We start from the raw sequence: 461,373 nt of genomic DNA on the forward strand, positions 1-461,373 counted from the left end.
ATCACCCGCACCGAACCCGAGCCGGTCCCCGGAGTCCCCGGCCGTCCGCGCCAGTTCGCCGGACTCGCCGTCGGCCCGGACGGGGCCCTGCTCCTCTCGGCCAACGGGGAGGGGAGTGTGCTGCGGTTGGCCTCACCCGCCGGATGAGCCGAGGGGCCCGGGAGCCCGGCGGCCGGTGTCGGCCGGGTCGTTGTCGGTCGGCTCGGTGTCGGCCAGGCCGGTGACCCGCAGGGTGATGTTCAGCCGACCGGACGTCAGCCCGGTGGCCGGATCGCCGGTCCCGGGCAGGATCCTGGGCACGGCGTGGTAGGCGTAGCGGGAGGGACCTCCGAAGACGAACAGATCGCCGGAGGCGAGTTCGAGATCGGTGTACGGCTTGGTGCGGGTCTCGGTGTTGCCGAAGCGGAAGACGCAGCTGTCGCCGATGGTGAGCGAGACCACCGGGGCGGACGACCTCTCGTCCTTGTCCTGGTGCATGCCGAGCTTCGCCTGCGCGTCGTAGAAGTTGATCAGCGCGGTGTCGGGGGTGTACCCGTCACCTGCCGTCTCGTCCTGGTACGCGTCGGCCAGGGCGCGACGGCCCAGCTCGACCAGCCAGTCCGGGAACGCGGCGACCCGGGCGCCGTTCACATCGTCGGCGGTGCGGGTGTACGCGTAGGGCTGCCAGTGCCAGCCGACGCACACCGTCCGCACCGACATGACGCCCCCGCGCGGCAGCCGCGTGTGCCGGATCGGGACGGGGCCGGTGGCCCAGCCCCGGCAGGCGGTGACCAGCTTCCGCTGCTGTCCGAGGGTGAGCCAGCCCGGCACATGGACGGCGCCGGGGGCCACCTCGAGCCGTGGGCGGGGGATCAGGGCGTTCATACGGGGGCTCCGCGAGTGCTCAGGCGGACTGGAGGGCGCCTTCGTGGACCAGGAGGCGCTCCTTGCGCTCCAGTCCGCCCGCGTAGCCGGTCAGCGCGCCACTGGCGCCGATGACACGGTGGCAGGGCCGTACGATCAGCAGCGGATTGCGGCCGATCGCGGTGCCGACGGAGCGGACCGCCGTGCGCGGCGCGCCGATCTGCCGGGCGATGTCGCCGTAGCTGACGGTCGTGCCGTACGGAATGGTCTCCAGCGCCTCCCAGACCCTGCGCTGGAAGTCCGTGCCGCCCACCACGCACTCGATGTGGAAGCGGGTGCGCTCGCCGTCGAAGTAGGCGCGCAGCTGGGAGACGATCTCGGTGAACGCCCCGGCGTCCTCGCGCCAGCCGTCCTGGACGACGGCTCCGCCCTTCTGGCCGGGCACGGACAGGGAAACGAGCGCGGTGCCCCCCGGCGCGGTGGCGGACCGCTCGCCCACCAGCAGCAGCCGGCCGAGCGGGCTGTCGATCGTCGTGTGGACCGTCATGGCGGGTCCCTCTCTTCTCGCCGTTCTGTGGTGCGCGGCTCCCAGCATGCGTCGTCCGGGGACGGAAAGCTGGCGGGATTCGGACATGGCGTTTCCCTGCCCGGCACCAGCCTACGCGGGCACGAGGCCGGCCGATCCGCGTACGCCCGTACGGCTCCGGACTCCGGGCTGGTCGCGGGGAGAGCCGGACCTCGGGAAGCCGGGTTCCGCGTCCGCCCGGCCACGGGCACAATGAGGCGGTTGGACCAACTGACGTCCATGTCAAGGAGGTTCGGGTGAGAACAGCACGCCGCTCCGGGAGACGTCGCCGGCTGATCGCCGCGCTGTCCGGTCTGTTCGTCACGGTCGCCCTCGCATCAGTCGGCACGAGCGCGGCCGCTTCCTCCGCGCCCACCGCCCCGTCCGGGCCCGGCGCCGCCCCGGCCGCTTCAGCCGCCTCGGCCGTGGAGTCCCTGGGTATCCCGGGCACCGCCTGGACCGTGGACGAGCGCACCGGAACGCTGCGGGTCGTCGTCGGTTCCACGGTCCGGGGAGCCGATCTGGCCAGGCTCGACCGTACCGCCGGGCGTTTCGGCGGCGCCGTCACCGTCGAGCGGCTCGGCGGTCCGCTGCGGACCCTCCTCTCGGGCGGGGACGGGGTCTACTCCGCGGGTCTGCGTTGTTCCGTGGGGGTCAATGTGCAGAGCGGGGCCTCGTACTACTTCATCACGGCCGGCCACTGCACCGATGGCAGCTCCACCTGGTACACCGGCTCCGGCCTGACCACCCCGGTCGGCCCGACCACCGGCACCAGCTTCCCGGGCGACGACTACGGCATCGTCCGGTACACCAACACGGCCGTTCCGCACCCCGGCACCGCGGGCACCGTCGACCTCACCGGAACCGCCACCGCCTACGTCGGCCAGCAGGTCTGCCGCCGCGGGGCCACGACCGGTGTCCAGTGCGGACAGGTCACCGCGCTCAACGCGACCGTCAACTACGGCGGCGGTGACATCGTGTACGGCCTGATCCAGACCAACATCTGTGCCGAGCCGGGCGACAGCGGAGGTCCGCTCTACGCGGACGGCAAGATCATCGGCATTCTCTCGGGCGGCTCCGGGGACTGCGCCTCGGGCGGCACCACCTTCTACCAGCCGATCCAGGAGGTGCTGAGCGCCTACGGCCTCACCGTCTACTGACACCGTCCGACGGCGGGCACGGCCACATCCCGCCGGCGGTCCCGGCCCCCGGCGGGATGTGACCGTGCGGGTCGGCGGGATGTGGCCGTGCCGCCGACGGGGCGTGGCCGTGCGCGACCGCCGTCACAGGCCGTGGCGACGGTCGCCCAGCACCGCCTCGCAGACCCGCGACTCCGCCGCGGCGGAGAACGCGAGGTCGCCGCGGGCTCGGGCGGCGACGGCCTGCCGGGTCTCCTCGGCGATCAGGTCGGCGTTGATATGGGCGGCCGCGGTCGCGCCCGCGGCCGCGGCCGCACCGACCTGGGCGGCCGGATCGGTGACATTGCCCGCGACCCACACCCCCGGCACGTCGGTGCGGCCGGTCGCGTCGGACGGGATGTGCTCACCGGCGCCACTCGGATGCTCCACCGGCCGCAGCCCGAGCGCCGTCAGGAAGCCGGTGCGCGCCACCATCCGGGGCGCGACGGCCAGGGCCTCCCGTTCCACCACGGTGCCGTCGCTCAACCGCAGACCGGTGAGGCGGTCCCCGACCACCTCCAGGGACGCCACCTCGCCGTCCACCACGCGGATGCCACGGGCGGCCAGCTGCTCCGCCTCCTCACCGGACGGCGACGGCATGGTGTGCGAGAAGAACGTGATGTCGTCGCTCCACTGACGGAACAGCAGCGCCTGGTGCACCGACATCGGCCCGCTCGCCAGCACCCCGATGGCCTGGTCACGGACCTCCCAGCCGTGGCAGTACGGACAGTGCAGCACATCCCGGCCCCACCGGGACCGCAGCCCCGCGACGTCCGGCAGCTCGTCGACCAGTCCGGTGGCCAGCAGCAGCCGGCGCGCCCGGACGGCCCGGCCGTCGGTCAGGGTCACCCGGAACCCGGTCTCCTCGCGGATCACCTCACCGACCTCGCCGGACACCACCTGACCGCCATAGCCGCGGACCTCGGCCCGGCCCCGCTCCACCAGCTCGGCCGGCCGCATCCCGTCCCGGGCCAGCAGTCCGTGCACCCCCGAAGCCGGGGCGTTGCGCGGGTTTCCCGCGTCGATCACCACCACCGACCGCCGCGCCCGGGTCAGCATCAGCGCCCCGCTCAGTCCCGCGGCACCACCGCCGATCACCACCACGTCATAGCCGTTCTTCAGCTCGTCGATCACCTCGACCACCTCCACGGCAACCATGCGAGCCTGCCGCGCGAAAGCGCGAAGCGTGTTGCCGGTACGGCAAAAAATCACCTGGTGGTGCTGTTGAACAGCGAACGCGACCAGACGTAGCCGATCACGGTGATGCCCACGCACCAGGCGAGCGAGACCCAGCCGCTGGAGCCGATCTCCGAACCGGTGAGCAGCCCGCGCAGCGTCTCGGTCATCGGCGTGAACGGCTGGTTCTGGGCGAACCAGCGCAGGCCCGGGGCCATCGAGTCGGCCGGCACGAACGCCGAGCCGAGGAACGGCAGGAACTGGATGAGCAGCGGCTTGTTGCTCGCGGACTCGACCGTCTTGGAGATCAGGCCGAGGGCCGCCGACAGCCAGGCCACGGCGAACGCGATGGCCGCGATCAGCCCGGCCGCCGCCAGCCACTCGAGGGGGTCGGCGTCCGGCCGGAAGCCGAGCGCGAGTGCCGCCCCCACCACCAGGACCAGGCTCACCACCGTGGTGATGACACTGCCGATGACATGGCCCGTCATGAACGACGAGCGTGTGATGTTCATGGTGCGGAAGCGGTTGATGATGCCCTCGGTCATGTCCTGGCAGACCGCGATCGAGGTGGACATGGCCCCGGCCGCCACGCCCATGATGATGACGCCGGGCGTCAGATACTCCAGATACGCGTCCCGGCCGCCGCCCAGGCCGGCGCCGATCGAGTCCCCGAAGGCGTACACGAACAGCAGCAGCATCAGGATGGGCATCATGGCCGGGCCCAGGGACACGGCGGGATAGCGCAGGGCGTGCTTCAGGTTGCGCCGCAGCATCGTCTTCGAGTCGTGCACGGCGTGGGCGAGGGTGCTCATCGCGGGGTCTCCTTGGTGTGAAGGGCGGTGCCGGTGCTGCCGTCGCCGGTCAGGGCGAGGAACACGTCGTCCAGGTCGGGGGTGTGCACGGAGAAGGCGGCGGCCCGGCTGCCGGCGGCGTCGAGCCGGCCGAGCAGGGCGCGCAGCGCGTCGACGCCGGCGTCGCCCGCCACGCGCAGGGCGAGGTTCTCGTCGTCGCGGGCCGCGCCGGGGAAGGCGTCGGCCGCGCGCTCGAACTCGGCGATGTCGTCGAAGCGCAGCCGTACATGGCTGCCGGGGATCCGCGCCTTGAGTTCGTCGGCGGTGCCCTCGGCGACGATCCGGCCGCCGTCGAGCACGGCGATCCGGTCGGCCAACTGGTCGGCCTCTTCCAGGTACTGGGTGGTGAGGAAGACGGTGACACCGCCCGCGACCAGTGAGCGAACCGTCTCCCACATGGTGCGGCGGCTGCGCGGGTCGAGCCCGGTCGTCGGCTCGTCCAGGAAGATCACCTTCGGGTCGCCGACCAGTGTCATGGCGATGTCGAGCCGGCGCCGCATACCGCCGGAGAAGGTCGCGGCCCGCTGGTGCGCGACGTCCGCGATGCCGAACCGCTCCAGCAACTCCTGTGCGCGGGAGCGCCCTTCCCGCTTGCCGAGGCGCAGCAGATCGGCCATCAGGAGCAGGTTCTCCTCGGCGGTGAGCAGGTCGTCGAGCGCGGCGAACTGCCCGGTGACGCCGATCGCGGCGCGCACCCCGTCCGGGGAGGTGGCGACGTCGTGGCCCGCGACCTGGGCCTGTCCGCCGTCGGCGGCGATGAGCGTGGACAGGATCCGCACGGTGGTGGTCTTGCCGGCGCCGTTCGGCCCGAGCAGCGCGAACACGGACCCGGCCGGGATGCGCAGATCGATGCCGTCGAGCACGGTCTTGTCGCCGTAGGACTTGCGCAGATCGGCAGTGGAGACGGCGGGGGCGGCGGCCGCGTTGATGGATGTGGGCATGACAGATGAACGCATGGAGCCCTCCCGTTGAAGGCTGAAGGGGCGTGTGGAGTGGGGTGGCGTGGGCGAGCCGGCGGGATCGGCGCTCAGGGCCGGGCGCGGCGCACGTCGATGTTGCCCCAGCGGGTCCGGGCGCGGACCGTGACGGTGTCCTCGGTCTCCGCCGGGGGTGCGGTGTCGGCGAGGGAGTTGCGCACCTGCCCGCGCTCGGAGGCGGCGTCGAGCCAGGCGGCGGTGCCCTCGCGGATGCCGACCTCGATCGCGCCGTAGGAGGTCTCCAGTTGGACCGTGCCGCAGGCGACGTCGGCGACCCGAAGGGCGCCGTGGGCAGTGGTCGCGGTCACCGAGCTCTCGGCGCGCTCGATGTCGATGTCGCCATGGGCGCCGCTCACCCGCAGGTCGCCGGTCGCGGCGGCGACGGCCGTGTTGCCGTGCGAGTTCTTCAGGACGGCGGGGCCGTCGACGACGCCGAGGCGCAGGCTGCCGAAGCTGGTGGTGACCTCCGCCGTGCCCTCGATCCGGTCGACGGTGATCGAGCTGTGGGCGGCGGTCAGCCGGAGCGGCCCGGTCGTGTCGAGGCGGACGTCACCGGACGAGGTCTTCATCCGGACCTCGCCGAGCCGGCCCTCGCCGAGCACCTGGACCACGGAGCCGGTCATGTCGACGCGCGAGTCCGTGGGCAGGTCGACCGTCACATCGACGGCGCCGGAGGGCCCGACGAGGCGGCGCAGCTTCGTCCTGACGGTCAGGACGCCACTCGCGTACGAGACCTCGGTCTGCTCGGCGGCCCGTACGTCCTTGTCCCGCTTCGGGTCGCGGGGCCGCACCTCGACCACCGTGTCCAGGCGGTCGCTCGCGGTGAAGCGGAGCGAACCGGCGTCCACGCGGGCGGTGACCGAAATCGGTTCGGGAGTGTCGAAAGAAGGCATGGCTGTACCGTCCTCATGGGTCCTTGGGGCGTCCCCGCTGGTGGGACGTGGTGTGGGTGAAGTGCCGTTCTCTTGTGGCGCGGGCGCGGACGCGGTCAGCGCACCCAGCCCGTGAAGCTCTGTCCGACGGTGCGGGTCCTCTCCGTCGTCGTACGCGGCCGCGTGCCACCGTCGACCGCGGCCGACACGGCCCGCACCAGCCACGCGTTGACCGACAGGCCCTCGCGGCTCGCGGCCTCCTCGGCGCGCGCCTTGAGGTGGGCCGGCAGCCGCAGATTGACGCGGGCGGTGCCACCCTCGTCGCCTTCGGCGGGCACCTGGGCCTTGGGCGGTTCGACGGGCGCGGCGGCCGCTTCGGCGGGGCCGCCGTCGGCGGGCGGCGGCGTCACCACGAAGTCGGGGTCGAGTCCGCGCAGCCGTACGTCGACCGAGCCGGGGGCGAGTTCGCGGGTGATCTCGTCCATAGCGGCGGAGAGCACGTTGAGCATGGTCAGACGGGTCGCCGACTCCAGAGGAGCGGTGAGCCGCTCGGCCAGCTCGCGGGCGTCTTCCCCGCCGGCTTCGGCGGCCACCGCCAGTTCGCGGCGAAGGTTGTCGACATACGGGGTGAGGTCCATGACGCCATGATGGCACCACAATGGCGCCACTCGCAAGTCCGAGTGGCGTCTTGCTGGCAGTGGGCGTGGGTGATTGTCGCCCTGACCCGCTCTGACCTGCGGAAATGTGGAGAGGTCAACCTGGGGCAGGGTGGCGCCAGGTGTGCCCATGCGCCTTCGAGGGCGCGAGATGGTGCCAGCGCGGCACCGTATGGCGCCAAACGGTGCCACCCGGTGCCCGTGGTGCTGCCGCGCACGGTCCCGGCCCGTGGGCCAGGGCCTGCCACACTGGGCACCCAGGGGACATGAGCGGTGCGACGGCGGTGGCCATGCGGAGCCGGTTCCCGCGCGCCCGGTATGGGCGGCCGGGGCTCTCCGCCGTCCTGTTGACCCTCACACCGTGTCAGGCGCTGAACTCGGAGACACCATGTTCACCATCGGAGACTTCGCCCGGCACGGCCGTGTCTCGGTCCGGATGCTGCGTCACTACGACGCCACCGGACTGCTGCGCCCGGCCCATGTCGACCCCGCCACCGGCTACCGGTACTACTCGGCCGCCCAGCTCAGCCGCCTGAACCGGGTCATCGCGCTCAAAGAGCTCGGCTTCACCCTCCAGCAGGTGCGGGCCATCGTGGACGAGAAGGTCGGCACCGAGGAGCTGCGCGGCATGCTCCGGTTGCGGCGGGCCGAGCTGGCGGCCGCGGCGGCCGCCGCGGCGGCACGGCTGGTACAGGTCGAGGCGAGGCTCCGGTCGATCGAGAGCGAGGGACACATGCCCACGAACGACGTCGTCATCAAGAAGGTCCCGGCGGTGCGGGTGGCGGAGCTCACCGCGACCGCCGCCAGTTTCGAACCCCAGGAGATCGGCCCGGTCATCTCCCCCCTCTACGACGAGCTGTTCCGGCGCCTCGACGCGGCGGGCATCACCCCGACGGGCCCCGGTGTCGCCTATTACGAGGACGCCCCGGACGGCGGCGGCGCCATCACCGTCCACGCCGCCGTCCAGGTCTCCGCCCCGCTCCGGGAAGGAGACGACATCCGGGTCCTCGACCTGCCGCCGGTCGAGCGGGCCGCGACCATCGTCCACCGCGGCCCGATGGACACCGTGGTGCCCACGGCCCAGGCCCTGGCCCGCTGGATCGACGGCAACGGCTACCGGTCGGCCGGCTATCCCCGGGAGATCAGCCTGGAGTGCCCCGAGGACCGCGAGGAGTGGGTGACGGAACTCCAGGCACCGGTGGTCGAGGTCTGACCGCCGGCCCATGACCCGACGGCGGCCGCTCGCCGGACCCGGCGAGCGGCCGCCCCCGTGTCGTCGCGCTGCCGGTACGCCTCCCGGCTGACGCTTCCCGCCCGAACGGTTTCTCTAGAATCGATCTCATGTCTGATCTGGTGACTGATGAGCTGATTGAGCTGCAAAAATCCTCCGATGCCGAGCATCAGCGGCTCTCCGGACTGGACGGCGATGAGCGCCAGGCCCAGTGGGAGCGATGGCGGGTGGCGGCGGAGCGGGCGCAGGCGGCGGTGACGGAGCACGCCGCGTCCGCCGGGCTGAGCAGATTCGAGGTGGAGCGGGCGGTGAAGAAGGCCGTAAGACATCCGGAGGACCCGGCCGCGGCCTAGCACTCCGGATGGCGCTACGCCCCCAGGAGGGCGATGCCGTCGTCGTCGGCGTGCAGGATGTCGCCGGGGCGGAAGGTGACCCCGCCGAAGGTGACGGGGACGTCGACGGCTCCGGCGCCGTCCTTGGCGCTCTTGCGGGGGATGGTGCCCAGGGCCTTGATGCCGAGCCGGAGACCGGCGAGGGCGACGCTGTCGCGGACCGCGCCGTGGAGGACGAGCCCGGCCCAGCCGTTGTCCTGGGCGGCGCCGGCGATGAGGTCGCCGACCAGCGCGGTGCGCAGGGAGCCGCCCCCGTCCACGACGGGGACGCCTCCGTCGCCCGGGGTGCGCAGCAGGTCGCGCAGCAGGCCGTTGTCCTCGTGGCAGGAGACGGTGCGGACGGGCCCGGCGAAGCCGCGATGGCCGCCGAACTGGCGGAACTGGAGGTCGCAGACGCGCAGATCGGCGCCGTACTGGTCGACGAGGTCGGCGGTGGGGAGGGGGGTGACGGTCTCGGGCATGGTGGGACTCCTTCGCTGGGGCTGCCGCGCTCCTGTGTCATCCGGCCGTCAGGGGGACGGGGGCGCGAGCGCGGCGGCCTGTTCGGGGGTGAGGGGGCGGGTGGTGTGTCCTCGCAGGAGGAGGTGGAGTCTGGCGGTTTCCTCGAGTTCCTCGATCGCGTCGGCGGCTTGTTCCAGGGTGGCGCCGGCGATGACGGGACCGTGGTTGGCGAGGAGGACGGCGTGGTGGGTGCGGGCCGTCCGCTCGGCGAGCGGTTCCAGGCCGCTGTCGCCGGGGGCGTGGTAGGGGAGCAGCGGAAGGGTTCCGACGCGCATGGCGTAGTACGCGGTCAGCGGCGGCAGGACGTCGTCGGGGTTCACGTCGGCCAGGCAGGAGACGGCGGCGGCGTGGGTGGAGTGCAGGTGCACGACCGCGTGGGCGGTGGGCCGGGCCCGGTAGAAGGCGGCGTGCAGGAACGCCTCCTTGGTGGGCCGGGGACCGTCGAGGTGCGTGCCGTTCAGGTCGGTGCGGGAGAGTTCGGCTTCCTCGACGGTGCCGAGGCTGGAACCGGTGGGGGTGAGCAGGAGGCTGCCGTCGGCGAGGCGGACGGAGAGGTTGCCGGTGGAGCCGTGCGTCAGGCCGCGGCCGAACAGGGAGCGGGCGGTGCGTACGATCAGCGCGCGGGCCGCCGATGCGTCCGGGTAGGTGGTCACGTGGCCTCCTCGGCCGTGCTGGGCAGGGCGCGGGTGAACAGGTCGGGGGCGCCGAAGTTGCCGGACTTGAGCATCAGGGCGAGGTCACCGGCCTCGGTGGTGGCGTAGGTCCAGGGCACGCCGGGGTCGGCCTCGGCACCGACCAGGACGGCGCGGACGCCGAGGGCCGTGGTGACGGCGCCCGAGGTCTCCCCGCCCGCGACGAGGAGTCGGCGTACGCCGCGCTCGACGAGGTGCGAGGCGAGGGTGCCGAGCAGCTCCTCCACCTGCGCGGCGGCCTCGGCGACCCCCAACTGGGCCTGTACGGCGGCGAGTTCCTCCGGCGACGCGGAGGCATAGATCAGCACGGGCAGGTCGGGATCCTGCTCGTCGTACCAGGCCAGTGCCTCGCCGGTGACGTCGCGGCCGGTGGCGGCGGCGAGGACGTCGAGGTGGCGGGAGGGCAGGCCGGCGGCGTAGAACTGGGCGATCTGCTCCAGGGTGCGAGCGGAACAGCTGCCGGCCAGGACGGCGGCGCGGCCCGCGCGGGGCAGTGGTTCGGCGGCGGCCGGTCCGGTGCCGGGGTAGGCGTGGCCGAGCCCTTCGGCCAGGCCCGCTGCCCCGGCGACGACCGGCAGTTCGAGCGCGGCGGCACCCAGCACGGCGAGGTCGTCGTCGGTCAGGGCGTCGGCGATGACGTGCCGGACGCCGGCGTGCCGGTGTGCCACCAGCGCCTCGCGCACGGCCTCGACCCCCTCCCGCACGGTGACCCAGTCGATCAGGGCCACCGCATGGCGGGTCTGCGCGGACAGCAGGCGCACCAGGGCGGAGTCCGTCATGGGGTTGAGGGGGTGGTGGCGCAGCGGCGAGTCGGACAGCAACTGGTCGTGGACGAACAGATGCCCCTGGTAGACGGTGCGGCCGTTGGGCGGGGAGGCCGGACAGTGCAGGGTGACGCTCGACCCGGCGGTCTCCATGAGGGCGTCGGTGACCGGGCCGATGTTGCCCTTGGGGGTGGAGTCGAAGGTGGAGCAGTACTTGACGTAGATCTGTGCCGCGCCCTTGGTCCACAGCCAGCGCTGGGCGGCGAGGGAGTCGGCGACGGCCTCGTCGGCGGGTGTGGAGCGGGACTTGAGGGCGATGACGGCGGCGTCGCAGTCATCGGGCAGCGCGATGGTGGTGTCCGGGGTGCCGAAGACCAGGGCGGTGCGCAGGCCGGCCCGCCGGAAGGCGGCGGCGACGTCGGTGCCGCCGGTGAAGTCGTCGGCTATGCAGCCGATGCGCAGGGTCATGGTCGGGGATCTTCTCCTCGGGCGTGCGGGGGAGCGTGCGGTCCGGGGCGGGCGGCGGAGTCGGCCCGCCCCGGAGCGGGTGGGTCAGTTCTGGCCGGCGCCGGCGGTGATGGCCTTGATGACGGCGGCGGTGAACTCGGTGGTGGAGGCGGAGCCGCCGAGGTCGCGGGTGGAGGTGCCGGAGGCGATGGCGGCGGCCACGCCGCTCTCGATGAGCCTGGCGACGGTGGCGAGCCTCTCGTCACCGTGCTGGGCGGCGAGCCACTCGAAGAGCATCGCGCCGGAGAGGATCATGGCGACCGGGTTGGCGATGTTCTGCCCGGCGATGTCGGGGGCGGAGCCGTGGGACGCCTGGGCCATGGCGGTGGTCGCGGAGGCGTTGATGGAGGGGGCGGTGCCGAGCGAGCCGGAGATCTCGCCGGCCAGGTCGGAGAGGATGTCGCCGAACATGTTCTCGGTGACGATGACGTCGAAGTCCTGGGCACGGCGCACCAGGTGGACGGTCATGGCGTCGATGTGGAAGTCGTCGACCGCCACGTCCGGGTAGTCCTCGGCGACTTCCTGGCAGACGGTGCGGAACAGGCCGGTGGTGAGCTTGAGGACGTTGGCCTTGTGGACGATGGTGAGCTTCTTGCGGCGGGAGCGGGCCAGGTCGAAGGCGACGCGGGCGACCCGCTCGGTGGCCTCGCGGGTGATGATGCCCATCATGATCGCCGTATCGCGGGTGGGCATGAACTCGCCGGTGCCGGCGAAGGTGTTGCGGTCGGCGTAGAAGCCCTCGGTGTTCTCCCGGACGATGACGAGGTCGGCGTTGCCGCAGACGGCCTCGGCACCGGGGAAGCTCTTGGCGGGGCGGATGTTGGCGAAGAGCTGGAAGTGCTTGCGCAGGGTGCCCGACGGATTGAGCGCGGACTTGTGCGGCTCGGGGTAGGACACGGAGTCGTGCGGGCCGAGGTACCAGCCGTCCAGACCGGCCAGGGCGTCCTTGGTCTCCTCGGGGACCGGGGTGCCGTGGGTCTCGATGGCGGTGGCGGCGAGCGGCAGGGTCACCCAGTCGACGGAGACGCCGGCGACCTGGGCGGCGGCGGTGGCGATCTCCACGGAGGACGGGACGATCTCGGGGCCGATGCCGTCGCCTTCGAGGACGCCGAGGCGGTAGGTCGTGGTGCTCATGGTGCGGGTTCCTCTCAGAACAGGGTGGTGGGCGGTCGGGAGGGACGGATCAGGACAGCGCGGCCGCGGCATCGGCCAGCGCGGTCCAGGAGCGGGCGGCGGCCCTGGGACTGTCGCCGTCCTGGGTGTGCTCCAAGGTCAGCCAGCCGGTGAAACCGCCGGTGCGCAGCGCGTTCAGCAGGGCCGGGAGCCGGGGGTCGCGGAGGGTCAGGGGGCCCCGCGTCGAGGGCGCCGCGAGCTGGAGGCAGCCGGTGACGGGGGCGTGCTCGGCGACGGCCCGGACGGTATCGACGCCTTCGGCGTCGAGATGGTGGGTGTCCAGCACCAGCCCGGCCGGGGCGTCGAACGAGCCGATGACGGCGAGGGCCTCGTCGGGGGTGTGCCACAGCGAGGTGTTGGCGCGCGACTGGGGCTCCAGCAGCAGCCGGCTGCCGCGGGCGGCGGCCTCCTCGGCCAGCTGCGCCACGGCGCGTTCGGCCCAGGTGCGCTGCGTGTCCGCCAGTCCCGGCAGGAAGGTGCCGCGGGTCTGGCCGAGGGTGACCGGCACCCCGAGTTCCCCGGCGAGGCGGGCCGCGCCCAGCAGACGGTGCAGGGCGTGCCGGCGTACGTCCGGCGACGGGTCGGTCAGCGTCAGCCGGTCCTGGGCCGCGACCGGTCCGGTGCCGATGCCCAGGACCGTCAGACCGGCCGTCTCGGCGGTCCGGGCCAGGGCGTGGGCATCGCGTGCGGTGGTGTCACGGACCTGCACCTCCACTCCGTCATAGCCGAGTTCGGCCAGCCGGCGGACCGCTTCGGCCAGGGGCGCGCCGAATCCGAGCGGCATGGGCGCGGCGCAGTCGTCGCCGGAGACGGTGTAGGCCAGGGGCCAGGGCAGCCGCGCCGTCACGGTGCGACCGCCGCGGTGGTGGCCGGCCGTCCCGCGCCGGAGGTGAGCAGGCCGCGCAGTTCCCGGGCGGCGGCGCCCGCACCGTCCAGCACCGGCACGCCCACCAGGTCGGCGAGCGCGTCGCGCACCGGGGTCAGTGAGTACTGCGCCAGGAGCACCGCGTCGGCGTCCGAGCCCCCGGCCGCGTCCAGGGCGTTCGCCAGGTGGCGGGCGGTGGACTCGGCGTCGGCGGCGACGGCCGCCTCCTCGCTCAGCGCGGTCACGAGGTCGACCGGGCGGTCCGGGCGGGCCACCGGGATCAGCGCTTCGAGCTGGGCCACGGCGGCCGGGACGGCGGGCGGGGTGGAGGCGACGACGGCGATGCGCCGGTACGGACCGGCCAGGGCGGCCTTGAACATCGCCTCGTCGGACTTCAGGACGGGCACGTTCCACAGCGCGCGGGCGGTGTCCACGACCTCCCCGTAGGAGGAGCAGGTCAGCAACAGGCCCTGGGCGCCGCCGTCCATCACGTGCCCGATCAGGCGGAGCATGCGCCGGCGCAGCGCGTCGGTGAGGCCGCCGGCCTCGCGGGCCTCGTCCAGCAGGCGGTCGTCCAACACGTTCCACACGGTGGCCTGCGGGAACTCCCGTGTGAACGCCTCCTGGGCGATGCGGGTCGCGGCGGGCACGGCGTGGATCATGGCGACCAGGGGATGGGGTTCGATCACCGGGTTCTTTCCTCTTCCGGTAGGCGGGGACCGGGAAGGGTCCCGACCGCGGGCCCGCTCCGGCCGGCGCGGTGACGCGCCGCGAAAGCACGGGGGAGAAGGCCCGAGGTGGGGGGCGGCAACGTTCGCTGTGGTGCCGTGCCGCCACTGTAGAAGCATCCGGTTAACCGGTCAACCAGATGCGGCGAGGCTGGAAGTATCGCGTTTCCGGCCGTCCGTCCCCGGTGAGGGTTCCGCGTTTTAGGCGGTGAATCCCTCACGTCGGTATTGACGTGATGGCTGGATTCTAGTTACCTACCGGCAATCCGGTTAACCGGTCTGCCGGAAGCTCGGCGAGCCGCCCTCCCTTCCCGTACCGCCGCCGGAAGCCCCAGCCCGACCAGCGCACCCCCGACATCGGAAGCGGGCCACTGCCCGCCGCGACCGTGCGCCCGCCCGGACCGCCGTACAGAAAGCCGCACGACCGTGGCGGCCCCTCCGCCCTGCCCCTAGGAGCAACGATGCTCGCCGTCCTCGGCTTCGCCACCCTGGGCAGCTTCATGCTGCTCGTGATGCGGAAACACCTCTCCGCGTTCACCGCCATCATGCTGACCCCGATCGCAGCCGCCCTGATCGCGGGCAAGGGCGCCAAGCTCGGCGACATGATCATGAACGGTCTGGACACCGTCGCACCCACCGCGGCGCTGCTGCTGTTCGCCGTCCTCTACTTCGGCCTGATGATGGAGTGCAAGCTCTTCGAGCCCGTCTGCCAGGCCATCGTCCGTGCCTCCAAGGGCGATCCGGTCCGCATCTGCGTCGGTACCGCGGTCCTGGCCCTGTGCGTCGCGCTGGACGGTGACGGCACCACCAGCTACATGATCGTCTGCTCCGCGTTCCTGCCCATCTACCGGCGCCTGGGGATGAACCCCCTCATCCTCGCCACCCTCTCCGCGATGGCGCTGGGCACGATCTCCGGCACCACCCCCTGGGGCGGAGCCGCCACCCGCGGCATCAGCGTGCTGCACCTGAGCGCCACCGAGTACTTCGTCCACATGATCGCCCCCATGGCGCTCACCAGCCTGGCCATCATGGCCGCCGCCTACTGGCTCGGCCTGCGCGAGCGGCACAAGATCGACGCCGAGAAGCTCGCCGCCTACCGGCTCGACATCGCCTCGGGAGAAGCCTTCGAGCCGGTGCGGGCGGACTGGCGGATGTGGTGCAACGCCGCCCTCACCGTGCTGCTGATGGTGCTGCTCGTCCTGGAGGTCGCCGATCTCCTGGTGCTGTTCATGGTCGCGTTCGTCATCGCCCTGCTCATCAACATCCGCACCATCGGCGACCAGCAGGAACTCATCAAGCGTCAGGCCGCCAACGCCGTCCCCGTGATGATCCTCGTCCTGGCCGCCGGTGTGTTCACCGGCATCATGACCGACTCCGGCATGATCAAGGCCATGGCGGATGCCGCCCTGGCCGTCGTCCCCGACTCCATGGGCAACCTCATCCCGCTGTTCACCGCCGTCCTCGCCCTGCCGCTCGGCTTCTTCATGTCCAACGACGGCTACTGGTTCGGCGTCGTCCCCGTTCTCGCCGAATCCGCCGCCCACTACGGCATCGACGCCAACGAAATCGCCAGGGCCGGCGCCATCGGCCAGATCCTCCACATGATGGGCCCCACCAGCGCACCCCTGTGGGTCCTGCTCGGACTCGTCAAGGCCGAGCTCGGCGACTTCCAGAAGCACGCCCTGCGCTGGGGCGTCCCCGTCTCCCTCGCCTACATCGGCTTCGCCGTCCTCACCGGGGCCACCACCGTCACCTGAGCCGGACGGCGAGACGGCCGGCACGGGCGCGTGGCCGCGTCGACCGCGACCCCGTACCCCTCCCGGCCCGCGGGAGTACCATCCCCACGATGAGTGCTCCCGCGAACCGCCCCGGTGCCGTGCCCACACGGCCCCCGGTGAGGCGTGGCCGGCGCCCGTTCGAGGAGGTGCGGCAGGCCGTGTTGCGGGCGGCGGCCCAGACGCTGTTCGAGGCCGGGATCGCCGGCTTCACCATCGAGTGCGTCGCCCGCCGCGCCGGGGTCAGCCGGGTCACCGTCCACAAGCACTGGCCCTCGCGCGGCGCGCTCGCCCTCGACGCCTTCACGGACACCTTCCACAACGACCTCGCCCTCCACGACACCGGCGACGTCCGCCGCGACCTGCATGAGGTCCTCGGGACCTTCGCCCGGCTCCTGGCGAGCAAGCCGGCCGGTCCCGCCTTCGCGCAACTGCTGGGCGCCGCACAGATCGACGCCGACCTCGCCGAGGCGATCCGGGAACGCTACTTCGCGCCCCGTCGCCACGCCGTCCTGGGCATCTTGAACGCCGCGAGGGAACGCGGCGAGATCCCCGCCGACATCGACGTGACGGTCATGGTCGACATGATGTGGGGCGCCTGTTACAACCGTCTTCTCATGCCCGGACTCACCGGCACGCTCACCGAGGACTTCGCCCGGTCCGTCGTCGACGTGGCCCTCGCGGGAGCCGGCGCCTCACCCCGCGCCTAGCGGCATCACACACCCGCACGGACCGGGCTCCGCCGCTGCCCCGGGGCCGCCCCCTTCCGCCGGCCTGGCACCGCAGAAGCCGTTATCTGTTCACGGTGTACATTTACGAGGCGGCCAGGAGCACACGGAATGGAGCGACGGCGGAGATGGCGGAAACGACGACAGAGGCTGTGAACCCTGGCGCGACAAGGAGCCGACGACGTCATGCCTACGGCTTCGCCCTCTCGGCCGTGACCTTGGTGACGCTGACCGCGACGGTCGCCGCGCCCTCGCCGGTCTACCCGCTCTACCAGGCCGAATGGTCACTGGGGCCGGGCGTGCTGAGCCTGATGTTCGCGATATACGTCGTAGGCCTGCTGATCGTCCTCATCACGGCCGGGTCGCTGTCGGACCACACCGGTCGCCGGCCGGTGATACTCGCTGCCGCGCTGCTCGCGCTGATAGCCCTCGTGATCCTCGTCCTCGCCGGAGGCGTCGGCGCGGTGCTGGTGGCGCGGACCCTCCAAGGGGCGGCGATGGCGCTCGGGATCGGTGCCCTCGGCGCCGCCCTGCTGGACTTCGCCCCGCCCCATGGCGGCCGGCTCGCCGCTACGTTGAACGGCGCGCTGCCGCCGGTCGGCCTGGCGGTGGGATCGCTGCTGGGCGGTGTGTTCGTCCAGTTCGAGCCGGACCCCACCCGGCTCGTCTTCGTGGTGCTGTCGGTCGCGGTCATCGTGCTCGGCGTGCTGGCCTTCTTCCTCCCGGAGCGCCACCCCCGCCGCCCCGGTGCGCTGGCCTCCCTGCGGCCCACCCTCAGTCTCCCGGCCCCGGTGCGTCCAGTGTTCTTCGCCGTGCTCGGCTGCATGCTCGCCTCCTGGGCACTCGCCGGCCTCTATCTCGGCATGGGCGCCACCCTCGTGCGAGGGATCTTCGACGCCCCACAGGCGGTCGTCGGCGGCCTGGCGATCGCCTGCGTCACCGGGGTCGGCGCCCTCACCGGCATGGCCGGGCAGCGCCTGGACGCCCGGCATGTCATGATCACGGGTGCCATCGCACTCGTCATCGGCCCCCTGCTCATCCTCGCCGCCGTCCAGACCGGGCAGCTCTGGCTCATGTTCCTCGGCAACATCGTCGGCGGGATCGGTTTCGGCGGCGGTTTTCAAGGCGGGCTGCGGCTCATCCTCGCCGAAGCGCCGGAAGCCGACCGGGCCGGGCTGCTGTCGACCGTCTATCTGATCAGTTATTTCGCCTTCGGCGCGCCGTGCCTTCTCGCCGGGCTGCTCACCCCCACGCTCGGCCTGCGCACCGTCGTCATCGGCTACAGCGTCTTCGTCTCGCTCCTCTCCGCCGTCGCCCTCACGCTGCAACTCGCTCGTCGTGGTACCCGCACCGTCGAGATCGAAGCCGTGCGGGACGAGTTCGCCCGATCGTGAAATCCTCTCGAAGACTCCTGAGAATTCCGCCGGTTCCGGCCCCGGAAGCGGGTATCGCCGACGCATGTAAAACAAGTGGTAGTTGAGCACTCCGCTATGCCAAGTGCGGGTAAAATATCCTGGCGTACAGATTGTTTTTGGCCAACAATCCATCTATCAGGAGCCTCGCCTATCCCTTCGGCTTTAGTGATTTCTCTAAAACGTTCGACTTAAGATCGACGTAGCGTCTGATGCCGAAGTCCGTGGAGGGCTGCAAGTGATATCGACAGATTCCGCATACGCGCGGGTTCAGCCCGGGAAACCCGCCTGATCGGCCCCTGTGGGCTCTGCTGCAGCACCGCCGACCCCTGGGTCACGCAAGCCCGCTTACCGACGCCCCGACTCTCGTCCGCGGCGAGCGATTTTGTCTTGATGGCGCTCCGATAGGGGATTCAGGTGATGCTCGAAAGGCGGCAGGACCGGCGACTCCGTGCGATGCCGAAACCCAGGACCGATGTCCGATTCAACGTTCTCGGCCCGCTCCAGGTGGTCAGGGACGGTGCCATACTGCCGATGGGCGGCCCCAAGAAGCGCGCGGTTCTGGGCTACCTGCTGGTGCATGCGAACGACGTGGTCGCCACCAGTCAGATGATCAAAGTGATCTGGCCCCAGGGAGCCCCCTCGACCGCGCGCAAGATGCTCCAGAACACCGTGTCGTGGTTCCGGAGCGTGCTCGCCGAACACGACCTCGCCCCGTCCTGCGCGTTGTTGACCCACTCACCCGGTTACCTTCTGCGGGTCGACGAGAGCATGGTCGACCTGCTCCGTTACGAACGACTGACCCGGGCCGGCCGCCAGGCGCTGGCCGACGGCCGGCGCGCCGAGGCCACCCGGACCCTGCGTGAGGCGCTCGACCTGTGGCGGGGCCCGGTGCTGGAGGACCTGACCGACACCGGCATCACCTGGCCCCGGCTGGCCGCCCTCCAGGAGGAACGGCTGACCACCCTGGAGGACTACCTGGAGGCGGAGATCGCCGCCGGCCGCCACCACCAGCACGTGGCGGAGCTCGACCAGTTGGTCACCGCGGAGCCGCACCGGGAGCGCGCCTGCCGGCTGTTGATGATCGCGCTGTACCGCTGCGGCAGACAGGTCGACGCGCTGCGCGCCTACCACCGGACCCGCAAGGTACTGATGGACGACCTCGCCCTGGAACCCACCCGGGAGCTGCGCGAGCTGGAGTCCCGCATCCTCGCCCAGGACGTGTCCCTGCGCCCGGCCACCGAACCCGAGCTGCGGCTGACCCTCCCCGGCGCCGCGCACGCCCGCCCGGCACCGGCCGTCGAGGCCGTCCCGGACCGGGAGCCGACCGCCCACCGGGCCGGGGCCGAAGAGGCCGCGCCGTCCCCCAGACCGGCCGCCTCGACCGGGGAGCGCAAGCTCGTCTCCATCCTCACCACCTCGTTCGACCTCGGCCCCGAAGTGGACCCGGAGGACGTGGACGACCTGCTCGCCGACCTGGCCGCCGCGGTCCGCACCGAGGTGGAGACCGCCGGGGGCACCGTCGTGTGCTGCACCGGCTCCGCGGTCCAGGCGGTGTTCGGCGTCCCGCGCACCGGTGAACACGACATGCTGGCCGCGGTCCGCACCGGGCTGGCGGTACGCGACCGCTTCGCCGCCCGGGAGGACGCCGGCCCCCGGCCGGCCACCGTGCGCCTGTCGGTCAACACCGAAGAGGTCCTGATCAAGACGCACGGCGCGGCGCCGGAGGTGGTGAGCCCGGCGATCGACATCTGCCTGCGCCGGGTCTGGTCGCTGCCGCCGGACTCGGTGTGGATCTGCGAGGCGACCCGGCGCAGTGGGGGCGCCGACCTCATCCACGACCTCGCCCCGTACTCCTCGCCGGCCGGCCCGCCGCTGTGGCACGCGACCGGGCTGCGCGGCGACCCCCCGTGCCCCGTCGACATCCCGCGGCCGCCGCTGGTCGACCGGGACCACGATCTGATGATCCTCCAGGAGCACTTCGACCAGGTGGTGCGGCGTGGGCGCGGGCGGATCCTGACCCTGGTCGGCGAGGCGGGCATGGGCAAGAGCCGTCTGGTGCTGGAGCTCGCCCGGCTGATCCGGCGCGGCCCCGACCGGGCCCGGGTGCTGCGGACCGGCACGGTGCACGGCCTGCGGACCGCCACCGCCGACCCGCTCGCCGGACTGGTCGCCTCCTGGGCCGGGCTGGCCCACGGCTGCACGCCCGAGGAGGCCGAGGCCAAGGTGACCGCCGCGGTGAGCGCGCTGCTCGGCGAGGAACCGGCGGCCCGGTCGCTGACCCGCGACCTGCTCCCGCTGTTCGCCCCGGGCGGCCGGGCACGCGGCGGGCCGGACACCGGCGTACTGCACGCCGCCGTCGTCGACCTGCTCGTCCGGATCGCCGGGGAACTCCCGGTGGTGCTGGTGGTGGAGGACCTGCACGCGGCCGACGACGACCTGTCGCGGTTCCTCGGCCTGCTCGCCGGGCGGGTCGCCGCCATCCCGCTGCTGTTGATCTCCACGGCCCGGCCGCAGCTCGCCCGCCGTCTGTGCTCCCAGGCATCCACCACCATCACGCTGGACCGGCTGACCGACGACGCGGTCCGGGAGCTGTGGGGGTCGGTGCTGCGGCGCGAGGACGGCGGCGACGGCGCCGGGCTGACCCCGGAGCTGTTCGACCGGATCGGCGGCAACCCCATGTTCGCCATCGAGTTCGCCCGGCAGCGGCTGCACGAGCCGGACGGTGCTCCGGAGGGCCGGCTGCCGGCCCGGATCTACCGGGTGGTCGCCGCCACCCTCGACCGCCTCGCGCCGGATGAGAAGGAGATCCTGAAGGAGGCCACGCTGGTGTCCGGGCCCATCGTGCCGGACACCGTGGCCGCGCTGGGCTGCCACACCGTGGAGGTGGTACGGGGCTGCCTGGACGACCTGACCCGGCGGGACCTGCTGGTGCGCGACCGCGACGGCACGGGCTACGCCTTCGCGCACCCGGTGATCCGGGACGTGGCGCACGCCCAGTTACCGAAGGCCACCCGGTCCTGCGCCGACCGCCGGGCCGAGGCGCTGCGGGTCGGCTGACGGCGGCGCTTCCGGGGCCGGCCGCGCCGCCGGGGCCGGCCCCGGCCACCGGCGACCGCCGGCCGTCCCCGGCCACTGGCGGTCGTCCGGGTCTGTCCCCGGCCACCGCCGGTCGGCCCCGAGGCCGGCCCCGGCCACCGGCGGTCGTTGCCGTACCCGTGGGCCCACCGCCGGGTGGGTCCGGCCGGCCGCGGCGGCCGCGTCTAGTCGACGAGCACCTTGACCGGGTCGCAGGACGCCCAGCACTCGGTGATCAGACCGTTCTCCACCTTGAGGATCTCGGTCAGCACCCGGGTGAACGTGGCACCCTCCGGCCCGATTTCGCCCGCGCCCGGACCCAGCTTGCCGATCACGCTCCAGTGCGTGGTGATGTACTCGTCCGTGATGATCGGCCCGACCAGGGTGGTGAATTTCGCCTCTTGGAAGATCGCGTTCACCGCCACCACCCACCTACGGACCGACTGCGCGTCGTTGATCGCGCTGAGGTCGCGGTCGGACTCCAGGCACAGCTTGAACCCGGGCGCGATGATCTCGTCGGTCAGATCCAGCTGGTTGTACCAGAGGTTGGTCCACTTCTCCCACAGGGACAGGTGCGTGGCGGTCATACGGGTCCTCCCGAGAGTGATCGTTGCGGCGTCGCGGACAGCAGCCCGCGACGCAGGTCGCCCACCAGCTCCGCCACCGACACACGGTCCGCGGCGGATCCGAAGACGTAGAAGTCCGGCCGCACCATCAGCGCGACCGCCGAGGACTCGGCCAGGAACGGCAGGTACACCCCGTCGTCGTCGGCCACCTCGCCCTCGCCCACCGGTGCCCCGGCCGGCACCACCCGCACCAGGCGGGTCCCGATGCCGGCCAGGAACTCCCGGTCGGCCTCGTCCAGCAGCGCCGCCGGGTCCTGCCCGGTCAGGAACACGAAGCCGCGTCCGGCCACGTCGTCGAAGCGTCCGGTGCCGGCGGTGCCGGTCACCCGGCCCTGCGGCATGTACGCGCCCGCGCCGGGGCCCGCCCCGGACAGCAGCCCCTCGGTCAGCGGCACCCCGCTGAGCTGTGGCGGCTCCTCGGCCTCCGGGTCGGCCGCCCGCGCCAGCAGCATGCTGTCGCGCACCGCGGCCGCGGCCGGGTCCAGCTCGCACACCATCTTGCCCAGCTCGATCGCGTAGCCGATGAAGTGCCGTAGGTGGCCGGTGCGTTCGACCGCGTAGCTGTCCAGCAGCGCCGGGTCGGCGCGGCCGCGCAGCACCAGGTCCAGCTTCCAGGCCAGGTTGGCCGCGTCCCGGACGCCGGCGCACATGCCCTGGCCGGCGAACGGGGGCATCAGATGCGCGGCGTCCCCGGCCAGCAGGATCCGGCCGCGCCGCCACTGGTCCACCCACTGCGCGCGGAAGGTATACACCGAGTGCCGGTGCATGGTGGCGTTGTCCGGGGTGACGCCGTGCGGTTCCAGCAGCCGCCAGGCGGTCTCCGGCCGGTTCAGCTCCTCGACGCTCTCGCCCGGCAGCCGCATGAATTCCCAGCGACGGTGTTCCAGACCGCCGGAGACCACCGTGGTCGGCCGGGCCGGGTCGCAGATCTGGAGGTTGTTCGGCCGGAACTCGCGCGGCTCGTCCAGCACCAGGTCGCAGAGCAGCCAGTCGTAGAAGAACCCCAGGTCGGTCACGGTGGACCGGATGGCATGGCGCACCACGCTGTGCGCGCCGTCGCAGCCCACCACCCAGGAGGCGGTGAACCGGCGCCGGCCCGCACCGACCTCCACGTGATCGTCCCGCTCGACGCAGCCGGTCACCTCCACGCCGCGCAGCAGCCGCAGGTTCGGCAGCCGCTCGGCCCTCTCCTGCAACACTCGCTCCAGCGCCGGCTGGTGGAAGACCACCGACCTCGGCCAGCCGGCCGACCCGGGCGGGTCGCCGGCCAGCTCCAGGCGCATCAGCACCTGGCCGTCGGCGGTGTGGAACTCGTAGTCGACCGCCGGGTCCCCGACCTCGTGCAGCCGGTCCCCGATCCCGGCGGCCGCCAGATACCGCGCGGTCTCCCCGTCGAAGTGCACCGCCCGCGGGAACGGGTACGGCCGCTCGTAGCGCTCCAGCACGGTCACCCGCCAGCCCTGCTGGGCCAGCAGTATCGCGGTCAGCCGGCCGACCGGCCCCCAGCCGACCACCAGCACGTCGCAGTCGGTGGTCACCGGAACGCCTCGATGTGGTCGGCGGCCCACTCCCGGTACGACCGCGGCGGCCGGCCCAGGACTTCCGCCACCGCCCCGTCGACCCGCACCAGGCTCTCGTCGGTGTTGCGCAGCATGGTCAGCATCGCGTCGGCGACCGCCGGCGGGTAGTGCAGCCGCTCCACCATCGCCGCCCGAGCCACCGCCTCCGGGAGTTCCTCGAACGCCACCGGCTCGCCGAGCAGGCCGGACAGCACGGCCACCTGCTCGGCGACCGTGATCACCTCGCCGCCGGTCAGCGTGTGCACCCGGGACCGGTGCGGGGCCGGGTCCGCCAGCACCCGGGCGGCCACCGCGCCCACGTCCCGGGGATCCACCGCCGAACTGCGGAAGTCCCTGCCGAAGGCCCGCACCACCCGCTCGGCGCGCACCGACGGTGCCCACGGCAGCGTGTTGGACATGAACGTGCCGCCGCGCAGCACCGTCCAGTCCAGGCCGGAGCCCTGGACCGCCGCCTCCGCCGCCAGGTTCGCCTGCTTGATGGCGCTGTCCCGCGCGCTGCCGGCCCGGATCGAGGACAGCAGCACCACATGCCGCACGCCCGCGTCGCGCACCGCGTCCACGATCGGCCCGGCCTGCGGTATCCCGGGCAGCACCAGGAGCAGGAACGCCCGGTCCACGCCGTCCAGCGCGGGACCCAGCGAGCCGGGGTCCGTCAGATCGCCGGTGACGACATCCACCGCCGTGGCCCAGCGCCGGGCGCCCTCGGGGTTCCGGGTGAGCACCCGGACCTTCTCTCCACGTTCCAGCAGCCGGTCGACGACCTCGCCGCCCACGGCCCCGGTAGCACCGGTCACCAAGATCACGGGATCCAGCCTCCTGTCAGAAAATGGCGTCGATCAGCTCGGACGCCTGCTCTACGGTCAACCTCGGGTCGCACAGCGACAGGTAGCGCTCGGTCAGCGCGTGCTCCTCCTCCGGGCGGCCGACGCACTCGGTCACCCGCTCCGCGGCCACCTCCAGGTGCAGCCCGCCCACATGCCGGCCGGCCCGCTCCACCACCCGGCGGAACTCCCGGCCCTCCGCGATCAGATCGGCCAGATACCGCGTCTTCAGCCCGCTCGCCGCCCGCCGGGTGTTGCCGTGCATCGGATCGCTCAGCCACACCACCGGGTGGCCGGCCGACACCACCGCCCGCACCAGCGGCGGCAGCGCCTCCGCGACCGCGTCCCGGCCCATCCGGAAGATCAATGTCAGCCGCCCCGGGACCCGGTCCGGGTCGAGCGCCGCGCACAGCCGCAGCAGCGTCTCCGGGTCGGTCGACGGGCCGATCTTGCAGCCCACCGGGTTGCGCACGGCGGCCAGCAGCGCCACATGCGCGTGGTCCAGCTGCCGGGTGCGCTCGCCGATCCACGGGAAGTGCGTGGAGCCCAGCAGCGATCGGCCGGCCGCCGGGTCATGCCGCACCAGACCGGCTTCGTAGTCCAGCACCAGCGCCTCATGGCTGCTCCACGGCCCCAGCCGCCCGCCGTCCGCCGCCTGGAGGCGCTGGGCGCGCAGGTCCCGCAGGATCTCCTCGCTCGCCTGGTACGCCCAGACCATCCGGCGCGGATCGGGCCGCCGGGCGAGCTCCGAGACCGTCTCCAGATTGACCATGTGCCCGCGGAAGACCGGTAGCGTCACCCCGTCGACCGTCTCGACCGGCGCCGACCGCGGCTTGGCGTACTGCCCGGCGATCCGCCCGATCCGCAGCACCGGCTGGCCGGTCCGCACCGCCATCCGGCCGGCCAGCTCCTCGATCGCCGCCACCTTCGCCGCGGTGTGCCCGGCACCCGACTCATAGAAGCTCTCCGCGCAGTCGCCCGCCTGCACCAGCCGGGCCTGGCCCCGCGCCACTTTCGCCAGGCCCCAGCCCAGGGCGGCCACCTCGGTGTGCGTCACCAGCGGCGCGGCGCCGCGCAGCCAGCCGAGCGCGGCGGCGTGCGCGGGGTGCGCGTCCCACTCCGGCTGCTGCGCGGCCGGCAGCGACTCCCACGCCGACGGCAGCGGTGCGCCCATCATGCGGACGTCGCGATGTCGTGGTGGAGCAGCGCGGGCAGCTCCTCGCGGTGCTTCACGCCCAGCTTCCGGTACACCTTCGTCAGATGCTGCTCGACCGTGCTCTCGGTGACGAACAGCTTCTCCGCGATGGCCCGGTTGGTGTAGCCGGCCGAGGCCAGCGTCGCCACCCGGCGCTCGGCCCGGCTGAGGAAGGTCAGCGCGGTGTCCTCCAACGCACCCGGCCCGTCCACCTCGTGCTCGGCCATGCCCGGGAACAGCTCCCGGCACAGCGGCTCGGCCTGGCAGCTGCGCGCCACGTGCCAGGCCCGGCGGGCCGTCTGCCGGGCCCGCCGTTGCTCGCCGGACGTGTGGTGCGCGTGGCTGAGGTCGGCCAGCGCCCGCGCCAGTTCGTAACGGTCCCCGGCGCCCTCCAGGATCTCCACCGCGTCCCCCAGCAGATCGGTGCGCTGCCGCTGGCTCCCGCACGCCGCGAGCAGCCGGAGCGCCTGCCCCCGCACCCGGCCGAAGTCGGTCCCCACCCAGGCCAGCTGTTCGTTCAGCAGCCGTCTGGCTTGCTCCCGGTTGCCTTGCCGCAGCCAGGTCTCGGCCGCGCCGGTGCGCCACGGCACCAGGCCCGGGGTGTCCAGCGCCCAGGAGCGCATCAGCTCGCCGCAGGCGAAGAAGTCGGCCAGGGCGGCGGCGTGGTTGTCGCATACGAGGTGGTAGTGGCCGCGCGCGTACAGGTAGTGCAGCCCGTACCGGCTCTCGAACATCGACGCCGGGACCGGCACCCGCAGATACTCGGCGGCCGTTCGCAGCTGCCCCCTCCGGGTGGCGGCCAGGATCAGCGAACTCAGCGGCAGGCCGGCGGCCGTGCCCCAGGCCGGCGCGGACACCTCCTCCAGCGCGGCCCGCGCCCGTTCGGTGGCCGCCGTCAGGTCACCGCGCCGGACCGCGATCTCCGCCGACACCGCGGCCAGCTCGGCCCGGGACATCGGCACCCGCGCGGTCCACGGATCCCGGCGCCACGCCTCGCACCAGCGGGCCGCCCGCTCCGTCCGGTCGGCGTACACCTCCGGCATCAGGCACAGCAGCGCGGACTCCCCGGTCCACACCGTGCCCCGCTGCACGCTGGCCTTGTGCAGCAACTGCTCGGCCCGTTCGGTGGCCTCCTCGTACCGCCCGTGGATCAGCACATCCGCCAGCACCGCGGAGAACCGCTGCCACGGCGCGGACCGGTCCGCCGGCCCCTCGGCCGCCGGCCGGCCCCGCAGCACCGGCCGGCGCCGCCGGGCCGGCCGCGGGTGGGTGCACATCAGCCACAGCTCGAACGCGCGCAGCCGGGCACCGGTGTCGGCCGCCTCGTCGGCCGGCGCGGCCCGCAGCCCCTCGATGAGCGTGGTGGCCTCCTCACAGTGGCCCTGCCACAGCAGTTGCCGGCACACCTCGATGGTGTCGCCGGCCGTCAGCAGACCGGCCCGTGCGTCCCCGACCAGCGGCTCCAGGTGCCGGGCCGCGGCGCGGGGGTCGCAGCGCCACTCCACCTGGGCCAGCCGGGCGCGGATCGCGGCCCGCTCCCGGCCGTCCCCGGCGCTGCGCAGCGCCTGCTCCAGGCAGTTCACGGCCACCTCGAACCGCTGCTCCAACAGATGGCTCTCGGCCGCGTCCAGCAGTACCCGGGTGGCCGGGATCCCGTCGGCGCCCTCGCCCGCGATGATGTGCGCGGCGACCGCGGTGGCCGGCTCGCCCCGTTCCTGTAACAGCCGGGCCGCGGCGCGGTGCAGCGCCACACGCTGTGGCGGCGACAGGTCATCGAGCACCCCGGCCCGGCCGTTGGGGTGCGCGAAATCCCCGTCGGTGAGCAGCCCGCCCGCCTCGAAGGCCCGGACGGTGTCGGCGACCACGTCCACGTTCACCCCGACCAGCCGGCTCAGCAACGCCTCCGAGGTGTACTCGCCCAGCACCGCAAGGCCCCGGACCACGGCCAGCCCGGCCGGCCCGGCGCGCCGCAGACTGGTCAGCAGCGCCTGCCGGTACGAGTGGCCGGCCATGTTCCGGCCGGTCCGCCAGTCGTCCAACAGGGCGCGCAGCAGCAGCGGGTTGCCGCCGCTGGCACGGAAGAACGCCGGCGCCAGCCGGTGCGCGGCCGACCGCCCGAGATGCCGGCCGATCAGCTCGGCGGCGCCCCGCTGCGACAGCCGGTCGACCGGGATCAGAGCGCTGTGCGGGTACCGCAACAGCTCGGTCCTGGCCGCCGCGAAGCCCGGGTGCGGGCCGACGTCGCTGGCCAGCACCACCAGCACGGGGGCCGGCCCGATCCGCCGGGCCAGCCACAGCAGCCACAGCACCGACTCCGGGTCGGCGTGCTGCACGTCGTCCACCGTGATCAGCGCCGGTGAACGGTTCACCAGGGCGAGCAGTTCCCTGCACAGCCCATGCAGCACCTGGGCGGCCAGCCGCTCGGTCGCCCCGGTATCGGGGGTGGACGCGAGCCTGTCGATCAGTTCCGCGGCCCGAGCCCGGAACGCCGCCGGCAGTGCGGGCGCCAGGAGCAGCTGGCTCACCACACCCAGCGGGAGCGCGCGCTCGGCCGGCGAACAGATCGCGTGCAGCCGCAGCAACTCCCCGTCGGCCCCGGGCCCGCCGTCCGCTGGTGTGCCGTCGCAGGGCGCGTCCGTACCGGGGCCGCCGGTGCGGTGCGGGCGTGCGCCGTCGGCGGACTGGGCGAACGAGTGCAGCAACTCCGTCTTGCCGGTCGCCGCCGCCCCCTCCACGAGGGCGATACTTCCCGTCCCCGACCTGGCCTGATGCAACAGCGTGGCGAGGCGGGACAGCTGCTCGTTCCTCTCCACCAATCTGGTCAAAGGTTCCTCCAGCGATCGAGCGTGTCCCCCCGTGCTGACCGAGTCCTTCCGGCGGCGCCGATGCTAGGTCTGGGCCGCGGCGGCGTTCCAGTGACGGAATTCCACCGGCCGTTCCACACGCCGGTCACCACCCGTCAGACAGCCGACCGGCCGACCACCCGTCGGGCGAGGTCAGGAGGGGGAAAGGCGGCGTGCGGCCGGGATGCCGCCGCCACCTCGTCAGCCCAGCTTCTCCAGCCACCCCAGCAGCGCCTCCGCGGTGTCCGCCACCTCGTCGGTCAGCACCGTGAAGTGATCGCCCGCCACCTCGATCAGGTCGTGCGGCAGCGGCCACGACGCCTGCCAGCCGTCCTGTCCGGCCATCTCCGGCGTGGGGCGGCCGGCCCGCAGGAACAGCGTCGGCGTGGTGACCGCGTGCGGTGTCCAGCCGGCGAACATCCGCAGGTAGGCACCCATCGCCAGCAGCGCGGCGTCGTCCGGCGCGCCCTCCTCCACCGCGGCCCGCGCGGGCAGCCCGAGCAGCCACTCCTGGGCCCGCGCGGCGCCGTCCAGCGGATAGGTGTCGATCAGTACCAGCCCCCGCGGCCCGCGGCCCAGCCGCTCCAGCTCGCCCGTGACGGCGTGCGCCACGGTGCCGCCCAGGGACCGGCCCACCAGCACGTACGGCTCGTCGCCGACGTGGTCGAGTACGGCCCGCGCGTGCATGCCGACCAGCGTCTCACGGTCCTCCGGTACGGCCTGACCGGTGCCGAAGCCGGGGTAGGGCAGCACCGCGCCGTCCAGGACCCCCTCCAGCCGACGGCCCAACGCGTCGTACTCGTGCGGGGTGGCCGCCGGAGTCACCGCCGGCACGCAGACCACCCTCGGCCGCCGCGGACCGGTCGACAGCGTCACCGGCCGCACGGCGTGCTCCGCGCTGTCGCGGCCCGAGAAGGTCGGCACCGACCAGGACGCACCGACCAGCATCTGGGTCGCCGCCTCGATCCGACCGTCCCGGTACAGCCGCTCGTACAGCGTGGCCACCGTGTAGGCCGACGACCGCGGTGAACGCCCGGCCGCCAGCCGCTCCCGCACGTGGTCGGCGAGCGCGGTGGCCGTCGGGTGGTCGAACACCACGGTCGCGGACAGCCGCAGCCCGGTGGCGGACGCCAGCCGGTTCCGCAGCTCGACCGCGGTCAGCGAGTCGAAGCCGAACTCCCGGAAGTCCCGCTCGGGATCGACCGCGCCGGCGTCGCCGTGCCCCAGCACCTCGGCGACCTGCTCGCACACCAGCTCCAGCGCCGACCCGGGGTCGACCACGGGCGGCGCCGCGATCGCGGCGCGCCGGGCGGTCGGCCGGGGCCGTCGGACCAGGTCCCGCAGCGCCTCCGGCACCGACTCCAGCCGGCCCAGTGTCCCGACGTCCAGCTTCACCGGCACCAGCACCGCCTCACCGGAGCCGACCGCCGCGTCGAAGAGCGCCAGCCCTTCGGCGTCCGACAGCGGCCGGAGCCCGTTGCGGGTCAGCCGGTCGTGGTCGGCTTGGGTGAGGTGGCGGGTCATGCCGGTGGTGCGGTCCCAGGCGCCCCAGGCGAGCGAGGTACCGGGCAGGCCGTGGCGGCGACGATGGGTGATCAGGGCGTCGAGAAAGGCGTTGGCGGCGGCGTAGTTGGCCTGGCCGGCGCTGCCGAGGGTGCCGGCGATCGACGAGAAGACCACGAAGAGGGTCAGGCCGTGATCGCGGGTGAGTTCGTGCAACCACCAGGCGGCGTCGGCTTTGGGTGCGAACGTGGTGGTCAGCGCGTCGGGGTCGAGGCGGTCGAGGGTGGTGTCGGCGAGGGCGCCGGCGGTGTGGATGATGCCGGTGAGGGGGCCGATGTCGTCGATGAGTGTGGCGAGGGCGGTGCGGTTGGTGAGGTCGCAGGAGCGGACGCGGACGTGGGCGCCGAGGTCGGTGAGTTCGGTGGTGAGTTCGGTGGTGCCGTCCGCGTCGGGTCCTTGGCGGCTGGCCAGGACCAGGTCGCGGACGCCGTGTTCGGCGACCAGGTGACGGGCGACCAGTGAGCCCAGTCCGCCGGTGCCGCCGGTGATCAGCACGGGGCCCGAGGAGAGGTCGGGCCGTTCGTCGGGGGACGCCCCGGCGTCCACCGGCCCGCGTGTCAGTCGGGGGAGGGTGATGGCGCCGTCGCGGATGCGGGCCTGGGGTTCGCCGGAGGCGATGACGGCGGGCAGGGCCTTGTGGGAGGCGGGGTGGTGGTCGGTGTCGATGAGGATGATGCGGTTGGGGTGTTCGGTTTGGGCGGTGCGGAGTAGTCCCCAGACGGCTGCGCCGGCGAGGTCGTCGTGGGTGGCTTCGACGACGAGGGGGGTGGTGGTGTTCTGGGCCAGGTGGTGTTGGACGTGGGCCAGGGTTTCGGTGGTGATGCGGTGGGTGTCGGCCAGGACGTCGTCGCCGACCGTCGGCACCGCGTACCGCTCGAACTCCGGGGCGACCTCGGGGCCGGTGAGCGGCGCGGGACGCCAGGCCAGTCGGTAGAGGTGCCGGCTGGACGGGGCGGTGGGGGCGGCGTGGCGCCGGGTGGCGAGGTGGTCGATGGTGATGACGGGCTGGCCGGTGGTGTCGGTGGCCAGCAGGCGGATGGCGCCGGTGTCGTCGATGTCCAGTCGGACTCGCAGGTGGGTGGCGCCGGTGGCGTGGACGGTGACACCGGAGAAGGAGAACGGCAGGTGGACGTCGCCGTCCTCGTCTTGTGCGGCGATCACCGCGGCGGGGTGGAGGGCGGCGTCGAGGAGTGCGGGGTGTAGGGGGTGGCCGGTGGTGGTGCCTGCGGTGGTGGGGAGTTGGATGTCGGCGTAGAGGGTGTTGTGGTGGTGGTGGAGGGTGCGGAGTCCTTGGAAGGCGGGGCCGTAGTGGAGTCCGGTGTTGGCGAGTTGTTGGTAGGCGTTGGTGAGGTCGATGGGGTGGGCGTCGGCTGGTGGTCGGGTGTCGTGTGGTGTGGGTGTGGGGGTGGGTGGGGTGTGGCGGCTGAGGGTGCCGGTGGCGTGGCGGGTCCAGGTGCCGTTGGTGTGGCGGCTGTGGAGGGCGAGGGGGCGGTGGCCGGTGGTGGTTTCGGGGCCTACGGTGATTTGGATGGGGGTGGGGTGGGTGAGGGTGAGGGGGGTGTGGATGACGAGTTCGTCGAGGGTGGTGTGGTCGGTTTCGTCGCCGGCTTGGATGGCCATGTCGAGGAGTGCTGTGCCGGGGACGATGACGGTGTTGCCGACTGTGTGGTCGGTGAGCCAGGGGTGGGTGGTGGTGGAGAGTCGGCCGGTGAGGATGAGTTCGCCGGTGTCGGCCACGGTGGTCATGGCGCCCAGGAGGGGGTGGTTCGTTGTGTCCAGGCCGGCTCCGGTCACCTCGGTGCCCCCGCCGGCGGCATCGTGCAGCCAGAAGTCCCGCCGTTGGAAGGGGTACGTCGGCAGGGATGTATGCCTCCCGGCCGGGGTGAGGGCCCGCCAGTCCACCGGGTGGCCCACGCTGAACACCTTGCCCAACGCGCTGAGCACGCTGTGGACTTCGTTGTGGTTGCGGCGGGTGGTGGGGATGAGGTGGGTGGTGGTGGGGAGGGTGGTGCGGGCGAGGGTGGTGAGGGTGGCGTCGGGGCCGATTTCGAGGTAGGTGGTGATGCCGTGGTGGTGGTGGAGGTGGTGGAGGGTGTCGGTGTAGCGGACGGGTGCGGTGATGTGGTGGGTCCAGTGGGTGGTGTCGGGGTGGGTGGGTGTTGCGGTGAGCATGCTGATGAGGGGGGTGTGTGGGGGGTGGTGGGTGAGGGTGTTGAGGGTGGTGGTGAAGGGGGTGAGGATGGGTTGCATGAGGGGGGAGTGGAAGGCGTGGCTGACGTTGAGCCAGTTGGTTTTGACGTTGAGTTGGGTGGCGATGTGGTGGAGGGTGGTGTGGTCGCCGGAGAGGACGGTGGTGTGGGGGCCGTTGATGGCGGCGATGGAGATGGTGTTTTTGTGGGCGGTGAGGTGGGGTTGGAGGGTGTGGGGGTCGGTGGCGATGGCGAGCATGGCGCCGCCGGGTGGGAGGTTTTGCATGAGGGTGGCGCGTGTGGTGATGAGGTGGATGGCGTCGGGGAGGGTGAGGGCGCCGGTGATGTGGGCGGCGGTGATTTCTCCGAGGGAGTGGCCGCATACGGCGTCGGGTTGGAGGCCCCAGGTTTGCCAGAGTCGGTAGAGGGCGGTTTCGAAGGCGAAGATGGCGATTTGTGCGTGGTCGGTGCGGTGGAGTGTGTCGGCTTGGTCGGGGTTGAACATGACGTCGCGTAGTTCGGGGCCGGTGAGTTCGAGGATGTCGTCGAGTGCTTCGGCGAAGGCGGGGAAGTGTTCGTAGAGTTGTCGTCCCATGCCGGGGCGTTGGGAGCCCTGTCCGGTGAACATCACCGCCAGCGGCCCGCGCCGGGGCGGGGTCGGCCGCATGGCGCGGAGCGCGGCGACGAACTCCTCACGGGTCTCCCCGACGACCACCGCGCGGTGCGGGAGGGTGGCGCGGGTGGTGTTGAGGGTGTGTGCGACGTCGCCGAGCGGCGCGTCGTCCTCCGCGACATGCGTGGCGAGCCGTCCGGCCAGGGCGGTCAGCGCGGGCTCGGTGTGCGCGGACAGCACCCAGGGCACCGGCCCGGCCGACGGCGCCTCCGGCACGTCGGGCTCCGGCGTGGCCGGGGCCTGTTCGAGGACCACATGCGCGTTGGTGCCGCTGATGCCGAACGAGGAGACCGCGGCGCGGCGGGGGCGCTGATCGGTGCTCGGCCAGTCCCGGGCCTCGGACAACAGCCGGACCTCGCCCTGCGACCAGTCGACATTCGGCGTCGGCTCGCTGATGTGCAGCGTCTTCGGCATCACACCGTGCCGCATGGCCAGCACCGTCTTGATGACGCCGGCCACCCCGGCGGCCGCCTGCGTATGGCCGATGTTGGACTTCAGCGACCCGAGGTACACCGGCAGCTCCCGGTGCTGCCCGTAGGTGGCGATCAGGGCCTGGGCCTCGATCGGATCGCCGAGCATGGTGCCGGTGCCGTGCGCCTCCACCACATCCACGTCGCTCGCGGTCAGCCGGGCGTCGGCGAGCGCGTCGCGGATCACGCGCTGCTGGGAGGGGCCGTTGGGGGCGGTGAGGCCGTTGGAGGCGCCGTCCTGGTTGACGGCGGTGCCGCGTACCACCGCCAGCACCGGGTGGCCGAGCCGCTGGGCGTCCGACAGCCGCTCCACCAGCAGCAGCCCGACGCCCTCGCTGAGCACGGTGCCGTCCGCGGCCGCGTCGAAGGCCTTGCACCGCGCGTCGGCGGCCAGCCCCCGCTGCCGGCTGAACTCCACGTACGGGTGCGGGACGGACATCACCGTGACGCCGCCGGCGACCGCGAGCGAGCACTCGCCGGAGCGCAGCGCCCGCACGGCGAGGTGCAGGGCGACCAGGGAGGAGGAGCAGGCGGTGTCCAGGGAGACGGCCGGTCCTTCGAAGCCGAAGGTGTACGAGACCCGGCCGGACGCCACGCTGGACGCGCTGCCGTTGCCGAGGTAGCCCTCCAACTCGGCGGGGAAGCCACGCAGACGGGTCACGTAGTCCTGGTACATGATGCCGGTGAACACGCCGGTGCGGCTGCCGCGCAGTGAGGTGGGGTCGATACCGGCGCGTTCCAGGACCTCCCAGGTGGCCTCCAGCAGCAGCCGCTGTTGCGGGTCCATGGCCAGCGCCTCACGCGGCGAGATGCCGAACGGGTCCGGGTCGAACGCGCCGGCCCGGTCCAGGAAGCCGCCCTCGCGGACGTACGTGGTGCCCGGGTGGTCCGGGTCCGGGTCGTACAGGCTGTCCAGGTCCCAGCCGCGGTCGGTGGGGAACGGCGAGACCGCGTCCCCTCCCGAGGCCACCAGCTCCCACAGCGACTCCGGCGAGTCGACGCCGCCGGGCAGCCGGCAGGCCATCCCCACGATGGCAACCGGCTCGGCCGCCCCCTCCTGGAGCGAGGCGTTCTCCCGGCGCAGCCGGGCGTTCTCCTTGGCCGACACGCGCAGCGCCTCGACAAGCTGTTCATTGGTCATCGTCGTACCCCTCAGGCTCCGGTTCCGTCCATCACGTGCCGGATCAGCGCCTCGGTGTCCATGGCGTCGATCAGGTCGTCCTCGTCGTGCTCGGCCGTGTCCGGTGCCTGCGCCGGGTCAGGACCGGCCAGCTTCAGCAGCGCCTCCAGCACGCCGGCGTCGCGGAACCGGGCGACCGGCACCTGCGCCAGGACCCGGCGCAGCTCCCGCTCGTCCGGGTCGTCGTCGGGTCCGGCGGCCGTCGGGGCGGGCGAGACCTGGTCCAGCAGGTACCGCGTGACAGCGCCGGCCGCCGGGTAGTCGAAGACGAGCGTGGCGGGCAGCCGGAGCCCGGTCATCGCCGACAGCCGGTTGCGGAACTCCACGGCGGTCAGGGAGTCGAAGCCGAGACTCTTGAACGCCTGGTCCGGCTCGATGGCGCCGGGGTCCGGATGCCCGAGCACCTGGGCGACCTGCTCGATCACCGACGCCAGCACCGACCGCTCCCGGCCCTCCGGGGCCAGCGCCGCGATCCGTTCCGTCCACGGTTCGGCCCCGTCGGCGCCCGCCCCGGCGGCCTGCCGGCGTGGCGCGCGCACCAGCCCACGCAGCAGGACCGGCACCGCGCCGGAGCGGCCGATGGCGGGCAGATCGAACGTGGCCGTCACCACCTGCCCGACGTCCGCGGCCAGCGCGCCGTCGAAGAGCTCCAGCCCCTGCTCATCGGTGAGCGACCGCAGACCCGCACGGGCCAGCCGGTCGTGGTCCGCGCGGGTGAGGTGGCGGGTCATACCGCTGGCGCGTTCCCACGAACCCCAGGCCAGCGAGGTGCCGGGCAGGCCCAGACCGCGGCGGTGGGTGACCAGGCCGTCGAGGAACCCGTTGGCCGCCGCGTAGTTGGCCTGGCCGGCGCTGCCGAGCACGCCGGCCAGCGAGGAGAAGACCACGAAGAGGGTCAGGTCCTGGTCGCGGGTGAGTTCGTGCAACCACCAGGCGGCGTCGGCTTTGGGTGCGAAGGTGGTGGTCAGTGCGTCGGCGTCGAGGTGGTCGAGGGTGGTGTCGGCGAGGGCTCCGGCGGTGTGGATGATGCCGGTGAGGGGGCCGATGTCGTCGATGAGTGTGGCGAGGGCGGTGCGGTCGGTGAGGTCGCAGGAGCGGACGCGGACGCGGGCGCCGTGGTGTTGGAGTTCGGTGGTGAGTTCGGTGGCGCCGTCCGCGTCGGGTCCTTGGCGGCTGGCCAGGACCAGGTCGCGGGCGCCGTGTTCGGTGACGAGATGGCGGGCGATGAGGGAGCCGAGGCTCCCGGTGCCGCCGGTGATCAGCACGGTTCCTTCGCCGATCGTCACCGGCTCGGTGGGAGCGACCACGGTCAGCCGGGGGACGGTGATGGCGCCGTCGCGGATACGGGCCTGGGGTTCGCCGGAGGCGATCAGGGTGGGGAGGGCCTTGTGGGAGGCGGGGTGGTGGTCGGTGTCGATGAGGATGATGCGGTTGGGGTGTTCGGTTTGGGCGGTGCGGAGTAGTCCCCAGACGGCTGCGCCGGCGAGGTCGTCGTGGGTGGCTTCGACGACGAGGGGGGTGGTGGTGTCGTGGGCCAGGTGGTGTTGGACGTGGGCCAGGGTCTCTGCGGTGATGCGGTGGGTGTCGGCCAGGACGTCGTCCCCGACCGTCGGTACGGTGTACCGCTCGAACTCCACGGCGCCACCGGACCCGCCCGCACCGGTCCAGGCGGTCCACTCCGGCCGGTACAGCGGCCCGGAGCGCGCACTCGCCGAACGCAACTGCTCGGGGCTGATCACCCGGCTCGCCAGGGACTCGACCGTCACCACCGGCTGGCCGGCCGGGTCGAACGCCCGCAGGCTCGCGGAGCCCGACGCGTCCCATTCCAGCTCGACCCGGAGGCGGGGGGCGCCGGTGGCGTGGATCCGCACGCCGGTCCAGGCGAAGGGCAGCCGGATCTCGTCCCCGTCGGAGACCGCGACCAGCGCGTGCAGGGCCGCGTCGAACAGCGCGGGGTGGATGCCGTAGCCGTCGGTGTCGCCGGCGTCCTCGGGGAGGTGGACGTCGGCGAGGAGTCGGTTGTCTTGGCGCCAGAGGGCTTGGAGGCCCTGGAAGGCGGGGCCGTATTCCAGTCCGGTGGTGGCGAGGTGGTGGTATGCCCCGTCCAGGTCGATGGGTTCGGCGTTGGTGGGGGGCCAGGTGGCTTCGGGGGTGGGGGGTGTGGTGTGGGTGCGGGTGAGGGTGCCGGTGGCGTGGGCGGTCCAGGGGGCGTCCGGGCTGGTGCGGGTGTGGATGGTGAGGGTGCGGGTGGTGGTGTCGTCCGGTGGGTTGATGGTGATCTGGATGGTGGTGGGGTGGGTGAGGGTGATGGGGGTGTGGATGATGAGTTCGTCGAGGGTGGTGTGGTGGGTGTGGTCGCCGGCGTGGAGGGCCATGTCGACCAGTGCGGTGCCGGGGAGGAGTGGGATGCCGTTGACGGCGTGGTCGGCGGTCCAGGGGTGGTGGGCCGGGTTGAGATGCCCGGTGAGGATGGTGGCCCCGGTTTCCGCGAGCGTGGTGGTCGCGGAGACGAGCGGATGCGGGGTCGGGACGAGTCCGAGCTGGGTGGCGTCCTGGGGGCCGGCCACGGTTTTGTCGTTGAGCCAGTAGCGGGTGTGTTGGAAGGGGTAGGTGGGGAGGGGGATGGTGGTGGCTGGTGGGATGAGGGTGTGCCAGGTGATGGGGTGGCCGTGGGTGTGGGCGTGGCCGAGTGCGGTGAGGAAGGCGTGGGTGTCGTCTTGGTTGTTGTGGAGGGTGTGGATGGTGGTGGTGTTGGGGTTGGTTTCTTGGATGCTGGGGGTGAGGGTTGGGTGGGGGCTGGTTTCGATGTAGGTGGTGTAGCCGTTGTGGGTGAGGTGTTCGATGGCGGGTTGGAAGAGGACGGGTTGGCGGAGGTTGCGGTACCAGTAGTCGGCGTTGAGGGTGGGGGTGGTGATCCAGGTGTTGTCGGTGGTGGAGTAGAGGGGGGTGGTGGGTGTTTGGGGGGTGATGGGGGCGAGGATTTCTTTCAGTTGGTGGTGGAGTTGGTCGATGTGGCCGGAGTGGCCGGCGAAGTCGACGCTGGGGAGTTGCCAGCGCATGATGTGGTGGTGGGCGAGTTGTTTGGTGAGGTGGTTGATGGCTTGGGGGTCGCCGGTGATGGTGGTGTTGTTGGGTGCGTTGTGGGCGGCGATCCAGATGCGGGTGTTCCAGTGGTCGGGGTTGGTGATGTTGCGGATTTTTTCGGGTGGTGCGAGGACGCTGATCATGGTGCCGTGGCCGGTGAGGGGGAGGAGTGCTTTGCTGCGGAGGGTGGTGATGCGGGCGGCGTCTTGGAGGGTGAGGGCTCCGGCGGTGTAGGCGGCGGCGATTTCGCCTTGGGAGTGGCCGATGATGGCGTCGGGGGTGAGGCCGTGGTGTTGCCAGAGGGTGGCGAGGGCGACCATGGTGGTGAAGAGGACGGGTTGGATGACATCGACGCGGTTCCAGGTGGGGGCGTGGGGTTGTTGGGTGAGGATGTCGGTGACGGACCAGTCGATGTGTTCGGAGAGGGCGGTGTCGATTTCGTGGATGGTGTCGCGGTAGAGGGGTGAGGTTTCCCAGAGGCGTTGTCCCATGCCGATCCATTGGGAGCCTTGGCCGGGGAAGACGAGGACGGTTTTTCCGCCGTCGGGGGTGTGTCCGGTGAGGTTGTCGAGTGCGGTGTCGAATTCTTCGCGGGTGGAGCCGACGAGGACGGCGCGGTGGGGGAGTGTGGTGGAGCGCTGGGTGATGAGGGTGTGTGCGATGTCGTGGACCGTGCCGGTGGTTTCCGTCACCAGTTGACGGGCCAGGTCTTTGAGTGCGGCCTCGTTCTGCGCGGAGAGCACCCACGGCACCGGACCGGAGGGCACGGACTGCTCCGGGGTGTCCTCCGCCGTCTCGTCGGGCTCCGCCTCGGGTGCCTGCTCCAAGACCACGTGCGCGTTCGTCCCGCTCGCGCCGAATGACGAGACCCCCGCGCGCCGGGGACGTTCGTCCGAGCCCGGCCAGTCCCGGGGCTGGGCCAGGAGTTCGACGGCGCCCGCTGACCAGTCGACCTCCGGAGTCGGCTCGTCGATGTGCAGGCTCTTGGGCATCACGCCGTGGCGCATGGCCATGACGGTTTTGATGACGCCGGCCACCCCGGCGGCGGCCTGGGTGTGCCCGATGTTCGACTTCAGCGAGCCCATCCACACCGGCTGGTCGCGGTCCTGCCCGTAGGCGGCGATGATCGCCTGGGCCTCGATCGGATCGCCGAGTTTGGTGCCGGTGCCGTGGGCTTCGATGAGGTCGATGTCGGTCGGGGTGAGGTGGGCGTTGGTGAGGGCGTCGCGGATGACGCGTTGTTGGGAGGGGCCGTTGGGGGCGGTGAGGCCGTTGGAGGCGCCGTCCTGGTTGACGGCGGTGCCGCGTACTACCGCCAGTATCGGGTGGCCGAGGCGTTGTGCGTCGGAGAGTCGTTCGATGAGGAGGACTCCGGCGCCTTCGGACCAGGCGGCGCCGTCGGCGGTGGCGGCGAAGGATTTGCAGCGTCCGTCGGGGGAGAGGCCGCGTTGGCGGCTGAACTCGATGTAGGAGGAGGGGGAGGCCATGACGGTGACGCCGCCGGCGACGGCGAGGGTGCATTCGCCGGCGCGCAGGGCCTGGACGGCGAGGTGCAGGGCGACCAGGGAGGAGGAGCAGGCGGTGTCGACCGACACCGACGGGCCCTCGAACCCGAACGTGTACGACACCCGGCCGGAGACGACGCTGCCCGATCCCCCGTTGCTGGTGTACCCCTCCAGCTCGGACGGGAAGTGCCGCAGGCGGGAGATGTAGTCGTGGTACATGACGCCGGCGAAGACGCCGGTGCGGCTGCCGCGGAGTGAGGTGGGGGCGATGCCGGCGCGTTCCAGGACCTCCCAGGTGGTCTCCAGCAGCAGCCGCTGCTGCGGGTCCATGGTCAGCGCTTCGCGGGGGGAGATGCCGAACAGGGCGGCGTCGAAGTCGCCCGCGTCGTAGAGGAAGCCGCCTTCGCGGACGTAGGAGGTGCCGGGGTGGTCCGGGTCGGGGTGGTAGAGGTGATCCAGGTCCCAGCCACGATCGGTCGGGAACGGCGAGATCGCGTCCGTGCCCGACGCGACCAGGTCCCACAGCTCCTCGGGCGAGGTGACGCCGCCGGGGTAGCGGCAGGCCATGCCGACGATCGCGATCGGCTCGCTGTCCGTGGCCGACACCGGTGTCACCCACGGGTCCGGTACCGCCGGCGTGGCCTGGCCGGAGAGCCGTTCGGCCAGCAGCCCGGCGACCGCGGCGGTGGTCGGGTAGTCGAAGATCAGGGTTGCCGGGAGGCGCAGTCCGGTCGCGGCGGTCAGCTGGTTGCGCAGCTCGACGGCGGTCAGCGAGTCGAAGCCCAGCTCGTTGAAGGCCTGGTCGACGGCGATCCGGCGGGCGTCGCTGTGCCCCAACACCGAGGCCACCCGACCGCGTACCAGCTTGACCATGGCGTTCACCCGGTCCTGCGGGGCCATCGCCGCGACCTGGTCGGCCAACGAGGCGTCGCCCGCGTTGCCCGCCTGCCGCCGACCGCGCCGGACGACCAGGCCCCGCAGCACCTCCGGCACCGCCTCGGCCCGGCCGAGCGCGGCCAGGTCCAGCCTCGCCGCGACCACCGGGCCGGCCCCGGCGGCCAGGGCCGCGTCGAACAGGGCGGTTCCCTCGGTGTCCGACAGTGGGCGCAGTCCGGCGCGGGCTTGCCGGTTCCGGTCGGTCGCGCTGAGGCTCCGGGTCAGTCCGCCGACCCGCTGCCAGGATCCCCAGGCGAGTGAGGTGCCTGGCAGGCCCTGGCGGTGGCGGTGGGTGGCCAGGGCGTCGAGGAAGCTGTTGGCGGCGGCGTAGTTGGCCTGCCCGGGTGAGCCCAGGACGCCGGCGACGGAGGAGAAGAGGGCGAAGAGGGTGAGGGGGTGGTCCTGGGTGAGTTCGTGGAGCCACCAGGCGGGGTCGGCTTTGGGCGCGAAGGTGGTGGTCAGTGCGTCGGCGTCCAGGTGGTCGATGGTGGTGTCGGCCAAGGCCCCGGCGGTGTGGATGACCCCGGTGAGGGGGCCGATGTCGTCGATGAGTGTGGCGAGGGCGGTGCGGTCGGTGAGGTCGCAGGAGCGGACGCGGACGCGGGCGCCGAGGTCGGTGAGTTCGGTGGTGAGTTCGGTGGCGCCGTCCGCGTCGGGTCCCTGGCGGCTGGCCAACACCAGTTCGCGGGCGCCGTGTTCGGCCACGAGGTGGCGGGCGACGAGGGAGCCGAGGCTGCCGGTGCCGCCGGTGATGAGGATCGTTCCGTCGCCGATCGTGACCGGTTCGGTGTCCGCGGCCAGGCGTGCGAGCCGGGGGAGGGTGACCGCGCCGTCGCGGATGCGGGCCTGGGGCTCGCCGGAGGCGACCAGGGCGGGCAGGATCTCTCGGGAGGCGGGGTGGTCGTCGGTGTCCACCAGCACGATGCGGCCCGGGTGTTCGGTCTGGGCGGTGCGGAGCAGCCCCCAGACGGCCGCGCCGGCGAGGTCGTCGTAGGGCGCTTGGACGACGAGCGGGGCGGTGGTCCCGGTCAGGTGCCGCTGGACGTGTGCGAGTGCGTCGGTGGTGGCTCGGTGGGTGTCGGCCACGACGTCATCACCGGCCGGCTCCACCACATACCGCTCGAAGACCGGCACGGTCGTCGGCGTCGCCGGAGTGTGGGAGACCCACTCCAGGGCGTACAGGCCGTTCGGACCCGAGCCGGCCCGCCGCAGCTGGTCGGCGGTGACCGGCCGGGTGACCAGCGCGTCGACGGTGACGACCGGCCGGCCGGTGGTGTCGGTGGCCAGGAGGCGGACGGCGCCCGTGTCGTCGGTGTCCAGCCGGACCCGCAGCCTCGTCGCGCCGGTGGCGTGCACCGCGACGCCGGTCCAGGCGAACGGCAGCCTGATCTCGGACAGCTCGGCCGTGCCGGCGACCGCGTGCAACGCCGCGTCGAACAGCGCCGGGTGCACCGCGTAGCCGTCGGCGTCCCCGGCCGCGTCGGGCAGGGTGACGTCCGCGTACAGGCTGCCGTCCTGCCGCCAGAGCGCCTCCAGTCCCTGGAAGGCGGCCCCGTAGACCAGCCCGCCGTCCGCCAACCGCTCGTACAGCCCGGTCAGATCGACCGCCTCCGCCCCGGCGGGCGGCCAGCTCCGTGGTGGAACGTGCGCCTCCGCCTCCTGGGCGAGGGTGCCCACCGCGTGCTCGACCCAGTCGCCGTCGTCCCGCCGGGCGTGCACGGACACCGGGCGGCGCCCGTCCGCCTCCGCCGGTCCCACACTGACCTGCACGGCGGCGGCCCGGTCGAGCACCAGCGGGGTCTGCACGACCAGCTCGTCCAGGACACCGCAGCCGACCTCGTCGCCAGCCCGGATCGCCATGTCGACCAGCGCGGTGCCCGGCAGGACGACCGTGCCGGCGACCGCGTGGTCGGCCAGCCACGGCATCGAGGCCACCGACAGCCGGCCCGACAGCACGACCGCGCCGCTGCCGGCGATCGTGGTCACCGCGCCCAGCAGCGCGTACCGCGTCGGCAGCAGCCCCAGACCGGTGGCGTCGCCGGCCGAGCCGGACCCGCGCTCCAGCCAGTACCGGTCCCGCTGGAACGGGTAGGTCGGCAGGTCCACCCGCCGGCCCTCCCCGACCACCGCGTCCCAGTCCACCCGGGCGCCCCCGATGTGGAGCTCGCGCGCCGCGGCGAGCAGCGCCGCCACGTCGTGGTGGTCACGCCGCAGCGTCCCGGTGACGACCGCTTCCGGGCAGCTCTCCCGCATGCTCGTGGTGAGCACCGGATGCGGGCTGACCTCGACGAACACATCGAAGCCGGCCTCGGAGAGCCGGCCCACCGCGTCATGGAACCACACTGTCTGGCGCAGGTTCCGGTACCAGTAGCCGGCGTCCATCGAGGCGGTGTCGATCCAGTCCCGCTCCACGGTGGAGAACAGCGGCACCGGCGACGTCACCGGCCGGACGTCCGCCAGCGTCCGGGCCAGCTCCTCCTCGATCCGCTCCACCTGCGCCGAGTGCGACGCGTAGTCCACCGCGACTCGCCGCGCGCGGTCCTCGGTGGCCAGCAGCTCCTCCAGCGCGGCCACCTGACCGGACACCACCACTGCCTCCGGCCCGTTCACCACCGCGACCGACAGCCGGCCCTCCCACTGGCGCAGCAGGTCCTCCACGTATGCCACCGACCGCTGGACGACGACCATGCCGCCCTCTCCGGCCAGCGCGGTCAGCGCCCTGCTGCGCAGCGCGACCACCCGGGCCGCGTCGCGCAACGACAGCCCGCCCGCCACGTACGCGGCGGCGATCTCGCCCTGCGAGTGCCCCACCACGGCGGCGGGCTCCACGCCGTAGGACCGCCACACCTCGGCCAGCGCCACCATCACCGTGAACAGCACCGGCTGGACCACATCCACCCGGTCCAGGTCCGGTGTCCCCGGCTCGCCGGCCAGCACGGCCGCGGCCGACCACTCCACGAACTCGGCCAGCGCGCGGTCGGTGCGCAGCACGCTGTCACGGAACACGGCGGAGCTCTCCCACAGCCGTCGGCCCATACCGATCCACTGCGAACCCTGACCGGGAAAGACGAGGGCCACCTTCGACGCCCTGCCGGACCCGCAGGTCAGCGCGTCGAGTTCGGCGGCGAAGTCCTCCCGCGTCGCCCCGATCATGACCGCCCGGCAGGGCAGCGCGGCGCGACCGCGCAGCAGCGAGTGGGCCACGTCCGCCACGTGTCCCTCGCTCCGTGTCACCAGCCGCCGCGCCAGCTCCCGCAGGGCGGGTTCGGTGTGTGCGGAGAGTATCCAGGGCACGGGTCCGGTCGGGGGTGTGTGTGAGGTGTCGGGTTCTGGTGTGGTGGGTTCTGGTGTGGTGGGGGCTTGTTCGAGGATGACGTGGGCGTTGGTGCCGCTGACGCCGAAGGAGGAGATGCCTGCGCGGCGGGGGTGGTGGTCGGTGGTGGGCCAGTCGCGGGGTTCGGTGAGGAGTTCGACGGTGCCGGCGGTCCAGTCGACTTCGGGGGTCGGTTCGTCGATGTGCAGGGTTTTGGGCATCACGCCGTGGCGCATGGCCATGACGGTTTTGATGATGCCAGCCACTCCTGCGGCGGCTTGGGTGTGGCCGATGTTGGATTTCAGGGAGCCCATCCACAGCGGTTGGTCGCGGTGTTGTCCGTAGGTGGCGATGAGGGCTTGGGCTTCGATCGGGTCGCCGAGTTTGGTGCCGGTGCCGTGGGCTTCGATGAGGTCGATGTCGGTGGGGGTGAGGTGGGCGTTGGTGAGGGCGTCGCGGATGACGCGTTGTTGGGAGGGGCCGTTGGGGGCGGTGAGGCCGTTGGAGGCGCCGTCCTGGTTGACGGCGGTGCCGCGTACCACGGCGAGTATCGGGTGGCCGAGGCGTTGTGCGTCGGAGAGTCGTTCGATGAGGAGGAGGCCGATGCCTTCGGCCATGCCGAAGCCGTTGGCGTTGGCGGCGAAGGCTTTGCAGCGGCCGTCGTCGGCGAGGCCGCGTTGTCGGCTGAACTCGATGAACGGTGCCACCGATGCCAGGACGGTGACGCCGCCGGTGACGGCGAGGGTGCACTCGCCGGAGCGCAGTGCCTGGACGGCGAGGTGCAGGGCGACCAGGGAGGAGGAGCAGGCGGTGTCCAGGGAGACGGCCGGGCCCTCGAAGCCGAAGGTGTACGAGACCCGGCCCGAGGCCACGCTCGCCGCGCTGCCGTTGCCCAGATAGCCCTCCAACTGGTCCGTGTCGTCGGCCGACCAGTCGGCGTAGTCATTGTGGATCACTCCGGTGAACACGCCGGTACGGCTGCCGCGCAGGGTCTCCGGGTCGATGCCGGCGCGTTCCAGGACCTCCCAGGTGGCCTCCAGCAGCAGCCGCTGCTGCGGGTCCATGGCCAGCGCCTCACGTGGCGAGATGCCGAAGAACGCGGGGTCGAACCCGGCCGCGTCGTCCAGGAAGCCGCCCTCCCGGGCGTACGTCGTGCCCGGGTGGTCGGGGTCCGGATCGTAGACGCCTTCCAGGTCCCAGCCCCGGTCGGTGGGGAACGCGGAGACGCCGTCGCGACCGGCGGCGACCAGCTCCCACAGCGACTCCGGCGAGTCGACGCCGCCCGGCAGCCGGCACGCCATGCTCACGATCGCGATCGGCTCGCGGTCCCTGGCTTCCAGCTCATGGATCTGCTGCCGGGCGTCACGCAGGTCGGCGGCGGCCTTCTTGAGGTAGTGCAGAAACTCGTCTTCGTTCGCCATCGGTGCTCAGCTCCATACGTGAACCGGAAGGACGGGGACCGCGCGGACGCTCTTCGGGGCGGTCCGTCGAAGATCAGTGGGACGTGTCCTGACCCGCTTTGCCATCGAGGAAGTCGAAGATCTCCCGGGCGCTCGCCGCGTCGAGGTCCAGTGCGGTGTCGGTGGCCGGCCGGGTGGTGTCCAGCGTCGACATCCACTGCTTCAGCCGCGCCACCACGGCCGGTCGCCGCTCCTCGTCCTCGGCCAGCGCACGCAGCGTCACCTCGATGCCGTCCAGATCGGCCAGTGAGGGCCCGGTGTCGGCCGGGACCAACCGCGCCACCAGGTGATCGGCCAGCGCGTTCGGCGTGGGGTGGTCGAAGACGAGGGTGGCGGGCAGCCGCAGCCCGGTGGCGGCGGTGACGCGGTTGCGGAACTCGACGGCGGTGAGCGAGTCGAAGCCACCGTCCTTGAACGCCTGGGTCGGACTGACGTGCTCGGCGTCCGCGTGGCCGAGCACGGTGGCCGCCTGCGCCCGCACCAACTGGAGGACGGCCGCCCGACGCTCCTCGGGCGCCAGCGCGGCGACACGGTCGGCCCAGGTGCCGTCCTGGGCGGCCGCCTGGCCGGCGGTGGGCCGGGCGGCGCGGACCAGCGCGCGGAGCACCGGCGGCACGCTGCCGGAACGCCCGACGGTAGGCAGGTGGAGCTTGACCGGTGCGACGGTGCCGAGTCCGTGGCCGAGGGCGGTGTCGAACAGTGCGGTGCCTTCGTCGTCGGTGAGTCCGTGGATTCCGGCGCGGGTCATGCGGTCGTGGTCGGCCTGGGTGAGGTGGGCGGTCATGCCGCCTTCCCGCTGCCACCAGCCCCAGGCGAGCGAGGTGCCCGGCAGGCCCTGGCGGCGGCGGTGGGTGACCAGGGCGTCGAGGAAGCTGTTCGCGGCGGCGTAGTTGGCCTGCCCGGGGCTGCCCAGCACCGCGGCCGAGGAGGAGAAGACGACGAACAGGGCGAGATCCTGGTCGCGGGTGAGTTCGTGCAACCACCAGGCGGCGTCGGCCTTGGGTGCGAAGGTGGTGGTCAGGGCGTCGGGGTCGAGGTGGTCGATGGTGGTGTCGGCGAGGGCTCCGGCGGTGTGGACGATGCCGGTGAGGGGGCCGATGTCGTCGATGAGTGCGGCGAGGGCGGTGCGGTCGGTGAGGTCGCAGGAGCGGACGCGGACGCGGGCGCCGTGCTGTTCGAGTGCGGTGGTGAGTTCGGTGGCGCCGTCCGCGTCGGGTCCTTGGCGGCTGGTGAGGACGAGGTCGCGGACGCCGTGTTCGGTGACGAGGTGGCGGGCGATGAGGGAGCCGAGGCTGCCGGTGCCGCCGGTGATGAGGACGGTTCCGTCGGGGGTGTGCGGGATGGTGAGGACGACCTTGCCGACGTGGTGGGCCTGGGCCATGAACCGGAAGGCGTCCACCGCCTCCCGCACGTCCCAGCACCGCACCGGCGGCAAGCGCAGCGCGCCGCTGCCGAACAGCTCCACCAACTCGGTCAGCATGGCCGCGATCCGGTCGGCGCCGGCATCCCGTGCCAGATCGAACGCCTGGTACGTGACCCCCTCGGGCAGGTCCGCGGGGTCGCGGAGGTCGGTTTTGCCCATTTCGATGAAGCGTCCGCCTGGGGTGAGGAGGCGGAGGGAGGCGTCGATGAGGTCGTCGGTGAGGGAGTTGAGGATGACGTGGATGCCGTGGTCGTGGGTGGTGGTGCGGAAGGTGTTTTCGAAGTCGTGGGTGCGGGAGGTGGCGATGTGGTCGTCGTCGAGGCCCATGGCGCGTAGGTGGGGCCATTTGGCGGGGCTGGCGGTGGCGAAGACTTCGGCGCCGAGGTGTTGGGCGAGTTGGATGGCGGCGGTGCCGACGCCGCCGGTGCCGGCGTGGATCAGGACGCGTTCGCCGGGTTTGAGGGCGGCCAGGTCGTGCAGGGCGTAGTAGGCGGTGAGGAAGACGATGGGGAATGCGGCGGCTTGGGTGTGGGACCAGCCTGTTGGTGTGGGGGTCATCATGCGCCGGTCGGCTATCGCGGTGTTCGTGAGTGCGTTGGGGAAGAGTCCGGTGACGTGGTCGCCGGGGGTGAGGTCGGTGATGTCGGGGCCGACGTCGAGGACGATGCCGGCGGCTTCGCTGCCCATGGTGGCCTGGCCGGGGTACATGCCCAGGGCGATCAGCACGTCGCGGAAGTTCAGACCGGCGGCTCGTACCGCGATCCGTACTTCTCCTGGCAGCAGGTTCCGGGTGGGGGTGTCGGTCGGGAGCAGTGTGAGGTTTTCCAGTGTGCCGTGTTCGCTGGTGTCCAGGTGCCAGGCGTCGGTGTCGGCTGGTGGTGTGAGTGCTTCCGTCGCTGCTGTGGTGGTCAGTCGGGGGACGGTGACGGTGCCGTCGATGATGCGGGCCTGGGGTTCGCCGGAGGCTACGAGGGCGGGCAGGATCTCGCGGGAGGCGGGGTGGTGGTCGGTGTCGATGAGGATGATGCGGTTGGGGTGTTCGGTTTGGGCGGTGCGGAGTAGTCCCCAGACGGCTGCGCCGGCGAGGTCGTCGTGGGTGGCTTCGACGACGAGGGGGGTGGTGGTGTTCTGGGCCAGGTGGTGTTGGACGCGGGCCAGCGCCTCGGTGGTGATGCGGTGGGTGTCGGCGACCACGTCGTCGCCGACCGTCGGGACCACGTACCGCTCGAAGTCCACCGTGGTTGCGGTGCCGCCGCTGGACCACGGGAGCCAGTCCAGCGCGTACAGGTCGTCGGCCCCGCGAGGGCGGGCGCGCAACTGGGCAGGGTCGATCGGCCGCGTGGTGAGCGAGTCGACGGTGACGACCGGCTGACCGCTGGTGTCGGTGGCCGACAGGGACACCGCGCCGGTGTCGTCCGTCTCCAGTGTGACCCGGAGGTGGGTGGCGCCGGTGGCGTGGAGGGTGACGCCGGTCCAGGCGAAGGGCAGCCGGATCTCGTCTCCGTCGGAGTCCGCGACCAGCGCGTGGAGGGCGGCGTCGAGGAGTGCGGGGTGGATGCCGTAGCCGTCGGTGTCGCCGGCGTGGTCGGGGAGGTGGACGTCGGCGAGGAGTCGGCCGTCTTGGCGCCAGAGGGCTTGGAGGCCCTGGAAGGCGGGGCCGTATTCCAGTCCGGTGGTGGCGAGGTGGTGGTAGGTGTCGTGCAGGGGGATGGGTTCGGCGTTGGTGGGAGGCCAGGTTTCCGGGGTGCGGGGGGTGTGCCGGCGTTGGGCGAGGGCGCCTGTGGCGTGGTGGATCCAGGGCTGGTCGGGGTCGGTGCGGGTGTGGATGGTGAGGGTGCGGGTGGTGGTGTCGTCCGGTGGGTTGATGGTGATCTGGATGGTGGTGGGGTGGGTGAGGGTGATGGGGGTGTGGATGATGAGTTCGTCGAGGGTGGTGTGGTGGGTGTGGTCGCCGGCGTGGAGGGCCATGTCGACCAGTGCGGTGCCGGGGAGGAGTGGGGTGCCGTTGACGGCGTGGTCGGCGAGCCAACCGTGCTGGGTGGGGCTGAGCCGACCGGTGAGGACGGTCTCGCCGGAGTGGGCGAGGGTGGTGGCGGCGCCGAGGAGCGGGTGGTCGGTCCGGCTGAGTCCGGCGCTTTCCACGTCGGCGTCAGCGGTTTTGTCGTTGAGCCAGTAGCGGGTGTGTTGGAAGGGGTAGGTGGGGAGGGGGATGGTGGTGGCTGGTGGGATGAGGGTGTGCCAGGTGATGGGGTGGCCGTGGGTGTGGGCGTGGCCGAGTGCGGTGAGGAAGGCGTGGGTGTCGTCTTGGTTGTTGCGGAGGGTGTGGATGGTGGTGGTGTTGGGGTTGGTTTCTTGGATGCTGGGGGTGAGGGTTGGGTGGGGGCTGGTTTCGATGTAGGTGGTGTAGCCGTTGTGGGTGAGGTGTTCGATGGCGGGTTGGAAGAGGACGGGTTGGCGGAGGTTGCGGTACCAGTAGTCGGCGTTGAGGGTGGGGGTGGTGATCCAGGTGTTGTCGGTGGTGGAGTAGAGGGGTGTGGTGGGTGTTTGGGGGGTGATGGGGGCGAGGATTTCTTTCAGTTGGTGGTGGAGTTGGTCGATGTGGCCGGAGTGGCCGGCGAAGTCGACGCTGGGGAGTTGCCAGCGCATGATGTGGTGGTGGGCGAGTTGTTTGGTGAGGTGGTTGATGGCTTGGGGGTCGCCGGTGATGGTGGTGTTGTTGGGTGCGTTGTGGGCGGCGATCCAGATGCGGGTGTTCCAGTGGTCGGGGTTGGTGATGTTGCGGATTTTTTCGGGTGGTGCGAGGACGCTGATCATGGTGCCGTGGCCGGTGAGGGGGAGGAGTGCTTTGCTGCGGAGGGTGGTGATGCGGGCGGCGTCTTGGAGGGTGAGGGCTCCGGCGGTGTAGGCGGCGGCGATTTCGCCTTGGGAGTGGCCGATGATGGCGTCGGGGGTGAGGCCGTGGTGTTGCCAGAGGGTGGCGAGGGCGACCATGGTGGTGAAGAGGACGGGTTGGATGACATCGACGCGGTTCCAGGTGGGGGCGTGGGGTTGTTGGGTGAGGATGTCGGTGACGGACCAGTCGATGTGTTCGGAGAGGGCGGTGTCGATTTCGTGGATGGTGTCGCGGTAGAGGGGTGAGGTTTCCCAGAGGCGTTGTCCCATGCCGATCCATTGGGAGCCTTGGCCGGGGAAGACGAGGACGGTTTTTCCGCCGTCGGGGGTGTGTCCGGTGAGGTTGTCGAGTGCGGTGTCGAATTCTTCGCGGGTGGAGCCGACGAGGACGGCGCGGTGGGGGAGTGTGGTGGAGCGCTGGGTGATGAGGGTGTGTGCGATGTCGTGGACCGTGCCGGTGGTTTCCGTCACCAGTTGACGGGCCAGGTCTTTGAGTGCGGCCTCGTTCTGCGCGGAGAGCACCCACGGCACCGGACCGGACGGTTCCAGCACAAGCCCGGCGGGCTCGGGAGGCTCGGTGGGCTCCGCCGGTTCGGGTGCGGGCGGCGCCTGTTCGAGGATGACATGCGCGTTGGTGCCGCTCACGCCGAACGACGACACCCCCGCGCGCCGGGGACGTTCCTCCGAGCCCGGCCAGCTCCGGGCCTGGGCCAGGAGTTCGACGGCGCCCGCTGACCAGTCGACCTCCGGAGTCGGCTCGTCGATGTGCAGGCTCTTGGGCATCACCCCGTGCCGCATGGCCATGACGGTCTTGATGACGCCGGCGACCCCGGCGGCGGCCTGGGTGTGCCCGATGTTCGACTTCAGCGACCCGAGCCACACCGGCCGGTCACGGTCCTGCCCGTACGTCGCCAGCACCGCCTGCGCCTCGATCGGATCGCCCAGCTTGGTGCCGGTGCCATGCGCCTCCACCACGTCCACGTCGGCCGCCATCAGTCGGGCGTCGGCGAGCGCGGCCCTGATGACCCGCTGCTGCGCGGGGCCGTTCGGCGCGGTGAGGCCGTTCGACGCGCCGTCCTGGTTGACGGCGGTGCCGCGTACCACGGCCTGCACGGGGTGGCCGAGCCGCTGGGCGTCGGACAGCCGCTCGACCAGCAGCAGGCCGACACCCTCGCTGAGTCCGGTGCCGTCGGCCGACGTGGAGAACGCCTTGCAGCGGCCGTCCCTGGCGAGCCCGCGCTGCCGGCTCAGCTCGGAAAAGATCCGCGGCGTGGCGAACACGGTCACCCCGCCGGCGACCGCCAGCGGGCACTCGCCGGCCCGCAGCGCCCGTACCGCCAGGTGCAACGCGGTCAGCGACGAGGAGCAGGCGGTGTCGACCGACATCGCCGGCCCCTCGAACCCGAACGTGTACGACACCCGCCCGGACGCGACACTCGCCGCCTCCCCGTTGCCCGTGTAGCTCTCCAGCTCGCCGGGGATCCGCCGCACCCGCGTCGTATAGCTGTTGGCCATCAGACCGGTGAACACGCCGGTGCGGCTGCCGCGGAGTGAGGCCGGGTCGATGCCGGCGCGTTCCAGCACCTCCCACGTGGTCTCCAGCAGCAGTCGCTGCTGCGGGTCCATGGCCAGTGCCTCGCGCGGCGAGATGCCGAAGAACGCCGGGTCGAACCCGGTGGCGTCCTTCAGGAAGCCACCCTCGCGCATGTACGAGGTGCCCTCCTGGGCCGGGTCGGAGCCGAAGAAGCCCTCCAGATCCCAGCCTCGGTCGTCCGGGAAGCCGGAGATGGCGTCGGTGCCGGACGCCACCAGCTCCCACAATGCCTCCGGTGAGGTCACGCCGCCGGGGAAGCGGCAGGCCATGCCGATGATCGCGATCGGCTCGGCGGACGCGGACTCGACCTCGGCGAGCCGCTCACGGGTCCGGTAGAGATCCGCCGTGACCCGCTTCAGGTAGTCGGCCAGGGTCTTCGAATCAGCCATGCGGTATCAACCTTTGAGGATGAGGGCGAGCCGAGCGGTCAGTTGGAGGCACGGCCGAATTCCTTGTCGATGAAGCTGAGCAGCTCCGATTCGGAGGCGTCCGCCAACCTGTCGAGGACCTGGTCGCCGCCCGCCGCGGCGGCCGGCGCCGTGGACGGCGCGTCGAGCCGGGCCAGGATGGAGCGCAACCGGACGGCGATCGCGGTGCCTGTCTCGTCGTCCGGCCGGTTGTCGAACAACTGCCGTTCGAAACGCTCCAGCTCGCGCAGCATCTCCGGGGACGACGACCCGCCGTCGTCCAGCGGCCCGAGCTGGGCGAGCAGGTGACCGGTGAGGGCGTCCGGCGTGGGGTGGTCGAAGACCAGAGTGGCGGGCAGCCGCAGCCCGGTGGCGGTGGTGATCCGGTTGCGGAACTCGACGGCGGTGAGCGAGTCGAAACCGGTGTCCTTGAACGCCTGGCTGGGGTTGATCCGGTCGGCGTCGCTGTGCCCGAGGACCCGCGCCGCCTGCTGGCGGACCAGGTCCAGCACCGCCCGGTCCCGCTCCTCCGGCGCCAGCGCGGAGATACGGTCCGCCCAGTTCTCGGCGGGGGCGGTCGCCTCGCGGGCGGCAGGCCGAACGGCGTGGACCAGCCCACGGAGCACGGCGGGCACCGTGTCGGTCCGATTGAGGGTGGGCAGGTGGAGCTTGACCGGTGCGACGGTGCCGAGTCCGTGGCCGAGGGCGGTGTCGAACAGTGCGGTGCCTTCGTCGTCGGTGAGTCCGTGGATTCCGGCGCGGGTCATGCGGTCGTGGTCGGCCTGGGTGAGGTGGGCGGTCATGCCGCCTTCCCGCTGCCACCAGCCCCAGGCGAGCGAGGTGCCCGGCAGGCCCTGGCGGCGGCGGTGGGTGACCAGGGCGTCGAGGAAGCTGTTCGCGGCGGCGTAGTTGGCCTGCCCCGCGTTGCCGAGCACACCGGCGACCGACGAGAAGACGACGAACAGTGCCAGGTCGTGGCTCCGGGTGAGTTCGTGCAACCACCAGGCGGCGTCGGCCTTGGGCGCGAAGGTGGTGGTCAGTGCGTCGGGGTCGAGGCGGTCGATGGTGGTGTCGGCCAGAGTCCCGGCGGTGTGGATGACGCCGGTGAGGGGGCCGATGTCGTCGATGAGTGCGGCGAGGGCGGTGCGGTCGGTGAGGTCGCAGGAGCGGACGCGGACGCGGGCGCCGTGCTGTTCGAGTGCGGTGGTGAGTTCGGTGGCGCCGTCCGCGTCGGGTCCTTGGCGGCTGGTGAGGACGAGGTCGCGTACGCCGTGTTCGGTGACGAGGTGGCGGGCGATGAGGGAGCCGAGGCTTCCGGTGCCGCCGGTGATGAGGACGGTTCCGTCGGGGGTGTGCGGGATGGTGAGGACGACCTTGCCGACGTGGTGGGCCTGGGCCATGAACCGGAAGGCGTCCACCGCCTCCCGCACGTCCCAGCACCGCACCGGAAGGCTCCGCAGCGCTCCCCGCTCGAACAACCCGGTCAGCTCCACCAGCATCGCGCCGATGCGGTCCGGACCCGCGTCGTCGGCGATGTCGAACGCGCGGTACGTCACGCCCGGATGCGCCCGTGCCACTTCCGCGGGGTCGCGGAGGTCGGTTTTGCCCATTTCGATGAAGCGTCCGCCTGGGGTGAGGAGGCGGAGGGAGGCGTCGATGAGGTCGTCGGTGAGGGAGTTGAGGATGACGTGGATGCCGTGGCCGTGGGTGGTGGTGCGGAAGGTGTTTTCGAAGTCGAGGGTGCGGGAGGTGGCGATGTGGTCGTCGTCGAGGCCCATGGCGCGTAGGTGGGGCCATTTGGCGGGGCTGGCGGTGGCGAAGACTTCGGCGCCGAGGTGTTGGGCGAGTTGGATGGCGGCGGTGCCGACGCCGCCGGTGCCGGCGTGGATCAGGACGCGTTCGCCGGGTTTGAGGGCGGCCAGGTCGTGCAGGGCGTAGTAGGCGGTGAGGAAGACGATGGGGAATGCGGCGGCTTGGGTGTGGGACCAGCCTGCTGGTATGGGGGTCACCATGCGCCGGTCGGCTATCGCGGTGTTCGTGAGTGCGTTGGGGAAGAGTCCGGTGACGCGGTCGCCGGGGGTGAGGTCGGTGATGTCGGGGCCGACGTCGAGGACGATGCCGGCGGCTTCGCTGCCCATGGTGGCCTCGCCGGGGTACATGCCCAGGGCGATCAGCACGTCGCGGAAGTTCAGCCCGGCGGCTCGTACCGCGATCCGTACTTCTCCTGGCAGCAGGTTCCGGGTGGGGGTGTCGGTCGGGATCAGTGTGAGGTTCTCCAGTGTGCCGTGTTCGCTGGTGTCCAGGTGCCAGGCGTCGGTGTCGGCTGGTGGTGTGAGTGCTTCCGTCGCGGCTGTGGTGGTCAGTCGGGGGACGGTGACGGTGCCGTCGATGATGCGGGCCTGGGGTTCGCCGGAGGCTACGAGGGCGGGCAGGATCTCGCGGGAGGCGGGGTGGTGGTCGGTGTCGATGAGCACGATGCGGTTGGGGTGTTCGGTTTGGGCGGTGCGGAGTAGTCCCCAGACGGCTGCGCCGGCGAGGTCGTCGTGGCTGGCTTCGACGACGAGGGGGGTGGTGGTGTTCTGGGCCAGGTGGTGTTGGACGCGGGCCAGCGCCTCGGTGGTGATGCGGTGGGTGTCGGCGACCACGTCGTCCCCGACCGTCGGCACCACGTACCGCTCGAACTCCGGGCCGGTCGCGGAAACGGCCGGGGTGTACGGGACCCAGCCCAGACCGTACAGGTCGTCCGTCCCGGGCCGGGTACCACGGAGATGCTCAACGGCGAGCGGCCGGGTGACCAGCGAGTCGATGGTGATGACGGGCTGACCGGTGGTGTCGGTGGCCAGCAGGCGGATGGCGCCGGTGTCGTCGATGTCCAGTCGGACTCGCAGGTGGGTGGCGCCGGTGGCGTGGACGGTCACGCCGGTCCAGGAGAACGGCAGGCGGGGGATGCCGTCGTCCGTGGTGCTGAGGGCGGCGGGGTGGAGGGCGGCGTCGAGGAGTGCGGGGTGTAGGGGGTGGCCGGTGGTGGTGCCTGCGGCGGTGGGCAGTTCGATGTCGGCGTAGAGGGTGTTGTGGTGGTGGTGGAGGGTGCGGAGTCCTTGGAAGGCGGGGCCGTAGTGGAGTCCGGTGTCGGCGAGTTGTTGGTAGGCGTTGGTGAGGTCGATGGGGTGGGCGTCGGCTGGTGGTCGGGTGTCGTGTGGTGTGGGTGTGGGGGTGGGTGGGGTGTGGCGGCTGAGGGTGCCGGTGGCGTGGCGGGTCCAGGTGCCGTTGGTGTGGCGGCTGTGGAGGGTGAGGGGGCGGTGGCCGGTGGTGGTTTCGGGGCCTACGGTGATTTGGATGGGGGTGGGGTGGGTGAGGGTGATGGGGGTGTGGATGACGAGTTCGTCGAGGGTGGTGTGGTCGGTTTCGTCGCCGGCTTGGATGGCCATGTCGAGGAGTGCTGTGCCGGGGACGATGACGGTGTTGCCGACTGTGTGGTCGGTGAGCCAGGGGTGGGTGGTGGTGGAGAGTCGGCCGGTGAGGATGAGTTCGCCGGTGTCGGCCACGGTGGTCATGGCGCCCAGGAGGGGGTGGTTCGTTGTGTCCAGGCCGGCTCCGGTCACCTCGGTGCCCCCGACGGCGGCATCGTGCAGCCAGAACCGTTCGCGCTGGAACGGGTAGGTCGGCAGCTCCACGCGTCGGCCCCGGGGGACCACGGCGGACCAGTCGAGCTCCACACCGCTGGCGTGGAGCTGCCCGGCGGCGGTGAGCACGCTGTGGACTTCGTTGTGGTTGCGGCGGGTGGTGGGGATGAGGTGGGTGGTGGTGGGGAGGGTGGTGCGGGCGAGGGTGGTGAGGGTGGCGTCGGGGCCGATTTCGAGGTAGGTGGTGATGCGGTGGTGGTGGTGGAGGTGGTGGAGGGTGTCGGTGTAGCGGACGGGTGCGGTGATGTGGTGGGTCCAGTGGGTGGTGTCGGGGTGGGTGGGTGTTGCGGTGAGCATGCTGATGAGGGGTGTGTGTGGGGGGTGGTGGGTGAGGGTGTTGAGGGTGGTGGTGAAGGGGGTGAGGATGGGTTGCATGAGGGGGGAGTGGAAGGCGTGGCTGACGTTGAGCCAGTTGGTTTTGACGTTGAGTTGGGTGGCGATGTGGTGGAGGGTGGTGTGGTCGCCGGAGAGGACGGTGGTGTGGGGGCCGTTGATGGCGGCGATGGAGATGGTGTTTTTGTGGGCGGTGAGGTGGGGTTGGAGGGTGTGGGGGTCGGTGGCGATGGCGAGCATGGCGCCGCCGGGTGGGAGGTTTTGCATGAGGGTGGCGCGTGTGGTGATGAGGTGGATGGCGTCGGGGAGGGTGAGGGCGCCGGTGATGTGGGCGGCGGTGATTTCTCCGAGGGAGTGGCCGCAGACGGCGTCGGGTTGGAGGCCCCAGGTTTGCCAGAGTCGGTAGAGGGCGGTTTCGAAGGCGAAGAGGGCGATTTGTGCGTGGTCGGTGCGGTGGAGTGTGTCGGCTTGGTCGGGGTTGAACATGACGTCGCGTAGTTCGGGGCCGGTGAGTTCGAGGATGTCGTCCAGTGCTTCGGCGAAGGCGGGGAAGTGTTCGTAGAGTTGTCGGCCCATGCCGGGGCGTTGGGAGCCCTGTCCGGTGAACATCACCGCCAGCGGCCCGCCGTCCCCGGTGCCCGGCGTCAGGTCGGCCAGCCCGGCTGTGAAGTCCTGCACCGTCTCCCCGACGACCACCGCGCGGTGCGGCAGGACCGCCCGGGTGGTGATGAGTGAGTGCGCCACATCATGGACGGACACCTCCTCGCCCTCGACCAGCGCCGCCAGCCGCTGTGCCGACTCCCGCAGGGCGGGTTCGGTGTGTGCGGAGAGTATCCAGGGCACGGGTCCGGTCGGGGGTGTGTGTGAGGTGTCGGGTTCTGGTGTGGTGGGTTCTGGTGTGGTGGGGGCTTGTTCGAGGATGACGTGGGCGTTGGTGCCGCTGACGCCGAAGGAGGAGATGCCTGCGCGGCGGGGGTGGTGGTCGGTGGTGGGCCAGTCGCGGGGTTCGGTGAGGAGTTCGACGGTGCCGGCGGTCCAGTCGACTTCGGGGGTCGGTTCGTCGATGTGCAGGGTTTTGGGCATCACGCCGTGGCGCATGGCCATGACGGTTTTGATGATGCCAGCCACTCCTGCGGCGGCTTGGGTGTGGCCGATGTTGGATTTCAGGGAGCCCATCCACAGCGGTTGGTCGCGGTGTTGTCCGTAGGTGGCGATGAGGGCTTGGGCTTCGATCGGGTCGCCGAGTTTGGTGCCGGTGCCGTGGGCTTCGATGAGGTCGACGTCGGTGGGGGTGAGGTGGGCGTTGGTGAGGGCGTCGCGGATGACGCGTTGTTGGGAGGGGCCGTTGGGGGCGGTGAGGCCGTTGGAGGCGCCGTCCTGGTTGACGGCGGTGCCGCGTACCACGGCGAGTATCGGGTGGCCGAGGCGTTGTGCGTCGGAGAGTCGTTCGATGAGGAGGAGGCCGATGCCTTCGGCCATGCCGAAGCCGTTGGCGTTGGCGGCGAAGGCTTTGCAGCGGCCGTCGTCGGCGAGGCCGCGTTGTCGGCTGAACTCGATGAACGGTGTCACCGATCCCAGGACGGTGACGCCGCCGGTGACGGCGAGGGTGCACTCCCCGGAGCGCAGTGCCTGGACCGCGAGGTGCAGGGCGACCAGGGAGGAGGAGCAGGCGGTGTCCAGGGAGACGGCCGGGCCCTCGAAGCCGAAGGTGTACGAGACCCGGCCCGAGGCCACGCTCGCCGCGCTGCCGTTGGCCACGTAGCCTTCGAGCTCGGCCGGCGCGCTGCCTCGCAGGGCGACGTAATTGCTGGCCATGATGCCGGTGAAGACGCCGGTGCGGCTGCCGCGCAGTGAGGTGGGGTCGATACCGGCGCGTTCCAGAAGCTCCCAAGTGGCCTCCAGCAGCAGCCGCTGCTGCGGGTCCATGGCCAGCGCCTCACGCGGGGAGATGCCGAACGCGTCCGGGTCGAAGTCGCCGGCGCTGTCCAGGAAGCCACCGTGGCGGGTGTAGGTGGTGCCGGGGTGGTCCGGGTCGGGGTCGTACAGGCTGTCCAGGTCCCAGCCACGGTCGGTGGGGAATGTGGTGATGGCGTCGCCGCCGGTGCTGATCAGGCGCCACAGGTCCTCGGGGGAGTCGACGCCGCCGGGCAGCCGGCAGGCCATCCCCACGATCGCGATCGGCTCCGCGTCTCCGGCCACGGCGGCCCTCGGCCGGGCGGTGTCCGCTGCCGAGCCGAGCAGCAGACCGGCCGCCGCCGCGCAGGTGGGGTAGTCGAAGATCAGTGTGGCCGGCAGCCGCAGTCCCGTCGCCGCCGACAGCCGGTTGCGGAACTCCACGGCGGTCAGGGAGTCGAACCCGAGGTCCTTGAAGACCTGACGCGCTCCGATCGCGGTGGCGTCGGCATGCCCGAGTACGGCCGCGGCCTGCTCCCGGACCATGTCGACGGCCACCCGCTCTCGCTCCTGCCGCGTCATCCCGGCCAGCCGGTCGCGCCAGGTCCCGGCGGCCTCGTCGCTGCTCGCGGTCGCCCGGGGCCTGCGCACCAGGCCGCGCAACACGGTCGGTGTCACCGGTGCGGCGCGGAGCGCCACCAGGTCGAACGCGGCCGTGACCACGCTCCCGGCGTCCGTGGCCAGCGCGGCGTCGAACAGGGCCAGCCCCTCGGTGTCGGCCAGCGGCCGGAGCCCGTCGCGGGCCAGTCGGTCGTGGTCCGCGCGAGTGAGGTGGCGGGTCAGACCGGTGGTGCGTTCCCACGAGCCCCAGGCCAGAGAGGTACCGGGGAGACCGTGGCGGCGACGGTGGGTGATCAGACCGTCGAGGAAGCTGTTGGCGGCGGCGTAGTTGGCCTGCCCCGCGTTGCCGAGCACACCGGCGACCGACGAGAAGACCACGAACATGGCCAAGCCGTGATCCAAGGTCAGCTCGTGCAACCACCAGGCGGCGTCGGCCTTCGGTGCGAACGTGGTGGCCAGCGCGTCGGCGTCCAGGCGGTCGACGGTGGCGTCGGCCAGCACCCCGGCCGTGTGCACCACGCCCGTCAGCGGACCGACCTCGTTGACGAGTGTGGCGAGGGCGGTGCGGTCGGTGAGGTCGCAGGAGCGGACGCGGACGTGGGCGCCGAGGTCGGTGAGTTCGGTGGTGAGTTCGGTGGCGCCGTCCGCGTCGGGTCCTTGGCGGCTGGCCAGGACCAGGTCGCGGACGCCGTGTTCGGCGACCAGGTGACGGGCGACCAGTGAGCCCAGACCGCCGGTGCCGCCGGTGATCAGCACGGGGCCCGAGGAGAGGTCGGGGCGCTCGTCGGGGGACGCCCCGGCGTCCACCGGCCCGCGTGTCAGCCGGGGGAGGGTGATGGCGCCGTCGCGGATGCGGGCCTGGGGTTCGCCGGAGGCGATCAGGGTGGGGAGTGCCTTGTGGGAGGCGGGGTGGTGGTCGGTGTCGACCAGCACGATGCGGTCGGGGTGTTCGGTTTGGGCGGTGCGGAGCAGTCCCCAGACGGCTGCGCCGGCGAGGTCGTCGTGGGTGGCTTCGACGACGAGGGGGGTGGTGGTGTCGTGGGCCAGGTGGTGTTGGACGTGGGCCAGGGTTTCGGTGGTGATGCGGTGGGTGTCGGCGACCACGTCGTCGCCGACCGTCGGCACCACGTACCGCTCGAACTCCGCCGTGACGGCGCTCGCGTCCAGCGGGCGGGCGACCCATGCCAGGTCGTAGAGCTGGTGGGCGCCGGTGCTCCCGGCACGGAGCTGGTCCGCATCCACCGGCCGTGTCACCAGAGAGTCGATCGAGACGACGGGCTGTCCCGTGGTGTCCCGCGCCAACAACCGGATCGCGCCGTCGTCGTCGATGTCCAGCTCGACCCGCAGCCTGGTCGCTCCGGTGGCGTGGAGGGTGACGCCGGTCCAGGCGAAGGGGAGTCGGGTGTCGGTGTGGTTCTGCGCGACGGTGGCGGCGTGGAGGGCGGCGTCGAGGAGTGCGGGGTGGATGCCGTAGCCGTCGGTGTCGCCGGCGTTGTCGGTGAGGTGGACGTCGGCGAGGAGTCGGTTGTCTTGGCGCCAGAGGGCTTGGAGGCCTTGGAAGGCGGGGCCGTATTCCAGTCCGGTGGTGGCGAGGTGGTGGTATGTCCCGTCCAGGTCGATGGGTTCGGCGTTGGTGGGGGGCCAGGTGGTGTGGGGGGTGGGGGGTGTGGTGTGGGTGCGGGTGAGGGTGCCGGTGGCGTGTTGGGTCCAGGGTTGGTCGGGGTCGGTGCGGGTGTGGATGGTGAGCGTGTGGGTGTTGTCGTTGTGGGTGGGGGTGGTGGTGATCTGGATGGTGGTGGGGTGGGTGAGGGTGATGGGGGTGTGGATGATGAGTTCGTCGAGGGTGGTGTGGTGGGTGTGGTCGCCGGCGTGGAGGGCCATGTCGACCAGTGCGGTGCCGGGGAGGAGTGGGGTGCCGTTGACGGCGTGGTCGGCGGTCCAGGGGTGGTGGGCCGGGTCGAGGTGCCCGGTGAAGATGGTGGCGCCGGTGTCGGCGACCGTTGTGGTGGCGCCGAGCAGTGCGTGGTCGGCCTGGCTCAGACCGGCGCTTTCCACCTGTGCGTCAGCGGTTTTGTCGTTGAGCCAGTAGCGGGTGTGTTGGAAGGGGTAGGTGGGGAGGGGGATGGTGGTGGCTGGTGGGATGAGGGTGTGCCAGGTGATGGGGTGGCCGTGGGTGTGGGCGTGGCCGAGTGCGGTGAGGAAGGCGTGGGTGTCGTCTTGGTTGTTGTGGAGGGTGTGGATGGTGGTGGTGTTGGGGTTGGTTTCTTGGATGCTGGGGGTGAGGGTTGGGTGGGGGCTGGTTTCGATGTAGGTGGTGTAGCCGTTGTGGGTGAGGTGTTCGATGGCGGGTTGGAAGAGGACGGGTTGGCGGAGGTTGCGGTACCAGTAGTCGGCGTTGAGGGTGGGGGTGGTGATCCAGGTGTTGTCGGTGGTGGAGTAGAGGGGTGTGGTGGGTGTTTGGGGGGTGATGGGGGCGAGGATTTCTTGGAGTTGGTGGTGGAGTTGGTCGATGTGGCCGGAGTGGCCGGCGAAGTCGACGCTGGGGAGTTGCCAGCGCATGATGTGGTGGTGGGCGAGTTGTTTGGTGAGGTGGTTGATGGCTTGGGGGTCGCCGGTGATGGTGGTGTTGTTGGGTGCGTTGTGGGCGGCGATCCAGATGCGGGTGTTCCAGTGGTCGGGGTTGGTGATGTTGCGGATTTTTTCGGGTGGTGCGAGGACGCTGATCATGGTGCCGTGGCCGGTGAGGGGGAGGAGTGCTTTGCTGCGGAGGGTGGTGATGCGGGCGGCGTCTTGGAGGGTGAGGGCTCCGGCGGTGTAGGCGGCGGCGATTTCGCCTTGGGAGTGGCCGATGATGGCGTCGGGGGTGAGGCCGTGGTGTTTCCAGAGGGTGGCGAGGGCGACCATGGTGGTGAAGAGGACGGGTTGGATGACGTCGACGCGGTTCCAGGTGGGGGCGTGGGGTTGTTGGGTGAGGATGTCGGTGACGGACCAGTCGATGTGTTCGGAGAGGGCGGTGTCGATTTCGTGGATGGTGTCGCGGTAGAGGGGTGAGGTTTCCCAGAGGCGTTGTCCCATGCCGATCCATTGGGAGCCTTGGCCGGGGAAGACGAGGACGGTTTTCCCGCCGTCGGGAGTGTGTCCGGTGATCTGTTCCAGGGCGGTGGCGAATTCTTCGCGAGTGGAGCCGACGACCACGGCACGGTGCGGCAGCCCGGCCCGCGTGCTGATCAATGAATGGGCGATGTCCCGCACCGAGCCGTCCACGGTGGCCAGTTGACGCGCCAGGTCTTTGAGTGCGGCCTCGTTGTGCGCGGAGAGCACCCACGGCACCGGACCGGACGGTTCCAGCACAAGTTCGGCGGGCTCGGAAGGCCCGGCGGGCTCGGTGGGCTCCGCCGGTTCGGGTACGGGCGGCGCCTGTTCGAGGATGACATGCGCGTTGGTGCCGCTCACGCCGAACGACGACACCCCCGCGCGCCGGGGACGTTCCTCCGAGCCCGGCCAGTCCCGGGCCTGGGCCAGCAGTTCGACGGCACCCGCCGACCAGTCGACCTCCGGAGTCGGCTCGTCGATGTGCAGGCTCTTGGGCATCATCCCGTGCCGCATCGACAGGACCGCCTTCATCACACCGGCGACCCCGGCGGCGGCCTGGGTGTGGCCGATGTTCGACTTCAGCGACCCGAGCCACACCGGCCGGTCACGGTCCTGCCCGTACGTCGCCAGCACCGCCTGCGCTTCGATCGGGTCGCCGAGTTTGGTGCCGGTGCCGTGGGCTTCGATGAGGTCGATGTCGGTGGGGGTGAGGTGGGCGTTGGTGAGGGCGTCGCGGATGACGCGTTGTTGGGAGGGGCCGTTGGGGGCGGTGAGGCCGTTGGAGGCGCCGTCCTGGTTGACGGCGGTGCCGCGTACCACGGCGAGTATCGGGTGGCCGAGGCGTTGGGCGTCGGAGAGTCGTTCGATGAGGAGGACTCCGGCGCCTTCGGACCAGGCGGCGCCGTCGGCGGTGGCGGCGAAGGATTTGCAGCGTCCGTCGGGGGAGAGGCCGCGTTGGCGGCTGAACTCGATGTAGGAGGAGGGGGAGGCCATGACGGTGACGCCGCCGGCGACGGCGAGGGTGCATTCGCCGGAGCGCAGTGCCTGGACCGCCAGGTGCAGGGCGACCAGGGAGGAGGAGCAGGCGGTGTCGACCGACACGGACGGTCCCTCGAACCCGAACGTGTACGACACCCGGCCCGACACCACGCTCCCCGAGCCACCACTGCTCAGGTAGCCCTCCAGCTCCGGCGGCACGGTCCGCAGGCGCGAGATGTAGTCGTGGTACATGACGCCGGCGAAGACGCCGGTGCGGCTGCCGCGGAGTGAGGTGGGGGCGATGCCGGCGCGTTCCAGGACCTCCCAGGTGGTCTCCAGCAGCAGCCGCTGCTGCGGGTCCATGGCCAGTGCCTCGCGGGGGGAGATGCCGAACAGGGCGGCGTCGAAGTCGCCCGCGTCGTGCAGGAAGCCGCCTTCGCGGATGTAGGAGGTGCCGGGGTGGTCCGGGTCGGGGTGGTAGAGGTGATCCAGGTCCCAGCCACGATCGGTCGGGAAGCCGGAGATGGCGTCGCCCCCGGAGGACAACAGGTCCCACAGCCCCTCGGGCGAGGTCACGCCGCCCGGCAGCCGGCAGGCCATGCCGACGATCGCGATCGGCTCACCGGATGGAGCGGCGGCGTCCGCGGGCTCCGTGTCGGGGCCCGCCGCGGACGCGTCGCCGAACAGGCGGCCGTTGAGGTAGGCCGCCAACGCGTCGGGGTTGGGGTAGTCGAAGGCGAGCGTGGCGGGCAGCGCCAGCCCGGTCGCCGCCGTCAGCCGACCGCGCAGCTCCACGGCGCTGGTCGACGTCATGCCGATGTCGCGGAACGACTGCCGGCCGTGCACCGGCCGGCCGCCGGTGATCACGCCGACCTCGGACAGCACCAGGTCGAGCAGGGCCCGGTCGCGCTCCGCCTCGGGGAGCCGGGCCAGCCGCCCGGCGGCGCCGGTGTCCACGGCCGATGCGGCCAGCTCGTGCCGCATCGCCAGCACCGACGCGTCGTCCACCGTGGTCGCCGCGTCGAACAGGGCGAGCCTCTCCCGGGGCGTCAGCTCCTCGCGCGGCCCCCAGCCGAGGGCCAGTGCGGGCAGTCCCCGGGCGTGCCGACGGTTGGCCACCGCCTGGAAGACCGCGTGCGCCGGACCGTTGTCGATCGGTGCGGACAGCACGAACAGCGACGGGGGCGCCTCCCGGGTGAGCTCGTCCAGGGCCAGCGCGTCCTGGAGCGGGCCGAGTTCGACCTCGCCGGCGAGCGTGGTCGGCAGCGTCTCGGGACCGGCCACCTGGAGCACGGCCGTGATCGGCGGCCCGGCCGCCCGGAACGCCGCCGCCAGCGATGCCCGGTCGCCGGGCTCGCGGACCAACTGGGTCACGGTCGCGCCCAGTTCGGTCAGACGGGCGGCCAAGTCCGGTACGGCCGTGCGGGCGAGCAGCCGCACATGCCGTACGCCGTACGCGGCGACCAGGTGCCCGGCGAGCTCGGCGGCCTGCTCCTGGTCCGCGCCGGAGACCAGCACGGTGCCGTCCGGGTCCGGCCGGCTCACCCGCTGCCCGCTCCCCGCACGGGCCAGCCGGGGAACCAGCACCTCGCCGCCGCGTACCAGCGCCCGCGGCTGCCCGGACACCAGGGCGGCCGACACGGCGGCGGTCGCCTCGCCGCCGTCGGCGTCCACCAGCACCAGCGCGTCGTCCGGCACGTCCGCCCGCATGGACTCCACCAGTCCCCAGGCCGCGGCCTGCGCCGGGTCGCGGTCCACGCCGTGGGTCAGCACGGCGACCCGGCCGGACTGGTCGGCCAGCCCGGCCCGCACCGCGCGCAGCACGTCGTCCAGGGAGCCGGACGGGCAGTCCACGACCGCCGCCCCGGGCGCGTCGGGGTCCGCCGGCGCGTCGGGCAATGCTGGGCGGCGCGGCAGGGTCGGCGCGTTGGACACTGCCGGGTGGTTCGGCAGAGTCGGCGCGTTGGACACTGCCAGCCGGTCCGGCAGAGTCGGCGCGTCGGGCAGGTCCGGGGCCCCGGGGCGGGTGGGGGTCTCCGGCAGGTCCGGGACGCCGAGCGGCTCGGCAGCGTTCCGCAGGCTCGGCGCGTCCGTCGGTTTGGCGGTGTTCCGCGGGCTCGGCGCGTCCGTCGGTTTGGCGGTGTTCCGCGGGCTCGGCGCGTCCGTCGGTTTGGCGGTGTTCCGCGGGCTCGGCGCGTCCGTCGGTTTGGCGGTGTTCCGCGGGCTCGGCGCGTCCGTCGGTTTGGCGGTGTTCCGCGGGCTCGGCGCGTCCGTCGGCTCGGTGGCGTCCCGTAGGCCCGGCGCGTCCGTCGGCGCGGTCGAGTCCGGGCCCTCCGAGAGGGCCGGCGTGTCCGGGTCCTCCGAGAGGGCCGGCGTGTCCGGTCCGTCCGCTGGGGCTGGACGGCCGTCGGTGAGCGGCGTGTCGCCGTCCGCGGGCGCCACGCCGCCCTCGGACCGGTGCGCGGAGCCCGCCTGGCCGCCGTCGCCCGGTCCGGTGTCCGTCGACAGCGGCGTCCACTCCACGCGGAACAGCGACTCGAACGACCCGGCGCTCACCGCCCGCAGCCGGGCCGGGCTCTGCTCCAGCGCGTGCCGCTTGATCTTCCCGGACCCGGTGCGCGGTATCGAACCGATCTCGTACAGCTCCTCCGGCACCTTGAAGTACGCCAGGTGCTCGCGGCAGGCGGCGAACACCTGGTCCGGGTCGAAGCCGTCCGCGGCCGGTACGAGGTAGGCGACCGGCACCTCACCGAGGGCGGGGCGGGCCGAGCCGACGACCGCCGCGTCGGCCACGCCCGGTACGCGCAGCAGCACCTGCTCCACCTCGGTCGGGTGGATGTTCTCCCCGCTGCGGATGATCAGCTCGCTGAGCCGGCCGGTGATGGTGTGGTAGCCGAGGTCGTCGCGGCGGCCGAGGTCGCCGGTGCGGTACCAGCCGCGGGGCAGCGCCGCCTCGGTCGCCTCCGGCTGGTTGTAGTAGCCGACCATCAGGCTGGGCCCGCCGACCCAGATCTCGCCCTCCTCGCCGGTCTCGACGTTCTCGTGGGTCTCCGGGTCGACGATCCGTACGGTCAGGCCGGGCACCGGCAGTCCGCAGGAGCCCTCGACCTGGGTTCCGTTCGGCCAGTTGGCGGTGATCAGGCCGCATGTCTCGGTGCTGCCGTAGCAGTCGAGCAGCGGTACGCCGAAGGTTTCCTGGAACTCCGCGCGCAGCGTCGCGGTGCTGATCGCGCCGGCCGACAGGCACACCCGCAGGTTCGGCAGCGACAGGTCGCCGTCCCGGGCGGCGTCCAGCAGGTAGTGGTACATGGTCGGCACACCGGCCAGGAAGGTGAACTCCTCGGTGCGCAGCGTGCGCAGCAGCTCCTCGGCGTCGAACGCCTCGGTGATCCGCGCGGTCGCGCCGACCGCGGTCACGCTGAGCACGCAGTAGATGTGCGCCAGGCTGTGGAACAGCGGCACCGGCCACAGCACCCGGTCGCTCTCGGAGAGCCCCAGCACACCGGCGGACGAGGCGGCCACCGACCACAGGCAGCTGCGCTGGGTGGACAGCACGCCCTTGGGGCGGCCGGTGGTGCCGGAGGTGTAGAGCATCCAGGCGATGTCGTCCAGCCCGAGGTCGTCGCGGGCGGGCTGCTGCGGTTCGGTCTCGGCGAGCGCCTCGAACGACACCGCGCCGCTCTCCTCGTCACCGGTCACCACCACGGTCAGGTGCGGCCGTTCGGCCTGGAGCCGGCGCACCTGGGGCAGCCGGGTGTGGTCGGTGACGATGACCCGGGCCGCGCTGTCGTCGAGCAGGTAGGCGAGCTCGGCGCTGGAGGAGTGCGGATTGACGGGCACGCCGATCGCGCCGGCGCGCACGATGGCCAGGTAGCTCTCGATGGTCTCGACGCAGTTGCCCAGGTAGATGGCGGCCCGGTCACCGGGCATCAGCCGCAGCTGCGCGAGGTGTCCGGCCAGCCGGCGGGTGCGGGCCTCCAGCTGGGCGTAGCTGACGCCGCGCCTGGAGTCGGCGAACGCGGTCTGGGTTCCCCTGCGGGCCGCGTGCGCCTTCAGCAGTTCGGGCAACGGCCGGATCAGCTCGCGACGGAGCATGCCACCACACCTCTCGGTCGTACCGGTCGTCCCGGTCGGCCGGCGCTCCGCTGACGGTGCCCGCCGACCGGCGGACGTCAATCCCCGGCTTATTCCAAAGGCCGTGTCCGTAAAAGCGGCTAGCAGTCGGCACATTAACCAAGCGGAGGTCCGGAGCACCCCCCTAGCCGCCCCCTAGTGGTCACTATTTTCTTGTACTCACTGGTCGCCACCGCGGCCCGGTCGGGGCGCAGTGTAGCTTTTTTGACGGGCCGCAAGAATGGCTCCGGCACATCGATTCCGGAGCCAAGAGAGAGCAACCCACCAGAGAGAATGCGGAGCCACATTGAATTCGTCATCGCTTGGCCGGAATGGGTTGACGTCGTACTTCGCAAGCGGGCGCACCAGGGGAGTACCCCCGGCCGGAAGAAAGATCCTCGGTATCGTCAACTACACGTCCGCGTGCGAATATCCCACCCTTGACCACGGCTATCCCGAACTCGACATCAACATGGTCGCCCCGACCGCGGAGCCCTTCGCCGAGGTGTGGGTGACGGACACCGAGGCGGAGCACGGCGAACGCGACGGAATCACCTACGCGCACGACGGCGAGTACTTCTTCTGCGCCGGTCGGGTCCCGCCCGCCGGGCGGTACACGGAAGCCACCAGAGCGGCGTACGTCACCATGTTCGAGCTGCTGGAGGCATTCGGCTACTCCAGTGTGTTCCGCATGTGGAACTTCATCGGTGACATCAACCGCGACAACGCGGAGGGCATGGAGGTCTACCGCGACTTCTGCCGCGGCCGGGCCGAGGCGTTCGAGCAGTGCCGGCTGGAGTTCGATCAGTTCCCGGCGGCCACCGGGATCGGCTCCCGGGGCGGTGGCATAGCCTTCTACCTGCTGGCCTGCCGGTCCGGCGGGCATGTGCACATCGAGAACCCCCGGCAGGTGCCGGCCTACCACTACCCGAAGCGGTACGGTCCGCGTGCGCCGCGCTTCGCCCGCGCCACCTACCTGCCGTTCAGGGCCGCGGACCGGGCCGGCGGCCAGGTCTTCGTGTCCGGCACCGCCAGCGTGCTCGGCCACGAGACGGCGCACGAGGGCGACCTGGTCAAGCAGTGCCGACTGGCGCTGGAGAACATCGAACTCGTCATCAGCGGCGGGAACCTGGCCGCGCACGGCATCTCCGCCGGCCACGGGCTGACGGCGCTGCGCAACATCAAGGTGTACGTCCGCAGGTCCGAGGACGTGCCCGCGGTGCGCGAGATCTGCCAGGAGGTGTTCTCACCGGACGCCGACGTCGTGTATCTGACGGTGGACGTCTGCCGCTCCGACCTGCTGGTGGAAATCGAGGGTGTGGTCATGTAGCACGATCCGGTGCCCCGGCCTCGGCCGGGGCACCGCACGTCCCGGCGACGGAGGATTTCAGGCGGCGGCGGTGCCCAGCGTCACCTTGCGCAGTGTTTCCGCGGTCTGGCGGGCCGTCTCCAGCACGCCCGCGTCGGTCTCCGCGAGCAGCCCCTCGACCTCGGTGATGCGCTGCGCGGAACGCTCCGACAACACCACCGAGACGGTGTAGCGGAAACGCCCCTCGGGGTCCTGGTCGAGTTCGTTGATGACCGCGGTGAAACGCGGGTCGTCCAGCACCTCGAAGTCGATGCGCCACCGGTCGCGGCGCGGCGTGACGCGTTCCCGCACGATGTCCTTGCCGAAGAAGACCGCCTCCCGCAGGAATCCGTCGGGGTACCGCTCGACGATGCGGCACTCACTGATCTGCGCCACGTAGTCGACCGGGTATTCCGCCTTGCGGAGGAGGGTCTCCCACAGCGCGTCGTAGCTGATCCCGTCCTGGCTGTCCGTGCTGATCCCGTCCTGGCTGTCCGTGGTGGAATCGTTGATCAGGGCGGAATGGGAAATGATGATGGCCACGTCTTCTCGCTCTCAGCGGGTGCGGCGCCCTACCCGGTTCGGCCGCACGGTCTTCGGCTGACGGCTCGGCAGCCGCGAGCGTAGGGCGGTCCCGGACGCGCCGGGAATTCTGAGTTTTCCACCATCCGTCCATCAGATGGTAATTTCTTGTCCCACAACCCCCCGGTGACCGGCATTTCCGCAGCTCAGCGCCGTTTTGTTGGCCTTGACCAAGATGAGCGGATGATGGGAATGTATGCGCCGTACTCGGTGCCCTGACCCGGAGGAACAGATGAGGCCGCCACGGCTTAACCCGAAATTATCAGTCAGCGTGATGTTCACCGTCTCCATGTTCGTACGCATGCTGGACATGACGATCGTGACGGTGGCACTGCCGGCGATCAGCCGGGACTACCACGTCGACACGGTCAGCGCCAGTGCCGTCGTGGTCAGTTACCTGTTGGGCCTGGTCATCGGCATCCCCGCGGCGAGCTGGTGCGGTGACCGGTGGGGCACCAAGCGGGTCTTCGTGATGGGGCTCGTCGTCTTCACGCTCGCCTCCGCCGCCTGCGGGGTGTCCCAGAACCTGCCGGCGCTGACGGTCTTCCGGCTGCTCCAGGGCCTCAGCGGCGGCCTGTTCGGGCCGGTGGTGATGGCGATGCTGATGCGCACCTTCCCGCCGGAGGAGCGGATCAAGGCCAGCCGGGTCATGACCATCCCGATCGCCGCCGCCCCGCTGATCGGATCGGTGCTCGGCGGGTTCATCGCCGACTCCCTCTCCTGGCGCTGGATCTTCTACATCAACCTGCCCATCGGTGTCGCCGCGACCCTGTTCGCCGTGTGGTTCCTGGACGACGACGGCCAGCGGGCGCGCAACCCGTTCGACGTCCTCGGCTTCCTCTACGCGGCCGGCGGACTCACCCTGCTGATGTACGGACTGAACAAGAGCGTCGACGACGGCTGGACCTCGGCTCTGGTGCTCGGCTGCGTCATCGGCGGCGCGGTGCTGCTGGGACTGCTGTGCTTCACCGAACTGCGGGCCGCGCACCCCCTGCTGGACCTGCGGGTCTTCGGCAACCACATCTTCCGGATCAGCTCCGGCATCATCTTGATGATCACCGCGTTCAACGCCGCGTACAACTTCGTGTTCCCGCTGCTGTACCAGAACGTGTTCGACCGCTCGGCCCTGCGGGTCGGCATCGACATCGGCCCCGCCGCCGTCGGGGCCATCGCCGGGGCGCAGGTCGCGGTGAAGATGTACCACCGGCTCGGTCCGCGCAGGCACCTGCTGGTGTCGCTGACCGCCTCGTTCGTGGGCCTGGCGCTGATGGCGTTGATCGACGGCGGCACCCAGCGGTGGCTGGTGTGGCTGATCATGCTCTACACCGGCGCGGTCAGCGCCATCGCGTACAACGCCGCGCAGACCATGTCGTTCGCCACCCTGACACCGACCCAGGTCGGGGTCGCCTCCTCGCTGTTCAGCACGGCCACCCAGACCGGCGCCGCGCTCGGCGTCAGCCTGCTCAGCACCATCCTGGCCGGCCTGGGCACCACCACCGGCTCCGGCGCACCGGACCTGTCCACGTACCAGCTGGGCTTCGTCGTCACCAGCGGACTCGCGATCGTGGCGCTGCTGCTGACGCTGCGGGTCCGCGACAGCGAGGCGGCCGGCACGCTGGCGCCGCAGCCGGCGAAGGAGGCGGTGCCCGACGTGAATCCGGCCCCCTAAACCCCCCTAGAAACGACTCCGGTCCCGCTGCGCCGCGGCGTGCTCTCCCACCATGGGGGCCATGGCGAACCAAGTGAGCACGTCTGCGGAGCTGCTGGACTACGTCACCTCGGTCTCGCTGCGTGACGACGAGATCCTGCGCGGCCTCCGCGAGGAGACCGTCGGCCTGCCGGGCGGCACCACGCTTCCGGTGGCCGCGGAGGAGGGCCAGCTGCTGGCGCTGCTGGTCTCGCTCACGCAGGCGAGGACGGTCCTGGAGATCGGCACCTACACCGGCTACAGCACGCTGTGCATGGCGCGTGCGTTGCCGCTCGACGGCCGGATCGTGACGTGTGACGTCACCGACAAGTGGCCGTCCGTCGGCCGCGAGTACTGGAAGCGCGCGGGCGTCGCCGACCGCATCGACGTACGCGTCGGCCGGGCCACCGAAACCCTGGACGCGCTGCTCGCCGACACCGGGTTCGGGCCGGACTCCTTCGACTTGGTCTTCGTCGACGCCGACAAGGCGAACTACCCGGCCTACTACGAGCAGGCGCTGCGGCTGGTGCGGCCGGGCGGACTCGTGGTCATCGACAATACGCTCTTCTTCGGCCGGGTCGTCGACCCCGCCGCGCAGGACCCCGACACCGTCGCGGTGCGGGAGCTGAACGCCAAGCTGTTCACCGACGACCGCGTCGAGCTGTCGCTGCTGCCGGTCGCCGACGGCATCACGCTGGTGCGCCGGACCACTGATTGATCCCGCCGCCTCACGCTGGTCCGCCGCCTCACGCTGGTCCGCCGGATCACTGCTTGATCCCACGGCTTGATCCCGCCGCACCGCGCTGGTGCGCCGGACCGTTCGCCTGATCCACCGCACCACCCCATGCCCCTCGCCGGCACGCCCTGCCGCCCGGCCGCACCGCGCCGGTGGCCGTGGCGGCTCGGCCCCCCCGCCGCCCGGCCGGCCCACCGCCGGGCCGCGGGTCCACGGAAGTGAACGTTCGGGAGGACACGTGACGTCAGCAGCTCATGAGCCGCAGGATCGGGCGCTGGTGGTGCTCGGCGCCGGTGTGATGGGCGTCGGCATCACCACACTGGCGCTCGCCCACGGCGTGCCGGTCACCCTGGTGGACACCGCGGAGGGCGTGCTGCCGGTGGCCCGCGGCCGGATCCGGGAGGGCCTGCGGATGGCGCAGCTGATGGGTGCGCTGCCCGAGGGCGTCACCACCGGCGAGCTGACCGAGGCCACCGCCCCGGCCGAGGTGGACTGGGCGGCCGGCCCGGTCGCGGTGATCGAGGCCATCACCGAGGACGCCGAGCTGAAGGCCAAGGTGCTGGCCGAGGTGGCCCCGGCGGTCGCGCCCGGCACCCCGCTGATCTCCAACACCTCCTCGATCCCGATCGACGAACTGGCGGGCGCGATCGGCCGGCCCGAGGACCTGCTCGGCACCCACTTCATGAACCCGTCGTACCTGATCCCGACGGTCGAGCTGATCCGCGGCCCGCGCACCGGCGAGACCGCGCTGGGTGCCACCCGGGAGCTGCTGGGCCGGCTGCGGCGCAAGGTCATCCTGGTGAACGACGCCCCCGGCTTCGTCACCAGCCGGGTGCTGCACCCGATGATCAACGACGCGGCGCGGGTGGTGGAGGAGGGCACGGCCTCCGTCGAGGACGTCGACGCGCTGATGCAGGGCTGCCTGGGACATCCCACCGGCCCGCTGCGCACGGCCGACCTGATCGGCATCGACAACCTCGTCGACTCGCTGTGGGTGCTGTACCGGCGCACCGGCGACGAGGGCTGCCGACCGTGCGAACTGCTGCTGTCCAAGGTCCGCGACGGACACCACGGCCGTAAGAGCGGCCGTGGCTTCTACACCTACGAAAGGGCGATGTGATGGGTACCAGCACGGAGAACGCGTCCGTCGAGCAGCAGCTGCTGTCCTTCCTGGAGGAGCGGACCAAGACCCCGTGGACGCCCGACCGCGACCTGTTCGCCGACGGCGGCCTGTCCTCCCTCTTCGCCATGGAGCTGGTCGTCCACCTGGAGTCGACCTTCGACGTCACGGTGGCCGGCCCGGACCTCCAGCTGACCAACTTCCGCACCGTCAACGCGATGGTCGCGATGGTCGACCGGTTGCGGCAGGCCGACGGTGAATGACCGCGAGGCCCTGGTCAGCGAGCTGGTGGGGGACCGCGCCGACGCCTGGGACCTGGCCGGTCTGATCCCCACCGAGCTGCTGCGGAAGCTCGGCGAGGCCGGGTTGCTGTGTGGCGAGGTCCCCCGGGAGCACGGCGGGCTCGGGCTGAGCAGCCTGGACAACGGCCGGTTCACCGCGCACGTCGGCAGCCTGTGCAGCTCGCTGCGGTCCGTCATGACCTCCCAGGGCATGGCCGCCTGGACCATCCAACGGCTGGGCAGCGCCCGGCAGCGCGCCGAGCATCTGCCGCGCCTGACCTCCGGCACGCTGGCCGCGGTCGGCTTCAGCGAGCCCCAGGCGGGCAGCGACCTCTCGGCGATCACCACCGAGATCCGCCCGGACGGCGACGATGTGGTGGTCGACGGCCGCAAGGTCTGGGTCACCGCCGCGCACTACGCCGACCTGCTGGTCGTCTTCGGCCGATACGGCGACGGCGCCGCGGCGGTGCTGGTGCCTGCCGACGCCCCCGGTGTCACCGTCGAGCGGGTAGCCGACCCGATGGGCTGCCGGGCCGCCGGGCACGCCGGCATCCGGCTCGACTCGGTGCGGCTGCCGCGCGGCCACGTCCTCGGCGGTGCCGGCGCGGCGCTGACCATGCTGGTCACCGCCGCGCTGTCGTACGGCCGGATGTCGGTGGCCTGGGGCTGCGTGGGCATCCTGCGGGCCTGCCTGGCGGTGGCGTCCCGGCACGCGAAGTCCCGCGCGCAGTTCGGCCGGCCGCTGGCGGAGCACCAGCTGATCGCCGGTCACCTGGCCGACCTGCTGGTGGCCGAGCAGACCGCCACCCGGGTGTGCGAGCACGCCAGCCGCTGCTGGGACAACGGGTCCTCGGACATGGTGACGGCGGCGGTGCTGGCCAAGCACGTCGGTGCCACCCAGGCGGCGACCGCCGCGGCCGCCGCCGTGCAGATCCTCGCGTCGGCGGGCGCGTCGGACGGACACGTGGCGGCCCGTGCGTACCGGGACGCCAAGTTGATGGAAATCATCGAGGGCAGCAACGAGCTGTGCCGGCTGATGCTGGCCCAGCACGCGCTGTCGGTCGCGGGCTGAGAGGGGAACACGGTGGACGGGCAGGTCACCATCGTCAAGTGCGTGGTGTGGGACCTCGACAACACGCTGTGGAAGGGGACGCTGCTGGAGGACGGCGAGGTCGGGCTCTTCGACGGACTGCGCGAGGTCATCGAGGAACTGGACCGCAGGGGCATCCTCCAGTCGATCGCCAGCAAGAACGACCACGACCACGCCTGGGCCAGACTGGAGGCGCTGGGGGTGGCCGAGTACTTCCTGCTGCCCAGGATCGGCTGGGGGCCGAAGTCCGGCTCCGTCCGGGAGATCGCCGAACGGCTCAACTTCGCGCACCACACCATCGCGTTCATCGACGACCAGCCCGCCGAGCGGGCCGAGGTCACCTACCACCTGCCCGATGTGCGCACCTACGACGCCGGGCAGGCGCTCTCCCTGCCCGACCTGCCGGAGTTCTCCCCGCCCGCCTCCACCGTGGACTCCCGCCGTCGCCGGGAGATGTACCGTGCCGGCTTCGCGCGGGACGCGGCGCGCACCGAGTACGCCGGGCCGGACGAGGACTTCCTGCGCTCACTGCGACTCACCATGACCATCGGCAAGGCCGGGGACGAGGAGCTGACCCGGGTCGAGGAACTGACCCTGCGCACCAGCCAGATGAACGCCACCGGTGTGCACTACTCGGACGCGGCGCTGCGCGGCCTGCTCGCCGACCCGGCCCATGAGGTGCTGGTGGTCACCATGTCCGACCGGTTCGGCACACATGGCGCCGTCGGCATCGTACTGCTGGAAAAGCTGGCCGAGGTCTGGCACCTGAAGCTGCTGGCGACCTCCTGCCGGGTGGTCAGCTGGGGCGCCGGCGCCACCATCCTGAACTGGCTGTGCGACCAGGCGGCCGGCAGCGGCGTGCACCTGGTCGCCGACTTCCGCCGCACCGACCGCAACCGGATGATGGAGATCGCCTACCGGTTCGCCGGCTTCTCCGACCAGGACTGCGCCTGCCGGTCCGCCATCACCCACGCCCCGGAGCTCGAGGGCACCGAACGCCTCCACCTGGAGCCGTCCCGGCAGCCCGCGTCGTCGACGGTGACGGTGATCGCCAAGGACATCGAGGGGCGGTGACGGCGGCTTCCCCCCCGGCCCTTCGCCGTGAGCTTCTGGGCGCTGACCCGCCGGTCCGGCGACCCCCTGGTGTGGCAGATCTGTGCCGTGCTCTGCCCGATCCTGTGCGTGGTGCTCGCCGTGATGTACGCGGCGCCGTCCGACCCCGGCGCGGAAGCGACGACGCCGCGGCTCCTGATGCGCGGCGAGCACGCGGCCGTGCTGCTCGGAGCCACCGTCATCGGGCCGCTCGCGGGACTCGGTGTCGGTGTCACCAACGACGGCACCGTGTTCCGCCCCCGTGAGATGATCGGGCGCGCCGAGCACGGGGCGCCGGCCGGGTCGGGCCCCGGGGTGTTCGACTTCCGCGCCCGTCCAGGTAAGGGAACAGCACGATGGTGAACGACGACGACCTGGCACTCGACGACCCGGTGGGTCAGTCACTGGGCGGCCGGCACGCACATCTCGCCCGACGACTCGGCCGGGCCGCCACCTATGTCGCGGACGTGGCAACCTTCTCCGCGGTATCCACCGGCCCGGACGCGGGGGAGTGGGCCGACTTGGCCGGGCTGCTCGGTCCTGGCGCACTCGCCGACATGTTCAGCTGCCCGGCCGTCCCGCCCCCGGACTGGGAGCCGGTGTTCAGTCTCGAGGGCCGTCAACTGATCTGGCCCGGCAGGGGCCGGCCCGGCCATCCGCGTGCCGAACCCGACTCCCACGTGCTCGAACTGGGCGCGGACAGCACGCCCGAGATGCTCGACCTGGTCGCGCGGACCCAGCCGGGGCCGTTCTGGCCCCGCACCCACGAACTCGGCACCTACCTCGGTATCCGGGTCAACGGCACCTTGGTGGCGATGGCGGGGGAGCGCCTGCGGCCGCCAGGCTGGACCGAGATCAGCGCCGTCTGCACCGCTCCCGAGGCACGCGGGCGAGGCCACGCTGCCCGTCTGGTCAGTGCGCTCGCCGCGCGCATCGTGGCGCGCGGCGAACGCCCCTTCCTGCATGTGGCGGAGACGAACACGGGCGCGATCGCACTGTACGAGCGACTCGGTTTCAAGACCCGCAAGCAGGTGACCTTCCGAGGTTTCCGTACCCCCTGCACCAGGAACCAGCAGCAGCCCACCGGTGAGGGCCATACAGGGCAGTGATAGGGGCATTCGGCCCTGCCCCCTACCGGCTTCCGGACCGGCTCTCTACATTGGCGGCGGTGCGCTGCCGCCAGCCGCGCCACCCGGACGTTCGGGAACCGGTGAGACGCGGCTGGTGAGACGCCGCTCGTGAGACGCCGCCGGTGGGACGCCGCCCGTCAGCGGCGCTCGTCGCAGCACGGCTTCGTCAGCACCCTCATGGCCTCGTCCCTCACCGGTCAACTCAAAGAGGAGTCATGTACGAACTGGAAGCGCTGCTGCGTGAGTACGACCGCGCCCGCGGCTACACCGACGAGCTGTGGAAGGACCTGACCCCGGACGAGGTGGTCTGGCGTCCGCGGGAGGATTTCAGCGCCATCGGATGGCACCTCGGCCACCAGGCCCATGTCGCCCACTTCATGATCCGCAATCTCACCGCGGCCGAGCCCAGTCCTGACCCAGCCCTCGACGCACTGCTGGACTCGGCGTTGCCGGAGCGGTTCCGGGGTGCCCTCCCGACAGTGCGACGGCTCACCGCCTTCCGGGAAACCGTCGCCGAGCGGGTGCACGCCCGCATCGGTGACATCGCGGCCGGAAAGGTGAGTGCCCCCACTCAGATGACCATCGTGGCCACACATCTGCTGACCGCTCTGATCAACCACGAGTACCAGCACGACCAGTGGATCGGCGAGGTCCGTGCCGAGCACCTCGGGCACGCACTGCCCACCGACCCCGAATCCGACCACGTCCGCCGTATCGACGGCTACCTTGTCCTGCACCCCTACGCGTGACGCGCGAAGTGCGAGCGGCCTGCCGTGACGGAATCCCCGCCCGGACGTGACCGGTCGCGGACGATTCACACGGCCGTGCCGCCGTGCACCGGCCACAGACGAAGCAGTCCGCCGAACGGATCGCTGTCCACCACTCGTACTCCCAGCACAAGGTTGCCTTCATGCCGTCCTCTTCGTCCCCCGCCACTCACGTCCGCCGCCGCGGCCGCACGCTCGCCGCGGTGGCGGCCGGGCTGACCGCCGTCGGTGCGGTGGTCCTCGCTTTCACGCTCGACGCCGGACCGTCCGGCGGTGCGTCCCACAACTCGCCCGTGGCCGGGACGAGTACGCCCGACGCCCGCTCCGGCGCTCTGCTCGCGCTGGCCCGCCGGGACGCGGACGATCCGCTGGCCTTGGGGAGGGCCGACGCCCCCGTCGTCATGATTGAGTACTCGGACTTCCAGTGTCCCTACTGCGGCAAGTTCGCCCGGGGAACCGAACCGGAGCTGGTGCGCTCCTACGTCGACAAGGGACTGCTGCGCATCGAGTGGCGCAACTTCCCCATCTTCGGTGCGGAGTCGGAGCAGGCCGCCCGCGCGGCCTGGGCCGCCGGTCAGCAGGGCAGGTTCTGGGAGTTTCACGACGAGGCGTACCGCACGACACACAAGAAGAACACGGGCGCTTTCTCCGCCGGCAAACTGACCGACATGGCGCGGGCCGCCGGCGTGGCAGACATCGGCGAGTTCCGTGCGGACATGGCATCCGACAAGGCGGACACGGCGATCCGGAGGGACCGGGAAGAGGGCTATGACCTCGGCGTCACCAGCACACCCGCATTCCTGGTCAATGACGTACCCGTGCTCGGTGCCCAGCCGGCCGACACCTTCAAGCAGGTCATCGAGGCCGCGGCAAAGGCCGCACGGTGACGCGCGACGCGAGCCTCCTGGCCGCTTTCCTCGGCGGACTCCTGGCCCTGCTCAGCCCGTGCAGTGCCCTGCTGCTACCGGCCTTCTTCGCCTACTCCTTCACCACCACGACGAGACTGCTGCTGCGCACCGTGCTGTTCTACCTCGGGCTGTGCACCACCCTGGTGCCGCTCGGCGTCGCTGGATCGTTCGCCAGCCGTCTCTTCTACAGCCACCGGGAGCTCCTGGTCACCGTCGGCGGCTGGACCGTGATCGCCCTGGGAGCCGCGCAGGTTCTCGGACTCGGGTTCGGCGTGCGCCGGCTGCAGGAAGCCGCCGGTGCACGCCGGTCCGGATCGGCCGTCTCCGTCTTCGTCCTCGGCACGGTCTACGGCCTGGCGGGCTTCTGCGCCGGCCCCATCCTCGGCTCCATCCTCACCCTCGCGGCCCTCGGCGGCCGGCCCGCACACGGGGGCCTGCTGCTGGCGGTGTACGCGCTCGGCATGGCGGTGCCGCTGTTCGCCCTGTCCCTGCTCTGGGACCGCTTCGACCTCGGCCGCAAGCGCTGGCTTCGGGGCCGCACCCTGCGCCTGGGGCCTTTGTCCTGGCACACCACGTCCCTGGCCGGCGGCACTCTGTTCATCCTGCTCGGAGTGGTCTTCCTGGTCTTCGACGGCACCGCCGCGCTCCCCTCACCGGTCAGCGTCGAGACGGAAGCGGGGCTGGAGGAACACCTGGCGCACATCGGCAGCGCGGTGCCCGACCGGATTCTCCTGCTCGTCCTCGCCGCGGCGGCGGCGCTCACCGCCGTAGTCCTGCTGGTACGCCGGGAGGCGCCACGGGCGAAACCCCGCCCCGAGGAGCCGTCCCGGCACGGCTCCTGACGACAGCGGGGCAGTTCCGCACCACGTGCTCGTCGTAGCCGTTGCTCGCGGTGCCCGTCGCCGGCCTGTCGGTTCCGCGTCCGTTCGGCTTTTACGACGCGACCGCCCGTGGCACCTCCTCGCTTCACCCGCTCAGTTGATATCTCCAGGAGTGCCCTCACATGAGCACAGAGCACGATGTAAGCGCGAACGCGACGTCATGGCAGACGGAATCACCGGTGCGCTCCGTGCAGAAGCGCACGGTCCGGGTCCTGGCCGCAGCACAGATCGTCGGCGGGGTCGGGGTGGGCGTCTCGGTGTCGATCGGCTCCTTGTTGGCCGAGTCGGTGGCTCAGAGCGAGACCTACGCCGGACTGGCTCGTACGGCCACGACGGCGGGCGCCGCCGCGGTCGGTGTGCCTCTTGCCCTCCTCGCGCAGCGGCGTGGCCGCCGGACCTCCCTGAGCACCGGATGGCTCGTGGCCGCCGTCGGCGGGATCCTGCTCGTAGGGTCGGCGGTGAGCCGGTCGATACCGCTGCTCATAGCGGGCATGCTGCTGTTCGGCATCGGCAGCGCGACGAACCAGCAGAGCCGCTACGCGGCCGCCGACCTGGCCGCGCCGCACCGCCGGGCCCAGGATCTGTCCCTCGTCGTGTGGTCCACGACCATCGGTTCGGTGATCGGGCCGAACCTCGCCGATCCCGGTGCCGCCGTGGCGTCGGCCCTCCACCTGCCTCGACTGGCCGGCGCGTTCGTCCTGGCCACCGTCTGCATGGCGCTGGCATCAGCCCTGTTGTGGGGCCTGCTGCGCCCCGACCCGCTCGTATTGTCCCGCCAGTACCAGGCCGCCGAAGGACTACCGGAAAGCGGCACGGGCACCTCGCAGACCGGCACGCTGCGCGCGGGCCTGCGCCACCTTCGCCACGCCCCGCGGGCGGCCTTCGCGTGCGTGACCATCGTCGTGGCCCACACGATCATGGCAGCGGTCATGACGATGACCCCCGTCAGCATGTCCCAGCACGGCGCGGGTCTCACCATCGTCGGCGTCACCATCAGCGGACACCTGCTGGGCATGTACGCGTTCTCGCCGCTGGTCGGCTGGCTCTCCGACCGGATCGGCCATCTGTCGACCGTGGTGGCCGGTCAGGCCGTTTTCCTCGGGTCCGCCGTGCTGTCGGGGATGGGCGGCGACTCGGTCGGCATGGTGATGGCAGGGCTGTTCCTCCTGGGGCTGGGCTGGTCGTTCAGCCTGGTGGCCGGCTCGGCCATGCTCAGCGACACCACTCCCGCGGCGCTGCGGCCTGGAGTGCAGGGCACCACGGACACCGCGATGAACGTCGTCGCGGCAGTGGGCGCCGGACTGGCCGGGCCCCTCATGGGCTGGATCGGCTTCGGCGGGCTGAACGCCGCCGCCGGAGCCCTGGTCCTGCCGGTGCTCGCCTTCTGGGCCTTCCTCGTCCGCGCACGGTGAGGGGCCCCCGAACGGTCGCCTGCCACTGACTGTCGCCCCGCTCCGGACCACTGCCCCCGCACCCGCCGGCGGTCTCAGCCGGCCGTGACGCCGCTGCTGTTCGCCACCGGGGACAGGATGGCGCGCGCCGCTCGCTCTCCGGAGAGCAGGGCTCCCTCGATGTGTCCGGCGTGGCCGGTGGCCGTCTCGGTGGAGGCCCAGTGAAGCCGGCCGCCGAGCGCCGGCCGCAGCACGGTTACTTCCTGAGCGGGCAGCGGCGAATGTTATAAGTGTGGGTGATGAGGAGGTCACCGAGCAGGCCCACCGTAAACACCGGCCGGCACGGGCGGTAGGCGATGCCGGCGAATAGAGTGATAAGCCATGGCTATGACGGAACGACTGAACGTCGAGGGACTGCGCTATGCGCGGGCGGTCGCCGAGACGAAATCTTTCAGCGCCGCGGCCCGAGCATACGGCGTCACTCAGCCGGCTTTGTCCAACGGGATCGCGAAACTCGAGGAGCGGCTGGGGGAGAAGCTCTTCGACCGATCGCCGCGCGGTGTGACGCAGACGGCGTTCGGCACCCGCATTCTGCCCCTCATCGACCGTGCCGTGGCCGCGCTCGACGCCGTCGCGGCGGAGGCCAGGCGGCTGACCGAACCGGGTGAGCAGAAGATCCGCATGGGGGTCTCGCCGCTGATCGGCGCGCATCTGGTGGCGCGGGCGTTCAGCGCGGTCTGCGACCTGCCGACACCACGCGACCTCGTCCTGCGCGAGGCGAACATGCAGGACCTGCGTGACGGTCTGCGGGCCGGGCAGCTCGACATCATCCTCATCCCGGCCGTGACGGCGATGCCACGCTTCGAGCACCGGATCATCGACGTCGAACCCATCGTCGTCGTCGGCACCGCCGCCGGGGACGATGCCACCCTCGAACTCGCCGAAGCCGCAGACGAACAGTTCATCCTCGTGCCGGACGCGTGCGGACTCACGACATTCACCACCCAGCTTTTCCATTCACACGAAGTTCCCTTGCGCGCGTATCCGGGGGAAGCGGCCAGCTACCGGGTGCTGGAGGAATGGGCCGGTCTGGGGCTGGGCTCGGCAATCATTCCCCGGTCCAGGCTCACGTCCCCCGATGTTCCCCACCGCCCGCTGCTGAACGACGGCCGCGAGGTGCAGATCTCCTTCGAAGCCGTATGGAACCCGGACTCCGCGCTGTGCGCGGACCTCACCCTTCTCGCGCAGGCACTCGGCGCGGCTCGCTAGGTATACGCAATGCTTATGAAGTGATTCAGTAGGCGCCCCTACCGGATCTTCAGGCTTACGCCTAACTTCGCGGTTGTGCTGCGGGGGTGCCGCAGCGCATTCGACGAACCGGAAAGAAGATGTCGAAGGAGTGCAGTGTGAGTGGTGTGCGCGTCGCCCCGTGGCAAAACGACAGTTTTCCCTCTCCGCCCTCCGAATTGCTTGCGGGTATGCAGGCTCGTCGGCCCAACGGCGAGCTGATCGGCATTGATCGGGTGCTGCTGAGGAGCTTTCCCCTCGCAACAGGCTGGAACGAGCTACTGGGCCGGGTTCGCGCCGATTTCAGCCTGGAGCTGGAGTACCGCGAACTGATCATGCTGCGGGTGGCCGTGCTGAACCATGCCGACTTCGAATGGGGTGTGCATTACCCGGCGTACTTGCAGGCGGGTGGCACCGAGGAAAAGTGCCTCGCCCTTAAGGAGCAAAGCGTGAGCGGCGGCGTTTTCGGCGAAGAGGAGCGCGCCCTGATCACGCTCACCGACCAGTCCACGAAACAGGTTGAGGTGAATGCTGACGTCATCGAGGAACTGAAGAACCTGTTCGGTGAGACCAAAACAGTGGAAGCGGTTGCCACGGTCGCGGCCTACAACATGGTCTCTCGCTTCCTGGTGGCGCTGGCCATCTGACGTGGCGGCCCGGCGACCCGGAGCCGCCGCCGGGCGGGTGGGGGATGCGGCAGGCGGGCAGGTCAGGTGTCGGCACCGACCTTGGGGGTGTCGGCGCTCTTCGACGGCGGTTCGGGGGCGGCGCCGGAGTGGAGGACGGAGCGGGCCCGGTCGGCGTCGAAGTCGTTCTCCCATGTGCCGATCACGATGGTGGCGACGGCGTTGCCCAGGACGTTGATGAAGACGCGGCCCTCGTTGAGGATGCGGTCGACGCCGACGATCAGGGAGAGGGCGGCCAGGGGGATGTGGCCGACCGCGGTGACGGTGCTGGCGAGCACGATGAACGCGCCGCCGGCGATGCCCGCGGTGCCCTTGCTGGTGAGCATCATGACGCCCACCATCACCAACTGCTGCTGCCAGGAGAGGTCGATGCCCACGGCCTGGGCCAGGAACAGGGAGGCCATCGTGAGGTAGACCGCGGAGCCGTCCAGGTTGAAGGAGAACCCGGAGGGGATGACGATGCCGACCACGGGACGGCCGATGCCGAGGATCTCCAGCTTGCGCACCAGCTGCGGCAGGACGGCCTCGCTCGAACAGGTGCTCAGCGCGACGAGCAGCTCGGCCTTCAAGAACCGCATGAGGCCGAACAGGCTCAGACGGCAGGCGCGCATGATGGCCCCGAGCACGACCAGCACGTACAGGACGCAGGTCGCGGTGAACAGGACGATCAGGTAGGCGAGTTGTTTCAGGCTTTCCGCGCCGTAGGTGGCGACGACCGTGGCCAGCGCGCCGAACGTGCCCAGCGGTGCCAGGCGCATCACCCAGCCCACGATGCGGAACACGACGTCCGACAGGGCCCGGATGCCGCGGGTCAGCGGAGCGGCGTCCTCGCCGGCCATGTTCAGTGCCACGCCGAAGACGATCGAGACCATGAGCGCGGCCAGGATCGCGTCCCCGGTGATCGCGCCCAGCAGCGAGGAGGGAATCAGGGAGGAGACGAACCCGGTGAAGGTGGCGTGCTCGGTGGCGGTCTCGGGCACGTCGTCCGCGTTCAGCGTCGAGGGATCCACGTTCAGACCGGACCCGGGCTGGAAGATGTTGGCGACCACCAGTCCGATCAGCATCGACACCAGCGACAGCACCAGGAAGTAGCCGATCGCCTTCACCCCGATCCGGCCCGCCTTGCGCAGGTTGTCCATGGAGGCGATGCCGGTGGTCACCACGCAGAAGACGACCGGGACCACGATCATCTTGACCAGAGCGATGAACCAGTCGTTGAGCGGCTTCAAATCCTCACCGAACCCCGGGGCGAGGACGCCGACCACGATCCCGAGGACCGCGGCCAGCACGACCTGGAACCACAGCTCACGTAGCAGACGGTTCAGCCGCGACCGCTGCGGGCGGCCGACGGCAGTGGTGGCGCGTGTCATCGTTGGTGCTCCCTTGCACGACGATCGTGTGTATCCCGGTCCCGATGGACGCGGCTGCGCCGGCGGCAGGGGCCCCACGGCCGAGTGGGGCCCGCCTGCCGCGGTGCCGGTTCAGCTGTGCAGGTCGCGCAGCACCTTGTAGAAGGCGGCCTTGCCCTCGAAGCCGATGCCGGGGATGTCGGTCAGGCCGACCCGGCTTTTGTTGACGACGGCGTCGTCGGCGAAGCCGCCGGTGGGCTGGAACTCGCCCGGGTAGGACTCGTTGCCGCCGAGCTTGAGGGCGGCGGCGATGTGCAGGGAGAACTGGTGTCCGCCGTGCGGGACGCAGCGCCGGGAGGACCAGCCGTGCTGCCGGAGCATGTCCTGGACGCGCAGGTACTCCGTCAGGCCGTAGGAGAGGGCGGGGTCGACCTGGATGGTGTCGCGGTCGGGGCGCAGCCCGCCGTAGCGGATCAGGTTGCGGGCGTCCTGGAGGGAGAAGAGGTTCTCGCCGGTGGCGATGGGTCCGGCGTAGTGCTCGGCGACGGTGGCGTTGAGCTGGTAGTCCAGCGGATCGCCGATCTCCTCGTACCAGAACAGGCCGTAGGGCTCGATGGCCCGCCCGTACTCCAGCGCCGTGGCGAGGTCGAAGCGGCCGTTGACGTCGACGGCCAGCCGGGAGCCGTCGCCGTCCAGCACGTCGATGACGGCCTCGATGCGGCGCAGGTCCTCGGCCAGGTCGGCGCCGCCGATCTTCATCTTGACCACGTCGTAGCCCTGGTCGAGGAAGCCGCGCATCTCGTCCTGTAGATCGGCGAGGGTCTTGCCCGGCGCGTAGTAGCCGCCGGCGGCGTAGACGAACACCGAGTCGTCGGGCTCTCCGTCGCCGTAGCGCTCGGAGAGGTACCGGTACAGCGGCTTGCCCTCGATCTTGGACGCGAGATCGAACAGTGCCATGTCCACCACGCCGACCGCGACCGAGCGCTCGCCGTGTCCGCCGGGCTTCTCGTTGCGCATCATGATGTCCCACGCCTTGGCGGGATCCAGGCGGCCCCGCTCGTCCAGGAGGCTGCCGGGCTCCGCTCCCATCAGCCGCGGCAGAATGCGCCGGCGCAGGATCTCACCGGCGCTGTAGCGCCCGTTGGAGTTGAAGCCGTAGCCCACGACCGGCTTGCCGTCGCGGATGACGTCGCTCTCGATGGCGACGATCGAGCAGTCCATGGAGCTGAAGTCGATCCAGGCGTTGCGGATCGAGGAGCTGATCGGGACGGTGCCCTCGTAGACGTTGGTGATCTGCACGCGACGGCCTTTCTCATATCTTATAAGTTGCGTCGGTGTTAGGCTGAGGCGTCCTGATGGGGACTGTCAAGGGGTGCGAGGACCCGGAAAGGATGCACTGGGGGCGATGCCAGGTACGAACACCTTCCTCAGCAAGAGCGATCTCGCCTACGCGGAACTCCGCGGCCGGATCCTCACCGGTGCCCTCCCCGCCGGCTCACGGCTCGCGCAGTACGACCTCGCCGAGTCCCTCAATATGAGCATCACGCCCTTGCGCGAGGCGATCCGCCGCCTCAGCAGCGAGGGACTGGTCACCGTGGAGACCCACCGCGACGTGCGTGTCTCCCCCATGAGTTCGCACGAGGCCCGGCAGCTGTTCGAGGTGCGTCTGTCCCTGGACCCCACCGCCGCGGAACTCGCCGCCACCCGGCGCACCGCGGCTGACATCACCACCATGCGAGCCGCGGTCGACAGGCTGCTCCCCGTCACACGTCAGTGGGGCGAGGAGGCGCTCACCGCGCACCGCGCCTTCCACCAGGCGCTGTACCGGGCCTCGCACAACGATGTCCTCATCCGGCTCCTCGACGACCTGTGGGACAAGTCCGACCGCTACCGCCGCCTCGGACTCGAACTCCCACCCGGCGACGAACCCCGCACCCGGGACCTGCGAGAGCATCGCCAACTCGTCGACCTCATCGAGGAGGGGCGGCCCGCCGAAGCCGCCCGGCTGATGCGCGACCACATCACCAACAGCCTCACCGCCACCGCCATCAGCGCCCTCGAGGACCGTGAAGGCGCCCGTACGGTGTGAGACGCGGGAGAGTTGAGCAGCGCGTCGACCGGACGCAGGATGACGGGGGGCTGGCAGCGGCTTCATCCGGTGGGCTATGTTGTGCTGCTATGACGACCGGGACGGCATTGCGCCACACACGGATTGGTGACCCGGTGCTCTTCTGAGCGCCGTACGGGCCGGTGCCGGCCCGCTGTTGGACCGAGGACCTGGTGCTGCTGCGCGGGCTCCACCTCCGTCGTGTTGATCACAGGCTCGACACATCAACCACGACAGGAGAGTTCATGCCCACCAAGATGTTGCAGATTCCCACCGCGGACGGCCAGGCCGACGCGTTCGCGGCCTTCCCCGACGGTGGCGGGCGGCACCCGGGGGTGCTGATGTACGCGGATGGCTTCGGTATCCGGCCCGTGCTGCGGGAGATGGCCCGCGAACTCGCCGAGCACGGGTACTTCGTGCTCGTCCCCAACCTCTTCTACCGGCACGGCCCGGCACCGGTGATCGAACTTCCCGAGTACATCGGAGAAGAAGTCCGGCCCGCGGTCTTCGCCCAGCTGATGCCCTTGATCGAGGCGCATACCGCCGAACGTGTCCTGAGCGACGCCGACGCCTACCTCAGGTTCCTCACCACCCAGCCCGAGGTCGGCGCCGGACCGGTCGCGGTGACCGGCTACTGCATAGGCGGCCTCCTGGCCATGCGCACCGCCGCGGCCCACCCCGGCCAGGTGGCCTCCGTCGCCGCATTCCACGGACCCGTGGATGTCGATGGACCTGACCTCTTCTCCAAGCTCACCGCCGAGATCCACCTGGGCCACGCCGAAGGCGACATGACACCTGAAGCCCTCGGCGAGCTCAACCAGGCCCTGGACGCCGCAGGTGTCAGCTACACCTCGGAGATCTACCCCGGCACCATCCACGGCTTCACCATGTCCGACACCGACGCCTTCGACCCCGCCGCACTCCAGCGCCACTGGGACCGCCTGCTGCCCCTTCTCCGCCGCACCCTGGCCAACGGCTGAGGCGCCGGCCCGGAAACCGGCGCACGGTCCCCGGCACCCTGTGGGTTCTCCAGGCCCACCTCGGCATCGGCAAACCCCATGTCACCGCCCGGATGGACGACCGGCGGGGTGTTCGCCACCGCGAGCGGACTACCTGGCCGCCTCCGGATCCGCCGACCGCGTGTCTCCCATCTCCACGCGGAAGGGGTATGTCCCGGCTGCGGTGAACGCGTCGTGGATCGGCATGAGGAGTGAGGTGAGACGACGGACGTTCGCGTCGCCGATCGGCGTCCACAGCGCGGCGCAGTGCGCGTCGGTCTCTGCCTCGATCTGCTCGCGCGCCGCGACGCCGGCATCGGTCGCGGTGCCGTCGGCGTTGAGCCAGCCGCGTGCGACGAGGCGTGACGTCGCCGCGGCCACCTCCTCGTCGCTCCACAGCCGGGTGGCACGTGCGATCGCTTCCGGGAAGTGGCCGGTCGCGGTTTGCAGAACGTTGCCGTCGCACGGCCCGATGTCGTTGGCGGCGAGCACGGTGACATGCGCGTCGCCGCGCCACTCGCGCACCACCGTGATCTGCTGCCATAGCGCGACGAGCGGATCGGAGGGGAGGGGGACCGAGACGTTGGCGGCGGCCATCGGCTTTCCGGCGTAGTCGGCGCTCGCGACGACCGGGTCGATCAGCGATCGTGCCTCCGCGATCTGATCGGCCGTGAGGTCTACGTCGACGCGACGCAACGCACGGTCGGCGGCCGCGAAGCGAGCGGCCTGCCACTGTTGCGGCGTTGCGGTATCCCACACGCCTGCCATGGCCCGCACCGACCGCGGGCTGAAGCTGTAGAAGGCCGCGAGCGTGACCTGCCAGGGAACTGCGCCCATCGGGGCCGCCCGGAACGCGAAGTACGCCGGACCGTACTCGGTCACGCCGAGCTTCCCGGCCTCTTCCGGTGCCTCGGGGATGAAGTAGATGAACAGGTGGGTCGCGTTGATGGTGAGGCTGACCTCGCGAACGGCGTTCAGGTCCATATTGGCACGACCAAAGGTGCTGGTGAGATGCATCGCAGGGTGTCTCCTGGCACGTCGTAGGATCAACGTCGGGTGAGGGGTGGCGCAAGGGTGAGCGGCTCCGGCGCGGTGATCCGTGCGGAGATCGCGCCGAGTTCTTGTACGTCGATCCGGACCGTGTCTCCCGGTGCCAGGTAGGGGCGGTGGTCGGACAACTCCTGGATGCAGCCGGTGCCCACGGGGCCGCTGGCGAGGATGTCACCGGCTCGCAGCGTGGTGCCGCGCGACGCGTGCGCCAGCATCTCGCCGAACGACCAGTGGATCTCGTCCCAGCTGCCGCCGCCGTAATGCTCGTCGTTGACGTACCCGTCCATCCGCAGCGCATAGCCCTTGCCCGAGCGGTAGGGCTCCAGCTCGTCGGGGGTGACGAGGAACGGGCCGAGGCTGGTCGATGCGTCCTTGCTCTTGGACGGGCCGTACACGAACCCCATCTCGCTTGCGGAGATATCGCGTGCGCTCCAGTCGCAGTAGACCAGGTAGCCCGCGATGTGCTTCTCCGCCGTGGCGGCGTCGAGGTTCGAACAGTCCCCGGCGACCACCGCGGCGACCTCGACCTCGTAGTCCCAGTCCTGCGCGCCCGGGGCGATGGGGATCTCGTCGTGCGGTCCCTTGATCGCCGCCGGGTTGGAGAAGAAGAAGAGCGGATACTCGTACCAGACCGGGCTGACCGTACCGTCGCCGACGGCTGCCTTACCCGCGTTGCTGATGTGGCGCTCGAACGCGGCGAAGTCCCGGACCGCCGGGGGTACCGGTATCGGCGCCAGCAGGTGGGCCGTGGCCAGCTCCACGATCTCGGTCGGTTCCCTGGTGGCGGCGGCCTCCAGCCCGCCTTCGGCGCGCAGCAGCTCCAGCAGGTCCGTACCCAGGGCGTGAATGGTGTTGTCGTGTACCACGCCGCAGCGTGTGGAGCCGTCCGCGGAGCGGTAGCTGACCCATCTCATCGGGCAAGCACCTCCCGGGTGTAGTCGTGGAACCGCCGTGCGCTGATCACGACCGTCTTCATGCGCCCACCGTCCGCGCGAACGCAACGATCTCCTCGACGAAAAGCTCCGGCTCCTCCAGAGCGGCGAAGTGGCCGCCCGCGGGGATGTCGTCGTTGAAGTAGCGCAGGTCGTGGTAGGCGCGCTCGGCCCAGATGCGCGGGGTGCGCGTCAGTTCGTCCGGGAAGACGCTGACACCGACGGGAAGGTCCAGCTCGGTCGGAGCGAGCGGCTGCCGGGCGTACTCCCAGTACAGGCGGGCGGAGGAAGCACCGGTACCGGTGAACCAGTAGAGGGAGATGTGGTCGAGGATCTCGTCGCGGGTGAGGGCGTCGGGCCGGGTCCAGTCGAGGAACTTCTCGTAGATCCACGCGGCCTGCCCGGCCGGGGAGTCGGTCAGGGCGTAGCCGATGGTCTGCGGCCGGGTGCGCTGTACGACGTGGTATCCGGAATGGACGGCGAAGAAGCGGCTGCCCTGTTCGAGCGCGGCCTTCTCCTCGGGGGTCGGATCGTCGCCGACCGGCGGTGCGGCGAGGAACTCGGGGAAGTTGACGTGGATCGCGCGCAGACCCGCCGGGCGCTGCGCCCCCATGCGGGTCGCGACGACCCCGCCCCAGTCGCCGCCCTGGGCCAGGTAGGAGTCGTAGCCGAGGCGCTGCATGAGTACGCCGTACGCGCGGGCGATCCGGTCCGGGTTCCAGCCGGTGGAAGTGGGCTGGTCGGAGAAGCCGTAGCCGGGCATCGAGGGGATGACGAGGTGGAAGCCGCGCTCGGTGAGCGGGCCGACGGTCTTGAGGAACTCCAGGAACGAGCCCGGCCACCCGTGCAGCAGCAACAGGGGAGTGGCGGCGGGGCGGGGCGAGCGCACGTGCAGGAAGTGGATGCCGAGACCGTCGAGGGTGGTACGGAACTGGCCCAGCTCGTTGAGCTGCCGCTCGAGCTTGCGCCAGTCGTAGCCGGAGGCCCAGTAGTCCAGCAGTTCCTGGAGCCGCTCCCGCTGCACTCCCTGGCTGCTGTCGGGTGTTGTCTCCCGGCCGGCCAGGCGTACCCGGCGGAGTCGGTCCTTCAGATCCTCCAGGGCACTGTCCGGAATGTCGATGCGAAACGGTGTCACGCTGTTCGATGTCACGATCACCACGGTGCGGCCGCGATGCGTCCCCGGTCCAATGATTGTTCCGTAAAACGTCATACGAAGCTTGTATAACGCCAGCTAGGATGGGTCGGTGTCCGATCCCTTCCCCGCGCCCGTGGACCTCGACCTGCGGCTGGTGCAGTGCTTCACGGTGGTCGCCGAGCACCAGCATTTCGGCCGTGCCGCCGAGGCGCTGCACACCACCCAGCCGTCACTGAGCCGGCAGATCCGCCGTCTCGAACAGCAAGTGGGCGCCCGCCTGCTCGACCGCACCACGCACGGCACCCGGCTCAGCGAGGCCGGCGAGATCTTCCTGCCCCAGGCCAAGGAGCTGCTGCGCGCCGCGGTCGAGGCGATGGCCCGCACCCGCGCCGCGGCCCGGCCCAGCAGCGTCACCATCGGCTACACCAAGGGGCTGATCATCACTCCGGCCGTGCGCGCCCTGCGCGACCGCCATCCCGATGCCGAGGTCCACACCCGCCTGCTCGCCTGGAACGACTCACGCGGCGCGTTGCTGGAGCACCGCGCCGACGCGGTGGTGACGCGGCTGCCGTTCCCCACCGACCAGCTACGCGTCACCGTCCTCTACGACGAGCCGCGCGTGCTGGTCGTGCCGCGAGACCATCGTCTGGCCGGCAAGGAGTGGGTCACCCTCGACGACATCGCCGACGAGCCGATCCCCCACGTACGCCAGTCCGACCCGTTGCTGAACGCCTACTGGCGGCTCGACCCCCGGCCCGACGGTCGGCCCGCGCCCGACGGCCCGCTGGTCGAAGCCCTCGAGGACAAACACGAACTCATCGCCGCCGGGCGGGCGGTGGCCATCGGGCCGCCCCTCGACTACGCGACCGGCCTGCATCCCAGCCTCACCACCGTCCCGTTGCACGGGGTCGAACCCAGCCAGGTCGTGCTCGCCACCCGCACCGGCGACCGCAGCCGCCTGGTCACCGCTTTCCGCAAGCATGCCGAAACTCTGCTCACCGGAGACCACCGGGCTGGACTGGATCGCCCGGCAGGTGGGGCGCGGGGCCGCCGCGGGTGAAGCGGCGCAGGACCTGCTCGGCCTCGGCGGCACCCAGGCGCGGGGCTGGTGTCAGAGCAATGCCTCCGCGGTGATCGGCAGTTCGCGGACGCGGCGGCCGGTGGCGTTGAAGACCGCGTTGGCGATGGCGGGCGCCACACCGGTGATCACCAGCTCGGCGAGGCCCTTGACCCCGAGCGGATCGGCGTCGTAGTCCTCACTGTCGAGGTAGACGGCTGTGAGGTCGGGGACGTCGGCGTTGACCGGGACGAGGTAGTCGGCCAGGTTGGCGTTGACGATCCGGCCGTCGCGGTGGTCGGTGACGGTGTGCTCCAGCAGGGCCGCACCGATGCCGCCCACCATGCCGCCGATCGCCTGGCTCTCCGCCAGCTTGGGACTGATGATCCGCCCCGCGTCGTACACGGAGAGCATCCTCCGCACCCGCACCAGGCCCAGCGCCAGCACATGCACGACGAACGGCAACCGGGCGGACGCGGGCGCCCCCTCGTCTTCGGCGTGTGTCGAAGCAGGACCGCGCAGGGCTTGTCGACAGGTGCTCACTTCTCCGTCTCCGGTGGGTGGGGGATCGGGCTCGGTCCCCCAGGAAACCGTCTACGGCGCACGGGAGGGAGGTCGAGTTAAGGGGGGTACAAGCTCGACCTCCCTGTCCGCCGGCAGATGACTACGGTGGACCGCATGGATGAGCGATCGGACAACCGCGCCGAGATCCGTGACTTCCTCGCCGGCCGCCGGGCCAGGATCACCCCGGAACAGGTCGGGCTGCCCACCAGCGGCAGGCGCCGCGTCCCGGGGCTACGGCGCGAGGAGGTCGCCGTCCTCGCCGGGGTCAGCACGGACTGGTACACACGGCTGGAGAAGGGCCACATCAGCGGCGTGTCCGTGGACGTCCTCGGCGCCGTCGCCCGCGCCCTGGACCTGGACGAGGACGAACGCACCTACCTGTTCGACCTGGCCCACGCGGCCCGGCCCGACCGCCGCGCCCCCGCCCGGCGCAAGAACGCCGAGGTCCCGTCCAGCGTCCAGTGGATGCTGGACTCCATCACCCTGTCGGCCGCCTTCGTGGCCAACGGCCGCCTGGACGTCGTCGCCACCAACGCACTGGCCCGTGCCCTGCACGCGCCCATGTTCGACAGCCCCACCACCGCCGAACACGGCCACGCCAACTTCGCCCGCTACCACTTCCTCGACCCCGGCGCCCAGCACTTCTTCGTCGACCACGACGCCGCCTGCGCCACCACCGTCGCCCTGCTGAGGGCGGAGGCCGGTCGCGACCCCTCCGACCGGGAGTTGCGCGCCCTCATCGGCGAACTGTCGACGCTCAGCCCCGAGTTCCGCACCCTGTGGGCCGCCCACAACGTGCGCATCCGCCACGATGGCGCCAAACGGCTGCGCCACCCCGAAGCCGGCCGCCTGGAACTGGCCTACCAGTCCATGGAGCTGCCCATGCCCCGCCGGGCCGGCTATGTGCTCACCCTCTACACCGCGGAACCGGACACCCCCTCCGAAGAGCGCCTGCGGCTCCTGGCCAGCTGGGCGGCCACCCCTTCACGGTCCGCACAGGGGCTGTCACAATAATTAATAATTAATGCCCGGCGCTATCATGGGGCCGCGTTCGCACGCTGCGGCGCCTCACCCCGCGCGCCCCGGGCGCGCCCGATGTCAAGGAGATGGCGGCATGGCGGCCTACAGTGCCCGAGGCGTCCATGGACAGGTGGTCCAGTCGCTCGGAGCGCGCATCGTGGGCGGCGCCATGCCCGAGGGCAGCACGCTGGATGTGCGGGCCCTGGGGGAGGAGCTCGACGTCAGCCTGACCGTCATGCGCGAGTCGCTGAAGGTCCTGGCCGGCAAGGGACTCATCGACGCGCGGCAGAAGCGGGGCACGTTCGTCAGGGAGCGCAGGCACTGGAACCTGCTCGACGCGGACGTCATCCGCTGGCGCGTCGACGGGGGCGCCGGCGAGGAGCTGATGCGGGACCTCGCGGACGTCCGCTCCATCATCGAGCCCGCGGCCGCGCGCCGCGCCGCCCTGCACCGGACGGACGCCGATCTCGGCACCCTGGAGGCGGCGCTCGAGGCCATGGGACGGGCCCGGGTGGACTCGGCCGAGGCCGACGCCGCCGAGGCCGACGCGGCCTTCCATCGCGCTCTTCTGGCGGCCACCGGCAACGAGATGCTGGCCCGGATGGACCTGCTGCTCGAACCCGGCCTGCGGGAGCGTGACCGCCTCGTCCACGCGCATGCCTCCGTCGATGACCCCGTGCCCAGTCACCGTGCCGTCTTCGACGCCGTACGCGACCGAGACCCGGTCCGGGCCGAACTCGCCATGCTCGACCTGCTGGCGAAGGCTGTCGAGGACCTGGGCCGGCTCGCCGGGCCCACGGCCGCTCCGGCGGGGCGCGGGTCCTCCGGCGAGGCCCGCTGATCCGGCGATCGCCGTGCGGCCGGTCTCCTGTGATCGGCGCCTCAGTCGGGTGCCTTGGCATCACCCAATAATTCATATTTAATGATGTCGCTGGGTCGGCCGCGTTCCGTCGGCCGATCCCGCCCACCCGTTCGCGCCGCAGCCTTCGGAGCCGCCCATGCCCTCCTCGTATCCGCAGCCTCCCGGGACAGCGCCTCGTTTCGACGGACGGGTCGCCGTGGTCACGGGAGCGGCCGGCGGAATCGGTGCCGCGATCGCTCGGCGGCTCGCGGACGAGGGAGCCCGCGTCCTCGTCGCCGACATCGACACCGCCGAAGGGGAACGCACGGCCCGTGCCATCCGGGACACCGGCGAAGAGGCCCTCTTCCACCCGACCGACGTGAGTGACGAGGAGTCCTGGGCCTCGGCACTGGAAACCGCGCACCGCGCGTACGGCCCGGTCTCGGCCCTCGTCCAAGGCGCCTACGCCGTGCGCGTAGCCCCCGCCCACGACACGACGCTCGACCAGTGGAACCAGCAGCTCGGCGTCACGCTCACCGGCGCCTTCCTCGGCTTCCGGGCCTGCCTGGACGATCTGCGCGCCACCCGCGGCAGCGCCGTCCTGATCTCCTCGGTCCACGCCCTCGTCGGACTGCCGGGCCGCCCCGCCTACGCCTCCGCCAAGGCCGGACTCACCGGCCTGGCCCGCCAGTTGGCCGTCGAGTACGGGCCCGACGTACGGGTCAACTCCCTGCTGCCCGGACCCGTGCTCACCCGCGCCTGGGACGGCATCGGCGAGGAGGACCGGCGGCGCAGCGCGGAGCAGACCGTGGCCGGCCGGCTCGGCAGCCCCGAGGAGGTCGCCGGGGCCACCGCCTTTCTGCTGAGCGACGACGCCTCCTTCATCACCGGCAGCTCGCTGGTCGTCGACGGTGGTTGGAGCGCCTACAAGACCTCTTCCTGAAGCGCGCCCGCCCCGCGGGGGACGCCCGTGCCCGGCACCCCGACCGGCCGGCGGTGCCCGGCCGTACCAAGGAGAAGCATGAAGATCACCCGCGTCGAGACCTTCGCCGTGCCGCCCCGCTGGCTGCTGTGCCGCGTCGAGACGGACGACGGCGTCGTCGGCTGGGGCGAGCCCATGGTCGAGGGTCGCGCGGCCACCGTCCGCACCGCCGTGCACGAACTGGCCGAACTCCTCGTCGGGCGGGACCCGCTGCGGATCGAGGACCACTGGCAGACCATGACCAAGGGCTCGTTCTACCGTGGCGGCCCGGTCCTCTCCAGCGCGGTCGCCGGGCTGGACCAGGCACTCTGGGACATCGCCGGCAAGGTCTACGGCGCCCCCGTGTACCAGCTGCTCGGCGGTCCGGTACGGGACCGGGTGCGGGCCTACACCTGGGTCGGCGGTGACGAGCCCACGCAGATCGCCGAGGCCGTGCGGGAACAGGTGGAGGCCGGATTCACCGCCGTCAAGATGAACGCCAGTGGGCGGATGAACCGGCTGGCGACCACCCGTGACATCGATGAGGTCGTCTCCCGTGCCGCCGCCGCGCGCGAGGCGCTCGGTGACGACCGGGACTTCGCCGTCGACTTCCACGGCCGGTTCACGGTCGCCAACGCCATCAAGGTGCTCCCGCACCTGGCCCCTTTCAACCCGCTCTTCGTCGAGGAGCCCCTGCTTCCCGAGTACACCCACCGGCTGCGCGACCTGGTCGCGGCGTCCCCGGTGCCGCTGGCCACCGGAGAACGCCTGTACTCGCGTACCGATGTGCTCCCCGCCCTCACCGCCGGGGTGGCGGTCGTCCAGCCCGACCTGTCCCACGCGGGCGGCATATCCGAGGTGCGCAGGATCGCCGCGCTCGCCGAGACCTTCGACGTACTCCTCGCGCCGCACTGCCCGCTGGGGCCCGTATCGCTCGCCGCCAGCCTCCAGGTCGCCTTCACCACGCCGAACTTCCTCATCCAGGAGCAGAGCATAGGCATCCACTACAACGTGGGCGCCGGTCCGCTGGACTACCTGGTCGACACCACGCCGCTGCGCTTCCACGACGGCCACCTGCCGCGGACGGCGGCCCCTGGCCTCGGCATCGACGTGGACGAGAAGGCGGTCCGCGCCGCCGACAACACCGTCGCCGACTGGCACAACCCGCTGTGGCGGCACACCGACGGCTCCTTCGCCGAGTGGTGACCCCCGCCCGTCCCCGACCTTCCTGGACCTCAACGTGAACCGCCCGCACACCGTGAACGCCGACACCTTCCCCGCCGTGCTGCGGCGCACCCGGCTGGCCGCCATCGTGCGCGGCTCGGACGCCGATGCCGCGCTGCGCACGGTCCTGGCCCTGCTGGACGAGGGCGTGGCCCTCGTCGAGGTCTCCCTCAACACCGCCGACGCCCTCGGCGTCATCCGCCGCGCCGTCGCCGAGGCCGGCCCCTCGGCCCTCATCGGAGCCGGCACCGTGCTGACCGAGGACGACGTCGCCCGTGCCCGGGAAGCGGGCGCGAGCTGGATCGTGACCCCCGCGCTCACGGAATCCGTGGCGGCCTCGGTCCGCGCCGGACTGCCGGTCCTGGCCGGCGCCCTCACTCCGACCGAGGCCGTAGCCGCCCGGCGGGCCGGGGCCGACGCCGTCAAGCTGTTCCCCGCCTCGATCGGCGGCCCCGGCTACCTGAAGGCCCTGCACGACCCCTTCCCCGACCTGCCCTTCGTGCCGGTCGGCGGCGTGGACCTCACCAGCGCCGAGCGGTACCTCGCGTACGGCGCCGTCGCGGTCGGTGTCGGCTCGCCCGTGGTGGGCGACGCCGCGCACGGCGGTGACCTTGAGGCCCTGCGCGCACGCGCCCGCCGCTTCGTCACGCTCTGCGCCCACGACGCCCACCAGGGGGAGGCGTGACCACCACCCCGGACAACGCGCCCGTCGACGTGCTCACGTTCGGCGAGACCATGCTCGCCGCGCAGCTGCCCGGACCGCTCGCCGTCGGCGCCGAGGCCCGGACCACCATCGCCGGCGCCGAGTCCAACGTGGCCATCGGCCTGGCCCGGCTGGGCCACCGGGCCGCCTGGGCGGGCCTGGTCGGTGACGACGAGCCCGGCCGCCTGATCCTGCGCACGCTGCGCGGCGAAGGCGTCGACACGACCCACGCCGGGGCCCGTCCCGAAGCCCCCACCGGCGGCATGCTCCGCGAGCGGCGCGTCGCCGACCTGGTGCGCGTCCACTACTGGCGCAGCCACTCGGCCGCCTCGCTGCTCGCCCCCGCCGACCTCGCGCCCGCCCTGGACGCCGGCGCCCGCGTCCTGCACCTGACCGGCGTCACCTGCGCACTCGGCCCCGGCCCGCTGAAAGCGGTGCGCGAGGCCGCCGCCCACGCGCACGCCCACGGCTGGACCGTCGCCCTGGACGTCAACCACCGGCAGCGGCTCTGGACGGTCGAGGAGGCGGGCAGGGCGCTGCTCCCGCTGCTGCCGCACATCACCGTCCTGATCGCCTCGGACGACGAACTGCCCGTGGTGACCCACGCCCTCGCCGACCGGCCCGAGGGGGAGGAACGGGCCGTCGGCGCGCTGCTGGACGCCGGAATACGCGACGTGGTCGTCAAGCGCGGGGGAGCGGGGGCCGCCTTCCGTGACCGGGACGGCTCCCGGCACGCCGTGCCCGCCCTGCACGTGCCCGTACGGGACACGGTGGGGGCGGGTGACGCGTTCTGCGCCGGTTATCTCTCCGGGCTGCTCGACGGACTGCCACCGGAGCAACGCCTCGCCCGCGCCAACACGCTCGGGGCCTTCGCCGTCGCCTCGGACGGCGACTGGGAGGGGCTGCCCCGCCGCGACGAACTGCCCCTGCTCGCCGCGGCCCCGGGGACCACGATCCGCTGACCGCCGCCCACGACCACCGGGAGCGCCTCACCATGACCGACCTGACGCCCATGGAGCCATCGGACCGCCTGGAACTCGGCGAGGGCATCCGCTGGGCCGACGGCAGGCTCGTCCTCGTCGACATCCTCACCGGCCGTCTCATGACACCCCGCCAGGACGGCACCGGCCCGCTGCGGACCCTCGCCCGGCTGGACGTCCCCCTGGGCGCGGTCGCCCCGGTCGCCGGCCGGCCCGGCGCCTGGATCGCGGCCGCCGGCACCGGCGTCTGCCTGCTGCGTCCCGGCACCGCTCCCAAGTGGCCGGCCACCCCCGAGCGGGACGCGCCGACACGCATGCGCATGAACGACGGCTGCGCCGACCCGTATGGCCGGTTCTGGGCCGGGAGCATGGCGTGTGACGGGACACCGGACGCGGGTTCCCTGTACCGGGTCGGCCCCGATGGCACGGTCACGCGCGTCCTCGGTGGCATCACCATCCCCAACGGCCCCGCCTTCGACCGCGACGGCACCACGATGTACCTCGCGGACAGCGCCCGCGGTCTCGTACGGCGCTACCCGGTGGACCCGCGCGACGGCGACCTCGGAGCGGGCGAGGAGTTCGTCCGGGTCGAGGACGGCAGCCCCGACGGCATGACCGTGGACGCCGAAGGCGCCCTGTGGACGGCGGTCTGGGGCGCCGGCGAGGTCCGCCGTTATCTGCCCGACGGCACACTGGGGACCGTGCTGCGCCTGCCGGTGGCCCAGCCCGCGGGGATCTGCCTGGGCGGCGACGACGGACGCACCCTCTACGTCACCACGGCCCGCGTGGGACTCCCCGCGCCCGGACCGCTCGACGGCGCGGTGTTCCGGGGCCGGGTCGGCGTGCCCGGTCCGCCGGCGGCCGCCTACGGGCCCCCGGCCATCTGACCGCCGTACGCCCGCACATCTGTGCCCGGCACCATGGCGGACCCATGGTGCCGGGCACAGATGTGCGGGGCCGGTCAGCCGGCCGCCACCGCGACCGATCCCAGGACGTCCCGCGCGCAGCACACGTCCAGGCGCACACCATCGGGGTCGGCCGGCACCCGGGCGTCCAGGACCAGGGGCACGCCCGCCGCACAGGTGCCCAGTTCACGCCGCCGGCGCACATGGCCGGCCGCGTCCCGCAGCAGCAGGACCGCCGGACCGCTGCCCGACGGTACGCACACCCCCGTCACCCTCCCCTCGGCGCACGTCAGTGGCTCGCTCCACCAGGCGTGCCGGCCCACCGAGGTCACCGCGCCGAGACGGGGGCCCAGCGCCATCGTGCCGTCCAGGTGGGCCGAGTCCCCGGGAGCCAGCTCCCGGTAGGGGCCGAGCGCCTCGCATTCCACCACCCGGTGGCTCGGCCGCAGACCGCCGAGGTGCTCCAGCGGCGCCCGTAGCGGATGCTCCATCCAGACCTCGGCCCGCGAACCGCCGTCCGGGTACGGGGCGGTGGGGTCGACGGGGAAGCGGTAGGTCCAGGTACCGGCCGGGCCCACGTGGGCGATCCACCCGGCCGCGTCGGGGAAGCCGACCTTGCCGACGACGTCCTGTGCCGGGACGTGCAGGAGGTCGCCGTGGCGCTCGACGCGCGGCCGTCCGGTGCCCGCGACCAGGTCCACGGTGTCCGGCGCGCCCGATCCGGCCGTCCCCAGCCAGACACCGTCGCCCGGCCGCCGCGCGGGGTGGCCCGGCAACTGGGTGACGTTCCACAGGGCCCAGCGGACGGTCCTCGCCGAGACGTTCCGCGCGGTCAGCCGTACGGCGACGTCGCACCGGCCGGACACCATGGAGATCCGGCGGATCAGCCGCAGCCCGGTGCGCGGGTCGTCGCCGCTGGTGAGGGTGGCGTCGGCGCGTGAGCCGTCGTCCGCCACGGTCACATCGCACGCGTACGCCCCCGAGTCCAGGACAGGGTCCGGCGGGCCCGCCCATTCCCCGGGTCCCGACCAGCCCTGCGGGGCCGGCCACGTCTTGTCCCCGCCCCAGTTGCGCCAGGCGGACATCGGGCCGTCGTGCGGGCCGACGGCCCGCGGGTCACGGGCGTTGAGCGCGTCGTCGAGGAGGTCCGGGTTCCGGTGCAGGAACTCCCGCCCGTCACGGACCGCCGACAGGATGCGGCCGCCCAGCGCCGGCGCGAGGACCAGGCGGATCAGGCCGTTGTCCACGTCCACGACCTCGTGCCCGGCGCGGGCCCGGCGGACGACGCGGACCCGGCCTGCGTCGGCGCGGTGTGCGGGTGTGCTGCTCACAGACGTGCTCCTCGGGGAAACGGAACCGGACGGCAGGGGGAATCCACTGCCGTCCGGTCGGTGCGGGCAGGGGGAGAGGCGGTCCGGCGCGCGGGGTCGGTCCTCGAAGACGGTCGGTCCTGGAAGACGGTCGGTCCTGGAAGACGGTCAGTCCTCGAAGACGAGGCAGACCTTGCCCGCGGCGCGGCCCGCCGCGGCCTGGTAGGCGCCTTCCGCCTCGGCGAGCGGGAAGCGGTCGCTGACCAGGCGCTCGGGGTGCAGTCCCTGCCGGGCCAGCAGCTCGGCCAGCCGGGTCATGCCCTGGACGGAGGTGACCCAGGAGCCGGAGATCAGCACCTGCTTGTGGAGGACGTCGTCCGAGACGTCCAGGGTCATCTGCCCGCCCTCGCCGACGAGGGCGAGCCGGCCGCGCACCCGCAGGGCCTTCAGGGCGAGAGAGCGGGCCGCGGGGTGGCCGGAGCAGTCCACGGCCGCCTCCACACCGGCGCCGCCCGTCAGCTCCAGGACCCGGTCCAGTGGCGCGGCGGAGGAGTCGAGCACCTCGTCGAACAGCCCGAGGGAGCGGGCCCACGCCATCCGCTCGGGGACGACCTCGGCGCCGTACACGGTCCGCACGCCGAAGGCCCGCGCGACCAGCGCGGCGGCGGCGCCCACCGGGCCGAGCCCGGTCACCAGCAGCCGGTCCGCGCCGCTCAGCGCGATCCGGGAGAGCGCCTCGTAGACCGTGCCGATGCCGCAGGCGATGAACGCGCCGTCGACGTACGTCAGCGGCTCGGGCAGCGGCACGCAGGTGTTCTCATCGGCCAGGAGGTAGGGGGCGTGACCGCCGTCGCGCTGCCATCCGTAGGCGGCGCGGGACTCGGAGGTACAGCCGATGAAGTAGCCGCGGGCGCACTCGTCACACTGGCCGCAGCCGGAGATGTGGTAGACGGCCACGCGGTCACCGGGCTTGAGCCGCTTGCAGCCGGGACCGACCTCGATCACCTCGCCGGCCGGTTCGTGGCCGGCCACGACGTTGTCGTACCGGGCACCGCCCTCGCCGATATGACCGTTGTAGATGTAGTGGATGTCGCTTCCGCAGATCCCCGAGGCCCGGGTGCGCAGGACGACCTGGCCGTGGCCGGCCCGGGGGCGGGGCGTCTCGCGCAGGTCGACGGTGCCGTCGCCGGGCAGGAAGGCGCCGGTCATCGTGGCGGTGCTGGTGTGTGTGCTCATGATGTTCCTCGTTGTTCCGTACTGCGTGCGGGCGGGCCGCCGGGGGACCGGGCGGGGTCAGGACGACTGGAGGTCCTTGTGCGCGGCGGGGGCCACGGGGACGGCGCCACGGGCGCGGCGCGCACCCGGGTCCTCGGGCACGTCCAGGTAGCGCCAGGTGAGCAGGGCACCGGCCAGGTACATGCAGATGTAGACGATGACGACGCCGGTGTGGCCCACGAGCGGGTCGACGACGGAGTACGTCAGCGGCCCGACGAAGGTGGAGAGCCCGGCGGCGAGGCTGTAGATGCCCATGGCGTTGCCCTTGTCCTCCTCGGGCACCAGGGACGGCAGCAGCGCGGACAGCGGGATGTATCCGGCGAGCATAATGCCGTAGACGACCGTGGCCAGCAGCGCCACCGCGTAGTTGCCCGGCGCCAGTTGGGGCACCCAGTAGACGAGCGCCACGCCGAGCGCGCAGCCGACGCCGCCGGCCCAGGCGATGGTGTCGCGCCAGCCCAGCCGGTCGCTGAGCCGGCCGAAGAAGGGATCGGCGAGGATGCCGATGACGCCCATGAAGGTGACCAGTGCCAGGTACTTCGACTCGCTGATGCCGATGTCGTCGGTGAAGAACGACGGCAGGAAGACGAAGAACCCGAAGTAGGGCGTCGTGTTGATCATCCGGACCAGCGCGGCGATCCCGGTGCGCGGGTGGCGCTTCAGCACGCTGACACCGCGGAGCAGTTCGGACCGCGGGGAGAAGTCCGGGGCCGTGGTGTCGACCATGGGCCGTGCGCCGCGGGCCTCCCGCACGGCGAAGGAGCCGATCGCCGCGCCGACCACGACCAGCGCCAGGGAGAGCCAGAAGGTGGAGTAGGCACCGACCAGCGGAATGCTGACGGCGGCGATGGCGGAACCGATGGTCGGCAGACCCGCGCTGTAGGCGAACCAGAACCATCCCGCGGCGGACCCGCGCAGCTCCTTGCGGGCGGTGAGCTGGATCCACAGCAGGAACGCGTAGGCGAACAGCGGATAGGCGATGCCACGCAGGCCGTAGAAGACGTAGACGAGCACCTGGTGGTGGCTGGGGAGCGCCGCGGTGAGGAAGAGGACCTCGAACACGATCCAGAGGGCGGCGCCGATCCGCATCACGCGGCGCGGTCCCCACAGGTTGGACAGGGCGCCGGAGAGCCAGGAGCCGATCGCGACGAAGGCGCCGTAGACGCTGATGACCAGACCCGCGCCGGACGAGGTGAAGCCGGTGTCGCGCAGGTACGGCTCCAGGTAGTTGGACTCGACACCGTCACCGATCATGAAGATCAGGACCGCGACGTATCCCCACATCAGGGGGCGGGGGATGCCTATGCGTTCCACCCAGGGCAGCGCGCTGCGCGGCACCGTCGGCGCGCCGGGGGCTGTGCTCATCGAAGTTCCTTCCTGGGGCCCGGGACAGGCCGGGGACGTAGCCGGAAGCGGCAAGCGCAGCCATTAAATATGAATTAATGTGGGCTTTCAATGGTGGTGCCGGTCACATGGCGCGAAGCGGTCTGCCGGTGGGGGAACGACGAGCGGGCACCGGGCGCCGCGGGGGCGCCCGGTGCCCGCAGGGGCTCCGACCGTGCCGGTCAGGAGAAGGGGAGGACGAGGGCTCCCCAGGCGACGACCGGACCGATCGCGACGATGCCGCCGGTGTAGCCGATGACCTGCCGGTAGAAGCGGCGGGTGTCGACTCCGCGGGCGTTGCCGAGGACGAGGGCGCCGTTGGTGGAGAACGGGGAGGTGTCGACGATCGTGGTGGACACCGCCAGGGCGGCGACCAGTCCGGCGGCGCTGAGGTGGCTGGAGAGCAACAGCGGCGCCGCGAGGGGGATGATCGCGGTGAGGATCGCCGTGGAGGAGGCGAAGGCCGAGGTGATGGCCACGGTGAAACACAACACCAGGGCGACGATGAGCGGGGCGCCCAAGTTCGCGGCGTGTTCGGAGACGGACTCGATGATGCCGGCCTTCTCCAGCATCGCGATGTAGGTCATCATGCCCGCCACCAGCAGCAGCGTGGACCAGCTGATGCCGTCCACGGCCTTCTCCTGCCGTTTCATGTCCACCAGCGCCAGCACCGCGCCGGCCACCAGGGCCAGGAAGCCGATCTCCAGGTGGAAGCCGAGCGCACCGATCACCAGCGCGAGCAGACAGACGAGGGTGAGCCACTGCCGCCAGTCGAGCCTGCCGGACGCGACGGGTGCCTCCCCGTCGGTCTCCTCCTGCGCGTTCTCGGCAAAGGGGGCGGGGCGCTTGGCGAGGAACACGTACGTGAGGGCGGACAGCAGCAGGTTGATCGCGAAGCTGGCGGCGAAGAGGGTCGCGGGCGCGACGTGCAGCCTGGTGTCGTCGACGAGACCGAGGACCAGGGCACCGGAGACGGCGAGCGGGGAGAACGCGCCCGCGTGCCCGCCGCTGATCACCATCATCCCGGCCACCAGCGGATTGATCTTGTACCGGTAGGCGAAGTTCATCGCGATCGGCACCAGGAGGGCGACGGCCGCCGGGGTGAAGGTGCCGAACGCCGTGAGCGTCGCGGCGACCAGGAAGAGGACCCAGGGGATCAGCGCCACCTTGCCGCGCACCAGCCGTACGCCGGCGGCGACGAGCCAGTCGATGGTGCCGTTGCGGCGGGCGACGGAGAACAGGTAGGTGACGCCGACGATGGTCACGAAGAGGTCCACCGGGAAACCCTCGAAGATCTCGTCCTCGGTGAGGCCGAGCGAGGCGGTGCCGACGGCGAAGGTGGCGACGAAGGCCAGGATGCCCAGGTTGATCGGCAGGATGGTGCCGACCACGAACATCACCAGCAGCGCGCCTATGGAGATCACTTCAGCAGACATCATTGTCCTTGGTGCGGTGGGGACGGGGGTGCGCGCTCCCGAAGGCGCGAGGTTAACCCGGGGACGGGGGTCATCGACAGGTTCTGGGGAGGGGTGACGGTCGTTCCGGTTCAGGCCGCCTGTGCCCGGCCAGTCCGGGGTACGTAGATCCGGGCGTCGGCGAGCAGACGTGCGGCCCGCTGCACGGTGACCCGGCCCGGCAGGCCGTCCCGCAGGTCCGAGCAGCGGACCGCGACCACGCCCGCGGGGGTGCCCAGGCGCAGCCAGTCGCCGGTCGGTCCGCCCGCGGCCCGGAAGACCACGGAGTCCTCCAGCAGGCCCGCGGTCGCGACGGCGACGGCGGAGGTCAGACCGATGGCGGGGTGGGGGGCGTTCATGGTGAGCATGCGCACCGAGACGTCGTAGTCCTCGGCGGCGACGGCCTCACCGAGCGTCGTCGTATAGGGGACCGGCTCGCCGACCAGGCCGACCTTGGGCACCGCGTCGCCCGGTGCCTGCCCCGGTTCGAGCAGTCCCATCAGCGGCGCGGCGGTGTGCCGGACGGTGCGCAGCCAAGGGGTGTGCGTACGCATCTGCTCCAGCGTCTCGGAACCGGTGCGGGCGGCACTGCGGGCGTCCACCAGGACGACCGGGGCACCGGCGTCCACCATGCTCACCAGCACCGGGTCCGCGGTGCCGACCTTCAGTTCCTGTGCGGCCTGCCCGGTGGGCAGAAGGTGGCCGGTGGTGCGGCCGGCCGGGTCGAGGAAGGTGAGGCCGACCGCGACCCCGCCGGCCCGGGTGCCCGGCACCGTCTGCTCGCCGAAGTCGTGCACGAGGCCACCGGTGGTGTCCACGAGCCCTTCGAGCACCGCGCCGGTGTTGATGTTGCGCATCGTCACCCGGGTGCGGTCGCCGGTGATCGGCACCAGGCCCTTCGCGACCGCGTACAGGGCGACGCCGGTGGCGCAGTTGCCGCAGTTGCTCGTCCACTCGACCGTCCCGGTCCCGATGCCGACCTGGGCGAACAGGTAGTCGATATCCGTACCGGGCTCGGGGGAAGCGCTCACGACCGCCGCTTTGGAGGTGGTGGGGGTGGCTCCGCCGACACCGTCGAGTTCCACCGGATCGGTGGAGCCGTAGGCGGCTACCAGCAGCTTTTCCAGCTCGCCACGCTCGGCGGGGACATGGACCTGGTGAAACAGCCAGCACTTGCTGGTGCCGCCGCGGACCAGCGTCGCGGGAGTGTGCACGTCGGGGGCTCTTTCTCGATCAATCAAGGGAAGGACCGGGAACGGTTACGGGCGCATTGCCGACTCATGAACCGTTCCGGCGAACGCGAAGACCTTCGCAGAGGCGTGCGTTCGGCACAATGGCAGATCGCTTCACCATGGTTTAGCTCAGCTAAACTCGGGCGCCATGTTGAACGTGCGCCGTATGCTCCTGCTCACCGAGGCCGCCGAGCGCGGCTCGCTCACCGCCGCGGCGGAGGCGATGGGCATGACCACCTCGGCCGCCTCGCAGCAGATGTCGCTGCTGGAGCGGGAGGCCGGGCAGCCCCTGATCGAGCGGCTGCCCCGTGGTGTCCGCCCCACCCCGGCCGGTGCCGCGCTGGCGGAGCGCGGTCAGACGATCCGCCGCGAACTGCGCGCCGCCCAGGCGGATCTGGAGTCGTTCGCCGACCTCGACCAGGGCACACTGCGGCTCGGTTCGTTCCCCACCGCGAGCGCCTCACTCCTGCCGCTGGCGCTCACCCGCTTCCGCCGCCGCCACTCCGGAGTCCGTATCGAAGTGCGCGCCGGGGTCCGCGCCGAACTGTGCGAGATGCTGCACACCGGTGAGGTGGAGCAGGCCCTGCTGTGGGACTACAGCTGGAGCCGCCTCGACGACCCCGCCCTGACGCTCACCCACCTCCTCGACGACCCCACGGTGCTGGTGGTCCCCGCGGACTCGCCCCTGCGCGCCCATGCTTCCGTGCGGCTGAGCGACCTCGCCGACCAGGAATGGATCATCCGCGCCGACAACCACCCCGTGGCCGACGTGCTGCGCCGCAGCTGCCGCCAGGCCGGCTACGAACCGCGCATCGCCTACGCCTCGCACGACTACCAGGAGGCGCAGGCCATGGTGGCCGCCGGGCTCGGCATCGCGCTGGCGCCCCGTCTCGCCCTCACCAGCCGCCGCAGCGACGTACGCCTCCTTCCCTTCGCCTCCGACGTGCCCGCCCCCACCCGCCGCGTCCTGCTCGCCCGCGCCCAGACCCGACCCGCCACCCCGCCCGCGGAAGCGATGGCCCGGGTCCTGGACACGGTGGCGCACCGGTTCGCGGCTTCCGGCCTGCACCGGACTCAGCTGGGAGCTGTCCGACGGGGCTGACCGGACCGCGCCGGAACGACAGTCCGGAGACGAGGGAGGCCGGTACCGACAGGGAGTAGGTGATGGTGTTCTCGGCCTCGACGAAGGTCGGTGCGGGAGCACACTATGAGCCGGCTCCCGTTCACCCCGCCATGAACCACCTCCCGATGACCTGTGAAGACGGACCCTAGAAGAGGAAGACGCCTTTGCCACCGCGCTGGTGGTCGAACGTGGCGTACGCGTCCTCGGCCTCGTCGAGCCGCCACTGGTCGGTGAACAGGTCGGAGACCGGGAGCTCGTGCCGGGCGGCGAAGTCCACGCAACGCGAGAGTTCAGGGATGGACAGAGTCCACGACGTCATGATGGTTGCCTGCGTGGGGAGGAGCCGCGTCACGTCAACCTTGAAGCTCCCACCGCCGAGTCCGACGAAGCAGGCCCGGCCCCAAGTGGCAAGGGACGACAGAGCATCGGCAGCACCCTGTTCGCTGCCCGATGTCTCCAGCACGTGGGAGGCCCCAAGACCGTCGGTAAGATCTCGGATCGTTTCGTCGACCGGGGTGGTTCGCGGATTGACAACGTCCGCCGCGCCGAAGTGACGGGCCATGTCCAGGCGGGAGTCTTCGACGTCCACAGCGATGACCCTGGCACCGAGGGCACTGGCGATCATGGTCGCTGACAGACCGACGGGGCCCTGGCCGAACACCGCGAGGTTCGAACCGGACAGGTCCCCGAGCCTGCGCAGGGCGCCCCATGCAGTCCCGGTGCCGCACCCGAGCGCCGCGCCCGCATCGAACGTCAGAGAGTCCGGGAGCCTGACGAGGGTGACGGCTGGTACCAGCATGTACGACGCGTGCGACCCGTGTGCGTCGGCGCCGTATCGCACCGTGCCGTTCCGACACAGTTGGAACCAGCCCGACCGGCACTGATCGCAGACAGTGCAGCCGGCGTAGTGGTGAACCGTCACCCGGTCACCCACACGCCAGAGTCGAGCACTCACCCCCGGCCCTACTGCCGCGACGATGCCGGAGGGTTCGTGGCCGACGATGCACGAAGGCGGGGTGGCCGACCGGTATTGGTGGAGATCGCTTCCGCACAGTCCGGATGCCATGACCTGGATGACGACCTCGCCGGGACCCGGTGTCGGGTCGGGGAAGTGGCCCAATGCGAGAGTGCGGTCTCCCAGGAAAGTGAGTCCCTGCATTGATCTGCCTTTCCGGGCAACGCCTTGGCCACCCGTGGTGTGCGCCGCGGTGGTGCGGCTTCGAATCGCGGAGGAAGGCGAGCGACGTCGAGGGCGTCGTCAGTCGGACCCCACATCGCTGAGGTCGCGCCCCTTGGGCTCCTCGAGCCCAAGCACGCAGAGCAGGCTGATGACACTGAGGACGGAGACCAGAACTCCGTACATGCTCGCGCCGTACGACGCCGTGATCGACGCGGCGAACAGCGGTGGGACAGCGCCTCCGAGGATTCCGGCGAAGTTGTAGCAGAAGCCGGCCGCGCTGTAGCGGTAGCGGGTGAGGAACAGCTCCGAGAGAAACGCTCCCAGCGGTCCGGTCGCTGTCCCGGTGATGAACATCGTGCCGCACATTGCCACGACCAGGCCTGAAAGAGACCCGTTGCGCATGAACAGGAACAGGACCAGAGGAAACACCACCGCGGCGACTGCGGCAGTCAGCATGAGGCGCCGCCGCCCGAAGCGGTCCGCCAGAGCTCCGGTGAGGAAGATGCCAGCCGTGTAGAAGACGGTTGCGACCAGCGCGACCAGCAGAGCCGTGGACCGCGCGATGCCGAGATCCGACGTGGCGTAGTTCGTGAGGAAGGTGATGCCCAGGTAGTACGAGGCGTAGACCATGAGCATCATCCCGGATGCCAGAACGATCTGACGCGGCTGTGCCCGCACGGCGTCGAGGATGGGGACACGTGTGACGCCGTGCTTGGCGACCTCGGCTCTGAAAACCGGGGTCTCCTCGATCGTGAGCCGGGCCCACAACCCCACACCGACCAGGACGATGCTCGCCAGGAACGGCAAGCGCCATCCCCAACTCAGATAGCTCTCGTCGCTCATGCCCAGGCTCCCGCCCACGATCAGAGCGCTGCTGAGGACGGCGCCGAAGCCGCCTCCCAGAGAGGCGGACATAGCCCAGAATCCCCTTCGTTCGGTAGGCGCGTACTCGGCCGTGGTGAGGATCGCTCCGGCCCACTCGCCTCCCACGGCCAGGCCTTGGGCGAAGCGCAGGGCCACGAGGAGGATCGGGGCGGCGACACCGATCTGCGACGCGGGCGGGATGCATCCTACGAGCACCGTCGAGACGCCCATGATCACGAGCGTCGTGAGCAGGGTGCCCTTTCGTCCCAGACGATCACCGAAGTGTCCGAAGACGATGCTGCCGATCGGGCGGGCGACGAAGACAACACCAAAGGTGGCGAGGGAAGCGGTGAGTCCGGCAGCGCTCCCCAGGGCGGGGAAGAAGATCTCCGGAAAGACGAGGACCGAGGCGAAGGCGAACAGTCCGAAGTCGGCCAGTTCGATGGTGGTCCCCACGCAACTGGCGATCGCCAGCTTGCGCATGGAGACGTTCGACGTGGCGGGGGGAGGTGGCGCGGAGACGACTTGTGCCCTGCTCTCGGGCTGCGGTGCCCGGTTTGCGGTCATTTTTTGTGACTCCCGTCGAGGGTGGTCAGTCGCGGCGTCACGGTAGGCGGCCAGGTTTCATGAAGTCAATTGTCATGCAACAGCGGATCAAAAAAAGGTGCTATCGATAGGTAAACATCTGACAGATGCGAGTGAGGCCCTGCCGCTCGGGCTGTGGGGGTGGGCGGGGTGGCGAGCGGAAGTGGGGGAGTCGCGGCGATCGAGGTCCGAAGAGCGTGTGTGGGTCAGGGCCGTGTGCGAGGGTTACCGAACAAGAAGCTGTCAGACAATTGACTGCTTGCTGAGGCCGGGCTATGTTCGCTGTGGGGATGGCAGTTGCCGGGCGCCCCACTGGGGCGACCTCAATGCCGTGAACGAGTACACAAAGGTGAAGACTGCCTGGATCGAAACGGGCGCAACACCACGGAGATCCATCCTGCCCGGGGGCTGAGGGAAGCGGGAACCTCGCTGGAGTAAGCGGACCTCTTCCGGACGGACGAACGGACCCCGGTAGGTCATGACATGAACGAGGTGTTTCTGGTGGCAGGAAAAGTTGGATTCATCGGTGTCGGTGCCATGGGATCGGCCATCGCGTCCCGGCTCGTGAAGTCACAAGAGCTTTTGGTGAACGATCGCAGGGAAGAAGCAGCGGCAGAACTCGTCAGCCAGGGAGCGACTTTCGTCACGGCTGAAGAGATAGCTCGGCAGTGCAAGCGCGTCTTCATATCCCTGCCCGGCCCGGCGCAGGTGACCGAACTACTCCTCGGAACTGAGGGCATAGCCAAGCACTTCACGCCGGGCACCGTAGTGATCGACACGACCACGGGAACCCCGATGGCGGACAGCGGAATCGTCGACGCTTTGACCGAACGAGGGGTCGACTTCGTCGATGCCCCGATCGGTGGGGGCGTCCGGCGCGCCAGGGCCGGCACCGCCACGCTCATGGTCGGTGGCTCTGAGACAGCATTCGCCAAGGTCAGCGAACTACTGCTGCATGTCACCTCCGATGTCTATCACGTCGGTCCTGTCGGTACGGGGCACGCGATGAAGCTGGTGAACAACCTGATCAACAGCTGCAATCGGTTCGCGGCCCTCGAAGCGATCCGCCTGGGTGAAGCCTGCGGAATCGATCAGAACACGGTGGTCGACATTCTCAACAAGTCGACGGGCCGGAACTATGCGACCGAGTATACGTTTCCGCAGCTCCTCAGCGGCGATTCCTACAAACCACAGGGCTTCACCCTCGAGCTCATGCGTAAGGATATCCGCCTGGCCAATGAGCTGGCGGAGAGTCTGGAGCACAGCACCCCCATCGGTCACCTGGTGGAGAGGTTCACCGAGGAGGCGATCGAGCGCTTCGGCCGTGACGCGGATCAGAGCCAGCTCATGGCCGAGTGGTACCTGAACCGCTCTGAGTAGGTCAGCCACGCAACGACGAGACCGCAGCCCGGTGCGCCGACGCGTCGGCTGTGAGCACGAGAAAAGGGACGTCCAGTGAGCTTGAGGATCGTTGTCACCGTGAAGTACGTGCCGGATGCCACGGGCGACCGGCATTTCGCCGATGACCTGACGTTGGACCGCGACGATGTCGATGGTCTGCTGTCGGAGCTCGACGAGTACGCGGTGGAGCAGGCGCTGCAGATCTCGGAGAACTCCGACGACGACGTGGAGATCACCGTGTTGACGGTGGGTCCGGAGGACGCCAGGGACGCGTTGCGCAAGGCGCTGTCGATGGGTGCGGACAAGGCGATTCACGTCGAGGACGACGACCTGCACGGAACCGATGCGATCGGCACCTCGCTGGCGCTGGCGAAGGCGATCGAGAAGGCCGGCTACGACCTGGTGATCTCCGGCATGGCCTCCACCGACGGCGCGGCGGGGATTGTGCCCGCGCTGGTGGCCGAGCGGCTGGGCGTGCCGCAGGTGACGCTGCTGTCGGAGGTCGCGGTCGCCGACGGCAAGGTCACCGGCCGCCGTGACGGCGACACCGCCTCGGAGCAGCTCGAAGCGCAGCTTCCTGCGGTGGTGTCGGTGACGGACCAGTCCGGTGAGGCGCGCTACCCCTCCTTCAAGGGGATCATGGCGGCGAAGAAGAAGCCGGTGGAGTCTTGGGACCTGGACGACCTGGACATCGAGGCCGAGCAGGTGGGCCTGGCGGGGGCCTGGACGAAGGTCGCCTCGGCCGATGAGCGCCCGGCGCGGACGGCGGGCACGATCGTCAAGGACGAGGGCGAGGGCGCCAAGCAGCTCGCCGAGTTCCTCGCGGGACAGAAGTTCATCTGCACTTCCCACGTCCCGGTTCCCCGCCCGAATTCTCTGTGATTGCAGGAGATCGTAGTCCCATGGCTGAAGTCCTGATCTTTGTCGACCACGTGGACGGTGCTGTCCGCAAGCCCACCCTGGAGCTTTTGACGCTGGCCCGCCGCATCGGCGACCCAGTCGCCGTCGCGTTGGGCAACGGTGCCGCCGACACGCAGGCCGCCCTCGCCGAGCACGGCGCAGTCAAGGTCCTCACGCACGAGGCTGCCGAGTACGCCGACTACCTGGTCGTGCCGAAGGTGGACGCGCTGCAGGCCGCCTACGAGGCGGTCTCCCCGGCCGCCGTGCTGGTGCCGTCCTCGGCGGAGGGCAAGGAGATCGCGGCACGTCTGGCGCTGCGCATCAAGTCCGGTGTGATCACCGACGCCGTCGACTTGGAGGTCGCTGACGGCACTCTGGTGGCGACGCAGTCGGTGTTCGCCGCCTCGTACACCACCAAGTCCACGGTGATGACGGGCACGCCGGTCATCACCGTCAAGCCCAACTCGGCGGCCGTGGAGTCGGCCCCGGCCGCCGGCGCGGTCGAGGCCCTCACCGTCAGCTTCTCCGAGCAGGCGACGGGTACGAAGGTCACCTCGCGCACGCCGCGTGAGTCGACGGGCCGTCCGGACCTGACCGAGGCCGCGATCGTGGTCTCCGGCGGCCGCGGCGTCAACGGCGCCGACAACTTTGCGATCATCGAGGCCCTCGCCGACTCCCTCGGCGCGGCCGTCGGCGCCTCCCGCGCCGCCGTGGACGCCGGTTGGTACCCGCACTCCAACCAGGTCGGCCAGACCGGCAAGTCCGTGTCCCCGCAGCTGTACATCGCCTCCGGCATCTCCGGCGCGATCCAGCACCGCGCCGGTATGCAGACCTCGAAGACGATCGTCGCGATCAACAAGGACGCCGAAGCGCCCATCTTCGACCTGGTCGACTACGGGATCGTCGGCGACCTCTTCGACGTCGTCCCGGCGCTGACCGATGAGGTCAAGGCCCGCAAGGGCTGAATCGGCACAGGAGAGACGGAAGGCACAAGCATGCAACTCGCCGCGGTCATCGTGTCGCTGGCCCTGATCGTGGTCGGCGTCGCACTGTTCGGCCGCGCGATCGTGCAGATCGTCCGCTTCATGCGGCGCGGCCAGTCGGTACCCGCCGGTCTCCGGACCAACGACCCCGCGCAGCGCACCGTGACGGTGGTCAAGGAATTCCTCGGCCACACCCGCATGAACAAGTGGGGCATCGTCGGCGCGGCGCACTGGTTCGTCGCGATGGGCTTCTTCTCGCTGCTGCTGACGATCGTCAACGCCATCGGGCAGCTCTTCAAGGCCGACTGGCTGCTGCCGGTCATCGGCGAATGGGCGCCGTACAACATCTTCGTCGAGTTCATCGGCACCATGACGATCCTCGGCATCGTGACTCTGATCATCATCCGGCAGCTGAACCGGCCGGGCGGCGCGGGCCGCAAGTCCCGCTTCGCGGGCTCCAACTTCGGCCAGGCGTACTTCGTCGAGGCCGTCATCCTCATCGTCGGCGTCTGCATCTTCATGCTGCACGCGCTGGAGGGCGCCCAGCACCATGTGGCCGGATACGAGGCCTCGTTCTTCATCTCGTATCCGGTGATCTCGTGGCTGGAGGGGATGGACGTCTCGACGCTCCAGAACCTCACCTACTTCTTCGCAGGACTGAAGATCGCGACGTCCTTCATCTGGATGATCACGGTCAGCACCAACCTCGACATGAGCATCGCCTGGCACCGCTTCCTCGCCTTCCCCAACATCTGGTTCAAGCGCAACGCGGACGGCGAGGTCGCGCTCGGCGCCCTCCAGCCGATGGTGAGCGACGGCAAGCCGATCGACTTCGAGGACCCGGGCGAGGACGACCAGTTCGGCGTCTCGCAGATCGAGCACTTCTCCTGGAAGGGCATCCTCGACTTCTCCACCTGCACCGAATGCGGCCGCTGCCAGTCGCAGTGCCCCGCCTGGAACACCGGCAAGCCGCTCTCCCCCAAGCTGTTGATCATGGCGCTGCGCGACCACAGCCACGCCAAGGCCCCCTATCTGCTGGCCGGCGGCGGCAAGACGATGGAGGGCGAGGAGAAGGCGAGCGAGGAGCAGCTGGCCCAGGTGCCCGCGGCGGCGCTGGCCGAGGCCGAGCGGCCGCTGATCGGCACCCTCGAGGCCGCGTCCGACAGCGGCTTCGCCGCGGGCGGCGTCATCGACCCGGACGTGCTGTGGTCCTGCACCACCTGCGGCGCCTGCGTGGAGCAGTGCCCGGTGGACATCGAGCACGTCGACCACATCGTGGACATGCGCCGCTACCAGGTGATGATCGAGTCCAGCTTCCCCAGCGAGGCGGGCACGATGCTGAAGAACCTGGAGAAGAAGGGCAACCCCTGGGGCCTGGCCAAGAAGCAGCGGCTGGCGTGGACCAAGGAGCTTGCAGCGGACACAGGCTTCGAGGTGCCGGTCGTCGGCAAGGACATCGAGGACCTCACCGAGGTCGACTACCTGTACTGGGTCGGCTGCGCGGGCGCCCTGGAGGACCGGGCCAAGAAGACCACCAAGGCCTTCGCGGAGCTGCTGCACATCGCCGGCGTCAAGTTCGCGATCATGGGCGGCGACGAGAAGTGCACCGGTGACTCCCCTCGCCGCCTGGGCAACGAGTTCCTCTTCCAGCAGCTGGGCGCGGAGAACGTCGCGAGCCTGAACGCGGCCTTCGGGGAAGACGACGAGGACGAGGCGACCAAGAAGCCGAAGTCCAAGAAGAAGATCGTCGCGACCTGCCCGCACTGCTTCAACACGATCGCCAACGAGTACCCGCAGCTGGGCGGCGAGTACGAGGTCATCCACCACACCCAGCTGCTCCAGCACCTCATCGACGAGGGCAAGCTGATCCCGGTCACCCCGGTCGAGGGCCTGATCACCTACCACGACCCGTGCTACCTGGGCCGCCACAACAAGGTCTACACGCCGCCGCGCGAGATCATCGCCAAGGTGCCGGGACTGCGGAACGAGGAGATGCACCGCCACAAGGAGCGCGGCTTCTGCTGCGGCGCGGGCGGCGCCCGGATGTGGATGGAGGAGCGGATCGGCAAGCGCATCAACGACGAGCGCGTCGACGAGGCGCTGTCCCTCAACCCGGACATCGTCTCCACCGCCTGCCCGTTCTGCCTGGTCATGCTCACCGACTCGGTCAACGGCAAGAAGAACGACGGCAAGGTCAGCGAGAACGTCCAGGTCGTTGACGTGGCCCAGCTCCTTCTCGACTCCGTCAAGACGCCCGTCGACCCGGCGGACGAGGCGGAGAGCGAGGACGCGCCAGAGCCGGAGCCGGTGAACTAGCCCGGCCCCGACTTCTCTTGGGGGCCTGGTCGAGGACAACCAGATGCTCCGGTAGGAATCGGGCTATCGTTCCGCGACCATGACCTTGTAGTCGGCGATGGCCGTGCCGGAGACGTTCCGGCACGGCCATGCCGAGCAGAAGGGAGCCGACGTGAGAGACGTGCGATGAAAGACGTGCCCCTCTGCGTGGAGCGGTGCGTCGCACAGAGGTCAGTGAACGAGCGAGCTCCGTGCATGCGCCCGCAGCCGCTGACTCGCGCGGTAACGAGGGTCGTGATACTCCGCCCAGAGAGCGTCCAGGGTCTCCAGGAGGTTCGTCGCCCCCCACTGAGCGCACCACTGGAACGGACCCATGGGGTAGTTGGTTCCAAGGACCATGGCCTCGTCGATGTCATCGGGAGAGGCGACACCGCAGTGAGCTGTCTCCCATGCCTCGTTCGCGATCATCGAAAGAATCCTGGCGACGATGAGCCCGGGTGCGTCGGAAACCGGATAGGCCTGCACCCCGGCCTGGCCGAGCAGGGCGATCAACGAGTCCGCCAGAGATGTGTCAGTCGACGATATGGCCAGCGCCGAGACCTGCTCCGGATCGAGGCAGCGATCGATGACGGCCACCGGTCCGCCCTGGAGGAGGGACTCCTCCTGAGCCGTCTTTCCACGGGTGACCATGACTGTGCCTACGTTGGGAATTTCCAGATGTGGAATGCCATCGGACTCGTGACCGCTCCACGTGACACCTGACCGAGCCACAAGCCCCTCGAGTTGGGGGCTGGTGCCGAACAGCGAAACCGTGGCCGGCGGCTCGGAGCCGGGCTTGGCCGACTGAGCTGTCGTGCGTTGAGCACCCTCGCTGTACGGGTAGAAGCCTTGCCCGGACTTGCGCCCGAAGCGGCCGGCCGCAACCAGCTCTTGTTGCATCAGGGAAGGCGCGAACCGCGAGTCGTAGTTGTAGGCGCTCCATACTGTCCGCGTCACCGTCAAGTTGACGTCCACGCCGATGAGGTCCATCAATTCGAAGGGCCCCATGCGGAACTGCCCCGCAGTGCGCATCAGTGCGTCGATCGTCTCGGCAGAGGCCGCCCCCTCCTCCAGGAGTCTGAGTGCCTCGCCGTAGAACGACCTTGCCACGCGGTTGACGATGAATCCCGGCGCCGATCGCACTCGCGCGACGTGCTTGCCCCAGGCCGATGCCAGGTCCGAGATCGTCCTGACAGCCACAGGGTCGGACTGCAGGCCGTGGACGACCTCCACGAGCTTCATGACGGGTACCGGGTTGAAGAAGTGCATCCCGACGACGCGCGAAGGATCTGTGGTTCCGGCGGCGATCTCAGTGACGGACAGCGACGACGTATTGGTCGCGAGAACGCAACTGGCACCGAAGTGCCGCAGCGCGTCGTTGAAGACCCGCTGCTTGACTGCCAGGTCTTCGACGACGGCCTCGATGACGACGGTGGAGGCGTGTGGTGGAGTGTCGGTGATCGTCCTTGCGGTTTCGAGTCGCTCGGAGACGAGTCGCTCGGCTTCGGGATTCCTGCGGCTGAGCCGGGCGGTGATGTCCTGTGCCGCAGCGTCGAGTTGGTGCTGATTCGGATCGACCAGGCTGACGAGGTGCCCGGCGTTGATGGCTACCTGTGCGATGCCCCGACCCATCGTCCCGGCACCGACTACGCAGATGTGTGTGCCCTGCTCTGTCATCGTCTGGCCTCTCCTGTCTCCGTTCAGCCCGTGGACGAGCCAGAGGTACCAAGCTGTCCGGGCGAGAGTTGATATCTGTAAGACAACTTACACACTGGTTAAAGTCAAACCTAGGGCGCGGCATGGGTGAGTTGGCCCGTCGCCTCGCGACCTCGGTGCCGACGAGACCCTACGAAGATCCGCAAGATCCTTGACAAGGACCTTGTGCAGAGTATCGTAATGTCAAACATTTTCGCAGCCATGAGAAACAGGTCAGACTGTCGAGGCCTGGCGTCAAGCAACAAAGGCCGCTGGACCGGGAAGCGTGAAGCCGGTCGGACGCGGTCGCGGTATGCGTATGGAGGCCCCGTCGGGGCGATTTGTCGATTCAGGAGCGCTGATTCCATGACCTACCAAGACGTCACCGTGGCTGTCGAGGACGGCGTAGCGGTCATCACCATCAACAGGCCCGACCGCGGCAACAAGCTGAGGTTCGAAACGGCCCGCGAGCTGCTCGACGCGTTCCGGAATGTTCGGGAGGACCCGGAGATCGACGTCGTGGTCCTCACCGGCGCAGGTGAGAAGTTCTTCTGTATCGGGGGTGAGCACGAGGAGCTCAAGTCCCTCGACTACTCCAGCGTCATGCCCGTCATCGACCTCTACGAATTCATCGACGCGATGCCCAAGCCGGTGATCGCGGCGATCAACGGGTTCGCCGTCGGAGGCGGCAACGTGCTGCAGGTCGTCTGCGACCTGTCGATAGCCGCCGAACACGCAGTGTTCCGCCAGGTCGGTCCGCTCGTCGGCAGTTTCGACGCCGGCTTCGGCACCTGGTACCTGGAGGAGACCATCGGCCGCCGTCGGGCCAAGGAGATGTGGTACCTGAACCGCAAGTACACGGCTCAGGAGGCGCAGAACATGGGCCTGGTGAATGAGGTGGTCTCCGGCCGGCCCGTTGTCGACAGGGCCGTTGAGGTCGCCCAGGACCTGCGACGGCGTGGGCCGTTCGCACTGGCGGCTCTCAAGACAGCCTTCTCCAGCCGTCATACCGGAGTCGCAGGCCAGGCGCGCCTCGCCCACGACCTCCTGCTCACGGCCTACCGGAGCACGGAGGAGGCCGCGGAGATGTCGGAATCCTTCGAGGCCCGTCGTGCCCCCAGCCGTGAGAAGTTCAACCGATGACGGGCCGCAACGCCGAACTCGACACCTTCCTGCAGGTGCTCCAGAAGCGGTTCGCGGAAGCGGCGGGGTGTGCCCCGAAGGCACTTCGGGCCCTGCTGGCGGACGCGGACGTAAGGGATCTCGCCCGGGAAACGGCCGAGTTCGACGACGCGGGCGAGTGGCTGATCAGCACCGTGCGGATGACCGCCCGCCACTCGCCTTCAGCCGCATTCACCCTCGCCGTCCGCTTCGCCGCGCAACGATGCCTCGCACTCAGCGGCCCCGACACGGAGGACGTGACCTCCGGCGTCGTCCATCCCACGGCCGCATCTCCGTGGACGGCCACCGTGCCGACGCTCCTTGACGCTCGTGCCGTGCTACTGCTCGACCGTTCCACGGGCGAGGCCGCGCTCGCGGACTGGGACTCGCTTCTGGTGGAGGACACCGAGGGAACGCGTCGCAGCGGACTGCGGGAAGCCGGCCTGCGGACGGTCACATCCGTCGAGGGGAGGCAGCCCCTCGACGCGGCGGCGGCCGCACGCGCCATGCGGGAGTGGGACCTGTTCACGGCCGCGGCCGCTCTCGGACTCGCCGAGCAGGCGCTGGCCACAGCCGAGACCTACGCCGGCGAGCGACGCCAATTCGGAACGCCGATCGGCACGTTCGCCGGGCTCCGCGCGCTTCTTGCAGAGATGCGGCTGCGCGTGTCCACGGTGGGCGGACTGCTCGCCGGTGCCACCGCCGGTGACACCGACACGGCCGAGGCGCTCGCCGTCGCGGGCAGGGTCGCGGTCGATGTCTGCCTGGACGCGATCCAGGTACACGGCGGCTACGGATACATCGATGAGTACCCGCTGGCTGGGTTGTTGCGCGACGCGCTGAGCATCAGGGCACGCGGGGGCGGACGCCGTGCCCTCCTCGCGCAGGTCGCGAACCGGCAGCTGGGCGTTGCCGGGGATGGTGTGCGATGACCATCGGTCATGACCCCGCGGCTGACTCCCCGGCATTGCCCCCGGCACGGCACCGCACCACTCGACGCAGGCACGAGGACGGAGCCCTCATGACTGAAACACCTGCCCCGCTGCATGGTGTCACCGTGGTCGACATCTCGTCGTCGTACGCGGCGCCGACCGCCTCCATGTACCTCGGTGACATGGGGGCCGATGTCATCAAGATCGAACCCCTGCGGGGCGATGACGCCCGCGGGTGGGGGCCGCCCTTCCTCAACGGCGAAGCGGCCTGGTTCCTGTCGGTCAACCGCAACAAGAAGAGCCTGTGCCTGGACATCCGCACCGATGACGGTCGGGATGTTCTCTTCCGGATGCTCGAGACGGCGGACGTGTTCATCGAGAACCTGAACCCGGCCAAGCTGGAACGCCACGGGCTGGGCCTGGACACCTTGCGGAAGACCTTCCCTCGTCTCGTGATATGTGCTCTCTCCGGATTCGGGCTCGACGGCCCCGATGCCCACCTGCCGGGTTACGACCTGATCGCCCAGGCCAGGTCCGGGATGATGAGTGTGACCGGCGACGCCGGGGTCCCGCAGCGCGTCAGCACAGCGCTGTCCGACATCGCGGCGGGGACCGTCGCGGCGTACGCGATAGCCGCGGCACTGGTCCGGCAACAGAAGCACGGCGTCGGCGAGGTCGTCGATGTGTCTCTGCTCGACGCCGACCTGGCCTTCATGGCGCCCCGTATCGCCAGCTATCTGGCGGGCGACCCCGAGCCGCGCCCCTGTGGAGGCACCGACTCCGTGGTCTCGATCTATCAGCCGTTCGGTACCAGCGACCGACCCGTTGTGGTCGCTGTAGGGAACGACCGTATCTGGCAGCGCGCCTGTGCCGCGCTGGGCCTCGAGGAACTGGCCGCCGATCCCGAACTCGCCAGCAACGCCGGTCGCCGGTCTCGTCGAGCGGAGGTGGTCGCCGCTTTCGAAGCCGTCCTGTCCACGATGACCTGCGCCGACGCGCTCAAGGCGCTTCAGGACGTAGGGGTGCCGTGTGCGCCGATCAGCTCGCTTTCCGAGGTTGTCGACGACCCCCAGGTACAGGCGCGCGAGGCCATCGTGACCCAGCCGCACCCGCGGGCCGGGGACTTCCGCGGGGTCGGAAGTCCGTGGCGGCTCGGCACTCAGACCGACCGCACGCCCCGCCTGTCGGCCCCGCTACAGGGCGAGCACGGCAGGGAGATTCTGACCGGCGTCGGCTTCGAGGCTCAGGCGATCGACGAACTCGTGGAAGCAGGTGTCGTATGGCTTCCCTGATCGAGGTGGAGGACGCCGACCGGGTGCGGACCATCACGCTGAACCGTCCCGAGCGGCTCAACGCGCTCAACAGTTCCGTACTGGCTGCCCTGTCCGTCGAGATCCGCTCGGGCGCCGAGGACCCCAGGGTGCGGTGTTTCGTCATTCGCGGCGCCGGCGAGCGGGCCTTCAGCGCCGGCGCCGACCTGGAGGAGATCCGGGGCATCGACGTCGGCCAGGCCCACGCCTTCATTCGCCGTGGCCACGACACGATCAACGCGATCGAGCGCTCACCCGTTCCGGTGCTGGCCGAGGTGGATGGCTTCGCACTGGGCGGAGGACTCGAGCTGATGCTGGCGTGTCACGTGATCATCGCTTCCGACCGCAGCCAGTTCGGCCTCCCGGAGGCGCGCATCGGCTGTATCCCCGGCTTTGGTGGAACCCAGCGCCTGCCCAGGACCCTGGGGAAGGCGGCGGCCTTCCACCTGATGCTGACCGGGGAGCGTATAGATGCGGCTCGAGCCTGGGCGACCGGGCTGCTTTCCGTCCCGCCCGTCGCAGCGGCCGAGCTGCGCTCCGAGACGGAGCGGACGGCACGGCTGATCGCCTCCGGGAGCCGTACGGGCCTGGCCAACCTGCTGGAAGCCGGGCGGCAGGCGACGGCAGGGCCGGCACTCGAGCACGAGGCCGCCCTGGCCGCCCTGTCGATCGCCTCCGCCGACGGCCAGGAGGGCATCACCTCCTTCGCCGAGCGGCGCGAACCTTCCTTCACCGAGGAGTGATGAAGTGACCCCCGCCACCGACCTGCCGCTTCCGGCAGACGAGGCCACCGTGATCAGCGCTCTCGAGACCGTGATCGCCGAGACCGTGGCCCCGGCGGCCGAGGCCGTGGACCGAGAGGGAACCTTCCCCGCGCCCTCCCTCCAGGTTCTCGCCCAGGCGGGCCTCGGAGGGCTCCTGATGCCTGCGACTCTCGGCGGGCGCGGCACCTCCACGGCAACGTACGCCGAGGCACTCGCCCGGGTCGCGGCCGCTTGTGGCTCGACCTCGACCGTCTACATGACGCAGATGCACTGCGCCCATCCTCTTCATCTCCTGGGCCGCGCAGACCAGCATGAGACCTGGATACCCGCGCTCTGCTCGGGAGCTGCCGTCGGCGCGATCGCCCTGACGGAGCCCGAAGCCGGGTCGGACGTCGCCTCGATGCGTACCACCGCACGCCGCGACGGCGACTCGTACGTGATCAATGGAGAGAAGACGTTCATTTCCAACGGCGATGTCGCCGACATCATCGTGCTCTTTGCGACGGTCGACCCTGGCCTCGGCAAGGACGGCATCACCGCCTTCCTCATCGACACGGCCGAGACCGACGGCCTGGAGGCCGGCAAACCGATGAAGAAGCTGGGGCAGAAGGGCGCGTCCACGGTCACTCTCAGCTTCGTGGACTGCCGTGTTCCGGTGGGCGCCCGGCTCGGAGCCGAAGGCGAGGGCTACCCCTTGCTGCTGCGGTCCGTGACGAAGTCGCGGATCAGCGCGGCGGCCCAAGGCGTTGGCTTCGCCCAAGGAGCGTTCGACGCGGTCGTGGGCCACTGCGCGGAGCGCGGTCTGCTCTCGTCCCGGAACCGGAGCGCCCAGGACCTGCAGTTCGAACTCGCCCGGCTCCGTGCCGAGATCGCTGCGGGGCGGTCGATGCTGCGTGAGGTCTGTGAGTTGGTCGACGCCAGCGACGAGGACCCGACGGCCGAGGTCTCGATGGTCAAGCTGCATTGCACGGCCCTGGGCGTCCGTACCGCTTCGGCCTGCGTCGAGCTGCTTGGCGACGACGGTGACCGCGACGACATCGGTGCTGAGCGGCGACTGCGCGACGCGAAGATCACAGAGATCTATGACGGCACCAACCAGGTCCAGAGCATGCTCGTCGCCCGGGACATCCGTCTCTCGGCCCAGGCGTGACAGCCGATTCAGGAGGAGGGCTCATGGCCGGGGAAGGCCGCTACGACCGCCTGTTCGTCGGAGGGCAGTGGGTCCCGGCTCACGGCGAGCGTCTGGAGATCGTGTCGCCGTACACGGAGCAGGTCATTGCCGACGTTCCGTCCGCGTCACTCACCGACAACGACCGGGCCGTCGCAGCGGCGCGGGAAGCGTTCGACAACGGCCCCTGGCCGCGGATGCCGCTGGAGGAACGGATCGCGGCGCTGCGGGAGCTGCGGCGGCTGCTGGCCGACCATCAGGAGCCGCTGGCTCGCCTGATCACCGAGGAGATGGGTTGTCCCATCGCCCAGTCCCGCACGATCCAGGCCGTCAACCCGGTGCGGGTCATCGACGCCTGTCTCGACCTCGCGCCGGAGTTCCCGTTTCGCTCGGTCCGGCGGGCCGACACGGGCAGCGCCCTCGTCACTCGCGAGCCCGTCGGGGTCGTGGCCGCAGTCGTCCCTTGGAACATGCCCGTGGGGATCAGCGTGCAGAAGATCGTCCCGGCGGTGCTGGCCGGGTGCACTGTCGTGCTGAAACCCGCGCCGCAGACGCCGCTGGACGCCTACCTGCTCGGTGAACTGGTCGATAGGGCCGGATTCCCGGACGGTGTCGTCAATGTCGTCCCGGCGGAACGTGAAGCCGGCGAACATCTCGTCACACACCCTGGCATCGACGAGGTGACATTCACCGGCTCGAGCGCCGCCGGCCGTCGGATCGCGTCCCTGTGCGGGAACGATCTGCGACGCGTGACCCTTGAACTGGGCGGTAAGTCGGCTGCCGTCGTCCTTGACGACGCAGACCTCGGCCAGACGGCGGAAGCCATGCGCCTCGGAGCCTTCCGTAACAACGGCCAGATCTGCACCCTGAAGACCCGGGTGCTGGTCTCCCAGACGCGCGAGAAGGAGCTCGTCGAGCGACTTGCCGCCATGATCGACACGATGCCCGTCGGCGACCCATACCTGGAGAACACCCAGATCGGGCCCCTCGTCACCTCCCGGCAGCGGCAAGTGGTGGAGCGGTACATCACCAGTGGTCGCGAGGAAGGAGCCACCGTCGTCACGGGCCGCGGACGGCCCGCGGGACAGGACCGGGGCTGGTTCGTCGAGCCGACCCTCTTCACCGGAGTGAGGCCGGACATGAAGATTGCCCAAGAGGAGATCTTCGGCCCGGTTCTCTCCGTGATGACCTATCGCGACGAGGCGGAGGCGATCGAGATCGCCAACGACTCCGTGTACGGACTGCATGGCGCGGTCTTCACCACGGATCTCGACCACGGGGTGGAGCTGGCGAGCCGGATCCGCACCGGGGTCGTGGAGTTGAACGGGAGCCCGGCCGGTCTGAAGGCGCCGTTCGGCGGCTTCAAGACCAGCGGCATCGGCCGCGAGCACGGGCCGGAGGGACTCGCCTCCTACACCGAGCTGCGGTCCATCGGGCTTCCCCCCGAGTACGCCGCGTCGCTTGCCTGAACTCCCCTGTCGCCCCGGCCGGTGCGCCGGCCGGGGCGAAGGCATGACCGAAAGGAGCCAGAACATGGATCGACTGGCCGGCACCGACGACCTGACCGAGGAGCAGCAGGAGATCCTCAAGGTCGTCCGGCAGTTCGTCGAGGAGAAGGTCATACCCGTCGCTACGGAGCTGGAGCACCGTGACGAGTACCCGGCCGAGATCGTCGAGGGCATGAAGGAGCTCGGCATCTTCGGCCTCGTGATCCCGGAGGAGTACGGCGGGCTCGGAGAATCGCTGCTGACCTACGCCCTGTGCGTGGAGGAGATCGCCCGCGGCTGGATGAGTGTCTCGGGCGTCATCAACACACACTTCATCGTGGCGCACATGATCATGCGTCACGGCACGGAGGAGCAGAAGCGCAAGTATCTTCCGCGCATGGCCACCGGAGAGGTGCGCGGCGCGTTCTCCATGTCCGAACCCGGCCTGGGCTCGGATGTCGCGGCAGTGTCGACGAAGGCGACCCGGCTTGACGACGGCTCCTACGAGATCACCGGCCAGAAGATGTGGCTGACCAACGGCGGTTCGTCGAACCTGGTCGCGGTCCTGACCAAGACCGACGAAGGCGCGGACTCGGTCTACCGGAACATGACGACGTTCCTGGTGGAGAAGGAGCCCGGCTTCGGTGAGACGGCTCAGGGCATCACGGTGCCCGGCAAGATCGACAAGATGGGCTACAAAGGCATCGACACCACTGAGATGGTGCTCGACGGCCACCGGCTGGCCGCCGAGCAGGTTCTCGGTGGCCAGCCCGGCAAGGGCTTCTACCAGATGATGGACGGCGTCGAGGTGGGCCGGGTGAACGTTGCGGCACGCGCGTGCGGCATCGCCAACCGCGCCTTCGAGCTGGGCATCGCCTACGCCCAGCAGCGCCGAACGTTCGGCAAGGCGATCGCGGAGCACCAGGCAGTCCTGTTCAGGCTCGCGGAGATGGCGACGAAGGTGGAGGCGGCGCACGCCATGATGGTCCGCGCCGCTCGCAAGAAGGACTCCGGCCTGCGCAACGACGTCGAGGCCGGGATGGCCAAGATGCTGGCGAGCGAGTACTGCAAGGAGGTCGTCGAGGCGTCCTTCCGTATTCACGGCGGATACGGCTACTCCAAGGAGTACGAGATCGAGCGCCTCTACCGCGAAGCGGCCTTCATGCTGATCGGCGAGGGCACTTCCGAGATCCAGAAGATGATCATCGGCCGGAGCCTGCTGAAGGAGTATGCGCTGTGAGGCACAGCGGACGGCAGCAACGTTGAAGCCCGCCCCCGGGACCGTCTTCCGATGGTCCCGGGGCGGGCGGTTTCGTCCAGTCGCGCCGCGCAGCGGCGGCTACGGCAGGGAAGCCTCTTCGACGGTGTCTCCGTCATCCTTGCTCTCGGAAGCCGGGCTCCGGACGCGGAGCGCTCCGCCGGGTCGCCGAAAACCGCAGTGCGCGACGGAGCCGGTGAGCCTGGCGCCGGGAGCGTGAAGGATCTGACAATTAGCATTATGGAAAGATTGCCGCTACTGTCAATGGTGTGGACGTGCACGTGGACGGAGGGACTGCGGTGCTGTTGGCCGCATGACGGAGGTTGACGCACATGCGAGGGGCCGTCTTCCTGGGAACCGGACGGTGCAGCAGTGGCGGTGCGCCGAGTTCATCGCTCGTGGCGCGCTGCCCGTAGACGATCTGTCAGGCCGTGGCGACTTGAGCAAGTCGCGGAAGCGTAGGCGGAGTTCGACAAGCAGACCGGCGGCAAGGGGGTCTTCCTGTTCGAGGGGAGCGCTGGGGCCCGAGTCGGTCGCACGTATCGCTGCGCCAGCGTGTCCCGTCGGCCTGGGCAGACACCTGACGGTGCACAACATTTTCCTGTACGACAATTAGTCGTGCTGGGCATGAGCTACATTTTGAGAAGCGTGGAGAGCGGCGCGTCTGCGGCGCGACCAGCGTCGAAGGTCCGGTCGAGGAGAGAGGTACGAGGTGGCCGAGTCAGGGAAAATGGCGCCGAAGTTCAAGGCGCGGCAGGTGACCCGCCCCCGGGACCAGGTCGAACAGCAGATGAGGGAAGCGATCCTGGGCGGACAGTTCGCGCAGGGCGACAAGCTCCCGCCGGAGACCGAGCTGGCGCAGCAGTTCGGTGTGAGCCGACCCACTGTGCGCGAGGCGCTGGGTGCCCTGGTCAGTGCAGGGCTCATCCGCAAGATCCCTGGAGTGGCCGGCGGAAGCTTTGTGAACACCGTGACGCCGGACTCGCTGAGCAGAATGCTCGGTGAGTCGGTCGACACCATTCTTCGTCTCGGGGCATTGGACCTGGTGGAACTGACGGAGGTGCGGCGGATGCTCGAGACCCCGGCCGCGCGGCTGGCCGCCCGGCATCGCACGGACGAGCAGCTGCGTGAACTTCACGCGATCGTCGAGCGGCAGCGGACCACGACGATCGACGACCCGGGTATTCCGGGGTACGACCTCGCGTTCCACACCACCATCGGGCAGGCCTCCGGCAACCGTCTGCTGGCGGCGTTCATCGGCTCCGTGCACGACTCCACGCATCCGGCGCAGTACCTCGACGTCACCCAGGAAGTGGGCCGTCGGACCGTCAAGCAGCACATTGCGATCTTGGCCGCCATCGAGAGCGGAGACGAGGCGGCGGCAGCCGAGGCGATGGAGTCGCACCTCGATTACGTGCTGCGGTATTCCACGCCGGAGAAGTAGCTCGGCGGTTGCGACCGACGCCGGTTGCCGGCAACCGAGATTCCGTCGGTCGGCGGGAGTGGCCGCCGACCGAGCGGCCGACGTAAGTCGTTTCTGGTGGTGAACGACCGCGTGTCGACAGGCGTTCACCTCCCCCTTCGCCGAGGCGGCCCGCTAAGGGCGGTCGTCCGGCCCCCGGGTGCACGGGACTGATGTTGCCCCTCCCGGGTCTACTGACGCGTGACGTCACCCGCGTCCTTTTTGCGAACGTCCAATTTTGCGAATGTCCAAGGCCTCAGCCCGGTCGGTGCTCCGCTCGCCCTCTGATTCGAACACCAGTTCGCACCTCGTGGTGCCGACGTGCTCTCCGGGGCCGGTCGTCACACTTGGACTGGTTGCAAAAACCTTGACAGCCAGGTCAATGTCAGACACCTTGAGGGTCATGGCTCATCACGTAGCGATTGTCACGGGCGCGGGCCGGGGGCTGGGCCGCGCGATTGCCCACAGTTTGGCCCGCCGCAAGCTGACCGTGGTGCTGGCCGGGCGCACGCCCGAGCCTCTTTCGGAACTCCGGGACATCATCGTCGGCGAGGGCGGCACCGCTCTGGCTGTGCCCACGGACGTGGCCGACGCCTCGTCGGTCCAGGAGCTCTTCGACACCTGCCTCGAGGAGTTCGGGCGGCTGGACGTTCTCGTCAATAACGCCGGTGTCACCGCCCAGGTCAACCTCGCCGACATGTCCGAGGAGGAGTGGGATCAGATCATCAGCATCAATGTACGGGGCATGTTCCTCTGCAGCCGAGCGGCGGCCCGACACTTCGCCGTAGTGGGATCCGGGAGGGCCGTCAATATCGGCTCGGTCTTCGGCCTGCTCGGCCGACCCGGCTTCACCGCTTACGGGGCGTCGAAGGGGGCGGTCACCAACTTCACCCGAGCCGCGGCCGCAGAGTGGGCGAAGTTCGGTGCGCAGATGAACGCCGTGGCACCCGGCTACTTCGCGACGGACATCAACGCCGAACTCCGCGATGACGCGGCAGCCGTCGCCAAGGTGCTGCGGCGGATTCCCGCGCGGCGGATGGGCCGCCCCGAGGAACTCGCCGACCTCGTCACCTATCTGTCCCTGGACGCTCCGGACTTCCTGACGGGGCAGACCATCGCCATCGACGGCGGCGAGTCGAGTGTCTGAGCCACGCCCCGAAGGCGTCTGAGCTACCGCGAAGGAGAGAAACGTGTTCGAGGCCGTCATATGTGAACCCGTGCGCACCCCGGTGGGACGTTACGGGGGAGTCTTCAAGGATGTTCCGGTGGCACAGCTGGCCGCCGGCGTGGTCCGGGGTCTCGTCGAGCGCACCGGTATCACGGGCGCCGACATCGACGACGTGGTCTTCGGCCAGGGCTACGCCAATGGCGAGGCGGCGGCTCTCGGTCGTATCGCGGCCCTGGACGCGGGCCTCGACATCACCGTCCCCGGCCTGCAGATCGACCGACGGTGCGGATCCGGACTGCAGGCAGTGCTCTACGCCTGTATGCAGGTTGCCACCGGCGGATCGGAGTTGGTGCTGGCCGGGGGCGCGGAGAGCATGAGCCAGGCCGAGTACTATGTCCCTGGCATGCGCTGGAACCAGGGCCGTCAGCCGCAGCTGCTCGACCGCCTCGCGCAGCCGCGCGTCAACTCCGGCGGTAATCGATTCCCGGTGGCGGGCGGGATGATCGAGACCGCGGAGAATCTCCGGGCCGAGTACGGCATCAGTCGCACCGAGCAGGATGAATGGGCGGCCCGCTCGCACGAGCGAGCTGTCAGCGCCATCGAACGGGGCCTGTTCGAGGACGAGACGATCCCGGTGGTGGTGCCACGTCGCAAGGGCGACGACCTTACGGTCACCGTCGATGAACATCCCCGCCCGGGGACGTCGGTCGAATCGCTCTCGCGCCTGAAGCCGATGCTCGGCGGCACCATCGACGGCGCGACCGTCACCGCGGGCAACTCCAGCGGCCAGAACGACGCTGCTGCGGTCGCGATCGTCACGACGCCGCAGCGTGCCGAACAGCTCGGGCTGCGCCCCTACGCACGTCTGGTCAGCTGGTCCCTCGCCGGGGTTGAGCCGCATCGGATGGGTATCGGCCCGGTCGTGGCCACGAATCGGGCGCTCGAACGCGCCGGCCTGTGCTGGGCGGACCTTGATCTGGTGGAGCTCAACGAGGCGTTCGCCGCCCAGGTGCTGGCCTGTTTTCGCGAGTGGAAGCTCACCGACGCCGATCTGGAGCGAGTCAACGTCAATGGATCGGGCATCTCGCTCGGTCATCCCATCGGTGCCACCGGCGGCCGGATCATGGCCAACCTGCTGCGCGAACTGGACCGCAGGGAGGCCCGATTCGGCCTGGAGACGATGTGCATCGGCGGCGGCCAAGGCCTTGCCGCGATCTTCGAACGCCTCGCGTGACCCCACGCCCACACGCACACTGACTGGAGGCACAGCCCGTGGCTCGTATTCGCTATCTCAGTCTGTCCAACGCCGCCTATTCCCCGAACTACTTCCCTTTCCTGCGAAAGTACATCGACGAATTCGTCGGCCCGGACACCGAGGTCGAACTGTGCGGCACCCGTGTCGGGCGCATCGACAGCTTCCGCTTCTTCGAGAGCCTCGACTCCGTCTCGATCCTGGATTGGGTCCTGGACGCCGAGCAGTCGGGCTTCGACGCGGTCGCCATCGGCAACATCCTCGACCCGGGGCTGCGCGAGGCCCGCTCCATGGTCGACATTCCGGTGCTCGGATACGGCGAGACCTCGATGATGACGGCATGCCTGATGGGCAGTCAGTTCTCGCTGGTAGGCGTGAATCCCTACTTCGGCGGGCGGTTCGAGGAGAACGTCGCCAAGTACGGTCTGCGGGAACGTCTCGCAGGCATCGAGTGCATGGACCTCACCCCGCACGAGCTTGACGCCTGCTTCTCCGACGAGGACGGCCGCAAGCGCGCCATCGACTCCTTCGTGGCCGCTGCCCGGAAGACCATGGAGCGCGGAGCCGAGGTCATCATCCCGGCCGGCGGGCGCATCACGGCCTTCCTCAACTCCACCGGTCTGCGTGAGATCGACGGCGCCCCGATTCTCGACGGCACGGCGACGCTGCTTGCGATGACGGAGTCGGCCATCCGCATCCGGGAGACCGCGGGCGCGTTCGTCAGCAGGCGACGGCTGTATGCGAAGGCGCCGGCCGCGGTGATCGGTGGAGCGGCCGCCGAGTACGCCGAGAGCTACGGGCTGCCCGCGCTGTCCCGGCTCGCCGATTCCGTCAACGTCACTGAAGGGGAAGAAAAATGACGACAGCCAATGGTGCGGCGCCGGTCTACCCGCTGAGCGCGCAGGAGACGCTCGTCTCCAATCTGGACCTGCTGCGGGAGACGTCAGGTCCCGTGGCGGACGCGTTCCGCGGTCTGCGTCGGGCGGCCGACGACCACGGCCCGCTCGAGGCCAAGCAGCGCGAACTATGCCTGCTGACCGGATTCGCGGTGAGCCGCAACGAGCCCGGCTTCCGCGTCCACTGCAACCGAGCGAAGGACGCGGGCGCTACGGTCGAGGAGATCGAGCAGGTCGTCATCCTCATGCTCGGTACATCTCTCGGTCTGGTCCCCGTCGTCGAAGCGCTCAACTGGGTCCACGACGAACTGCGCTGACCCTCAGTGGCCTCCGGTCTCTACAGGAGCACACTGCTCGCATCTGTCAGGCATTTTCATGCGTGGTATTTACCGACCGGTCAGATAGGGAAGGTCCTGGATCGACACCGGCAGCACCAGCAAGGCCGCCCCCTTTCCCCCGGGCGTGACCACCCTTCAGCCGCACACCAATCGACAGGAGGACACATGACTGACGTCAACACCTCGAAGAAAGCCCTCGTGGTGGGCGCCGCGTCGGGGATCGGCCGTGCCACCGCACTGCGCCTGGCCTCGATGGGTATCACCACCGCAGTCGCAGACCTGAACGCTGACGCCGTACGGGAGCTGGCGAAGGAGAACGAGCACATCGTCGGTGTCGGCGACGCGGCGTGGGACGCAACGGACCCTGGCGCCTGCGAGCGACTGGTGGAGGAGACGGTCACCACCCTCGGCCGGCTCGACCACGTGATCTCCACGGTCGGGTGGACGGCCATTACGCCCTTCTTGGAGGAGACACCGGAGTACTGGCGCAAGATCGTCGACCTCAACCTGATGTCGGGCGTCTACCTCGCGGCTGCCGCCGGCAGGGCGCTGCGCGACCGCGGCGGGAGCATCGTCCTCACCGCGTCCGAGGCGGGCAAGGTCGGCATGTCGGGAGAGAGCGTCTACTCCGCGGCCAAGGGCGGTGTCATCGCGCTGGTCAAGTCCCTGGCTCGGGAGTGGGCCCGGCACGGTATCAGGGTCAATGCCGTCGCCCCCGGCATCTCCGCGACGCCGCTGCTGGAGGAGCAGGGCGGAGACGCCCTGCTGGAGAAGGCCATCCGAGGGGTTCCGATGCGCCGGGTGGGCCGGCCCGAGGAGATTGCTGCCGCCCTCACGTTCATCGCCCTCGATGACGCCAGTTACATCACCGGGCAGACCCTGTGCGTCGGCGGTGGACTGACGATGACGTCATGACAGGGCCGACTGCGGGCCAGAGGCCTACAAACGACTTGTGACAGGTGGGTAAAGCATGGAACTGACAGGCAAGACAGTCATCATCACCGGTGGCTCCCGGGGTATGGGCCAGCGCCTCGCGCTCAAGGTCGGCGGGGAGGGAGCCAATGTCGTCGTCAACTACCGGCGCGACGCGGCAGCGGCCGAGGAGACCGTCGCCCAGATCGAACAGGCCGGCGGCAGCGCCCTCGCGGTGCAGGCCGATGTCTCGGAGACGGACGCCGTCGAGTCGTTGGTGTCGGCCGCCGCTGACCGGTTCGGCAAGATCGACGTCGTCGTCGCCAATGCGGCGGCCAGCGCTTTCAAGCCGCTCTCGGAGATCCACGCCCACCACGTCGGCAAGACGATGGGCATCACTGTCCAGGGTCTGTTGGACCTGGCCCGGGCCAGCGCCCGGCACATGCCTCCTGGCGGCCGGATCGTCGCGGTCTCGGGCTGGGACAGCTTCCGTGTCCTGCCGGGCCATGGTCTGCTCGGCGCAGCCAAGGCGGCGATGGAATCGATGGTCCGGTACTTCGCGGTCGAACTCGGACGACAGGGCATCACCGCGGTCGGCATCTGCCCGGGGCCGATCGACACCGACTCCTTCCGCTTCTACGCGGGTGAGGCATGGGAGGAGTACGAGCGCCAGTGGCTGAGCCAGACACCGTCCGGCGCCTACCCAGAGCCCGAAGAGGTCGCCGACGTCATGGCGTTCCTTTGCTCTCCTCGCAGCGCGGCCATCAACGGACAGACGATCGTCGTCGATGGCGGGCTCTCGGTCGCCACCATGCCCATCGGCTTCGGCCAGAGCTGACGGAGTGGTCACCACGATGAACGACTCCGTGCAGACGGTCGCCCACCTGATGCGCCAGATCGAGCGGCGGCCAGGCGCCTCGCTCGCGGCAGAGCAGATCGGCACATCCCGCCGCTACACGATCGCCGAACTGGCCGAGGCGTCCAACCGCCTGGCCAACGCGTTCACCGGACTCGGGCTCGCCCCCGGCGATCGTGTCGCCTATGTCGCCCAGAACCACATCGCGTACATGGTCCTGGAGTTCGCCCTGCTCAAGGCTGGACTCGTGAAGGTCCCGCTCAACCACCGATTCGCCCCGCATGAGCTGCGCCGCTGCATGGAGATAGCCGACGTGCGGCTTGTCCTCGCGGACGCGGAGTCGGCCGTGGCTGTCGACGAGGCAGTCGCGGGGGAGGGGCCTGTGAAGGTCGTCATCGGCGAACGCCCGGGCTGGCGCTCCTTCGACGCGCTGGTCGCTGCGGGCTCGCCGGTGCGCTCCCAGGTTCCCGTCGGTCCCGACGACCTGTACCACATCCGGTTCAGCTCGGGTTCCACCGGCAGCCCCAAGGGGATCGCGATATCGCAGAGGGGTGCCCGCTCGGCCATCCTGGGCAACACCTGGCTGATGAGCACCAGCGGGCCCGTGCTCGCTCCCCGGACTCTACAGGTGGCACCACTGGTCTACGCCGGTGGCTGGAGCGTCCTGCCCACCTTGCTGCGTGGCGGTACCAACGTCGTGCTGCCCCGTTTCGACGCCGACGAGACGCTGCGTGTGGTGCGCGAGGAGCGCATTGACTGGATGTTCGCCGTGCCGACCATGCTGCGTCGGATGAGCCAGTCCAATGAACTGGAACAGCTTCGTGGTGCCCAGCTCTCCTGCCTGAACCTGGCCGGCGAACCCGCCGCGCTCCCGGCCCTCGAGGTCGTCAGCGAGTACACCGACGCCCTGGTCCAGTCCTGGGGGCAGACCGAAGCACCTGCTTCCACCACCCTGCTGAGCCGACAGGAGATGAAGTCGTCGGCACTGTGGTCCTCTATCGGCCGTCCCATCCCGGGTGTCGAGTTCTCACTGTTCGTCGACGGCAGCGTGCTCGACGAGGTGGAGGCAGGCATACAGGGTGAATTGGTGATCCGCACTCCCAGCGTCACCACCGAACTGCTGGGTGCGGAGGCCGAGCGCGCGGGCCGCCTACTGGCCGACGGTTGGTGGCGCACCTCCGACCTCGGTCACTTCGACGACGAGGGGCGCATCACCATCGTCGGCCGGGCCAGCGAGACGATCATCACCGGCGGCACCAACATCCAGCCCGTCGAGATCGAGCGGGCCTTCGAGAATCACCCCGCCGTTCGCGAGACCGTCGTCGTCGGCGTCCCCGACGTCCAGTGGGGCGAGACCCCCGCTGCCCTCGTCCACACGCCGGACATCGACGCACTCACCAAGGAGGACCTCGACCTCTGGATGAGCAACCGGCTGGCTCGCTTCAAGCGGCCGCGGCACGTCTACCTCTCCGCAGACCCGATCCCGCGGGCATCGGGCGAGTCGAAGATCGCGCGCGGTGACATCAAGAAGCTTCTGCGCGGCTGGGTCGAGGACCCGACGCGCGTCCCGAACAACGTGACCAAGGTGGTGGGCCCCCGTGGATGAGGTGGTGATCGAGGAGACGGACGGGATCGGTTCGGTCCGCCTGAATCGCCCAGGACGGGGCAACTCGGTGACGCCGGAAGTCGTCACCGCACTGGGCGACGCTGTCCGGCGGCTGTGCGAGAAGGAGAGCGTACGCGCGGTCGTCCTCACGGGCACCGGGTCGGTCTTCTGCGCGGGTGCCGACGTCCGGGAGATGCATGACGTCTACCGCAACGACGGAGCCGACGCGCTCATGGACTACCTGGCCGACGTGTGGATGCCCGCCGTGCAACGGACCGTGCGGGGGCTCTGGGCCGCGCCGAAGCCGCTGGTTGCCGCTTTCAACGGTGCCGCCACGGCCGGTGGGCTCGACTTCGGCCTCGCCTGCGACGTCCGTATCGCGGCAGACACCGCTCGGTTCGCCGAGAGTTACGTCAACCTTGGCATGGTCCCGGTGGCCGGCGGCGCATTCCTGCTCCCGATGGTGACGGGCCTGCCCGCCGCCACCTACCTTCTGGCCTCCGGCTCCTTCGCCGATGCCTCCCAGGCGCTGGACCTGGGCATCGTCAGCGAAGTTTGCGCGGCGGATGAACTTGTCGTTCGCGCACGGAAGGTGGCGGCCGAGCTGGCCCACGGCCCTGCCGAGACGTTCGCGCGGACCAAGCGGATTGCCCGTGCTTCGTCGACGCAGGCGCTCGAGGCCGCGCTTCGCGACAGCCTCGACGCGAACGTCGAACTGATTGCCCGTCCCGAGGTGCGGGAGCGCATCCTCTCGGTCATGGACCGCTTCGCGCTCACCGGTAGCCGGTCGGGCTGACCAACCACAGGAAGAACCGACGCGCGATGCCCCGACCGAGCGGAACCACGCCGACATCAGGGGATATCGACGTCCGGCGTACAGAACAGCAGAGGAGAGCGTGGTGCGCATCGGTGTGCTGAAGGAGTCCCTGCCGGGGGAGACGCGGGTGGCCGCGACCCCGGCCACCGTGGCACAGCTGGCGAAACTTGGCTATCAGGTGGTGGTCGAGCCCGGGGCGGGAGAGACGTCGAGTTTCTCCGACGCGGCGTACGTTGCGACAGGAGCCGCAATGGGCGATCCGCTCGCGGCCGACATCGTGTTCGGTGTAAACCCGCCCTCGGACCGGCAGCGGGACGGGCTGAGCCCCGGGACCACCCTGATCAGCTTGCTCAGGCCGGCACTCGACCCCGAGCTCGTCGCGGACCTGGCGCGGCGGTCGATCACCGCCCTGGCGATGGATGCGGTGCCGCGGATATCCCGGGCGCAGTCACTCGACGTGCTGTCCTCGATGGCCAACATCGCCGGCTACCGGGCCGTCGTCGAAGCAGCCCACGAGTTCGGCCGCTTCTTCACGGGGCAGGTCACCGCTGCGGGAAAGGTCCCACCGGCCAGGGTACTGGTAGCCGGAGCCGGTGTCGCCGGCCTCGCGGCGATCGGCACCGCCCGCAGTCTCGGTGCGGTCGTTCGTGCCACTGACCCGCGGCCCGAGGTCGCCGATCAAGTCAAGTCACTGGGCGGTGAGTACCTCGCCATCGAGTCCCCCGAGAGCGAAGTCAGTGCCTCCGGTTATGCCAAGGAGATGGGGGACAGCTACAAGGCCCGCGAGAGCGAGCTCTACGCCGCGCAGTGCGCGGAAGCCGACATCGTCATTACCACCGCCCTGATCCCGGGGAAGCCGGCGCCGAAGCTGATCACCGCCGAGATGGTGGCTGCCATGAAGCCCGGCAGTGTGATCGTCGACATGGCCGCGGCCAACGGCGGCAACGTGGCCGGCACGGTCGCGGGCGAGAAGGTGGTCACGGACAACGGGGTGACGATCCTTGGCTATACCGATCTGGCAGGAAGACTGCCCGCCCAGGCCTCCCAGCTGTACAGCAACAACCTGGTCAACCTGATGAAGCTGCTGACGCCCGGCAAGGACGGCGCACTCGTCCTCGACCTCGACGACGTGGTGCAGCGTGCCATGACCGTCGTACGCGAGGGAGAACTGCTGTGGCCGCCACCGCCGGTCCAGGTGTCGGCGACCCCGGCAGCCAAGCCCCAGGTCACGGCGCTCGCGCCGGTGGCGGAGGACAAGCCGCCGGCCTCCTCGGCGCGGCGATACGGCTCGGTCGTCGGCGCTGCGGTCGCGCTCTTTCTAATCGGCGCGGTGTCACCGCCCGTTCTCCTCGGCCACCTCACGGTGTTCGCGCTCGCCGTCGTCGTCGGCTTCTACGTGATCGGGCACGTACACCACGCCCTGCACACGCCGTTGATGTCGGTGACCAACGCGATCTCCGGAATCATCGTGGTCGGTGCGCTGTTGCAGATCGGCCACGGAAACGCGGTGATCACGGTGGTCTCGGCAGTTGCGATTCTGCTCGCCGGCATCAATGTCTTCGGTGGGTTCGCCGTCACCCGGCGCATGCTCGCCATGTTCTCCAGGAGCTGACACCCATGGCTGTCGATACTGCCGCGCAGGCGGCCTACATCGTTGCCGCGCTGCTGTTCATCCTCGCCCTGGCGGGACTGTCGAAGCACGAGACGGCGAAGGCGGGCAACGCGTTCGGTATCGCGGGCATGGCGCTCGCGCTGGTCGCTACCCTCGGTCTCGCTCTCGACCACGACATCGACGGCACCGGGCTCGAACTCCTCATCGTCGCGGCCGCGATCGGCGCGTTCATCGGCATCAAGCGAGCCCGCGCGGTCGAGATGACCGGGATGCCCGAACTCATCGCGCTGCTGCACAGCTTCGTGGGCCTCGCCGCCGTGCTGGTCGGCTGGAACGGCTACCTGCTCGTCGAGGCCGACCCCGACAGCGCCGAGGGACAGGCGCTGCGGGCCACCCAGACGCTCGGCATCCATCACGGCGAGGTCTTCGTCGGTGTCTTCATCGGCGCCGTGACCGTCACCGGCTCGATCGTGGCCTTCCTCAAGCTGTCAGCGCGCATCAAGTCGGCACCGCTGGTCCTACCGGGCAAGAACGCGCTCAACCTCGGGGCCCTGGTGCTCTTCGCCGCGCTCACCACGTGGTTCGTACTGGCCCCCGCGCTCTGGCTTCTCGTGGCGGTCACCGTGATCGCGCTGCTGCTCGGCTGGCACCTGGTCGCCTCGATCGGCGGCGGTGACATGCCGGTCGTGGTGTCCATGCTCAACAGCTACTCCGGCTGGGCCGCGGCCGCCTCCGGTTTTCTGCTGGACAACGATCTGCTCATCATCGTCGGCGCGCTGGTCGGTTCGTCCGGAGCCTACCTCTCGTACATCATGTGCAAGGCGATGAACCGCTCCTTCCTCTCCGTCATCGCGGGTGGCTTCGGTATCGACGCGGGGCCCGGCGGTGAACAGGAACAGGGGGAGCATCGGGAGACCACCCCGGAGAACGTCGCCGAACTTCTGCTGCAAGCCGATTCCGTGATCATCACGCCCGGTTACGGCATGGCGGTCGCGCAGGCCCAATACGGAGTGGCCGAACTGACGAGCAAGCTGAGGGACAAGGGTGTGGATGTCCGCTACGGCATCCACCCCGTCGCCGGCCGCCTGCCCGGCCACATGAATGTGCTGCTGGCGGAGGCGAAAGTGCCGTACGACATCGTGCTGGAGATGGACGAGATCAACGACGATTTCGACGGCACGTCCGTTGTGCTCGTGATCGGAGCCAATGACACCGTGAACCCCGCTGCCACCGAAGATCCTGGCAGCCCGATCGCGGGTATGCCCGTTCTGCGTGTCTGGGAGGCCGACAACGTGGTGGTCTTCAAGCGGACGATGGCCTCTGGTTACGCCGGTGTGCAGAATCCGTTGTTCTTCCGGGAGAATGCCACCATGCTCTTCGGTGACGCGAAGGAGAGGGTGGAGAACATACTCCGAGCACTCTGACACCTCATACATGCACAGCAGCACCGGGCTCACGGAAGCGGTATCCGTGAGGCCGGTGCTGCTGTGCATGTATGAAAGCGACTGGATCGAGACCGGAAGCCAGGCCGCGGCGGTCAGGAGCATGGCGTAGGTCCTGATGGACAAAGAACAAGGCAAGTCGACGCGCCGTTACACCGATCGCTGCGAGGACGAGTTCGCGATCAGTTCTGCGCTGTCCGCGGTCACGCCGACCGCACCGGCTTCTTGCAGCCGGCCGATCTCCTTGGCGGAGAGCCCCAGGATGTCCGACAACACCTCCTCGGTGTGCTCACCGAGACGTGGTGCAGGGACGGGAGCGGCCCCCGCTCCGTCCCAGCGCAGCGGGCTGCCGGTAGCCAGCACAGGGCCGATGCCCGGTTGGTCCAGCTCCGCTGCCACCGACCTGGCGTCCGCGCGTGCGGCACTCGCCACCTGCGTCATGTCGAGGTAGGGGCTCCACAGGACGCGCGCGACGTCCAGCGATCGGCGCACCGTCCCGAAGTCCCGCTGCGCGAACCACGGCCGCATCACCGCGGCGATCGTCTCGCGCAGCCGGTAGCGGTCGCTCTCCAAAGTCAGGTCGGCATCGAGAGCCTGCTCGAGTGCGGCGAAGACCTCTGCGGTACCGGTCACCTTGCGCAGCGCGGACCACTGTCCCTCGGTCAGTGCGACCACCATGACGCGATGGCCGTCCGCAGTCTCGAAGTCCACACCGAATGAGCCGTACATGTGGTTCCCGTGCCGGGCGCGTGGTGTGCCGCGCATCTCTGCTTCGGCCAGCCACCCCATGCTGCCGACGCCGGCCAACGCCACGTCGGCCAGCGCGAGTTCGAGCCGGGCCCCTTGACCTGTCTGGTCGCGGTGCATGACGGCGGCGAGAACCCCATTGGCCGCGATCATGCCGGACAGCAGGTCCCAGGCCGGCAGCACATGATTGACCGGCCGCTCGGTGTCCTGTGGCCCGGTCATCCGGGCCACGCCGATCTCGGCGTTGACGGTGTAGTCGACAGCAGGCGACCCGTTGTTCCGGCCCTGGAGATGGACGTGGATGACGTCCCTGCGAAGGGCGCGGAGCTCGTCGTAGGTGGGCCGGTGCCGGCCGACCATATTGTCGAGGAAGATTCCGGACCGGGGCCCAGGAGCCGTGGCCAGTGCGAGGAGCAGCTCGCGCCCCTGGGGGCTGCGGTGATCAATGGTCACCGACCGCTTTCCCTTGTTGAGCCCGGTCCAGAACAGACTGTCGCCCCCCGAGGAGAGCGGCCAGCGCCGGAAGTCGCTCCCGCCGCCGGGGGGATCGACTCGGATGACCTCCGCGCCGAGTTGCGCGAGCGCCATCCCGGCCGATGGTGCGGCCACGAAGGATGCACCTTCGACGATCCGGAGGCCGCTCAGAGGCTGGAGAGACGGTGTCAACGTGGTTCCCTTTCCAGGCAGATGCCTTCTACGCGGCCCGGGAGTGCCGGTCAAGCAGCGGGCCCCTCAGGAGAGGGTTCAGCGGAATACCTCAGGACGTAATGCAGGTGCTCCTCCATGGCTGCGGCAGCTCCCTCGGCGTCTCCGAAGCGGCCCGTGTTGAGTCTCTGCCCATGCCTGCGCTGCCTTTGTTCGACTGCCAGCCGACCTGCCGAGTGCCCGTGGGGTTCGCCCAGGTGTGTGCGACAGGGGCTCCTCACGAAGGCACGGATCGGTCAGGACTCTAGGTAATTGACAAGCGTTCCATTGTCTTACAGTAGAGTCAAGGTCAACATGAGCCGGTCTGGGCCGGTGGCTTACGCGCCGACCGACGCCCCAGACCCGCATCCGGTACCCACCACCTGGCTCGGAAGGGAAGCACCCGCCATGGAACCCGCGTCCATGTCACACCCCCTCGGCTCTTACGTTGAGTCATGGCAGCCGGCACCGGTCAGCGATGAGGACACCCTGCGGCCTGGCCCGGCCGCAGCCCTCTCAGCCGTCCTGGACCTGCCCGATGCGGCCGTCAAGCCTGGGGATCCGCTGCCCCCGCTGTGGCACTGGCTGTATTTCCTGGCGTGGCCCGCACAAGCCGAACTCGGCCACGACGGTCATCCCCGTGAGTCCCGGTTCCTGCCGCCTGTCCCCGACCGTCAGCGGATGTTTGCGGGCGGACGATGCCGCATCCGTGAGCCACTGCGCCTGGGTGAACCGGCCGAACGCGTTGTCAGCCTCGGTGCCGTGACGCCGAAGAGCGGGCGCAGCGGTGAGCTGCTTTTCGTCACCGAGCGTCGCGAGTTCCGCCAGCGCGGCCGGACCTGCCTCGTCGAGGAGCAGGACATTGTCTACCGCTCAGGCCGCAGCGCGGTCGCCGGGCACCATCCAGACATCGACCACACCACACTTCCTGAGGCAGTGGGCCCCTGGCGGATACGAATCCAGCCGGACGAACGCCTGCTCTTCCGTGTCAGCGCCCTGACCGCCAACGCGCACCGGATCCATTACGACGTGCCCTACTGCCGCGACGTGGAGGGCTACCCGGGCCTCGTCGTTCACGGCCCACTGCTCGCCCTGCTGATGCTGGAACTGGTACGACGTGAGTCCCCGCACCGGAGAGTGGGCTCCCTGTCATACCGATTGCATCGACCGGTCTTCGCGGGTGAGCACATCCTTGCCGACGGTGCGCCCACCGCGGACGGAGCGGAACTCGGCATCGCCACCCACCGGACGGCTCGCCACGCAACAGCCGAGGTGGTGTTCGCATGAGCGAGAGTGCGGTGACCACCCTTGACAAGGTATCCCGCTGGTTGCCACTCTCTTAATTGTCAGACTAACAGGTCGCCCCCATCGGACGTACCTGTCGCACAGACGCAGAGGGGCGTGCCCGTATGGGACCGGTCGGGTTCATCGGTGTCGGTGTCGGAGTCACGCGATCCGCGATCGGGAGTCGCATGGTGGGTGAGCGCGACCTGCGGGTCACTGATCACGATCCGGCTGCTGCGGACGCGCTGGTCGAAGCAGACGCGGTGTTCGTCGTCGACTTGCTGGTCGGCCCGGGTGGCCTGGTCGATCCGCGGCGTCCCGGCGCCGTGGTGAGCGACACGACGACGAACCCCCGGACGCCGATGCCTGGATTACTCAGGTACTGAGGCCGAAGGGCGCGGAGTTCGGTGATGCCCCTATCGCGGGAGGGCTGCGCAAGGCCCGTGATGGCGCGGCGGCCCTGGTGGCGGGTTCGTCCCCCCGGGACGTACGCGAAGATCGAGCCGTTGTTGAAGGCGACCGTATAGCCCGCTTGCGCGCGGGTCCGGTCGGCGTCGGCCGCAACCTGAGGGGTGGTCAACGACCGCTTCTTCGCGAGGCAGTGCGCCTCGGCCAGACGGCCGGGCTCGAGTGGGACGTGCTCGTCGGTGGCCAACCGCTCGAGCCGGCGGAACTGCCCCACCGAGCACACGTTCCTCACCCTGCTGAGCGGGGACACCCACCAGCCGCAAGGCCTCCCCCTCGCGCTGATGTGCAAGGGCATGACTCCGGCCAACCACATGGTCGCCGCGCTCGGCCACGTGCCGATCGCCACCTTGGTCCAGGAGCTGACGGCGGAGGCCGTCGAGCCTTCGGCTCGGACGCAGCCCGGCGCGAGTTGATGGCCGAGAGGTACGAGAAGCAGTGACACGACAGTCGTGACGACGGCGCCAGGCGGCGCCGGACAAGGAGGACTCGGAACCATGTCGATCGAGTCGTATTCGATGCTCATCAACGGTGAGTGGCGCGCGAGCTCGGATGGGGAGACGTTCGAGTGCATCAACCCGTTCACCGGTGAGTCGTGGGCACGCGTGCCCCGGGCGACCGACGCGGACGTCGACGTGGCGGTGAAGGCCGCGGAGCGGGCGTTCACCGAAGGGCCCTGGGCGTCGTCCACACCGAAGCAGCGCGGCGCCCTGCTGCGTAAGCTGGCCGAGCTGATCACCCAGCAGGCGGAGCCGCTGGCTACCACGCTCGTGCGGGAGAACGGCAAGCTGATCCGCGAGGTCGGCGGGCAGGCGCGTGCCCTCGCCGACAACTGCAACTTCTTCGCGGGCGTCGCCGAGATGCCACTGGGCGACACCCTGGCGAGCAGCATTCCGAACATGGCGGGATTCACCGTGCGTGAGCCAGTGGGTGTCGTCGCGGCGATCACGCCGTGGAACAGCCCGCTCACTCTGCTGATCATGAAGCTGGCGCCCGCGCTGGCGGCGGGTTGCACGATCGTCGTCAAGCCCTCCGAGGTCACTCCGGTCTCCACGCTCATCCTGGCGAAGCTGATCGAGGAGGCGGGTTTCCCGAAAGGCGTCGTGAACGTGGTGACTGGGGCCGGGGACGTGGGCGCGGCTCTCGTCGCGCACCCGGGCGTCAAGAAGATCTCGTTCACCGGCTCGACCGCGGTCGGCAAGCAGATCGCCGCGATCGCCGCGTCCCGGATGGCCCGCGTCTCGTTGGAGCTGGGGGGCAAGTCACCCAACATCGTTTTCCCCGATGCCGACCTGACCAACGCGGTCAGTGGTGTCATGGCGGGCATTTTCGCCGCCACCGGGCAGACATGTCAGGCGGGCTCCCGGGTGCTGGTGCACGAGGAGATCTACGACGGGTTCACCAAGGCCGTTGTCGAGCGGGCGGCTCAAATCAAGCTCGGCGACCCGCAGGATCCCGCGAGCGAGATGGGCACGGTCGCGAGCAAGGCCCAGCACGAGAAAGTGCTTCGCTACATCGACATCGCCAAGGCCGAGGGCGCGACGCTCGCCACGGGTGGCAAGGTGCCCAAGGACCCGGCGCTGGCCAATGGCTTGTTCGTGGAGCCGACGGTGTTCACCGACGTCACCAACGACATGCGGATCGCCCGTGAGGAAGTTTTCGGCCCCGTCGCGTCCCTCATCCGCTTCACCGACGAGGACGACGCGGTGCGCATCGCCAACGACACCCCGTACGGCCTGGCCGCCGGCGTCTGGACGAACGACGTCGGTCGCGCGCACCGAATGATCCGCAAGCTGCGGGCCGGGACGGTCTGGATCAACAACTATCGCCAGGTGAACCACGTCGGCCCCTTCGGAGGCTTCGGCGAGTCGGGGATGGGCCGGGAGAACGGACTGCACGCGGTGGACGAGTACACCGAGGTCAAGACCGCATGGATCAATACCGGCGGCAAGATCGCGGACCCGTTCAACCCTCGGGCCTGACGCCGGTCCGAGCGGAGAAGAAGGAGTGGTGGCGGGCAACGCGACCGAGAAGGGGACGGCCATCGTGGTCGGCGCGGGTGCCGGCATCGGCCGCCCGGCCCCTGCGCGCCTGCCGGCCACGCGCGGTGCAACCCACACTCGCGGCAGACCTGGACACGTGCGCGGTGGCCCAGCCGGCCGCCGAGTGCCCGGCGGCGGCGCCGTAGCCGACCGCAGTTGGGGCGCCGCCGATCCGGAGGCCAGTGTCGTGGCCAACGGACAGAACATCGTGGTCGACGGGGACCTGTCCCTGGCGACCGTGCCGACCGAACCGTCAGTCCTCCCCGTTTGAGCTCGACTGTCGCGAGGTCCTGACGGCTCCGGGGCACCGCATCTCATCGCCCGTGCACGGGAGCGATTCACAACGTTGTGGAGAGAAATGACAATGCACGAGCAATTGACGACGACCGGACAGGTACCCGATACCGCTCCTGAGGTCTCGTCGAAGGTGATGCGCAAAGTAGCGTCGGTGAGCTTGATCGGCAACATGATCGAGTTCTACGACTTCTTCATATATGCCACTGCAGCAGCGCTGGTGTTCCCGCACCTCTTCTTCCCCGCGCTCGGTGACTCTGCCGGTGCCGTGGCCTCCTTCGCGACGCTCGGTGTGGCGTTCGTGGCGAGGCCGGTGGGATCTGTCGTCTTCGGGCACATGGGTGACCGGCTGGGTCGCAAACGGACACTGGTCATCACGCTGCTGACGATGGGGCTTGCGACCTTGATCGTCGGCCTGATGCCGACCGCTTCGCAGATCGGGGTGGCGGCGCCGATCATCATCGTCGTGCTCCGCCTGCTGCAAGGCCTCGCGGCGGGCGGGGAGTGGGCAGGCGCTGTTCTCTACGCTGCGGAGTACGCCCCGGGGAACCGGCGTGGCTTCTGGAGCAGCTTCCCGCCCACAGGGTCGGGGTTGGCGCTCGCCCTCGGTAACTCCGCCTACATCCTGGTCGGCCTGTTCACCAACGACGAGTCGTTCATGAGCTATGGCTGGCGGATCCCGTTCCTGTTCAGCGCCGTGCTGGTGGTGGTCGGCCTCTACATCCGACTGCGAACGGCCGAGACGCCCATCTTCAAGCAGCACCTGAAGTCTGGCGAGACCACCCGAGCGCCGCTGGGTGAGGCGCTGCGCGCACAGCCGCGTCAGGTGCTCCTCAGCGCCGGCTCCGTGCTTGTGATCTTCGTACTGTATTTCGTCGGTTCGACGTACTTCATCAGTTACGGCACGGCGGACCTGGGACACAGCCGTAACGCCGTTCTGGCCGTGGTCATGGCGGGCGGCCTCGCATATGCGGCGGCGTGCCTGGCCTTCGGGCGCCTGTCCGACACTTACGGGCGCCGCCGGATGCTGATGCTGGCGACCGGGCTCGGCGCCGTGTGGTCGTTCGTGGCGTTCCCGCTCGCTGGGACCGGCTCGCTCGTCGCGTTCGCCGTCTCTGCGATCGGCTTCCTGGCGATCAGCGGTGCGGCCAACGGCCCGCTGGGTTCCTTCTTCGCCGAGCTGTACCGCACCCACTACCGCTACACGGCCGCAGCCCTCAGCTACAACGTGGGTGCTGTGCTGGGCGGCGGTGTACCGCCGCTCATCATCGCCTCGATGGTCGCGTCGCTCGGCATCATGTCCCTGGCCTGGTTCCTCGCGGGGGTGGGAGCGTTCAGCGTGGCCTGTCTCCTGCTGTTGTCCGAGACCCGGACCCGGAAGCTCGACGCCGACCACGAGGTCAGCGGTCGACGGGGCGACGGTCCGGAGTGTGATCGCCGACCTGATAGCGGGGCCGTCGGAGCGCAGGCCCCGGAACAGAGCTCGAACTGAGGGAACGGACATGACTGGACTGAAACTGGACGAGAGCCGGGTCGCGGTCGTCACCGGTGGCGCGTCCGGGATCGGTGCCGCAATCGTCGACGAGCTCCTGGCCCGCGGGGTCGAGGTGGCAGTCCTGGACGTCGACGAGGCCGCGCTGAGGGACTTGGTCGACCGGGTTGAGGCAGCGGGCCGTCGCGTGAGGGTTTACCCGTGCGACGTGGCTGACTGGATGGCTGTGGAAGCTGCGGCGGCCGACATCCTCGCGGATCTCGGCCGGGTGGACGTACTGTGCGCGAACGCCGGGGTTGCCGGCCACCGGACTCCGCTGTGGCGGCAGGATCCCGCTGAGATGGAGCGGGTGCTTCGGGTGAACGTGCTCGGCGTGACCAACGCGATTCGCGCCTTCGTCCCGCAGATGGTGGAGCGGCGCGCCGGACACGTAGCGGTGACGGGCTCCTACCTGGCGTTCGTCACCCGCTCCGGCGGCGGCAACGCGGCGTACGCCTCCACCAAGCACGCTGACCTCGCGATCTGCGAGGTACTGGCCGAGGAATTCGCGCACCTCGACATTCCCGTCGGGGTCAGCATGGTGGCACCCGGTCCGGTTGCCACCCCGCTGCAGGCCACGGCGACCACTCCGGCAGACCATGCCGATGCGTTGCCGCCTGCGAAGAAGATCCTGGACTTCGTGAAGGCCTCGGACGTCGCGGCCGCCACCATTCTTGCCATCGAGGAGGGGCGATCCTCCGTCCTGGTCGACGCCGCGACAACTGAGTACGTCCGCTTGCGGCTGACGGCCCGCCTCGAATCGCTGACCAGCGCGTGAGCGGCAACCGACGCATGACAGCACACAGCTGTCCTGAGAGCGTGGCCTCTGAGTGCCACCAGACAGGAGTGACGAAATGACCCAGTCGACCGTTCATGGTGACAAGCCAGTGCTGGTCACCGGTGCGGCGGGGTTCCTGGGCGCGCGCATCGTCGAGCAGCTCGCCGCGAGCGGGCGTCCGGTGCGCGCCGTCGACGCGGGGACCACGGACCGGGCGGCGGCGCTCGCGGACCTTCCCGGGGTCACGAGCGAGCGGATGGACCTCCGCGACACGGCCGCGCTGGAGTCGGCCGTGCAGGGCGCCGATGCCGTGGTGCATCTCGCGGCGCTGCGCCCCAAGGCGACCCAGTCCCGCCCGCAGGAGTCGTTCCAGGTCAACGTCGGGGTGTCCTACGACCTCATGCGGCTCGCAGCGGAACACGATGTCCGGCGGATCGTCTTCGGGTCCTCGCACAGCGTCTACGGCTCGTTCAAGACGCCCCGGGCTTTCCGATGGCGCGAGGACGACCTGCCGCCGAGTGCGGACCTGGGGATGTACGGCGCCAGCAAGATCGCGGCGGAGGCATACCTCAACGCGTTCGCGGCGGCGGGCGGCCCCACTTACGTCTCCACTCGGCTCGCAACGCTGTACGGTCCCCAGTCCAACCGGGACAACTCGCTGGCGGGCATCATGCTCGACGTGCTGGCCGCGGTCCGGCGGGGGGAGCGGCCGGTGGTCCGCTGGGCGCCCGATGCCTTGCACGATCTGGTCTACGTCGACGACGCTGCCCGGGCCATGATCGCTGCGGTGAACCTGCCCGACGACCGGGCGAACCTGGCGGTCAACGTCGTCGGCGAGCCGGTCAGCTCCACGGAGGCCTTCGGCACCCTGGTCGAGCTCGGCGGCGGTGACCCGGAGTCCATCGACTGGCAGCCCGAACTCAGCCGCTTCCAGCTCACCAGCCCGGATCTCATGCGGTCGGTGCTGGGTCCGGTGCTGACCACGGACCTGCGCACGGGCCTGGGCGAGTTCGTGAAGTGGGCAGCGACCCTGCCACCCGCGAGGACGACGGATGCCGTCGTCGGGGCGGTGTGATCTGTTGGACGCCCGTTTCCTGCGCCGGACCAGCTCCGGCAGGCCGGACGAGTTCGGGACGATCTTCCCGCCCGACCCGGACTGGTTGCGCCTGACCCCGCCCGAGCCCTCCGAGCTCGACATCCCTGTCGTCGACGCCCACCACCATCTGTGGAACCTGCCTGGCTACGACTACGACCTGCCCGAGCTGCTCGCCGACCTCGACCAGGTCCCGGCGGTGGCGGGCACCGTCTACGTGGAGTGCGCCTCGCACTACCGCGCCGACGGGCCCGCAGAGTTCCGCCCGGTGGGGGAGACCGAGCATGTGGTCGCGCTGATCGCGGCCGGCGATCCAAGGATCGCTGCGGGCATCGTCGGGTTCGCCGACCTCGACCTCGGTGATGCGGTCGCCCCCGTCCTCGAGGCCCACGTCGAGGCGGGGGAGGGGCGGTTCCGCGGCATCCGCTTCGGCACCGGCTGGGATGAAAGCCCGGACATCCAGAACACCCAGACCGGCCGGAGGCCGGGGATGCTCCGCGAGGAGACCGTCCACGCCGGTGCGCGCCGATTGGCCGCGCTGGACCTGAGTCTGGACGTGTGGCTGTTCCATCACCAGCTCGGTGACGTCGCGACGCTGGCCGAAGCGGTGCCGGATCTGCGCATCGTGCTCGACCACTGTGGAGGACCGCTCGGCTACGGGCCCTACGCGGACGATCGAGCGGGCAACTTCATGCTCTGGCGGGCGGGCCTGCGGGAGGTCGCGGCACGCCCGAACGTCTGGTGCAAGATCGGCGGGCTGGTGGCTCGTGGCGCGGCCTTCGACTATCTGACCGCGACCCGGCCACCGTCATCACAGGAGCTTGCGCTTATCTGGCGCCCCTGGGTGGAGGCCTGCATCGAGGAGTTCGGCGCCGACCGGTGCCTGTTCGAGAGCAACTTCCCGGTGGACAAGATGGGCGTCTCCTATGGCCTGCTGTGGAACTGCTACCACCTGCTCACCGAGGGGGCCTCGGAAGACGAGAGGCGCCGGTTGTTCGCGGAGAGCGCACGCGATGTCTACCGGCTGGCGTGACCCCGATCTGCTGCGTGTCGCGCACGGGCTCTGCGCTGTCCGGCACATGCCGGACTTCTGACCTGTCGGGATCGTGAAAGGGTGACATGGGCAACAGACTTACTGTCCTGAGGGCTACGACCGGGAACCCGTCGATGCGCGCAGAGGAGACATTCACGGGTGAGGCATGGCGCGACCCGCTCGTGCCCCTGGGTGACGGCGTGTCGATCGGTAACGTGTTCTTCTCGCCGTGCGCACGGACCTACTGGCACGAGCACGACGGCGGCCAGCTGTTGTTCGTGCTCGCTGGTAGCGGCCTCGTCTGCACTGCGGACGAGACCATCGCGGTCGGTGCCGGCGACCGCGTGTGGACGCCGCCCGGCGTCCGCCACTGGCATGGCGCCACTGGCGAACGCTTCATGTTCCACACTGCGATCACCGTGGGCGGGACGACCTGGCAGGAAGAGGTCTCGGAGGAGACCTACAGCGTCGGCTGCGGACGGCGTGACGCACGGTGAGCGGTCAGATGTCACCCAGGGCGCCCGCGCGGCGTTCGGGGGGCGCCCCGCGCTGACGGTGACGGCCATCCACAGTCGGCCCTATCGCCGCCTCGGTCCGCACCGTGGCCGTCCTACTTGCCGACGAGGCGCATGTGCATGTCGTTGTAGCGGTCGCCGTGCACGCCGATACGCGCTGCCGTGGCGTCGAGGTCCGCTACCTCGTCGGCGGACAGAGCGACCTGGGTCGCTCCGGCGTTCTCCTCCACACGCTCGATGCGGCGGGTGCCGGGAATCGGAGTGATCCAAGGGTGCTGGGCGAGCAGCCAAGCCAGGGCGATCTGGCCCGGGGAGACGTTCTTGGCTCGGGCGAGAGCGGCGACATGGTCGACCAGTGCTTGGTTGGCGGCGCGGTTGTCCTGGTTGAACCGGGGAATCGTGGAGCGGATGTCGTCTTCGGCGAACGTGGTCGTGGTGTCGACGGTGCCGGTGAGGAAGCCCTTGCCGAGCGGGCTGAACGGTACAAAGCCGATGCCGAGCTCAGCGAGCGTGGGCAGGACCTCGGGCTCGGGGTCGCGGGTCCACAGGGAATACTCGCTCTGTACCGCGGTCACGGGATGGACGGCGTGAGCCCTGCGGATCGTTGTCGCCGCCGCCTCCGACAGGCCGAAGTGCCGAACTTTGCCGGCCTGGACCAGCTCACCGACCGTGCCCGCGACGTCCTCGATCGGGACGTCGGGATCGACACGGTGCTGGTAAAAGAGGTCGATCGTGTCGGTGCGCAGGCGGCGCAGGGAGGCGTCGGCCACCCGCTTGATCTGCTCGGGCCGGCTGTCGAGCCCGGCCGGCTTGCCGTCCTCGATGCGCCAGCCGAACTTCGTGGCGACGACGGCCTGAGAGCGCACCGGAGCGAGCGCCTCGCCGACCAGTTCTTCGTTGGCATAGGGGCCATAGACCTCCGCGGTGTCGAAGAAGGTGATTCCCCGGTCGACGGCGGCGCGGATCACCCCGACCATGTCCTGCCGGTCGCCGGGGTTGGGGCCGTAGCTCTGGGACATGCCCATACAACCCAGGCCCACGGCCGAGACCTGCAGGCCCTGGCCGAGCGTACGCGTGTGCATTGTGTGTCTCCTCGGGCGGCGACGGTGATCGGGGTCGGGCGGCCGCTGTTCAGCGGCTGCTGGCGCGGTCTGTGGCCGTCGATGCGTCTTCGGTGGCGGCCCAGGCGGCGAGAAGCTGGAGAGCGTCGTGGTCGGGAGTGTGGGGAGGGGCGCTGTAGGCGGTGAGGACGAGGCCGGGTTGCGCGGGTAGTTCCATGGCGTCGAAATCGAGGGTGATTTCTCCGACCTCTGGGTGGCGGAAGGCTTTCCGGCCGGTGTGGTGCAGGCGCACGTTGTGTTTGGCCCAGGCGGCGCGGAATTCCTCGCTGCGGGTGACGAGCTCGCCGAGGAGTCCGGTCAGGTCGCTGTCGTGGGGCGCACGGCCGGCCTCGGTGCGCAGCAGGGAGACGGTGGTGTTCACGGACTCCTCCCAGTGGGGGAAGAAGTCGCGGCCGCCCGGGCTCAGGAACTGGAAGCGGGCGACATTGACCGTCCGGGTGGTGCGGTCGGGGAACAGCGGGGAGTACAGGGCCCGGCCGAGGCGGTTGGTCGCCAGGATGTCCAGGCGGCCGTTGCGGATGAAGGCCGGGGAGTCGGTCATGGAGTCCAGGACACGCAGGACGCTGTCCGGGAGCGGGCCGCGGGCGCGCTTGCCACGGCGAGCGGGGCGCTTGGCGGCGGCGCGGGCCAGGTCGTGGAGGTGGGCGCGTTCGGCGTCGTCCAGCTGAAGGGCGTTTGCGACGGCGTCGAGGACTTCTTCCGAGGCCCCGGCCAGACGGCCGCGTTCCAGGCGGACGTAGTAGTCGCTGCTGACGCCGGCGAGCAGGGCGACTTCTTCGCGGCGGAGGCCCGGTACGCGCCGGTTGCCGCCATAGGTGGGCAGACCGGCCTGCTGCGGGGTGATCTTGGCGCGGCGAGAGGCCAGGAACTCGCGGATGTCGCTCTCGGTACTCACGTATTCCAGGCTAAGCCGGATGGCGCACATGAAGGGGGCCCTGTCAGTACCTGTAACGGCAGACCCTTCCCCGCCTCCTTGACCTGCGGTTTCCTCGATATCGGCAGAGGTCCGGCCCCTGGGATCCACCGGGATGCGGGCTCTGGCCCCGGCCGGACGGCCGCCCCTGCCCCAGGCTGAATCTGGGGCGATTTGCTCGCTTTATGTAACAAGGAGTCACCGCATGCCGAAGCAGTCTGCACCCCAGGAGCTGGCCCAGATCGCGCCCAAGCTCGTCGAGGTCACCAACGAGGTCCTCTTCGGTGACGTCTGGGAGCGGCCCGGGCTCTCCCCGCGGGACCGCAGCCTGGTCACCGTGAGCGTGCTCGCCGCGCTGTACCGCAGCGAGCAGCTGCCGTACCACCTGGGCGTGGCCCTGGAGAACGGGCTGAGCGTGGAGGAGCTGTCCGAGGCGATCACCCACCTGGCCTTCTATGCGGGCTGGCCCAACGCCATGACCGCGATCAACCAGCTCAAGAAGATCGCCGACGAGCGGGACGCCGGCTGACCCGCGGCCTGCCCCTGTCACGAGCTCTGATCATGAAACTGTTGACCAAGCAGCCGACGATGAAGCTGCCGACCGAGTGGTTCACCGGCGACGCGTGGGCCGATGTGATCCACCGCGGTGAGGCGCCCTCCCAGGCCCGCGCGAACGCGGTGCGCTTCGCCCCCGGCGCCCGGACCGCCTGGCACAGCCACGGCCTGGGTCAGACGCTTTACATCGTCGCAGGTATCGCCCTGATCCAGTCCCGCGGCGGCACGATCCTCGAAGCCCACCCGGGCGACGTGATCTGGACCCCGCCGGGCGAGGAGCACTGGCACGGCGCCGCCCCGGACCACTTCATGACGCACATCGCGCTGTGGGAGACCGACGAGGTCGACTGGCTCGAACACGTTGGCGATGACGAGTACGGCGGCCCACGCACCAGCACCCGCCGCTGATCCGAACCCGGACAACCTGTAAGGACGATCATCATGCGCGGAGCCGTTCTCTACGCTCCCGGGGACGTGCGCTTCGAGGAGCGTGCCGACCCCAAGATCATCAACGCGACCGATGCGCTCATTCGTACCGCCGCGACCTGTGTGTGTGGCTCGGACCTGTGGGACTACCGCGGCATCAACCCGGTCGAGCAGCCCACACCGTTCGGCCACGAGTACGTCGGCATCGTTGAGGAAGTCGGCAGCGAGGTGACGGCCGTCAAGCCGGGTCAGTTCGTCATCGGCTCGTTCTTCGCCTCCGACAACACCTGCGCGAACTGCCGCAACGGCTATCAGACCAACTGCTTGCACCGCGAGTTCGTAGGTGCGGAAGGCTGTCAGGCCGAGAAGATCCGCATCCCGCTCGCGGACGGCACCCTGGTCGCCACTCCAGAGCAGCCCGCCGAGGAGCACATTCCCAGCCTGCTGGCCTGCTCCGACGTGATGGGCACCGGCTGGTACGCGGCCGTCGCCGCCGAGGTGCGGCCCGGCGACACGGTCGCGGTGGTCGGCGACGGCGCGGTCGGGCTGTGCGCGGTCATCGCCGCCAGAGAACTGGGCGCGGAGCGGATCATCGCCATGTCCCGGCACGAGCCCCGGCAGAAGCTGGCCCGGGAGTTCGGCGCCACCGACATCGTCGCCGAGCGCGGCGAGGAGGGCATCGCCCGCATCAAGGAGATGACCGGCGGGATCGGCGCCGACCGGGTCCTGGAGTGCGTGGGGACGCAGGAGTCCATGCGGCAGGCGCTGCCCTCGACGCGGCCCGGCGGCCACGTCGGCTTCGTCGGCGTCCCTCACGGCGTGGCGCTCGACGGCCAGGAACTGTTCTACTCCCACGTCGGCCTGCGCGGCGGCCCCGCCCCCGTCCGCGCATTCCTGCCCGACCTGATCGACCGCGTGCTCTCCGGCCGCATCAACCCGGGCAAGGTCTTCGACCTCACCCTGCCGCTCGAACAGGTCGCCGATGCCTACCAGGCCATGGACGAACGGCGCGCCATCAAGGCACTCCTCATGCCCTGAAGCCAGCGGTTGCACAGCACGCCGTGGGAGCCGACCGTGGCCGGCCGGCTGACGCCTGATCGGGGTAGATCCTGACGGAGATCGGGCAGACCTCGACGGATGTGCCCGTCCGCGCCCGCCGGCCGCACATGCTCGGCGTCCCGCACGGGCGAGGACCGTTCTTGCAGGTGCCCCGGCACGGCACGACCCGGCCCTTTGAGGCTGTCGTAGACCGCTGCGCTGTGTACCGATACCGGGCGTACTGCCCCTACCGGATTGGAAGAACCACCCATGACGATGACCTACAACCACCTCGGCCGGACCGGCTTGAAGGTCAGCAGGCTCGGCCTGGGGACCATGAACTTCGGCTGGGTCACCGACGAGCCCACCAGCTTCGCCATCCTCGACCGGGCCGTCGAGGAAGGCATCAACGTCATCGACACCGCCGACGTGTACGGCGGCCCGCAGTCACCCGACATGGCACAGGGCTACGGCCTTTCCGAGGAGATCATCGGCCGCTGGCTGGCCCAGGGCGGCGGCCGACGCGACCAGATCGTGCTGGCCACCAAGCTCTACCAGCCCATGGGCACCGGCCCCAACGACAAGTACCTGTCGGCCTACAAGATCCGCAGGGCCGCCGAGGCCAGCCTCCGGCGACTGCAGACCGATCACATCGACCTGTACCAGATGCACCACGTCGACCGTTCGACTCCGTGGGACGAGATCTGGCAGGCCATGGAGCAACTCGTCCGCGAGGGCAAGGTCACCTACGTCGGCAGCAGCAACTTCGCCGGCTGGCACATCGCCACTGCCCAGCAGGAAGCGAGCAAGCGGCACTTCCTCGGTCTCGTCTCCGAGCAGAGCCTGTACAACCTCAACGCCCGCACCATCGAGCTCGAACTGATCCCCGCCTTGCGCCACTACGGCCTGGGCCTGATCCCGTGGAGCCCCCTGGGTGGCGGCCTGCTCGGCGGCGCCCTGCAGAAGGCCGACAGCGGCCGGCGCTCGTCTCCCGACTTCCTGGCCACCGTTGAGCAGTACCGGCCGCAGCTCGAACGGTATGAAGCCCTGTGCGCGGACCTCGGCGAGCGACCCGCAGACATCGCCCTCGCGTGGCTGTTGCACAACCCGGCGGTCGCCACCACCATCGTCGGGCCGCGCACTCCCGAGCAGCTGACCGACTCGTTGCGAGCCCCGCACCTGTCCCTGTCACCGGAGACCCTCCGTACGCTCGACGAGATCTGGCCGGGCCTCGGCGGTGAGGCTCCCGAGGCGTACGCCTGGTAGCCCGGCGAGCAAGGCGGCAAAGCGGCCGCCTGACCGGGTATCGCGTCGCCGAGAACGACGTCCGACGCTCTGGCGGCCGCCCTACAGCTGCACCTCGCCACTGCAACGGGCCCATCAAGGAGGACAGAATGCGCCAGCGCATACTGGGGCGCGACCTGCGAGTCTCTGCCATCGGCCTCGGCGCCATGGGCATGTCCCACGGTTACGGCCCCAACCCAGGTGACCGCTCAGACATGATCGCCGTGCTTCGCAGCGCCGTCGACCGCGGAGTCACCTTTTTCGACGCCGCAGAGGTGTACGGCCCCTACGCCAACGAGGAGCTCGTCGGACAGGCCCTTGCCCTGGTGCGAACGCCACACCGGGACAGGTCGCGCTCGCCTGGCTGCTTGCCCAGCATCCGTCGATCGTGCCGATTCCCGGAACTCGGCGGTCGACACGTAGCAATTCCACGAAGCGAGTCGCGGGGGATGGGCCACTGCTTCGACGGCACCCACCCGCGACCAGTCCGTACTTGGCCTGCGGCCGCACCGGCAGTGAGCCGGCCCCGGGGGTGACCACCGGGCTCGGACACAGCCATGCCTTTGCACCCTGACCATGTGAATCTGCCGCTTCTCACCCCCACGCACGGGCGAGAAGCGGGCCAACCTGTCCAAAGCGTTGAGACCAGTGAGGTACACACGATGAAAGTGATCGCCGTCGAAACCTACGGTGGCCCCGAGGTACTTCACCCGGTCGAGCTGCCGGACCCGCATCCCGGCCCCGGGCAGGTACGCATCCGAGTACGCGCCGCCGCAGTCGCTCCGGTCGACGCGATGCTCCGCACCGGTCTGCTGGCCGACATGAACGCCGGGCGCACCCCGCCGTTCGTGCCCGGGATGGAGGTCGCCGGCGCCGTCGATGAGGTTGGCGACGACATCGACCCGGCTCTGGCGGTCGAGGTCGGGGAGAAGGTCGTCGGGTTCGTGGACAACCTCGGCACGCACGGCGGGTACAGTGACTACGTCGTGCTGCCCGCCGCGTCGGTCACCCGCATCCCCGAGGGGGCATCCGCACCGGAGGCGGCGAGCTTCATCAACAACTCGCTGACCGCGCTCAACGCGCTCGACGCCCTGAAGCTCCCCGCGGGTGCGACGCTGCTGGTCACCGGGGCGGCCGGCTCGGTCGGCGGCTACCTCACCCAGCTCGCCCACCACGCGGGCCTACGGGTCATCACGATCGCCGGTCCCGGTGACGACGACCTCGTCCGCACGTTCGGCGCCAACGAGGTCGTGCACCGAGGGCCGCACGCCGCCGCAGACGCCCTCGCCCTCATCCCGGGCGGGGTGGACGCGGTCGCAGACGCCGCCTTGCTCGGCGACGACATCGTCGACGTGATCCGCGACGGTGGACAGTTGGCCACGTTCCGGCCCTACCACGGGGAACCCGGCCGGGGAATCCGCGTGCACGGGCTGAACGTGCGGCAACGCGCGACCGACCATGCCGCGATCACCCGTCTGAGAGACCTCGTCAACGAGGGTGTCCTGACCATGCGGGTCGGGCCGGTATTGCCCGCCGCGGATGCCACCGAAGCGCATCGGCTCCTGGACGCCGGCGGCGTACGGGGTCGCATCATCCTCGAGTTCCCCATCCCCTGACCCACCGCCCAGAACGAAGGAAGGCATCACCATGCGCGCCTGGCCCACCGAAGACATCGACCGCCTCGCCGCTGGCGACGACCTGCACATCGCCCCGTTCCGACCCGATGGGACCACCACCGGGACGCCGACCTGGATCTGGTCGGTGGTAGTGGACGGGCGCCTGTTTGTGCGGGCATGGAACGGGACCCGCTCCCGCTGGTACCAGGCCGCGATAACTCAGCACGCCGGGCAGATCACCGCGGCCGGCACCACCTATGACGTCGAGTTCCAGCCTGCCGACACAACGATGAACGGCCGTATCGACACGGCCTACCGGACCAAGTACGCCGGCAGCAGCTACCTGCCGCCGATGGTGTCCGCCGGCCCGCAGGCCGCGACCGTCGAGATCACCCCGCGCGCCGGCTCCGCATCCTGAGCAGGCTACCGACGCCCTCCATCGACTGGTGTGAGAAGGAACTGCTTCCGTGAGATCCATGCTCCTCCCGCTCGTGTTCGCCGCGGCGTTGCCGCTGCTGCTTTCCGCATGCAGCTCCGCCTCCTCCGACGGCAGCGGCGCGGCTACTTCGTCGTCGTCCACCCCGCCGTCATCAGCTGCATCGGCCCCCACTTCCAGCGCTTCCGCCGTAACCGATCCCGACGACTCTGGGGAGGTTGCCGACACGATCGTGCGATTCACCGCCGGTGACACGTCGGTCGACGTCACCATGGAGGACAACCCGGCCGCTCGGGACTTCTTGTACTCCAGCACCCACGCCGAGGACTCCCTCGTACTCGGCAGCTACGACGCCACGATCGACGAGCTCGAACAGCTCGAAGGACGTGACGTCACCGTGGAGGCCATCCCGTGAACGACCAGGCGACACTTCCCCTCGGTCACCACTCGGCCACAAGCCCAGCGCGACGCGTCGGGCCGGCACTGTCCACACTTCTGATGCTGCTGACCGTGTTCGGCCCCATCTCGATGGACCTCTACCTACCAGTCCTGCCCTCGCTGACGAGCGAGCTTGGCGCAGCCACCTCGGCGGCGCAGTTCACCCTGACCGCCTGTCTGATCGGACTCGCTGTCGGGCAGATCATCGCCGGGCCGCTGTCGGACCGGTTCGGGCGCCGCACACCGCTGCTCATAGGGATCACCGCCTACATCGCCGCGTCCGTACTGTGCGCGATCAGCCCCAACCTCGTGACCTTGGTGATCGCCCGGCTCGTGCAGGGTCTCGCGGGCGCGGTCGGGATCGTCATCGCCCAGGCAGCCGGCCGGGACGTCTATGAAGGCGGTGCCCTGATCCGTTACTACGGGCGTCTGACCGTGCTCGGTGGTCTCGCCGCGATTGTCGGCCCCGTCCTGGGAGGGCAACTCGCCCGGATCACCGACTGGCGCGGCATCTTCCTCTTCCTCGCCGCGATCGGAGTACTGCTGCTGGCCGCCACCCTGATCATCTTCGGCGAGACGCTTCCCAACGATCAGCGCACCCGTGGCGGCATGAAACAGACCGGCCGCGACTTCCACCGTCTGTTCTCCGACCGCCTCTTCGTTGGATCGGTGCTCATCGCCGGCCTGACCTACGCCGCCCTGTTCGCCTATCTGTCCGGAGCGACCTACATCCTCCAAGGCACCTACGGGCTTTCCCCGCAGGCATACTCAATCGCGTTCGGCGCTAACTCCGCCGGGTTCATGATCTTCGGCTACATCGGCGGCCGCACTGCCGAGCGGTGGTCCGAACGCGGCACGCTCATCGTCGGCATCGCCATGACCGCCATCGGCTCCCTCGGGCTCCTCTCGACCGGACTGTGGAACCTGTCCTTGCCCGTCGTGCTCGTCTCCTTGTTCGTTCTCGCTTCCGGCGTCGCGTTCGCCTCGCCCCCGACCACGTCGCTCGCCCTGGCCGACTACCCGGAACTCGCCGGCACCGCGTCCTCGGTACTGGGCTGCGCCCGCTTCGGGCTCGGAGGAGTCGCCGCACCGCTCGTCGGCCTCGGCGGTGCCCAAGCCGTCCTACCGCTAGGCATCGTCACTGTCGCGTCGATCGGACTCGGTGTTGGCGCCCATGTGGTGTTCGTCGGAGCGCTCCGTGCGGTTTCTACGGCACCCGCGCCGTCCACTCCTCGTTGCTGTACTTGGTGAGGGCCAGTTCCTCGGCGCGCGCCATCTCCTCGTTGGTGAGGTGTCCCTGGGCGAGGCCGTAGCGGGTGCGGAAGGAGGTGAGCATGCGGTCGATGATCTCGGCTCGGGGCAGGCCGGTCTGGCGGCGGAGCGGGTCGACGCGTTTTCCGGCGCTCCTGGTGCCCTTGTCGGACATCTTCTCCTTGCCGATGCGCAGGACGTCGAGCATCTTGTCGGCGTCGATGTCGTACGCCATCGTCACGTGGTGCAGTACGGCGCCGTTCCCGGCGGCGAGGCGTTTCTGTGCGGCGCCGCCGATCTTGCCTGCCTCGGAGGCGATGTCGTTGAGGGGCTGGTACCAGGCTTTGATGCCCATGTCGCCGAGCGCGTTCAGCACCCAGTCGTCGAGGTAGGCGTAGGAGTCGGCGAACGACAGCCCGGAGACGAGGGAGGCCGGTACCGACAGGGAGTAGGTGATGGTGTTCTCGGCCTCCACGAACATGGCTCCGCCACCGGAAATGCGCCGCACCACGGTGACGCCGTGACGAGCCGCGCCCGCGGGGTCCACTTCATTGCGGAGGGATTGGAAGCTGCCGATGATGACGGCCGGGGCGCCCCATTCCCAGACGCGGAGGGTGGGGGCGCGGCGTCCGGCCGCGACCTCCTCGGTGAGGACCTGGTCCAGGGCCATGTGCAGGGCCGGGGACTGTGGCGGTTCGTGGATGAGCTGCCAGTCGTAGTCGGTCCAGTCCGTGGCTCGGGCCAGGGCTCGGCGCACGGACACCGCGACTCCCTCGGCCGTGATGCCGTACATCGTGGTGCCTGGTGGGAGTGCCGCCTCGATGCGTGCGGTGAGCCCCGCCGCGTCGGTGTCGGCGGGGGCGCCTTCCAGGGCGTGATCGATGGCGGCGAGGGCCTCGTCGGGTTCGAGGAAGAAGTCGCCGGCGACCCGCACGTTGCGCAGGACGCCGTCCTGGTGGTCCAGATCCACGACCACGAGCTTCCCGCCAGGGATCTTGTACTCGCCGTGCATGTCCTGCCCGCCTCCTGCCTCGGTCCGGCGCCCTCGATCATTATCCCGCGTCAGGTCGCGCGCTCCGGCCGGGTCCGGTTTCGGTCCGGACGGTTGACACCGCCGCGGGCTTCACTGACCATGTGAACGCTCTTTGGGAGCGCTCCCATGCACGTCCCCCCATCGTGAGGCCGTACGGCACCACCCGCCCCTGTGCCCCGCCCGTGCACACGTGTGCTCCTGTGCCTGCCGCGTGGCCGGGCCGTGCCGCATGGCCGTCTGGAAGGAGGACCATGCGCATGACTCCGAGGGCCGCGCTGGCGGCCGTGGTGCTGCTGGTGGCGGGCGGGGGGCTGGCCGACCCCGTCCGGGCCAGTGCCTTACCGGACCGGGGCGCGGCCCGCGCCGCCGCGGACGGCCCCGCGCTCACCGTCGACGCCACCACCGGGCGCCACCCGATCGACCCGCACATCTACGGGATCAACTTCGCCGACGAGTCGCTGGCCGAGGAGCTGCGGCTGCCGGTCCGGCGGTGGGGCGGAAACGCCACGACCCGCTACAACTACCAGCTGGACGCCTACAACGCGGGCGCGGACTGGTACTTCGAGAACCTCTTCTACGACAACGGCACCGACGGGCTGCCGGACGGCTCCGAGGCCGACAAGTTCATCGACCAGAACCGCCGCACCGGCACCGACACCGTGCTGACCGTGCCGATGAGCGGCTGGACGACGGCGGCCCGCAACGCCGCCTGCGGCTTCAGCATCGCCCGTTACGGACCCCAGCAGGGCAGCGACGCCCAGTGGCGTCCGGACTGCGGCAACGGGGTGAAGAGCGACGGCACCAATGTCACCGGCAACGATCCGGCCGACACCAGCGTGGCCGCGGGACCGGAGTTCACGGGGGACTGGGTGCGGTATCTGAACCGCGCCTACGGGAGCGCGGACGACGGCGGGGTGCGCTTCTACGACCTCGACAACGAGCCCGACCTGTGGCACAGCACCCACCGGGACGTCCACCCGGACGGAGCGGGCTACGACGAGCTGCGGGACCGCGCCTACGCCACCGCCGACGCGATCAAGGACGCCGATCCGGGGGCGAAGACCCTCGGCCCGGTCGGCTGGGGCTTCAACTCCCTGATCTACTCCGGCCTCGACCAGAAGACCTGCAACGAGAAGGGCGGCGACTGCTGGTCCAACCCGCCGGACCGGGCGGCCCACGGCGGACTGCAGTTCGCCCCCTGGTACCTCCAGCAGATGAAGGCGTACGAGCAGAGCCACGGCCGCCGCGTCCTGGACTACTTCGACGAGCACATCTACCCGCAGCAGTCCGGGGTGTTCGGCGACGCCGTCGATGCGGACACCCAGGCCCTGCGGCTGCGCTCCACACGGCAGCTGTGGGACCCCACGTACGTGGACGAGAGCTGGATCAACCAGCCGGTGCAGTTCATCCCCCGGATGCGGTCCCTGGTCGACGAGAACTACCCGGGCACCAAGCTCGCCATCACCGAGTACAACTGGGGCGCGCTGAACCACATCAACGGGGCCCTCGCCCAGGCCGATGTGCTCGGCATCTTCGGGCGGGAGGGGCTGGACCTGGCCACCTTGTGGGACCCGCCCGCCGCCACCGAGCCCGGTGCCTACGCCTTCCGGATGTTCCGCAACTACGACGGCGAGGGCGGCTCGTTCGGCGAGACCGCGGTCCACGCGGCCAGCGCCGACCAGGAGAAGCTCGCCGTCTACGCGGCCGAACGCGCCAGTGACCACGCGCTGACCGTGGTGGTCGTCAACAAGACCACCGGCGACCTGACCGCCCCGGTGTCCCTGACCGGCGGCACCGGAACGGCCGGAGCGGCACAGGTCTACCGCTACGGCCAGGACGACACCACCGCGATACGGCACCTGGCCGACCAGCCGCTGACCGACGGCGGCTTCACCACGACCTTCCCCGCGTACTCCATCACCACCTACGTGCTGCCCGCCGGGTCCGCCGAGGCGGAACCGCCCACCGCCCCCGGCACCCCCGCCGCCACCGCGGTCGGTTCGGACCGGGCCACCCTGTCCTGGACCGCGTCCACCGCCGGGTCCTCCCCGGTGGCGAGCTACCAGGTGTACTCCGGCGACCCCGCCGGCACCGCTCCGGTGGCCACCGTCGACGCCCCCGCCACGAGCGCCACCGTCACCGGGCTGTCCCCGGCCACCGCCTACACCTTCCGGGTGGTGGCCAAGGACACCGCGGGCCGCTCTTCCCCACCGTCCGCCCCGGTGCGGGTGACCACCGCCGCGGCCCAGCCGGCCGGCTGCACGGTCGACTACCGGGTGGGCAACGACTGGGGCACCGGTTTCACCGCCACCGTCACGCTCACCAACCGGGGCCCCGCGCTGAACGGCTGGCGGCTCGGCTTCTCCTTCACCGGCGACCAGAAGGTCACCCACGGCTGGAACGGCACCTGGAGCCAGAACGGCGCCGCCGTCACCGCCAAGGACGCCGGCTGGAACGCCGCCCTGGCCACCGGCACGTCCACGACCATCGGATTCAACGGCTCCTACACCGGGACGAACGCCGCGCCACGGGACTTCACCCTGAACGGCGAGCCCTGCACCGTCCCCGGCACCGCGGCCGCCGCACGGATCGCGGCCCCGGTCGGACACGCGCCCGGGGACGGGGCCGTACACGGATCCGCCGGGGCCGTACCCGGATCCGTACGACGGTGACGGGGCCGGGTCACGCTCCGGTGGTCGAACCCGGGCGGACGATCATGAGGATGGTCACGACCGCCCACAGCAGGTTGAACACGCCCGTGAACATGGCCAGTTGGGCCGTTTCGGTCCGCTCCAGGGCCTTGTGGGCACCGAGGGTGTCGATGAGCTCGTCCTGACGCGGCAGCACGAAGGCGGCCAGGATGCCGGCGGCCGCGGCCGTCAGCGCGATGGAGGCGGTGAGCCAGCCGCTGCTGAGGACGCCCATCGCGGCGGCCGTGGCGAAGCCGAGAAGGGGCACGGCCAGGCCCAGCTTGGCGTAGACACGGCAGATGCGGTGCAGGAGCCGGACCGTACCCAGGTCCGCCGCGCCCTCGGCGGCGGCCGCGTGGGCGCGGCGGGCCGCGGCCGGGAACATGCTCGCGGCGACCGTGACGGGGCCGATCGCGACGATGGCGGCCAGGACGTGCAGGGAGAGCAGGATCTTGGTCATCGGGTGGCGTCCGGCTCCGTTCCGAAGGTGGCGAGCACCAGCGTCTCCTTCCAGGCGTGGGGCGGGTGGCGCCCGCCCCACGCTAGGGAGCCGGAGGAGGATCACCCAGGGGCGTGAGTGACAGACATCAACGGATTCCCGCCATGCCGGGCCGGGACCACGGCGGGCCGGGGCCACGGCGGCCGGGACCGCGGCGAGCGGGTCGGCGGCGGGTCGGTCGGCGGCGGGTCAGCGGATATGGGCGGTGAGCAGGCCGAGGGCTCCGTCGACCGCCCGGCCGAAGACCTCGGCCGAGTCGGCGGCGCGGGCCAGCACATAGCCGCCCTGCAATACCGCGACCAGCGCGGTGGCCGTGCCCACCGGGTCGAGCCCGGGGGCGAGCTCGCCGTTTCCGCGCCCCTCCGCCAGCAGCCCGGTCAGCCGGTCGGTGAGCCAGGTGAAGGTGTCCTCGACCGGCCGGCGCAGATCCGGGTCCGCCATCACATCGGGGTCCTGGGTGAGACGGCCGACCGGGCAGCCCTTCAGGACGTCCCGTTCCCGCCGCAGATAGGCCGTGATCCGCTCGACCACCGTGCCGGGGCCGCTGAACTGGGCCTCCGCCCTGCTCCGCAGCTCCTCGGCGCTGCGGCTGATGGCGGCGAGCGCCAGATCGGGTTTCCCGTGGAAGTGGTGGTACATGCTGCCCTGGCCCGCTCCGGACCGCGCCTGGATCGCCTTCGGGCTCGTGCCCACGTAGCCGCGCTCCCACAGCAGCTCACGGGTGCTTGCGATGAGTCGTTCCCGGGTGTCCATGGACAGGATCATACATACTAGTAGGTACAAAAGAAACGCGCGGACGAGCCTCTCGATGGCAGGATCCCTCCCGTAGTGCGCGTTGGTTCGGACCGTGGAGGGTGACGATGTACGCGATGTCCCTGGGCGAGGACGGCGCGGAGCTGCGCCCGCTGGAGCCGTGGCAGGCCGAGGAGTTCCTGCTCCACATGGACCGGGGACGGGAGTTCATCGGGCGGTACATCGGGCTGGCGGACGCCGTCGCGGACCTGGAGTCGGCCCGTGCGTTCCTCCAGGGGTACGCGGAGAAGGCGGCGGCCGACGCCGGGCGGATCCACGGCATCTGGGCGGACGGCACACTGGTCGGCGGAGTCCTCTTCCGGACGATGGACATCAAGCAGGGCACCGCGGAGGCGGGTTGCTGGCTGGAGCCGTCGGCGGTGGGCAGGGGACTGGTGACCCGGGCCGCGCGCCTGATCATCGACTGGGCCGTCGAGGAGCGGGGCATCCACCGCGTCGAGTGGTGGGCCGCCTCCGCCAACGAGGCCAGCGTCGCCGTGGCCCGGCGGCTGGGGATGACCAGGGAGGGTGTGCTGCGGCAGAGCTACTGCCATCGGGGCGAACGGTACGACATGGAGATCTGGTCGGCGCTCGCGCCGGAGTGGCGGGCGGGCCGGACGTCCTCCTGAGCCCCGTGTGGCCAACTCGTCCTGATCCACCGGGCGTTGCCGCCGCCATGAGGCGGAGCCGAAGGCGGTGCCGAACGTCCGGACGCGGTGCCGAACGTCCGGACGCGGTGCCGAACGTCCGGATGCGGTGCCGAATGGCCGGACGCGGTGCCGAACGGAAAACGACTGGGCACCGCACCGGACCCGGTGTTACAACCGCGCGGTGGGAACCTGGACCGACGCCTTCATCGCCCCCGCCGAACCGACCCTGCTCCCGGCGGAGTCCTTCGGCCGCCTCGTGGTGGACCTGGCCCGCGAGCGTCTGGTCCGTACACCGTGGTCGCTCCTGGCGGGCAGGCTCTGCGTCAACGCGAGCCTCAACTGGACCAGCGTCAGCGGGAAGGCGCGCTACGACCGGCCCGCCGTGGGCACGCCGCTCAGCACCGAGAGACATCCGCTGTGGCAGGACGACGACCTGTGGCGGGACGACGACCCGCCGCCCTGGGGCGATTCCCACGAGGAGGCGCGACTGCTCGCCACGGGCGAGCGGATACTCGACGTCCTCCCGGCCCTCCGGGCGGCTCCGTACGCACAGGAGGACATCGCGGTCGTGTTCCCCTGCCTGGACTTCCGCCACCGGGGCATCGCCGACTTCCTGATCGGCGAGGACCACCGCACCATGCTGGTGTGCTTCGCGCTGGCCCGGCCGCAGGCCCGCCCGCTCGCCGCGGACGACACGGCGGAACCCGGCGGGGAGGTGCATCCGGTGCGCACCTGCGTGGTCCACACCTACAAACTCGCCCGGCGGTACGGCCCCGCCTCGGCGATCACCGCCGTCGCCGCCCGCCACCTCGGTCCCGACCTGGTCACCGGCAGGACCTGGGGCTGACCGCGAGGGCCGGCGGGGGACGGTGGGGGTCGGTGGGGGCAGCGGGGCGTCAACGGAGGCGGCGGGCGACGGTGATGATTTCCGGGCTGGTGTCCGTCAGCGGCCCGCGGTCCCAGTCCCCGAACCGCTCCGCCGCCTCGAGTCCCGCCTCGGCCAGGAACCCGGCCAGCGTCTCCGGGCCGAGGAACCGCAGCGTGCTGCGGCTCAGCAGGGGCCCATCCCAGCCCGTGCCGGTGTAGGTGTGCGTGGCCGAGACGAGATCGCCCCGCACCGGCAGCTCCACCTCGCACACACAGCGCACCACGGCCCCGGTGGGGTCCACCACCTCGCCCGAGTACCGCGTGTCCCAGTCCTCCCACTCCCGTACCAGCGGATTGCGGGTCTCGAACACGAAGCGGCCGCCGTCGGCCAGCGCCGTGGCGATCGCGGCCGGCGCACCGCGCAACTCGTCGTCCCCGAGCAGCTGCTGGAAAGCGTGGCCGGTCATCACCACCAGATCGAACTCACGGTGCCACCGCCGCGCCGACACCGCGTCGCCGAGCACCCACTCCACATCCGGGCGCGCCCGCGCCACCTCCAGCATCCCCGCCCCGGGATCCAGCCCGCACAGCCGTCCCGTGTGCCCGTCCTCCCGCGCTCTGCGCAACAGCGCGCCCGTTCCGCACCCCACGTCCAGCACGGAACGGGCGGACATCACCAGGGGGAGATAGAACGCGAAGTCCGTGCGCTCGTCCCAGGGGCAGAACAGGTCGTACAGCACGGCCAGCCGGTGATCGGAGAACTGCGTGTCCACCATGGCCGTCAGAGTGCCCGCGCACCGGCGCGCGCACAAGATCCGGCACTCGCCCCGGCCGTGAGCGGGTGGGCCGGGAAAGTTTTTGCCGTCGATCGAGCCATCCGGTGAACCTCGAAGGGCCTGGTCGCGTCTTGATCATCGACGGGATGCGCCGCAGCGGTGCCGCTTGGCCGACTCAGGCTTCCGGCTAGCTATACACTGCATGTATACATGCGGTGCATAGGTGCGCCGCGCGCTCTTGGGGACCACAGACGGAAAGGCATCCATGTACGGCAAGGCATTCGCTCCTGAGTACCAGGGCTCGCTCACCACCCTGTCCGTTAACTCTTCGCTGGTCGACGTACTGGCAGCGGGCACCGAGCAGTTGCGGGCGGCCGAGCGGGGCGGCTCACCGGGGGAGGTGGCCCGTGCGGGGCTGGCGGTCGCCGAGGCGTACCGGAGGCTGGGGCACGTGGGTGAGGCCGACCGCGAGTGGAAGGCCAGCTACCGGGCGGCCCGTACGGCGGGGGACCTCGGGGCGATGGCGTGGGCGCTGTGGAGCGGAGGCACGCTCGCCCGGCAGCGGGGTGCGCTGGCGCTGGCGTGGCGGCTGCTGGGACTCGCGGCCGACCTCGGCGAACGCGGCGGGGACATCGTCGTCCGCGGCTACTCGCTCGCCGGGATGGCGGAAACCGGCCGTATCCAGGGGGACTACGAGGCCGTGGGCGCGCTGCACGAGAAGCTCCTCGCCGAGGCGCGGAAGCGCGGCGAGGCGCGGCACACCGTATGGGCGCTGGAAGGCATCGCCCAGATGCACCGCAACACCGGGTCGTACGACTCGGCCTACGCGATGTTCGAGGAGGCCGCGGGGATAGCCGCACAGGCCGAGGACCGGCGCGGACACGCGTGGGCGCTGCGCGGCATGGCCGACATCATCTCCGTCCGCGACGGGGACGTGGAGCGCGCGCTGGAGCTGCTCTCCGAGGCCGAACTGACCTGCCGTGAGATGAACCTGGTGAGCGCGCTGGCGTACAACCACAAGATGCGCGGCAACGTGCTCTACCGCGCGGGCCGTTACGAGGAGGCCCGCGCGATGTACGAGCAGGCGCTGGAGGAGTTCCGCGACATGAGCGAGCCGCGCGGCGAGGCGCTCGCCAGGCTCGGGCTCATCAAGTCCCTGGCCCGGCTGGGCCGCGACCGTGCCCGGACCGCCGAGGACCTGTCCGAACTGGCCACCGCGCTGGAGCGGATCGGGCTGCGGCACGCCCGGCGGATGGTGGACCGGGCCCGGGAGGAGTTCGGTCTCACCGAGGCCGCGGAGGTCGCGGGGGTCGCGCAGGCTGTGGGGGACGCGCAGGCCGTGGGGGTCGCGCAGGCTGCGGGGGTCGCGGGGCCCGCGGGGGTCGTGGAGGGCGCGGAGATCGTGGGGGCGGCCCGATGACCACGGCAACCACGGCGTTCCCCGTGTTCCTCGGGGCGGACGAGATCACCGCGACCGCCGGCGACATCCTCGGCCGCTGCCGGGACCTGGTGCGCCCGGCGCTGGCCGAGGCGGTCGGGCGGCTGCACCCGTGGCTCGGCGAGATGGCCGCGTACTCCTTCGGCTGGTGCGATGTGGGCGGCACGCCCGCCGGGGGAGTGGGTGGCAAGGGGGTGCGGCAGGCGCTGGCCGTGCTGAGCGCGGAGGCGGCCGGGGCGTCCGGTGAGGCGGCGGTCGCCGGCGCGGTGGCCGTGGAGCTGGTGCACACCTTCTCACTGCTGCACGACGACATCATGGACGGCGACCAGACCCGGCGCTCCCGGCCCACCGTGTGGAAGGCGTACGGGACGGGCCCGGCCGTGCTCGCCGGCGACGCCCTGTACGCACTGGCGGTGGAGGTGCTCGCCGCCGCGCCCGGCGGCGGGACCGCGGCCGCGGTGCGCCGCCTGGGCACCGCGATGGCCGACCTCTCCAGCGGACAGGCGGACGATCTGCTCTTCGAGTCGCGCCCCTGGACCGGGCCCACGGCGGTGGAGCCGGAGGAGTACCGCACGATGGCCGAGCACAAGACCGGGGCGCTGCTCGGCTGCGCCGCCGCCCTGGGCGCCGCGCTCGCCGGGGCGCCGGAGACCACCGTGGCCACCTTGGACCGGGCCGGACGGCATATGGGCGTGGCGTTCCAGGTGGCGGACGATCTGCTGGGCATCTGGGGCGATCCCGCGGTCACCGGCAAACCCGTCCACCACGATCTGCGGCGGAGCAAGAAGACCTTCCCCGTGCTCGCCGCCCTGAGCGCCGACGGCCCCGGCGCCCCGGCCGCCGGACGGCTGGCCACCCTCCTGGAGGAGTTTCCCGACACTCCGGACGACGCCACCACGCACCGGGCGGCCGCTCTGATCGAGCAGGCCGGCGGCCGCATCGCGGCCCTGGCGGAGGCCGACCGTCACATCACCGCCGTGGAAGCGTGTCTGAACGGTCTGCCGCTGGCGCCGCGGGCGAGCGCGGAGCTGCGCACGCTGCTGGGCTTCCTGGTACGGCGCGAGATCTGACCGCCCCGGTGAGGGGCCGGCCCGCCCCTCATCCGGGGCGGTCGAACCTCACCCGGGGCGGTCGAAGCGTCATCGTGGCGGCGGGTGCGCGCACGGCCACCGCCCCTCCTCCGGCGCGGTCACGCCCTCCGCTGGGTAGGAGGACGAGTCACAGCGTCAGGAGAGGAGAAGACGACAGATGACACGCATCGTGCGCTTCGCCGACGACGCCGGGACCGTCCGGACCGGAGTGGCCGACGACACCGGCGGAGTACGGGCCTTCCCCGGGGCGCCGCTCATCGCCGAGCTGCTGCGGCTGTCCGGGGCGGAGCTGCGGGCCCTGGTGGACAACACCGTCTCCGGCCCCGCCGCCGCCCACGAGGAGGACGTCCTGCTGCTGCCGCCGCTGGACGGGCTGATGGAGCTGTGGGCCGCGGGGGTGACGTATGAACGCTCCCGCGAGGCCAGGGTGGAGGAGAGCGCCGAGCAGTCGGTGTACGAGCGGATCTACGACGCCGAGCGCCCGGAGCTGTTCTTCAAGGCGGCGCCCTGGCGGGTGGTGACCGACGGTGAGCCGATCGCCGTACGGGACGACTCCGAGCTGAACGTCCCCGAGCCCGAACTGGCGCTGGTCCTCAACCGGCACGGCGAGACCGTCGGCTATCTGGTCGCCGACGACGTCAGCTCACGGTCCATCGAGGGTGCGAATCCGCTCTACCTCCCCCAGGCCAAGATCTACGCCGGAAGCGCCGCCGTGTCCTCCGGCATCGTGCCCGCCTGGGAGATCGCCGCCCCCGACGCGCTGGACATCACCCTGGTGGTCTGGCGCGACGGCGAGGCGGCCTTCCGGTCGGCCACCTCCACGGCCGCGTTCCACCGCACCCCGCGGGGGCTGGTGGAGCATCTGTGGCGCTCCCAGCCCTTCCCCGACGGCGCCGTGCTGTCCACCGGCACCGGTATCGTGCCCGCGCTCGACTTCACCCTGCGGGCCGGGGACGTCGTGGAGATGTCCATCGAGGGGGTGGGCACCCTGCGCAACCCGGTACGCGCCGGTCAGGCCGAGCTGGACTGGCTGGTGGAAGCCATCAGCGATCCGCTCACGCGCCGTGCCCACCGAGGCGGCTCCCCGAAGTGATCCCGGTCCCGAAGTGATCCCGGCTCCCCGGAACGATCCGGCTCCGCGACGGCCGTCCCGCGCGTGGCCGGCCGGTCCTCAGCGTGCGAGCGAGACCGCGTCGCCCATGACGACGACGGGTCCGCGGTCCGGGTCCAGCGCCCGCAGCAGCTCCTTCATCGGGCCCTTCCCGAGGCTCACACATCCGCGCGTGGGGCCGCCGTGGTCGACGTGCAGCCAGATGCCGCCGCCCCGGTCCGGACCGAGCGGGCGGGTCCGGTCCAGGGGTGAGGTGCCGGGCGCGCGGTTGTAGTCGATGGCGACCACGTAGTCGAACGAGCCGGTCAGGGGCTCGCCGTCGAAGCCCGTGCCGCTCGTGGTGAAGCCGGCCGAATGGTCGTAGGGCAGCCGGGTCCCGGGGTCGGGGAGCCGGCCGCCGGCGTCTGTGAGGGTGTAGACGCCGATGGGGGAGCGCAGATCACCCTCGCGGTGGTGGTCGGTCCAGCCCTCCAGCGCGTTGTGCGCCGGCCGACTCGTCCCGGCCCGCCAGCCGGTGCCGGTGCGCTCGTACAGGATGGCCGTGGACACCGGCGCGTTCCGGTCGTGTCCGGCCACCACCAGGACCTGCCGGGACCGGCGCGGCACCCTGGCCCAGGTCCGGGGCCCCACGCCAGGTGGCCTCCCCGCTGCCTCCTCCGGGGTGACGCCGGGCGGGCGGCCGGCCGTATGGCTGGTCATATCGCGCTCCCCTCAGCGGTGACACGTCGTCCCCGTATCGACGCTAACCGCGTATCCGCCCGCGTCGGTACGCATGCGCGTCTCCGCCCGCGCAGGTCCGTATGCGCACCTTGGGGAACGTGTGTCCGATGACATCGGTACGCTGCCCATATGGGCGTATATCTCCAGGGTTCGCTCTTCGACCAGGCCGACGACATCGGTCTCGGCCCGCTGCGCGGGATGCGCAGGACCGAGCTCGGGTCCGGGGCCTGGATCGATCTGCGGCCCGGGTGGCTGAGCGGGGCGGACGACCTGTTCACCCGGCTCGTCGCCGAGGTCCCCTGGAAGGCCGAGCGGCGGCACATGTACGAGCAGATGGTGGACGTTCCCCGGCTGCTCGCCTTCTACGGCGCCGAGGACCCGCTGCCGCACCCCGTCCTGGCCGAGGCCAGGGCGGCGCTCTCCGCGTACTACGCCACCGAGCTGGGGGAGCCCTTCACCACGGCCGGGCTGTGCTACTACCGGGACGGCCGGGACAGCGTGGCCTGGCACGGCGACCGCATCGGCCGGGGCAGCAGCGAGGACACCATGGTCGCCATCCTGTCCGTGGGCGCGCCCCGGGACCTGCTGCTGCGCCCGCGCGGTGGCGGCGGCACCGTGCGACGGCCGCTCGGCCACGGGGACCTGCTGGTGATGGGCGGCTCCTGCCAGCGGACCTGGGAACACGCGATCCCCAAGTCCGCCCGTGCCGCCGGCCCGCGGATCAGCGTCCAGTTCCGCCCCAGCGGCGTGGGGTGAGGCCGGCGGTCACCCGTGAGCCTGGGACCCGATCGGGTCGTCCTCCAGATCGGTGGTGTGGGTCTCCTTCAGGAACCACACGCACAGCGCGGAGATCAGGGCGATCACCACGATGTAGCCGGACACCGGCAGCGATGAGCCGGTGGAGGCGACGAGCTGGGTGGCGAGGACGGGGGTGACGCCGCCGCCGACGATGCCGCTCGCGTTGTAGGCCACGGACGCGCCGGTGTAGCGGTAGCGGGTGGCGAACATCTCCGGGAGGTAGGCGCCCATCGGGCCGTACAGCGCCGCGAAGGCCAGCATCCCGACGGCCATCGCGAGCCCGATGAGCAGTGGCTCACCGGTGTTGATCAGGGCGAACATGGGATACGCCCACAGCGCGGCCAGAATCCCCGCGCTCAGGCAGACGGTACGGCGGCCGATGCGGTCGGACACCACGGCCAGTACCGGCGTGGCCAGGCCGAGCACGAGCGCCGCCACCATCGCGCACAGCAGCAGCATGTCCTTGTCGAGGTCCAGCTCCGTGGTGCCGTAGGACAGCGCGAAGGTCGTGATCGTGTAGAAGAGCGTGTGCGCGAGGATGAAGGCGCAGGTCGACAGGGCCAGAGTGGCGCCCTGGCGGCGGACCACGTCGACGATGGGCGTCTTGGCCCGCTCCTGCTGTTCCAGCGCCTTCTGGAAGACCGGTGTCTCGGCGATCCGCATCCGGATGTAGTAGCCGACGACGACCAGCGCCGCGCTGGCCAGGAACGGGATCCGCCACCCCCAGGACTCGAAGGTCGCGTCGTCCATTACCCGGCCCAGCAGCAGGAACGAGCCGCCGGCGATGATGAAGCCGATGGCCGGGCCGATCTGCGGGAAGCTCGACCACAGCCCCCGCTTGCCCCGGGGCGCGTACTCGGTGGCCAGCAGCACCGCGCCGCCCCACTCGCCGCCCAGCCCCACACCCTGGAGGAAACGGCACAGCACCAGCAGTACGGGCGCCGCGATCCCGACCGTCCCGTAGGTGGGCAGCAGCCCGATGGCGACCGTTCCCGTCCCCATCACGAGCAGCGAGGTGACCAGCATCGCCTTGCGCCCGGTGCGGTCCCCGAAGTGTCCGAAGATGACCGCGCCGATCGGGCGGGCGACGAAGCCCACACCGAAGGTGGCGAACGCGGCCAGCGTGCCCGCGAGCGCGGAGAAGGTGGGGAAGAACAGCTTGCCGAGGACGAGCGCGGCCGCCGTCCCGTAGATGTAGAAGTCGTAGAACTCGATCGCCGTTCCGACGAAGCTGGCGACCGCGATCCGTGTCGTGGACACGGTGCGGCCGGCGGGCGGGGCGAGGGTGGACATGGCGGCGGCTCCCAGGTGACGTGCACTGCGGTCGGAGTATCTGGCCCGGCCAGGGGGCATGCCACCGTTCCCTGTCGGGAATCGGCCGGATGCTTTCCTCTCTTTGTCGAAAAGCCGACGGTCGCCGGGGGGCCGTCGGCCGTGGTCGGTCCGGCGGCTCATCCCTGGCCGGCCGCGCGCATCAGGGAACGCAGCCGCAGCCCCAGATGGAGCGTCAGCCGGTTGTCGCCGTCGGCCAGGTCCAGTCCGGTGAGTTCCGCGATGCGCTGGAGCCGGTAGTACAGCGAGGTGCGGTGGAGGTGCAGGGCGTCCGCGGTGCGCGGCGCCGAACCGGCGTGGTCGAGGTAGGCCGCGAGCGTCTCGGTGAGGCGGCCCGACGGGTCCCGGGCCAGCAGGGCGCGCAGCGGCGCGGGCAGCAGCGCGGGAGTCAGCCGGTCCGGCGGGATCAGCGACAGGGGTGCCAGCGCGCCGAGTTCGGCCCAGCGCACGACGCCGTCACCGCCGGTTTGCGGTCCGGCCGCCCGTGCGGCGCCCGCCGCCTGCTCGTACGACATCCACGCCTGTTCGACACCGCCCTCCACGGTCTCGCCGATCCCCGCCACACACTCCGCCGACCCGTCCAGCACCGACCGCACCTGCTGGAGGAGGACCGCCGCCCGAGCGCGCAGCCGCTCCTCGGGTACGGGCCGGTCGGAGCAGGTCAGCAGCAGCCCGCGCGGCCCGTCCAGGCAGAACTCGGTGTGCAGCGCGCGGTCACCGGCCACCCGCTCGAGCCCGGTGCGCAGCGCCACCTCCACCACCCCCGCGCGGTCGGCCGGCGGATCACCGACGACCCGCGCGACCGTGACGCCGGCGCAGCGGGCGGACGGCAGCCGGCCACCGCGGACGAGCGCGTCCCGCCCGGCCTTGCGCACCGTGGCCGACGGGCTCAGCAGCTGCCGCAACGCCTCCTCGCGGGCCATCCGCTCGGTGTCCCGCGCGGCGAACTCCCCGTACATGAGGGGAGCGAGGACACCGGTGGCCTCGACGACGGCCTCGACACTGGCGGGGGAGAGGGAGCCGTCGGGGTCGATGACCATGAGCAGGCCGAGCAGTTGGTGCCGCCACCGTATCGGCGCGCACAGCCGCGCCCGCATGCCCAGGTCGTCGCGCGGCGGGATGACACCGGGTTCGGTCCAGCGGTCGACCCCCTGGGCGAGGATGTGCCCGGCCGCCGCGCTGCCCGCGTCCCGCTGGAGCACCGCCCGGACCCGCACCCGGTCCTCGTCGCCGAAGTGGCGGCTCGCACACAGGATGTGCACCCGTGGGTCGTTGACCGCGACGGACCGGCCGATGCGCTCCGCCAGCTCGTCCACGACGTCCTGAAGCCGGCCTTCGAGCATCGTCCATCACCTCCCGCCGGACGGGCCGGGTGGCCCGTCGCTGCTGCCGATCGGAAAGATCTTTACGTATGTCTCGACCGATGTGAAGGGTGATGACCTGCTGTTTTCTACAGATCGAGGAGGCGGTGCGAGGTGTTTGCGACGGCCGTCGGTGGCCCCGGGACACCCCGGTGTCCAGGATCGGGCCATGCACAGGGGACGACGACTGGCCGACCGCACCGCCCTCGTCTTCGGGGCCGGCTCGAGCGGGGACGGGGTGAGCAACGGCCAGGCCGCCGCGCTCGCGTTCGCCCGGGAGGGGGCGCGGGTGGCGGCGATCGACATCGACGCGGACCAGGCCCGCCGCACGGCCGAGGCGATCACGGCCGAGGGTGGCACGGCGCTGCCCCTGACGGCGGATGTCACCGACGAGGAGCAGGTGGCCGCCGCCGTCGCGTTGGCCGAGCGCGCACTGGGCACGCCCACGGTGCTGCACAACAACGTCGGCGTGGCCCGGCTGGGCGACATCACCGGACTCGACCTGGCCGACTGGCAGTCCGCCCTCGCGATCAATGTCGGCGGTGTCTTCCTGACCTGCAAGCACGTACTGCCGCGCATGGTGGCGGCGGGTGGCGGGGCGGTGGTCAACGTGTCCTCGATCGCCGCGATACGCGACACCGGGTATCCGTACCCGAGCTACAGCGCATCGAAGGCGGCCGTCAACCAGCTCACGGTCAGCCTGGCGCTGCGCCACGCCGCCGAGGGCATCCGGGTGAACGCCGTGATGCCCGGACTCATCGACACCCCGCTGGTGGCCCGGCAGATCGTGGCCGGGGCGGACGACCCCGAGGCCGCGCTCGCGGCCCGCCACGCGGTGAGCCCGACGGGCCGCATGGGCAGCCCGTGGGACGTCGCGGCCGCCGCCGTCTTCCTCGCCTCGGACGAGGCCGCGTACATCAACGGCGTATGCCTGCCCGTGGACGGTGGCCTCACGGCGCGCTGCTGAGCGTCATTTTGGTCCAGACCATTGACAGACGGGGTCCGCGGGCGCTGTCATGGGGGACCGTCAGCTCTGGAGAGCGCTCTCAGGCCGATGCTATCGCCTGGGCCGGACCTCGGAGAGTTTTCGTGCGCAAAGGTTGTCATGATCGTGACGAACTGCTCGTGATCAACCTCGCTCGGTCGTGGGAGCGCCACGGCGCATGACCTTCCGGCGGCACCGCCGGCTCTTCCGTAACACCTTTCCCCCACGACGAAAGAGGAACCATGCGGAAAATCCTGACCGCCGTGGCCGCCATGGCCGCCGCGGTCCTGGTGGCCCTGAGCCCGCATTCCGCGACCAGCGCGGGCGCCACCCCCGGCACCGGCGCGGAAACGGCGTCCGGTACCGCGTCGGCCGCGGCGGTCGACCACACCGTCACCTTCGTCAACGACACCGGCAGGAAGGTGTGGATCGGCAGCGATGTCAATGCCGACGGGTCCAAGGACTTCACCTCGCTGCCCATCCTGGAGCCCGGACAGTCGGGCACGGTGACGATTCCCGAGACGGCGGACCCCGGCCACTGGCGCGGCAAGTTCTTCGCCCGTCAAGGGTGTACCGGAACGCCGGGCGACACGTTCCACTGCGAGGTGGGGGACTGCGGCAAGCTCGAGGACCACTGCGAGACCGCCGAACAGCCCACCAGCCTCGCGGAGTTCAACTTCGACACCCGGGACTCGCTGGCCCCCTGGTACAACGTCAGCTACGTCAACGCCTTCTCCCAGCCCGTCACCATCGCCCCGAACGACGCCGCGGGCGGCGGCGGATGCGACACGATGGGCTGCTCGGAGAACCTGCTGCCGCTGTGTCCCCCGGACAACCTGACGAGCCGGCCGGACGGCACGCCGATGCTGTGCACCAACCCCAACCGGGACGCCAAGACGCCCTACAGCGACATGATCGCCGCTCATTGCCCCAAGGCCTACGGATGGTCCAAGCAGGACCAGGAACCGGGCAACCAGGTGATGCAGCAGTGCGGCCAGTGCAGCGGCTTCACCGTCACCTTCCACAGCGTCGTCTGACCGGCCGGTCGGCCGCCTCACCCGCGGCCGGATGAGAAAAGGAGGGACGACGTGCGGAGGATACGCCTCCTCACCGTCTTGCTGGCGGTGCTGACCCTGCTGACCACGGGCAGCCAGGCGGGCGCCGGTGCGTCCGCCGCCGAGGCCGGGAAGAAGGGCGTCAGCGCCTGGAACTTCGACGGGGTCACCGCGGCGATGGCCGATTCCGGGGTCGGCTGGTTCTACACCTGGGCCTCGGGCAAGGAACAGATCCAGCCGCCGGACGGTGTCGAGTTCGTGCCCATGATCTGGGGTGCGGGCTCGGTGACCGACACCGAACTCGACCGGGCCAGGAGCGAGGGCAGCACCCTGCTCGGATTCAACGAGCCGGACCTGGCCGGCCAGGCGAACATGACCGTGGAGCAGGCCCTCGACCTGTGGCCCCGGCTCCAGTCGACCGGTATGCGGCTCGGCGCCCCCGCCGTGGCCTACGGCGGCGACGTCGCCGACGGCTGGCTCGACCGCTTCATGAAGGGCGCCGCCGACCGCGGCTACCCGGTCGACTTCATCCCGCTGCACTGGTACGGCGCGGACTTCGACGCCACCCGCGCCACCGACCAGCTGCGCGGCTATCTCCAGGCGGTCCACGACCGCTACCACAAGCCCATCTGGCTCACCGAGTACGCGCTGATCGACTTCTCGACCGGTACCCCGAGGTATCCGACCGCGGAGCAGCAGGCCGCGTTCGTGACGAAGTCCACCGCCATGCTCCAGGGACTGTCCTTCGTCGAGCGGTACGCGTGGTTCACGCTGTCCGCCGATCGCGGCGGCACCGGTCTCTACAACGGCGCGACGCCCAACCAGATGGGCGCCGCCTACCGCGCGGCCGGCTGACGAACGGCCCGTCCGTGCGCACCCCCCACCACCACACATCGAAACGAGGTCCTCGCCATGCGCAAGGGAATGCTGGCCGGCCGGCTGGCGGCCGCGGCCGTCGCACTGACCGCCGTGCTCGGTGTCGCCCCGACGAGCACCGCCGCGACCAGTGACACCCCGCCGGCCGGAGAGAACTGCTGGGCGACCCACTACGGCTACATACCCCCCGGTGCCTACACCGCCAGCGGCGAACTCTTCGACAACAACGCGGACACCGCGGCGACGTCCCTGAGCCGCGATCCGCAACTGCCCTTCGGGACCAAGGTGAAGGTCACCAACGTCGCGAACGGCGCGTCCCTGGTCGTGCGCATCAACGACCGCGGCACCTTCGCGTGGAGCCCGTCGGTGCCCAAGTGCCTCGACCTGACCGACGGGGCGTACGCCCGGCTCGGCGGAGTCCTCAACCCCGACTCCGGCCACATCGTGGTCAAGGAGGAAATCGTGCCCTGACCCCGCACCGACGGCGGAAAGGCGCGGTCGCGGCGGCCCCGGAACGCGGTTCCGGGGCCGCCGCGTGCAGGTGCCCCCATGCCGCCCCGCGAAGCGCCCGTCGTACGCCGGCGGCTTCGCTCTTTCCGGGGCTCTTCGCCGGAATCGCTACCCACCGACCTCGGGCCGAAGTACTCTCCCTCGCGAAACGCCGGGAGTGGGAACTCGTGCGATGAAGTGGGGTAAACGGGGGTGCGGGTGATGGCGGAGGCCGGTGACAGGATCGCCGACCGATATCTCCTTCAGGAGCCCATCGGCAGCGGCGGTATGGGCATCGTCTGGCGGGCCCACGATGAACTGCTGAACCGGCAGGTCGCGATGAAGTGTGCCCATCCGGACGACGAGCGCGCGGAGCGGCGGCTCACCAACGAGGCATCCAACGCCGCGCAGCTGCACGATCGGCACGTCGTCTCGGTGTTCGACTTCGTCAAGGAGGGCGGGGACTGCTGGATCGTCATGGAGCACGTGTCCGGGAGCAGCCTCGCCGACCTGGTGCGCGACCGCGGCGCCCTCTCCCCGCAGGAGGTGGGCTCCATCGGCTGCCAGATCGCCGCCGCGCTGGCGAAGTCGCATGCCGAGGGCGTGGTGCACGGCGATGTCTCCCCGGAGAACGTGCTGGTCACCGAGGACGGGGTGGCCAAGCTGACCGATTTCGGCATCTCCCGGGCGCTGTGGAGCGAGGCCACCTTGACCCGGACCGGTGGCGTGCCCGGCAAGCCGTTGTATCTGCCGCCCGAGGTGGCCAAGGGACACCCGGCCGACCGGAAGTCCGATGTGTTCTCCCTGGGCGCGACCCTCTACGCGGCGGTCGAGGGGCAGTCTCCGTACGGTAAGGCCGCACACCTCATGGCCTATGTGGCGCGGGCCATCGACGGCCATATCGAGCCCCCGCGCCGGGCCGGGCCGCTGGCCGAGGCGCTCACCGCGCTGCTGAGCGTGGAGCCGAGGCGGCGCCCCGCCGCCGATCAGGCCGTACGGCTGCTGCGGCGGGCCACCCCCGGGCCCGCGCCCGGCGAGGGCCCGCATGACGGCGGCCCGCTGGACCGCACCCCTTTCAGGATGCGGCTGCTGCCGCCGTCGGCCCGAAGGCCCTGGCGCCGCCCGAGCCGCCGTGTGGTGATCACCGCGACCGCGCTGGGTGCCGCCGCGGCCATGGTGGCGTGGCTCGCCCTGGTCGGCCCCTGGGGCGGCGGACACTCCGACGAGAGCGGCCGGTCCGAGTCGGGACGGGCCGGCACCGTGGGCGACGCGCGCACGGCCGACCCCTGCACGCTGCTCGACGCCGTCTCGCTCAGCCGCTTCGGCGCGACCGTGCTCGACCCGGACTACGGCGAGATCGATCGGTGCGATGTCCTGCTGCGCGGCGAGAGCGGCGATGACATCGCCGACGTCCAGCTCAACTTCGACGCCGACCCGCCGGAGCCGGGCGGCCTCGTGCCCACCAGAAGGGTCGGCAATGTCACCATCGGCGCGTACAAGCGCGAGGGGGACAAGTGCGTGCGGAACATCGCGTCGGCTGACCGGAAACAGATCTGGATCATCACCGAGCGGCTCGGCACCCCGGCTCCCGACCCGTGCCAACTCGGCGACGCGGCCACCGACTACGCCGTCAGCGTGCTGGACCGCGGCCAGGTCCCCCGGCGCTCGTCGCGGCCGGACGAGAGCTCCCTGGCCCGGGGACACGCGTGCGGGCTGTTCGACGGTGATGAGCTCGAGCGGGCCGCCGGTGTCGAGGTGCAGGACCGCGACCAGGGCTTCGGGGACTGGCGATGCGAGTGGGCGAACGGCTCGGGCGACGCGGGAGTGGAGCTGGAGTTCAGCCGGAGCAACGACTTCACCTCTCACGACGGACAGCGAGCGGTGATCGCCGGCAGAAAGAGCTTCGTATTGCCCAACGAGTGGAGCGACGAGTCCTGCCTCGTCCAGATGTTGCACCGCTCCTACCGCAACTCCCTCGGCGATGACACCGTCGAGTTGGTGTCGCTGAACGTCCGCGGACCGCAGTCCACCGAAAAGCTCTGCCACACCGCCAAGGCGCTCACCGCCGCGGCCGCGAAGAAACTACCGAAGGCATGACCACACCTCCCGGCAACGACCGCCGCGCCACCGCCCGGCCCCCCGCGAACCACCCCGCCGCCCGCCACCCCGCCACCGGCCGTCCCGCCGTGGCCGGTCGCCTGCTGCCCGCCGCGCACGGCAGCCTGGCCCGCGGGGTGTCCGCGCCGGTGCCGGGCACCGCCTTCGCCCTCGCGCTGACCGGCGGCATCACCCTGGGCCCCGGCGACGGCCGGGAGCTGCTCTTCGGGCGCAACCGGCCCGAGGTGCACGTCTGCGTGGGCGAGGACGACCCGCAGGTCAGCCGCTGCCAGGGCAGGCTGACCCACCGCCACGGCCAGTGGTGGGTGGCCAACAACGGCCGGCTGCCCCTGCGCTTCCCGACGCGGCTGCTCTTCACCGGCGAGGAGCCGCTGCCTCTCGAGACCGGCTACACCCCGCTGTTCGTGCGCGGCTCACGCGACCGGGAGCATCTGCTGGAGGTCTTCGTCAGCGGTCCCGAGGCCGAGCGCCCCGTGGCCCAGCCCGGGGACGTCACCCGCCCGCCCCGCGTATGGGTGCTCACCGAGGAGGAGAAGCTCGCGCTCGTCGTCCTCGGCCAGCGGTATCTGCTCCATGAACCACGCCCGCAGCCGCTCACCTGGAAGCAGACCGCCGCCCAGCTCGCGGAGTTGCGGCCCGGGGAGGGCTGGCGGGAGAAGCGCGTGGAGCACCTGGTCAACCGGGTCCGCATGATGCTCTCCCGGGACGGTGTGCCCTGGCTGACCCGCGAGGAGGTCGGCGAACCGGTCGGCAACGCCCTCAACGACCACCTGATCCGCGCCCTGATGATGTCGACCACGCTCGTCCCCCTGGACCTGTCGCTGATCGACGCCGCCTGACCCTCCCGGCGCCTCCTCGGCGCCCGTGCCGTCATTCGGTATCCGCGGTGATGGCCCGCAGCATCGGGACACGGGCGGCCTGACGCCCCGGCCAGAGCGAGGCCAGGCCCCCGATCGCGGCGCCGGCGACGAAGAACAGCGCCGCCCGGTCCCAGGGGACGACGAGGGGTACGCCCTCCTGGCCGAGGACGGCAGCCGCGCCGATGGCCGTGCCGGCGACGACCCCGAGCGCGGAACCGAGGAGGGAGATGGTCACCGACTCCAGGCGCAGCACGGCCGCGACACCACGGCGGTCCAGCCCGATGGCCCGCAGCACCCCGAACTCCCGCACCCGCTCGAAGACCGCCATGCCCATGGTGTTGACCACCCCGAGGGCGCCGATCAGCACGCTCACGCTGAGCATGGCGTACATGATGTCGAGGAACGGCGCGGTCCGCGCGGTGGCGGCGGCCACCGCGTCGGCGCGGTCCTGGACGAGCAGCGCGGGATTGTCCAGGGCGCGCCGGATCTCCTCCTGGAGCGCGGCGGTGCGGCCGGGGGCGGCCTTGACCAGGACCGAGTCGATGCTCGGCCGTTCCTCGGCGCCCGCCCCACGCGGCAGGGCGCGGTCGGAGACGAGGGCGGGGGTCAGATCGTCCGGACCGTCGTAGACCGCGACGACGGGCAGGCTGGTCCGGGTGCTCGGGGTGGGTCCGGCCGAGCTGGAGAAGGTGCCCGTCACCCGGGAGCCGAGCCGCCAGCCGTGGGCGGCGGCCAGCTCCTCGGTCACGGCGATGCCATGGCCGAGGCGGTCCAGCGACCCCTCGCGGACGGTGAGCGGCGTCACCCGCTCCACCGCGCCGGGGCTGACCGCGGTGACCGGCACCGAGGAGGTGTCGGAGAGGTCGAGGTAGGCGTGGCTGACGGGGGTGACGGCCTCGGCGTCGGCGAGGCGGGCGACCCGGGCCGCCGTGTCATCGCCGATCTCCCCGAAGTCGACGGCGGTGATGCGCACATCCGAGAGCATGGACCGGCCCGCCTCCTCCTCGTCCAGGCGGTTTACCGAGGCCACGGCCACGGTGACGGCGGTGACCATCGCCAGACCCACCATCAGGGTGGTCGCCGTGGCCGCCGTACGCCGTGGATTGCGCCGGGCGTTCTCCACCGCGAGCGTGCCGCGGACGCCCGCCAGCCGGGTCAGCGGAGAGCGCAGCAGCCCGGTGACGCCCAGCGCGAGCAGCGGGGTGAGGACGATCAGTCCGACCAGCAGGACGGGGGCCGCGCCGAAGAGCAGGTCCGGCTCGCCGACGGCGGCGGCGACCAGCAGCGCCCCGGACGCGGTGACGATCAGCCCGATGGTGTTGCGGCGGCGCAGCGAGGCCACGGTGGACGGCTGGACGGTCCGCAGCGCCGCCACGGGCGGTACGGCCGCCGCCCGGCGGGCCGGGAGGCAGGCGGCCAGGACGGTGACGCCGATGCCGACGCCGAACGCCGCGAGCAGGGACGTGGCGGACAGCGGCGGCAAGGGGGCGTTCCCCGTCCCGAAGGCGCCGAACACGCGGCCCAGCAGCCCCGCGACACCGATGCCCAGCGCGTACCCGACGGCCGAGGCGACCGCCCCGACCAGGGTGGCCTCGGCCAGGACCAGGCGCATCACATGGCCCCTGGTGGCGCCGACCGCGCGCAGCAGCGCGTGTTCCCGCGCGCGGGCCGCGCTGAGCATGGTGAAGGTGTTGGCGACCAGGAAGGTGGAGACGAACAGGGCGATGCCCGCGAAACTCAGCAGCAGCGTGGTGAGCTTGTCCTCGCCGCCGCCGGTGGCCTGGGAATCCAGCTCCGCACGGGTGACGGCCCGCAGCCCGGAGGGCAGCGCCCGCTGTGCCTGGCGGGCGAGCCGGGCGTCGGATGTGCCGTCGGCGGCGGTCAGGGTGATCGCCGAGTAGCCGTGCGCCGCGGGGGCGAAATACCGTCGCGCGGTGGCGGTGTCGAAGGCGGTGAGGGTGCCACCGGAGTCCAGCCGGCTGTCCTGGGCGGTGAACACGCCGACCAGCCGCGCGTCGCGGGCCGTCCCGCCCACGACGACGCGCACCCTTGCCCCCACCCGGTACCCGGCGCGTTCGGCGCTGTGCCGGTCGACGGCGATCTCGGTGGCGGTACGGGGGCCGCGGCCCGCGGTGAGCGGATAGCGGACGTCCTCGCCGCTGCCGTCGGGGACGTAGTTGACGCCCGCGGCCTGGTTCAGGTCACCCACCACAGTGCCGTCGGAGCCGACGAGGAAGGAGCGGCCCTCCACCACACCGCGTGCCGCGGCGGCCGCCGGCAGCGCCCGCAATCGCCGCAGCAGGGTGTCATCGAGCGGAGGGGACTCATCGGACCGGTCCGGTGTGATCGAGACGGAGGCATCGGGCTGGGAGTTGGTCTGTGCGCGGAGCGCGGCCGCGCTGACGGAGTCGCCATAGAGCAGCGAACCGGTCATGAAGGCCACGCCGAGCACGACGGCGAGGGCGGGCATCGCGAAACGGAGCCGATGGGAGCGGAGGGTGCGCAGGGCGGTGCGGAACATCGACGGCCTTCGGAAAGGGAAACGGTGAGCAGGGGCGGGTGCGTGGCGCTCGAACGCTCTTCGGCCGCCCCGGGTGCCATCCTTCGCGCGGGCGCGGCTCGGCGGATCCACCGGAATGCCGAAGCCGCCGCCTGGTCCCCGGCTCCCCTCGGCCGAAAGTTCGATGTGGCGAGGGCGGCCCGGCCGTAGCGTGACCTGCCATGATCTCCGTGTCCCGGTACCGTTTCCGCTTCCGGCACCTCTGGCAGTGCCTGGTCGGCGCCCCTCTGGTCGTCCTCGTGGTCCTCGAGGGGCTGAACGCGCCGTATCCGCCGATGGCCGCGGCGACGATGCTGTCCGGGGTGCTGTGCCTGGCCGCGCTCGCCGTGCCGGAACGGCTCTTCGCGCGCTGCGCCGTCGGCGCGGCGGCCGTCTCGGGTGTGCTGACCGTGACGGAGGCACAGCTGTCCCACCGTCCCCCCAACACCCCGGGCCTGGTGGAGCTGGGCGCGCTGCTGCTGCTCATCACCCGCGCCGTGCGGCGCCGTCGGCCACTGAGCGCGGCCGCCCTGGCCGCGGGAGCCGCCCTCGCCGCGGTGACACTTCCCCTGCGGGTCGCCGAGCGGGACGGCAACCTCGCGAACCTGATCGGCGCCATCGCGGTGTGCTTCGTGCCGTTCATGGTGGTGGTGGGCCTGTGTCTGCGTCTGTACGACACGCTGCGGGAGCGGGAGCGGGAGACCATCCGGCAGGCCCAACGCCTGGAGCACGCACGGGAGTTGCACGACTTCGTGGCGCACCACGTCACGGCGATCGTCACCCAGGTCAAAGCCGCGCGGTTCACGGCGGCGGCCGGCCACACCCAGTCCCCGGAGGACCTGGACCGGATGCTCGCCCAGATCGAGCGGGCCGGGTCCCAGGCGCTGGGGTCGATGCGCGCCATGGTCTCCAGCCTGCGGGACCACGGCTCCGCCACGACCCGGCCCACGGGCGATCCGACCGGTCTGCGCGGGCTGCGCGCCCTCACCCGGGAGTTCTCCGAGGTGGGCCCGCCCGCCGAGCTGATCCTCGCCCCGGAACTCGCCGACCGGCCGCTCCCGCCCGGCACCGCCACCACGGTCCACCGGGTGGTGCAGGAGTCCCTGACCAACGTCCGCAAGCACGCCGTCGGGGCCGGCCGGGTCGAGGTGCGGATCGGTGTGCGGCCCGGCGACCCGGAGCGGCTGGAGGTGTCGGTCCACGACGACGGGCGGGGCGGCGCCTCACCCGCCGCCGAGCGGCCGGTCGAGGGGAGCGGTTACGGCCTGGTCGGCCTGGCCGAGCGGATCGAGCAGGTCGACGGGCACCTCACCGCCGGGCCACGGGACGGTGGCGGCTGGCGCGTCCTGGCCGTGCTCCCCCTGGACAAGGCGACCCCGGAGAAGGATGCCCCGGACAAAGCAACGCCGGGCAAAACGACGCCGGGCAAAACGACGCCGGACAAAACAACGCGAACCCCGTGCTCCGCGACTTCGGACCACACGACCCCGAAGGTGGCCTCGTCCGGCTGATGGACCGCACGCCTGCGATCATGCAGGGCATGACGATCCAGGTGCTCATCGCCGACGACCAGGAGATGGTCCGGGCCGCATTCCGGATGATTCTCGACTCCCAGCCGGACATGCGGGTCGTCGCCCAGGCGGCGACCGGCGTCGAGGCGGTCGACCAGGCCCGCCGCCTGCGGCCCGATGTCTGCCTCCTGGACATCCGCATGCCCGAGCTGGACGGTCTGGAGGCCACCCGGCTCCTCGCCGGACCCGATGTGCCCGACCCCCTGAACGTCCTCATCGCCACCACCTTCGACCTCGACGAATACGTCTACCGGGCGCTGCGCAACGGCGCGTGCGGCTTTCTGCTCAAGGACGGCGCCCCGGGGCTGCTCACCGAAGCGGTGCGGGCGGCCGCGGCGGGCAACTCGCTGATCTCGCCGTCGGTGACCGTCCGTCTGCTCGCGCACATGGCACCCCACCGCGAGCGGCCGGCCCCCTCCGAGGCCCGTCCGGCCCGCACCGGGAGGGGCGGGCCGAAGGATCTGATCGAGCCGTTGACCCAGCGCGAGGTCGACGTGGTCCGGCGGGTCGCCCGCGGCCGTACCAATGAGGAGGTGGCCGCGGACCTGCATGTCACCCTGTCCACCGTGAAGACCCATCTCGGCAACGTGCAGCGCAAGCTCACCGCCCGCAACCGTGTCGAGATCGCGGCCTGGGCCTGGGAGCACGGCATGGTGGACGAGCCCTCGCCGAGTGGCGGACGGTGATCCGCTCGCCGAAGACGTCGCGCGGCCGGACACCGGCCGCCGCCTGAGCGGGCACCGCCGCGCGTGCCCGGGGCGTGCCCCCGGCTCCGGCACGCTCTAGGATCGGTCGGTGACCGCCGTGAAACAGCAGACCACCAGGGACGGAGCGGCACCGGGGCGAAAGCGCCCGGACGGTGCGGCCAGAAGCGCGACCGTCAAGGACGTGGCGACGCTCGCCGGAGTCTCCCCGAAGACCGTGTCCAACGTGATCAACGGCTTCGTCCACGTGTCCCCGGCGACCCGGGAGCGGGTCCAGCGGGCCATCCGGGAGCTCGACTACCGGCCCAACCGGGTGGCCCGCAACCTCCGGCGCGGCACCACCGGCATGATCGGGCTGGTCCTGCCGGAGCTGGACGTCCCGTACTTCGCCGAACTGGGACGGCACTTCCTGACCACCGCCGAGGAACACGGCCGCACCCTGCTGATCGAGCAGACCCTCGGCGACCGCGAGCGGGAGGCGGCCGTCATCCGCGGCCTCGGCGACCAGATCGTGGACGGCATGGTGGTGAGCCCGCTCGCCCTGCACGGCAGCGCGCTCGCCGGCCACCTCGGCGCCGTGCCGCTGGTGCTCCTCGGCGAACGCCCCAGCGGCGGCCTCGCCGACCATGTGGTGATCGACAACGTGGCCGCCGCGAAGGAGGCCGTGACCCATCTGGCGCGCGCCGGCCGCCGCCGGATCGCCGCCATCGGGCTGCAGCCCGAGCCGTACATCGGCACACCGCTGCTGCGCAGGACCGGCTACCGCCAGGCGCTGGAGGAGGCCGGGCTGCCGCTGGACCCCCGGCTGGAGCGGGAGACCCCCCGCTACCACCTGCGCGAGGGCGCGCGGGCGATGGAGGCGCTGCTGGAGCAGGCCGAACCGCCGGACGCCGTGTTCTGCTTCAACGACGCGCTGGCCCTCGGCGCGCTGCGGACCCTGTACGAACGCGGGCTGCGGGTGCCGGACGACATGGCCGTGATGGGGTTCGACGGCATCGAGGCCGCCCGGTACAGCACGCCGAGTCTGAGCACCGTGGCGCCGGACAAGAGCGCCATCGCCCGGCGCGCCGTCGATCTGCTGCTGGAGCGGATCGACGCACCGGACCGCCCGGCCCAGGAGGTGGTGGTCGGATACACACTGCACATCCGCGAGTCCACCGAGGGCCGGGCCGCCCGGACCGGTCACTGACCTCCCAGACCGGTGGTGGCCACCGACTTCACGATCTGCCGCTGGAACAGCATGAAGACGATCAGCAGCGGGAGGGAGCCGAGGATCGAGGAGGCCGATTCCTGGGCGTTCCGCAGCCCGGTGGAGTCCTTCACGGTCGACAGCCCCACCGGCAGCGTCATCAGCTGCGGATCGCTGGTGCTGATGAACGGCCACAGGAAGTTGTTCCAGGTGTTGATGAAGACGAAGATCGCCACCGCTGCCAGGATGGGCCGGGACAGTGGCATCACCACACTCCAGAACACCCGGAAGCTGCCCGCCCCGTCGATCCGGGCGGCCTCCTCCAGCTCCCGCGGGATGCCGTCGAAGAACTTCTTCAGGATGAACACCATCGCGGGCGCCACCACCTGCGGCAGGATCACCGCCGCGTAGGTGTCGACGAGGTTCATCGCGAGCATCTGCCGGAACAGCGGCACGATCAGGATCTGCGGCGGCACCATGATCGAGGCGATGATGACGGCGAAGAGCACACGGCGGCCACGGAAGAGCGTCCGGGAGAAGGCGTACGCCGCCATCGCCGAGACGGCCACGGTGAGCGCCGTGACGCACACCGCGATCACGAGGCTGTTCAGCGCCCACACCGGGAGCTTGCCCTGGCCGAAGATGGTCCGGTAGGCGTCGAGGGTGAAGCCCGCCTTGGGAATCCAGTCGACGCCCGACGCGCTGGCGTCGACCTCCGTCTTGAACGACGTGTCCACTCCCCAGCCGAACGGCACCAGCCACGCCACCGTCATCAGCGCCAGCGCCAGCAGTGTCAGCACACGGGGGAGGAGCCCCGTGCCGAGTGTGGGGTGCCAGGCGTGGCCGCGGCCGTAGCGGCGCCGCCGGACCACCTCCCGGGGCATGGTCGAACGGGGCGGCTTGCCGGGTGTGCGGGGTGAGAGAGTCTCGGTGGTCATGGCGCGATCAGTCCTCCCCGCGCGAGAAGATCTTCAACTGGGCGATCGAGAGGATGATGATCACTGCGAAGAACACGTACGACACGGCCGAGGCGTAGCCGAGCCGGTAGTTGGTGAAGCCGGTGTCGTAGATGTACTCCAGGATCGGCCGGGTGGAGCCGTTGGGACCGCCCTTGGTGAGCAGATAGATCTGGTCGAACACCTTCAGCGACGCCATCACCTGCAACACCGCGATCAGCCCGGTGGTCCGGCGCAGCTGGGGCAGGGTGATCGACCACAGCCGGCGCCACGCACCGGCGCCGTCGAGCGCTGCCGCCTCGTAGAGGTGGTCGGGGATCGCCTGGAGCGCGGCCAGGTACAGCAGGAAGTTGAACCCCACCGTCCACCACAGGGTCACCAGCGCGATGGACCACATCGCGACCTTCTCGTCCGTCAGCCAGGTGACCCCGTCGAGCCCGACGGCCTGGAGCAGACCGTTGAGCATCCCCCGGTCCGGCTGGTACAGCATGCTCCAGATCTGGTAGACCACCGCGACCGGCAGCAGGTGCGAGGCGAAGAAGGCCAGCCGCCACAGCCACTGCCCCGGCATCCCCGTGTACACCAGCAGGGCCATCACGAGGGCGACGACGACGAGGGGGACGGTGGACAGCACGGTGAACCAGACCGTGTTGCCGAGGGTCTCCCACACCTGGCTGTCGCCCAGCGCCTCGGTGTAGTTGTCCAGGCCGACGAAGGTGCCGTCACCGTGGCCGGTCAAGCTGGAGTTGGTGAAGCTCATCCACAGGCCGATGCCGAGCGGCACGATGAGGAAGAGCGTGAAGAACACCAGGAAGGGGGTGGCGAAGAGCCACCCGGTACCGCCCGAGGACCGTGACCGGTCCGTGGCAGCGGGCCGTCGGGATCCGGCCGCGACCTGACGCGCGGGCGTGGAGACGGAAGCCATGACATCGCTCCTTTCCATTGCGATTCCGTCCCGCTCAGGCCGGATTCGGCTGGGCCATCAGGGTGTTGATCTGGGAGATCATGGTGCGCACCGCGCTCGCGGCGGACGACGAACCGGCGAACGCGGGATCGAGCGCCTGGCACATCCGGGTCTGGAAGTCCGAGCCCGAGCCCGCGAACCACACCGGCGGGTCGAGCGCGAGCTGCTTGGCGGCGCCCGCGTACTGCGACTGCGGACTCAAGCGGGCGTACGCCGAGGACGAGACGGCCGGTGTGTAGGCGGGGATGTGACCCGCCGACGCCCACGTCAGCCCGGACTTGACCAGCTCGGCCACGAACCGGTGGGTGCGTCGCCGGCGCTCCGGATCGGGGTTGTCCTGGTGCGGCAGCACCAGCGAATGGCTGTCGGCGGCGCCGGCCGGACGGTCGTAGAAGGTGGGGAAGGGGGAGCCGCCCAGCCTGTCCTTCAAGGTCGGCTTGAAGGTGGCCATGTCCCACTCACCCGCGAAGATCAGGGGTGACCGGCCGGTCGCGAAGGCGGCGTTCGCCGTCTGGAGGTCCATGGTGCGGCTGTCGCGGGTCAGGTCGGCCATGAACCGCACGACCTCCACGGCGGTGTCCTCGTCGATCTCGGCCCGCTTGCCGGTGAGGTCGAAGGTGGCACCGGTCTGGCTGAACAGGGTCCAGAACATCCGCCAGCCCATCGCCGCGTCGTTCACATGCCCCAGGACGGGCCCGAGCTTGCCGCCGGACCGGCGGAGCTTGTCCATCATCTCCAGGGCGTGCTGCGGCGATTCGAAGGGCATCAGCTGCCCATCGGTGGTGAGCAGGTCCGCCTTGTCCAGGACGTCCCGGTCGAAGAAGACGATGAAGGGGTGGGTGTCCAGCGGAATGGCGTACGGGGCGCCCTGGTACAGACTCCGCTTGACGAGCGTGCTGTTGAGGTCCTCCTGCTTCAGACCGTACTCGGCCAGCAGGTCGGTGTCCCAGGGGTCGAGCAGACCGCCGGGCGCGTAGCCCGCGAGGCGGGTGAGGTGCATGATGGCCACGTCCGGTGCGCGGCCGCCGGCCGAGGCCATCGCGAGCTTGGTGTAGTACGGCGGGCCCCAGTCCAGCACCGTCGTCCTGACCTTGAGACCCGGGACGCGCTTCTCGATGCCCCCCGTTATCGTCTTCATCAGCACGCCGTCCGGACCGGTGAACAGGGTCCAGTACTGGATGTCGTCCGCGCTGGTGACGCTTCCGGCGAGGGAACCGCAGCCGCTGAGCGCGGAGGCCGTGACGGCCGCACCCGCGCCGTACACCGCCCCTCTCAGCAGACCGCGCCGTGACAGACCGCTCATCGCCCCTCCTCACCGGACGGGCGCTCGAAGGCGGCGGGACGCTGCTGGGCCGCGCGCAACCGGGCCACATCGAGCTTCTCGCCGCGGTCGAAGCGGTAGACGCCGTTCTGTTCCTGGAAGACGTCGGTGAGCTGGGTGTAGCAGTAGCCGAACATCAGCGGGTCGTCCAGCAGCGCCGCGGTCAGTCCGGCGAACCGCTCGTGGAACTCCTCCTCGGTCCGCGGCCGCTGCCCGTAGCCCCAGGACACCTGGCGGTCGTCACCGGCCGCGGCCGCCGCCTCCTCCGGATTCCACCAGATGCCGCCGAACTCGCTGCAGAAGTAGGGCTGGCCCCGGTAGGGCACCGACCACACCGCGTCGGTGTTCTCCTTCTCGGGGTTGGCGCGGGTGTCGGGGTTGATGAGCGGCTGGTCCTTGTCCAGTCCCGCCATCTGGCGGCGGAACTCCCGCGGGTCCTGTTCATAGCTGTGCGAGTCGTACACATCGGTCTCGAGCACGCGGTGGGAGTAGCCGGAGGCGTCCAGGACCGGGCGGGAGGTGTCGGCGGCCTTCGTGGCCAGGAACATGCCCCGGGTGACATCGTCCAGCACGCTCTGGCGGTCGTGGAGCTCCTGGTGCGTCTCGTTGAGCGGGCACCAGCCGACGATCGACGGATGGGAGTAGTCCCGCTCCACGGCCTCCAGCCACTGGGTGATGAAGCCGGCGGTCGGCTGCTGGTTGTCCCGGGTGGTGTGCTTGGTACCGGAGCCCCAGTCGCCGAACTCGCCCCAGACGAGATAGCCGAGCCGGTCCGCGTGGTGCAGGAAACGCTCCTCGAACACCTTCTGGTGCAGCCGGGCCCCGTTGAACCCCGCCGCCAGCGACAGCTCGATGTCCCGGACCAGGGCGGCGTCGTCGGGGGCGGTCATCAGCCCGTCGGGGTACCAGCCCTGGTCGAGGACGAGCCGCTGGAAGACCGGGCGGCCGTTCAGCAGCAGCCGCTTGCCGTCGATGGCCACCGACCGCAGCCCGGCGGTGCACTCGGCGCGGTCCACGGTGGCTCCGTCGGCGTCCAGCAGCTCGATCCGCACCCGGTACAGGTGGGGGTCCTCCGGGGACCACGGCCGGCACCGGTCCTCGGGCAGCGTGAGCACCATACGGGGGGCCAGGTCGAGGTCGGCGCGCACCGTCGCCTCGGCCACCGACTCGCCGTCCGCGTCGGTCACCCGGGCCGTGATCCGGTGGCCCGGACGGTTGGCGCTGAGCGGCAGTTCGAGGTGGAAGGCCCCGGACGCGAGGTCGGGGGTGATCCGGGGCCTGCGCAGATGGACCGCGGACACCGGCTCCATCCAGACCGTCTGCCAGATACCGGTGGTGCGGGTGTAGTGGGCGGCGTGGTTGGCGTACTCGGTGGACTGTTTGCCGCGCGCCTGCGGGCCGTGCCGGGCGTCCCGGGCCCGTACGACGATCACCATCTCGGTCCCGCCGTCCACCTCGCCGAGGTCGGCGGTGAAGGAGGTGAAACCGCCGCTGTGCCGGGCGACTTCGCGGCCGTCGGCCCAGACGGTGGCGTCGTGGTCGACGGCCCCGAAGTGCAGCAGTACCCGCCGGCCGGACCAGTCGGCCGGGATGTGGACCGTGCGCCGGTACCAGACCGCGGGGTGGAAGTCGGTGTCACCGATCCCCGACAGCTCGGACTCGGGGCAGAACGGGACCAGGATCCGCCCGCTCAACTCCTGGTGGACCAGCCCGCGCTCGAGACCGCTGTCGCCGGGATCGAAGGCGAACTGCCAGGTGCCGTTGAGATTGAGCCATTCTTCCCGGACGAAGCTTGGACGGGGATATTCGGGTCGTGGAACGGCGTTCGACACTTCGGTCGAGGGGTTGTCGGTGTGAGCCATGGAAACTCCGGGAAGGGGCGAGGGATTGGGTCGGGCAAAGGTATGCCATCACCCGTTTACATCGTTGTAAAGATCTCGCGCACCATCTTTTCCCACGATCGTGGAACGCCGTCGGCGGGAGCGGCTACACCTCGCCCTTCCGCACCTTGTACAGCTCGATGTCCTTGTTGGCGAACAGGTGCACATAGCCGCAGTTCCAGCAGATCAGCCCGGTGGCCGACTCATTGGCCCAGGCGAAGTTGAACAGCTCCATGCCGGTGCTGTTGAGCTTCACCTCGCGATCCCGGAACAGGTCGCCCTTGCAGAACACACAGGTGATCCACACGTCTCCGAGAGCCGCGCGTACCGGCTTGGCCACGATCTCCACCTTTTCCGGCCACCGAAGCGGCCCCCGTCCCGAACTGACACGTGCCGATCAGCATAGGACGGGGGCTCGCTCGCGCCGTCAGCCGCGGTAGGTGCGCACGTAGTCGAACCGCGCGACCGCGCCTTCGGTGTTCTGCGCGACCAGGCCGATCCTGAGCTTGCTCACGGTGGGGAGGGTCCAGACGCCGGTGCGGACCCAGTGCACACCGTCCGTGCTGGTGGCGGCGCGCACCTCGGTCTCGTCCCGTGCGGTGTCGGCGTGATACGACAGCCGCATCCACAGGGTGCCCGCGGGCGGACCGCCGAACATCGGCCCGTAGGCCACCGGGGTCGGCGGTGTGGTGGTGGGGCGTTCGCCCTCCTTCGCGAACTCGGTGACGTGTGTCAGCTTCCCGTCGGTGTGGCTCACCGGGAGCACCGCGTGCACCAGCTTCACATAGCGGTCGTCGGTCCCGTACAGGACCATTCCGGCCTGCTGATTGGACCGCCCCGGATCGAAGCGGAGCCTGGTCTGCACGGTGTAGTCGCCCCGGGGAGCGTCCCGGGTCAGCACCGACGCCGTATTGGTGCCCAGATGGAGTTCGCCGCCCTGCGTCGGCCAGGACAGGGCCCCGTCGGCCATCGTGACCCCGGGCGCCGGGCCGCGCACCCAGGACCACGGGGAATCCGCGGTGGTGCCGGGAACGGCGGTGGAGCCGAAGTCGTCGCTGTAGGCGGGCAGCAGCCGGCCCGGCCCGGGGTCGGGGACGCGGTCGGTGACCGGTGTGTACAGCGCCGTGGCCGCCACGTTGTCGGCGGCCGCCCCGGCGCCGCGCGCGGCGACGCCGACCGGGCCGGAGCGGACCGCGCGGGCGGGCAGCGGGCGCTCCTGGGTGGCCACCGCGTCCCGCAGCCGGTCCGCGCTCACCTCCACGGTCATCCGGGTGCCGCGGATCTCGGCCGTCACGTTGTGCCAGGTGTCCCAGGCGAAGTCCGGCGGCAGCGGGGTGGTACGGGTGCCGACGTCGCGGCCGGCCACCCGCACGTCCGTCACCAGCGCGTCGCGCTTCCGGTCCAGCCAGGCGACCACGTAGTCGTCCGGGCCGGTGTAGGCGGCCAGCAGTCCGGCCGCGCCGGTGGCCGAGGGCACCCGCAGGTCGGCCTCGGCGCGCCGGGCCGCGGGGGCCGACCGGTCCGAGACCAGATAGGCGGGGCCGGTGGCGTTCTGGCCGAGGGTGGCGAAGCCCCGCGCGTCCCGCTCGTGCCCGACGGTCCAGCCGCCCGTGCCGGAGCCGCCCGTGCCGTGCCAGCCCTTCAGCGAGCCGTCGTTGAAGGTGCCGCCCGCGGCCGGGGAGGTCACCGGGGCCCGCTGGGCGCCCTGGGAGGGGCCGGCCCCGGCCCGTACCACCGGCCAGCCGTCGATCCAGTCCAGCCGGTCGATCAGCATGGGCCGCCGGCTGAGCTGGCGGTCGATACCGGGAACGAGGTCCAGGTCCGGGTCGTCGGCCGGGATGGCGTGGTAGACGAGCCAGTCCTGGCCCGACAGGTCGGTCTGGAGCGCGTTGTGCCCCGGCCCGATCCACCCGTTGCCGCCGGCGCTCAGCACCACGCCGCCCTTGCTGGTGGCCGTCATCAGGTCGACGCCCTGGTCGTCGGTGAAGGGGCCGGTCGGGCTGGTCGCGCGGCCCACCTTGACCTGGTAGCCGCTGTAGGCGCCGTCGCAGCAGCCCGCGTCGGAGTAGAAGAGGTAGTAGTAGCCGTCGCGGCGGACCACGAAACCGCCCTCCATGCGGCGGCCCTGCGCGACCTCGGTGACCGTGCCCTCGACGCGGGTGCGGTCGTCGTTCATCTTCGCCACGCAGATGGTGTCGTAGCTGCCCCAGTACAGATACGGTTGGCCGCCGACGTCGGTGAACTGCGCCTGGTCGATGTCCCCGGTGGCGCAGCCGCTGTCGTCCGCCAGCACCGCGCCCCGGTCGGTCCACGGACCGGTGGGTGTGGGGGCGGTGGCCACGCCGACGGTGTCCTTGCCGGGCACCGAGTAGTAGAGGGTGTAGTGGCCGTCCGCGTAGCGGATGTCCGGCGCCCACAGCCGGGAACCGTGGTGCCAGGCGGGCTGGGTGGCGGGGGTGAAGACCTCGCCGGCGTAACTCCAGTGCGCCATGTCGGCCGACTTCAGGATCGGCAGCATCCGCTCGCCGGTCTCGCCCTTGGTCTGGAAGACCGGGTTCTGGGTGCCGTAGGCGTACCAGTAGCCGTCCTTGCCGCGGATCATCGTGGGGTCGGGGAAGGTGTCGACGACACCGGAGGTGACCGGGTTCCGGTACGTCGCCGACGCCGCCGGCCGGTGGGCCGCCGCGCCGGCCGTGGCCTGCTGCGCGGCGGGTGGCAGGGTGGCGATCAGCACCCCGGCGAGCGCGGTGACGACCTTGGCCGTGACGCTCGTTCTCCGGGTCATGGCCGGGCGCCTTCCTGCTCGGAGGACTCGAAGGAGCTCAGGGTGGGGTCGTAGTCCAGGGCGCCGATGTCGTACATCGGGGTCATCCAGTGGTAGAAGTTGTCGCCGCGCTCCCGGAGCAGGTCGTACAGGCGGCGCATCATCCGGCGGCGGACACCGGCCAGCTCCGGGTGCTCATAGCGGTTGGACAGCTCGTGCGGGTCGGCGTCGAGGTCGTACAGCTCGTTGACCGACTCGGGGTTGACGACCAGCTTGTACCGGTCCTCGCGCAGCATCCGCTGCGGGTAGGGGAAGTGGTGGCCGTGGAACTCGGCCAGCAACTCCTGTGGCCAGTTGGGGTGTTCGCCGCGCACCAGCGGGAGCAGGCTGCGGCTGTCGGTGGCGGGGGAGGGGTCGCAGCCGGCCAGCTCCAGGATGGTCGCCGTGCAGTCGGTGAGGGATACGAACTCCTGCCGCACCTGCGGTTCCTGGCCGGGGACGCGGATGATGCCGGGGATGCGGTAGATGTCCTCGTACATCGCCGGGCCCTTGTCGTGCAGCCGGTGGGCGCCGGTGAACTCGCCGTGGTCGGCGGTGAAGAACACGGACGTGTCGTCGGTGAGCCCCAGTTCGTCGAGGCGGGTGAGGATGCGGCCGATCTGTTCGTCGATCAGGGTGACATAGCCCCAGTACACGGCGATCAGTTTGCGGGTGACCTCGATCGGCATGGTGTCGAAGGTCCAGTGCGCGCTGTAGTTGCGCTGCACCGGCGGCTTGCCCTCGAAGGTCTCCGCGATCGACGGAGGCAGCTCCACCAGGGCGGGGTCGTACATGTCGTAGTACTCGTCGGGCAGCAGATACGGCAGATGCGGCCCGAAGAAGTGGGTGGCCAGGTAGAAGGGGCGGCCGTCGGCCGCGTACTTGTCCAGCTGCTCGATCGCACGGGTGGCGAGGTAGTGCTCGAAGGTCGCCTCCACGGGCTGCTGGAGGCGGGCGGCGAGCAGGTTCCCCGGGTTGCCGTTGGGGGTGGTGCCGCGCACCAGATCGCTGATGCGGTACGGAGGCAGGCCGCGTTCCTCCAGGTAGGCCAGGTAGTCCGGATGGTCCACCGGGTTGTGCCAGCCGGGCAGATCGGGTCCGTCGAAGCCGTAGGAGGCGGCGTTGCGGTGGGTGCCGACATGCCACTTGCCGACCAGCCCGAGCTGGTAGTCGCGCTCGGCCAGGGCGCCGGGGAAGGTGAACGCGTCCTCGCGCAGATCCTCCAGGTAGCCCACGTTGCGCTCGTAGTTGGCCAGCAGCCGGTGGCGGAACGGCGCCTGGCCGGTGAGCAGACTGGCACGGGCCGGGGTGCAGATGGCGGTGGGGGTGTAGAAGCGGTCGAACCGGGTGCCGGTGGCCGCCAGCCGGTCCAGGTTCGGCGTGGCCACGTGTGGATTGCCGTAACAGCCGAGGGTGTCGACCCGGTGCTGATCGGTCATCAGGAACAGCAGGTTCATCGGGCGGCCGCCTTCGTGTAGAGGTCACCGTCGTAGAAGGAGGACGGTTCGGGTGCCTTCTTCAGCTGTCCGGTGCGGACGAAGAAGTCGCTCATGCCGTCCAGCCACTTGTCGACGGTGCCGTCCTTGGTCTTGGCGACGAGTTCGGCGGTGGTCATCATCTTCACATGTCCGGCGTCCGCCGCGACCTTCTTCTCGTCGGCCTTGAGCAGCTTCGCGGCCAGCGCTATGGACTCCTTGGGGTGCGCGGCCCGCCAGTCGTTGGCCTCCTGGAGCACCTTGACCACCTTCTGGTCGCGCTCCGCGTTCCCCTTGGCGGCGGAGACGAAGGCGGTGGGGAAGGAGGAGCCGGGGATGTCCTCGGTGCTCGCCACCTCCTTCATCCCCGGCACCTTCTCCTTGATGGTGTCGATGAGGGGGTACCAGATACCGGCGCCGTCGATCTGCCCGGAGGCGAACGCGGAGACGATGGTGGGCGCGTCCATCACCACCTTGGAGATGTCCTTCATGGTCATCCCGGCCTGCTGGAGCGCGAGATTGAGCGCCATCTCGCCGGACGTGCCCTCGGGGACGCCGACCTTCTTGCCCTTCAGGCCCTGGATCGAGGAGATACCGGGCCGGGCGATGACCCGGTCGGCGTAGGTGAGGGTGTTGATCGCCACGACGGTGGCCTTGCCGGACGCGGGCAGCCACAGGGCTCCCGGACCGATGTAGCCGTAGTCCAGGTTGCCGGTGCGCAGGGCCTGGATCTGGACCGGGCCGTTGACGAACACCTTGGGCTCGGCGGTGAGTCCGTGCTTCTTCCACAGACCCTGCTCATCGGCGATCGCCAGCAGGCTGGCGCCGTTGTAGTCGGCGATGTAGCCGAACCGCACCGTGGAGCCGTCGCCGCCGCCGGAGGACGAACAGGCCGCTACCGACAGTGCCGCCCCGGTCGCGGAGAGTGTGATCAGAAAGTCGCGTCGGCTCATCCTCATGAGGAGTGAGTCCCTTCGGAAAAGTGCGGATGGGGAATGCGTGGGGGAGGGGTCAGGCGGCGGAATCGGCCGGTGACTGGTGGTAGACCTGCGTCCAGACGTCGTTGCGGATCCGGGCGAACTCCGGGGAGAGCCGGATCTCCTCGGTGCGCGGATAGGGGAGGTCCACGTCGATGACCCGGTGGATCCGGCCGGGCCTGGCGGCCATCACGACCACCCGGCCGGCCAGGTACACCGCCTCGTCGACGTCATGCGTGATGAACAGCACGGTGCGCCGCTCCTTGGTCCAGGTGTCCAGCAGCTGGTCCTGCAACTGCACCCGGGTCAGCGCGTCCAGCGCCCCGAACGGCTCGTCCATCAGCAGGACTTCCGGGTCCACGGCGTACGCGCGGGCGATCGCGCAACGCTGCTTCATCCCTCCGGAGAGGGCCTTGGGCAGGGCGTCGGCGAAGTCGGCGAGCCCGACCAGCTCGATGGCGTGTTCGGCGCGGCGCCTGCGCTCGGCGGCGGGGACATGTGCCAGCTTCAGCCCGAACTCGACATTGCCGCGCACCGTCAGCCAGGGGAACAGCGCGTACTGCTGGAAGATCACACCACGGTCCGGGCCCGGCCCGGTGACGGGCGCGCCGTCCACCGTGACCGTGCCGGAGGTGGGCTCCACCAGTCCGGCCGCCATGCTCAGCAAAGTCGACTTGCCGCAGCCGGACGGCCCGACGACCGCGACGAACTCCCGGTCCTCGATGTCCAGGGAGACACTGCCGAGGGCGGTGAAGGTGGTGTTCTTCATCGGGTACGTCTTGGCCACGTCCCGGAACGAGATCTTGGTGCTCATCGGCGCTCCTGCCAGGCGGTGAGACGGCGTTCGGCCAGCAGCAACAGCCGGTCCATGAGCAGGCCGATGACGCCGATGCTGATCAGACCCACGAAGATGGTGGGCACGTCGTAGTAGGTCTGGGCGTGGACCATCTCGAAGCCCAGCCCCTTCTGGGCGCCGATCATCTCGGCCGCCACCACGGTGGCCCAGGCCGCGCCGAGCCCGATGCGCATGCCGACCAGGATGAACGGCGTGGACGCCGGGATGACCACCTTGAGGAAGACGGTCCGGTCCGAGGCGCCGAGCACCCGGGCGGCGTCGATCAGCGTCCGGTCCACACCGGTCACCCCCTGGAAGGCGGCCACCACACAGGACATGAACGCGGCCAGGAAGATGACGAAGACCTTGGGCGTCTCGCCGATGCCCATCAGGACGATCACCAGCGGGATCAGGGCCAGCGGCGGGATCGTGCGGAAGAACTGGACGTACGGCTCCAGCAGGCCCCGGGCGACCGGGTACCAGCCCATCAGGAAGCCCACCGGCACGGCGACCACGGTGCCCAGCGCGAAGCCCAGGAGCACCCGCTGGAGGCTGGCCAGCGCGTCCTCGGTCAGGGTTCCGTCGGCGAGCAGGTCACGCGCCTTGGAACACACGGCGAGTGGTCCGGGGATGTCCGCGAGCCCGGCGGCGGCGGTCACGGCCCAGATGGTGATGCCCAGGACGAGGGCGATCAGGTTGAACACGAGGGGAGGGACGGTGCGGCGGGTGCCGCGCGGTGCTTCCGGCGGCGCGGGAGTCTTCTCGGGCGCGGTGACCACCGTCATGGACGCCTCGCGGGGTTCATGGGTACTCCTCTTCGGCCCGGACGGGCCGGTTCAGCCCGGACGGGCCGGGTAATGGCTGAGCAAGGGGGATCGATGAAGGACAAGGGCGATACCGCCCAGGGCGCCACCGGACTCGCCGAGCGCGGCCGGCCTCAGGTCCACACGGTCCCGTGAGATCGGCATGATGTGTGCGCGCAGCGCCCGTTCGACCGGCTCGAAGAGCGGTGCGCCGGCGTCGGCGAGTTCGCCGCCGAGCACGATCACCCCGGGGCCGACCGCGTTGCACACGGCCGCCAGCACGATGCCGACCTGTGTGCCGGCCGCCTCCAGCGTGCGCAGCGCCACCGGATCGCCGGCCTGAAGCGCTCCGAGGAGCGCGGCCAGGCCGTCCGCGTGTCCGCCCGCGCGCCGGTAGGCGGCGAGTACGGCGGCCACCGAGGCCACCGTCTCCAGGCAGCCGGTGGCGCCGCACGAACATCGTCCGTCGCCCGACTCGACCGCGATATGCCCGAACTCGCCGGACAGTCCGTAGGCCCCGCGGTGCAGGGAGCCGCCCACGACCAGCCCGCCGCCCACACCGTGCGACAGCCGCAGGTAGAGCACGTCCTGGCCGCCCGCCGCGGCACCCCAGGTCGCCTCGGCGAGCGCGGCGAGCCGGGTGTTGTTGTCCACCAGCACGGGGACCTGGAAACGCTTGTGGAGCAGGGCGGGCAGATCGGCGTACGGGCGCGGCCGCGCGGGCCCGAGGTCCGGATCGCCGACCGGGCCGACCACTCCCACCCCGATGGCGTTCAGCGCGCCCAGCCGCAGGGCGCCGTCGGCCAGCGTGCCGACCAGCCGCTCGGCCAGGGCGATCCGTTCTTCCCAGGGCAGTTCGGGGTCGTGGGGCTCACTGGCCGACCCGATCACCTCATGGGCGACGTTGACCGCGGAGACATGCACCGCCCGGCGGGCGAAGTCGATGCCGATGGCCTGGCCCGCGCTGGGGTTGAGCGTCAGGGCCTCCACCGGCCGCCCCCGCTTGCGCGGGGCCGCTTCGGGTGCCGTGGCGACCACGGCGCCACTCTCGATCAGCTCGGTGACGATATCGCTGAGGGTCGTCCGGGAGAGCCCGCTGTGCTGCCCCAGCTCAGCCCGGCTGAGCGGGCCGTGGATGCGCAACAGCTCCAGTACCAAGTCCTCGTGTCCCCGCCGTAGCCGGGACAGGGGGCCCTCCTGATGGGGGTGCATGGCGAACAGGATGCGCAGGAGGGGCTATTTCTGTCAACGCCCCGGAAAAAAGAGCGCTCATGCGTCGCGGACGCAGCGGAAGCCGAGGTTCCCGGTGGAGCTGTCAGGCGTGTTGCAGGTGCGCGCGGCCACCCGGTAGCGGTTGCAGTACGAGTGGTGGCACAGATATGAACCGCCCCGCATCACCTTGGCGGTGCCGGTGGCCGGTCCGCGCGGATCGGTGCGCGGCCGGTCGGTGTGGTCGGTGGACCACCAGTCGGCGCACCATTCCCACACATTCCCCGACACGTTGTACAGACCGAACCCATTGGGCTCGAAGGCGTCCACCGGGGCCGTTCCCCGATAGCCGTCCTCGGCCGTGTTCTTGACGGGGAAACGCCCCTGCCAGATGTTGCAGCGGTGCTCACCGCCGGGGGTCAGCTCGTCCCCCCACGGGTACCGGCGCCGCTCCAGTCCGCCACGGGCGGCGTACTCCCACTCGGCCTCCGTGGGCAGCCGGACACCGGCCCAGCGGCAGTACGCCACCGCGTCGTTCCAGGAGATGTGGACCACCGGGTGGTCGGCCCGCTCGCCGACCTCGCTGCCCGGCCCCTCCGGCGCCCGCCACGAGGCCCCCTCGACCCCGCACCACCACGGCGCCCCCTCGGGGCGCGGGGCGCCCCGGCGCAGAGCGGCGGGCAGGAATCCGGCGAACACGTACGACCAGCCGAACCGTTCGGCCTCGGTGGTATGGCCGGTCTCGCGGACGAAACGGGCGAACCGCTCGTTGGTCACCGCGTGCACATCGATCCGGAACGGAGCGACGGTCACCTCCCGGACCGGCCCCTCGCCATCGGCGGGGAAACCTTCCGCATCCTCGGTGCCCATCAGGAACGTCCCACCCGGCAGCAGCGCCATGTCCGCGTCGTGGCGGCCGGTCCGTGGCGTGGCCCCGGGCGCGGTGACGGCCGCGCCGCCGCCCCGCGACGGCGCGCAGCAGCTGGTGGGGCGGGACTGGGTGCGGTCCATGCGGATTTCTCCCGAATCTGCCGGAGACGTTGGCTCGATGTCCCCTCATGAATAACCCGCGCTTCCGGTCGAACGCGAACCCGCCCGGCCGCCTCGTTCGCGGAGGGGCGGGTGCGGACTAGGGGATTCCTGGTGATCGTTTCCCCATGTCCTCTGCTACAGCTGTTGGCTGACTCTTCATCACGGGCCACCTGCCCGCCACCGGATACGGGATGCGATCATGCTGACCTGAGCATGCCAATCGCGGCAGGCTCATCCCGTGCTTTCCGGTGTGGCGTCACGGCGCCGTCGATCAGGAGGACGCAGTGAAGAAGAGTTCGCGGATCCGCAGGGTGTCCGCCATCCTCGGCAGCGCCATCGCGCTGGTCGTGGCCTTTCCTGGCAGTGCGCTGGCGGACCCGCCCACGGCTCTGCCCGCCAACGCGGATGACGCCGAGCGGGCGTTCCAGCCGGCGTACGACTACGACACGGACGGCTGCTACCCCACGCCCGCCATCGGGCCCGACGGGACGATCGCGGGCGGTCTCAACCCGAGCGGGGCCCTCAACGGCCAGTGCCGCGACTCCTGGGACCTGGACAACACCAACGGATACTCCCGCTCCAAGTGCAACAACGGCTGGTGCGCGATCATCTACGACCTGTACTTCGAGAAGGACCAGGCGGTGGTCGGCAGCGGTCTCGGCGGACACCGCCACGACTGGGAGCACGTCGTGGTGTGGGTGCAGGACAACGAGGCCAAGTACGTCGCCACCTCGGCCCACGGCGACTTCACCGTCTACGGCCGGGACCAGATCCTCTGGGACGGGACCCACCCCAAGATCGTGTATCACAAGGACGGCCTGAGCACCCACTGCTTCCGCCCGGCGACGTCCAACGACGAACCGCCGGAGAACCACTACCACACCTGGCAGTACCCCGCGCTGGTCGGCTGGAACGGCTACCCCGCCGGGCTGCGCGACAAGCTGAGCCAGGCCGACTTCGGCAGCGCCACCTTCGGCCTCAAGGACAGCACCCTCAACTCCCATCTCGCCAAGGCCATGCCGTCCGGAATCCCCTTCGACCCCAACGCCTGAGCGGCGCCACGGCCCCGGCGCCGACCGGACCGGACCGGGCCGGGTCCCCGGGCCGGGTCCCCGGTCCGGTCAGCGCCGGGGAGGTCCGTCCGGCGCCGGCTCGACCTCCAGATGGCGCCGGCGGCGCGGCCCCCGGTATTCCAGCGCCTCCCAGCCCAGCCGCCGCAGCACGGCCGCACAGTTCCGCAACCCCTCCTCCGCCGCGTACGCGGCACCGCTGCCCGGCGGCCCCAGCCACTCGACCCGCACCACCCCGGGCCGCTCGGCCGTGCCGAGACAGTAGCCGGTCGCGACACGGTGCCCCGCCGCGTCGAGGGCGGACGGTGGCACACCGGCGGCCTCCAGGGCGAGGGCCACGGCCCGCACCGGTCGCCGCCGCTCCCACTCGGCGGGCACCCCCTCGGGGTCGGCGGCGTCGGTGTTCATCAGCCGCCGGATCTGGAGCAACCCCTCGAACGCGGTCCGCACCGCCGCCCGGCGCCCCGGGTCGTCACCGGCAGGGCCCGCGGTGGCACCCGTGGCCACCTCGAATTCCGCCATCCCCCGGCCCCCTCGATCCGGCGAAGGTTGCGCTATGAAGGTTTCACTATAAGGACCGGAGACCGCGTGCCGCGGCGGATGGCGTGCCCTACTCGGTGAGCTCCCGCTCGCTGGTCACCGCGATCCGGCGTTTGATCACCGCGGCCGCCGCCAGCGCGCTCGTGGTGAGCGCCGTCGCGATCAGCCACGGCCGGTCCAGCACATGGCAGGTGAGGTGGTCGAGGGAGTAGCGGCCGGGCCCCGAGATCCCGAGCGCCGCCGCCGAACAGCCCAGCAGGGCCGCGTACTCATAACCCCCGGACTGGGCGAAGAACCCGGCCGGCGCGTGCACGGACACCGCACCGGCCATCGTGCCGGCCGCCGCTGCCCCGGCCGCGGGGGTGGCGAAGCCCAGGGCGAGCAGCAGCCCGCCGCCCGCCTCGCCCAGCCCGGCCGCGAGGGCGCTGCTCCGCCCCGGACGGAAGCCCATCGCCTCCATGGCCTCGGCGGTACGGGCCAGACCGTCCCCGCCGCACCAGCCGAAGAGCTTCTGCGTACCGTGCGCGAACAGCACCCCGCCCACGCCGAGGCGCAGGGCGAGCAGTCCGAGATCCTTGCGCAGGGGCATGGGGTCTCGCATAGGGTCTCCTCCGGTCCCGTACGGGAACACCACGGGCGGCCGCCCGACGTCTCCCTCAAGTCTCGGCACGCCTCCCCGGCCCCGCCGTCGCTGCTACGCCGTCGGAGTGCACCGGCCACCGCTTCGCGGGTCACCGCAGCGTGGCCGTGAAGCTCCGGCCGTAGGCGTGGCGGGTGGTGACGGCGATCCGGGTGCCGCCGGGGACCCGGCTCACCCGGACCCCGTCGTCCGCCGCGACGGCCCTCGTCCACCGGCCCCGGACGACGACCGTGACCGCCTCGCGCTCGGTGGTCGGATCGGACACCGCGATCGCCATGGCGCCGTCCGGTGTCTCCCGCAGGATCACCGAGCCGGGTCCGCGCACCGACAGCCGCCCGGCGCGGTGGGTGCCGGGGGTGAAGGCGTTGAGCGCGGTGATCCGCAGGTCCCGGTGGGCCACGGCCTGGAGCCGGGTGGTGTTGGCCAGGACGGCGAGCGGCCGGCCGGCGTAGCCGTCCAGGTGGCGTTCGGTGGCGTTCGGGACGAGGGCGTACGCCATCGAGGTGTGCGGCGCGCCGGCCGGCCGCTCCACCGTGACGGCGAAGAGCTGTTTGGTCACCGGGGTGTCGGGGTTGGCGAGGCGGACGGCGCGGCGGCTGCGGGTGACGGTGTCGAGCGTGACGGTGGGCCGCGGCCCGTCGAGGAAGACATAGCCGACCGAGGCGGCCCGGGTGGCGTTGCCGTACCGCAGCCAGGCGAGCGGGGCCGTGCCGGTGCCGGACCACCGGGCGCCGTCGCGGAGCCGCCCGGTGAGGGTGAGGGTGTCCGAGGGCGCGGCGATCCGGGTGTCGACGGTCGTCGTCACCGCGCGTCCGGCGCCGTCGCCGACGCCCGCGGCCAGCACCACGATCTCGTCGTCGAACAGGAACCACGACTTGGTGGCATCGGCGTCGCGGTACGCCACGAAGTCGTCGGGGAGGTCGCCCGCCCGCTTCGCGGCATACCCCACGTCGTCGGACTGGACGAGCCCGGCCACACCGTAGGCGCCCAGCGAGGCGCCACCGGAGAAGGGGTGGGTGCCGCGAGGGAAGTAGACATAGGTGTTCTGCGCCTGGGAGGAGGAGGTGAAGCCGCGCTCGGGGTTGTCGTACCACAGCGTGCCGTAGAGCTCGGGGACGGTGTGGCGGGTCTCCACGGGGGCGGTGACACCGGCGAGCCGGTGGGGCGGGACGGCGGTGAGGTAGTCGACGCCGAACGCCTGCCTCTGGTCCTGGCCGGAGAGATACAGATGGTGGGCGCCGTCCCCCTGGAACCACGGCATCAGGTTCTCGCCGCTCATGTACTCGTATCTGCTGACCCTGGACGAGCTGCGGGCCAGGGCGAAGGCGTAACCGGGGCGCCGGTGCACGGTTCTGTCCATCGCGTTGAACGCGAGGTGGCGCTCGGCGGGCCCGAGGTCCCGCGCCGGGATCGAGGGGTCGGCGAGGATGTCGGCGTAGGCCGCGACGCTCACCGGGGACACGAACACCGAGGGGTCGAGCGGGGCCGCCGAGGTCTGCCGCAGATGGGCGACATAGCCCTTCAGGGCCGTGGCGTCGGCGCCGGTGGCGTGGGCGGCCAGGCCCACCACGGCCTCGACCACCTCGGCCGCGTCGGCGTACCCCGTGGTCGTCCGGGACACCCCGCGCCCCTTGACGATCTCCATCAGCCAGCCTTCGAAGATCAGCGGTGCGAAACTGTCGGTGACCCAGCCCTGGACGACGCGGACCAGCCGGTCGTCGGTCGTGTAGCCGGTGCCGTCGAGCATCGTGACGGTCTGCACGACGCGGGTGAGCAGCCCCCTGCCGTAGGAGCCGGTGTAGGCCACGGAGGCGTGCTGGATGAAGGAGCCGTCGGCGTAGAAACCGTCGGTGACACCGTGTCTCAGGTCGTACGGGTCGATCGTCGCCAGCACGGTCAGCTGGTCGGCGAGGGCCTTGGCGATCCGGGCGTCGTCGCCGAGGACGGCGCCCTGGAGGATGCGGTTGGTGGTGATGTCGGCCAGGTTGGCGCCGGTGTGGAAACGCGAGTCGAGGTCCACGTCGCCGTCCTCGCCGTTGCGCAGATACCCGTCCATCGAGGCGACGTAGGTGGCGGCGAGGCCGGGCCGGTAGCCGGCGAGTGCGTCGGCGAGCAGCGCCAGGATCTTGCTGACGTGGGAGGAGATGCCGATCTCCCAGGTGAACCAGTTGCCGTAGTAGCCCTTGGACTGATCTCCGTAGTAGCGCTCGTGGAGCCATATCAGACCGTCGATGACGCGCCGCTGGACATCGGTGTCGCCGTGGAGTCCGGAGGGTGTGCCGCCGTCCGGTGCGCGGGTGGCCAGGGCGATCTCGTAGAGGTACTGGAAGGAGGTGGCCAGGTTGGGGTCGCTGGTGCCCAGCGCGACGCCCCGGAAGAGCTCGCCCGGCCCGGCGCCGTCCATCGCGGCGAGCCGGGAGCGGGCGGTCGCGGCGATGGACGCGAGCTTGGCCCGCACCTCGGGACGGGCGTTGGAGTCCGGTGTCCCGGCGAAGAAGGCGACGGTGTTCGCGATCAGCCGGGTGTGAGCCTCACCGGCCGCCGCCCCACTGGCCGTCGTCCCGCCGGCCGCGGCCGGACGGCCCGCCGCCCGTGCGCGCAGGGGCAGGGCCATGGCCGACAGGGTGGCGGCCGGGAGCGTGGAGAGGAGGGCACGGCGCGACAGAGGCACGAAAACGCTCCCACGGTCGACGGGATCCGATGGGGAACCGCCGCTCCATTCAAGCAACCCCGACTTCCGCTGTCACGGGACCGGAAACGCGGTAATGGGCTCGCTTTATGTCGCCAATATGGGCAACAGAATCGTTGACAATCTTGTTGGCCTAGATTTATCTTCGACAGGCACTCACTCAGGGAGGGCACGATGCCGCAGGAAGCCCGTCCAGGCACCGGAGAACAGGCCAAGCAGCACGCTTTGGAGCGGCTGCGGCAAGCGATTTTGCGAGGGGAGATGGCACCGGCCCAGCGGCTGGTGGAGAACGAACTCGCCGAGCAATTCGGCGTGACACGGGCGAGTATTCGTGCGGCACTGATCGAGTTGGCGTCCGAGGGTCTGGTCGAGCGGATCCGCAACCGTGGTTCACGGGTGCGGGTGGTGACGGTCGAGGAGGCGGTGGCCATCACCGAATGCCGGATGGTGCTGGAAGGGCTGTGCGCCGCCAAGGCGGCCGTCGAGGCCAGCGACGAGCAGCTGACCGAGCTGGCCGACCTGGGCACGGCGATGTCCAAGGCGGTGGCCGGCGGCGAACCGATGACCTACTCCGGGCTCAACGTGCAACTGCACACCCGCATCCGGGAGTTGTCCGGTCAGCAGGTGGCGGTGGAGCTGCTGGAGCGGCTCAACGCACAGCTGGTGCGCCATCGCTTCCAGCTCGCGCTGCGGCCGGGGCGCTCCCAGCGGTCCCTGGGTGAACACCTGGCCCTGATCGAAGCGATCAGAGCCAGGGACCCACAGGCGGCCGAAGCGGCCGTCCGTGCCCACCTCTCCAGCGTGATCGAGGCCCTACGCGAATAGCGCTGGGCCGGCGCCCCGGGGGTGGGTCACCGACCTGTCCAGCAAGGAGATATCAGCAATGACGCACGGTAACGCGGACAAGGCGCCCGCTGCCGCACGGCCGAGCGGTGTGATCGTCACCGACCCGCCCCGCGCCGCGGCCGAGGAGGTGGCCGCCCTGGGCGGGTACGACGTGGCCACGGTGCACGAGGCACTGGGCCGCACCGGAAGCCTCGGCCCCGGACTGCGGCCCATCCAGCAGGGCGTGCGCATCGCGGGCACCGCGGTCACGGCGCTGTGCTGGCCCGGCGACAACCTGATGATCCATGCTGCGGTCGAGCAGTGTGCCGAGGGCGACATCCTCGTCGTCACCACCACCTCGCCGTCCACGGACGGCATGTTCGGCGAACTCTTCGCCACCGCGCTCCAGCACCGCGGGGTCCGCGGCCTGATCATCGACGCCGGGGTGCGCGACACCGCCGAACTGCGGGAGATGGGCTTCCCCGTGTGGTCGGCGGCCGTCTGCGCGCAGGGCACCGTCAAGGCCACGGCCGGGTCCGTCAATGTGCCCGTGGTGGTGGGCGGGCAGTGCATACGCCCCGGCGATGTGATCATCGCCGACGACGACGGTGTGATGTGCGTGCCGCGCGAGTCGGCCGCCACGGCCGTCGAGGCGGCCGAGGCGCGCACCGTGAAGGAGAAGGCGAGCCGGGCCGCCTTCGCCGAGGGCCAGCTGGGTCTGGACCGCTACGGGCTGCGGGAGAAGCTCGCCGGGCTCGGCGTGCGGTACCAGACCTACACCGAGTACACCCGCGGCGGGGCCGGCTCATGAGTGCGCCGGAGGGCGTGCGCTGCATGCTGATGCGCGGCGGCACCTCCAAGGGCGCCTATTTCCTCGGGCAGGACCTGCCGTCCGACCCCGGTGCCCGCGACGAGCTGCTGCTGCGGATCATGGGCACCCCCGATCCGCGGCAGATCGACGGCCTCGGCGGGGCACACCCCCTCACCAGCAAGGTGGCCGTCGTCTCCGCGTCCCAGGACCCGGACGCCGATGTGGACTATCTGTTCCTCCAACTCGGTGTGGACAAGGCCGAGGTCTCCGACCGGCAGAACTGCGGCAACCTCCTGGCCGGAGTCGGCCCCTTCGCCGTCGAACGGGGCCTGGTCGCCGCCCAGGACGGGCGGACCCCGGTGCGGATCAGGATGGTCAACAGCGGTGACCTCGCCACCGCGACCGTCGCCACCCCGGACCGGCGCGTCGACTACACCGGCTCGGCCGAGATCTCGGGTGTACCGGGCTCCGCCGCCCCGATCGTGATCGCCTTCGCGCAGGGCAGCGGTCCGCTGCTGCCCACCGGCCGGGCCCGTGACCTCATCGACGGCACCCCGGTGACCTGTGTGGACAACGGGATGCCGACCGTGCTGATCGCCGCGTCCGACCTGGACGTCACCGGCTATGAGGACCCCGAGGAACTGGAGGCGGACACGGCGCTCGGCGCCCGGCTCCAGCGCATCCGGCAGGAGGCCGGCCGGCTGATGGGGCTGGGCGACGTCCGGGCCACGACCGTGCCCAAGCTCAGCCTGCTGGCCCCGCCCCAGCACGGTGGCGCCGTGATGACCCGCACCTTCATCCCGGTCCGCTGCCACACCTCCATCGGCGTCCTGGGAGCCGCCAGCGTCGCCGCCGGACTGTGTGTCGAGGGGAGCGTCGGCCAGGGCGTGGCCCGGCTCCCGGAGACGGGGGAGCGGCTGCGCATCGAACACCCCACCGGCTTCCTGGACATCGACACGGCCGTGGACAACCACCCGGCCGCGGACGACGGCACGGCCGTGGACGGCGCCGCCCCCGTGGCACGGGGCACGGCCGTCGTGCGCACCGCGCGCAAGATCTTCGACGGCACGGTCTTCCCGCGCCCCGCCTGATCAGCGCCCAGCACCCGCACCACCTCCGGTACCGCCCCGGGTCAGCCAGGTGCATGTCACGTACATGTCACACCTCTCATGCATGTCACACCTGTCACACCCCATGTCCACCCGCCACTCAAGGAGCCGCTGATGACCCCGCCGCTCGGGGACATCGCCCACCTGGGCCATGTCGAACTGCTCACCCCCGACCTCGATGGCAGCCTGTGGTTCTTCACCACGATCCTCGGCCTGACCGAGAACGGCCGCTCGGGCGACTCGGTCCACCTGCGCACCTGGGACGACTACGAGCACCACAGCCTGACCCTCACCGCACACGCGACCTCGGGCATTCGCCGCACCGCCCTGCGCGCGTCCAGCGAGGAGGCCCTCCACCGCCGGGTGAAGGAGGCCGAGGCCGCCGGCCGTACCGGGCGCTGGGCCGAGGACGAACCCGGTATCGGCCCGCTCTACGTCACCAGTGACCCCGATGGCCACGAGGTCGCCCTGTACTGGGAGAGCGAGTGGTACCAGGCGCCGTCCGAGCTCAAGCCGGGACTGAAGAACCAGCCCCAGGCCAAGCCCGGCCACGGCGTGGGGGTGCGCCGCCTGGACCACGTCAACTTCCTCGCCTCCGACGTCGGTTCCAACGCCGCGTTCATCCGCGAGGTGCTCGGCGCCCGTCCCACCGAGCAGATCGTCCTCGACGACGGGCGGGTCGCCGCCCAGTGGCTGACGTTCACCAACAAGTCCTACGACATCGTCTACACCGAGGACTGGTCGGGCTCGCAGGGCCGGCTGCACCACATCGCGTTCGCCACCGACACCCGCGAGGACATCCTGCGCGCCGCCGATCTGTGCCTGGACAACGGCGTGCACATCGAGACCGGCCCCCATAAGCACGCCATCCAGCAGACGTTCTTCCTCTACGTCTACGAACCGGGCGGCAACCGCATCGAGCTGTGCAACCCGCTCACCCGCCTGGTCCTGGCCCCCGACTGGCCGCTGATCACCTGGACCCAGGCCGAGCGTGCCAAGGGCCAGGCGTGGGGCCTGAAGACCATCGAGTCCTTCCACACCCACGGCACCCCGCCGCTCGACTGACCGCCCCCGGGGCCGCTCGGGCCCCAGGACCCGCATCCCAGGTCCCGGGGCCCGCCCCGCAGGGCCCGTCCCCAGGGCCCGCCTTCCCGAAGCCCCTCCCCAGGGCCTCGCCAGATCCCCAGGGCCGCCATGGACCTTCCATGGGCCCGTCCTTCAGGACCGCACCCCCAGGACACGCCTCCAGGACACGCCTCCAGGACACGCCTCCAGGACGAGAGGAACGTCATGTCCTACCCACCCACATCCGCCGCCGGTTCGCGCGGCACGGCACTCGCGGTCCTCGTGGTCGCGCTGTGCTGGACGGTCGTCCTCTTCGACGGCCTCGACCTGTTCATCTACGGCGCCGTGCTGCCCGACATGCTCGACGACCCCGGCCTCGGACTGACCCCCGGCCGGGCCGGGGACCTCGGCAGCTGGGCCACCTTCGGCATGCTGCTGGGCGCCCTGTCCGCGGGCACCGTCACCGACTGGATCGGGCGCAAGAAGGTGATCATCGGCTGCACCACGGTGTTCTCCCTCGCCTCCGCCGTCTGCGCCATGGCCCCCAACCTGGGCGTCTTCGGCGTGGCCCGGTTCATCGCCGGGGTCGGCCTGGGCGGCCTGCTGCCCACCACCATCACCCTGGTCGCCGAATACGCCCCCCGCGGCCGCGGCAACCTCATGATCGGTCTGCTGATGACCGCCCATCAGGCGGGCGGCATCCTGGCGGCGTTGCTGGGCCTGTGGATGGTGGAGCCGCTCGGCTGGCGCTCCGTCTTCTGGGTCGGGCTGGCGCCGCTGATCGTCGCCGTGCCGCTGGTGGCGCTCCACCTCCCCGAATCCCTCGGCTTCCTCATGGCCCGCGGCCGCACCGACGAGGCCCGCCGGCTCGCCGAGCGGTACCAGGTCGAACTGCCGGCCACCGCACCGGAGCCGGCCGCCCGGCCCGACCGCCGGCGCGCCCTGGCCATGCTGTTCAGCGACGGCCAGTGGAAGAAGACCATCCTGTTCTGGTGCGCCTCCTTCGGCGGACTGCTGCTCGTCTACGGCGTCAGCACCTGGCTGCCGACCATGATGCGCGGTCAGGGCTATGAACTCGGCTCGGCCCTGGCCTTCCTCATCGTCATCAACGTCGGTGGCATCGTGGGCATGCTGGTGGCCGGACGCATCGCCGACCGCTTCGGCGCCGCCCGGGTCGCGGCCGTCTGGTTCGGCTGCACCGCCATCGGCATCTATCTGCTGGGCATCCACATGCCGCTGGCGCTCACCTACGTCGTGGTCTTCCTGACCGGTCTGTGGCTCTTCAGCGCGCAGACCATGGTCTACGCGACCGTCGCGGGACGCTCCACCACCGAGAACCGCGCCACCGCCGTCGGCTGGACCTCCGGGATGGGCCGCTTCGGAGCCGTCTTCGGCCCCTGGCTCGGCGGCCGGCTGGTCGCGAACGGGGCGGAGGACTGGGGCTTCACCGTGTTCGCCGCCACCGCCCTGCTCGCCACCGTGCTGATCGGCCTCACCGGGCTCCGTTCGGTGCGGCAGACCCCGCGAAGCGACTCCGCGGAGCCGCTGTCCACCACCGGCTGACCGGGACCGGGCGCGGTGATATGTGGGGGTGTATCAGGGTTCTTGTTACGCCCCCATGTCAGCCGCCCGCCTGGTGCGTCGAGCGGGAATATCCCGGTGCGGGCGGACGGCTGTCCACCGCCGTGACAGCTTCGACAAACCGTCAGTGGTGGGCATTCGCCGGCGTCGGCCTGATCAGCTTCCTGGGCTGTATCGACCTGACCATCGTCAACACCGCCGCCCCGCGGATCCAGGCCGACCTCGGCGCCTCGGTGACCGATCTACAGCTGATCGTCAACATGTTCATCGTCGCGCTGTCGATGTTCATGGTCACCATGGGGCGGCTCGCCGACATCTACGGCCGGCGCCGTGTGCTCTACGCCGGGACCGTGGTCTTCGGACTGGCCTCGCTGATGGCGGGGCTGGCCCCGAGCACCGGCTGGCTGATCGCGGCCCGCTTCCTCCAGGGCGCCGCCGGGGCCGTGTTGTACACCTCCACCGGCGCCATCGTGCAGCACGCGTTCCCGGAGTCCCAGCGCGGCCGCGCCATCGGCGCCCTCTACGGTGTCAACGGCTTCGGGCTGGCCATCGGCCCCCTGCTCGGTGGTGTCATCGTCTCCGCGCTGGACTGGCACTGGGTGTTCTGGCTGAACGTCCCGCTGGTCGTCGTCGCGCTGGGCATCTGCGCGTTCAGCGTCCAGGAGTCCCGTACCGAGGAGCCCGGCCCCGGTGTGGACTGGCCGGGACTCATCGCCATCAGCCTCGCCATCCCGGCCGTGGTCCTCGCCTTCACCCTCGGCGCCGACTGGGGGTGGGCAAGCGCCCGCACACTGGGCCTGCTGGCGTTCGCGGCGGTGGCCCTGGTGGTCCTGTACCTGGTGGAGCGCCGGGCCGCCGACCCCATCGTCGGCTTCCGGCTCTTCCGGCACCGCGCGTTCCTCGGCGCGATCGTCTCCGACTTCGCCCTGGCGTGCTTCTACACCACCGTGCTGTTCCTGCTGCCGCTGTACCTGAGCGAGGTCCGCGGCCACGGCGGTTACGCCACCGGAGCGCTGCTGCTGCCGTGCACCGCCGTCATGGCGGCGCTCTCCCCGTTCGTCGGCCGCCTGACCGACCGGTACGGGCCGAGGCGCCTGCTCATCGTGGGCTTCACCGCCTTCACCCTCTCCGCCGTGCTCCTCGCCCAGCTCTCCCTCTCCACCTCTCTGGTGTTCATCGGCCTGGCGCTGGTGGCCATGGGGATCGGCTGGGCGTTCATCCTCGGACCGGCCACCGTCTCCGCCCTGTCCGCCGTGCCGGAGCGGCAGGCCGGCCAGGCGGTCGGGGCGTCCTGGACGTTCCACAACCTCGGTGGTGCCATCGGCCTGGCGGCGGGCATCGTCCTGTACCGCCGGCAGGCGGAGGCCGGACTGACCGAGTCGCTGGCCGACCATGGCGTGGCGGCCGGCGGCTGGACCCATGAGGTGGCCGCCGTCCCCGAGGACGCCACCACGCTGCTCCGGCAGCACACCTCGTTGAGCGACGGCGAGATCACCCGGCTGTTCGGCGAGATGTTCGCCCATGGCGCGCAGGCGGCGATGTGGCTGGTGGCGGGTGTCTCGCTGGCCGCGCTCGTGGTCCTGGGCCTGCTCGGGCCGCGCCGTCCGGCCACGGCCGCCGCCGAGTGCGAGGCGGCCGCCGACCGGCAGACGGTGTGATGGGGCGCGCCCGGGGCCCGGTGGCCCCGCGGCGCCGCACAGCGGGATCACAGCGACTCCCCATGTTCCGGCAAGGTTGGTCGGCTAGCCTCCGGGCATGCCCATGACGCGCTCCATGGATGAGGCACTGGCGGGGGCCGCCGTGCGTGCCCTGATCGCCCAGGCGGAGCTGACGCCCAAACCGGGGCTCGCCGACGCCCGTGATCTTCAGGCGCGCGCCACCGGTGCGGATCTGCTCGCGCTGCGCTGGTCGGCCAAGGCGCTGGCGCCCGGGTTCGCGGCCATGGCCGCCGCCGCGCGCCGCCCCGGTGAGCCGACCCGCGCGCTGCGCGAGGAACTGGGGGCCATCGGCCGCTGCGCCGAGTGGACGATGGCACGGGCCGGTGGCGACGCGGCCACCGGGCCCCTCCACCACGGCGCGCTGTGGGTGATGGGGCTGCTGGTGGCGGCCGCCGCGCTGCGCCCCGGCGCCGGGCCCGGTGAGCTGACCGCCACCGCCAAGCGGATCGCGGACCACACCGACCGCGGCGCACCGCGCCGGCCCTCACCGGGCTCGCACGTCTCCGCCACCTATGGGGCGCCGGGCGCGCGCGGAGAGGCGCGGGCCTCCTTCCCCCATGTGCGCCGCGCCCTGGACGCCCTGTCCCGGGCGCGTGCCGCGGGGGCCAGCGAGACCCAGGCGCGGCTGGACGCGCTGCTCACCGTGATGAGCACCCTCCAGGACACCGGGCCGCTGTACCGGGCGGGCCCGCCCGCCCTCCGGCGGGTGAAGGAGGGTGCGCAGGCCGTGCTCGACGCGGGTGGCACCGCGACCCCCGAGGGAGCCGCCGCCCTGGCCGCGCTGGACGCGGAGCTGCGCGAACGGGGCATCGCGCCGCGCGGAAGCGCCGCGCTGCTCGCGGGGGCCCTGTTCCTGGACGGCCTCCCGGCACTGGCGGTCACGGCCTCGTCCGGGACGGTGGCTCCGTCCGGGCGGTGATCAGCCCTACGCCCGCGCGGTCAGTCCGTGGCGGTGGAGGAAGGCGTCGACGAGCCGGTCGGTGAACTCCGCGCCGATGGACTCCTCGGTCACCAGGACGCGGTAGTAGACGGGGCCCATGAGCTGGTCGGTCTCGGCCGCCAGATCCAGATCGGCCGGCAACTCGCCGCGCTCCACGGCGCGTTCCAGCGGCAGGCGGTCGCGGCGGCGCTGGTCGTCGAGGCACCGGGAGCGGAACTCCCGCGCGAACACCGGATCGTGCTGGGCCTGGGCGATCAGGGCCTTGTAGACGGCGCCGGGTTCGGAGGCGGTGAGGAAGGAGGCGACATCGCGCAGATGGGCGCGCAGATCGCGGGCGAGGTCACCGGAGTCGTGCACGGTGAGGTCCTCTGCCACGTCCTGGAGGAAGGCGTCCAGCAGGACGTCGGTCTTGGTGCTCCACCAGCGGTAGATGGTCTGCTTGGCGACACCCGCCCGGGTGGCGATGCCCTCCATGGTCAGGCCCGCGAAGCCCTTCTCGACGAGCAGGTCATCGGCGGCTTCCAGCACCGCCAGCCGGGCCAGTTCGCTGCGTCCGTGCCGGTTGCCGTGGTGGCGTGGTGCCGGCCGGCCGGTGCCGCTCGTCTCAGCGGTCTGTGTCACACGTGCCATCTCGCCTCCCCGGATCAGGATAACCACCCCCACCGCCGATGGAGCACGGCCGGCCCGCCGGCCGGATCGCCGGTCGGCGGGCCCGGGGCGCCGAGAGGGGATGCGGTGCCTAATCCCGCTCCCCTTCGGCCTGTGAGGGAGTCGTCCTCTGTACGTCGGGGTGGCCGGCGTCCAGCTCGTCGTCGCGTTCGCCCTCGGCCTGCGAGGGGGTCGTCCACGGCACGTCCGGGTGGCCGGTTTCCCGTTTGCGTTCGGCGTGGGAGGGGGCTGGCTCGGTCATATGGTGCCTCCGCTCCGGTTGCGGACGCTGCCGAGTTTACGCCCGTATGTCCACGTCGGCGCGGTGTGGCCGCCGCCACGCCACCGCCCTCGGCGGCCGAGGGCTTCCGCCGCCGGAGCGCACCGGCCACCACCGGGCAGGCCGGCCGGTCGGTCGTGCGGCGGTTCATCCGCGATTTATCGGCACGTAATGTCTAGACCAGTGTCATGTTCGCTGCCATGATGGCTCCGCACTTCCGGCTCCACCAGCACGACACACCCCCCATTCCCCCCGCTGACGCGGCCGTCCGGCCGCGCGAGAGGTGACGTATGTCCAGACGCGTCCCCACCCGCTTCGGAACCCTGCCCGTCTGGGTGTCCGCCCTGCTGCTGGCCCTGGGCATGACCGCCCTGGCCCCCGAGGCCTCCGCCCGGTCGGCCGTGCCGAACACCATCCCCCTGAAGTTCACCAACAACTCCGGACGCGGCGACCAGATCTACATCTACACGCTCGGCACCCTGCTCTCGACCGGGCAGCAGGGCTGGGTCGACGCCGCCGGGACCTTCCACGCCTGGCCCGCCGGCGGCAACCCGCCCACCCCGGCCCCCGACGCGTCGATCGCCGGACCGGCCAGCGGCCAGTCCCTGACGATCCGCATCCCGAAGATCTCCGGCCGGGTCTACTTCTCCTACGGCCAGAAGCTCGACTTCCGGCTCACCACCGGCGGCCTGGTGCAGCCCGCCGTGCAGAACCCCTCGGACCCCAACCACAACATCCTGTTCAACTGGAGCGAGTTCACCCTCGACGACTCCGGCCTGTACATCAACAGCACCCAGGTCGACATGTTCTCCGCGCCGTACGCGGTGGGGGTGCAGGGCGCCGACGGCACCGTGAAGAGCGCCGGCCACCTCAAGCCCGGCGGCTACCGCGGCGTCCTCAACGCGCTGCGCGCCCAGCCGGGCGGCTGGGCGGGCCTCATCCAGACCCGCTCCGACGGCACCGTCCTGCGGGCCCTGGCACCCGGACACGGCATCGAGGCGGGCGCCCTGTCCGGCACGGTGATGGACGACTACATCAACCGGGTGTGGCAGAAGTACACCAGTTCCACCCTGACCGTCACGCCCTTCGCCGACCAGCCGAACACCAAGTACTACGGACGGGTCTCCGGCGACGTCATGAACTTCACCAACGGCTCCGGAGCCGTGGTCACCAGCTTCCAGAAGCCGGACTCCGACTCCGTCTTCGGCTGCTACAAGCGCCTCGACGCCCCCAACGACCAGGTGCGCGGCCCGATTTCGCGGACCCTGTGCGCGGGCTTCAACCGCTCGACCCTGCTCACCAACCCCAACCAGCCCGACACCAGTGACGCCGGGTTCTACACCGACGCCGTGACCAACCACTACGCCCGCGCGATCCACGCCCAGATGGCCGACGGCAAGGCGTACGCCTTCGCCTTCGACGACGTCGGCCAGCACGAGTCGCTCGTCCACGACGGCAATCCGCAGCAGGCGTCCATCACCCTGGAAACCTTCGACTAGGCCGGGACGAGGCAGGCATGAGACGCGAGAGACCGCTGTGCGCCCGCCTGGCCGCCCTCGTCACGGGAGCACTCGCCCTGCTGGCCCCGCAGCTCCTCCCGGCCCCGGCCGAGGCGGCACCGTCGGCCACCGTGTGCAACGCGTACTGCGACGGCCGGGACCCGGCGCTCGCCCCGCGAAGCCGCACCCCCCTCACGGCCACCCTCTTCTCCCGCTCCATCGCCCTGCACTTCGACGACGCCGACGCGATGGGCTGGGCCTCCATCGAAGACGGCAGCCCCGGCGACGAGGTGTGGCTGGATCGCTCGTTCGACGGCGGTCGCACCTGGTCCTCGGGCAGCCGCCTGGGGAACACCGCCATCCCCGCCGGGGCGCGGGGATGGCGCACCCTGATGTACAACGTGGACGACTGGGGCGCCCATGGCGTGGGCGCGCTGCGGGCGTGCGGCAAGGCCGGTGACCGCGCCGACATCGCCTGCACCCCCTGGGCCCGTACGACCTGGAACGCGGGCGACCGCCGCACGGCCGCCGCCACCGCGCAGATGGCGTTCTACGACTACCGGACCGGGCTGTTCGCCACCACCGGCTGGTGGAACTCGGCCAACGCCCTCACGGCCGTCATCGACAACATCCGCGTCACCGGCATGCGGAGCTACGCATACGCGATCGCCCGCACCTACGACCTCAACCTCGGCGCGCAGGGCGGGCAGTTCCGCAACGACTACATCGACGACACCGGCTGGTGGGGCCTGGCCTGGGTGGCCGCCTACGACCTCACCGGGGACTCCCGCTACCTCGCCACCGCCCGCGCCGACGCCGACCACATGGCCTCCTACTGGGACGGCACCTGCGGCGGCGGCGTGTGGTGGAGCACCGCGAAGACCTACAAGAACGCCATCGCCAACTCCCTCTACCTCCAGCTGAACGCCGCCCTGCACAACCGGATCCCCGGCGACACCACCTACCTCCAGCGGGCGAAGGCGGAGTGGACCTGGTTCCAGGGCACCGGCATGGTGAACTCCTCGAACCTGGTCAACGACGGCATCGACCTGGGCACCTGCACGAACAACGGCAGCGCCGTCTGGTCCTACAACCAGGGCGTTCTGCTCGGCGGCCTCACCGAGCTGCACCAGGCCACCGGTGACGCCTCCGTACTCGCCACGGCCCGCCGCATCGGCACAGCCGCCACCACGTCGTCCCAGCTCAACACGGCCGACGGCATCCTGAGGGATCCATGCGAGACCGGCGACTGCGGCGCGGACGGCCCCTCGTTCAAGGGCGCCCATGTGCGGGGGCTGGCCAAGCTGAACGCGGCCTTGTCCGACCACCCCTACACGGCCTATCTCGGGCGGCAGGCGGACCGCGCCCACGCCGCCGACCGCAACGCCCTGGACCAGTACGGACTGCGCTGGTCAGGGCCGCTGGACTCGACCGACGCGGCACGGCAGCACAGCGCGCTCGACCTGATGAACGCGGCCTCCTAGCCGGGACCGCGCCCGCCGTGCCCGCCGCGCCCGCCGTGCCCGCGGCCGGACGCGGCGGGCGCGGCAGCGGACAGCCGGACACTCGGGGACGTATCGTTGCGGGTGGACGGCGAGCGGAGCGTTTCATGACCACACCGCGGGATCTGCTGATCGTCACCTTGGACGTGGCACCCATCCGCCCCCTGGAGCGAGGCGATCTGTCGCTCGCGCTCGCGGGGGCCGAGCTGATCGACCTCCTCGGCGCCGAGGCCCTCGGACTGGAGGAGGACCGCATCGTGCCGCGCCTCAGCCCGGCCACCGGGGACCGCATGCTGGACGAGGCCGCGTCCTCGCTTCAGCGGCAGCCGCCGTACGAGCCGGTCGGCGATTGGCTGTGGCGCAGAGGCCGCGATCTGACCCCGGCCTACCTGGACGCCCTGGAGGCCGCCGGGCAGGTCACCCGGCGCCGCCACGGCTGGCTGCCGGTCCGCCCCGGTCAGGCCGTGCCGGTCGACTCACCCGCCCGTCGGCACGCCACGGACCGCTGGTCCTCGGACGAGCCCGTCCTCGCCTCCCTCGCGGCGGCCATCGGGGTCCGTGAGGAGCCCACGGGAGACGTCGCGGACGGCGTGGCCGACGAGGCGGTCGTGACCGTGCTCGCCACCGTCAACGACGCGGTGATGGAGCTGGAGGCCGTCCGGCAGCGGCGCGCCATCGAGCAGGCGGCCTACGACAACGTCTGGCGCGGCGAATGAGCGTCTCGCGGCGCTGAGGTCGCGCGCGGCGCATGAGCGGTTCGCGGCGCTGACGTCCCGCGCGCACCCGGGCCCCGGGCCCGCCGGCGGCCGTGATCCGCGAAGCCGGGCCCCGGGCGGAGCGTGCCGCCGTATCGTGTCGGGTGATCAACCACGTCCCAGTCGGCACCACCACCCGAACGGAGACGCACATGGACCCGTACGCCGAAGCCGTCGGTCACAGATCCCCCCACCACGACGCCGACCCCCTCCCGGCCCCCTTCCCCCAGGCCCTCATCGACGCCTTCCGCGCGCGGCCGGAGCTGCCCGCCTTCGAACACCGGTCGGGCACCGTCTCCCGGGGCGCGGTGCTGGAGCTGATCGGCCGGTGCGCGGACGGGCTGCGGGCGGCGGGGCTCGGGCCGGGACGGTCGGTCGCGGTGGCCACCGATGTGACGCCGGAGGGTTTCGCGGTGCTCCTGGCGGCCTACGCGGTGGGCTGCCGGGTGACGGGGCTGCGGCCCGGGATGCCCCCGGCGCATCTGGAGTACGTCCTCTCCGACGGCATCGACGCCCTGGTGGCCGACGAGACCGGTGCGGCCCTCGAGCTGCCGGCCGCCACGGGCGACGTGACCGTGTTACGGCTGGGCGAGGACCTGCTGGACGCCCACCCGAAGGCCGTGGGGGAGCTGACCGCCCAGGGCCGTCCCGACGACATCGCCCTGGTGACACTCACCAGCGGCAGCACCGGACGCCCCAAGGGCTGCGCCCAGACCTACCGTTCGCTCTCCCTCAACTGGGCGTGGCAGCCCGCGCGCTGGACCGAACGGACCGCGCGGCTCGCGGCGGGCTATCGGCGGTTCCTGCTCTTCGGCACCCTGAGCAGCGCGGTGATCTTCGAACACCTGGGGGTCTGTCTGCTGGGCGGTGGCACCGCCGTCATCCCCGAGCCGCCCCTGGCCTTCCCGCAGGTCTTCGAGCGCCACCGGATCACCGGGTGTCTGATGACCGTCGCCCGGCTGCACCACGTACTGGACGTCCTGCGCACCGATCCCGTCGACGTCAGCAGCCTCCAGGTGCTGCTGGTGGCCGGGTCCCCGCTCGCCCCGCACCGGTTCGCGGAGGCGGCCCGGCGGCTGGGCCCGGTGGTCCACCAGGGGTACGGGCAGACGGAGACCGGCATGCTCACCCTGCTCACCCCGGACGACCTGGCCCAGTGGCCGGGCCGGCTGTACGACTCGGTGGGCCGGGCGTGGTCCGGGGTGGAGATCAGCGTCCGCGACCCCGAGGAGCGGCCGGTGCCCGCCGGGACCACCGGCGAGATATGGGTCCGCACCGACTCCGCGATGGCGGGCTACTGGCAGGATGAGGAGCGCACCCGGGAGGTCCTGCGGGGCGGGTGGGTGCGCACCCGCGATGTCGGCCACCTGGACGGCCACGGCTTTCTGCGGCTCACCGGACGCGCCCGGGACGTGGTCATCATCAACGCCATCGTGCACTACGCCGGGGCGATCGAACGGGCGCTGGCGGCCCATCCCGATGTCGACCAGGCGTATGTGGTGGCCGCGCCCGATGAGCGCACCGGTGAGGCCGCGCATGCCTTCGTCGTCCCGGCCGAGGGCCGGGAACCGGACCTCGACGCCGTACGCGCCCTGGTGGCACGGGAGTTGGGGGAGGCGAGCGTCCCCGCCACCGTCACCGTCGTGGCCGAGGTGCCCCTGGCGGCGAGCGGCAAACCGGACAAGCGGGCGCTGCTGTCGCGGGTGTCCGGGCCGCTGGAGGCGTCGTGACGGTGTCGGTCTGCTCGTTGCTCCTCAGCACGCCACAGGTGATTCCCGCGGGCGGGTACCACGTGGTGCGCTTTCCCTTCGGCTCCGCCGAGTCCTACGACACGCACGGTATGCACCAGGTGGCCCAGCCCGACGGCCATACGGTCGGGGACTGGCGCACCGATGACCGCGCGGGGCTGATCTGGCCCTCGGCGGACGGCTGGGGAGCGCTGACGGCCATGATCCAGTGGGAGGCCGGAAGCTACACCGAGCTGCGGGACCGGTTCGTACGGGACCCGCTGGGGCTGTCGACGGGCGCGGACAGCACGGCCACGGACCACCGGCCGCCGAGCCCGGGGATGCAGTGTTTCACCAAGCACCACGAGATCTTCGTGCATCCGGGGACCCCGCTGGCGCTGATGGTCTCCCACAACGCCGGTGCCTCGGCCAGGCTGGTCTTCGCCGAGTTCAAACTGGCCATCCACCCGGTCTGACCGGCCGGACGTCCCGGCACGCCCAGGGCGTGCCGGGACGCCGCTCAGCTCCCGGCCGGCACCGCCGCCGCGGTGCCGCTCGGTTCCCCGGCCGGCCGGGACCTGGCGTCCCGGCGGTCCAGCCAGTTGAGCACCGGGACCGTCATCACCGTGGTCACCAGGGCCACCAGGACCAGCGCGGCGAACAGCTCGTCGCCGACGATCCCGGCCGACAGCCCGATGTTGAGCGCGATGAGCTGCATCAGCCCGCGCGCGTTCATCAGGGCACCGACCCTGACCGCCACCGGACCGGACTCCCCGCACAGCTTGGCGGCCGCCCAGCAGCCGCCGAACTTGCCCACCGACGCGAGGACGACGCAGGCCGCGCCGAAGGCCATCACGGCCGGGTCCGCGAACACGTCGAAGCGGGTGTTGAGACCGGAGTAGGTGAAGAACATCGGCACGAAGATCACCTGGGTCGGACCCTGGATGGTCCGCACCACCCGCTCGGCCGCCTCGTGGCGGGGCATGGCCAGCCCGACGCAGAACGCCCCGAAGACGGCGTACAGCTGGATGGTGTCGGTGAACCAGGCGCCGCAGAACAGCACCGCGACCGTGAACAGCAGCCGGGTCTCGTCGCTCAGCCCCGGCCTGGTCACGATCCACACCAGCAGCCGCCGCCCCACCAGGAACAGGACGGCCACGAAGACCAGCGAACCGCCCAGCGCCTTGACGATCGGCCCGGTCCTCTCCGAGGCCACGCTCAGCACCCCGGCGAGGAGGAGCCAGGCGGCCGCGTCATCGGTGGCCCCCGAGGCGAGGGACAGCGAGCCGTGCCGGGTGCCGGACAGCCCCTGCTCGGTGATGATGCGCGCCAGCATCGGGAACGCGGTGATGGCGAGCGCGACCCCGACGAAGGCCGCGGTCACCCAGACCGAGACGCCGTCGACGAAGATGCCGACGTGGCCGTGGGACGCGAAGGTCAGCCCCACGCCCAGCAGCAGCGGGACCGCCACCCCGGCGGAGGAGACCGCCACCGCGGTTCCGGCCAGCCCCCGGCTCGCATGGGCCCGGAACGCGTATCCCGCGTGGAACATCAGGGCCACCAGGCCGATCTGTCCGGCCACGTACAGCACCGGCGTGAGCTCCGGCGGGAAGACCGCGTCCGACGCGTCCGGCGCCAGCAGCCCGAAGAGGGACGGGCCGAGCACCACTCCGGCGATCATCTCCCCGACCACCGGCGGCTGGCCGAACCGGCCCGCCACCAGCACCACCAGACGGCAGGTCAGCAGGATCACCACGGCGGCGATGAAGAAGGCGGGGGCGAGCTCTGTGGGAGTCATCGTCGCGCCCTCCTCATCGGTCGGCGACGGCCGGTGCGGCGGAGCCGCCGGACGCCGTGGCGAAGTAGTTCCGGCACAGCCCCTGGCGCCGGGCGTCCCACACCATGTAGCCGCCGAGCACCAGCTGGGTCAGGCTGCGCGGAATCGCCGCCCACCGGTCGCCCAGCCGCATCCCCGCGAGCTTTACGGCCCGCCTGGCCGGCCCCCACACCGGCGGGGTCCGCCGGGTGGTGTGCGGAATCAGCAGACAGGGACCGCGGCTGGGCAGCGACCGGGTGTGCTCGGCCGAGGACGCCAGCCGGAACCGCCGCAGCACCTCCTCGGCCGCGGCCCGCATGGTCAGCACGGCGAAGCCACGGGCCGGACACGGCCGGTTGGCGGTCACGCCGAACGGGATGAAGGAGGACGGCCTGGTGTCCGCCGACAGCCAGCGGTCCGGATCGAAGCGCTCCTGGGCGCCGGCCCCCGACCGCTGATACTCGGGGTAGTTGAACAGCAGCACCGAGCCCGCCGGTATCGGCGGTCTCCCGGCCCGGGGGATCTCCCCGGTGGTGATGCGGTGGGCCACGCCGAAGAGCGGGAAGTGCTGGAGCGTCTCGTTGATGACGTGGTCCAGGTAGTCGGCGTCCTCCTCGCCGGACAGCAGACGCTCCTGGACCGGCCGGTGCGTGGCGAGGGCCAGCAGCAGATGGGCCATCGCCTCCGAGGACTGCACCACGGCGGTGTTGAAGAACGTGCCCTGGAGGTAGTACGCCCGCTCCCGCTCGGTGAGCAGCGACGGCAGCGGCACCGGCGGTGGCGCGCTCGCCAGCCGGTTCCGCAGATACCCGGTGAGCCGGTCGCGCCGGTCCATATGGCGCAGGCTGGTGCACTTCAGGGCGCTGACCACGTCCTCGGCGTTGCCGACGATCAGATCCCGGACGTGGCGTGGGCACGGTTCGCGGAAGACCACCTCGTAGTAGACCTCGGCCCACACCGGCATCATCAGATCGCGCAGCCGCACCCGGTGCTCCCGGGCGCCGGACCGGCCGGCCCCCTCGTCGAGCTCGTCGAGCACCCGCCGGGTGCGGCGCCGGACCAGCTCGGTCCACTCCTCCCGGGAGAGCCCGGCGAGGATCCGCCGGGTCGTCCTGGCCACCTCCTCGTACCGCGGGCCCGGCTCCAGGTGCTCCTGGTGGACTTCGGGGCCGGGGGAGAGCCAGTACCAGAAGAGGTCGGACAGGGCGGCGCCACGGCTGCGGCCGTTCGCGGCCGGATGCCCGTAGACCCGCTTGAACTCCTCGGCGGGCACCTCGCGGCCGGGCGCCGGGATGCCCTCCTCGCCGTTGACCCGGGCGAACAGGCGCACCCGCAGGGCGACCACCAGCCGGGGCAGCCAGTACGGGAGGCTGGCCGTCAGCCCCACCGCCGCCGCACCGGCGACCGGCCGGCCGACGCCGCTCATGAGACCACCCCGCCGGGCCGGGCGGTGTCCGCGCCGGGGAGGGGCAGCGGCGGCGGCCCCCAGGCCGGGGCGCGCACCAGATCCGGGGTGAGGTCCTGGACGCCGCAGGCGCCGCACAGCGCCAGGGCCTGGTCGACCTCCTCGCGCAGCAGCTCCAGCAGCCGCCGCACCCCCTTCTCCCCGCCCTCGGCCAGGGCCCACATCACCGGGCGGCCGATGCCCACGGCGGACGCCCCGAGCGCCAGCGCCTTGACCACATCGGTGCCCCGCCGCACACCGCCGTCCAGCACGACCGGGACGCGTCCGGCGACCGCCGCGCGGATCTCTGGCAGCAGCTCGACCGTGGCGGGCACGGTGTCCAGCTGACGGCCCCCGTGGTTGGACAGCAACAGCCCGTCGGCACCGTGGCGCACCGCCAGCCGGGCGTCCTCGGGGTGCAGGACGCCCTTGAGCAGGATCGGCAGCGAGGTGATCCCGCGCAGCCAGTCGAGGTGCGCCCAGGAGATCTCCGGCGACATGGCGATCGAGCGCACCCGGCCGCCCTCGTGCGGATCGACCATGTGCGCACAGCGCAGCCCGTCCGGCAGGTCCAGGAAGCCGTTGCGCAGATCGCGTTCGTGCGCGCCGCGCACCGGGGAGTCCACGGTGACCACCAGGGCGGTGCACCCGGCGTCGGTGGCCCGCCGCACCAGGGCCTCGGTGAACTCCAGGTCGGGCTGGAGGTAGAGCTGGAACCACAGGGGCGCCGGGGCGCCGTCCGCGCCGGCGCCACGGGCGGCCTCGGCGATGTCCTCCACCGCCACCGTGGACGCCATGGACACGATCATGATCGCTCCGGCGGCCGCGGCCGCGCGGGCGGTGGCCAACTCCCCTTCCTCGTCGCAGAGTTTGTGGAAGGCGGTCGGTGAGAGCAGGACCGGGGTCCGCGCCCGGCTGCCGGCCACGGTGACCTCCTGCGTCCGTACCGCGCTGCCGCGCAGCACCCTGGGCAGCAGCCGCAGCCGCCGGAACGCCTCTTCATTGGCCCGTACGGTGATCTCGTCCCCCGCTCCGCCGGCGATGAAGTCGGCGTGAACGGGGTCGAGTCTGGTCCGGGCGGCGGTTTCGAAGTCCTGGACGGTCATCAGCACGGGGCCGGGTCACCGCCCCGCGCCGGACGGCTGACGGTCCAGCTCACGGGCGAAGAACTCGACCAGCGGGGCGTAGTGGACCTTCGGGTGGTCCCACTCGTTCTCCAGGTTCTCGGCCATGTGGTGTGTGCCGAGGAGCTCACCGTCGCGGAAGTGGCGGATCACCGGATGCAGATAGGAGGCGTCGAGGGCCTGCTCGACCGAGTTCTGCGCCGACCGGCGCACCGAGATGTCGAACGGGTCGACCTTGTCGTGGTCGGGGCCGTACTCCAAGGTGACGAGGAAGTAGCCGGCGCCCTGGGTCAGCGGGGCGCCATGGGCGTAGGCGACCGGCACCTCCTCGTGGTAGCGGCTCTCGCCACCGGCCGGCGTGACCAGCAGGTCCCCGATCACACCGAACTGCTGCCACAGCGCGGAGCTCCGGTTGACCCGGGCCACCACGGCGTCCGCGAGCGCGGTCGGATCGGTGGCGACCGGCCGGTGCGGCCAGGGGCGGTCGTGGTGGCGTTCGTCGAGGATGCGGCTCAGCGCGCGGACGGCGTAGCGGAAGCCGTGGATGAAGCCGTTGGTGGACTTCTTGAAGTCGCGCTGCTGGGTGAGGGTCCCGGCGAAGTACAGACCGGGCACGTTGACCGACTCGTACGCCGGGGTGAGTTCGGCGAAGCGGTCGTTGATGACCAGCTCGGGGCGGCACTCGGGGTCGAACGGGGAGGCGTCGAAGCGGAATCCGGTGCATACGATGACGCGGTCGTAGGTGAGTTCCTTCACGACCTCGTCCGCCCGGGAGAAGCTGAACCGCACGTGGTACCGGCCGCCCTCGCCCGGCTCCTTCTCGATCGACAGCACATTGCCGTCCAGCACGGCGTTCTGCGATTTGAGCTGGTAGGTGTCCAGGAAGTTGTTGTTGACGGCGCGCAGATGGCCCACGTAGTGGGTTTTCCACGCCAGCTTCAGGGTGTGCGGCCCGGCCACATGGATGACGGCGGCGGTCTCGATGAGGTTGTCGGCCGTCTCCAGCGCGGAGTTGCCCTTGCCGAGGATGAGCACCCGCTGGTTGGTGAAGTCCTCGGGGTCCACCGATACGTCGGAGTAGTTCTCGGTGGTCTCGATGCCGGGCACGTCGGGGATGTAGGGCAGGCTCACGCCGGTGGCCATCACCAGCCGGCGGCCGTGGTGGTCCCGGCCGTGCTGGTCGGTGACGGTGAAGCCGTCGTCGGCACGGCGGATCCGCACCGCACGGGTGTCATAGGCGATGTCGAGGCCGAACGCCTCGGCGAAGTCGGCCAGATAGCGCACGAAGTCGTCGGCGGGCGGGAAGTAGCGCTTGCTGTAACGGGTGAACAGCAGCTCGGGGTCCGGGGAGAGCAGGGAGTTCCAGTCCATCCGGAGGTTGAACTCGGCGTCATCGGTGCCGGTGTGCACCTTGTTGCTGGATATCAGCTGCCGGTGGCGGGGGTAGGTCCGGAAGAACGTGCCGGGTCTGCTTCCGGCCTCCAGGATGCGGTAGCGATGCCCCGCCGCACCTAAGTGCTGGCCGAGCTGCAGGCCGGCGGGGCCGCCACCGATCACCAGGTAGTCGAGGGTCTCGGAAGAGTGGAGAGAGGTGTTGTGCACAGTGCCTTCCTTCCAGGAGCGCGATGCCAGGGGGGAAGCCGTCACAATTTCCTTTAAATCTCAACAACCACTCTAGTGAGATGTTCTCAACCTCAGCAACATCGAAAACAGGCCAGTGTGATCGTCTCGTGACCACTCGGCCGTCTCGGCCGCCTCAGACCGCGGACCAGCCGTTGTCGACGGGCAGGATGACGCCGTTGACATTGCTGGCGGCGTCGGAGGCGAGGAAGACGATGGCGGCGGCCTGCTCCTCGGCCGTGGCGATCCTGCCGATGTTCGTGGCGTGCGCGCCGATGACCGCCGGGCCGTGGGTCCCGGGCCGGGCGTCGACCCGGATGCCGGTCGCGGTGCCGCCCGGGGCGATGGCGTTCGCGCGGATGCCCTGGTCCCGGTACATCACGGCGAGGGACTTCACCAGGCCCACCACACCGTGCTTGGAGGCGGTGTAGGCGGTACCGGCCGCACTGCCGCGCAGCGCCGCCTCGGACGCGGTGAAGACGAGCGCGCCCCGGCCCGCGGCCAGCATATGGGGCAGCGCGGCCCGGGTGAGCATGAAGGGTGCTGTCAGATTGACCCGCAGAACACGGTCCCATTCGGCGTCGTCGGTGTCCGCGGCCGCCGAGAAACGGTCCATGATGCCCGCGTTGTTGACCAGGACGTCCAGGCCGCCGAACTCCGCCACGGCCGTGGCCACGACCTGGTCCACCACCCGCTGGTCGCCGAGGTCGCCGACGACCGCGCGGGCGGTGCCCCCCTGGGTGCCTATGGCCGTGACGACCTGCTCGGCGCCGTCCCGGTCGAGGTCCGCGACCAGCACCTTCGCCCCCTCCCGGGCGAGCGCCAGGGCCGTGGCCCGGCCGATTCCCGACCCCGCGCCGGTGACGACGACGCCGCGACCCTCAAGTCCGGTGCTGCTCAACGGTGTTCCCTTCCTCGTGTGTTTCCGTTACCAGGTGCCGTTACCAAGTTCCGTCAACAGGTTCCGTTACCAGGTCACGGGCAGTTCGTAGACGCCGTAGACCGATCCGTCGTGTTTGAACGGGATCCGCTCCAGCTCCATGGCTGGCCGCAGGGTGGGGATACGGCGGTAGAGGGTGCCGTAGACGACCTGGAGCTCCATCCGGGCCAGTGGCTGGCCCAGGCACTGGTGCACCCCGAAGCCGAAGGCCACATGGCGGCGGGCGTCGCGCCGGATGTCCAGCCGGTCGGGATCGGCGAACACCTCGGGGTCCCGGTTGGCGATGTCATTGGCCAGGATCAGCCCCTCGCCCGCCCGGATGACCTCCCCGGCGATCTCGATGTCCTCCGTCGCCACCCGGCGCCGCCCGCTGTGGGTGATGTGCAGATAGCGCAGCAGCTCCTCCACCGCCGAGGCGATCAGCCGGGGATCGTCGGTGTCGCGCAGCAGGGCGAGCTGTTCCGGGTGCTCGAACAGGGCGAGGGTGCCGAGGGCGATCATGTTGGCGGTGGTCTCATGGCCCGCGATCAGCAGCAGCACCCCCATCTGCGCCGCCTCCTCGCGGGACAGTTCGCCCGCCGTGACCCGCCCGGCCAGACCGGACAGCAGGTCGTCGACGGGGTGGGCGATCTTCTCGCCCATCAGGCCGTCCAGATAGCCGAGCAGGTTCCCGTGCGCGGCCGACCGCTGCTCGGGGGTGACGTTCCGATTGATGATGACCTTGCTGTTGGTCTGGAAGAAGTCGTGGTCGGCGTAGGGCACCCCGAGCAGCTGACAGATCACCAGCGAGGGCACCGGCAGGGCGAACGCCTCCACCAGGTCCACCGGGTTCGGACCGGCCAGCAGCCCGTCGATCAGCTCGTCCACGATCCGCTGCACGCCGGGGCGCATCGCCGCCACCCGCTTGATGGCGAACGGCGCCGTCACCATGCGCCGGAGCCGGGCGTGCTCGGGGTCGTCCTTGAGGATGAAACTGACCCCCGGACCGCCGGGCGGGAGCGGGGCCTGGCGGGGATAGCCGGGCCGGGTGACATCGGCGCTGACCCTCGGGTCGCCCAGCAGGGCCCGCTGATCGGCGTACCGGGTCACCAGCCACGGGGTGCTGCCGTCCCACAGGCGGACCTTCGCCAGCGGGCCCTGCCGCTGCTGGTCCCGCAGCGCCGGGGGCGGGTCGAACGGGCAGCCCGCCGCCCTGGCCATCGGAAACTCCGGGGCGTTGGCGGCGCGCTCGTCCACCGGGTGCACTGTGCTGGTCATCGCTGCCTCGATTCGGTTGCGGCGAGTGGTCGAAACCCCCGTTGAACCCCCGTTGAACGGTGTCCACGCAAGGACACCCCGTTGAGCGGAACCGCGATCAGTGGGTGACGGGCGCCAGCCACAGCCCGACGATCCCGTCGATCAGGCCGGTGGCGGCGTCGTGCCAGCTGGACCGGGGTGTGGCGGTGTGCTCGGCGAGCGCGCGTTCCCGCTCGGCGCACATGTGCAGGATCAGGTGGCGCGCCATGGCACCGCGCTCGACATGCACCTCGAGCGGCAGATCGGGCAGGCACCGGTTGAGTCCGTCGAGGGTCCGCCGCAGCGCCGGAGAGGCCAGGGACTCCTCGGCCATGATCTCGTGGAGCGCGGGATCGGTCATCACCTGGGCGCAGAACCGCGCGTACCAGGTCGGGCTGGGCAGTTCGGCCAGGTGCTGGAGGACCGGCCGCACCAGACAGGCCACCCAGTCCCGTACGTCGGTGGAGTCGCCGATCTCGTCCAGCAGCCGCTCGCGCACCCGCTCCACCTGCTGGGCGTGTCGGCGCGCGATCGCCCGCACCAGGTCGGCCTTGGTGCCGAAGTGGTAGCCGACCGCCGCGTTGTTGCCCTGGCCGGCGGCCCCGCTGACCTGGCGGTTGGAGACCGCGTACACCCCGCGCTCGGCGAACAGCCGCTCCGCCGTGGCCAGGATCGCCTCACGTGTGGCGTCGGCCCGTTCGTCCCGTACGGTCCTGCCCGCCATGGTCACCACCTCACCGGAAGCTCGCGCAACCCGCCCACGGCCAGGCCCTCCAGGCGGCGCAACTCACCTTCCGGAACGGCGAGTTCGAGGGTGGGCAGCCGGCGCAGCAGCACGTCCAGCACGGCCTGCAACTCGGTGCGGGCGAGCGCCTGGCCCAGACAGGAGTGGGCCCCGGCGCCGAACGCCAGATGGGGGTTGGGGCTGCGGTCGAGCGTCAGCTCGCCGGCGTCGTCGAAGGCGGTCTCGTCCCGGTTGGCCGCGGCCATGCTGCACACCACGGTGGTGCCGCGCGGCAGTACGGTGTCGGCCACCTCGGTGTCCTCGCCGATGTACCGGGGCATCCCGAACCCCGGGTTGGCGTCGAACCGCAGCGCCTCCTCCACCGCCGTGCGCACCAGCGAGCGGTCGGTGAGCAGCCGCTCCCAGTGGCGCCGGTCGGCCAGCAGCATGGCCAGCATCTTCCCGATCATGTTGGCCGTGGTCTCGTGCCCGGCGACCAGCAGGGCCTGGCCGGTGGCCACCAGCTCCGGGTCGGACATCCGGTGGCCGCCGGGGTCGGTGGCCGTGATGAGCTCACTGAGCAGATCGTCGCCCGGCGCGGTCCGCTTGGCGGCGGCATGGGCGGCCATGTAGTCGACGAACTCGGCCTGCGCGGCGTCGACTTCGGCCTGCCGGTACCGGGTGAGGTTGAGCAGGGTGTCGGACCAGTGGGCGAACCGGTCGCGGTCGGTGTCGGGGACGCCCAGCAGATCGCAGATCACCCACACCGGCAGGGGGAAGGCCAGGTGGGCCTTGAGGTCGGCGGGGTGGCCGTGATCCAGCATGCCGTCGACGAGCCGCTCGGCCATCGCCTCGATCCCCGGCCGCAGCGCGTTCATGCGCTTGGCCGTGAACCATCTGGCCACCATCCGGCGCCATCGCTGATGGCCCTCGCCGCCCTGCGGGAGCGACCGCGCCATCGAGCTGTTGAACACCCCGCCCGAGTCGCTGTCGGTGAGGCGGGCCGCGTCGTCGGCGTTCAGCAGCCGGGTGAACCTCGGATCGGACAGCACCTGCCGGACGTCCTGGTAGCGGGTCAGCAGCGTGGCCTCGTCCCCGCTGGGCAGGGCCACCTTCGCCACCGGACACCGCTGCCGCAGCCGGGCCCACTCGGCGGGCGGCCCCAGGGCCGTATCGCTGGGAATCGGATAGCTCAGCGGCTGCCGGCCGTCTCCTCGAGCCACGACGCTCTCCCTCGGTCCGGGGTGGTCATCGACAAGATCAGGCAACCCCATGGGCTACCTTAAGTCAAGCGACTGTTTTAAATTCCCCTCCATCGTTCACGCGAAAGGCTCCGCCGTGCCTGAAAACCCCACCCCGCCCGCCGACGCCGGGGCGCCCGGCGGCACCGCCCCGCGCCCGCCGCGCACCAACCTCGTCGTCGGGGTGCTGGCCCTCGCGGGCATCGTGGTGTCGCTGATGCAGACCCTGGTGATCCCGCTGATCCCGGAACTTCCCGAACTTCTGGACGCCTCGCCGTCGGACACCACCTGGGCCGTGACCGCCACCCTGCTCGCGGGCGCCGTGGTGACCCCGGTGACGGGACGGCTCGGCGACATGTACGGCAAGCGGCGCATGCTGCTGATCAGCCTGGTCATGCTGGTGGCCGGATCGGCCGTCGGCGGCCTCAGCGACTCCCTGGCCCCCATGGTCGCCGGGCGCGCCCTCCAGGGCCTGGCGGCCGGTGTGGTGCCGCTGGGCATCAGCATCATGCGCGACGAACTGCCGGCCGAACGGCTCGGCGCGGCCACCGCGCTGATGAGCGCCTCACTGGGCGTGGGCGGCGCCCTGGGCCTGCCCGCCGCCGCGTTCCTGGCCGAACGCGCCGACTGGCATGTGCTGTTCTGGACCGCGGCGGGACTCGGTGCGGTGGCGACCGCGCTCGTGGCGATGTGTGTGCCGGAATCCGCGGTACGCACCGGCGGACGGTTCGACGTGGTGGGCGCGGTGGGACTGTCGACCGCTCTGGTGTGCCTGCTGCTGGCGATCTCCAAGGGCGCCGACTGGGGCTGGACCAGCGGCCTGACCGGCGGTCTGTTCGCCGTGTCCGCCCTCGCCCTGGTGGTGTGGGGCCGGTGGGAGCTGCGCACCGAGCGGCCGCTGGTGGATCTGCGCACCACCGCGCGGCGCCAGGTCCTGCTCACCAACGCCGCCTCCGCCGTGTTCGGCTTCTCGATGTTCGCGATGTCGCTGCTGCTTCCGCAGCTGCTCCAGCTGCCGAAGGCCACCGGCTACGGACTCGGGCGGTCGATGATGACCGTCGGCCTGGTCATGGCACCGTCGGGCCTGGTGATGATGGCCATGGCACCGCTGTCCGCCCGTATCTCCAAGACGGCCGGCCCCAAGGTGACCCTGATGCTCGGCGCCACCGTGGTCACCGTCGGCTACGGTCTCAACATCGTGCTGATGTCCGCCGTCTGGCAACTGGTGCTCGTCTCCAGCGTCATCGGTGCCGGTATCGGACTGGCCTACGGCGCCATGCCCGCACTCGTCATGGCGGCCGTGCCGGTGTCGGAGACCGCCGCCGCCAACAGCCTCAACACCCTGATGCGGTCCATCGGCACCTCCATCTCCAGCGCGGTGGCGGGTGTCGCGCTGGCCCAGCTGACCATCACCTACGGCTCGGTCACCCTCCCGTCCCAGGACGGTTTCCGCGTGGTCATGGCCATCGGCGCGGGCGCCGCGCTGATCGCCCTCGTACTGGCCGCCTTCCTGCCCGGCCGGCCCGCCCCCGCCGCCCCCGAGCAGGCCCAGGGGCGCGCGGAGCGCCGGCCGGCCGCCGTCTGACGCGCCGGCGTCATGGACCAGCGGGGCGATCCGGACGCGGCCGGCGATGCGCTCGGCGCACCGGGACCGCGCATGACGCCGCGGCCGGTGACCGGAAGCGGTCACCGGCCGCGGACCTGCCTCACACGCGCAGCCCCGAGGGGCACGCCCAATGCGTCGGCGACGGTTGCACCTGCCAGCATCAGCCCGTTGGCGACCGTCAGACGAAATGACCAGCAACACAACAGCCCCCGTCGAAATCATCCGGCGGAGGCTTTTTGGGTTTCAGGACGCCAGACCGGACCGCTTCGCCATGGCCAACAGCTCCGGTCGGCTGCGCTGGTGGAGCGTCCACAGCACGCGCAGTACCTCCCGCGCCATCGGATGGATCTCCGCCATCTGAGGGGCGACGCGGAAGGCGTACTTCAGCGCGTCCTCCGCGCCGACGAGATCCTTCGTGGCCAGCCGAGCACGAGCGGCGTCAATGGCCAGCCGGCCGACACGTGACGGTTTCAGGCCCGGGGGAGGGGTCTTCAGCAGCGGGGCCGCTACTTCCGCAGCCTTGTCAGGGTGGTTCAGCTCGATCTGCGCGGCCAGTTCGTACAGCGCAGTGTTGCCCTGTCCGAACGTCAGGTTGTGCTGGAGGACATCAGGACCGGTCACCCGCTCCGCGAGCGCCTTCGCGCGGCGAACGTGATGTGCGGTGGCGTTCGCGTCCTCGTGGCGGGAGGCCAGGACGATGCCGCGGAGGTGGAGCGAGCCAAGGTGGACAACGCGTTCCAGATCATCACCAGGGGTCTTCTCGTACTGGACGATGGCGCGCTCGACGATCGCCAGCCCGTCGGAATACTCACCAGCCGACTGGTACGTGCCTGCTTCGTTCCATGCCGCAGCAGCTACGGCATCAGGGTTCCACGTCTGTTGGGCCGCCCACTGCTGACGACTCACGATCATGTCGGCCAGGTCTGGCTGGCGGAAACGGTGCGCACAGGCGTACGCACAGCTGTACACGTCGGCCACATGACCCCACGCCGTAGCGTCCCCGTCGCTCTCCATGGCCGTCGCGGTGACCTGACCGAGCAGCTTGGGGAGGAGTTCGAGCAGCTTCAGGTAGTCGGTGTTCGCGCGGAGCTGGGCAGCGCGCTTGAGCGAGGCGGCCAGCGCATCAGGAGCCGGAACGTCCTCGCGCGGCAACGTGTGCCGACGGACGACGGTCCGGAGAGCGTCCATCAGCTCGTGCTGCTGTGACGGATCGCTGAACGGGTCTCCGTATACACGCGCAGTCGTTACGCGCAGGGCGGAGGCTGCGGCTGCTACGAGGGGAGGAGTTGCCGGACGCAACCCTGTCTCGATCTTGCTCAGGTACGACAGAGAGATTCCCATCTGCCGAGCCAGGCTCGATTGACTCATTCCGCGGACTTTCCGAAGTACCGCGATGTTCTCACCCGATGACGGTGCGCTGCGCATGCTCCAACTGTCGCACGCGAATTCGTCGACGTCCCTATGTCCAGGTGCTCCTGACCCCCTGTTGTGCATGTTTTGTGCTAACTGATCATGGGCGGCCCGTAGTTACCTACTCGCACAGGGGAAACAAGCCACTGGGAGCCACGGATGACAACCGACGAGCCCAAGACCCTCGCATTCATCTACGACCGCGAGGAGACCAGCCAGACTGACCGACTGCTCGCCCGCATCGCCATCTGCCGAGCCTACGCCGCTGAGATGAACTGGGACGTGGCGGGCCAGTGGATCGATCGCGGGGATGCCGCTACTGGGGAGCGTCGGCCGTTCTGGCAAGGGATGGTCGCTTCGATGAAGCAGGAGGACCAGGGGCGTCGTCTCGTATGCCTGGTGGCGGTCTGGAACCGGATCGCGTATGAGCCGGTCGCCAGCGCTCGGCTGCGGCAGCTCGTCAGCGGAGTCGGCGGAACGTGCGTAGCCGTCGAAGACGGGATGTCGCCAAGCACCCCCCGAGACGTGGTGATGCGTCGGCTACACGAGAGCGGCGAGCAGATCGCCCCAGGGACGACGCTGATTCGTCATGACGGGATGACGGCGTGACCTGGTCCCCCGGCTAACAGGTGTCCTCGTCTCCACCTAGTCCCATGTCGGCAGGGAGACGAGGAACGGCGGCGGACGCACCTCGCGCCGTCACGCCGCCGGCGGGAGCCCTGGGGACGTGGAAGGGACGCTCACCAGGGCTCTCGCAAACAAGTCCCTGCCTGTTGGGTGCTGGAACGTCTGGCAGGCAGGAAGAGACCCGGGACGCTTTGGTCGGCTCCACCCGGGTCGGGGTCCCCGCTCCAAACCCTGCGTGCGGCGGGTGGAGGAGCGGGGGCCGTACACAGCCTCACCCCGATCGCGTGCTTGGAGGCCGGTGACCGGGGCGAGGGCAGCGCACCACTCACAGAGAAGAGGCACGCGCATGAGCCACGGTACAGCTCTGCTCGTCGACGACGAGCGGACAGGCGTGATCAAGACTGTTATGGACAACAACCCCGGCATGGCTGAGGCCATGGCGGGGAGGATCGTCGACGAGGCGACGAAGTTCGTGATCGCCGCCTCGTGCTCCCAGGGACAGAACCTCACCCCGTCGCGCGTGGTGGACGAGGGCTGGCACGCGCTCATCCTTCACACGCACCTGTACCACCGCCTGTGTGCGCGGCGAGGCGGATACGTCCATCACTCGCCCGGGTACAACCCGCGGAACTACGACGAGTCGATCCTGGAGCACACGAAGACCCGGATCGGTGAGTTGGGGTTCTCCGTCGACGCGGATCTGTGGGGTCCGCCCGGCTCGGATCCGGTCGTCGTGGCCGCCCAGTGTCAGCACACGGAGGAGTGCGCGATCATGCCGATGCCTCCGGACCCCCGCCCCACGGAGTGATGAACCTCGGTGGTTCGCCTCTGAGCGAGCACGCAACGGCAGTAGCGTCACCGAAGGAGGTTCACCATGCAAAAGGACTGGATTGACCCTCGGTATCGCACCGTCGTACTGACGCTTCGAGGGCTCCGAGAATGCACCGGGCGACCGGTGAAAGGGTTCCTCGTCACCGGGCGAAGCGGCGATCAGGCTCGGGACAAGAGGAGCTAGAGCAACCCCAATCGGCCCTGTCCGTGCGCTTCCCCCGTGGCGCCGGGCGGGGCTTTTTCGTGCCCCCTGCGGAGCACCCTGGCGGCGGCCTCGCATATGGCGTGACACCTGCGGAAATGGCTTTCGGCGTGGGCCGGTACTTTATGGGACGGTGCAAGGAAAACGGTACGAGGAAGGGCAGTCATGGTGAGTACGCTCGGGGTCGCCGTCGTGGGGTTCGGCTGGATGGGACGGGTGCACACCCAGGCGTACGTCCGTCTGCCGCACCACTTCCCGCAGCTGTCCGTACGGCCCGAACTGGTCGCCGTAGCCGATGAGGTGCCCGGCCGGGCCGACGAGGCCGCGGGGCGGTACGGCTTCGCCACCGCCGTCCGGGACTGGCAGGAGGTCGCCGCCGACCCCCGCGTCCAGGCGGTGAGCATCGCCGCGCCGAACTTCCTGCACCGGGAGATCGGCACCGCCATGGCCCGCGCGGGCAAGCACATCTGGATCGAGAAGCCGGTCGGACTCACCGCCGACGACGCCCGCGCGGTCGCCACCGCCGTGGCCGAGGCCGGTGTCCAGGGCGCGGTCGGCTTCAACTACCGCAACGCGCCCGCCGTCCAGACCGCCCGCGCCATGATCGCCGACGGGGAGATCGGCACCGTCACCCATGCCCGCGTCCGCCTCTTCAGCGACTACGCCGCCCACCCCGAAGCCGCCCTGACCTGGCGGTACGAACGGGCCCGGGGCGGCAGCGGAGTGCTGGGCGACCTCGCCTCCCACGGTGTGGACCTGGCCCGGTTCCTGCTCGGCGAGATCGCCGCCCTGACCGCCGACACCGCCGTCTTCGTGCCCGAGCGGGCCCGCCCCACCGGCGCCACCGCGGGCCACACCCGGGCCGCCGGCGGCGAGCTGGGTCCGGTGGAGAACGAGGACTACGTCTCCTGTCTGCTGCGCTTCGCCTCTGGCGCCCGCGGCGTGCTGGAGGCGTGCCGGGTCTCGGTCGGCGAGCAGAACACCTACGGCTTCGAGATCCACGGCACCAAGGGCGCGCTCCACTGGGACTTCCGGCGCATGGGCGAACTCGGCGTCAGCCGCGGCACCGCCTACCAGGACCAGCCCGTCTCCACCGTGTACGTCGGCCCCGGGCACGGTGAATACGCCGCCTTCCAGCCGGGCTCGGCCAACAGCATGGGCTATGACGACCTGAAGGTGATCGAGGCGTACCACTTCCTGCGCTCCATCGCCGAGGGCACCGCGTACGGCGCCACCCTGGACGACGCCGTGCACAGCGCCACCGTGCTGGACGCCATGACCCGCTCCGCCGAGCGGGGCACCTGGGTGAACCCCGGCTGAGCGATGGGGCGCGGGGCCGGGTCAGTGGGACTCGCGGGGCACCTCGTGTCCACTGGCGCCGACCAGGAAGTCCAGGTCCAGACCCTGATCCGCCTGGAGCACATGCTCGGTGTAGAGCTTGCTCCAGCCCCGCGCGGCCACCGGCGGCGGGGGCTCCCAGGCGGCCCGGCGGCGCGCCAGCTCCTCCTCGCCGACCTCCAGCGTCAGCGCACGCGCGGGAACGTCGAGGGTGATCCAGTCGCCGTCGCGCACCAGCGCCAGCGGGCCGCCGACGGCGGACTCGGGGGACACGTGCAGCACCACGGTGCCGAAACCGGTGCCGGACATCCGGCCGTCGCAGATCCGCACCATGTCCTCGACGCCCCTGCGCAGCAACTTCGTCGGCAGCACCACATTGGAGACCTCGGGCATGCCCGGATAGCCACGGGGGCCGCTGCCCCGGATCACCAGCACCGTGTCCTCGTCCACTGGGAGGTCCTCGTCGGCGTGGACGGCGAGGTAGTCCTCCGGAGTGTCGAACACCAGGGCCCGGCCGCGGTGCCGGAGCAGATGCCGCGACGCGGCGGACTGTTTGATCACCGCGCCGTTCGGGGCGAGGTTGCCGCGCAGCACCGCGGTGCCGGTGCCGGCCTCCTGGAACGGGTCGTCCAGCGTCCGGATCACCTCACGGTTCCAGCACTCGGCGTCGGCCACGTTCTCCGCCACCGTGCGTCCGCTCACCGTGGCCGCCTCCGTGTGCAGCAGCGCGCCCAGCTCGCGCATCACCACCGGCAGCCCCCCGGCGTAGCAGAAGTCCTCCATCAGGAACCGTCCGGAGGGCTGGAGATCGACCAGTGTGGGCACCTCCCTGGCCAGCGTGTCGAAGTCGTCGAGCGTCAGCGGCACGCCCAGCCGTCCCGCGATGGCCAGCAGATGGATCACCGCGTTGGTGGAGCCGCCGATGGCCGCGTTGACCCGGATCGCGTTCTCGAACGCCGCCCGGGTCATGATCTGCGACGGCCGCAGATCCTCCGCCACCATCGCCACGATCCGCCGGCCGGCCCGCTGCGCCGTCTCGTACCGGCGGGCGTCCACCGCCGGCCAGCTCGCCGAGTAGGGCAGCTGCATGCCGAGCGCCTCGGCCAGCGACGCCATGGTGGACGCGGTGCCCATGGTCATGCAGTGCCCGTTGGACCTGGCCATGCAGCCCTCGGCGAAGAAGCACTCCTCCTCGGTCATCCGCCCGGCCGCCAGCTCGGCCTCGAACCGCCAGACCTGGGTGCCCGAGCCCACGTCCGCGCCCCGGTACTTGCCGTTCAGCATCGGGCCGCCGGTGACCATGATGGCCGGCAGATCGACGCTGGAGGCGGCCATCAGCAGACCGGGAGTGGTCTTGTCGCAGCCGGACAGCAGCACCACACCGTCCAGCGGATTGGCCCGCATCAGCTCCTCGGCCTCCATGGCCAGCAGATTGCGGTACAGCATCGCGGTGGGCCGCATCAGCGTCTCGCCCAGCGCCATCGCGGGGAACTCCAGCGGAAAGCCACCGGCCTGCCAGACCCCGCGCTTCACCGACTCAGCGACCCGCCCCAGATGGCTGTTGCAGGGCGCCAGCTCCGACCACGTCGTGGCGATGCCGATCACCGGCCGGCCGTCGAACACCTCACCGGAATAGCCCTGGTTGCGCATCCAGGACCGGTAGACCATCCCGGAGCGGCCCTTCGCGCCGAACCAGGCCGCGCTGCGCCGCCCGCCGTGTGTTTCCGTGTCCGTCACGTCCGCACTCCCACCTGTTTCCGGGGCCCCTGGCAGTACAGCAAAGACGAGCGCCGCGCGGAAGATCGTGGCACGGTGTGGGAAGTATGGGCCGGTATCCGGCACACGGTGAGGAGTGTCCGCATGAGTGGTGCGCTGTCCGGAGCCACCGCCCTGGTCACGGGCGCCACCGCGGGGATCGGCCGCGCCGTGGCCCTGCGCCTGGCGGCGCTGGGGGCCGAGGTGGTCGTCCACGGCCGGGACGCGCGACGGGGCGCGGAGGTGGTCCGGGAGGTGTCGGCGGCGGGGGCCACGGCCAGGTTCGTGGCGGCGGATCTGGCCGAGGCCGACGATGTGCGGCGGCTGGCCGCCGCGGCGGGCGACGTGGACGTGCTGGTGAACAACGCCGGCGTCTACCGGTTCGCGGACACCGCCGGGACCACACCCGAGATGTTCGACGTCCACATGGCCATCAACACCCGCGCACCGCTGCTGCTGGTCGGCCGGCTCGCACCGGGCATGGCCGCCCGGGGCCACGGGGCCATCGTCAACCTCAGCACCATCGCCGCCGACACCCCGGCCCGCGACGCCGGGGCGTACGGTGCCTCGAAGGCCGCGCTGGAGCTGCTGACCCGGGTGTGGGCCGATGAGTTCGGCGGCCGGGGCGTCCGGGTGAACGCCGTCCGTTCGGGCCCGGTCCGTACGCGGGGCACCTCCGAGATGGGGGAGGCGGCCCTCCAGGCGGTGGCCAGGACCACGGTCCTGGGCAGGCCGGCGGCGCCCGAGGAGATCGCCGAGGCCGTGGTGTTCCTCGTCTCCTCGCGGGCGAGCTACATCACCGGCGCGATCCTGGAGGCCCGCGGCGGCGAACTCGCCTATCGCTGACGCGCCCGGCCGCGCGCCGGTCAGCGGCCGGCACTCATGGGCGCGCCGGTCAGCGGCCGGCACTCATGGGCGGTCCGGTCAGCGCCCCGGACGGCGGCGCTGACCGGCGTAGAACAGCGCCGAGCCGGTCACCGCGAACAGACCGGCGGTGATGCCCAGTCCGACACCGTCCACCGTCCGTTCGCCCGTGGCCTCCACCCACGGGTCGAGCGCGCCCAGCGGATCCACGAACAGCACGACATGCTGCTCCGGCCTGAACTGCCCCTGGCAGTTCTGCTGTTCGGACAGGTCCCGGACCGTCCCGGAGGTGTCCACCACACGGCATACGTCGAGCTCGGTCCCCTTGTGGTTGGTGTGGGTGCCGGTGTCCGCGACCAGGGCGTCGACCCGGTCGCCCGCCTGCTTCACATAGAGCTCGTACAGCGCCGGTCCGGCGAACAGCGCGAGCGCCATGGTGGCGAAGGCCGCCAGTGTGGCCGCACCCGCCCGGTGCCAGAGGCCGCCCGCCACGATGGCCGCGGCCGCCGCCGCGCCGAGCACGATGAGCACCCCGAGCCACAACATGCCGTACGGATACTGGGCGAGGAACCCGGCCGCGGTGGCGACCACCGGGATGAGCACGGCCCACTTCAGGGAGTTCGGTGTGCGTCCGGGTCCGGCCGGGGCCAAATGCCCGGCGGTCTCCCCGTGTACCTCGGACATGCCGGACGGTCCCACTCTGCTCCCCCTCGATGACCTGCGCGTGTGTGCAGGACACCTTACGGGGGCCGCCGTCGGCCGGTGCGGGGTGGTGGCGGGCGCTTGGCCGGGCCGGAGGGGCCTCACGACGCCGCGTGGGCCCGCGGGATGGGCTGTTCGGTCCAGATGCACTTGCCCTCGGCGGTGTAGCGGGTCCCCCAGCGCTGGGAGAGCGCGGAGACCAGTTGCAGGCCCCGCCCTCCCTCGTCCGTCTCGGCGGCCCGGCGGATCCGGGGAGTGGTGGCGGCGGTGTCCGAGACCTCGCAGATCAGCGCACCGCCGCGGATCAGCCGGAGGTGGCTCGGTCCCCTGGCGTGCCGGACGACATTGGCGACGAGTTCGTCGGCCAGCAGCTCGGTGGTGACGACGAGGTCGTCCAGCCCCCATGCCCGGAGCTGGTCGCGGACATGGGCGCGGGCGAGCGGGGCGGCCATCGGGGCCTCCGGCAGCGGCCATCCGGCGATGTTCCCGGACGGCAGCCCGTGCAGCCGGGCGATCAGCAGGGCGGTGTCGTCGGCGGTCAGCTGCTGGGCGGGGAGCATGGCGCCGACCAGCAGGTCGCAGAGCCGGTCGAGCCGGTCGCGGTCCGCCCGCTCCGTCCCGTCCGGCTCCATCCTGTCCGGCTCCACCTCGCCTGTCTCCGTACCGTCCGGGTGCGGAGGGGGCGCCGGGCGGGTGAAGAGCCGGCCGCGCTCGCTGGTGAGGACCCGCACGCATTCGGCGATGCCGGTGTCGATGTCGCGCGCGGCGGACTCCACCAGACCGTCGGTGTACAGCACCAGGAGACTGCCGTCGGGCAACCGGAGATCGACGGTGGAGAACGGGGGCTCGGTGGCGCCCAGCGGCGGATCGGGCGCCGGGTCCAGGCACTGCACACCTCCGTCCGGGCGCACCACCAGGGGCGGGGGATGACCGGCGCGGGCGAGCGAGCAGAGCCGCGAGACGGGGTCGTACACCGCGTACAGGCAGGTCGCGAAGGAGTCCTCGCCCAGATCGCCGACGACCTCGTTGAGATGGGCCAGGACCTCATCGGGTGGCAGTTCGAGGTTGGCGAGCGTGTGCACGGCGGTGCGCAGCCGCCCCATGGTGGCGGCCTCGGCCAGGCCATGGCCCATCACATCGCCGATGACCAGGGCCACCCGCTCCCCGGACAGCGGAATGACGTCGTACCAGTCGCCGCCGACGCCCGTACCACTGCTGGCGGGCAGATAGCGGACGGTGGAGGTGACGGCGGCCGGCGTGGGCAGGGCCCGGGGCAGCAGCCCGCGCTGGAGCGCCTGGGCGCGGGCGTGCTCGGTGTCGTAGAGGCGGGCTCGGGCCAGCGCCTGGGCCACCATCCCGCTGAGGGCGATGAGCAGGGCGCGCTCATCGGCGGAGAAGCGGCGCGGCGCGTCGAAGGAGAGGGAGATGGTGCCGATGGCGTTGCCCGAGACGGTCAGCGGGAGCACGGCCCAGGCGTTCTTCCCGGCGATGGCCGGATTGCCGGCCAGATCGGGGAACAGCGCCTCGTACTCCTCGGCCGAGGAGATGAAGCGCGGCCGGCGCGAGCCGAGTACGTCGTTGAGCAGGCGGTAGCCCTCGAACGCCGGGATCCCGTCCACACTGCGCAGGAAGGGGCGGGGATACCCCACCGAGCCCATCACGTTCAGCCGGCCGCTCTCCAGGCCCAGGATCAGCAGACCCGAGGCGCCGAACGGCGGCAGGACGTGCGTGGCGACCACGTCGACGACGTCCCTCGTGGTCACCGCGTCGGCCAGCGCGTTGGTCAACTCGCCGATTCTGGCGGACTGTTCGGCGCCGGCGCGCTCGGCCTCCGCGCGCCGCGCGGCCCGGGTGTGCCGGTTGGTGACATCGGTGAGGTAGGCCGTCAGCCCGTCCGGCACGGAGACCAGCCGTATGTGGTACCAGCGGCCATCGGTGGGCCACCGGATGTCGAACCCGGCCGGTCTGTCGTCGTCGGCGGCAGCGCGGCAGCGGTCCTCCAGCCCGGGGACCGTGCCCGCGGGGCCGTCCCACAGCGGCCGGCCGAGCACCTTGGTGGCCGGGCCCAGCAGGCGTTCCGCCTCGACGTTGAGGAAGGTGATCCGCCAGTCCCGGTTCACCGCGAAGAACGCGTCGCTCATGAAGCGCAGCGCCTGCCCCACCGATTCCCGGGCCATCCGGCTCTCGGTGGTGTCCCAGACCTTCCCGACCATGCGCACGGGCTCGCCGCTCTCGTCGAGTTCGACATGGGCGCGGCTCAGCACCCATCCGGTGGTCCCGTCGGGACGGCGGACCCGGTACTCGACCTCGTAGACGCTCCGCTCCCGCAGCGACTTCTCGGTGGCGGCCATCACCCGTGGCATGTCCTCGGGGAGGATCAGGTCGATCCAGCTCTCGATCCGCCGCTGGTAGTCCTCGGGGATGCCGAGCAGCGTCCGCCCCGCCCGGTCCCAGCGCATCTCACCGGTGTGCACGCCCCATTCCCAGGAGCCGACCTTGACCGCCTCCAGGGACTGCTGGAGCACCGAGCCGCCCGGCCGCTGCTGCCACCACGGGGGCGCCTCGCCCGCGTCGCTCGCGGCGGCCGGGCGGGAGAGGCGGCGTTCGGCCCAGTGCGCCACCGCCCGGAGGAAACCGGCCTGCTCCCCGGTCGGCTTCCGCGGGCCGGTCAGCACGGACAGCGCGCCCACCGGCCGGTCCGGTCCGGCCAGCGGAACGGACGCCACGGTGGTCGACGCCGACAGGGCCCCGAGGGAGGGGCGGCCGGCCTGCCCGGGGCCGGGGGCCCTGCCGGCGGCCGCCGGCATCCACACGAAGCGGCCGTCCCGCACGGCTCGGGCGGGGGCGAGCGGGGCCTCGTCCTCGCGGATCTCCTCCCACGCCCGGAGGGCGGCCAGCGGCAGCCCGCTGGCGAGGACCAGGCGCAGCGTACGGCGGCCGGCAGGGCCGCAGGACCAGTGCACCAGGCCCGCGATACCGCCCAGCTCGGAGACCGCCTGGTCCAGGGCGTGCTGGAGCACCTCGCGGTTGGTGAGCGCGGCGCCGACCGCCGAGAGCAGGGAAAGCCGTTCCTCGCCCCGCGAGCGGGAGCGCCTCACCCGGTCTGTTCCGCGCCGCTCCTCCATACCCAAGACCTCACCTCATGGCACCGGGCATTCTCGGACAAACGTAGCACCGGCATATGCCGGGCATCATCCGTACGTCCCCAAGGCGCGAGGCGGGGCGCGGCGTGCCGGGGCCGGCGGCATGCCGTACGGCTGGACGTACGGCTGGACGTACGCGACTGAATTCCCTATTTTTCCTACGGGATTCCTAGGGAATGCTGAATGTGGGGCCGGGCCGGGTGGCGGACCGGACGAACGAAGGGGAGCGCGCGTGACGGTGGTGGATGCGGCGGTTGAAGCGCCCGACCGCGCGAGGTGGCTGAAGATCGCCGACGAGGCGGCGGACGACCTCGCCACGGACGCGGTCCTCCGTGACCAGGCGGGCAAGACGCCGTACGACGAGGTCGCCCGGCTCCGTGAGGCGGGGCTCCTGACGCTGCTGATCCCCGCCGAGCACGGGGGCGGGGGCGGGGACTGGCCCACGGCCTGCGCCGTCGTGCGCAAGATCGCCGCGGCCGACGGCGCGATCGGCCAGGTGCTCGGCTGTCACTACCTGCTCTGTTTCAGCGCACGCTTCTTCGGCGGGGCCGATCTCGCGGCCCGGCTGGAACGGCGGTCCGCGGCGGAGCAGTGGTGCTGGGGCGGCGGGCTGACCACCCGCGAGCCACGGCTGACGCTCACCCCCGGCCACGGTGGCCACATGCTGAACGGACGCCAGGGGTACGCCACCGGCGTCCTGGTCGCCGACCGGCTGGCCGTCCGCGCCATCCACGCCGACACCGGCGAACCGCTGGCCGTGTTCGTCGACGCCACCCATCCCGGTGTGGTGTGCGGCAGCGACGACGGGGACACCTTCGGACAGCGGCTGGCGGCCGGCGGCAGCGTGGAGTTCGACGCGGTGCCGGTCGGGGACGACGCGGTGCTCGGCCCGCTCTCCTGGGACGAGGACACCCTGTCGCCCTTCAGCGGCCTGTCCGCGCCGACCGGGCGTCTGGTCTCGGCGCAGATCTGTCTCGGGATCGCGCAGGGAGTGCTCGCCGAGGCCCGCGAGTACACCAGGGCCGTACACGCGCCCTGGCCGCACACCTCCCCGCGCGATCCGTACGCGCTGACCACCTACGGCGAACTCACCGTCGCCACGTTCTCCGCCGCCGCCCTCGCCGATCAGGCGCTGGAGGCCCTGGACGCCGGGCTCGCGCGGGGCGAGGACCTCACCGACGACGAATGCGCCGAGATCACCGTGCTGGCCGCCGCGGCCGAGGCCGCCGCCTCCCGGGCCGCCCACGACGCCACCGCCCGCGCCCTGGACGTCATCGGCGCGCGCTCCGCCTCCTCCGCCTACGGATTCGACCGCTTCTGGCGCAACGCGCGCACCCACACGCTCTACGACCCCGTCGCCCACCGGCTCCACGAGGTCGGCGACTACTTCCTCAACGGCGAGCATCCCCCGTTCACCCTGCCCTTCTGAACGGTCCGGCCCGCCGGTGCCGGATAATCACCACATGCGGATTTCGGCGAAGGCGGACTATGCGGTGCGGGCGGCGTTGGAACTGGCCGCGGCGGCGGAGGACACGTCCGTCAAGGCCGAGGCGATCGCCGCCGCGCAGGGCATACCGCACAAGTTCCTCGAAGGGATCCTGGGCGATCTGCGCCGGGGCGGACTGGTGGCCAGCCAGCGCGGCGGCAAGGGCGGATACCGGCTGGCCCGCCCCGCGGACACGATCAGCATCGCCGAGGTGATCCGGGTGGTCGACGGGCCCCTGGTGTCGGTGCGCGGAGTGCGCCCGCCCGAGCTGTCGTACCACGGACCGGCGGAGTCACTGCTGCCGCTGTGGATCGCGGTACGGGCCAATGTGCGCAAGATCCTCGGCGAGGTGACCCTCGCGCAGGTGGCCGCGGCCAAGCTGCCCGACGACGTCCTCGGCCTGGCCGACGACCCCGAAGCCTGGACCAACCCCTGACCTCCCGCTTCCCGCTCAACCTCCCGCTTCCCGGCCGGGCGTCCGCGGGCCCGTGTCCAGGCCGCCCGCAACACCGGCAGCGGGGAGCCGGCACGGGAGGCGACCACCCTCACTCCGGTGCGCATCACCGTGCACGGGGGATCGGCGCCGGAGCTGCCCCGGGGGACCCGCTGACGGCCGCCGGGCGGGGCGGGAGGATGGGACGCATGACATCCGAGACCGGCTATCTGCTGGACAACCGGCAACGCGAGGCCGGCCGGCGCTTCGACGCGCTGGCCGGGCTCTTCGACCCCTGGACCCTCGACCACCTCGACCGGCTCGGCCTCGCCGCCGGATGGCGCTGCTGGGAGGTGGGCGCGGGCGGGCCCTCGGTGCCCACCGCCCTCGCGGAGCGGGTCGGGCCCACCGGGCAGGTGCTGGTGACCGACATCGACACCTCCTGGCTGACGGATCTGTCCGGCCCGGCCGCCGGACCGGTCGAGGTACGGCGGCATGACGTGGCCCGCGACGAGCCACCGGGCGGCGGCTTCGACCTCGTCCACGCCCGGCTGGTGCTGGTGCACCTGCCCGACCGGGCCGAAGCGCTGCGGCGGATGGCCGAGGCGGTGCGGCCGGGCGGATGGCTGGTGGTGGAGGACGCCGATCCGGCGCTCCAGCCCCTCGCCTGCCCCGATGAGCGCGGCCCGGCCGAGGAACTGGCCAACCGCGTCCGCCGCGGGTTCCGGTCGCTGCTCGCCGGGCGCGGTGTGGACCTCGCCTTCGGCCGCACCCTGCCCGCCCTGCTGCGCGGCGCCGGGCTGGCCGACGTCCGCGCCGAGGGCTGTTTCCCGCTGACCTCCCCGGCGTGCCGGGAGCTGGAGGCGGCCACCGTGCGTCAGCTGCGCGGTCAGCTGGTGGCGGGCGGACTGGCCACCGACGAGGAGATCGAGCGCCACCTGGCCCATCTGCGCGATGCCGGAATGGACGTCACCACCGCCCCGCTCATCACCTGCTGGGGCCGGCGCCCCGACTGAGCGCCGAACGCCCGCCAGGCGGTGCGCTCAGTCCAGCAGGCCGAGCCGGCCCGCGGCCCGGATCGCCAGCCAGACCTCGGCGAACGCGCCGGTGGTGGCCAGATCGCGGCCGGTGAGCTCATGGAAGCGGCGCAGCCGGTAGGCCAGCGTATTGGGGTGCACATGGAGCGCCGCGGCCGCCTCGTCGGTGCGGCGGTCGCGCTCCATCCAGGTGCGCACCGACGGCAGCAGCCGTGAGCCGTGCCCGGCGTCGTAAGCCAGCGCCTCGCCCAGCACATGCTCGACCAGGTCGGTGAGCGCGGCCGGGTCGTCGGGCAGCCAGCGGCCGGTGACGTCGTCGCCGTACCGTACGAGGACGCGGCCGGACGCGACGGCGTGCGAGGCCGCCCACAGCGCCTCGCGCTGGGCGATCCGCAGTGGGGCGCCGGGGCTGACCGGACGGCTCATCCCGGCGGCCGCCCCCGACAGGGACTCGATCGCGTCGCCCAGGCCGGGCGCACCCAGCAGATAGCGGTCCTCGCCCCGGTTGAGCAGCAGATACGGCTGATCCTCCAGCGCCCCCAGCACCTCCTCCTCGGTGACGCCCCTGACCACCGCCAGCACGGTCTCGCCCTCGATGGAGTGGCGCGCCAGATGGCGCCGCGCCACGGCGGGGTCGAGCGCGCCCTGGAGCAGCTCGGCGAGGATCTCCGCACCCTCGCGGCGCAGCGTCTCCCGCTCGGTGCGGACCATGGCGAGCTGGAGCGCGGCCACCGTGGCGATGTGCTGCACCACGGCGAGCCCCGCCGGGCGCGCGCCCTCCCGCTCGAAGGCGATGACGAACCCCGCCGTGCCACCGGGGGAGGGCACCGGGAGCGCGAAGCCGCCGGGGATGGTCGGCGGGGCGTCCGCCGAGCGGGGAATCACGGACGCGTCGGGCGCGGGCACCCCGGGCAGCAGCGGCCGGCCCTGTGGGGTGCACAGGTGGATGTCGTATCCGGAGAGCTTCTCCAGCCGGCTGAACAGCGTCGCGGTGTCCAGGTTCTCCGAGGTCAGCCAGCGCAGCGCGCCGAACACCTGGAGCTGCGCGCCGAGCCGGTGCCGGGCGTCCTCCTGGATGGCGGCGGCCACCTCCTGCGCCACCGCCATGAACGGCACGGCCAGCGGAATCTCCAGGACCGGCATGCCCCGCTCCTCGGCGGCGTCGAAGAACGCCCGGCGCAGCGGGGGCATGCGTAGCTGGGCGGAGACGGCGAGGGCGGCCACCCCGGCGTCGTCGAGCCGCTCCAGATAGCCGCGCTGGCCGGCCGCCGAACGGGGCACCGCTATCCCCGTCGTCATGATCATCTCGGCGCCGAGCAGCCAGGGCGTGGGGTCGTCCAGCTCGCTGACATGGGCCCAGGACACCGAGCGGTGCAGACCGGCACCGCCCGCGATCAGCCGGAGCTGAAGGGCCGGGTACGACAGCAGGTCGCCGACGGTCACGCCCTGCACCTTGTTGTTCACCACAAACCGAACCTCACTCTTTGTGCCGACAACGATTGTCCCGCGGTTCCTCCGCCGTGCACACTCGCCCGGCCGGACCACACCGGCGCACCGGAGAAGGGACTGCCAGCACCATGACCGAACCCCGAGGGCCCGTCGACTCCTCCCGGATCCCACGCTTCGCCGGCCCCGCCACGTTCGCCCGGCTGCCCCGCCTCGACGAGGTGGCCCGCGCCGATGTGGCCGTGGTGGGCGTCCCGTTCGACGCCGGCGTCTCCTACCGCCCCGGCGCCCGCTTCGGGCCCGCCGCGGTCCGTGAGGCCAGCCGGCTGCTCCGCCCCTACCACCCGGGGCTCGACGTGTCCCCGTTCGCCACCCAGCAGGTGGCCGACGCCGGTGACATCGCCGTCAACCCGTTCGACATCGGCGAGGCCATCGAGACCATCCAGGACGCCGCCGACCGCCTCCAGGCCGACGGCACCCGCCTGGTCACCATCGGCGGCGACCACACCATCGCGCTGCCGCTGCTGCGCGCCGCCGCACGGCGGCACGGCCCGGTCGCGGTGCTCCACTTCGACGCGCACCTGGACACCTGGGACACCTACTTCGGCGCCGAGCACACCCACGGCACCCCGTTCCGCCGGGCCGTGGAGGAGGGCGTCGTCGACACCTCCGCCCTCTCGCACGTCGGCACCCGCGGTCCGCTGTACGGCAAGGAGGACCTCACCGAGGACCAGAAGCTGGGCTTCGGCATCGTCACCTCCGCCGATGTCTACCGGCGCGGCGCCGACGAGGTGGCCGACCAGCTGCGCGGGCGCATCGGCGACCGGCCGCTGTACATCTCCATCGACATCGACTGCCTCGACCCGGCCCACGCCCCCGGCACCGGCACCCCGGAGGCGGGCGGCCTGACCTCCCGGGAGCTCCTGGAGATCCTGCGCGGGCTCGCGGGATGCCATCTGGTCGGCGCGGACGTGGTGGAGGTGGCGCCCGCCTACGACCACGCCGAGATCACCTCGGTCGCGGCCTCCCACGTCGCCTACGACCTGATCGGCCTGCTCGCGCTGCGCCCTGGTCTGCCTGCTCGCGGAGCATGACCTGCTCGCGCCGCATGACCTGTGCTCGCGCCGCATGATGGGAAGTGATCGCGCGCACGCGCACCGGTGGCGAAGAAGGGCGGGGCGGCATGGCGAGGAGTGCGGGCAAGGTCCTGCTCACCGGCTGGTTCAGCTTCCTCGACGGCGAGGCCACCGCGGGCGATGTGCTCGCCCTGCGCCGGGTGCGCGCCGTTCTGGACCACGCCGGTATCCCGTACGACGTGGCCTGGAGTCCCGGTTACCGGGCCGAGGCCCTGCATCTGTCCGACGCGGCCGAGGACTCCTACTCCCATCTGGTGTTCCTGTGCGGGCCGCTGCACGGCCCCCAGGTCGAGGAGTTGCACACCCGGTTCCGGCACTGTGTGCGCGTCGCCGTCGGCACTTCCGTGATCGACGCCTCGTCGCCGGCGGTCGGCGGCTTCCACCAGGTCCTGGCGCGCGACGCGCCCGGCGGCGCGCCCGGAGTGCGCGACCTCGCCGCCGGAGCCCCCGCCGGCGCCGCCACACCGGTCGTGGGCGTCGTCCTCACCCATGGACAGGGCGAGTACGGGCGGGCGCGGCGCCATGACGAGGTGGCCGAGGCACTGACCCGCTGGCTGGCGGCCAAGGACTGTGCCCGGCTGGAGCTGACCACCCGTCTGGACACCCGCGACTGGCGCCTGTGCGCCACTGCGGAACAGTTCGAGTCCGTGGTGCGACGGCTGGACCTGGTGGTCACCGACCGGCTGCACGGCCTGGTGGTGGCGCTGCGGTCGGGTGTTCCGGCCCTGGCGGTCGACCCCGTCGACGGCGGGGCCAAGCTGAGCGCCCAGGCGCGGGCCCTTGACTGGCCCGCCACGCTCGGCGCCGGACAGCTCCACCCCGCCGAGCTCGACCGGTGGTGGCGATGGTGTCTCACCTCGGGGCGCGCCCTGGCCGAGCGGCGCCGCCGCGAACTTTTGGCCACACCCGCGCGCGGCGCCGCCGTGGACGCCACGGACGCGGTGCTGACGGCGCTGTCGGCGGCGGTCTCCACCAGCCCCGGCCGGCCGCGCGGCGGCTGACCGGGCTTCCGGCCCGCCGTGGCACCGCCACGCGGCGCCTGCGCCAGAAAGTCGCCTCGGGGCCGCCGGAATCGGCCTCTTGGCGGCCTTCCACGGGTGCCTGGGCGGCCGGTGCCCACGGTCGCGGAGAACTCCTCCACCGCCTCGCCCCCGGCCCCGCGAACGGCCGTCAAAGCCCGTGCCACATACCGCCTGAGCTGGTCTTTCGCTGGCTCCGTGGCTATGTTTCAGCCCTTGTGTGTGTCACCCCTCGGGAAAGGGGAGCGAGTGGACCGGAACATACGCACGGTGGACGACGTCCTGCGGCTCCTGGACGGCCTGTTCGCGCCGGAGGCCGACCGCTGGACGGCCGGTGGTGCCTCCTGGTGGGACGGTTTCTACGCGGACCGGTCCAAGCCGGTGCCGTTCTTCGCGGCCAAGCCCGACGAACATCTGGTGTCCTGTCTCGACCGTGGGCTGATCGCCCCGGGCCGGGCCCTCGACCTGGGGTGCGGCCCCGGCCGCAACGCCCTCCACCTCGCCTCCCGGGGCTTCACGGTGGACGCCGTCGACCTCTCGCCCACGGCCATCGCCTGGGCCGAGGAGCGCGCCCGGGAGACCGGGGCCGAGATCCGGTTCCACCACGGCGACGCCTTCGCCCTCACCACCGGCGAACTCGCCGGTCCATACGACCTGATCTGCGATTCCGGCTGTTTCCACCATCTTCCCCCGCACCGCCGGATCAGCTACCTCGACCTTGTCGAGCGCGTCCTGGCCCCCGGCGGCCATCTCGCCCTCACCTGCTTCGCGGCGGGCGCCATGGGCTCGGAACTCCCCGACGCGGCCTTCTACCGCCAGTCCGGGCTGCACGGTGGTCTCGCCTACACACCCGAGTCCCTGCGCTGGATCTTCTCCGAGCTGACCGAGATCGAACTGCGCCGCATGCGCGACGAGCCCCCCGACTCCCCGCTCTTCGGGGAGCCGTTCCTGTGGACAGCCCTCTTCCGCCGCGCCACGGAGACGGGGAGCACGGCGGTCCGAGGGCCGGCCGCCACCTGACGGCCCGGACCGGATTCCGGCGCGGACGTCGGACGGCCTGGCGCCGCCCGAGCCGTGTCCGCACCGGAACCCGGACCATCACCGCCCCGGTGGGGTCACCCGGTGGGGTCACCCGGTGGGGTCACTCGCAGCCGTACTGCCAGTTCCAGCCCACGAAGGTGTGCCGCAGCTCCACGTCGAAACGGCAGCTCGCCGTCCCGTCGGCCGCCAACGCGACGTAGGAGTGGTGGGTGTTGGCGTACCAGTCGCCGGTCGGATCGAAGACGCCCTGGTACGTGAAGTCGGCGTGCGCTTCGGAGTTGACCGCGGCGCAGTCCGTGACACAGTCGTCCTTCGCGGTCTGCGAGGCGAGCGACCAGCCGGCGTCCCACGGCTCGCGGTTCCACTCCTGGGTGGCCGTGGTGCCGGCCGTCGGGATGCGGCCGTCCGCCGTCTCCCACGAGGACGTGGTGTACAGGCCCGTCATCCGGATGTTGCAGCAGTCGTACATCTCGTTCCAGCCGCGCAGCTGATGGCCGGTGGCGGCGGTGGCGGTGCCGGACGAGCGGGCCGAGGCGGCCGAGGCCGGGCCGTGCTGGACGGAGGCCGGTTCCGGCTTGCAGTCGGCGCCGATGGTGATCCGCCCCGACACGGCCTGGCCGGGCTCCGGAACCGGGAGCTCGCCGGTCAGCCGGACACCGTCACAGGACTTCGGCGCCGGGTCGGACTCCTGGGCCACCGCCACCGTCGTACCACCCAGGAGCGCCACCAGGGAGATGGCCGACACGGCCGCGATTCTTAACCGGGTGCTCACGTCTCACGCCCTTCGATCCGATCCGGTCCTCAACGGGCAGCGCACGTCTCGCCCGTGCGCCGCCCGGTCACGCGGATGATCGTAAAGGGGCGGCGCTGCGCGGGAGCGGGGGATCGCGAAGGTTGGCAGGAAGGTGGCACGTGGCATCCAACGCCCAGCGGCTGGTGGCCGGTGGGGTGCCGCCGCCGGTTCCGGCTCCGGCTAAGGTGGCCCCGGGTCCCACCGAGGGGCCCGGGGGAGGGGTGATGCACGGCGATGTCGAGGCCGAGGGGGCCGGAGGGCTGCGCACGGCCGCGCGCGTCGGCACACTGGCCCTGATCGCGGGCCTTCCGGTGGTGGTGCTCGGCGGTCTCGCCCTCTGGCTCGGGCCGCGGATCACCGAGGGGCTGGACCACCGTGCGGTGGCCGCCTGGCGGACGGTGTTCACCGCGATCGTCATCCAGGGCGTGCCGTTCCTGCTGCTGGGCACCGTGGTGTCGGCCATCATCAGCGCGTTCGTACCGGCCTGGGTCTTCACCCGGGTGCTGCCGCGCAACCCGGCCCTCGCCGTACCCGTGGCGGGCGCCGCCGGGGCGGTGCTGCCGGGGTGCGAATGCGCGTCGGTGCCGGTGGCCGGCAGCCTCATGCGGCGCGGGGTGGCCCCGGCGGCGGCGCTGGCCTTTCTGCTGTCGGCCCCGGCCATCAACCCGATCGTGCTGGTCGCGACCTATGTGGCCTTCCCCGACACGCCCTGGATGGTGGCCGCCCGTCTGATCGCCTCGCTGCTGACGTCCGTCGCCATGGGCTGGCTGTGGATCCGGGCGGGCCGCGAGGAGTGGCTGCGGCTGCCGAAGGGGCCCACCGGGCACACCCCCGGCGCGAGCCGCGCGGAGGAGTTCCGGGTCTCGCTCCAGCACGACTTCCTGCACGCCGGGGGCTTCCTGGTGGTCGGCGCGGCGGCCGCGGCCACGTTCAATGTCGCGGTGCCGCACTCCGTGCTGCGGCTCTTCTCCGACTCCCTGTGGCTCTCGCTGCCCATGCTGGGGCTGCTCGCGGTGGTCCTCGCGGTCTGCTCCGAGGCGGACGCGTTCGTCGCCGCGTCGCTCACCGGGTTCTCGCCCACCGCCCGGCTCGCCTTCATGGTGGTCGGCCCGATGGTGGACCTGAAGCTCATCGCCCTCCAGTCCGGCACGTTCGGGCGCGCCTTCGCGGTCCGTTTCTCGTCGGCCACCTGGGTCATGGCGGTGCTGTGCAGCGGACTGGTGGGGTGGTGGCTGCTGTGAAGCGCAACGTCCAGGTGTTGCTGCTGCTGTTCCTCGGCGTCGGTCTGCTGCACATCTCCCTGCTGACCGATCTGTATCTGCGCTATGTGCGTCCGGGCCTGCGTCCCGCGCTCATCGCCTCCGGGGTGCTGCTGATCGTGCTCGGGGCGGTCAGCGCCGCCCGCGACGGCTTCCCCTTCAACCGTCCCCGCACGGACGGCCACGACCACCACGACGGCCATGGCCACGGCCACGACCACGCGGGCGGACCGAAGGTGGCCTGGCTGCTGTACGTACCGGCCCTGACCATCCTGTTCCTGGCGCCGCCCGCGCTCGGCTCGTACACCGCCGCCCGCGACGAGGCGGCGGCCCCGAAGGCCCCCTCCTCCTCGTCCTCCTCGGGTGAGAGCCTCTTCCCCGCCCTGCCGGACACCGGTGTGGTGCCGATGTCGCTGAACGACTTCAGCGCCCGTGCGGTCTGGGACACCGACCGCACGCTGAAGGGCCACACCGTCCGGCTCACCGGATTCGTCACCCCCTCGGGCCACGGCACCTGGTACGTCAGCCGGCTCGTCATCAGCTGCTGCGCCGCCGACGCCCAGGTGCGCAAGGTGCGGGTGCACGGGGCCCCGGCACCGCCCGCCGACGCCTGGGTGACGGTCACCGGCACCTGGCATCCCACCGGGAAGGTGGGCACGGACGACGCCAGCCCCGCCCTGGACGCCACCGCCGTACGGCGCGTCCCCGAGCCCAAGGACCCGTACCACGACCTGGGCTGACGAAGGGTCAGTCAGGAGCCGCCGTGCCGTCCGGCGGCGGCTCGTCCGCGGAGCCCTCCTCGGCCCGCGGCGGTGCGGGCTCGACGGCCGCCAGGGGCGCCGCCAGGGACGCCGGCATCGCGCCGGGCTTGCTGTTGACGTAGGTGGTGAGCCGGTGGACCTGACGCTCCAGGGCCCTGATCCGGTCCACGATGTCCTCGGGCAGGTTCGCCATCAGTCTGTCTCCTCCAGATACAGATCGGCGGTCTCCGGGCGCCCCCGCTCCGGGGCGGTGACCTTGATGCCGACGACGCGGTAGCGGGCGTCCAGCCCCTCGGCGAACCACAGGTCCTTGATGCGCAGCCGCACGGTCGTGCCGAGCAGCGCGGGCGTGGTGTCCGGGCCGAGGCGGATCCGCACCGAGGGGATGACCACCGCACCGCGCAGGGCGGCGAGTTCGGACCGGGCGAACGCGTCGAGCGTCGCCTTGTCGGTGACATTGCTGTGATCGGACGAGGTGTCCAGGCGGGGGAACCCGGCCGCGAGGAGATCCTCGGCCACCTGCTCCCCGGACATCACCGGGCCGCCCGCCCCGCTCTCCGGGGTGCCGCCCCTGGCCCGCGCGGTCGTCCCGCCGCGCGTGGCGTCGCGGGGGAAGGAGTACGACAGCACATCGCCCGGCAGATCCAGCATCACCGGCTGGTCGCCCACCCGGATGGCCGGAGAGCCGAGCTGGAGCTGCTTCACCCGCCGCCCGGTCACCGGATCGCGGTACACCGCGATCCGGTGCTCGAAACCGGGCTCCATCGCCGCGAGCTGCCCGATCGCCTCCTCCACCAGGGTCTCGTCACCGTCGCTGTAGGCCACCGTACGGGCCGCGGTGGGGGCCGTCGGCTGGTACTCCACGCCGATGTGGCCGCCTTCGGACCCTTGCATGTAGTCCCACAGCCGACGGACGATCTCCAGGTGGTCGAGGGTGGTGAAGCTCAGGTTCGCGCGGATGTAGCGCCGGCCCGCGTAGGAGTCGAACGTGGCCGCCTGCACCCCGACCGTGGTGAGGCCCCGGTCGTCCGTGGCCGGGGTGAGCGTCCAGACGATACCGCCCCAGCAGACTTCGTTCCCCCGTTCCAGGTAGACCGCGGTGCGCCCCTCCACCAGCTCCCGGACCCGGCGGGCCATACGGGCGTCGGGCACCGGCACGGTCGCGGTGAGCGAACCGGGCTTGCCGAGGTAGTCGTCGTACTCCACCTCCCGCAGGGGCAGCACATCGATGGCCTGATCGGTGCGCAGATCGGTGAAGACGGCGCGGTAGCGGGTGTCCACGGCGGTCACGCCACCGGATCGACGCGGATGAAGCGATCGTCGAAGTGCACCCGCGTCCCCGCGATGGACGAGCGGTAGGCGGCGGTCGCCGTGTAGACGGCGCCCGGGGTCAGGTTGCCCACCGGGAAACAGGTGGAGATCGAGGCCCGCCCGGCGCCGGAGAGGGCCGCCGCCCGGTCGTCGGACGGGGCGAGCACCTCGGCGCCGCTCTGCGTCCTGAGCCGGAACGAGATGTACGCGGTGGCGTCCCCGTCGGCGGCCGTGAAGGCGCCGAAGGTGAGGGACACCCACCGGGACGCCGGGGCGGTGAAGGTGGCGGTGAGCGTGGCGACGGTGTCGGTGAGCATCTCCTGGTAGGTGGCGGAGGTGGTGGCTCCCCAGTCCGCCGTGTGCCGGAGCACGGTGTCGGGGATGAGCTTCGCCCACTGGGTGCCGTCCCAGCGCTCCAGCCGCCCGCCCGTGTCGCGGTACTGGCCGACGTACGCGCCGTTGTGCGGCGCGCCGCCCGCCGCGGGGACGATGCCGCCCAGCGCCACGGTGTAGCGACGGCGGTCGGTGATGGCCGAGGCCCAGGTGATGCCCTTGGCGGCGGACGCCCCGGCGGGTACGGCGACCTCGTGGAGGAGTTCGGCGTTCTTGGGCACGGCCGGGGCGGTGGGCGAGCTCGCCGCCGTCCCCTGGAGCACCTCCAGCGTCGCCTCGTACTTGCCCGAGCCGTCGTAATCGGTGTCGTAGACCCGGACGATCACCGCGTCCACGCGCGGCAGGCTGGCGTGGCCGTCGGCGAAGGTCAGCAGGGTGTCGGCGTCGACGGTCACGGGGTAGCCGCCCTGGGCCCCGGTGGAGGTGCCGGGCACCCACACCTGGCCGGGGGAGAGCTTGGCCTGCATACCGGTGGCGGCGGTGCCGGTGAGGTGCAACCCGCCGAACACACACCCCGCCCGGGTCAGCAGCGGTCCGGCGGAGGCCATGCCGAGGCCGACAGCCAGCCGGGTGTCCTCACGGGTCTGTCCATTGGGCAGGTGCCAGGCGGAACGAACGGTCATGAAACGGCTCCTGGATGCGGGAAGAGGCGGGTGCGGGCCGGTGGGCGGTGCCGGGCGGTCACCAGTCGGCACCGCGCCAGGCGACGGTGACGTCCGCCGCCCCGCCGGACGCGGACTCGGCCCGGAACGACAGCTGGGAGGTGCCGGGCGGCAGGGTGAACGACTCCTCGGGTGCGCTGCCCGGGGTCGCGGTGTGACGTCGCGACGCGGTGCCGTTGAACATCACGGTCCCCTCGGCCGTGTCGACGACGAGTTCGTCGTCCGGGGCGAGGGTGATCGCGTACTCGAGCCAGTCGCCGGTGGTGCGGTTGGCCAGCCGTGGCGTGGTGCACGGACCGGTGAAGGTGATCACGGGGTGGGCGGGGGCACTGCCGGTGTTCTCCACGTTCAGATCGCCGGTGGACTCGGGGGTGCCCCAGATCAGCGGCCAGCCGAGCGGCCAGGTCAGGCCGGGCTCCGGCCGGGGGAGACCGACGGTCTCCCGCCGTGCCACCGCCTCGTAGCGGCGTGGGTCGCTCGCCTTCCACTGGAGCGTCATCTTCGCCAGGCGGCTTGCGGTGAACTGCCGGTCGGTGGGTACGACGCGCTGGGTGACCCGGGCCCGTACGGCCAGCGTCTCGCCGTGCAGCCGTACCGCGAGCCACTCCTCCTCGTCGCGTACGGCGGTGGCGGCGCGCAGCGCGCGCAGCGCGTCGCGCACGGCCTGTGGCCCGGCGTCCGGGTCGGGCGCGAACCACACCTGCGCGGTGACCGTACGGGCCTGTGCCCACTGCGAACCGGGCCAGCCGCCGTGCCCCACCGGGCGGTCGGCGTCGGAGGTGTCGAGGGCGGGCAGCTCCTCCCAGCCGGTGAGCCCCTCGGCGGCGATCCAGTAGTCGGTGCCGGGGCCCATCAGCAGCCCGGCCCACTGCACCTGCCCATCGGCGGTGATCAGCGGCCCCGGTTCGGTGGTGCTGGTCCGGCTCGCCATGTCACTCACCCCCTCGCCTTCATCAGGAACATCAGATCCTCGGCGGTCTGCCGGGCGGTGGCGCCCGGGGCCTCGTGGTAGTGCTCGATGACGAACCCGCCCGGTGGCCTGCCGGAGGCGGCCGGGCCGGGCGCGGGCCCGGTGCGGGCGAGCAGCGTGTGCAGCCGGTTCAGCGGCAGGACGGCCTCGGCCTGCCCGCCCTCGGCGAGCAGCGCGAGCGTGCCGCCGGGGCGGGGCAGTACGACGCCGCCCTGGGCGAGCGTGGGGATGGTGGGGATGTTCACCCCGAACGACCGGCCGCCGATTCCCCCCGGCACCCAGGAGGGCACCGAGACCTTGACCCGGTTCAGCGCGCCGATCGCCCGGTTGACCAGCCCGATCACTCCGTTGAGCGGCCCGCGCACGGCCCCGAGCACGGCGCTGAACGCACCCCTCACGATGCCCGCCAGCCCGCTGAAGGCGCGCTGGATGCCGCTTCGGGCGGAGCGGAAGGCGCCCGGGACGCGCTCGGAGAAGAACGACAGCAGGGGCCGTACCACGGCCATGATGGCGTGGATGACCGTGGTGATGATGGTCTTGTAGAGGGTGAAGTAGGTCTTCACCACCGTCCAGATGACCTTCAGTACGACCGTGAACGCCGTCTTGATGGCGTTCCAGGTCGTCTGGACCACGCGCCTGGCCACCCGCATGGTGGTGCCGATGACCTGGCCGATGATCCGGAAGGCGGCCTGGACGACGCGCTGGACGGTCTTGGACTGCAGGGCCATGTCGACCAGCTTCATGATCAGCGGCATCAGCAGGGCCATGACGACCCCGAAGACATTCGCCTTCATGGCGGTGTTCAGGCCCTTCTGGGCCGTGGTCACCCCCTGGAGTCCCGTCTTCATCCGCCCCATGAGCCCGCCCCCGGTCGCCGCGCTGCGCCCCGCCGTGCTCATGGACCTCCCGCTCTTGGCGACGGAGCGCTCGGCGGCGTCGGCGTTGCGCTGGAGGGTGCGCATCGAGGTGGCCGACTTGTCGACGTCGGCCTTGATACGGCCGACGGCGGAACCCGCCTGGGTGGCCGTACGGGCGAGCCGGGCGACGCTCGTATCGGCCTGACCGGTGCCGTTCTTGAGTTTGACCAGTGCGGACGATGACCTGTTGAGTGCCGCGATCAGTGACATGGCTGCCTCCTTCCCGGCTCGTCAGCCCAGGGCTCGGGTCAGGCTGCTGATGCGTTGCTCGAGGCGGTTGATCCGCTCGGCGGTTTCGCTGAAGGACCGCGTGTTGCCGATGTGCGCCTGCTGCTGCGGGGCGCCGCGCCGGATCTCGGTCCGCAGGGCGTCCAGCCGCCGGTTGGCCCGGGTGGCCTGGCCCAGGGCTCGGCCGGTGACGCGGCCGAGCGATTGGCGGGTGTTCCGCAACGTCACCGTGGCCTGCTCGGCGATCCGTGTCGCCCGCTCCGCGACGCCGCGTACGGTGGCGATCTCGCGCTTGAGGGAATCCGGGTCCAGACCGCGCCTCTTGTCCAGGATCTCCTGGAGGTCGAACACCGTCTTCTCGGCGTTGAACAGTTTGAAGCCGAGCGAGGCTCCGACCGCCTCGGTCTTGATGCCGCTGGTCTCGCCCTTCACCGCCGCGGGGTGCACGATGGCCTTCGCGGCGTCCACGGCGTCTTTGACGATCTTCTTGCCGGCCGTGTTCAGGGCGGCGTGCACTCTGCGGTCGATCTCCTGGCCCATGGACCTCATCGGATCGATCGATCCCGTCATCTTCCTTCCCCTCAGCTCCAGAACGCCTCGTCGGCCGAACGTCTCCTCAGCCGAAGAACCGCGCCAATTCCGCCGCCGTCGGCGACGGCCCGGTGGCGGCCGGGCCGCCGGACGCGTCGACGGGCTCCGTCTCCGCCCCCGCTCCGGCCCCCGGCCTCGGCACCGGTACCGGCGTCTGGGGCGGGTCCGCGTACTCGTCGCGGTTGACCGACGCGAACATCCAGTTGGCGATCGCCAGGTGGTCCACGGTTGCCGCCAGCAGATGGTCGGTCAGCGTCCACTCCGCGGCCTCGCCCTCCCGCGACCGTACGAACGCCGAGTCCGGTGGCAGATGGCGCACCAGGACCGCCAGACGGCGTGAGGACAGCTCCTCGCGGTGCCAGTCGAGCAGATCGACGCCGTAGTACCGCAGCAGATCGGCCTCCAGCGCCTCGGCGTGCTCCTCCACGAGCGCGCCGAGGCTCAGCCTTCCCCCACGCCGAGCCCGGTGTCCTGGCCGTACGCCTCCAGGATCGCGGCGATGTCCTGCACGCTCACCTCGTGTGCGCACAGTCGCTGGTAGCTCTCCTCGCCCATCAGGAGGGCGAGCAGTCCGTCCAGGTCGTTGTCCTTCAGCTCGGCCAGGGCGTGCGCGGAGCGGCGGGGGATCTCGGTGGGCAGCGAGAACGTCTCCCCGTCCACCTCGAAGTCCCAGGTCAGGCCCAGCGCTTCGAGGCGCTGGGCGCGAGCGGCGTTGACATTGAACGCGGACATGGGTGACGGCTCCTTCGCGGTGGAGATCTTTCGTGGGCGGGGTCTTCGCGGCGGGGGCGGCGCGGTCGGGGCGGCGCGGTCAGGATCCGGCGAACGCCGGGTCGTTCATCAGCCAGGTGGCCAGCGGGGTGGCGTTGTCCACGGCCAGCGCCGTGAAGGTGACGCCGAGCCGGACCGCGGCCGTACGGGTGAGCTGGAGCTCCTCGGTCTCGGTGACCTGGCCGCGGCGGATGACGAACCGGTACCTGATGACATCGCCGTCCGCGAACTCCACGCCCAGCATCCGCTCGTCCTTCTTCGGCTCGGCGGCGAGTTCATAGCGGTACACCTGGGACCCGGCCTCGGTCTCCGTCACCGCATCACCGCCGAAGAAGAACGGCAGGGTGTCCTCGTTGAGCTGGAGGAGCTGGAACTTCAGAGTGAGATCGCGGTCGGAGTAGACGAAGCGGGCGGGGCTGACCGACTGCCAGGTGTCCACCGGGTCGATCTTGTCCTTCTTGTTGAACTTGATGCCGTCGGTGGTGGTGTACCCGAGGTCCTTCCAGCCCGCCGCCCACTCCGTGGAGACATCGGCCGGGACGGTGGTGCCCAGCGGTGCGGTCAGGATGCGGCCGGTCCCCGCGACACGGATCTCATTGGGGTTCATTCCGGGCATGCGTGGCTCCTTGTGGCGTGATGAGGACAGGCGGCCGGCTACGCCGGGCGGATCGAGAGCCGGGCCGTGGACAGATAGCGGCTGGCCGCGGCGTGGAGGTAGTCGGGCAGCCAACGGGGGCCGTCCACCTCGGAGACATCGGTGACGCGGGCGGTGCCGAAGGTGGTGCCGCGCACGGTGAACAGCGCCGTACGGGCGGCCGTGGCGACGGTGTGGGCGGTGGGTTTGTCCGGGCCGTACACCTCGAGGTCGACCAGCGGCTGGTCCAGGTGGATGTCCTCCACCCAGACCCCGCCCGCCCGGGAGACCAGCACGGCCTTCTGGGTCCCGTCGAAGTCCGGCGGGGTCCGGTTGTCCACCAGCACCCCGGCCAGTTCGGGGCGGTTCTGCAAATGCTCGACGACGAGGCGCTCGACGTCAGGAAAGATCACCAAGGGCTCGGTCATGCGCGCACTCCTTGCTGTGGTCAGGGGCTGCGCACAGCGAAAAGCGGCGGGGCCGTGGCCCGTTCCCCGGGCACAGCTCCGCCGCTGGCACCAAGTGTGATTGACCTGGCGCCCCTTGACAACCACTTGTCGTCACTTGTCCCAAGATGACCAAGGGGTCCGCAGGTCAGTCATGTCGCCGTGCGGCGCGCTCGGCCGCGAACACATCCTCCAGCCGGTAGAGGAACGCCTTGCCCTGGCGGCCCGCGGGCCGCAGACGCTCCAGCTGCACCCACTTGCGGATGGTGGCCGGGGTGACGCCCACCTCCAGGGCGGCCACGGCGGCGGTCAGCAGGGGGTATTCGGGCGCCCGAGTGGTCCTCACCGGTTCACCGCCGGTGCGGCGGAACGGCCGTCCAGGGCGGCGGTGATCTCCTCCAGGGCGATCCCGCCGCCGGCCGAGAGCTCCGCCCACTCGCCCTCCGGCCAGGAGTGCCGGTGCGCCCGGTCCGCATGGCAGCCACAGGCCGGGTGCGGGCAGCGGCAGCCGGGGTTGATGCACAGCACCGCCCGGCGCAGCGGGAAGGCCCGCAGCGAGACCGAGGCGCACAGCGGGCAGCGGCCGCGCAGCCGGACCACGGGCTCGGCGTCCCCGAGCGCGCCCGCGCAGCGTCGCGCCATCGCGCTGACCTCGTCCAGCAGATGGCGCATCAGCACCGGGTCGGCCTCGACCCGCTCCAGCAGCCCCGCCAGGCGTACCAGCCGGACCTCGACCGTTCCCCTGGCCGCGGGCGGCAGGCCGAGCCGGTCGTGGACGGCCTCCTCCAGCTCCACGACGCCGTCGGTGATGTCGCGCAGGGTGTCGGAGACCCGCAGGCGCAACGGTGCCGAGGGCCCGTGGCGGTCGGCGCCGTCCCGCCGCCGGCCCGCGCCGGAGCGGCGCGGGGTGGCGGCCAGCTCCGCCCGCAGTTCGGGGAACTGCCGTACCAGGACGGTGATCCAACGGCTCGCTGTGATGCGGTCAGGGTGCGCGAACGCGTCCTTGCTCAACGGAAACCCCCCGGGTCGTCTGCCTCTTCGCTCCCTAGGAACCGCGGTCCACGCGGAACGGTTCCTACCGGAATGAGGCTTTCGAGGGGTGGCCGGGGGTCGGTCAGGGGAGGATCGAGTCGACATAGCCGCCGTCGACGCGGACGGCGCCGCCGGTGGTGGCCGAGGCGAGCGGGGAGCTGAGGTAGACCGCCATGTTGGCGATCTCCTCGGGCTCGATCAGCCGCTGGAGCAGCGACTGCGGCCGGTGCTTGGCCATGAACTCCCGCTGCGCCTCCTCCCAGGGCAGCTCCGGGTCCACCAGCTCGTACACGAAGTCCTCGACCCCGCCGGTGTGGGTCGGCCCGGCGATCAGCGAGTTGACCGTGACCCCGGTGCCGGCGGCCTCCTTGGCGAAGCCGCGGGTGACGGCGAGCAGCGCGGTCTTGGACATCCCGTAGTGGATCATCTCGGCGGGGATGACGACGGCGGAGTCACTGGCGACGTTCAGGATCCGGCCCCATGAGCGGTCCTTCATCCCGGGCAGATAGCCGCGGATCATCCGGACGGCGGCCAGGACGTTCACCTCGAAATAGCGCCGCCACTCCGCGTCGCTGATCTCCAGCGCCGGAGCGGCCCCGAAGATGCCGAGGTTGTTGACCAGGACATCGGCGTCCGGAACGGCGCCGGTGACCTGGCGGGCGCCGTCCTCGGAGGTGATGTCGCCGGGGGCGGGGACGAACGAGCCGCCCGCCGTCTCCTCCTCGAGCTTCTGGATGGCGGCCTCGACGGACTCCGGCCGGCGGCCGTTGACGGCGACACGGGCGCCCGCCCGCGCCAGGCCGGCCGCGATGGCGAACCCGATGCCCTGGGTGGAGCCGGTGACCAGGGCGGTCTTACCGGAAAGGTCGATCTGCACGGCGCTCCTTCGTCGATGCCTTGGACGCCCGCAATGCTTGCGTGCGCCTTTAGTTGCATGCGCGCCATACTAGCGCAGTCGGCTCGATGAAGGCGGTCTCCGCCGCGGGGATTCGGCCACGGACGTCGGGTGCGCACCGTGCGGTCATCACATCACGGGGCCGCCCGCTCGCCGGTGTGCGCCGGATTTTCGCCGAGCGCGGGTGTCGGACCGGCGCGCGGCGGTCCGCGAAAGCGGTGGACCCCGCCCGGCAAGGGGCGGACCCCGCCCGGCAAGGGGCGGACCCCGCCCGGCAAGGGGCGGACCCCGCCCGGCAAGGGATGGACCCCGCCCGGAAAGGGGCGGGGTCCACGGCCGCGGGAAGCGCGTTCGCACGCGCCGGGTGCCTCAGGTGCGGTAGGCGTAGTAGGCCGAGTTCGGGTACGAGGCGATGATGCTGGCCACGGACCTGCGGTAGGTGTTCACCGAGTGGTAGGTCAGATACGGGACCCCGCTCGCGCTCCGGTAGGTGACGACCATGGTGTGGTCCTTGGACCCGTCCTTGTCGAAATCCATCTGCATCACGTCGCCGACGCCCATGTCGTAGACGTTCGCCAGGTTGGTGGCCCGCTTGGAGTCCAGCGTGAACCAGGACCACTCGTTGGCGCCCACCCAGGACGTCGACTGGTACGAGGTGTCGTACCACCAGCTGTGGTAGTCGTCGTAGTCGCCGGACTGGTGGGCCCAGCCGCCCGCCTTCAGGGCCTGGCTCACGAAGTTGGTGCAGTCCCCGCCGTCGTCGTTGAACTTCCGGTAGGCGGTGTTGTAGTTCTGCCAGTACTTCTCCGCGTACGAGGCCATCGCCGCGTAGTCATAGCTGCCCGCGGGCTTCGTCTGCGGCCGGGACGGCACCGTGGTGGCGGCGGGCGTCGCCTCGGGCAGGGCCGTCGTCCCGGCCGCCACCCGCGCCGTACCGGGCTCGTTGACCGCCAGCGGACCGTCGTCGGCCGAGGTGAGGCCGGTCAGCTGCCACGTCCCGTCCGCCGCGGCGGTGAAGCTCAGCCGGTGGTGTGCCTGGAAGCCGGTGGTCGTGGGCTCGTCGCCGCGCACCTTCCGGTACGTCAGCGTCGTGGTCTCGGTGGCCTGGACCGTGGCGTGCCCGGCCTCGACCCGCACCCCGTCCACCGCCACCCGGGTGTCGGCGGAGGTGTACGCCTCGCCCAGGGCCGCCAGCCGCGCCTTGCGGGTGCGCAGCGCGGACAGCGCGGTGTCCTCGGCCCGGGTCGCGCCGGCCGACAGGCGGACGTTGTTCGCGGCGAGCGGGGCCGCGCGCCGCGCCGACCGCTCGTTGTCCAGCAGAGCCGCCGTGCGCTGGGTCAGCACCGCGTCGGCCAGCCGTCCGAAGGACTGCGCGGTCGCGGCGTCCACGGTGCCGGCCGCCGCCGCGCTCTCCGCCGCGCTCGCGGCGGAGGCGGGCAGAGCCACGGCGGACAGGGCCGCCGTCAGCACGGCCCCCACGGCGGCGGATCTGAAGGTCGTTGACTTCACGTGTATGTCCCCTCCACACTCCCGGACCGGACGGACCGGGGCCACCGCATCATCACATGAACTCCATGGATGCGAGGCTCATGTGATGATTTCGGTCGGGTGCGGAACGGGCCCTACCGCGTCGTCACCAGGTGACGGGCAGCTCATGCGCTCCGTAGATGACCATGTCGCTGCGCATCGGGACCTCCTCCGGGGGCACGGCGAGCCGCAGTCCCGGGAACCGGCGGATCAGCCCGCGGTAGCCCGCCACCAGCTCGATCCTGGCCAGATGCTGGCCCAGGCACTGGTGGATGCCGTATCCGAAGGCGAGATGGCTGCTGCGGGCACGCTCGATGTTCAGCGTGTCCGGGTCGTCCACCAGCGCCGGGTCCCGGTTCACCGCGGGGATCGAGACGGCCACGGACTGGCCGGCCGTGATGGTGACACCGCCGATGACGACGTCCTCCAGCGCGATGCGGACGGGGAAGGCGTTGACGATGCTGAGGTAGCGCAGCAGCTCCTCGACGGCCCGCGGAAGGAGCGACTCGTCCTCCCGCAGCCGCCGCAGCTGCTCGGGGTGGCGCAGCAGGGCGAAGGTGCCGAGGCTGAGCATGTTGGTCGTGGTCTCGTGACCGGCGATCAGCAGCAGCCCCGCGATACCGGCGATCTCCTCGTCGGTGAATTCGTCGACGGCGGTCAGCAGGGAGATCAGATCGTCCCGCGGCTCCTTGCGCTTGGCTTGGATCAGCGTGCCCAGGTACGTCTGGAGCGCGGCCCGCCCGGCGACGAACTCCTCGTCGGTGCGGTCCTGGCGCAGCAGCTGAGCGGCCACGGTCTGGAACAGCTCCCGCTCCTCGTACGGCACACCGAGCATCTCGCAGATCACCAGCGAGGGGATGGGCAGGGCGAAGTGCCGGACCAGATCGGCCGGTTTGCCCGCCGCCTCCAGGGCGTCCAGCCGCTCGGCCACGATGTCCTCTATGCGCTCCTCCAGCGCACGCATCCGCCGCACCGTGAAGTACTTGGTGAGCTGCCCCCGGTAGCGTCCGTGCTCCGGCGCGTCCATGGCCAGGAACGACCCCGCCCCGCTGCTCCGCTCCCGCCGGATCGACTCGGGGACCTCCCGCATCGCGTCGTCGCCGCGCCAGCGCTCGGCGCTGAAACGAGGGTCGCGCAGCACCTCCCGCGCCTCGTGATAGCCGGTCACCAGCCAGCCGGCGCTGCCGCCGACGAACCTCAGCGGACTGATCGGCGGCCCGCTGAGCAGCGCGCGTGCCGGGTTGATGTAGTCGTCCCGCTCATTCGGATACGAAGGGAGGTCTCGGAGGTCGTCATGGGTCGTGGGCATCGGTGTGTTCACGATGGCTCTCCTTCGTGATTCCTGGAACCGCCCGGCACGAACGTCCCGGAACGAACTTTCCGGAGCATCGGCCGCGGTCTTCGATAGGGAACGCTACCGATAGGGTTCCCTACTGAACAGGGGGACGGATCGGATACCGTACGGATCTGGCCAGGTTCGTCGAACAACTGGGGGAGAGGGGCACACCGATGCCGCCGCAGCGGTCAAAGACCGTGGAAGCGTTGCTCGTCGGGGCGGAGCGGGCGTTCGCCGAACGCGGTTTCCACGGGGCCTCGATCGGATACATCTGCCAGTGCGCGGGCAGGACCACCGGGGCCTTCTACTCCAACTACGACAGCAAGCTGAAACTCTTCCTCGATGTCTTCCGGCGGCACGGCGACCGCACCGCCGACTACATCGGGGAGCGGATCGCCCATGTGGACACCGGACGGGACCTCGCCCCCCAGCTCGCCCGGATCTTCGCCGGAATCTTCAGCGGGGAGCACCTGGACGCCCGGTGGGTCTTCATCCACCTCGAATTCCGGATGATGGCGCTGCGGGACCACGAGGCCGCCACCGCGCTGGTGGACCACGAGAACTGGTTCAGCGGCCGCATCGGCACCATGCTGGACGCGCTGTTCGAGCGGGCCGGCCACCGGCCCGCGCTGACCGGCACCGAACTGGCCGCGCTGCTCGGCGCGATGACACGGGGCATCAAGCTGGACCGGGCCATCTACGCCGTGGGCGGGGTCGCCGACCCGCTCTCGTCGGACCAGATGGCGAAGGCGCTGGAGGGCTTGTTCCGCTCCGTGATGTGAGACCGCCGAACACGGCGAACGCCGCCCGCCGGGTGTCCCGGCGGGCGGCGCTTATGCGGTGAGTCGCTTACGTGGTGAATCGCTTACGTGGCGAGTCGCTTACGCGGTGGTGGCTACTCGACTACCTTGAGCAGCTTGTTCGGCGAGCCCGAGCCGATACCGGACAGGGCCCCCGAGGTGGCCCCGTTCACCAGCGCGGACCCCACCGCGGACGGTGCCGCGGAGGGGTGGCCGGAGAGATAGACCGCCGCGGCTCCCGAGACGTGCGGAGCCGCGAACGAGGTGCCGTTGCCGGTGTAGGTGGCGGTGTCGGAGGAGTTCCAGCCGGCGGTGATGTTCGAACCCGGGGCGAAGAGGTCCACGACCGACCCGTAGTTGGAGTAGCTCGCCCGCGCGTCGGCGCTGGTGGTGGCGCCGACCGTGAGGGCGGCCGCCACCCTGGCGGGGGAGTAGTTCGCGGCGTTGGCGTTCGAGTTGCCCGCGGCGATGGAGTAGGTCACGCCGGAGGCGATGGAGTTGTTCACCGCGGTGTCCAGCGAGGTGCTGGCGCCGCCGCCCAGCGACACATTGGCCACCGACGGGCCGGAGTGGTTGGCGGTGATCCAGTCCACGCCCGCGATGACACCGGCCGTGGTGCCCGACCCGTCGTTGCCGAGCACCCGCACCGCCACGATCTTCGCCTTCTTGGCCACGCCGTAGGTGCTGCCGGCGACGGTCGTGGCCACGTGGGTCCCATGGCCGTAACCGTCCTGCGCGGTGGTGTCGTTGTCCACGAAGTCATAGCCGTAGGAGGCCCGGCCGCTGATCTCCGTATGCGTGATCCGCACACCGGTGTCCAGGACGTAGACCGTCACCCCGCTGCCGGCGCTGTCGGGGTAGGTGTACGTGCCGCTCAGCGGCAGACCGGCCTGGTCGACCCGGTCCAGGCCCCAGGGTGCGTTGGTCTGGGTGGCATCGGCGTGGACCTCGCGGTCCTGCTCGACGGAGGCGACGGCCGGATCGGCGGCGAGCCGTCTGGCCTCGGTGGCGCTCAGCTTCGCCGCATAGCCGTTCAGCGCCGTGGTGTAGGTCCGCCGCACCTCGCCGCCGTATCCGGAGACGAGGTCCTTCCCCTCGCCGGAGGTGGCCTTCAGACCGGATGTCTTCTTCAAGGTGACGATGTAGCTGCCGGGGATCGCGTCGGCGGCGCCGGCGTGCAGCACCGTGCCTTCGGCCGGTGCGGCGTGCGCGGGGAGCGCCGTGCCTGCTCCGACGCAGACGGCGGCGGCCGCCGCCGCGATCGCTGCGGCGATCCGCCGCTTGGTGGTACGCATCACTGCCATCGCGAGGGTTCCTCCTCGGTCGGTGGCGCGCCGTGGTGCGTGCGCGCTCTATGGGTGGTGTGGGACCGCGCGGTGCACCGGAAGCGCACGGTGAGCGCCCCGGCCTCTCGAGGATTCGTCGCGGTGGAAGCGCACCACAAGCGATGTCATATGCATGCCACACGATTGACGCGGTGGGTCATCCGCCGTCATGCGGGGCCATGTTGCCGTCACGATGCGGTAAAAGCACTGCGGCTCCCGGCCTCGCCGAGGGGCCGGGAGCCGCCGGGGTCCGGCGGGCGTCAGCTCGCCCTGCGGAAGCTGTCGATGGGGCCGCCGAAGCCGCCCTCGGGGCCGTCCCAGTTGATCGCCAGCGCGTCATCGCCCTTCATCTGGACGGTGCCCCGGCCCCGACCGCCATCGCTGCCGCCCTCGCACGACAGGGTCAGGGAGGGCGCGTCCGCGCCGTCCTCCTGACCGGGCTTCAGCGTGCCGGTGCAGTCGAGCTTCGGCCCCTTCGCGGTGACCTCGCCGTCAGCGATGGTGAGGGTCGCCAGGGCGTCGTCGGACTTCGCCGCCACGATGGACTTCCAGGACCCCGCCGAACGCTCGATGATCGTGCGCTGGGCCGACGGGCTCGAACTGGGCGACTGCCGGGCGGCTGAGGTGGCTCCGCCACTCGGCTTCGATTCCTTCTCACCGTCATCGCTGTTTCCACAGCCGCTGACGACAAGGCCGACGATGACCGAAGTGACTGCCATGTGCACTGCCTTGCGCACGTGATCTCCTTTTGCTTCACAACCGGGCATGTCAACCTAACAGCCCGGGTCACCACCCCCACCACGGGCCTGGCCTGCGAAGACACCGTCCGGGCCGGGAACCTGCCGCGCGCGACCGGCCTGATGTGTCCGGCGCTTTCGAAGGCCCGTGAAACGGTCAATACAGTACGTCGGTGGGCGGACCGCCGGCCGGTCCGCACGACATGGCGAACGGCGGGGTGAGGAGGAGCACTGCTGTGGAGGCACCGGCGCACACCGGACGGCTGGACGAACTGCTGCACGAGGTGCGGCGGCAGATGAGCCGGGGGACCGGGGCGGACCCGCGGGCGGTTCTCGACTGGCTGGGCCGGCAGATCGACGCCGGTGTCGCGCTGGTCGGAAGCGCGGGGGCGGTGGAGACGGCCACCGCGCGCTTCCCCCGGCAGATCCTGCCCTCGCTCGGGCCGACGCTGGCGCGCCTGGCCGGCGGGCAGATGGCCGCGGCGGTCACCGAGAGCGGGGCCTTCCAGGTGCGTCTGGAGGCACTCGGCGCGCGTGTGCCACGCCCCGTCCTGGTGGTGGCCGGCGCCTCGGCGCCCACCCGGGACGCGGCGTCGCTGGTCTCGCACGCCGGGAGCGTCATCGCGCTGCTGGACCGGGCGCAGGACGCGGACACCACCTTCCGCGGCTACCAGCACAAGGCCCGGCAGCTGCGGTTCGCCGTCTTCAGCGCCCTGCTGGCGGGGGACATCACCCTGGCCCGCCGGATGACCACCGGCGCCGTCCCCGCGCTGCTGGACGCCGAACGGCTGCGGGTCTACCTGCTGCACTGCCCACCGGAGGACCGTGACCGGCTGGCACAGGCCTACCAGGACGGATCGGGCTATCACGGCACGGGTCTGATGGTGCACTGCCCGGCCTTCGAGGAGCACCTCATCTGTCTCGTCGCCGACGACGACGCCGACGACGCCGACGCCGACGACGACGCCGACGACGACGCCGACGACGACGCCGACAAGGCCGACGACACCGACGGGACCGCCGCCGACCCCAGGACGGCCCACGGCCAGGGCATGGTGCTGCGCCGCCTGGTGCGGGAGAACCCGCACTACGCGCTGGGCATCAGCAGCCCGTATCCGCTCGGCGCCACGGCCGAGGCGTACGGGCAGGCCGTCCACGCCCTGGCCGCGGCGCACCACACCCCCGAGCGGACGGCCGCCTACCTCGGCCGGACCCCGCTGCTGCCGCTGCTGCCCCGCACCGACGCGGACGCCTGGGCCCGCGCCCTGCTGCGGCCACTGGCCACCACGCCCAGGGCCACGCTCGACATCACCCGGCTCGCCGTCACCTTCCCCCGGTCCGCCGTGGCCCGGCTGCTGGACATCAGCCGCAACACCGTCTCCCACCACCTCAGACGGGTGGAGACGGCCCTCGGCCTGGACCTGGGCGAGGTGCGCACCCGGGCCGCCCTCGACCTGGCCTTCGGCCTGACCGGAGGGCAGCCGGAGGGTGGCTTCGGCGCCGCGGACGGGCGCCCGGTGCCCACCCTGGACGAGCTGCTGAGCACCGGACCCGCCCACGCCTGGGCGCGGGAATTCCTCGGCCCGCTGCGGGACACCCGCGGCCGCGATCTGCACACCACCCTGCGCGCCTGGATCGACGCGAACACCGACGCCCAGCGGACCGCCCGCCACCTCGGCGTCAGCCGCAACACCGTCAGGGCCCGTCTGCGGGCCGCCGAACACCTGCTCAGCCGTGACCTGCTCACCACCGGCTCCGGCATCCACGACCTGGTGCACGCCCTGCACATCTCCGGGCTCAACCAGGAGGTCTGACTGCGCACCGTGCACATGCCCGCGGGCGACGATGCGCACCGTGCACCGTTGCCCGCCCCCGTGATCCGCTTTAGCGTCGGCCCTGCCGCACAGCGCGGGAACGAAGCCCCGGCCCCAGCGTGACGACGGTCTGCATCACCACGTGGGGAGTGATCCAGGCGGTCGCCGTACGGTGCGTCACAGCTCCGAGGGCTTCTTTCCCGCGGTGGGCGCGGTACGCGCTCGGCGACGTTCCGGCCCACGTCCCCCCGGGTTCGGGTGCGGCGAGCGCCCCCAGCGGCAGTGTCCCCGCACAGGTGGCACAGGCCGTGGCGCGCAGCGGGACGATCCCGGTCGGCACCCGTGGCGCGGTGCCGTGTCCGATCCGTGAGGAATACCCCTTCCCGTGATGTGGAACCGGGTAGGTGTCACCCCGTGGCACGGAACGTTCGCAAGCCAACCCGTGGCACGGACCGCACACAAGGTTCACGCTGTGGAAGGTGGTCCCGTTGAACATCGCTGACCAGGACACATCCGGCGAACGCAAGGAGTTCCGCCGATCCGCGCCACACTTCGCCGACCGGATCACCGCCGACGGCCGGGACGGCTGGCCGGTGGAGGCCGGGCGCTATCGGCTGGTGGTCAGCCGGGCCTGCCCCTGGGCGAGCCGTGCGCTGGTCTCACGGCGGCTGCTCGGCCTGGAGCCGGCCCTTTCGCTGGCCGTCGCCGACCCGGTCCAGGACGAGCGCAGTTGGCGCTTCACCCTGGACCCGGGGGACCGGGACCCGGTGCTGGGCATCGCGTTCCTCAGTGAGGCGTACGACGCCCGCGAGACGGGATATCCGGGCGGGGTGAGCGTGCCCGCGGTCGTGGACGTCCCCAGCGGCGCACTGGTCACCAACGACTACCACCGGATCACCCTGGACCTCGCCACCGAGTGGACCGCCCTCCACCGGGAGGGCGCCCCGGACCTGTACCCCGAGGAGCACCGCGACGAGATCGACGAGGTGGCGGAGGGGATCTACCGCGATGTGAACAACGGCGTGTACCGGGCGGGTTTCGCCGAGCACCAGCACACCTACGACGACGCCTACCGGCGTCTGTTCGCCCGTCTCGACGAGCTGTCCGAGCGGCTGTCCACGCGGCGCTATCTGGTCGGCGACACCATCACCGAGGCCGATATCCGGCTGTTCACCACGCTGGTCCGGTTCGACGCCGTCTACCACGGCCACTTCAAGTGCAATCGCAACAAGCTCAGCGAGGACCCGGTGCTGTGGGGCTACGTCCGTGACCTCTTCCAGACGCCGGGCTTCGGGGACACCGTCGACTTCGACCACATCAAACGCCACTACTACCAGGTGCACACCGACATCAACCCCCGCCGCATCGTCCCGCTCGGCCCCGATCGCTCCGGCTGGCTGACCCCGCATCACCGCGAGGAGCTGGGCGGTCGTCCGTTCGGCGACGGCACCCCGCCCGGACCGGTGCCGGACGGCGAGGAGGTACCGGAGCGGGGCCGGGCGGTCTGATGTCGCACATGTCGCCATTCCCGCGCCGCCCGGCGGCGCGTGCGACCGCCGTTCGTCTGGTCTTCAAGTGATCAGCACAGCTGCTCCACAGATGCCGTGCGCACCTCCCGTCCCAGGTGTCACTTCGGCCCCGGTCCCGGCCGCCGGACCCGGAATGACGCGCGTCACCTGGCGAAAGGTGTCCGGGGCGCGGCGCGAAAGGTGACCTTTCTGTGAGCAAACCGCGTCGATGATGTGTGCGGATGTGCCTGACGTGTGATCGGAAAGTGGTGGAATGCCCGATTCCGGGGGTTGGCTGATTCGCGACGCCGCGAGCCCCGTGGTTACATCCCCATTCCGCGCTCAGGCAGCCACGGACCCCGGGTCTCCCGGAGCCCCGTGGCTGGCCGCGGGAGCCGATCCCCTTCGGCCCCCAGGCGCTGTTGCAAGCTCAACGAGACAGTCACCCAAGGGAGACGCAACAATGAACAACGCGCCCAAGGTCGCGACCCAGGAGATTTCCGACGCCGAGCTGGACAACGTGGCCGGCGGCATCGGCAACCCGGTGGGCGACGTCCTCGGCACGGTCGACTCCGTCACCGGCCCGGTGGCCGGCGTCGTCGGCACCGTGACCGGCACGGTTGACGGTCTCACCGGCCTGAACACCACCGGCATCGTCGGTGGGGTCGTCAGCAGCCTCTGAGGCTGACGCACCGCCTTCCCCGTGCCCCGGACCCGCCAGGTCCGGGGCACTCGGCGGTCCGCGCCCGCCTCATCGAGCACTCCACCCGTGGTGTCCGGCCACTCCCCTCGCGGTTGAGGAAAGACTTTCGTGCAGTTCCGCCAGCAGGCCCTCACCAAGCTCCAGTCGGCAGAGGACATCGATCTGCCGGTGCGCTACGCCCGCCCCCAGGGATGGCTGGCGCTGGCGGTGACGATGGTGGTCATGGCCGGTGCCGCCGTATGGGCCGTCACGGGCGCCGTCTCCAGCACCCTGGAAGCCACCGGGATCCTCACCCACGGACAGGGCAGCTATGTGCTGCAGAGCCCGATCGCGGGCCAGGTGACCTCGGTCCTCGCGCGCGAGGGCAGCACCCTCCCGGCGGGAGCGCCGCTGCTGAAGGTCCGCACCGACCGGGGCACCACCGTCGTGCGCACCATCGCCGCCGGCCGGCTCACCGCCCTTTCCGCCTCGATCGGCTCCGTGCTGAACACCGGTGCCGACGTCGCGTCCGTGGAGCGGGTCGGCCACTCCGGCGACCCCCTGGTGGCGACCCTGTACGTCCCCGCGGACCGGGCGGCCTCGGTCCGGGCGGGCGCGTCGGTCGACCTCAGTGTGCAGTCCGTGCCCACGCAGACCTATGGGGTGCTGCGCGGTGCGGTGCAAGCCGTCGGCCGGACCGCCCAGTCGTCCCAGCAGATCGGCTCCTACCTCGGCAGCGAGCAGCTCGGCGCGGAGTTCTCCAAGCACGGTCCGCCGGTCGCGGTCCAGGTGCGCCTCGACCGCAGCTCCGCCACCCGCTCCGGCTACCGCTGGTCGTCCCCCGAGGGCCCGCCGTTCGCCCTCGGCTCCATGACCCTGACCAGCGGCACCATCCACCTGGCCGACCGCCACCCCATCGATTGGCTGCTCCCGTGACCGCGACGAACCAAGGCGGCCCGCCCCGGCCCGCACCCGCCGGAAGCAGCGGGGCGCGCCGCCCCCAGCCGGCCCGCGGCCGGCGGCGCGCCCCGCGCGGCGGAGGCGGGCCGAGGACATCCAGGCGCCGGACCGTGCGCACCCCCACCGTGCTCCAGATGGAGGCCCTGGAGTGCGGTGCGGCGTCGCTGGCCATGGTGCTCGGACACTACGGGCGCCACGTCCCGCTGGAGGAACTGCGGATCGCCTGCGGTGTCTCCCGGGACGGATCGCGCGCCAGCAATCTGCTCAAGGCCGCCCGCGGCTACGGCCTGCGCGCCAAGGGCATGCAGATGGAGCCCGAGGCCCTCGCGGAGGTCCAGGCCCCGGCGATCCTGTTCTGGGAGTTCAACCACTACGTCGTCTACGACGGCATGGGACGGCGGTTCGGCAAGCGCGGCGTCCACATCAACGACCCCGACAAGGGCCGCCGTTTCGTCCCCGTCGAGGAGTTCGACACCAGCTTCACCGGTGTGGTCCTGGTCTTCGAACCCGAGGAGTCCTTCCGCCGGGGCGGCCGCCGCCCCGGGGTGCTGGGTGCCCTGCCCGCGCGGATGCGCGGCACCACGGGCACCTTGCTGGCATCGCTGCTGGCCAGCCTGTTGCTGGTGGCGGTGGGGGCCGCGGTGCCGGCGCTCAGCCGCGCCTTCATCGACGGCTTCCTGATCGGCGGCCAGGACTCGACGCTGGGCCCGCTGTTCGCGTCCATGGCCGTGGCGGTGGCGCTGACCGCCGTGCTGACCGGCGTCCAGCAGGCCAATCTGCTGCGCGGACGCATCATCTCCTCCACCCTCGGCAGCGCGCGGTTCCTGCGGCATCTGCTGCGGCTGCCCGTCACCTTCTTCGCCCAGCGCAGCCCGGCGGACCTGGTCCAGCGGCTGCGCTCCAACGACACCGTCGCCGAGACGCTCGCCCGCGATCTGGCCGCCGCGGCCGTCGACGGGATCGTGGTGGTCCTCTACGCCGTTCTGCTGTGGACCTACGACCCCCAGCTCACCGTCGTCGGCGTCGGACTGGCGCTGCTCAACGTGGTGGCGATGCGGGTGGTGGTACGGCTGCGGGCCACCAGGACCCAGAAGCTGCGGGCCGACACCGCGCGGCTGACCACCACCGCGTACACCGGTCTCCAGCTCATCGAGACGGTGAAGGCCACCGGCGGCGAGACCGGCTACTTCCGCCGCTGGGCCGGTCAGCACGCCATCACCCTGGACGAACAGCAGCGCCTCGGCGTGCCGAGCGCCTACCTGGCCGTGGTCGCCCCCACCCTCGCCACGCTCAACAGCGCCCTGATCCTGTGGATCGGCGGGCTGCGGGCCGTCGAGGGACACATCTCCATCGGTCTGCTGGTGGCCTTCCAGGCGCTGGTGGCCCGCTTCACCGCGCCCATCACCCGGCTCAACGGAGTGGCCGGCCGCGTCCAGGACTTCTCCGCCGACGTGGCCCGGCTCAAGGACGTGGAGAACTTCCCGGTGGACTCCCTCTACACCCGCGACGAGCCGCGCGCGGACACCCGCAGGCTGACCGGGCAGGTGACGCTGGAGCACATCACCTTCGGCTACAACCCGCTGGACGAACCGCTGCTGCGCGACTTCTCGCTGTCCGTCGGCCCCGGCCGGCAGGTGGCGCTGGTCGGCGCCTCCGGCAGCGGCAAGTCCACCGTCTCCCGGCTCGTCTCCGGCCTCTACACCCCCTGGGAGGGGGTCATCCGCATCGACGGACAGCGCCTGGAGGACATCCCCCGCGGTGCGCTGGCCGCCTCGGTCTCCTTCGTCGACCAGGACGTCTTCCTGTTCGAGGGGACGGTGCGGGACAACGTGGCGCTGTGGGACCCGTCCATCCCGGACGACGCGGTGGTGGAGGCCCTGCGGGACGCCGCGCTCTACGACGATGTGATCGCACGCCGCCCGGAGGGCATCCACTGCCGGGTGGAGCAGGACGGCCGGAACTTCTCCGGCGGCCAGCGGCAGCGGCTGGAGATCGCCCGCGCCCTGGTGCGGCGCCCCAGCGTCCTGGTGCTGGACGAGGTCACCAGCGCCCTGGACGCGCGGACCGAGCAGATCGTGATGGACAACCTGCGCCGCCGCGGCTGTGCGTGTGTGGTGATCGCCCACCGGCTCAGCACCGTGCGCGACAGCGACGAGATCCTCGTCCTGAACCGTGGCACGGTCGTCGAACGCGGACGGCACGAGGACCTCGCCGCCGCCCAGGGCCCGTACGCCGAGCTGATGAAGGAGCACTGACATGGCGTCCGTTCACCCGTCCGCGGCGGTGGCCGCGGACGGCGGCGACGCGGTGGTCCAGGCGCTGGGCGCCCTCGGCACGCCCGTCGACCTCGCCGGAGCGCGCAGCCTCCCGCTGGAGGGCCCGCAGGTGCTCTGGCTGGTCGTCGGCGGTGCCCTGGACCTGTTCGCGGTCGACGCCGCCGAGGAGGGCCAGTGGCACTTCCTCGGCCGGCTGGAGACGGGCGCCGCGCTGCCGGGCCCGGTCGAGGGGCCGCGGCACACCCTGCTGGGCCGGCCCTCGCAGGACTGCCTGGTGCGCCGTATCCCGCTGCGCGAGCTGTACCGCCCGGAGGCGTACGACCCGTACGGCACGGACCCGGCCCACGACCCGTACGGCGCGTACGGGGGCGGCGGATTCCAGGACACCCCGCCCACCCCGCTGGAGCACGCCGTGTCGCTCGGGGTGAGCCGCAGCCTCGGCGTCCTCTTCCAGGCCCCGCTGGACGGCGGGACCGCGCCCGACTCGGAGGCGGCCGACGAGGACCTGCTCTGGCTTCCGGTACCGCCCGGCAGCGTGCGCTACGGCGCCGAGTACAGCGCCCAGGCCGCCGGGGACCTGCTGATCGACGGCGCGCTGTGGCAGCGGATGGTCAATCAGCAGTACCGCCTGGGCACCGCCGTGGACCGCTGGATCGAGACCATGGAGCGGGCCCACGCGGACCGTACGGCGGCCGGTATCCGCGCGGGTGAGGCCGTGCGCACCCGCGCCGACCAGGCGCTGATCGCCTCCATCGCCGGGCCGCGGCGGGAGCGGTGGTCGTCGGAGGAGAGCACCGACGACGCCGTGTACGCGATATGCCGCCGCGTGGCGGAGGCCGCCGGGATCACCCTGCCCGAGCCGCCGAGGGTCCGCGCCACCGACGACCGCACGGACCCGGTGGAGCGCATCGCCGCCCACGCGCGGATCCGCACCCGCGCCGTCCGGCTGGAGGGCCGCTGGTGGCGGGAGGACGCCGGACCGCTGGTGGGCTACCGGGCCAAGTCCGGGGCCCCGGTGGCGCTGCTGTGGCGGCGCGGCCGGTACGAGGCGGTCAATCCCGCCTCGGGTCTGCGCATCCGCGTCGGCCCGGACAACGCGGATCAGTTCGAGCCGCGGGCCGTGATGTTCTACCGTCCGCTGCCCGACCGTCCGATGACGGTGTGGCGGCTGATGCGCTTCAGCGCCCGCGGCGCCGCCGGGGACATCCGCAACCTCGCGATCGCGGGGCTGGTGACGGTGGCGCTCGGCGCGCTGGTGCCCCTGGCCACCGGTCGGGTGCTGGGCGGATTCGTGCCCCGCGCCGAGAAGGACCCCATCGTCCAGATCTCCCTGGCCCTGATCGTCGCCGGCGTTGTCGCGGCCGCCTTCATGCTGCTCCAGAACCTCACCCTGCTGCGGCTGGAGGGGCGGCTGGAGTCCACCCTCCAGCCCGCGGTGTGGGACCGGCTGCTGCGGCTGCCCACCACCTTCTTCGCCCGGCGCTCCACCGGAGAGCTGGCCAGCGCGGCGATGGGCATCAGCGCCATGCGCCGGGTGCTGTCCGGGGTCGCCCCGACGGTCCTCCAGGCCGGCACGGTGGGCGCGGTGAACCTCGCCCTGCTGCTGTACTACAGCGCCTCGCTGGCGCTCGCGGTGATCGCCCTGCTGCTGGTGGTCTCCGGGGTCTTCCTCGGCATGGGGCTGTGGCAGGTGCGCTGGCAGCGACGGCTGGTGGAGAGCGAGAACAAGCTCAACAACCAGGCGTTCCAGACCCTGCGCGGGCTGCCCAAGCTGCGGGTCGCCGCGGCCGAGAACTTCGCCTACGCGGCCTGGGCCCGTGGCTTCGCCCACTCCCGCGATCTGCATCAGCGCACCGGCCGCATCAAGAACCTCACCCAGGTGCTGGACGCGGTCTACCTCCCGCTGGTCTCGCTCATCGTGTTCATGCTGCTGGCCGGCCCGGCGCGGGGGAGCATGTCGGCGGGCGCCTTCCTGACCTTCAACACCTCGGTGACCATGCTGCTCACCTCCCTCACCCAGCTCACCAATGCGCTGGTCTCGGTGGTCGCGGTACTGCCCCTGTTCGAGCAGGTCAAGCCGATCCTGGACGAGCCGCCCGAGGTCCGTGGCGGCAGCGCGCAGCCGGGGGTGCTCTCCGGCGACCTCCGGGCCAAGAACCTCACCTTCCGCTACGGTGCCGACGGGCCGCTGGTGCTCGACGACGTCTCGCTGGAGATCCGGCCGGGCGAGTTCGTGGCCGTCGTCGGTCCGAGCGGCTGCGGCAAGTCGACCCTGCTGCGGTTGCTGATCGGCTTCGAACGGCCGGTGTCCGGCAGTGTGCTCTACGACGGCCAGGACCTCGCCGCCCTCGACCAGGCGGCCGTGCGCCGCCAGTGCGGGGTGGTCCTCCAGAACGCCCAGCCGCTGGGCGGTACGGTGCTGGACTGCATCCGCGGCGCCGAGCCGTTCACCCCCGAGGAGGCCATGGCCGCCGCCGAACTGGCCGGTCTGGCGGAGGACATCCGGCAGATGCCCATGGGGCTCCAGACCATGATCTCCGGCAGTGGCGCCATCTCCGGCGGTCAGCGGCAGCGGCTGATGATCGCCCAGGCCCTGATCCGCCGCCCGCGCATCCTCTTCTTCGACGAGGCCACCAGCGCCCTGGACAACGAGACCCAGCGCATCGTCATCGACAGCACCCGCCGGCTCAACGCCAGCCGGCTGGTGATCGCGCACCGGCTGTCCACCGTCATGGACGCCGACCGCGTCCTGGTCATGGCGGACGGCCGGATCGTGGAGCAGGGCGCCCCGGCCGAGCTGATGGCCCTCCCCGACGGGAAGCTGCGCGAACTGGTGCGGCGCCAGATGAGCTAGGTCGCACCCACCTGGACCGGCCCCTCCGCTCACGGGGCGGCCGGGCTGGTGGCCTCCTCGGCCTTCCGCGGCGGGGCCGCCGGGCCGGGCCTGCCGCGCAGCGGGACTTCCTGCACGCACAGGGCGGCGACGAAGGCCACGGCGCAGACGACGGCCGCGGTGAGGAAGATCCGCTGGGTGCCGTCGGCGACCGCGTGCAGATAGCCGTCCCTCGCGGCCTGCGGCAGCCGGGCCAGTGCCGCGGGGTCGGGCCGGGCCTCGCCGGTGTCCGCACCGGCGGGTGCGTGGCCCTGGACGGCGCCGGTGAACAGCGAACCGAAGACCGCGACGCCCAGGGAGCCGCCGATGGTGCGGAACAGGGTGACCGACGCGGAGGCGGCACCCATGTCGCGCATCTCCACACTGTTCTGCGCGATGGTGGTGACCATCTGCATCTGGCATCCCATGCCCGTGCCCACCAGGGCCATGAAGCACCCGGTGGCCGTGCGGGAGGTCGTGGTGTCCATGGTGGCCAGCAGGAACAGGCCGGTGGCCATGCAGACGGTGCCGAGGATCGGGAAGATCTTGTACCGGCCGGTGGCGGACATGACCTTGCCGCCGACCTGGGACATGATCACCACAGGGATCATCAGGGGCAGCAGCAGCAGACCGGAGCGGGAGGCGGAGACGCCCTGGACGGTCTGCTGGTACAGCGGCAGATACAGCGAGCAGCCGAACATGACCACCCCGCCCACCAGGATCAGCGAGGACGCCAGGGGGAAGTTGCGGTGTCCGGTGAAGATGCGCAGCGGCATGAGCGGTTCGGCCGCGCGGCGCTGCCGGGCGACGAACGCGGCCACGCCCACCGCGGCCAGCGCGAACAGCCCCAGGATCTGCCACGAGGTCCACCGATAGGTGGAACCGGCCCAGGTGGCGGCCAGGGTGAGGGCGCAGACGGTGACCGTCATCACCGCGATGCCCGGCCAGTCGATCCGGGCCTTGGCGCGCGTGGCGGGCAGCCGCAGCATCAGCTGGCACCAGATCAGGGTGAGGACGCCGAGCGGCAGATTGATGAAGAAGGCCCAGCGCCAGCCGAGGTGGCCGGTGATGAAGCCGCCGAGCAGCGGGCCGCCGATGGTGCCGACGGCCATGATGGAGGCGGTCATGCCCTGGTAGCGGCCCCGCTCCCGGGGCGGGGCCAGTGAGGCGATCAGAGCGAAGGCCCCGGCGCCGATACCGCCCGCGCCCAGGCCCTGGAGGGCCCGGAAGACGATCAGCTGGGTCATCGAGTGGGCCGCGCCGGACAGCGCCGAGCCGAGCACGAAGACGACGACGGCGATCAGGTACATGTGCTTGCGGCCGTACAGATCGCCGAATTTGCCCCAGACGGGGGTGGAGGCGGCGGTGGCCAGGGTGTAGGCGGTCACCACCCAGGAGATGTGCTCCAGGCCGCCGAGATCGCCCACGATCGTCGGCATCGCGGTGCCGACGATCGTGGCGTCGAGCATCGACAGCAGCATCGCGAGCAGGACACCGAGCAGGGCCGGACGGACGTTCTTCGGGGCGGGTTGCGGCGGGGCGGGACTGCCGGACCGGGGTGCGTCGGATACGGACATGACTGATCACTTCCTTCTCGGCGCGCTCGGCGCGGGGGTCCTCACAGAAGAGCACACCGAATAAAAAAGTTCAACGACTCAACTTTTTTACTCGATTCACCCACGGGGAGGGTGGTCCCGGGACCGAGACGATGGGGCGCCGTGAGCCCTTCCCCGGCAAGGAGGCCCTGGTCTTCGACCAGGACTCGGACCGGTAAGCCGCCCTCCGCCGGGCGATGACATCTCTCACACCGGACGCCCGGGCAAAGGGCGTGGAGCGGTGCGCATCGACGAGGCGACATAGGAGCTCTTGTCCGCCCTGTCGGACATAAGTGATGACCGGGATCGTGCTCCCCGGCGCCACCGGCGCTTCGTCCACGCGCCTGGTCGCCGGGTTTTCCTGATGCCGCGTCGGGTCGCCCGAGCACCCCCGGAGGCGGCTCAGCATGTCTCGCCGCTGAGCGCAAGCTCAGGTCCCCGCTACGAACCCGTGTCGTACGAACACGTGTTGCCTCGCGCGGCCGGCCGCTCCAAGAATGACGGGCCTCAACCGAGTGTGAGGTCACGAATGAGCAAGCACCGCAGCAGCACGACGCACCAGCGCTCCATAGCCATCGCCGCGCTCGCCGCGGCCGCCGTGGGCATTCCCTCGGCGGCGATGGCACAGTCCGCCGCACCCGCGGGCGTCCCCGCCGCCGCCTCCACGGCGGCCACCGCCCGGCAGGAGGTGGTGGATCTCGTCAACAGCGAACGCGCCAAGGCCGGTTGTCAGCCGCTGACCGTGAACGAGAAGCTGACCGAGGCCGCCCAGGACCACAGCGAGGACATGGCGGCCCACGGCAAGATGTCGCACACCGGCTCCGACGGGTCCTCCCCGGGCGACCGGATCGAGCGGGCGGGCTACAGCTGGAGCACCTATGGCGAGAACGTGGCCTACGGCTACGGCTCGGCCAAGAGCGTCATGGACGGCTGGATGTCCAGCCCCGGCCACAAGGCCAACATCCTGAACTGCGACTTCAAGGAGATCGGCGTCGGCCTGGCGCAGCCCGGCAACTACTGGACGCAGGACTTCGGCACCGCCCGGTAGCTCAGCGCTCCGGGGCCCGGTGCGACCGGCCCAGCCGCAGTGGCGCCGGTGGCGGGAGCGGGCGGGCCGGCTCGGCCCGCCCGGTCTCGAAGGACCGCAGGAGGTGGGCGACCAGTCGCCGGGACGCGGCCGGCGCGGTCCGGGCGTCGCCGATGACACCCTGGTTGGCCATGAAGACGAGGGTGAGGTCCGACAGGTCGAAGTCCTGGCGCAGCCGCCCCGCGGCCTTGGCGCGCCGGACCACCTCGGCGAAGCCCTCCTCGATGCGCCGGCGCTCCCGCTCGAAGCCGGCCATGTCGGGGAACGACGACAGGAAGGCGTCGCTGAACCCGCGGTCCTGCGCCTGCGAGGCGCACACCGACTCGATGGTCCGGCAAAACCCCCGCCAGGGGTCGTCGTCGGCCAGGGCCTCCTCCATGCTCGCCCGGCACACGGACAGCTCGTCCGAGAACACCGCGGTGACCAGCGCGTCGCGGGTGGGGAAGCGCCGGTAGAGGGTGGCCACCCCGACCCGGGCGTGCCGCGCGATGGTGGCCATCGGCACATCGATCCCGCGCGAGACGAACAGCGCACGGGCCGTGTCCAGGACGCGCCGCCGGTTGAGCTCCGCGTCGGCGCGCAGCCCGGTGCCCCCGACGGCCGGGACACCGGTGGCGGGCGCTGTAGGCGAGAGGCGAGCAGGCATGTGTCTCACCTTACGCCGTGCCATAAACAGAGAAACGCCCCTGCCGCCTTGACGGCCGGGGCGTTTCTTCGCGTATATTGGGGATTTCCATGTGCCAATGTTTTATGGCAGGCGGAAACCTGATGAAGTCATCGTATCCCGGCGGGAGTCGCATTGTCAAATGAGGAAATGGACCGTGAGCAAGAATTCCTCGATCTGCTCAACGGGCGCCTCGCCGAACTCACGGCGCACGCCGAGGAGGCGGTGACCGAGGCCCTGTCCCTGGAGGGCACCACCTTCCAGGCCCGGCTGGAGCGCGATGTGCTGGTGGCCGAGCGGTCCGGACTGCTCGCCGCGTTCGAGGCGGGGGAGCGCGGGCTGTGCTTCGGCCGGCTGCTGTTCCGCGACGGCCGCGACCACCACATCGGCCGTATCGGCATCCGCCGCGACGACGCGGACCGCACCCCGCTGGTCATCGACTGGCGGGCCGAGGTGGCGCGTCCGTTCTACCTCGCCACCGGCCACACCCCCATGGGGCTGCGCCGCAGGCGCCACATCACCACCGAGGGCCCCAAGGTCACCGGGCTGCACGACGAGATCCTGGACCTCGACGACACCGTGCGGACCGGGCACGAGGGGTCCGACGCGGACGCCGTGCTGCTGGCCGCGCTGGACGCCGCGCGCACCGGCCGAATGCATGACATCGTGCAGACCATCCAGGCCGAACAGGACCGGATCATCCGCGCCCCGCACCACGGGGTGCATGTCGTCGAGGGCGGCCCCGGCACCGGGAAGACCGTCGTCGCGCTGCACCGTGCCGCGTATCTGCTCTACGCGCACCGCGAGTCGCTGGCCCGCCGCGCGGTGCTGGTCGTCGGGCCCAACCCGGCGTTCCTCGGTTACATCGGAGAGGTGCTGCCCTCGCTCGGCGAGACGGGTGTGCTCCTCGCCACGCTCGGCGAACTCTTCCCCGGGGTGACGGCCACCGGCACCGACACCCCCGAGGCCGCCGAGGTCAAGGGCCGCGCCGGGATGGCGGACGCCCTGGCCCGCTTCGTACGCGACCGGCAGTCGCTGCCCGACCCGGCGATCGTGATCGACCACGACGACGGTGAGCTGGTCCTGGACCGGGACATCGCCTCCGAGGCGGGCCACAAGGCCCGGGAGACCGGGCTGCCGCACAACCTGGCCCGGCCGCACTTCGCGTTCCGGGTCATCGACGCCCTCACCGACCAGCTCGTCGACCGGATCGGCGCGGACCCCTACGGCGGGCCCAACCTCCTCGGCGCGGACGACATCGCCCAGCTCGGCAAGGCGATCGCGGTCAACCCCGAGGTGCACGCCGCCATCGAGGAGCTGTGGCCGGCCCTCACCCCGGAGCGGCTGGTGGCCGACTTCCTCGCCGACCCCGTCCACCTCCCCGAAGCGGACGCCGCCGCGATCCGCCGCACCGGCGGCGAGTGGACCCCCGCCGACGTCCCGCTGCTGGACGAGGCCGCAGAACTCCTCGGCCACGACGACGCGGCGGCCCGCGCCCGCGAGGAGGCCGAGCGCCAGGAGCGCATCGACTACGCGCAGGGCGTGCTCGACCTCTCCTACGGCTCGCGCACCCAGGAGTTCGAGGACCGCGACGACGAGGAGTCGGAGGTGCTGGCCGCCCATGACCTGATCGACGCCGAACGGCTGGCGGACCGCGCCGAGGAGCGCGACCACCGCAGCGCCGCCGAACGCGCCGCCGCCGACCGCACCTGGGCCTTCGGCCACATCATCGTGGACGAGGCCCAGGAGCTGTCCGCGATGGCGTGGCGGCTGCTGATGCGGCGCAGCCCCACCCGTTCGATGACCCTGGTCGGCGACCCCGCGCAGACCGCGGAACCGGGCGGCTGCGGCTCCTGGTCGGCGATCCTGGCGCCGTACGTCGGCGATCGCTGGGAGCACACCCGGCTCGGCGTCAACTACCGCACACCCACCGAGATCATGGAGGTCGCGGCGCGGGTGGCGCGCACCGCCGACCCCGCCTTCACCCCGCCGCGCTCGGTCCGCGCCACCGGCGCACGGCCCTGGGCGGAGCGTACCGGCGATCTGCCCGGCGCGGTGGCCGCGGCCGTGGCGCGGGAGACCCGTGCCGAGGGCCGGCTGGCGGTGATCGCCCCGAGGGACCGCCATGCCGCGCTGTCGGCCGCCCTCCCGGACGCGTCCACCGGCCGCTCCCCGGACCTGACCAGCCCGGTGGTCCTGCTCGACCCCCGGCAGGCCAAGGGGCTGGAGTTCGACACGGTGATCGTGGCCGAGCCCGCGGAGTTCGGCACCAGTGACCTCTATGTGGCGCTCACCCGGGCCACCCAGCGGCTGGGCGTGGTGTACACCGGTGAGCTGCCGGCGGGTCTGGACGACCTGGCCGGCCCGGTCGATCAGGAGGAACCCGACGGCTCCGCGGGGACGGTGATGTCCCGGAACTCCGCTCGGGCGTCCTCGGTGTAGGCGCCCACGCTGCCCGACGTGTACGGGCGTTCGGTGTCGGTGAAGCCCACCACCTGGCGGTCGTCCACCGACACCGTCATCCGCTGACCGCGCTGCCGGACCCGCACGTCCGACCAGTCACCGACCGGGAAGGGGCTGGTGCCGGTGGCCAGGAACCGCTGCCCGCCCCGATAGGCCGGGTCCCGTTTGCCCAGCTCCCAGCCGTTCGGCTTGAGCGCCACGTAGTAGAAGTGCTCCGGGTCGGTGTACGCCCACACCAGCCACGCCACTTCCCAGGGATTGGGCTCGGGTGTGCGCAGTTGCTCCGCCGTGCGCATCCGGGCCCGGAAGTCCACGCGCTCGTAGCGGGCGGTGGAGACCACCAGACAGGCGTGGGTACGGTCCTCCCGGCGGGCCGCCCGCGGGGTGAGCGTCAGCTCGTCCACCCCGCCGACGTTCCCGCCGTAGCCGTGGAACACCGAGCGCCAGGGGCCGTGCACCGAACCGTCCCGCCAGGTCTCGACGTTGTCCGGCGGCCGCTTCTCGTCCCATACGCCGGACAGTGCGAGCACCCCGGCCACCACGAGGGCGAAGGCCAGCACCAGCCCGCCGACACGCCACCAGGTACGCCCTCGTAATGACGTCATGCCACCGGATCATACGAGCCCGGCGCGACGCGCCGCGCGGTGTTCACCGCCTCCTCGGGGCCGAAGTCCTCGGTGAGCCGGGCCACGATGCGCTCGGCGGCCCGGCCGTCGCCGAACGGATTCCCCGCCCCGGCCATCCGTGCGTACTCCCGCGGATCGTCCAGCAGCTGCCCGGCGGCGGCGAGGATCGTCTCCGGGTCCGTGCCCACCAGCCGCGCCGCGCCCGCCTCCACCGCCTCCGGGCGTTCGGTGGTGGTCCGCAGCACCAGCGCGGGCTTGCCCAGGCTCGGGGCCTCCTCCTGGAGTCCGCCGGAGTCGGTCAGCACCAGATCGCAGTCGGCGAGGGTGGCGGCGAAGTCCAGATAGTCCAGCGGGTCCACCACTCGCACCCCCGGATGGCCTTCCAGCTCCGGCAGCAGCGCCTCCCGCACCGCGGGGCTGCGGTGCAGCGGCAGCACCAGCTCCACATCGCCGCGGTCGGCCAGCCGGCGCAGCGCCGCGCCCATGGCCCGCATCCGCTCCCCTTGGTTCTCCCGGCGGTGCAGGGTCAGTAGCACCTTGCGGTGCGCGGTGCGGAAGACGCTTCCCCCGGCGCCCTCCTTCAGCACCCACAGCAGATTGTCGATGACCGTGTTGCCCGTGGTGATCACCTGCTCGGACGGTACGCCCTCGGCCAGCAGCTGGGCGGCGGACCGGCCGGTGGGGGCGAAGTGCCAGCGCGCCACCCGGCCGATCATCCGCCGGTTGAGCTCCTCCGGAAACGGGTTGTCCAGGACGCCGGTACGCAGCCCCGCCTCGACATGGGCCACCGGTACGCGCTCGTAGAACGCGGCCAGCGCACCGCACAGCGCCGTGGTGGTGTCGCCCTGGACCACCACCAGATCCGGCCGTTCGGCGCGGATCACCGTGCCCAGGCCGTCCACCAGCCGGGCGGTCAGCTCCGACAGCCGCTGCCGGTCCCGCATCACGGCCAGGTCGGTCTTCACCCCGACCCCCAGCAGCCCGAGCATCTGCTGGAGCATCTCCCGGTGCTGACCGGTGGTCACCACGACCGGCTGGAACAGCGCGGAGGCGGCCATCGCCCGGACCACCGGGGCCAGTTTGATCGCCTCCGGGCGGGTGCCGAGCACCAGCATGGTGCGCACGGTGCGGGGCGGACGCGGCGCGGACGCCTCGTCCACGGACAGGGACACGGGTCTGCCGATGAGGGACATGGGTCTCCTTGACGAGCGGAGCGGAAGGAGCGGAAGAAGCGGTGCGAGCGGGTGGCGCGGAGTGCGGGGGGTGCGGCGGAACCGGGTGGTGCACGGATGCGGGCGGGTCAGCTGCGGGCCGTCTTGAGCCAGGTGCGCTTTCCGGTGACGGCCCGCCACAGCCCCCACCAGCCCGCGGCGAACCAGATGTAGCCGTAGATCACGAAGATGTGGCCGAGCAGCACCGCGCGGAGCGCGCCGAGCGTGGATTCGCGCCGGCGGTAGACGAAGCCGTAGATCCAGGCCGCGGTGAACGAGAGCAGATACGGGCCGAGGAACCACATGGTGGAGACCAGCGGCCGGCCGGCCTGGAGGGAACCGGCGATCGTGCCGAGGACCGCCACCAGGAAGGACAGCGGCAGCAGCGAGGTGAGCAGGATCAGCACCGGACTGGACAGGTGGTAGATCAGGTCCATCGCGGCCCGGCCGGGCACATCCCGCAGGATCAGCGGAACCAGGTTGGCCGACTGCAGATGCCCCTGGAACCAGCGGGACCGCTGGCGGACCAGCCGCCGCAGATCCAGGACGGCCTGCTGGGAGACGGCCGCCGTGGTGCAGTGCTGATTGGTCCAGCCGCGGGCGATCAGCCGCACCCCGAGGTCCAGGTCCTCGGTGAGGCTGTCGCTCCAGGGCTTCTCGCCCAGCGTGTCGAGCGCGGACAGCCGCATGAACTGGCCGTTGCCGCCCATGCCGACGCTGCCGATGAAACGGCGGGCGCTTTGGAAGATGTCGCCGTAGACGACGAACTCCATGTCCTGCATCCGGGCCAGCAGCCCCGCCCGGCGGTTGTACATCCGGACGCCGATCTGGGTCGCCCCGGTCCGCGGGTCGTTGAAGAACGGGTCGACCGCCTCGATCACATGCGGGTCCAGCCGGCCGTCCGCGTCCACCACACAGACGATGACGTCGTCCGGGTCCCGGCCGCCGAGCAGCCCGGAAGCGCGCAGCAGACGCACCCCGTCGTTGAGGGCCGCGCCCTTGCCGAGCCGGGCGTTCGGCAGCGTGCGCTGATGGAGCCACACCCGCTCGGGGTCCGCGGACCGCGCGATCTCGGCGGTCCGGTCGTCGGAGGCGTCGTCGATGACCAGGGCGACGCATTTCCCGGCGGGCAGGGCGGTGATCCGCGCAAGGCTTTCGGCCAGTACTTTCTCCTCGTTCAGACAGGCGAGCAGAAAGACGTAGAAGCGTTGTTCACCGGAGCCGGAATGCTGCGGCAGCCGGCGCCGGGACAGCAGGAACAGACCGAAGTTGTAGGTACCCGCCATCACGATGATGGCGACGCTGGCCCATATCAGGGGCTCATCGGTCACGTCCGGTCCACCGCGGACAGGTCCTTGGCCCCGGAGGCTGTGGAACCGGTCGCGGAGGGGCGGACGCGCAGCCTTGATCGTGCCACCAGCAGACCGATGACTATCAGGCAGTACAAGAGAAAACCCGCCCCGGCGGTTGCCTGCAAAGCCCTGGCAACCGGAATTCCGGGAATCATTTCCGGCGCCGCGGCCAGGCCGACCAAGGGCAGCACTGATCCCACAGCAGACCTACCGTACATCGGTCCCCCCACCTTCAGTTGGCGCAGGAGTGCCGGACGCCTCCCCAATGGGCCGGCCGCTGCGCGCTTAGGGAAGGTACCAGACCCAACTGTGCTTCAGTTGAACTTTCAAGGCGTAGTTTTCTGCCCCATCGGCCCCATTGACAGGCAGCCGGAATCCTCAGAACAATCACCGGATTGTTGAGCTCGTGATCCCGCGTTGGGAATTCCGTGGGGAACCGGCCATGATCCATGCGTTGTGACCGGCCATGATCCTCAGGTCGGAATCGGCCATGATCCGCTGTTTTCCTCGCTGTCTTGTGCCACGTAAATGCGGGATGCGGGACCGAATCCGAGGGGGGTAAAGAGCATGAAGGAACCCTGGAGAAGAGCACGGCCGGCCTGGCTGGCGTTCATCGCCCTCGCCATGGCCGCCCTGCTGGGAGGCGGTTTCTGGGCACCCACGGCGGTGGCCCGGGACGGCCGGGGGGACGCCGACCGGTCGGCGGCACAGGACACCACCAGCGGTGTGAACGCCGACGACCTCAAGGGCTGGGCGGCCGCGCAGCGGTCCGCCGACCGCGAGCGGCGCGCCGGGACGGCCGGAACGCACACCAGCGAAAAACGGACGACCAAGCAGCTGGGGCGGCCGAACCCGGCCACCGGGCCGCGGACGAGGAGCGCACCGCGGGCCGCTGCGCCCGGCCAGGCCAAGACACTGGTCCTGTACGACACGGCGGGCCCGTACGGACACCTCGGTGAGCTGTACGCGATGGGCGCGGCCAACCTCGGCGGCCACTTCGGCACCGTGACCAGCAAGCCGGTCCAGGAGTACACCTCCGGCCTGATCGAGTCCTACGACGCCACCATCTACATCGGCTCCACCTACTACGGCGACGAGATCCCCGACGCCGTACCGGAGGACTTCTACCTGGACACCCTGCTCTCCGAGCGGCCGGTGATCTGGGTCGGCGAGAACATCTGGAACATGGCGAACTCCATCAGTCTCCAGGAGTTCGAGTACCGGTACGGCTGGGACCCGACCTCCTCGTTCTACGAGACGGACGGCAGCGTCGGCCAGATCACCAAGGTCACCTACAAGGGCCAGGAGCTCACCCGGAAGATGCCGGCCGGCCTGGACGCCGGTGTGCTGCACCCCCACCTCACGCCCGGCGGGGACAACGGGACCGTGACCGAGCTGGCCCAGGCGGTCGACACGGCCGGGGGCACCGAGAAGACCTCCCCGTGGGCGATCCGCTCGGGCAACCTGACCTACGTCGGTGAGATCCCCTTCACCTACGTCTCCGAGACCGACCGGATCATCGCCTTCCAGGACCTGCTCTTCGACGCGCTGGCCCCGGACACCGCCGAGCAGCACCGGGCCATGGTGCGCCTGGAGGACATCACCCCGCTCTCCGACACCACCAGCCTCCGGGCGATCGCGGACTACCTGAAGTCCAAGAACATCGCCTACGGCATCAACGTCATCCCGGTCTACAGCGACCCCAAGGGCGTGCAGAACAACGGGGTGGCGCGCACCGTGCGGCTCTCCCAGCGCCCGGCGCTGGTGAACACCCTCAAGTACATGCTCAACAACGGCGCGGTGCTGATGGACCACGGCTACACCCATCAGTACGGCAACACCGACAACCCGTACAACGGGCTCACCGCCGATGACTTCGAGTTCTTCCGGGCCCATGTGGACGCCACCGACACGGTGGTCTACGACGGCCCGGTGACCGAGGACTCCGCCGAGTGGGCACAGGGGCGGGTCACCGCCGCCCTGGCCGAGTTCGCGAAGGTGGGCCTGCCCACGCCGAAGCTGTGGACCACCCCGCACTACGCGGCCTCGGCCACCGACTACAAGGTGTTCGCGCAGAACTTCGCGGCCCGGATGGAGCGCCCGCTGTACTTCTCCGGCACCCTCTCCGGCGCCGAGACCGACACCAGCCGCTACCTCGGACAGTTCTTCCCGTACCCGGTCACCGACGTCTACGGCACCAAGGTGATCCCGGAGAACCTGGGTGCCTACGAGCCCGAGGGCCAGAACAACAACCCGCCCCGGCTGGCGGCCGACCTGATCAACAACGCCAAGGCCAACCTGGCGGTGCGGGACGGCTTCGCCAGCTTCTACTACCACCCCTACCAGGCGGTCGAGCCGCTCCAGGAGACCGTCGAGGGCATCCTGGCGCTCGGCTACACCTTCGTCAGCCCCGAGAGCCTGATCTGACGCACCGTCCGTACCTCACGTCCGTCAAGCCGTTCCCGGCCCGCACCGCGCGGGCCGGGAACGGCCACGTGTCCGTTCCCGCCCGAGGAAGGAAGGCCCTGACCCGATGAGAGCGCTGAGGCGGGTGACCGCGGCGGTCACCGCCGCCGTCGCCGTCCTGACCGGATGCTCGGCCGGTGGGAGCGACGACCCGCCCGCCCCCGATGACCAGGTGCGGGGCATCACGCTGCCCGCCTGGAACACCGACGACTACGACCGTCCCGAGGCCGGCCGCTATCTGCGGCAGATCGCCGGGACCGGCGCCCGGTGGGTGGTCTTCACCCCCACCTGGTACCAGAACGGCACCCGTCGCGCGACGATGCACACCACCGAGGAGACCGCCAGCGACCGCAGTGTGCGCCGGATCGTCGGCCTGGCCCATGACGCCGGACTGAAGGTGATGCTCAAACCGCATGTGGACCTGGTGGACGGCGGCGACCGGGCCGGTATCCGGCCCGCCGACCCGGACGCCTGGTTCACCGCCTACCGCCGCTTCATCACCCACTACGCCCGGCTGGCCGGCGCACTGGACGTGGAGCAGTTCGCCGTCGGCACCGAACTGGCCGGCACCTCCACCGACCGCCGCCGCTGGACCGATGTGATCTCCGCGGTGCGCGACACCTACGACGGTCCGCTGACCTACGCCGCCAACTACGACGAGTACGCCCGCATCCGCTTCTGGGGCTCCCTCGATCTGATCGGCATCGACGCCTACTGGCCGCTGGCCGACTCCGCCACCACCGACCCCGCGCGACTGGCGGCGGGCTGGAAGCCGATCGTCGCCGAACTCGCCGATTTCGCCGCCCGGTTGGACAAGAAGATCCTGTTCACCGAGGCCGGCTACACCAGCCAGCGGGGCGCCGTCGCCGCACCGTACTCCTGGACCGTCAGCGAGCGCACGGCGACGGACGAGCAGTCCGCCGCGTATGACGCGCTGCTGACCGCCTTCGACGGCCGGTCCTGGTGGGCCGGGGTGTGCTGGTGGATGTGGGACGACTGGCCGGACAGCGGCGAGACCGCGCCGCGGCTGGCCTACACCCCCCATGGCAAACCCGCCGAGAAGGTGCTGCGCAGCTGGTGGCGGGGGTGACGGCCGCGACCCCGGCCGCCCTGCCGACGGCCCTGCCGACCGTCTGGGAGGCCGCCGATCGCCTACGATCCCGCTGTGGCCCCCTTCCGTGTCCAGCGGCGCTCCCCGCTGACGGCCGACGAGACCTGGCGGCGGCTCACCGACTGGCCGCGCCACGGTGACCAGGTACCGCTGAGCGGCGTCACCGTCCACCCGGCGGGGCCGACCCGGGTGGGCACCGTGGTCGTGGTGCGCACCGGTGTCGGCCGGGCCGGGTTCGACGACCCCATGGAGGTGGTGCGCTGGGACCCGCCGGCCGGTGACGCTCCCGGGCGCTGCCGGCTGGAGAAGCGCGGCTCGGTGGTCCTCGGCTGGGCCGAGATCGAGGTGCGCCCCCAGGGCGACGGCTCCGAGGTGGTGTGGCGCGAGGAGGCGCGGCTGCGGGGGCTGCCCCGGCTGTTCGACCCGGCCACGGCCTGGTCCGGCCGGCTGCTCTTCGGCCGGGTGGTCGACGCGCTGCTCGCGGAGTGACCGGCTCGGCCCGGACCGCGGGGGACGCGGGCGGGGCCGGGGCCCGCCAACGGGGCCGGTTCCGACGGGCGTTCATCCTCGGGGGCGCCGCCGCTACGGTGACGCAGGGGTGATCTTGCGCTACTCTCCGTAGTATGGGGGTTCAGGGGGAGACCACAGGACGAGGGACCGCGGTGGTGATCGGCGGAGGTCTCGCCGGGATGCTGGCCGCATGGGCGCTGCGGGGACATGCCGAGCGCATTGTCGTGGTGGAGCGCGACCGCTATCCCGAGCGGCCGGCGTTCCGCTCGGGCCTGCCGCAGGGGCGCCACGCACATCTGCTGCTCGAGGCCGGGCACCGGGCGCTGGAGGAGCTGATGCCCGGTGCGCGCGAGGAGTTGCTGGCCGCCGGCGCGGTGCGGGTGCCGATGTCGGGCGTGCGCTGGCTGAGCGCGGCCGGATGGCTCGCGCGGTACGAGAGCGAGGTCGCGTTCCTGTCGTGCACCAGACCGCTGCTCGACCATACGGTGCTGAGCCGGGTGCGCGGCGAGCCCACGGTGCGCTGGCTGGAGAACACGGATGCCGTCGGCCTCCTCGGCGCGTCCGGCCAGGTGACGGGCGTCCGGGTCCGGGGCCGGGGCGACGCCCGTGCCAGGGTGCGCGAGCTGCCCGCGGAGCTGGTGGTGGACGCCTCCGGGCGGGCCTCCTCGCTGCCTTCCTGGCTGGCCCGGCTGGGCTGCCCGGTCGCCCCGGAAGAGCGCGTCGACGCGGGCGTGTCCTACGCCAGCCGGCTCTACCACCGCTCCACCGGGCCGGATCCGGGCTTCGCCGCGCTCTATCTTCAGACCAAGGCCCCCGAGGCGCCCAGGCTCGGTGTGGTGCTGCCGGTGGAGGACGGCCGGTGGATCGCCAGTCTCGGCAGTATGCGCGGGGCGGCGGCCGAGCCCGGTGCGGCCGGGTTCGACCGGCAGCTCCGGCTGCTGCGCGATCCGAGCCTGCATGAGCTGCTGGCCCGCGCCGAGCCCGCCGGCCCGGTGCGCGGCTTCTGGCCCGGCCCCGGTGTGCGGCGCCACTACGAGCGCCGGGCGCCGCGGGGGCTGGTGGTCATCGGCGACGCCGCGTGCACCTTCAACCCGGTCTACGGCCAGGGCATCACCGTGGCCGCGCTCGGCGCCCGCGCCCTGCGGGCCGCCGCCGAGCGCCACGGCGGCATAGGCCACCGCACGGCGCGCACCGCCCGCAAGGGCATCGCGGCGGCCACCGACAGCGCGTGGATGATGTCCTCCAGCGAGGATGTGCGCTTCCCCGCCACCACGGGCGGCCCCGCCGGTGTGTCGGTCCGGGTCCAGCACCGCTACCTGGACCGGGTCATGCGGCGGGCCACCGTCGACCCACAGGTCTGCAAGGCGCTGCACGAGGTGATGTCGCTGGTCGCCGACCCCACCGCGCTGATGCGTCCCGCCGTCCTCAGGGCCGTTCTGCGCGGCGGAGGGAGCGACCGGCCCGCATCTCCCCAGTGATCGCCGCGATGCCGCGAGGGGAGTTCCGCCAGGAGCGCCCGCCCTCTCACGGCGCGCCCGTCTACGGTCTGCGGTCCGGTGTCGGAAGGCCGTCCAGGAGCGTGCCGAGCGCGGTCGTGACCAGCGCGCACACCTCGTCCGGGTCCGCGCCGGCCAGCGGCTCCTTGCCCACGATCACCCGCATCGTCCCTATGCCGAGCAGCCAGGACAGCGCCAGATCCGCCCGCAGCTCGCGGTTGTCGGCGCTGGACAGGGTGGCCAGCACCCGTGCGTAGGCGTCGCTGATGGCCCGCACCGCCGTACCGATCTCGTCACCGCTGTCCACGGAGCGCAGCAGGGTCGCCAGGGCGCGGGTGCCCGGTTCCTTCCCGCCGTGGCCGAGCAGCCCGCGCAGGGCGGCCTCCAGCAGCTCATGGGGAGGGGTGGTACGCAGCTGCTCCTCCCCGTTGTGCGCGATCACCTCGCCGAACAACGCTCTTTTCGAGCCGAAATAACGGAACAGCAGCGCCTGGTTGACCCCCGCCCGATCGGCGATGTCCCGGACCGTGGCCCGTTCGTAGCCCCGCTCGGCGAACAGCGCCACCGCCGCCTCCAGCAGCCGTCGACGCGTGTCCCGCGCATCCCGGCGCTGCCCCTCGGACATCGTCCCACTCATCCCGGCACCCCTCTCGTCTGCTTGCGGCGATTCCCCGTCGGCCCGTCAGATCAACGGCGCAAAGGGGCCGTTGACCGTACCAGGCGGCGCCTCCTAGCTTTGTAAGCACGTGCTTACGCAAGGGAGGTCACGGTGACCACAGCGGAGACGGCAACCCTCGCCTATCCCTTCAACTCCGCCGAAGGACTGGCGCTCAGCGAGGCGTACGAGGAGGCCAGAAACCGCCCCGGACTGCTCCGGGTGCGCTTGCCCTACGGTGAGCCCGCCTGGCTGGTCACGCGGTACGCCGAGGCCCGGCTGGTGCTCGGGGACCGGCGCTTCAGCCGGGCGGCGGCGCTCCACCACGACGAGCCACGGCAGTCCGAGGCCCGGCGCGACAGCGGCATCCTGACCATGGACCCGCCCGATCACACCCGGCTGCGCACCCTGGTCGCCAAGGCGTTCACCGTCCACCAGGTGGAGAAGCTCCGCCCGTGGGTACGGCAGCTGACCCAGGACCTGCTCGACGACCTCGAGGCCGCGGGGCCGCCCGCCGATCTCGTGGACCGCTATGCGCTGCCCATTCCGGTCGGCGTCATCTGCGCGATGCTCGGCGTCCCGGAGGAGGACCGGCCCAAGTTCCGGGTCTGGAGCGACGCCGCGCTGTCCACCAGCTCCCTGAGCGCCGAGGAGTTCAACCGCAACCGCGACGAACTGCGCGCCTATATGGCCGGGCTGATCGAGGCCCATCGCATCGCCCCGCGGGACGACATCATGACCTCGCTGATCGAGGCGCGGGACGCGGGTGACCGGCTGTCCGAGCTCGAACTGGTCGATCTGTGCGTGGGCATCCTGGTGGCCGGGCACGAGACCACGGCCACCCAGATCCCCAACTTCGTGCTGACGCTGCTGGAGCACCCGGAGGAACTGCGCCGGCTGCGCGAGGACCCCGACCTGGTGCGCGGCGCCGTCGAGGAGTTGCTGCGCTTCGTACCGCTGGGCATGGGGGCCTCCATGCCCCGCTACGCCACCGAGGACATCGAGGTGGGCGGGACGCTCGTGCGCAGCGGGGAGCCCGTGCTGGTGGCCGTCGGCTCGGCCAACCGCGACGCGCTGCGCTTCGACCAGCCCGGCACGTTGAACGTCGCCCGCCCCGCCACCCAGCACCTCGGCTTCGGCCACGGTGTGCACCACTGCCTCGGCGCGTCCCTGGCCCGGCTGGAGCTCCAGGAGGCGCTCGGCGCGCTGATCACCCGCTTCCCGGACCTGCATCTGGCCGGGGACGTGCGGTGGAAGGACCAGATGCTGGTCCGCGGGCCCCGTGTCATGCCGATCGGGTGGTGAGCCGGATGACCTGGAAGGCGGAGATCGACTCCGGCCGGTGCATGGCGTCCGGCATGTGCGCCGGAATCGCCCCCGATCTGTTCGTCCTGGACGAGGAGCACGCCCGCCCGCTGGGTGCGGAGGTGCCGCGGGAGGAGCGGGTGCTGGACGCGGCGGACTCCTGTCCCGCGCTGGCGATCATCATCCGCGACGGCACGACGACCGTCGGACCGCGTCCCTGAGCCACGCCCCTGAAACCCTGGAGCCGGGGGGCTCCAGGGCTTCGGGGGTTCGTGGCTTCAGGACCGCGAAGCTTCAGGGTTTTCCGGATTTCCGGGTTTCCGGGTTTCAGGGCTTCAGGGCGACGCCCGCCCAGAAGGACACCTCTTCGTCGGTCACATCGCCGGTCTCCACCGAGGAACTGCTCTGTGCCAGGTCGGTCCGCCAGCGGTGCGGCACCTCCAGGCCCGGTTCGACCAGCTCAAGACCGGTGAAGAAGCGCGCCACCTCGTCCTTGGTGCGGATCTTCCCCTGGATGCCCCCGCTGTGGTAGATCTGCACGGTCTTCTGGGTGGCCTCGGGGTCGAAGTCCGGGGTGATGTGGCTCAGCACCAGGAAGGAGCCGGGGGCGAGGGCGTCGACCAGCCGCTGGACGATCTCGTACGGGCCCCATTCGTCGGGGACGAAGTGCAGCAGCGAGACCAGGCTCAGCGCGACCGGCTGGGACAGGTCCAGCACCTCGGTGAGGTCGGGCGCGGCCAGGATCGAGTCGGGCTCGGTGATGTCCCCGTGCACATAGGCGGTACGCCCCTGGGGGTGGCTCTTGAGCAGGGCCTGGGCGTGGGCGAGCACGATGGGGTCGTTGTCCACGTAGACGACCCGGGACTCCGGGGCTATCCCCTGGGCGACCTCGTGCAGATTGGGCCGGGTGGGAATGCCGGTGCCGATGTCGAGGAACTGGCGGACGCCCCGCTCGGCGGCGAGGAAGCGGATCGCGCGGTGCATCCAGGCTCGGTTGGTCCGCGCGGCGATCATGACACCCGGCCACAGGCCGAGCACCTTGGCGGCGGCCTCACGGTCGGCGACGTAGTTGTCCTTGCCGCCCAGGAAGTAGTCGTACATCCGGGCGCTGTGCGGTCGCCCCTGGTTGAGGGGGGTGTTGGGGGGCTCCGGCCCGCTTCCGGTCTGGGATGCTACCCCTTGCGCGGTCACGTGGTCTCCTCCGTATCCGGGGCGCGATCCCTCGCGCCGCGGCCGACAGTTCCCGAGATCGTAACCGCGCACCCGTGACGAGGAGTTGAGGGGCCCGGTCGCGGCCGGCGCCGCCACGCGCCGGCCGCGCCGCCTCAGCGCCCCGTCAGGAGGCCACGCCGTCCATGCGTTCGCGCAGGCTGCGCGGCCGCATGTCGGTCCACACCTCGTCGACGTACGCGGAGCACTCGTCCTTGGTGCCCTCCTTGCCGACGGGGTGCCAGCCCTCGGGCACGTCGAGGTCGGCGGGCCACAGCGAGTACTGGTCCTCGTCGTTGCGCAGCACCTGGTAGCGGGCGTTGTCGTCCATGGTCGGTCGGTTCCTCTCCTAGGAGTGATCTCGGATGTCGGGTCGAGCAGAGGGCCGGGCAGCGGATGGGGCGGACCTGACGGTCAGTCGGCGGCCACGGGCTGCCGCCCGGTCTCATGGCCCCGGGCCAGGGTGCGCAGGCTCGGGCTGACGGTGGCCAGGACGGCCGCGGTGGCCATCCCGGCCGAGCAGAGCAGGATCGCCCGGCCGCCCGGCAGGAGCTGGGCGAGCGACCCGCCCAGCGCGGGACCCGCCGCGCCCGCGGCCCCGCAGGCCAGGACGAGGGTGCTGGTGAGCCTGCCGCGCAGCTCGTCCGGGGTGCGCAGCAGCTGGTCCGTCATGATGGCGGTGTTCGCCGCCGGCGGGAACATCGCCATCAGGGCGAACAGCACCCCGATCGGATAGCCGCTGTCCACCAGCACGGTGACCGGGGCGAGCACGGCCAGGGCCCAGAACACCGCGACGATGGCGCCGTAGGGGCCCAGCCGCCGGTGGGTCACGGGCGCCGTCAGCGCGCCGAGCACCCCGCCCACCCCGAGCATCGCCGCCATCACACCGACCTCCCCGGAGGGCACCCCCCTGGACTCGGCGACCACGATGACGACGAGGTAGAAGGCGCTGAAGAACAGGTTGAGCACCACCGCGCACAGCACCGTGACCCGGATCCGGGGCTCCCGCCACACCCAGCGCAGCCCGGCCAGCGCCTCACCGACGAGCGGGCCCGCCCCGCCGGCGGGCCGCTCGCGCCGGGGCAGCCGGACGAAGAGCAGCGCGACGAAGGAGAGCGTGTGCGTCACGGTGTCCACCAGGAAGGGCACGAACCGTCCCACGGCGAAGAGGAATCCGCCGGTGGCGGTGCCCGCCAGCTGGCCCATCGAGGCGCGGGCGGTGTTCATCGCCACCGCCGTGGGCAGCTGCTCGTCCGCCACCAGGGCCGGCAGCGACGCGCTCTCCGCCGGTTCGAAGAGCGCCGCGCTCGCCCCGAACACGGCCGCCACGACCACCATGTGCCAGACCGCGGCGGCGCCGGACCACACGGCGACCACCAGGCTGAGGGCGGCGGCCGCCTGGGCGGCCTCACAGCCCAGCATGATCGCCTTGCGGTCGTAGCGGTCCACCAGGACACCCGCCGGGAGCCCCGTCACCAGCTGTGCGGCGGCGACGGTGCCCATGACCAGACCGGAGGCGGCGCCCGAGCCGGTGAGCGCGAGGACCAGCAGCGGAAACGCGATCGCCGTCGCGTGGAAGCCGAACTCCGACAGCGCCTGACCGCCCCACAGCAGCCGGTAGCCCCGGTTGCGCGACAGCGGGACCGGTTCGGACACCGGCGCGGCCGCGGTCATACGGCACCCCGGCAGTCGTCGGCGATCGCGCGCAGCGCCGCCGCGAAGTCGCCGGCCACCGCCTCCACGGTCGCCCTGTCGTGCACATCGGGGCGGTAGTGCCAGGTGAAACCGAGCCGGCCGTCCTGCACCGCGCCCACCACCTCCAGCAGGTGGGAACCGCCCTCGCGCGGGTCGTGGTCCTGGCCGAACGACCCGTGCTCGGCGTGCACCAGACCACCCTGGGCCCGTGCCGACCGGGCGTCCCACTGGCCCAGGTAGTTGAAGACGATCTGCGGCCCGGCGCCGTCGCGGGACAGCCGCTCGCGCAGCTCGGGCGGGCCGAAGGCGCGCAGCGCCCCGAAGCCGAAGCCGTTGCCGGGGACGGTCCGCAGCCGCCGCCGGACCGACTTGACCAGACCGCGCCAGTCGGCCGGCCCGCCGTCGGGCAGGTCCGGCAGCTCGAAGGAGACCGGATACATCGTGGTGAACCAGCCCACCGTACGGGAGAGGTCGACACCCTCCAGGACGTCCTCCTCGCGCCCGTGCCCCTCCAGCTCCACGAAGACCCGGTTCCGGCCCGTCCAGCGGGACAGCGCCGGCGCGAGGGCGGCGAGCAGCACATCGTTGATCCGGGTGCGGTAGGCGGTGGGCGCCGCGCGCAGCAGCGCCTCGGTGTCCCGCTGGCCGAGCGCGACCGCCACCGTACGGGTGGCTGCCCCCGGCGCGGCCACCTGGTGGTCGACCGGCAGCGGCGGGGCGTCGAGGGCCGCGCACCAGTGGTCGGCCTCATGGTCCAGGGCGCCGCCCGCGACATGGTCCGCCAGCCGCCGCGCCCAGTTGAGGAACGCGGTGGTCCTGGGGCCCAGGTCCACCGGTTCGCCCCGCACGCCCTGCTGATAGGCCAGGTCCAGATCGTCCAGCAGGATCCGCCAGGACACCCCGTCGATGACCAGGTGGTGCGCGGTCAGGAAGAGGAACGGCCGCCGCGCCCCGCCGAAGCGGAACAGCGCGGCCTTCAGCAGCGGCCCGCGGCCGAGGTCGAAGCCCGCGTGGAGCGCGTCGGCCACCCGCTCCATCGCCGCGTCCGCCTCCCGCGCCGGCAGACCGGACAGGTCGTGGCGGTCCAGGACGGCGGTGTCCGCCCCCGGCTCGGGGACGTGACCGCGCCACTCGCCGCCGTCCTCGGTGAACCGGGTGCGCAGCGCGTCATGGTGGACCAGGAGCGCGGCCAGCGCCCCTTCCAGCGCCTCCTCGTCCGGTTCCCGGTGCAGCTCCAGCAGGGTGGACTGGTTGAAGTGGTGCGGATTGACGGTGTGGGTGGCGAAGAACCAGCGCTGGATCGGGGTCAGCGGCAGCGCCCCGGTCACCGGCTCCGCACCGCCCTCGTCCCGCTCGGCGGTGGCCACGGTGGCCAGCGCGGCCACCGACTGATGGGTGAACAGGTCCTTGGTGGTCAGCCGGAGCCCGGCCTGGCGGGCGCGGGAGACCACCTGGATGCTGAGGATGGAGTCCCCGCCGAGGTCGAAGAAGTTGTCCTCCACGCCCACCCGTTCCAGGCCGAGCACATCCGCCCAGACGGCCGCGATCCGGCGCTCCATCGGGGTGCGCGGGGCGACATGGCCCGCTCCGGAGGAGGCCGGCGCCGGGTCCGGGTCGGGCAGGGCCCGGCGGTCGACCTTGCCATGGGCCGTCAGCGGCAGGGAGTCCAGGGTGGCGAACGCCGAGGGCACCATGTGGGACGGGAGGGTCCGCCGCAGATGGTCGCGGAGCGCGGCGGCGGTCGGCGCGCCGCCCGGCGCCGGGACGACATAGCCCACCAGCCGCTTCCCGCCCAGGGGCTGCTCCGACGTCGCGGCGGTCCGCCGTACGGCGACCACCGCTTCCCGCACGTCCGGGGCGCGCCGCAGCGCGCTCTCCACCTCGCCGAGTTCGATCCGGAAGCCCCGCACCTTGACCTGGTCGTCGGCCCGGCCCAGGAACCTCAACTCACCGTCGCCGGTCCACCGCACCACATCGCCGGTGCGGTACATCCGGCCGCCCGCGGGGCCGAACGGATCGGCCACGAACCGCGCCGCGGTCAGCCCCGGACGGCCCAGATAGCCCCGCGCCAGACCCGCGCCCGCCACATACAGCTCCCCGGCCACGCCCACCGGCACCGGGCGCAGCGCCTCGTCCAGCACATAGACCCGGGTGTTGGGGATCGGCCGGCCGATCGGCGGCGCCCCCGACCCGGCGGTCAGCGGCTCGGACCAGGTGCTCACCACCGTGGCCTCGGTCGGGCCGTAGGAGTTGACCAGCCGCCGGCCCGGGGCCCAGCGGTCCACCAGCTCGGCGGAGCAGGTGTCGCCGCCGACGATCAGGGTCCGCAGATCCGGCAGCTTTGGGCACGCCGCCTCGTCCAGGGTGGCCAGCGCCGCCGGGGGGATCAGCGCATGGGTGATCCGCTGCCCGCCGAGCACCTCGGCCAGCCGCTCGCCCAGCAGCGGGCCCTCGTCACCGATCACCAGCGCCGCGCCGGCGGGCAGCGAGACGCACAGCTCCAGCACGGCGGCGTCGAAGCTCGGGGAGGAGAACTGGAGCACCCGGTCCCCGGCCCGCACGCCGTAGTGCGCGGCCGCGGCGGCCGCGAAGCTCGCCAGCCCCGCATGGGTGACCACGACCGCCTTGGGCACTCCGGTGGACCCGGAGGTGTAGATGACGTACGCCGGGTGGTCCGGCGTCAGGCCACGGCCGGGCGGCGGCCCGGCCGGGCCGTCCTCGACCCAGACCGAGGCCGTGTCGTCGAGCACCACCGAGGGCGCGGCGTCCTGGAGCATGAACGCCACCCGCTCCTTCGGATAGCCGGGGTCGACCGGCAGGAACGCGCCGCCCGCCTTCACCACGGCCAGCTGCGCCACCAGCATCTCCACCGAACGCGGCAGCACCAGTGCCACCAGCCGCTCCGGGCCCACACCCCGGCCGATCAGCCGGTGCGCCAGCCGGTTCGCGGCCGTCTCCAGCTCGGCGAAGGTCAGATCGCCCTTCCCGTACCGCACGGCCGTGGCGTCCGGGGAGAGCGCCACCTGCCGCTCGAACAGCTCGCGCAGCGTGGCCGGCGCCACCTCCCGCCGGGTGTCGTTCCACTCGACCAGGGTGCGCCGCAGCTCGGCCGGGGTGGCCAGCGGCAGCGCGCCCACCGGCCGCCGCGGATCCACGGCGATCCCGGCGAGCAGCGCGCCGAGGGCGGTGCCCATCCGCGCCACGGTCGGGGCGTCGAACAGATCGGTGCTGTAGCCGATCAGCCCGCGCAGCACGCCCCCCTCGCCCTCGGCGAACTCGAAGGTGAGGTCGAAGCTGGCGGTGTCGGTCTCCAGCTCCACGTCCGTCAGCTCCAGACCGGGCAGGTCCAGCGCCCGGCCCGGGGCGTTCTGGAGCACCACCATCGCCTGGAACAGCGGTGTCCGGCTGGCGTCGCGGGCCGGCCGCACCTCGTCCACCACCCGCTCGAACGGCACCGCCTGATGGGCGAAGGCGTCCAGGACGGTGCCGCGCACCTCGGCCAGGAAGTCGTCGAAACGGGCGCGCGGATCGACCGTGGAGCGCAGCACCAGGGTGTTGACGAAGAACCCGATCAGCCGCTCGACCTCGGCGCGCTCCCGCCCCGAGGTGACGGTGCCCACGGCGATGTCGCGCCCGCCCGACAGCCGGGCCAGCAGGATCTGGGCCGCCGCCACCAGCGTCATGAACAAGGTGGTGCCCCGGGCCTGCCCGAACTCCCGCAAGAGCCGGACCACCTCGGCGGGGACGGTGAACTCCACGGTCGCGCCGTATCGCGTCCGCACCGCGGGCCGGGGCCGGTCGGTGGGCAGCTCCAGCGGTGGTACATCTGCCAACTGGCGTTTCCAGTAAGCCAGTTGCTCTTCGGCGCGGAGGGCGGTGAGCTCGGCGCGCTGCCAGTGGGCGAAGTCCGCGTAATGCACCGGCAGCGGTGGCAGCGCCGCCGGCTCGCCGCTCAGCGCCGCCCGGTACAGCTCCCGCAGATCGCCGAGGAGCACACCGGTGGACCAGCCGTCGGTGATGATGTGGTGCAGCGTCAGGCTCAGGACGTGTTCCCGGGCGCCCAGCCGGATCAGCCCGGTCCGCAGCAGCGGGCCGCGCCGCAGGTCGAACGGGCGGGCCCGGTCGTACGCCAGCAGCGCCAGCAGCTCCGCCTCCCGCTCGGGGGCGGACAGATGGGACAGGTCCAGCGGGTCGAGCCGGATCTCCCCCGGCTCGTGCACGATCTGCACCCCGCGGCCGTCCACCGTGTCGAAGGTGGTCCGCAGCGACTCGTGCCGGGCCACCAGCGCGGTCAGCGCCGCGCCGAGCGCCGCCACGTCGAGGGTGCCGCGCATCCGCAGCGCGAGCGGGGTGATGTACTCGGCGCTGTCCGGTGCGTAGGAGTCCAGGAACCACAGCCGTTGCTGGGGGTACGACAGCGGCAGCTCGGCGTCCCGGTCCACCGGTGTGATCGGGGCGGGCCGGTCCGCGCCCCGGCCGTCCGCGCCGGCGAGCGCCTCGGCCAGGGCGGCGACCGTGGGATGGGTGAACACCAGCCGGGGCGACAGCTCCACCCCGAAGACCTCCCGCAGCCGCGAGGTGAGCCGGATGGACAGGATCGAGTCGCCGCCGAGTTCGAAGAAGTCGTCCCCGGCGCCGACGCGCGCCACCTGGAGCACCTCGGCCCAGACCGCCGCCACCGTCCGCTCGGCCCCCTCGCGCGGCTCGCGGTAGGGCGCGCGGCGCGATCCGAGAGCCGCCGGGTCCGGTGCGGGCAGCGCCGCGCGGTCCAGCTTCCCGGTGGGGCCGAGCGGCAGCGCGTCCAGCGGGACGACGGCGGACGGCACCATGTAGTCCGGCAGCCGGGCCGCGGCGTACGCGCGCAGCCGCGCACCGTCCACCGTGGCCCCGGCACCGGCCACCGCGTAGGCCACCAGCCGCTTCCCGCCGGGCCGGTCCTCCCGGGCCACCACCGCGACATCCGCCACGTCCGGATGCCCGGCCAGCACCCCCTCCACCTCGCCGGGTTCGATCCGGAAGCCACGGATCTTGACCTGGTCGTCGGCGCGGCCGAGGAATTCCACCGTGCCGTCCGGCCGCCGGCGCGCCAGGTCGCCGGTGCGGTACATCCGCTCCCCGGCGGGCCCGTACGGATCGGCGAGGAAGGCGGCGGCGGTCGGGCCGGGGCGGCCGAGATAGCCACGCGCCACCCCCTCACCGGCGATGAACAGCTCCCCGACCACCCCCGGGGGAACCATCCGCAGCCGCGCGTCCAGGACGTGGACCCGCATGTTGTCCAGCGGCCGGCCGATCGGCACCACCTCGGGCACCGTATCGGCGCGGGACATCGGATACGACGTGGCGAAGGTCGTGGTCTCGGTCGGTCCGTACCCGTCCACCACGGTCAGCCCGGGGCAGTGCGCCAGCACCCGGCGCACCGCCGCCGCCGGCACCACATCGCCGCCCGTCCACACCTCGCGCAGCCCCGCGAAGCAGTCCGGCGCGTCCTGCGCCAGCAGCCGGAACAGCCCGGCGGTCAGCCACAGCCCGGTCACCCCCTGCTCGGCCACCAGCCGGCGCACCGCCGTGGCGTCCAGCTCGCCGGGTGCCACCACCACCCGGCCGCCGTTCAGCAGCGGCACCCACATCTCGTAGGTGGCGGCGTCGAACGCCACCGGCGAGTGCATCGCCACCCGTTCGTGCCCGCCGCCGGTGAAGGCGCGGTCGAGGGCGAGCGCCGCCACATCGCGCTGGCGCACCCCCACGGCCTTCGGCACCCCGGTCGACCCGGAGGTGAACATCACATACGCCAGCTGGTCCCGGTGCACCGGCACCGCGGGCGCCGCCGGCCCGCCCTGCCGCGCGGCGGCCACCTCCTCGCGCGTCAGCACGACCGCGGCGCCCGCCTGGTCCAGCAGCGCCCGCCGCCGGTCGCGCGGGGCGCGGGCGTCCACCGGTACGTACACCCCGCCGGCCCTGACCACCGCCAGCTGGGCCACGACCAGTTCCACCGACCGGTCCATCAGCAGCGCCACCCGGTCCTCCGGCCGCACCCCGGCGCGCACCAGGTGCCCGGCCAGCCGGCCCGACCAGTCGTCGAGTTCGGCGTAGCCGAGCGAGGTGGCGCCGTCGGTGACGGCGACGGCGTCCGGGGCGCGCCGGACCCGCTCGGCGAACAGCTCGGCCGGCGAACCCTGCGGCAGCGGCCGGGCGGTGGCGTTCCACTCGGCCGCCGCCCGCAGCCGCTCCGCCTCCGTCAGCAGCGGCAGCTCGTCCAGACACCGCCCGGCGCCGTCCGCGATCCCGGTCAGCAGCGTCCGGAGATGGGCCGCCGCCCGCTCCACCGTGGCCGCGTCGAACAGCGCCGGATCGTAGGCGATGTCGAAGCCCAGCCGGTCGCCGAGATAGGCGCGCAGACACAGCGGGAAGCTGGTGGAGTCCTCGGCCCGCACCTCGCGGACGACGATCCCGGCACCGGCCGCCGACGCCTCGTCGAACGGGTAGTTCTCGAACACCACCAAGCTCTCGAAGAGCGCCTCACCGGCCGGGAGCGGGCTTAAGCCCTGGATGCGGGGGAGCGCGACGAAGTCGAAGCGGCGCGCCTCGCTCTGCTGCTCCTGGAGCTCCCGCAGCCACTCCACGACCTCACGGCCGCCGTCCGCCACGGTCCGGGTGGGGACCGTGTTGATGAACATGCCGACCATCGTCTCCACGCCCGGCAGCCCGTCCGGACGGCCCGAGACGGTGGTGCCGAACACCACGTCGCGCTCACCGCCGTACCGCGCCAGCAGCAGCGCCCACGCCCCCTGCACCACTGTGTTGACCGTCAGCCCGCCGCCGCGCGCCGTCCGACGCAGCCGGTCGGATACCGCCTCGGTCAGCTCCAGCCGGGTCAGCGCGGTGGAGGTGGTGCGGTGCGCCTCCCGGGGCGGCCGGTCGTACGGCAGCGGCGTGCGGGCCCCGAACCCCGCCAGCACCCCGGCCCAGTGCCGCTCCGCCCGCTCCTGGTCCCGCCCCCGCAGCCAGCCGAGGAAGTCCCGGAAGGGCCGGCGCGCGGGCGGCCGGGGCGTCAGCCCGGCGACCAGGGCCGCATAGGTCTCGCACACCTCGGCGAAGACCTGCCCGGTGCTCCAGCCGTCGAGCATCAGATGGTGCGCGGTCCACACCAGCATGACCTCGTCCTCGGGGAGCCGGGCCACCGCGATCCGGCTCAGCGGGGCCGAGGTGAGCTCCATCCCGGCGGCCCGGTCCGCGTCCAGCAGCCGGCGCAGCGCCTCCTCCCGCGCGGGCGGTGTCAGTTCCCGCCAGTCCAGCCGGGCGGTGGGCAGGGCGGCCCGCCGGTGGACGACCTGGACGGGCTCGGCGAGCCCCTCCCAGCGGACGGAGCTGCGCAGGCCCGGCGTACGGTCCACCACCCGCTGCCAGGCGGCCGCGAAGGCGTCCGGGTCGGCGATCCCGCCGATCCGGATCGCGATCTGGTCGAGGTAGGCGCCACCGGTGTCCACCAGACCGTGGAAGAGCATGCCGGCCTGGAGCGGGGTCAGCGGGTAGATGTCCTCCACCGCGCCGCCGTCCCCGGCGATCAGATCCACCTGGCGCTGGTCGAGCCGGGCGAGCGGGAAGTCGGAGGGGGTGCGCCCGCCGGCGCCGGGCTCCGCGCAGTGCGCGACGATCTCCCGCAGCGCGGCCAGAGTGTCCTCCGCGAGCCGGCGCACGGTCGCCTCGTCGTACATCCGGGCCGGATAGCTCCAGCCCAGTTCCAGCCGGCCGTCCTGGACCGCGCCGGTGACCTCCAGCAGGCAGGGGCGGGTCTCCTCGGGCGGGGCGTCCTGGCCGGTCACCGGGAGGGCGGCGCGGTACAGGCCCGGGACCGCACCGGCGTCGTCCCCGGCCACGTCCCACTGGCCGTGGTAGTTGAAGACGACCTGCGGTGACGGGCCGTCGGCAAGCTCCCCGGCCGGGGAACCCTCGGGGGCCAGGTGGCGCAGCGCTCCGTGGCCGATCCCGTGGTGCGGGACGGCCCGCAGCTGCTCCTTGACGGACCGCAGGGTCTCGCGCCACCCCGCCTCGGCGTCGACGGTCAGCGCCAGGGGGTACTCGGCGGTGAACCAGCCGACGGTGCGGGACAGGTCCAGGTCCTCGAAGAGATCCTCGCGGCCGTGTCCCTCGACCCCGATCAGCGCGGTGTTCCCGCCGGTCCAGCGCACCAGGGTCCGGCCGAGCGCGCCGAGCAGCACGTCGTCGATCCGCGTCCGGTAGACCCCGGGGACCGCGCGCAGCAGCGCCTCGGTCTCGGCGCGGCCGAGGACCGTGGTGACCGTGGCCGCCGTGCCATGGGTGTTGGGGCCCTCGCGGTCGACGGGGAGCGCGGCGGGCGCGGCGCGCGCGACGTCCCGCCAGTACGCCAGGTCGCCGTCGAACCCGCCGGAGCGCACATGGTCCGCCAGCCGGGCGGCCCACCGGGTGAAGGCGGTGCTCGCCGGGGGCAGGGCGGGAGCGCCACCGGCGGCGGCGCTCCGGTAGGCGGTCTGCAGATCGCCGAGGAGGACGCGCCAGGACACGCCGTCCACCACCAGGTGGTGTGCGGTGATCAGCAATTCGGGCGGCCGCTTGGGCCCGAAGGTGAACAGCAGCACCCGCAGCACGGCCCCCTCGCCGATGTCCAGCCCGGTCTGCGCGCCGACCGTGGCCTCGGCCACGGCGGCGGCGCGTGCCGCCTCCGCCAGCCCGGACAGCTCGTACCGCTCCAGGACGCCGGCGGGGGCGGCGGGCAGGACCTCCTGGTACCACCGCCCGTCGACGGCCAGGAAGCGGGTGCGCAGCGCCGCGTGCTGCGCCACCAGGGCGTCCACCGCCTGCCGCAGGGCGGCCTCGTCGAGGTCGCCGGTGAGCTGGAGCCGGTGGCTCATGGTGAAGTGGTGCCGGTCGCCGGGGCGCCGTCCGTCGAGGTACCAGTGCTGGATCGGGGTCAGCGGCGCCGGGCCGGCCACGGCCCCGGACGGGGCCGGGTGGGGCTGGTGGCGGGCGCCCACGCGCACCGCGAGTTCCGCGACGGTCTGGTGGCGGAAGACGTCCTTGGAGGTGAGCGCGAGCCCGGCCGCGCGGGCCCGGGAGACGATCTGGATGCTGAGGATCGAATCCCCGCCCAGGGCGAAGAAGTTGTCCTCCACGCCCACCTGGGGGACACCCAGCACCTCGGCCCACACCCGCGCGAGCACCGTCTCGGCCTCGGTGCGCGGCGCCACGTACGGCGAGCCCCGTTCCGGCCGGTCACCGGGTGCGGGCAGGGCCCGCCGGTCGACCTTGCCGCTGTCGGTGCGGGGCATCCGCTCCAGCGTCACGAAGGCGGCCGGAACCATGTAGTCGGGCAGGGTGCGCTTGAGATGGGCGCGCAGCTGGACCGGGTCCGGGGCGGCGGCGGTCACCAGGTAGGCCACCAGCCGCCGGTGGCCGGTGTCCTCGCGGGCCACCACCACCGCGTCCTCGATCGCCGGATGGTCCAGCAGCGCGGCCTCGATCTCCCCGGGCTCGATCCGGAACCCGCGGATCTTCAGCTGTTCGTCGGCGCGGCCGAGGAACTCCAGCGTCCCGCCCGCCGCCCAGCGCGCCCGGTCGCCGGTGCGGTACATCCGGCTGCCGGGAGGGCCGTACGGATCGGCGACGAAGTGCGCCGCGGTGAGCCCTGGGCGGCGCAGATAGCCACGGGCCACCTGGGCCCCGGCCAGATGGAGTTCACCGGGGACGCCGGGCGGCACCGGCCGCAGCGCGCCGTCCAGGACGTACGCCCGCAGATTGCGGCCGGGCCGCCCGATGAGCGGGCGGTCGCCCAGGTCGGCCAGCGCGCCGTACACCGCGTCCACGGTGCACTCGGTGGGCCCGTAGAAGTTGTACGCCGCCACATCCGGCACCGCGCGCAGCCGACGCCACAGCGCCGGCCCGATGGCCTCCCCGCCCACCATGACGATCCGCGGCCGGTGGCGGCCTTCGGCGAACAGCCCGGCCACCGTCAGCTCGTGCAGATACGACGGGGTGAGATCGAGGAAGTCCAGGCCACGGGCGTCGATCAGCGCCACCAGGGCGGGCGGGTCCAGCCGTACCGCGTCGTCGACCAGATGCACCTCCTGGCCCGAGGCTAAGAACACCGCGCCCTCCCAGGAGGTGTCGAAGGAGAACGCGGCGGTCAGCGCGGCGCGCAGCGGACGGCCCGCCTCGGCCTGGTGCGGTGCGATGAGCCCGGCCCGGTGGTCCAGGCACAGGTTGACCAGCTGGCGGTGTTCGACGGCGACGCCCTTGGGGCGGCCGGTGGACCCCGAGGTGTAGACGAGGTACGCGCAGTGCCCGGGGAGCAGCGGGGAGAGCCGGTCCGCATCGGTGGGATCGGTGTCCGGCAGCGCGTCCAGGGGCGTGTCCCGCAGGGCCTTCGGGGTGAGGACGACCTCCGGCGCCGCGTCCTGGAGCAGGAACCAGGCCCGGTCGGCGGGCAGCGCGGGGTCGAGGTACAGCTGCGCACCGCCCGCCTTGAGGACCGCGAGCTGGGCCACCATCAGCTCGGCGGTACGCGGCAGGCTGACCGCGACCACCTTCTCCGGGCCCACGCCGAGGGCGATCAGATGGTGGGCCAGCCGGTTGGCGCGGGCGTTCAGCCCCGCGTAGTCGTAGGCGGCGTCACCGGCCACCAGCGCCGTGGCGCCCGGGGTGCGGGCGGCCTGCTCCTCGAAGAGCCCGGGGAAGGTGGTGTCCGCCACCGTGAGCCCGGTGGCGTTCCACTCCGCCAGCACCGTCCGCCGCTCCTCGGCGGTCATCAGCGGCAGTTCGCCCACCCGGCGGCCGGGGTCCTCGGCCACCGCCTCCAGCAGCAGCCGCAGCCGGCGGACCATCCGCTCCACGGTCGCCGCGTCGAACAGATCGGTGTTGTACTCCACGAAGCCGGTCACGGCACCGAGGTGGGCCACGAAGTCGAAGCCCAGGTCGAAACCGGCGGTCCGGCCGGGGACCCGGACGGCCTCCACGGCCAGACCGGGCAGGTCGGGCACCTCGCCGCCCAGGTTGTGCAGCGCCACCATCACCTGGAAGAGCGGGGTGCGGCTGGTGTCCCGCTCCGGCTGGAGCGCGTCCACGACCCGCTCGAACGGCACGTCCTGGTGGGCGAAGGCGTCCAGCACGGTGCCCCGCACCCGGGCCAGCAGCTGCGCGAACGGCTCGTCGGCGGCCACCCGGGTCCGCAGCACCAGCGTGTTCACGAACATCCCGACCAGGTGCTCCAGTTCGGGGCGCTCCCGTCCGGAGGTCACGGTGCCCACCGCGATGTCCTCCTGCCCCGACCAGCGGGCCAGCAGCACCTGGCAGGTGGCGAGGAGCGTCATGAACAAGGTGGCGTCACCGCGCCGCCCGGTCGCGCGCAGCCGCTCCACCAGCCCGGCGGGCAGGGTGAACTCCAGCAGCGCCCCATTTTTGGTTTGCACGGCCGGCCTCGGGCGGTCGGTCGGCAGCTCCAGCGGCGCCAGCTCCGCCAGCCGCGCCCGCCAGTGCTCCAGCTGCGGCTCCACCAGCGCCGCGCCGCCGCGCGGATCGCGCTGCCACGCCGCGAAGTCGGCGTAGCCCAGGGGCAGCGGGGGGAGCGCGGGCCGCCGGCCGGTGGCCGCCGCGCCGTACAGCTCGCTCAGATCGGTGCCGATGACGGCCGTGGACCAGCCGTCCGTGACGATGTGGTGCATCGTCAGGGTCAGCACGTGTTCCGCGTCGTCCAGCCGGATCAGGGACGCCCGCAGCAGCGGCCCGGTGCGCAGGTCGAACGGTGTGGCGCCGTCCCGCTCCAGCAGCCGGGCCAGCTCCCCCTCGCGCTCCGCCGGGGGCGCGGCGGTGAGGTCGTGCAGGGGCAGCGCCACCGGGTACGGGTCGTGCACCCGCTGCACCCCGTGGCCGTCCACCTCGGCGAAGGTGGTGCGCAGCGACTCGTGCCGGGCCACCAGACCGTCCAGGGCGGTGCGCAGGGCGGTGGTGTCGAGGCGGCCGCGCAGCCGCAGCGCGAAGGGTGTCACATACTCCGTGCCGCCGTCGTCGAAGGAGTCCAGGAACCACAGGCGCGCCTGCGCGAAGGACAGCGGCAGGTCCCCCTCCCGTGGCACGGCCGGGATGGGGTCCGAGGCCCCGCCGCCCGGTGCCGCGGTCAGCGCGGCGGCGAGGTCGGCGACGGTGGTGTGGGTGAACAGCGCCCGCGGGGAGACATCCGTGCCGAAGGCCGTCCGCAGCCGGGAGGCCACCCGGATGGCCAGGATGGAGTCGCCGCCCAGCGCGAAGAAGTCGTCCGTCGCCCCGGCCTCCTCGATCGGGAGGACCTCGGCCCACGCCCGCGCCACCGTCACCTCGGCCTCGGTGCGCGGGGCGATCCGCTCGGCGCTCGCCGCGAAGCCGTCCGGGCCGGGCGCGGGCAGCGCCGCCCGGTCCAGCTTGCCGTTGGCGGTCAGCGGCAGCGCGTCCAGCGGCACGAACGCCGCCGGGACCAGCTGCGCGGGCAGCGACCGCTTGAGGAACTCCCGCAGCGCGGCGGCGGACGGTGGCGCGGCCGGACCGGCGGCCACCACATAGGCCACCAGCCGCCGCACCCCGGGCTGGTCCTCCCGCGCGGTCACCACCGCGTCGCCGACCTCCGGATGGGCGGCCAGCGCGGCCTCGACCTCCCCGGGCTCGATCCGGAAACCGCGGATCTTCACCTGGTCGTCGGCGCGGCCCAGATACTCCAGCTGTCCGTCCGCGCTCCACCGGGCCCGGTCCCCGGTGCGGTACATCCGGCTCCCGGCGGGTCCGTACGGATCGGCCACGAAGCGGGCGGCGGTCAGCCCCGGGCGGCGCAGATAGCCGCGGGCGAGCCCCGCCCCCGCCACGTACAGTTCGCCGACCGCCCCCGGGGGCAGCGGCTGAAGACCCTCGTCCAGCACGTACACCCGCAGATCGGGGATGCCGGTGCCGATGGCGCTCCCGGTGGCCGCCGGTGCGGCCGCGGCGGCGCGGTCGAGCGGGGTGTAGGTGACATGCACGGTGGTCTCGGTGATCCCGTACATGTTGACCAGCACCGGCGCGGTGTCCGGATGCCGCGCGTACCACTCCGCCAGCCGCCGCACATCGAGCGCCTCACCGCCGAAGACGACCCGGCGCAGGGCGAGCCGCGCCCCGGGGTGCTCGGCGTCGGCGCGCATCAGCCCCTGGAAGGCGGACGGCGTCTGGCTGAGCACCGTCACCCGTTCGTCCGCCAGCAGCCGCCGGAACTCCTCCGGGGAGCGGGAGACCGCGTACGGGACGACCACCAGCCGGCCGCCGTGCAGCAGCGCCCCCCAGATCTCCCAGACGGAGAAGTCGAAGGCGTAACTGTGGAACAGCGTCCACACATCGCTCGTGTCGAAGGAGAACCACGCGCGGGTCCGGTCGAACAGCCGCACCACATTGGCGTGCGGGATCACCACCCCCTTGGGCACCCCCGTGGACCCGGAGGTGTAGATGGCGTAGGCGGGGCTGTCCGGCAGCGGCCCGGCACCGGCCGGGACGGCGGCGGGCCGGCCCGCCAGGTCGGCGATCAGCGCCGGGTCGTCCAGGCACAGCCGGGCCACGGCGGTGTGCCCGCCCCCGTCCCCGCCGAGCCGCGCCGCGAGGGCGGCGGTGGTCACCAGGGCGACCGGTTCGGCGTCGGCGAGCATCCGCGCGATCCGGCCGGACGGCTGGTCCGGGTCGAGGGGCAGATAGGCCGCGCCCGTCTTCAGCACCGCCACGATCGCCACGATCATCTCCGGCGAACGGGGCAGGGCCAGCGCCACATACCGCTCCCGCCCGGCGCCCTCGGCCAGCAGCCGGTGCGCCAGCCGGCCCGCCCGCGCGTCCAGTTCGGCGTACGACAGCGACTTACCGGCGCAGGTGACGGCGGTGGCGTCGGGGGTGCGCCCGGCCTGCTCCTCGAACAGGTCCACCAGGGTCCGCTCCGGCGCCCGCGGGGCCGTGCCGCCGGCCCACTCCTCCAGGGTGCGCCGGCGCTCCTCGGCGGTGGCCCACGGCAGCGCCCGCAGCGGCCGGCCGGGGTCGGCCGCGATCGCGGTGAGCAGCAGACACAGCCGGTCGGCGAGCGCCCGCGCGGTGCGGGCGTCGAACAGCCCCGGGTCATAGCCGAGGTCGAAGCCCAGCCGGTCGGAGAGATGGGCCCGCAGACTCAAGCCGAAGTTGGTCGCGTCGATGGACCGCACCTCGATGATCCGCAGACCCGCCTCGCGCGCCGAGGAGTCGTCAAAGGGGTAGTTCTCGAAGGCCACCATGGAATCGAAGAGCGGGGTTCCGGCCGGTACCTCGCTCCAGGCCGACACCTGTGCCAGCGAGACCGATTCGTGGCGCCGGGACGCGGACTGCGCCAGCTGGAGGTCCCGCAGCCAGTCACCGGTGTTCCGGTCGGCGTCCACCCGCACCCGGGTCGGCAGGGTGTTGATGAACATCCCCACCATCGACTCCACCCCGGCCAGTTCGGCCGGGCGGCCCGAGACCGTGGTGCCGAAGACCACGTCCCGCTCACCGCTGTACCGGGACAGCAGCAGCGCCCAGGCGCCCTGCACGACCGTGTTGACGGTCAGCCCGCCGCTCCGCGCGGTGCGGCGCAGCTCCTTTGACACCTCGGCGGTGAGCGCCACCGCCACCGTCGCGGAGGACCGGGACCGGTGGGACTCCACGGCCGCGCGGTCGCGGGGGAGCGGGGTCGGCGCGGTGAAGCCCGCGAGCACGGTCCGCCAGTGGCGCTCCGCCTCCTGTCCGTCCTGCCCGTCCAGCCAGTGCAGATAGTCGCGGAACGGCCGGCGGGCGGCGAGCGCCGGCCGACCGCCCCGGGCGGCCGCGGTGTACCGCTCGCACACCTCGGTGAACACCTGCGCCAGGCTCCAGCCGTCCAGGATTAGATGGTGCGAGGTCCAGACCAGCGCCACACGGGTGTCGGTCAGCCGGGCGACGGCCAGCCGCATCAGCGGCGGTGCGGCCAGATCGATGCCCCGGGCCAGATCCTCGGTCCGGAACCGCTCCAGCTCGGCCTCGCGCCGCTCCCCGGACAGCCCGCGCCAGTCCAGCCGGGTCACGGGCACCTCGGCCCGGCGGCGGACCACCAGCAGCGGCCGCTCGACGTCCTCCCAGACGACGCCGCCGCGGAGCACCGGTGTCCGGTCCACCGTCTCCTGCCAGGCCCGCGCGAACCCCTCCGGGTCGCCCACCCCTTCCAGGATCAGCGTGGCCTGGTCCAGGTAGACGTCCTCCCCGCCGCCGACCAGCCGGTGGAAGAGCATGCCCTCCTGAAGCGGCGTCAGCGGATGGACGTCCTCGGTCTCCCGCCCGTCGCCCACCAGCCGGTCGACGGTGGCCTGGTCCAGCCGGGCCAGGGGGAAGTCGGAAGGGGTCCGGCCGCCCGCGTCCGGTCCGTCGCAGTGCGCCACGATCTCCCGCAGCGCCGTGAGCATGCCGTCCGCGAGCCGCCGCACCGTGGCCGCCTCGTGCACCCGGTCGGAGAACAGCCAGGTCAGCTCCAGCTCACCGTCGGCCACCACGGCGGATACATCGAGCTGATGCGCCGAGGGCTGGTCGGCGGCCAGATCCCGCCCCAGCGCCTGGCCGGTGAGCGTGAACCCGCCGTCGCCCCCGCCCGAGTCCCACTGGCCGTGGTAGTTGAAGCAGATGCCCGGCAGCGGTGCGGCGGCGAGCGCCCGCGCGGGGGAGTCCGGGGCGCTCAGATACGCCAGCGCCTCATGGCTCAGCCCCCGGTGCGGCACGGCGCGCAGCTGCTCCTTGACCGACTTCAGCACCGCGCCCCAGCCGCCGCCGGGCACGGTCAGCGCCACCGGATACTGCGTGGTGAACCAGCCCACGGTCCGGGACAGGTCGACGGCCTCCGCCAGGTCCTCCCGGCCGTGGCCCTCCATGGCCACCAGCACCCGGTCCTCGCCCGTCCAGCCGGCGAGCACCCGCCCCAGCGCGCTGAGGAGCACATCGTTGATCTGCGTGCGGTAGACCCCGGGCACCCGGCGCAACAGCCCGTCGGTGGCCGCGCGGTCGAGCGTGACGCGCACGGTGCGGGTGGACCCGGCCGTGGCCGTGCCCGGCCGGTCCACCGGAAGGGCCGCGCCGCCCGTCCGCCACAGGTCCTCCCAGTACGCCAGATCGCCGTCCAGCCGGCCCTCCCGCACCTGGCCGGCCAGCCGGGTGGCCCAGGTGGTGAAGGGGGTGGGGACGGGCTCCAGCCGCACCGGCTCCCCGGCGGCGGCCTGCCGGTAGGCGCGCTCCAGATCGCCGAGCAGAATGCGCCACGAGACGCTGTCCACGGCCAGGTGGTGGGCGGTCAGGAACAGCCGCGGCCGGGCCCCCGCCCCGCGCCTGAGCAGCGCACCCCGCAGCAACACCCCGGCGGCCAGGTCGAGTTCGGCGCGGGCGGCCTCCGCCGCCGCCTCGGCCGCGGCTGCCTCCTCGGCGCCGCTGAGCTGGGACAGGTCGTGGCGGCGCAGCGGCGGCCCGCCCGCCGCGCCGTCCGCCAGCTGCCGCCACCCGCCGTCGTCGCCGCGCACGAACCGGGTGCGCAGGGCCGGGTGATGCGCGACCACGGCGCCCAGCGCGGTCCGAAGCGCGCCCTCGTCCAGGTCGCGGGGCAGATCGAGGACCATCGACATGGTGAAGTGGCGCAGCGGGCCATGGGTGGCGAAGAACCAGTGCTGGATCGGGGTGAGCGGCGCCGGACCCGCCACCTCCGCCCGCTCCCCGGCATCCGCCTCGGCGGCGCCGGGCGCGGTGCGCGGTGCCACGGCGGCGGCCAGCTCGGCGACGGTCTGGTGCAGGAAGACGTCCCGCGAGGTGAGCGCGTATCCGGCCTGGCGGGCGCGGGAGACGAGCTGGATGCTGAGGATCGAATCGCCGCCCAGCTCGAAGAAGTTGTCGCTCACCCCCACCGTCCCGGCGCCCAGCACCTCGGCCCAGATCCGCGCGAGCTCCCGCTCCGCCTCGGTGCGCGGAGCCACCTCCGCCCGCTCCGGCCGGTCCGCCTCCGGTCGCGGGGCGGGCAGCGCCCGGCGGTCCAGCTTGCCGCTGGGGCTGAGCGGCATGGCGTCGAGGGCGACGAACGCACCGGGGACCATATGGCCGGGCAGGGTGCGCCCGAGGGCCGTGCGCAGCTCACCGGAGGTGGGCGGGGCACCGGCCGGTGCGGGGACGTAGTAGGCGGCCAGCCGCGCGTGACCGCGGTCGTCGGTCACGGCGACCACGGCCGCCTCGGCGACGGACGGCAGATCCAGCAGCGCCGCCTCGATCTCGCCCGGTTCGATCCGGTGGCCCCGGATCTTCACCTGATCGTCGGCGCGCCCGAGGCAGTCCAGCTCCCCGGCGGCGGTCCAGCGCGCGATGTCCCCGGTGCGGTACATCCGGCTGCCGGCGGGCCCGTACGGATCGGCCACGAAGCGGGACGCGGTCAGTCCCGGACGGCCCCGGTACCCCCGGGCCACCTGCGCACCGGACAGATACAGCTCACCCGCCACCCCCACCGGCACCGGCTGCAGCCGGGCGTCGAGCACATGGGCGCGCAGATTGCCCAGCGGCCGGCCCACCACCGGGTGCCCGGCGCCGGATATCCGGGCCGCGAGCGCGTCGATGGTGCACTCGGTCGGGCCGTAGAAGTTGTACGCCGTGGTGCCGGGCGTGTCCGCCAGCTGCCGCCACAGCGAAGGACCGATGGCCTCGCCGCCCAGCATCAGCACCCGAGGGCGGTGCCGGGGGTGGTCCAGCAGCCCGGCGGGCAGCAGCTGCCGCAGATACGAGGGGGTGAGGTCGAGGAAGTCGATGCGGTGGGCCGCGACGTACGCCACGAGCGCGGCCGGATCGAGCCGGGTGGTCTCGTCGATGAGGTGCAGCTCATGGCCGTCGGCCAGCAGCAGCAGCCCCTCCAGCGAGGTGTCGAAGGAGAACGACGCGGTCAGCGCCGCGCGCAGCGGACCGCCGCCCGCCTCGGCCACGAACCCCCGGCCATGGCTGACCAGCAGATTGACCAGCGACCGGTGCTCCACGACCACCCCTTTGGGGCGGCCGGTCGAGCCGGAGGTGTACAGGACGTAGGCGGCGCTGCCGGGGTGCAGGGCGGCGGTCCGGTCCGCGTCCGTGGGATCGGCGGTCGGCAGGGTGTCCGGGACGGCGCGCAGCGCCGCCTCGTCGAGCACCAGCGCGGGCCGGGCGTCGGCGAGGAGGAACGCGACCCGCTCGGCGGGCAGTTCCGGATCGATGGGCAGATAGACCCCGCCCGCCTTGAGCACACCCAGGATCGCCACGATCATGCCGGCGGTCCGGGGCAGCTTCACCCCGACGACGCGCTCCGGTCCGACGCCCTGGGCGATCAGATGGTGCGCCAGCCGGTTGGCGGCCGCGTTGAGCCCGGCGGCGTCGTACACCTCGTCCCCGGCGACCAGCGCCGTCGCCCCCGGGACGCGGGCCGCCAGCGCCTCGAACGCCGCCGGGAACGTGGCCGGCGCCACCGCGAGGGCGGGGCCACGTCCCAGCGCCGCCATCCGCCGCCGCTCCCCGTCCGTGAGCAGGGGCAGCTCGCACACCGGCCGGTCCGGTTCGGCGGCCACCGCGTCGAGCAGTACCAGCAGATGTCCCGCCATCCGCTCGGCGGTCGCCGGGTCGAACAGGTCGGTGCTGTACTCCAGCAGCCCCCGCAGCTCCGCCCCGTCCGCCGCTTCTTCGATGAATTCGACGCTGAGGTCGAAGGTGGCGGACCGCCGGGGCACATCGACGCTCGCGGCGGTCAGTCCGGCCGGCCGGGGCGCGCTCCTGGGGGCGCTGTGCAGCAGCACCATCACGTCGAACAGCGGGTTGCGGCCCGCGTCCCGGCGCGCCCCCACCGCCTCCACCAACCGCTGGTACGGCGTCTCGTCGTGGGCGAAGGCGTCCAGCACCGTGGCCCCGGCGCCGGCCAGCAGCTCCCGGTAGGAGCGGGCGGTGTCCACCGCGGAGCGCAGCACCACCGTGTTGACGAAGAAGCCGACGGCCCGCTCCAGCTCGGTACGGCCACGGCCGGAGGTGACGGTGCCGATGGCGATGTCGTCCTGTCCCGACCAGCGGGCGAACAGCCCCTGGCAGGCCGCGACCAGCGCGGTGAACAGCGTGGTGTGCTCCTGCGCGGCGAGCGCGCGCAGCCGGGCCGCGGTGGCGCGGCCCACGGTGAACTCGTGCACCGCCCCCGCCGAGGTGCGCACCGGGGGGCGGGGCCGGTCGGTGGGCAGCTCCAGCGGGACGACGCCGTCCAGCCGCTCCTTCCAGTGGTCGAGCGCCCGGTCCGACGCGGCTGACGCGAGCCGCTCCCGCTGCCACACCGCGAAGTCCGGGTACTGCACCGGCACCGGTGGCAGCGGGTCCGCGCCCGGCTCCGCGCCGTACAGCGCGCACAGCTCGTCCTGGAGCACCCCCATCGACCAGCCGTCGGTGACGATGTGATGGGCCGTGACCAGCAGGACGTGCTCCTCCTCGGCGAGGCGGACCAGCAGCGCCCGCAGCGGTGGCCCGGTCCGCAGGGGGAAGGGCCGGGCGTACTCGGCCGACAGCAGCTCGTCCAGCGCCCCGGGCCCGTGCTCCGGGCCGGTGAGGTCCGCCACCGGCAGCGGGACGGGCCCGGCCGGGTGGACCACCTGCACGGGCCGGCCGTCGGTGTCGTCGAACGTGGTCCGCAGCGCCTCATGGCGCGCCACCAGGGCATCCAGCGCCCGGGAGAGCGCCACCGGGTCCAGGGCGCCGGTAAGCCGCAGCGCCAGCGCGCTGTTGTACCCCGCATCCCGCGGCTGGAGGGTGTGCAGGAACCACAGGCGCGCCTGGGCGTAGGACAGCGGCAGCGGGCGTGTGCGGTCCGCGCGGGGGATGGCTTCGGCTCGGCCGGCCTTGCCCGCGAGGCGGCGGCGCAGGGCCTCCCGCAGCTCCTCGGGCAGCGCGGCGGCGCGGTCCTTCCTCGAAGACGTCATGTCGTCCTTCCTCACCGTTCGTCGTGGTCGCTGCCGCCGAGCGCGGCGTCTTCGAGTTCGCGCAGGATGTGCTCCTCGACCAGGTCGGCGAGGGCGGAGACGGTGCGCGCGGTCAGGATGTCCCGGGGCGTCAGGTCGACGGCGAACGCCTCCTTGGCCCGGGAGGCGATCAGCAGACTGCGCACCGAGTCACCGCCCAGGGCGAAGAACTCGTCCTCCGCGCCGACCGGTGTGACCCCCAGCACCTCCGACCAGATCTCCGCGAGGACCTCCTCGGTCGGGGTGCGCGGGGCGATGTGGCCGGCCGGCGCGCGCACGGTGGCGGGGCCGGGCGCGGGCAGCGCCGCGCGGTCGGTCTTGCCGTTCTCGGTGAGCGGCAGCCGGTCCAGCACGACGAACGCCGACGGGACCATCGGGCCCGGAAGCGTCCGGCCCAGATGGGTGCGCAGCTCCGGGTCGGCCGGGGCGCCCGCCCCGGGCGCGAGGACCAGATGGGCCACCAGCCGGCGCGCCCCGGGCTCGTCCTCCCGCACCGTCACCACGGCCTCCGCGATGGCGGGGTGGCCGCACAGGGCGGTCTCCACCTCACCGGCCTCGATGCGATGGCCGTGCAGTTTGAGCTGGTGGTCGACGCGCCCCAGGTGGTGCAGGCGGCCCCGGGCGTCGTAGCGGGCGAGGTCGCCGGTGCGGTACATCCGCGAGCCGGGCGGCCCGAAGGGGTCGGCCATGAAGCGGGCCGCGGTCAGTCCGGGGCGGCCCAGATAGCCGCGGGCCAGCGACGGGCCGCTGATCCACACCTCGCCGGGCACGCCCACCGGCACCGGGCGCAGCCGCGCGTCCAGCAGGTGGACACGGGTGTTGGGGAGGGGCCGCCCGATCGGCGGCGGGGCGCCGTCGGGGGCGAGCGGCTCGGACCAGGTGGCCACCACGGTGGTCTCGGTGGGCCCGTACGCGTTGATCATGCGGTGGTGCGGGGCCCAGCGGGCGGCCAGCTCCGCGCCGCAGGCGTCCCCTCCGACGATCAGCGTCCGCAGCTCGGGCAGCTCCCGTTCGGTGCCGGCGGGCAGCGTCGCCAGGGCGGCGGGCGGGATGAGGGTGTGGGTGATCCGCTGCCGCCGCAGGACGTCCGCGAGATGGCCGCCCAGCAGCGGACCGGGCTCGGGCACCACCAGGGCGGCCCCGGACGGCAGCGCCATGCACAGCTCCAGGACGGAGGCGTCGAAGCCGGGCGAGGAGAACGACAGGACCCGGTCGCCCGGCCGCACCTTAAAGTGCTCGGCCTCGGCGGTGGCGAAGCTCGCGATCCCGCGGTGGGTGACGACCACTCCCTTGGGGGTTCCGGTGGACCCGGAGGTGTAGATCACATAGGCCGCATCGTCCGGGTGCACGGCGCGCGGGCGGTCCGCGTCCGTGGGGCGGTGGGCCGGTTCGTCCGGGGCCAGGGTCTCGGCGGCCCGCTCGATCACCACGTGCGGGGCGGAGTCCTTGAGCATCAGCTCGACGCGCTCGGCCGGGTAGTCGGGGTCGATGGGCAGATAGCCGCCCCCGGCCTTGGCCACCGCGAGCCGGGCGACGACGGACTCCACCGACCGGGGCAGGACCAGCGCGACGATCCGCCCGGGGCCCACGCCATGCCGGATGAGGCGGTGGGCGAGGCGGTTGGCGCGGGCGTCCAGCTCCGCGTAGGTCAGCCGCAGGTCCGGGGAGTCCACCGCCGGTGCGTGCGGCCGGCGGTCCACCGCCGCCTCGAAGAGTTCGGCCAGGGTCGCGTGGGGCACCGGGCGGGCGGTGTCGTTCCAGTCCACCAGGAGCCGGCGGCGCTCGGCGGCCGGGAGGACGTCGATCCGGTCCGGCGGCGAGTCGTCGCCGGCCGTGGCGAGCGCGCCGAGGAGATGGACGAGCCGGTCCGCGAGCGCCTCGGCGGTGGACTCCTCGAACAGCCGCGGGTCGTAGCCGAGTTCCACGGACAGTTCGGATCCGGGCGAGACCACCACGGTCAGCGCGTAGTTGGTGGACTCCAGGGCGTGCAGATCGCGCACCCGCAGCCCGTGCTCGGCCGCGGCGGCGCTGTTGATGGGGTAGTTCTCGAACACCACCAGGCTCTCGAACAGGTCCACCCCGCCCGGCACCTCGCTCCAGCCCTGGAGCTGGGCCAGCGACACATGGCCGAAGCCGCGCGCGTCCGCCTGCTCGGTCTGGAACTCCCGCAGCCAGGCGGCCGTGCCCACCGTGTCCGGCACCGTGCAGCGCACCGGGAGGGTGGTGATGAAGATGCCGGTGATGTCGTCCGCGCCCGGCAGCTCCGTCGGCCGCCCGGAGACCGTCGCCCCGAAGCAGATGTCCGGCTCGCCGCTCAGCCGGGAGAGCAGCAGCGCCCAGGCGCCCTGCACGACGGTGTTGAGCGTGAGCCGGTGCCGTCGGGCGAAGTCCTCAACGGCGGCGGTGTCCCGCTCACCGAGCCGGTGCGAGAGCCACCGGGAGGACCGGGTGGCCAGCTCCGGTGTCGGCCTGCGGTCGTAGGGGAGCGCAGTGGGGGTGGTGAAGCCCGCCAGGACCCGCCGCCAGTGCGCCTCGGCCCGCGTCCGGTCCTGACGGCCCAGCCAGGCCACGTAGTCCGCGAACGGCCGGCGGCCCGGCAGCCTCGGGCGCTCCCCGGCGGCCAGGGCGGCATGGGCGGCGAAGACGTCGCCGAGCACCTGGAAGACGCTCCACCCGTCCAGCAGCACATGGTGGAAGGTCCACACCACCCGCACCTCGGCGGGGGAGAGCCGGGCCAGGGTGACGCGGAGCAGCGGGGCCGCGGTGAGATCGATCCCCCGGGCGCGGTCCTGATCCAGCAGCCGCTCCAGCGCGGCCGTCCGCTCGTCCTCGCCGAGGCCGCTCCAGTCGAGTTCCTCGACCGGTACGGCCGCGGTGCGGCGGACGATCATCAGCGGCTCGGACACCCCGTGCACCACCACCTCGCCGCGCAGCACCGGGGTGCGGTCCACGACGTGCCGCCAGGCGGCGGCCAGCACGCCCAGGTCGCCCACCCCGTCCAGCACGAAGGTCGCCTGCTCCACATAGAGCCCCTGGTCGCGCTGGGCCAGTGCGTGGAAGACCAGCCCGGCCTGGGTCGGGGTCAGCGGATGGATCTCGGCCACGTCCCGGCCGTCGCCCGCCAGCCGGTCGACGGTCTCCTGGTCCAGCGCGGCCAGCGGGAAGTCCGAGGGCGTCCGTCCGCCCGCGCCGGGGCGGGTGCACAGCGCCACGATCGCCCGCAGCTCCGCCACCATCTCCTCGGCGAGCCGGCGCACCGTGGCGCGCCGGTGCAGCGACCGGGAGTAGGACCAGCTCAGCTCGAGCCGCCGGTCGGTCACCCGGCCGACCACATCGAGCAGATGCGGCCGGGGCGCCCGCGGGCTCATGTCGCCCTCCAGACCGCCGGTCAGGGCGTGCAGCAGACCACCCGGCGCGGGCGGCTCCCAGTCCTGCTGCCCGAGGTAGTTGAAGCTGATCCTCGGTTCGGCGGGCAGGCCGGCGGGGGCCGCGCCGGACAGATGGCGCAGCGCCCCGTAGCCCAGGCCGTTCCCCGGAACCGCCCGCAGCCGCTCCTTGACGGCCTTCAGCGTCCGCTCCAGCTCCCCGTCGGCGGGCGCCTCCAGGACGACGGGGAACATGGTCGTGAACCAGCCGACCGTACGGGACAGATCGACCCCCTCGGCGATCTCCTCCCGGCCGTGCCCCTCCAGGGTCACCGCCACCCGGTCCCGGCCGGTCCAGCGGGCGAGCACCCGCCCCAGGGCGCACAGCAGGACGTCGTTGACCCGGGTCAGATACGCGCCCGGCACCTCCCGCAGCAGCGCCCGGGTCTCCTCGGCGCCGAGTGAGACGGTCACCTCCTCCTCGAAGGCCGCGGTGTTGGGCCCCTCCCCGTCCGTGGGGAGGCCGGTGGGGACGTGGCAGGCCGCCCAGTGGTCGCGTTCGGCGTCGAAGCCCCCGGCGGCGGTGTGGTCGCTCAAGTGCCGCGCCCAGGTGCGGAACGACGTGGTCTTGGGACCCGGCTCGGCGGCCCGGCCCGCCACGAGGTGCCGGTAGGCGGTGTCCAGGTCCTCCAGCACGATGCGCCAGGAGACCGCGTCGACCACCAGGTGGTGGGCCGTCAGCAGCAGCACGGGCCGGTTTCCCTCGCCGCGGATGAAGAGCGCCGCGCGCAGCAGCGGTCCCCGGGTCAGGTCGAATCCGGCCCGCACCCGCCCGGCCGTCTCCCGCAGCACCGCGTCCCGCCGCCCCGGCTCCACCGAGGACAGGTCGTGGACGTCGAGCGCCGGTTCCTCGGTGTCCGGCGGGGCGTTGTACTGGCGCACCGCGCCGTCCCCGGTCCGCTCGAAGCGCAGCCGCAGGGCGTCGTGGTGGGTCAGCACCGTGGCCAGGGCGGTGCGCAGCGCTCCCTCGTCCACCGGCGCGGTCAGCTCGGCCGTGACCGACTGGGTGAAGTGCTCCGCCGCCTCGGGCAGCCGCTCGAAGAGCCAGTGCTGGATCGGGGTCAGCGGCACCTCCCCGACCACCGGGCCCTGCTCGTGCGCGGCCGCCGCGGCCGGTGCCGCGGATGTGGCCGCGGCCAGGTCCGCCACGGTCTGGTGGACGAACAGATGGCGCGGGGTCAGCTCGATCCCGGCCCGGCGGGCGGCGGAGACGATCTGGATGCTGAGGATGGAATCGCCGCCGAGGGTGAAGTAGTTGTCCTCCACGCCGACCCGCTCCACCCCGAGGACCTCCGCCCAGATGGCGGCGAGGGCCTTCTCGGTCTCCGTACGCGGCTCCACATGGCCGGCGGCGGGGGCCGACCAGACGGGTGCGGGCAGCGCCCGCCGGTCCAGCTTGCCGCTGGGCCCCAGCGGCAGCCGGTCCAGCACGACCACGGCCGAGGGGACCAGGTGGTCCGGCAGGCGGGTGGCGAGGAACGCGCGGAGCGCGGCGGTGTCCACCGGTGCCGAGCCGGGGACCGGCACCACATAGCCGGCCAGGCGCTTGTGACCATCGGTCTCCACCACGGCCGCGGCCGCCTCGGCGACATCGGGGTGGCGCGCCAGCGCCGCCTCCACCTCGCCCAGCTCGATCCGGAAACCGCGCACCTTGACCTGGTCGTCGGTCCGGCCGAGGTACTCCAGCTGCCCCCGCTCGTCCCAGCGGACCAGGTCGCCGGTGCGGTACATCCGGCTGCCCGCGGGGCCGTACGGATCGGCGGTGAACCGCTGCGCGGTGAGCCCCGGCCGGCCGAAGTAGCCCCGGGCCAGGCCCGGCCCGGCCAGATACAGCTCGCCCGGCACACCGACCGGTACCGGCCGCAGCCGCGCGTCCAGGGCGTAGGCGCGGGTGGCCGCGACCGGGGCGCCGATGGGCGGGGTGCGGTCGGGGTCGGCGGGGTCACAGGTCCACGCGGTGGCGTAGACGGTCGCCTCGGTGGGGCCGTAGATGTTCGCCACCCGGCAGCCGGGGACGGCCGCGCGGACCTCCTGGACGGTGCGGGCGGCGAGCCCCTCGCCCGCCAGCACCACGGTGCCGGCCCGCACCGCGACCGACCCCTTGCCGAGGACCTGCCCGAGCGCCGAGGGCACGGCGCTGATCAGGCTCGCCGTCCAGGGGGTGGTGCGCTCGGCCAGGGTGAGCAGATCACGGACGATCTCGACGGAGCCGCCGGCCAGCAGCGGGCAGAGGATCTCGAAGACCGACACGTCGAAGTTGAGCGAGGTCGAGGCCACCACATGGGCGAGCCCCTGGGCGCCGAACTCCTCCCGCGCCCAGGCGGCCAGCGCGGCCACGCTCCGATGGGTGATCACGACGCCCTTGGGCACCCCCGTCGATCCCGAAGTGTGGATGACGTACGCCGGATGGCCGGGGTCCAGCGGGCCGCGCCGCTCGGCGTCGCCGACGTCCCCGGCCGGCAGCCGCGCCAGCCGCCGGCCGCACTCCGCGTCGTCCAGCAGGATCCGGCCGCCCGGCCCGGCGGGCACGCGGTCCGCCGACTCCCCGGTGGTCACCACCGTGTCCGGGGCGATGTCGCCCAGCATGAAGGCGATGCGCTCGGCCGGGTACGCCGGGTCGACCGGGAGGTAGGCCGCCCCGCTCTTGAGCACCGCCAGCACGGCCACCACCAGCTGAGGTGTGCGCGGCAGCACCAGGGCCACGAAGCGCTCCGGACCGGCGCCCGAGGCGATCAGCAGCCGGGCGAGCCGGTTGGCGCGCTCGTTCAGCTCCCGGTAGGTCAGCGGTCCGCCGTCGCCCAGCACCGCCACCGCGTCCGGGGTACCGGCCGCCCGCGCCTCGAAGAGCGCGGGCAGCACCGCGTGCGGCGCGGCCGCGACCGGGCCGCCGAACTCCTCGAGGATCGCGCGCGCAGCGGCCTCGCCGATCAGCGGCAGTTCGTCCAGCCGGCGCTCCGGACCGGCCGCCATCTGCTCCAGCAGCTCCCGCAGACAGCCGCCCAGCCGCTCGATCGTCGGGGCGTCGAAGGCCGCCGGGTCGTAGTCCAGCGAGATCGACAGCCGCTCCTCGGGCGCCACCACCACGCTGAGCGGATAGCTGGTGGGCTCCAGGTCCCGCTCCTGCCGCAGGCCCAGGCCGTGCGCCGCGATGGCCTCGCCGTCGAACGGGTAGTTCTCGAAGACCACGATGGAGTCGAAGAGGTTCACCCCGCCGGGCACCTCGCTCCAGCCGCCCAGCTGGGCCAGGGACACGAAGTCGAAGAGCCGGGCCTCGGACTGCGCCGACTGCAGCTCCCGCAGCCACGCAAGCAGCGGACTGCCGCCCGCCACCCGCACCCGGGTGGGGACGGTGTTGATGAACACCCCGACCATGGACTCGACGCCCGGCAGCGCGGCCGGCCGCCCCGAGACGGTGGTGCCGAAGCACACGTCGTCGGTCCCGCCGTACCGGGACAGCAGCAGCGCCCAGGCGCCCTGCACCACCGTGTTCATCGTCAGCCCGGCCCGCCGCGCGGTCGTCCGCAGCCGGGCGGACTCCTCGGCGCCGAGGGTGACCCGGTGCGAGCCCGACGAGGCGCTGCGGTGCGCCCCCGACGGGGGCCGGTCCCACGGCAGCCCGGTGGGCGAGGTGAACCCCGCCAGCGCCGTACGCCAGTACCGCTCGGCCTCCGCGGTGTCCTGCTCGCCGAGCCAGCCGAGGTACTCGCGGAACGGCCGCCGGGCGGGCACCACCGGCGTCCGGCCCGCGGTGAGCGCCGCGTATCGCTCGCACACCTCGTCGAAGACCTGCGCCGCGCTCCAGCCGTCGAGCAGCACATGGTGGAAGGTCCAGACGATCCGGACCTCCTCGGCGGACAGCCGGATCAGCGCCAGCCGCATCAGCGGCGCGGTGGCCAGGTCGATCCCCTCGGCCCGGTCCTGGTCGAGCAGGCGGCGCAGCTCGGCCTCGCGCCACTCCTCCGGCCGCCGCGTCCAGTCGTGGTGGACGATCCGGGGCGCCGCCCGGCCCATCACGACCTGGAGCGGCTCCGGGGTGTCCGCCCACACCAGACGGGTGCGCAGGATGGGGTTGGCGGCCACCGTGCGCCGCCACGCGGTGTCCAGCGCCCGCGGATCGCCCACCCCGGTCAGCGTCAGCTGGACCTGGTTGACATAGGCGTCCGAGGCCGGCTCCATCAGCCCGTGGAACAGCATCCCGGCCTGCATCGGGGTCAGCGGATAGATGTCCTCGACCGCCCGGCCGTCGCCGGCGATCCGGTCCACCGCCGCCTGGTCCAGCCGGGCCAGCGGGAAGTCCGACGGGGTACGGCCGCCGGCCGCGGGGCCGGCGCAGTGGCCGATGATCTCCTCCAGGGCGCCGAGCATGGCCCGCGCCAGCCCGGTCACCGTCTCCTCGGTGTGCGTCCCCGTGCCGTAGTACCAGGTGATCTCCAGGCACCGCCGCTCCACCCGGCCCACCACGTCCAGCAGATGCGCCCGGACGGTGTCGGGCGCGGCGTCACCGCCCAGCCCGCCGCGTACGGTGCGGACCAGACCGGTGTCCGCACCGGCGGCCCAGTCGAACTGCCCGAGGTAGTTGAAGCTGATGCCGGGTTCCGCCGCGTCCCCGAGCCCCGAGGCGGGGGCCAGATGGCGCAGCGCGCCGTAGCCGATGCCGCGGGCCGGCACCGCCCGCAGCTGTTCCTTGACGGACTTCAGCGTCTCGCCCCAGCCGTCCTCGGGCAGGTCGAGGGCGACCGGATACAGGCTGGTGAACCAGCCGACGGTGCGGGACAGGTCCACCCCGTCCAGCAGATGCTCCTCCCGGCCGTGGCCCTCCAGGTCCACGGCGATCCGGCGCCGCCCGGTCCAGTGGCCGAGCACCCGGCCCAGCGCGGCGAGCAGCACATCGTCCACCCGGGTGCGGTAGACCCCGGGGACCTGCCGCAGCAGCGCGTCGGTCCGCTCCCGGTCCAGCCGGACGGTGACCGACGCCATGGACGCCACCGTGTTGTCCCCCTCGCCGTCGCCGTCCAGGGGCAGCCGCGCCGCGCACTCCTGCGCCACCGCCCGCCAGTGGGGGAGTTCGGCGTCGAAACCGCCGGCGGCGGTGTGCGCGGCCAGCCGCCGCGACCAGTCGCGCACCGAGGTGGTGCGGGGGCCGAGGTCGGCTCGTCCGCCCGCGCGCACCTGCTGGTAGGCGGTGTTCAGATCCTCCAGCAGCACCCGCCAGGAGACCCCGTCCACCACCAGGTGGTGGGCGGTCAGGAAGAGCGTGGGCCGCCGCCCCGCTCCGGACCGGAACAGCCGCGCGGCCAGCAGCGGTCCCCGCGCCAGGTCGAACCCGGCCTGCGCCTCGGCCATCGCCGCGTCCTCGGCGGCCCGCCGCTCCCGCGCGCCCAGCCCCGACAGGTCGTACTCCCGCAGGGGCGCCGGGGCCGCCGGGTCCGGCGCCGGGCAGTACGGGCGCAGGCTGCCGTCCGCGCCGGGCGTGAACCGCGTCCGCAGCGCGTCATGGTGGACCAGCAGCGCATCCAGCGCCGCGCGGAGCGCACCGGGGTCCGGGTCCCGGTGCAGTTCGACGACCACGGACTGGTTGAAGTGGCCGGGCCGGCCCGGCCGCGTGCCGAGGAACCAGTGCTGGATCGGGGTGAGCGGCAGCTCGCCGGTCACCGGCCCGGTGTCGGCGGCGGGTGGCGCGGTGGGGGTGGTGACGGCAGCGAGCGAGGCGATGGTGGGGTGCCGGAACAGCTCCCGGGGGGTGAGGGCCAGCCCCGCCTGCCGGGCGCGGGAGGCCACCTGGATGCTGAGGATCGAATCCCCGCCCAGCTGGAAGAAGTCGTCCTCCGCGCCGATCCGCTCCCGGCCCAGCAGGGTGCCCCAGATCTCCGCGAGGGCCCGCTCGGCATCGGTGCGGGGCGCCACGTACCGCGCCGTCCCGGCCGCCGGATCGGGCGCGGGCAGCCGGCGGCGGTCCACCTTGCCGTTGCGGGTGAGCGGCAGCGCGTCAAGGGTGACGAACACCGCGGGCACCATGTAGTCCGGCAGCACACCGCCCAGGAAGGACCGCAGTTCCTCGGCCGCGGGCGGCGCGCCCTGGCCGGCCGGCACCACATAGCCGGTCAGCAGCGCGCGCCCGCCCGCGCGGGAGAGCGTCACGACCGCCTCCGCCACGGCCTCGTGGCGGGCCAGCGCGGTCTCGATCTCCCCCGGCTCGATACGGAAGCCCCGGACCTTCAGCTGGTCGTCGGCGCGGCCCACGAAGCGCAGTTCACCGTCGTCGGTCCAGGCCACGATGTCCCCGGTGCGGTACATCCGGGAGCCGGGCGGCCCGTACGGATCGGCCAGGTACCGCCCGGCGGTGGCGCCGGGGCGGCCGTGGTAGCCGCGCGCCACCCCGGCGCCCGCGATGTGCAACTCCCCGGGGACGCCGGGCGGTTGCGGCTGGAGGGCGCCGTCGAGGACGTAGACGCGGGTGTTGTCCAGCGGCCGTCCGATGGGCAGCGCGGAGGGCAGCTCCTCCCCGGCGCAGAACGGGCGCCGGGTGGCGAACGTCGTGGTCTCGGTGGGCCCGTAGCCGTCCACCACCGTCAGCTCCGGGCAGGCCGCGAGCACCCGGCGCACCGCGGCGGCGGGCACCGCCTCACCGCCGGTCCACACCTCCCGGACGCCCCGCAGACAGTCCGGCGCCTCCTGCGCGAGCAGCCGGAACAGCCCCGCGGTCAGCCACAGGCAGCTCACCTTGTGCACCCCGATCGCCCGGCGCACGGTGTCCGCGTCCAGCTCCCCGGCGGGCGCCAGCACCGCCCGGCCGCCGCGCAGCAGCGGCACCCACAGCTCATAGGTGGAGGCGTCGAACGCCTGGGGCGAGTGCACCAGCACCCGGTCGTGGGCCGCGAACGCGCGGTCCGCGACGAGGGCGGTCACATCGCGGTGGCGCACCGCGACCCCCTTGGGCCGTCCGGTGGAGCCGGAGGTGAACATCAGGTACAGGGCGTTGTCGGGGGAGAGCGCCACGCGCGGCGGCCGCGACGGGCCGTCGTCACCGTCGCCTCCGCCGCCGGACTCCACCACCAGGGTCCGCCCGGCGGCCGCGATGTCTGCCGCCGTGCGCTGCCAGGCCCGGTCGGTCAGCAGCACCTCCGCTCCCGCCTCCGCCAGCACCCCGCGCAGCCGGTCCCCGGGGGCGCGGGTGTCCAGCGGTACGTACACCCCGCCGGCCTTGACGACCGCCAGCAGCGCCACCACCAGCGCCACGGACCGGTCCATCAGCACGGCCACCGGGCGCTCCGGTCCGACGCCCTGTGCGACGAGCCGGTGGGCCAGCCGGTTGGCGCGCGCATCCAGCTCCCGGTAGCTCACCGGGCCGTCCGCGCCGTCCAGGGCCGTCGCGTCCGGCGCGCACCGCACCCGGTCGGCGAACAGCCCGGCCACCGTGGCCTCGGGCAGCGGGACGGCGGTGTCGTTCCACTCGTGGAGCACCTGGCGGCGGCGTTCGGGGGTGAGCATCGGCAGCCGCGCGGGCGCCCGGTCCGGGCCGTCGGCCATGGCCGTCAGCACCACCGTCAGCTGCTCCGCCATCCGCCGGACGGTGGCCTCCTGGAACAGCGCCGGGTCGTAGCCGAGCCGCAGTCCCAGCTCCGCACCGGGGTAGACCACCAGGGACAGCGGGTAGTTGGTGGTCTCCACGCCGTCCAGCTCCCGCAGGGCGAGGCCGTGCGCGGCGGCGAGGTCCCCGCCGACCGGATAGTTCTCGAAGACCACGAGGGAGTCGAAGAGGTTCACCCGCTCGGGCAGACCGGTGAAGGACCGCAGCCGGGTGAGCGGCACGAAGTCGAACCGCCGGTCCTCGGTCTGCCCGGCCTGCACCGCGCTCAGCCACGCCGTCAGGGTGCCGCCGGCCGGCACCGTGAGCCGGGTCGGCACGGTCGTGATGAACAGCCCGTTCATCGACTCCACGCCCAAAAGCTCCGGGGGCCGCCCGGAGACCGTGGTCCCGAAGACGACGTCGTCGCGGCCCGACTGCCGGGCCAGCAGCAGCGCCCACGCCCCCTGCACCACGGTGTTCAGGGTGAGCCCCGCGCCCCGGGCCAGGGCGTCCAGCCGGCGGGTGGTGTCGGCGGACAGGGCGACGCGGAGGCCCTCGGTGGACTCGGCGCGGTGGGTCTCGGTGGGCTCCCGGTCGTACGGCAGCGGGGTGGGCTCGGTGAGGCCGGCGAGCCGGGCCCGCCAGTGTTCCTCGGCCCGGACCTCGTCGCGCTCCCGCAGCCACGCCACATAGTCGCCGAACGGGCGGCGGCCGGGCAGACCGGAGGCCATGGCCGGGCCGGACGCGCCCTCGCGCGCGCGAGCGTGGCAGTGGAAGACGTCGGAGAGCACCTGGAAGAGGCTCCAGCCGTCCAGGATCAGATGATGGAAGGTCCACACCACCTGGACCTCGGTGTCCGACAGACGGGCCAGCGCCAGCCGCGTCAGCGGTGCGGTGGCCAGGTCCAGACCGCGCTCCCGGTCCGCGGCGAGGAATCTCCGCAAGCGCTCCCGTCGCCCGTCCGGTCCGGACAGCCGGCTCCAGTCGAGCAGGGTCACCGGGATCCGGGCCCCGCGCTCCACCACCTGGACCGGCTCGGGCACCCCGGCCCACACCGCGCGGGCGCGCAGCACCTGCGTTGCGTCGGCGACCCGCTGCCAGGCCGCGGCCAGCGCCGCCGGATCGGGCACCCCGTCCAGGACGAAGGTGAGCTGCTGGACGTAGGCGCGCCGGTCGTCCTGGGCCAGGGAGTGGAACAGCATGCCCGCCTGGGTGGGGGTGAGCGGGTAGATGTCCTCCACCGTGCTGCCGTCCCCCGCCAGCCGGTCCACGGTGGCCTGGTCGAGGGCGGCGAGCGGGAAGTCGGAGGGGGTGCGGCCGCCCGCGCCGGGCGCGCTGCCGTGCCGGGCGATCTCGCACAGCGCCGCGCGGAACTCCTCGGCGAGCCGCCCGACCGTCTCCGCCCGGTGCAGGTTCTGTGAGTAGAACCAGGTGAAGACCAGGACGCCGTCCTCGACCCGGCCCACCACCTCCAGCGGATGCGGGCGCGCCGCGGCCGGGTCGGCGTCCAGGGACAGTTCCCGGTCCAGGCCGCGGAAGAGCCCGTCGTCACCGCCCGGCGGCTCGAACCGGCCGAGGTAGTTGAAGCTGATCCCGGCCGTGGGACCGTCGGCCAGGCCCGCGCCGCCGAGCAGATGGCGCCGCACCCCGTAGCCCAGACCGCGCCGCGGCACGGCCCGCATCTGCTCCTTGACGGACTTCAGCACCTCGCCCCAGCCGCCGTCCGGCAGGTCGAGCGCCACCGGGAAGCGGGTGGTGAACCAGCCGACCGTACGGGAGAGGTCCAGGTCCGCGAAGAGCTCCTCGCGGCCGTGGCCCTCCACGTCCACCGGGACCCGGTCCCGTCCGGTCCAGCGGTGCAGCACCCGGGCCAGCGCGCTCAGCAGCACGTCGTTCGCCTGCGTCCGGTAGACCTCGGGCAGCGTCTGGAGCAGCGTGGCCGTCTCGTCCGGGCCGAGCCGGACGGTGACCGACCGGGCCGAGGCATAGGTGTTGGCCCCCTGGCGGTCCGTCGGCAGCGAGGGGTCACCGGTCCCGGCCGGACCGGTCCAGTACGCCTCCTCGTCGGCGAACCCCCCGTCCTGGGCGTGGGCGTTCAGCCGCAGCGCCCAGTGGCGCAGCGGGGAGGACTTGGGCGGAAGCCCGGCCCCCTCGGCCCCGGCCCCCTCGGCCCCGGCGCCCTCGGTTTCGGCCCCCTGCCGGCAGGTGCCGTAGGCGTTGCTCAGGTCCTCCAGCAGCACGCGCCAGGACACCCCGTCCACGATGGCGTGGTGGACGGTGAGGTGGAGGACCGGCCGTTGCCCTGCGTCCCGGTCGAGCACCGCGCGCATCAGCGGCCCCTCGGCCAGGTCGAAGCCGCCCAGATGCGCGCCGCCGGTCGTAAGCGGTACGCGGATGGCCCCCGCCTCCTCGATCCGCTGGTACCAGCCGTCGCCCCGCCGGTGGAACCGGGAGCGCAGGGCGTCATGGTGGGCCACCAGCGCGTCCAGGGCGTGGCGCAGCGCGTCCTCGTCCACGTCCTCGGGCAGCACCAGGGAGATCGTCTGGTTGAAGTGCCCGGCCCGCTCGGGGTCGCAGGTGAACAGCCAGTGCTGGATCGGGGTCAGCGGCAGCTCCCCGGTGGCCTTCGCGTCCCCGTCGGAGCCGGGCGGCCCGGCCGGGGCCGCGGTGGTGTCCAGGTGCAGGGCCAGCGCGGCGACCGTCTGGTGGCGGTAGACATCGCGCGAGGTGACCGCGAGGCCGGCCCGCCGGGCCTGGGAGACCAGCTGGATGCTGAGGATCGAATCGCCGCCGAGGGAGAAGAAGTTGTCCTCCACCCCCACCCGCGCCACCCGCAGGACCCGCGCCCAGACCGTGGCCAGGGTCCGCTCGGTGGCGGTCCGGGGCGCCACATAGCCCGGTGCCGCGGCCTCGGCCCAGTCCGGTTCGGGCAGCCGGCCGCGGTCCAGCTTGCCGTTGGGGCCCAGCGGCATCCGCTCCAGGACCAGGACGGCCGCGGGCACCATGTAGTCGGGCAGCGAACGCCGCAGGAACCGCCGCAGCCCCGCCGGGTCCGGTGCGGTGCCGGCAGCGGCCACCACATAGGCGATCAGCCGCTGGTGACCGTCCGTCTCGCGGGCCACCGCGGCCGCCTCGGCGATGTCGGGGTGGCGCAGCAGCGCTGTCTCCACCTCGCCCAGTTCGATGCGGAAGCCGCGGATCTTCACCTGGTCATCGGCCCGGCCCAGGTACTCCAACGCACCGTCGGCGGTCCAGCGGACCAGGTCGCCGGTGCGGTACATCCGGCTGCCGGGCGGCCCGAAGGGGTCGGCGACGAACCGCCGGGCGGTCAGACCGGGCCGCCGCAGATAGCCCCGGGCCAGGCCCTGCCCGCCGAGATACAGCTCACCGGTCACCCCGGGCGGCACCAGGCGGTGCGTGGGGTCCAGGACGTAGGCGCGGGCGCCCGCGACCGGCCGGCCGATCGGCGGGGCCTGCGCCGGCGCCTCGCCGTCGCAGAACCAGGCGGTGGCGTACACCGTCGCCTCGGTCGGCCCGTACAGATTGGCGATCCGGCAGGACGGCACGGCCCGGCGGATGTCCCGTACGGTCTGCGCGGGCAGCGCCTCGCCCGCCAGCACGACGGTCCGGGCCACGGCCGCCGAGGGGTCCTCGCCCAGCAGCCGGGAGAATACCGAGGGCACCCCGCTGAGCAGCCCCTTCGCCTGCGGCCGCCCCTCGGGGTCGGTGAGGGCGAGCAGGTCCCGCACCACTTCCACGCTGCCGCCGGCCAGCAGCGGGCAGAGGATCTCGAACACCGACACATCGAAGTTGAGCGAGGTGGCGGCGACCACATCGGTCAGCCCCTCCTGCCCGAACTCCGCCTCGGCCCAGGCCGCGAGCCCCGCCACACCGCGGTGGGTGGCCACCACGCCCTTGGGCCGGCCGGTCGACCCCGAGGTGTAGATGACGTACGCGGGATGGGCCGGGTGCAGCGGACGGGTCCGTTCGGCGTCGGTGAGGTCGCCGTCCGCGAGGCCGTCCAGCTCGGCGCGGACCGCCGGGTCGTCCAGCACCAGCGGTTCGGCGTCGGCGGGCAGCGCGCCGGCCGCCCCGGTGGTGGTGAGGATCGTCGAGGGCGCGGCGTCGGCCAGCATGAACGCGATGCGCTCGGCCGGATAGCCGGGGTCCACCGGCAGATACCCGGCGCCCGCCTTGAGCACCGCCAGCAGGACGACGGCGAGCTCGGCCGAGCGGGGCAGGGCCAGGGCCACCAGCCGCTCGGGACCGGCGCCCCGGGCGATCAGCAGCCGGGCCAGCCGGTTGGCGCGCCGGTTCACCTCGTCGTAGGAGAGGCTGGTCGCCCCGCAGGTCACGGCGGTGACCGTGCGGCGCCGCACCACCTGGGCGGCGAACAGAGCGGGCAGGGTGGTGTCGACGGCCGGCTGGTGGGGTCCGTTCCAGGCGTCGAGCAGGGCATGCCACTCGGCGTCGGCCAGCATCCGCAGCTCGGCCAGGGTGGCGCCCGGATCGGCCACCATGGCGGTCAGCAGCCGGTGCAGATGCCCGGCCATCCGCTCGATCGTGGCGGCCTCGAACAGATCGGAGTTGAACTCGACGGTCAGCCCCAGCGAGCCGTCGTCACGGGGCGAGAACTCCAGCACCAGGTCGAAGCGCGCGGCGGGGCGCGGCAGCGGGTGCTCGGTGATCCGCACACCCGCCGCCTCCTGGGCGGGCACCATGGCGCTCTGCTGGACGACCAGCGCCTGCACCAGCGGAGTGCGGCTGGGGTCGCGGCGCGGGGCCAGCTCCTCGACGACCCGCTCGAACGGCAGCCGGTCATGGGCGAAGGCGTCCAGCACCGTCTCGCGCATCGCGTCCAGGAACCGCTCGACCGTGCTGTCCGCGTCGACGTCGGCGCGCAGCACCAGGGTGTTGACGAAGAATCCGGCGACCGACTCCAGCTCCGTGCGGTGGCGTCCGGCGGTGACGGTGCCGAAGGCGATGTCCCGCTGGCCCGAGTAGCGGGCGAACAGCACCGCGACGGCGGCCGCGAGCAGCGTGAACGGTGTGGTGTCCCGCTGCCTGCCGAGCCGGGCCAGCCCCGCCACCAGCTCGGCGGGCAGCTCATGGCGGTGCACCGCGCCCGCCGTGGTGCGCACCGGCGGCCGGGGCCGGTCGGTGGGCAGCTCCAGCGTCTGCATCCCGGCGAGCCGGTCCCGCCAGTACGCCAGGTCGGCGTCCTGGCGGGCGGGGGCGGGGCGGCTCCGCTCCCAGACCGCGAAGTCCGGGTACTGGAGCGCGGGCCCGGGGAGCCCGGCATCGTCTCCGGACACCTCGGCGGCGTAGAGCGCGGCCAGTTCGCGCACCAGCAGTCCGACCGACCAGCCGTCGGTGACGATGTGATGCTGCGCCAGCAGCAGGACGTGGTCCGCGTCGCCGAGCCGGATCAGCAGCGCCCTGGTCAGCGGCCCCCGCTGAAGGTCGTAGGGGCGGCTCAGCTCCCTGGTCAGCGTGTGCTCCAGTGCCTCGGCGCGCCGCCGCGCCGGATGCCCGCCGAGGTCGATCCGGCCCAGGGGGACGGTCCCGTGCTCGGCCACCCGCTGCACACCGTGCCCGTCCACGGTGGCGAAGGTGGTGCGCAGGGCGTCGTGGCGGGCGGCGAGCCGGTCCAGCGCCCGGCGCAGGGCGGCCGGGTCCAGCGGGCCGTCGAGCCGCAGTCCGGTCCCGGTGTTGTACTCGGTTCCGCCGGAGGTCAGATCGTTCAGGAACCACAGCCGCCGCTGGGCGGAGGACAGCGGCAGCGGACCCCCGCGCGGCGCGGGCGGGATCGGCTGCTCTGACACCTCTGATGCTTCTGACGCCTCGCCTGCTTGGGACGGGCCGGCGGCCCCAGCGGGCAGCCGGCCGGCCAGCCGCGCCACCGTCCCGGCGTCGAGCAGGTCGCGCAGCGACAGCTCCGCGCCCAGTTCGGCCCGGACGCGGGCCAGCAGCCGCACCCCGAGGAGGGAGTCGCCGCCCAGGCCCAGGAAGTCGTCCGTCACGCCCACGGTGTCCACCGGCAGCACCTCGGCCCAGATGCGGGTCAGGGTCTCCTCGGCCGGGCTGCGCGGGGCGACATGGCGTACGTCGCCGTCCGGCGCGGAGCGCGGGGCGGGCAGCGCCTGCCGGTCGATCTTGCGGTGCGGGGTGAGGGGGAACGCGTCCAGCACCACATACGCGGACGGCACCATATGCGCCGGCAGCACCCGGGCCGCCGCGGCCCGCACCTCCGCGACCCGCGGCGGGGTTCCTCCGCTGGGCGGCACCACATAGCCGACCAGCCGCTTCTGACCGGGCTCGTCCTCCCGTACGGTGACCACGGCGGCGCCCACCCCGGGATGCCGGGCCAGCGCGGCCTCCACCTCGCCCAGTTCGATGCGGAAGCCGCGTAACTTGACCTGGTGGTCGGCCCGGCCGAGGAATTCCAGCGCACCGTCGGCGGTCCAGCGGGCCAGATCGCCGGTGCGGTACATCCGGGAGCCGGGCGGGCCGAAGGGGCAGGCGGTGAAGCGCTCGGCGGTCAGCCCCGGCCGGCCGAGATAGCCGCGGGCCACCCCGGCGCCGCTGATCCACAGCTCACCGGTGGTGCCGACCGGCACCGGCCGCGCCGCCCCGTCCAGCACGAACACCCGGGTGTTGGGCAGCGGACGGCCGATCGGCGGGGCGCCGGAGCCCGCCGCCAGGGCGTCCGTCCAGGTGGCCACGACCGTGGCCTCCGTCGGACCGTAGGAGTTGACCAGCCGCCGGCCCGGCGCCCACAGGTCCACCAGATCGGCGGGGCAGGCCTCCGCGCCCACGATCAGGGTGCGGAGGCCGGGCAGCCCGTCGTGGAGCTCCTCCGGCGGCACGGTGGCCAGCGCCGCCGGCGGGATCAGGGCATGGGTGACCCGCCGCTCCCGTAGCACCGCGGCCAGTTCGGCCCCCAGCAGGGGCCCCTCGGGGGGCACCACCAGCGCCGCCCCGGCGAGCAGGGAGGAGCACAGCTCCAGCACGGAGGCGTCGAAACTCGGTGAGGAGAACTGGAGCACCCGGTCGCCCGGCCGGACCCGGTAGTGGGCCGTGGCCGCGGCCGAGAAGTTGCCCAGCCCGGCGTGCGGCACCAGCACGCCCTTGGGCACCCCCGTGGACCCGGAGGTGTAGATGACATACGCGGGATGTCCGGGGAGCAGCGGGCCGAGCCGGTCCCCGTCGCCGGGCGCGTGGTCGGGTCCCGCCCCGGCCGCCGCCTCCCGGATCAGCCGCGGGTCGTCCAGCACGGCCACCGGCCGGGCGTCGGCCAGCATCATGGCGCGGCGCTCCTCGGGGTGCGCCGGGTCGATCGGCAGATAGGCCCCGCCGGCCTTCGCCACCGCGAGCTGGGCCACCACCAGTTCGGCGGAGCGGGGCAGCACCAGGGCCACCACGCGCTCGGGCCCCACGCCCTGCCCGATGAGGCGGTGGGCCAGCCGGTTCGCCCAGACCTCGACCTCGCCGAAGGACCACTCGCGGTCGTTCGCCAGCAGGGCCGGCGCGTCCGGGGTGCGCTCGGCCCATACGGCGAACAGCTCGCCGAGCGGTGCGCGGCTAACGGCACGGTCGGTGGCGTTCCACACCGCCGGGGGCAGGTCCGCGGCGCCGGAGGGTGTGGACACCGCACCGGATGAGGTCTGGTGGTGGTCGGTCATGGTGGATCGGGGCCCTTCAGAGCGGTTGAACGGGCGGGTGTGCGAGGGCTGGGGCCGTGCGGCCGCCGCCGAGCCGGGGCGCCCGCACCCGGCCGGGGGAGATGTGGGGAGACGGCCGGGCGGCGTGAGGGGTGGGGGACCCTCAGACCAGGGCGCTTTTCCGGGCCATCCGGCCGGAGAGCTGAATCCGGTCGACGGCGCCGGTCCGCGGATCGCGGACGAAGCGTCCGCCGGGAATCCGGCGTCCGGTGGACGGGTCCACCAGATCGCAGGTGAGGTCCTCGTGGCAGACCAGTGGCGCGGGGAGGTCGCCGTCCACGGACAGGGCGAGGCCGCCGCCGTCGCCGATGGTCACCTGGTACTCGATGTCGCCGTTGAGGTAGATGCCGGTGCACTGCGAGGTCGCGGCCATGGGGGTGGCCGGGCGGCGCGGGGCCGGGGTGGCGGGTACCCGGATGCCGGTGGTCTCCTCGAGGACGCCGGTCAGTTCGTCCCACAGCCCGGTGCCGCTGCCCGCGTTGGCGGTGAAGGCCACCACCGCCCCCGTGGCGGGGTCGGCCCTCAGGTGGCAGCAGGTGCCCTGGGCGTTGCCGTCGTGCCCGAACCACAGCGCCTCGCCGCGCCGGAAGAGCGCCCACCCCAGCCCCCAGCCGTCGGCCAGCACACCGGGGTCGGCGCCGGGCACGGGCCGGCGCATCTCCTCGGCCAGCTCGCGGGACAGCAGCCCCGGGGAGCCGTCGCCCAGATGGGCCCGGCCCAGCGCCACCAGATCGAGCGCCCCGGCCCGCAGCGCCCCGGCCGCGGCCTCGGCGGGGGCGAGGTTCTGCCGTACCGGCATGGTCCGGCCCGTCGCCGTGTTGGCCGAGTGGCCGCGCGCCGTGGGCCGGTGCGGGGGGCCGGCCACGCCGATGAAGGACGGCACGGTGCCCAGCGGAGCGAGCAGGATCGACCGCACGGCCTCCTGCCAGCTCATTCCGGTGACCGTCTCGATCAGCCGGCCCGCCGCCACATAGCCCGCGTTGGAGTAGGAGAAGTCTGTCCCCGGGGGCATCACCAGGGTGCGGTCGGTGCAGTGGTCCAGCAGATAGCGGGCGGCGGTCACCGAGGCCACCTGGTCGGAGTCGGGCCCGGACGGCAGCCCCGCGGTGTGGCTGAGCACCTGGCGCACCGTGCACGGCGGACCGGCCCGCCGCAGCTCCGGCACATGGTCGCCGAGCCGGTCGTCCAGCTCCACATCGCCGTCGGCGACCAGGAGCATCACCACGGTCGCGGTGTACGCCTTGGTGACGGAGCCGATCGGCACGGCGGTGTCGGCGGTGAACGGCTCCCCGGTGTCCGCGTCCCGTACGCCGGTCTGCACGGCGAGCGTCGAACCGCCGCCGTGCACGGCGAGTTGGGCCCCGGGCACCCGATGGGCGCGGGCCAGGGCGGTCAGGCGGTCCTCGAGGACGCGGCGTATCTTCGACCGCTCCTCGCCGGACGGCGCCGGGGTCGGATGTAACACGGTGTACTCCTTGCCGGGGGACGGGACGGACGACGGGGGCCGGGTCATGGCAGCTGGCTGGTGGCCGTGACATCCCGGGGCACGATCCGGAACCCCTGCCAGTGGGTGGGCATGGGGTCCTGGTCCTCGTCCCTGGGCACATGGTGGAAGTCGACGCTGACCCAGGCGACCGGGTCGGTGAGCCGCTCGCCGTCGGTGTACGTGTCGACCGAGGCCGCGCAGCCGGGTGCGGTGTTGCCGTAGGCCAGCCGCTCGCACTCCCGGTACTGCGTGAAGTACATGTCGTGGTGGGTGAACTCCTCGGTCTCGCTCGGCCCCCGGTACTGATCGCTCTCGTGGTTGTCGATCTCCCACGACTTGGCGTGGCCGTCGGTGTTCTCGGCGGCGGGGTTGACCACCCGCCAGAAGCGGGTGGGCGCGAGGTCCGCGGCGGTCTCCTTGGACAGCACGGTGCGTTCGGTGGTGCGCTTCTCCGTACCGCTGCCCGGGTAGTCGTACTGCTCCACGGTGTTCTCCGACGCCCCGTCGACGTCGAAGTCCAGCCGCCAGAAGATGTTGTGCGAGTGGTTCTCGCTGAACCGGGTGGAGCCCACCCCGGTCGGCCAGCCGCTGCCCGCGTCGGAGAACTGGAACGGTGAGAGGCTTCCGGTGGCGCCCGAGCGGGGCGTGATGGAGCCGTCGTCCGCGAAGCGCCACTCGGTGATGTAGTCGTACCAGCCGATCTCGGAGACGGAGAAGACGACCAGGTCGGTGCCGTGCAGTACGCCCTTCTCCACCGCGCTCTTGTACGCGAACGGCCGGGGCTGCTCCTCGACGCACAGCACCGGGGTGTCCTGGACGTCGCGCAGCTGCCCGGTGGGGCAGTCCTTCTCACCGAGCCGGGTGAGCGTCCCCTGTTCCAGATCGCCGAAGCCGATCGCGGAGACGTCGTAGAAACGCGGCTGACCGCTGTCGTAGGGCACATGGACCTCGGCCAGTGAGGCGCTCTTCAGGACCCGGGTGGCGGTGCCGCGGTTGGGTGTGTAGACGACATCGCTCAGCACCGCACCGGTGTTGCGGTCGATGTCCCAGCACATCTGCCACCGGGCACCGTTCTTCAGCGTCGTGTCGATGCGCTCCGCGGCGGGGCAGGACGGGGCGTCCGCCGAGGCCCTCGCCGGGGCGGCGGACGCCGGGCCCGGCACCCACAGGGCCAGCAATCCCACCGCGGCGATCAGCACCCGGGCACGCCGGAACAGACTGGACACGGACAAAGTCCCCCTCACAGGCCGATGACGGCGGCGCGCCCGGCCGACAGATCGATGACGATCCGGCTGGTGTCGATCCACTTGCCGTCCGGAACGCGTACGAAGAGCTGCACACAGCGGTGCTCACCGCACTGGGACACCTTCCGGGCGCCGTCCACCCCCTTGGCGCGGGAGCCGATGAACGCCATGCTCTGGAGGCGCAGTTGGGACGGCGAGGTCAGCCGCTTCCCGGTCGCCGAGGCGTAGGCGTCGCGCATTCCGGGGCCGAGCCGCCGGTCGGCGAGGACGATCCGCACCGCCGCACGGGCCTCGGCCAGGGTGGGAGGCGGCTGGACGCCGTGCTGACGGGTGGAGTGCACGACCTTCTTGGAGCGCAGATCGACCAGCCGGGTGATCAGGGTGTCCGAGGCGTAGTCGTAGAGCTGGACCTCGGCCCGGCTGTCCGGGGCCGGGGAGGCCGACTTGTCCCGGGGCGGGCGGCGGGTGTCCAGCGGCTCGGCGCCCGCGCCGCCCGCGGCGTTCCGCTCCCCGTCGCCGGTGTTCCCCTTCTCGGCGCCCTGATCGCCCGCCGTGGGCGTGGTGTCCGGCCGGGTGGCGGCGGCGCGGGCGATCCGGGCCGCCTCGCGCGCCTCCTTCGGCGTCAGCCGGCCCGAGTGCGCGGCGACGACGGCCGCCGGCTCCGGGGCGTCGGGCGCGGGCGATCCGCCCGCTTCGAGGGCGGCGATCCCACCGCCCGCCAGCACCGCCGACAGACCCAGTGCCGCGGATATGCGCCATCGCCGGTGACGGCGCCTGCGCGTATCGGCCGCACCTTTGTCAGTGGCGTTGTCTCTCATCACCCAGCCGTTTCCGTTGTCGGTCAAGTGAGCCCGGTGGAGCTCGGGGTGACAGCACTCGGCCGGTTCCCGGATTGCTTCTGGTGCGTTTCCCGTCCCCGTCGGCGTCATCGACGTCATCGGTGCCGTCGGCGACGTCGGCGGCGTCGGCGTTTTCGACGGGAATCAAGCCGCTGACGACGGCTCGCGCGGACCCCCCGGACTCTTCGCTGTCCACTGATGGCTCACGCTTTCACCACTGCGGTCGGCATAACAGTCGCATTTGTCATCAAGCGGCTGTGAGAAACGCATGTGCCGGTGGGCGGGCGTGCGGCCGCAAAGCGATGGCACGGAAGGCCCGTTGGACGCCGCTCTGTCATCATGCTCACATGAGTCATTCGATCACCATTAGATGTGACATCTGTGGTGCCACTCATTCCTCTTCCGCGGCCGACAGCGTGGGTGCGCTCCGCGCCTCCATCGTTCGAATGAGCTGGTCCAGGACGCGATGGGATGGCCGGGTGATCGATATGTGCGGTGGGTGCGGGGCCCGGGAAATGGCTCCGGCCGCATCCGGACGCCGCTGCGGTTCCTGTGAGGGCGGTGAACTCTTCGACGTCCTGGGACACGACAGAATCGGCCATCGTTTGGCCAATGCATTACTCAGAGCAGGTATCGATAATATCGAACTCCTGTCCAGTTTCTCCGCGCGCCAGCTTCGCGATCTGGATGGCATCGGCGCCGTGAGCGCGCATCACACGCTCAATCGTCTGCACTCCGCACCGAACGAAAGGCGATCGTGAACGAAAATCCCGCCGGGACATCCGCACGGCCCGCTCTGTACGGCGGTCGGCGGCACCGGGCGCTGTGGGTGACCGGAGTGGTTTTTTCCGCCGGTCTGCTGGCGCCGCTGTTATTCCTCTTCGCCGCCCGTAAGGAGATCGTGCCGCGTACCGTACCGGCGGTGTACGCGGCGGTCATCTATCCGCTCGCGCTCGGCCGGCAGTGGCTGCCGGACCCGGGCGACTGGATCTCCTGGACGCTCGCGGCCGTGGTGCTCACCGCCGCCGTCCATGCCGCGCTCCTGGATGCCGGCCGCGCACCCGGTGGCTGACCGCCGGGCGCGGATATCAGCTCTGCGCGGTGGGGCGGACCACGATCTCCCCCACGTCGACACCGGCCGGCTGCTCGATGGCGAACGCGATGGCGCGGGCGATGGCGTCCGGGGGCATCGCGATCTTGTCCATGCCCTCCTGTATCCCGCTCCGCGTGGCCGGGTCGGTGATGGAATCCGCGAGTTCCGTCCGGGTGAACCCGGGCGAGACGGTGGTCACCCGCAGCGTCTCGCCGGCCTCCTGGCGCAGCCCTTCGGAGATGGCGCGCACGGCGTTCTTGGTGCCGGCGTAGACCGACATCGTCGGGACGATGGTCAGCCCGGCGGTGGAGAGGGTGTGCACGAAATGTCCGAAGCCCTGCGCCCGGAAGACGGGCAGCGCTTCGGCGATGCCGTACAGCACCCCCTTGATGTTGACGTCGACCATCTCCTCCCAGTCCGCGACGCGCAGATCGTCGAGGGCGGAGATCGGGCTGATACCGGCGTTGCCGACCAGGACATCGAGCTGTCCGTACCGTCTCCGTGCCGTCGCGACCAGCCGCGACAGATCCTCGCGCCGCTTGACATCCGTGACGACCGGGACCGCCTCGCCGCCCGCCGCGGCGATCCGGCCCGCCAGCGCCTCGATGCGGTGCGACCGCCGCGCGCCGAGGACGACCTTCGCGCCGCGCTCGGCGAGCAGCAGCGCGGTCGCCTCGCCGATGCCGCTGCTCGCGCCCGTAATGGCGACGACCTTGCCTTCGATACCCGACATCATGGGTCCTTCCAAGAAGAAAAAGGGGGAGGTGGCGATGGACTACAGTGCTAAGTGGAGGCGCCGCCACTTCGCCGCAGCCTAAGTGGAAGTCCCTCCGCTTAGCAACACGAATCGAGGAGAGAGCCGCCGATGGCCAGAGATCCAGGGCGCCCCCTGCGGGCCGACGCACAGCGCAACCGGGAGAAGATCCTCTCCACGGCGGTGCGGGTGTTCGCCGAGGAAGGGCTGGACGCCCGCCTCGAGCGCATCGCCAAGGAGGCGGGCGTGGGCACCGGCACCCTCTACCGGAACTTCCCGACCCGGGAGCTGCTGATCGAGGCCGCCTACCGCAACGAACTCGCCCGGCTCTGTGCCGCCGCCCCCGAACTGCTGGCGACCCTGCCCCCGCGCGAGGCCCTGCGCGCCTGGCTGGGCCGCTTCATGGACTACGCCAACGCCAAGCTGGGCATGGCGGACGCGCTGCGGGGCGTCGTCGCGTCGGGCGTCAACCCCTACGCCCAGAGCCACGAGATGATCCAGGACGCTCTGACGCGGCTGATGGACGCCGCCGTCACGGCCGGTGCGATCCGGTCGGACATTGGCGCCACCGACATGTTCGCCGCGCTCACCGGTATCGCCCTCGCCTCGGGCAAGCCCGAACAGCGGGAGCAGGCCGACCGTCTGCTCGACCTCACCCTGGACGGGCTCAGCGCCGCACCCCGGCCGTAGCGGCTACGGACCGCGGTGGTCAGGGGCGGCTGGTGAGTTCGACCGTACAGCCGCGCAGCTCATAGCCGCCGATCGGGTCCTTGAAGCCGACCCTGGGCGGGGTCGTCATACGGATGCCGGGCAGGGCGAACAGACGGCTGAGGAAGACGTCCGTCTCCAGGAGCGCGACCGGGGCTCCGGGGCAGGTGTGCGCACCGTCCCCGAAGGACAGCCCCGGCGCCCCGGCGCCCGCGGCCATCGGGCGGCCCGGACGGAGCCGCTCCGGCCGCTCGCCCACCGTACGGCCGTCGAGATTGGCGCGGTGGAGGACGACGTCGACCAGCTCCCCGGCCGGAATCGTCACCTCCGCCCCCGGGTCCCCGCCGCCGCCCGGCAGCCGGAGCGGGGCGGTGGTCCGGCGGCGGAGCCGGCCGATGACCGGTTCGAGCCGCAGGATCTCCTGGAGGATCGCGATCCTGCCGGGCTCGTCGGCCGCCCGGTACCGCGCCAGCAGCGCGGCGTCGTCGAACAGATGCCACGCCGCCACATTGACGAACTCCCGGGTGGTGACCATCCCCGCGGCGGCGAAGGTGAGGCATTCCCCCAGGATCTCGCCGGCCGAGCACCCCTCGTCCAGCAGATGGGAGATCAGGTCGTCGCGCCGCCGCCGTCGCCGGGCCCGTACGGCCGGGCGGACATCACCCCAGTAGACCCGCAGCCAGTTCGCGTGTCCCCGCAGCAGCCATCGGATTCCGCGCAGGCTGGTCAGCCCCGGGGTGCCGAATTCCGCGGGGAAGAACCGCTCCAGCCGCTCCTGGATCCCCGGCCGGCTCTCCGTCAGGCCGATCACCGCACCGGCCACCTCGATCGCCAGATGGAAACCCACCTCGGCGAGATGGCCCCGGCCGGTCTCCCGGATGGTGTCGATCTGCGCCTCCGCCACCCGGACCATGATCTCGCGATAGTGCTCGTGCACCCGGCGCGGGGTGAAGAACCGGGCCGTCTGCCGCCGGTCCGCACGGTGTTCGGGCCCGTCCCGGTAGAGCACCGGCCGCCGGAACCGCGACGGCAGCTTCTCCACGGTCTCGATGCCGAGCCCGGCCTGCACGGTGCCGGTGCTGCGCAGCACGGTGCGGGCCTCGGCGTAGCCGGACACCTGCCAGACCCCGTCCGGCCCGCGCCGCACCGGGCAGCCGCCCTGGTCCGGCCCCCGGTCGACCTTGCGCCCCCCGTACTCCCGCGCCCCGCTCTCCCCAGAGCCGTCGTCGTGCGACGGGCTGTCCATCCCGGCCCCCTCCGTCGATGGTCCCGGCCTCAGACTAGGAGTAGCGCGGCCACCTTGCGGGGTCCATACACCGCGTTCCCCGTCCTACGCTCGCCTTCATGGACAGCGAGAATTCTCTGGGGCGTTTTCTGCGGGCCCGCCGTGAGCGGGTGCGACCCGAGGACGTGGGCATCCTGCCCGGCTCCCGACGCCGGGTGGCGGGGCTGCGCCGGGAAGAGGTCGCCCTGCTGTCGGGGGTCAGCACCGACTACTACGTACGCCTGGAGCAGGGCCGGGAGCGGCACCCCTCCGCACAGGTGGTCGAGGCCCTGGCCCGCGCGCTGGTGCTGGAGGAGGACGCGGCGGCCCATCTGCACCGGCTGGCCCGCCCGGCCCCCGTCCGGCGCCGCCCGGCCGCGCGGCGGGAGCGGGTGAGCCCGGCCCTGCTGCGGATGATGGAGGGCTGGCCGCGGACACCGGCCGTGGTCCTGGGGCGCTGTCTGACCGTACTGGCCCACAACGCCCTGGGCGGGGCCCTGTTCGACGGGCACACCCACAGCCGGGACCTGATGCGGCTGGTCTTCCTCGACCCGGACGCGCGCGAGTTCTACCCCGACTGGGACCGGGTGGCGGTCAACACCGTCGCCGGGCTGCGCGCGGCGGCCGGGATCGACGAGGAGGATCCCGAACTGATCGCCGTCGTCGGTGAGCTGTCGCTCAAGAGCGAGACGTTCCGGCGGCTGTGGGCCCGCCACGACATCCGTCAGAAGACCCATGAGACCAAGCGCTTCCGCCACCGCCTGGTCGGTGAGCTGACGCTGGAGTACGAGGCGCTGACCGTGAACAGCGCCCCCGGCCAGCAGCTCATCGTCTACCAGGCCGAACCGGGCAGCCCCTCCGAACAGGCGCTGGCCCTGCTGGGCAGCCTCACCGCCGACGCGGTGGAGGCGCCCCACCGTGTCGATCGCACCACGACGAAGGATCGTTCCATATGACCGTCAATGACTCGCCCGTCTGGTTCATCACCGGTTGTTCGACCGGTCTGGGCCGGGCACTCGCCACCGCCGTCCTCGACCACGGCCACCGCGCGGTGGTCACCGCCCGCGACCCCCGGCAGGTGGCCGACATCGTCGCCGGGCACGAGGACCGCGCGCTGGCCCTGGCACTCGACGTCACCGACAAGGCGCGGGTGGCGGAGGCCGTCAAGGAGGCGGAAACCGCCTTCGGCCGCATCGACGTCCTGGTCAACAACGCCGGCTACGGCTACCTCGCCGCCCTCGAGGAGGGCGAGGACGAGGAGGTCCGGGCCCTGTTCGACACCAATGTCTTCGGCTTGGTGGACGTCACCCGCGCGGTGCTGCCGGGCATGCGGGCCCGCCGCGCCGGCCACATCGTGAACATCTCCTCCCTCGGCGGCCTGGTCGCCTTCGGTGCCACCGGCTACTACCACGCCACCAAGTTCGCCGTGGAGGGCCTCTCCGAATCGCTCGCCGCCGAGGTGGCCCCCCTGGGCATCAAGGTGACGATCGTCGAGCCGGCCGCCTTCCGCACCAACTGGTCCGGCCCCTCCATGCGGCAGTCCGCCCTCACCATCGACGACTACGCCGGGACCGCGGGCGCCCGGCGCACCAGCACCCTGGCCACGTACGGCCGGCAGCCCGGGGACCCGGTCCGGGCGAGCGAGGCCATCATCGGCGTGGTCGAGGCGGCAGAACCCCCGCTGCGGCTGCTGCTGGGCAAGGCCGCCTACGACATCGCCCAGGCCAGGCTGGACTCCCTCAGGACCGCCTTCGACACCTGGCGGGAGGTCACCCTCGGCGCCGACTACCCGGCCGCCTAGGTGTGCTGTCCGGAGAGGTTGGTGACGCGGTCAGCGGGCCCGCGCCCGGCGGCCGAGCCGGCGCGGCAGCCCCCGCCGCGCCCGGGAGGTCCGCGTCCCGGAGGGCCGACGGCCCGCCGGGGCGTGGCTCGGCGTCCACTGGCCGTCGGGGGAGAGGATCGGCGCCTTGCGCTCCGCCTGCGCCCGGATCTCGTGGTGGGAGTCGTGGGCGGTCACCCGGAACGCCTCGTCATGGGAGGCCAGGGCCGCCCGCAGGGCCGCGCCGGTCGCACCACGGCGACGGGCCAGGGACGCCACCCAGCCGAGGAAGCCCATGATCGCGGCGAGCACACCGGCGACGATCAGGTACGGCAGTAAGTCACCCATGGGACGAGCCTACGCACCGCCGCACATCGTCGCGGACGGCCGGCTCGAGCCGGCCCAGGCGCACCGGGCCGGCTCGGGGGCGGCGTCAGGCGTTCAGCACACCCGTGCCGAGCAGCCCCAGCAGCGCCACGCCGACGACGATCCGGTAGATCACGAAGGCGTTGAACGAATGCTTGGCGACGAACTTCAGCAGCCAGGCGATGGAGGCGTACGCCACGGCGAAGGACACCGCCGTGCCCACCGCGAGCGGCACCGCGCCCACCGCGCCGCCCATGGCGTCCTTGAGCTCGTACAGCCCCGCGCCGGTCAGCGACGGGATGCCCAGGAAGAAGGAGAGCCGGGTGGCGGCCACCCGGTCCAGGTCCAGGATGAGACCGGTGGACATCGTGGCGCCCGAGCGGGAGAAGCCGGGGAAGAGCAGGGCCAGGATCTGCGCGCAGCCGACCAGCATCGCGTCCTTGAAGCCGGTGTCGTCCTCGCCGCGCTTGTGGCGGCCCATCCGGTCGGCCGCCCACATCAGCCCGCTGCCCCCGATCAGCGAGGCGGCCACCACCCACAGGGAGGCGAGCGGGCCGTCGATCAGGGGTTTGGCCGCGAGGCCCACGATCACGATGGGGATCGTGGCGTAGATGACCCACCAGGTGAACTTGTAGTCGTGGTGGTACCGCTGCTCGCGGTCGGCCAGCCCGCGCCCCCACGCGGTGACGTAGCGGACGATGTCGCGGAAGAAGTACAGCAGGACGGCGGCGATGGCGCCCACCTGGATCACCGCGGTGAAGGCCACGACGGAGGTGTCGTCGACCGGGATGTCCAACAGCCCTTCAGCGATCTTGAGGTGGCCGGTGGAGGAGATCGGGAGGAATTCGGTGACCCCCTCCACGACGCCGAGGACGACGGCCTGTCCGATGCTGATCGCGCTCACGTGTCCCGTCCCGCTGGGGTCTCTCCGTAACCGGTGAATGTCTACGGGACCGTAGACGATGGATCGGGGGGTGACCACGTGGCAGGGCCGCCCGTGGCGGACGCGGCGGGGAAAAGTGTGCCAAGCGGCTCCCGGTAGCGGCCGTTCTGGCGCCGTTGCGGCCCGTGCCCGACGGGTGCGGGCACGGGCCGACGTGGGCGATGGGGGAAGGGGGTCAGGCGGCCGGACCGGAGCCGCTGAGCAGGGTCCGTACGCCGTTGGCCGAGAGGGTGACGGCCTCCGGGGCGCCCGCGTCGATGGTCAGCGAGAGCTCCTCGGAGGGCCAGCCCTGGGCCAGCGCGCCCAGCGGCACCAGGTGGTACCGCTCGATCTGCGGCAGGGCCTGGTGCATCCGGGCCGGAGTGGTGAAGACCGGTACCAGCTGCGCCCCGTCCTCCTGCTGGAACACGGGCAGGGTCACGGCCTGCGGGTCCGGCTCCTCGCCGGTCTCGGCGGAGGGGAGCAGGACCTCACTGTTGGCAAGGGTGTTCAGCGCCGTCTCGTCCGCCCGGTCGGCCGCCAGCTCGCCGAGGGCCTGCTGGGTGGCGGAGACGCTTTCGTCGGAAGGGCTGGTCATGATTCCGTCCATGGATCGGGTTCAGGTCTTCAGGGGTTTCTGGGTCCCAGAGCGGCTCGTTGCAACAGCCGCGGCTGGCTCGAATACCCCGGCGTGTGGAGCTCACACATCCCCGCCGGAGTCGATTCCTCCGCCGGGACGCGTCCTGTGCCGCGGCGTGTCCTGCGCGGGGGCGTGCTACGGCCTGACCCAGCCCAGTGACCTCTGGACCGCCCGCCGCCAGTTCTCGTACTCCGCCTCCCGCCGCGCGGGGTCCATGGTGGGCTCCCACTGGGCGGCGCGGTGCCAGTTGCGGCGCAGCCCCTCCAGGTCCGGCCAGTAGCCGGCGGTGAGCCCGGCGGCGTAGGCGGCGCCGAGGGAGACGGTCTCGGAGACCATGGGGCGCACCACGGGCATGTCCAGGACGTCGGCGAGGAACTGCATCAGCAGATTGTTGGAGGTCATCCCGCCGTCCACCTTCAGTTGACGCAGGGGCTGCGGGGAGTCGGCGTTCATGGCGTCGACCACCTCCCGGGTCTGCCATCCGGTGGCCTCCAGGACGGCCCGTGCCAGATGTCCCTTGGTGATGTACGAGGTGAGTCCGACGACCACCCCGCGTGCGTCGCTGCGCCAGTGCGGGGCGAACAGTCCGGAGAAGGCGGGGACGATGTAGCAGCCGCCGTTGTCCTCGACGCCGCGGGCGAGGGTCTCTATCTCGGGGGCGCTGTGGATCATTCCCAGCCGGTCGCGGAACCACTGCACCAGTGAGCCGGTGACGGCGATCGGGCCTTCCAGGGCGTAGACCGGCGGTTCGTCGCCGATCCGGTAGCCCACCGTGGTGAGCAGTCCGTGCCGGGAGCGTACGAGGTCGGTGCCGGTGTTGAGCAGCAGGAAGCTGCCGGTGCCGTAGGTGCATTTGGCCTCGCCGCGGCCGAAGCAGGTCTGCCCGAACAGCGCGGCCTGCTGGTCGCCGAGGGCGGCGCAGATCGGGACGCCGGGCAGCAGGGCGCGGGCCGTGCCGTAGCACTCGGCGGAGGCGCGGATCCGCGGCAGCATGGCCCGGGGCACGTCGAAATAGGCCAGTAGTTCGTCGTCCCAGGTCAGGGTGCGGATGTTCATGAGCATGGTGCGGCTGGCGTTGGTGGCGTCGGTGAGGTGGACTCCGCCGTCGGGGCCTCCGGTGAGGTTCCAGATCAGCCAGCTCTCCATCGTGCCGAAGAGCACATCGCCGCGTTCCGCGCGTTCGCGCAAGCCGTCGAGGTGGTCGAACAGCCAGCGCAGCCGTGGTGCGGAGAAGTAGGTGGTGGGCGACAGGCCGCAGCGTTCGAGGAAGAAGTCGTCCCCGGTGGTCCGCCGCAGTTCTTCGACGTAGCCGCTGGTGCGGGTGTCCTGCCAGGTGATGGCGTGGCTGACCGGAACGCCGGTGCGGCGGTCCCAGACCACCGTGGTCTCGCGCTGATTGGCGATGCCGATCGCGGTGATCTGGCCGGGTTCGATCCCCGCGCTCTCCAGGGCCCGGGGGACGACGGAGCGGCGCAGCTGGGACCAGATCTCGGTGGGGTCGTGCTCGGCCCAGCCGGGCTTGGCGTAGTGCTGTTGGTGTTCTCGCTGGGCGACCGACACCAGACGTCCCTGGTGGTCGAAGAGGATGCACCGGGTGGACATGGTGCCCTGGTCGATGGACATCACATAGCGTTCAACCATGGCCTGGCCTGCCTTCGGGCGCGTTTCGCGCGGGGCGTGGGGGCGTGGGGGTCACCAGCGGGCGGCGCCGAGGTCGCGGGAGATGGCGCGGGCGGCGTCGCGGGTCAGTCCGACGAGTGAGGCGTGGGGCCGCCCTTTGCCGTCGCAGAGGCGTTCCATGGCGCCGGAGATGCCGACGGCGCCCACCACCAGGCCGCCCTGTCCGCGGATGGGCGCCGCGATATCCGCCTCGCCCATCATCATTTCCTGTGTGGCGACCGCCCATCCGGTCTCCCGGATCTCGCTGAGCGCGCGGTTCAGCGCGTGTGCGGAGACGAGCGTGTGCCGGGTGTAGCTCTCGGGTTCGGGGTCCATGAGCGGCTCCAGGGGGGTCGCCCCGAACGCCAGCAGGATCTTGCCCAGCGCGCTGGCGTGCAGGGGCAGCAGTGAGCCCACGTCCAGGGTCTGGAAGGTGTCGTCGGGCCGGAAGACGTGGTGGACGATGAGGACCTTGCCCTCCAGGGGCACGCCGATGCGCACCGCCTCGCCGCTGCGGGCGGCCAGGGCGTCGGTCCAGTTGATGGAGCGGGACCGCAGCTCGTTGATGTCGAGATAGCTGGTCCCCAGGTGCAGCAGCGCCGCGCCGAGCTGGTACTTGCCCGTGGCCTTGTCCTGTTCGACGAAGTCGACGCTCTGGAGGGTGCGCAGGATGCCGTGCGCGGTGCCTTTGGCGAGGCCGAGCGAGGCCGCCACCTCGCCCAGACTGAGCCGTCCGGAGCCCTGGGCGAGCAGTCGCAGAATCGCCGCCGCCCGCTCGATGGACTGCACCGGGCCGGCCATGACGCGATCGTAGCTCGTCGGTCAGCGGCACAGCCTGTCGGCGACGGCGCGAAACGTTCGGTAATGCCGACTGCGATTCGTTGACCCTGTCGGGTGAGCCCCATAGCGTCCGTATCAGGACAAGGACTCCAGTATGCCGATAGGTGACTCATGGGACACCCGGCGGAGATACGTACCCGGCTCGGAGAGGAGGAGACGTGGCGGAACGCTTGAGCTTGCCGGTGCCCGGTGTCGTGGGGCAGGCCGTGGGCATGGCCGAACTGTCCGGTGCCCGGCTCATCGGTGCCCAGGTGTCGGCCCCGGACCCCCTGACGGCGCCGGGGGCGGCCGGTGCCGGTGGCCAGGCCCCTCGTCCGCCGGCGGCGGCGGACGAGGGGGACGGTCATGTCCTCCCGGTCCCGCATGCGTGTGAGGCCGTCGCCACGGTGCGGCGGCGGGCGCACGCGCTGCTGTCGGAGTGGGAGCTGCCGGACGACCGGCTCGACGAGGCGCTCATGGTGATCTCCGAGATGGTCACCAACGCGATCCTGCACGCCCTGCCCCCGGCGGTGCTGCGGCTGCGCCGGACGGAGTCCGGGGGCTGCTCCACCGTGCGGATCGAGGTCATCGACGGCGGCCCGGTCCCCGCCGACCAGCGGGCGGACGAGGACATCGAGCCCGATGAGCACGGCCGCGGGCTCGGCATCGTCACCGCGCTCTCGAGGCGCCACGGCAGCCATGCCTGCCGCGACGGCATCACCTGGTGGGCGGATCTGCCGGTCGCCTAGTGCCCGGCTCAGACCACCGGTTCGGGCTGCGGTTCCGGCCGCGGGGCCGGCGCGGCGGCCGGTTCCCATCGCCTGGTGGTCCGTACGTAGCCCTGAATCACCGAGGCCATCGCCAGCAGGAGAAGCGGTCCGAACAGCCAGGGCGCCTGGGCCATCTCCACCGGCAGATAGCGATAGCACAGCAAGAGCGCGGCGAAGACCGTCGTGCCGTAGGCGACCAGCTGGGTTCCCGACCGGTCCCAGCCGCGGGCGAGCGAGAGCAGCGCCGCCTCGATGGTGAGCGTGAACACCACGCCGGCGACGAGGTCCACGCCGTAGTGGTAGCCGAATCCCAGCGTCGCCCCGAGCGTGGCGATCAGCCAGAACGTGCCCGCGTAGCGCAGCGCCCGCGGGCCCTTGCGGGAGTGGATGAAGATCGCGGTGGCCCATGCCGTGTGCAGGCTGGGCATGCAGTTGCGTGGGGTGATCTCGTCGAAGGGCACCGGGTGCGGGGTGCTGATCGGCGGCGGTGTGTGCGGCCACAGGTCGGCCACGGCCCAGTGCCCGCCGTCGGCGCCGTAGGCGAAGACCGGTCCGACCACGGGGAAGATCATGTAGATGCCCGGTCCGAGGAGGCCGATCACGAGGAACGTGCGCACCAGGTGGTGGCGCGGGAAGCGGCGCTCGACGGCCACCTTGCGCAGCTGGTACATCGCGACGGCGACCGCGGCCACCGCGAGCTGGATGTAGACGTAGTCGAGAATGTGGCTGCCGATCGGGCCGCTGGCCCGGACGATCCGGCCCGCCAGCCACGAGGGGTTGCCCAGCGCGTGATCGGCGGTGGCCACGTACGGGTCGAGCACCGTCGGGCGGGTCCTGGAGGTGATGAGCAGCCAGGTGTCGCCGGTCTTGCGGCCGGCCACCAGCAGCAGGGCCAGCCCGACGCCCTTGAGCAGCAGGAGGCGTTCTGGGCCGGTGCGGCGGGTGACGGCGATGACCGCACAGCCCAGGATGACCCACAGCGCGCCGTTGCCGAAGGGGTGGCCGTCGGTCGGCTGTGCGTCGGCCGCCCACCGCACCAGGAAGAAGACGACGTCGATGCCGATCGCGGCACCGGCCGCGAGGAACCGTTGCCGCCAGGTGAGCACCACCATCATCAGCGCCATACCGGCGTACAGCAGGAAACCGGATTTGGGGGCGAACACCACCTCTTTGACCTGGTTGGTGATCGGCCCCGGCAGCCCGTAGTGGCGCGCGACGATCTCCAGCGTGATGAAGAATCCGAGGGCCGTCACACCGGCCGTGGCCCACAGCATCGTCCGGGGTTGACGCCACGCGGTGGCCTTCGTGCTGCTGCTTATTCGGGAGAACACCCGCGATGCTTTAGATGTCAATGTTTGGCCGATGTACTAGATAGTGGTGATGAGGGCACTCCTCATGGGCCGATCATGCTAGCGGAGCGGTGCGGGTGGGGTGCGCCGGTCGCGGGTGGGGTGCGGGCGGGGCGATGCCGCGGCCGGGGTCAAGTCGCCTTCCGCGCCGAGGACTTGGCCTCGCGCGGGCTCGCCGAAAAAGCGGATGCGTCCTGCGAAGTGCCTTTTCGGGACGGAGCGGCTCAGCGCGCGGTCCGGTCCCAGGTGACCGGCAGCCGGTGGACTCCGTAGACGAGCATGTCGTGACGGAGCGGCACCTGGTCGGGCGGTACCGCCAGGCGGAGCGTGGGGAAGCGCCGCAGCAGGGCCGGATAGCCCGCGCTCATCTCCATCCGCGCCAGATGCTGGCCCAGGCACTGGTGGATGCCGTGGCCGAAGGCGACCTGATCGGCCGCGTCCCGGGTGACGTCCAGGGTGTCGGGGTCGGGGAACCGCGCCGGATCCCGGTTGGCCGAGGCGATCGAGCCCACCACCGTCTCCCCGGCGCGCACCCGTACCCCGGCGATCTCCAGGTCCTCCCGGGCGGCCCGTACCGTGCCGAACTGGACGATGGTCAGATACCGCAGCAGCTCCTCGACCGCGCGCTCGGCCAGTTCCGGCCGCTGTCGCACCCTGCGCGACTGCTCGGGGTGGCACAGCAGGGCGTAGGTGCCCAGGGCCAGCATGTTCGCCGTGGTCTCGTGGCCCGCGACGAGCAGCAGCAGGCCCACCCCGGTCAGCTCCTCGTCGGTCAGCCCGGCCGCCGTGGCGGTGCCGGGGCCGCCGGGCGTGCCGTGGTCGCCGACCACCAGACGGGACAGCAGCGCCTCGTCCGGTTGGTACCGTTTGGTGTCGATCAGCTCCCGCATGTACTCCCACAGCGCGTCCCGGGCCGCGTAGACCTCCGCCTCGTCCTGGCCGAGGCGGAGCAGCACGGTGGCCCACCGCTGGAAGTCGGCCCGGTCCTCGTACGGCACCCCCAGCAGCTCGCAGATCACCAGCGAGGGGATCGGCTGGGCGAAGGACGGCACGAGGTCGGCCGGCGGGCCGGCGCGCTCCATCGCGGCCAGGTGGTCGTCGACGATCTCCTCGATCCGGGGCCGCAGCCCGCGCATCCCCCGGGCGGTGAACCACTTGCTCAGCAGCCGCCGGTAGCGGGTGTGCTGCGGTGGGTCCATGCCGATGAACGAGCCCAGCATGCGGCGATCGTCCCGGCGGACCGGAAACGCGTGCACCGGGGAGGAGGTCCGGCGGCGGTCGGAGCTGAACCGGTCGTCCGCCAGCAGCCGCGTCACGTCCTCGTACCGGGTGAGCAGCCAGCCCACCGTGCCGTCCGGGAAGGCCAGCCGGCTGGCCCTGCCCTCCTCGCGCAGCGCCGCGTAGGCGCCGGGCGGATCGAAGGGGCAGTCACGATGCCGGGGCAGCGCCGCCGGGGCCGACGGGCGTCGTGTGACGGACACGGTGACGCTCCCTTCGAAGACGGACCGAGTCCCTCCCGTTCGAGCGTAGCTCGGCCCACCGGGGCGCGCCGCCCGTGCCGGTGCACGCTCAACGGGGGCGGTGGCCGGGCAGGGCCGGCCCGTCGTCGCGGTCCGCCCGGGGTGTTCGGTGACCGTGTGGCGGAGCGGACGCCGGGAGGTCCCGGGCGTGCCGGACGGGGGAGAAGAGCAGGATCAGCCCGGCCAGCGGAATGCCCGCCGCGGTGATCCACATCGCGGTGCGCAGGCCCAGCGCGGTGCCGAGCGCGCCGCCGAGCAGGGCTCCCAGGGGGAGCGTGCCATAGCTGACGAACGATGATGTCGCGGTGAGCCGGCCGAGGAGTTCCGGCGGGCAGTAGCGCTGCTGGAAACCGGCTTTGAGGACATTGCCGGCCACCACGCCGGCGGTGACGCAGAAGCCGCCCGCCAGGAAGAGCGCGAGGCCGGGTCCGTCGGTGGTCATCGGCATGAGCAAGGCGCCCATGGCCAGCCCCAGTTCGAACAGGAGCGTGGCCCGTGCGTCGCCGACCCGGGCGGCGACGCGGCGTGCGCAGAACGCCCCGGCGACGCCCCCGAGGCTGACGGCCGCGACGAGGCCGCCGACCAGCCCGGGGGACAGGCCGACGGTCCGGACCAGGAAGACGACCCGGATCGACTGGTATCCCATCAGCGCCAGGTTGGAGGCGGCCGCGAAGAGCGTCAGGGTGCGCAGCCACCGGTCGTGGGCGATCAGCCGCAGCCCCTGGGCCACCTCGTGCACCAGTGCCCGGGGAGGGCGCTCGGCCGCGGGGACACGCGGTTCGCGGAACCGGATGCCGGTCAGGCACAGCAGGGAGACGGCGAACGTGGCGGCGTTGACGAACATCCCGTTCACCGCGCCCGCCAGCTGAGCGATCAGGCCGCCGGAGCCCTGGCCGGCGATCTGCGCGGCGGACGCGCTGCCGTGCAGTGCGGCGTTGCCCTCGGGCTGGTCGGCGGGGTCCAGGAGGGCGGGGAGATACGCGCTGTAGGCGGTCTGGAAGAACACCGCCGCGGTACCCGTCAGCAGGGCGACGGCCAGCAGCAGCCCGATGCTCAGGCGGCCGCACCAGGCGGCCACCGGGACGCAGGCGAACAGCACCAGGGAGACCGCCGCGGCGGTCAGCATGACCGGCCTGCGGGGCAGCCGGTCCACCCAGGCGCCCGCGGGCAGTCCGATGACCAGCCAGGGGAGCCAGCCGGCGGCGGTCAGCAGGCCGATCTCGAAGGTGTCCGCGGTGAGCGTGGAGACGGCGATCAGCGGCATGGCCACACCGGTGACGGCCGCGCCGTACTTCCCGGCGGTCTCGCCGCACCACAGCAGCCGGAAGTCGCGGTGGCGCCGCAGCAGGCCACCGGAGGTCCTGGTGGGCATCAACGCCCCTTCATGTCGCCCGCGACGCGGCCGTGTTGCATGAGCGTGAACAACGATGCTCCCCCGGTATCAACGCATGCGAATTTTAAGTTAGACGTAGATCGTGTGGCGACCTTAGCTTGCTGAGAAGCTCGTCGGCCGCCGATTCGGAATCCGCGGGCAGACCCATTGACCGAGGGTGATCACCCCTCTAACCTCCATCTGCATATGTAAACGGAGTGCATGTATATGGACTCCACGGCCCGCCTGGCGATCCGTTCGGGCTTCCCGCTCACCGGCCGCAGTGCGAAGCAGTTCAAAGGGGAACTGAGACATGCCTCTAGTCGTCGTAGGAATCAGCGTGGTGATCCTGCTGTTCCTCATGACCAAGCTGAAGCTCAACGGCTTCATCGCCCTGCTCCTCGTGGCCGTCGGCGTCGCGCTGGTACGGGGGGTCGGGATGGACAAGATCCCCGATGTCCTCGCCGAGGGCGTCGGGGGCCAGATCGGCGACACCTTGCTGGTCGTCGGTCTCGGCGCCATGGTCGGCCGGGTGATGGGCGACGCCGGCGCCGCCCAGCGGATAGCCAACACCCTCATCGACACCTTTGGACTGCGCTGGGTGCAGGTGGCGATGGTGGTCACCGCCATGCTCATCGGCGTCACCATGTTCTACGAGGTGGCCTTCGTCATCATCGTGCCGGTGGCGTTCACCATCGTCCGGGTCACCCGGAAGAACCTGCTGTGGGTCGGCCTTCCGATGTCCATCGCCCTGTCGACCATGCACAGCTTCCTGCCGCCCCACCCCGGCCCCACCGCGGTGGCCTCGACCTTCCACGCCTCCGTCGGCCTGACCCTGTTCTACGGACTGTTCATCGCCATTCCGGCAGGTGCGCTGATCGCCCTGGTGTGGCCGCGCCTGCCGTTCGTCCGGGCCATGGACCCCCAGATCCCCAAGGGCCTGGTCACCGAGCGCACCTTCACCGACGAGGAGATGCCGAGCCTGGGCTGGTCGCTGTCGGTGGCCCTGGTCCCGGTGGTGCTGATCGCCGGCGCCGCGGTGACCGACATGGCCGTGTCCGGCTCCAGCCCCTTCCTGCGCTTCATCACCTTCATCGGCTCCGCGCCCGTCGCCCTGATGATCACCCTGCTGCTGGCCGTGTGGGCGTTCGGCCCGCGGATCGGCCGGAGCCTGGGCGAGGTCAGCGCCTCCTGCAACTCCGCGGCCCAGGCGATGGCGATGATCCTGCTGGTCATCGGGGCCGGCGGCGCCTTCAAGGAGGTGCTGGTCGAAGGCGGGATCTCCGATTACATCAAGGACGTCATGGGCGACTGGCCCATCTCGCCGATCATCCTCGCCTGGCTCATCGCCGTCATCCTGCGGGTGGCGCTCGGATCGGCCACGGTCGCCGTGGTCACCGCGGCCGGTGTGGTACAGCCGCTGCTGGAGAACAGCGGAGTCCACCCCGAGCTGATGGTCCTCGCCGTCTCCTGTGGATCGATCGCCTTCAGCCATGTGAACGACCCCGGCTTCTGGATGTTCAAGGAGTACTTCAACCTCTCCGTCATCGACGCCATCAAGGCGCGCACCACCTACACCACCGTGCTCGCGGTCCTCGGTCTCGGCGGCGTCCTGGCCGTCGAGTGGACCCTCGAAGCCCTCAACGTGTGATTCCCTCCGATACAAGGACCCTGCGATGAGCCAGCCGACCGTCACCTCGTTCTCCGTCTATCCGGTCGCCGGCCGGGACAGCATGGAGCTGAACCTCTCCGGCGCCCACGGCCCCTACTTCACCCGCAACGTGGTCGTCCTGCAAGACTCCGAGGGCCGTACCGGACTGGGGGAGGTCCCCGGCGGTGAGAAGATCACCCAGACCCTGCGCGACGCCGAATCCCTCGTCGTCGGCGCGCGGGTGGGCGACTACAAGCGGGTGCTGCGCGAGATCGGGCAGCGGTTCGGCGACCGGGACTTGGGGGGCCGGGGCGCCCAGACCTTCGATCTGCGCACCACCGTGCACGCCGTCACCGCCGTCGAGTCGGCCCTGCTGGACCTGCTGGGACAGCATCTTCAGCTGCCCGTCGCGGCGCTCCTGGGCGACGGTCAGCAGCGCGACTCGGTACGGGTCCTGGGCTATCTGTTCTACGTCGGCGACCCCGACCGGACCGACCTGGAGTACGTGCGCGAACCCGGCGCCGACGCCGAGTGGTACCGCATCCGCCACGAGGAGGCGCTGACCCCCGAGGCGATCGTGCGCCAGGCCGAGGCCACCTACGACCTCTACGGCTTCCGCGACTTCAAGCTCAAGGGCGGGGTCCTGGAGGGACACGAGGAGGTCAAGGCGGTACGGGCGCTCAAGGAGCGCTTCCCCGAGGCCCGTATCACCCTCGACCCCAACGGCGCCTGGTCGCTGCGCGAGGCGATCGAACTGTGCCGGCCGCTGACCGGCACGCTCGCCTACGCCGAGGACCCGTGCGGGGCCGAGGACGGCTACTCGGGCCGGGAGATCCTGGCGGAGTTCCGGCGCGCCACCGGGCTGCCCACGGCCACCAACATGATCGCCACGGACTGGCGGCAGATGACCCACGCGCTGGCCTTGCAGTCCGTGTCCATCCCGCTGGCCGACCCCCACTTCTGGACCCTCCAGGGGTCGGTCCGGGTGGCCCAGCTCTGCCATGAGATGGGCCTGACCTGGGGCTGCCACTCCAACAACCACTTCGACATCTCCCTGGCCATGGTGGCCCACTGCGGAGCCGCCGCACCGGGCGAGTACAACGCCCTGGACACCCACTGGATCTGGCAGGAGGGACTGGAGCGGCTCACCGTCGAACCGCCGCGGATCGTCGGCGGTGAGATCGCCATCCCCGACGCCCCCGGACTGGGCATCACCCTCGACAAGGACCGGCTCCTCGCCGCCCACGCCCTCTACCAGGAGAAGGCGCTGGGGGCGCGGGACGACGCGGTCGGGATGCGCTATCTCGTCCCGGGCTGGACCTTCGACAACAAGCGTCCCTGTCTGGTGCGCTGAGCGTCACCGGACGGCAGGTGCGGAAGGGGAGACCGCCGGGGTGTTCTCGACCGGGGCGGGCGGCGACGGAGTGGGCGCCTGGCCCTTCCCGGCGAGCGAGGGCGGTGCCTTCAGGACCACCATGGGCTCACCGGGCTCGGGCATGACCGGCTTGGTGAAGTCCGGGCCCTGGGTGGGCGTCGCGGTGATCTGGCCGGGCAGGGAGGCGTAGTCCACCATTCCGGTGTTCTCCATCTGTGTGATGTGGTCCAGCACCACGGTGTTGGCCTGCGTGGCGAGCTGCCGCACCAGCGTGTTCTTGCTGGTCGCCCGGATCTTCGCGATGGAGCTGAAGATCTGGCCGTGGGTGATGCGCAGGATCTGCGCCATCCGGCTGTCGAAGTCCTTGCCCGTGGCGGCCGTCAGGGTGTCCAGGAACCCCTGCTGCTGCGGTGTGGGTTTGTTGGGCAGCTGGACGCCGAGTTTGGGCGCGATGTCCCGTACGGCGGCGTCCAGCTGCGCATGCCCCACGATCAGGTGCTCACCCGCCGTCTTCACCGCCGAGGTGGTGCCCTTCCTCAGCGCCAGCTCACCGGAGGGGAACTCCCACAGCCCGGCCAGCCGGACCTTGACCACGAAGTCCTCGTCGGCCCCGGTGAGCGGCCCGTACGGCGTCGAGTCCGTCCTCGCCAGGTTCGCCTTGGTCTCCTGCTGCACACCCGTCAGGGCGGGCGAGATGATCACGCCGAGGGTGACCACCACGGAGCCGATGAGGAGGGACGTACCTGTCACGAAGTACCGGGATCGCATGGAGCCTCCTGGCGGGGACGCCGGTCGTGGTGCGGAACAGTGTCCGCCGGTGCGTGCACCGGCGAATACGGATCGCGGGGGCTGTGCGCTCAAGCGGCGGGCCGGTTCTTTCACCCGCGTTCGACCCGGCCGCGGACGGCCAGGACGGTGAGGCCGAACAGCACCGGCTCACCCAAGTCGATACCGTCCCCGGGCGCCCGCGCCGCCAAGTGGGCGGCGCGGGCGCCCGGTTCGAGATGGGCCAGGCAGGGCGCGCCCCCGGCCGTCCGGACGCCCCGGCAGTGCATCGCTGTACTTGGGTTCACTCCACCGTCACCGTATGCCCATAGGTTCACACCGAGCACACGGAAGGACGTGATCCTTGATGGAGACGCACAGAGCGCGTCGCAAGAGACGCACAAGCCGATCGACGCTGGTCGGCGGGGGAGTGGCGGTGGCGCTCGGCGCGCTGCTGGCCCCGCTGGTCCAGGCCCCCGCGGCAAGCGCGGCGCCACGGGCCGACGAGGTGCGCCACCCCGTCGACTATGTGGACCCGCTGATCGGCTCCGCGGGCGGCGGCAACACCTACCCCGGCGCCAATCTGCCGTTCGGCATGATCGCCTGGTCCCCGACCAGCACAGGAGGCGACCAGACCAACACCGCGGCGGCCAACGGCTACTCCTACGACACCACCCGGGTCCGGGGCTTCAGCCTCACCCATGTCAACGGCGCGGGCTGCCACCCCGGAGCCGCGGGCGACGTGCCGATCATGCCGTTCGTGGGCCAGGTCGACACCTCGCCCACCGCGGACACCAAGGACCAGAAGTACGCCGCGCACTTCTCGCACGACAACGAGAAGGCCGAGCCCGGCCACTACCGGGTGGCGCTCGACTCGGGGGCGGCCGCCGATCTCGCGGTGAGCGAGCGGGCCGGTGTCGCCGACTTCTCCTTCCCCCAGGGCGCCCCCGCCCATCTGCTGTTCCGCACCTCCAACTCCCTCAACGGCAGCGAGAACGCGCACATCGAGATCGACGCCAAGCGGCGCAAGGTCACCGGCTGGGTGCTGACCGGCGCGTTCTGCGGGCGGCGCGCCAATGGCGGTGAGAACAACCGCACCACGTACTACCGCCTGCATTTCAGCGCCTCCTTCGACCGTCCCTTCGCCACCGTCGGCACCTGGGAGAACGACCGGCTCTCGCCCGGCGCCACCACCGCCGACGGCGGCGAGGGCTATCTCACCGGCGCCGACCGGGCCGGGCGCGGCTCCGGCGGATACGTCGGCTTCGACACCACCAGCGACACCGATGTCCACATGCGGCTCGGCATCTCGTATGTGTCCCTGGCGGGCGCCGAGGCCAACCTGCGCGCCGAGATAGCGCCCCGGGCGAGCGTCGCCGAGGTGGCGGCGGCCGGACGGGCCGCCTGGGACCGGCAGCTGCGTGCCGTGCGGATCAGCGGCGGCAGCCGGCCGCGCCGCACCGCGTTCTACACCGCCCTCTACCACGCGCTCCAGCAGCCCAACCTGATCAGCGACACCGACGGCCGCTACCCGGGCATGGACGGCACACCGCACCGCCTGGAGCGCGGGCAGCGGGCGCAGTACAGCAACTTCTCCGGCTGGGACCAGTACCGTGCCCAGGTGCAGCTGCTCGCCCTGCTCCAGCCACGGGTCGCCGGGGACTTCGCCCAGTCGCTGTTCAACTTCGCCCGGCAGAACGGCGGGGTGTGGGACCGCTGGGTACACATCAGCGGCGCCACCCATGTGATGACGGGTGACCCCAGCGCGGCCACGCTCGCCACGTTCTACGCCATGGGGGTGCGCAACTTCGACGCCGAGGGCGCCTTCGACTCCCTCTACCGCCAGGCCACCGTCCCGCACCCGGACGGGCTCTCCGACAAGGGCTGCCCGGGGCAGTGCGAGGGCCAGCGTCCGAACCTCGCCCAGTACCTGGACTCGGGGTACGCGGCGCAGGACGTCTGCCACTGCTGGGGCGGCGCCGCGGAGACCCTGGAGGACGCCGTCGCCGATGACGCGCTCGCCCGCTGGGCCCGGCTGCTCGGCCGCGACGAGGAGGCCGGGGAACTCGGTGCACGGGGCGGCTACTGGCGCAACGTGTTCAATCCGGGGGCCACCGCCACGGCGGGCTACATCCAGGCCAGGAACCAGGACGGCTCCTGGGTGACGCCCTTCGACCCGGCCTCCGACCGGGGTTTCGCCCAGGGCAGCGCGGCCACCTATACCTGGATGGTGCCGCAGGACGTCCCGGGCCTCGCCGAGGCCATGGGCGGACGCGAGGCCGCGGCGGCCCGGCTGGACGGCTTCTTCCACAAGCCCGACGGCTCGTGGTCGGTCCGCGGTGGCGATCCGCTGCGCTACGACCCCACCAACGAGCCGGGCATCCACGCCCCGTGGCTCTACAACGCGCTCGGACAGCCCTGGAAGACCCAGGAGACGGTGCGGCGGATCGTCGACACCGTGTACGGGACCGGGCCGTCGGGGCTGCCCGGCAATGACGACCTGGGCACCATGTCCGCGTGGTACGTGTTCGCGGCGCTCGGCCTCTACCCGCAGGCCCCGGGGCGTGCCGAGGCCCTGCTCACCGGCCCCCTGTTCACCCGCGCGGTGATCGCCCCGGCGGGGCGGCGGGGCGCCCTGACCATCGCCGCGCCGGAGGCGTCCGACACCAGCCCCTATGTGCACGGGGTGCGGGTGAACGGCACACCGCACGACACCTCCTGGCTCGACGGCTCGGTGCTGCGCGACGGCGGCTCGCTCTCCTTCGACCTGGCCGACCGGCCGGACACCGCATGGGCCACCGACCCGGGCCGGCTGCCCCGCTGACGCACCGGGGCCCCGTCGAGAAGGGGCTCTAGGCCGCCGCGTCGGCGAACGCGTCCGCGCGGATATGGGCCATGGGCCGGCCTGTCACCCGGTACCGTCCGTTGGGAACCCGGTCGGACCGGGTGACCCGCACGGTGAGCGGGCCGGCCCACTCATAGCCCTTGATCTCCGCATGGCGCGCCAGACGGTCCGTCAGCACCTGTCCCACCCGGCAGCCGCGCCGGGTGAGCTCCTCGTGGACCGCGTCGGCGAGTTCGACGTCGTAGACGTTGGGTACCACCACCCGGGTCGGCCCGCACACCACGGCGTGGCTGTCGCATTCCTGTTTCAGGGCGCCGAGGAGTTCGACGGGCTCGCTGCGGACCACCTTGGCGCGCAGCGATTCCTCCCAGCGCTCTATTGCCCGTTCCCACCGGTTCAGCGTCTGCATGCCCTCCCGGGTTCCCGGTCCGGGGCGGCTCATGCCCGCATCGGCGCCGCCCACGCGCCGTAGACAGCGTCTACTACCTCTGGTAGACAGTGTCTATGGCTGAGCGTGAGCAGGACACGGGTCTTCGGTCCCGGTTGGTGGACGTCGGAGTGGAACTGGTGGGCACGGAGGGGGTGCAGGCCCTTTCGCTGCGCGAGATCGCCCGTCGGGCCGGGGTGTCCCACGGGGCCCCGCGGCGGTACTTCCCGACCCACCTGACCCTGCTGTCCGCCATCGCGCGACGCGGCTTCGAGGAACTGGCCGGCCAGGCCGGTGCGGCGATCGCCGGTCATCCGGGCGATCCGCGCGGGCAGTTGATGGCCCTGGCCCGCAGCTGGCTGGAGTTCGCGCTGGCCAACCGCGGCATGTTCGAGCTGATGTTCCGCCACGACCTGCTGGAGAGCAACCACCTCGGCCTGCGGGAGACGAGCCTGCCGCTGTTCGCCACCCTCGTCGAACTGGTGGCCGGGGCGGGGCCGGCCTCCGGCGCGGAGCCGCGGCTCGTCGCGGGCGCGCTGTGGGCGAATCTGCACGGCATCGCCCAGCTGTGGGGCTGGGGCAGCCTTCAGCTCGCGGTGGGCGTCGAGGACGCCGAACCGCTGCTGCGGGCCGCGCTCGACGCACACCTGGGACCGCAGACCCGATGAGCTCCGCGCGCGGACGGCGCCTCACCCTCGTCGCCAGTGTCACCGGGGCCGCGATCGTCGCCCTGGACGGCACCGTGCTGACCGTCGCCCAGCCCCGGCTGCAACGGGACCTGAACGCCACGTTCACCCAGGTCCAGTGGACCAGCACCGGGTATCTGATCGCCGTGGCGAGCCTGCTGGTCTTCGCCGGCCGCCTCGGCGACCGCTACGGCCACCGGGGCGTCTTCGCCGTCGGAATGCTGGGCTTCGGCGCCACCTCGGCGGGCATCGGGCTGGCCGGCGGCATCGGCTGGGTGATCGGACTGCGGGTCGCCCAGGGGGTCTTCGGGGCGCTGCTGCAACCCGCCACCCTCGGCATGCTGCGGGCCGCCTATCCGCCCGACCGGCTCGGCAGGCCCATCGCGGTGCGGACCGGCGCCATCGGGCTGGCCGCCGCGGCCGGCCCGCTGGTCGGCGGGGCGCTGACCACCCATCTGGGCTGGCGGGCGGTGTTCTTCCTGAGCGTCGTGCCCGCCCTCGCCATGGGCCTGGCGGCACTCGCCGTCCGCGCCCCGCGGGCACCCCGCGCGGCCGCCCGTACGCGGCTCGACCTGCCCGGGGCCGGACTGCTCACGGTGGCGCTGAGCTGGCTGGTGCACACCCTCGTCACCCTCCCCGGAACCGGCTGGACGGCGACGACCGCCCTCGGCCTGACCGGCACCGCGGTGGCCGGAGCCGCCTTCGTACGGCATGAGCGCCGGACGGCCCATCCGCTGGTGCCGCCGGGTGTGCTGCGGTCGGCCACCGTCGGCTCGGCGCTCGGTGTGCTGGTGTCCGCGTCGGCCGCTCTGTTCGGGGCACTCTTCCTCGGCACGTACTACCTCCAGGATGTGCTCGCGCTGGATCCGCTCGACAGCGGGCTCAGGGCGCTGCCGCTGGCCGTGATGATGGTGCTGGGCGCACCGGTGGTGGCGGTGCTGGCGCGTCGCCACGGGCCCCGCCGGACAGTGGTGGCGGGGATGGTCCTCGTCACGGCCGGGGTGCTGCTGATGTCCCGTCTGGACCGGGGCTCGGGCGCCGGGGCGATCGGCGGGTGCTTCCTCCTGCTGGGCGCGGGTTTCGCCACCGTGATGGTCACCGCCACCACCGTCGTGGTGCACGACGCGGCCGCGGACGCCGCCGGGGTGGCGGGCGGACTCCAGCAGACCGCCATGAACATCGGCCCCACGCTGGGGGTCGCGGCCGCGACCACACTGATGAGCGTGGCCGGGCTGGACGACGCCGCCCCGCCGCCGGGTGACGGGCCGCGCTGGGCGGCCGGCGCCTTCCTCGCGGCCATGGGGCCGGCGCTGACCGTCCTCGCGGCCCTGGCCGCCGCCGGTGCGCTGCTGGCCGCCAGGCTGCCGGGCCGTACGGTGGCGCGGCCCCCCGAGGGTCAGCCGGCCGAGGAGCTCCCGGACGCACCCCCCAAGCCGGAGATCGCGTCGAGCGCCTGACCCCATTCCGGGTACATCGCCACCTTCTTCAGATGCATCCCCATGACCTTCTCGCCGAGCGCGGGGTCCATGTCGTCCGACAGCTGGAACGCCGAGAGCTTCGCGAGATGCGGAAGGATCTCGTCGTCGCCCGCGATATGCGCAGGGTCGTGCAGATACCGGTCCAGCGCCGCCAGGTCGGTGACCCCGGCGCAGTAGGCATGGGTGAAGCCCTCGGCGGGGTCGCCGAGGAACTGGCCGACGGTGGAGAACGAGGTCGACTCCAGCGTGGCCGTACGGCGCATCGCCGCCAGGACCTTGGCCTTGTCCTCCTCGGTCGTCCCGTCCTTGAAACTGAACCGCAACACATTGACCAGCATGGGGCGTTCCCTTCACCGATGAACCGACGGGTTCAAATTAATGTTCTGGTCAGTCAATGGACAAGGGGGTTGGGAAAGTTGAACCGACGAGTTCAGTTCGGGGCGCTGTGAGATACGATGCGCGGATGACGGCAGTGGCAGCCACGTCCGGGCGCAAGGTCCCGCGAGGGCGTATCGACAAGCGGCAGGCGATCCTTGACGCCGCGTTCACCGTCTTCGCCCGCCGGGGCTACGGACAGGCGTGTGTCAAGGACATCGCCGATGAGGCGGGTGTCGCCAAGCCCACGGTGTACAACCACCTCACCGACAAGGCGACGCTGTTCCGCCATGCCATGGAGGCCGCGGCCGACGCCGTGATGGCGGAGAACCTCGCCATCGTCGAGCGGCTGCGCGAGCCCGGTGACGATCTGCGCGCCGCCCTGGAGGACATGGCGTACCGGATGCTCCAGATCTGCTGCGGCGAGCGCTCCCGCGCGCTGCGCCGGCTCACCTACGCCCAGGTGGCCGACTTCCCCGAGCTGATCGAGACCGTCCAGGGGCGGACGGCGGTCCGGCTCGGCGAGGCACTGGCGGACCGGCTGGCCCGGCTGTCGCTGTCCGGGCGGCTGCGGCCCTGCGATCCGGGGCAGGCCGCGGAGCAGCTGCTGGCGCTGCTCACCGGCCCCATGGAGACGCGGTCCCGGCTGGGCACCCGCAAGGTCTCCGCCGCCGACACGCGCGCGGTGGCCCGGTCCGCGGTGGACACCTTTCTGCGGGCGTACGAAGCCGCCGCCACCGAGACTCCCTGACCCGAGGGGCCGGGGACCGGGTGGCGGCGGCTGTTCACCGCTGCCGGCTCAGACCAGGGCGACCAGCAGATCGCCGCCTTCCACCTGCTGGATGGTGCTGATGGCGATGCGCGACACGGTCCCGCTCTTGGGGGCCGCGATGGTGGCCTCCATCTTCATCGCCTCGATCGTCGCCACGGTGGCACCGGCCTCCACCTGATCGCCCTCGGCCACCGCCAGCGTCACCACGCCCGCGAAGGGCGCCGCCACATGGCCGGGGTTGCTCCGGTCGGCCTTCTCGGTGACCGGCACATCGGTGGCCGCCGAGGTGTCCCGCACCTGGATCGGGCGCAACTGCCCGTTCAGCGAGGCCATCACCGTGCGCATACCGCGCTCGTCGGCGTCGCCGATGGCCTCCAGCTCGATCAGCAGCCGGACACCGGGCTCGAGGTCCACCGTGTACTCCTGCTGCGGGCGCAGCCCGTAGAAGAAGTCCTTGCTGTCCAGCACGCTGGTGTCGCCGTGGGCCTGCCGATGCGCCTCGAACTCCTTGGTCGGGCCGGGGAAGAGCAGCCGGTTCAGCGTGGCCCGCGGATCCTTCTCCAACTGCTCCCGGTCCTCCGCGGACAGCTCCCCGTCGGTCGGCTTGGCGTCGGCGCGGCCCGCCAGCGCCTTGCTGCGGAACGGCTCGGGCCAGCCGCCCGGCGGATTGCCCAGCTCGCCGCGGAGGAACCCGATCACCGAGTCCGGGATGTCGTACCGGCCCGGCTCCGCCTCGAAGTCCTCCGGTGACACCCCCGCCCCCACCAGGTGCAGCGCGAGATCGCCGACCACCTTCGAGGACGGGGTGACCTTCACCAGATGGCCCAGGATCCGGTCCGCGGCCGTGTACATCGCCTCGATCTCCTCGAAGCGGTCGCCGAGGCCCAGCGCGATGGCCTGGGTGCGCAGATTGGACAGCTGACCGCCGGGGATCTCATGGTGGTACACCCGCCCGGTCGGCGAGGCCAGGCCCGCCTCGAACGGTGCGTAGACCTTGCGCACCGCCTCCCAGTACGGCTCCAGCCCGCCGATCGCCTCCAGATCCAGCCCGGTCGGCCGGTCGGAGTGGTCGGTGGCGGCCACGATCGCCGACAGCGACGGCTGGGAGGTGGTGCCCGCCATGGAGGCCACCGCACCGTCCACCGCGTCCGCACCGGCCTGGACCGCCGCGAGATAGGTGGCGAGCTGACCGCCCGCGGTGTCATGGGTGTGGATGTGCACCGGCAGGTCGAACTCCCTGCGCAGCGCGGACACCAGCGTGGCCGCGGCCGGTGCGCGCAGCAGCCCCGCCATGTCCTTGATGGCCAGCACATGCGCACCCGCGTCCACGATCTGCTCGGCCAGCCGCAGATAGTAGTCCAGGGTGTAGAGCCGCTCCGCCGGATCGGAGAGATCCGAGGTGTAGCAGAGCGCCACCTCGGCGATCGCGGTGCCGGTCTCCCGCACCGCGTCGATCGCGGGCCGCATCTGCCCGATGTCGTTGAGCGCGTCGAAGATCCGGAAGATGTCGATCCCGGTGGCCGTGGCCTCCCGTACGAACGCGGTGGTCACCTCGGTCGGGTACGGCGTGTAGCCCACGGTGTTGCGGCCGCGCAGCAGCATCTGCAGACAGATGTTCGGCACCGCCTCGCGCAGCTTGGCGAGCCGCTCCCAGGGGTCCTCGGCGAGGAAGCGCAGCGCCACGTCGTAGGTGGCCCCGCCCCAGCACTCCAGCGACAGCAGCTGCGGCACGGTCCGCGCCACCACCGGCGCCACGGCCAGCAGGTCCTTGGTGCGGACCCGGGTGGCCAGCAGCGACTGATGCGCGTCCCGGAAGGTGGTGTCGGTGACACCGATCGTCGGCGACTCGCGCAGCCAGCGCGCGAAACCCTCCGGGCCCAGCTCGGTCAGCCGCTGCTTGGAACCGGCCGGCGGCGCGGTGTCCGGCACCGGGGGCAGCTTGGTGACGGCGTCGATCAGATGGGGCCGTGCGCCGTGGGGCTTGTTCACCGTGACATCGGCGAGATAGGTGAGCAGCTTGGTACCGCGGTCGGCGGAGTGGCGCGCGGTCAGCAGATGCGGCCGCTGCTCGATGAACGACGTGGTGACCTGCCCGGCCCGGAAATCCGGATCGTCCAGCACGGCCTGGAGGAAGGGGATGTTCGTGGACACGCCGCGGATGCGGAACTCCGCCACCGCGCGCCGGGCGCGGCCGACCGCGCTGGCGAAGTCCCGGCCCCGGCAGGTCAGCTTGACCAGCATCGAGTCGAAGTGGGCGCTGATCTCGGCACCGGCGTGGGTGGTGCCGCCGTCCAGCCGGATGCCCGAGCCACCCGGTGAGCGGTACGCGCTGATCATCCCGGTGTCCGGGCGGAAGCCGTTGGCCGGGTCCTCGGTGGTGATCCGGCACTGTAGGGCCGCGCCCCGCAGATACACGGTGTCCTGCGCGAGCCCCAGGTCGGCCAGCGTCTGACCGGCGGCGATGCGCAGCTGCGCCTGCACCAGATCGACGTCGGTGATCTCCTCGGTGACCGTGTGCTCGACCTGGATCCGCGGATTCATCTCGATGAACACATGGCGGCCGTCGCGGTCGAGCAGGAACTCCACGGTGCCCGCGTTGCGATAGCCGATCTGCCGGGCGAACTTCACCGCGTCCGCGCAGATGCGCGCCCGCAGCTCCGGGTCGAGGTTGGGCGCGGGCGCCAGCTCGATCACCTTCTGGTGGCGCCGCTGCACCGAACAGTCACGCTCGAACAGGTGGATCACATCGCCCTGTCCGTCGGCGAGGATCTGCACCTCGATATGGCGGGGTTCCACCACGGCCTTCTCCAGGAAGACCGTGGGATCGCCGAAGGCGGACTCGGCCTCCCGCGACGCCGCCTCGATGGCCTCGCGCAGCGCCTCCCGGCTCTCCACCCGGCGCATCCCGCGCCCGCCACCACCGGCGACGGCCTTGACGAACACCGGGAAGCCGAGCTCGTCCGCGGCCCGCACCAGCTCATCCACATCGGTCGACGGCTCGGAGGAGCCGAGCACCGGCACCCCGGCCGCGCGGGCCGCGGCCACCGCACGCGCCTTGTTCCCGGTGAGCTCCAGGATCTGGGCGCTGGGGCCGACGAAGGTGATCCCCGCCTCCTCGCAGGCGCGCGCGAGCTCGGGGTTCTCGGAGAGGAAGCCGTATCCGGGGTACACCGCGTCGGCGCCCGCCCGCTGCGCCGCGCGGACGATCTCCTCGACGGAGAGATAGGCCCGCACCGGATGGCCCGGCGCACCGATCTCATACGCCTCATCGGCCTTCAGCCGGTGCAGCGAGTTGCGGTCCTCGTGCGGGAACACGGCGACGGTTCTCGCGCCCAGTTCATAGCCGGCGCGGAAGGCGCGAATGGCGATCTCTCCACGATTGGCGACCAGCACCTTGCGGAACATGCCCGATCCCTTCTACCTGCGCGGGTACCAACACACACTTGTCGGCGAACCCTACTGCCGCACACCACGAAGGGTGCCCGGTGTGTGATCGAGTTCTCCCGGACGGTGTGCGGTACGGCGCCCGGTCCACTCATCCATGGTGGCGTGACCACCGTGAGTGGTTCCGCGTGCGCGCCGGGTGAAAGGCCGGGCTCAGGACCGGAAGGGCTCCGGATCGGGTATCCCAGGGCTCCCCGGCGCTCCCGGGGTCAGCCCAGGGCCCGGTCCAGGTTGAACGCGGCGCTGATGAGCGAGAGATGGGTGAACGCCTGCGGGAAGTTGCCGATCTGTTCACCGGTGCGGCCGATCTCCTCCGCGTACAGCCCCAGATGGTTGGCGTAGGTGAGCATCTTCTCGAAGGCCAGCCGCGCCTCGTCCACCCGGCCGGCCCGGGACAGCGCCTCGACGTACCAGAACGAGCAGATCGAGAAGGTGCCCTCCGCGCCGCGCAGCCCGTCCGGGCTGGCCGTGGGGTCGTAGCGGTAGACCAGCGAATCGGACACCAGCTCCTCGCCCAGCGCGTCCAGGGTGGACAGCCACTTGGGGTCGGTGGGGGAGATGAACTTGGCCAGCGGCATCATCAGCACCGAGGCGTCCAGCACGTCCTCGCCCTCGTGCTGCACGAACGCGCGCCGCCGCGGCGACCAGCCGCAGCGCATGATCCGGCGGTAGATGGCGTCGCGCGCCCGTGCCCAGCGCAGTACGTCCGCGGGCAGTCCGCGGTGGCGGGCGATGCGCATCGCCCGCTCGATCGCGACCCAGCACATCAGCGCCGAGTACAGGAAGCGCTGCGGGCCGGCGCGGGTCTCCCAGACGCTCATATCGGGCTGGTCCCAGTTGTCGCAGACCCAGCCGACCAGTTCGCAGACGGTGTCCCAGTGGTCGCTGGCCAGCGGCTGTCCCCATTTGTCGTAGAGGTAGAGGGAGTCCACCAGCGCCCCGTAGATGTCCAGTTGGAGCTGGTGGACCGCGGCGTTGCCGACCCGGACCGGGGAGGAGTCCAGGTGGCCCGCCAGGTGGGTGAGGGTCTGCTCGGGGAGTTCGCTGCGGCCGTCGATGCCGTACATGATCTGCAGGGGGCCGCTGGGGCCGTCGCCCAGGCGGATGTCCTCCGACAGGAAGTGCACGAACGCCTCGGCCTCCTGGGTGAAGCCCAGCCTCAGCAGTGCGTAGATGCAGAACGCGGCATCGCGGATCCACACGTACCGGTAGTCCCAGTTGCGCTCGCCGCCGATCTGCTCGGGCAGGCTGGTCGTCGGGGCCGCCACGATGGCGCCGGTCGGCGCGTAGGTGAGCAGCTTGAGGGTGAGCGCCGAGCGGTGCACCATCTCCCGCCACCGCCCGCGGTAGCGGGACTGCGCGAGCCAGCGCCGCCAGTAGCGCACGGTGGCGTCGAACAGCTGCCCCGCCTCCGTCAGCGGACAGCTGCGCGGCCGCACCGCACCGCCGATCCGGTCGAGCGCGAAAACCGCGGTCTCGCCCTCGACCAGCTTGAACGAGGACACCACATCGGGCCCGTCGGCCTCCACGGTGACAGTGGACGTCAGCGCCAGCGACAGCTCCGGGGACTCGAAGACCGTGAGCCCCTCCCCGGTGCGCACCGTGTGCGACTGCCGGGCGTAGTCGAACCGGGGCGCCACCCGCGCGGTGAACGGCAGCGATCCGCGTACGCACAGCACCCGGCGGATCAGCCGGTGCCGGTCCGCCTCGCGGGAGTCGTCCACGATCGGCATGAAGTCCTGGACCTCGGCGACCCCGTCGTCCGCGAAGAACCGGGTGATGAGGATGTTGGTGTCGGGGAAGTAGAACTGCTTGGTCCGGGCGGGCACATCCGGTGCGAGCCGGAACGAACCGCCGCGGTCGGCGTCCAGGATCGATGCGAACACACTGGGCGCGTCGAAGCGGACCGGGCAGTACCAGTCGATGGTGCCGCATGTGTCGACGAGCGCGGCCGTGCGCAGATCGCCGATCAGCCCGTGCTCGGCGATCGGCACATAGCAGTACGCGTCCGCCGTGTGCGGGCGGGTGCTTCCGGGGACGGTCATGGAGACCTCCCGCGCCGAGGGGAGGGACAGGCTTCAGTCGTGGGCGGCACGCTCTCGGTTCAGCATACGACCGACGGGCCGGTCCGGCGCGGCCGTCAGCCGCGCGGCCTCGCCGGGCCCCGGCCCACGCCTCCTCCGCGTGACCTGGTCGTCACCGACCGTGTGCGGTCACAGGCCGTGGTGCGTGGGCCGGATGCCCGGCGGGGTTTCCGGTGGGGCTTCCGGCGGGGGCATTGGCGGCGCCCCCGGGGGCTCGGCGCTCCGTGGTGCGGGTGGTGAGCGCCGTGGCCGCGCGGTGTGCGGCGCCGCCAGCCAGGACGCGACCGCCGCCGCGATGGGCTGACCGGTCTCCAGCTCGACGAAGCCGAATTGGCCGCCCTGGTTGCACTCCAGGAACCACCAGCCGCCATCGGCGTCCTCGGCGAAGTCGAACGCCCCGTAGGCGAGACCGGTGAAGGTCATGTACGCGTGGACGGACTTCGCGATTCTGGCGGGCACCGCCACGGGCTCCCAGGGGTGACCATGACAACCGAAGCGCCCGTCCACCTGGCCGGAGGCGGCGGTCTTGCGCGCGGCGAATAACTCGGCGCCGACGCAGAACAGCCGGATGTCGGCCCGTTTGGGAATGTAGCGCTGAAGAAGGGTGGCCGCGGCCGCGACATCGGAGAAATCCGCGTCCGGTCCGATGCGGGTCGTGGGCAGCGCGACCGGGGGATCGACGGACGGCGGACCGGAGGCGGATTTCACCACGATGTCCGCGCACCGGACGGCGAAATCCCGCGCCGCGCGCGGATAGGTGGTGACGAGGGTCGAGGGCACGGCGAAACCGCTGTGCTGGGCGACGCGTAACTGGAAGGGTTTGTGGCGGGCCGGTTCGGCGGCGCCCGGGTGGTTCATCCAGCGCGCCGTCGTGGCGTAGAGCATCCCGTAGAGGGCCTGTCCGCACTCGGCCGTCAGCCACTCCGACGGATTCGCCGCGTGGGCCGCGGGCCGGCCCGGTCTTCGTACCCAGATGGACCGCAAACCGTGGATGCCGACAAGGCGTCCCTCGGTCGACAGATATCCCGTGAAGTCACCACGGTCGAATTCGGCCGACAGGGCGGCCCGGTCCGGAAGGTCGGCCGGATCGAAACGCACCAGAGGGACGCCTTGTTCGCGCAGCTCCGCCACCACCAAGTCGGCGGTGACATCCTGGCGACAGGTCAGGATGAGTACCGTCATCGACGTCTGCGCAGGTCAGTCGTCGAAGTGCGTCTTGGACCCAGCTGTGGACGTGGTGGTGCCGGTCGCCAGCAGCACCGCCCGGTCGGCGATGGCCGGGCGGCCGTCGGAGAGGACATTCATCTGCAGGGCGGCGTTATAGGCGTAGGGAACACTGACCGACGAGCGCTCGGCGGGGATTGCGTGCTTCAGTACGAAGGGCTGCATGAGTGACCTCTTGGTGCTCCATGTATTCGTCTATCCACCACGCAACAGTACGTACGAAAAGTCTACGGCACTCACTAGCGGCGATTTTGTCCTCTGTGTTGCGATATGAAGTGTGTCACACAATCCTGTGGAACATCTATGGAGTGGTCGAAGACCAACATATGCCCGGGGTAATGCGTCATCGAATAGTCGGCCGCCGCCGAGGGCAGCACCAGCTGCGGAGTGACTCCACAGGCCCAGAACACCGGGGTGTCGCCCGGCTCGATGACCGGCGGCGGCCCGAAATCCGGCCGGCCGAGGTCGGTGATGCCGAGCTCCGCCGGATCCCCGATGTGCACCGGCGCGCCGTGCCCGGTCGGATAGCGCGAGGTGACCTCGACCGCCCGCGCGACCAGCGGACCGGGCACCGCCCGCATGCTGACGACCAGGGGACCGGAGAGCCGGCCGGCCGGCTGGGTCGGCACATCGGTCACATAGACCGCGGGGGCCGCGGACGAGGCGGCGTACCGCACGGGGACCCCGGCCCGGCGCAGCGGCCCCTCGAAGGTGTGGCTGCACCCCAGCAGGAAGCCGACCGCGTCCTCGCGCCAGTACGCGGTGATGTCATGGGGCTCGTCGACCAGTTGGCCGCGCCGCCACACGCGGTAGCGGGGCAGATCGGTGCGCAGATCCGCCACGGTGTCCCCGAGGCGCACCACCGGATCGCCCGGTTCGGTGACCGCGAGGACCGGGCAGGGCGCCGGATTGCGGACACAGTAGAGCAGGAAGTCGAAGGCCAGGTCGTGGGGAACCACCACCAGATTGGCCTGCTGGTAGCCGTCCAGGATGCCTGCTGTGGGGCCGGTCCACTCGCCGCGCGCCGCGAGGTCGCGCAGCGCGGCGGCGGTGGACGGCACGGGGGTGCGCGAGGTCATGCCAGCGCCTCCCGGCTGGATTCCTTGACCGTGCGCAGGGTGAGCAGGGCGATCACCACGGCGCCCATCAGCAGGTAGCCGGGCGCCAGCAGGTTGCCGGTACCGTCGATCAGCCAGGTGGCCAGATAGGGGCTCAGCCCGCCGCCGAGGATGGTGCCGATGTTGAAGCTGAACGACAGCCCGGTGTAGCGCACTTCGGTGGGGAAGAGCTCGGCGTAGGTCGGGTACGTCACCGACTGGACGATCGGCATCGGCACCGCCAGGACGACCATGGCGAGGATGGCCAGCGGGAAGTTGCCGAGCCCCATCACCAGCATGGCGGGGATGACCAGGACGCCGTACCCGGCGAAGCCGAGGGTGATGACCTTCTTGCGGCCCAGGCGGTCGGAGAGTGCCCCGAACAGGGGCATCAGACAGGCCACGAACAGCCCGATCCCGCCCATGATCCAGAAGGTGGAGGACTTGGGATAGCCCAGGTTGGAGGTGAGATAGATGTTCATGAAGATCAGGCCCACCCAGTAGCCGCAGTTGGACCCGGTGGCCAGCAGCGTGACCTTGAGCACCGGACCGCGATGGCGGGTCAGCACCTCGCGCAGCGGCGCCTTGGCCGTGGCGCGGTCCCGCTTCTTCTCCAGGAACGCCTCGGAGTCCGCCAGATGGCGGCGGGCCGCCAGCGCCACCAGGATCAGCGGGAACGACAGCAGGAACGGGATCCGCCAGCCGTACGCCTCCAGCTGACGCTCGCTCAGCACGGTCGAGACCACCCCCGCCACCAGCGCGGCCGCGCCACCGCCGAGGGCCACCCCGACCGGGGTGAACGCGCCGAAGAAGCCCCGCCTGCCGGGCGGCGCCGCCTCGGCGAGATAGGTGGCCGAACCGGTCACCTCCCCGCCCGCGAAGAACCCCTGGGCGAGGCGCACCAGCAGCAGTGCGAAGGGAGCGGCCACCCCGACGGTGTCGGCCGTCGGCAGCAGCCCGACGGCCATGGTGGCGGTGCCCATGCCCACCACGGTGAGGATCAGCACCGGCTTGCGGCCGACGCGGTCCCCGAGGCGGCCGAGGAGCACACCGCCCAGCGGCCGCATCAGGAAGGCGCTGCCGAAGACCGCCAGCGTGGCCAGCAGGGCGGCGGTGGGGTCGTCGCCGGGAAAGAAGTGCGGTCCGAGGACGACGGCCAGATAGCCGTAGACACCGAACTCGTAGTATTCGATGGCGGTTCCCGCCGCGGCGGCCAGCGCCGCCCTGCGGGGGCGCGGGTCGTGCGCGGGCCGGTCCGGGTCCGCCGCGGCGGGCCCTGGGGTGTTCACTGACGTTGGTACGCTCGCCATGGAGCCCTCCGGGTCTGACCTGTCCTGTGGCTGGGATGTGATGGCAGACGGGTGATGCGCGTCCGCGTTGGCGCGCGGACGGATGGGTTCATCGCGCCGGGGGCCCGTGCGACGGTCATCCGCGGGACCAGTCCTCCTGCTGATGACCGTCGTCTGCCGGGCCGGCGCGGTGTTCGGCTCAGACCGCGAAGAGCTGCCCGAGGTCGGCGAACGCCTTGAACTCCAGGGCGTTTCCGGCGGGGTCGAGGAAGAACATCGTCCACTGCTCGCCCGGCTCGCCCTGGAAGCGGACGTACGGCTCGATGACGAAGTCGGTGCCCCGCGCCGTGAGCCGCTCCGCGAGCTCCTGGAACTCCGGCACCGGGAGCACCAGGCCGAAGTGCGGTACGGGCACCTGGTGACCGTCGACCGGGTTGGTCCCGGCGATACCGTCGCGCGGCGTCTTCGACGGGCCGTCGCCCACCTGGTGGGTGACCACCTGGTGGCCGCGGAAGTTCCAGTCGATCCACTTGGTGTCCGAGCGGCCCTCGGAGAAGCCGAGCACCTTGCCGTAGAACTCACGGGCGGCGTCGATGTCGTCGACGGGGATGGCCAGGTGGAACGGGACGAGGTCGGGGGACTGTGCGGTCATGGCGTATTTCCTTAACTGATAGCGGAGTTGACCTATGCGATGGGACAGATGGATGGGACAGATGGTTCAGGGGGACCGGCGCGGTGTGGCGGACGGCGCGGGCACCAGCCGCAGCTCGTCCCCGGGGACGGCCTGGCCGAGGAGATCGCAGTCGGCGTCCGTGAGCACACCGATGACGGGATAGCCGCCGGTGACCGGGTGGTCGGACAGGAAGACGATCGGCTCTCCGGAGGGCGGCACCTGGATGGCGCCGCGTACGGTCCCCTCGCTGGCCAGATCGACCGAGCCGATCGACAGCGGCGGACCGGTCAGCCGCGCGCCCACCCGGTCGCACTGCGCGGAGACCCGCCAGGCGGTCGCGGTCAGCCGGTGCCGGTCGGCGGCGCTGAACAGATCGTGCCGCGGCCCCCACCGGAACCGGGCGGTCATCGAACCGCCGCCGGGCACCGGGCTGAACGCCAGCTCCAGCGGGACCGCGGGGACCGGACGCGCGGGGCCGATGCCGAGCACCGTCCCGGCGCGGACCGGTTCCGGGCCGAGCCCGGTGAGCGAGTCACGCGAGGCCGAGCCGAGCACCCGCTCCGCCTCGACGCCGCCGGAGACGGCCAGATAGGTCCGGCAGCCGGCCCAGGGGCGGCCGATCGCCAGCCGGGCCCCGGCGGGCAGATGGACCAGGGCCGGTTCGCTCACCGGCACCCCGTCCACCGTGACCGGGGCCGGTGCGCCGGTGACCGCCACATAGCGGGACCGGGACAGCGTGACGACCAGTCCGCCGAGCGTCGTCTCCAGGGCCGGGGTGTTCTCCGGGTTCCCGACCAGCCGGTTGGCGAGGGTGAAGCCGCGCCGGTCGGCGGGACCCGCCGCGGGCACGCCCAGATGCGCCAGCCCCGGCCGGCCCAGATCCTGGACGCTGGTGCCCATTCCCGCGTCGGCCACGGTCAGCCGGGCGTCCGCACCGGCGTGACGCGCCGAGGCCCTGGGGCTCTCGACCGCGGCGGCCGTCATGAGCCGACCGCCCGGAAGACGACGCGGTCGCCGACCGAGAGCCGGTTGGGCGGTTCGGCGGTCACGTCCCACAACCGGGTCGTGGTGGTGCCGATCTGGTGCCAGCCGCCGGGAGTGCCCCCGGGGTAGACCACCGACTGGTTCCCGGCGATGGCCACCACCCCCGCGGGCACCCGGGCCCGGGGGCTGGTCAGCCGGGGCAGCCGCAGCGGCTCGGGCAGACCGTCCAGATAGGCGAAGCCGGGCGCGAACCCGAAGAAGGCCACCGTGTGTTCGGCCTCGGTGTGGAGCCGGGCGACCTCCTCGGGCGAGACCCCGGCGCGCTCGGCCACCGCCGCCAGATCCGGTCCGTCGTAGCGGACGGGAATCACCACCGTGCGCGGCGCGGCGGCGGACCCGGCCCGGCCGGGCCCTCCCGCGCCCTCGTCCAGCAGTGCGCGCAGCCGCGCCGCCAGCCGGTCCATCCCGGCCCCGTCCTCGGCCACCACCAGGACGGTCCTGGCGGCGGGGACGACCTCCCGCAGCTCCCGCGCCCAGCGCCGCTCCCGGATCGCGGTGGCCAGCTGGGCGGGGCGCAGCGCGCGGCAGTCGATCAGCCAGCCCCGGTCGCCGGCCCGGCGCAGCACCGCCCGATCCGCTGCGGCCGCGGCCGCCGGGGCTGCCGGGGACGCCGGGGCCGTCGTGGCTGCCGTTGACGCGGCCGCCGTCGATATGTCGGTCATGGGCGCACCGTGGCCTCGGCCAGGTCCCGGCTCCCGGCGGACGGCGCGCACGGCACACCGACCTCGATACCGGCGGAGGCCAGCCCCGCGCGCACCGCCGCGGCGATGGCCACCGCCCCGGGGGTGTCGCTGTGCACGCACACCGCCGCCACCGCCCCGCCGTCCGGGGCGATCCGCACCGTACGGCCGGTCACCGAGGTCACCGTCCCCGACTCGGCCATGCGCACCGCGCGCCGGGCCGCCTCCTCGGGGTCGGTGATCAGCGCACCCGGCTGCGAGCGGGCCACCAGCAGCCCCTCGTCCGTGTAGCCGCGGTCCGCGAATCCCTCGGCCAGCGGGCACAGCCCCGCCTGGACGGCTCGCGACCAGACCTCCGTACGGGGCTGGCACAGCAGCGGCAGGCTCCGGTCGTACCGGGCCACCGCCTCGACCAGGGCGGCCGCGTGGCCACCGTGGTGCGCCGCGGTGTTGTAGAGCGCGCCATGGGCCTTCACATAGCTGACCCGGCTCCCGGCCAGCCGGGCGAACACCTCCAACGCGCCCATCTGGTACAGCAGTTCATTGACCAAGGTGGCCGGTGGTACGTCGATGAAGCGCCGGCCGAAGCCCGCCAGATCCCGGTAGGAGACCTGGGCGCCGATCGCCACACCGCGCGCCGCGCTCGCCTCACAGGTGCGCCGCAGGATGTCGGGGTCGCCCGCGTGGAAGCCGCAGGCCACGTTGGCGGCCGTGACCTGGTCGAGCAGGGGGCCCTCATCGGCCGGGCCCCACGCCCCGAACCCCTCGCCCACATCGCTGTTGATGGCCACGCTCATCGCGCCGACTCCGCCCAGTACGCCCGGATGGTGTCGGTGCTGTTCTCCCACGCGGCGTGCAGCCCCCGCTGACCGCCGTCGATATGCGCCATGATCTGCCGGGCCAGCTCCTCGGCGTCGCCGTCGGCCAGCGCGCCGACCATCGCCGAGTGCTCGCACTGCACCCGCTCGTACGCCGAGGTGCCGTGCACATAGAACCGTGAGTACGGCTCCAGCCGGTGGTACATCTGCGCGATGATCTCGTACCGCATGGGCAGCCGGGCGAGCCGGTACATGTCGAGATGGAAGGCGAGATTCGTCCGGGACCAGGAATCCGCGCCGACGTCCTGGACGCGGTCCATATGCGCGACCATCTTCTCGAATCTGCTGATGTCGCGTCGGGAAACCCGCTCGGTGACATGCTCGGCGAAACTCGGCTCGATCAGCCGCCGGAGATTGTAGATTTCATCGATCTCATCCAGGTCCAGCTGGGTCACAAAGGTGCCCTGACCGGGCTTGGTGACCAGCAGTCCCTCACTGCTGAGGGTCCGGATGGCCTCACGGAGCGGAATGCGGCTCACACCGAAACGGTCCGCGAGTTCTTCCTGGATAAGACGGTGGCCCGGCGGATAAACGCCGCTGACAATCAGCCTGCGCAGCTCATCGGTGAGCGTGCCGGCGCCCCCGGCACCGCCGTGCGGACCTCGATCATCTCGACTCATATACCGTGTATACAGTGCATCCACGGGAGGGGACAAGGGATGTCGGCGCAGGAAACCGGAGATTTACCCGGGCGAGACACGGGCCCTCGGCCGCCAGGTGGCTCACGGCGTCTGTCCGGCCTCCCGGTGGGTGACCCGGATCTTGGACTGACCGTGCGGCAGCTCCTCCCAGTCCGTCATGAACCGGGCCGACAGCCCGTGCTTCTCCGCCAGGGTGATGAGCGTCTCGGTGCGGTAGTAGAAGTCCTCCCGCAGCACCTGGTGTTCCACGCCCTCGGTGCGGTCGAAGGTGAAGTCGAACCAGCCGCCCGGCGCCATGACGCGCCCGACATGGGCCAGGCACTCCTCGATGACCGGCAGCGGCGAGTGCGAGAAGACGCTGTGCGCGTGCACCACGTCGAAGTGGGCGTCGGGCAGGAACCGCAGCGTCAGGTCGCGGACCGGGGTGAGGGTGGGGAGGCGGTTCTGGAGCCCCTGGCGCACCAGTGTGTCCTGCGCGGCCGCGAGGATCTCGGGCGAGATGTCGATGCCGTAGTAGTGACCCGGTTCCAGATGGCTGATGAACCGCCAGCCCGCGCGCAGATTGCCGCAGCCGATCTCCAGCATCCGGTGTTCCGGCCGCAGACCGTGGCCGAGGAGATAGTCGAACTGCATCGCGCCCAGCGCCAGCCACCGCTCGTGGGTGCGGCTGCCGACCGCCGCCTCCGGGCTGGTGCGGGTGTCGGACCGCATCACCGCGCGGTAGTAGGAGACGTGGTCCGGGTAGCGGTAGCGCAGCCAGGCGTCCCGGGTGGCACGGACCAGGTGGCGCGGTACGCGGTGCGGATGGCGCAGCGCGTAGGAGACACGGTGACCGAGGGCGGAGCGGTTGGCGGTGAGGTTCTTGGCGGGCATGCGGACTCATTTCGTGCTCGGGGTGCGGACGCGGCGGGCCTATGGGTTCCCGCGTCGCCGATGTCGCTACCAGCCTCTGCGCCGTGGCGGTGGCGGGGATCCCCGGACCGGCCCCGGTCCTGGCGCGGTCCGGGGGATCGACGTATCAACCGATCGGATGATGCGGCGCCCGGTCCGGCCCGTTAGGACTGAGGAGAACCGGAGAGCAGGGGAGGGATCGGGGTGCGGTCGGCGGTCAGGGCGGTCGGAGCGGTCGGGGCGGTCGGACGGCCCGGATGGGCGCCGTGGTCGGCGTGGTCGGCATGGTCCGGACGGTCCGGGACCGACGGGCCGGACGACCCGGACGAGCGGTGGCTGACGGCGGTCCTGCACATCGCGTTCTTCCTGCTGCTGGGCTCCTCGCTGGTGCGCTATCTGCTCCGGGACACCGGCGACGCGCCGAACCTCTGGGTCATCGCGCTCTTCGTGGCCTTCGGCGCGCTCTACCTGCCCGGCCGGTGGCCGGCGCCCGAGGCCGGCCCCGGCGGCCGGCCCTCCGGCCGGTACCTGGTCTGGCTGGCGGCGGTGCTGGCCGCATGGGTCGCGCTGCTGGTCCTCGCGCCGAGCGCGGCCTGGTGTGCCATGCCGCTGTTCTTCACCGGTCTGCACACCCTGCCCACCCGGTTCGCGGTGCCCCTGGCCGCCGTACTCACCGCGCTGGTCGTCGCCTCCAAACTGCGGTTCATGCACGACGGCTTCGACCCCAACGCGCTGATCGCGCCGCCCGCCATCGCCGCCGTGGCCGCCGCCGTCCTCATCCACCTGCGGCGCCAGTCGGCCCGGCAGCGGGTGCTGATCGACGATCTGGTCCGCACCCGCCGCGATCTGGCCGCGACCGAGCGGCGGGCGGGCATCCTGGCCGAGCGCCAGCGGCTGTCCTCGGAGATCCACGACACCCTCGCCCAGGGCCTGTCCAGCCAGCGGATGCTGTTGCAGGCCGCCGACCGCACCTGGGAGACGGACCCGCGGGCGGCCCGGGGCCATATGCGGGACGCGGCTGAGATCGTGTCCCGCAGCCTGGCCGAGGCCCGCCGGTTCGTCCAGGACCTCGCCCCGGCCGACCTCGCCGAGCGCTCCCTGGCCCAGGCGCTCGGTGCGCTCGCCGAGCGGGAGAGCGCCACGGGGCCGGCGGTGGACTTCCGGCTCGACGGCCCGCCCGGCCCGCTGCCCGAGCGGGTGGCGGCCGCGCTGCTGCGCATCGCCCAGGGCGCGCTGGCCAATGTGCGGGAGCACGCCGGGGCGAGCCGGGCCGCGCTCACCCTGACCTGCATGGGCGACCAGATCTGTCTGGACATCGCCGACGACGGCCGTGGTTTCGACACCGACGCCGTTCCGGCCCCCGGAACGGACCGGTCGCGTGGACACGGGCTGCCGGCCATGCGGGCCCGGGTACGGCAGCTGGGCGGCACGCTCACCGTGGAATCCGACCCCGGGGAGGGGACGGTCGTCTCGGCCGCCATCCCCCTGGAACCCCACCCCGCCCCCGTCCCCGACCGCCCCCTGGAGACCACACCATGAGCCGGACCCCCGCGGTTCCCTCCGCCCCCGCCGTACGGCTGCTGCTCTGCGACGACCACGCCGTGGTGCGGGCCGGGCTGCGTGCGCTGCTGGCCAGCACCGAGGGCATCGAGGTGGTCGGCGAGGCGGGCAGCGGCGAGGAGGCCCTCGCCATGGCCGCCCGGCTCCGGCCCGATGTGGTGCTGATGGACCTCCAGCTCGGGGCGGGCATGGACGGGGTGACCGCCACCCGGCGGCTGGTCTCCGGCGAGCCGCCCGCGCCCCGCGTCCTGGTGCTCACCATGTTCGACACCGACGCCGACATCACCCGTGCCATCGAGGCCGGGGCCACCGGCTATCTGCTCAAGGCCGAGCGGCCCGAGGAACTGTTCGCGGCGATCCGGAACGCCGCCTCCGGCCGTACCGCGCTGTCGGCCCCGGTCGCCGACCGGGTGCTGGCCCGGATGCGCAGCCCGCGGCCCGGACTGTCCGAGCGGGAGCGCGACATCCTCCGGCAGCTGGCCCGTGGCCTGGGCAACCGGGACATCGCGCGAGCGCTGTTCATCAGCGAGGCCACGGTCAAGACCCATCTGGGGCGGATCTACGGGAAATTGGGGGTCGAGACCAGGGCCGGGGCGGTGGCGGTGGCCACCGAGCGGCGGCTGCTGCCCTGAGGCGCGTAAACCGTGTGAGGCGCGGGAGGCGCGGGGAGGCGGGTCAGATCACCGGCCGGCCCGGCAGCGGCGGCCGGTCCTGGTCCGGCAGGACGAGCGTACGGGTGGGCAGCGGGATCTCGATGCCCTCGGCCCGGAACCGGCGGTGCAGCTCCTTCATGAACTCGTGCTTGATGAGGTACTGGTCGCTGAACTCCAGGGCCCGCAGAAACACCGAGAAGTCGATGCCGGACTCTCCGAAGGTGTGGAAGCGCACGCTCGCCTCGTGGTCGACGACCCCGCCCTCGACGGCGGCCATCACCTTCCCGGCCACCTCGACGGTCACCCGCTCGACGTGATCCAGATCGCTTCCGTAGCCGACCCTGCCCTGCACCATGACCGACATCTGCTGCTCGGGCTGGTGAAAGTTGGTCATGATGGTGTTGCCGAGCTTGGCGTTCGGGATGATGACGAGGTTGTCCGACAGCTGTCGTACCGCCGTGTTGCGCCAGTTGATGTCGACCACGTACCCCTCCTCCCCGCTGCTGAGCCGGATGTAGTGGCCGGGCTGCACCGTCTTGGAGGCGAGGATGTGCACGCCCGCGAAGAGATTGGCCAGGGTGTCCTGGAGGGCCAGGGCGACCGCCAGACCGCCCACGCCCAGCGCGGTGAGCAGGGGCGCGATCGAGACGCCCAGCGTCTCCAGCAGGATCAGCACACCCATCGCCAGCACGGCGATCCGCGTGATGTTCACGAAGATGGTGGCCGTTCCCGCCACCCCGGAGCGGGACAGCGCCAGCGAGCGCACCAGATCGGCCACCACCCGCGCCGCCGTGACCGTGGTGACCAGGATCAGCACCGCCACCAGCACCTGATCGACGTCGTGTCCGACCGTGGGGGTCAGCGGCAGCGCGGCGGCCGCGGCGGCGACACCGGCGGCCATCGCCGCCCACGGCGCCAGTGAGCGCAGCGTGTCCACGATGATGTCGTCGCCGCTCCACCGGGTGGACCGGGCCCGTTCGCCCAGCCAGCGCAAGCCCAGGCGCAGCAGCACACCCGCCGCCGCGCCGCAGACCAGCGCCGCCCCGACGACGATGACGTCATGCACGGTGAGTGCCCGGTTCATCGGCCACCGCCCGGTATGCCGGAAAGCGGGTCAGAACCGGCCGTGCGGCCCGCCGTCGTCGGTGCGGCCTCCGGTCTGGAATTCCGTCTGGTCACGTTGTTGTCACCTGCTCGTGCCTGGGTTGTACGGGCGGCACCGGGGCACATGTGTACGGCTCCGGCGCAAGGAGCCATCCTGCCGCATGCGGTGACGGCCCCACGACGGGATGCGCCGGCACCGCACGTAACCCGCCAGGGCGGGTGGCGGCGCGTCACCTGGGTTGACGCACATCCGTTTTATGGTGGAATCGGGCCGCATGGACATGCGCCGTAACGACGTGGACCGGGGATGGCCGTTCCTCGTGGCCGCCTACGCCTTCGTGGTCACGATGTGCGGTACGACCCTGCCCACCCCGCTGTACTCCCTCTATCAGCGGCAGTTCGGCTTCTCGTCGCTCATGGTCACGGTGATCTTCGCCGTCTACGCGGTGGGGGTCATCGCCGCGCTGCTGCTGTTCGGCCATGTGTCCGACTTCATCGGGCGCCGGCCCGTCCTGCTGGCCGCGCTGGTGCTGTCGGGCCTGAGCGCGGTGTGCTTCCTCCTCGCCGGCGGGCTGCCCCAGCTGTTCACCGGCCGCGTCCTGTCAGGGCTGTCCGCGGGCCTGGCCACCGGCACCGGCACCGTGACCGTGATCGAGCTGGCACCGCCGCGCCGGCGCCGTGGCGCCACCTTCGTCGCGACCGCCGCCAACCTGGGCGGCCTCGGCGTCGGCCCGCTGCTGGCGGGCGTGCCGGCGCAGTACGCCCCGGCGCCGCTGCGGCTGGTGTTCGTGGTGGACCTGGCGCTGGTGGCGGTGGCCGCCGCCGGGGTGCTCGCCCTCCCGGAGACCGTACGGAGACGGGGGCGCCCGCCGCTGCGGCCACAGCGGATGCGGGTGCCCAAGGAGATGCGCTCGACGTTCGCCGCCGCGGCCATGGCGGGGTTCGCGGGCTTCGCCACGCTGGGCCTGTTCACCTCGGTCTCGCCGACGTTCCTGAGCGAGGTGGAGGGGGAGCGCAACCTCGCGGTCGCCGGTGCCGTGGCGTTCTCCGTGTTCGCCGCCTCGATCGGCGGGCAGGCGCTGGGCCGGCGGCTGGGCCCGGACCGGTCGCTGCCCGGGGGATGCGCGGTGCTGGTGGCCGGTATGGCAACCATCGCCGCCTCGCTGGCCATCGCGTCGCTGGCGCTGCTGGTGCTGGGGGCCGTGGTCGCGGGGACGGGGCAGGGGCTGTCGTTCCACGCGGCCGTACGGGTGGTGACCGAGCACAGCCCGGCCGACCGGCGCGCCGAGGTCACCTCCGCCCTGTTCGTCCTGATGTACCTGGCGCTCTCGATTCCGGTGATCGGCGTGGGGGCGCTGTCGGTCGCGGTCGGACTGCGGTCCGCGGGGCTGATCTTCACCGGCTGTGTGGCCCTGCTGGCCGCGGCCACGCTGCTGCGGCTGCGGCTGCGCCCGGCCGGGGCGCCCGGCCGCTGAGGCGACGCCCGATCCCGTACAACCATCCACGACCCCCGCATGTCTCCCTAGGCAGACGCAAACAGCGCCTACACCCATGAAGAATCATTAAGGGGGACAAATGAATCTTTCTCGCCGTATGGCCGCCACCGCGGTTCTCGCCACCGCCGTCGCGGGCACCGTGGCCCTCACGCCGCAGGCGTCGGCCGCCGCCACGGCCGCGTACAACGGGGTCTGCGGCAGCGGGTACAAGGTGGTGAACTCGGCGCCCATCGGCACCAAGGGCACCGTCTTCCTCACCTACAACTCCGCCAAGGGCAAGAACTGCGTGGTCACCGTCCGGAACACCACGGGCAAGGCGGTTCCGATGTTCGCCTACCTGTATGTGCAGGGCGCCGACGAGTCGGCCGAGGACGGCGGCGCGTACACCTCGTACGCGGGGCCCGTGTACGGCGACGGGCGCGGCAAGTGCGTGGACTGGGCCGGGGGCATCGACAACCAGTCCACCTGGACCTACGGATCGAACTGCGCGGCCCTGAAGGCGCACCGCGTGACCAAGGGCTGGTAGGACGGCGACGGGGGAGCGGCGGCCGCCTCTCGGGGCGGCCGCCGCGGCCGTGTCCGGTGGACTTCGGCGCTCGGTGGCTGACCCTCGGTGAGGTCGGTGGCGTGCGTGGACGACCACCGAGAAGTCGTCGCCGTCGAACACCGTATCCCCGGGACCCCGGTACGGTGGCCGCATGCCCGGTGTCCGCGACTACCCCCATCGCCTCAAACGCCCCCTCCGCGATGTGCAGGCGCTGGTGTCGAGCGAGGGCGGAGTGCGGCCGTACGCCCTCGCCTCCGCCGACGTCGAACCCCTGCCGCACGACGCGGACCCCGCCGCCGTCTTCGTCAACGACGTACCGGACGCCGAACTGCCGCCCCGGTTCGGCGCGGCCTTCGGCGAGGGGGTGCTGGCGAAGCTGGCGGAGTGGTCATGGCGTGGCGTCCCCGCGTACGCGGTGCGGGTGCGGCTGCGCGACGCGCGCTGGTGTGAGGGGGAGTCCACCGAGGCGGGTTTCGCCTGGGCGGGGCGCCGGGCCGCCCTCGAACTGGACCGCTGCTTCCACGCGCGGGTCCGTCCGCGCCCGTACCTCCTCCACTGGCCCCCGCCGCGCACCACCGACCACCGGGCGCCCGAGCACGACGTGCCCCTGGCCCGGCCGGTGGCGGCCCGGGGCACCTTCCGCGACATCCACGTCCGCATGGCGACCGTGGGCGGCTGCGGTGGGTACGCCGTGGCCACCGCCGACTTCGAACCGCCGGCCGCCGGCTCCGGGGTGCTCTTCGAGTTCGTCTCGGCGCTGGACGAGGACCGTCTTCCGTACGAGCTCGCCGACGCCTTCGAGCGCGGTGTCCACGAGACGTTGTGCGCGTTCGGGACGCGCAGGATGCCCACGGTCGCCTTCCGGGTCCGGCTCCGCGACGCGCGGTGGAGCGAGACCGACTCCGGCCCGACGACCTTCGCCCAGGCCGGCCGCAGGGCGGCCACGGAGGCACTGCGCCGCCACGACGTGCTGGAAGCGGGCCGATGACGCCCCGGCACCCGGGGCCGCGGCCGCGCGCCGTCCCGCGCCGGGCCGATAGCGGAATTCACGGAAGCCACCGACCCATCGGTATGTCGATGGTGCAATAGCGGAGCAGGTTTGGGTATCGAGCCCGGCCGTGGCCTCACGCCGTGGCGTCGGGCCGCGCCGTGCCCGTCAAAGGTGGAGGAATGTCATGCACTCAGTCACCGGCTCCCGCGCTTTTGTCCCCGCCCCGGGCCGCCCCGCCCCCCGCCTGTCCGCCGACCGGGTCCGCACGGCGCCCCGGATGCCCGCCGCCCGCCCGCCGGTCCGGTCGCGGGCCGACGCCGAGACCGTGGCGCTGCTGCACCGCACCGCCCGCGTACTCCTGGCGGACGTACCACGGCTGACGGACCGTATCGTCGCGCTGATGAAGGAGCGGGAGCCCGCCTACCGGTCCCCCTCCCTCGATCCGCACGAGGTGTGGCGCGAGGTCCACGACTCGCTCAGCAACAATGTGCGCTCCCTGGTGCACCCCAAGGAGACCCGCGAATCGGCCAGGTCCTGCTCCTGGCGGATCGGCACCGACCGCGCCGCCCAGGGCTTTCCGCTGGACGCGCTGCTGCACGCCTACCGCATCGGCTGCACCGTCGTGTGGGAGCAGCTCCTGGAGACCGCCTCGAAGGAGGACCCGCTCGGCGCCCGGTCGCTGGTCCATGTCGCCGCCGACGTGTGGAACTTCGTCGACGAGCACTGCACCCTCGTCGCCAAGGCGTACCAGGAGGTCGAGCGGCAGCTCGCCTGGCACCGGGAGAACCGCTACCGGATCCTCGTCGCGGCCCTGCTCGACGGCACCGCCCGGGTCGGCGACTTCCCCGAGGCGGAGGAGGTCCTGGGCCTGCCCGAACAGGGACGTTACGCGGTCGTGGCCGTCAAGGACGCCGACGCCGCGTCCCGGGCCCCGCATCCGGCGAAGGTGCGCGGCGGACTCCGCACGGTCTGGCACACGGCCGAGGCCACCGCCCACGCCATCGTGCTGCTCGGCGACGCCGGCACCGAGCAGCTGGTCCGCGACCTGGTGGTGCCGCCCGGCGGACGGGCCGGAGTCAGCCCCGCCGTCACCGGTCTCGCCGCGGTGAACACGGCCCGCCGGCTCGCCGATACGGCGCTGCGCACCCGACCCGCCGCCGGGGAGGCGGCGCTGCTGGACGAGCGCTATCCGGAGGCGCTGGTGGTGTCCGCCCCGGACCTCGGCTCCGCGCTCGCCGACCGGATGCTCGGCCCGGTCCTGGCGCTGGAACCCGCCGACCGGGACCTGCTGCTGACCACCCTGGACGCCTGGCTGGAGGCCGGCGGATCGGCGCGCCGCGCCGGTGAGCTGCTGTTCTGCCACCGCAATACGGTGCTCAACCGGCTGCGCCGCTACGAGCAGCTGACCGGGCGTGCACTGGACCATCCGCGCGAGGTCATGGAGTTGTCGCTGGCGCTGTCCGCGCACCGGCTGCTGGCGTCCTAGGAGCACCCGCCCGGCCTTGAGCGGATGTGGGCGCGCACAACGGTCCCCGGCCGGCCGTGTGCGCCCGGCACACGGTCCGCCGGTTGGGCTGTACGCGACCGTGCCGGCCTGCTGTCGTGGCGGTCCCGTCCCGGCGACAGGGGACGGAACCCGCGCAAGGAGCCGCGACATGTCCGATCACGACCACCCCTGGGGCCCGCCCGTCGGGTCCCGTCCCGCCCGCCGCACCACGGCGCCGCCGCCCCGCCCCACGGCGCCGCCTTCGCCGGTGCGGCGCGCACCGTGGCGGGGGTCCCACCGCCGGTCCACCGCCTCGGGGGAGGGGGAGCGGTGAGCTTCGTCGACCCCAGAACGCTCGCGTTCGTGCTCTTCGCGGGCTTCACGGCTGTCTCGTTCCTGCTCTGCATCCTCGCCGCCACCGGCCATGACGACCCCACCGAGTTCTACCTCGGCACCGGCACGCTCGGCCCGATGCAGAACGGCCTGGCCATCGCGGGCGACTACATCTCCGCCGCCACCGTGCTCAGCACCACCGGCACCATCGCCATGGCCGGGCTCGACGGGGTGCTCATCGCCTCGTCCACCGTGCTCTCCCTCCTGCTGTTCATGCTGGTCCTGGCCGGACCGCTGTGCGGACGGGGGCAGTTCACGCTCGGCGACGTCCTCTCCGAGCGGCTGGGGACACGCCCCGCCCGCACCGGCACCGCCGTCGTGGTGCTGGCGGTCACCATGCCGCTGCTGCTGGTCCAGCTCAACGGCGCCGGGGCCATGATGGCGCTGCTGCTCGGCATCCCCGGAAGCGGCGCGGTCACCGGCTGCATCGTCTTCATCGGCTCGCTCATGGTCTGCTACGCCGCCCTCGGCGGGATGAAGGGCACCGGCTTCATCCAGATCCTCAAGACGGTGCTGCTGTTCGCCGCGTTCGTCCTGCTCGCCTGTCTGGTGCTGCGGCGCTTCTCCTGGAACCCGGCCGCCCTCTTCGACGCCGCGGCCGACGCCGGCGGCCACGGCGGTGGCTTCTGGCGGTCCGGCGGCCAGTACGGCGACTCCCTCAGCGGCCGGCTGGAGATCATCAGCGTCCAGCTCACCCTCGTCCTCGGCGCGGCCTGCATGCCCCACCTCACCATGCGGCTCCATCCGATCCGCGGGGTACGGGCCGCTCGCGCCGCCACCGCCTGGGCGGTGGGCGCGGTCACCACCATCCTCGGGCTGATCGTGATCGCGGGTGCCGGAGCCACCGCGATCGTCGGCGCCCGCGCCCTGCGCGCCTCCGACCCCACCGGCAGCGACGCGCTGCTGCTGCTGACCCTCGCCCTGGACCCGGCCGCCCAGTCGGCCCACCGCAGCCTGCTCTTCTCCGTCGTGGCCTGCGCGGTCGTCGCCACCACCCTGGCCGCGGTCGCCGGACTCACCCTGGCCGCCGCGGCCTCCCTCGCCCATGACGTCCTGGCGGCCGTCTTCAAGGGCGGGCTCCCGGCCAACCGGGAGCTGGCCGCCGCCCGTGCGGCCATCGTGGCGGTCGGCGTCGTGGCCGTCGTCCTCGCCATCGCGACCCAGCACTGGAACCGGCACGTCCTGATCTCCTTCACCTTCGCGGCCGCCGCCTCGGCCCTGCTGCCGGTCGTGCTCTACGGCACCCTGTGGCGCGGCTTCACGGTGCGCGGACTGCGCTGGGCGCTGTACGGGGGGCTGGCTCTCACCGCCCTCGCCATGGCCTTCTCCCCGGCGATCTCCGGCGACCCCCTCGCGGTCTTCCCCGAGCGCGACTTCCACTGGTTCCCGCTGCGCAACCCGGGCCTGATCACCATCCCCGCCGGCTTTCTGCTCGGCCGGCTCGGCTCCCGTACCGGACGGCGGACACGGCACTCCCCGGACCCCGCGCGGGGCGACGCGCCCCACGCGGTGCACACTGGCTGACGCGACGGGAGCCCCCGGGGGCTGTGTGACAGAGCCATGTCAGGCAAGATGACCCGCATGAAAGACCTGCAAGACCTGCTTCCCGCCGAGGCCGTCCGGCTCGACGTCCGGGCGGCCGACTGGCGTGAGGCGATAGCCGTCGCCGGGCGTCTCATGGTGGAGACGGGCGTCACCACCGATGAGTACACCCGCGAGATGGTCGCCAACGTCGAGGAGAACGGGCCGTACATCGTCATCGCGCCGGGGCTGGCCTTCGCCCACTCCCGGCCGTCCCCGGCGGTGCTCGCCACCGGGATGTCCTGGGTCCGGCTCGCCGAGCCCGTGGCATTCGGCCACGAGTCCAACGACCCCGTCACCCTGGTCGTCGCCCTCGCCGCCCAGGACTCCGCCGCGCACACCTCCGCGATGGCCGGCCTGGCCCGGCTCCTGAGCGACCCCGCCACCGCGGCCGCCCTCGCCGCCGCGCCCACCCCGGAGGCGCTGCGCGCCGCCCTCGCCGGGGAGCGGACGCCGGACGGCTCCGAGACGACCGAGCAGCCCGCCGCCCCCGAGCAGCCCGCCGCCACCGGGGCGTCCGCCGTCCCCGAGCCGTCCGCCGCCGGGCCCCGCGCGGCCTCGCTGCACAAGATCCTCACCGTCTGCGGCAACGGCGTGGGCACCAGCCTGTTCCTCAAGAACACCCTGGAGCAGGTGCTGGACCGCTGGGGCTGGTCGCGGTTCGTCACCGTGGAGGCCACCGACACCATCTCCGCGAAGGGCAAGGCATCCGAGGCCGTGGCCCTGTTCACCTCCCGTGAGATCGCCAGGACGCTGGGGGATGTGGGACGGCCGGTGAAGGTCGTCCAGGACTTCACCAGCACCGCCGAGGTGGACGCGGTGCTCCGGGACACGTACGACGTCTGACGACGGGGACGAAGGAATCACCATGGGCCGGCTTGTCACCCCCGCCACGTTTCTCGTCAACGAGATTCTGAGCGAACCCGCGTATCTGATCGGCATCATCACCGCCGTCGGACTCATCGCGATGAAGAAGAGCGCCGGGCAGATCATCGGCGGCGCCATCAAGGCGACACTCGGTTTTCTGCTGATCGGTGCGGGAGCGGGGCTGGTCACCGACTCCCTCGCACCACTGGGCACCATGATCCAGGGCGTCACCGGCGCCCACGGGGTCATCCCCACCAACGAGGCCATCGTCGGCATCGCCCAGGACCAGTTCGGCTCACGGGTCGCCTGGCTGATGATCCTGGGCTTCGTGGTCAGCCTGCTGCTGGCCCGGTTCACCCCGCTGCGCTATGTCTTCCTGACCGGACACCACATGCTCTTCATGGCCACGCTGCTGACCGTGGTGCTGGCAGACGGCGGCCGCTCCACCGTCGCCGTGGTGGCCACCGGCGGTGTGCTGCTGGGCATCATGCTGGTCGCGATGCCCGCCTTCGCGCACCCCTGGACCAAGCGCGTCACCGGCAGTGACACCGTCGCCATCGGCCACTTCGGCACGGCCGGCTACATCGTGGCGGGGGCGGCCGGAAAGGTGGTCGGCAAGCGCAGCCGCTCCACCGAGGAGATGAAGCTCCCCGAGGGGCTGCGCTTCCTGCGCGACTCGATGGTGGCCACCGCCCTGTCGATGCTGCTGATCTACCTGGTCCTGGCGGTCCTCTATCTCGTCAAGGAGGGGCAGCGGACCGCCTTCAAGGCGTTCGCCGCGGGCACCGGCGGGGTGGCCACCGGCACCGGGAACTATCTGATGCAGTCCGTGATGCAGGGACTCCAGTTCGGCATCGCGGTCGCGGTGATCCTCTTCGGTGTCCGGACCATCCTCGGTGAGCTCGTCCCCGCCTTCCAGGGGATCGCGCGGAAGGTCGTCCCCGGCGCCCTGCCCGCGCTGGACGCGCCCATCGTCTTCCCGTACGCGCAGAACGCGGTGCTGATCGGCTTCATCGCCAGCTTCACCGGCGGACTGATCGGCCTGGCCCTGCTCACCTGGGTCTTCAACCCCGCCTTCGGCCTCGCCCTGGTGCTGCCCGGCCTGGTGCCGCACTTCTTCACCGGCGGCGCGGCCGGGGTCTACGGCAACGCGACCGGCGGCCGGCGCGGCGCGGTCGTGGGGGCGTTCCTCAACGGGCTGCTGATCACCTTCCTCCCCGCCCTGCTGCTCCAGGTGCTCGGTGCGTTCGGCGACCAGAACACCACCTTCGGCGACGCCGACTTCGGCTGGTTCGGCGCGCTCATCGGCAACGCCGGCAAGGCCGGTGGCGCGGCCGGCCTCGTCGTCGTCCTGCTGCTCGGCCTCGCGGTCCTCGGGGCCGCGATCTGGGTGCAGAAGCGGGTGGTCGAGACCGGCTGGGACCCGGGCGCGGCGCGCGACGCCCTGATGCCGCGCGAGAGCGCGGCGGCGCCCGCCGGGGCCGAATCCGGCAGCGCCCCGGCCGCCTACGCCAAGATCCCGCCACCCGCGGGCGCCCCCGCGCCCCCGCCCGCCCCCTGATCCACCGCGTCGCCCCCGGCAGCCCCGTCCGGAGACCGGAACCGGGGCCACCGGGCCGGGCGGGAGACCCGGCCGGCCTCGGCGGACCGGGCCGCCCGACATCGGCCGGTCCGGGACCGATGAGTTCGCGGCGCGGGAGCGGTCGGTATGGGTAAACGCTCCCCAGCGCAGGAGGTACCGATGGCCGGCGACGGATTCACCACATGCCTGTGGTTCGACGGCCGGGCCGAGGAGGCGGCACAGCACTATGTGTCGATCTTCAAGAACTCACGGCTCGGACGGATCGCCCGCTACACCGGGGTCGAGCCCGGCGGCCCGGCGGGGTCCGTGATGACCGTCGAGTTCGAGGCGAACGGGCAGAAGTTCGTGGGGCTCAACGGCGGCCCGCAGTTCACCTTCAGCGAGGCCATCTCCTTCCAGGTCCACTGCGCCGACCAGGAGGAGGTGGACTACTACTGGAGCAGGCTCTCCGAGGGCGGCGAGGAGGGGCCCTGTGGCTGGGTGAAGGACAGGTTCGGGGTCTCCTGGCAGGTCGTCCCCGCCGAGTTCATCGACATGGTGAGCGGTCCCGACCCGGAGAAGACCAAGCGGGCCACCGAGGCGATGATGGCGATGGGCAAGCTCGACATCGCCGCGCTGCGGACGGCGTACGAGGGCGGGTAGCCGGCCGGGGCGGGTCCCGTGCGGCAGCCTGTCCGGATGCCGTACGGGCCCGCCCGCCGGTGTGCCGCTACCGGCCGTGGACCAGGTCCCCGGGGTCGGTGTTGGCCCCGCAGAGGACCACGGCCACCTTCTCCGCGGGGCCCGGCCGGTGCGCCCCGGAGGTGATGGCCGCGAGCGCGGTGGCCGCGGCGTGTTCCACCGCGATCCTGCGCTCGTCCCACAGGGCCTGCCGCGCCGCGACGATCGCCTCGTCGGACACCAGGACCGACCGCACCCCGTCCTTGCGGGCCCACTCCAGTGCCGTCGAGGACACCTGGCGCGCCCCCAGCGAGTCCGCCGCGACGGAGTCCACCGGGACGTCGACCACCGCGTCCGCCTCCAGCGCGGCGTTCAGCGCACGGCTGCCGCGCGGCTCCACGGCGACGACCCCGACGCCGCGCTCCAGGGCGGACGCCGCGACACCGGAGAACAGCCCTCCGCCCCCGACCGCCACCACCACCGTGTCCAGGTCCGGCCGGACCGCGAGGATCTCCTCCATGAGGGTGCCCGCCCCGGCCGCGATCAGCGGGTGGTCGTACGCGTGCGACCGCAGGGCACCGGTCTCGGCGGCGTACTTCTCCGAGGCCGCCAGCGCGTCGGCGTACTCGGTGCCCACCTGACGCACATCGGCCCCGAGCCGGCGCAGCCGCTCGACCTTGACGGCGGGCGCGGTCTCGGGCACGAACACGGTGGCGCGCGCGGAGTGCCGTGCCGCCGCCCAGGCACACGCCAGCCCGGCGTTCCCGCCGGAGGCGATCACCACCCCCGCGTCCGGCATGGCGCCCGCCGCGACATGGCTGCTGATGAAGTTGTACGCGCCGCGCGCCTTGAAGGAGCCGGTGTGCTGGAGGTACTCCAGGGCCAGCCAGCCCTCCGCCGCGCCCCATGTGCCCGGGTCCACCGGCGCGAGCGCCACCGGCCGGACCTGCCCCGCGACCCGCTCGGCCGCCTTCTGTACGTCCCGATAAGTCATCACGGATACACGGTAACAACCGCCAGATACACTGTAACAACCACTGGTACGCTGCGTGTGTGAGAAGTAAGCGCACGGAAGCCGATCAACCCTCCCTGGACGCCATCGCCGAGGCGGCCCTGTCGATCGTCGACCAGGAGGGCCCGGAGGCGCTGAGCTTCCGCAGAGTGGCCCAGAGCCTCGGCGTCTCGCACGCCACGGTCTTCCGCCGCTGCGGCGACTTCGACGGTCTGCTCACCGCGTGCGCCGACCATGTGGCCGGGCGGGTGCCGCTGGTGGCGCCGGACACCGACTGGGCGGCGGCCACCGAGGCCCGTTTCACCGGGTTCTACCAGGTGCTCATCGAGCACCCCGGGCTGGTGGCGCTGCGCGCGGGCCGCTCCTGGTTCGGCCCCCATCTGCTCAGCCGGCTGGTCGAGCCGCAGCTGGCGCACAGCGTCGCCGCCGGAATGACACCGAAGGCGGCGATCGAGGTCTACCGGCGGCTGTATCTGCTGACCCTCGGCGCCGTGGCCTTCGTCGACCACCGGGACCAGAAGCGGGCGAGGGCGTCCGCGCGCACCGCGCTGGCCGTGCTGGACCCCGAGGACTTCCCCGTCCTCACCGGGCACCTCGACGCCGTGCTGCCCGCGCTGACCGACCACGAGGTCTACTACGGCGCGTTGCGCCAGCTGATCGACGCCTCCGCGCCGGCCTGCCGGGGACGGTGACCGACGCCGGGCGGGCCGGAAACGGCGGGGCGGGCCCACACCGGGCCCGCCTCGCTTGCGTTCCGCTGTGACTACAGCGTCTGCTGCACCCGCTCGGCCACCAGCTTGATGAAGCGCGACGGATCGCTCAGCTCACCGCCCTCGGCGAGCAGCGCCATGCTGTGGAGCAGCTCGGCCGTCTCCGCGAGGCCGCTGTCGTCCTTGCGCTCGGCATGGGCCGCGCGCAACCCGCTGACCAGCGGATGGCTGGGGTTCAGCTCCAGGATGCGCTTGACCTCGGGCAGGCTCTGGCCCATGGAGCGGTAGATGTTCGCCAGGGCCGGGGTGACATCGAAGGTGTCGCCCACGATGCAGGCCGGGGAGGTGGTCAGCCGGGAGGACAGCCGTACCTCCTTGACCTGCTCGCTCAGCGTCGTCGTCATCCAGGAGAGCAGATCGGCGAAGTCCTTCTGCCGCTGCTCCCGCTCGGCTTCCGCCGCCTCGTCCTTCTCGTCCTCGGAGTCGAGGTCGACCTGGCCCTTGGCGATGGAACGCAGCTGCTTGCCGTCGAACTCCGGCACGGCGTCGACCCACAGCTCGTCGATGGGGTCGGTGAGGACGAGCACCTCGTAGCCCTTTTCCCGGAACGCCTCCATATGGGGCGAGCTCTCCACGATCGACCGGGACTCGCCCGTCATGTAGTAGATGTGCTCCTGCCCGTCCTTCATGCGCTCGGTGTAACCGCGCAGCGTGGTCGGCTGCTCCGCGTCATGGGTCGAGGCGAACGAACACACCTCGAGGATCGCCTCGCGGTTCTCCAGGTCGCTGAGGAGACCTTCCTTGAGAACGCGGCCGAATTCCTTCCAGAAGGTCGTGTACCGCTCGGCGTCGGAGGACATGATGTCCTTCACCGTCGAGAGCACCTTCTTCACCAGACGGCGCCGCATCAGCTGGATCTGGCGGTCCTGCTGAAGGGTTTCCCGCGAGACGTTCAGCGAGAGGTCCGCCGCGTCCACCACACCCTTGACGAAGCGGAGGTACTCCGGCATCAGCGCTTCGCAGTCGTCCATGATGAAGACGCGCTTGACATAGAGCTGCACACCCCGCTTGCGGTCCTGCATATACAGGTCCTGCGGGGCGCGGGCCGGGATGAAGAGCAGCGACTGGTATTCGAAGGTGCCCTCCGCCTGCATGCGGATGGTCTCGAGCGGGTTGTTCCAGTCGTGGCTGATGTGCTTGTAGAACTCGTGGTACTCGTCGTCGGTGACCTCGTCCTTGGGACGGGCCCACAGCGCCTTCATCGAGTTGACGGTCTCGAGCTCGGGCGCCTTCTGCTCGCTCTGCTCCGACTCGTCCGTCCCGGCCGGGGGCTGGGCGGCGGCCATCCTGATGGGCCAGGTGATGAAGTCCGAGTGCTGCTTGATGATTTCCCGGATCTTCCAGGGCGAGGCGTAGTCGTAGAGGTGGTCCTCGGTGTCCTCCGGCTTGAGCTTCAGCGTGACGGAGGTGCCCTGGGGGGCGTCGTCGACCGGTTCGATCGTGTAGGTGCCCTCGCCGTCGGACACCCAGCGGGTGCCCTGCTTCTCCCCGGCGTGCCGGGTCAGCAGCGTGACCTCGTCGGCCACCATGAAGCTGGCGTAGAAGCCCACCCCGAACTGCCCGATGAGGTCCGCCGAGGCGGCCGCGTCCTTCGACTCCCGCAGCTCCTTGAGGAACTTGGCGGTGCCGGAGTTCGCGATGGTGCCGATGAGCTCCACGACTCCGTCGTGCGACATGCCGATGCCATTGTCGCGGACGGTCAGGGTGCGCGACTCCTTGTCGATCTCGATGGCGATATGGAGATCAGAGGTGTCCGCCTGAAGGTTCTGGTCGCGGAGCGATTCGAGGCGCAGTCTGTCCAGCGCGTCGGAAGCGTTGGAGATGAGTTCGCGCAGGAAGACGTCCTTGTTCGAGTAGATCGAATGGATCATCAACTGCAGAAGCTGTCGCGCCTCGACCTGAAACTCGAAAGTCTCGACCCCTGTAGTCAATTGTTTCCCCTCGTGAGATAAGTGTCGACGCCATCAAGCACGGTGCGTCATCAGCAGCTTATCGAAGGTGAGGGGTGCCGAGCGGCCTTCCGGGCAGATCACGGACGGCCGCTCGGGCGGCGCGGCGATACGGCGCGCGACGACGGGGCCGGGCCGGGTCAGTCGCCGGGGCGGACCGTCCTGAAGTCCAGGGCCTCGGCGGCCTCGCGCTGGATTTCCTCGGCCGCCTCCCGGGTCTCGGCGGGAACATCACCCTGTTCCGCCACGAGGCTGTCGTAGATCGGCGCGAAGCCGGCTTTGTCTGTCGCGGTCATGGTCGTGCACTTCCTTGTTACGGATTCCGGGTCACGCTCCCGGCTACCCGATCCATCAAACAGCCATGCTCCGGTGCGTGTCACACGGGGGTCCGCGGAAACTCCAGCGGGCCCGGCGCGGTGGGCCGCGCCGGGTTGCCCGGGTCAGTGCCCGTCGGCCGCCGGCTCCAGGACGAAGACCGGGATCCGGCGGTCGGTCTTCGTCTGGTACTCGGCGTAGTCCGGGTACGCCTCGACCGCGCGCTCCCACCACAGGTCCCGCTCCTCGCCCGTGACCTCGCGCGCCGTCATGTCCTGCCGCACCGGGCCGTCCCGCAGCTCGACCCGGGGGTCGGCCCGCACGTTGTAGTACCAGACCGGGTGCTTGGGGGAGCCGCCCAGCGAGGCGACGACGGCGTAGGTGCCGTGGTGCTCCACCCGCATCAGCGGGGTCTTGCGGAGCTTTCCGCTCTTGGCGCCCCGTGTGGTCAGGACGACCACGGGCCTGCCCCGCAAGGTCGTTCCCTCGGTGCCACCGGAACTCTCGATCAGCTCGACCTGATCGCGTACGAACTTCTCCGGGCTCGGCTCGTACTCACCCTGAAGCGGCATGTGTCCGTCCCCTTGTCCCTTGTGTGAAGGCTCACCTGACGTGCTCCCGTGCTCATCCTCAACACGGAAGGCCGGCGAGATCATCCCGGCGGGCTCCGGCCGTCGGGCGGTGACGCGGGGGGACGGCCGTCACGCCGCCAGGCGCCGCCCCGTGGGGGAGGGGGCGGGGGCGGAGGTGCGGGCTTCCTTGTCGCCGGTCCGCTCCGCCGTGCGCTTCGCGTCGTCGGAGCGACGTCCCCGAGCGGGGAAGGTCAGGTCCGGTACGTCGACGACCGGCGGCAGATCGGGAGTGAGCAACGGCTGCTCATGTGTGTTCATGACCCCGCGGGTACCCAGGTGCGGCACTCTTACCCTGCGATACCGGTCACAGTCGGACATGGCGGTCAGATCGACGGTTCACGGCCGCGTTCCGGCGGGTCGAGGGCGACGGGGGCGGCCGGTCGCGCCGCCACGACCGTCGACCGTGCGGAGCGGGACCCGCGGCGGGAGATCCCCACCCCGGCCAGGCACAGCGCGCCGCCCGCCAGCGTGAGCGGGCCCGGCACCTCGTCCAGGGCCAGCCAGGACATCAGCACCACCAGCGCCGGAACCACATAGGTGGTGGCGCCCATCCGGCTCGCGGTGGTGCGGGCCAGGGCGAACGCCCAGGTGGTGAAGGCCAGGGCGGTCGGGAAGAGCCCCAGGTAGACCATGTTGAGCGTCGCGGACAGCGGTGCCCGCGCGGCCTCGGTCACCAGCGTGCCGGCGAACGGCAGACAGGCCACCGCCCCCACCAGGCAGCCGAAGGTGGTCACCTGGAGGGCCCCGGCGTGCCGCAGGGCCGGCTTCTGGGACACCACACCACCGGCGTAGGACACCGCGGCCAGTACGCACAGCAACACCCCCCGCACGGACGCGTCGCCCGAGCCGGACATCGACACCCCCACGACCACCGCCCCGGCGAAGGACACCGCCATGCCCGCCAGCAGCGGGCGCGGCAGCCCCTCGCCCAGCAGCCGGGCGCTGAGCAGCGCGACGAGCAGCGGCCCGATGTTGACGACCATCGCGGCGGTGCCGGCGTCGACCTCCCGCTCGCCCCAGTTGAGCACCACCATGTAGAGGCCGAACCACAGGACCCCCGAACAGGCGATGCCCGGCCAGGCCGCCCGGGGCGGCCACCCCACCCGCCGCACCAGACTGATCGCCCCCAGCACCAGCGCCCCGGCCAGCAGCCGGCCGAGCGCCAGGGCGCCGGGGGAGTAGGCCTCCCCGGCGCTGCGTATGGAGACGAAGGCCGAGGCCCACAGCGTGACGGTGATGCCTGCCGCGGCCACGGCGGGCCATTGCCGGGAGCGGCCGGCGTCCGGTGGAAACGTCATGGCGCCGAGCGTAGGACGTGGGGTTTTCGGTGCTCAACGAAGTTTCCACGGCCCGCCCCGGCGCCCGCGCCTCCGGGGCCGTCACACCGGGCGGGGCCCGCCGGACGGCGCTCGCCGGCAGATGCCGCCAGCGAGCGGGCCCGTCGGACACCACGCCGGGCCGTGGCGGCGCCGCCGCCACGGCCGGTTCCCACGGGGGCGCGGGCCGCGGATGTGTTACGGCGCGGCCGAGGCGCGGATGTCGTGTCCGTCCGAGGTCAGACAGCGGCCGGTGGACAGGTCGTACCGCCAGCCGTGCAGGGTGCAGGTGAGCACATCGCCCTCGATCTGCCCGAACCGGCTGAGGTCGGCGCGCAGATGGGGGCAGCGCCGCTGCACCCGCCAGCCGTCCAGCACGATGTCCTGGCCGTCGTCCTGGCATGAGTCGTAGTAGTTCTCCACGTACTCGATGCGCTCCATGGACAGGCACTTGAAGAACACGTACAGGAACTCGTTGTAGGGCCCGATCCGGCTGGCGGTGAACCGCATCGACAGCAGCAGGCTGTTGGACCAGTCCGCCTCGCGCCGCGCGATGTTGGTGGCCACCAGATCGGCCGAGGTGGACAGCGTGTAGCGGCAGCGCTCACCGTCCCAGAGGCGGACCTCCCGCGCCGGGAAGTCGATCACGATCGGCACCTCGCCCACGTCCAGCCGGGCGGGGCCGCCGACGCCGGCGCAGATCCGGTCGGCCCTGGTCAACAGCGGCTCCCACCACTGCTTCAGCTCGGTCAGCAGCCGCTCGCGCGGCAGCGCCGGGGCGCGCGAGGCACGCTCGGCGGCGAGCGCGGGCCGCTGCCGGCGGGCGAAGTCCCGCAGATACGCGCGCTTGTCGCCGAAGATGCGCTCGATCTCCTTGCCGGTGTAGCGGTGGGTGAGCTTGCACGCGGTGCCCTCCGGCTCCGCCACCGTCCCCGGCAGCAGCAGATGCGCCGTCACCTCCGGGCGCGCCCGGCCGAGCTCGCGCAGGAATTCCAGCTGGTCGACGAAGATGCTCTCGCCGTCCCGGCCGGTGCCGTTGTGCTCGAAGAGCTCGTCGTCCAGGAAGCACGGCGGACCCGCGTTGGGAAACACATGCTTGGCTTCCACCGCGTCGATGTAGCGCAGCGCCCGGTCGAACTGGCCCTGCCGCTTCCGTGCGGCGAACTCCTTCTTGGCGGAGAGCGGCAGTTGGTACACCATCGGGTACCAGATCGCGCCGGAGAACTGCACGAAGTACGCGTCGACCTCGCCGAACTCCCGGATCGCCGCGATGTCCAGCGGATGGGCGTCGTTCTGGTTGAGCAGGACGACGCGGCCGTCGTCCAGCGAGAGCGCCGAGTCGCCGATGGGCCCGTCCCCGGGGCCGGTCAGCGCGGTGATCATGATGCGCAACCCGTCGCGTTCGACCGGCACACCGGAGCGGGTGCGCAGGAAGCGGCTGAACCCCAGCCCGCTCAGCTCGCGTTCCAGCTCATCGGTGGCGAAGGCCGGCAGCAGCACGGTGATGTCCTTGCGCACGTTCCGGCGCAGGTTCTCCACGTCGAAATGGTCCCGGTGCAGATGCGAGACATAGAGATAGTCCGCCGCGCGCCCATAGTGCGTCCAGTCCAGATCGGTGTTGTCCGGGAACGGAAACCACGAGCCGAAGAAGGCGGGGTTGACCCACGGGTCGCAGAGCACCGACCCCGCCGCGGTTTCGATGAACAGTCCAGCATGCCCCAGTCCGGTCACACGCATACCACAGCACCTCAACCCGGTCGGCGATGTCGGATGTCTCCACCGTGTCGGGGTTCGTGGCCGTGTGCATCCGCGGCTGCGCCTGCCGGGTGGCGGCATCCGCCACCCGGGTCACGCCGATGTGAGATCAGGGTTTTCGGCCCTGACCGACCCCGGCCGCGCCGGCCGGTGGCGTCCGCGCCGCGGACGCCCGCCGGCCGGGGAGCCGGCCGTAACGAAATGATCTCTCCTCTGGCGTATCCGCACCGGATGCGCTGTCGTGGCGTGATGGCATCCCCCAGCACCAGGCTCCGCCCCGCCGCCACCCTCTGCGCCGCCGCGCTGGCGCTGCTCACCGCGTGCGGCGGTGGCGGTGGCGACGACGAGGAGAGGAGTGGCGACGGGGCCGGGAAGAGCACGGCCGCACCCGTCGTCACCCCCACCGCGACCGCTCCCGTCACCCGTGGCGAGGGCAGCGCACTTCCGGACGACCTCAACGGCGACGGCCACCCCGAGCTCAGAATCCCGCTGGCCTCCGATGAGGAGTTCGGCGGACTGCACCGGATCGCCTACGTGTACGGCTCGGCGAAGGGCGTCGACCCCGCCGTCCGCACCGTGCTCGACCGTGCCGGGCTCGGCCTGCCCACCGGCGCCGGGGGGCAGGACCGCGACATGGGCGAGATGCGGTCCGCGACCACCGCCGACCTCGACGGCGACGGCTACGCCGATGTGATCGCCACCGCCACCAAGGACCGCGACCCGGCCGGGACCGAGCGCGTCCACATCACCACCCAGACGCTCCCCTACATCACCTGGGGCGGCCCCGAGGGGCCACGCCGGGGGGCCTCGGCCACTCCGGTCCGGCTGACCGACGCCGACGACGGGCTGGAGAGCTCCCAGCCCCTGGCGGTCGGTGACTTCAACGGGGACGGACACCACGACCTGGCCGCCGTACGCCAGAGCGGCAAGGACTTCCATGTGCTGTACGGCCCGTTCGGCCGCGACGGCGAGGCCGCCCGCACCGCGACCTACGCCAACCCGCTCGGCACGAGCGGCCAGATCGCCAGGCTGTACGCCGACGCGATCGACGGCGACCGCCCCACCGATCTGGTGGTGCACGCCCAGGGCGATGACGACCAGATGGAATCCGCGCTGCTCACGGCGGGCCCGGACGGCCTCGCCGAGACCGGCCGCACCCTCCGCAAGGGCAACGCGATCGCCTTCGGCGACTTCGACGGCGACGGGAAGCGGGATGTGGCGGTCGCCGACACCGGCACCCGCAACGACGAACCCGGCTATGAGACCGAGCCCGCGGACGTCGACCATTCGGTGAGCGTGTACACCCAGCGCACGGCCGGATCGACCCCTGCGCCGATCAAGATCCCCGCCCTGGGCGGCGATGTCCTCGCCGCGGCCGACACCGACGGCGACGGCACCGATGAACTGGCCGTCTCGCTGCGCACCGGCGGCACCCAGCTGCTGACGATCCGCCCCGACGCCCCCGGGGAGATCGCCCACCGCCGCACCCTGAACCGGACCGTCCCGGCCCGCGTGGACGGCCACAAGGTGCCGGACAAGCGGCGCGCCGTCAAGCTCTACGGCGCGGGCGACTTCGACCACGACGGCAAGGACGAGGTGGTGCTGGCCTGGGGGCCGGATGCGCTCTTCGCGCTCTACGGGGAGAAGCCGCAACGGTTCTGGGTGACCGACGGCACCGATGACAAGGTGGTGTTCACCAGCGCGCCCTACGACGACCGGCGCTGACACCGCCCCGGCGGCCGCCGTGCCGCCTGACGCTCACGGTCCGCCTGACGCTCACGATCAGCCCGGGACGCACGATCCGCCCAGGGCGTGAGCAGGACGCCGCTTCCTTGCGTACGAGGGGGAGGGCCTTCGCCGTCTGAGGCCCCGGCCGGATCGACGTGAGGAGGCAGGGTGGTGAAGCACATGCGGCGGGGCGTGCGCGATCTCGTGCGGTGGGCGGCCGTCGGGGCCCTGGTCTGTGGCGGGGTGATGGTCTCCCAGGCCGGGCCGGGCGGAGCGGCCCACGGGACGGCCGGGGGCGGCGGCTCGCGGCCCCTGAGCGCGCGGGCGACGGACGACGTGGGCGGACGGCTGGTGTCCCGGCTCGGCACCTCCCGTACGGCGGGCAACTGGATCGGCGCCGACGGCCGCCCGGTGGTCGCGGTGACGGACGACACGGCGGCGGAGGAGGTCAGCCGGGCCGGGGCCAGGGCCGAGCGGGTCCGTTACAGCATGGCGCAGCTGGACTCGGCCACCCGGAAGCTGCGCTCGGCGCCCCGGGTGGCGGGCACCGCGTGGCTGGTGGACCCGCGCGCCAACCGGGTCGTGGTGATCGGCGACAGCACCGTCTCCCGCGCCGGCTGGTCGAGGGTGAGGAACCTGGCCGCGGCGGTGGGCGACGAGGTGCGCACCCGGCGGACGACGGGCTCCTTCACCACCAGAACCGCCGGTGCCGCCCCCATGTTCACGAGTGGCAGCCGCTGCTCGGCCGGTTTCAACGTCACCGACGGCCGGACCGGGTTCATCCTGACGGCGGGACACTGCGGCCCCACCGGGACCCGCTGGTTCACCGACGGCGGCGGCTCCACCGGCATCGGCACCACGGTCCGCAGCAGTTTCCCGGGCGATGACTTCTCACTGGTGCGGTACGAGAACACCTCGCTGGACCGGAGTAGCGTGGTGAACGCCGGCGGCGGCCGGACGGTGCGGATCACCGGTGCCGCCGACCCCGTGGTGGGCCAGGAGGTGTTCCGCGGCGGCAGCACCACCGGGCTCCGCTCGGGCGAGGTGACCGGGCTCGACGCGACGGTCAACTACCCCGGGGGCACGGTGACCGGGCTGATCCGGACCACCGTGTGCGCCGAACCCGGCGACAGCGGGGGCCCGCTGTTCGCCCAGGGCGTGGCGCTCGGTGTGACCTCCGGTGGCAGCGGCGACTGCACCCGGGGCGGGGTGACGTTCTTCCAGCCCGTCACCGAGGCGCTGTCGGCGCTCGGGGTGACCATCCCGGGCGACAGGGCCCGGCACACCGACCCGTCCGCCGCCCCCGCCGCTCCCGGCGGCCCGGCGGGCGCCGCGTCCGCCTCCGGCGCATCCGGGACCGGTGACGGCGTCTGGACGCTCGACGAGGTCGTGGCCTACGCCCGGAGCCTCGGCCCCGGGCCGGCCGTCGTCGTGGTGGGTTTCGCCGGGCTGCTGTCCACACTGACCGTCCGGCCCCGGCGCCGTCGCCGCCGCGGCTACTCCACCGGAGGGGGATGAGCCGGCGGCGCGTCCTCCCTGGGCGGCAACGTACAGACCGCGATGCCCCGTTCGAAGAGGCTGCCCAGCACGAGGAGGCCGCGATACGCGCACGCGCTCGTGGCCGTCCGGTACGGGGCCCGGCGCCGCACCAGGTGGCGCACGACCCGGCCGTCGGGGCCGAACGCCAGGGCGCGCACCGTGGGCCGTGGGCGCGGCCGGACCCTGGCGACGACGGGGGCCACCGCCCTCCTGAGTGGCACGGGCGCGCGCTGCAGCAGCTCCATGGCGGGCTCCCGCGGCCCGGCGAGGGCCACCCAGAGGAGGCCGCCGGGGCCGCGGGTGAGATTGTCCGGGAAGCCCGGCAGATCGTCGGCGAGGACGTCCCGTTCACCGGCCCGGCCGCCGGTCAGCCACAGCCGGCTGATCCGGTAGGCGCCGCTCTCGGCCACGGCGACATACGACTCGTCCGCGGCGAGAGCGACCCCGTTGGCGAACCGCAGCCCGTCCAGCAGCACTTCGGGCCGGCCGCCGGGCCGCAGCCGCAGCAACTGCCCGGTGGCGGTGTTCTCCAGGATGTCGCGCAGCCAGTCCTCCAGGCCGTGGCGGCGGCTGGACACGGTGAAGTACACCGTGCCGTCCGCCGCCGCGGCGACATTGCTGCAGAACCGCAGCGGTCGCCCGGCCACCTGGTCGGCGACCACCGTGACGGACCCGTCGTCCGGTCCGACCCGCAGCAGCCCGCGCCGCGCGTCGCACACCAGCAGTCCGCCGTCGGGGCAGGGGGCCAGGCCCAGCGGCCGTCCGCCGGTGTGCGCGAGCACCTCGGAGCGGACGAGCCCCCGGGCCGGCGACAACGTCAGCCGCCGGATCGCCCCGTCCGCGGTCCCGGTCAGGATCCGGCCCCGCGCGTCGACGGTGACGTGTTCGGGCCCGTGCGCCTCCGGCGCCAGCACCCGCGGACACGGCAGTGGTTCGGCCGCCCCGGTGGCCGGCCGGGTGCGCGGTCGCGGCATGGGCTCATACCGCCTTGCGGGCGCGGGCGGCCCTGACGCACCGCCGCATCTCCTCGGCGTAGGGCAGCACCACGAAGGCGCCGATGCCGAGCCCGATCGCCGCCAGGTAGCGGGCGGGCAGCGGGTTGTCCTTGGGCAGCAGCCGCCAGTCCTCGGGCCGGTCCCCGCCGCGCAGCGTGGCGCGCACCTGGTCCCAGTGCAGACAGCAGGTGAACGCCATCGCCGACAGTGGCAGGACCTCCAGGAAGCTGTGGATGTGCTGTTCCACCGGCCGCACCTCGCGCTCGCCGGTGGCCAGGCTGACATCCCACAGCGCGGTGGCGCCGTGGGCGACGGCGGCTCCTCCCATCACCGACAGCACCAGCGGATTGACCCGGGCGAGCAGCGCCATCGCGACGGGGACGCCGGCCTCCGTCATCATCAGGGCGTGCACCGCCGACTCCCGGGTGCCCGAGGTCTCCTCGATCCTGGTCCGCCGGTGCATGAGCCAGTCGGCCACCGCGGGGACGAACCACAGCGGCATCACCCCGTACATCAGGAACCGCCGGTTGGCGTCCTCGACGTCCACGGGGGTCCGGGGCACCCGCAGATCGCGGGGCCGCCGCCACCGCCGCCACGCACGGGCCACCGGACTAAGGGCAACAGTCATCTCGCCTCCAGCACGACGTCGGAAAAAACCGGGTGCCCCCTTGGTATCCCGCACAAACGGCGGCGGGTGGCTCCCCGGCTCCCGGCGTGGCGCCGGTGTCGTCCATCGGGGCCACGCGTGTGCCTACCGGGGCGTCCTGGACCCCGGTGCGGTGCACCGCACCAGGCCGTTCAGGATGAGGGCGAGGCCCGCCTCGAACGCCGACTCGTGATCGATCACCGGCATGTCGGCCGGTAGTTCCGCGCCGTCGGCGGAGCCGGTGTCCGCCTGCTCCTCCAGGACGCTGCCGACCGTGAAACGGCCGGCGGCCAGCATCGCCATCTGCGCGTCCCGCTCGGGCACGCCGGAGGCGACGAGGAAGTCCATCTTGTGGCGGAGCCGGTCGAGGTCGCCGGTGGGGGTGCTGCCGGCGTGGAGCCGTGCGCCGTCCCGGCGCATCAGCAGGGTGCGCCGGAAGCTGCGCGTGTTCTCCAGGAACCAGTCGCGCCAGTCGTCGCCGGGTGCCGGCAGCGGGGCGGTCGCATGGGGGGCCATCGCCGCCTCCGCCATGGCGGCGATGAGGTCCTTCTTGGTGCGGAAGTACCAGTAGAGCGACGGCTGCTCGACGCCCAGTCGCTTCGCCAGCCGCCTCGTGCTGACGGCGTCCAGCCCGACCTCGTCGAGCAGGCCGAGCGCCTCGGCGATGACGGTCTCACGGTTCATCTTGGTCACATTGACAATCTATCGCTGATAGATGACGCTGAAAAGGAATCTTTCACTGATAGATTTTTGAGGTGATGGGCATGACAAAGGGATCGCGGCCGCTGCGGGTCCTCGTCGCCGGTGGCGGCATCGCGGGGCAGGCTCTGGCCTACTGGCTCACGCGGGGCGGCCACCGGGTGACCGTTGTCGAACGCTTCCCGGCGCTGCGGGCCACTGGGGCCCAGGTCGACCTCCGGGGGCAGGGCATCGAGGCCGTCAAGCGGATGGGGCTCCTCGACACTGTCCGCGCCAAGCTCGTGGACGAGGCGGGTGTCGCTTTCATCGACGCCCGCGGCAAGGCCAGGGCGACGATCATGGCCAACACCTCAGGACAGGGCCGGCAGACCCTCACGTCCGAGTACGAGATCATGCGCGGCGACCTGGTGCGCATCCTCAACGACGCGACGAAGGACGACACCGAGTACGTCTTCGGCACCAGCGTGGACGGCTTCGAGCAGGATGAGCACGAGGTCACCGCGCACTTCTCCGACGGGTCCTCCGGCGCATTCGACCTCCTGGTCGGCGCGGACGGACAGGGATCACGCATCCGGCAAGCGCTTCTCCCCAAGGGATACGACCCGTACTGGCGGCTGGGCATCCACATGGCCTACTGGTTCATCCCGCGCATCGCGTCCGACAGCACCATCCGGGACACCTACATGGTCCCGGGAGGCCGCCAGATCATGCGCCGCAGCCACAACCCGACCGAGACCCAGGTGTACTTCGTCCTACGGGAGGAATCCGAAGAGGCCTCGGCGATCCACCGCGCGCCCGTCGAGGCCCAGCAGGAGTTCTGGGCCGCCAGGTTCCGCGACGCCGGATGGCAGACCGAGCGCTTCATCGAGGGCATGAGGACGAGTCCGTTCTTCTACTCCCAGGAGGTCGTCCAGGTCCGCACCGACACCTGGTCCAAGGGCCGCGTGGTGCTGGCCGGTGACGCCGCCCACTGCGCCTCCCCCTACAGCGGCATGGGCATCTCCGGCGGCCTGGTCGGCGCGCACGTCCTGGCCGGTGAGATCAACCGGCACCCCGACGACCTGCCGACCGCGCTGGCGAACTACGACAGCGTGCTGCGCCCCTTCGTCGACCACATCCAGGGCGGGGTGAATCCGCGCCTGCTGCGCCTGGCCATGCCGAGGACCCGGCGCGCGATCGACGCGTTCCAGGCCGCCGCCTCGCTCGCCTGCTTCCTGCGCGTGCCCGACCTCGTCGCCCGCCTCGCGAAAGAGGACCGCGGCGGCGACTGGCGGCTCCCCGCGAACCCGGCACCGGTCAGCGCCGGCTGAAAGGGCGGCGGGCGGCGGAACCGATGGGCCGTCCTGACCGGGGAAACGGCGCGTCGCTCAGCCGTCCGCGGCGTCGAACGCGACGATGCGCTGGGCGCCGTTCGCCGCGCCCGGGTGACGGCTGGTGAGGTCCAGCCGGAGCCGGGAGGTGCGGACCGGGTCGAAGGTGATGACCGTCGGGGTGTCGGAGGCGGTGGCCCAGGTGACGGCCGCCCCGCGCACCGGGACCCAGGCGTGGCCCTGCCACGCCGAGACCTCGATCGAGGCGGGCAGGGTGTGCGTGGCGTCGACGGTGAAGGACACCTCGACACGGCGCAGCCGCCGCTTCCCCTCCCAGGTCACCGAGACCCAGTCGGCCTTCCGGGCACCGTCGAAGGCGGGCAGCAGCGCCGTGGCGGCCTTGTGGAAGGCGTTGGACCAGCCGGTGGCCGGGTCGCCGTCCAGCATGGCCGAGGGCAGGGTCGTCGGTGCGCCCGAGTAGCTCGCGTCGGCCGGCGGATAGCCCCGGGCGCCGGGGCCGGGGTCGGGTGCGAGGGCCGCCGGGCGGGTGACCGGCTCCGATGTCCCGCCGGTGGCGCGGACGGTGGCGGTGCCGGTGCGCAGCCCCGCCGCGCGGGCGGTGAGGGTGAGGGGCCCGGCCTCGGTGCCGGAGCGGACGATGGCCAGGGCCTTGCCGTGGAAGGCGGTGCGGGTGGTGGCCTGGTAGCGCTCGGCGCTCTCCTGGCGGCCGTTGTCGACCCCGGCCAGGGAACCTCCGGTGACCTTGAAGGAGATCAGGTGGCCGGCGTCGGGCACCACCACGCCCTTGGCGTCGACGATGTCGGCGGTCACGAAGCACAGGGAGCGGCCGTCGGCGTCGACGGTCTCGCGGTCGGGGGTGAGCCGTACGGCGTGCGGGCGGCCCGCCGTGCGCAGCACATCGGTGGCCACGACCGTGCCGCCGCGCCGGGCCACGGCCTTCAGCTCGCCCGGTGCGAACGGCACCTTCCAGGTGAGGTGGAGCTTTCCGGCGCTGCCGGTCGGGCTGGTGTAGCTGCCGGGGTAGGCGCCGGAGGTGACGGTCTTGTCGTCGCCGGTGGGCTCGGTGGTCTCCAGATAGGCGCGGCCGTCGGTGGTCTTCTTGGTGTCGAACTCGCGGACCCCGAGCGACCGGCCGTTCAGGAACAGCTCCACCGTGGCGACGTTGGAGTAGGCCCACACCTCCACGGTCTCGCCCGCGCGGTGGCCGGTCCAGTCCATGGGGACCAGATGGACCATCGGCTCGCTGGTCCACTGGCTCTTGAAGAGGTGGTACATGTCCTTGGGGAAGCCGGCCGTGTCCACCGCGCCGAAGAACGACGCCTTCACCGGGAAGACGTCGTACGGCGTGGGCTCGCCGATGTAGTCGATGCCCGACCACAGGAACTGCCCGGCGAAGAACTTCCGGTCCCGGTCCTTCTTCAGTCCGTACTCGCCGCTGATGGTCCAGGAGGCGAGGTTGTTGTCGTAACTGGAGGTCTCGCGCTTGCCGGGGGTGTGGTTCTCGCCGGTGTTGAGGTGTTCGGGCTCCTGGTAGGTCCCGCGGGTGGAGGTCTCGGAGGAGGACTCGGACTCGAAGAGGAACAGACGCGGATAGCGGGCGTGCAGGGCGTCCACCGAAGCGGCGGTGTTGTAGTTGAGGCCGAGCCCGTCCAGCTTGGCGAGCATCAGATCGGCGGGGGAGCCCTCGGCGGGCAGGGTGCGGTACTTGTCCGAGCCGATCACCACGGGTCTGGTGTCATCGGCCGCGCGGACGGCGTCGATGAGCCGCTGGGCCATGTCCAGCCCGGCCGCGCTGGTGGAGTCGGGGATCTCATTGCCGATGGACCACATGACGACCGCGGGGGAGTTGCGGGCGGCGTACACCATCTCGGTGATGTCCGCCTCGCAGTGCTCGTCGAAGAAGCGCCCGTAGTCGTAGGTGTTCTTGCCGGTCCGCCAGCAGTCGAACGCCTCCACCAGCATCACGATGCCGAGCCGCTCGCAGGCGTCGATCACCTCCGGTGCGGGCGGATTGTGGGAGGTGCGCAGGGCGTTGACCCCCATGCTCTTCATGATGGTCAGCTGGCGCAGCACGGCGTCGGCGTTGACCGCGGCGCCGAGCGCGCCCAGGTCATGGTGCAGGTCGACGCCCTGGAGCTTGGCGTAGGCGCCGTTCAGCGAGAACCCGTGGTCGGGGTCGACGGTGACATGGCGGAGCCCGAAGGGGGTGCGGTACCGGTCGGTGGTGTCCTGGCCGACCCGCAGTTCGGTCTCCAGCACATAGCGGTGCGGGGTGTCGAACGACCACAGCCGCGGCCGGTCGACCCTGAGCTCCTGGGTGGCGGTACGGGTGTCACCCGCCCCGACGGTGAGGGTGGAGCGGGCCTGGGCCACGGTGTGCCCGTCGGGGTCCTTGACCGTGGAGACCACGGTCACCGGCTCGGGATCGGCCCCCTCGTTGACCACCAGGGTCTGTGCCCGCACCGTGGCGTGCCCGGATGTCAGGGCGGTGGCCAGGTCGGGGGTGGTGACACGGGTGCCCCACCGGGCGACGTGGACCGGGTCGGTGACGACCAGCCGGGCGTGGCGGTAGATGCCGCTGCCCGAGTACCAGCGGCTGCTGGGGAGCCGGTTGCGCACGCGGACGGCGAGGACGTTGGGGGTGGCGCCGTCGGTGTGGACCACCTCGGTGAGGTCGAGGGCGAAGCCGGTGTATCCATAAGGGTGCTCGCCGATCAGCCGCCCGTTGCAGTACACGGACGAGTCCATGTAGACGCCGTCGAACTCCACGGAGATCCGCTTGCCCGCGAGGGCGCGCGGCAGGGTGAAGGCGGTGCGGTACCAGCCGAGCCCGCCGGGCAGGAATCCGGTGCCGCCACTGGTGCCGTGGTCGGTGGTCGGGGTGAGCTCGATGCTCCAGTCGTGCGGCACCGCGACCTCGCGCCAGTCCGAGTCGTCGTACGCCGGATCGTGGGCCTGGTCGTACGCACCGGTCGGATCGGTGATCCCGCCGGGGTTGACGAGGGCGAATCGCCAGCCGTCGGTGAGCGGGATGGTCCGTCCTCCCAGGGCGCGGGACGCGGTGGCGCCATGCGCGGGACCGGCCGGGACCAGGGTTCCGGCCATCGGCGCGGCGGTGCCTGCGATCAGCAACGATCTGCGAGTGACCGCCATCGCGATCCCCATTCTCTTCGATTATGTTCGACTACGACGGGGATCGACCACAACACCCCCCTTCGCGCAACAGATTCTGACGGTTTCGAACAGGGGACTGTCAAGAGGCCCGCAGTCACTCAGCGCCCCAGCGCACTGTCGTCCAGCTGCCGGAGCAGATCCGCGGGATCGCGGTAGATCTCGGCCGCACCGGCCTCCCGCAGCAGCTCGGCGGGGATGCCGCCGGACAGCAGCGCGATACTGCGCACCCCGGCCTTCCCACAGGCCACGATGTCCCACACGGTGTCACCGACGAAGACCGCGTCCCCGGCCGGTACCCCGGCGCGCTCCAGGGACTGTTCGACCAGGTCCGGCGCGGGCTTGCCCTCCCCGACGTCATCGGAGCTGAGCACGGCTCCCAGAGCCTCGTCGGCGCCGATCGCCGCGCGCATCGCGGCCAGTTCGTCCTTCGAGGCGGAGCTGGCCAGCACCACGTACCAGCCGTTGCCGGCCAGGGTGCGCAGCAGCTCCGAAGCGCCGTCGAGGGCGGGCAGCCGGGGGAAGTACTCCGCGTACAGGGCCTTGTGCGCACCGCTGATCCGCTCGTCCCGCGACCGGTCCCGGTCCTCGGGCAGCAGACGGTCCATGAGCTTGCCGGAGCTCATCCCGATGGTGTGGTGGATCTCCCGCATGCTCACCGTGTGCCCGGCCTGCCGCATCGCCTCCCACCAGGTGACGGCGTGCAGATAGTTGGTGTCCACGAGCGTGCCGTCCACGTCGAACAGCGCGGCCCGGCGGCCACCGGCGTCCCTGCCTGCGGTGTCAGCGGTGCGTTCGCCGCTCATCGTGTCCTCCCGGGGGCAGTCGGTACGACGACGAGGTGGCCCCCACCCGCGGCGGGGGCCACCTCGTGAGGAAAGGGGCACCGGCACTCAGTAGTGGTGGTGGTGCCGGGAGTGATGATCCGGATCGTCGACCACGGGGGGAGCCACGGCGGTCGGCTCGACGATGCGCCGACGCTTGTAGACACTCACATACGCCGCTGTCCCGATGATGCCGACGGCCATCAGGATCAGGCCCACCAAGGGGACGTTGAAGCCGTTGGCGTTCCAGTCGGTGGCGAAGGTGAGAATGCCTCCCACCGCAATCATCAATATGCAACCGCCCAGGCCCATCAGTTCTGCCTCCGTACATGAGTTGGCTTGTCGCGGGCTGGTCTTCACCGGGTACCCAGGCCGGCCGGGGCCAATCTCACCCCTCGCGGTCCTCCCGTGCCTCGGCCGCCACCGTCTCGTCGAGCGCCCGGAGGTCCTCCCGTGCCTGCGCCCGGTCCCGGGCCGAGGCATCGGTGACATCGAGGAAGATCTGGTCGGCGTGCGGCCACAGCCGCGTCATCGCCTTCTTGACGCGCACCAGGACCTCCTCGACCTCCTCACTGTCGAGCCCGGGGACGAGGTCGACCCGGGCCGCCACCAGCGTCGAATCGTTGCCCAGACGCATGGTCAGCAGGGTGGTCACGGTGTCGATCTCGGGCTGACCCGTCAGGAACCGGCGCAGCTCCCGGCGCTGGGCCGGGTCGATCGCCTCGCCGATGAGCCGCCCGCGCGACTCCTTGGCCAGCCGGTAGGCCACATAGACCAGCAGCGCGCCGATCAGGAACGAGGCCGTGGCCTCGTAGACCGCGTCGCCGGTGACCATGTGCAGCCCCATGCCGGCCAGGGCGAAGACCACGCCCAGACATGCGGTGGAGTCCTCGGCCAGGACGGTGCGCAGCGTGGGGTCGTCTCCCGCGCGCAGTTCGGCCACCAGGGAGCGGCCCGTCTCCCGGGCGTGGCCGCGGACCTGGAACAGCGCACGGACCAGCGAGGAGCCCTCCGCGAGGAGCGCCACGCCCAGGACCGCGAGGCCGACCAGATAGCCGCTGTGGTCCTCGGAGCCGCCCGCGCTCAGCGCCTCGGCGCCCTGGAAGAAGGAGAAGCAGCCGCCCATGACGAAGATGCCGACGGCGGCCAGCAGCGCCCAGAAGTAGCGTTCCTTGCCGTAGCCGAAGGGGTGCTGTTCGTCGGGGGCCCGCCTGCTGCGCTTGAGGGAGGCGAGCAGAAACACCTCGTTCAGGCTGTCCGCGACGGAGTGGGCGGCCTCGGAGAGCAGCGCGGGGGAGCCGGCGAACGCCCCGCCGACCGCCTTGGCCAGCGCGATGACGAGGTTGGCGCCGAGGGCGACGAAGACGGTGACCGCCGTCCTGGCGTCCTTGCCCCCCGACGCGTCGTGCCTGTCCGGGCCGCCTGACCTGTCCGGCCCGCCTGACCTGTCCGGGGCGCGTGACCTGTCCGGGGCGCGCGAGTGCTGCGGCGCGTCCGGCGTATCCGGTGGTGTCCGCGGCGTGTCCGGCGTACCCGGGGTGTCCGGGATACGCGGTGTGCCGGGCCGGCCGGAAGGGTGGGGTGCGGAACGGCTCATCGGCGGAAGACTCCGTAGGCGGGAAGGTCGTGCCGTGGCCCTCCCCGCACGGGGACGGCCGGACGGCCTGTCCCCATGGCGTGTGTCCCGATGGCGGGAGCTCAATCGTGGCACGCCCGCCGGGGAAGCGCGCCCGCGATGTCCTACGGCCGGCCGCACCGGCCGGGTGGCGGCGGGCCGGGCCGCATACGCTGACCGAAGGGTCTCACCGATGGCCGAAACCTTGTCCTGTACGACGGGAGCACCCGGTGGTCTCCTCCACCTCGGGCGGCGGCGCCGCCTCCGACGGCGGGCCAGGCGGCGGGCCGCGGCAGCGGCTGCGCGCCTGGCTGCTGGAGGGCCTGTCCGACATGGCCAAGCGTCAGCCCGGTCCGCATGCCCAGCCGGAGGGCGTCCACCGGGGCCACGCGTGGTGGCGGGTCATGTGCCTGACCGGTCTGGACTACTTCTCCACACTCGGCTACCAGCCCGGTATCGCCGCCCTGGCGGCCGGGCTGCTCTCCCCGCTCGCCACCGTGGTGCTGGTGGTGGTGACACTGGTGGGCGCGCTGCCGGTGTACCGCAGGGTGGCCGAGGAGAGCCCGCACGGCCAGGGCTCGATCGCGATGCTGGAGCGGCTGCTGACCTTCTGGCGGAGCAAGCTGTTCGTCCTCACCCTGCTGGGCTTCGCGGCCACCGACTTCCTGATCACCATCACCCTCTCGTCCGCCGACGCCACCGCCCACCTCGTGGAGAATCCCCATCTCACCGGGACCCTGCGCGGCCATGAGGTGGCCGTCACCCTGATCCTGGTGGGGTTGCTCGGCGTGGTGTTCCTGAAGGGGTTCACCGAGGCCATCGGGATCGCGATGGTGCTGGTGGCGGCCTATCTGCTGCTCAACGCCGCCGTGGTGGCGGTCGGGCTGTGGCATGTGTTCACCGCGCCGCGGGTGATCCCCGACTGGTCCCAGGCGCTGGTCGCCGAGCGCGGCAGTCCGCTGGTGATGGTCGGGGTGGCGTTGGTGATCTTCCCTAAACTGGCCCTGGGCCTGTCCGGGTTCGAGACCGGCGTGGCCGTCATGCCGCATATCGAGGGCAGGCCGGGCGATGTGGAGGAGCGTCCCGCCGGACGCATCCGGGGTGCCAAGAAGCTGCTGACCACCGCCGCGGTGATCATGAGCATCTTCCTGATCACCTCCAGCTTCATCACCACCCTGCTGATCCCGCAGCGGGAGTTCGAACCGGGCGGCCAGGCCAATGGGCGTGCCCTGGCCTATCTCGCCCACGAGTACCTGGGCTCGGCGTTCGGCAGCGTCTACGACGCCTCCACCATCGCCATCCTCTGGTTCGCCGGCGCCTCGGCCATGGCCGGACTGCTCAATCTGATGCCCCGCTATCTGCCGCGCTACGGCATGGCACCCCACTGGGCACGCGCGGTCCGCCCCATGGTGCTGGTGTTCATCGCCATCGCCTTCGTGGTGACCTGGATCTTCGAGGCCGATGTGGACGCCCAGGGCGGTGCCTACGCCACCGGTGTGCTCGTGCTCATCACCTCCGCCGCCATCGCCGTCACCATCGCCGCGCGGCGCGCCCGGCAGCGCGGCTGGACCCTCGGCTTCGGCGTGATCTCGGTGATCTTCCTCTACACCACCGGGGTGAACATCGTGGAGCGGCCCGACGGCGTCAAGATCGGCGCCTGTTTCATCGCGGGCATCCTGGCCGTATCGCTGCTGTCCCGGGCCGTCCGGGCGTTCGAGCTACGGGTCACCAGCGTGACGTTCGACCCCCTGGCCGAGCGGTTCGTCCGCGACACCGCGCACCGCAGAATCCGCTTGATCGCCAATAAGCCGGAACGCCGTGACCTGGCCGAATACCGGGAGAAGCAGCATCAGATCCGGGCGGACAACGATATCCCGCCCGAAGAGGACATCATCTTCGTCGAGGTCACCGTCGCCGACCCGTCCGAGTTCGAGAGCGAACTGCTGGTGCACGGGGAGGTGGCGCACGGCCGCTACCGCGTGCTGACCATGCAGAGCGCCACCATCCCCAACGCGCTGGCCGCGCTGCTCCTGTACGTACGGGACATGACCGGGCAGCGCCCGCACATCTACTTCGAGTGGACGGAGGGCAATCCGCTCGCCCACTTCCTGCGCTTCTTCCTCTTCGGCCAGGGAGAGGTGGCCCCCGTCACCCGTGAGGTCCTGCGCGAGGCCGAACCCGACCGCGGCCGCCGCCCCCATGTCCACGTCGGCTGAGGGGGCCCGGCCTCAGGACGCGGCCGGCTCCGGCTCCGGGTCCTCGGCGGGCAGGCTGTCCATGAACGAGCTGACCGAGAACACCGCCCGCCCCGGTCCCGGCGGGCCGTATCCGGGGGGCGAGGTCAGCCCGAAGTCCTCGAGCGTCGCCCGGTAGGTCTCCAGCAGCCGGATGTGGTACTCCAGCGGAGCGCCGTGCGGATTGGCCTTGCCCAGCGGTGTCGTCGGCTCGGGGCACCAGGTGGTGAACCGGGGCACGACACCGTGCGACATGAAGAACCGCAGCCCTTCGGCGGTGGAGGCGATCGCCTCGGCCACGGAAGGGAAGCCGAACGGCTCGGCCATCTCCACGCCCGCGACGAAGTTGGGGATCACGTTCCGGGCGCCGAACACCTCGGCCGAGTCCAGGATCCGGCGGTGCCACTCGTCACGGCCGATGTAGCGCTCCTTGCCCGGACAGTACAGCTCGAACAGCCGCCGGTCCCACACCTCGAAGTTGGGGTGGTAGATGCGCACCCCGTAGTCGTGGAACCGCTGGACGTCCTCCTTGGGCAGCGCCTGCGCCACCACCTTGCCGATCCACCGGCCCGGGAAGCGCTCCTCGATGGCCTTCGCGTAGTGGCCGTAGAAGTCGGCCTCGTCACGGCCGCCGACCTGTGAGGTGATCGCCCCGCCGGTGAGGGTGTACGCCTGGGAGGTGCGGGCGGTGTCATGGCGGTCGATGATCTCCAGCGCCTCCAGCACCTCCTCCACCGGTTTCACTCCGGTGTAGGGGCGGCCGGCCGCCTTGTGCTGACGCCAGTTGTGGTTGATGTCGCAGTACTGGCACTCCTCCTTGGCGCCGAAGTACTGGCACACCCGGAAGACCGTCAGATAGACCAGGTAGCCCCACTGGATGGTCGGCGCGACCTCCATCACCGACTTGCCGTTCGACAGGGTGTGGCGGTAGTAGTCCGGCATCGGCGGCAGCCCCACATCGGCGATCCGCGCACCGTCCAGGTACAGGCCCAGCGCACCGTCCTCCCCGGCCCGGACCACATACGGCGAGGCGGGGTTGACGCGGACGGACACCACGGTGCGGCGCAGCTCGTACGGCCCGCCGGTGAGCACGATCTCCTCGGGCGGCCGGTTGAGGGCCGCGGCGCCCAGCTCCGGCAGGGTGCGGTGGTCGAACGAGAAGATGAAGTACGACTTCGGCTTGACGTCGCCGTCCTCGTTGCCGCTGAGCGCGGACTCGTCGAAGGCCATCCCGCCGCGCAGCAGGTCCTCCTTGAGCACGGCTTCCCGGGGCACCTGCGGGAAACGCCCCATCAGGTCCTCGACCAGCGCGGTACGCCCTTGGCTCTCCATCTGCTGCACCATCCCCGGCTGCGTCGACACTTTTGCTGACAACACCTTAGATCAGAACGAACGTTCGATATGGGGGGTGGTCCAGGTGGGTGTCCGGGCGCGCGGTCCGGGTGGCGGTCCCGGTGGGCGGTCCGGTGGGCGGTCCGGACCCGGCCCGTCTACGGTGGAAGGGCCATGGCTGTCAACCGGCTCGGCCTGGTCGTCCACCAGGCCCGCCCCACCGCCGTCGCGGGGGCGCGCACCGCCCACGCCTGGGCCGCCGCCCATGGCATCCCCTGCTGTGAACTCGACGTCTGGCGCGGCGACCGGCCCCGGCGCAGCGCCCAGGAGGAGTCCGCGGCCGCCGGCCATCCCGATCTGGTCGTCACCTTCGGCGGCGACGGCACCTTTCTGCGCGGCGCCCGGATCGCGGCCGGGAACGGGGCCGCCGCGCTGGGCGTGAACGTGGGGCGGGTCGGCTTCCTCACCGAGATCACCGCCGACCAGGTGGCGGACGCGCTGGACGCCGTCCACGACGACCGCCACACGGTCGAGGAGCGCATGCTGCTCACCCTGCGGGCGTCCCGGCCGCTGGAGCTGCCCGAGGGCATGGACGCGCTGCTGCGCTACGGGCGGGGCCCCGCCCTGCCCCCGCCCAGGGTCCGCCCCGGCAGCCGCCCCGAGCAGGTCGGCTGGGGCATCCCGCTGGACGCCGTCGCCGTCAACGACGTGGTCTTCGAGAAGCTCGCCCGCGACCGCCAGGCCGGGCTGGGCGTGTACATCTCCGGGCAACTGCTGGCCTCGTACTCGGCCGACGCGGTCATCGTGGCCACCCCGACCGGCTCCACCGCGTACAGCTTCGCGGCCGGCGGGCCGGTGGTCTCCCCGTACCTGGACGCGGTCGTCTTCACCCCGGTCGCCCCGCACATCGCCTTCGACCGCACCGTGGTGGCCGCGGTGGACGAGGCCGTCGCCGTGCGGGTGCTGCCCACCTCGGGGCGGGTGGCGGTCAGCCTCGACGGGCAGTTGCGCGGGGTGCTGGAGCCGGGCGACTGGGTGGCGGCCTACCGGGCACCGGACCGGCTGCGGCTGGTACGGCTCGCGCCGACGCGGTTCTACCACCGGCTGCGGGACCGCTTCCGGCTGGCCGATTCGCCCGCCGCCGACCCGGCCCCGCCGTTCTACCGCCCTCGCTCCCCGGTCCCCGCGGACCTGGCCCATCTGCGGCTGCCGCCGGCTCCCGGCGAGCCACCGGAGCCGGGACGCGGCGACCGGCGCTGAGGACGCGGGGTGCCCCACCCCGATGCCAGGCCGAGGACGTGGGGTGCCCACCCCGATGCCAGGCCGAGGATGCGGGGTGTCCACCGCGGTGCGAGGCTGAGGAGGTGACAGCTCACGCCTTTCACAGTGATCTCACGCTGCGGGTCAACGGCGCCGACCGCCCCCTCACCCTCGACCACCGGGTGACGCTGCTGGACGCCCTCCGCGAACATCTGGCGCTGACCGGGGTCAAGAAGGGGTGCGACCACGGGCAGTGCGGGGCCTGCACCGTTCTGATCGACGGCGAACGGGTCAACAGCTGCCTGGTGTTCGCCGTGGCCGCCCAGGGCCGCGACATCACCACCATCGAGGGTGTCGCGGAGCTCGCCGCCCCGGAGGAACTCCACCCGCTCCAGCGCGCTTTCCTCAAACACGACGGATTCCAGTGCGGCTACTGCACACCGGGCCAGATCTGTTCCGCGATCGGCGCGCTCACCGAGGCCGCCCGTGGCTGGCCCAGCCACGTCACGAAGGACATGGCGGCCGGAGCCGGCGCGCCGGGCGGCCTGGACGCCGAGGAGATCCGGGAGCGGATGAGCGGCAATCTGTGCCGCTGCGGGGCGTACCCCGGCATCGTGGCCGCCATCCGCGAGGTCGCCGGGGCCGACGGCGGCGGGGTGCCGGCCCGCGCCACCACGGGCACGGGAGGCGGGGTGCGATGAAGCCCTTCGCCTACGAACGCGCCACCGCCCCCGAGAGCGCCGCCACCCTGGTGGCCGACTCCACCGAGGCGGTGTATCTCGCCGGGGGCACCAACCTGGTGGACCTGATGAAGCTCGGGGTGACCGAGCCCGCCATGGTCGTCGACATCACCGGGCTCCCGTACGACACCATCGAGCACCGCCCGGACGGCGGTGTGCTCATCGGCGCGCTGGTCCCGGGCAGCCGGCTGGCCGGTGACCCCGGCGTCCGCGCGCGCTTCCCGGCACTGGCCGCATCGCTGCTGTCGGGGGCCTCCGGGCAGCTGCGGACGGTGGCCACCACCGGCGGCAACCTCCTCCAGCGCACCCGCTGCGTGTACTTCCAGGACGTCACCAAACCGTGCAACAAACGGCGGCCGGACACCGGCTGTTCGGCCGTCCAGGGCCTGCACCGCGATCTGGCCGTGCTCGGCACCTCCGACGCCTGCGTGGCGAGCCACCCCTCCGACATGGCGGTGGCGATGGCCGCGCTCGACGCCGTCGTCCAGCTGCGGCGGGTGAACGGCAGCCCTCGTGCGGTGCCGCTGAACGACTTCTATCTGCTGCCCGGTGACACCCCGCACCGCGAGACGGTGCTGCAACCGGGCGATCTGATCACCGGGGTCGAGCTGCCACCGCCCCCCGAGGGCGCCGCCATGGTCTACCGCAAGGTCCGCGACCGCTGGTCCTACGCGTTCGCGCTGGTGTCGGTGGCCGCCGTGGTCGCCACCGACACCGACGGCACCCTGCGGGAGATCCGGCTGGCGCTCGGCGGAGTGGGCACCCGCCCCTGGCGGGCCCGCGAGACCGAGCGGCTGCTGACCGGCCGGCGGCCGGCCGAGGAGACGCTGCGGGAGGCGGCACGGGCCGAGTTCGCCCCGGCGCGCCCGCTGCCGCAGAACGCGTTCAAGATCGACCTCGCCGTGGATCTCATCACCTCGACCGTGCGCGACCTGGTGGAAGGGAAACGGCCATGACCACGCTCCAGCGGACCGTGGGCGCGGACGTGACCCGCGTCGAAGGACGGGAGAAGGTCACCGGTACCGCGCTGTACGCCTATGAGTACCCGGTGCCGGACGCCCTGTACGCGCTGGCGGTGCAGTCCACCGTCCCGCGCGGCCGGGTGCGCGCCGTCGACACCGGCGCGGCCTACGCCCTCCCCGGGGTGGTCGCGGTGCTCGACAGCCACAACGCACCCCGGCTGCACCCGGTCGACGACCCCGAACTCGCCGTTCTCCAGTCCGCCGACATCGCCTACCGGGGGCAGATCGTGGCGGCCGTGGTGGCGGACACCTACGAGACGGCCGCTCAGGCCGCTGCGGCCGTACGGGTCGAGTACGACGTGGCCGACCACGACGCCGAGCTGACGGACGGCGATCCGCGGATCTTCGTCCCCGACACGGTCAACGGCGGCTACCCGGGGCATACGGAGAGCGGCGATGTGGAGGCCGCCCTCGCCGCCGCGCCGGTCGTCCTCGACGCCACGTACACCACGCCCCCGGAACACACCAGCGCGATGGAACCGCATGCCACCATCGCCGTCTGGGACGAGGACTCGCTCACCCTCTACAACGGCGACCAGGGCCCCTGGATGACGGCCGCCACGCTGGCCGGGCTGTTCGGCCTGCCCGAGGGCGCCGTACGGGTCGTCGCCGACCACACCGGCGGGGGCTTCGGCTCCAAGGCGGTTCCCCGCCCGCCCACGGTGCTCGCCGCGCTGGCCGCCCGCGCGGTGGGCCGGCCGGTGAAGGTGGCGGCCACCCGGCAGCAGATGTTCACCATGGTCTCGTACCGGACACCCACCCTCCAGCGCATCCGGCTCGGCGCCGAACGGGACGGACGGCTCACCGCCGTCTGGCACGACGCGCTCCAGCAGAGCTCCACACTCGCCCCGTACTGCGAGCAGACGGCCACCCCCACCCGCGTGATGTACGCCGCGCGCCACCGCCGCACCACCCACCGCCTGGCGCAGCTGGACGTGCCCACGCCCTCGTGGATGCGGGCCCCCGGCGAGGCGCCCGGGATGTTCGCGCTGGAGAGCGCGATGGATGAGCTGGCCGTGGCGCTGGGCATGGACCCCATCGAGCTGAGAGTGGTCAACGAGCCGTCGGTGGACCCCGAGACCGGCCACCCCTTCAGCAGCCGCAATCTGGTGGCCTGTCTGCGCGAGGGCGCGGCGCTCTTCGGCTGGGCGGGCCGCGACCCCGCGCCGAGGCGCCGCCGGGAGGGGCGCTGGCTGGTCGGCACCGGAGTGGCGGCGTCCCTCTTCCCCGCCATCACCTGGCCCGCCACCGCGACCGCCCGGGTCGAGCCGGACGGCGGTTTCACCGTACGGATCGCCGCGGCCGACATCGGCACCGGGGCCCGTACCGCGCTGACCCAGGTGGCGGCGGACGAACTCGGGGTGGGGATCGACCGGGTCACCCTCGACATCGGCCGCAGCGCCTACGGCCAGGCGCCGTTCGCGGGCGGCTCGATGGGCACGAGTTCCTGGGGATGGGCGGTGGCCAAGGCGTGCCGGGCGCTGGCCAAGCGGCTCGACGAGTCCGCCGGCGCGATCCCGCCCGGCGGACTGGAGGAGCGGGCGGACACCACCGAGGACGTCGCGGCGCGCCGGGACTTCTCGCGCCACGCCTACGGCGCCCAGTTCGCCCAGGTGCGGGTGGACGCCGACACCGGTCAGGTACGGGTGGACCGGCTGCTGGGGATGTTCGCCGCCGGACGCATCATCAACCCCCGGACGGCGGGTTCGCAGCTGCGCGGCGCCATGTGCATGGGGCTGTCGATGGCGCTGCACGAGGGCCTCGAAGTGGACCCGCGGTTCGGTGACTTCGCCAACCACGACCTTGCCACCTACCACATCGCGGCCAACGCGGATGTGCCGGACATCCAGGCGCACTGGGTGGAGGAGGACGACGACGAGCTCAACCCGATGGGCAGCAAGGGCGTCGGGGAGCTGGGCATCGTCGGCACGGCGGCGGCGATCGCGAACGCGGTGTACCACGCCACGGGGGCGCGGGTCCGTGATCTGCCGATCACCCTGGAGCGGGTCCGGGCGGGACTGCCCGCCCGCTGAGCCACCGCCCGGCCGGTGCCGCTGTGCCGCCGCCCGGCCGGTGCGGCTGAGCCACTGCCCGGCCCGGTGCCGCTGTGCGGTCGCCCGGTCCGGCGCTGCTGTGCCACCGCCCGGCCCGGCGCCGCTGTGCCGCCGCCCGGCCGGTGCGGCTGAGCCACTGCCCGGCCCGGTGCCGCTGTGCGGTCGCCCGGTCCGGCGCTGCTGTGCCGTCACCCGGTCCGGCGCCGCTGTGCGGTCGCCCGGCCCGGTGCCGCTGAGCCACTGCCCGGCCCGGTGCCGCTGTGCGGTCGCCCGGCCCGGCGCCGTTGAGCCACTGCCCCGCCCGGCGCCGTTGAGCCACTGTCCGGCCGGTGCCGCTGTGCGGTCGCCCGGCCCGGTGCCGCTGAGCCGCCGCCCGGTCCGGTGCCGCTGTGCGGTCGCCCGGCCCGGTGCCGCTGAGCCACTGCCCGGCCCGGTGCCGCTGTGCGGTCGCCCGGCCCGGCGCCGTTGAGCCACTGCCCCGCCCGGCGCCGTTGAGCCACTGTCCGGCCGGTGCCGCTGTGCGGTCGCCCGGCCCGGCGCCGCTGTGCCGTCGCCCGGTCCGGCGCGCCGTGCGGTTGGTTTACCCGGCGCCCCCGCCGGCGGCCCGGTGGGCCAGCTCCTGGCGGACCAGCGGCAGCAGTTCACGGCCGTAGCCGACGGCGTCGTCCAGCGGGTCGTAGCCGCGGATCAGCAGGGTCGTGACGCCGATGTCCACATAGTCCAGCAGCGCCTTCGCGACCGTCTCCGGGGTGCCGACCAGCGCCGTGGAGTTCCCGGCGGCCCCGGTGGCGGCCGCGGTCGCCGTCCACAGCGCCCGGTCGTGGCGCTCCCCCCGGGCCGCGGCGGCCAGCAGCCGCTGGGACCCCACGTTCTGCGGTTCCGGACCTCCGGTCGTGGGCGAGCCCAGCGTCTCGCGGCCCCACCGGGAGGAGGTGAAGGAGCCCGCCGGGCCATGGGTGGTGATGGTGTCGAGAATCCGGTGCGCCCGCTGCCACGCCTGCTCCTCGGTCGCCCCGAGGATGGGCCGGAAGGACACGCTGATACCGGGCGGTTCGGCCCGCCCGGCGGCCTTGGCGGCCCGGTGCACCGAGGCGATCTGCTCCGCCGTCTCCGCCAGCGGTTCGCCCCACAGCGCGAAGGTGTCCGCGTGCTTGCCGCCCACGGTGTAGGCGGCCTCGGAGGAACCGCCGAAGTACAGGGGGATGCGCGGCCGCTGGTACGGGCGGACCTCGGCGTGGAAGTCCTCGAAGCGGTAGAAGCGGCCGTCGTACCCGAACGGCTCCTCGTCCGTCCACGCCCGCTTCAGGATCTCCAGATACTCGTCGGTGCGGGCGTAACGGTCGTCCTTGCCCAGGTAGTCGCCGTCGCGCCGCTGCTCGGCGTCGCGCCCGCCGCTGATGATGTGCACGGCCACCCGGCCGCCGGAGAACTGGTCGAGGGTGGCGAAGGTACGGGCGGCCAGGGTGGGGGCCACGAAGCCGGGCCGGTGGGCCACCAGCAGCCCGAGCCGCTCGGTGTGCGCGGCGACATACGCGGCCACCTGGGCGCCGTCCGGGGTGGCCGAGCCATAGCCGATGAGCACCCGGTCGAAGCCCGCGTCCTCATGGGCGCGGGCGAACCGCAGCGTGTAATCGGCGTCCACGACGGGGCCACGGGCCGGGTGGATCTCGGACACCTCACGGGTGCCGATCATTCCGATGAACTCGACGGACATCGTCAGCCTTTCTCATGAGGGGCGGAACGCGACCGGGGGGAGGGTCACCGCCCGGCTTCCTCGCGGGTTTCTCCGGTGGCCGCCATCAGCTCCGGCGGCCGCTGTGCGGCGGCCGGAGCGGCCGCCTGGGCGACCAGCTCACGCCACCGCGGCACCCGGTGGCAGGCGGCGAAGCGCCCTTGGCCCACCGGGGCCGGCGCGGGCGCGGTGCGGCAGGAGTCGATGACGAACGGGCAGCGGTGGCCGAAGACACAGCCCTCCCGCGCCGTCCAGGCGGGCGGTTCGGCCGACGGGCGCAGCGCCGCCGCGCCCGGCCCCTTCTCGGCCCGTACGCTCGGCGCGGAGGCGGTGAGCAGCGCGGTGTACGGATGCAAGGGGTGGCTGAACACCTCCCGTACCGGCCCCTGTTCCACCACCCGGCCGCGGTAGAGCACCGCCACCCGGTCCGCGATGCCCGCCAGCGAGCTGAGGTCGTGCGAGATGACGACGACGGCCATCCGGTGCTCGGTGCGCAGCCGGTCCAGCAGCCGCAGCACCCGGTTGCGGTTGGAGGCGTCCAGGGCGCTCACCGGCTCATCGGCGATCAGCAGCCGGGGCCGGGTGACGATCGCCCGCGCGAGCAGCACCCGCTGCCGCTGACCGCCGGAGACCGCCCCCGGCAGCCGGTCGCCGAGGCGAGCCGGGTCCAGGCCCACCGTCGTCAGCGCCTCGTCCACCCGCGCCGCGCTCCCGGCGTCGTCGAGCTGGCCCGCGACCGCGAGCGGCTCCGCCACCGCCCGCCGGACCGTCAGCTCCGGGTCCAGGGCCCGCAGCGGGTCCTGGAACGCGTAACTCATCCGCCCCGAACGGCGGAACGCGCGCAGTGCGCGCCCCCGCAGCCCGGAGACCTCGCGCCCGTCGAAGACCACCCGGCCCGAACGCGGGGCGACCAGGCCCACGGTGGCACGGGCCAGCGTGGTCTTGCCGGAGCCGGTCTCCCCGATGACCCCGACGATCTCCCCCTCGCCCACGGACAGCTCCACACCGTCCAGCACCGGCCGCGCGCCCCGCCGGCCGAAGGCCACGGTCAGCCCGGAGATCTCCAGCAGCCCGCTCATACCGCCACCTCCCGGGCGCCGCGCGCACCGGCCCGCGACAGATCGATCTCCTCGCCGCGCACACACCGCACCCGGCGCCCGTCGGCCGTCTCCCGCAGCGGCACCGGGCCGCTGCGGCACGCCGGCGCGGCGAACCCGCAGCGGTCCGCGAACCGGCAGCCCGGCAGCCGCGCGCCCACCTCAGGTGGCGCGCCGGGGATCACCTCCAGCTCGCGCCGCTCCCAGTCGCCGACCGTGGCCACGCGCAACAGCGCCTCGGTGTACGGGTGCAGGGGGTCGTTCAGCACCCGCTCGGCCGGGCCGTCCTCGACCAGTTCCCCGGCGTAGGCCACCAGGATGCGGTCGCACACCTCGGCGATCACCGCCAGATCATGGCTGACCAGCAGCAGCGCCAGATCGTGCTCGGCGCGCATCCGGGCCAGCAGCTCCAGCACCTCGGCCTGGACCACCACATCCAGCGCGGTGGTGGCCTCGTCGGCCACCAGCAGATCCGGTGCGCAGGCCACCGCGATGGCGATCAGCACCCGCTGGAGCATCCCGCCGGACAGCTCGTGCGGATGGCGCCGGGCGACCTCGGCGGGGTCGTGCAGCCCGACGGCGGCGAACAGCTCGACGGCCCGCTCGTGGGCCCGCGCCCGGTCCAGTCCCCGCTTCACCCGCAGCACCTCGGTCAGCTGACGCCCCACGGTCAGCGACGGGTTGAGATACGAGGCGGGGTCCTGGAAGACGGCGCCCACCCGGGTGCCCCGCACCCGGTCCCACTCCCGGCGCGACAGCCCGGTCAGCTCCTCACCGGCCAGCGTGATGCGGCCCTCGAAGACCGCGCAGCCCGGGGGCAGCAGCCCCAGCACCGACCGGCAGATGAGGGTCTTGCCGCTGCCGGACTCGCCGACCAGGCCGACGGCCTCACCGCGGCCCACGGTGAACGACACATCGCGTACGGCCGTCAGCCGCCCGGCGGAGACGGTGACGCCGAGCCCCTCGACGGACAGCGCGGCCGGCCGGGGGACGGGCCCGCCGGGCGCGGCGGGATCAGGCGACGGGGAGTGCGGCATCGGCCTGCTCCTTGGTGGTGTCGGGGGAGTCGGCGGTGGCGTCCGGGGCACCGGTGGGCAGCAGCTCGTCCGCCCCGGCGTCCCGTACGGCGTCGGCCAGCAGATTGAGCGCCCCGGCGGTGATGACGATCAGCGCGGCCGGGAACACCGGTGCCCAGATCTGCTGGGTGAGGAAGCCCAGATCGGTGGCGAGCATGCCGCCCCAGGTGGCGGCGGGCGGCTGCACACCGACCCCGAGGAAGGTCAGCGAGGAGACCACCAGCAGACACGTGGCCAGCGCCTGGGCGGCCGTGACGATGACCGTCGGCAGGACCTTGCTCCAGATGTGGGTGCGCAGCACCCGCCCCACCGAGGCGCCGAACAGCTCGGCCGACTCCACGTACTGGGCGTGCCGCAGGCTCAAGCCGGCGGCGCGGGTCATCCGGAAGAACAGCGGGGCGTAGAGCACCCCGAGCGCCAGCATGGCCTGGTGCATCCCATTGCCCAGCGCGCCCACGACCGCGATGGCGAACACGGTGAACGGCAGCGTCATCAGCGCGTCGACGACCCGCTGCGCGATCCACTCGCCCACCCGCCCCATCCACAGCGAGACCAGACCGGCCGGCACCCCCACCGCCATCGCGGCAGCCACCGCCTCCACCGCGCCCGCCACCGAGCGGCCACTGCCCTCCAGCAGCCGGCTGAGCACATCGCGGCCCAGATAGTCGGTGCCCAGGAGATGGCCGGGGCCGGGACCGCGCAGCATGTTCCGGGGGTTCTGGGCGAGTGGGTCATGGGGCGCGAGCCAGCCGCCGAACACCGCCAGCAGCGCGATGGCCAGCAGCACCAGCAGCGCCACCTTGGCGGAGGCGGGCCGCCACGCCCGTCGCAACGTCCTCATCGGCGCGTCACCTCCCGGCGCCGGGCGGCGGGGTTCAGCGCGAGCAGCGCCGCGTTGACGGCCACGTTGACGACCAGCACCACCGCGATGGTCACCAGCAGCGTCCCCTGGATCACCGGGATGTCGTGCTGCTCCGCCGACTGGAGGGTGAGCTGGGCGAGGCCGGGCAGCGCGAAGATCTGCTGGGTGACCACCGCGCCGCCGAGCAGCATCGGCACGCTCATCCCGAGCGCCGTGAGCGCCGGTCCGGCGGCGTTGCGCAGGGCATGGCCGAACACCACCCGCCGGGCGCGCAGCCCGCGCATCACCGCGCCCGTCACATAGTTCTCCCGCAACGTCCCCACCAGGGAGGTGCGCAGCTGACGGGCGATGGCGGCCGCGGCCTCCAGGCTCAGCGCGAACGCGGGCATCACGGTGTACCGCAGCCACTGCGCCGGGTCCATGTCCAGCGGCACATAGCCGCCGGACGGCAGCCAGCCCAGCTTCAGCGAGAACACCGTGACCAGCGCGATGGCCACGACGAAACCGGGCAGTGTGCCGAGCAGCGCGCACAGCGCGGTGACGGCGCGGTCCAGCCGGCCGCCGGCCCTGAGCGCGGCGGCGACACCGGCCGCGCCGCCCAGCACCACCGCCATCAGCAGCGCGAGCCCGGCGATGGACAGGTCCACCGGAATCGCCTGCCGGATGCTGTCGGCCACCGGGACGGTGGTGAACCACGAGCGGCCCAGGTCCCCGGTGAAGGCGTGCCCCAGCCACGACACGTACTGCTCCCACAGGGGCCGGTCCAGGCCGAACTGGTGGTTCATCCGGGCGATGTCGGCGGGTGTCGCCGTCTCGCCGAGCACCGCCGCCGCCGGATTGGCCCCGGAGAGCGCGCCGAGACCGAAGGTGAGCGCGGAGGACAGCAGGAAGACCGTGCCCGCCGTGGCCAGGACGCGGCCGAGCGAGCGGGGGACACGGGCCGGCCGTACGGCCTTCCGGCGCATCCGCGCGATATGCGGAGCGAGCGCGGTCATCCGGCCGTCACCCCCTCGAACCGCTGCACCACCGGGAGCGCGGGGATGGGGGAGACGGAGGAGGTACGGGCCAGGGCGCGCGGCACCGTGTAGAGGAACACGTTCGGCATCGTGCGCACCGCCACCGAGGTGGCCGCCCGCAGCACCTCCGGATAGCGCGGCGACTCCAGCGGAGTGCGGCGCACCGCGGCCACGGCGGCCTCCAGTTCGGGCGTGGTCCGGCGGGAGGGGTTCATCAGCCCCTCCGCGCCGAAGAGCACCTGCATGGCCTGCACCGGTGACTCCCGCCCGGCGAACTGGTCGAGGTACAGGGCGCGGGAGTGCTGGACGTACACCACCTGGGAGGCCCGCGCCGCGGGGATGACCTCGATCCGGGCCCGGAACCCGACCCGGTTCAGCTGCGCCTGGAGCTGCTCGGGCGCGCCCTGCGGCTGGGTGGTGGTGATGGTCACCTCGACGCCGTCGTGGTATCCGGCCTCCCGGAGCAGCCGGCGCGCCCGCTCCGGGTCGTGCTCGTACACCGCGCCGAGCCCCGGGTCGAAGCCCGGGTAGCCGGGCGGAAACGGCTGGTGGTCCACCTCGCCGTGGCCGAACTGCTCGCTGTCCAGCAGGGCCTGGCGGTCCACGGCGTACTTCAGGGCCTTGAGGACGGCGGGGTCGTCGAAGGGCTTCATAGTGGTGTTCACATCCAGGACGCGCACCACCATCGAGGGGATGAGCTGCACCGGGAAACCGGCCTCACGCGCCGCCTTCACCTGGCTGAACGGGATCTGGGCCACATTGAGCCGCCCCGACTGGAGCGCGGCGAGCGCCGTGGTCTCATCGGGCTTCGGATACGCCTCGAAGCGCTCGACGGCGATGTGTTCGGCGTTCCAGTAGCCGGGGTCGCGGCGCAGACTGGCCATGGAGTTCTGGGTGTAGGACACCAGCCGGAACGGGCCGTGGCCGACCGGCCGGGTGGCCAGGCGCGCCTCGTCCGCGCCGAACGCGGTGGGGCTGACCACCATGCCGGTCTTCCCGGCCAGCAGCGCGGGCAACTGGTAGTCGGCCTCGGTGAGTTCCAGGACCACGGTGTGCGGATCGGGCGCCCGTACCGTCTCGATGCTGGTCAGCTGGGAGGCGATCAGGGACTCGGGGTGGTTCTTGCCGCGGTCGAGGCTTTTCTTCACGGCCTCGGCGTTCACCGGGGTGCCGTCGGAGAACCGCAGCCCCCGACGGAGGGTGAAGGTGAGCCGCCGGCCGTCGGGGGAGTAGCGCCAGGAGGAGGCGAGCGCGGGCTTGGCGCCGCCCTTGGCGTCGAGCTGGGTCAGCCCGGAGTAGACCAGGGACAGCAGATGGACGTCCCAGCCCTTGGAGGAGAACACCGGGTCCCAGGTGGAGGGCAGATCCCAGCCCCAGCGCAGGGTGTCGCCCCCGCCGCCCGCCCCGGTCGTCGCCACCCCGCCGCAGGCGGCCAGCAGCAGGGAGCCACCCGCCCCCAGCGCGAGCCCGAGCACCGAGCGGCGGCCCGGAGCGGGGTCCGGCGGCGGATCGGGCGGAAGGCGGACGGGAAGCGGCGGGGCGGCGGGAGACATGGCTGGACGTCGCCTTTCGTGGTGTCGACTGCCCCCGGGGCGGCCGTGGAACAGCGCGCGTCACCGCACCTGGCGCGCACAGGGACATGCGAACGGGCGGCGGCCGGTGCGGGCCGGAGGCGCTGGGCCCGGGGCGGACATGCGAGAAGGAGGAGAAGGAGAAGCAGAAAGGGCAGAACGAGCGGAACAGGGCGCTCGGGGGACGTGGCGGACCGCGGGAGCGGGCGGTCAGCGACAGATGGCGCTGGCGGTGCGCCGGAAGTCCACGTATCGGCACACCACGGCGGAGTGCGTCGTCATCATGTGCCCATGGTGAGGGGCCAGACCCCGCGAAGTCAATGGACACCTTTTGGTGTCTCATTGGCCAAGACGGCTACGGCCTGGGGGTTTTCAGCTCGGGGAGGGTGAGTGCCGGATGGGTGGCGGCCTCGTCCGGGTGCAGCCACAGCGGACCGCCCGCCGTGTCCACCCGTACGGCCGAGGGCGGGGGAGTGGCGCCGCCCGTCAGCAGCGACAGATCGGGTCCGGTCAGGCTGCGGTGCTCCGCCAGCGCCTCCTCCGGGCCGGTCAGGGGCGCGTCCCAGAGGTGATGGGGCGCCACCGTGCGCAGCGCCGCCGTGTACTCGGCCATGCTCCGCCACCCCGGTGCGGCCACCCGCCCGCCGGGGCCGGAGAACACCAGGGTGGGCAGGGCGTAACGCACCCCGTCGTCGGTCTCCTTGACGCCCGTGCCGTGCGGACCCGGGGCGTGGAACGCGCGCGCCTCCGGGACGGGGGCACGGGCCTCGGCGTGGTCCCGCCGGACGGCCGCCACCACCGACGGCTCGCCCATCTCCGCGCCCAGCCGCCCCACATCGACACCGTCGAGACCGGCCAGGGCGTCGAGCACCCGCTCGGCGGTATCGGCCGGAGTGCCCAGGACGAACGTGGTCTCGCGCAGCCGCCGCAGCACCCGCTCCGCGGCCGTCGCGCCCTGCCGCTCGGCCGCCTTCGCGGCGAGCGAGGCGGGCCGGCTGGTGGCCGCCACCCACCGCAGCCGGTGTGCGTAGGGCGCCCGCGTATGACGGGCGATATCGGTGATGTAGCGGCTGTACCAGGCGGTCTCGGCCGCCGGGTCCGGCGCCGGATCGTCGCCCTCGTCGAAGAGGATGCCGAACACCCGGCGCCAGCGGACCCGCCCCGCGGTGAGCGCGCGCAGCCGGCGGAACGCGGGCTCCGATCCCCAGGCCCACGGGCAGGCCGGATCGGTGAACTCCACCACCTCGACGGCCCCGGACCCGACGGCCCCGGATCCGACGGCCCCGACCTCGGCGGCGCCGTCGCCGCTCGCACCGCTGTGCCGGGGCCGGCCGGCGCCCGTGGGCGTCATACCGCCAGCCGTTCGCCGACCAGGTCGCTCAGGGCGGTGGTGGTCAGCACCCGGCGCACATGGTCCTCCATCCCGCGCCACACCCCGGGCAGCCCGGCCGCCGGGCCGTGGTAGCCGAGGTCGTCCAGCCGCTCGCCGCGCAGGGTCAGGAACGCGCCGTCCACGGCGAGCACGATGTCCGCGAGCGTCATCTCGGCGGGGTCGCGGGCGAGCCAGTAGCCACCCTCGCAGCCGCGCTGGCTGCGCACCAGACCGGCCTGGCGCAGATCGCGGAAGACCGCCTTGAGGAACCGGAAGGGGATGTCCTGGGAGGTCGCTATCGCCTCGCAGGTGAGCGGTCTGCTCGCGTCCGCGGCCAGCTCCGCCAGCGCCCGGACCGCGTAGTCCGCCTTCGCCGAGATCTGCATACGGTCATTATGCAGCCTGGATCGGCCGTGTTGTGCCTGGTGAGCGAAAGGACACCTGTTGACATCCATTGCCGGGACTTTCTACGGTCGATGCCATGACGACGCCCGGCGGCCACCCCGCGCAGCAGCACGACGCGTTCCATCCGCATCTGAGGGACACCGCCCCCGACGGCCCCCTGCGGACGCGTCTGCACCACATCCGTACCGAGGACGTCGACCCCGGCACCGCCCAGACCGAGGGCATGCGGCGGTTCGCCGCGATCAGCGGTCAGTCGGTGGGGTCCGAGCGGCTCTGGATGGGCCAGACCCATGTGGCGCCGGACACCGCCTCCGCCAACCACCACCACGGCGCGTCCGAGACGGCCATCTTCGTGGTGCGGGGTCACCCCGAGTTCGTCTTCGCCGAGGAACGGGACGGACAGGTGGAGGAGATCCGGCTGCGCACCCGGCCGGGGGACTACATCTTCGTGCCGCCGTATGTGCCGCACCGGGAGGAGAACCCGGACCCCGACGACGAGGCGGTGGTGGTCATCGCCCGCAGCACCCAGGAGGCCATCGTGGTCAACCTGCCGGAGCTGTACGTGCTGGAGCACGGGGAACAGGGGGAGCGGGGAGAGCGGCGGGAGCGGGGGGAGTAACCGACCGGGCCGGCCATGCATTCGGCCGCCGCTCGCGGGTAATCGCCTGTGCTGTGTCCCCTCCACGAACCCCACCGAGGAAAGGAGCGGCATCATGAGCGACGACCGGCGGCCGGAAGAGGGCGAGGAGCGCGGCGGGATCCCCCGGGACCTCCCCGACCAGCAGGCGCAGGACGGGCCCGACCACCTGGACGTGGCGGGCGCCGGCCAGGAGCCCGAGGAGACGGACGACGTCCCCGAGACGGACGAGTCCGGCACGGGGCGGCGGGGGAAGCCGCAGACCGGAAGCGTCCACCCCGAGCAGCCCGTCCCGGACGAGCCCTCGGGGTGAGCGCCCCGGGGCGGAACGGGGAAACGGACGCGGCTCAGCCACCGGCGGGGCGGGCGCGGACATGGATGCGCTCACCCTGCGCCCCGAAGAGGGAGAGGAACTCCACCGGCTGATCCCCGGCGTTGGCGAAGCCATGGGGGGTGCGGGTGTCGAATTCGGCGGCCTCCCCGGCCGTGAGCACCAGGTCGTGTTCGCCCAGCGCCAGCCGCAGCCGCCCGGAGAGCACATAGAGCCACTCATAGCCCTCGTGCACCCGCTGCTCGAGCGGTGCGTCGCGCTCGCCCGGCGGCCGGGGCGGCATGATCTGCTTGTAGGCGTGCAGCCCGCCCAGATAGCGGGTCAGCGGAACGAACGTGTGGCCGTACCGGGTGAACGGCCGCGCGTGGATACGCGGATCCCCGGTGGCCGGCGCCCCCACCAGCTCGTCCAGCTGCACCCCGTACGCCTTGGCCAGCGGCAGCAGCAGCTCCAGCGTCGGTTTGCGCTGCCCCGACTCCAGCCGGGACAGCGTGCTCAGCGAGATCCCGGTCGTCTCGCTCAGCTGGGCCAGGGTGGTGCCACGGGTGCGCCGCAACGCCCGCAGCCGGGGCCCTACGGCGGTCAGCACCTCCGTGAGATCTTCATCAGCCATACCCTCATTTGCCACCTCGGCAAAGCGCTGTGTCAAGTGGCGGCTGCCATGCGCACTCTCCCGCCGTCATGAACCGGTGCGCCGGAACACCCAGTCCATGCGTGGCTCCAGCACGGGCCGCAGGACCCGGCGCACCGGCTGGGTGCACAGCGCGCTGATCATGAGCACCGCGGCCGCGGTGACGGCGAGCTCCCCGAGCGGGGTGTGCAGCCACGGATGGTCGTACCAGTCCCAGAACCGGGACGACTTGATGATGAAGCCGTGCAGCAGATAGCCGTACAGCGTCCCGGAGCCGAGCGCGGTGAACCAGGTCCGGCGCCCCGGCACCCAGGCCAGGAAGCAGGCGGTCAGCACCAGCGCCAGAGCGAAGAGGACGGGTGTGGTGAGCAGACCGGCCCACGGCGGCACGCCGTCCAGCCTCGCCACGCTCGTGCGGTGGTAGAACCACTCCGCGTCCAGCCAGGGCGCCACCTTGTACGCCGTGCCCAGGGCGAGGATTCCGACCGGAAGGGCGATCAGCCGGGCCCGCCGGTTCCGCAGCCGGGTGAAGTGGTCCGGCCGCAGGGTGAGCCCGAGCACGAAGAACGGCAGGAACGCCAGCACCCGCTGGAGGCCCAGATCCCCGCCGCTGTCCGGCGAGGCCGAGGCCAGCGCCGCCACCGCCAGCGCCACCGGCACCGGATGGCGCAGCGCGAGCCACAGCGGGGTGGTGATCCGCCAGATGAACAGCGCGGCCAGGAACCACATCACGTACCAGGGGTCGAGCAGGCTGATCGGATAGCCCGGATCGTCCTGTGCCCAGCGGTAGAACAGGGTGTACGCGACCTCGAACACCACATACGGCACCACGACCCCGGTGAACAGCCGTTTCACCCGCCCCGGGGACATGTCGAAACTCCGCGAGAAGTAGCCCGATATGAGGGCGAACGCGGGCATGTGGAACGCGTACACCAGCAGATAGACCGCGGTGGCGGCCCGGCTGCCGTAGGTGAGCGGCTCCCATGCGTGGCCACAGGCCACCAGCACGATGGTCAGGTACTTCGCGTTGTCGAAGTACGGGTCGCGCGTGCGGCCTTTCGGCGCGGCGCCGTCCCGCGGCCGGGGTACGGCCGGGGGCGTGGTCACACCGGTGGGGCTCTCCTGCTGCACAGATTCTCCTGAACACCTTTGATCGAGCCGACAGTCGAATCCTGGTCGCCTGCCCGGTTCGGCCGTGGCCATGCGGTCCTGGATTCGGAACCCCGTACGATACGTGCGCTCCGGCCGTGACACGCACCGGCTGACGGTACTCGCGGGGATTCCCTGGTGATCTCGGCCTCGGCTTCCTCCCGCAGGGCACGGGGATCACGGCCAGGGCATGGGGAATCACGGCCAGGGCATGGGGAATCACGGCACGGGAAGCGGTCAATCACGACACGGGAAGCCGGCTCAGCGAGGTCAGCTCGGCGTGCGCGGAGGCGAACAGCAGGGCGACGGCCAGGGCACCCGGGTCCGGGACGCCACGGGCGTGGTCACCGGTGTAGCTGGCGCGCCCGCGGCGGGCGCGCAGATCGGTCGTGGCGCGGGCCCCCCGATGCGCGGCGACCGCGGCCACGTGGAGCGCGTGCGCGGGGTCGGCGGTGGGTGCGCAGGAGGCGAGTGCCCGTGCGGCGGGGACGAGGGCGTCCACCATCGTCTTGTCGCCCACCTCGGCCTCGCCGACCCGCTGGATCGCGGCCGCCCCCGCGGCGGTGCCCAGGGCCAGCGCGGCGGTCCCGGGCGGGTCGGCGGCCATCCCCAGCGCGTCGGCGAGTTCCTGGAAGAGCAGCCCGAACAGGGGACCGCTGGTGCCGCCGACGTCGTCCAGGAAGACCCGCGCGGCGGCGTCGAGCGGCACGTCCGGGCCCCTTCGGCCATTCCCCGTGCTGGCCACCAGTGCCTCCAGCGCACGGCGGACACCGTCCATCCCGGTGACCAGGTTGGCGCCGAAGTCCCCGTCGCCCGCCTTCTGGTCGAGCGCGGTGAGCTCGGGTTCCACGGAGCGTACGGTGGCGGCGAACCGGGTCAGCCAGTCCAGGACGGCGGCGTGGGAGAGGCCCTTCGGGCCGGGCTGGTCGGACATGGGCGGGCAACTCCTCGGGACGGTGGGGCGGGGTCAGGGGGTCAGCGGGGTCACAGGGGCCAGGCGGGGGTGCGGGCGGGGGCGTCCCACAGCCGCAGCGCCTCCGCGTCGGTGGCGAACAGGGTCAGCGAGAAGCCCCGCATGTCCAGGGCGCTGACGAAGGTGCCGGTCAGGGAGCGGTCGAGGCCGACACCCCGGTCGTCGAGGGCCTTGGCGACGGCGTGCCGGATGCCGTACAGCTCGAGTGAGGTGATCGAGCCCAGCCCGTTGACCAGGGCGAGCACCCGTGTCCCGGCGGTGTCGGGGAGCGCCGCCAGCAGCTGGTCCGTCATGGTCTCGACCAGCTTGCCGAGCGGTGCGTGCGGGGTGGTCCCCTCGGCGCGTTCGCCGTGGATGCCGACCCCGAACTCCAGGACGTTGTCGGGGAGGGCGAAGGCCGGCGCCCCGGAGGCGGGCGTGGTGTGGGCGGCCGAGGCGACGGCCAGGCTGCGGGAGCGCCGGGTCACCTCGGTGCCGAGGGCGGCCAGGTCCTCCAGGCCGCGTCCCTCGTCGGCGGCGGCGCCGAGGATCTTCTCCACGATCAGGGTGGCGCCGGTGCCGCGCCGGCCGACCGCGATGTCGTCGGAGTCGGTGGCGAGGTCGTCGTCGATGAGGACGCGGGCGCAGTGGATGCCCTCGTGGGCGAGGCGTTCGGCGGCGATGCCGAAGTTGATGCGGTCCCCGGTGTAGTTCTTGACGATGTGCAGCACCCCGTCGGGCCCGGCGACGGCGCGGCTGGCCTCGAAGATCTGCCGGTTGTGGGGCGAGGCGAAGATCCGGCCGGGGCAGGCGGCGTCCAGCATCCCGGTGCCGAGGAAACCGGAGTGCAGGGGTTCATGGCCGGAGCCACCTCCCGAGACCAGCCCGACGCGGCGGGTGGGCGCGGTGTGGCGGGTGCGGAAGTACCCGTGGTCGGGGTGGTAGGCGACGAGATCGGCATGGGCGGCGGCGAAGCCCGCGAGCGCGTCGGGAACGAGAGACTCGGGCGAGTCGCGGAAGTACTGGGGCATGATCTCAGCTCCCTGGGCGAGTGGGGCGGACGGGGTGGACTCGGCGGTCGAGCGCCGTCTCGGCGGTACGAGGGCTCAGGGACAGATCGTCGCCGCGACGCGGCGGCAGGGTGCTCAGGCTGGACAGCAGCGCGACCCCAACGGGCTACCCGCATACGCCGGTCGTGTGGGATCGGCGGACGTCCGGCACCCCCACAAAGCGCCCCCATGTCCCTCGGCGACGTCGAGCGCCACCCCTCGTGCTCTTCGGCCCCGATCCGGTCCACCCTCTGGACCGGCTGAGCGGCGGCTCGGCGGGCCGCGCATCCGGGCCGAGCGCGAGGACCGCGACGCCCGCCTCGGCGGCCCGCCCGCGCGCAACGCCTGCAGCCGCGCCTTTTCGCCGACCCGATCGCCGGTGTGACCTAAAGGCGGAGCGCGGGGCGGTGAGCGGGCGGGGGCGGGGTACCCGGCGCACGGGTCCCATCCACGCGAGACCGGGGAGCCAGGGTGACGGACACGAACACCGGGAACGGCCGGTACGACGGGAACGGCGGCCCTGCCGGCGGCCCGCTGGCGGGCTGCGCGGCGCTGGTGACCGGCGCCTCCAGCGGCATCGGCGCGGCCACCGCCGTGGCGCTGGCCCGGCAGGGCGCGGATCTCGCCGTGGTCGCCCGCCGCACCGAACGGCTGGAGGGCCTGGCCGCCACCGTCCGCGCGGAGGGCCGCTCGTGCGCCGTCCTCACCGCCGATCTGCGGAACGCGGAGCAGGCCCGCCAGTGCGTCGAGGACGCCGTGGAGCGGTGCGGACGGCTCGATGTGCTGGTGAACAACGCCGGCTACGCGACGACCGGCGCCGTCGAGGAGAGCGACCCCGACGGCTGGCGGCGGATGATCGACCTCAACGTGGAGGCGGTACTACAGACCTCACGGCAGGCGCTGCCGCATCTGCTGCGGGCGGCGTCCGACGGCCCGCGCGGGGTGGCGGACCTGGTGAACGTCAGCTCGACGGCCGGCCGGGTGCCACGCGGCAACAACAGCGTCTACTCGGCCACCAAACACGCCGTGGGCGCCTTCAGCGAGGCCATGCGCCAGGAGGTGACCGCCCGCGGCGTCCGGGTGGGACTGGTCGAGCCGGGCATGACCGCCACCGAGCTGACCACCGCCGACTGGGCCTCCGCCGTCGCCCGCGGTATGCCGCGGGAGTCCTGGCTGCGCCCCGAGGACATCGCGCGCTCGATCACCTTCATGGTGACCCAGCCCCCGCACGCCGCGGTCAACGAGATCCTGGTGCGCCCCACCGCCCAGGAGCACTGACCCGCCGCACCCCCGCCACGGCCCGACCGCACCCGCCTCGCCACGGCCCGACCGCACCCGCCTCGCCACGGCCCGACCGCACCCGTCCTGCCACGGCGCCACCGCACTCGTCACGCCGCGGCGCACGCCGCACCCGGCGCGCGGACAAACGTGTCCCCTTCACGGAACTGTGCGCGAGGGATTTACAACGTTGGAAATTATCTCTAGCGTTGCGCCTCGCACGGCCCGGGTCGCTCTTCTGTCACTACTCCTCCCCCTCCACCACTCCTTTCCAGGGAGCGTGCATGACCACGCCGCACCGAAGACTCCTGCCTGCCCTGCTGACCCTCCTGGCCGTCCTGGGCTCGCTCCTGGCCGTCCAGGCACCCCCCGCCGCGGCCGCCTCCGGCACCGTCCTGCGGGACGGCACCGGCCTTTACCCCCGCGCTGTCAGGCTCCAGCACAACGGCGCCGCCAACGGCCGTATTCTCGCCTCGGTCGTCACCTTCCGGAACTCGGACGGGCTCGGCGCCATCTACGAGAGCACCGACGACGGCGCCACCTTCCGCCAGGTGGGCGAGGTGGCCGACCCCGAGGCGGCGGGCGGACAGGGCGAATGCTGCGCCACCCTCTACGAACTGCCGCAGGCCGTCGGCTCCCTGCCCGCCGGGACCCTGCTGTGGTCCGCCTCCATCGGCCAGGACGAAACGAACCGCCGGATGGCCATCCGGGTCTTCCGCAGCAATGACCAGGGGCGCACCTGGTCCTATCTGTCCACCGTGGCCACCTCCAACAGCACCAAGGGACTGTGGGAGCCGGAGTTCTCCATCGACTCCAGCGGACGCCTGGTGGTCCACTACTCGGACGAGACCGACCCCGCCCACAGCCAGAAGCTGGTCGCCGCCCGCAGCGCGAACGGGATCACCTGGGAGGGCTACCACAACACCGTGGCCAGCAACCTCGCCTCCGACCGGCCCGGCATGGCCATCGTGCGCAAGCTGCCCAGCGGCCAGTACTTCATGGTGTACGAGATCTGCGCCGCCCAGGGGCAGTACTCGTGCGTGGTCCACTACCGGACCTCGTGGGACGGCTGGAACTGGGGCGACCCCGCTCACCTCGGCTACCGTCCCGAAACCGCCGACGGCAAGTACTTCACCCATACGCCGAACCTCGCCTGGGCGCCCGAGGCGGGCAACTCCCAGGGCAAGCTGTTCCTCATCGGCCAGGTGCTGAAGAACGCCGACGGCAGCACCGCCACCGGCAGCGGCGCCACCGTGTGGACCAACAGCAACGGCGGCACCGGGACCTGGCGTTCGATCTCCGCCCCGGTGCGGGTGGACTCCAAGACCGTCGACTACTGCCCCAACTACAGCTCGGCGCTGCTCCCGTCGGCGGACGGAACCCGCCTGCTGGAGATCGCCACCGACTACGTGGGCACCGTGTGCAAGCCCTTCTACGCCACCGGGCCGAGCTGACCCGGTGAACACCCCCCGATGGACGTGATGAACACCCGCTGACCCGAGCGGTGTTCACCCGGCCGTCCCCGGACCTCCCGTCCGGCCGATCGGGGCCGGCGCCCGGCACGGCGCGGACGACCGTCCGCACCGGGGCGCCGGCCCCGGCGCGCTTCCGCCTCCTCCGCGTGGGCGTCCGCCGTTGGCCCGGCCAGGTGACGGATGGCGGCCGGACCATGCCCCGAACGCCGTACGGCGGTGACCCGGTGAGCGCACCCGGACACCCGGTGGCCGGCTGTCCGCCCACCGCCGCGCGGCCGTCTGTCCGCACCCCGAGCCACCCGGCTGACCTGCTTGGACGGGATCGGCGGGGGCGGGGTGAGGGGGTGTCGCGCGGCCGGAGGGGGAGTGGCCGGGGCCGCTTCCCGGGGAGCCGGGTGCCCGCCATCCGGCCGACGGCACGGGCCGTGCGGGTGCTCGACCTGCCCGGTCTCGGATGACAGCGTGTGCCGACATGGAGCACAGCCCAGGACCGCAAAACGTGCGCGCGAGGCTGCTGCTGGCCAGCGCCACCATGCTCTTCGTCGAGCTGGCGCTGATCCGGTGGACCGGCGCCAATATCGTCCATCTGAGCTATTTCTCGAACTTCATCCTCTTGGGCTCGTTCCTCGGGATCGGCCTGGGATTCCTGCTGCCCGCCGACCGCGGGCAGTGGCTCACCCGCTGGGCGCCCGTGCCGCTCGCCGTGCTCGTCGTCCTGGTGCGGGAATTCCCCGTGCAGGTGCGGCAGACCAGCGGTGAGGTCATCTACTTCACCGCGGTGAGGACCACCGGGCTGCCCCAGTGGGTGACCCTGCCGGTGCTCTTCGGACTGACCGCCCTGATCATGACGGCGATCGGGAAGATGACGGCCGATCAGTTCCGTCGGCTGCCCTCGCTGGAGGCGTACCGCTTCGACCTGCTGGGCTCGCTCACCGGCTCGGTGTCCTTCGCGGCGCTGTCCTGGCTGCGCGCACCGTCGGTGGTGTGGGGTGTGCTCGCCGCGGCGGCGCTGCTCACCCTGGGCGGGCGCCGCAACACCTTCCGGTACACGGTGCCGCTCGCGTTGATGGTGGCGGTCCTGGCGCTGGAGACGGCGGCGAGCGGTATCTCCTGGTCCCCCTACTACAAGATCGAGGTCACCAGGCCGACCACCGGCAGCCGGGACTACAAGATCTCCGCCAATGGGGTACCGCACCAGTCCATCGCCCCGCTGAAGGTGCTCAGGCGCCCCGACTCCCCCTACGAACAGCCCTACCGCGAAACCCCGGGGAACACCCACCGGCGGGTGCTGGTCATCGGCGCGGGCAACGGCAACGACGTGGCCATGGCCCTCGCCCACGGCGCCCGGCGGGTGGACGCCGTGGAGATCGACCCCCGGCTCCAGGAGATCGGCGCGGACCTGCACCCGGCCAGGCCCTACGACAACCCCCGGGTGCACGTGCACATCAACGACGGCCGGGCCTTCCTGGAGCGGACCGACGCCCGCTACGACCTGATCGTCCTCGCCCTGCCGGACTCCCTGACCCTGGTGTCGGGCGCCAGCAATCTGCGGCTGGAGAGCTATCTGTTCACCCGGCAGGCATTCGAGGCGGCACACCGCCACCTCGCCCCCGGCGGCGCGTTCGCGATGTACAACTACTACCGGCAGAACTGGCTCATCGACCGGTTCGGCTCCACGGTCACCTCCGTCTTCGGACACGCGCCCTGCATCACCCACTACGGGGGCAAGAAGGCGGCCATCCTGGTGGCCGGTGTCACCTCGGGCGACCAGTCCTGCACCACCTCCGCGTGGCGCCCCTCCGGCCCGGTGCCCTCGGCCGCCGGTGACGACCACCCGTTCCCGTATCTGCTGCACCGCACCATCCCCACCCTCTACATCGCGGTGCTGGGCGCGATCCTGCTGGTGACGCTGGTGTCGGTCCGGCTGACCGGGGTCCGGCTGCGGCGCACCGCCGCCTATGCGGACATGTTCCTGCTCGGCGCGGCGTTCATGCTGCTGGAAACCAAGAACGTGATCGGGTTCGCCCTCTACTTCGGCACCACCTGGCTGGTCAACGCCATGGTCTTCGCGGGGGTGCTGCTCGCCGTGCTGTGCGCGGTGGAGGTCCGGCGACGGATGCGCCGGGTCAACCAGCTCGTGCTGCAACTGATGCTGTTCGCCAGCCTCGCCATCGCCTGGCTGATCCCGTCCGACATGGTGCTGGGACTGCCCTTCGCCCCCCGGCTGGCCGCCGCGATCGGGCTGGCCTTCGCCCCCATCTTCTGCGCCAACCTGATCTTCTCCGACCGGCTGGCGAAGGCCGCCGATCCCACGGCGGCCTTCGGGGCCAATCTGCTGGGGTCCCTGTTCGGCGGCACCCTGGAGTATCTGGCCCTGCTCACCGGCTATCAGGCGCTGCTGCTGGTGGTGGCGGTGCTGTACGCGGGTGCCTGTGTCGCCATGCGCTTCACCCGGCGCGGCCCCGGCGACACCACCAGCCGGGAACCGCTCACCGTGCAGACGGCGCCACGCCCCTGAGCGCTCCCTCCCCAGCCGCCCCCGGCCCTTGGGCCGGGGGCGGGCGCGTAGGTGGCGCCCGTCGGCGCGGTCACTCGAACACGCGGTCACTCGAACATGACGTAATCCGGCCGCGGGCGCAGGGCCAGCACCTCTTCCGGGGTCATCAGCCGGCTCCCCTCGGTGTCCTCCTCGTAGAAGAGCTTGAAGCCGGTGCGCACCTGCTCGGGCTGGTCCTTGACGAGCTGCCGCCAGGTGTCCCGCTTCATCCCGGGCGAGCCGATGCCGTCCGCGCTCTTGATGAGCACCACACCCGGCTGCGGGCGCAGCGCGGACTGGTCGCCGACGACGGAGACGGCCACCTGGTGGAAGACGAGCGGTTTCTGCGGCAGATCGTGTTCGGCGACGATCCGGGAGAGATAGCGGGCCACATCGGTGATCTCCTGGCCGCTGGTGTGGCCGTAGGTGGCACCCGGCACCTCGCCCGGACCCATCTCCCACTCGGGGTCCAGGGCTATGCCCACATCCGGATGGACCAGCCATTCGCGCAGCGCCTTGACCTCGCCGAGGACCGATGCCCGGCCCGGCTGGATGTTCAGCAGCAGCAGGGCGCGATGGCGTTTGGCCGCGTCGTGGAAGCGGCGGATCGTATCGGGGGAGGTGCGCGAGCGGTAGGTGCCGTCGGGGCCCGCGGTGCCGTTGGCCACGGTCGCCAGCAGCTCCAGCACCGGCTGTGGTGCGCGGTCCGCGGCGTAGGCGCGGGCGGTCTTCTCGATCTGCCGCACCCGGTCGTCGAGGTCCCCCGTGCCGAGCCGGCCGAGCGCGGCGGCTCCGGGCAGTCCGCAGTAGCCCACCAGACGGTAGCGGGACAGCTCCCGGCCACCCCGGGGCAGCTCCGGCCGCGGTTTCGGGGTGGGGGAGGGGGAGTGTGCGGACGGTTCGGCGGACGGGGAGCGCTCCGCCCCCGTCGAGTCGTGCGGGCCCGCTCCCGAGGCGGAGCGGGCGGTTTCCTCGCCGCAGCCGGCGAGCAGACCGACGCCTGCCGCCGCGGCCACCGCGAGCATGCCACGCCGGGTCGGCGGCGGTGTGCCCGGTCCCGCGCCGCCGTCGCCGTGTGGTACGGCCTCCTGCCGTGCCGATGCCTCCTGAGGTGTCGACGTTCCGGATGTGCTGTGAGCCACGTTCCCTCCGTCCGCGGTGGCCGGCCCCGGCGGACCGGCCACCGGTCTGTGCTGCGGGCCGATGGGTTGTCCGTGCCAGGCAGCCTCTCCGGTCTGACGGAGGCGAAACGGAATAGTGTCCACCGGGTGCCGGGAAGGCGTCGCTTTCAGCCCCGGCGGACGACCGGTGGGCGCGGTGCGGCATCGTCGAACAGGGCCGTCGAAACCGGCGGCCTGTGCCAACCCGCCCTGTAACACACCGCGTTGAACGACGGCATGGCCGGTCAGCCGACCGGTTCGGGCGGGCTCAGCCGGCGGATCGGCTCCCCCTCCAGATAGCCGCGGATGTCCTCGACCACATCCCGGTAGAAGCGCTCGTAGTTGGCCCGGGTCACATAGCCGAGATGCGGAGTGGCCAGCAGATTCGGCAGCGTGCGGAACGGGTCGTCCGACGGCAGCGGCTCCCGCTCGAACACATCGACCGCCGCGCCCGCGATCCAGCCCTCCCGCAGCGCCTGGGCGAGCGCCGCCTGGTCCACGATCGCGGCGCGGGAGGTGTTCACCAACAGCGCCGTGGGACGCATCCGCCTCAGCTCCCGCGCGCCCAGCAGCCCCCGGGTACGGTCGCCGAGCACCAGATGCACCGAGACGATGTCACTGGTCTCCAGCAACTCCTCCTTGGAGCCGGCCGGCCGCACCCCCTCCGCCTCGGCGCGCTCGGCCGTCAGGTTCTGGCTCCAGGCGGCCACCTCCATGCCGAAGGCCCGGCCGACCCGCGCCACCTGGGCGCCGATCCGGCCCAGTCCCAGCAGCCCCAGCCGGCGGCCGTGCAGATCGGTGCCGACCGTGCTCTGCCACGGCCCGCCGTCGCGCAGCGCCGTGCTCTCCGGCACCACATGGCGGGCGAGCCCCAGGATCAGCGCCCAGGTGAGCTCGGTGGTCGGCTCCGAACCACCGCTCGTGCCGCAGACGGTGACACCGTGGCGGGCGGCGGCCCGCAGATCGACCGACGCGTTGCGCATCCCCGTGGTGACCAGCAGCCTCAGCCGTGGCAACCGGTCGAACAGCGTTGCGGGGAAGGGGGTGCGCTCCCGCATGATGACCACGATCTCGCAGTCCCCGATGGCCTCGGCCACCGCGTCCTCACCGGTGATGTGGTCATGCACCGGCACCACGTCCACCGCGTCCAGCACACTCGACCAGTCGGCGCTCGACAGCGCCACGTCCTGGTAGTCGTCGAGCACGGCGCAGCGCAACTTCATCGTCCTACCTCTGTTTCCTCGGGCCGGTACGGTGTTTCTACCACCCGGGGTGGAGCCACCCCGAAACGGGGGCTGACGCGTCGCCACCGCGTTTGCGCCGCCACCCTTCCGGATGACATCGGCTGTGTGGGCGCGGTGTGACGGGCGTGTTTCTTCGCCGAAAGTTGGCCTCTCATGGGGTGCTCGGACACGTGTCGTTGTTTTGTGCAGTGACACACCGGGCACCGCACACTTCTGACAGCAGGCATAATCGCTGTCGCGATGGGCGCAGACGCCCAGAAAGGGGACGAACTGAAGTGAACGCGTTGAGCGCGGACAGCAGTGTGGGATCGACCATCGAGGTGCTGGAGGCCGAACTCCCGCAGCTCCAGAAGCAACAGCAGTCGCTCAAGGGTGATTTGGAGGCCGTCACCAAGCGACTGGAGGCGGTCAGCACCGCCCTGAGCAGCCTTCAGGCGCTCGCCACCGCCACGGTGCCGGAGCAGGCCGCCGACGGCGCCCCGGTGGCGGTGGCGGAGCCGGTGGCCGAGGCCACCCCCGCTCCGGCCGAGCCGGCCGCGGAGCCGGCCACCGAGGCCACGGCCACGGAGCCGGAGTCCGCCGAGGACACGGAGTCCACCGGCGACGCCTCCGCCACCACGCGCAAGGCCGCCATCGGCCGCCAGCGCAGTAGGGGCAAGGCGGCCAAGGCACCGGCCACCGGGCGGGCCACCAAGGCGGCGGCCAAGAAGACCGCAGCCAAGAAGACCGCCGCGAAGGCCGCCGCGAAGGCTCCCAAGTCCGCCAAGGCCACGGTGAAGGCCACCAAGGCCACGGCGAAGACCGCCAAGAGCGCCAAGGCGGCGGAGAAGCCGGCCGAGCCGGCCACCACCTCCGAGCGCTCCACGGGGCTCGCCGACAGCGTGCTCGCCGCGCTGCGCAAGGCCGGCCGTCCCATGCGGGCCTCCGAGGTCAACGAGGCCCTGGGGCGCGACGAGACCCGCACCAATGTGAACTCGGTGCGCAACACCCTGGAGCGGCTGCGCTCCTCGGACCGGGCCCAGCGCTCCGGCCGTGGCCTGTACGAGGCCACGGCCACGAGCTGAGCGGACCGTCAGTTCACCGCCACCGATGTGTAGCGGTGTTCGGGACGGCCGGTGTCCCCGTACTTGAGGGTGAGGCTGATACGGCCCGCATGCTCGAGGTACTTCAGATAGCGCTGGGCCGTGGAGCGGCTGATACCGGTGCGCTCCGCCACCTCGTGGGCGGAGAGCGGCTGGTCGGCCTGGTCCAGGACCCGGCGTATGAGGTCGACGGTGGGCGCGGAGTGGCCTTTGGGCAGGGCGGGGCCGGATGTGTCGGCGGCTGCGAAGGCGCCGAAGATCCGGTCCACCCGCTCCTGACCGGTCTCGCCACGCCCGCCGACGCCTTCGAGGGTGCGGCGCAGCCCCGCGTAGCCGTCGAGCTTGGCGCGCAGTCCGGCGAAGCTGAACGGCTTGACCAGGTACTGCAGTGCGCCATGGCGCATGGCGGCCTGGACGGTGGACACATCACACGCCGCCGTCACCATGATGACGTCGGCGTGGTGGCCGAGCTGGCGCATCCGCCGCACCAGCGTCAGCCCGGTCTCGTCCGGCAGGTAGTGGTCGAGCAGGACCAGGTCGACCGGGGTGCGCTCCAGGGTCGCCAGGGCCTGGGCGGCGGTATGGGCACGGGCGGCGACCCGGTAGCCGGGCACCTGGGCCACATACGCAGCGTTGATCTCGGCGACATGGAAGTCGTCGTCCACGACAAGAACGTCGATCATCGTGACTCTCCTGCTGCGGTGAACTCATGAGTGGGTGTGTCGTCCCCGGTGAGGGCCTCGGGCAGGACGACGGTGAACACCGCGCCGCCACCCGCCCGCGCGGTGACCCGGGCCATGCCTCCGTACCGCTCGGCCAGCCGCCGCACCAGGGCGAGTCCGATCCCCCGGCCACGCGGCGACACCGCGGCGGACCCTTCCGTGGCCTCGGGGCCGGTGTCCGGGAAGCTGGGGAGGGCGGGCCGTTTGGTGGACCAGCCCTCGGTGAAGATCAGATCGCGCATCCCGGGCGGCACCCCCGGGCCGGTGTCGCTCACCCGCAGCACCGCGGTGGTGCCCTCGGCCCTCAGCTCGACCTCGATGAACGGGGTGGGGCAGGGGTGCCCGGCCACCGCCTCCAGCGCGTTGTCGATGAGGTTGCCGAGCACGGTCACCAGATCGCGCGGATCGACCACCCGCCCGGTCAGCCGGGTCGCGGGTGAGATGCGCAGGGCGACCCCGCGCTCGGCCACGATGGCCGACTTGCCGACCAGCAGCGCCGACAGCAGCGGATCGGGCACCCGTTCGGAGATCTGCTCGGCCGAGGCGCGGCGGGCGTTGGTGAGCTCGGCCACGAACTGCGCCGCCCGCTCGTGGAGTCCGAGCTCCAGCAGCCCGAGCAGGGTGTGCAGCCGGTTGGCGTGTTCGTGGTCCTGGGCGCGCAGCGCGTCCAGCAGCCCACGGGTGCTGTCCAGCTCCCGGCCCAGCAACTCCAGCTCGGTGCGGTCGCGCAGCGTCGCCACCGCCCCGCCGTCCTTGGTCGGCATCCGGTTGGCCACCAGCACCCGGCCGCCGCTGACGGTCAGCAGATCCCTCCCCGCGACCCGCCCCGCCAGCACCTCGGTGGTACGGCCGGGCGGCAGCGACTGCTCCAGGGTGCGCCCGGTGGCGTCCGGGCGGACCCCGAGCAGCCGTCCGGCCTCGTCGTTGATCAGGCGGATCCGGCCCTGCCGGTCCAGCGCCACGACGCCCTCGCGGATGCCGTGCAGCATCGCCTCCCGCTCGTCGAGCAGCGCCGAGATGTCGGCGAACGCGACACCGTGAGTACGGTGGCGCAGCCGGCGCGAGACCGCGAGCGCGGCCAGTACGCCCACCCCGAGCGCCACCCCCGCGTACAGCAGCAGCCGGGGCACCGCCGCCAGCAGCTGGTCGCGCACACTTCCGTAGCCGATGCCCACCGACACCGCGCCGACGATCCGCCCGCTGCCGGTCCGCAGCGGCACTTTGGCGCGGGCCGAACGGCCGAGTGTGCCCACGTCGATCTGGAGGACCTGGTGGCCCGCGAGCGCGGCGCCCGGATCGGTGGAGACGTGTTCGCCGATCCGCGCGGTGGTGGTGTGCGACCAGCGCACCCCCCGGGAGTCCAGCACCACGATGTACAGCGCCCCGGTGGCCCGGCGGATCCGCTCCGCCGCCCGCTGTACCGGACCCGAGGGGGTGGGTTCGGTGGTGGTGAGGTCCCGCGCGATGTCCGGATCGGCCGCGGTGGTCTGGGCGATGGCCAGCGCCTGGTGCATCGCCTGGTTGTCGATCTCGGAGCTGAGCGGGGCCAGGAACAGCGCGGTGGCCAGCACCATCACCCCGGCGGTGATGGCCAGTTGTGCGGCGAGCACCTGGCCGGAGACGCGTCGGGGCCATCGGATGCGCATGCTGGGCTCCCTGTCTCCCGTCTGCCGGTCCCTGCCGTCCGGTGCGCGAGCGGTAGTAATTCCTCCGTTTATGCCGCTGTGAAGGCACCGTAAAGGCGCCGGGGGCGTATGCCCAGCCTCCGTGGCGTATTCGTTGCGCGGCCGCGAGCAAAACGAGCAGAACGGGGTTTGTGAGCGCAACGGCGGGTTGTGCCCACAAGACTGCCGCTGTGGCCCGGGTCACTCCTAGCCTCCCGGCCATGAGCAGCCACCCCAGCCCCGCCATCGAGCTGCGGGGAACGAGCAAGGCGTTCCGGACTCCGTCCGGGGCCCTCCACACCGCGGTCAGGGATCTCGACCTGACCGTCGGGCACGGTGAGTTCGTCGCCGTCGTCGGGCCCACCGGTTGCGGAAAGTCCACGACACTGACGCTGGTCAGCGGGTTGGAGGAGCCCACCGAGGGCGAGGTGCTGGTGGCCGGGGAGCCGGTCCGGGGCATCGCCTCCAACGTCGGCTTCGTCTTCCAGCAGGACGCGGTGTTCCCCTGGCGCAGCGTGCTGTCGAATGTGATGGCCGGCCCCCGGTTCCGCGGCGTGCCCAAGGCCGAGGCGAAGGAGCGGGCCCGGGAGTGGCTTTCCCGGGTCGGCCTCTCCGCCTTCGCGGACCGCTATCCGCATCAGCTGTCGGGCGGTCAGCGCAAGCGCGTGGCGCTGGCGTCGACCTTCGTCAACGACCCCGAGATCCTGCTCATGGACGAGCCGTTCTCCGCGCTCGACGTCCAGACCCGTGCGCTGATGTCGGACGAACTGCTGGAGCTGTGGGCGGGCACCGGCGCATGCGTCGTCTTCGTCACCCACGACCTGGAGGAGTCCATCGCGCTGGCCGACAAGGTCGTGGTGATGACGGCGGGACCGGCCACCGTCAAGGAGGTCTTCGAGATCGACCTGCCCCGGCCCCGCAAGGTCGAGTCGGTGCGGCTGGAGCCCCGGTTCGTGGAGATCTACCGGGAGATCTGGTCCTCGCTCGGCGAAGAGGTCCGCATCACCCGTGAGCGGGGTGCCGTCGATGCCTGAGACCGCCGCCACGGCCGCCCCCGCCCTCGGCAAAATCCCCGGTACGGACCGCTCCAGGGCCCGCGCCCGCGCCGCCCGCAACCGCGCGATCCTCGTCCACAGCACCCGTGTGCTGGTGTTCCTCGCCGTCATCGGGCTGTGGGAATGGCTGGCCCGCGCCGCCGTGATCGACCCGTTCAACTTCTCGATGCCCTCCAAGATCTGGGCGCAGCTCAAGGAGTGGGCGCTGCACGGCACCGCACAGGGCTCGCTGTGGGAGCAGATCTGGTACACGCTCTACGAGGCGCTCCTGGGCTGGGGCATCGGTGTGGTGGCCGGGGTGGTCCTGGGGATCGCGTTCGGCCGGATCGCCTTCCTCGCCGATGTGCTCGGCCCGTACATCAAGGTGCTCAACGCGCTGCCGCGCATCGTCCTCGCACCCATCTTCCTCATCTGGTTCGGCCTCGGACCGGCCTCGAAGGTCGCCTCGGCCGTCGTCCTGGTGTTCTTCCCCGTCTTCTTCAACGCCTTCCAGGGCGCACGGGAAGTCGACCGCAACCTGGTGGCCAACTCCCGGATCCTCGGCGCGAGCAACCGCCAGGTGACCCTCCAGGTGGTGATCCCCTCCGCCACCTCATGGATCTTCACCAGCCTCCATGTCAGCTTCGGCTTCGCCCTGATCGGCGCCATCGTCGGCGAGTACATCGGCGCCACCAAGGGGCTCGGCCTGCTGGTCTCCTCCTCCCAGGGCACCTTCAACGCCGCCGGGGTCTACGCGGCCATGGTGATCCTCGCCGTGGTGGCCCTGCTCGCCGAGGGGCTGCTGACCTTCCTGGAGAAACGGCTCTTCCGCTGGAAGCCCGCCCAGCCCGGCTCCGAACGCTGACCCGGCCGTCGGCTCCCCCCGCACCCCCTGCCCCACCCACCGCTCACAAGGACGTGACCCATGCGCAGCTTCGCCAAGTTCTCCGCCGCCACGGTCGCCGCGGCGCTCGCTCTCACCACCCTCACCGCCTGCGGCGACTCCGGCGCCTCCGGCGGCGGGGACGGCAAGGTCAAGATCATGGTGGGTGGCCTGGACAAGGTCATCTACCTGCCCGCGATGCTCACCCAGCGGCTCGGCTACTTCACAGCGGAGGGCCTGAAGGTCCAACTGCTCACCGAGCCCGCCGGGGTGCAGGCCACCACCTCGCTGGTCGCGGGGGACGTCCAGGGCGTCGTCGGCTTCTACGACCACACCCTCGACCTCCAGGTCAAGGGCAAGCAGGTGGAGTCCGTCGTCCAGCTCGCCCAGGCACCCGGTGAGGTCGAGGTGGTCTCCAACAAGGCGGCGGACGAGGTCAAGTCCCCCAAGGACTTCAAGGGCAAGAAGCTCGGGGTCACCGGTCTGGGCTCGTCCACGGACTTCCTGACCAAGTACCTCGCGGTCGACAGCGGAGTGAAGACCAGCGAATTCACCCCGGTGGCGGTCGGCGCGGGCCAGACCTTCATCTCCGCCCTCAAGCAGGGCTCCATCCACGGCGGTATGACGACCGACCCGACCGTCGCCCAGATCGTGGACCAGAAGATCGGCAAGGTCCTGATCGACATGCGCACGCCCGAGGGGTCCAAGCAGGCGCTCGGCGGTCTGTACCCCTCCTCCTCCCTCTACATGAACACCGACTGGGTGAACGGCCACAAGGAGACCGTGCAGAAGCTGGCCAACGCCTTCGTGAAGACCCTCACCTGGATGTCCACCCACTCGGCCGAGGACATCGCCGCCAAGATGCCCAGCGACTACGCGCAGGGCGGTGCGAAGCTCTACGCGGAGTCCATCAAGAGCACCCTGCCGATGTTCACCAAGGACGGTGTGATGCCGGCGGACGGCCCGGCCACCGTCGAGCGCGTCCTCAAGGCGTTCAACCCCAACCTGAAGAACGCCACGGTGGACCTGGAGAAGACCTACACCACCGAGTTCGCCAAGAAGGCGGGCTAGGACCCGCCTGGCCGCGTCCGTCGAGGTGTCCGCTCACCGCGGCGCCGCCGGCCGGGTGACCGTCTCGGTCAGCCGGACGGCGGCGTCCTCGGCGAACAGCCGGCGGCCCGCGGCGATACGGCGCTCCCGCGGCGCGGAGGGCTCGGTGAGCACATCGAGCAGCCGCAGCAGCTCCCAGGAGTCCCGTGCGTGGTCCGAGAGCCCCAGCGCGGCCATCCGCCGGACGCCCTCGCGGCCATGGCCCGGGATGGGGCGGTAGCCGACCACGGGCACCCCGGTGGCCAGCGCCTCCAGCGCGGTCTGGCCGGCCGCGTTGTCCACCACGGCCCGTACGGCGGCCAGCAGACCGGGCATGTCCCGCTCCCAGCCGAGGGCGGCCACCTCCGGCAGGCGCGACAGCTCCCCGCGCAGCCGCTCGTCCCGGCCGCACACCACCACCGGCAGATACCCCGCCCCGGACAGCAGCCGCGCGGTGTCCGCCACCCGCGTACCGGCGCCCCACGCCCCCACGGACAGCAGCACCGGCGGCCTCCCGGGCGCACGCGCCCGGAAGCGCCGCCGCCACCGCGCCGCCCCCGGCGCCGGGGCGAAGAAGCGCTCCGCCACCACCGGTCCGGTGGCGAGCGACGGACGGTCCAGCGCCCGGCGCACCGTGTCCGCGGCCTCCGGGGTGACACACAGATGCAGATCGTTGCCCGGGTGCAGCCACTGGCGGTGCACCGCGAAATCGGTCACCACGACCGCGCTGGGCACCGCCAGCGCACCGCGCGCCCGGAGCCTGCCCGTCAGCTGCGCGGCCAGGTGGAACACCGGCACCACGACATCCGGCCGCTCCCGCGCCACCAGGGCCAGCAGCCGGTCCTCGGCGAGCGCGGCCAGCGGGGCGCTGCCCGGCCGCAGGCCCCTGCCGGGGCGGAAGAACACCCGGTAGATGCCCTCGTACACCACCGGCGCACGGCGGATCGCGGCCCGGTAGAACGCGCGCAGCCCCGCCCCCACCCCGTCCGGCAGCAGCTCCAGCACATCCACCCTTCCGGCCCCCTGGCCCCGCGCCTGAAGCCTGCGCACCAGCTCAGCGGCGACCGCGTCATGCCCGGCCCCCATCCCGGCGCTCACGATGAGAAAACGTGCCGACGACGGACGCATGGCCACCTCCGGTGGTGCGAGGCGCGGCTCCTCATGGCTCACTGGAGGTATCCGCTCCGCGTGCCGTCAAACCGCGCGCTCGACGGCCGGTGACCCAGGAGAAGCAGCCGGCCGGCGGCGAGACAGGGAGATGCCATGACCCGACCCCTCCCGGACGCACCCCTCAACCGCGGTCAGGCGCGGGACACCGGGAGTCCCGCCGCCACCGGGACCAGGGTCGCGCTGGTGACCGGTGCCTCCTCGGGCATCGGCGCCGCCATCGCCGACCGGATCGCGGCCGAGGAGGGCTGGCGGCTGCTGGTCAGCGGCCGCCACCGGGAACGGCTCGACCGCGTGGCCGCCCGGACATCGGCCCTCGCCCTGCCCGTCGACCTGGCCGCGCCGGAGGGCCCGGAGGCGCTGGTCCAGGACGCCCTCCGGGCCGCCGGACGGGTGGATCTGCTGGTCGCGGGGGCGGGCGTGGGCTGGGCCGGACCCTTCGCCACGATGCCGCCCGCCGCCATCGAACAGGTGGTCCGGGTCGATCTGCTCGCCGCGATGCGGCTGGTCCGCACGGTCGTACCCCGGATGAGGGCCGAGCGGCGCGGACACATCGTGCTCATCGGATCGGTGGCCGGGACCGTCGGGGTGCGCGGCGAGGCGGTGTACTCCGCGGCCAAGGCGGCGCTCGGGGCCTTCGCCGACGCCCTGCGCCTCGAGCTGTGCCGGGCCGGGGTGCGCGTCACCCATGTGGTCCCCGGCGTGGTGGACACCCCGTTCTTCGCCCGGCGCGGCGCCCCGTACACCCGCCGGCTGCCGCGTCCGGTGCCGCCCGAGCGGATCGCCGACGCGGTCTGGGACGCCGTCGAACGCGGACGGGACGAGGTGTACGTACCGGCCTGGATGCGGCTGCCCGCGGTGGTCCGCGCCATGACCCCCCGGCTGTACCACCGGTTGGCCGCACGCTTCGGGTGAACGCCGGTGAACGTCGCGGCCGTCGTCCTCGCCCTGCTGTCCGCACTGGGCAACGGCGCGGCGTCCGTACTCCAGCGGCGGGCCGCGATGGACCAGGTCCGGGAGGAGCGGGGCGCCCGGGGGCCGAAGCAGAACCTGCTACGGCTGACGCGTCTGCTGCGCCGCCCGTACTGGCTGGCCGGGCTGGCCGCGATGGTGGTGTCGGCGGTGGCGCAGGTGGGCGCGCTGGCCGTCGGACGGCTCTCCGTGGTCCAGCCGCTGCTGGTCAGCGAGCTGCTGTTCACCCTGGTGGTCGGCTCTCTGGTCTTCCGCCACCGCCCGGACGGCCGGACCTGGCTGTCGTTCGTGACGCTCGCCGCGGGGCTCGCGCTCTTCCTGGTGGCGGCCGATCCCTCGCACGGCCAGAACACGGCACAGAACGGCGAGTGGCTGCCCGTGGGCGTGGCGGTGGCCATCGTCGTGGGCATCCTGATCGCGGTGGCCCGGATGCTGCGCGGGGCGGCGCGGGCCGCCACCCTCGGCTGCGCCACCGCCGCCTGTTTCGCCTGTACGGCCGCCCTGATCAAGGAGTTCACCGGGCGGTTCTCCGGCGGAGTGGCCGAGGTGTTCACCGACTGGCCGCTGTACGCGGTCTGCGCCGTGGGCCTGCTGAGCTTCCTGCTGCTGCAGAGCACCCTGCGCGCGGGGACCCTGGCCGCCTCCCAGCCCGCGCTCACCCTCGGCGACGCCCTGGTGAGCGTCACGCTGGGCTGGGTGCTGTTCGGTGAACGCGTCGAGCTGGGCCTGCGCGTCCTGCCCGAGGTGGCCGGCATCCTCCTGATGGCGGCCGGCATCGTCGGGCTGACCCGCTCGCCCGCCATGTGCGGCGGCTGGGACCAGGCCGTCCCCGGGCACCCGGACCTGGCGGCGCGGAACGCCGGAAAGCCACGGCCACCGCTCCCCGGACGGCGCGGGCACCCGGGCGGCGGGGGGACGCCATGAGCCTGCGCCACCACTGCGGTGTCCTGCTGCGCGACGCGGCGCTGCTGGCGGCGGCCGCCCACATCGCACCGGCCGGCACCTGGCTGCCCGGCCCCCGGCGCGCCCTCTTCCCCGCCCTGGCGGGCCACGGCCGGTCCGACCATGTGGCCCTCACCTTCGACGACGGACCCGATCCGCGCACCACACCGCGCTTCCTCCAGGTCCTGGACGAGCTGGAGGTGCGGGCCACCTTCTTCGTCCTGGGGGAGGGGATGACGCGCTTCCCGCGCACCACGCTGGAGATCGTCCGCCGGGGCCATGAGCTGGCCGTCCACGGCTGGACCCACAGCCGCCCCTGGCTGCCCACACCGGCCAGGGACGCCCACGAGGTCGCCCGTACCGCCCGCGCCCTACGGCTGGCCACCGGCGCGGCACCGCGGTGGTACCGGCCGCCGTACGGCATCCTCACCGGCGGCCGCTGGCTCGCGGCGGCACGGGCCGGACTCACCCCCGTCCTCTGGTCGGCCTGGGGACGCGACTGGTCCGCGGACGCCACCGCGCGGTCGGTGCTCGCCACCGTACGACGCGATCTGCGCGGTGGCGCCACCGTCCTGCTGCACGACACCGACCGCGCCGCGGCCCCCGGCTGCTGGCGCGCCACGCTGGCCGCGCTGCCCGCGGTGGTGGCGGAGTGCCGGGCCGCCGGCTGGGAGGTGGGACCGCTGGCCGAGCACGGGACGCGCCGATGGGCTCATGACCACCCGACACGCCGATGAGCCGCCGAGCGCGGGACACGCCGCCGAGCGCACCCGGAACACGCCGCCGGGACGGGCTCAGCCGTGGCGGAGGCGGGCCATCTTCCGGGGGTCCACGATGCGGTCGAAGTCCTCGGCGCCGATATGACCGCTGGCGATGGCGGCCTCGCGCAGGGTCGTGCCCTCGGTGGCGGCCTTGCGGGCGATCTCGCCGGCCCTGTCGTGGCCGATCTCCGGGGACAGCGCGGTGACCAGCACCAGCGAGCGGGCGAGATACTCGTCGATCTGCTCACGGTTCAGCTCGATGCCCTCGACGCAGTACGTGCGCAGCTTCTCGCAGGCGTCGGCGAGGATGCGGGCGGAGTGCAGGAAGTCGCGGATGACGAGCGGCCGCGCCGTGTTGAGCTGGAAGTTCCCCTGGGTGCCCGCGTGCGCGACGGCGCCGTCGGCGTTGAGCACCTGGGTGCACACCATCACCATGGCCTCGCACTGGGCCGGGTTGACCTGGCCGGGCATGCTGGAGCTGCCCGGTGCGTATCCGGGCAGCGTCAGCTCCCCGATTCCGCAGCGCGGGCCGGAGGCGAGCCAGCGGATATCGTTGGCAATCTTCATCAGCGGCACGGCGAGGCCCCGCAGCCCGGCGGAGGCGGCCACCAGGGCGTCCACACCGCTCTGCGCGGCGAAGGGGTTGGACGCCACCTTGAACGGGTGGCCGGTGGCCGTCGCGATCTCCCGGGCCACCGCCGGGCCGAAGCCCTCCGGGGCGCCCAGCCCGGTGCCGACCGCCGTGCCACCGATGGCGAGCTGATAGAGGTCCGGCAGCGTGGCGCGCAGCCGCTCCAGCGCGTCGGAGAGCTGGGCGGCATGGCCGGACCACTCCTGTCCCACGGAGAGGGGGACCGCGTCCTGCACCTGGGTGCGGCCGGTCTTGAGGACGTCGTACCAGGCGCGGGACTTGGCGGCGATGGCCTCCTGGAGCAGGCTGACCTGCGGCAGCAGGGGGTCGTGCAGAATGCGCACGGCGGCGATGTGCATGGCCGTGGGGAAGGTGTCGTTGCCGGCCTGGCCCAGATTGACGTGGTCGTCCGGGTGCACCGGGTCCTTGCTGCCCAGGACGCCGCCGACCAGCTGGACCGCGCGATTGCTGATGACCTCGTTGACGTTCATGTTGGTCTGGGCGCCGGAGCCGGCCTGCCACACGTACAGCGGGAAGTGGTCGTCCAGCGCACCGGAGACCACCTCGTCGGCCACATGGGCGATCAGATCGGCCTGCCAGCCCGCCAGCCGCTCCTCCCGCCCGTTGACCAGCGCGGCGGCCTTCTTGACGTAGCCGTAGGCGTGGTAGATCGCCTTGGGCATACGGTCGTCGCCGATCGCGAAGTGGATCAGGGCCCGCTGCGTCTGGGCGCCCCAGTACCGGTCCGCGGGGACCTCCACGGCCCCCAGCTCGTCGGTCTCCCGGCGGGTGCCGGTGGCGTCGATGCGGGTGGGCAGGTCCCGGACCCTCGGGGTGCCCTGGGCACCCCGGCGCCTGTGGGGCGTGTTCATCGCGTGCTCTCCCAGACGGATGGCAGCCGATCCCTCACCACACACTCCGCTCACGGCCGATGCCCTCACCGCCAGTGTCGCCCCGCACCGCCCCGGCCGCATCCGGCGCCGGGGCCCCGGCCCGGAGCGGACCCGCCCCGCCGATCCGGCGCCGTCGCCAGTACCCGACATGATCGGGCACAGGATGTCGGGTCCGGCACCCCGTGCGCTGCCTAGCGTGGTGGTCGTCACGAGGAAGGAGACGGGGCGTGCTGAAGAGGCTCAACCAGGCGATGGAGCACATCGAGCGCCACCTCGACCAGCCCATCGACGTGGCCGAACTGGCGCGCATCGCGGCCACGTCGGAGTACCACCTGCGCCGGATGTTCTCCGCGCTCGCGGGCATGCCGCTGTCGGAGTACATCCGGCGTCGGCGGCTCACCCTGGCGGGCGCGGAGGTGCTCGCGGCGCGGGAGACGCTGCTGGAGATCGCGGTGCGGTACGGCTACGGCTCGGGCGAGGCGTTCGCCAGGGCGTTCCGCGCCATGCACGGAGTCGGGCCGGGCGAGGCCCGGCGCACCGGCGCCACGCTCAGTTCGCAGCCCCGGATGGCCTTTCGTCTCATCGTCGAGGGGAGCAGCAGTATGCGTCATCGCATAGAGAACAAGCCGGACTTCGCCGTCGTCGGTCTCAAGGCCCGCGTCCCGCTGGTACACGCGGGGCCGAACCAGGCCATCATGGACTTCGTCCGTGGTATCGGCCCGCGGACCCTGGAGCGGTTGGAGAAGCTGTCGGACCAGGAGCCGCACGGCATCGTCGCGGTCTGTGACGACCTGGACCCCAGCCGTGCCGAGGGCACGGAACTCGACTACTACCACGGAGTGGTCACCTCCGCCGCCGCCCCCGAGGGCACCACCGCCCTGGCCGTCCCGGCCGGCGCCTGGGCGGTCTTCACCACCTCCGGGCCGGCCCCGCAGGCCATCCAGAACCTGTGGCGGGATGTGTACACCCAGTGGTTCCCGTCGAACCCGTACCGCGGCCGCCCCGGTCCCGAGATCCTGCGCACCCGGCTGTCGCCGGACAGGACCGAGGCCGACGCCGAACTGTGGCTGCCGGTGGAGCAGGTATCCGGCTGAGCGGGACGGCAGGCTCCGGGAGGCGGCGCCGGCGCCTCGGCCGGCCCGCCGGGCCGGCCGGACCGCCGGCGCCGGCCCACGTCGGGCCGGCGCCGGTCAGACGCGGGTGCGCAGCCGGATGAGGGTGCCGTCCGCGTCGGCCTGCATCTGCACCACGTCGCACAGCATGCGGACGCCCCACAGCCCGAAGCCGGGCTCCGCGTCGGCCGGCGGGGTGAAGCCCCACAGGGCGTCCGGGTACCAGTGGCCGGGGCCGGAGATCTCGCAGACCAGATCGCCGTCGTGGACCCAGGTGCTCAGCCGTGCCGGGGCCTCGCCGTGCCGGATCGCGGTGGCGGTCACCTCGCTCACCGCCGCGACCAGGTTGCGCAGCGCGTCATGGCCCATGCCGTGCCGGCTCGCCCGCTCGGCGACGAAGGCGCGCACCTCGTCCAGCCGGGTGGAGACGACCGGCACGGACTCGGCCGTGCGCGGGGCGGGCGGCAGGGGGCGCCGGTCGCAGGTGGCGCTGAACGGGCCGGGGTCGGTGTAGGCGTCGCTCCGCTCCGGCCCGTGGCCGTCGATGATCTCGGGGTGGGTCTGGCGCGCGTAGGCGAGGATCTCGGGGTGCAGCAGGCGGCGGTCGTAGCAGCAGATCGCGCGGGCACCGGAGTGGGCGAAGGCCGCGTTGACGATCGACTCGTAGCGCGCCCACTCCACCACCTCGAGCGGGGTGCGGCCCTGCCACACCGGTTCGGCGATCACCCGGACCCGGCGCGGCTTCTCGGCCTTCACGAAGGAGTCGTAGGCGGCGATGGTCTTGACCGGGTGCTGGTACCAGCTGAGCGCCTCTTCGAACTGCACCGCCTTGGCGTCCTGCCCGAGCGCGTCCCGCAGCGCCGCGATGTTGGAGGTCGCGGCCACGACGGCCACCGCCTCGTCCGCCGCCAGCCCCTCCCGGAGGAAGGGGACGCAGATGTCGACCACTTCCTCCTCGTCGCGATAGAGGAATCCACGGTGCACCATCGCGTCGCGGTGGTCGGCGACGGGGCTGCTCGGGCTGGTCATCGGGCCTCCCTGGGGCTCGGCCGGCGAAAACACGGATGTGCGTCATCGAATTACCGGACGGTATAGCGCAGTCTGCCACTTCCCGCGTCCGTCGCGCAGCCCCTTCCGGTGGTACATGGACGGCGAGTTGATGCTGCATTAGCATCCTCGGACGTGACAGAGCTGAAGTACATCAACGCAAATGGACTTGATTTCGGGTATTTCGAAGCGGGTCCGGCCGACGCCCCATTGGCGCTCTGCTTGCACGGCTTCCCGGACACCGCGCACTCCTGGCGCCATATGCTCCCCGCGCTCGCGGACGCGGGCTACCACGCCGTCGCGCCCTTCCTGCGGGGCTACGCCCCCACCGGCATTCCCGCCGACGGCGCCTACCAGGCGGGTGCGATCGCCGCGGACGCCAACGCGCTGCACGAGGCGCTCGGCGGCGACGGTGACGCCGTGCTCATCGGCCACGACTGGGGCGCCATCGCCGCCTACGGGGCCACCGCCAGCGCCCCCGAGCGCTGGCGGCGCGCCGTCACGATGTCGGTGCCTCCGCTGGGCGGTGTGCTGGCCGACTTCTTCAACTACGACTACGGCCAGTTCAAGCGCTCCTTCTACATCTTCCTGTTCCAGACGCCGCTGGCCGAGGCCGGGGCGGCGGCGCACGACATGGCCCTGATCGACGGCCTGTGGCGGGACTGGTCGCCCGGCTACCAGGACGCCGCCGAGGACATCGCGCACGTCAAGGAGAGCCTGCGGGACCCGGCCCATCTCGCCGCCGCGATCGCCTACTACCGGGCGCTGTTCGACCCGACCCGCCATGTGGCGGCGTACGCGGCCGAGCAGGAGGCCGTCACCCGGACCGGCGAGACCCCCATCCTCTACCTGCACGGCACCGACGACGGCTGCATCGGCGCCGATGTGTCCCAGCGGGCCGAGGACCACCTCCCGGCGGGCTCGCGGATGGAACTGATCGACGGCGCGGGGCACTTCCTCCACCTGGAGCGGCCCGAGCGGATCAACCGCGAGGTGCTGGCCTGGCTCGCCGAGTGACCAGGCGGCCCGGCGCGCGGACCTGACCGTCATAACGCGCCTGACCAGGGCCTTCTACTGCGGAACGCGGCACGGCCGCGGCGGTGACCGGGACCGGGACGGACCCGGTGGAGCCGCCGCGGCCCGTCGCTTTACCGCCGATATACCGCCGCTGATCCGCCCTCTTCCATGCTGGACGCATCGCTACAGCCGCCCGGTCGGGACGCGTCTGGAGAGGGCCTGTGAACGTCGACCAGCAGCATCAGCCACATACCGGGGACGAACCCCTCTACGCCTGGCACACCTTCCAGCTCTGCGGCGGGGTGGAGGGGTCCGGTCCGAGCGGCACCTGCCGGGCCGAACACACCGCCCGCGCCTGCCTCGAAGCGGCACTCCAGGCCGCCGCGGCCCACTCCGGCGACGCGTACTCCTGGGGGCAGCTCAGCCGGGTGTCGGCGGATGTCGACCTGCCCTTCCACCTGTGGGTCCGGGACCCGGTCGCCTGGGCCGAACCGGGGCCCAGCGCCACGGTCACCTGGCGTCCGGGCGCGGCGCCGCGTCCACAGTGACCCGGGACCGTCCGCGGTGAGGCGAGGCAGTGCTATCGGTAGGGGAATCACGATGAAGAGCAGCGGGCCCGGCATAGGGCTCAGGACAAGGGAGTGGCGGCCGTCCGACCACGGCCGGCTCGCGGTCAGCAAGGCGAATCCGGCCCGGGTCTACAACTATCTGGTCGGTGGTAAGGACAATTACCTCGCCGATTACGAACAGGCCCAGCGTTTTCTCGGAGTCGCCCCGGAGATCCGCGACACCGCCCTCTCGAATCGGCGATTTCTGCACCGTGCCGTCCGTCATCTCGCCGCCAGTGGCATCAGCCAATTCCTGGATATCGGTGCGGGATTGCCGGCGAACCCGAATGTGCATGAGATCGCCCAGGCCGTGAATCCCCGGGCCCGGGTGGTCTACGCCGACAACGACCCCATCGTCGCCAGCCACGGCCAGGCCCGTCTCTCCGTCTCCGGCACCACGATGGTCAGGGCCGATATCCGCTCGCCCGACGACCTCCTGGGCCATGAGGAGCTGCGCCGGCTGCTCGACCCCACGCAGCCGGTCGCGATCCTGCTCACCCTCGTCCTCGAATACCTCGAGGACCTGGAGGACCCCGTCGGCATCGTCCGCCGGCTCATGGACTGGGCCGCACCGGGCAGCTGTCTGGTCCTGTCCCATTCCACCGGTGACTTCACCCTCGACCACGACCGGGAGTGGGAGGTCATCAGCTTCGAGGGACCGGTCTCCCTGGTCTCCCGCGACCGTGCCCAGATCATGGAGTTCTTCACCGGCCTCGAACCGCTCGCCCCGGGCCTGGTGCAACTGTCCTCCTGGCGTCCGGGCATCGGCGCCGCGCACGACCCCAGCCGGATCTGGGCCTACGGCGGGGTGGCCCGCAAGCCGTAACCCCGCCTTGCGCGCGCAGGACGCCCGTGACCGGCCCCCACGGCCCACGACCGGCATCCGCCCCGGCCGCCCGGTGACCCCAGCAGGTCACTCGCGCGGACCGGGGCCGATCTGCAAGGTCATACAGGCGGGGAAGAGCCCGCTCCAGGTGTGCCCGCGCCAGCTCTCGTACGTGCCGCGGCGCTTCCACACGGGCAGGGCCTGGTCCATATGGGCCCGGCCCTCATCGAACCTGCCCTGTTCCATATAGGTGATCCCGATCTCGTACAGGGCGAAGCCCTCGTGGTGGATGTTGCCCGTGCGGCGGGCGTACTCCAGGCTCTCCTTGAAACAGGTCAGGGCGTCCTCGGGGCGGCCCAGGCCCCGGTGGGCCCGGCCGAGGTTGCCCAGGCCGATCACCTCGGCCGGCAGGTCCCCGGCCGCGCGGGCGAGGGCCAGCTGCCGCTCCTGCACCGTGATGGCCTCCTCGAACAGGCTCAGCTCGCACAGCGCGTCCGCGAGATTGCACAGGGAGCGCAACTCGCCCGCCACGTGGCCCAGTGCGCGCCAGAGCTCCAGCGCCGACTCCAGGCAGACCCGTACCTCGTCATAGCTGTGCTGGAGCCAGTACGCGGCGGAGAGGCCGTCCAGCGCCCATGCCTCGCTCTCCAGGTCGTCCAGGCGGCGGGCGATCTCGATGGCCAGCTCGTTGACCGTCTGGAGATCCTGGGCGTGGGCCCGGGGGAAGAGGAACCACTGGAGCGCCCGCGCCAGCGCCAGCCCGAGGCGTGCGATCGCCTCGGGCTGGGCGGGCTCGGCCGCGTGGGCGACGGCGGCCAGCAGATTGGGGAGTTCGCTCCTCAGCCAGCCCTCGGCCTCGTCGTGGCCGGTCAGCGGGACCGCCGGGCCCGCGACGGGATGCCGGGGCCAGGGGCGGAGCGGATCGAGCAGGGTGACCGCCTGCTGGGCGGTGGCCGCATAGCAGGACAGCGCCCGCTCCAGCGCCGCCGTGCGCTCCGCCTCGGACTCCTCCTGCTCGGCCTGTTCCAGGGCGAACAGCCGCAGCAGGTCGTGCATGTGGTAGCGGACCGAGTCCCGGCTCTCCAGGAGCTGGGCGTCCACCAGCCGCTCCAGCGCGTTCTCGGTGCGGTCGGCGGGCAGGTCCAGCAGCGCGGCGGCCACCGGCAGGCTCACATCATGGCCGTGCACCACGCTGAGCAGCCGGAAGGCGCGCACCGCGTCCGCGTCGTCGGAGCGCCGGCCGAGCCGGAATCCCTCGTAGCTGACCTGGAAGCTGATACGGACGGCGAGATCGCCGAAGCGCAGCTCGTCCAGCCGGCCGCGGGCGTCGGTCAGCTTCGTTACGAGGGTGCGCAGCGGCCACGCGGGGCGGGCGGCCAGCCGGGCGCCGGCGATCCGCAGCGCCAGCGGCAGCCCGCCGCACAGCCGGGTGATCTGCTCCGCCTCGGCGGGCTCGGCCCGCACCCGCTCCGCGCCCACCACCCGCTCCAGCAGCGCCACCGCCTGGTCCTGGGGGAGTACGTCCAGGTGCAGATGGGTGGCGCCCTCCAGGGTGGTCAGCATCTCGCGGCTGGTGACCAGCGCGGCACAGCCCGGCCCGGCGGGGATCAGCGGCCGCACCTGGTCCACGCTCTTGGCGTTGTCGAGGATCACCAGCAGTCTGCGGCCCGCCGCCAGCGAACGGAACTGCGCGGACGCCTCGTCGGGGTCGCTCGGCACGTTCGAGCCGTCCACGCCGAGGGCGCGCAGGAACCGGCCGAGCACCTCGCCGGGTTCCAGGGCCGACTGCCCGGCGGTGGCCCCGTACAGATCCACATAGAGCTGGCCGTCGGGGAAGCGGTCGGCCAGCTGGTGCCCGGCGTGGATGGCCAGGGCCGACTTGCCGACCCCGCCGGTGCCGTCGATGGCCGCGAGCATCACCGACCGTCCGCCCGCGCCCTCGTCCGCCTCCGGGTCCCCGCCGGCGTGCAGCAGCGCCTCGATCACCGCGACCTCGCCGTGCCGGCCGGTGAACGCGGGGCTGGCGGGCGGCAGTTGGCGCGGGCCCCGGGGGGCCTTGCGCGGGGGTGCGGCGGGAACGGGCCGGTCCTCCTGCGGGGCGGGCGCCGTCAGCAGCGAGGCGTCGGCGTTCAGGATCCGCTCGTGGAGCCGGCGCAGCGGCGGGGTCGGCTCGACCCCCAGCTCCTCGCTCAGCAGCCGGCGCAGATCGCGGTAGGCGGCCAGGGCGTCGGCCTGCCGGCCGGACCGGTACAGGGCCAGCATCAGCCGTCCGCGCAGCTCCTCCCGGAACGGATGCTCGGCGGTCAGCGCCTCCAGCTCACCCAGGACGGCCGCATGCCGCCCGCAGCGCAGGTCCGCCTCGATCCGGGCGTCCACGGCCCGCACCCGGCACTCCTGGAGCCGGGTGGCCTCCGCCGCCACCGCCGGGGTCGGGGGCACATCGGCGAACGGGGCGCCGCGCCACATCGCCAGCGCCTCGCGCAGCCGCTCGGCGGCGGCCTCGGGCGCCTCCCGGTCCAGGCACCGCCGCCCCTCCTCGACCAGCTGCTCGAAGCGGTGGGCGTCGAACTCGGCGGCCTCCACGGACAGCCGGTAGCCGTGCGCCTTGTAGCCCTGCTTCTCGGTGACCAGGGTCCGCCCGGACTCGTCGGCCAGGGTCTGGCGGAGGCGGGAGACATAGGTCTGGAGCAGTTTGGTGGCGCTCTGGGGCGCCCGGCCCTCGCCCCAGAGTTCGTCCAGGAGCCGCTCGGTGGACACGGTCTGGTTGGCGTGGCACAGCAGCACCGCGAGCAGCATCCGCCACTTGGCCGGCCCCAGGGAGGCCCACTCCTCGCCCTTGCGCAGCTCCAGCGGCCCCAGGACCCGGTATCGCACCCGTCGCCTTCCGTCGGCTCGTCAACTGACCACTCCGCAACGGTTATACCTCCGGTGTGGCCCTGACGCGTATCGTTTCATCCGCGCCGGAGGTGTCCTCGCCGGGTACGGGCGTGCGGATGACCGGAAAACGTCGCGCCGGGGCCCCGGCGGACAGCGGAGGTCAGAACGGCTGGTCGCCCTCGATGGCCACGCGTTCGGCGACCCTGCGGTGCGGGGCGTAGTCATTGGCCGCGTAGTGCTGGGTGGCGCGGTTGTCCCAGAACGCCACATCGCCCGGCTGCCAGTGGAAACGCACCTGGTACTCCGGGACGTGCGCCTGCCGGCACAGGAAGCTCAGCAGCCGGTCGCTCTCCGCCCGCTCCATCCCGGTGATCCGGGTGGTGAAGGAGGTGTTGACGAACAGCATCCGGCGGCCCGTCTCCGGATGGGTGCGCACGACCGGGTGCTCCACCGGCGGGAACATCTCCTGGAACGGGGCGAGCCGCTCGGGTCCGTAGAAGCGGGCGAAACCGGGGATGAAGTCGTGGACGGCGGTGGCACCGTCGATACGGTCCTTCACCTCCGCCGGAAGGTTGTCGTACGCCGCGGCCATGTCCGCCCACAGGGTGTCCCCGCCCACCGGCGGCACCTCGCGCAGTTGCAGTACGGCGCCGAGCGCGGGCCGGGTCCGGAAGGTGACGTCGGTGTGCCAGACGTTCTCGAAGGTCGGGGTGGCGCCGGACCCCTTGTCGAAGCGGACGACATCCGCGCTGGAACCGGCGGCGAGCAGCGGGTTGGTCTCCAACTCGCCCCAGTGGCGGGCGAATCCGCGCTGCTGCTCCGAAGTGAGGTGCTGGCCGCGGAAGAAGAGCACCTTCCACTCCAGCAGGGCGCGGTTGACCTCCTCGCGCAGCGCGGGCTCCAGCGGCCGGGAGAGGTCCAGGCCGCGGATCTCGGCGCCGATGACGCGTCCGAGCGGCACCACCTCGAACCTCTCGTACGGCCGCTCCTCCCACCCTTCGGGCAGCCGGCGCAGAATGCGCGGGCCCTCGTACATCCCGCCCGGCGGGATGTGGGCCTCGCGCAGCGTCGCTGGGGCGGTGTCGACGACGGTCATGGCGTCTCCTCATGCGTGACACGGAAGGGGCGGGCGGGAAAAGAGAGGGGTGCCCTCGTGCCGCGGGGAACCACGGGAATGTCGTCCGGATCGTCGGATGCCCGGATCGTCAGGGGAATGACCGGCGTGGTCTCGGGGGCGCGGGGGCGGTTGGCCGCGGGATGTGGGAAATCCCGGTCAGTGGCCCGAGCGCGTACACCCGGTCCGGTCCGGAACGCGAAGATGTCCCGTCGAGTCGAACCGGTGCCTGATCATGAGGGCAATTCTGGGATCTGTCCCGGTGAGCTGTCAACGGTGCGTGTCACCTACGTCCACGGGGTGACTCCTTACCCGGTGGCGGAGCCGGACGCCTCATCCGGTGGCGGAGCCGGACGCCGGGCGGGACGGACCGCCCAGGGCGGTGCGGGCGCGCTCGACCAGGGCCCGGCCGGCCGGGCCGCTCGGGCCGTCCGCCCGCCAGGCGAACACCAGCCGCCCCCGCAGGGCCGGCCGGTCGATGAGGACCGGCCGCAGCCGGTCCGCGCGCGCCTCGGCGAACGCGCCGGGCAGGATCGCCGCGCCCAGCCCCCGCTCGGCGAGCTGTGCCAGCACCTCCGGATCGCTGGCCTCGAACGCGATGTGCGGGGTGAAACCGGCGGCCGCGCACGCCTCGTCGATCCGGGTGCGCAGCCCCGTGCCGCGCGGCAGGCTGATCAGCGCACGGCCCCGCAGAGTGTCCAGCGAGATGGCGGAGTGCACGGCGAGCTCGTGGTCCGGGCTGACCGCGGCCACGATCGGCTGATCCGTGATCACCTCCAGCGCGACGCCGGCCGGGGTGCTTTCGCCCACGCTGACGATGGCCGCGTCGAGCCGTCCCGTGCGCAGACCCTCCAGCAGCTCGTCCGACCTGGCCTCGGTGAGGGTGATCTCCACCGCCGGATGGGCGTCGTGGAACTCCGCCAGCAGCCCCGGCAGATCCACGTTGTGCGACGTCACCGTGCCGACCGCGACATGCCCGCGCAGCAGCCCGGTCAGCTCGTCGACCGCGAGCCGGGCGCCCTCCACCGCCGCGAGCGCCGCCCGTGCGTAGGGCAGCACCGCCGCGCCCGCCTCGGTCAGCCGCACCGAGCGGCCCGAACGGTCCAGCAGCTCCTGGCCCAGCTCGCGCTCCAGCCGGCGGATCTGCGCGCTGACACCCGGCTGGGCCACATGCACCCGCTCCGCGGCCCGGGTGAAGTTCCGCTCCTCGGCCACCGCCACGAAGTACACGAGCTGCCGCAGTTCCATAACCGATGATTCTAGCTCCCAGACCTGCCATCTCTTGGACTTCTGGTTCGGGCCGCCGGAGAGTGGAGGCAGACGAGAGGAGTCGACGATGACCGAGACCCGTGACCGCGCCACCACCCCCGAGGACCTGGCCCGGCTGTTCGTGGAGCGCGCCAACGCCGGTGACGCCGAGGGACTGGCCGAGCTCTACGAGCCGGACGCGGTGCTCGCCTATCCGCCGGGCGCCACGACCGTCGGCCGGGAGGCGATCCGCGCCGTCTGCGAGCGGATGCTGGCACACGCCCCGGGCCCGTTCCGGACCGAGGAGGCGCTGCCGACCGTCCGCTACGGCGATCTGGCCCTCACCTCGACCCGCCCCGCCGACCACACCGGCGGCCGGGTCCAGGTGGCCCGCCGGCAGCCGGACGGCACCTGGCTGCGCATCATGGACCGCCCCGAGATCCGTCCCGAGAACCGCCCCGAGCCCGGGGCCGAGTGAGGACCGTGCCCATCGGGGCCGGGACCGGCGGGCCGGACCAGGACGGTGCGGTCCGTCCGGTGGGCCCGGTGCCGACGGGCCGGGCGCCAGCGCTGGCGGCCGCCTGACACCGCGCCTAGCGTGGACAGCAGGCAGCGGTCTCGCGAGACGGTCCGACGCGACGAGTGCCGGACCGTTCCTGGCGCGGGAGGTCGGGAATGGACTCCGTCTCCTTCCTTCTGGTCGCCGTCATCCTCACGGCACTGGCCTTCGACTTCACCAACGGATTCCACGACACGGCCAACTCGATGGCCACGTCCATCGCCACGGGGGCGCTGTCGCCCCGGATCGCGGTCGCCGTCGCCGCGGTGCTCAATCTGGCGGGGGCCTTCCTCTCCACGGAAGTGGCCGAGACGATCTCCAACGGCATCGTCGACGACGTCCGGGTCTCCCCGGTCATGATCTTCGCGGGCCTGGTCGGGGCGATTCTGTGGAATCTGGCCACCTGGTTCGCCGGGCTGCCGTCGAGTTCCTCACACGCCCTGTTCGGCGGGCTGATCGGCGCGGTGTGGGTGGGTGCGGGGGGCTCCGCGGTGCGCTTCCCCGCGATCGTCGAGAAGATCGTGGTGCCGGGGCTCGCCTCGCCGGTGGTGGCCTGTGTGGTGGCCGTGGCGGCGACCTATCTCGCCTATGTGATCACCCGCCGGGCGGCCGCCCATGCGGCGCGGAAGGGCTTCCGCGCCGGCCAGGTGGGATCCGCCTCCCTGGTGGCCCTCGCCCACGGCACCAACGACGCGCAGAAGACGATGGGCGTCATCACCCTCACCCTCATCTCCGGCGGTGTGCTCGGCCACGGCGCGGGGCCGCCGTGGTGGGTGGTGCTCAGCGCGGGCCTGGCGATCTCACTCGGCACCTATGCCGGAGGGTGGCGGATCATCCGGACCATGGGGAGGGGGCTGACCGACATCCAGCCCCCGCAGGGCTTCGCCGCCGAGACCAGCGCGACCGCGGTGATCCTGGCCTCGTCGCATCTGGGCTTCGCGCTGTCCACCACCCAGGTGTGCACCGGCAGCATCCTGGGGGCGGGGCTCGGCCGGAGGCTGGCCCAGGTGCGCTGGGGGATCGCCGGGCGGATCGCCGTGTCCTGGCTGCTGACCCTGCCCGCGGCGGCGGCCGTGGGCGGGGTCGCGGCCTGGGTGGCGGGCCGGGGCAACGCCGGGGTGGCCCTGGTGGCGGGCGTAGCCGTGGCGGCGGCGGTGGGCTTCTTCGTCCTCGCCCGCCGCCGCCCGGTGAACCCGGACAACGTCAACGCGCCGCGACTTCCCGAGCGGGCCGAGCGCTCCCTGGGCACGACCGCCTGAGCGCACGACCGGCTGAGCGTACGACCGCTTGAACCCGGACCGACCGCCGTGAGGAGCTGAACCGCATGGGCACCACGTGGGGCACGATCGGCGGGGTCTTCGGGGTCAGCCTCGGGGTCACCGTCCTGGTGGTCGTGATGTTCTCCCTCGGCGTCGCCGCCTGGGCCCGCGCCGGCGGCGGCGCACCGCGCCACGGCGCACACCGCGACCGTTCGCACCGCGACCGTTCGGAGCGGGTGGCGGCGGCCGCGGCGGTGGCGTGTTTCGCCGCGTGTCTGGCGACCGCCGCCTATGGCATCGACCTGATCGTTCCGGGCTGAGCGCGCTTGCGACAATGGATTCCTGCCGAGCACCGCCGCGGACCGCGGTGCTCTTGTCCTCCCGGGAGAGCGCGCACGGTGTCACCCAC

General features: G+C 71.9%; 356 protein-coding genes and 2 pseudogenes (2 of these 358 running past the window's edge). 183 read left to right on the forward strand and 175 right to left on the reverse strand.

Going from position 1 to position 461,373, the window contains the following annotated elements:
- Positions 1-147: the 3' end of a hypothetical protein gene (locus tag PS467_RS35590; protein WP_311038664.1), read on the forward strand. It extends 1,512 nt beyond the left edge of the window; only the last 147 of its 1,659 coding nucleotides appear in the window; its start codon lies beyond the left edge, outside the window; the stop codon is at positions 145-147.
- Here PS467_RS35590 and PS467_RS35595 read toward each other — a convergent pair.
- Both PS467_RS35595 and PS467_RS35600 read right to left on the reverse strand, forming a co-directional pair.
- The gene (locus PS467_RS35595; protein ID WP_311038665.1) at positions 133-864 is read right to left on the reverse strand and encodes an alpha-ketoglutarate-dependent dioxygenase AlkB family protein; all 732 of its coding nucleotides are present in this window, start codon (positions 862-864) and stop codon (positions 133-135) included. The two genes, PS467_RS35590 and PS467_RS35595, sit on opposite strands and share 15 nt — an antisense overlap.
- A gap of 19 nt (positions 865-883) precedes the next feature.
- A complete protein-coding gene (locus PS467_RS35600; protein WP_268975813.1) occupies positions 884-1,390 on the reverse strand; it encodes a methylated-DNA--[protein]-cysteine S-methyltransferase in 507 nt (168 codons plus the stop codon).
- A gap of 275 nt (positions 1,391-1,665) precedes the next feature.
- Here PS467_RS35600 and PS467_RS35605 point away from each other — a divergent pair, with 275 nt between their 5' ends.
- Entirely contained in the window at positions 1,666-2,568 is a 903-nt protein-coding gene (locus PS467_RS35605; RefSeq protein ID WP_311038666.1) for a S1 family peptidase, read from the forward strand.
- Positions 2,569-2,691: 123 nt separating this feature from the next.
- Here PS467_RS35605 and PS467_RS35610 read toward each other — a convergent pair whose 3' ends face one another.
- From PS467_RS35610 to PS467_RS35630, 5 genes are all read right to left on the reverse strand, one after another.
- Positions 2,692-3,744, reverse strand: coding sequence for an NAD(P)/FAD-dependent oxidoreductase (locus PS467_RS35610; protein ID WP_311038667.1), 1,053 nt, complete (start codon positions 3,742-3,744; stop codon positions 2,692-2,694).
- Between the two features lie 50 nt (positions 3,745-3,794).
- Positions 3,795-4,574 carry an ABC transporter permease gene (locus PS467_RS35615; protein ID WP_311038668.1) on the reverse strand — a complete coding sequence of 260 codons (780 nt, stop codon included), beginning with the start codon at positions 4,572-4,574 and terminating at the stop codon, positions 3,795-3,797.
- Entirely contained in the window at positions 4,571-5,554 is a 984-nt protein-coding gene (locus tag PS467_RS35620) for an ATP-binding cassette domain-containing protein (RefSeq protein ID WP_311040063.1), read from the reverse strand. The genes PS467_RS35615 and PS467_RS35620 overlap by 4 nt, the downstream gene beginning before the upstream one ends.
- Before the next feature lie 86 nt (positions 5,555-5,640).
- Positions 5,641-6,483, reverse strand: coding sequence for a DUF4097 family beta strand repeat-containing protein (locus PS467_RS35625; RefSeq protein WP_311038669.1), 843 nt, complete (start codon positions 6,481-6,483; stop codon positions 5,641-5,643).
- Positions 6,484-6,578: 95 nt separating this feature from the next.
- Complete coding sequence (locus PS467_RS35630; RefSeq protein WP_311038670.1) at positions 6,579-7,100, reverse strand: toxin-antitoxin system HicB family antitoxin; 522 nt, start codon at positions 7,098-7,100, stop codon at positions 6,579-6,581.
- 406 nt (positions 7,101-7,506) lie between these two features.
- Between PS467_RS35630 and PS467_RS35635 the strand changes: the two genes are divergently transcribed.
- Positions 7,507-8,331 carry a MerR family transcriptional regulator gene (locus PS467_RS35635; RefSeq protein WP_311038671.1) on the forward strand — a complete coding sequence of 275 codons (825 nt, stop codon included), beginning with the start codon at positions 7,507-7,509 and terminating at the stop codon, positions 8,329-8,331.
- 128 nt (positions 8,332-8,459) lie between these two features.
- Positions 8,460-8,702: a hypothetical protein gene (locus PS467_RS35640; protein ID WP_311038672.1), complete on the forward strand. Its 243-nt coding sequence runs from the start codon at positions 8,460-8,462 to the stop codon at positions 8,700-8,702.
- 14 nt (positions 8,703-8,716) lie between these two features.
- On the opposite strand, the gene rraA is transcribed toward PS467_RS35640, so the two are convergent.
- The 6 genes from rraA to PS467_RS35670 all read right to left on the reverse strand — a co-directional run bounded on the left by rraA (position 8,717) and on the right by PS467_RS35670 (position 13,932).
- Entirely contained in the window at positions 8,717-9,202 is a 486-nt protein-coding gene (gene rraA / locus PS467_RS35645) for a ribonuclease E activity regulator RraA (protein WP_311038673.1), read from the reverse strand.
- 48 nt (positions 9,203-9,250) lie between these two features.
- Entirely contained in the window at positions 9,251-9,895 is a 645-nt protein-coding gene (gene otnC, locus PS467_RS35650) for a 3-oxo-tetronate 4-phosphate decarboxylase (RefSeq protein WP_311038674.1), read from the reverse strand.
- Positions 9,892-11,166 carry a 3-oxo-tetronate kinase gene (gene otnK, locus PS467_RS35655; protein ID WP_311038675.1) on the reverse strand — a complete coding sequence of 425 codons (1,275 nt, stop codon included), beginning with the start codon at positions 11,164-11,166 and terminating at the stop codon, positions 9,892-9,894. The genes otnC and otnK overlap by 4 nt, the downstream gene beginning before the upstream one ends.
- A gap of 84 nt (positions 11,167-11,250) precedes the next feature.
- Positions 11,251-12,339, reverse strand: coding sequence for an isocitrate/isopropylmalate dehydrogenase family protein (locus PS467_RS35660; protein WP_311038676.1), 1,089 nt, complete (start codon positions 12,337-12,339; stop codon positions 11,251-11,253).
- Positions 12,340-12,388: 49 nt separating this feature from the next.
- Positions 12,389-13,225 carry a sugar phosphate isomerase/epimerase family protein gene (locus tag PS467_RS35665; RefSeq protein ID WP_311038677.1) on the reverse strand — a complete coding sequence of 279 codons (837 nt, stop codon included), beginning with the start codon at positions 13,223-13,225 and terminating at the stop codon, positions 12,389-12,391.
- Positions 13,222-13,932, reverse strand: coding sequence for an aspartate/glutamate racemase family protein (locus PS467_RS35670; protein WP_311038678.1), 711 nt, complete (start codon positions 13,930-13,932; stop codon positions 13,222-13,224). Before PS467_RS35670 ends, PS467_RS35665 begins: the two co-directional genes overlap by 4 nt.
- Before the next feature lie 500 nt (positions 13,933-14,432).
- On the opposite strand from PS467_RS35670, the gene PS467_RS35675 reads away from it, so the two are divergent.
- From PS467_RS35675 to PS467_RS35690, 4 genes are all read left to right on the forward strand, one after another.
- Positions 14,433-15,728, forward strand: a complete 1,296-nt coding sequence (locus PS467_RS35675) for a CitMHS family transporter (protein WP_311038679.1) — start codon at positions 14,433-14,435, stop codon at positions 15,726-15,728.
- A gap of 89 nt (positions 15,729-15,817) precedes the next feature.
- Positions 15,818-16,456: a TetR/AcrR family transcriptional regulator gene (locus PS467_RS35680; protein ID WP_311038680.1), complete on the forward strand. Its 639-nt coding sequence runs from the start codon at positions 15,818-15,820 to the stop codon at positions 16,454-16,456.
- 230 nt (positions 16,457-16,686) lie between these two features.
- The gene (locus tag PS467_RS35685; RefSeq protein ID WP_311038681.1) at positions 16,687-17,868 is read left to right on the forward strand and encodes an MFS transporter; all 1,182 of its coding nucleotides are present in this window, start codon (positions 16,687-16,689) and stop codon (positions 17,866-17,868) included.
- Positions 17,869-18,342: 474 nt separating this feature from the next.
- Complete coding sequence (locus PS467_RS35690; RefSeq protein WP_311038682.1) at positions 18,343-20,946, forward strand: ATP-binding protein; 2,604 nt, start codon at positions 18,343-18,345, stop codon at positions 20,944-20,946.
- A 203-nt stretch (positions 20,947-21,149) separates the two neighbouring features.
- On the opposite strand, the gene PS467_RS35695 is transcribed toward PS467_RS35690, so the two are convergent.
- The 9 genes and pseudogenes from PS467_RS35695 to PS467_RS35735 form a co-directional block, all read right to left on the reverse strand.
- Positions 21,150-21,551 (reverse strand): hypothetical protein, encoded by a 402-nt coding sequence (locus tag PS467_RS35695; RefSeq protein WP_311038683.1) that lies wholly within the window; start codon positions 21,549-21,551, stop codon positions 21,150-21,152.
- Positions 21,548-23,128 (reverse strand): bifunctional 3-(3-hydroxy-phenyl)propionate/3-hydroxycinnamic acid hydroxylase MhpA, encoded by a 1,581-nt coding sequence (gene mhpA / locus PS467_RS35700; RefSeq protein ID WP_311038684.1) that lies wholly within the window; start codon positions 23,126-23,128, stop codon positions 21,548-21,550. The genes PS467_RS35695 and mhpA overlap by 4 nt, the downstream gene beginning before the upstream one ends.
- Positions 23,125-23,973: an NAD(P)H-binding protein gene (locus tag PS467_RS35705; RefSeq protein ID WP_311038685.1), complete on the reverse strand. Its 849-nt coding sequence runs from the start codon at positions 23,971-23,973 to the stop codon at positions 23,125-23,127. Before PS467_RS35705 ends, mhpA begins: the two co-directional genes overlap by 4 nt.
- 16 nt (positions 23,974-23,989) lie before the next feature.
- Entirely contained in the window at positions 23,990-25,165 is a 1,176-nt protein-coding gene (locus tag PS467_RS35710) for a 3-deoxy-7-phosphoheptulonate synthase (RefSeq protein WP_311038686.1), read from the reverse strand.
- Positions 25,165-28,011 carry a helix-turn-helix transcriptional regulator gene (locus PS467_RS35715; protein WP_311038687.1) on the reverse strand — a complete coding sequence of 949 codons (2,847 nt, stop codon included), beginning with the start codon at positions 28,009-28,011 and terminating at the stop codon, positions 25,165-25,167. Before PS467_RS35715 ends, PS467_RS35710 begins: the two co-directional genes overlap by 1 nt.
- Before the next feature lie 219 nt (positions 28,012-28,230).
- A pseudogene (locus PS467_RS35720) lies at positions 28,231-34,041 on the reverse strand (type I polyketide synthase); the annotation flags it as partial.
- 35 nt (positions 34,042-34,076) lie between these two features.
- Positions 34,077-44,363 (reverse strand): SDR family NAD(P)-dependent oxidoreductase, encoded by a 10,287-nt coding sequence (locus tag PS467_RS35725; RefSeq protein WP_311038689.1) that lies wholly within the window; start codon positions 44,361-44,363, stop codon positions 34,077-34,079.
- 73 nt (positions 44,364-44,436) lie between these two features.
- Positions 44,437-50,700 carry an SDR family NAD(P)-dependent oxidoreductase gene (locus PS467_RS35730; RefSeq protein WP_311038690.1) on the reverse strand — a complete coding sequence of 2,088 codons (6,264 nt, stop codon included), beginning with the start codon at positions 50,698-50,700 and terminating at the stop codon, positions 44,437-44,439.
- A gap of 38 nt (positions 50,701-50,738) precedes the next feature.
- Complete coding sequence (locus PS467_RS35735) at positions 50,739-65,414, reverse strand: SDR family NAD(P)-dependent oxidoreductase (RefSeq protein ID WP_311038691.1); 14,676 nt, start codon at positions 65,412-65,414, stop codon at positions 50,739-50,741.
- 355 nt (positions 65,415-65,769) lie between these two features.
- Between PS467_RS35735 and PS467_RS35740 the strand changes: the two genes are divergently transcribed.
- On the forward strand, positions 65,770-66,762 hold the full coding sequence (locus PS467_RS35740) for an FkbO/Hyg5 family chorismatase (RefSeq protein WP_311038692.1): 993 nt from the start codon (positions 65,770-65,772) through the stop codon (positions 66,760-66,762).
- A gap of 57 nt (positions 66,763-66,819) precedes the next feature.
- Here PS467_RS35740 and PS467_RS35745 read toward each other — a convergent pair whose 3' ends face one another.
- The gene (locus tag PS467_RS35745) at positions 66,820-67,323 is read right to left on the reverse strand and encodes an AtaL-like protein (RefSeq protein ID WP_311038693.1); all 504 of its coding nucleotides are present in this window, start codon (positions 67,321-67,323) and stop codon (positions 66,820-66,822) included.
- A gap of 313 nt (positions 67,324-67,636) precedes the next feature.
- Here PS467_RS35745 and PS467_RS35750 point away from each other — a divergent pair, with 313 nt between their 5' ends.
- The 12 genes from PS467_RS35750 (at position 67,637) to PS467_RS35805 (ending at position 78,466) form a co-directional block, all read left to right on the forward strand.
- Positions 67,637-69,031 (forward strand): DHA2 family efflux MFS transporter permease subunit, encoded by a 1,395-nt coding sequence (locus tag PS467_RS35750; protein WP_311038694.1) that lies wholly within the window; start codon positions 67,637-67,639, stop codon positions 69,029-69,031.
- A gap of 61 nt (positions 69,032-69,092) precedes the next feature.
- Positions 69,093-69,767: an O-methyltransferase gene (locus tag PS467_RS35755; RefSeq protein ID WP_311038695.1), complete on the forward strand. Its 675-nt coding sequence runs from the start codon at positions 69,093-69,095 to the stop codon at positions 69,765-69,767.
- A 256-nt stretch (positions 69,768-70,023) separates the two neighbouring features.
- On the forward strand, positions 70,024-70,905 hold the full coding sequence (locus PS467_RS35760; protein ID WP_311038696.1) for a 3-hydroxyacyl-CoA dehydrogenase family protein: 882 nt from the start codon (positions 70,024-70,026) through the stop codon (positions 70,903-70,905).
- A complete protein-coding gene (locus PS467_RS35765) occupies positions 70,905-71,168 on the forward strand; it encodes an acyl carrier protein (protein WP_311038697.1) in 264 nt (87 codons plus the stop codon). Before PS467_RS35760 ends, PS467_RS35765 begins: the two co-directional genes overlap by 1 nt.
- The gene (locus PS467_RS35770) at positions 71,161-72,258 is read left to right on the forward strand and encodes an acyl-CoA dehydrogenase family protein (protein ID WP_311038698.1); all 1,098 of its coding nucleotides are present in this window, start codon (positions 71,161-71,163) and stop codon (positions 72,256-72,258) included. Before PS467_RS35765 ends, PS467_RS35770 begins: the two co-directional genes overlap by 8 nt.
- Positions 72,259-72,270: 12 nt before the next feature.
- Positions 72,271-73,350 carry an HAD-IIIC family phosphatase gene (locus PS467_RS35775; protein WP_311038699.1) on the forward strand — a complete coding sequence of 360 codons (1,080 nt, stop codon included), beginning with the start codon at positions 72,271-72,273 and terminating at the stop codon, positions 73,348-73,350.
- A gap of 27 nt (positions 73,351-73,377) precedes the next feature.
- The gene (locus tag PS467_RS35780) at positions 73,378-73,731 is read left to right on the forward strand and encodes a hypothetical protein (protein WP_311038700.1); all 354 of its coding nucleotides are present in this window, start codon (positions 73,378-73,380) and stop codon (positions 73,729-73,731) included.
- Positions 73,725-74,477, forward strand: coding sequence for a GNAT family N-acetyltransferase (locus PS467_RS35785; protein ID WP_311038701.1), 753 nt, complete (start codon positions 73,725-73,727; stop codon positions 74,475-74,477). The genes PS467_RS35780 and PS467_RS35785 overlap by 7 nt, the downstream gene beginning before the upstream one ends.
- 236 nt (positions 74,478-74,713) lie before the next feature.
- A complete protein-coding gene (locus PS467_RS35790) occupies positions 74,714-75,247 on the forward strand; it encodes a DinB family protein (RefSeq protein ID WP_311038702.1) in 534 nt (177 codons plus the stop codon).
- 161 nt (positions 75,248-75,408) lie between these two features.
- Positions 75,409-76,152: a DsbA family protein gene (locus PS467_RS35795; RefSeq protein WP_311038703.1), complete on the forward strand. Its 744-nt coding sequence runs from the start codon at positions 75,409-75,411 to the stop codon at positions 76,150-76,152.
- Positions 76,149-77,015 carry a cytochrome c biogenesis CcdA family protein gene (locus tag PS467_RS35800; RefSeq protein ID WP_311038704.1) on the forward strand — a complete coding sequence of 289 codons (867 nt, stop codon included), beginning with the start codon at positions 76,149-76,151 and terminating at the stop codon, positions 77,013-77,015. The genes PS467_RS35795 and PS467_RS35800 overlap by 4 nt, the downstream gene beginning before the upstream one ends.
- Positions 77,016-77,176: 161 nt before the next feature.
- Positions 77,177-78,466, forward strand: a complete 1,290-nt coding sequence (locus PS467_RS35805; protein ID WP_311038705.1) for an MFS transporter — start codon at positions 77,177-77,179, stop codon at positions 78,464-78,466.
- Positions 78,467-78,540: 74 nt separating this feature from the next.
- Here PS467_RS35805 and PS467_RS35810 read toward each other — a convergent pair whose 3' ends face one another.
- Complete coding sequence (locus PS467_RS35810; RefSeq protein WP_311038706.1) at positions 78,541-78,699, reverse strand: FAD-dependent oxidoreductase; 159 nt, start codon at positions 78,697-78,699, stop codon at positions 78,541-78,543.
- Positions 78,700-78,832: 133 nt separating this feature from the next.
- Here PS467_RS35810 and PS467_RS35815 point away from each other — a divergent pair, with 133 nt between their 5' ends.
- Both PS467_RS35815 and PS467_RS35820 read left to right on the forward strand, forming a co-directional pair.
- A complete protein-coding gene (locus tag PS467_RS35815) occupies positions 78,833-79,714 on the forward strand; it encodes a LysR family transcriptional regulator (protein ID WP_311038707.1) in 882 nt (293 codons plus the stop codon).
- Positions 79,715-79,851: 137 nt separating this feature from the next.
- Positions 79,852-80,379, forward strand: coding sequence for a carboxymuconolactone decarboxylase family protein (locus tag PS467_RS35820; RefSeq protein ID WP_311038708.1), 528 nt, complete (start codon positions 79,852-79,854; stop codon positions 80,377-80,379).
- A 62-nt stretch (positions 80,380-80,441) separates the two neighbouring features.
- Here PS467_RS35820 and PS467_RS35825 read toward each other — a convergent pair whose 3' ends face one another.
- Both PS467_RS35825 and PS467_RS35830 read right to left on the reverse strand, forming a co-directional pair.
- The gene (locus tag PS467_RS35825; RefSeq protein ID WP_311038709.1) at positions 80,442-81,788 is read right to left on the reverse strand and encodes a cation:dicarboxylate symporter family transporter; all 1,347 of its coding nucleotides are present in this window, start codon (positions 81,786-81,788) and stop codon (positions 80,442-80,444) included.
- 111 nt (positions 81,789-81,899) lie between these two features.
- On the reverse strand, positions 81,900-83,066 hold the full coding sequence (locus PS467_RS35830) for a mandelate racemase/muconate lactonizing enzyme family protein (RefSeq protein ID WP_311038710.1): 1,167 nt from the start codon (positions 83,064-83,066) through the stop codon (positions 81,900-81,902).
- A gap of 106 nt (positions 83,067-83,172) precedes the next feature.
- Here PS467_RS35830 and PS467_RS35835 point away from each other — a divergent pair, with 106 nt between their 5' ends.
- Both PS467_RS35835 and PS467_RS35840 read left to right on the forward strand, forming a co-directional pair.
- Positions 83,173-83,856 (forward strand): GntR family transcriptional regulator, encoded by a 684-nt coding sequence (locus tag PS467_RS35835; RefSeq protein ID WP_268975860.1) that lies wholly within the window; start codon positions 83,173-83,175, stop codon positions 83,854-83,856.
- A 263-nt stretch (positions 83,857-84,119) separates the two neighbouring features.
- Entirely contained in the window at positions 84,120-84,854 is a 735-nt protein-coding gene (locus PS467_RS35840; protein WP_311038711.1) for a dienelactone hydrolase family protein, read from the forward strand.
- A 129-nt stretch (positions 84,855-84,983) separates the two neighbouring features.
- Here PS467_RS35840 and PS467_RS35845 read toward each other — a convergent pair whose 3' ends face one another.
- The 3 genes from PS467_RS35845 to PS467_RS35855 are packed head-to-tail and all read right to left on the reverse strand — an operon-like array spanning position 84,984 to position 88,013.
- On the reverse strand, positions 84,984-85,889 hold the full coding sequence (locus PS467_RS35845) for an SCO6745 family protein (RefSeq protein WP_311038712.1): 906 nt from the start codon (positions 85,887-85,889) through the stop codon (positions 84,984-84,986).
- 29 nt (positions 85,890-85,918) lie between these two features.
- Positions 85,919-86,836, reverse strand: coding sequence for a fumarylacetoacetate hydrolase family protein (locus PS467_RS35850; protein ID WP_311038713.1), 918 nt, complete (start codon positions 86,834-86,836; stop codon positions 85,919-85,921).
- Between the two features lie 58 nt (positions 86,837-86,894).
- Positions 86,895-88,013, reverse strand: coding sequence for an epoxide hydrolase family protein (locus PS467_RS35855; RefSeq protein ID WP_311040064.1), 1,119 nt, complete (start codon positions 88,011-88,013; stop codon positions 86,895-86,897).
- Between the two features lie 85 nt (positions 88,014-88,098).
- On the opposite strand from PS467_RS35855, the gene PS467_RS35860 reads away from it, so the two are divergent.
- Complete coding sequence (locus tag PS467_RS35860; protein ID WP_311038714.1) at positions 88,099-89,049, forward strand: LysR family transcriptional regulator; 951 nt, start codon at positions 88,099-88,101, stop codon at positions 89,047-89,049.
- Between the two features lie 51 nt (positions 89,050-89,100).
- On the opposite strand, the pseudogene PS467_RS35865 reads toward PS467_RS35860, so the two are convergent.
- Positions 89,101-89,484: pseudogene (locus tag PS467_RS35865) on the reverse strand (molybdopterin cofactor-binding domain-containing protein); the annotation flags it as partial.
- 240 nt (positions 89,485-89,724) lie between these two features.
- Between PS467_RS35865 and PS467_RS35870 the strand changes: the two are divergent.
- The 7 genes from PS467_RS35870 to PS467_RS35900 all read left to right on the forward strand — a co-directional run bounded on the left by PS467_RS35870 (position 89,725) and on the right by PS467_RS35900 (position 96,226).
- The gene (locus tag PS467_RS35870) at positions 89,725-90,624 is read left to right on the forward strand and encodes a helix-turn-helix transcriptional regulator (RefSeq protein WP_311038715.1); all 900 of its coding nucleotides are present in this window, start codon (positions 89,725-89,727) and stop codon (positions 90,622-90,624) included.
- A gap of 100 nt (positions 90,625-90,724) precedes the next feature.
- Positions 90,725-91,471, forward strand: coding sequence for a FadR/GntR family transcriptional regulator (locus tag PS467_RS35875; protein ID WP_311038716.1), 747 nt, complete (start codon positions 90,725-90,727; stop codon positions 91,469-91,471).
- Between the two features lie 157 nt (positions 91,472-91,628).
- Entirely contained in the window at positions 91,629-92,414 is a 786-nt protein-coding gene (locus tag PS467_RS35880) for an SDR family NAD(P)-dependent oxidoreductase (RefSeq protein ID WP_311038717.1), read from the forward strand.
- Between the two features lie 78 nt (positions 92,415-92,492).
- The gene (gene dgoD, locus PS467_RS35885; RefSeq protein ID WP_311038718.1) at positions 92,493-93,638 is read left to right on the forward strand and encodes a galactonate dehydratase; all 1,146 of its coding nucleotides are present in this window, start codon (positions 92,493-92,495) and stop codon (positions 93,636-93,638) included.
- 34 nt (positions 93,639-93,672) lie between these two features.
- Positions 93,673-94,341: a bifunctional 4-hydroxy-2-oxoglutarate aldolase/2-dehydro-3-deoxy-phosphogluconate aldolase gene (locus PS467_RS35890; RefSeq protein WP_311038719.1), complete on the forward strand. Its 669-nt coding sequence runs from the start codon at positions 93,673-93,675 to the stop codon at positions 94,339-94,341.
- 50 nt (positions 94,342-94,391) lie between these two features.
- Positions 94,392-95,321 carry a sugar kinase gene (locus PS467_RS35895; RefSeq protein WP_311040065.1) on the forward strand — a complete coding sequence of 310 codons (930 nt, stop codon included), beginning with the start codon at positions 94,392-94,394 and terminating at the stop codon, positions 95,319-95,321.
- Positions 95,322-95,353: 32 nt separating this feature from the next.
- A complete protein-coding gene (locus tag PS467_RS35900) occupies positions 95,354-96,226 on the forward strand; it encodes an SMP-30/gluconolactonase/LRE family protein (RefSeq protein WP_311038720.1) in 873 nt (290 codons plus the stop codon).
- 74 nt (positions 96,227-96,300) lie between these two features.
- Here PS467_RS35900 and PS467_RS35905 read toward each other — a convergent pair whose 3' ends face one another.
- The 5 genes from PS467_RS35905 to PS467_RS35925 all read right to left on the reverse strand — a co-directional run bounded on the left by PS467_RS35905 (position 96,301) and on the right by PS467_RS35925 (position 102,880).
- Complete coding sequence (locus PS467_RS35905) at positions 96,301-97,575, reverse strand: DUF4380 domain-containing protein (protein ID WP_311038721.1); 1,275 nt, start codon at positions 97,573-97,575, stop codon at positions 96,301-96,303.
- Positions 97,576-97,722: 147 nt separating this feature from the next.
- Complete coding sequence (locus PS467_RS35910) at positions 97,723-98,790, reverse strand: zinc-dependent alcohol dehydrogenase family protein (protein ID WP_311038722.1); 1,068 nt, start codon at positions 98,788-98,790, stop codon at positions 97,723-97,725.
- 57 nt (positions 98,791-98,847) lie between these two features.
- Positions 98,848-100,194, reverse strand: coding sequence for an MFS transporter (locus tag PS467_RS35915; protein WP_311038723.1), 1,347 nt, complete (start codon positions 100,192-100,194; stop codon positions 98,848-98,850).
- Positions 100,195-100,394: 200 nt separating this feature from the next.
- On the reverse strand, positions 100,395-101,648 hold the full coding sequence (locus PS467_RS35920) for an SLC13 family permease (protein ID WP_311038724.1): 1,254 nt from the start codon (positions 101,646-101,648) through the stop codon (positions 100,395-100,397).
- A 110-nt stretch (positions 101,649-101,758) separates the two neighbouring features.
- On the reverse strand, positions 101,759-102,880 hold the full coding sequence (locus PS467_RS35925; RefSeq protein ID WP_311038725.1) for a PrpF domain-containing protein: 1,122 nt from the start codon (positions 102,878-102,880) through the stop codon (positions 101,759-101,761).
- A gap of 166 nt (positions 102,881-103,046) precedes the next feature.
- Between PS467_RS35925 and PS467_RS35930 the strand changes: the two genes are divergently transcribed.
- Complete coding sequence (locus PS467_RS35930) at positions 103,047-104,000, forward strand: LysR family transcriptional regulator (protein ID WP_268975868.1); 954 nt, start codon at positions 103,047-103,049, stop codon at positions 103,998-104,000.
- Between the two features lie 166 nt (positions 104,001-104,166).
- Here the strand turns inward: PS467_RS35930 and PS467_RS35935 are convergent, their stop codons facing one another.
- Positions 104,167-105,180: a zinc-dependent alcohol dehydrogenase family protein gene (locus PS467_RS35935; RefSeq protein WP_311038726.1), complete on the reverse strand. Its 1,014-nt coding sequence runs from the start codon at positions 105,178-105,180 to the stop codon at positions 104,167-104,169.
- A gap of 99 nt (positions 105,181-105,279) precedes the next feature.
- A complete protein-coding gene (locus tag PS467_RS35940) occupies positions 105,280-106,548 on the reverse strand; it encodes an MFS transporter (protein WP_311038727.1) in 1,269 nt (422 codons plus the stop codon).
- A gap of 585 nt (positions 106,549-107,133) precedes the next feature.
- On the opposite strand from PS467_RS35940, the gene PS467_RS35945 reads away from it, so the two are divergent.
- From PS467_RS35945 to PS467_RS35960, 4 genes are all read left to right on the forward strand, one after another.
- Positions 107,134-108,030, forward strand: a complete 897-nt coding sequence (locus PS467_RS35945) for an NAD(P)-dependent oxidoreductase (protein ID WP_311038728.1) — start codon at positions 107,134-107,136, stop codon at positions 108,028-108,030.
- Positions 108,031-108,105: 75 nt separating this feature from the next.
- Positions 108,106-108,933 (forward strand): electron transfer flavoprotein subunit beta/FixA family protein, encoded by an 828-nt coding sequence (locus tag PS467_RS35950; RefSeq protein WP_311038729.1) that lies wholly within the window; start codon positions 108,106-108,108, stop codon positions 108,931-108,933.
- Between the two features lie 20 nt (positions 108,934-108,953).
- Complete coding sequence (locus PS467_RS35955; RefSeq protein WP_311038730.1) at positions 108,954-109,916, forward strand: electron transfer flavoprotein subunit alpha/FixB family protein; 963 nt, start codon at positions 108,954-108,956, stop codon at positions 109,914-109,916.
- 30 nt (positions 109,917-109,946) lie between these two features.
- The gene (locus PS467_RS35960; protein ID WP_311038731.1) at positions 109,947-112,250 is read left to right on the forward strand and encodes a (Fe-S)-binding protein; all 2,304 of its coding nucleotides are present in this window, start codon (positions 109,947-109,949) and stop codon (positions 112,248-112,250) included.
- Positions 112,251-112,460: 210 nt separating this feature from the next.
- On the opposite strand, the gene PS467_RS35965 is transcribed toward PS467_RS35960, so the two are convergent.
- Positions 112,461-113,945 (reverse strand): 3-hydroxyacyl-CoA dehydrogenase, encoded by a 1,485-nt coding sequence (locus PS467_RS35965; RefSeq protein ID WP_311038732.1) that lies wholly within the window; start codon positions 113,943-113,945, stop codon positions 112,461-112,463.
- A gap of 384 nt (positions 113,946-114,329) precedes the next feature.
- Between PS467_RS35965 and PS467_RS35970 the strand changes: the two genes are divergently transcribed.
- From PS467_RS35970 to pntB, 18 genes are all read left to right on the forward strand, one after another.
- Positions 114,330-115,106, forward strand: a complete 777-nt coding sequence (locus PS467_RS35970; RefSeq protein ID WP_311038733.1) for an enoyl-CoA hydratase-related protein — start codon at positions 114,330-114,332, stop codon at positions 115,104-115,106.
- A complete protein-coding gene (locus tag PS467_RS35975) occupies positions 115,103-116,056 on the forward strand; it encodes an acyl-CoA dehydrogenase family protein (RefSeq protein ID WP_311038734.1) in 954 nt (317 codons plus the stop codon). The genes PS467_RS35970 and PS467_RS35975 overlap by 4 nt, the downstream gene beginning before the upstream one ends.
- A gap of 89 nt (positions 116,057-116,145) precedes the next feature.
- A complete protein-coding gene (locus tag PS467_RS35980) occupies positions 116,146-117,348 on the forward strand; it encodes a CaiB/BaiF CoA transferase family protein (RefSeq protein WP_311038735.1) in 1,203 nt (400 codons plus the stop codon).
- The gene (locus tag PS467_RS35985) at positions 117,336-118,109 is read left to right on the forward strand and encodes an enoyl-CoA hydratase/isomerase family protein (RefSeq protein ID WP_311038736.1); all 774 of its coding nucleotides are present in this window, start codon (positions 117,336-117,338) and stop codon (positions 118,107-118,109) included. The genes PS467_RS35980 and PS467_RS35985 overlap by 13 nt, the downstream gene beginning before the upstream one ends.
- Positions 118,110-118,113: 4 nt before the next feature.
- Positions 118,114-119,280 carry an acyl-CoA dehydrogenase family protein gene (locus PS467_RS35990; RefSeq protein WP_311038737.1) on the forward strand — a complete coding sequence of 389 codons (1,167 nt, stop codon included), beginning with the start codon at positions 118,114-118,116 and terminating at the stop codon, positions 119,278-119,280.
- 23 nt (positions 119,281-119,303) lie between these two features.
- Positions 119,304-120,767 (forward strand): aldehyde dehydrogenase, encoded by a 1,464-nt coding sequence (locus PS467_RS35995; protein WP_311038738.1) that lies wholly within the window; start codon positions 119,304-119,306, stop codon positions 120,765-120,767.
- Between the two features lie 64 nt (positions 120,768-120,831).
- Positions 120,832-122,025 carry an acyl-CoA dehydrogenase family protein gene (locus PS467_RS36000; protein WP_311038739.1) on the forward strand — a complete coding sequence of 398 codons (1,194 nt, stop codon included), beginning with the start codon at positions 120,832-120,834 and terminating at the stop codon, positions 122,023-122,025.
- Between the two features lie 730 nt (positions 122,026-122,755).
- On the forward strand, positions 122,756-123,487 hold the full coding sequence (locus PS467_RS36005) for a FadR/GntR family transcriptional regulator (RefSeq protein WP_311038740.1): 732 nt from the start codon (positions 122,756-122,758) through the stop codon (positions 123,485-123,487).
- Between the two features lie 421 nt (positions 123,488-123,908).
- Positions 123,909-124,652, forward strand: a complete 744-nt coding sequence (locus tag PS467_RS36010; protein WP_311038741.1) for an SDR family NAD(P)-dependent oxidoreductase — start codon at positions 123,909-123,911, stop codon at positions 124,650-124,652.
- Between the two features lie 43 nt (positions 124,653-124,695).
- Complete coding sequence (locus tag PS467_RS36015; protein WP_311038742.1) at positions 124,696-125,907, forward strand: acetyl-CoA C-acetyltransferase; 1,212 nt, start codon at positions 124,696-124,698, stop codon at positions 125,905-125,907.
- 38 nt (positions 125,908-125,945) lie between these two features.
- On the forward strand, positions 125,946-126,785 hold the full coding sequence (locus PS467_RS36020) for an aspartate/glutamate racemase family protein (RefSeq protein WP_311038743.1): 840 nt from the start codon (positions 125,946-125,948) through the stop codon (positions 126,783-126,785).
- Entirely contained in the window at positions 126,782-127,138 is a 357-nt protein-coding gene (locus PS467_RS36025) for a carboxymuconolactone decarboxylase family protein (protein WP_311038744.1), read from the forward strand. Before PS467_RS36020 ends, PS467_RS36025 begins: the two co-directional genes overlap by 4 nt.
- 186 nt (positions 127,139-127,324) lie before the next feature.
- Entirely contained in the window at positions 127,325-128,074 is a 750-nt protein-coding gene (locus PS467_RS36030) for an SDR family NAD(P)-dependent oxidoreductase (protein WP_311038745.1), read from the forward strand.
- Positions 128,075-128,129: 55 nt separating this feature from the next.
- On the forward strand, positions 128,130-128,909 hold the full coding sequence (locus PS467_RS36035; protein WP_311038746.1) for an SDR family oxidoreductase: 780 nt from the start codon (positions 128,130-128,132) through the stop codon (positions 128,907-128,909).
- Positions 128,910-128,925: 16 nt separating this feature from the next.
- Entirely contained in the window at positions 128,926-130,533 is a 1,608-nt protein-coding gene (locus tag PS467_RS36040; protein ID WP_311038747.1) for a class I adenylate-forming enzyme family protein, read from the forward strand.
- Positions 130,526-131,329, forward strand: a complete 804-nt coding sequence (locus PS467_RS36045; RefSeq protein WP_311038748.1) for an enoyl-CoA hydratase/isomerase family protein — start codon at positions 130,526-130,528, stop codon at positions 131,327-131,329. The genes PS467_RS36040 and PS467_RS36045 overlap by 8 nt, the downstream gene beginning before the upstream one ends.
- Before the next feature lie 103 nt (positions 131,330-131,432).
- Positions 131,433-132,962 (forward strand): Re/Si-specific NAD(P)(+) transhydrogenase subunit alpha, encoded by a 1,530-nt coding sequence (locus PS467_RS36050; protein ID WP_311038749.1) that lies wholly within the window; start codon positions 131,433-131,435, stop codon positions 132,960-132,962.
- A 5-nt stretch (positions 132,963-132,967) separates the two neighbouring features.
- The gene (gene pntB / locus PS467_RS36055) at positions 132,968-134,386 is read left to right on the forward strand and encodes a Re/Si-specific NAD(P)(+) transhydrogenase subunit beta (protein WP_311038750.1); all 1,419 of its coding nucleotides are present in this window, start codon (positions 132,968-132,970) and stop codon (positions 134,384-134,386) included.
- Positions 134,387-134,554: 168 nt separating this feature from the next.
- On the opposite strand, the gene PS467_RS36060 is transcribed toward pntB, so the two are convergent.
- Positions 134,555-135,871, reverse strand: a complete 1,317-nt coding sequence (locus PS467_RS36060) for a CoA transferase (protein WP_311038751.1) — start codon at positions 135,869-135,871, stop codon at positions 134,555-134,557.
- 372 nt (positions 135,872-136,243) lie between these two features.
- Here PS467_RS36060 and PS467_RS36065 point away from each other — a divergent pair, with 372 nt between their 5' ends.
- The 10 genes from PS467_RS36065 (at position 136,244) to PS467_RS36110 (ending at position 144,852) form a co-directional block, all read left to right on the forward strand.
- Positions 136,244-137,122, forward strand: coding sequence for an HTD2 family dehydratase (locus tag PS467_RS36065; protein ID WP_311038752.1), 879 nt, complete (start codon positions 136,244-136,246; stop codon positions 137,120-137,122).
- Between the two features lie 185 nt (positions 137,123-137,307).
- Positions 137,308-137,505, forward strand: coding sequence for a hypothetical protein (locus tag PS467_RS36070; protein WP_311038753.1), 198 nt, complete (start codon positions 137,308-137,310; stop codon positions 137,503-137,505).
- A 261-nt stretch (positions 137,506-137,766) separates the two neighbouring features.
- Entirely contained in the window at positions 137,767-138,000 is a 234-nt protein-coding gene (locus PS467_RS36075) for a hypothetical protein (RefSeq protein ID WP_311038754.1), read from the forward strand.
- Positions 138,001-138,081: 81 nt separating this feature from the next.
- Entirely contained in the window at positions 138,082-139,566 is a 1,485-nt protein-coding gene (locus PS467_RS36080) for an aldehyde dehydrogenase (RefSeq protein ID WP_311038755.1), read from the forward strand.
- Positions 139,567-139,723: 157 nt separating this feature from the next.
- Positions 139,724-139,897: a hypothetical protein gene (locus tag PS467_RS36085; protein WP_311038756.1), complete on the forward strand. Its 174-nt coding sequence runs from the start codon at positions 139,724-139,726 to the stop codon at positions 139,895-139,897.
- Positions 139,898-139,990: 93 nt separating this feature from the next.
- A complete protein-coding gene (locus PS467_RS36090; RefSeq protein WP_311038757.1) occupies positions 139,991-141,412 on the forward strand; it encodes an MFS transporter in 1,422 nt (473 codons plus the stop codon).
- 10 nt (positions 141,413-141,422) lie between these two features.
- The gene (locus tag PS467_RS36095) at positions 141,423-142,229 is read left to right on the forward strand and encodes an SDR family NAD(P)-dependent oxidoreductase (RefSeq protein WP_311038758.1); all 807 of its coding nucleotides are present in this window, start codon (positions 141,423-141,425) and stop codon (positions 142,227-142,229) included.
- A gap of 76 nt (positions 142,230-142,305) precedes the next feature.
- Positions 142,306-143,304 carry an NAD-dependent epimerase/dehydratase family protein gene (locus tag PS467_RS36100; protein ID WP_311038759.1) on the forward strand — a complete coding sequence of 333 codons (999 nt, stop codon included), beginning with the start codon at positions 142,306-142,308 and terminating at the stop codon, positions 143,302-143,304.
- 4 nt (positions 143,305-143,308) lie between these two features.
- Positions 143,309-144,355, forward strand: coding sequence for an amidohydrolase family protein (locus PS467_RS36105; RefSeq protein ID WP_311038760.1), 1,047 nt, complete (start codon positions 143,309-143,311; stop codon positions 144,353-144,355).
- A gap of 134 nt (positions 144,356-144,489) precedes the next feature.
- Positions 144,490-144,852, forward strand: coding sequence for a cupin domain-containing protein (locus tag PS467_RS36110; protein WP_311038761.1), 363 nt, complete (start codon positions 144,490-144,492; stop codon positions 144,850-144,852).
- 113 nt (positions 144,853-144,965) lie between these two features.
- On the opposite strand, the gene PS467_RS36115 is transcribed toward PS467_RS36110, so the two are convergent.
- Positions 144,966-145,952, reverse strand: a complete 987-nt coding sequence (locus PS467_RS36115) for an aldo/keto reductase (RefSeq protein WP_311038762.1) — start codon at positions 145,950-145,952, stop codon at positions 144,966-144,968.
- Positions 145,953-146,001: 49 nt separating this feature from the next.
- Positions 146,002-146,895: a helix-turn-helix transcriptional regulator gene (locus PS467_RS36120; protein ID WP_432280778.1), complete on the reverse strand. Its 894-nt coding sequence runs from the start codon at positions 146,893-146,895 to the stop codon at positions 146,002-146,004.
- A 214-nt stretch (positions 146,896-147,109) separates the two neighbouring features.
- Here PS467_RS36120 and PS467_RS36125 point away from each other — a divergent pair, with 214 nt between their 5' ends.
- The 9 genes from PS467_RS36125 (at position 147,110) to PS467_RS36165 (ending at position 153,948) form a co-directional block, all read left to right on the forward strand.
- Positions 147,110-147,433, forward strand: coding sequence for a carboxymuconolactone decarboxylase family protein (locus PS467_RS36125; protein WP_311038764.1), 324 nt, complete (start codon positions 147,110-147,112; stop codon positions 147,431-147,433).
- A gap of 32 nt (positions 147,434-147,465) precedes the next feature.
- Positions 147,466-147,867, forward strand: a complete 402-nt coding sequence (locus PS467_RS36130; RefSeq protein ID WP_311038765.1) for a (R)-mandelonitrile lyase — start codon at positions 147,466-147,468, stop codon at positions 147,865-147,867.
- Positions 147,868-147,900: 33 nt separating this feature from the next.
- On the forward strand, positions 147,901-148,923 hold the full coding sequence (locus PS467_RS36135) for a zinc-dependent alcohol dehydrogenase family protein (protein WP_311038766.1): 1,023 nt from the start codon (positions 147,901-147,903) through the stop codon (positions 148,921-148,923).
- A gap of 276 nt (positions 148,924-149,199) precedes the next feature.
- The gene (locus PS467_RS36140; protein ID WP_311040066.1) at positions 149,200-150,189 is read left to right on the forward strand and encodes an aldo/keto reductase; all 990 of its coding nucleotides are present in this window, start codon (positions 149,200-149,202) and stop codon (positions 150,187-150,189) included.
- A 128-nt stretch (positions 150,190-150,317) separates the two neighbouring features.
- Positions 150,318-150,743: an aldo/keto reductase gene (locus PS467_RS36145; RefSeq protein WP_311038767.1), complete on the forward strand. Its 426-nt coding sequence runs from the start codon at positions 150,318-150,320 to the stop codon at positions 150,741-150,743.
- A 126-nt stretch (positions 150,744-150,869) separates the two neighbouring features.
- On the forward strand, positions 150,870-151,823 hold the full coding sequence (locus tag PS467_RS36150; protein WP_311038768.1) for an NADP-dependent oxidoreductase: 954 nt from the start codon (positions 150,870-150,872) through the stop codon (positions 151,821-151,823).
- A 31-nt stretch (positions 151,824-151,854) separates the two neighbouring features.
- A complete protein-coding gene (locus PS467_RS36155) occupies positions 151,855-152,241 on the forward strand; it encodes a DUF2255 family protein (RefSeq protein WP_311038769.1) in 387 nt (128 codons plus the stop codon).
- A 49-nt stretch (positions 152,242-152,290) separates the two neighbouring features.
- Entirely contained in the window at positions 152,291-152,674 is a 384-nt protein-coding gene (locus tag PS467_RS36160) for a hypothetical protein (protein ID WP_311038770.1), read from the forward strand.
- An 83-nt stretch (positions 152,675-152,757) separates the two neighbouring features.
- Positions 152,758-153,948: a multidrug effflux MFS transporter gene (locus PS467_RS36165; RefSeq protein WP_311038771.1), complete on the forward strand. Its 1,191-nt coding sequence runs from the start codon at positions 152,758-152,760 to the stop codon at positions 153,946-153,948.
- Here PS467_RS36165 and lplAB read toward each other — a convergent pair.
- Positions 153,905-154,960: a lipoate-protein ligase LplAB gene (lplAB, locus tag PS467_RS36170; RefSeq protein ID WP_311038772.1), complete on the reverse strand. Its 1,056-nt coding sequence runs from the start codon at positions 154,958-154,960 to the stop codon at positions 153,905-153,907. The genes PS467_RS36165 and lplAB overlap by 44 nt on opposite strands.
- Before the next feature lie 278 nt (positions 154,961-155,238).
- Between lplAB and PS467_RS36175 the strand changes: the two genes are divergently transcribed.
- Positions 155,239-157,653: a glycoside hydrolase family 44 protein gene (locus tag PS467_RS36175; RefSeq protein WP_311038773.1), complete on the forward strand. Its 2,415-nt coding sequence runs from the start codon at positions 155,239-155,241 to the stop codon at positions 157,651-157,653.
- A 10-nt stretch (positions 157,654-157,663) separates the two neighbouring features.
- Here PS467_RS36175 and PS467_RS36180 read toward each other — a convergent pair whose 3' ends face one another.
- Both PS467_RS36180 and PS467_RS36185 read right to left on the reverse strand, forming a co-directional pair.
- Entirely contained in the window at positions 157,664-158,131 is a 468-nt protein-coding gene (locus PS467_RS36180; protein WP_268975870.1) for a DUF2269 family protein, read from the reverse strand.
- Between the two features lie 228 nt (positions 158,132-158,359).
- Positions 158,360-158,923 carry a TetR/AcrR family transcriptional regulator gene (locus PS467_RS36185; RefSeq protein ID WP_311038774.1) on the reverse strand — a complete coding sequence of 188 codons (564 nt, stop codon included), beginning with the start codon at positions 158,921-158,923 and terminating at the stop codon, positions 158,360-158,362.
- Between the two features lie 107 nt (positions 158,924-159,030).
- Between PS467_RS36185 and PS467_RS36190 the strand changes: the two genes are divergently transcribed.
- Together PS467_RS36190 and PS467_RS36195 are read left to right on the forward strand one after the other, a co-directional pair.
- A complete protein-coding gene (locus PS467_RS36190; RefSeq protein ID WP_311038775.1) occupies positions 159,031-159,591 on the forward strand; it encodes a GNAT family N-acetyltransferase in 561 nt (186 codons plus the stop codon).
- 202 nt (positions 159,592-159,793) lie between these two features.
- A complete protein-coding gene (locus tag PS467_RS36195; protein WP_311038776.1) occupies positions 159,794-160,459 on the forward strand; it encodes a hypothetical protein in 666 nt (221 codons plus the stop codon).
- Positions 160,460-160,508: 49 nt separating this feature from the next.
- Here PS467_RS36195 and PS467_RS36200 read toward each other — a convergent pair whose 3' ends face one another.
- Complete coding sequence (locus PS467_RS36200; protein WP_311038777.1) at positions 160,509-161,255, reverse strand: class I SAM-dependent methyltransferase; 747 nt, start codon at positions 161,253-161,255, stop codon at positions 160,509-160,511.
- A 265-nt stretch (positions 161,256-161,520) separates the two neighbouring features.
- Between PS467_RS36200 and PS467_RS36205 the strand changes: the two genes are divergently transcribed.
- The 3 genes from PS467_RS36205 to PS467_RS36215 all read left to right on the forward strand — a co-directional run bounded on the left by PS467_RS36205 (position 161,521) and on the right by PS467_RS36215 (position 164,877).
- Positions 161,521-162,675 (forward strand): tetratricopeptide repeat protein, encoded by a 1,155-nt coding sequence (locus tag PS467_RS36205; RefSeq protein ID WP_311038778.1) that lies wholly within the window; start codon positions 161,521-161,523, stop codon positions 162,673-162,675.
- A complete protein-coding gene (locus PS467_RS36210; protein ID WP_311038779.1) occupies positions 162,672-163,763 on the forward strand; it encodes a polyprenyl synthetase family protein in 1,092 nt (363 codons plus the stop codon). The genes PS467_RS36205 and PS467_RS36210 overlap by 4 nt, the downstream gene beginning before the upstream one ends.
- 178 nt (positions 163,764-163,941) lie before the next feature.
- Positions 163,942-164,877 carry a fumarylacetoacetate hydrolase family protein gene (locus PS467_RS36215; RefSeq protein WP_311038780.1) on the forward strand — a complete coding sequence of 312 codons (936 nt, stop codon included), beginning with the start codon at positions 163,942-163,944 and terminating at the stop codon, positions 164,875-164,877.
- A 78-nt stretch (positions 164,878-164,955) separates the two neighbouring features.
- Here PS467_RS36215 and PS467_RS36220 read toward each other — a convergent pair whose 3' ends face one another.
- Positions 164,956-165,594, reverse strand: coding sequence for a L,D-transpeptidase family protein (locus PS467_RS36220; RefSeq protein WP_311038781.1), 639 nt, complete (start codon positions 165,592-165,594; stop codon positions 164,956-164,958).
- Between the two features lie 150 nt (positions 165,595-165,744).
- Between PS467_RS36220 and PS467_RS36225 the strand changes: the two genes are divergently transcribed.
- Positions 165,745-166,371 carry an alpha-ketoglutarate-dependent dioxygenase AlkB gene (locus PS467_RS36225; protein WP_311038782.1) on the forward strand — a complete coding sequence of 209 codons (627 nt, stop codon included), beginning with the start codon at positions 165,745-165,747 and terminating at the stop codon, positions 166,369-166,371.
- Positions 166,372-166,380: 9 nt separating this feature from the next.
- Here PS467_RS36225 and PS467_RS36230 read toward each other — a convergent pair whose 3' ends face one another.
- Both PS467_RS36230 and PS467_RS36235 read right to left on the reverse strand, forming a co-directional pair.
- Complete coding sequence (locus PS467_RS36230) at positions 166,381-167,706, reverse strand: MFS transporter (RefSeq protein ID WP_311038783.1); 1,326 nt, start codon at positions 167,704-167,706, stop codon at positions 166,381-166,383.
- A 158-nt stretch (positions 167,707-167,864) separates the two neighbouring features.
- Complete coding sequence (locus PS467_RS36235; RefSeq protein ID WP_311038784.1) at positions 167,865-169,088, reverse strand: PucR family transcriptional regulator; 1,224 nt, start codon at positions 169,086-169,088, stop codon at positions 167,865-167,867.
- Between the two features lie 187 nt (positions 169,089-169,275).
- Here PS467_RS36235 and PS467_RS36240 point away from each other — a divergent pair, with 187 nt between their 5' ends.
- The 6 genes from PS467_RS36240 to PS467_RS36265 all read left to right on the forward strand — a co-directional run bounded on the left by PS467_RS36240 (position 169,276) and on the right by PS467_RS36265 (position 175,468).
- A complete protein-coding gene (locus tag PS467_RS36240; RefSeq protein ID WP_311038785.1) occupies positions 169,276-170,073 on the forward strand; it encodes an SDR family NAD(P)-dependent oxidoreductase in 798 nt (265 codons plus the stop codon).
- Between the two features lie 260 nt (positions 170,074-170,333).
- Entirely contained in the window at positions 170,334-171,128 is a 795-nt protein-coding gene (locus tag PS467_RS36245) for a thaumatin family protein (RefSeq protein ID WP_311038786.1), read from the forward strand.
- Between the two features lie 51 nt (positions 171,129-171,179).
- Positions 171,180-172,001, forward strand: coding sequence for a glycoside hydrolase family protein (locus PS467_RS36250; RefSeq protein ID WP_311038787.1), 822 nt, complete (start codon positions 171,180-171,182; stop codon positions 171,999-172,001).
- A 57-nt stretch (positions 172,002-172,058) separates the two neighbouring features.
- Entirely contained in the window at positions 172,059-172,493 is a 435-nt protein-coding gene (locus tag PS467_RS36255) for a septal ring lytic transglycosylase RlpA family protein (RefSeq protein WP_311038788.1), read from the forward strand.
- Positions 172,494-172,733: 240 nt separating this feature from the next.
- Positions 172,734-174,608 (forward strand): serine/threonine-protein kinase, encoded by a 1,875-nt coding sequence (locus PS467_RS36260; protein ID WP_311038789.1) that lies wholly within the window; start codon positions 172,734-172,736, stop codon positions 174,606-174,608.
- Positions 174,605-175,468: an FHA domain-containing protein gene (locus PS467_RS36265; RefSeq protein WP_311038790.1), complete on the forward strand. Its 864-nt coding sequence runs from the start codon at positions 174,605-174,607 to the stop codon at positions 175,466-175,468. Before PS467_RS36260 ends, PS467_RS36265 begins: the two co-directional genes overlap by 4 nt.
- 31 nt (positions 175,469-175,499) lie before the next feature.
- On the opposite strand, the gene PS467_RS36270 is transcribed toward PS467_RS36265, so the two are convergent.
- The gene (locus PS467_RS36270) at positions 175,500-178,010 is read right to left on the reverse strand and encodes an ABC transporter permease (protein WP_311038791.1); all 2,511 of its coding nucleotides are present in this window, start codon (positions 178,008-178,010) and stop codon (positions 175,500-175,502) included.
- A 200-nt stretch (positions 178,011-178,210) separates the two neighbouring features.
- Between PS467_RS36270 and PS467_RS36275 the strand changes: the two genes are divergently transcribed.
- The 3 genes from PS467_RS36275 to PS467_RS36285 all read left to right on the forward strand — a co-directional run bounded on the left by PS467_RS36275 (position 178,211) and on the right by PS467_RS36285 (position 181,492).
- On the forward strand, positions 178,211-179,539 hold the full coding sequence (locus PS467_RS36275) for a sensor histidine kinase (RefSeq protein ID WP_311038792.1): 1,329 nt from the start codon (positions 178,211-178,213) through the stop codon (positions 179,537-179,539).
- Positions 179,540-179,559: 20 nt separating this feature from the next.
- Positions 179,560-180,285: a response regulator transcription factor gene (locus PS467_RS36280; RefSeq protein WP_432280779.1), complete on the forward strand. Its 726-nt coding sequence runs from the start codon at positions 179,560-179,562 to the stop codon at positions 180,283-180,285.
- Between the two features lie 109 nt (positions 180,286-180,394).
- Positions 180,395-181,492, forward strand: coding sequence for a LacI family DNA-binding transcriptional regulator (locus PS467_RS36285; RefSeq protein ID WP_311038793.1), 1,098 nt, complete (start codon positions 180,395-180,397; stop codon positions 181,490-181,492).
- On the opposite strand, the gene PS467_RS36290 is transcribed toward PS467_RS36285, so the two are convergent.
- The 12 genes from PS467_RS36290 to PS467_RS36345 form a co-directional block, all read right to left on the reverse strand.
- Positions 181,486-182,430 (reverse strand): carbohydrate ABC transporter permease, encoded by a 945-nt coding sequence (locus tag PS467_RS36290; RefSeq protein ID WP_268975888.1) that lies wholly within the window; start codon positions 182,428-182,430, stop codon positions 181,486-181,488. The genes PS467_RS36285 and PS467_RS36290 overlap by 7 nt on opposite strands.
- Before the next feature lie 7 nt (positions 182,431-182,437).
- Complete coding sequence (locus tag PS467_RS36295) at positions 182,438-183,373, reverse strand: carbohydrate ABC transporter permease (RefSeq protein ID WP_311038794.1); 936 nt, start codon at positions 183,371-183,373, stop codon at positions 182,438-182,440.
- A gap of 34 nt (positions 183,374-183,407) precedes the next feature.
- On the reverse strand, positions 183,408-184,715 hold the full coding sequence (locus PS467_RS36300; protein ID WP_311038795.1) for an extracellular solute-binding protein: 1,308 nt from the start codon (positions 184,713-184,715) through the stop codon (positions 183,408-183,410).
- The gene (locus PS467_RS36305) at positions 184,712-186,595 is read right to left on the reverse strand and encodes a glycoside hydrolase family 2 protein (RefSeq protein WP_311038796.1); all 1,884 of its coding nucleotides are present in this window, start codon (positions 186,593-186,595) and stop codon (positions 184,712-184,714) included. The genes PS467_RS36300 and PS467_RS36305 overlap by 4 nt, the downstream gene beginning before the upstream one ends.
- Positions 186,596-186,719: 124 nt before the next feature.
- A complete protein-coding gene (locus tag PS467_RS36310; protein ID WP_268975892.1) occupies positions 186,720-186,953 on the reverse strand; it encodes a hypothetical protein in 234 nt (77 codons plus the stop codon).
- 87 nt (positions 186,954-187,040) lie between these two features.
- Positions 187,041-189,398 carry a glycoside hydrolase family 43 protein gene (locus PS467_RS36315; protein ID WP_311038797.1) on the reverse strand — a complete coding sequence of 786 codons (2,358 nt, stop codon included), beginning with the start codon at positions 189,396-189,398 and terminating at the stop codon, positions 187,041-187,043.
- Positions 189,395-190,873 carry a sulfatase family protein gene (locus tag PS467_RS36320; protein WP_311038798.1) on the reverse strand — a complete coding sequence of 493 codons (1,479 nt, stop codon included), beginning with the start codon at positions 190,871-190,873 and terminating at the stop codon, positions 189,395-189,397. The genes PS467_RS36315 and PS467_RS36320 overlap by 4 nt, the downstream gene beginning before the upstream one ends.
- The gene (locus tag PS467_RS36325; RefSeq protein ID WP_268975895.1) at positions 190,870-191,850 is read right to left on the reverse strand and encodes an aliphatic sulfonate ABC transporter substrate-binding protein; all 981 of its coding nucleotides are present in this window, start codon (positions 191,848-191,850) and stop codon (positions 190,870-190,872) included. Before PS467_RS36325 ends, PS467_RS36320 begins: the two co-directional genes overlap by 4 nt.
- 52 nt (positions 191,851-191,902) lie before the next feature.
- Positions 191,903-192,682 (reverse strand): ABC transporter ATP-binding protein, encoded by a 780-nt coding sequence (locus PS467_RS36330; protein ID WP_311038799.1) that lies wholly within the window; start codon positions 192,680-192,682, stop codon positions 191,903-191,905.
- Positions 192,679-193,488 (reverse strand): ABC transporter permease, encoded by an 810-nt coding sequence (locus PS467_RS36335; RefSeq protein ID WP_268975897.1) that lies wholly within the window; start codon positions 193,486-193,488, stop codon positions 192,679-192,681. The genes PS467_RS36330 and PS467_RS36335 overlap by 4 nt, the downstream gene beginning before the upstream one ends.
- Positions 193,489-193,539: 51 nt before the next feature.
- Entirely contained in the window at positions 193,540-194,730 is a 1,191-nt protein-coding gene (locus PS467_RS36340; protein ID WP_432280780.1) for an ROK family protein, read from the reverse strand.
- 45 nt (positions 194,731-194,775) lie between these two features.
- Positions 194,776-195,726 carry a formylglycine-generating enzyme family protein gene (locus PS467_RS36345; protein WP_432280682.1) on the reverse strand — a complete coding sequence of 317 codons (951 nt, stop codon included), beginning with the start codon at positions 195,724-195,726 and terminating at the stop codon, positions 194,776-194,778.
- 305 nt (positions 195,727-196,031) lie between these two features.
- On the opposite strand from PS467_RS36345, the gene PS467_RS36350 reads away from it, so the two are divergent.
- The gene (locus PS467_RS36350) at positions 196,032-196,799 is read left to right on the forward strand and encodes an NPP1 family protein (protein WP_311038801.1); all 768 of its coding nucleotides are present in this window, start codon (positions 196,032-196,034) and stop codon (positions 196,797-196,799) included.
- A gap of 69 nt (positions 196,800-196,868) precedes the next feature.
- Here the strand turns inward: PS467_RS36350 and PS467_RS36355 are convergent, their stop codons facing one another.
- The 3 genes from PS467_RS36355 to PS467_RS36365 form a co-directional block, all read right to left on the reverse strand.
- On the reverse strand, positions 196,869-197,339 hold the full coding sequence (locus tag PS467_RS36355) for a C15 family peptidase (RefSeq protein WP_311038802.1): 471 nt from the start codon (positions 197,337-197,339) through the stop codon (positions 196,869-196,871).
- 88 nt (positions 197,340-197,427) lie between these two features.
- A complete protein-coding gene (locus tag PS467_RS36360) occupies positions 197,428-197,958 on the reverse strand; it encodes a DoxX family protein (RefSeq protein ID WP_311038803.1) in 531 nt (176 codons plus the stop codon).
- A gap of 130 nt (positions 197,959-198,088) precedes the next feature.
- Positions 198,089-200,668, reverse strand: coding sequence for a polysaccharide lyase family 8 super-sandwich domain-containing protein (locus PS467_RS36365; RefSeq protein WP_311038804.1), 2,580 nt, complete (start codon positions 200,666-200,668; stop codon positions 198,089-198,091).
- 192 nt (positions 200,669-200,860) lie between these two features.
- Here PS467_RS36365 and PS467_RS36370 point away from each other — a divergent pair, with 192 nt between their 5' ends.
- The 7 genes from PS467_RS36370 (at position 200,861) to PS467_RS36400 (ending at position 208,714) form a co-directional block, all read left to right on the forward strand.
- A complete protein-coding gene (locus PS467_RS36370; RefSeq protein ID WP_268975905.1) occupies positions 200,861-201,511 on the forward strand; it encodes a GntR family transcriptional regulator in 651 nt (216 codons plus the stop codon).
- 58 nt (positions 201,512-201,569) lie between these two features.
- Positions 201,570-202,322: a 4-carboxy-4-hydroxy-2-oxoadipate aldolase/oxaloacetate decarboxylase gene (locus PS467_RS36375; protein ID WP_311038805.1), complete on the forward strand. Its 753-nt coding sequence runs from the start codon at positions 201,570-201,572 to the stop codon at positions 202,320-202,322.
- Positions 202,319-203,413: a 4-oxalomesaconate tautomerase gene (locus tag PS467_RS36380; RefSeq protein WP_311038806.1), complete on the forward strand. Its 1,095-nt coding sequence runs from the start codon at positions 202,319-202,321 to the stop codon at positions 203,411-203,413. Before PS467_RS36375 ends, PS467_RS36380 begins: the two co-directional genes overlap by 4 nt.
- 132 nt (positions 203,414-203,545) lie before the next feature.
- On the forward strand, positions 203,546-204,496 hold the full coding sequence (locus PS467_RS36385) for a catechol 2,3-dioxygenase (protein ID WP_311038807.1): 951 nt from the start codon (positions 203,546-203,548) through the stop codon (positions 204,494-204,496).
- A gap of 225 nt (positions 204,497-204,721) precedes the next feature.
- Entirely contained in the window at positions 204,722-206,059 is a 1,338-nt protein-coding gene (locus tag PS467_RS36390) for an MFS transporter (RefSeq protein ID WP_268975909.1), read from the forward strand.
- Between the two features lie 122 nt (positions 206,060-206,181).
- Positions 206,182-207,735 carry an MFS transporter gene (locus PS467_RS36395; protein ID WP_311038808.1) on the forward strand — a complete coding sequence of 518 codons (1,554 nt, stop codon included), beginning with the start codon at positions 206,182-206,184 and terminating at the stop codon, positions 207,733-207,735.
- Between the two features lie 103 nt (positions 207,736-207,838).
- Positions 207,839-208,714 (forward strand): triphosphoribosyl-dephospho-CoA synthase, encoded by an 876-nt coding sequence (locus PS467_RS36400; protein WP_311040069.1) that lies wholly within the window; start codon positions 207,839-207,841, stop codon positions 208,712-208,714.
- A 6-nt stretch (positions 208,715-208,720) separates the two neighbouring features.
- On the opposite strand, the gene PS467_RS36405 is transcribed toward PS467_RS36400, so the two are convergent.
- Together PS467_RS36405 and PS467_RS36410 are read right to left on the reverse strand one after the other, a co-directional pair.
- A complete protein-coding gene (locus tag PS467_RS36405; protein WP_311038809.1) occupies positions 208,721-209,365 on the reverse strand; it encodes a TetR/AcrR family transcriptional regulator in 645 nt (214 codons plus the stop codon).
- Between the two features lie 109 nt (positions 209,366-209,474).
- Positions 209,475-209,645 (reverse strand): hypothetical protein, encoded by a 171-nt coding sequence (locus PS467_RS36410; RefSeq protein WP_268977302.1) that lies wholly within the window; start codon positions 209,643-209,645, stop codon positions 209,475-209,477.
- 308 nt (positions 209,646-209,953) lie between these two features.
- On the opposite strand from PS467_RS36410, the gene PS467_RS36415 reads away from it, so the two are divergent.
- The 5 genes from PS467_RS36415 (at position 209,954) to PS467_RS36435 (ending at position 215,622) form a co-directional block, all read left to right on the forward strand.
- Positions 209,954-211,162 carry a glycoside hydrolase family 64 protein gene (locus PS467_RS36415; protein WP_311038810.1) on the forward strand — a complete coding sequence of 403 codons (1,209 nt, stop codon included), beginning with the start codon at positions 209,954-209,956 and terminating at the stop codon, positions 211,160-211,162.
- A gap of 17 nt (positions 211,163-211,179) precedes the next feature.
- Positions 211,180-212,646 (forward strand): glycoside hydrolase family 76 protein, encoded by a 1,467-nt coding sequence (locus PS467_RS36420; protein ID WP_311038811.1) that lies wholly within the window; start codon positions 211,180-211,182, stop codon positions 212,644-212,646.
- 125 nt (positions 212,647-212,771) lie between these two features.
- Positions 212,772-213,380, forward strand: a complete 609-nt coding sequence (locus PS467_RS36425) for a GOLPH3/VPS74 family protein (protein WP_311038812.1) — start codon at positions 212,772-212,774, stop codon at positions 213,378-213,380.
- A 191-nt stretch (positions 213,381-213,571) separates the two neighbouring features.
- Positions 213,572-215,149 carry a class I adenylate-forming enzyme family protein gene (locus PS467_RS36430; protein WP_311038813.1) on the forward strand — a complete coding sequence of 526 codons (1,578 nt, stop codon included), beginning with the start codon at positions 213,572-213,574 and terminating at the stop codon, positions 215,147-215,149.
- Positions 215,146-215,622, forward strand: coding sequence for a hypothetical protein (locus PS467_RS36435; RefSeq protein ID WP_268975916.1), 477 nt, complete (start codon positions 215,146-215,148; stop codon positions 215,620-215,622). Before PS467_RS36430 ends, PS467_RS36435 begins: the two co-directional genes overlap by 4 nt.
- A 44-nt stretch (positions 215,623-215,666) precedes the next feature.
- Here PS467_RS36435 and PS467_RS36440 read toward each other — a convergent pair whose 3' ends face one another.
- The 8 genes from PS467_RS36440 to PS467_RS36475 form a co-directional block, all read right to left on the reverse strand.
- Positions 215,667-216,944: a cation:proton antiporter gene (locus tag PS467_RS36440; RefSeq protein WP_311038814.1), complete on the reverse strand. Its 1,278-nt coding sequence runs from the start codon at positions 216,942-216,944 to the stop codon at positions 215,667-215,669.
- 13 nt (positions 216,945-216,957) lie between these two features.
- Positions 216,958-218,388, reverse strand: a complete 1,431-nt coding sequence (locus PS467_RS36445; RefSeq protein WP_311038815.1) for a cytochrome P450 — start codon at positions 218,386-218,388, stop codon at positions 216,958-216,960.
- Positions 218,385-219,512, reverse strand: a complete 1,128-nt coding sequence (locus PS467_RS36450) for an alpha-hydroxy acid oxidase (protein ID WP_311040070.1) — start codon at positions 219,510-219,512, stop codon at positions 218,385-218,387. Before PS467_RS36450 ends, PS467_RS36445 begins: the two co-directional genes overlap by 4 nt.
- 15 nt (positions 219,513-219,527) lie before the next feature.
- A complete protein-coding gene (locus PS467_RS36455) occupies positions 219,528-221,132 on the reverse strand; it encodes an NAD(P)-binding domain-containing protein (protein WP_311038816.1) in 1,605 nt (534 codons plus the stop codon).
- A 154-nt stretch (positions 221,133-221,286) separates the two neighbouring features.
- On the reverse strand, positions 221,287-222,051 hold the full coding sequence (locus PS467_RS36460; protein ID WP_311038817.1) for an SDR family NAD(P)-dependent oxidoreductase: 765 nt from the start codon (positions 222,049-222,051) through the stop codon (positions 221,287-221,289).
- A gap of 66 nt (positions 222,052-222,117) precedes the next feature.
- Positions 222,118-223,347, reverse strand: a complete 1,230-nt coding sequence (locus tag PS467_RS36465) for a cytochrome P450 (RefSeq protein WP_311038818.1) — start codon at positions 223,345-223,347, stop codon at positions 222,118-222,120.
- A 97-nt stretch (positions 223,348-223,444) separates the two neighbouring features.
- Positions 223,445-224,089 (reverse strand): TetR/AcrR family transcriptional regulator, encoded by a 645-nt coding sequence (locus PS467_RS36470; RefSeq protein WP_311038819.1) that lies wholly within the window; start codon positions 224,087-224,089, stop codon positions 223,445-223,447.
- A 2-nt stretch (positions 224,090-224,091) separates the two neighbouring features.
- On the reverse strand, positions 224,092-225,312 hold the full coding sequence (locus PS467_RS36475) for a cytochrome P450 (RefSeq protein WP_311038820.1): 1,221 nt from the start codon (positions 225,310-225,312) through the stop codon (positions 224,092-224,094).
- A gap of 49 nt (positions 225,313-225,361) precedes the next feature.
- On the opposite strand from PS467_RS36475, the gene PS467_RS36480 reads away from it, so the two are divergent.
- Positions 225,362-226,915: an MFS transporter gene (locus PS467_RS36480; protein ID WP_432280683.1), complete on the forward strand. Its 1,554-nt coding sequence runs from the start codon at positions 225,362-225,364 to the stop codon at positions 226,913-226,915.
- A 264-nt stretch (positions 226,916-227,179) separates the two neighbouring features.
- Here PS467_RS36480 and PS467_RS36485 read toward each other — a convergent pair whose 3' ends face one another.
- Complete coding sequence (locus PS467_RS36485; protein ID WP_311038822.1) at positions 227,180-228,361, reverse strand: helix-turn-helix domain-containing protein; 1,182 nt, start codon at positions 228,359-228,361, stop codon at positions 227,180-227,182.
- Between the two features lie 144 nt (positions 228,362-228,505).
- Between PS467_RS36485 and PS467_RS36490 the strand changes: the two genes are divergently transcribed.
- From PS467_RS36490 to PS467_RS36500, 3 genes are all read left to right on the forward strand, one after another.
- The gene (locus PS467_RS36490) at positions 228,506-228,955 is read left to right on the forward strand and encodes a recombinase family protein (protein ID WP_311038823.1); all 450 of its coding nucleotides are present in this window, start codon (positions 228,506-228,508) and stop codon (positions 228,953-228,955) included.
- A 364-nt stretch (positions 228,956-229,319) separates the two neighbouring features.
- Positions 229,320-229,781 carry a UCP032817 domain-containing protein gene (locus tag PS467_RS36495; RefSeq protein ID WP_311038824.1) on the forward strand — a complete coding sequence of 154 codons (462 nt, stop codon included), beginning with the start codon at positions 229,320-229,322 and terminating at the stop codon, positions 229,779-229,781.
- 390 nt (positions 229,782-230,171) lie between these two features.
- Positions 230,172-231,326 carry a Gfo/Idh/MocA family protein gene (locus PS467_RS36500; RefSeq protein WP_311038825.1) on the forward strand — a complete coding sequence of 385 codons (1,155 nt, stop codon included), beginning with the start codon at positions 230,172-230,174 and terminating at the stop codon, positions 231,324-231,326.
- Positions 231,327-231,347: 21 nt separating this feature from the next.
- On the opposite strand, the gene PS467_RS36505 is transcribed toward PS467_RS36500, so the two are convergent.
- Positions 231,348-233,081 carry an IlvD/Edd family dehydratase gene (locus tag PS467_RS36505; RefSeq protein ID WP_311038826.1) on the reverse strand — a complete coding sequence of 578 codons (1,734 nt, stop codon included), beginning with the start codon at positions 233,079-233,081 and terminating at the stop codon, positions 231,348-231,350.
- A 123-nt stretch (positions 233,082-233,204) separates the two neighbouring features.
- On the opposite strand from PS467_RS36505, the gene PS467_RS36510 reads away from it, so the two are divergent.
- The gene (locus PS467_RS36510; RefSeq protein WP_311038827.1) at positions 233,205-233,945 is read left to right on the forward strand and encodes an SDR family NAD(P)-dependent oxidoreductase; all 741 of its coding nucleotides are present in this window, start codon (positions 233,205-233,207) and stop codon (positions 233,943-233,945) included.
- Between the two features lie 78 nt (positions 233,946-234,023).
- Here PS467_RS36510 and PS467_RS36515 read toward each other — a convergent pair whose 3' ends face one another.
- On the reverse strand, positions 234,024-234,647 hold the full coding sequence (locus PS467_RS36515; RefSeq protein ID WP_311038828.1) for a hypothetical protein: 624 nt from the start codon (positions 234,645-234,647) through the stop codon (positions 234,024-234,026).
- Between the two features lie 119 nt (positions 234,648-234,766).
- Positions 234,767-237,763, reverse strand: coding sequence for an ATP-binding SpoIIE family protein phosphatase (locus PS467_RS36520; protein WP_311038829.1), 2,997 nt, complete (start codon positions 237,761-237,763; stop codon positions 234,767-234,769).
- A 277-nt stretch (positions 237,764-238,040) separates the two neighbouring features.
- On the opposite strand from PS467_RS36520, the gene PS467_RS36525 reads away from it, so the two are divergent.
- The 3 genes from PS467_RS36525 (at position 238,041) to PS467_RS36535 (ending at position 240,743) form a co-directional block, all read left to right on the forward strand.
- Entirely contained in the window at positions 238,041-239,237 is a 1,197-nt protein-coding gene (locus PS467_RS36525; RefSeq protein ID WP_311038830.1) for an acyl-CoA dehydrogenase family protein, read from the forward strand.
- A gap of 34 nt (positions 239,238-239,271) precedes the next feature.
- Entirely contained in the window at positions 239,272-239,730 is a 459-nt protein-coding gene (locus PS467_RS36530; RefSeq protein WP_311038831.1) for an RrF2 family transcriptional regulator, read from the forward strand.
- A gap of 206 nt (positions 239,731-239,936) precedes the next feature.
- On the forward strand, positions 239,937-240,743 hold the full coding sequence (locus tag PS467_RS36535) for a class I SAM-dependent methyltransferase (RefSeq protein WP_432280684.1): 807 nt from the start codon (positions 239,937-239,939) through the stop codon (positions 240,741-240,743).
- Positions 240,744-240,770: 27 nt separating this feature from the next.
- On the opposite strand, the gene PS467_RS36540 is transcribed toward PS467_RS36535, so the two are convergent.
- Entirely contained in the window at positions 240,771-242,228 is a 1,458-nt protein-coding gene (locus PS467_RS36540) for a PucR family transcriptional regulator (protein WP_311038833.1), read from the reverse strand.
- 113 nt (positions 242,229-242,341) lie between these two features.
- Here PS467_RS36540 and speB point away from each other — a divergent pair, with 113 nt between their 5' ends.
- From speB to PS467_RS36555, 3 genes are all read left to right on the forward strand, one after another.
- A complete protein-coding gene (gene speB / locus PS467_RS36545; protein WP_311038834.1) occupies positions 242,342-243,304 on the forward strand; it encodes an agmatinase in 963 nt (320 codons plus the stop codon).
- An 89-nt stretch (positions 243,305-243,393) separates the two neighbouring features.
- On the forward strand, positions 243,394-244,347 hold the full coding sequence (locus tag PS467_RS36550; RefSeq protein WP_311038835.1) for a polysaccharide pyruvyl transferase family protein: 954 nt from the start codon (positions 243,394-243,396) through the stop codon (positions 244,345-244,347).
- Between the two features lie 267 nt (positions 244,348-244,614).
- Entirely contained in the window at positions 244,615-245,385 is a 771-nt protein-coding gene (locus PS467_RS36555; protein ID WP_311038836.1) for a class I SAM-dependent methyltransferase, read from the forward strand.
- 121 nt (positions 245,386-245,506) lie between these two features.
- On the opposite strand, the gene PS467_RS36560 is transcribed toward PS467_RS36555, so the two are convergent.
- Positions 245,507-246,151: a hypothetical protein gene (locus tag PS467_RS36560; RefSeq protein WP_268975948.1), complete on the reverse strand. Its 645-nt coding sequence runs from the start codon at positions 246,149-246,151 to the stop codon at positions 245,507-245,509.
- Positions 246,152-246,423: 272 nt separating this feature from the next.
- Here PS467_RS36560 and PS467_RS36565 point away from each other — a divergent pair, with 272 nt between their 5' ends.
- Both PS467_RS36565 and PS467_RS36570 read left to right on the forward strand, forming a co-directional pair.
- Positions 246,424-247,440, forward strand: a complete 1,017-nt coding sequence (locus PS467_RS36565) for a permease (protein WP_311040071.1) — start codon at positions 246,424-246,426, stop codon at positions 247,438-247,440.
- A complete protein-coding gene (locus PS467_RS36570) occupies positions 247,437-248,198 on the forward strand; it encodes a TIGR03943 family putative permease subunit (RefSeq protein WP_432280781.1) in 762 nt (253 codons plus the stop codon). Before PS467_RS36565 ends, PS467_RS36570 begins: the two co-directional genes overlap by 4 nt.
- A 7-nt stretch (positions 248,199-248,205) precedes the next feature.
- Here the strand turns inward: PS467_RS36570 and PS467_RS36575 are convergent, their stop codons facing one another.
- The 15 genes from PS467_RS36575 to PS467_RS36645 all read right to left on the reverse strand — a co-directional run bounded on the left by PS467_RS36575 (position 248,206) and on the right by PS467_RS36645 (position 259,917).
- On the reverse strand, positions 248,206-248,412 hold the full coding sequence (locus PS467_RS36575; RefSeq protein ID WP_311038838.1) for a hypothetical protein: 207 nt from the start codon (positions 248,410-248,412) through the stop codon (positions 248,206-248,208).
- Positions 248,412-249,509, reverse strand: a complete 1,098-nt coding sequence (locus tag PS467_RS36580; protein ID WP_311038839.1) for a hypothetical protein — start codon at positions 249,507-249,509, stop codon at positions 248,412-248,414. Before PS467_RS36580 ends, PS467_RS36575 begins: the two co-directional genes overlap by 1 nt.
- Positions 249,506-250,546 carry a hypothetical protein gene (locus tag PS467_RS36585; RefSeq protein ID WP_311038840.1) on the reverse strand — a complete coding sequence of 347 codons (1,041 nt, stop codon included), beginning with the start codon at positions 250,544-250,546 and terminating at the stop codon, positions 249,506-249,508. Before PS467_RS36585 ends, PS467_RS36580 begins: the two co-directional genes overlap by 4 nt.
- Before the next feature lie 58 nt (positions 250,547-250,604).
- Positions 250,605-251,516: a phage distal tail protein gene (locus PS467_RS36590; protein ID WP_311038841.1), complete on the reverse strand. Its 912-nt coding sequence runs from the start codon at positions 251,514-251,516 to the stop codon at positions 250,605-250,607.
- A gap of 5 nt (positions 251,517-251,521) precedes the next feature.
- The gene (locus PS467_RS36595) at positions 251,522-252,682 is read right to left on the reverse strand and encodes a phage tail family protein (RefSeq protein ID WP_311038842.1); all 1,161 of its coding nucleotides are present in this window, start codon (positions 252,680-252,682) and stop codon (positions 251,522-251,524) included.
- A 21-nt stretch (positions 252,683-252,703) separates the two neighbouring features.
- Positions 252,704-253,270 (reverse strand): hypothetical protein, encoded by a 567-nt coding sequence (locus PS467_RS36600; RefSeq protein WP_311038843.1) that lies wholly within the window; start codon positions 253,268-253,270, stop codon positions 252,704-252,706.
- 46 nt (positions 253,271-253,316) lie between these two features.
- Positions 253,317-253,718, reverse strand: a complete 402-nt coding sequence (locus PS467_RS36605) for a hypothetical protein (RefSeq protein WP_311038844.1) — start codon at positions 253,716-253,718, stop codon at positions 253,317-253,319.
- Between the two features lie 14 nt (positions 253,719-253,732).
- Complete coding sequence (locus PS467_RS36610) at positions 253,733-254,023, reverse strand: hypothetical protein (RefSeq protein WP_268975956.1); 291 nt, start codon at positions 254,021-254,023, stop codon at positions 253,733-253,735.
- 79 nt (positions 254,024-254,102) lie between these two features.
- The gene (locus PS467_RS36615) at positions 254,103-254,678 is read right to left on the reverse strand and encodes a phage tail tube protein (RefSeq protein WP_311038845.1); all 576 of its coding nucleotides are present in this window, start codon (positions 254,676-254,678) and stop codon (positions 254,103-254,105) included.
- A gap of 38 nt (positions 254,679-254,716) precedes the next feature.
- A complete protein-coding gene (locus PS467_RS36620; protein ID WP_268975958.1) occupies positions 254,717-255,124 on the reverse strand; it encodes a hypothetical protein in 408 nt (135 codons plus the stop codon).
- 166 nt (positions 255,125-255,290) lie between these two features.
- Entirely contained in the window at positions 255,291-255,488 is a 198-nt protein-coding gene (locus PS467_RS36625) for a hypothetical protein (RefSeq protein ID WP_268975959.1), read from the reverse strand.
- A complete protein-coding gene (locus PS467_RS36630; protein ID WP_311038846.1) occupies positions 255,485-256,153 on the reverse strand; it encodes a hypothetical protein in 669 nt (222 codons plus the stop codon). Before PS467_RS36630 ends, PS467_RS36625 begins: the two co-directional genes overlap by 4 nt.
- A 103-nt stretch (positions 256,154-256,256) precedes the next feature.
- Positions 256,257-257,051: an SDR family NAD(P)-dependent oxidoreductase gene (locus PS467_RS36635; RefSeq protein ID WP_311038847.1), complete on the reverse strand. Its 795-nt coding sequence runs from the start codon at positions 257,049-257,051 to the stop codon at positions 256,257-256,259.
- A gap of 387 nt (positions 257,052-257,438) precedes the next feature.
- Complete coding sequence (locus tag PS467_RS36640; RefSeq protein ID WP_311038848.1) at positions 257,439-258,578, reverse strand: amidase domain-containing protein; 1,140 nt, start codon at positions 258,576-258,578, stop codon at positions 257,439-257,441.
- Positions 258,579-258,702: 124 nt separating this feature from the next.
- Positions 258,703-259,917 (reverse strand): cytochrome P450, encoded by a 1,215-nt coding sequence (locus tag PS467_RS36645; protein WP_311038849.1) that lies wholly within the window; start codon positions 259,915-259,917, stop codon positions 258,703-258,705.
- Between the two features lie 212 nt (positions 259,918-260,129).
- Between PS467_RS36645 and PS467_RS36650 the strand changes: the two genes are divergently transcribed.
- Positions 260,130-260,714 carry a TetR/AcrR family transcriptional regulator gene (locus tag PS467_RS36650; RefSeq protein WP_311038850.1) on the forward strand — a complete coding sequence of 195 codons (585 nt, stop codon included), beginning with the start codon at positions 260,130-260,132 and terminating at the stop codon, positions 260,712-260,714.
- A gap of 113 nt (positions 260,715-260,827) precedes the next feature.
- On the opposite strand, the gene PS467_RS36655 is transcribed toward PS467_RS36650, so the two are convergent.
- Both PS467_RS36655 and PS467_RS36660 read right to left on the reverse strand, forming a co-directional pair.
- The gene (locus PS467_RS36655) at positions 260,828-262,036 is read right to left on the reverse strand and encodes a S8 family peptidase (RefSeq protein ID WP_311038851.1); all 1,209 of its coding nucleotides are present in this window, start codon (positions 262,034-262,036) and stop codon (positions 260,828-260,830) included.
- Between the two features lie 281 nt (positions 262,037-262,317).
- A complete protein-coding gene (locus tag PS467_RS36660) occupies positions 262,318-262,776 on the reverse strand; it encodes a hypothetical protein (protein WP_311038852.1) in 459 nt (152 codons plus the stop codon).
- Between the two features lie 254 nt (positions 262,777-263,030).
- On the opposite strand from PS467_RS36660, the gene PS467_RS36665 reads away from it, so the two are divergent.
- The 6 genes from PS467_RS36665 (at position 263,031) to PS467_RS36690 (ending at position 272,888) form a co-directional block, all read left to right on the forward strand.
- Positions 263,031-264,608 carry a helix-turn-helix domain-containing protein gene (locus PS467_RS36665; protein WP_311038853.1) on the forward strand — a complete coding sequence of 526 codons (1,578 nt, stop codon included), beginning with the start codon at positions 263,031-263,033 and terminating at the stop codon, positions 264,606-264,608.
- 488 nt (positions 264,609-265,096) lie between these two features.
- Positions 265,097-266,116, forward strand: a complete 1,020-nt coding sequence (locus PS467_RS36670) for a glutathione S-transferase family protein (protein WP_311038854.1) — start codon at positions 265,097-265,099, stop codon at positions 266,114-266,116.
- A 463-nt stretch (positions 266,117-266,579) separates the two neighbouring features.
- Positions 266,580-266,798, forward strand: a complete 219-nt coding sequence (locus PS467_RS36675; RefSeq protein WP_268975969.1) for a type A2 lantipeptide — start codon at positions 266,580-266,582, stop codon at positions 266,796-266,798.
- A 129-nt stretch (positions 266,799-266,927) separates the two neighbouring features.
- Complete coding sequence (locus tag PS467_RS36680) at positions 266,928-267,734, forward strand: HlyD family efflux transporter periplasmic adaptor subunit (RefSeq protein ID WP_311038855.1); 807 nt, start codon at positions 266,928-266,930, stop codon at positions 267,732-267,734.
- Positions 267,731-270,013, forward strand: a complete 2,283-nt coding sequence (locus tag PS467_RS36685) for an NHLP family bacteriocin export ABC transporter peptidase/permease/ATPase subunit (RefSeq protein WP_432280685.1) — start codon at positions 267,731-267,733, stop codon at positions 270,011-270,013. The genes PS467_RS36680 and PS467_RS36685 overlap by 4 nt, the downstream gene beginning before the upstream one ends.
- A 1-nt stretch (position 270,014) precedes the next feature.
- The gene (locus PS467_RS36690; RefSeq protein WP_311038857.1) at positions 270,015-272,888 is read left to right on the forward strand and encodes an NHLP bacteriocin export ABC transporter permease/ATPase subunit; all 2,874 of its coding nucleotides are present in this window, start codon (positions 270,015-270,017) and stop codon (positions 272,886-272,888) included.
- Between the two features lie 29 nt (positions 272,889-272,917).
- Here PS467_RS36690 and PS467_RS36695 read toward each other — a convergent pair whose 3' ends face one another.
- Positions 272,918-274,483 carry an MDR family MFS transporter gene (locus PS467_RS36695; protein ID WP_311038858.1) on the reverse strand — a complete coding sequence of 522 codons (1,566 nt, stop codon included), beginning with the start codon at positions 274,481-274,483 and terminating at the stop codon, positions 272,918-272,920.
- A gap of 547 nt (positions 274,484-275,030) precedes the next feature.
- On the opposite strand from PS467_RS36695, the gene PS467_RS36700 reads away from it, so the two are divergent.
- Entirely contained in the window at positions 275,031-275,549 is a 519-nt protein-coding gene (locus tag PS467_RS36700) for a CAP domain-containing protein (protein WP_432280686.1), read from the forward strand.
- A 1-nt stretch (position 275,550) separates the two neighbouring features.
- Here PS467_RS36700 and PS467_RS36705 read toward each other — a convergent pair whose 3' ends face one another.
- Complete coding sequence (locus PS467_RS36705; protein ID WP_311038859.1) at positions 275,551-276,234, reverse strand: TetR/AcrR family transcriptional regulator; 684 nt, start codon at positions 276,232-276,234, stop codon at positions 275,551-275,553.
- Between the two features lie 168 nt (positions 276,235-276,402).
- Here PS467_RS36705 and PS467_RS36710 point away from each other — a divergent pair, with 168 nt between their 5' ends.
- The gene (locus PS467_RS36710) at positions 276,403-278,694 is read left to right on the forward strand and encodes a HelD family protein (RefSeq protein ID WP_311038860.1); all 2,292 of its coding nucleotides are present in this window, start codon (positions 276,403-276,405) and stop codon (positions 278,692-278,694) included.
- Here PS467_RS36710 and PS467_RS36715 read toward each other — a convergent pair.
- From PS467_RS36715 to PS467_RS36725, 3 genes are all read right to left on the reverse strand, one after another.
- The gene (locus PS467_RS36715) at positions 278,625-279,320 is read right to left on the reverse strand and encodes a 3-keto-alpha-glucoside-1,2-lyase-like domain-containing protein (RefSeq protein WP_311038861.1); all 696 of its coding nucleotides are present in this window, start codon (positions 279,318-279,320) and stop codon (positions 278,625-278,627) included. The two genes, PS467_RS36710 and PS467_RS36715, sit on opposite strands and share 70 nt — an antisense overlap.
- Positions 279,317-280,456, reverse strand: coding sequence for a non-hydrolyzing UDP-N-acetylglucosamine 2-epimerase (wecB, locus tag PS467_RS36720; RefSeq protein WP_432280782.1), 1,140 nt, complete (start codon positions 280,454-280,456; stop codon positions 279,317-279,319). The genes PS467_RS36715 and wecB overlap by 4 nt, the downstream gene beginning before the upstream one ends.
- A gap of 185 nt (positions 280,457-280,641) precedes the next feature.
- Positions 280,642-281,883, reverse strand: coding sequence for a glycosyltransferase (locus tag PS467_RS36725; RefSeq protein WP_311038863.1), 1,242 nt, complete (start codon positions 281,881-281,883; stop codon positions 280,642-280,644).
- Positions 281,884-282,471: 588 nt separating this feature from the next.
- Here PS467_RS36725 and PS467_RS36730 point away from each other — a divergent pair.
- The 4 genes from PS467_RS36730 (at position 282,472) to PS467_RS36745 (ending at position 287,469) form a co-directional block, all read left to right on the forward strand.
- Entirely contained in the window at positions 282,472-284,331 is a 1,860-nt protein-coding gene (locus tag PS467_RS36730; protein WP_311038864.1) for a DUF2334 domain-containing protein, read from the forward strand.
- Positions 284,332-284,437: 106 nt separating this feature from the next.
- The gene (locus tag PS467_RS36735; protein ID WP_311038865.1) at positions 284,438-285,460 is read left to right on the forward strand and encodes a glycoside hydrolase family 113; all 1,023 of its coding nucleotides are present in this window, start codon (positions 284,438-284,440) and stop codon (positions 285,458-285,460) included.
- Positions 285,461-285,535: 75 nt separating this feature from the next.
- Positions 285,536-285,970: an SRPBCC family protein gene (locus tag PS467_RS36740; protein ID WP_311038866.1), complete on the forward strand. Its 435-nt coding sequence runs from the start codon at positions 285,536-285,538 to the stop codon at positions 285,968-285,970.
- Between the two features lie 134 nt (positions 285,971-286,104).
- Positions 286,105-287,469 carry an NAD(P)/FAD-dependent oxidoreductase gene (locus PS467_RS36745; protein WP_311038867.1) on the forward strand — a complete coding sequence of 455 codons (1,365 nt, stop codon included), beginning with the start codon at positions 286,105-286,107 and terminating at the stop codon, positions 287,467-287,469.
- Between the two features lie 61 nt (positions 287,470-287,530).
- On the opposite strand, the gene PS467_RS36750 is transcribed toward PS467_RS36745, so the two are convergent.
- On the reverse strand, positions 287,531-288,124 hold the full coding sequence (locus tag PS467_RS36750) for a TetR/AcrR family transcriptional regulator (protein ID WP_311038868.1): 594 nt from the start codon (positions 288,122-288,124) through the stop codon (positions 287,531-287,533).
- Positions 288,125-288,256: 132 nt separating this feature from the next.
- Between PS467_RS36750 and PS467_RS36755 the strand changes: the two genes are divergently transcribed.
- Together PS467_RS36755 and PS467_RS36760 are read left to right on the forward strand one after the other, a co-directional pair.
- Entirely contained in the window at positions 288,257-289,447 is a 1,191-nt protein-coding gene (locus PS467_RS36755) for a cytochrome P450 (RefSeq protein ID WP_311038869.1), read from the forward strand.
- 5 nt (positions 289,448-289,452) lie between these two features.
- Entirely contained in the window at positions 289,453-289,668 is a 216-nt protein-coding gene (locus tag PS467_RS36760) for a ferredoxin (RefSeq protein WP_311038870.1), read from the forward strand.
- 106 nt (positions 289,669-289,774) lie between these two features.
- Here the strand turns inward: PS467_RS36760 and PS467_RS36765 are convergent, their stop codons facing one another.
- The 8 genes from PS467_RS36765 to PS467_RS36800 form a co-directional block, all read right to left on the reverse strand.
- Positions 289,775-290,638, reverse strand: coding sequence for an SAM-dependent methyltransferase (locus PS467_RS36765; protein ID WP_268975989.1), 864 nt, complete (start codon positions 290,636-290,638; stop codon positions 289,775-289,777).
- Between the two features lie 145 nt (positions 290,639-290,783).
- The gene (locus PS467_RS36770; protein WP_268975990.1) at positions 290,784-290,987 is read right to left on the reverse strand and encodes an MbtH family protein; all 204 of its coding nucleotides are present in this window, start codon (positions 290,985-290,987) and stop codon (positions 290,784-290,786) included.
- A gap of 83 nt (positions 290,988-291,070) precedes the next feature.
- The gene (locus PS467_RS36775) at positions 291,071-292,330 is read right to left on the reverse strand and encodes an MFS transporter (protein ID WP_311038871.1); all 1,260 of its coding nucleotides are present in this window, start codon (positions 292,328-292,330) and stop codon (positions 291,071-291,073) included.
- On the reverse strand, positions 292,327-312,327 hold the full coding sequence (locus PS467_RS36780; RefSeq protein ID WP_311038872.1) for a non-ribosomal peptide synthase/polyketide synthase: 20,001 nt from the start codon (positions 312,325-312,327) through the stop codon (positions 292,327-292,329). Before PS467_RS36780 ends, PS467_RS36775 begins: the two co-directional genes overlap by 4 nt.
- Before the next feature lie 11 nt (positions 312,328-312,338).
- On the reverse strand, positions 312,339-331,043 hold the full coding sequence (locus PS467_RS36785) for a non-ribosomal peptide synthetase (protein WP_311038873.1): 18,705 nt from the start codon (positions 331,041-331,043) through the stop codon (positions 312,339-312,341).
- A 142-nt stretch (positions 331,044-331,185) separates the two neighbouring features.
- Positions 331,186-332,547, reverse strand: a complete 1,362-nt coding sequence (locus tag PS467_RS36790) for a serine hydrolase domain-containing protein (RefSeq protein WP_311038874.1) — start codon at positions 332,545-332,547, stop codon at positions 331,186-331,188.
- 44 nt (positions 332,548-332,591) lie between these two features.
- Positions 332,592-333,794: a copper amine oxidase gene (locus PS467_RS36795; protein WP_311038875.1), complete on the reverse strand. Its 1,203-nt coding sequence runs from the start codon at positions 333,792-333,794 to the stop codon at positions 332,592-332,594.
- A 14-nt stretch (positions 333,795-333,808) separates the two neighbouring features.
- Positions 333,809-334,630, reverse strand: a complete 822-nt coding sequence (locus tag PS467_RS36800) for a hypothetical protein (RefSeq protein WP_311038876.1) — start codon at positions 334,628-334,630, stop codon at positions 333,809-333,811.
- Between the two features lie 368 nt (positions 334,631-334,998).
- Here PS467_RS36800 and PS467_RS36805 point away from each other — a divergent pair, with 368 nt between their 5' ends.
- Entirely contained in the window at positions 334,999-335,412 is a 414-nt protein-coding gene (locus tag PS467_RS36805) for a helix-hairpin-helix domain-containing protein (protein ID WP_311038877.1), read from the forward strand.
- Positions 335,409-335,723 carry a hypothetical protein gene (locus PS467_RS36810; protein ID WP_311038878.1) on the forward strand — a complete coding sequence of 105 codons (315 nt, stop codon included), beginning with the start codon at positions 335,409-335,411 and terminating at the stop codon, positions 335,721-335,723. The genes PS467_RS36805 and PS467_RS36810 overlap by 4 nt, the downstream gene beginning before the upstream one ends.
- Before the next feature lie 16 nt (positions 335,724-335,739).
- Here the strand turns inward: PS467_RS36810 and PS467_RS36815 are convergent, their stop codons facing one another.
- The gene (locus tag PS467_RS36815; protein WP_311038879.1) at positions 335,740-336,477 is read right to left on the reverse strand and encodes an SDR family oxidoreductase; all 738 of its coding nucleotides are present in this window, start codon (positions 336,475-336,477) and stop codon (positions 335,740-335,742) included.
- Positions 336,478-336,609: 132 nt separating this feature from the next.
- On the opposite strand from PS467_RS36815, the gene PS467_RS36820 reads away from it, so the two are divergent.
- Entirely contained in the window at positions 336,610-337,188 is a 579-nt protein-coding gene (locus PS467_RS36820) for a TetR/AcrR family transcriptional regulator (RefSeq protein WP_268976001.1), read from the forward strand.
- 19 nt (positions 337,189-337,207) lie between these two features.
- Here the strand turns inward: PS467_RS36820 and PS467_RS36825 are convergent, their stop codons facing one another.
- Positions 337,208-338,452 (reverse strand): cytochrome P450, encoded by a 1,245-nt coding sequence (locus tag PS467_RS36825; protein ID WP_311038880.1) that lies wholly within the window; start codon positions 338,450-338,452, stop codon positions 337,208-337,210.
- A 98-nt stretch (positions 338,453-338,550) separates the two neighbouring features.
- On the opposite strand from PS467_RS36825, the gene PS467_RS36830 reads away from it, so the two are divergent.
- On the forward strand, positions 338,551-339,426 hold the full coding sequence (locus PS467_RS36830; RefSeq protein WP_268976003.1) for a helix-turn-helix transcriptional regulator: 876 nt from the start codon (positions 338,551-338,553) through the stop codon (positions 339,424-339,426).
- Entirely contained in the window at positions 339,423-340,271 is an 849-nt protein-coding gene (locus PS467_RS36835) for an oxidoreductase (RefSeq protein WP_311038881.1), read from the forward strand. The genes PS467_RS36830 and PS467_RS36835 overlap by 4 nt, the downstream gene beginning before the upstream one ends.
- A 30-nt stretch (positions 340,272-340,301) precedes the next feature.
- Here PS467_RS36835 and PS467_RS36840 read toward each other — a convergent pair whose 3' ends face one another.
- From PS467_RS36840 to PS467_RS36860, 5 genes are all read right to left on the reverse strand, one after another.
- The gene (locus PS467_RS36840; RefSeq protein ID WP_311038882.1) at positions 340,302-340,637 is read right to left on the reverse strand and encodes a hypothetical protein; all 336 of its coding nucleotides are present in this window, start codon (positions 340,635-340,637) and stop codon (positions 340,302-340,304) included.
- Positions 340,638-340,722: 85 nt separating this feature from the next.
- Positions 340,723-341,559: an undecaprenyl-diphosphate phosphatase gene (locus PS467_RS36845; protein ID WP_311038883.1), complete on the reverse strand. Its 837-nt coding sequence runs from the start codon at positions 341,557-341,559 to the stop codon at positions 340,723-340,725.
- Between the two features lie 214 nt (positions 341,560-341,773).
- Positions 341,774-342,175: an SseB family protein gene (locus tag PS467_RS36850; RefSeq protein WP_268976007.1), complete on the reverse strand. Its 402-nt coding sequence runs from the start codon at positions 342,173-342,175 to the stop codon at positions 341,774-341,776.
- 177 nt (positions 342,176-342,352) lie between these two features.
- Positions 342,353-343,858: a glycerol kinase GlpK gene (gene glpK / locus PS467_RS36855; protein WP_311038884.1), complete on the reverse strand. Its 1,506-nt coding sequence runs from the start codon at positions 343,856-343,858 to the stop codon at positions 342,353-342,355.
- Between the two features lie 51 nt (positions 343,859-343,909).
- On the reverse strand, positions 343,910-344,677 hold the full coding sequence (locus PS467_RS36860) for an IclR family transcriptional regulator (RefSeq protein ID WP_311038885.1): 768 nt from the start codon (positions 344,675-344,677) through the stop codon (positions 343,910-343,912).
- A 197-nt stretch (positions 344,678-344,874) separates the two neighbouring features.
- Between PS467_RS36860 and PS467_RS36865 the strand changes: the two genes are divergently transcribed.
- A complete protein-coding gene (locus tag PS467_RS36865; RefSeq protein WP_311038886.1) occupies positions 344,875-345,444 on the forward strand; it encodes an ATP-binding protein in 570 nt (189 codons plus the stop codon).
- A gap of 8 nt (positions 345,445-345,452) precedes the next feature.
- Here PS467_RS36865 and PS467_RS36870 read toward each other — a convergent pair whose 3' ends face one another.
- From PS467_RS36870 to PS467_RS36880, 3 genes are all read right to left on the reverse strand, one after another.
- Positions 345,453-346,739, reverse strand: a complete 1,287-nt coding sequence (locus PS467_RS36870; protein WP_311038887.1) for a phosphatase PAP2 family protein — start codon at positions 346,737-346,739, stop codon at positions 345,453-345,455.
- A 299-nt stretch (positions 346,740-347,038) separates the two neighbouring features.
- Positions 347,039-348,295, reverse strand: coding sequence for a cytochrome P450 (locus tag PS467_RS36875; RefSeq protein ID WP_311038888.1), 1,257 nt, complete (start codon positions 348,293-348,295; stop codon positions 347,039-347,041).
- 88 nt (positions 348,296-348,383) lie between these two features.
- Positions 348,384-349,706, reverse strand: coding sequence for an MFS transporter (locus tag PS467_RS36880; protein ID WP_311038889.1), 1,323 nt, complete (start codon positions 349,704-349,706; stop codon positions 348,384-348,386).
- A gap of 313 nt (positions 349,707-350,019) precedes the next feature.
- Here PS467_RS36880 and PS467_RS36885 point away from each other — a divergent pair, with 313 nt between their 5' ends.
- Together PS467_RS36885 and PS467_RS36890 are read left to right on the forward strand one after the other, a co-directional pair.
- Complete coding sequence (locus PS467_RS36885; protein ID WP_311038890.1) at positions 350,020-351,357, forward strand: gluconate:H+ symporter; 1,338 nt, start codon at positions 350,020-350,022, stop codon at positions 351,355-351,357.
- 25 nt (positions 351,358-351,382) lie between these two features.
- On the forward strand, positions 351,383-352,711 hold the full coding sequence (locus PS467_RS36890; protein WP_311038891.1) for an enolase C-terminal domain-like protein: 1,329 nt from the start codon (positions 351,383-351,385) through the stop codon (positions 352,709-352,711).
- Between the two features lie 3 nt (positions 352,712-352,714).
- Here PS467_RS36890 and PS467_RS36895 read toward each other — a convergent pair whose 3' ends face one another.
- On the reverse strand, positions 352,715-353,500 hold the full coding sequence (locus PS467_RS36895; RefSeq protein WP_311038892.1) for a DUF4142 domain-containing protein: 786 nt from the start codon (positions 353,498-353,500) through the stop codon (positions 352,715-352,717).
- Positions 353,501-353,610: 110 nt separating this feature from the next.
- Positions 353,611-353,805, reverse strand: coding sequence for a hypothetical protein (locus PS467_RS36900; RefSeq protein WP_311038893.1), 195 nt, complete (start codon positions 353,803-353,805; stop codon positions 353,611-353,613).
- A gap of 59 nt (positions 353,806-353,864) precedes the next feature.
- On the opposite strand from PS467_RS36900, the gene PS467_RS36905 reads away from it, so the two are divergent.
- Positions 353,865-356,321 (forward strand): GH92 family glycosyl hydrolase, encoded by a 2,457-nt coding sequence (locus tag PS467_RS36905; RefSeq protein ID WP_311038894.1) that lies wholly within the window; start codon positions 353,865-353,867, stop codon positions 356,319-356,321.
- Between the two features lie 28 nt (positions 356,322-356,349).
- Here PS467_RS36905 and PS467_RS36910 read toward each other — a convergent pair whose 3' ends face one another.
- On the reverse strand, positions 356,350-356,751 hold the full coding sequence (locus PS467_RS36910) for a DUF3662 domain-containing protein (RefSeq protein ID WP_311038895.1): 402 nt from the start codon (positions 356,749-356,751) through the stop codon (positions 356,350-356,352).
- A gap of 95 nt (positions 356,752-356,846) precedes the next feature.
- On the opposite strand from PS467_RS36910, the gene PS467_RS36915 reads away from it, so the two are divergent.
- Together PS467_RS36915 and PS467_RS36920 are read left to right on the forward strand one after the other, a co-directional pair.
- Positions 356,847-357,437 (forward strand): TetR/AcrR family transcriptional regulator, encoded by a 591-nt coding sequence (locus PS467_RS36915; RefSeq protein WP_311038896.1) that lies wholly within the window; start codon positions 356,847-356,849, stop codon positions 357,435-357,437.
- Positions 357,434-358,912: an MFS transporter gene (locus tag PS467_RS36920; RefSeq protein ID WP_311038897.1), complete on the forward strand. Its 1,479-nt coding sequence runs from the start codon at positions 357,434-357,436 to the stop codon at positions 358,910-358,912. The genes PS467_RS36915 and PS467_RS36920 overlap by 4 nt, the downstream gene beginning before the upstream one ends.
- On the opposite strand, the gene PS467_RS36925 is transcribed toward PS467_RS36920, so the two are convergent.
- The gene (locus PS467_RS36925) at positions 358,852-359,271 is read right to left on the reverse strand and encodes a Dabb family protein (RefSeq protein WP_311038898.1); all 420 of its coding nucleotides are present in this window, start codon (positions 359,269-359,271) and stop codon (positions 358,852-358,854) included. The two genes, PS467_RS36920 and PS467_RS36925, sit on opposite strands and share 61 nt — an antisense overlap.
- A 125-nt stretch (positions 359,272-359,396) precedes the next feature.
- Between PS467_RS36925 and PS467_RS36930 the strand changes: the two genes are divergently transcribed.
- A complete protein-coding gene (locus PS467_RS36930; RefSeq protein ID WP_311038899.1) occupies positions 359,397-360,059 on the forward strand; it encodes a TetR/AcrR family transcriptional regulator in 663 nt (220 codons plus the stop codon).
- A 48-nt stretch (positions 360,060-360,107) separates the two neighbouring features.
- On the opposite strand, the gene PS467_RS36935 is transcribed toward PS467_RS36930, so the two are convergent.
- From PS467_RS36935 to PS467_RS36990, 12 genes are all read right to left on the reverse strand, one after another.
- Positions 360,108-363,485, reverse strand: coding sequence for a pyruvate carboxylase (locus PS467_RS36935; protein WP_311038900.1), 3,378 nt, complete (start codon positions 363,483-363,485; stop codon positions 360,108-360,110).
- 248 nt (positions 363,486-363,733) lie between these two features.
- On the reverse strand, positions 363,734-365,569 hold the full coding sequence (locus PS467_RS36940; protein WP_311038901.1) for a glycoside hydrolase family 15 protein: 1,836 nt from the start codon (positions 365,567-365,569) through the stop codon (positions 363,734-363,736).
- 168 nt (positions 365,570-365,737) lie between these two features.
- Positions 365,738-366,790, reverse strand: coding sequence for an ATP-grasp ribosomal peptide maturase (gene tgmB / locus PS467_RS36945; protein ID WP_311038902.1), 1,053 nt, complete (start codon positions 366,788-366,790; stop codon positions 365,738-365,740).
- Between the two features lie 15 nt (positions 366,791-366,805).
- On the reverse strand, positions 366,806-366,997 hold the full coding sequence (gene tgmA / locus PS467_RS36950) for a putative ATP-grasp-modified RiPP (protein WP_268976022.1): 192 nt from the start codon (positions 366,995-366,997) through the stop codon (positions 366,806-366,808).
- A gap of 74 nt (positions 366,998-367,071) precedes the next feature.
- Entirely contained in the window at positions 367,072-367,911 is an 840-nt protein-coding gene (locus PS467_RS36955; protein ID WP_311038903.1) for a putative hydro-lyase, read from the reverse strand.
- Positions 367,908-369,239 carry an MFS transporter gene (locus PS467_RS36960; RefSeq protein WP_311038904.1) on the reverse strand — a complete coding sequence of 444 codons (1,332 nt, stop codon included), beginning with the start codon at positions 369,237-369,239 and terminating at the stop codon, positions 367,908-367,910. The genes PS467_RS36955 and PS467_RS36960 overlap by 4 nt, the downstream gene beginning before the upstream one ends.
- A 178-nt stretch (positions 369,240-369,417) precedes the next feature.
- Positions 369,418-369,870: a VOC family protein gene (locus PS467_RS36965; RefSeq protein WP_268976025.1), complete on the reverse strand. Its 453-nt coding sequence runs from the start codon at positions 369,868-369,870 to the stop codon at positions 369,418-369,420.
- A 66-nt stretch (positions 369,871-369,936) separates the two neighbouring features.
- Complete coding sequence (locus PS467_RS36970; RefSeq protein ID WP_311038905.1) at positions 369,937-370,875, reverse strand: 5-oxoprolinase subunit C family protein; 939 nt, start codon at positions 370,873-370,875, stop codon at positions 369,937-369,939.
- Positions 370,872-371,597 carry a 5-oxoprolinase subunit B family protein gene (locus PS467_RS36975; RefSeq protein ID WP_311038906.1) on the reverse strand — a complete coding sequence of 242 codons (726 nt, stop codon included), beginning with the start codon at positions 371,595-371,597 and terminating at the stop codon, positions 370,872-370,874. The genes PS467_RS36970 and PS467_RS36975 overlap by 4 nt, the downstream gene beginning before the upstream one ends.
- Positions 371,594-372,412, reverse strand: a complete 819-nt coding sequence (locus PS467_RS36980) for a LamB/YcsF family protein (protein ID WP_268976028.1) — start codon at positions 372,410-372,412, stop codon at positions 371,594-371,596. Before PS467_RS36980 ends, PS467_RS36975 begins: the two co-directional genes overlap by 4 nt.
- Positions 372,409-373,113, reverse strand: coding sequence for a GntR family transcriptional regulator (locus tag PS467_RS36985; protein ID WP_268976029.1), 705 nt, complete (start codon positions 373,111-373,113; stop codon positions 372,409-372,411). Before PS467_RS36985 ends, PS467_RS36980 begins: the two co-directional genes overlap by 4 nt.
- A gap of 102 nt (positions 373,114-373,215) precedes the next feature.
- On the reverse strand, positions 373,216-374,007 hold the full coding sequence (locus PS467_RS36990) for a class I SAM-dependent methyltransferase (RefSeq protein WP_311038907.1): 792 nt from the start codon (positions 374,005-374,007) through the stop codon (positions 373,216-373,218).
- Between the two features lie 354 nt (positions 374,008-374,361).
- Here PS467_RS36990 and PS467_RS36995 point away from each other — a divergent pair, with 354 nt between their 5' ends.
- Entirely contained in the window at positions 374,362-375,564 is a 1,203-nt protein-coding gene (locus PS467_RS36995) for a sensor histidine kinase (RefSeq protein ID WP_311040072.1), read from the forward strand.
- A complete protein-coding gene (locus PS467_RS37000) occupies positions 375,561-376,217 on the forward strand; it encodes a response regulator (protein WP_268976031.1) in 657 nt (218 codons plus the stop codon). Before PS467_RS36995 ends, PS467_RS37000 begins: the two co-directional genes overlap by 4 nt.
- 43 nt (positions 376,218-376,260) lie before the next feature.
- Here PS467_RS37000 and PS467_RS37005 read toward each other — a convergent pair whose 3' ends face one another.
- The gene (locus PS467_RS37005) at positions 376,261-377,322 is read right to left on the reverse strand and encodes a mechanosensitive ion channel family protein (RefSeq protein ID WP_311038908.1); all 1,062 of its coding nucleotides are present in this window, start codon (positions 377,320-377,322) and stop codon (positions 376,261-376,263) included.
- Between the two features lie 295 nt (positions 377,323-377,617).
- On the opposite strand from PS467_RS37005, the gene PS467_RS37010 reads away from it, so the two are divergent.
- The 8 genes from PS467_RS37010 to PS467_RS37045 all read left to right on the forward strand — a co-directional run bounded on the left by PS467_RS37010 (position 377,618) and on the right by PS467_RS37045 (position 386,927).
- Positions 377,618-378,817: an MFS transporter gene (locus tag PS467_RS37010; protein WP_311038909.1), complete on the forward strand. Its 1,200-nt coding sequence runs from the start codon at positions 377,618-377,620 to the stop codon at positions 378,815-378,817.
- Positions 378,818-378,935: 118 nt separating this feature from the next.
- Complete coding sequence (locus tag PS467_RS37015; protein ID WP_432280783.1) at positions 378,936-379,364, forward strand: spore-associated protein A; 429 nt, start codon at positions 378,936-378,938, stop codon at positions 379,362-379,364.
- 172 nt (positions 379,365-379,536) lie between these two features.
- Positions 379,537-380,373 carry a hypothetical protein gene (locus PS467_RS37020; protein ID WP_311038911.1) on the forward strand — a complete coding sequence of 279 codons (837 nt, stop codon included), beginning with the start codon at positions 379,537-379,539 and terminating at the stop codon, positions 380,371-380,373.
- 187 nt (positions 380,374-380,560) lie between these two features.
- The gene (locus PS467_RS37025) at positions 380,561-381,862 is read left to right on the forward strand and encodes a PucR family transcriptional regulator (RefSeq protein ID WP_311038912.1); all 1,302 of its coding nucleotides are present in this window, start codon (positions 380,561-380,563) and stop codon (positions 381,860-381,862) included.
- A gap of 330 nt (positions 381,863-382,192) precedes the next feature.
- The gene (locus PS467_RS37030; protein ID WP_311038913.1) at positions 382,193-383,779 is read left to right on the forward strand and encodes a sodium/solute symporter; all 1,587 of its coding nucleotides are present in this window, start codon (positions 382,193-382,195) and stop codon (positions 383,777-383,779) included.
- A gap of 57 nt (positions 383,780-383,836) precedes the next feature.
- Positions 383,837-384,682 carry a PTS sugar transporter subunit IIAB gene (locus PS467_RS37035; RefSeq protein WP_311038914.1) on the forward strand — a complete coding sequence of 282 codons (846 nt, stop codon included), beginning with the start codon at positions 383,837-383,839 and terminating at the stop codon, positions 384,680-384,682.
- Positions 384,683-384,704: 22 nt separating this feature from the next.
- Positions 384,705-386,264, forward strand: coding sequence for a PTS ascorbate transporter subunit IIC (ulaA, locus tag PS467_RS37040; RefSeq protein WP_311038915.1), 1,560 nt, complete (start codon positions 384,705-384,707; stop codon positions 386,262-386,264).
- A 180-nt stretch (positions 386,265-386,444) separates the two neighbouring features.
- Positions 386,445-386,927 (forward strand): VOC family protein, encoded by a 483-nt coding sequence (locus PS467_RS37045; protein ID WP_311038916.1) that lies wholly within the window; start codon positions 386,445-386,447, stop codon positions 386,925-386,927.
- A 67-nt stretch (positions 386,928-386,994) separates the two neighbouring features.
- Here PS467_RS37045 and PS467_RS37050 read toward each other — a convergent pair whose 3' ends face one another.
- Positions 386,995-387,939, reverse strand: coding sequence for a serine/threonine dehydratase (locus tag PS467_RS37050; RefSeq protein WP_311040073.1), 945 nt, complete (start codon positions 387,937-387,939; stop codon positions 386,995-386,997).
- 59 nt (positions 387,940-387,998) lie between these two features.
- Here PS467_RS37050 and PS467_RS37055 point away from each other — a divergent pair, with 59 nt between their 5' ends.
- On the forward strand, positions 387,999-388,649 hold the full coding sequence (locus tag PS467_RS37055; protein ID WP_311038917.1) for a TetR/AcrR family transcriptional regulator: 651 nt from the start codon (positions 387,999-388,001) through the stop codon (positions 388,647-388,649).
- A gap of 71 nt (positions 388,650-388,720) precedes the next feature.
- Here PS467_RS37055 and htpG read toward each other — a convergent pair whose 3' ends face one another.
- The 6 genes from htpG to PS467_RS37085 all read right to left on the reverse strand — a co-directional run bounded on the left by htpG (position 388,721) and on the right by PS467_RS37085 (position 394,676).
- Positions 388,721-390,658, reverse strand: coding sequence for a molecular chaperone HtpG (gene htpG / locus PS467_RS37060; RefSeq protein ID WP_311038918.1), 1,938 nt, complete (start codon positions 390,656-390,658; stop codon positions 388,721-388,723).
- Positions 390,659-390,816: 158 nt separating this feature from the next.
- A complete protein-coding gene (locus tag PS467_RS37065) occupies positions 390,817-390,972 on the reverse strand; it encodes a hypothetical protein (protein ID WP_268976046.1) in 156 nt (51 codons plus the stop codon).
- Between the two features lie 144 nt (positions 390,973-391,116).
- Positions 391,117-391,563 carry a nitroreductase family deazaflavin-dependent oxidoreductase gene (locus tag PS467_RS37070; RefSeq protein WP_311038919.1) on the reverse strand — a complete coding sequence of 149 codons (447 nt, stop codon included), beginning with the start codon at positions 391,561-391,563 and terminating at the stop codon, positions 391,117-391,119.
- 129 nt (positions 391,564-391,692) lie between these two features.
- Positions 391,693-391,881: a hypothetical protein gene (locus PS467_RS37075; RefSeq protein WP_268976048.1), complete on the reverse strand. Its 189-nt coding sequence runs from the start codon at positions 391,879-391,881 to the stop codon at positions 391,693-391,695.
- A 65-nt stretch (positions 391,882-391,946) separates the two neighbouring features.
- On the reverse strand, positions 391,947-392,921 hold the full coding sequence (locus tag PS467_RS37080) for a DMT family transporter (RefSeq protein WP_311038920.1): 975 nt from the start codon (positions 392,919-392,921) through the stop codon (positions 391,947-391,949).
- Between the two features lie 216 nt (positions 392,922-393,137).
- Entirely contained in the window at positions 393,138-394,676 is a 1,539-nt protein-coding gene (locus PS467_RS37085; RefSeq protein ID WP_268976050.1) for a Rieske 2Fe-2S domain-containing protein, read from the reverse strand.
- Between the two features lie 267 nt (positions 394,677-394,943).
- Here PS467_RS37085 and PS467_RS37090 point away from each other — a divergent pair, with 267 nt between their 5' ends.
- Both PS467_RS37090 and PS467_RS37095 read left to right on the forward strand, forming a co-directional pair.
- Positions 394,944-396,419, forward strand: a complete 1,476-nt coding sequence (locus PS467_RS37090) for an FG-GAP repeat domain-containing protein (RefSeq protein WP_311038921.1) — start codon at positions 394,944-394,946, stop codon at positions 396,417-396,419.
- 174 nt (positions 396,420-396,593) lie between these two features.
- Positions 396,594-397,940 carry a S1 family peptidase gene (locus PS467_RS37095; RefSeq protein ID WP_311040074.1) on the forward strand — a complete coding sequence of 449 codons (1,347 nt, stop codon included), beginning with the start codon at positions 396,594-396,596 and terminating at the stop codon, positions 397,938-397,940.
- On the opposite strand, the gene PS467_RS37100 is transcribed toward PS467_RS37095, so the two are convergent.
- The 3 genes from PS467_RS37100 to PS467_RS37110 all read right to left on the reverse strand — a co-directional run bounded on the left by PS467_RS37100 (position 397,919) and on the right by PS467_RS37110 (position 400,286).
- Positions 397,919-398,935 (reverse strand): SMP-30/gluconolactonase/LRE family protein, encoded by a 1,017-nt coding sequence (locus tag PS467_RS37100; protein ID WP_311038922.1) that lies wholly within the window; start codon positions 398,933-398,935, stop codon positions 397,919-397,921. The genes PS467_RS37095 and PS467_RS37100 overlap by 22 nt on opposite strands.
- Before the next feature lie 4 nt (positions 398,936-398,939).
- A complete protein-coding gene (locus PS467_RS37105; protein ID WP_311038923.1) occupies positions 398,940-399,584 on the reverse strand; it encodes a diguanylate cyclase in 645 nt (214 codons plus the stop codon).
- Between the two features lie 123 nt (positions 399,585-399,707).
- Positions 399,708-400,286, reverse strand: coding sequence for a TetR/AcrR family transcriptional regulator C-terminal domain-containing protein (locus tag PS467_RS37110; protein WP_311040075.1), 579 nt, complete (start codon positions 400,284-400,286; stop codon positions 399,708-399,710).
- Positions 400,287-400,366: 80 nt separating this feature from the next.
- On the opposite strand from PS467_RS37110, the gene PS467_RS37115 reads away from it, so the two are divergent.
- On the forward strand, positions 400,367-401,611 hold the full coding sequence (locus PS467_RS37115) for an FAD-dependent monooxygenase (protein WP_311038924.1): 1,245 nt from the start codon (positions 400,367-400,369) through the stop codon (positions 401,609-401,611).
- A 57-nt stretch (positions 401,612-401,668) separates the two neighbouring features.
- Here PS467_RS37115 and PS467_RS37120 read toward each other — a convergent pair whose 3' ends face one another.
- The 4 genes from PS467_RS37120 to PS467_RS37135 all read right to left on the reverse strand — a co-directional run bounded on the left by PS467_RS37120 (position 401,669) and on the right by PS467_RS37135 (position 407,224).
- Positions 401,669-404,785: a glycoside hydrolase family 2 TIM barrel-domain containing protein gene (locus PS467_RS37120; RefSeq protein WP_311040076.1), complete on the reverse strand. Its 3,117-nt coding sequence runs from the start codon at positions 404,783-404,785 to the stop codon at positions 401,669-401,671.
- A gap of 119 nt (positions 404,786-404,904) precedes the next feature.
- A complete protein-coding gene (locus tag PS467_RS37125) occupies positions 404,905-405,609 on the reverse strand; it encodes an HAD family hydrolase (protein WP_311038925.1) in 705 nt (234 codons plus the stop codon).
- Between the two features lie 87 nt (positions 405,610-405,696).
- Entirely contained in the window at positions 405,697-405,939 is a 243-nt protein-coding gene (locus PS467_RS37130; RefSeq protein ID WP_268976056.1) for a hypothetical protein, read from the reverse strand.
- A gap of 76 nt (positions 405,940-406,015) precedes the next feature.
- Positions 406,016-407,224, reverse strand: a complete 1,209-nt coding sequence (locus PS467_RS37135; protein ID WP_311038926.1) for a cation diffusion facilitator family transporter — start codon at positions 407,222-407,224, stop codon at positions 406,016-406,018.
- 350 nt (positions 407,225-407,574) lie between these two features.
- Between PS467_RS37135 and PS467_RS37140 the strand changes: the two genes are divergently transcribed.
- Positions 407,575-409,458, forward strand: a complete 1,884-nt coding sequence (locus tag PS467_RS37140) for an APC family permease (protein WP_311040077.1) — start codon at positions 407,575-407,577, stop codon at positions 409,456-409,458.
- A 12-nt stretch (positions 409,459-409,470) separates the two neighbouring features.
- On the opposite strand, the gene PS467_RS37145 is transcribed toward PS467_RS37140, so the two are convergent.
- The gene (locus tag PS467_RS37145; RefSeq protein WP_311040078.1) at positions 409,471-410,808 is read right to left on the reverse strand and encodes a radical SAM protein; all 1,338 of its coding nucleotides are present in this window, start codon (positions 410,806-410,808) and stop codon (positions 409,471-409,473) included.
- A gap of 174 nt (positions 410,809-410,982) precedes the next feature.
- Here PS467_RS37145 and PS467_RS37150 point away from each other — a divergent pair, with 174 nt between their 5' ends.
- The 4 genes from PS467_RS37150 to PS467_RS37165 all read left to right on the forward strand — a co-directional run bounded on the left by PS467_RS37150 (position 410,983) and on the right by PS467_RS37165 (position 415,863).
- Entirely contained in the window at positions 410,983-412,068 is a 1,086-nt protein-coding gene (locus PS467_RS37150) for an NAD(+)/NADH kinase (protein WP_311038927.1), read from the forward strand.
- Positions 412,069-412,172: 104 nt separating this feature from the next.
- The gene (locus PS467_RS37155; protein WP_311038928.1) at positions 412,173-412,769 is read left to right on the forward strand and encodes a 2Fe-2S iron-sulfur cluster-binding protein; all 597 of its coding nucleotides are present in this window, start codon (positions 412,173-412,175) and stop codon (positions 412,767-412,769) included.
- On the forward strand, positions 412,766-413,764 hold the full coding sequence (locus tag PS467_RS37160) for an FAD binding domain-containing protein (RefSeq protein ID WP_311038929.1): 999 nt from the start codon (positions 412,766-412,768) through the stop codon (positions 413,762-413,764). Before PS467_RS37155 ends, PS467_RS37160 begins: the two co-directional genes overlap by 4 nt.
- On the forward strand, positions 413,761-415,863 hold the full coding sequence (locus PS467_RS37165; protein WP_311038930.1) for a xanthine dehydrogenase family protein molybdopterin-binding subunit: 2,103 nt from the start codon (positions 413,761-413,763) through the stop codon (positions 415,861-415,863). The genes PS467_RS37160 and PS467_RS37165 overlap by 4 nt, the downstream gene beginning before the upstream one ends.
- 601 nt (positions 415,864-416,464) lie before the next feature.
- Here the strand turns inward: PS467_RS37165 and PS467_RS37170 are convergent.
- The 8 genes from PS467_RS37170 to PS467_RS37205 all read right to left on the reverse strand — a co-directional run bounded on the left by PS467_RS37170 (position 416,465) and on the right by PS467_RS37205 (position 424,996).
- Positions 416,465-417,598, reverse strand: coding sequence for an LLM class flavin-dependent oxidoreductase (locus PS467_RS37170; RefSeq protein WP_311038931.1), 1,134 nt, complete (start codon positions 417,596-417,598; stop codon positions 416,465-416,467).
- A 44-nt stretch (positions 417,599-417,642) separates the two neighbouring features.
- Complete coding sequence (locus PS467_RS37175) at positions 417,643-418,695, reverse strand: ABC transporter ATP-binding protein (RefSeq protein WP_311038932.1); 1,053 nt, start codon at positions 418,693-418,695, stop codon at positions 417,643-417,645.
- Positions 418,692-419,750: an ABC transporter ATP-binding protein gene (locus tag PS467_RS37180; RefSeq protein WP_311038933.1), complete on the reverse strand. Its 1,059-nt coding sequence runs from the start codon at positions 419,748-419,750 to the stop codon at positions 418,692-418,694. The genes PS467_RS37175 and PS467_RS37180 overlap by 4 nt, the downstream gene beginning before the upstream one ends.
- Positions 419,728-420,630, reverse strand: a complete 903-nt coding sequence (locus PS467_RS37185) for an ABC transporter permease (RefSeq protein WP_311038934.1) — start codon at positions 420,628-420,630, stop codon at positions 419,728-419,730. The genes PS467_RS37180 and PS467_RS37185 overlap by 23 nt, the downstream gene beginning before the upstream one ends.
- Entirely contained in the window at positions 420,627-421,646 is a 1,020-nt protein-coding gene (locus PS467_RS37190; RefSeq protein WP_311038935.1) for an ABC transporter permease, read from the reverse strand. Before PS467_RS37190 ends, PS467_RS37185 begins: the two co-directional genes overlap by 4 nt.
- A complete protein-coding gene (locus tag PS467_RS37195; protein WP_311038936.1) occupies positions 421,643-423,220 on the reverse strand; it encodes an ABC transporter substrate-binding protein in 1,578 nt (525 codons plus the stop codon). Before PS467_RS37195 ends, PS467_RS37190 begins: the two co-directional genes overlap by 4 nt.
- A gap of 373 nt (positions 423,221-423,593) precedes the next feature.
- Positions 423,594-424,589, reverse strand: coding sequence for a DsbA family oxidoreductase (locus PS467_RS37200; protein ID WP_311038937.1), 996 nt, complete (start codon positions 424,587-424,589; stop codon positions 423,594-423,596).
- Positions 424,586-424,996, reverse strand: a complete 411-nt coding sequence (locus PS467_RS37205) for an RrF2 family transcriptional regulator (RefSeq protein WP_268976068.1) — start codon at positions 424,994-424,996, stop codon at positions 424,586-424,588. The genes PS467_RS37200 and PS467_RS37205 overlap by 4 nt, the downstream gene beginning before the upstream one ends.
- 95 nt (positions 424,997-425,091) lie before the next feature.
- Here PS467_RS37205 and PS467_RS37210 point away from each other — a divergent pair, with 95 nt between their 5' ends.
- Positions 425,092-425,634, forward strand: coding sequence for a cupin domain-containing protein (locus PS467_RS37210; RefSeq protein ID WP_311038938.1), 543 nt, complete (start codon positions 425,092-425,094; stop codon positions 425,632-425,634).
- Positions 425,635-425,728: 94 nt separating this feature from the next.
- Positions 425,729-425,965 carry a hypothetical protein gene (locus tag PS467_RS37215; protein ID WP_268976070.1) on the forward strand — a complete coding sequence of 79 codons (237 nt, stop codon included), beginning with the start codon at positions 425,729-425,731 and terminating at the stop codon, positions 425,963-425,965.
- A 34-nt stretch (positions 425,966-425,999) separates the two neighbouring features.
- Here PS467_RS37215 and PS467_RS37220 read toward each other — a convergent pair whose 3' ends face one another.
- The 4 genes from PS467_RS37220 to PS467_RS37235 all read right to left on the reverse strand — a co-directional run bounded on the left by PS467_RS37220 (position 426,000) and on the right by PS467_RS37235 (position 429,746).
- Positions 426,000-426,596 (reverse strand): helix-turn-helix domain-containing protein, encoded by a 597-nt coding sequence (locus tag PS467_RS37220; protein ID WP_311038939.1) that lies wholly within the window; start codon positions 426,594-426,596, stop codon positions 426,000-426,002.
- 66 nt (positions 426,597-426,662) lie between these two features.
- Positions 426,663-427,745 carry an acyltransferase family protein gene (locus tag PS467_RS37225; RefSeq protein WP_432280687.1) on the reverse strand — a complete coding sequence of 361 codons (1,083 nt, stop codon included), beginning with the start codon at positions 427,743-427,745 and terminating at the stop codon, positions 426,663-426,665.
- Positions 427,746-428,004: 259 nt separating this feature from the next.
- Positions 428,005-428,697, reverse strand: coding sequence for a dihydroxyacetone kinase subunit DhaL (gene dhaL / locus PS467_RS37230; protein WP_268976072.1), 693 nt, complete (start codon positions 428,695-428,697; stop codon positions 428,005-428,007).
- Between the two features lie 50 nt (positions 428,698-428,747).
- Positions 428,748-429,746 carry a dihydroxyacetone kinase subunit DhaK gene (locus PS467_RS37235; protein ID WP_268976073.1) on the reverse strand — a complete coding sequence of 333 codons (999 nt, stop codon included), beginning with the start codon at positions 429,744-429,746 and terminating at the stop codon, positions 428,748-428,750.
- Positions 429,747-430,235: 489 nt separating this feature from the next.
- On the opposite strand from PS467_RS37235, the gene PS467_RS37240 reads away from it, so the two are divergent.
- The 3 genes from PS467_RS37240 to PS467_RS37250 all read left to right on the forward strand — a co-directional run bounded on the left by PS467_RS37240 (position 430,236) and on the right by PS467_RS37250 (position 435,035).
- Positions 430,236-431,042 (forward strand): SDR family oxidoreductase, encoded by an 807-nt coding sequence (locus tag PS467_RS37240; protein WP_311038940.1) that lies wholly within the window; start codon positions 430,236-430,238, stop codon positions 431,040-431,042.
- 284 nt (positions 431,043-431,326) lie between these two features.
- Positions 431,327-432,496, forward strand: a complete 1,170-nt coding sequence (locus PS467_RS37245; protein WP_311038941.1) for a sialidase family protein — start codon at positions 431,327-431,329, stop codon at positions 432,494-432,496.
- Positions 432,497-433,016: 520 nt separating this feature from the next.
- Positions 433,017-435,035: a spermine/spermidine synthase domain-containing protein gene (locus tag PS467_RS37250; protein WP_311038942.1), complete on the forward strand. Its 2,019-nt coding sequence runs from the start codon at positions 433,017-433,019 to the stop codon at positions 435,033-435,035.
- Positions 435,036-435,121: 86 nt separating this feature from the next.
- On the opposite strand, the gene PS467_RS37255 is transcribed toward PS467_RS37250, so the two are convergent.
- On the reverse strand, positions 435,122-436,195 hold the full coding sequence (locus tag PS467_RS37255) for a hypothetical protein (RefSeq protein ID WP_311038943.1): 1,074 nt from the start codon (positions 436,193-436,195) through the stop codon (positions 435,122-435,124).
- A gap of 263 nt (positions 436,196-436,458) precedes the next feature.
- Positions 436,459-437,436 (reverse strand): D-2-hydroxyacid dehydrogenase family protein, encoded by a 978-nt coding sequence (locus PS467_RS37260; protein WP_311038944.1) that lies wholly within the window; start codon positions 437,434-437,436, stop codon positions 436,459-436,461.
- 296 nt (positions 437,437-437,732) lie between these two features.
- Here PS467_RS37260 and PS467_RS37265 point away from each other — a divergent pair, with 296 nt between their 5' ends.
- Positions 437,733-438,521, forward strand: a complete 789-nt coding sequence (locus PS467_RS37265; RefSeq protein WP_311038945.1) for a prephenate dehydrogenase — start codon at positions 437,733-437,735, stop codon at positions 438,519-438,521.
- A gap of 8 nt (positions 438,522-438,529) precedes the next feature.
- Here PS467_RS37265 and PS467_RS37270 read toward each other — a convergent pair whose 3' ends face one another.
- Together PS467_RS37270 and PS467_RS37275 are read right to left on the reverse strand one after the other, a co-directional pair.
- Positions 438,530-439,222, reverse strand: a complete 693-nt coding sequence (locus tag PS467_RS37270) for a response regulator (RefSeq protein ID WP_268976080.1) — start codon at positions 439,220-439,222, stop codon at positions 438,530-438,532.
- A complete protein-coding gene (locus tag PS467_RS37275; RefSeq protein ID WP_311038946.1) occupies positions 439,219-440,907 on the reverse strand; it encodes an ATP-binding protein in 1,689 nt (562 codons plus the stop codon). The genes PS467_RS37270 and PS467_RS37275 overlap by 4 nt, the downstream gene beginning before the upstream one ends.
- A gap of 239 nt (positions 440,908-441,146) precedes the next feature.
- Between PS467_RS37275 and PS467_RS37280 the strand changes: the two genes are divergently transcribed.
- Genes PS467_RS37280 through PS467_RS37290 form a run of 3 tightly spaced genes read left to right on the forward strand, consistent with a single transcriptional unit; the run spans position 441,147 to position 443,913 of the window.
- Positions 441,147-441,959 (forward strand): ABC transporter ATP-binding protein, encoded by an 813-nt coding sequence (locus tag PS467_RS37280; RefSeq protein WP_268976082.1) that lies wholly within the window; start codon positions 441,147-441,149, stop codon positions 441,957-441,959.
- The gene (locus PS467_RS37285; RefSeq protein ID WP_311038947.1) at positions 441,952-442,824 is read left to right on the forward strand and encodes an ABC transporter permease; all 873 of its coding nucleotides are present in this window, start codon (positions 441,952-441,954) and stop codon (positions 442,822-442,824) included. The genes PS467_RS37280 and PS467_RS37285 overlap by 8 nt, the downstream gene beginning before the upstream one ends.
- A gap of 60 nt (positions 442,825-442,884) precedes the next feature.
- A complete protein-coding gene (locus tag PS467_RS37290) occupies positions 442,885-443,913 on the forward strand; it encodes an ABC transporter substrate-binding protein (protein ID WP_311038948.1) in 1,029 nt (342 codons plus the stop codon).
- 33 nt (positions 443,914-443,946) lie between these two features.
- Here the strand turns inward: PS467_RS37290 and PS467_RS37295 are convergent, their stop codons facing one another.
- Complete coding sequence (locus PS467_RS37295; RefSeq protein WP_311040080.1) at positions 443,947-445,059, reverse strand: MGDG synthase family glycosyltransferase; 1,113 nt, start codon at positions 445,057-445,059, stop codon at positions 443,947-443,949.
- A 135-nt stretch (positions 445,060-445,194) separates the two neighbouring features.
- Here PS467_RS37295 and PS467_RS37300 point away from each other — a divergent pair, with 135 nt between their 5' ends.
- Genes PS467_RS37300 through PS467_RS37310 form a run of 3 tightly spaced genes read left to right on the forward strand, consistent with a single transcriptional unit; the run spans position 445,195 to position 447,749 of the window.
- Positions 445,195-446,013 (forward strand): SDR family NAD(P)-dependent oxidoreductase, encoded by an 819-nt coding sequence (locus PS467_RS37300; protein ID WP_268976085.1) that lies wholly within the window; start codon positions 445,195-445,197, stop codon positions 446,011-446,013.
- Between the two features lie 6 nt (positions 446,014-446,019).
- Complete coding sequence (locus tag PS467_RS37305) at positions 446,020-446,994, forward strand: DMT family transporter (RefSeq protein WP_311038949.1); 975 nt, start codon at positions 446,020-446,022, stop codon at positions 446,992-446,994.
- The gene (locus tag PS467_RS37310) at positions 446,991-447,749 is read left to right on the forward strand and encodes a polysaccharide deacetylase family protein (RefSeq protein ID WP_311038950.1); all 759 of its coding nucleotides are present in this window, start codon (positions 446,991-446,993) and stop codon (positions 447,747-447,749) included. Before PS467_RS37305 ends, PS467_RS37310 begins: the two co-directional genes overlap by 4 nt.
- 57 nt (positions 447,750-447,806) lie before the next feature.
- On the opposite strand, the gene PS467_RS37315 is transcribed toward PS467_RS37310, so the two are convergent.
- Complete coding sequence (locus PS467_RS37315) at positions 447,807-449,276, reverse strand: class II fumarate hydratase (protein WP_311038951.1); 1,470 nt, start codon at positions 449,274-449,276, stop codon at positions 447,807-447,809.
- 248 nt (positions 449,277-449,524) lie between these two features.
- Between PS467_RS37315 and PS467_RS37320 the strand changes: the two genes are divergently transcribed.
- Entirely contained in the window at positions 449,525-450,391 is an 867-nt protein-coding gene (locus PS467_RS37320; protein WP_311038952.1) for an AraC family transcriptional regulator, read from the forward strand.
- A gap of 96 nt (positions 450,392-450,487) precedes the next feature.
- On the opposite strand, the gene PS467_RS37325 is transcribed toward PS467_RS37320, so the two are convergent.
- A complete protein-coding gene (locus PS467_RS37325; RefSeq protein WP_311038953.1) occupies positions 450,488-451,438 on the reverse strand; it encodes an anti-sigma factor RsbA family regulatory protein in 951 nt (316 codons plus the stop codon).
- Between the two features lie 153 nt (positions 451,439-451,591).
- Here PS467_RS37325 and PS467_RS37330 point away from each other — a divergent pair, with 153 nt between their 5' ends.
- The 3 genes from PS467_RS37330 (at position 451,592) to PS467_RS37340 (ending at position 453,907) form a co-directional block, all read left to right on the forward strand.
- The gene (locus PS467_RS37330) at positions 451,592-452,473 is read left to right on the forward strand and encodes an alpha/beta fold hydrolase (RefSeq protein WP_311038954.1); all 882 of its coding nucleotides are present in this window, start codon (positions 451,592-451,594) and stop codon (positions 452,471-452,473) included.
- Positions 452,474-452,694: 221 nt separating this feature from the next.
- Positions 452,695-453,021: a hypothetical protein gene (locus PS467_RS37335; protein WP_311038955.1), complete on the forward strand. Its 327-nt coding sequence runs from the start codon at positions 452,695-452,697 to the stop codon at positions 453,019-453,021.
- Positions 453,022-453,073: 52 nt separating this feature from the next.
- Positions 453,074-453,907 (forward strand): SAM-dependent methyltransferase, encoded by an 834-nt coding sequence (locus tag PS467_RS37340; protein WP_268976093.1) that lies wholly within the window; start codon positions 453,074-453,076, stop codon positions 453,905-453,907.
- An 87-nt stretch (positions 453,908-453,994) separates the two neighbouring features.
- Here the strand turns inward: PS467_RS37340 and PS467_RS37345 are convergent, their stop codons facing one another.
- From PS467_RS37345 to PS467_RS37355, 3 genes are all read right to left on the reverse strand, one after another.
- Positions 453,995-456,781 carry an AfsR/SARP family transcriptional regulator gene (locus tag PS467_RS37345; protein ID WP_311038956.1) on the reverse strand — a complete coding sequence of 929 codons (2,787 nt, stop codon included), beginning with the start codon at positions 456,779-456,781 and terminating at the stop codon, positions 453,995-453,997.
- Positions 456,782-456,944: 163 nt separating this feature from the next.
- Positions 456,945-457,880, reverse strand: a complete 936-nt coding sequence (locus PS467_RS37350; RefSeq protein WP_311038957.1) for a TauD/TfdA dioxygenase family protein — start codon at positions 457,878-457,880, stop codon at positions 456,945-456,947.
- A gap of 351 nt (positions 457,881-458,231) precedes the next feature.
- The gene (locus tag PS467_RS37355; protein WP_311038958.1) at positions 458,232-459,146 is read right to left on the reverse strand and encodes a LysR family transcriptional regulator; all 915 of its coding nucleotides are present in this window, start codon (positions 459,144-459,146) and stop codon (positions 458,232-458,234) included.
- A gap of 88 nt (positions 459,147-459,234) precedes the next feature.
- Here PS467_RS37355 and PS467_RS37360 point away from each other — a divergent pair, with 88 nt between their 5' ends.
- From PS467_RS37360 to PS467_RS37375, 4 genes are all read left to right on the forward strand, one after another.
- Positions 459,235-459,624: a YybH family protein gene (locus tag PS467_RS37360; RefSeq protein ID WP_311038959.1), complete on the forward strand. Its 390-nt coding sequence runs from the start codon at positions 459,235-459,237 to the stop codon at positions 459,622-459,624.
- A 197-nt stretch (positions 459,625-459,821) separates the two neighbouring features.
- A complete protein-coding gene (locus PS467_RS37365; RefSeq protein ID WP_311038960.1) occupies positions 459,822-460,964 on the forward strand; it encodes an inorganic phosphate transporter in 1,143 nt (380 codons plus the stop codon).
- Positions 460,965-461,029: 65 nt separating this feature from the next.
- Positions 461,030-461,284, forward strand: coding sequence for a hypothetical protein (locus PS467_RS37370; RefSeq protein WP_311038961.1), 255 nt, complete (start codon positions 461,030-461,032; stop codon positions 461,282-461,284).
- A 78-nt stretch (positions 461,285-461,362) separates the two neighbouring features.
- A protein-coding gene (locus tag PS467_RS37375; RefSeq protein ID WP_311038962.1) for a pentapeptide repeat-containing protein crosses the window boundary here: on the forward strand, positions 461,363-461,373 show its 5' portion. The gene runs 832 nt beyond the window's last position; 11 of the gene's 843 nt are visible here — the first part of the coding sequence; the start codon lies at positions 461,363-461,365; the stop codon falls past the right edge of the window.

The organism is Streptomyces luomodiensis (genome assembly GCF_031679605.1).
Classification (GTDB): domain Bacteria; phylum Actinomycetota; class Actinomycetes; order Streptomycetales; family Streptomycetaceae; genus Streptomyces; species Streptomyces luomodiensis.

What these genes read in the sequence shown, in the direction of transcription:
- PS467_RS35595 (WP_311038665.1), bottom strand. Translation starts at nt 864, where the DNA reads ATGAACGCCCTGATCCCCCGCCCACGGCTCGAGGTGGCCCCCGGCGCC.
- PS467_RS35600 (WP_268975813.1), bottom strand. Translation starts at nt 1,390, where the DNA reads ATGACGGTCCACACGACGATCGACAGCCCGCTCGGCCGGCTGCTGCTG.
- PS467_RS35610 (WP_311038667.1), bottom strand. Translation starts at nt 3,744, where the DNA reads ATGGTTGCCGTGGAGGTGGTCGAGGTGATCGACGAGCTGAAGAACGGC.
- PS467_RS35615 (WP_311038668.1), bottom strand. Translation starts at nt 4,574, where the DNA reads ATGAGCACCCTCGCCCACGCCGTGCACGACTCGAAGACGATGCTGCGG.
- PS467_RS35620 (WP_311040063.1), bottom strand. Translation starts at nt 5,554, where the DNA reads ATGCCCACATCCATCAACGCGGCCGCCGCCCCCGCCGTCTCCACTGCC.
- PS467_RS35625 (WP_311038669.1), bottom strand. Translation starts at nt 6,483, where the DNA reads ATGCCTTCTTTCGACACTCCCGAACCGATTTCGGTCACCGCCCGCGTG.
- PS467_RS35630 (WP_311038670.1), bottom strand. Translation starts at nt 7,100, where the DNA reads ATGGACCTCACCCCGTATGTCGACAACCTTCGCCGCGAACTGGCGGTG.
- PS467_RS35635 (WP_311038671.1), top strand. Translation starts at nt 7,507, where the DNA reads ATGTTCACCATCGGAGACTTCGCCCGGCACGGCCGTGTCTCGGTCCGG.
- PS467_RS35640 (WP_311038672.1), top strand. Translation starts at nt 8,460, where the DNA reads ATGTCTGATCTGGTGACTGATGAGCTGATTGAGCTGCAAAAATCCTCC.
- rraA (WP_311038673.1), bottom strand. Translation starts at nt 9,202, where the DNA reads ATGCCCGAGACCGTCACCCCCCTCCCCACCGCCGACCTCGTCGACCAG.
- otnK (WP_311038675.1), bottom strand. Translation starts at nt 11,166, where the DNA reads ATGACCCTGCGCATCGGCTGCATAGCCGACGACTTCACCGGCGGCACC.
- PS467_RS35660 (WP_311038676.1), bottom strand. Translation starts at nt 12,339, where the DNA reads ATGAGCACCACGACCTACCGCCTCGGCGTCCTCGAAGGCGACGGCATC.
- PS467_RS35675 (WP_311038679.1), top strand. Translation starts at nt 14,433, where the DNA reads ATGCTCGCCGTCCTCGGCTTCGCCACCCTGGGCAGCTTCATGCTGCTC.
- PS467_RS35680 (WP_311038680.1), top strand. Translation starts at nt 15,818, where the DNA reads ATGAGTGCTCCCGCGAACCGCCCCGGTGCCGTGCCCACACGGCCCCCG.
- PS467_RS35690 (WP_311038682.1), top strand. Translation starts at nt 18,343, where the DNA reads ATGCCGAAACCCAGGACCGATGTCCGATTCAACGTTCTCGGCCCGCTC.
- PS467_RS35695 (WP_311038683.1), bottom strand. Translation starts at nt 21,551, where the DNA reads ATGACCGCCACGCACCTGTCCCTGTGGGAGAAGTGGACCAACCTCTGG.
- PS467_RS35710 (WP_311038686.1), bottom strand. Translation starts at nt 25,165, where the DNA reads ATGGGCGCACCGCTGCCGTCGGCGTGGGAGTCGCTGCCGGCCGCGCAG.
- PS467_RS35725 (WP_311038689.1), bottom strand. Translation starts at nt 44,363, where the DNA reads ATGGCGAACGAAGACGAGTTTCTGCACTACCTCAAGAAGGCCGCCGCC.
- PS467_RS35730 (WP_311038690.1), bottom strand. Translation starts at nt 50,700, where the DNA reads ATGGCTGATTCGAAGACCCTGGCCGACTACCTGAAGCGGGTCACGGCG.
- PS467_RS35735 (WP_311038691.1), bottom strand. Translation starts at nt 65,414, where the DNA reads ATGCTCCGTCGCGAGCTGATCCGGCCGTTGCCCGAACTGCTGAAGGCG.
- PS467_RS35750 (WP_311038694.1), top strand. Translation starts at nt 67,637, where the DNA reads ATGTTCACCGTCTCCATGTTCGTACGCATGCTGGACATGACGATCGTG.
- PS467_RS35755 (WP_311038695.1), top strand. Translation starts at nt 69,093, where the DNA reads ATGGCGAACCAAGTGAGCACGTCTGCGGAGCTGCTGGACTACGTCACC.
- PS467_RS35765 (WP_311038697.1), top strand. Translation starts at nt 70,905, where the DNA reads ATGGGTACCAGCACGGAGAACGCGTCCGTCGAGCAGCAGCTGCTGTCC.
- PS467_RS35785 (WP_311038701.1), top strand. Translation starts at nt 73,725, where the DNA reads ATGGTGAACGACGACGACCTGGCACTCGACGACCCGGTGGGTCAGTCA.
- PS467_RS35790 (WP_311038702.1), top strand. Translation starts at nt 74,714, where the DNA reads ATGTACGAACTGGAAGCGCTGCTGCGTGAGTACGACCGCGCCCGCGGC.
- PS467_RS35795 (WP_311038703.1), top strand. Translation starts at nt 75,409, where the DNA reads ATGCCGTCCTCTTCGTCCCCCGCCACTCACGTCCGCCGCCGCGGCCGC.
- PS467_RS35805 (WP_311038705.1), top strand. Translation starts at nt 77,177, where the DNA reads ATGAGCACAGAGCACGATGTAAGCGCGAACGCGACGTCATGGCAGACG.
- PS467_RS35815 (WP_311038707.1), top strand. Translation starts at nt 78,833, where the DNA reads ATGACGGAACGACTGAACGTCGAGGGACTGCGCTATGCGCGGGCGGTC.
- PS467_RS35825 (WP_311038709.1), bottom strand. Translation starts at nt 81,788, where the DNA reads ATGACACGCGCCACCACTGCCGTCGGCCGCCCGCAGCGGTCGCGGCTG.
- PS467_RS35835 (WP_268975860.1), top strand. Translation starts at nt 83,173, where the DNA reads ATGCCAGGTACGAACACCTTCCTCAGCAAGAGCGATCTCGCCTACGCG.
- PS467_RS35840 (WP_311038711.1), top strand. Translation starts at nt 84,120, where the DNA reads ATGCCCACCAAGATGTTGCAGATTCCCACCGCGGACGGCCAGGCCGAC.
- PS467_RS35845 (WP_311038712.1), bottom strand. Translation starts at nt 85,889, where the DNA reads ATGCATCTCACCAGCACCTTTGGTCGTGCCAATATGGACCTGAACGCC.
- PS467_RS35850 (WP_311038713.1), bottom strand. Translation starts at nt 86,836, where the DNA reads ATGAGATGGGTCAGCTACCGCTCCGCGGACGGCTCCACACGCTGCGGC.
- PS467_RS35870 (WP_311038715.1), top strand. Translation starts at nt 89,725, where the DNA reads ATGGATGAGCGATCGGACAACCGCGCCGAGATCCGTGACTTCCTCGCC.
- PS467_RS35875 (WP_311038716.1), top strand. Translation starts at nt 90,725, where the DNA reads ATGGCGGCCTACAGTGCCCGAGGCGTCCATGGACAGGTGGTCCAGTCG.
- PS467_RS35880 (WP_311038717.1), top strand. Translation starts at nt 91,629, where the DNA reads ATGCCCTCCTCGTATCCGCAGCCTCCCGGGACAGCGCCTCGTTTCGAC.
- dgoD (WP_311038718.1), top strand. Translation starts at nt 92,493, where the DNA reads ATGAAGATCACCCGCGTCGAGACCTTCGCCGTGCCGCCCCGCTGGCTG.
- PS467_RS35895 (WP_311040065.1), top strand. Translation starts at nt 94,392, where the DNA reads ATGCTCGCCGCGCAGCTGCCCGGACCGCTCGCCGTCGGCGCCGAGGCC.
- PS467_RS35900 (WP_311038720.1), top strand. Translation starts at nt 95,354, where the DNA reads ATGACCGACCTGACGCCCATGGAGCCATCGGACCGCCTGGAACTCGGC.
- PS467_RS35910 (WP_311038722.1), bottom strand. Translation starts at nt 98,790, where the DNA reads ATGAGCACACACACCAGCACCGCCACGATGACCGGCGCCTTCCTGCCC.
- PS467_RS35915 (WP_311038723.1), bottom strand. Translation starts at nt 100,194, where the DNA reads ATGAGCACAGCCCCCGGCGCGCCGACGGTGCCGCGCAGCGCGCTGCCC.
- PS467_RS35920 (WP_311038724.1), bottom strand. Translation starts at nt 101,648, where the DNA reads ATGTCTGCTGAAGTGATCTCCATAGGCGCGCTGCTGGTGATGTTCGTG.
- PS467_RS35930 (WP_268975868.1), top strand. Translation starts at nt 103,047, where the DNA reads ATGTTGAACGTGCGCCGTATGCTCCTGCTCACCGAGGCCGCCGAGCGC.
- PS467_RS35935 (WP_311038726.1), bottom strand. Translation starts at nt 105,180, where the DNA reads ATGCAGGGACTCACTTTCCTGGGAGACCGCACTCTCGCATTGGGCCAC.
- PS467_RS35940 (WP_311038727.1), bottom strand. Translation starts at nt 106,548, where the DNA reads ATGCGCAAGCTGGCGATCGCCAGTTGCGTGGGGACCACCATCGAACTG.
- PS467_RS35945 (WP_311038728.1), top strand. Translation starts at nt 107,134, where the DNA reads ATGAACGAGGTGTTTCTGGTGGCAGGAAAAGTTGGATTCATCGGTGTC.
- PS467_RS35955 (WP_311038730.1), top strand. Translation starts at nt 108,954, where the DNA reads ATGGCTGAAGTCCTGATCTTTGTCGACCACGTGGACGGTGCTGTCCGC.
- PS467_RS35960 (WP_311038731.1), top strand. Translation starts at nt 109,947, where the DNA reads ATGCAACTCGCCGCGGTCATCGTGTCGCTGGCCCTGATCGTGGTCGGC.
- PS467_RS35965 (WP_311038732.1), bottom strand. Translation starts at nt 113,945, where the DNA reads ATGACAGAGCAGGGCACACACATCTGCGTAGTCGGTGCCGGGACGATG.
- PS467_RS35970 (WP_311038733.1), top strand. Translation starts at nt 114,330, where the DNA reads ATGACCTACCAAGACGTCACCGTGGCTGTCGAGGACGGCGTAGCGGTC.
- PS467_RS35975 (WP_311038734.1), top strand. Translation starts at nt 115,103, where the DNA reads ATGACGGGCCGCAACGCCGAACTCGACACCTTCCTGCAGGTGCTCCAG.
- PS467_RS35980 (WP_311038735.1), top strand. Translation starts at nt 116,146, where the DNA reads ATGACTGAAACACCTGCCCCGCTGCATGGTGTCACCGTGGTCGACATC.
- PS467_RS35985 (WP_311038736.1), top strand. Translation starts at nt 117,336, where the DNA reads ATGGCTTCCCTGATCGAGGTGGAGGACGCCGACCGGGTGCGGACCATC.
- PS467_RS35995 (WP_311038738.1), top strand. Translation starts at nt 119,304, where the DNA reads ATGGCCGGGGAAGGCCGCTACGACCGCCTGTTCGTCGGAGGGCAGTGG.
- PS467_RS36000 (WP_311038739.1), top strand. Translation starts at nt 120,832, where the DNA reads ATGGATCGACTGGCCGGCACCGACGACCTGACCGAGGAGCAGCAGGAG.
- PS467_RS36010 (WP_311038741.1), top strand. Translation starts at nt 123,909, where the DNA reads ATGGCTCATCACGTAGCGATTGTCACGGGCGCGGGCCGGGGGCTGGGC.
- PS467_RS36025 (WP_311038744.1), top strand. Translation starts at nt 126,782, where the DNA reads ATGACGACAGCCAATGGTGCGGCGCCGGTCTACCCGCTGAGCGCGCAG.
- PS467_RS36030 (WP_311038745.1), top strand. Translation starts at nt 127,325, where the DNA reads ATGACTGACGTCAACACCTCGAAGAAAGCCCTCGTGGTGGGCGCCGCG.
- PS467_RS36035 (WP_311038746.1), top strand. Translation starts at nt 128,130, where the DNA reads ATGGAACTGACAGGCAAGACAGTCATCATCACCGGTGGCTCCCGGGGT.
- PS467_RS36040 (WP_311038747.1), top strand. Translation starts at nt 128,926, where the DNA reads ATGAACGACTCCGTGCAGACGGTCGCCCACCTGATGCGCCAGATCGAG.
- pntB (WP_311038750.1), top strand. Translation starts at nt 132,968, where the DNA reads ATGGCTGTCGATACTGCCGCGCAGGCGGCCTACATCGTTGCCGCGCTG.
- PS467_RS36065 (WP_311038752.1), top strand. Translation starts at nt 136,244, where the DNA reads ATGGAACCCGCGTCCATGTCACACCCCCTCGGCTCTTACGTTGAGTCA.
- PS467_RS36070 (WP_311038753.1), top strand. Translation starts at nt 137,308, where the DNA reads ATGGTGGGTGAGCGCGACCTGCGGGTCACTGATCACGATCCGGCTGCT.
- PS467_RS36080 (WP_311038755.1), top strand. Translation starts at nt 138,082, where the DNA reads ATGTCGATCGAGTCGTATTCGATGCTCATCAACGGTGAGTGGCGCGCG.
- PS467_RS36090 (WP_311038757.1), top strand. Translation starts at nt 139,991, where the DNA reads ATGCACGAGCAATTGACGACGACCGGACAGGTACCCGATACCGCTCCT.
- PS467_RS36095 (WP_311038758.1), top strand. Translation starts at nt 141,423, where the DNA reads ATGACTGGACTGAAACTGGACGAGAGCCGGGTCGCGGTCGTCACCGGT.
- PS467_RS36100 (WP_311038759.1), top strand. Translation starts at nt 142,306, where the DNA reads ATGACCCAGTCGACCGTTCATGGTGACAAGCCAGTGCTGGTCACCGGT.
- PS467_RS36110 (WP_311038761.1), top strand. Translation starts at nt 144,490, where the DNA reads ATGCGCGCAGAGGAGACATTCACGGGTGAGGCATGGCGCGACCCGCTC.
- PS467_RS36115 (WP_311038762.1), bottom strand. Translation starts at nt 145,952, where the DNA reads ATGCACACGCGTACGCTCGGCCAGGGCCTGCAGGTCTCGGCCGTGGGC.
- PS467_RS36125 (WP_311038764.1), top strand. Translation starts at nt 147,110, where the DNA reads ATGCCGAAGCAGTCTGCACCCCAGGAGCTGGCCCAGATCGCGCCCAAG.
- PS467_RS36130 (WP_311038765.1), top strand. Translation starts at nt 147,466, where the DNA reads ATGAAACTGTTGACCAAGCAGCCGACGATGAAGCTGCCGACCGAGTGG.
- PS467_RS36135 (WP_311038766.1), top strand. Translation starts at nt 147,901, where the DNA reads ATGCGCGGAGCCGTTCTCTACGCTCCCGGGGACGTGCGCTTCGAGGAG.
- PS467_RS36140 (WP_311040066.1), top strand. Translation starts at nt 149,200, where the DNA reads ATGACCTACAACCACCTCGGCCGGACCGGCTTGAAGGTCAGCAGGCTC.
- PS467_RS36145 (WP_311038767.1), top strand. Translation starts at nt 150,318, where the DNA reads ATGCGCCAGCGCATACTGGGGCGCGACCTGCGAGTCTCTGCCATCGGC.
- PS467_RS36150 (WP_311038768.1), top strand. Translation starts at nt 150,870, where the DNA reads ATGAAAGTGATCGCCGTCGAAACCTACGGTGGCCCCGAGGTACTTCAC.
- PS467_RS36155 (WP_311038769.1), top strand. Translation starts at nt 151,855, where the DNA reads ATGCGCGCCTGGCCCACCGAAGACATCGACCGCCTCGCCGCTGGCGAC.
- PS467_RS36165 (WP_311038771.1), top strand. Translation starts at nt 152,758, where the DNA reads ATGCTGCTGACCGTGTTCGGCCCCATCTCGATGGACCTCTACCTACCA.
- lplAB (WP_311038772.1), bottom strand. Translation starts at nt 154,960, where the DNA reads ATGCACGGCGAGTACAAGATCCCTGGCGGGAAGCTCGTGGTCGTGGAT.
- PS467_RS36175 (WP_311038773.1), top strand. Translation starts at nt 155,239, where the DNA reads ATGACTCCGAGGGCCGCGCTGGCGGCCGTGGTGCTGCTGGTGGCGGGC.
- PS467_RS36180 (WP_268975870.1), bottom strand. Translation starts at nt 158,131, where the DNA reads ATGACCAAGATCCTGCTCTCCCTGCACGTCCTGGCCGCCATCGTCGCG.
- PS467_RS36185 (WP_311038774.1), bottom strand. Translation starts at nt 158,923, where the DNA reads ATGGACACCCGGGAACGACTCATCGCAAGCACCCGTGAGCTGCTGTGG.
- PS467_RS36190 (WP_311038775.1), top strand. Translation starts at nt 159,031, where the DNA reads ATGTACGCGATGTCCCTGGGCGAGGACGGCGCGGAGCTGCGCCCGCTG.
- PS467_RS36200 (WP_311038777.1), bottom strand. Translation starts at nt 161,255, where the DNA reads ATGGTGGACACGCAGTTCTCCGATCACCGGCTGGCCGTGCTGTACGAC.
- PS467_RS36205 (WP_311038778.1), top strand. Translation starts at nt 161,521, where the DNA reads ATGTACGGCAAGGCATTCGCTCCTGAGTACCAGGGCTCGCTCACCACC.
- PS467_RS36210 (WP_311038779.1), top strand. Translation starts at nt 162,672, where the DNA reads ATGACCACGGCAACCACGGCGTTCCCCGTGTTCCTCGGGGCGGACGAG.
- PS467_RS36215 (WP_311038780.1), top strand. Translation starts at nt 163,942, where the DNA reads ATGACACGCATCGTGCGCTTCGCCGACGACGCCGGGACCGTCCGGACC.
- PS467_RS36220 (WP_311038781.1), bottom strand. Translation starts at nt 165,594, where the DNA reads ATGACCAGCCATACGGCCGGCCGCCCGCCCGGCGTCACCCCGGAGGAG.
- PS467_RS36225 (WP_311038782.1), top strand. Translation starts at nt 165,745, where the DNA reads ATGGGCGTATATCTCCAGGGTTCGCTCTTCGACCAGGCCGACGACATC.
- PS467_RS36230 (WP_311038783.1), bottom strand. Translation starts at nt 167,706, where the DNA reads ATGTCCACCCTCGCCCCGCCCGCCGGCCGCACCGTGTCCACGACACGG.
- PS467_RS36235 (WP_311038784.1), bottom strand. Translation starts at nt 169,088, where the DNA reads ATGCTCGAAGGCCGGCTTCAGGACGTCGTGGACGAGCTGGCGGAGCGC.
- PS467_RS36240 (WP_311038785.1), top strand. Translation starts at nt 169,276, where the DNA reads ATGCACAGGGGACGACGACTGGCCGACCGCACCGCCCTCGTCTTCGGG.
- PS467_RS36245 (WP_311038786.1), top strand. Translation starts at nt 170,334, where the DNA reads ATGCGGAAAATCCTGACCGCCGTGGCCGCCATGGCCGCCGCGGTCCTG.
- PS467_RS36255 (WP_311038788.1), top strand. Translation starts at nt 172,059, where the DNA reads ATGCGCAAGGGAATGCTGGCCGGCCGGCTGGCGGCCGCGGCCGTCGCA.
- PS467_RS36260 (WP_311038789.1), top strand. Translation starts at nt 172,734, where the DNA reads ATGGCGGAGGCCGGTGACAGGATCGCCGACCGATATCTCCTTCAGGAG.
- PS467_RS36265 (WP_311038790.1), top strand. Translation starts at nt 174,605, where the DNA reads ATGACCACACCTCCCGGCAACGACCGCCGCGCCACCGCCCGGCCCCCC.
- PS467_RS36270 (WP_311038791.1), bottom strand. Translation starts at nt 178,010, where the DNA reads ATGTTCCGCACCGCCCTGCGCACCCTCCGCTCCCATCGGCTCCGTTTC.
- PS467_RS36275 (WP_311038792.1), top strand. Translation starts at nt 178,211, where the DNA reads ATGATCTCCGTGTCCCGGTACCGTTTCCGCTTCCGGCACCTCTGGCAG.
- PS467_RS36280 (WP_432280779.1), top strand. Translation starts at nt 179,560, where the DNA reads ATGCAGGGCATGACGATCCAGGTGCTCATCGCCGACGACCAGGAGATG.
- PS467_RS36290 (WP_268975888.1), bottom strand. Translation starts at nt 182,430, where the DNA reads ATGACCACCGAGACTCTCTCACCCCGCACACCCGGCAAGCCGCCCCGT.
- PS467_RS36295 (WP_311038794.1), bottom strand. Translation starts at nt 183,373, where the DNA reads ATGGCTTCCGTCTCCACGCCCGCGCGTCAGGTCGCGGCCGGATCCCGA.
- PS467_RS36300 (WP_311038795.1), bottom strand. Translation starts at nt 184,715, where the DNA reads ATGAGCGGTCTGTCACGGCGCGGTCTGCTGAGAGGGGCGGTGTACGGC.
- PS467_RS36305 (WP_311038796.1), bottom strand. Translation starts at nt 186,595, where the DNA reads ATGGCTCACACCGACAACCCCTCGACCGAAGTGTCGAACGCCGTTCCA.
- PS467_RS36315 (WP_311038797.1), bottom strand. Translation starts at nt 189,398, where the DNA reads ATGACCCGGAGAACGAGCGTCACGGCCAAGGTCGTCACCGCGCTCGCC.
- PS467_RS36320 (WP_311038798.1), bottom strand. Translation starts at nt 190,873, where the DNA reads ATGAACCTGCTGTTCCTGATGACCGATCAGCACCGGGTCGACACCCTC.
- PS467_RS36325 (WP_268975895.1), bottom strand. Translation starts at nt 191,850, where the DNA reads ATGAGGATGAGCCGACGCGACTTTCTGATCACACTCTCCGCGACCGGG.
- PS467_RS36330 (WP_311038799.1), bottom strand. Translation starts at nt 192,682, where the DNA reads ATGAGCACCAAGATCTCGTTCCGGGACGTGGCCAAGACGTACCCGATG.
- PS467_RS36335 (WP_268975897.1), bottom strand. Translation starts at nt 193,488, where the DNA reads ATGACGGTGGTCACCGCGCCCGAGAAGACTCCCGCGCCGCCGGAAGCA.
- PS467_RS36345 (WP_432280682.1), bottom strand. Translation starts at nt 195,726, where the DNA reads ATGGACCGCACCCAGTCCCGCCCCACCAGCTGCTGCGCGCCGTCGCGG.
- PS467_RS36355 (WP_311038802.1), bottom strand. Translation starts at nt 197,339, where the DNA reads ATGGCGGAATTCGAGGTGGCCACGGGTGCCACCGCGGGCCCTGCCGGT.
- PS467_RS36360 (WP_311038803.1), bottom strand. Translation starts at nt 197,958, where the DNA reads ATGCGAGACCCCATGCCCCTGCGCAAGGATCTCGGACTGCTCGCCCTG.
- PS467_RS36370 (WP_268975905.1), top strand. Translation starts at nt 200,861, where the DNA reads ATGCCGCAGGAAGCCCGTCCAGGCACCGGAGAACAGGCCAAGCAGCAC.
- PS467_RS36375 (WP_311038805.1), top strand. Translation starts at nt 201,570, where the DNA reads ATGACGCACGGTAACGCGGACAAGGCGCCCGCTGCCGCACGGCCGAGC.
- PS467_RS36380 (WP_311038806.1), top strand. Translation starts at nt 202,319, where the DNA reads ATGAGTGCGCCGGAGGGCGTGCGCTGCATGCTGATGCGCGGCGGCACC.
- PS467_RS36385 (WP_311038807.1), top strand. Translation starts at nt 203,546, where the DNA reads ATGACCCCGCCGCTCGGGGACATCGCCCACCTGGGCCATGTCGAACTG.
- PS467_RS36390 (WP_268975909.1), top strand. Translation starts at nt 204,722, where the DNA reads ATGTCCTACCCACCCACATCCGCCGCCGGTTCGCGCGGCACGGCACTC.
- PS467_RS36400 (WP_311040069.1), top strand. Translation starts at nt 207,839, where the DNA reads ATGACGCGCTCCATGGATGAGGCACTGGCGGGGGCCGCCGTGCGTGCC.
- PS467_RS36405 (WP_311038809.1), bottom strand. Translation starts at nt 209,365, where the DNA reads ATGGCACGTGTGACACAGACCGCTGAGACGAGCGGCACCGGCCGGCCG.
- PS467_RS36410 (WP_268977302.1), bottom strand. Translation starts at nt 209,645, where the DNA reads ATGACCGAGCCAGCCCCCTCCCACGCCGAACGCAAACGGGAAACCGGC.
- PS467_RS36415 (WP_311038810.1), top strand. Translation starts at nt 209,954, where the DNA reads ATGTCCAGACGCGTCCCCACCCGCTTCGGAACCCTGCCCGTCTGGGTG.
- PS467_RS36420 (WP_311038811.1), top strand. Translation starts at nt 211,180, where the DNA reads ATGAGACGCGAGAGACCGCTGTGCGCCCGCCTGGCCGCCCTCGTCACG.
- PS467_RS36425 (WP_311038812.1), top strand. Translation starts at nt 212,772, where the DNA reads ATGACCACACCGCGGGATCTGCTGATCGTCACCTTGGACGTGGCACCC.
- PS467_RS36430 (WP_311038813.1), top strand. Translation starts at nt 213,572, where the DNA reads ATGGACCCGTACGCCGAAGCCGTCGGTCACAGATCCCCCCACCACGAC.
- PS467_RS36440 (WP_311038814.1), bottom strand. Translation starts at nt 216,944, where the DNA reads ATGACTCCCACAGAGCTCGCCCCCGCCTTCTTCATCGCCGCCGTGGTG.
- PS467_RS36445 (WP_311038815.1), bottom strand. Translation starts at nt 218,388, where the DNA reads ATGAGCGGCGTCGGCCGGCCGGTCGCCGGTGCGGCGGCGGTGGGGCTG.
- PS467_RS36450 (WP_311040070.1), bottom strand. Translation starts at nt 219,512, where the DNA reads ATGACCGTCCAGGACTTCGAAACCGCCGCCCGGACCAGACTCGACCCC.
- PS467_RS36465 (WP_311038818.1), bottom strand. Translation starts at nt 223,347, where the DNA reads ATGACCAGCACAGTGCACCCGGTGGACGAGCGCGCCGCCAACGCCCCG.
- PS467_RS36470 (WP_311038819.1), bottom strand. Translation starts at nt 224,089, where the DNA reads ATGGCGGGCAGGACCGTACGGGACGAACGGGCCGACGCCACACGTGAG.
- PS467_RS36480 (WP_432280683.1), top strand. Translation starts at nt 225,362, where the DNA reads ATGGGCTACCTTAAGTCAAGCGACTGTTTTAAATTCCCCTCCATCGTT.
- PS467_RS36485 (WP_311038822.1), bottom strand. Translation starts at nt 228,361, where the DNA reads ATGCGCAGCGCACCGTCATCGGGTGAGAACATCGCGGTACTTCGGAAA.
- PS467_RS36490 (WP_311038823.1), top strand. Translation starts at nt 228,506, where the DNA reads ATGACAACCGACGAGCCCAAGACCCTCGCATTCATCTACGACCGCGAG.
- PS467_RS36495 (WP_311038824.1), top strand. Translation starts at nt 229,320, where the DNA reads ATGAGCCACGGTACAGCTCTGCTCGTCGACGACGAGCGGACAGGCGTG.
- PS467_RS36500 (WP_311038825.1), top strand. Translation starts at nt 230,172, where the DNA reads ATGGTGAGTACGCTCGGGGTCGCCGTCGTGGGGTTCGGCTGGATGGGA.
- PS467_RS36510 (WP_311038827.1), top strand. Translation starts at nt 233,205, where the DNA reads ATGAGTGGTGCGCTGTCCGGAGCCACCGCCCTGGTCACGGGCGCCACC.
- PS467_RS36515 (WP_311038828.1), bottom strand. Translation starts at nt 234,647, where the DNA reads ATGTCCGAGGTACACGGGGAGACCGCCGGGCATTTGGCCCCGGCCGGA.
- PS467_RS36530 (WP_311038831.1), top strand. Translation starts at nt 239,272, where the DNA reads ATGCGGATTTCGGCGAAGGCGGACTATGCGGTGCGGGCGGCGTTGGAA.
- PS467_RS36535 (WP_432280684.1), top strand. Translation starts at nt 239,937, where the DNA reads ATGACATCCGAGACCGGCTATCTGCTGGACAACCGGCAACGCGAGGCC.
- speB (WP_311038834.1), top strand. Translation starts at nt 242,342, where the DNA reads ATGACCGAACCCCGAGGGCCCGTCGACTCCTCCCGGATCCCACGCTTC.
- PS467_RS36550 (WP_311038835.1), top strand. Translation starts at nt 243,394, where the DNA reads ATGGCGAGGAGTGCGGGCAAGGTCCTGCTCACCGGCTGGTTCAGCTTC.
- PS467_RS36565 (WP_311040071.1), top strand. Translation starts at nt 246,424, where the DNA reads ATGCACGGCGATGTCGAGGCCGAGGGGGCCGGAGGGCTGCGCACGGCC.
- PS467_RS36575 (WP_311038838.1), bottom strand. Translation starts at nt 248,412, where the DNA reads ATGGCGAACCTGCCCGAGGACATCGTGGACCGGATCAGGGCCCTGGAG.
- PS467_RS36585 (WP_311038840.1), bottom strand. Translation starts at nt 250,546, where the DNA reads ATGACCGTTCGTTCCGCCTGGCACCTGCCCAATGGACAGACCCGTGAG.
- PS467_RS36590 (WP_311038841.1), bottom strand. Translation starts at nt 251,516, where the DNA reads ATGGCGAGCCGGACCAGCACCACCGAACCGGGGCCGCTGATCACCGCC.
- PS467_RS36595 (WP_311038842.1), bottom strand. Translation starts at nt 252,682, where the DNA reads ATGTCACTGATCGCGGCACTCAACAGGTCATCGTCCGCACTGGTCAAA.
- PS467_RS36600 (WP_311038843.1), bottom strand. Translation starts at nt 253,270, where the DNA reads ATGACGGGATCGATCGATCCGATGAGGTCCATGGGCCAGGAGATCGAC.
- PS467_RS36610 (WP_268975956.1), bottom strand. Translation starts at nt 254,023, where the DNA reads ATGTCCGCGTTCAATGTCAACGCCGCTCGCGCCCAGCGCCTCGAAGCG.
- PS467_RS36615 (WP_311038845.1), bottom strand. Translation starts at nt 254,678, where the DNA reads ATGCCCGGAATGAACCCCAATGAGATCCGTGTCGCGGGGACCGGCCGC.
- PS467_RS36620 (WP_268975958.1), bottom strand. Translation starts at nt 255,124, where the DNA reads ATGACCGAGCCCTTGGTGATCTTTCCTGACGTCGAGCGCCTCGTCGTC.
- PS467_RS36655 (WP_311038851.1), bottom strand. Translation starts at nt 262,036, where the DNA reads ATGGCAGTGATGCGTACCACCAAGCGGCGGATCGCCGCAGCGATCGCG.
- PS467_RS36660 (WP_311038852.1), bottom strand. Translation starts at nt 262,776, where the DNA reads ATGGCAGTCACTTCGGTCATCGTCGGCCTTGTCGTCAGCGGCTGTGGA.
- PS467_RS36675 (WP_268975969.1), top strand. Translation starts at nt 266,580, where the DNA reads ATGAACAACGCGCCCAAGGTCGCGACCCAGGAGATTTCCGACGCCGAG.
- PS467_RS36690 (WP_311038857.1), top strand. Translation starts at nt 270,015, where the DNA reads ATGGCGTCCGTTCACCCGTCCGCGGCGGTGGCCGCGGACGGCGGCGAC.
- PS467_RS36695 (WP_311038858.1), bottom strand. Translation starts at nt 274,483, where the DNA reads ATGTCCGTATCCGACGCACCCCGGTCCGGCAGTCCCGCCCCGCCGCAA.
- PS467_RS36700 (WP_432280686.1), top strand. Translation starts at nt 275,031, where the DNA reads ATGAGCAAGCACCGCAGCAGCACGACGCACCAGCGCTCCATAGCCATC.
- PS467_RS36705 (WP_311038859.1), bottom strand. Translation starts at nt 276,234, where the DNA reads ATGCCTGCTCGCCTCTCGCCTACAGCGCCCGCCACCGGTGTCCCGGCC.
- PS467_RS36710 (WP_311038860.1), top strand. Translation starts at nt 276,403, where the DNA reads ATGGACCGTGAGCAAGAATTCCTCGATCTGCTCAACGGGCGCCTCGCC.
- PS467_RS36715 (WP_311038861.1), bottom strand. Translation starts at nt 279,320, where the DNA reads ATGACGTCATTACGAGGGCGTACCTGGTGGCGTGTCGGCGGGCTGGTG.
- wecB (WP_432280782.1), bottom strand. Translation starts at nt 280,456, where the DNA reads ATGCTGGTGCTCGGCACCCGCCCGGAGGCGATCAAACTGGCCCCGGTG.
- PS467_RS36730 (WP_311038864.1), top strand. Translation starts at nt 282,472, where the DNA reads ATGAAGGAACCCTGGAGAAGAGCACGGCCGGCCTGGCTGGCGTTCATC.
- PS467_RS36735 (WP_311038865.1), top strand. Translation starts at nt 284,438, where the DNA reads ATGAGAGCGCTGAGGCGGGTGACCGCGGCGGTCACCGCCGCCGTCGCC.
- PS467_RS36745 (WP_311038867.1), top strand. Translation starts at nt 286,105, where the DNA reads ATGGGGGTTCAGGGGGAGACCACAGGACGAGGGACCGCGGTGGTGATC.
- PS467_RS36750 (WP_311038868.1), bottom strand. Translation starts at nt 288,124, where the DNA reads ATGAGTGGGACGATGTCCGAGGGGCAGCGCCGGGATGCGCGGGACACG.
- PS467_RS36760 (WP_311038870.1), top strand. Translation starts at nt 289,453, where the DNA reads ATGACCTGGAAGGCGGAGATCGACTCCGGCCGGTGCATGGCGTCCGGC.
- PS467_RS36770 (WP_268975990.1), bottom strand. Translation starts at nt 290,987, where the DNA reads ATGGACGACAACGCCCGCTACCAGGTGCTGCGCAACGACGAGGACCAG.
- PS467_RS36775 (WP_311038871.1), bottom strand. Translation starts at nt 292,330, where the DNA reads ATGACCGCGGCCGCGCCGGTGTCCGAACCGGTCCCGCTGTCGCGCAAC.
- PS467_RS36780 (WP_311038872.1), bottom strand. Translation starts at nt 312,327, where the DNA reads ATGACGTCTTCGAGGAAGGACCGCGCCGCCGCGCTGCCCGAGGAGCTG.
- PS467_RS36785 (WP_311038873.1), bottom strand. Translation starts at nt 331,043, where the DNA reads ATGACCGACCACCACCAGACCTCATCCGGTGCGGTGTCCACACCCTCC.
- PS467_RS36800 (WP_311038876.1), bottom strand. Translation starts at nt 334,630, where the DNA reads ATGAGAGACAACGCCACTGACAAAGGTGCGGCCGATACGCGCAGGCGC.
- PS467_RS36805 (WP_311038877.1), top strand. Translation starts at nt 334,999, where the DNA reads ATGAGTCATTCGATCACCATTAGATGTGACATCTGTGGTGCCACTCAT.
- PS467_RS36815 (WP_311038879.1), bottom strand. Translation starts at nt 336,477, where the DNA reads ATGTCGGGTATCGAAGGCAAGGTCGTCGCCATTACGGGCGCGAGCAGC.
- PS467_RS36820 (WP_268976001.1), top strand. Translation starts at nt 336,610, where the DNA reads ATGGCCAGAGATCCAGGGCGCCCCCTGCGGGCCGACGCACAGCGCAAC.
- PS467_RS36825 (WP_311038880.1), bottom strand. Translation starts at nt 338,452, where the DNA reads ATGGACAGCCCGTCGCACGACGACGGCTCTGGGGAGAGCGGGGCGCGG.
- PS467_RS36830 (WP_268976003.1), top strand. Translation starts at nt 338,551, where the DNA reads ATGGACAGCGAGAATTCTCTGGGGCGTTTTCTGCGGGCCCGCCGTGAG.
- PS467_RS36835 (WP_311038881.1), top strand. Translation starts at nt 339,423, where the DNA reads ATGACCGTCAATGACTCGCCCGTCTGGTTCATCACCGGTTGTTCGACC.
- PS467_RS36840 (WP_311038882.1), bottom strand. Translation starts at nt 340,637, where the DNA reads ATGGGTGACTTACTGCCGTACCTGATCGTCGCCGGTGTGCTCGCCGCG.
- PS467_RS36850 (WP_268976007.1), bottom strand. Translation starts at nt 342,175, where the DNA reads ATGACCAGCCCTTCCGACGAAAGCGTCTCCGCCACCCAGCAGGCCCTC.
- glpK (WP_311038884.1), bottom strand. Translation starts at nt 343,858, where the DNA reads ATGGTTGAACGCTATGTGATGTCCATCGACCAGGGCACCATGTCCACC.
- PS467_RS36860 (WP_311038885.1), bottom strand. Translation starts at nt 344,677, where the DNA reads ATGGCCGGCCCGGTGCAGTCCATCGAGCGGGCGGCGGCGATTCTGCGA.
- PS467_RS36870 (WP_311038887.1), bottom strand. Translation starts at nt 346,739, where the DNA reads ATGCTGTGGGCCACGGCCGGTGTGACGGCCCTCGGATTCTTCATCACG.
- PS467_RS36880 (WP_311038889.1), bottom strand. Translation starts at nt 349,706, where the DNA reads ATGCCCACCAGGACCTCCGGTGGCCTGCTGCGGCGCCACCGCGACTTC.
- PS467_RS36885 (WP_311038890.1), top strand. Translation starts at nt 350,020, where the DNA reads ATGCCTCTAGTCGTCGTAGGAATCAGCGTGGTGATCCTGCTGTTCCTC.
- PS467_RS36890 (WP_311038891.1), top strand. Translation starts at nt 351,383, where the DNA reads ATGAGCCAGCCGACCGTCACCTCGTTCTCCGTCTATCCGGTCGCCGGC.
- PS467_RS36895 (WP_311038892.1), bottom strand. Translation starts at nt 353,500, where the DNA reads ATGCGATCCCGGTACTTCGTGACAGGTACGTCCCTCCTCATCGGCTCC.
- PS467_RS36905 (WP_311038894.1), top strand. Translation starts at nt 353,865, where the DNA reads ATGGAGACGCACAGAGCGCGTCGCAAGAGACGCACAAGCCGATCGACG.
- PS467_RS36910 (WP_311038895.1), bottom strand. Translation starts at nt 356,751, where the DNA reads ATGCAGACGCTGAACCGGTGGGAACGGGCAATAGAGCGCTGGGAGGAA.
- PS467_RS36915 (WP_311038896.1), top strand. Translation starts at nt 356,847, where the DNA reads ATGGCTGAGCGTGAGCAGGACACGGGTCTTCGGTCCCGGTTGGTGGAC.
- PS467_RS36920 (WP_311038897.1), top strand. Translation starts at nt 357,434, where the DNA reads ATGAGCTCCGCGCGCGGACGGCGCCTCACCCTCGTCGCCAGTGTCACC.
- PS467_RS36925 (WP_311038898.1), bottom strand. Translation starts at nt 359,271, where the DNA reads ATGCTGGTCAATGTGTTGCGGTTCAGTTTCAAGGACGGGACGACCGAG.
- PS467_RS36930 (WP_311038899.1), top strand. Translation starts at nt 359,397, where the DNA reads ATGACGGCAGTGGCAGCCACGTCCGGGCGCAAGGTCCCGCGAGGGCGT.
- PS467_RS36935 (WP_311038900.1), bottom strand. Translation starts at nt 363,485, where the DNA reads ATGTTCCGCAAGGTGCTGGTCGCCAATCGTGGAGAGATCGCCATTCGC.
- PS467_RS36940 (WP_311038901.1), bottom strand. Translation starts at nt 365,569, where the DNA reads ATGACCGTCCCCGGAAGCACCCGCCCGCACACGGCGGACGCGTACTGC.
- tgmB (WP_311038902.1), bottom strand. Translation starts at nt 366,790, where the DNA reads ATGACGGTACTCATCCTGACCTGTCGCCAGGATGTCACCGCCGACTTG.
- tgmA (WP_268976022.1), bottom strand. Translation starts at nt 366,997, where the DNA reads ATGCAGCCCTTCGTACTGAAGCACGCAATCCCCGCCGAGCGCTCGTCG.
- PS467_RS36955 (WP_311038903.1), bottom strand. Translation starts at nt 367,911, where the DNA reads ATGACCTCGCGCACCCCCGTGCCGTCCACCGCCGCCGCGCTGCGCGAC.
- PS467_RS36960 (WP_311038904.1), bottom strand. Translation starts at nt 369,239, where the DNA reads ATGGCGAGCGTACCAACGTCAGTGAACACCCCAGGGCCCGCCGCGGCG.
- PS467_RS36965 (WP_268976025.1), bottom strand. Translation starts at nt 369,870, where the DNA reads ATGACCGCACAGTCCCCCGACCTCGTCCCGTTCCACCTGGCCATCCCC.
- PS467_RS36970 (WP_311038905.1), bottom strand. Translation starts at nt 370,875, where the DNA reads ATGACGGCCGCCGCGGTCGAGAGCCCCAGGGCCTCGGCGCGTCACGCC.
- PS467_RS36975 (WP_311038906.1), bottom strand. Translation starts at nt 371,597, where the DNA reads ATGACCGACATATCGACGGCGGCCGCGTCAACGGCAGCCACGACGGCC.
- PS467_RS36980 (WP_268976028.1), bottom strand. Translation starts at nt 372,412, where the DNA reads ATGAGCGTGGCCATCAACAGCGATGTGGGCGAGGGGTTCGGGGCGTGG.
- PS467_RS36985 (WP_268976029.1), bottom strand. Translation starts at nt 373,113, where the DNA reads ATGAGTCGAGATGATCGAGGTCCGCACGGCGGTGCCGGGGGCGCCGGC.
- PS467_RS36990 (WP_311038907.1), bottom strand. Translation starts at nt 374,007, where the DNA reads ATGCCCGCCAAGAACCTCACCGCCAACCGCTCCGCCCTCGGTCACCGT.
- PS467_RS37000 (WP_268976031.1), top strand. Translation starts at nt 375,561, where the DNA reads ATGAGCCGGACCCCCGCGGTTCCCTCCGCCCCCGCCGTACGGCTGCTG.
- PS467_RS37005 (WP_311038908.1), bottom strand. Translation starts at nt 377,322, where the DNA reads ATGAACCGGGCACTCACCGTGCATGACGTCATCGTCGTCGGGGCGGCG.
- PS467_RS37010 (WP_311038909.1), top strand. Translation starts at nt 377,618, where the DNA reads ATGGACATGCGCCGTAACGACGTGGACCGGGGATGGCCGTTCCTCGTG.
- PS467_RS37015 (WP_432280783.1), top strand. Translation starts at nt 378,936, where the DNA reads ATGGCCGCCACCGCGGTTCTCGCCACCGCCGTCGCGGGCACCGTGGCC.
- PS467_RS37020 (WP_311038911.1), top strand. Translation starts at nt 379,537, where the DNA reads ATGCCCGGTGTCCGCGACTACCCCCATCGCCTCAAACGCCCCCTCCGC.
- PS467_RS37025 (WP_311038912.1), top strand. Translation starts at nt 380,561, where the DNA reads ATGCACTCAGTCACCGGCTCCCGCGCTTTTGTCCCCGCCCCGGGCCGC.
- PS467_RS37035 (WP_311038914.1), top strand. Translation starts at nt 383,837, where the DNA reads ATGAAAGACCTGCAAGACCTGCTTCCCGCCGAGGCCGTCCGGCTCGAC.
- ulaA (WP_311038915.1), top strand. Translation starts at nt 384,705, where the DNA reads ATGGGCCGGCTTGTCACCCCCGCCACGTTTCTCGTCAACGAGATTCTG.
- PS467_RS37045 (WP_311038916.1), top strand. Translation starts at nt 386,445, where the DNA reads ATGGCCGGCGACGGATTCACCACATGCCTGTGGTTCGACGGCCGGGCC.
- PS467_RS37050 (WP_311040073.1), bottom strand. Translation starts at nt 387,939, where the DNA reads ATGACTTATCGGGACGTACAGAAGGCGGCCGAGCGGGTCGCGGGGCAG.
- PS467_RS37065 (WP_268976046.1), bottom strand. Translation starts at nt 390,972, where the DNA reads ATGACCGCGACAGACAAAGCCGGCTTCGCGCCGATCTACGACAGCCTC.
- PS467_RS37070 (WP_311038919.1), bottom strand. Translation starts at nt 391,563, where the DNA reads ATGCCGCTTCAGGGTGAGTACGAGCCGAGCCCGGAGAAGTTCGTACGC.
- PS467_RS37075 (WP_268976048.1), bottom strand. Translation starts at nt 391,881, where the DNA reads ATGAACACACATGAGCAGCCGTTGCTCACTCCCGATCTGCCGCCGGTC.
- PS467_RS37080 (WP_311038920.1), bottom strand. Translation starts at nt 392,921, where the DNA reads ATGACGTTTCCACCGGACGCCGGCCGCTCCCGGCAATGGCCCGCCGTG.
- PS467_RS37085 (WP_268976050.1), bottom strand. Translation starts at nt 394,676, where the DNA reads ATGCGTGTGACCGGACTGGGGCATGCTGGACTGTTCATCGAAACCGCG.
- PS467_RS37090 (WP_311038921.1), top strand. Translation starts at nt 394,944, where the DNA reads ATGGCATCCCCCAGCACCAGGCTCCGCCCCGCCGCCACCCTCTGCGCC.
- PS467_RS37100 (WP_311038922.1), bottom strand. Translation starts at nt 398,935, where the DNA reads ATGCCGCGACCGCGCACCCGGCCGGCCACCGGGGCGGCCGAACCACTG.
- PS467_RS37105 (WP_311038923.1), bottom strand. Translation starts at nt 399,584, where the DNA reads ATGACTGTTGCCCTTAGTCCGGTGGCCCGTGCGTGGCGGCGGTGGCGG.
- PS467_RS37110 (WP_311040075.1), bottom strand. Translation starts at nt 400,286, where the DNA reads ATGAACCGTGAGACCGTCATCGCCGAGGCGCTCGGCCTGCTCGACGAG.
- PS467_RS37115 (WP_311038924.1), top strand. Translation starts at nt 400,367, where the DNA reads ATGACAAAGGGATCGCGGCCGCTGCGGGTCCTCGTCGCCGGTGGCGGC.
- PS467_RS37120 (WP_311040076.1), bottom strand. Translation starts at nt 404,785, where the DNA reads ATGGCGGTCACTCGCAGATCGTTGCTGATCGCAGGCACCGCCGCGCCG.
- PS467_RS37125 (WP_311038925.1), bottom strand. Translation starts at nt 405,609, where the DNA reads ATGAGCGGCGAACGCACCGCTGACACCGCAGGCAGGGACGCCGGTGGC.
- PS467_RS37130 (WP_268976056.1), bottom strand. Translation starts at nt 405,939, where the DNA reads ATGGGCCTGGGCGGTTGCATATTGATGATTGCGGTGGGAGGCATTCTC.
- PS467_RS37135 (WP_311038926.1), bottom strand. Translation starts at nt 407,224, where the DNA reads ATGAGCCGTTCCGCACCCCACCCTTCCGGCCGGCCCGGCACACCGCGT.
- PS467_RS37140 (WP_311040077.1), top strand. Translation starts at nt 407,575, where the DNA reads ATGGCCAAGCGTCAGCCCGGTCCGCATGCCCAGCCGGAGGGCGTCCAC.
- PS467_RS37145 (WP_311040078.1), bottom strand. Translation starts at nt 410,808, where the DNA reads ATGGAGAGCCAAGGGCGTACCGCGCTGGTCGAGGACCTGATGGGGCGT.
- PS467_RS37150 (WP_311038927.1), top strand. Translation starts at nt 410,983, where the DNA reads ATGGCTGTCAACCGGCTCGGCCTGGTCGTCCACCAGGCCCGCCCCACC.
- PS467_RS37160 (WP_311038929.1), top strand. Translation starts at nt 412,766, where the DNA reads ATGAAGCCCTTCGCCTACGAACGCGCCACCGCCCCCGAGAGCGCCGCC.
- PS467_RS37165 (WP_311038930.1), top strand. Translation starts at nt 413,761, where the DNA reads ATGACCACGCTCCAGCGGACCGTGGGCGCGGACGTGACCCGCGTCGAA.
- PS467_RS37170 (WP_311038931.1), bottom strand. Translation starts at nt 417,598, where the DNA reads ATGTCCGTCGAGTTCATCGGAATGATCGGCACCCGTGAGGTGTCCGAG.
- PS467_RS37175 (WP_311038932.1), bottom strand. Translation starts at nt 418,695, where the DNA reads ATGAGCGGGCTGCTGGAGATCTCCGGGCTGACCGTGGCCTTCGGCCGG.
- PS467_RS37180 (WP_311038933.1), bottom strand. Translation starts at nt 419,750, where the DNA reads ATGCCGCACTCCCCGTCGCCTGATCCCGCCGCGCCCGGCGGGCCCGTC.
- PS467_RS37185 (WP_311038934.1), bottom strand. Translation starts at nt 420,630, where the DNA reads ATGAGGACGTTGCGACGGGCGTGGCGGCCCGCCTCCGCCAAGGTGGCG.
- PS467_RS37190 (WP_311038935.1), bottom strand. Translation starts at nt 421,646, where the DNA reads ATGACCGCGCTCGCTCCGCATATCGCGCGGATGCGCCGGAAGGCCGTA.
- PS467_RS37195 (WP_311038936.1), bottom strand. Translation starts at nt 423,220, where the DNA reads ATGTCTCCCGCCGCCCCGCCGCTTCCCGTCCGCCTTCCGCCCGATCCG.
- PS467_RS37200 (WP_311038937.1), bottom strand. Translation starts at nt 424,589, where the DNA reads ATGACGCCCACGGGCGCCGGCCGGCCCCGGCACAGCGGTGCGAGCGGC.
- PS467_RS37205 (WP_268976068.1), bottom strand. Translation starts at nt 424,996, where the DNA reads ATGCAGATCTCGGCGAAGGCGGACTACGCGGTCCGGGCGCTGGCGGAG.
- PS467_RS37210 (WP_311038938.1), top strand. Translation starts at nt 425,092, where the DNA reads ATGACGACGCCCGGCGGCCACCCCGCGCAGCAGCACGACGCGTTCCAT.
- PS467_RS37215 (WP_268976070.1), top strand. Translation starts at nt 425,729, where the DNA reads ATGAGCGACGACCGGCGGCCGGAAGAGGGCGAGGAGCGCGGCGGGATC.
- PS467_RS37220 (WP_311038939.1), bottom strand. Translation starts at nt 426,596, where the DNA reads ATGGCTGATGAAGATCTCACGGAGGTGCTGACCGCCGTAGGGCCCCGG.
- dhaL (WP_268976072.1), bottom strand. Translation starts at nt 428,697, where the DNA reads ATGTCCGACCAGCCCGGCCCGAAGGGCCTCTCCCACGCCGCCGTCCTG.
- PS467_RS37235 (WP_268976073.1), bottom strand. Translation starts at nt 429,746, where the DNA reads ATGCCCCAGTACTTCCGCGACTCGCCCGAGTCTCTCGTTCCCGACGCG.
- PS467_RS37245 (WP_311038941.1), top strand. Translation starts at nt 431,327, where the DNA reads ATGACCACGCCGCACCGAAGACTCCTGCCTGCCCTGCTGACCCTCCTG.
- PS467_RS37260 (WP_311038944.1), bottom strand. Translation starts at nt 437,436, where the DNA reads ATGAAGTTGCGCTGCGCCGTGCTCGACGACTACCAGGACGTGGCGCTG.
- PS467_RS37270 (WP_268976080.1), bottom strand. Translation starts at nt 439,222, where the DNA reads ATGATCGACGTTCTTGTCGTGGACGACGACTTCCATGTCGCCGAGATC.
- PS467_RS37275 (WP_311038946.1), bottom strand. Translation starts at nt 440,907, where the DNA reads ATGCGCATCCGATGGCCCCGACGCGTCTCCGGCCAGGTGCTCGCCGCA.
- PS467_RS37280 (WP_268976082.1), top strand. Translation starts at nt 441,147, where the DNA reads ATGAGCAGCCACCCCAGCCCCGCCATCGAGCTGCGGGGAACGAGCAAG.
- PS467_RS37285 (WP_311038947.1), top strand. Translation starts at nt 441,952, where the DNA reads ATGCCTGAGACCGCCGCCACGGCCGCCCCCGCCCTCGGCAAAATCCCC.
- PS467_RS37290 (WP_311038948.1), top strand. Translation starts at nt 442,885, where the DNA reads ATGCGCAGCTTCGCCAAGTTCTCCGCCGCCACGGTCGCCGCGGCGCTC.
- PS467_RS37295 (WP_311040080.1), bottom strand. Translation starts at nt 445,059, where the DNA reads ATGCGTCCGTCGTCGGCACGTTTTCTCATCGTGAGCGCCGGGATGGGG.
- PS467_RS37300 (WP_268976085.1), top strand. Translation starts at nt 445,195, where the DNA reads ATGACCCGACCCCTCCCGGACGCACCCCTCAACCGCGGTCAGGCGCGG.
- PS467_RS37310 (WP_311038950.1), top strand. Translation starts at nt 446,991, where the DNA reads ATGAGCCTGCGCCACCACTGCGGTGTCCTGCTGCGCGACGCGGCGCTG.
- PS467_RS37315 (WP_311038951.1), bottom strand. Translation starts at nt 449,276, where the DNA reads ATGAACACGCCCCACAGGCGCCGGGGTGCCCAGGGCACCCCGAGGGTC.
- PS467_RS37325 (WP_311038953.1), bottom strand. Translation starts at nt 451,438, where the DNA reads ATGACCAGCCCGAGCAGCCCCGTCGCCGACCACCGCGACGCGATGGTG.
- PS467_RS37340 (WP_268976093.1), top strand. Translation starts at nt 453,074, where the DNA reads ATGAAGAGCAGCGGGCCCGGCATAGGGCTCAGGACAAGGGAGTGGCGG.
- PS467_RS37350 (WP_311038957.1), bottom strand. Translation starts at nt 457,880, where the DNA reads ATGACCGTCGTCGACACCGCCCCAGCGACGCTGCGCGAGGCCCACATC.
- PS467_RS37355 (WP_311038958.1), bottom strand. Translation starts at nt 459,146, where the DNA reads ATGGAACTGCGGCAGCTCGTGTACTTCGTGGCGGTGGCCGAGGAGCGG.
- PS467_RS37360 (WP_311038959.1), top strand. Translation starts at nt 459,235, where the DNA reads ATGACCGAGACCCGTGACCGCGCCACCACCCCCGAGGACCTGGCCCGG.
- PS467_RS37365 (WP_311038960.1), top strand. Translation starts at nt 459,822, where the DNA reads ATGGACTCCGTCTCCTTCCTTCTGGTCGCCGTCATCCTCACGGCACTG.
- PS467_RS37370 (WP_311038961.1), top strand. Translation starts at nt 461,030, where the DNA reads ATGGGCACCACGTGGGGCACGATCGGCGGGGTCTTCGGGGTCAGCCTC.